Origin of the sequence: Lelliottia jeotgali (assembly GCF_016771845.1) — a bacterium.
Classification (GTDB): Bacteria; Pseudomonadota; Gammaproteobacteria; order Enterobacterales; family Enterobacteriaceae; genus Enterobacter; species Enterobacter jeotgali.
Map to the genome: position 1 here is coordinate 515,902 of NZ_JAENMQ010000001.1, position 461,373 is coordinate 977,274.

Below are 461,373 nucleotides of genomic sequence, written 5' to 3' on the forward strand. Positions count from 1 at the left end.
GCGATGCCTTATTCAGTCTGCGCTGTGATTGCGGTTTCCAGCTCGAAGCGGCGCTTTCTCATATCGCTGAAGAAGGTCGAGGCGTACTGCTCTATCACCGCCAGGAAGGCCGTAATATCGGTCTGCTGAATAAAATCCGCGCCTACGCGTTGCAGGATCAGGGCTACGATACGGTTGAAGCCAATCATCAGCTTGGCTTTGCCGCTGACGAACGTGACTTCACCCTGTGTGCGGATATGTTCAAACTGCTCAGCGTGGACGAAGTGCGTCTGCTGACGAACAACCCGCGCAAAGTGGAGATTCTGTCTGAGGCCGGAATCAATATCGTGGAACGTGTGCCGCTGATTGTGGGTCGCAATCCAAAAAACGCCCACTACCTTGATACCAAAGCCGCGAAGATGGGCCACTTGCTGAGCGAGTAAATCGAATGGCCCGGCTTTCGCCGGGCCTGTACCGTTAGTTCAGCATATTACGAATCACATAATGCAAAATGCCGTCGTTCTGGTAGTACGTCAGTTCGGTCGCCGTGTCGATACGGCAGCGGCAATCCAGCACTTCCGTTTTGCCGTCCGCACGCGTGAGCTGCACCGGAACGGTCGCGCCCGGTTTCAGGTTTTGCAGATCCCTGACAGCAATCCGCTCTTCACCGGTTAAACCCAACGTTTTACGCGTGACGCCCTGCGGGAACTCAAGCGGTAAAATCCCCATGCCGATCAGGTTTGAGCGGTGAATACGTTCAAACGATTCGGAGATAACCACGCGAACGCCGAGTAGACGTGGTCCTTTTGCCGCCCAGTCACGACTGGAGCCAGAGCCATACTCTTTACCCGCAATCACAGCAAGCGGCGTGCCTTCCTGCTGATATTTCATCGCCGCATCGTAGATCGAAATCACTTCCGTTCCCGGCAGATGTCGCGTCATCCCGCCTTCAACGCCCGGCACCATTTCATTACGAATACGGATATTGGCAAAGGTCCCGCGCATCATCACTTCGTGGTTGCCGCGACGAGAACCGTAGGAGTTAAAGTCACGGCGCTCCACGCCGCGTCCCTGCAGATATCTCCCTGCCGGGCTGTCAGCTTTGATACTGCCCGCTGGAGAGATGTGGTCGGTGGTGACAGAATCGCCCAGCATCGCCAGGATGCGTGCGCCCTGAATATCGACCAGCGGTTCCGGCTGGGCTTGCATATCATCAAAGAACGGCGACAGGCGAATATAGGTCGAATCGCTCTGCCAGCCGTAGGTGTCAGAACGTTCCACTTTGATCGTTTTCCACTCCGGCGTGCCTTCAAAGACCTCAGCATATTCTTTGCGGAACATCTCAGTAGAGACCTGTTCCACGGCGCGTGCTATTTCTCGTGCCGACGGCCAGATATCTTTCAGATAAACCGGATCGCCCTTGCGGTCGTGACCGATTGGATCGCTTGCCAGGTTAATGTTCATATTACCCGCCAGCGCATAGGCCACAACCAGCGGCGGCGAGGCCAGCCAGTTGGTTTTGACCAGCGGATGAATACGGCCTTCGAAGTTACGGTTGCCCGAAAGCACCGCGCCCACGGTCAGATCGCCCTGCTTGATCGCCTGCTCGATAGGATCCGGTAACGGACCGGAGTTACCGATACAGGTGGTACAGCCGTAGCCCACCAGGTTAAAGCCCAGTTCGTCGAGGTATGGCGTCAATTTGGCCTTGGCCAGATACTCCGAAACGACTTTCGATCCCGGCGCTAACGAGGCTTTGACCCACGGCTGGCGCTTGAGGCCCAGGGTAACCGCCTTTTTCGCCAGTAGCCCGGCAGCCATGAGCACACTTGGATTAGACGTGTTGGTACAGGACGTAATCGCGGCAATCACCACGGCACCGTCGGGAAGCTGATACTGATGCCCGTTCATAACATAATCAACCGGGCGTCGGTCTTTTTGCGCAGTATTGAGTTCCAGTTCGTTGCTGGCGGCAAACGCTTTCGGCACATTTTGCAGCGCGACCCGATCCTGCGGGCGTTTTGGCCCCGCAAGGCTGGCTTCGACTTCATCCATATCCAGCTCAAGCGTGCTGGTGAAGACGGGTTCATCGCCGGTATTTCGCCACATGCCCTGCGCTTTGGAATACGCCTCGACCAGTGCGACCTGTTCATCGCTACGTCCGCTCAGGCGCATATACTCCAGCGTCACCCCGTCGATTGGGAAGAAGCCGCACGTTGCACCATACTCCGGCGCCATGTTGGCAATGGTCGCGCGGTCAGCCAGCGGTAAAGAATCGAGACCGTCGCCGTAAAATTCAACAAACTTACCTACCACGCCGTGTTTACGCAGCATTTGGGTAACGGTCAACACCAGGTCGGTGGCAGTAATGCCTTCACGCAGTTTGCCCAGTAGCTTGAAACCTACTACGTCCGGGATCAGCATCGACACCGGCTGGCCGAGCATCGCAGCTTCGGCTTCGATCCCGCCCACGCCCCAGCCCAATACCCCGAGTCCGTTGATCATCGTGGTGTGGGAGTCGGTCCCCACCAGGGTATCAGGATAAGCAATCCACTCTTTGCCCTGCAATTCACTCCACACCGCTTTGCCCAGATATTCCAGGTTTACCTGGTGGCAAATCCCGGTACCCGGCGGCACGACGCTGAAACGGCTAAAGGCCTGCTGGCCCCATTTCAGGAAAACATAGCGTTCGTGGTTACGCTCCATTTCCAGACGCACGTTCTCTTCAAACGCGTCGTCATCACCGAAATGGTCAACCGTTACGGAGTGGTCGATAACAAGATCGACGGGAGAAAGCGGGTTCACTTTGGCGGTATCGCCACCGAGACGTTTGACGGCTTCGCGCATGGCTGCCAGATCGACAACTGCGGGCACGCCGGTGAAGTCCTGCATTAACACCCTTGCCGGACGGTAGGCAATCTCTCGATCGGCATGGGCAGTTTTAAGCCACCCCGCCAGGGCATGGATATCATCAGCAGTGACGGACTCGTCATCCTGCCAGCGTAAAAGGTTTTCCAGTAACACTTTCAGCGACTTGGGCAACTGCGAAATGTCCCCAAGTGTCCTGGCGGCCAGAGGCAAGCTGTAGTAGTGATAAGTCTTATTTTCGGCCTGCAACGTGTCCTTACTGGCTTCGCGTAGGGTTAACGACATAAGCTCCTCCTTAATGACAGGGATAACCCGACAATCATCGGGGCTGTAATTAAAGATAACACAAAGATGTCGTAACGTTTTGATAACAACCCAAATTGATAAATCGGGATAATCAATCAACGAAGAGGAACAAACAAAAAACCTCGCCGGAGCGAGGTTTTAGCGTTTAGTTTAAGGCCAGCCAGATTAGCTGAGCCCAGAACAGGACGGATACGGTAAAAGCCCCCATCCAGGACCAGTATTTCATGTTTTGTAGGGTATTCATCATCTGACACCAGACTTTATATTTGTATGATTGTTGGGGTATTTCCCCGTTCTTTTTTGCTGATGTGTATTTATAAAAGAGTACAAAAGTGCACGGGTATCACCTGGATATTCGCAGGCTAACCTTATTATCAATTATTGTTTTTTCGATTCGTCTTCTGCGAACATATCAATAAAAGCTTGTTGCTGAGCGGAGAGTTTCCAGGATGCAGGCACGCTGGTCACAGGTTCTTTACCCACTTTATGGCTGTTGTCACCTGGCTGACACATCTTCTTAACCGGTTCGATACGCACTTGAGCTGCCATCATCATCCCCAATATTTCCAGACCAGTAACGCCACAACCACCCAGAACAGGGCGGAGCCAAGAAATACCGCCAGCCAGGCTTTACGCTTAAGCGCTGGGTCCCTTTGCGGTTCTTCACTTCCTGAAGGCATTGCTAACCTCATACAATCGACTTCGCTTATCATTTTGATACCAAACAATCGGTACAAGTAATCATGAGTTGAGATAAATCCTAAAGAAACTTTAGTCGAAAAGCCAGTGAATTTACGAACGTTTTCCAGGGAAATAGTTAATCTTTTGACCCAAAATAAATAATTGAGACGAGGTATTTGCGCGGAGGGAATTTACTTTCTACTTTTGTCGCAAATTTGCGACAGTTTGCCCATAAACAATTAACGTTTATCAGGTTATATGCGATAGCAAATGGGGATGAGGTTAATTCTAATTTAGCTTTAATACATTATTCGGTATCTTTCCGGGCGGAAAGATACCGGGTGTGATTATTTTTCCGGGAGCTTAATATCCTGGAACATCGCTTCAATATCTTCGTTTGAGCGCAGCGCGACTGCAGTATCTACAACATCTCGCGTTAAATGCGGCGCAAAGCGCTGAATGAAATCATACATATAGCTGCGAAGGAAAGTGCTGCGACGGAAACCGATTTTGGTCGTGCTGTGGCTAAAGACATCGTGTGCGTCGAGGCGCACCAGATCCGGGTCAGAAACCGGGTCTACCGCCATGCTGGCAATCACACCCACACCTAATCCCAGACGAACGTATGTTTTGATGACATCAGCATCGGTCGCCGTAAAGACGATACGCGGCGTCAGCCCTGCACGATTAAACGCCGTGTCCAGTTCAGAACGACCGGTAAAGCCAAACGTATAGGTCACCAGCGGATATTGCGCCAGCTCTTCAATGGTCACCGATCCCTTACCTGCCAACGGATGCTCCGGCGTCACCACGATCGAACGATTCCAGTGATAGCACGGCAACATAACCAGATCGTCATACAGATGCAGAGCTTCAGTCGCAATGGCGAAATCAGCATTGCCTTTGGAAACCGCTTCGGCGATCTGCGTAGGCGATCCTTGATGCATATGCAGCGAAACGCGCGGGTAGCGTTCGATAAAGCCTTTTATCACCCCAGGCAATGCGTAGCGAGCCTGTGTGTGGGTGGTGGCGATATACAGCGAACCTTTATCCGGCCAGGTATGTTCCCCCGCAACCGATTTGATCGCATCTACTTTGGAAAGCACTTCCCGGGCAATGCGGATGATCTCCTGACCGGCAGGTGTGACTTGTGTGAGGTGTTTACCGCTGCGAGCAAAAATCTGAATACCCAGTTCATCCTCCAGCATACGCACTTGCTTACTGATGCCGGGCTGAGAGGTATAAAGACCTTCTGCGGTAGAAGAGACGTTAAGGTTGTGGTTGACCACCTCAACGATATAACGAAGCTGTTGTAGTTTCATGCCTGACCATCCGATTTAGCGCACAGGGAGCATCGCTTAAGACGATTTAATAATAAGAAAGGAGTTAACTATAACCACTATATCATTTATATCCCGAGTGTATAGTACGGAACAAAAAATAATAACGGCCAATAAAAAAGGGCCGGAAATCCGGCCCTTTCAGGTAAGTCACGGTAAGAAAAGATTATTTCTTGCCTTCAACCCATTTACCATCCACAAAGAATGCAGACCAACCGGTCGCTTTGCCCTCTTTCTCGGCAGCGACATACTGCTGCTTCGTTTTACGGCTGAAGCGAACAACGGTCTTGTTGCCTTCCGGGTCCTGCTGCGGCGCATCGGCCAGATAACGCAGTTTCTCTGGCAGACGATCGCGGAAGCGGTACAGCTCTTCCACCAGCGGCGCACGGGTCTCGCGCGATTTCGGGAAGGTGTTGGCGGCGAGGAACACTCCCGCGGCACCGTCACGCAGCACGAAGTACGCGTCTGACTTCTCACACGACAGTTCTGGTAACGGAACCGGATCTTCCTTCGGAGGAGCCACTTCGCCGTTGCGCAGGATCTTACGCGTGTTCTTACATTCTTCGTTGGTGCAAGCCATGTACTTACCGAAACGACCCATTTTCAGGTGCATTTCAGAACCGCATTTCTCACATTCCACAATTGGGCCATCATAGCCCTTGATGCGGAATTCGCCCTCTTCGATTTCATAGCCGTCGCAGGTCGGGTTGTTACCGCAGACATGCAACTTACGCTTAGGATCAATCAGGTAGCTGTCCATCGCCGTGCCGCATTTCTGGCAACGACGTTTGGCGCGCAGAGCGTTGGTTTCGGCATCGTCACCTTCCAGCACGTTGAGAACTTCGTTCTCAGGCACCAGGTTGATGGTGGTTTTGCAGCGCTCTTTTGGCGTTAACGCGTAGCCTGAACAGCCGAGGAATACGCCGGTGGTCGCAGTACGAATACCCATATGACGACTACAGGTCGGACACTCGATGCTGGTAATGACCATCTGGTTCGGCTGCATTCCCCCTTCTTCTGGCGCTTTTTCAGCTTTCTCCAGTTGTTGGGTGAAATCGCCAAAGAAGCTGTCGAGCACCTTCTTCCATTCCGCCTGGTGGTTAGCCACCTGGTCCAGACGGTCTTCCATCTGCGCGGTAAAATCGTAGTTCATCAGCTCGCGGAAGTTATCTTCCAGACGATCGGTGACGATCTCACCCATTTTTTCCGCATAGAAACGACGGTTTTCAGCACGAACGTAGCCGCGATCCTGAATGGTCGAAATGATCGACGCATAAGTGGACGGACGACCGATACCCCGTTTTTCCAGCTCTTTTACCAACGATGCTTCACTGAAACGCGCAGGCGGTTTGGTAAAGTGCTGTGCCGGGATAAGTTCTGTTAAAGAAAGCTCATCGCCTTTGTTGACAGCAGGCAGAGTACGGTCTTCATCGCCTTTACGCAGAGCAGGCATGACTTTCGTCCAGCCGTCAAAGCGCAGGATACGACCACGCGCTTTCAGGCGGAAATCACCTGCACCAACGGTCAGCGTCGTTGAATCGTATTTTGCCGGATTCATCTGACAGGCAACGAACTGGCGCCAGATCAGCTGATACAGCTTCTGGGCATCCGTTTCCATGTCTTTCAGGGATTCAGCCTCAACGGAAACATCCGACGGACGGATCGCTTCGTGCGCTTCCTGAGAGTTTTCTTTACTCGCGTACTGGATAGCGCTTTCCGGCAGATACTTCTTACCGAAGTTATCGCCGATATAGTCGCGCACCATGCTCACCGCGTCCTGGCTCAGGTTTGTTGAGTCAGTACGCATGTAAGTGATGTAACCCGCTTCATACAAACGTTGGGCCATCATCATGGTTTTCTTCACGCCAAAGCCCAGACGCGTGCTTGCCGCCTGCTGAAGCGTGGAGGTAATGAAAGGCGCACCGGGTTTGCTGCTTGTCGGTTTGTCTTCACGATCCAGCACCTGATAGCGTGCTTTTTCCAGTAGCGCAACGGCTGCCATAGTTTGATCGCGATTGACCGGACGGAACGGCTTGTCTTTCTCGTGGGTCACCTGCAGCGGCAGTGCATCGCCACCCGGCGTTGCCACGTTCGCGTCGATTTCCCAGAACTCTTCCGGTACAAACGCTTTGATTTCGCGCTCACGCTCCACGACCAGACGCACCGCCACGGACTGAACACGCCCGGCGGAAAGGCCACGCGCAATTTTCTTCCACAGTAGTGGCGAAACCATGTAACCCACCACGCGGTCCATAAAACGACGCGCCTGTTGAGCGTTAACACGATCGATGTTCAGTTCGCCCGGCTTTTCAAACGCCTGACGAATCGCATTCTTTGTAATCTCGTTAAACACGACACGGCTGTATCGTGATTCATCACCACCAATGATTTCCCGCAGGTGCCATGCAATGGCTTCCCCTTCTCGGTCAAGGTCGGTTGCGAGATAGATGTGGTCAGCTTTTTCAGCGAGCTGCTTCAGCTCATTGACGACTTTCTCTTTGCCGGGCAGCACTTCGTACTGTGCTTCCCATTCGTGCCAGGGATCGACACCCATACGGTTGACGAGCGCGCTACGTTCATCCTTTTTAGGCTTCTTAGCCCCTTTGGTGGAGGTAGAGTCTGCGCTCTTTTTACTGGCTGAGCCACTGGTCGGCAAATCGCGGATATGACCAACGCTGGATTTAACCACATAGTCGTTACCCAGATACTTATTGATCGTTTTGGCTTTTGCCGGGGACTCAACGATGACGAGAGCTTTACCCATATTCACCTTTACCTAATTTAATTCTTCCAGAAATACGCCGCATGTTGATTTCCCTTCCGCTGGCAGCGTTTTTTTTATATTGCGACGACGCCAGGGGATATCAACCCTTTTTTCTTACCGAACGACAGAGGTACACGTCCAGGTGATTGAGTTATCGGGCATTTCATTGACTTCAAAATGACTATGCGACGAGCTTTCGGTCGAATGTCAAGCAATTCTGTTGCCAGAATGACGAAAGCGCACACTGTACCTGATAAAATCTGTTACGCAACTTTATTAGCATGCAAAAGCAAATCGCGCCAGCTTTGCCCCTGCGCTGTAGCCCCGCGAAAAACAGGGAAAATTTGCCCACGGTGCGGGTCCGGCGTAGACTATTGCCACTGTTTAAGGAGTGGAATATGCAGCAAACTACCCAACCTATCGATCGTCAGACTTTGCTTATCGAAGCCAACAAACTGATCCGTGAACATGAAGATACTCTGGCGGGTATCGAAGCCACCGGCGTTGAGCAACGTAACGGTGTGCTCGTATTCAGCGGTGAGTATTTCCTTGATGAACAAGGGCTACCTACCCCTAAGAGCACAGCGGTATTTAACATGTTTAAATACCTGGCCCATGCGCTCTCTGAGAAATATCACCTGGTCGATTAACGCGAAACGCGAGGCAAATGCCTCGCGTTTTTGTTTACAGCAGCGGTTTTTGTCCGCGTTGTAGCCATCGCAATAGCAAGCGGTCTGCGCTCTCCGCCGCGCTATTCGTAAAGCGGTCGAGCAGTTTCTTACGCTGAGTATAGCGTACACCCACCAGCTCACGGCCCTCCATCAGGCTCAGAAGCAGATCGTCACTGGTGCCGACTTCGTCCACCAAACCTTTTTCGTGCGCCTGTATGCCGTACCAGTGCTCACCGGTTGCCACCTGCTCGATATCCAGTGTAGGGCGCATCCGTTTGACGAAATCTTTGAACAGAAGGTGCGTTTCGTTGAGGTCTTCGCGGAACTTTTGTCGCCCCTCTTCCGTGTTCTCACCCAGCAACGTCAGGGTACGCTTATATTGCCCGGCGGTGTGCAGTTCAATGTCGATCTCTTTGTTTTTCAGAAAACGATTGAAGTTAGGGATCTGCGCGACCACGCCAATAGAGCCGAGAATCGCAAAGGGTGCGGCGACAATTTTATCGGCAACACACGCCATCATATAGCCACCGCTCGCCGCGACTTTATCCACCGCCACCGTCAGTGGAATCTGTTTTTCCCGCAGACGTTGAAGCTGCGAGGATGCAAGACCGTAGCCATGCACGACGCCACCCGGACTTTCCAGGCGTAAAACCACCTGATCCTGAGGTTTTGCCACCGCCAGCACCGCCGTCACCTCTTCGCGAAGAGACGTGACTTCATGGGCATCCATGCTGCCTTTAAAATCCAGCACATATACCCGTGGTTTAATGGTTTCCTGATGGCCCTGTTTTGCCTTCGCTTTTGCCGCTTTGGCTTCCTGCTTAAGCTTTTTCTTTTGCGCCTTATGCCATAGCTTCTGCTGATGCCCATCCAGCAACGCCACCGACATGTCCTCCTGCATATCCTTATACTGCTCACTTAAGCGAGTAATGCGCAGTTCACCGCGCTGACGCTTACGCTGCGTCAGATTCACAATCAGTACCGCAACTACCGCTATAGCGATCACCACCGTCGCAATCTTGGCCAAAAACAGACCATATTCAGAAAGTAATTCCACGTGTTCCACCTTGATTTAACCACGAATCTTTCACGACCAGTGTACAACAGCCTGTGCCAGGCGTCTCGATTACGACAATACAGATGCGAGGCGCTTTCAGGAATTTCGTCTTGCGACTGAAATCGTTGCAAATTATTAATTTGGAAGCGTTCTCTCCTGTAGACTGATTGAAATCACCCGCCGTTTCGGGCATAAAGCCAAAAAGCGAAAGAAAAGCAGGCGTCACAGGAGTATTCGTGCACTATCAACCGCAAAAAGATCTACTGCAAAACCGCATTATCCTGGTGACCGGCGCCAGCGACGGCATTGGTCGCGAAGCCGCGCTCACCTATTCCCGCTACGGCGCACAGCTCGTGCTGCTTGGTCGTAATGAAGAGAAGCTGCGCCACGTAGCGCAAGAGATTGCCGATATCAGCGGGGAAATGCCGCGTTGGTATACCCTCGATTTACTGACCTGTACGCCGGATTCCTGTGCGGAACTGGCACAGCGAATCGCAGCACACTACCCGCGGCTGGACGGCGTATTGCACAATGCCGGTTTGCTGGGTGAAGTTCGCCCAATGGATGAGCAAAATCCTGAGATCTGGCAGCAGGTAATGCAGGTCAACGTCAACGGTACGTTCTTCCTCACCCAGGCGCTGCTTCCTTTATTACTCAAATCAGAATCCGGCTCGCTGGTGTTTACCTCATCGAGCGTTGGCCGTCAGGGACGCGCCAACTGGGGCGCTTACGCCGCGTCGAAGTTTGCCACAGAGGGCATGATGCAGGTGTTGGCCGAGGAGTATCAGACCCGCCATCTGCGCGTCAACTGTATTAATCCGGGCGGTACCCGCACCGGTATGCGGGCCAGCGCCTTCCCAACGGAAGATCCGCAAAAGCTCAAAACGCCAGCAGAAATTATGCCGCTTTACCTGTGGTTAATGGGCGATGACAGCCGCCGTAAAACCGGTTTGACCTTTGACGCCCAGCCGGGCCGTAAGCCAGGGATTTCGCAATGAGTGAAGAACGCCATCAGCAACGCCAGCAGAAACTCAAAGAACAGGTCGATGCCAGGGTAGCCGCCGCACAGGAAGAGCGCGGCATCGTTATCGTCTTTACCGGCAACGGGAAAGGCAAAACCACAGCGGCCTTTGGTACCGCCACCCGCGCCGTCGGTCACGGGCAAAAAGTGGGCGTGATTCAGTTCATCAAAGGCGAATGGCCAAACGGTGAACGCAATCTACTGGAGCCGCATGGTGTGGAGTTTCAGGTCATGGCGACCGGTTTTACCTGGGATACGCAAAACCGTGAAAGCGATACAGCGGCCTGCCTCGCGGTGTGGGAACATGCCAAACGGATGCTGGCCGACCCGGCGCTGAATATGGTCCTGCTGGATGAAATCACTTATATGGTGGCGTACGACTATCTGCCGCTGGAAGAGGTATTGGGCGCACTGAAAAATCGCCCTGCGCATCAGACGGTCATTGTAACCGGACGCGGATGCCATCGTGATATTCTGGAGTTTGCCGATACGGTCAGCGAATTACGCCCGGTCAAACATGCGTTTGATGCCGGAGTTAAAGCGCAAATCGGAATTGACTACTAGATAAGAAAAAACCCGGCTAAGCCGGGTTTGATTTTTAGCCGTTGTTATTACGGCTGCCAGATCGGCGCGCGGTGCCAACCTGGGTGTGACGCTTCACCGCACGGCGAATCTGGTTCGCTTTCACGCGGCGACGGTCTTTTTCAACCGCCACTTTGGTGGTGGTTTCTGGCTGCAGTTCCACCAGCTCACGCAGATAGTTGGTCTGGGTTAAATCCAGCTCGGTGTAACCTCCGCGTGGAATACCTTTCGGCAGCAGGATATCACCGTAGCGCACGCGAATCAGACGACTCACCTGCACGCCCACCGCTTCCCACAGACGACGAACCTCACGGTTACGGCCTTCGGTCAGGGTGACGTTATACCACTGGTTGATCCCTTCACCGCCGGTGAATTTAATGGTTTTAAACGCCGCAGGCCCGTCTTCAAGCTGAACGCCGCGCGACAGATCACGCAGTTTGTTTTCATCAACCTGACCGAACACGCGCACCGCGTATTCACGTTCCACTTCACGGCTTGGGTGCATTAGGCGGTTTGCCAACTCGCCATCGGTGGTGAACAGCAGCAGACCGCAGGTGTTCACATCCAGACGCCCTACTGCAATCCAGCGCGCACCGCGCAGTTTTGGCAGACGGTCAAATACCGTCGGGCGGCCTTCTGGATCGTTACGCGTACACAGTTCGCCTTCCGGCTTGTAATAAGCCAGTACGCGACAAATTTGTTCAGCAGACTCTTTAACAGAGATCACGTGACCGTCGAGACGGATTTTCATTCCCGCAACGACTTCTACGCGGTCACCCAGCTTGGCAATTTTGCCGTCTACGCTGACGCGACCCGCTTCAATAATGGTTTCGATTTCACGGCGTGAACCGTGGCCAGCACGCGCCAGCACTTTCTGTAACTTTTCGCTCATTGAGCATCCTTCAGGTGTCGCCTTCACAGGCGTCGAATTAGGGTCAAAAAAGCGGTTTTCCGCTATTTTGATGGCCGCGTAGTATATCCGCTTAAACCATTACAAGAAAGGTTTAACGTCACCCACACCTTCACGAATCACTTCTGGTGCATCTTCCGTAAGATCGACAACCGTGGTCGGTTGCTGACCGAGATAACCGCCGTGAATAATCAGGTCGACCTGCTTCTCCAGACGATCTTTAATCTCCTCCGGGTCGGACTCGGTAAAATCGCTGCCCGGCAGCATCAGAGACGTCGACAGCATCGGCTCGCCGAGCGTTTCAAGCAGCATCTGCGCAATCGGATTCGACGGTACGCGCATCCCGATGGTTTTACGTTTTTCCTGCAACAATCGGCGCGGGACTTCCTTAGTGCCTTTCAGAATGAAAGTATAGTTGCCCGGCGTGTTGTTTTTGATTAAGCGAAACGCGACGTTATCCACGTAAGCGTAGGTCGAGATTTCAGAGAGATCGCGACACATCAGGGTAAAGTTATGCCCGTCTGGCAAATGGCGGATGCGACAGATGCGTTCCATCGCCCCTTTATCTTCGATTTTACAGCCCAGCGCGTAGCCGGAATCGGTAGGATAAACAATCACACCGCCCTTGCGAACGATCTCAACCGCCTGGTTAATCAACCGCGCCTGCGGGTTGTCCGGGTGAATATAGAAAAACTGACTCATGCTTCCCTCTCTTCAATGTGTTGCTGCGGCTGCTCCCAAAGCCCCCAGACCGGTTCGACACCTGCGGGTAACCAGAGCTTGCGCCCCAGTTCAATCCATGCACAAGGCTGGTGAAAATCAGAGCCTTGCGACGCAAGCAAACCGTACTGACGCGCATATGTCGCCAGCTGACTGCGCTCATTGGGTGCCTGCTGACACTGGGATACTTCCATCGCTTCGCCACCGTGCTCCGCGAAGTGTGCCAGCAGTCTTTTCAGCCACTTAGCCGAAAGGTTATACCGACCTGGATGGGCCAGCACCGCCTTGCCGCCAGAATGATGAATGACATCAATAGCTTGTTTTATTGTACACCACTGTGGCGGAACGTATCCGGTTTTACCGCGCGCGAGGTATTTTTTGAACACATCGGCAAAGTTATTGGCCTTCCCGGCCTCCACCAGAAAACGCGCAAAGTGACCGCGCGTAACAGCACCGCCATTGGCTAAACGGCGCGCCCCTTCCAGCGCGCCGGGGATCTGCGATTTTTCAAGCCGCTCGCCAATCAGTTCCGCACGCTGGTTGCGGCGTTCTTTCTGTTCTTCCAGGAACGCACACAGCGCCGGATTCTCGATATCAATATTCAGACCGACGATATGGATTTCGTGATTTTCCCAGACGGTGGAAATTTCTACGCCGGAGACCAGGTTTAACGGCAGACTGCTGCGGGCAATCTCGGCCCGTGCCGCCGGAATGGCATCCGTGGTGTCGTGATCGGTTATCGCCAGCGTGCCCACGCGCATTTCCACCGCACGGTGAACCAGTGCTTCGGGCGTTAACAGGCCATCGGAGGCCTGAGTGTGGCTGTGTAAATCATAAATCACGGCGTATTTTGTTTCGCTCAAAGCGGTTTCCATCACAGGTTTATCGTATTCAGGAAGACTATGATAACGGCTTGCGCGTAAATTCTGAAATCAGGGGTTGACTTTACGTCATCGAACTAGTTAACTAGTACGCAAGTTCACTCAAGAAGGTATCTGAAAATGAAAGCACATTTCTCTCTGCACGGCTGGTGGCGCACTTCCTGATTATCGGGCAGTGTCACTTGTGTGCAAAATGCAAACAGATACCAGGCCCGCGACGATGCGGGCTTTTTTATGAACAGAATATGAGAACAACAATATGCAAACAGCCAAAACACACCTTGAGTTGCTGACCTGCGAAGCGGTGTATCGCCATAACCCTACAGCTCTGTTCCACCAGGTTTGCGGCGCACGTCCGGCCACCCTGCTGCTGGAATCTGCTGATATCGACAGCAAAGACGATCTCAAAAGCCTGCTGCTGGTTGATAGCGCGCTGCGCATTACGGCATTAGGTGACACTGTCACCATTAAAGCCTTATCAGAAAACGGTGCCGCCCTGCTGCCGCTGCTTGATGCCGCCCTGCCAGCGGGCATCGAAAACGAACACCGCCCGGAAACGCGTATTCTGCATTTCCCACCGGTGAGCCAACTGCTGGATGAAGATGCGCGCCTGTGTTCTCTGTCTGTATTCGACGCCTTCCGCCTGCTGCAAAACCTGGTGGACGTCCCTGAGGACGAACGCGAAGCGATGTTCTTCGGCGGGCTGTTTGCCTACGATCTGGTCGCCGGATTTGAAGATTTGCCTGAAACCGAACAGGGCAACCGCTGCCCGGACTACTGTTTCTACCTGGCCGAAACGCTGATGGTAATTGACCATCAGAAAAAATATACCCGCATTCAGGCCAGCCTGTTCACCCCTTCAGCGTCTGAAAAACAGCGTCTGGCGCAGCGTATTGAGCAGCTCCAGCAGCAGATGACTGAAGAGCCAACCGCGCTGCCGGTCCAGCGTATCGATCATATGCAGTGCGAAACAAACCAGACCGATGACCAGTACGGCGCGGTAGTGCGTCAGATGCAAAAAGCGATTCGCGCCGGTGAGATTTTCCAGGTGGTGCCGTCCCGTCGCTTCTCGCTCCCGTGCCCGTCTCCGCTGGCCGCGTATGACGTGCTGAAGAAGAGCAATCCAAGCCCGTACATGTTCTTCATGCAGGACAACGATTTCACGCTGTTCGGTGCCTCGCCGGAAAGTTCGCTGAAATACGACGCGCCGAGCCGCCAGATTGAAATTTACCCAATTGCAGGAACTCGCCCGCGCGGTCGTCGCGCCGACGGGTCTTTAGATCGCGATCTCGACAGCCGTATTGAGCTGGAGATGCGTACCGACCACAAAGAGTTGTCTGAGCACCTGATGCTGGTCGACCTGGCGCGTAACGATCTGGCGCGCATCTGTACGCCAGGCACACGCTACGTGGCGGACCTGACCAAAGTCGACCGTTACTCCTTCGTGATGCACCTGGTTTCCCGCGTGGTTGGTGAACTGCGTCACGACCTCGACGCCCTGCACGCCTATCGCGCCTGCATGAATATGGGCACCCTGAGCGGTGCACCGAAAGTCCGCGCCATGCAGCTGATTGCTGGTGCCGAAGGCCGCCGTCGCGGCAGCTACGGCGGCGCGGTTGGGTACTTCACCGCACACGGCGACCTGGACACCTGCATCGTCATCCGCTCCGCCTACGTGGAAGATGGCATTGCCACCGTCCAGGCGGGCGCAGGCATTGTTCTCGATTCTGTTCCGCAGTCCGAAGCTGACGAAACTCGCAGTAAAGCACGCGCGGTATTGCGCGCCATTGCTACCGCACACCACGCACAGGAGATTTTCTGATGGCTGACATTCTGCTGCTCGATAATATCGACTCCTTTACTTACAACCTGGCAGACCAGCTGCGTGCCAACGGGCACAACGTGGTGATTTACCGCAATCATGTTCCGGCCCAGACCCTGATTGAGCGTCTGGAAACCATGCAAAGCCCGGTGCTGATGCTCTCCCCGGGCCCTGGCGCACCGAGTGAAGCGGGCTGTATGCCTGAGCTGCTGACCCGCATGCGCGGCAAACTGCCGATTATCGGCATCTGCCTGGGGCATCAGGCGATTGTGGAAGCTTACGGCGGTTACGTCGGCCAGGCGGGTGAAATCCTGCATGGCAAAGCATCCAGCATTGAACACGACGGTCAGGCAATGTTTGCCGGGCTGCCAAATCCGCTGCCAGTGGCGCGTTATCACTCTCTGGTCGGAAGCAACATTCCGGCAGGTTTGACTATCAACGCCTCTTTTGAGGGGATGGTGATGGCCGTGCGTCACGACGCGGATCGCGTCTGCGGCCTGCAGTTCCACCCGGAATCAATTCTGACCTCCAACGGCGCACGCCTGCTGGAACAGACGCTGAACTGGGCGTTGCAGAAGCTGGAGCAGACCAACACCCTGCAGCCTATTCTGGAAAAACTGTATCAGGCGCAAACCATGACTCAGCAGGAAAGCCATCAGCTCTTCTCTGCGGTCGTGCGCGGCGAGCTGAAGCCAGAACAACTGGCTGCCGCACTGGTCAGCATGAAAGTGCGCGGCGAACAGCCGCAGGAAATTGCCGGTGCGGCCACCGCTCTGCTGGAAAACGCCGCCCCGTTCCCGCGTCCTGATTACACCTTCGCTGATATCGTCGGCACCGGCGGCGACGGCAGCAACAGCATTAATATCTCTACCGCCAGCGCCTTTGTCGCCGCCGCCTGCGGGATGAAAGTGGCGAAACACGGTAACCGCAGTGTCTCCAGCCGTTCCGGCTCGTCTGATTTGCTGGCCGCGTTCGGGATTAATCTCGAGATGAACGCCGAACGTTCCCGAGAAGCACTGGACGATCTGGGCGTCTGTTTCCTGTTCGCACCGAAATACCACACCGGTTTCCGCCACGCGATGCCGGTTCGCCAGCAGTTGAAAACCCGCACCCTGTTTAACGTGCTGGGTCCATTGATCAACCCGGCGCATCCGCCGCTGGCCCTGATCGGTGTCTACAGCCCGGAACTGGTGCTGCCGATTGCCGAAACGCTGCGCGTACTGGGTTATCAACGTGCAGCCGTGGTTCATAGCGGCGGCATGGACGAAGTGTCTCTCCACGCGCCGACGCTGGTTGCCGAGCTGCGCGACGGGGAAATCCAGAGCTATCAGTTGGACGCCACCGACTTTGGCCTGACGCCTTATCGCCAGGAACAGCTGGCAGGCGGCACCCCGGAAGAAAACCGTGACATTCTGACACGCTTGCTACAAGGTAAAGGTGAAGCCGCCCACGAGGCCGCTGTCGCCGCCAATGTCGCGATGTTGATGCGTTTGCACGGCGAAGAAGATTTACAGGCAAACGCACAAAAAGTTCTGGACGTATTGCGCTCCGGCGCAGCTTACGACCGCGTTACCGCACTTGCGGCAAGAGGATAAAAGATGCAGACCGTTTTAGCGAAAATCGTCGCCGATAAGGCCATCTGGGTAGAAGCGCGTAAAGAGCAGCAGCCGCTGGCCAGTTTCCAGAATGATGTGGTTGTGAGCCAACGCCGTTTTTATGATGCCCTGCAGGGTGCGCGTACCGCGTTTATCCTGGAGTGCAAAAAGGCCTCGCCGTCGAAAGGCGTGATCCGCGACGATTTCGATCCCGCGCGCATTGCCGGGGTTTACAAACACCATGCGTCGGCCATTTCAGTGCTGACAGATGAGAAATATTTCCAGGGCAGTTTTGATTTTCTGCCGATTGTCAGCCAGATTGCGCCGCAGCCGATTCTGTGCAAAGACTTCATTATTGACGCGTACCAAATCTGGCTGGCGCGTTTTTATCAGGCCGATGCCTGCCTGCTGATGCTCTCCGTGCTGGATGACGAACAGTATCGCCAGCTGGCCGCCGTCGCGCACAGCCTGAACATGGGTGTGTTGACGGAAGTGAGCAACGAAGAAGAGCTGGAACGCGCGATTGCGCTGAAAGCGAAAGTCGTCGGCATCAACAACCGCGACCTGCGCGATCTGTCCATCGACCTGAACCGCACGCGCCAGCTGGCTCCACGCCTCGGTGCAGGCGTGACGGTCATCAGCGAATCTGGCATTAACACCTACGCTCAGGTTCGTGAACTGAGCCATTTCGCCAACGGCTTTTTGATTGGTTCGGCGCTGATGTCTCACGACGATCTGAACGCTGCCATACGCCGCGTGCTGCTGGGCGAAAACAAAGTCTGCGGGCTGACGCGCCCTCAGGATGCCGCCGCCGCCCTCGAAGCGGGTGCGGTTTACGGCGGGCTGATTTTCGTTGACGCCTCGCCGCGCTTTGTGACCGAAGATCAGGCGCGCGAAGTCATTGCTGGCGCACCACTGAGTTACGTCGGCGTGTTCCGCGATGCGCCGGTTGCTGATGTGACAGCCGTTGCTGAAAACCTCTCCCTGACCGCCGTGCAGCTGCACGGACAGGAAGATCAAACGTACATTAACGAACTCCGCCAGGCGCTGGCTCCGCAGGTGCAAATCTGGAAAGCGCAGAGCGTGGGCGAAACCCTGCCGGCCCGCGATCTCCAGCACGTCGATAAATATGTGCTGGATAACGGCCAGGGCGGAACCGGCGAGCGATTCGACTGGTCCCTGCTGAACGGTGAAAAGCTGGACAACGTCCTGCTGGCGGGCGGATTAAGCCCTGATAACTGCGTAGACGCCGCAAAAGCGGGCTGCGCGGGCCTCGATTTCAATTCAGGCGTGGAGTCTCAGCCGGGCATCAAAGATGCCAGTAAGCTGGCCTCGGTATTCAAGACGCTGCGTGCCTATTAAGGAAGAGAAAATGACAACTTTATTAAATCCCTATTTTGGTGAGTTCGGTGGCATGTATGTGCCGCAAATCCTGATGCCTGCCCTGCGCCAGCTCGAAGAAGCGTTTGTCAGCGCGCAGAAAGATCCGGCATTCCAGGCAGAATTTACCGACTTGCTGAAAAACTACGCCGGCCGTCCGACGGCGCTGACTAAATGTCGCAATCTGACGGAAGGCACTAACGCCACGCTGTACCTCAAGCGTGAAGATCTGCTCCACGGCGGTGCGCACAAAACTAACCAGGTGCTGGGTCAGGCGCTGCTTGCTAAGCGCATGGGTAAAACCGAAATCATCGCCGAAACCGGTGCTGGCCAACACGGTGTGGCGTCTGCCCTCGCCAGCGCCCTGCTCGGCCTGAAATGCCGAATTTACATGGGTGCAAAAGACGTTGAGCGCCAGTCGCCGAACGTGTTCCGTATGCGTCTGATGGGTGCGGAAGTGATCCCGGTGCACAGCGGTTCCGCCACGCTGAAAGATGCCTGTAACGAAGCGCTGCGCGACTGGTCTGGCAGCTACGACACCGCGCACTACATGCTCGGTACCGCAGCCGGTCCGCACCCGTTCCCGACGATTGTGCGTGAATTCCAGCGCATGATTGGCGAAGAAACCAAAGTACAGATCCTCGAAAAAGAAGGTCGTCTGCCGGATGCAGTTATTGCCTGTGTTGGCGGTGGCTCGAACGCCATCGGCATGTTTGCTGATTTTATCGACGACGAAAGCGTCGGCCTGATCGGCGTAGAACCTGCGGGTCACGGCATTGAAACTGGCGAACACGGTGCGCCGCTGAAACACGGTCGCGTCGGCATCTACTTCGGCATGAAATCACCGATGATGCAAACTGATGAAGGCCAGATTGAGGAATCTTACTCGATCTCTGCCGGTCTGGACTTCCCGTCAGTCGGGCCACAGCATGCGCATCTGAACAGCATCGGTCGTGCTGATTATGTCTCGATCACCGATGACGAAGCGCTGGAAGCGTTCAAAACCCTGTCGCGCCATGAAGGGATCATCCCGGCGCTGGAGTCTTCCCATGCTCTGGCGCACGCCCTGAAAATGATCAAAGAAAACCCGGAAAAAGAGCAACTGCTGGTGGTGAACCTGTCCGGTCGCGGTGATAAAGATATCTTCACCGTTCACGATATTTTGAAAGCACGAGGGGAAATCTGATGGAACGCTACGATAACGCATTTGCAGAACTGAAAGCCCGCAAGGAAGGCGCGTTTGTTCCCTTCGTCACGCTGGGCGATCCGGGCCCTGAGCAGTCGCTGAAAATTATCGACACGCTGATTGCCGCAGGCGCTGATGCGCTGGAGCTGGGGATTCCGTTCTCCGATCCGCTGGCCGATGGCCCGACCATTCAGGACGCCACCCTTCGCGCCTTTGCCGCGGGCGTGACACCGACCCAGTGCTTTGAAATGCTGGCCGCAATTCGCCAGAAACACCCGACTATTCCGATTGGCCTGCTGATGTACGCTAACCTGGTATTCAGCAAAGGCATTGATAACTTTTACGCCGAGTGTGCTCGCGTAGGTGTCGATTCGGTGCTGGTCGCTGATGTGCCGGTGGAAGAATCTGCTCCGTTCCGCCAGGCGGCAATGCGCCACAACGTCGCACCCATTTTCATCTGCCCACCGAATGCGGATGACGAACTGCTGCGCCAGATTGCGTCTTACGGTCGCGGGTATACCTATCTGCTGTCACGCGCTGGCGTGACCGGTGCGGAAAACAAAGCGGCGCTTCCCCTGCATCATCTGGTGGAAAAACTGGCCGAGTACCATGCCGCACCGCCGTTGCAAGGCTTCGGCATTTCATCTCCTGAGCAAGTGACTGCCGCGATTGACGCCAACGCCGCAGGCGCAATCTCCGGCTCGGCAATCGTCAAAATCATCGAACGTAACCTGGATAAGCCAGAGCAGATGCTCGCTGAGCTACACGATTTCGTTTCGGCAATGAAAGCAGCAACGCGCCAAGCCTGATTATCCTGACCGTCTGGCGCTACGCCAGACGGTCATTCTCCTTTAATGCTATCCGCATATTTTCGTACCAGCCGAAACAGGTTTCCCACATCATCCTCCTGCCAGTCTTTGAAAATCTGATTCATCAGCGTCATGCGTGCCTCAGCAATTTTCATGGTTAACGCTTTTCCTTGCGTTGATATCGTCACCTCGGACACGCGCCTGTCTTTCGTACCCGGTTTTTTCTGTGCCAGCCCCTGCGCTTCCAGCCGTTTCACCTGGCGGCTGACGGTAGTGTAATCCCGCCCGAGCCCGTCAGCGAGTTCGACCACGCCTACCGGACCATAGCGGTCGATGGCTACCAGCAGCGGGAAAAGAATTTGATCCAGCGAAACACCCGCTTCGGATAACAGAATGTCATCGCGCTGCGGCTGATTCATCACGCCCATGATATCCAGCAGCGCGCCGTGAAAATCCGTCACGTCATATTTATGTGCATCTTGCATATATTTTCCTGGCGAGTATAGTGCCTCTATCAGATATGTGCATTTTACACATATTACAGTTCAGGAGAAACAGTATGAAAGCAGCTGTCGTTTTCGATCCGGCCACAGGCCCGGTTTACGCCGATTTCGCCGCCCCCAACGCTGAACAGGGGCAACATCTTGTTCGCGTTACCGCCTCGGCGATAAGCCACGTGGTGAAAAGTCGGGCCTCAGGCAAGCATTACAGTTTTGACGGTACGTTGCCTTTTGTCGCTGGTATCGACGGAACGGGCGTTACCGAAGAGGGTCAACGCGTCTATTTTGCGTTTCCGCCGACGCCGTGGGGGAGCATGGCGGAATTTGCCCCTGTCGACGCGAATCTTTGTCTCCCCCTGCCCGACGATCTCGATGACGTAACAGCTGCAGCAATGGCTAATCCTGGAATGTCGGCATGGGCAGCACTGATAACGCGCGCGCAGTTACAGCCTGGCGAAACCGTGCTGATCAATGGCGCGACCGGTAGCGCGGGTCAACTCGCGGTGCAAATTGCCCGCTTTCATGGCGCGGGTAAAATCATCGTTACCGGACGCAATCCGCAGGTTTTGTCCAGTCTGGGCGCAGACAAGTGCGTGAATATCACCGACGATGAGCAGAGTATTGCCCAGCAACTTTCCAGACTGGCCGCAGAGGGTATCGACGTGGTGGTTGATTATCTTTGGGGCCAAAGTGCGCTCGCGATCCTCACCGCGCTGGCAAAACACACTTCCTCCCTTAACCCGCTCAGATATGTGCAGGTTGGTGCATTATCCGGCGCTGAAATCGCTTTGCCGGGTGCCGTACTTCGCTCATCGCCCATTCTGATGATGGGCAGCGGTATAGGCAGCCTTTCCATGACACAACTCATCCACGCGACAGGGGAAATGCTCCAGGCATCCGTCGCTGGCGGCTTTACGATCAAAACCCGTCAGGCCAGGCTGGAAGATGTCGCCGACGCCTGGAAAAGCGATGACAGTAAGCAACGTACAGTGTTCGTTATTCGCTAAATACAATCTTTAGGGGTAGGCCAAAATTGATCGCTTCGATGTTTTCGGCGCGATCGACTTTTCAAAAAACATCGCAAGCGTATTATCGCGTCTTCTTTTCGGTCTGTTGGCCGCGTTAACACCTTCTGAGTTCAGAGGCTTACACATGTCATGGCAACAATTCAAACAGGCATACCTGATTAAATTTTGGAATCCTGTCCCCGCCGTTATCGCTGCGGGCATCCTCTCTACCTATTATTTCGGCATTACCGGTACCTTCTGGGCGGTCACGGGCGAATTCACCCGCTGGGGTGGACAACTCTTACAGCTGGCGGGCGTGCATGCCGAGGAATGGGGCTATTTCAAACTGATTCATCTGGAAGGCACGCCGCTCACCCGTATTGACGGAATGATGATTATTGGCATGTTCGGAGGCTGTTTTGCCGCCGCGCTGTGGGCCAATAACGTCAAACTGCGTATGCCGCGCAGCCGCATTCGTATTGCACAGGCGGTAATCGGTGGGATCATTGCCGGCTTTGGTGCACGTCTGGCGATGGGGTGCAACCTGGCGGCTTTCTTTACCGGGATTCCTCAGTTCTCCCTGCACGCCTGGTTTTTTGCCGTGGCGACCGCCATTGGTTCGTACTTCGGCGCGCGTTTCACGCTGCTGCCGATATTTCGTATTCCGGTCAAAATGACCAAAGTCAGCGCGGCTTCTCCGCTGACGCAAAAGCCGGATCAAGCAAAACGCCGCTTCCGTCTGGGGATGCTGGTCTTTTTTGCAATGATCGCCTGGGCGTTGTGTACCGCATTCGATCGGCCAAAACTGGGATTAGCGATGCTGTTTGGCGTTGGTTTTGGCCTGCTGATTGAGCGCGCACAAATCTGCTTTACCTCGGCGTTCCGTGATATGTGGATCACCGGTCGCACCATGATGGCAAAAGCGATTATTGCCGGGATGGCGGTGAGTGCCATCGGTATTTTCAGCTATGTGCAGCTCGGCGTTGAACCCAAAATTATGTGGGCTGGCCCAAATGCGGTGATCGGCGGCTTGCTGTTTGGCTTTGGTATCGTCCTTGCGGGTGGATGTGAAACCGGCTGGATGTACCGCGCAGTAGAAGGCCAGGTGCATTACTGGTGGGTCGGGCTGGGGAACGTCATCGGCTCGACTATCCTCGCCTACTACTGGGACGATGTGTCCCCGGCGCTCGCCACCAGCTGGGATAAGGTTAACCTGCTGAACACTTTCGGTCCGTTAGGTGGATTGCTGGTCACCTATGCTCTGCTGCTGATCGCCTTTTTACTGGTAATCGCGCAGGAAAAACGCTTTTTCCGTCGCACCGCGCGTAACACTGAAACACAGGAGAATGTGGCATGACGCAAATCGTTCCTGATTATCGCCTCGATATGGTAGGCGAACCTTGTCCTTATCCGGCCGTCGCGACGCTTGAAGCCTTGCCCTTACTGAAAAAAGGCGAAATTCTGGAAGTGGTCAGCGATTGCCCTCAGTCGATCAATAACATCCCGCTGGATGCCAAAAACCACGGATACACAGTGCTGGATATTCAACAGGACGGCCCGACCATTCGCTATTTGATTCAGAAATAACTCGCCTATGACAACGTTCCCTGCCGGGAGCGTTATCCTCTTCACTTTATCGACGAAAAAACAACCAGCACGTTGCGTTAGCTCTCATTTTATTTTCACGCCTGAGAATACTGTATCCTCAGTTTCCATGAGGATAATCTGATGAAAAAGTTACTGATTTGTTGTCTGTTCGGCAATACCGCCCAGTCGCTTGCCAAAAAGATGCAGCATGCTGCCGATGAACGTGGAATTAAACTGCTGGTTAGCGCCGTCGGACTGGATAATTTCGCCAGCGTTGCCCCGGCGTTTGATGCGTTTTTAGTCGCGCCGCATATTCAATATAAGCTGGAAGAATTGAGGGCTGAGATTGGCGAAGGAAAACCGATAACCGTTATTGAAAGCTATCCGTTTGCGTCGCTGGACGGTGAAAAGGTGCTGGAGTTTGTGCAGGAGAATATGCCTGAACTGGCTGAATAGTTGGTAAAGAGAAAACTGGCCGCTGATGGCCAGTTTTCTGTTCGCAATTAGAAACGATAACCCGCCGAGAACATAAACACCCACGGGTCCAGTCGCGTATGGACGCTCTGCTGTTCCCCGCCCGCTTTAAAGCGTACGTCGGTGTCGATATCCATATACCAGACGGACATATTCAGCAGCCAGTCGCGGTTGATCAGATAATCCATCCCGACCTGCCCCGCTGCGCCCCAGGAATCTTTCAGGCTCAGATCCGAAAGGCCATTCTCTTTGCCGTTATCGTTAAATTTCTCATCAAAGAAGGTGGTGTAGTTCACACCCGCGCCGATATACGGGCGCACCTTGCTGCTGGCGTCACCAAAATACCACTGCGCCATCAGCGTAGGTGGTAACTGATGAACGGTGGCGATATTCCCCGTCGGGCCGGTCCCTACTTTGTGGCGGAACGGCGTTGCCGCGAGAAGTTCAACCCCGATATTTTCCGTTGCCATATACGTGAACGTCAGACCCAGCTGGGTATTGTTGCTGACGTTAAAGCCGCCCAGACTACCCAACACATTGTCAGATCCCTCAGTCGGGCGAACCGTCGCCGAACCTGCACGCACAAAGAATTCACCTGCTTCATGCGCATACGCGCCGCCAGAGATACTGCTTAAGATCAGGGCTGCCACTGCTAACTTTTTCATATCCGCTCCATCGTTGTGGTTTTTATTGGCGCGGTGAATATACCCATTATTGAGTAACAAGTGATCTAACGCAGATCACACTTAGGCTTGTAATTTAACATTCATTGATCCAGATTAATTTTTGCCAATCAAACAAACACGCAGATGACCATTGCAGGTCAATTTCCATAATGACCATTGCTTTACAAAGATATGCTTTTCCATACAAGTCATGGTGCTGCCACGACGGAGTTATCCAGGGTACAATTGCCCGCTTATTAATACCTGCAATACTCAAGGAGAGTGCATGTCTATCACGGCGAAGTCCGTCTACCGTGACACGGGGAATTTTTTCCGCAATCAGTTCATTACCTTTTTACTGATCGCCTTGTTATGTGCGTTTATCACGGTGGTGCTTGGCCATGCGTTTTCGCCGAGTGATGATCAAATTGCGACCCTCAGCCAGGGCGATCACCTCGCCGGAAGCGTCGGGCTGTTTGATCTGGTTCAGAACATGACGCCTGACCAGCAGCAGATTTTGCTCCGCGCCTCTGCAGCATCGACCTTCTCTGGGTTGATCGGCAACGCGATTCTGGCGGGCGGTGTATTGCTGATGGTCCAGCTCATTTCTGCGGGTCATCGCGTGAGCGCCCTGCGTGCCATCGGTGCCAGCGCACCGGTATTACCGAAGTTGTTTATCCTGATCTTTTTGACCACCATGCTGGTGCAGATCGGCGTTATGCTGGTTGTTGTGCCGGGCGTTTTACTGGCAATTGTCCTCTCGTTTTCCCCGGTGATGCTGGTACAGGACAAGATGGGGATATTTACAGCGATGCGCAGCAGTATGAAACTGGCCTGGGCTAATATGCGCCTGGTTGCGCCTGCAGTCATAAGCTGGCTACTGGCAAAAACACTGTTGCTGCTGTTTGCACCTAATTTTGCTGTGCTGACACCGAATGTCGGTGCCGTGGTCGCCAATACACTCAGTAACCTGATTTCAGCGGTGTTACTGGTCTATTTGTTCCGCCTGTATATGTTGATTCGCCAATAGTTTCCCTGAAAGCAAATGATGGAATCGAAGAATGAAGCAGTTTCTTGATTTTTTACCGTTGGTCGTATTTTTCGCGTTTTACAAGCTGTACGACATTTATGCCGGGACAGCGGCCTTAATCGTAGCCACTGCCGTCGTACTGATTTACAGCTGGCTACGCTACCGTAAAGTCGAAAAAATGGCGCTGATCACTTTTGTTCTGGTGGCGGTGTTTGGCGGATTAACCCTGTTCTTCCATAACGATGAGTTTATCAAATGGAAAGTGACGGTGATTTATGCTCTGTTCGCGGGTGCGTTGCTGTTCAGTCAGTGGGTGATGAATAAGCCTCTGATTCAGCGCATGCTTGGGAAAGAGATCACCCTTCCGCAGCAGGTGTGGTCGCGACTGAACGTCGCCTGGGCGCTGTTCTTTATTCTGTGCGGGCTGGCGAATATCTACATCGCGTTCTGGCTGCCGCAGAATATTTGGGTCAACTTCAAGGTCTTTGGTCTGACGGCGTTAACCCTGATTTTCACACTGCTGAGCGGTGTGTACATCTATCGACATATGCCGCAAGACGACAAGCACTAAGATTCCAGGCCAGGCAGACTTCTGTCTGGCCTTTTCCTTCTATTTCCCACCGGCTGTAAATCATAGTAGCATCCCGCCTGTCGTCTTCCGTAACGAGCTTAAGAAACAATGACAACAACGAATGACGCCCCTCAGGGCGAACTGGTTTTACGCACACTTGCAATGCCCGCCGACACCAATGCGAACGGTGATATTTTCGGCGGCTGGTTAATGGCACAGATGGATATGGGCGGTGCGATCCTCGCTAAAGAGATAGCTCATGGCCGCGTGGTAACGGTCAGAGTCGATGGGATGACGTTTTTACGTCCGGTCGCCGTGGGTGATGTGGTGTGTTGCTACGCCCGCTGCGTGAAACGCGGTAATACGTCGATCTCTATCAATATCGAAGTGTGGGTGAAGAAGGTCTCTTCAGAACCTATCGGCCAGCGCTACAAGGCTACCGAAGCGCTGTTTATCTATGTTGCGGTAGACAGCCAGGGTACACCTCGTCCGTTCCCGAAGGTATAAAAAAAGCCTCCATTCGGAGGCTTTCTTGTTTATTCCATCTGTGCCCCGCCGTTCAGGCGGAAAACAATATTAACGATGAGTCCATTGCCAGGTTTGCCTGGCTCATAGCGCCATTTGCGCATCGCCGCTTTAACTTCACGCTCGAACATGTTTGCCGGTTGCGCCGAGAGCACCTCGACATTATCCACCCGGCCATCTGCCGTGACGTCAAATTTCACACGTAGACGTCCTTCAATACGTAGCGCCTGAGCACGCGCAGGATATTGCGGCTGATTGCGGCTCATGGCTCGTGGGCCTGACGGCGCGGTTACCACCGGTTTCGCGGTGGTCGGCGAACTGTTCATTACCGGTTTCGCTGGCGCGGTATTTTGTGTCGACTGCACCGCACGCGGCTCAACCGGGCGCTCTTCACGTTTCGGACGCTCTTCAACCTTCTTGACCGGCTTCGGTTTTGGCTTCGGCTTAGGTTTTGGCTCCGGCTTGTGGATCACAACAGGCGCTTCTTTCGGCGGCTCCGGAACAACCTCAGGCTCTGGCTCAGGCTCGACAACCGGCTCTGGTGGAGGTGGAACCACCTGCGGCTCCAGATCTGCCGGTGACACCATGGTCACTGAAATCGGCTGCGCTGGCGCGGGCATTTGAATAACCTGATGAACCGAAGTGTAGAGCAAAGCCGCCACGACAGCACCGTGAATCACAACGGACAGCAGCGTCGGCCAGGGAAAGCGGCGAGGTAAATCCAGGGTCATCGAAGTCATAATCGTTTCAGTTAAAAAACCAGGCCTTGATTTTAAATGCAAATAGCAATCATATTCAATAAGACACTCCATCTTCTCGCGATTTAACTGCACGCGAGGCCAAAAAAGGCGCGTCTTTGTTAAGGTTTTAACAAGGTCGTTATCTTTACATTGCAGTCATCGATGCTTTCACATAACGTTATTGACACTTTTTATGGCTAAGGAGCTCCGCCGTGCTTTACGTGATCTACGCTGAAGATGTTGCCGATTCTCTGGAAAAACGACTTTCCGTGCGCCCAGCCCATCTCGCGCGTCTACAACTATTACATGACGAAGGAAAATTACTAACCGCAGGCCCTATGCCCGCTGTCGATAGCAACGACCCTGGTGCCGCAGGTTTTAGCGGCTCCACGGTCATTGCCGAGTTTGAATCACTGGAAACCGCGCAGTCCTGGGCCGAAGCCGACCCGTACGTCGCGGCAGGTGTTTATGAAAAAGTGACAGTGCGTCCGTTTAAGAAAGTGTTCTGATGTGACAGAAAAGGCTCCCGCAGGAGCCTTTTATCAATGCAGTGACGCCAGCCGCGCTGCAAACCCCACGAATAACAGCCCTATCAAACCATTCCCCAGTTTCGCCAGTTTCTTTTTGGTTTTAAGGTAGCGAGTGACAAACGCACCGGAGAAAATCAGGAAACTCATGTACATGAAACTGATCAGCTCAAGGGTTGTGGCAAGGATCAGAAAGGAGGTGCCGGTATTTTTGGCGCTGACGTCGATAAACTGCACGAAGAACGAGACGTAGAATAGAATCGCTTTCGGGTTGGTCAGGCTCAGTACCAGCGAGCGCTTCATGATCATGCTGGCAGGTTCAGTTCCACCGGTTTGCGCGCCCGCTTTATGCGTTAGCACTGACCAGAGCATTTTTCCACCCAGCCACAGCAGATAGAATGCACCGAGATATCGAACAATATTAAAAAGAACCGGTGTGGTTTGAATCAGCGCAGCCACGCCCGCCCACGCCAGAAACATCAGAACGGCATCGCCGATAAACACGCCTGTGGCGGCAAGATAGCCCTTTTTCACACCGTGGCCGATGCCCGTTTTTAACACAAATAAGGTATTAGGTCCGGGAACCAGTACGATAAATAAGGCCCCGACAACATAGGTCCAGAAATTAAGTACACCAAACTCCGCAAACACCACCGGCTCCTTTTTAAAAAATAAAATGCCGCCATAACGCGACATTCTCAGGGTTCATCTGCTGACTATTGTACGCCGTTATAACCGTCAAGATAAGACGCAGCAAGTTCATTGCCGAACAATATCGCATCCTTCATTTCCATATCGGAGGACCATTTATCGTTCGCATTACCGCTAAAGCTGTGGTTTGTCTTGACGCTCTTTTTCAGCTGATCGCGAATGCTTTGCGCATACTGACTGGCCTCGCTGGCGTTTCGCCCCGCTTTTCGGTCAGTTTTGCCCTGCTCGTACAGCTCGCGAAATTGTGGAACATTCAGCCGATAATTCTGCTGTTGGTTGCTGGTAAAATTACCGCCTACAAAAGTAGATTTATGCGACACAAAGTAATAAGCATGTCTTTCAGGCGCTGTTTTGGTGCTGGCGCAACCGCTCAGTAACGCAATGCCCATAACGACAGCCATTATTTTTCCGTTCATCCCTTTTATTCCCTTTTAGATGTTCCACTGCATCATCCATGCTTCGGCATATTCAACCAGTGCAATAAATGATGCCAGTCGCAAACTTTCCCTGAGCGCATCCAGCGCAAAAAGCACAACCAATACCCACAGGAATGGATTCATATTCTACGTTCAACGCGTTGTTTAGGCGGATTATATCTGAACAAGGGGGGCTGGGGGATACTGCGAAATCTGATAGTAAAGAAGAAAACATCAGGCACCTGTAACGGTGCCTTCAGGGTACTCAGAGATCGCGAACAGCAAACACCAGTGCATTTCGGTGATGGCTAAGTCCACATTTTCTGATGGCGTGGATACGCATATTGCGGCGGGATTGAGCCTCAAGCCAACGAGCTTTACGACGACTCATTTGTCGCAACATACGCCAGCGCCCTACTTCGGTTCTGCTGCGTCTCATGTCTACAACTCTTTCCTTAACAGAAACGCCATTATAAACCCCTGACCGTGGTAAACCAGCGCTTTTAGCGGCCCTTTTTATTTGCCAGATCAATTCTGATGCGTACACTCATAACAATACGCTTTCAAAAGGATTTTTAAACTATGACAACCTTCTACACCGTGGTGAGTTGGCTGCTCATTCTGGGATATTGGCTGCTGATCGCAGGTGTGACGCTTCGCATCCTGATGAAACGCCGGGCCGTCCCTTCTGCCATGGCCTGGCTTTTGATCATCTACATCCTGCCGCTGGTGGGGATCATCGCGTATCTTTCTTTTGGCGAGTTACATCTGGGTAAACGCCGGGCTGAACGCGCGCGCGCCATGTGGCCGTCAACGGCGAAATGGCTTAACGATCTGAAATCCTGCAAACATATTTTTGCCCAGGAGAATAGCAGCGTCGCCTCGTCACTGTTCAAGCTTTGTGAACGTCGCCAGGGGATCGGCGGCGTGAAAGGTAATCAGCTGCAACTGCTGACCACTTCCGATGACGTGATGCAGGCGCTGATCCGCGATATCCAGCTCGCCCGTCATAATATCGAGATGGTTTTTTATATCTGGCAGCCTGGTGGAATGGCCGATCAGGTTGCGGAATCTCTGATGGCGGCATCGCGTCGTGGCATTCACTGCCGTCTGATGCTGGACTCTGCCGGTAGTGTGGCGTTCTTCCGCAGCCCGTGGGCAACCATGATGCGCAATGCCGGTATCGAAGTCGTCGAAGCGCTGAAAGTGAACTTGTTCCGCGTATTCTTGCGACGCATGGATTTACGCCAGCATCGCAAGATGATCATGATCGACAACTACATTGCCTATACCGGAAGCATGAATATGGTCGACCCGCGCTTCTTCAAACAGGACTCCGGTGTGGGTCAGTGGGTCGATTTAATGGCGCGAATGGAAGGTCCGGTCGCCACCTCGATGGGGATTGTCTACTCCTGCGACTGGGAAATCGAAACCGGTAAACGCATTCTGCCGCCGCCGCCCGATGCCAATATCATGCCGTTTGAACAAGAGAGTGGGCATACCATTCACACCATCGCGTCCGGGCCGGGTTTCCCGGAGGATTTGATTCATCAGGCGCTTCTGACGGCGGCCTATTCCGCGCGTGAATATCTGATCATGACCACGCCCTACTTTGTCCCTAGCGACGATCTTCTGCACGCGATTTGCACCGCTGCACAGCGCGGCGTAGACGTCAGCATTATCATGCCGCGTAAAAACGATTCGGTGCTGGTCGGCTGGGCCAGCCGCGCCTTCTTTAGCGAGCTACTGGCAGCGGGTGTCAAAATTTACCAGTTCGAAGGCGGGTTGCTGCACACCAAAAGCGTGCTGGTCGATGGCGAGCTCAGCCTGGTCGGCACCGTGAATCTGGATATGCGCAGCCTGTGGCTCAATTTTGAGATCACGCTGGTGATTGACGACGCCGGTTTTGGTGGCGATCTGGCGGCGGTGCAGGACGATTATATTTCCCGCTCGCGCCTGCTGGACGCACACTTATGGATGAAACGCCCGCTGTGGCAGCGGATCACCGAACGACTGTTTTACTTCTTTAGCCCGTTGCTGTAAAACGTGCCCAACGATGTTTTAACAGGTAATCATCATGGAAATGGATCTGAATAATCGCCTGACTGAAGACGAAACGCTTGAGCAGGCCTACGATATTTTTCTTGAACTGGCGATGGATAATCTCGATCCCGCAGACGTGATCCTCTTCAATCTACAGTTTGAAGAACGCGGCGGCGCGGAGCTGTTTGACCCGTCTGAAGACTGGGCTGAGCACGTCGATTTCGACCTCACCCCGGACTTCTTCGCTGAAGTGGTGATTGGTCTGGCCGATACCGACGGCGGTGAGCTTAATGATATCTTTGCCCGCGTGTTGCTGTGTCGGGAAAAAGATCACAAGCTGTGCCATATCCTCTGGCGCGAATAATAAAAAAGGCTGCGATTGCAGCCTTTTTTATTTATTCCGGGAGTTCACTTCCACAGTGATTGCAATACCGCGCGCTGTGTTCATGACTTGTCTGATTACACTTCGGACATTTTCGCTGCTGCTGACGATTTTGAAATGCCGCACTCATGTGTGTAGTAATTAATCCCGTCGGAATCGCAATGACCGAGTAGCCAATCAAAATCAATACCGATGCCACGATCCTGCCAAGCGGGGTGTGCGGCGTGATATCCCCGTAGCCCACGGTCGTCACCGTCACAATCGCCCAGTACACCGACGCATTAAGCGTGGTGAAGCCGTACGTCGGCCCTTCGATTAAATACATCAGCGAGCCAAAGACCACCATCACTATCGCAATGAACGAATAGAAGAGAATCAGCTGGTGACGGGCGCTGTAAATCGCTTTCCAGAACACACGCAACGACGGCATAAAACGCAGCAACTTTAAAACACGAAGTACGCGTATGGCACGCATTGCCCGCCAGGCAAAGACGTAATTAATGCTGATTTCCGGCCATAGCCACATCACATACAGCGGCAGAATTGTCGCTAAATCAATAATTCCCCAAAAACTGAAGACATATTTCGACGGGTTGGCCCAGCTGAACAGGCGCAGGAAATATTCAAGGGTAAATACCAGGGTGACAAACAGTTCCAGCCAGACGAAAAGATGCCATTCATCAAACGTCAGGTGATACTGGGTTCCTAGCCCTGATTCGACAAAAATGATTAATACGCTGAGAAGCGCGAACAGGCCGCACAATCCTTCGAAGCGACGCCCGGAGCGGGTGTTGGGATCGAATAGCAGGCGATACGTCTTACGCCGTACAGAAGAAACGGAAATCGACACGTTGACCTCGCAAAAGAAAAGGGCTGACATCATGTCAGCCCTTGCGATTATAACGGGTCTACTTTCAGGCAGGAAACCGCATGGCGGAAACTTCCTTCCAGAACAGGCCGGGTTTGCGCACATTCCGGCCCCGCCATTGGGCAACGCGTGCGGAACACGCAGCCTGACGGCGGATTGATCGGCGAAGGCAGCTCTCCTTCCAGAAGCTGGATAACTTTATTTTTTTCCAGATCCGGATCGGGAACAGGCACCGCAGACATCAGCGCTTTCGTATACGGGTGCAGCGGGTTGTGATACACCTCATCGTAGGTGCCCAACTCGACGGCATGACCAAGATACATCACCAGCACGCGGTCAGAAATATGCTTCACCACCGCCAGGTCGTGGGCGATGAAGATCAGCGACAGCCCCATTTCCCGTTGCAATTTCTGCAGCAGATTGACAACCTGCGCCTGAATCGACACGTCCAGCGCGGAAACCGGTTCGTCACAAATAATCAGCTTCGGTTCCAGAATCAGCGCACGAGCAATACCGATACGCTGACACTGACCGCCAGAAAATTCGTGCGGATAGCGGTTAACCAGGTTTGGCAGCAGGCCGACTTTCATCATCATTGCTTTGACGCGATCGCGAACTTCCTGACGCGGCATTTTAGGATGATAGGTGCGCAGCGGCTCGGCAATAATATCACCGATGTTCATACGCGGGTTCAGGGACGCCAGCGGGTCCTGGAAAATCATCTGGATGTCGCTACGGACTTCGCGCCACTCATCCGGTTTCATCCCCAGCAGATCTTTACCCAGCCAGGCCACCTTTCCTTCCGTCGCTTTGACCAGTCCGATTATGGCGCGCGCAAACGTCGATTTACCGCAGCCCGATTCACCAACGACGCCGAGGGTTTCCCCTTCATAGAGACGCAGCGTGACGCCATCGACGGCTTTCAGGGTTTTTGGCGGCTGCCAGAACCACTGTTTGCCGTCTTTGATGTCGAAATGCACTTTTAAATCAGCGATTTCGAGCAGGACATTTCTTTTCTCGTCAATGGCGTTCATACCAGCTCCTCATGCGGCTTAAAGCAGGCGCGCAGGCGGCCTGGTGCAAACTCTTCCAGCGGTGGGGCGCTGTTGCAGATTTCCATTGCGTACTGACAACGCGGCTGGAACGGGCAGCCTTTCGGCAGACGCAGCAGGTTCGGCGGATTGCCTGGAATGGTCAGCAGCGATTCGCCTTCCGCATCCAGACGCGGAACTGCGTTCAGCAGACCAATCGAATACGGGTGTGCCGGGTGATAGAACACATCACGTGCTTTACCGTATTCCATAGTTCGACCGGCGTACATCACCAGCACTTTGTCACAAATCCCGGCAACCACACCCAGATCGTGAGTAATCATGATGATCGCGGTGTTGAATTCACGCTTAAGTTCGTTCAGCAGGGTCATGATCTGCGCCTGAACGGTCACGTCCAGCGCGGTGGTTGGCTCGTCGGCAATCAGCAATTTTGGCCGACATAACAGCGCCATAGCAATCATTACGCGCTGGCGCATACCACCGGAAAACTCATGCGGGAACATGCGCATACGCTTACGCGCTTCAGGCATTTTGACTGCATCCAGCATTCTGACTGATTCTTCGAACGCCTCTGCTTTGTTCATGCCTTTGTGCAGCATCAGGACTTCCATCAGCTGCTCACCCACACGCATGTACGGGTTCAGGGAGGTCATTGGGTCCTGGAAAATCATCGAAATCTGCTCGGCACGCAGCTTATTCAGCTCTTGCTCAGGCAGGTTGAGGATGTTTTTACCGTTAAACGTCGCGGTCCCGCCAATGCGCCCATTCGGGGCCAGCAGACCCATTAGCGCAAAAGCGGTTTGCGATTTGCCGGAACCGGATTCACCAACGATACCCAACGTTTCGCCCGCACGCAGATCGAAGTTCAGATCGTTTACGGCGGTGACGTCACCGTCCGCCGTTTTAAAAGTGACGCGTAAATCTTTGACATCCAGCAGGACATTTTTCTGCTGTTGCGCCTCTGGCGCAGTTGCCGTTTCAATAATAGTCATCGCGGCACTCCTTAGCGGTCTTTCGGATCGAGGGCATCACGCAGGCCATCGCCGATAAAGTTGAAACAAAACAGGGTTACCACCAGGAAACCTGCCGGGAACAGCAGCAGCCACGGTGAAACTTCCATTGAGTTTGCGCCATCACTTAACAGCGCGCCCCAACTACTCAGTGGCTCTTGCGTACCCAGACCGAGGAAGCTCAGGAAAGATTCGAACAGGATCATGCTTGGCACCAGCAGTGAGGCGTAAACCACTACCACACCCAGCACGTTCGGGACAATGTGACGGACCACTATCCCGCTGACGGACACTCCGCCCACCTGTGCCGCTTCGATAAATTCTTTGCGCTTCAGGCTCAAGGTTTGGCCGCGCACAATACGCGCCATATCCAGCCAGGACACCATACCGATGGCCACGAAGATCAGCAGAATGTTTTGCCCAAAGAAGGTCACCAGCAGGATAACGAAGAACATGAACGGGAAGGAGTTCAGGATTTCCAGCAAACGCATCATCACGGAATCCACCTTGCCGCCCAGATAGCCGGAAAGAGAACCGTAGAGCGTACCAACAATCACGGCCACCAGCGCAGCAGCGATACCAACCATCAGGGAAATACGTCCCCCAATAGCCACACGTACCAGCAGGTCACGACCTGAAGAGTCAGTCCCAAAGTAGTGACCGGATACCATATCTGGCGCACTGGACATCATGCCCCAGTCGGTATCGAAATAGGTGAACTGCGACAGCATAGGCGCCAGGGTCACGAACAAGGCGATAAATACTAATACCACCAGGCTGGCGACCGCTGCGCGGTTGTGCATAAAGCGACGACGGGCATCCTGCCACAGGCTGCGCCCTTCTACTTCGAGTTTCTCACTGAAGTTTTCCAGCGCCTCGCTGTTTTTCTTACTCAACATCATGGCGTACTCCGGCGCTAGTAGCGAATTTTCGGGTCGATAACGGCATACAACACATCGACAACGGCGTTAAAGAGAATAGTCAATGCACCCACCAGGATAGTCAGGCTAAGAACCAACGAGTAGTCGCGGTTCAACGCACCATTCACGAACAGCTGGCCGATACCCGGCAGGCCGTAGATGGTTTCGATAACCATAGAACCTGTGATGATCCCAACGAACGCAGGGCCCATGTAGGAGAGCACTGGCAGCAGCGCAGGCTTTAACGCATGGCGGAGAATGATGCGGCGCATTGGCAGGCCTTTTGCACGCGCGGTACGAATAAAGTTGGAGTGGAGCACTTCAATCATCGAGCCACGGGTAATACGCGCGATACTGGCAATATACGCCAGAGATAACGCCACCATCGGCAGTATCATGTACTTCGGCGCCCCACCATTCCAGCCGCCTCCGGGCAGCCATTTCAGCGTGATGGCGAATATCATCACCAGCAACGGCGCAACGACAAAGCTCGGGATAACCACCCCGGTCATCGCAATGCCCATTACCGAATAATCCCATCGGGTATTTTGTTTGAGCGCGGCGATAACGCCTGCGGTCACTCCCAGGACAACGGCAAGAATAAATGCCGCAGCGCCTAATTTAGCCGAAACGGGGAAGCTCGAAGCCACCAGGTCGTTAACGGAATAGTCTTTATATTTGAACGAAGGGCCGAAATCCCCCTGTGCCAGTTGCTTCAGATAATTGAAGTACTGAGTGGAGATCGGATCGTTTAAATGATATTTGGCTTCAATGTTCGCCATCACTTCTGGCGGCAGCGCGCGCTCACTGGTAAACGGACTACCGGGGGCGAGTCGCATCATGAAAAACGAAATGGTAATAAGAATAAACAGCGTCGGTATCGCTTCAAGACAGCGACGTAGGATAAATTTCAACATTGCCCGTACCTTCTGGCGTGTGCCTTTTACACATGCTCATTCCGTTATTCCTGAATGATGCCGTGTATATTGTGCGATGAATTAAGACACGGTGGGGCAAATTGCTTTGCCCCACGGTTTGCCATTAATGCTTAATGATGTACAGATCTTTGGTGTAAATGTTATCCATCGGATCTTTGCCGGTATAGCCGCCAACCCAAGGTTTCACCAGACGCGCGTTCACATAGTAGTAAACCGGTACAATGGCAGAGTCCTGACCCAGCTGCTGTTCCGCTTTATCGTACAGTGCGGTACGTTGCGCTTCGTCAGTCACTTTCAGCGTGTCTTTCATGATCGCGTCAAACGCCGGGCTCTTATAGTGCGCGGTATTCATTGAGCTATCAGACAGCATAGTGTTCAGGAATGAAGTTGGTTCGTTGTAGTCCGCGCACCAGCCAGCACGTGCCACGTCATAGTTGCCCTGATGACGGGTATCCAGGAAGGTTTTCCACTCCTGGTTCACCAGTTTCACGTCCACACCCAGGTTTTTCTTCCAGATGGATGACGCTGCGATGGCCAGTTTTTTGTGCAGATCGGAAGTGTTGTACAGCAGGCTAAACGTCAGTGGTTTATCAGCCGTATAGCCCGCTTCAGCCAGCAGTTTTTTCGCTTCTTCGTTACGTTTTTCTTGCGTCCAGGTGAACCACTCTGGTTTGGTCAGTTTTGCGCCGTCAGTGTATGGCGGGGTGTAGCCGAACGCCGGCAGGTCGCCCTGCGCTTTCACTTTGTTGACGATGATGTCGCGATCCAGACCCAGCTTCAGCGCGGTACGAACGCGCGCGTCGTTAAACGGTGCTTTCTGGTTGTTGATTTCGTAGTAATAAGTACAGAGATACGGGTCAACGTGAACTTCTGTCGGGATCTCTTTTTTCAGTTTCTGGAACAGTTCGATCGGCAGGTTGTTATAGGTCATGTCGATCTCACCGCTGCGGTAGCGGTTTACGTCGGTGACTTCAGACGAGATCGGCAGATAGGTAATCTGATCAACGACGGTTTTCGCGTTATCCCAGTAGTTGGTATTACGCTCCATCACGATACGTTCGTTAACCACCCAGTCTTTCAGCTTGTATGCACCGTTGGTGACGATGTTCGCTGGCTGAGTCCATTTCTCACCGAATTTTTCGATAGAGGCTTTATTGACCGGTGACATGGCCGGGTTAACCAGCAGTTTGTAGAAATACGGAACAGGTTCGCTGAGGGTCACTTCCAGAGTGTGGTCGTCAACCGCTTTCACGCCCAGCTCAGAAGGTTTCTTTTTGCCGTCGATGATTTCATCAACGTTCAGGATGTGACCGTACTGCGGATAGCTGGCGTACGGGGATGCGGTGTTTGGATCCACCAGACGCTGCCAGCTATAAACGAAATCTTGTGCGGTGACAGGTTCACCATTGGACCATTTTGCGTCTTTACGCAGGTGGAATGTCCAGACTTTAAAGTCTTTGTTATCCCAGGACTCAGCGACGCCAGGAATCGGGTGGCCGTCTTTCGTTGAGGTAATCAGCAGACCTTCGAACAGATCGCGGCTGATGTTTGCTTCCGGAACCCCTTCAATTTTGTTCGGGTCCAGAGACTGTGGCTCAGCGCCGTTGTTGCGGATCATGGTTTGCTTGTCTGACAGTGTAACACCTGCAGGTACATCAGCAGCCATTGCCATATTACCTGCGATCAGCGCGGTGAAAATTCCTGCGGCGATCAGACTTTTTTTTGTGATGATGGACATTGTGTTGATACTCCACTCATTATAATTACTGGTTTTAATGCCAGCCTGTTTATTTCCCCTAAGGGGTCCTGAACAACGCAGGAGTTTAGCTGCTGTCAGGTCGTTTACTTCTTGCTATCACCGACTGTACTTATTACTGGTGGCTCGTCTGGCCGCCTTGCGTCGATTCTTTTACACGCCTCCCCTGTTTTGAGACGTGTGATGTCTTGCTGAGATGAGCGTTATTTTTGAAAATCATTCTCATCTGGAAAAATTCGTTGGCAAAATATAAGGCCGGAAAGTACCAAATGGCTTAATTTCGCGCCAATACATTTTGCAAATTTGTTAAGCAATTCTCTTTTACGGGGAGTCCCGTTTTTCTGGGGGGCGTCCTGCCACACATCAATGCTAAAGAAACTACCAGGTATTCAATGTGATAGAGAGTTTTCTCTCGTCAGTAGCCGACGGGTGCCTGTATCGACTGCGTTTTACACAAAAAATTAACAATTGATTATTATTTAGCACATTCGTCTAACGGAATGTTGAAATTACTAATATCATTTCAGTTATCCCACAGCAAGCCCCAGAGTATCGTGTGAGTAAAATAACAGAGTGTTTGCGCGGTTTATGTTCAGGTGATCAGACGGGAAAAAACTAAGTTACTGAAATGTAAGAAAAGTGTTTTATTAGCAGAATTTATTATGTCTTGTGAAGTTTTCAACTTTATTTATATGATTTGCTGATAATCACGTAAAAAAACGGAGCCACTGGCTCCGCTCTTTCAAATGAAATGACTAATTTAGTAACCCTGGGAAAATACTTTTCAGTCCGGTTACAATAAATTCGATTCCGAGGGCCATCAGCAGTAAGCCCATAATACGGGTGATGACGTTAATGCCGGTCTGCCCAAGCAAACGTACCAGCCAGGGAGCGATGCGGAACACGCCCCAACAGCAGAGTGCGAAAAGCGCTATCGCCACGGAAAAACCAATCAGGTGAAACCAGTTGTGGTAACGCGTACCCCAGACGATAGTCGAACTGATGGCACCCGGTCCTGCCATTAATGGCAAAGCCAGAGGCACAACACCGATGCTTTCGCGCACCGCTGTTTCTGATTTCTCCTGTTTGTTCTGTTTATCCTCCCCCAGTTTCCCGCTAATCATCGACATGGCAATAGTCACCACCAGGATGCCACCCGCAATACGGAAGGAATCGATGGAAATACCAAAGATTTGCAGAATCGAATCACCCAGGAAAAGCGAAGTCAGCAGAATGATGGCCACCGACATGTTTGCAGTCAGGTTGGTCTTGTTTCTGGCAGCCGCCGTCTGATAACTGGTCATACTAATGAAGACAGGAATGATCCCGACCGGGTTAACGAGCGCGAACAAACCGATAAAAAACTTAAAATAAGTAGAAAAATCAAAGAGCAATGGGGTCACAGTTAGCTCCGCAAATCAGCATGGCCCAGACGACAGAATAAATGGATAAAAACCGCGCTGAAGATACGCTTTTTATCAGCACACTTCACCAGAAATCTGTGTCAAAACGCTATGATTTTCATGTGTTAAGTATATGTGTATTCAATGCGCGTTTCGGTTCCATTACTTTTGTAATTATTTAACACTTGATATGATTGTGCGAAATACCCGTGCTGAAAGGTATCAGCTTCGGTGTAAATTGATTTAGATCATGTTTTTCGTACTCAGAAGTGAGTAATCTGGGTAACACCGAAAGGGAGAGATAGAAACAAAAAGGGATGATGCTAAAGTCAGGCTCTTTTAGTAAGTTAGTGCTAAGCGTCAACAGTAAACAACACTAAACCTTTGTTTTACTGTGTGTTAAGCAAGTACTGATACCTCGTCTATAATGGTGTCGTATCGAGCGCTGGTTTACTAAAAGAGTTTAAACATTATCAGGAGAGCATTATGGCTGTTACTAATATCGCTGAACTGAACGCACTCGTCGAGCGCGTTAAAAAAGCCCAGCGTGAATATGCCAATTTCACCCAAGAACAGGTTGATAAAATCTTCCGCGCCGCCGCTCTGGCTGCTGCAGATGCTCGAATCCCTCTCGCTAAAATGGCCGTTGCTGAATCCGGTATGGGTATCGTTGAAGATAAGGTGATTAAAAACCACTTCGCTTCAGAGTATATCTACAACGCCTATAAAGATGAGAAAACCTGTGGCGTGCTGGACGAAGACCACACCTTCGGTACCATCACTATTGCAGAACCTATCGGCATCATTTGCGGTATCGTTCCAACAACGAACCCAACTTCAACCGCTATCTTCAAATCTCTGATTAGCCTGAAGACCCGTAACGCAATCATCTTCTCCCCACACCCACGCGCTAAAGATGCGACTAACAAAGCCGCTGATATTGTTCTGCAAGCTGCCATCGCTGCAGGTGCACCAAAAGATCTGATCGGCTGGATTGACCAACCGTCCGTTGAACTGTCTAACGCCCTGATGCACCACCCGGACATCAACATGATTCTGGCAACCGGTGGCCCAGGCATGGTTAAAGCTGCATACAGCTCTGGTAAACCAGCTATCGGCGTTGGCGCAGGTAACACCCCTGTTGTTATCGACGAAACCGCTGATATCAAGCGTGCTGTTGCTTCTGTTCTGATGTCTAAAACCTTCGATAACGGCGTAATCTGTGCTTCTGAGCAGTCCGTTGTTGTGGTTGATTCAGTGTATGACGCGGTTCGCGAACGTTTCGCCAGCCACGGCGGCTACATGCTGCAGGGCAAAGAACTGAAAGCCGTTCAGGACATCATCCTGAAAAATGGCGCATTGAACGCAGCCATCGTTGGTCAGCCAGCATACAAAATTGCTGAACTGGCAGGCTTCACTGTTCCGGCTACCACTAAGATCCTGATTGGTGAAGTGAAAGTGGTTGATGAAAGCGAGCCATTCGCACACGAAAAACTGTCCCCGACCTTGGCGATGTACCGTGCGAAAGACTTCGATGACGCCGTCAGTAAAGCAGAAAAACTGGTAGAAATGGGCGGTATCGGTCATACCTCTTGCCTGTACACCGACCAGGACAACCAGCCAGAACGCGTTAAATTCTTCGGCGACAAAATGAAGACCGCACGTATTCTGATTAACACCCCGGCTTCGCAGGGTGGTATCGGTGACCTGTACAACTTTAAACTCGCGCCTTCCCTGACTCTGGGTTGTGGTTCATGGGGTGGTAACTCCATCTCTGAAAACGTTGGTCCTAAGCACCTGATCAACAAGAAAACCGTTGCTAAGCGAGCTGAAAACATGTTGTGGCACAAACTTCCGAAATCTATCTACTTCCGCCGTGGCTCTCTGCCAATCGCGCTGGATGAAGTGATTACTGATGGCCACAAACGTGCGCTCATCGTGACTGACCGTTTCCTGTTCAACAACGGCTATGCGGACCAGATCACCTCTGTTCTTAAAGCAGCAGGCGTTGAAACTGAAGTCTTCTTCGAAGTTGAAGCTGACCCAACCCTGAGCGTTGTTCGCAAAGGTGCTGAGCTGGCTAACTCCTTCAAACCAGACGTGATCATCGCGCTGGGTGGCGGTTCCCCAATGGATGCCGCGAAAATTATGTGGGTGATGTACGAACATCCAGAAACTCACTTCGAAGAACTGGCGCTGCGCTTTATGGATATCCGTAAACGTATCTACAAGTTCCCGAAAATGGGCGTGAAAGCGAAAATGATCGCCGTCACCACCACTTCCGGTACCGGTTCTGAAGTGACTCCGTTTGCGGTTGTTACCGACGACGCGACTGGTCAGAAATACCCACTGGCTGACTACGCTCTGACTCCAGATATGGCTATCGTTGATGCCAACCTGGTGATGGATATGCCGAAATCACTGTGTGCGTTCGGTGGTCTGGATGCAGTGACTCACGCTCTGGAAGCTTACGTTTCCGTGCTGGCTTCTGAGTTCTCTGACGGTCAGGCTCTGCAGGCTTTGAAACTGCTGAAAGAAAACCTGCCAGCGTCTTACAACGAAGGCTCTAAAAACCCGGTTGCTCGTGAGCGTGTGCACAATGCTGCCACCATCGCAGGTATCGCGTTTGCTAACGCCTTCCTCGGTGTGTGTCACTCAATGGCGCACAAGCTGGGCTCTCAGTTCCACATTCCTCACGGTCTGGCGAACGCCCTGCTGATCTCCAACGTTATCCGTTATAACGCGAATGACAACCCAACCAAGCAGACTGCATTCAGCCAGTACGACCGCCCAATGGCTCGTCGTCGCTACGCTGAAATCGCAGATCATCTGGGTCTGAGCGCTGCCGGTGACCGTACCGCTGCGAAGATCGAGAAACTGCTGGCATGGCTGGACAGCATCAAAGCTGAACTGGGCATTCCTAAGTCAATCCGTGAAGCAGGTGTTCAGGAAGCTGACTTCCTGGCACACGTTGACAAGCTGTCTGAAGATGCCTTCGATGACCAGTGTACTGGTGCTAACCCGCGCTACCCACTGATCTCCGAACTGAAACAGATTCTGCTGGATACCTACTACGGCCGTGAGTTCCACGAAGACAACTCTGTTGCAGTGAAATCTGAAGCACCGGTTGTTAAAGCTGACAAAAAAGTGAAGAAAAACGCTTAATTGCTAGCCTAATAAAAAACCCGCTCTCGTAGCGGGTTTTTTTATGTCTGAAGATATTCAGCAGGTTGAAAAAGAAAACTCACGCTAGCGACGATACGATTCCTGAATTGCCGTCAACGAGCCAATCACCAGCGCTTCTTTATAATGTTTACGACACACTGAGATATAACGCTCATTGCCACCAATCACCACCTGCTCACCTTCGGCGTAGGGTTTCCCTTCCTGGTCAAGGCGCAGAACCATACTGGCTTTACGTCCGCAGAAACAGATGGTTTTTAGTTCAACCAGTTTGTCTGACCAGGCGAGTAAATATTGGCTGCCAATAAACAGCTCACCGCGGAAATCGGTACGTAATCCGTAGCACAGCACCGGAATATCCAGCTGATCGACGACTTCAGATAGCGCATGAACCTGTTCACGCGTCAGGAACTGGCTTTCGTCCACCAGAACGCAATGTACCGGCTTCATAGCATGCTCAGTGCGGATCTCTTCCAACAGGTCCGTCTGTGTATTAAACAGCGTTGCTGGAGACGACAGACCGATACGTGAGCTCACCTTCCCCGCACCAAAGCGATCGTCAATTTCCGCCGTGTATACGATAGAACGCATGCCCCTTTCCTGGTAATTATATGCAGATTGCAGCAGCGCCGTAGACTTCCCTGCATTCATTGCGGAATAGTAGAAATAAAGTTGTGCCATTGGTCGTTAAACCCTAATCAATGTGTAATATTCCCGATGAGTCATTGTACCATATTTTGGTGTGGCCTCAGCGACACCACGCACAGACTCAGCGTGAATTGTAAAGTCGTTTGTCGGACGGATTAAGAAAATAACATGTTAAAACAGACAGTAAACTCACGGCTCGCCATGAAAACTGATGATTTACACTAAGCAAATCCTGATTTTTATAGCAGAAGCAGTCAGCATTAAAATTCAGTATTTATTAACTATTACGCCAGTCTAGTGACTTAAAGTGGGTAATACAAAAGGTTGATATTTATCCGAAGTAACTATAAGCGGTTAGAGATTTGTCACAAAAGTAAACGCGCCGATGAGCAGTTTATGCCAATAGTGATGATAACAAGCTGCCCTTACGGGTAATGAAATTTAAGTTAGCGCCATTAATAATATTGCTGGATATTAAGCCTTTTTTGAATTCCTTACATTCCCACCTATTGCACATCTCAAATTATCACTCTATTATTAGGTCAACAAACCCCCTCCAATATAAGTTTGAGATTACTACAATGAGCGAAGCACTTAAAATTCTGAACAACATCCGTACTCTTCGTGCGCAGGCAAGAGAATGTACCCTCGAAACGCTGGAAGAAATGCTGGAAAAATTAGAAGTTGTTGTACACGAACGTCGTGAAGAAGAAAGCGCCGCTGCTGCTGAAATCGAAGAACGCACTCGTAAACTGCAGCAATATCGTGAAATGCTGATTGCTGATGGTATCGATCCAAACGAATTACTGAACAGCATGTCTGCTGCTAAGACCGGTACTAAAGCTAAACGCGCTGCTCGCCCGGCTAAATATAGCTATGTAGACGAGAATGGCGAAACTAAAACCTGGACTGGCCAGGGCCGTACTCCAGCGGTAATCAAGAAAGCTATGGATGAGCAAGGCAAACAACTGGATGATTTCCTGATCAAGGATTAATCACTACGCCTTCAGAAAAATCCCGTTTTATACGGGATTTTTTATGCCCGTAATTTGCCCTGGGGCATTCTGTTACACTCCGCCATATAGCAACATTTGCGAATGTATACTTTCTGACACTATCCAGAGTCACTTTTCAGGCATAAAAAAACCGGTGGAGCATAACTCACACCGGTTTTGAACTTCTGCGTGGGCAGATTAGTTTTTAATACCCATGGTCTCTTTCAGCCATGCTTTAAATTCTTCACCCAGCGTGTTGTGACGAATACCGTATTCAACGAAAGCCTGCATATAACCGAGTTTATTACCACAGTCATGACTTTTGCCTTTCATGTGGTAGGCTTCGACGGTCTCTTTCTCGATCAGCATATCAATGCCATCTGTCAGCTGGATTTCATCACCTGCTCCCGGAGGGGTTTTCGCCAGCAGTGGCCAAATCTCTGCGCTCAGAACATAACGGCCTACAACCGCGAGGTTAGACGGCGCTACGTCAGCTTTTGGCTTCTCGACCACACCAACCATCGGCACGCTTTCGCCCGGCTTCAGATCAACGCCTTTACAGTCAACCACGCCATACGCGGTCACATCTTCAACAGGCTCAACCATAATCTGGCTGCTGCCGGTTTCGTCAAAACGACGAATCATATCTGCAAGGTTGTCCTGAGAGAGGTCTGATTCGAACTCATCGAGGATAACGTCCGGCAGGATAACTGCAACAGGCTCGTCACCCACGACCGGATGCGCACACAGCACAGCGTGTCCCAGGCCCTTAGCCAGCCCCTGACGCACCTGCATGATTGTGACATGCGGAGGACAGATAGACTGAACTTCTTCCAGCAGCTGACGTTTAACACGTTTTTCCAGCATGGCTTCAAGTTCAAAACTGGTATCGAAATGGTTTTCGATAGAGTTTTTGGACGAATGAGTCACCAGCACAATTTCAGTAATGCCTGCAGCAATACATTCATTGACGACATACTGGATTAATGGCTTATCGACCAAAGGCAGCATTTCTTTCGGAATTGCCTTTGTTGCCGGTAGCATCCTGGTTCCTAATCCCGCTACCGGGATAACAGCCTTTGTGACTTTCGAATTTAGGGCAGCCATTGAAATCTCCTGAACTGTTCAAGTTTTGAACTTTTATGCATTGAATAACGCGTCGAGTATATCAGCCTCACTCTGTAAACCGGGTCTGAAAAGGGCGCGTTACCGATCAATTAGGATAAATACGTATCAAACTGGCAGTGATAGTAGCACTGCCTTTAAAACGACGGTAAAGCTATCTGACGAATAAAACTCAATTGCTTATTCCGTGGACAACATTAAGCGCAAACGCCCACCAGCTCCCCAAATTTGGCACTGCCATGACAAACAGCGATGGCTTATTTGGTTAAGATATGTCGAACCCATCGTCCCTAAAGGAACGCCGTTACTGACCTGAATATGATGTTCGCCCGTATTGAGCGTTGCGTTTAGACCCGCTGAGACCAGGATAAGATTTTTTAATTCACTATGGTAATAACCCACTAACAGTGGAAACTGCCCAGGCAAATTGGCCTGGCGAAAAAGATGGTTCACTTGTTTTAGCAATGAACCCAATTCAGGCAGTCGCTGTCCCTGATGTGAGAGTTGTTCCTGCAATAACCCATTGAATAATGCCCGCAATAATAGTGCAGCTAATACACCGTTATCACCTGCTCTCGTCACATCCAGGCAATAAAACGCCAGATCAACGTCGGACAACGGGGCGATATCAAGCACCAGACCGGGCTGATCTGCGGCAACCAGCTGGCGATAGTTAATTCTGCAATGCGATATATTTTGCTGAACCGGTGGCTGAAGTTCCTGTAAAAGCTTTGCGGCTGCATGGGGATTACTGACCAGCGCGTCCCAGTCCTGAAAAAGGCGCTCTTCTTCTTCGACGCGAGAATTAAACATATTTGGGTAGAGGCACGCAAAAACCGTTTCCCGCAGGCGATTTAAATCCTTGACGGGTTTTAACAACACATCCTGAACTCCCAGGCGCAGGGCTTTAGCGATATCGGCCATATTCTCGGTCGCGGAAATGACCAGAATCGGCATCTGGTCACCTTCATTGCGAAGGTGCTCTACCAGCTTGAGGCCGTTCATACGTGGCATAGCGATATCGCAAATCATCAGGTCCGGTGTGTTTTCGGTCATTTTCTCCAGCGCATCGACACCATCGACGGCCAGTACTGTTGTCGCACCCAGTGAGGTTAACCACGAATCCAGCAGCGAACGGAAAACGGGCTCGTCTTCAACTATCAGAATCTGTTTACCGGCCAATGGCTGCGTCATGGTCTCTCCCCTGGCAGTTGATAAGTCAATAGTGGCACGCTATTGGACCTGTCGCCTGTCAGAATTTGCTGAAGTCATCAAAAAGGGTGCTCAGGCTGTCGCCCGCACCAAAGGTAGCAGTTCGTCCATTTTTTTCTCGACCGCAAGTGCTCCGGCAGCGATGGCTGCATCTGCACGATGAAAGTCGAGCGTAGATATTTGCGGACAGAATGGCTGGATCAAGATGTCCGGAGGATCACCTGCCATTCGATTACGCTTCAGGCGATTCTCCAGCACCTGAATAGAGGTCGTCATGATCTCCATCGCCGTTGGCGCAGAGACCGTTTTACGCGTCGCCGAGCGACCTAAACGTTCGCGCAGACGCTCGTGCCAGGCCAGCTTTTCGCTGTCAGCTTCATCGTTGTGAAGATTTACCGGCATCAAGTCTTGCTGCATCAGATGGGCGTCGTGCTGCAAATCGACCGCAATGACAATATCCGCCCCCATCGCACGGGTGAGGGAAATCGGCACCGGATTGACCACACCGCCATCCACCAGCCAGTAGCCATTGTGAGGAACCGGCGCCATCAGGCCCGGCATACTGCAGGAGGCTCGCACGGCAAGATGGATATCACCTTCGGTGAACCATATTTCCCTGCCGGTACTGAGATTGGTTGCCACAGCGCCAAAAGGCATCTGGCAGAGATTGAAATCATTTGAAGGCATAATTTCGCGGAACTGGTTGAACACGCGTTCCCCGCGCAGCAGTCCGCCGCGTTGCCATGAGAGGTCCATCAGACGAAGTACGTCCCAGTAACTGAAGGAGCGTACCCATTTTTCAAGCTCCGGCATTTTATCGCACGCATACGCAGCACCGACCAACGAGCCGATAGAGCAGCCTGCAACAATATCAACTTCGACACCGAGTCGTTTTAACGCGTTAATCACGCCAATATGTGACCAACCCCGGGCAGCACCTGAGCCCAGCGCCAGACCAATTTTTACCTTTCTCATCAGTCCTGTTTTACTTCCCCTGGATTCCCAACGTAGCGTCATCGCTATCGCTCAGTTAACATAGTGCCACCTGGGCGTTTAAACGCCGTGACTTTTTTATTCCAGGAAGAGAATTGTGTCCCAACTCTGCCCCTGTGGTAGCGCAGTCGAGTATAGCCTATGTTGCCAGCGATATCTTTCTGGCAACCAGGTTGCACCCGATCCATCACACCTTATGCGCTCCCGGTATTCTGCTTTTGTGATCAAAGACGCAGACTACCTGATTAAGACCTGGCATCCCTCGTGCCACGCCGCTGACTTTCGTCAAGAAATTGAAGCCGGATTCGCCAATACACAATGGCTCGGCCTGACGCAATATGAGGTTGCCGCTGGCAGCACGCCAAAAGAAGGTTTTGTCAGCTTCGTCGCCCGATTTATCGAGCACAATAAACCCGGCGCCATCATTGAGCGCTCGCGGTTCTTACTCGAAGGCGGACAGTGGTACTATATTGATGGTACTCGTCCGCAGTTTGGTCGTAATGACCCCTGCCCCTGCGGTTCAGGTAAAAAATTTAAAAAGTGTTGCGGGCAATAACGCCTGACCACCAATAACAAGCAAACACTCAACAGGATTTCCTCGCGATGCAATCATTACAACGCAAAATACTGCGTACCATTTGCCCTGACCAGAAGGGTCTGATCGCCCGTATCACCAACATTTGCTATAAGCATGAACTGAACATCGTGCAAAATAACGAGTTCGTGGATCACCGCACCGGTCGTTTCTTTATGCGTACTGAACTGGAGGGGATTTTCAACGATACCACCCTGCTCGCGGATCTTGACGGCGCGTTACCGGAAGGCTCCATTCGCGAACTGACTCCCGCCGGGCGTCGTAAAGTCGTGATTCTGGTCACCAAAGAAGCTCATTGTCTGGGCGATCTGCTGATGAAAGCCAACTATGGCGGGCTGGACGTTGAAATTGCCGCCGTTATCGGTAATCACGATACGCTGCGCACGCTGGTTGAGCGTTTTGATATTCCCTTCGAACTGGTAAGCCACGAAGGCCACACCCGCGAAGAGCATGACGAGCTGATGGCGCAAGCCATTGAAGCGCACGATCCTGACTATGTGGTGCTGGCGAAGTACATGCGCGTGCTGACGCCATCGTTTGTTTCCCGCTTCCCGAATAAGATCATCAACATTCACCACTCATTCCTGCCGGCCTTCATTGGTGCACGTCCTTATCATCAGGCGTACGAGCGCGGCGTGAAGATTGTCGGCGCCACCGCCCACTACGTGAACGATAACCTGGATGAAGGCCCGATCATCATGCAGGACGTCATTCACGTCGATCATACCTATACCGCAGAAGATATGATGCGTGCCGGTCGTGACGTCGAGAAGAATGTATTGAGCCGCGCGCTGTATCAGGTGCTGGCCCAGCGCGTGTTCGTCTACGGCAACAGAACGATTATTCTTTAATCCTTTGTGAAATGAATTGATTAGCTTTGCGTCTTTACGCGTAAAAAGCAGTCAAACAGTTCGTTTTCATCAAAGGAATGCTTTACAGGGGCGCGTCATTTGATATGATGCGCCCCGCTTCCAGCAGGAAGCAGGCCAGTAAAAGCATTACCCCGTGGTGGGGTTCCCGAGCGGCCAAAGGGAGCAGACTGTAAATCTGCCGTCATCGACTTCGAAGGTTCGAATCCTTCCCCCACCACCATCTCAACGCTCAAGCATCATACCCCTGGCGGGGTTCCCGAGCGGCCAAAGGGAGCAGACTGTAAATCTGCCGTCATCGACTTCGAAGGTTCGAATCCTTCCCCCGCCACCATTTCTTAGATTAAATCCAACATTCCTGTTCGCACGATATTTCATATTCTCTATGGGGAAGGATGAGAAGCTTCGACCAAGGTTCGATTCGAGCAAAGCGAGAAAGCGTTGCCGCAGGCAACGACCCGAAGGGCGAAGCGCAACGCGCTGAATAATCCTTCCCCCGCCACCATTTCTTAGATTAAATCCAACATTCCTGTTCGCACGATATTTCATATTCTCTATGGGGAAGGATGAGAAGCTTCGACCAAGGTTCGATTCGAGCGAAGCGAGAAAGCGTTGCCGTAGGCAACGACCCGAAGGGCGAAGCGCAGCGCGCTGAGTAATCCTTCCCCCGCCACCATTTTTCAGTTCAAATCCCAAAACTCATAGTTAATAATCCGGCTTTCGCACACCTCTTTTCCCCGGTGTCGCTGCGCTTACCGGGGCAATAAAAGCGTACCGCGAACCGCGAACCTGTAGGCCGGGTAAGGCAACGCCGCCACCCGGCAAAAAGGCGAAAAAAAACCCTGCCGAAGCAGGGTTTGTTCATTTATAGCCGAATGACTCAGCGACGCGCGCGGACGATTTGATATCTGCGTGTCAGGTACTCGACCGGCACGCTCCAGATATGCACCAGGCGCGAGAACGGGAACAGGACGAACAACGTCATGCCCAACACCAGATGCATGCGGAAAATAAACGCCACCCCATCAAGATGCTCAGAAGCCCCGCCGTGGAACGTCACCACAGACTGCGCCCAACCGACCAGTTTCATCATCTCGCTGCCGTCCATATGTTGAGCAGAGAAAGGAATTGTCGCCAGACCCAGCGCGCACTGGATAATCAGCACCGACATCACCAGAATATCCGCCGCCGTTGTCGTTGCACGAATGCGCGGGCTGAAGAGACGGCGTTTAAGCAACAGCAGACCGCCCACCAGGCACATCAGGCCCGCAGCACCGCCACCAAACATTGCCATCTTCTGTTTCACGTCCAGCGGCAGCCAGGCTTCATACATCCAGTGCGGCGTCAGCATCCCGAAGGCATGACCGGCGATCACACCGAGGATCCCGATGTGGAAAAGGTTAGAAGCCAGGTTCATTCCTTTGCGATCCAGCATCTGGCTGGAGCCCGCACGCCAGGTGTACTGGCCGTAGTCGTAACGCAGCCAGCTGCCTACCAGGAACACAGTACCCGCAATGTACGGATAAATATCGAAGAAGAACATATTCAGGAAGTGCATTATTGCTGTCCTCCGTTAGAGATATTCAAATATTGCGGGGCGACAGCACCGGCAAAACGACGCTGGTGAGCAGAGATTTCTGACTCACCGCAATTCTGGTCAGCCAAGAATTTCACCTGCTCTTCTTCCCAGACCGCATCCAGCGCCTGCGGGGTATCATCGCGCGCTTCGTCGGCGATTTTCTCCGCCACTTTGTCGCTATCTACCGCCGCATTCGCCAGTTTCACCAGCAGTTCAAACAGCAGCGCATAGCGGCTTTCACGCTGTTTCAGACGCGCGCTCAGCAATGCGAGAATCGGCGCGATATCCTGCAAACCGCCCAGCGCCTCTTCACGCGGCAGCTGTGCCAGATATTCCAGGTACAGCGGCAGATGATCCGGCAGCTCGCGGCTATCGAGTTGCAAGCCGTGCGCTTCGTACTGTGCCATCAGGTCAACCATCGCCTGACCGCGATCGCGGGACTCGCCGTGAACGTGTTCGAACAGCAGTAAAGAGGTTGCACGGCCCCGGTCAAACAGCTGGCTATAAGCCGACTGTACATCCAGTTGATCCTGAGTGAGCAAATCACGCAGGAAAATGCCTAACGCCTGCGCATCTTCTTTATCCAGATTTTCAGATGACGCGAGTGCATCGAAGAGTTCCTGCTGATGCTGCCACAGGGCAGCGTCAGGGTACTCCAGCAGACGCGAAACAATGACGAGTTCAATCATTGGTGCGGCTCCGTTTTGCTGGTCACATCCATCGCATCAATACGACGGCTGTTGAACAGGTTGAATTTGGTGTCTGAACCGTGGCAACCGTCGCCGAAGGTGAAGCCACAACCGCTTTTCTCCGGGAAGGCATCGCGAGCCTGCTCACGGTGGCTGCTTGGCACCACGAAACGATCTTCGTAGTTCGCAATCGCCAGGTAACGGTACATTTCCTGCGCCTGTGCTTCGCTCAAGCCCACCTCTTCCAGCGCGCTGGTGTCGATAACGCCATCAACGGTTTCCGCGCGTTTAAAGTGGCGCATCGCCAGCATACGTTTCAGGGCCAGCAGCACCGGCTGAGTGTCACCTGCAGTCAGCAGGTTCGCCAGATACTGAACCGGGATACGCAGGCTTTCTACGTCCGGCAGGATCCCGTTGCTGCCCAGTTCACCCGCATCGGCGGCGGACTGAATTGGTGACAGCGGTGGCACATACCAGACCATCGGCAGCGTGCGATATTCCGGGTGCAGCGGCAGAGCCAGCTTCCAGTCCATCGCCATTTTGTAGACCGGAGATTGCTGCGCTGAGTCGATCACGCTCTGTGGAATACCGTCTTTCAGCGCCTGCTCAATCACTTTCGGATCGTTCGGATCGAGGAACACGTCCAGCTGACGCTGATAGAGATCTTTCTCGTTCTCGGTGCTCGCTGCGGTTTCAATCGCATCCGCGTCATACAGCAGCACGCCGAGGTAACGAATACGGCCTACGCAGCTTTCGGAACAGACGGTCGGCATACCCGCTTCGATACGCGGATAACAGAAGATGCACTTCTCGGACTTGCCGCTCTTCCAGTTGAAGTAGATCTTTTTGTACGGACAACCGGTGATGCACATACGCCAGCCACGGCACTTATCCTGATCGATAAGCACAATGCCGTCTTCTTCACGCTTGTAGATGGCTCCGCTCGGACAGGTCGCCACACACGCCGGGTTCAGGCAGTGTTCGCATAAGCGCGGGAGATACATCATGAAGGTGTTTTCGAACTGGCCGTACATCGCCTTCTGCATGTTTTCGAAGTTCTGATCTTTCGACAGTTTTTCGAACTCACCGCCGAGATCGTCTTCCCAGTTCGGTCCTTTGCTGATTTTGTCCATCCGCTGGCCGGTGATCAGCGAGCGCGGACGCGCAATCGGCTGATGTTTCCCTTCCGGTGCGTTGTGCAGGTTCTGGTAGTCAAAATCAAACGGCTCGTAGTAATCGTCGATGCCCGGCAGATGCGGGTTAGCGAAGATTTTCCCCAGCAGCAGCGCTTTGTTACCCATGCGCGGCACCAGTTTGCCATTGATCTTACGGATCCAGCCGCCCTTCCATTTTTCCTGATTTTCCCAGTCGGTCGGGAATCCGGTGCCCGGCTTGGTTTCAACGTTGTTGAACCACGCGTATTCCGTACCTTCACGGCTGGTCCAGACATTTTTACAGGTGACCGAGCAGGTATGACAGCCGATGCATTTATCCAGATTCAGCACCATGCCGACTTGTGAACGAATTTTCATTTTACGCTCTCCTGTACCTGGTCATTACCTTCGCCATCTAACCAGTCAATATTCTTCATCTTACGCACCACCACGAACTCATCGCGGTTAGAGCCGACCGTACCGTAGTAGTTAAAGCTGTACGCCAGTTGCGCATAGCCGCCGATCATGTGAGTCGGTTTCGGCGTGATACGCGTGACCGAGTTATGGATACCGCCGCGCTGCTGAGTAATCTCGGAACCCGGCAGGTTCACGATACGTTCCTGAGCGTGGTACATCATGGTCATTCCGGCAGGCACGCGCTGGCTGACAACCGCACGGGCAGTCAGTGCACCGTTGCTGTTGAACACTTCAATCCAGTCGTTATCCACGATCCCCAGATCCTTAGCGTCCACTTCGCTCATCCAGACGATTGGCCCGCCGCGACCTAAGGTCAGCATCAGCAGGTTGTCGCTGTAGGTGGAGTGGATCCCCCACTTCTGGTGTGGCGTCAGGAAGTTAAGCGCTTTTTCCGGGTTACCGTTGGATTTCTCGCCCATCACCTCTTTCACCGAACGGGTGTCGATTGGCGGACGGTAGACCAGCAGGCTTTCACCGAAATCACGCATCCACTGGTGATCCTGATACAGAGACTGACGACCGGTCAGGGTGCGCCACGGGATCAGCTCGTGAACGTTGGTATAGCCCGCGTTGTAAGACACATGTTCATCTTCCAGACCAGACCAGGTCGGGCTGGAGATAATTTTGCGCGGCTGGGCCTGAATATCGCGGAAGCGAATTTTCTCGTCTTCTTTGTTCAGCGCCAGATGCGTGTGGTCGCGACCGGTAAACTCGCTGAGCGCCGCCCAGGCTTTCACTGCCACCTGACCGTTGGTTTCAGGGGCGAGAGTCAGGATCATCTCAGCCGCGTCAATCGCCGTGTTCAGCATCGGCTGGCCTTTGGCCGGGCCGTCAGCCTTGGTGTAATTGAGCTTACGCAGCAGATCCATTTCGCTCTGGGTGTTCCAGGCGATACCTTTCCCGCCGTTACCGATTTTCTCCATCAAGGGGCCGATAGAGGTAAAGCGCTCGTAGGTGGCCGGGTAATCGCGTTCCACCGGAATGATATGCGGTGCAGTGACGCCTGGAATCAGATCGCATTCGCCTTTTTTCCAGTCCTTCACGTCCAGCGGCTGCGCCAGTTCGGCGGCGGAGTCGTGCTGGATTGGCAGAGTCACGACGTCGGTTTCTACGCCAAGATGGCCCACGCAGACTTCGGAGAATTTCTTCGCGATGCCTTTGTAGATATCCCAGTCGCTTTTCGAATCCCACGCTGGGTCAACGGCGGCAGACAGCGGATGAATAAACGGATGCATATCCGAGGTATTCATGTCGTCTTTTTCGTACCAGGTCGCCGTCGGCAGCACGATGTCAGAGTACAGACAGGTACTGGACAGACGGAAGTCCAGCGTCACCACCAGATCCAGTTTCCCGTCGAGACCGTTGTCTTTCCACTCGACTTCTTCTGGCTTCACGCCGCCCTGTTTGCCCAGGTCTTTGCCCTGAATACCGTGGTCTGTACCCAACAGGTATTTGAGCATGTATTCGTGGCCTTTACCGGACGAGCCCAGCAGGTTCGAACGCCAGATGAACAGGTTACGCGGGTGGTTTTTGCCGTTTTCAGGCTGTTCCGCCGCAAAACGAATCGAGCCATCCTTCAGGGATTTCACGGTGTAATCCACCGGCGACATACCTGCTTTTTTCGCTTCTTCCGCGATGCGCAGCGGGTTGGTCCCCAGCTGTGGCGCAGACGGCAGCCAGCCCATGCGTTCAGCACGCACGTTGAAGTCGATCAGATGCCCGGTGTAGCGGGATTTATCCGCCATTGGCGACAGCAGTTCCTGCGCGGTGACGGTTTCGTAACGCCACTGGCTGGAGTGGTTGTAGAAATAGGAGGTGCTGTTCATATGACGCGCCGGACGCTGCCAGTCGAGACCAAACGCCAGCGGCTGCCAGCCGGTCTGCGGACGCAGTTTTTCCTGGCCTACATAGTGCGCCCAACCGCCGCCGCTCTGGCCGATACAACCGCAGAACACCAGCATGTTGATAAGACCGCGATAGTTCATATCGAGGTGATACCAGTGGTTCAGGCCCGCACCGACGATGATCATCGAACGACCGTGGGTTTTGTCTGCGTTCTCTGCAAACTCGCGGGCGATACGGGTGATTTGTGCGCGTGGCACACCGGTCACCTGCTCTGCCCACGCCGGGGTGTACGCTTTGATGTCGTCGTAGCTGGTCGCGCAGTTTTCGTCGTTCAGACCACGTTCCAGACCGTAGTTGGCCATCGTCAAATCGTAAACGGTGGTGACCAGCGCGGTCGAGCCGTCGGCCAGTTGCAGACGTTTTACCGGCAGTTTGTGCAGCAGGATATTTTCCAGCTCCACTTTCTTGAAGTGTTCAGAACCTTCGCCGCCGAAGTACGGGAAACCGACTTCCGCTATTTCATCCTGGCTGCCCAACATGCTAAGACGCAGCTCGGCCTCTTCGCCGGTGGTGCCATCGCGCTGTTCGAGATTCCACTTGCCTTTCTCGCCCCAACGGAAACCGATAGAGCCGTTCGGCGCGACCATATCACCATCGTTGGTGCAGGCGACCGTTTTCCATTCCGGGTTGTTTTCCTGGCCCAGCGCATCCACCAGATCCGCCGCACGCAGCATACGACCGGCAGCATAGTAGCCGTCGCGTTCTTCGAGCATCACCAGCATTGGCATGTCGGTATAACGACGCACGTAGTCGGTGAAGTACTGGCTTGGTTTATCCAGGTGGAATTCGCGTAGCATGACGTGGCCCATCGCCAGCGCCATCGCGGCATCGGTACCCTGCTTCGGCGCCAGCCACAGATCGCACAGCTTGGCGATTTCGGCGTAGTCCGGCGTCACGGCAACGGTTTTGGTGCCTTTGTAACGCACTTCAGTGAAGAAGTGGGCATCCGGGGTACGGGTCTGTGGAACGTTTGAGCCCCAGGCGATGATATAGCTGGAGTTGTACCAGTCAGCGGATTCAGGAACGTCGGTCTGCTCACCCCAGGTCTGCGGAGACGCTGGCGGTAAGTCGCAGTACCAGTCGTAGAAGCTCAGGCAAGTACCGCCGATCAGCGACAGGTAGCGTGCGCCGGATGCGTAGGAGACCATCGACATTGCCGGGATTGGCGAGAAGCCTGCCACGCGGTCCGGGCCGTAGGTTTTGACGGTGTAAACGTTAGACGCCGCAATCAGCTCATTCACTTCCTGCCAGGATGAACGGACAAATCCGCCGCGTCCACGCGCCTGCTTGAAGCTTTTCGCTTTATCCGCGTCTTCAATAATGGAGGCCCAGGCATCAACCGGATCGCTGTGCTGCACTTTCGCTTCGCGCCACATTTTCATCAGGCGTTTGCGCATCAACGGATACTTCAGGCGGTTGGCGCTGTACAGATACCAGGAGTAACTCGCGCCACGCGGGCAGCCGCGCGGTTCATGGTTTGGCATATCCGGGCGGGTACGCGGGTAGTCAGTCTGCTGCATTTCCCAGGTGACCAGACCATTCTTGACGAAGATCTTCCAGCTGCAGGAACCGGTGCAGTTTACACCGTGTGTAGAACGGACGACTTTATCGTGCTGCCAACGCTGACGGTATCCGTCTTCCCAGTCCCGGTTGGTTTCCAGAACCTGGCCGTGCCCATCGGCAAAAGTTTCGCCCTTCTGCTTGAAGTAGCGAAACCGGTCCAAAAATTTGCTCATCGGGTATCTCCTGTGTGGAGCCTGTGGCTCTCTAAATCGACATTGCTGATTTGCAGCGAAGGTAACGCTATGAAAGATGGCGGGAATTGATAACGATCAAGGCGAGCGGGCTCTCTTGCGCGAGGTATTAGAGCAAATACCACCAAAGCGGTATAAAAATTTATTTTTTAACTATATGTTTTTTATATGTATTTTTTATTTATCGTACAAAGAGCATGGCTTTATTTAACATCTTAGGTATTAAGGGGTAGATGTCCCTGCAAAGCGATGGCGATCACAGTGTTTCATCCTGCGCCAATATCAACTGACAGAAAAGTATGTTGTAACTAAGTTCAGAATAAAAAAACGCGGCCCGAAGGCCGCGTAAACGGATAATCAAACTTACTTATTTTTCTTAGTATTTCGGCCATACACCAGCCACGTAATAAATACGCAGGCGATGTAGAAGACGAGGAAGACTTTCATTGCACCTGCCGGGGAGCCGGTCAGCTCCAGGGAGATACCAAATGATTTTGGAATGAAGAAACCACCGATAGCGCCAATCGCTGAGATAAAGCCCAGCGCCGCCGCGGTATCTGTCGCCGCTTCACGCATTGCTTGTTCTTCGCTCCCGCCCTGCGCTTTCACACGATCGGTGGTCAGCTTACGGAAGATAACCGAGATCATCTGGAAGGTAGAAGCACTCCCCAGACCGGCCGTCAGGAACAGGCCCATGAAGACAGCGAAGAAGGCGATAAAGTTACCGCCCTGGCCGTTAGTCGGCAGAGTCAGGAACAGCAGCGCACAGAAAACGGCCATCATGATGAAGTTCACCAGCGTCACGCGGGTCCCGCCCAGACGGTCAGAAATCATCCCGCCGGTAGAACGTGCCAGTGCACCGATAAACGGACCGAAGAAGGCGAAATGCAAAATCTGCACTTCCGGGAACTGGGTTTTTGACAGCATCGCGAACCCGGCAGAGAAACCGATAAACGAGCCGAACGTCGCCAGATACAGCAGCGCCATGATCCACAGGTGCGCACGTTTCAGAACCGGCAACTGCTCGCTCAGGGACGCTTTAGACGCCGACAGATCGTTCATAAAGAACCAGGCCGCCAGGGTGAATACCACCAGGAACGGAACCCAAATCCAGGCCGCGTTTTCCAGGAACAATTTAGAACCATCTGCTTGTTCCACACCCGTTCCGCCAAACACCGCGAAGATAGACATGGAAATGGCCAGCGGTGCGATCAACTGCATTACGCTCACGCCCATGTTACCCAGGCCGCCGTTGATACCCAGTGCGCCGCCCTGTTTTTGTTTCGGGAAGAAGAAGCTGATATTCGCCATGCTGGAAGCAAAGTTAGCCCCGGCAAAACCGCACAGCAATGCGATGGTCACGAACACGCTGAATGGCGTAGAGGTGTCCTGCACTGCAAAACCCAGCCACACGCAAGGGATGATCATGATACCGGTGCTGAACGCCGTCCAGCGACGACCGCCAAATAACGGAACCATAAATGCGTAAGGAACACGCAGCAAAGCGCCAGAAAGCGCCGGTAATGCCGTCAGCATAAACAGCTGATCGGTGGTAAAGGTAAAGCCCACTTTCGGCAAGTTCACTGCCACTGCACTAAACAGCATCCAGACACAGAATGCCAACAACAAACACGGAACAGAAATCCATAAATTACGACTTGCAACACGCTGGCCACGCTGTTTCCAGAACTCAGGATCTTCTGGATGCCATTCTGTTATAACAGCACCGGAAGCCCTTTCCTGGGCGGATGAGTGACTCATAGACACCTCTGATTATCGAAAGATGCTGCAAACATTAGGGTTTTAAGCAGGCGGTAAGTTGATATAAATCAAAGGAAAAGTTGACGGTTTGACGGACGAAAAATCGCCATCATCCTTAGTGAGTAGGGTTTTTCGGCAAAAAAGGTGTGGTTTTATAACGGTGCTGACGGTTTAGGGCGCTGCCCTTCCCCTGACTATTACCCCAGTGGCAATTTAGGGGTAATCCTTTGTTGGTATGGGTATACTCCAGGGGATGCATGAAAATAGCGCCATTCCTGGAGGCAGGCAAAATCAGGAGCCCGGCAAGCCCATGTTAAAACGACTCTTCTCCCCGCTGACGCTGGTTAATCAGCTGGCCCTTATTGTTATGCTGTCCACCGCGATTGGTGTGACCGGCATGGCGATCTCTGGTTGGCTGGTGCAGGGCGTACAGGGTAGCGCCCATGCCATCAACAAGGCAGGTTCCCTGCGCATGCAGAGTTATCGCCTGCTGGCAGCTGTCCCGCTGACGGCGGAAGACAAACCGTTGCTCGATGAGATGGAGCGTACCGCATTCAGCCCTGAACTGGAAATCGCCGCCCAGCGCGACGGCCAGACTAACCAGCTTAACGCGCTACAGGGTTACTGGCACAGTCGGCTGAAACCGGGCCTGCAACAGGCGCATAGCCCCGACACAGTCGCCGGTGACGTCGCCAGTTTTGTCGCCCGCATCGATACGCTGGTCTCCTCTTTCGACTCCTCGACCGAAATGCGCATTGAGCGCGTGGTGATGGTCCATCGGGTGATGGCGATTTTTATGGCGCTGCTGCTGGCCTTCACTATCGTCTGGCTCCGCGCCCGCCTGCTGCACCCCTGGAAACAACTGCTGGCCGTGGCCCGTGCGGTGACCCAGCGTGATTTCACCCAGCGGGCGAATATCAGCGGTCGCAATGAAATGGCGATGCTCGGCCAGGCCCTGAATGATATGTCCGGAGAACTCGCCGAAAGCTACGCGGTGCTGGAAAAACGGGTGCAGGAAAAAACCGCCGGTCTGGAGCAAAAGAACGAGATTCTCTCATTTCTGTGGCAGGCCAACCGCCGCCTGCATTCGCAAGTTCCGCTATGCGAGCGTCTTTCACCGGTGCTTAACGGCCTGCAAAATCTGACGCTGCTGCACGATATCGAACTGCGCGTTTACGACGTCGAAGATGAAGAGAATCATCAGGAATTTACCTGTCAGTCAGACATGACCTGTGATGACAAGGGCTGTCACCTCTGTCCGCGCGGCTTGCCTGTAGCCGCCAGCAGTGGTACCACGCTGAAATGGCGCCTGACGGACAGCCACACCCAGTACGGCATTTTACTGGCGACGCTGCCGACTGGTCGTCATTTGAGTCACGATCAACAGCAGTTGGTCGACACCCTGGTGGAGCAGCTCACCGCGACCCTGGCGCTCGATCGTCATCAGGAAAAACAGCAACAGCTGATCGTCATGGAAGAGCGCGCAACCATTGCCCGCGAACTGCATGACTCAATCGCGCAGTCGCTTTCCTGTATCAAAATGCAGGTCAGCTGTCTGCAAATGCAGGACGACGCCCTGCCCGCCACCAGCAAACAGTTGTTGAGCCAGATTCGCAACGAGCTGAACACCTCATGGGTACAGCTGCGCGAACTGCTGACGACTTTCCGTTTGCAGCTCACCGAACCGGGTTTGCGCCCGGCATTAGAATCAAGCTGTCAGGAATTTAGCGCCCGACTGGGGTTCCCGGTGAAGCTGGATTACCAGCTCCCACCACGTTTTGTCCCCTCTCATCAGGCCATTCATCTGTTGCAAATCGCCCGCGAAGCCCTGAGCAATGCGCTCAAACACGCCGATGCGACGGCGGTGACAGTGGCCGTCACCTGTCACGATAACCAGGTGAAACTGACGGTGCAGGATAACGGCTGCGGCGTGCCAGAAAACGCTGAACGAACCAACCACTATGGTTTAATTATTATGCGAGACCGCGCGCAAAGTCTGCGCGGGGATTGCCAGGTTCGCCGGGGAGAGTCTGGCGGCACTGAAGTCGTAGTGACCTTTATTCCCGAAAAGCCTCTAATCACTTCCCAAGGAGAAAACCATGACTAATCAGGAAGCGGCAACCATCCTGTTAATCGACGATCATCCGATGCTGCGCACCGGCGTTAAACAACTTGTCAGCATGGCGGCAGATATTACCGTGGTGGGAGAAGCCAGCAACGGGGAACAGGGTATTGAACTTGCCGAGTCACTCGATCCTGATTTGATCCTGCTCGATCTCAATATGCCGGGCATGAACGGCCTGGAAACGCTGGATAAGCTGCGCGAAAAATCTCTCTCCGGGCGCATCGTGGTGTTTAGCGTGTCCAACCATGAAGAAGATGTGGTCACCGCGCTGAAACGCGGCGCAGACGGGTATCTGCTCAAAGATATGGAACCGGAAGATCTGCTGAAAGCCCTGCAACAGGCCGCCGCTGGTGAAATGGTCCTGAGCGAAGCCTTAACGCCGGTACTCGCCGCCAGTCTGCGCGCCAACCGCGCCACCTCTGACCGCGATGTGACTCAGTTAACCCCGCGCGAGCGCGATATTCTGAAGTTAATTGCTCAGGGACTGCCGAACAAAATGATCGCCCGTCGTCTGGATATCACCGAAAGCACGGTCAAAGTTCACGTCAAACACATGCTCAAGAAGATGAAGCTCAAATCTCGTGTTGAAGCGGCCGTTTGGGTTCACCAGGAGCGTATTTTCTAATTTCATTCGTCCGGCAGCAGTTTCCATCTCGGATCGTCATCAGGCACCGCCATCAGCGGCTGCGACAGAGAGAGCGTGATCTCATTGGAAGAGACACGCTGCCCGTCTTCATCCTCGACCACCACCGACAGCCGCCAGCGGTTCGTTGCGCCTTCACTTGCATCCCAGGCGGGCATAATCACGCTCCAGCCCTCGCTGCTTTTCGCATCTGGCGGCGAAGTCAAACTTAACGCCTGCGTATCGCCCTGCCAGTGAAGTTGTCTCACTCCGTGCGTGCTGCGAATTTGCAGTTTCAGATTGACGGTATCACCCGAATGTAAATCCCACGGCGGCGTCGCCAGATACACAGACAGCGTTTTGCGCTGGCGGAACTCCATCACCGGAAGATTTGCGCGATTCGGTGAGTCATAGCGGCTCCCGCGCAGGGAGCGCGTGGCGGCTACTTCATCCGATGACAACTGCTTTTTCAGCGGGACGCCAAAACGGTAGTTGAGTTTCATGCCGAGGTTATTCTGGCTGACGCCGCTTTCCCCCTGCTTGTGTGCCGCAGAAAACGTCAACAACGGTACCGGCGTATAATCCAGCCCAAGATTGACCGCCATTGGGTTGTGATACCCAGTGCCGCTACGAAACAGATCAACGCTATCGCCAAAATATTGCTCAAAGCTGACGCTGGTATTCAGATGCTGAAAATAGGGTAGCCAGGCTTTCGCGGTCACATCGTATCCTCGCGCCATCCGCTGTTCCTGCACGTCAGAGCTGTCGCGCCAGCTGGCAAACGGCTGATAATAATTTGCCGACAAACGCAGATTTTCGCCCCACGCTTCGGCACCCAGCCCGGCTCGCTGGAGATTTTCATCCAGCAGATTATCATAAAAGGTGTTGTATCCGAGCAGCCATTTTCCGGCAACCCAGCGCTGACCAATTCCGGCGTTGCTCACCAGACCGTCGGTTTGCTGCGTCAGCCCCAGCTGGCTCCAGCTCAGATAACGATTGTTGTCCTGCCAGGGGATGAACCATCGCCCGCTGCTGCCAGTAAATTTCCCGTCGTCATCCACCAGCAAATCGACGCTGGCATTCCCCCACGGCGAAAGCCAGGATTCAATCTGTTGATTGACTTCCCCGCTGACGGCGTCGCGCACCTGACCAAACGCAAACTGACGCGCCTGCTCCCCTGTCGTCAGACCGTTGTCAGTCATACTGGCTTCACCAAAAGCTTTCACCATCTCTGCCAGATGTTTTTCACTTTCGCCGGTTGGTTTGGCTAAACCGAGATCCGGCAGGCCATCACCATTGTTATCAAAGGGATTTCGCGCCTGCTGTTCAAAAGAACCGGGCGCAGCACAAACGGCTCCAGCCGGAATAAGCAGGAGCAACAACAGAGAACGAAGGTGAGGTAAAGCCATCATTAAGGTCGTAACTGTGATCCAGATCGCATGTCTATACAGCTGTAACCTTAACGCGTTCTGGAAGTTTTTGCAGCCCAAAGGGGAATTTCAGGAATATCCTGAAGCAACTTTGTATTCTTCCTCGCCAGCGCGGTAGCATAGGCAACAGATATTTTTCCCGCCTTGCTATCTACAGGAGTGAACATGCAAAAAATCGTGATCGTCGCCAACGGAGCGGCCTATGGAAGTGAATCCCTGTTTAACAGCCTGCGTCTTGCCATCGCTCTGCGCGATCAGGATAGCGAACTGGATCTGCGACTGTTTTTAATGTCAGATGCCGTCACCGCCGGGCTGAAAGGACAAAAACCCGCCGAGGGGTATAACATTCAGCAGATGCTGGAAATCCTCACCGCGCAGAACGTCCCGGTGAAGCTATGTAAAACCTGCACCGACGGACGCGGGATCACTTCACTGCCGCTGATCGAGGGGGTTGAAATCGGTACTCTGGTTGAGCTGGCACAGTGGACTCTTTCCGCCGACAAAGTATTAGCTTTTTAATAATAAAACCGTAAACATATTTTTTACTTATGGACGCGGTTGCACCATCAAGTTCCTGCTCGAGTTGCCGATACGCACCTTAAGCCAACTCAGCAGGTATTCAGCATATGTTAAGGTCAATCCGTGCCCGTATCATCGCCGCGACGACAGGTTGTCTGGTCGTCGCCCTTCTTCTTAATACCGTCATTAATTTCCAGGTCACACGTCAGGATAACCAGCAATCGCAACGCGATATTCTGGCCAGTACCAGCGCCAGTCATAATCTCGCCATTGCCGACTGGGTCAACAGCAAATTAACGGTCATTGCCTCTGCGCAATCTGTGGCCCTGAGCGACGACCCGGTTCCGGTATTTAAACAGCTGGCACAAGCGGGTGGTTTCACCAACGTCTACGTCGGCTACGCCAGCAAAACGGCGAAATTTTCCGATCCGGCGGGCGTGCCAGCGGATTACGATCCGACCGTGCGCCCGTGGTATCAGCAGGTAGTCAGCGCCGATGCGCCGGTGGTCACAGCTCCGTATGTCGATGCTGGCACCGGTAAGCTGGTCGTGACGTTTGCTGTGCCGGTAAAAGAAAACGGTGCACTGAAAGCGGTAGTCGCCGGAGATGTGGCAATGGACAGCGTGGTGGCTAACGTGCGTGGTATTCACCCGACGCCCGCCAGCAGTGGTCTGCTGATTGACAGCGACGGTACGGTAATTGCCGCCAACGATCCGGCGCTGACGCTCAAACCCTTTGCAGAAGCGATCAATGGCGTTGATATTAACGAGCTGAAAAAAGGCCACGAAATCGACGGTACATTGGGCGGCGTGGAGAAAACTTTTGTCGCCACACCGGTGGCAGGCACGCACTGGCTGCTTATCGTGGCGCTCGACAGTAACGACGCCACCTCCGGGATGCGTTCCTTGTTGAAAGCATCTGCTTTGTCGCTGATCATTCTGGTGCTGCTGAGCGGCGCAATTGTCCATTTCACCATTGCACGCCTGCTGAAACGTCTGTCGAATATTCGCGACGCGATGCACGCCATCGCCAACGGCACCAACGATTTATCGCAGCGTCTGCCGGATAACGGCCAGGACGAAGTGGCAGAAATTGCCCAGGCCTTTAACGCCTTTAGCGACAAACTCTCGACGGTGATGGTGCAGCTACGCGATGCCAGCTCCTCGGTCAAAAACGCCGCGCGCGAAATTGCCGCAGGCAACCAGGATCTCTCTGGCCGTACCGAGCAGGCGGCTTCCAGCCTGCGCGAAACCGCCAGCGCCGTGGAGCAGATCACCGCCTCTGTCACCCAGTCCACCGAATCGGCGGCGGAAGCTAACGATCAGGCAAGCAAAGCCTCGGCAGCGGCCTCACGCGGGGGCGAAGTGGTTTCTCAGGCCATCAGTACCATGCAATCCATTGAAGTGGCGTCGGCTAAAATCGGTGATATCACCAGCGTCATTGACGGAATTGCCTTCCAGACTAATATCCTGGCGCTGAACGCAGCGGTAGAAGCGGCCCGTGCGGGTGAGCAAGGTCGCGGATTTGCGGTAGTCGCCGGGGAAGTACGCAGTCTGGCAAGTCGCAGCGCACAGGCGGCCAAGGAGATCAAAACGCTGATCGATTCAACCGCCGACAGCGTGGCGACCGGTTCGCGGTATGTACATCTGGCCGGTGAAAGCATGGATGAGATCCGCTCGACTATCGGCAGCGTGTCCGGGATCATGCGTGAAATCACCATCGCGACCAGCGAACAGATGAAAGGCATTCACGAGATCAACCACGCCGTAACGCATCTTGACCGTATGGTGCAGCAAAACGCCGAACTGGTCGTGGAATCCGCCGCTGCGGCGAGCGCTCTGCAAAGCCAGGCGGGCGACCTTGCTGAAACGGCGGGGCATTTCCGCATATAATTTTAGTGTGGCGCGTATTGGCCTGTTCAAATACGCGCCAGCTGAACCCTTTCAGGCATTTTGTCATTTTTGTTTAAACGTTATGCCATTTTTTGATCAAAATCAGCATCCTCTCCCTTCCCCTTTGGTGTTATGCCATGAGTGAATTGTGAACAACATCACGCTCAGGATTAACCGCAGGGAGCGCGTTTTTCGGGACAACGGGGTAAAAAATGGCACTGGTAAAAACAAGTTTGAAACTGTTTGGCGGGGATACGGTAGTCGTGCGCTGCTCTGAGCGCTGCCATATTCATCTGATGAGTGCGAAAGCGCAGAAGTCGTCGCAGGCGGATATTCTTAGCGTACAGAACAAAGACAATGCGTGGTTAACCGTGCCTTACACTGGCACCTGGGATGTGTTGATTGACAGCCACAGCCAGTCGCTTGAGCACTCTGTCAGCTACGTCGCTGCCTGAAAAAGCTGCCTGGCGGCATTGCGTTTGCACAGGCCTACAAAACCGTTGATCTAATTGGCTTTTGTAGGCCGGGTAAGGCGCAGCCGCCACCCGGCTTTTTTTTATCAGGCAAAACCCGGGCGCAATGACGCTTCGCGGGAATCCCCTTCAATCAAGGCTTTGACCTTCGTCACTAGCTCGTTCAGGCAATCATCCTGCATCCCTAAACGCGTCAGTTCCTGATCGAGTGAGAACAGATACTGGGCATTGGTTCCCAGCGGCCCGCTGGCTGCGGCAATCAGTGGCGCAATGACTTGCGTTCGGGTATCGGATTCATACAGCGGATGGCGCGGGTCCATGATAAAGACCAGCGCATTGACGGTGCGCCCGTCGTCGAGCTCCAGTTTGCACCAGCTCGGCAAATAGCAGCCGGTGATCATTTCACGCTTCCACAGCAGCGCCAGCTCGTCCTCGAGGGTGTCGTCCGGCAGACGATAGGCGACGCCGGTGGTGCGCCCGCCCTCTTTCAGTGCAAGCATCCGGCCAGGCTGACAGGCGCTACCGCGACCGGCAGTGAGGCGCAGACAAAATGCGCGATGCCAGCCAGGAAGCGTACCCGTTGCGGATTCCACATACTCCAGCGCGGGATTCCACATCAGCGAACCATAACCAAATATCCATACCGGGCCTTCATCCGGGCGGCAGGCCATCGTCGCCGCAAGCGACGCAGCACGTTGTTCAGCCGACCAGAGAAGCGATTCCTCAATAGCACCAAATGCCGTCTTACAATCTGCCTTCATTAAGAAATCACGCGTTAACACTTTACCACCTCCGCCACTGCATGCTTCCGTGCGACATCTTTTACGCCTTCCCGGCATTTTCGTTTCTGCTCATTTTGACAGCAGTTAATAAACGATAAGCAATTCATAGGCCAGTTGCAATACAACGAAAGTTCAACAGCCGGAAAAGTCAAAACAGAGGTGGCTAATCATAAGGGCACTATTTCTTTTTATGCCATTTCTCATCCTCCCCTTTTTCATAATCGTGTTTGACAGCCGCCCAGGCGACGCGATGGGCGGTCTCTTCGCGGCTGGCGTCATCGCGACGGTCCTCTTTATCCTTATATTGCTCCCAGGCGCTGTTAAACGCCTCTTTGTAGATTTCCTGCGCGTGGGACGGCAGAACGTGCTGGACGCTGTCAGGCAGGTCGTTTTTTGATTTATAGGGCATCACTCACCTCTTTTGAGTCAAAAAGGTAAGTGTGGTCGATAGGGGTTACCGTTGCCAGTCAAAATGACAATTGTGTGAAATTAATGAACTTAATGTACTGTTATTTAGTGTGTATTTAGATTAAAAGCGATTTTACAGGCGCTTTGATAAAAATAGCCACTGTGACGTAAAATTAAGTAAAACATCACTGGAAATTATCTGTTTTCTGTTAGTTTAATGGCCTGCAATTTCATTCTATAATTACAATCACCTGCATTCACGGAGTATCACATGACAACAACACATGAGGCGGTTAAGACCCGCCACAAGGAGACGTCGCTTATTTTCCCGCTTGTGGCACTGGCCGTGCTGCTCTTCTGGGGAAGTAGCCAGTCACTGCCAGTGGTCGTTGGAATTAACATTCTTGCTCTTATTGGTATTTTATCCAGCGCATTTAGCGTTGTTCGCCACGCCGACGTACTGGCGCACCGCCTGGGCGAACCCTACGGCTCTCTGATTTTAAGTCTTTCCGTTGTTATTCTCGAAGTAAGCTTAATTTCCGCATTGATGGCAACCGGCGATGCCGCACCGACGCTGATGCGCGATACGCTGTATTCGATCATTATGATTGTGACCGGCGGTCTTGTAGGCTTCTCGCTGCTTTTGGGCGGGGGCAAATTCGCCACTCAGTATATGAACCTGTTTGGTATTAAACAGTATCTGATCGCCCTCTTCCCGCTGGCAATTATTGTACTGGTGTTCCCAATGGCACTGCCGGGCGCCAATTTCACCACCGGGCAGGCGCTGCTGGTCGCGCTCATTTCCGCCGCCATGTACGGCGTTTTCCTGCTTATTCAAACCAAAACGCACCAAAGCCTGTTCGTCTACGAGCATGAAGATGACGGCGACGACGATGACCCGCACCACGGTAAGCCTTCTGCGCACAGCAGCCTGTGGCATACGGTTTGGCTGATCGTACATCTGATTGCGGTAATCGCAGTCACCAAAATGAATGCGAATCCGCTGGAAACCTTGCTGACCGAGCTGAACGCCCCTGTGGCCTTTACCGGCTTCCTGGTCGCCTTGCTGATTCTTTCACCAGAAGGTTTAGGCGCATTGAAAGCGGTTCTCAGCAACCAGGTGCAGCGCGCAATGAACCTGTTCTTCGGTTCCGTGCTGGCGACGATTTCACTCACCGTACCGGTAGTGACGTTGATTGCCTTTATGACCGGGAATGACCTGCACTTTGCGCTGGGTGCGCCAGAGATGATTGTGATGGTGGCGTCGTTGCTGCTGTGTCAGATTTCGTTCTCGACCGGACGCACCAACGTGCTAAACGGCGCGGCGCATCTGGCGCTGTTTATCGCGTATCTGATGACGATTTTTGCCTGACGTTCTTTGTCTGAACTGTTTTGCCGGGTGGCGGCTTCGCCTTACCCGGCCTACAAGACCGACAGTAACGTATAACCCGCGCGCCGGGCATAAAAAAACCCGCCGTGGCGGGTTTTTTATTAGCTCAAAGATTAGTTGCTGGTATCCAGCTCGTCGAAGCTTTTCACCAGATCGTCAATCGCTTTGATCTGTTTCAGGAACGGCTCGAGCTTATCCAGCGGCAGCGCGGATGGACCGTCGCATTTCGCGTTGGCTGGGTCCGGGTGCGCTTCAATGAACAGACCGGCCAGACCTGTCGCCATACCGGCGCGCGCCAGTTCAGTCACCTGACCACGACGACCGCTGGATGCGGCGCCAAACGGGTCACGGCACTGCAGGGCGTGGGTCACGTCAAAGATAACCGGTGAGTTATTGGACACTTTCTTCATCACGCTGAAGCCCAGCATGTCGACCACCAGGTTGTCGTAACCAAAGTTCGCGCCACGGTCACACAGAATGATCTGGTCGTTGCCGCCTTCGATAAATTTATCGACGATGTTACCCATCTGACCAGGGCTCACGAACTGTGGTTTCTTCACGTTGATGACTGCACCGGTCTTCGCCATCGCTTCAACCAGGTCGGTCTGACGCGCCAGGAAGGCCGGAAGCTGAATCACATCCACTACCTCAGCAACAGGCTGCGCCTGTGACGCTTCATGCACGTCGGTGATCACTTTCACGCCAAAGGTCTGTTTCAGCTCCTGGAAAATTTTCATCCCTTCTTCCAGACCTGGGCCACGGTAAGAGTTGATGGAAGAGCGGTTGGCTTTGTCAAAAGAGGCTTTAAACACGTACGGGATGCCCAGTTTCTGGGTCACGGTCACGTAGTGTTCGCAGATACGCATGGCGAGGTCGCGGGATTCCAGAACGTTCATGCCACCAAACAGCACGAACGGCAGGTCGTTTGCCACGTTGATATCACCAATGCTAACCACTTTTTGTTTCATAGGATCGCCTTATTCAGGTGTGAATCGGAATTAAGATTAATGCAGTGTAATTTGTTTGTGCGCGATCGCGTTGATCTGCGCACGGATCATTTCGCTTATCGGATCTTCCGGGCACTGCTCAACAAAGTAGTTCAAATCATTGAGCGCTACGTGCTCACATTCCAGCTGCGCGTAGATAAGGCCACGGTCACGGATCTCATATGGATCTTCCGGATTGAACTGCAGCAGCACTTCGCTCGCACGCAGGGCAAGCTCCATCTGCCGCTCTTCCATCAGCGCCGATTTCAGCGTATCCAGCAGCTTGCGGACCACTTCAGCGTTATCCGCTTCATCGAGATCTTCGTTAAACAGTTCTGCTACCGGGCTGATATTGCCCTTCAGCCAGACATCCAGCGTGTGCTCGTCCAGCGTGTCGCCGTTAAACGGGTTGATCAGCCACATTTCGCCGTCCAGCCACTCAGCGCGCAGAATCATCTGCGTCGGGAAAATGACCGGCACCAGCGGAATATCCAGCCGGTTGGCAACCCACAGCAATACGGCCCCCAGAGCAACAGCGCTACCCTGACGGTTTTTCAGTACCTGATCCAGCCACAGCGCGTCGGAAAGACGATACACGCCGCGCGTGTCGCAAAAGCCCCATTCGCCGTAGAACAGCTCGATAAGCTTCTCCAGCTGCCAGTCCTGAGGACGCGCCTGACTGATCTCTTCACGCGCCATACTTGCCAGATTTTCCAGCTCATCGTAGACCCACTGTGAGGTGAAATCGTCGCGGATCATCTCTGAGATCAGGACCATTCCATCGCAAAGCGGTACTTTATTAAATTCGAAATCGGCTAAGGACCTCATACTTACCCCAGTAACGGTATTCTTGTGGTGGCGAGTTTAATGATGATGTACAGCACCACCAGCCCCAGCAGAAAGGCAATAAATCCGGTCTGCTGGCTGCGCGGACGACGACGTCCAAGCGCGATAAAACCCAAAACGATGTAGATGATAACGCCAAACAGCTTTTCAGTCAGCCATGTGCCTTTATCAGTAAAGGGCAGATAGCCCGTCAGCCACATTAAACCGGCGCCTGAAAGGAACAAAATCGTGTCGATGCAGTGCGGCGCAACACGCACCCATCGGGCGTTGCTCAGCGGATGATTGCTGTAACGCCACCAGTAACGCACTACAAAAAAGCTGATAGTCAGCACCACGGCAGCGATATGCAGGGTTATCAAGATGCTAAACGCGCTCATGGCAATTTCCCGAGCGTCAGGCGGTCGTTATCGCCGTAGTCACGGCAGGTTTCGACACTCTCGTATCCTGCTGCGCAAAACAGCGCACGCACCGCCTGCCCTTGCGTCCAGCCGTGCTCCAGCAGCAGCCAGCCGCCGGACACCAGATGTTCGCGTGCGCTGCTAATAATGTGTTCGATATCAGCAAGACCTTCGTTAGCGGCGACCAGCGCCGTCAGCGGCTCGAAACGTACATCACCCTGCGACAGATGCGGATCGTGTTGATCGATATACGGCGGATTGCTGACAATCATCTCAAATTGCTGATGTGAAACCGCGCTGAACCAGCTGCTGTGCAAAATCTGAACGTTGCGAAAATCCAGACGCTCAAGGTTACGCTGTGCCAGTTCAACCGCATCCGGCATCACGTCGACCGCCGTTACCTCACAATCCGGGCGTTCGCTCGCCAGCGCCAGCGCAATCGCGCCGGTGCCGGTGCCTAAATCCAGAATGCGACAGGAGCTATCAGGCAGGCGTGCCAGCGCCTGTTCCACCAGACATTCCGTGTCCGGACGCGGGATCAACGTGGCCGCTGAGACATACAGCGGCAGCGACCAGAACTCCCGCTCGCCGGTCAAATGCGCCACCGGCTCACCTGTTTTACGACGGGCCAGCAGCATTGCAAGCTGTTGTTCTTGCGCGGCGGTCAGTTGCGTCTCGCCGAACGCCAGAATAAACGTCCGCGCTTTGCCGGTCACATGTTCCAGCAAGATTTCGGCATCGCGACGCGGGCTTTCACTGGTGGAAAGCTCGCTCACGGCGGCGCGTAACCAGGCCTGAAAATCCATTAGTCCTGCTCAGCCAGCGCTGCCAGCTGATCGGCCTGGAATTCCTGCACGATAGGCTCGATCAAGGAATCGAGTTTGCCTTCCATCGTCTCGTCCAGACGGTAAATCGTCAGGTTGATACGGTGGTCAGTCACGCGCCCCTGCGGGAAGTTATAGGTGCGGTTACGATCGCTGCGATCGCCGCTGCCCAACAGGTTGCGGCGGGTTGAGGCTTCGGCCTGCTGACGTTTAGCGATTTCAGCGGCTCGAATGCGCGAGCCCAGAACCGACAAGGCTTTAGCTTTGTTTTTGTGCTGCGAACGCTCGTCCTGACACTCCACCACAATGCCCGTTGGCAAGTGGGTGATACGGATCGCGGAATCAGTGGTGTTAACGTGCTGGCCGCCCGCACCAGAGGAACGGAAGGTATCAATACGCAGATCGCCTGGGTTGATATCCGGCAGTTCAGCCTCTGGCACTTCAGGCAGGACAGCAACGGTACACGCTGACGTGTGGATACGTCCCTGCGATTCGGTCGCCGGAACGCGCTGCACGCGATGACCGCCGGATTCAAACTTCAGACGGCCATAAACGCCATCGCCGCTAATTTTGGCGATCACTTCTTTATAGCCACCGTGCTCGCCTTCGTTGGCGCTCATGATTTCGACACGCCAGCGGCGAGATTCCGCATAGCGGCTGTACATACGGAACAGATCGCCCGCAAACAGCGCGGCTTCGTCACCGCCGGTTCCGGCACGCACTTCGACAAACGCATTGCGCTCATCATCCGGGTCTTTCGGCAGCAGCAGAACCTGGAGCTGTTGCTCCATCTCTTCCGCACGGGCTTTGGCGTCCTGCAACTCTTCCTGCGCCATTTCGCGCATTTCAGGGTCGTCGAGCATCATCTGCGCAGTTTCAATATCTTCCTGAATCTGGCGCCAGTCGGTAAAACAACGCGCAACGTCACTCAGCTGTGCATATTCGCGCGACAGGGCGCGAAAACGATCCTGGTCAGCAATAGTCGCGGCATCGCCGAGCAGGGCCTGAACTTCTTCATGGCGCTCGTACAGAGCTTCCAGTTTGGCGACGATAGAGGGCTTCATAGGCGTAAATGCACCTTGTAATAGAAAATGGGTGTGTGGCGCTATTCCAGCCCGAGGCTGTTGCGCAGAAGGTTCAGGCGTTCATCATCCCCGTCACGGGCAGCCTGTTGAAGTGATTTGGTTGGGGCATGGATTAACCGGTTGGTCAGTTTCCACGCCAGGTCCTGCATAATAATCTGCGGATCGCCGCCCTGTTCAAGGGCTGCCATCGCTTTGGCTGTCAGATCGTCACGTACCTGTTCCGCCTGACCACGGTATTCGCGAATCGTCTCACTGGCGCTTTGCGCGCGCAGCCAGGCCATAAATTCGCTGGATTCTTGCTCGACGATTGTTTCTGCCTGCACCGCCGCCGCTTTACGCTGGGCGAGGTTATGCGAAATGATGCTTTGCAGATCGTCAACGCTGTATAAATAGGCGTTTGCCAGCTTGCCCACTTCGGGTTCGACGTCGCGCGGAACGGCAATATCCACCAGCAGCATGGGCTGATTACGACGCGATTTCAGCGCACGCTCCACCATCCCTTTGCCAATAATCGGCAGTGGGCTGGCGGTTGAACTGATAATAATGTCCGCGTCTTTCAGGCGTTCATCGATGTCGCTGAGGGCAATCACCTCTGCGCCCACTTCATCTGCCAATACCTGCGCGCGCTCACGGGTTCGGTTGGCAATAATCATCTGCTTGACCTTGTGTTCGCGCAGATGACGCGCCACCAGCTCAATGGTTTCACCAGCGCCGACAAGCAGCACGGTAACGGTTGAGAGCGATTCAAAAATTTGACGCGCAAGGGTACAGGCTGCGAAGGCAACGGAAACCGCACTGGCACCAATGTCGGTTTCGGTTCGCACACGCTTAGCGACGGAGAAGGATTTCTGGAACATACGTTCCAGTTCGCTGGCTTTTAAATGCCCTTTTTGAGAATCGGCAAAGGCTTTTTTGACCTGACCGAGGATCTGAGGTTCGCCAAGGACCAGCGAATCGAGGCCGCTGGCGACGCGCATAAGATGGCTGACCGCATCATTATCATGATGCCAGTACAGGCTGTTGCGCAGCTCTTCTTCGTTCAAATTGTGGTATTCACACAACCAGCGAATGAGGGCTTCATGCAGATTGTCTTGTTCTTCAACGCTCAGGTATAGCTCGGTACGGTTGCAGGTAGAGAGCACCACGCCGCCTTGCACCATCGGTTGCGCAAGCAGGCTATCCAGCGCCTGGTCGAGCGTATCCGGCGAAAACGTTACGCGTTCTCGCAGCGAAACCGGGGCTGTTTTGTGGTTGATACCGAGTGCTAAAAGGGTCATGTGAGCGGGAGTAGTACCAGCGTTAATAAGGTTAGCAGGTCGCATCATACAGGATGCGCGAGATCAATAAAAGAGAGCGCCCCCTTTCGGAGTAATTGGCCGTCCAGGCTAATTTCATGATTTAAGACAATATGAACGTAGACGCTGCCACCGCCCGGCGCTAGCATTAAGGGTTATAACTGCAACGCATCTCAAGGATTTGTCACGACTATGGCCCGATTGATTCGCTTGTTACCGCTGGCGGCGCTGGTACTCACCGCCTGCTCGATTACTCCGCCCAAGGGCCCCGGCAAAAGTCCTGACTCCCCGCAGTGGCGTCAGCACCAGCAAGAAGTACGCAATTTAAGTCAATATCAGACGCGCGGCGCGTTTGCTTATCTGTCCGATCAGCAAAAAGTCTACGCCCGCTTCTTCTGGCAGCAAACCGGGCAGGATCGCTATCGCCTGCTGCTCCTGAACCCGCTTGGCAGCACTGAACTTGAGCTGAACGCTCAGCCGGGTACCGCGCAGATCACCGACAATAAAGGTCAGCATTACACCGCGACGGACGCCGAAGAGATGATCGGCAAACTGACCGGAATGCCTATTCCGCTCAACAGTCTGCGTCAGTGGATCCTCGGCCTGCCGGGTGACGCCACGGATTACAAACTTGACGACCAGTACCGCCTGAGCGAACTGAACTACACCCAGAACGGCAAAACCTGGAAAGTGGTGTACGGCGGCTACGACAGCGCAAGCAAACCAGCGTTGCCGGCTAATATGGAGCTGACGGAAGGCGGCCAGCGTATCAAGCTCAAAATGGATAACTGGATCGTTAAATGATGACCCAATGGCCCTCTCCGGCAAAGCTGAACCTGTTTTTGTACATCACCGGGCAACGCGCTGACGGTTATCACCTGCTGCAGACGCTGTTTCAGTTTGTCGATTATGGCGACACGATTTCTATCACCCCACGTGATGACGGACAAATTCAGCTGCTGACGCCTGTCGAAGGTGTGGCGCATGAAGATAACCTCATCGTACGTGCGGCGCGGTTGCTGATTAAGGCGGCTGATGAATCACATCGTCTTCCGCCAGGAAGCGGGGCTGATATCAGTGTTGAGAAACGTCTGCCGATGGGCGGCGGTCTGGGTGGTGGGTCTTCCAATGCGGCAACCATACTGGTCGCACTCAACCATCTGTGGGGCTGTGGGCTTTCGTCTGATGAACTGGCCGCGCTGGGGCTGACACTTGGGGCGGATGTCCCGGTGTTCGTGCGGGGTCATGCGGCCTTTGCCGAAGGCGTCGGTGAGATCCTTACCCCGGCTGATCCCGCAGAAAAATGGTATCTCATTGCTCACCCTGGCGTAAGCATTCCTACCCCGGTCATTTTCAGCGATCCGGCGTTAAAACGTGACACACCTGTACGGTCAATAGAAACGTTACTAAAATGTGAATTCAGCAACGATTGCGAGGTTATCGCAAGAAAACGTTTTCGCGAGGTTGATGCGGTGCTTTCCTGGCTGTTAGAATACGCCCCGTCGCGCCTGACTGGCACAGGATCCTGTGTTTTTGCTGAATTTGACACCGAATCCGCCGCACGTCAGGTGCTAGAGCAAGCCCCGGAATGGCTGCATGGTTTTGTGGCGCGAGGGATGAACACTTCCCCGCTACAGCAGACCATTCTGGCGCAGACTGAGTTTCGGTGACAACGTCACCCTGTTCCAGACGTTGCATCGCGCTCTTTAATACACCGCCTGGATAGCGTTCGCCTGGCCCGCACAGTTTGTGGCGAATGTTATCCACCATTGGACGCATGCCTGAGGTTCTTCTCGTGCCTGATATGAAGCTTTTTGCTGGTAACGCCACCCCGGAACTAGCACAACGTATTGCCAACCGCCTGTACACTTCCCTCGGCGACGCCGCTGTAGGTCGCTTTAGCGACGGCGAAGTCAGCGTACAAATTAACGAAAATGTACGCGGTGGTGATATTTTCATCATCCAGTCCACCTGTGCTCCAACTAACGACAACCTGATGGAATTGGTTGTTATGGTCGATGCCCTGCGCCGTGCTTCCGCAGGCCGTATCACGGCTGTTATTCCTTACTTCGGCTATGCTCGCCAGGACCGTCGTGTCCGTTCAGCGCGTGTACCGATTACCGCTAAAGTCGTTGCTGACTTCCTGTCGAGCGTAGGCGTAGACCGCGTTCTGACCGTTGACCTGCACGCTGAGCAGATCCAGGGCTTCTTCGACGTTCCCGTTGATAACGTATTCGGCAGCCCAATCCTGCTCGAAGACATGCTGCAACTGAATCTGGACAACCCAATCGTGGTTTCTCCAGATATCGGCGGCGTGGTTCGTGCTCGTGCGATTGCCAAACTGCTCAACGATACCGACATGGCTATCATCGACAAACGCCGTCCGCGCGCTAACGTTTCTCAGGTGATGCACATCATCGGTGACGTCGCTGGCCGTGACTGTGTGCTGGTTGATGACATGATCGACACCGGCGGCACGCTGTGCAAAGCCGCTGAAGCACTGAAAGAACGTGGTGCTAAGCGTGTATTTGCGTATGCAACTCACCCGATCTTCTCTGGCAATGCGGTCAACAACCTGCGTAACTCCGTCATCGACGAAGTGGTCGTTTGTGACACCATTCCATTAAGTGAAGAGATCAAAGCGCTGCCAAACGTACGTACCCTGACCCTGTCAGGTATGCTGGCCGAAGCGATTCGTCGTATCAGCAACGAAGAATCCATCTCTGCGATGTTCGAACACTAATCGAACACGGCCCAAAAACCCGCTGCGGCGGGTTTTTTTGTTTATTATCTTTATTTGTATGATTAATACCTCCTTCACCTGCCATTCACATGACAGATGATGTGCTCACGGATAACGAGAATTGTGAAAAATATAACCTCCTCACACGTTCTGCCTTTTCGCGCCCTCATCGACGCCTGCTGGAAAGAAAAATACACCTCATCACGTTTTCTACGTGATGTTATCGCCGGGATAACCGTCGGGATTATTGCCATTCCGCTGGCAATGGCGCTGGCGATTGGCAGCGGCGTGGCTCCTCAGTACGGGCTATATACCTCGGCAGTTGCCGGGATTGTCATCGCCCTGACCGGCGGTTCGCGCTTTAGTGTCTCAGGCCCGACGGCGGCTTTTGTGGTGATCCTCTACCCGGTTTCCCAGCAATTTGGTCTGGCAGGTTTACTGGTTGCGACGCTGATGTCTGGGGTATTTTTGATTCTGTTTGGCCTGGCACGCTTTGGTCGGTTGATCGAGTACATCCCCCTTTCCGTGACGCTCGGCTTTACCTCCGGGATCGGTATCACCATCGGGACCATGCAAATCAAAGATTTCCTCGGTTTGCAGCTCACGCACGTTCCTGAACACTATCTGCAAAAGGTCGGGGCGCTGTTTATGGCTCTGCCAACGGCGAATCTGGGCGATGCGGCGATCGGCATCGTCACGCTCGGCACGTTAATTCTCTGGCCACGACTGGGTATCCGCCTGCCGGGGCATCTTCCTGCGCTGCTGCTGGGCTGTGCGGTGATGGGCGTGGTGAATCTTCTCGGCGGACACGTCGCGACTATCGGCTCCCAGTTCCACTATATTCTGGCGGACGGTTCGCAGGGCAACGGCATTCCGCAGCTTCTGCCACAGTTAGTGCTGCCGTGGAACTTACCCGGCTCGAACTTCACGCTGAGCTGGGATTCTCTGCGCGCCCTGCTACCGGCTGCATTCTCGATGGCGATGCTCGGCGCAATTGAATCGCTGCTCTGCGCGGTGGTGCTCGACGGCATGACCGGTACCAAGCACAAAGCCAACAGTGAGCTGGTCGGTCAGGGGTTAGGCAATATTATCGCGCCATTCTTTGGCGGTATTACTGCCACAGCCGCCATTGCCCGTTCCGCCGCTAACGTCCGCGCCGGGGCGACCTCGCCGGTGTCTGCCGTGATTCACTCCCTGCTGGTGATCCTTGCCCTGCTCGCGCTCGCCCCTCTGCTCTCATGGCTGCCGCTCTCTGCGATGGCCGCTCTACTGCTGATGGTGGCGTGGAACATGAGCGAGGCGCATAAAGTGGTGCATCTCCTGCGCCGTGCGCCGAAAGACGACATCATCGTGATGCTGATTTGCATGTCGCTGACGGTACTGTTTGACATGGTGATCGCCATCAGCGTCGGGATTGTACTGGCGTCGCTGCTGTTTATGCGCCGCATTGCGCAGATGACCCGTCTTGCACCGGTGAATGTTGAGGTTCCGGACGATGTGCTGGTGCTGCGCGTTATCGGCCCGCTGTTCTTTGCGGCGGCAGAAGGATTATTCAGCGATTTGGAATCACGTATCGCAGGAAAACGTATTGTGGTGCTGAAGTGGGACGCGGTGCCGGTGCTCGATGCTGGCGGGTTGGATGCTTTTCAGCGCTTTGTGAATCGCCTGCCGGACGGCTGCGAGCTGCGTGTCAGTAATCTGGAATTCCAGCCCCTGCGCACTATGGCGCGCGCTGGCGTCCAGCCGATCCCTGGCCGCCTGGCGTTCTACCCGAATCGCGATGCGGCGTTAGCGGATCTCTGATACAACAACGGCTCCCTGGGGAGCCGTTGTCACGATCGTTCTTTGAATTTTGTAGGCCGGGTAAGGCGAAGCCGCCACCCGGCAATAAGCATCGAGCTAGCTATGTTTATGCTGATCGCGACGGCAACGTTTGTCGTAGTGACGCACCCACCAGTATCGGTCGCTGACCTGCTCATGACCACTCACACGCGCACCTGCCAGCCACAGAACTGCACCTAAGAAGATGCTCAGAACCGCGCCATGCGCGAAGTATTGCGGGAGGTCAAGCTGCGGTAACTGGTTTAAAATAGAGTAACCCACACCTGCTACCATCACGAACAGGCCCAATCCCATTAGCACGTTACCGAGTCGTGAAGCGTTTCTGCGTTTCATATGCCACCTCCGGAACCTGGGTTGCAGGGAAAATGTCCCTAATCCTTGTGTGTAAAGTATAGACAACGGGTCTTTTATGAGTTGCGTGAATGATCACAATAATGAGTACAATCGAGACAAAAGTTTACAAATAAGCGACTGAACCGCTTGAAATTCTAATGGTTCAAATGAGTCATTATTCAATTTTCCCCCTACCTGTCGCAGAATTTTGTCAAGCGGCGCGGCAACCAGTAAACTACGCGGCAAATCTGGAATCTTTAGGAATTGAAACGTGACGATTAAACTGATTGTCGGCCTTGCCAACCCAGGCGCTGAATATGCGGCGACTCGCCATAACGCCGGTGCGTGGTATGTTGATTTGCTGGCCGAGCGGTTACGTGCCCCCTTGCGTGAAGAGCCGAAATTTTATGGCTATACCTCGCGTGTCAATCTCGCGGGAGCGGATGTGCGTCTGCTGGTTCCGACCACCTTTATGAATTTGAGTGGCAAAGCGGTCGCGGCAATGGCGACATTTTATCGCATCAATCCGGACGAAATTCTGGTCGCGCACGATGAGCTGGACTTACCGCCGGGCGTTGCCAGATTCAAACTTGGCGGCGGTCACGGCGGTCATAATGGACTGAAAGACATCATTAGCAAGCTCGGCAATAACCCGAACTTTCACCGTTTACGCGTGGGAATCGGCCATCCGGGCGATAAAAACAAAGTTGTCGGTTTTGTACTGGGCAAACCTCCTGCTTCCGAGCAAAAGCTAATTGACGATGCAGTAGACGAAGCGGTGCGCTGTACCGAGGTTTGGCTTAACGAGGGTTTAACCAAAGCCACGAACCGCCTGCATACCTTTAAAGCGCAGTAGTCGGCGCGATACGGCATTTTTACCGCGCGTGGCACAGGTTACGTGTATAATAGGCGTAGTTATTTACTTTTCTTCAATCGGTTAACACTAACGGGTTGAATATCAAGACATTAAGGTGATTTAAAGATGGGATTTAAATGCGGTATCGTTGGCCTGCCAAACGTTGGCAAATCCACCCTGTTTAACGCGCTCACCAAAGCGGGCATCGAAGCAGCAAACTTCCCGTTCTGTACGATCGAGCCAAACACCGGTGTTGTGCCAATGCCCGATCCGCGTCTGGATCAGCTCGCCGAAATCGTTAAACCACAGCGTATTCTGCCAACCACTATGGAATTCGTGGACATCGCCGGCCTGGTAAAAGGCGCGTCTAAAGGCGAGGGTCTGGGCAACCAGTTCCTGACCAACATCCGTGAAACCGAAGCCATCGGCCACGTTGTACGTTGCTTCGAGAACGACAATATCATTCACGTGAATAATAAAGTCGATCCTGCTGACGATATTGACGTTATCAATACCGAGTTAGCGTTATCTGACCTCGACACCTGCGAACGCGCTATTCACCGCGTCCAGAAACGTGCAAAAGGCGGCGACAAAGATGCTAAAGCTGAACTGGCTGCGCTGGAAAAATGTCTGCCACAGCTGGAAAACGCAGGCATGCTGCGCGCGCTGGCTTTGACTGATGAAGACAAAGCGGCGATCAAATACCTGAGCTTCCTGACCCTGAAGCCGACCATGTACATTGCCAACGTCAACGAAGACGGTTTCGAGAACAACCCGTATCTCGATAAAGTGCGTGAAATCGCCGCTGGCGAAGGTTCTGTGGTTGTTGCCGTGTGTGCCGCCGTTGAGTCGGACATTGCTGAGCTGGACGATGCCGATCGTGAAGAGTTCATGGCTGAGCTGGGAATTGAAGAACCCGGCCTGAACCGCGTTATCCGCGCGGGTTACGAACTGCTGAACCTGCAAACTTACTTCACCGCTGGCGTGAAAGAAGTCCGTGCGTGGACCATCCCTGTAGGTGCAACCGCTCCGCAGGCCGCGGGTAAAATTCACACCGACTTCGAAAAAGGCTTTATCCGCGCTCAGACTATCGCGTTCGAAGACTTCATCACCTACAAAGGTGAACAAGGCGCGAAAGAAGCCGGCAAGATGCGTGCAGAAGGTAAAGACTATATCGTTAAAGATGGCGACGTAATGAACTTCTTGTTTAACGTCTAATCGTTACCTTCTCTATGCAAAAATCCACGCTCCGGCGTGGATTTTTTGTTTGGGTATACGTCATCCAGCAAACTGGATTTGTCGCTCGACTCCCTGTCTTTATCTATACTCCACCTCACCCTTACTAAAGACAAAAGGTTACCTGTGTTCGCCACTATTCTTGTTGCGGTTGTTGCCGCCATTCATCTCTACATTCTGGTTCTCGAAATGTTTTTGTGGAATACAAAAACCGGTCGCAAGGCTTTTAATCTCAGCGCGGATTTTGCGCGCGAAACCCGCGTACTGGCCGCAAATCAGGGGATGTACAACGGATTTCTGGCGGCAGGATTACTGTGGGGCTTATGGCTTGGCGAGCGCGGTATTTCGGTTATCTTCTTCTTTCTGATCTGCGTGTTGATAGCGGGAGTTTTTGGTGCGGTAACGGCCAGCCGAAAGATTCTCTATGTGCAGGCGCTTCCGGCATTGGCCGCAATGCTGGCTCTGCTGATTCGTTGAGCGGGCCGTAAAGGTTTCTCCCCGCCGAGATCGGCTGACGGCAAGCCACGCTTTTCCAGCGCCGAATGACTGGATGGTCGTCTAATTCTTCCTCGTTTATTTCTGTTTTCACCTCGTCTTTTAGCCGTGAAAACCTTCTCCGGACGCTGTGGAATCACAACACGACTCTCTGGCGTGTCGCTGGCCCACAGCGCGTCTGGCATATTTTCACATTCCTATCTTTCTGTGCATGTCCGCTCCGTGCCAGGAGCGGACATTGCTAAGCCCGCACTGTATTAATTGTAGATGTTCGGGTTACGTGTTTTCGTTTTGGAAAAAACGCAAAAACTGAATAGTCTGCTGATTCATGGTTTCAATGGACGCCAGATGCTCAGGTTTTTTCCACTTAATACCGATAATGTGCAGCAAATCCCGGTAAAAAATGCTGAATTTCCCCCAAGGGTAAAGGATCGCTAGCTCGTTATCCATTTGTTCCAACCATGTGTGGCAATGGCTATTTAATTGAATGGTATACGTTAGTACGTCGTTATATTGCTTCTCGAGTTCTGGTTTTAGTGCGCGTAGTTTTTCATGCTCTTGCTCAACGAGCACTTCTTGGTCCTGAAAAGCGCGGGCTTTGGTCCAAGCCCCTTTTGCTGCGAAATAGATAATCGGCGCCGCAACTATCCCCCCCAGTACCAGCATACCGCCGCTCATTCCAGCTCCGCCCGCGGCGAGCGCACCACCACCGAACCAGGCTAGTGTCGCATTGGTTGCGGCGACACCAGACAACGTGCCGATAGCCGTGCCCGTAGACGCGGTGCCAATGGCTGAAACAAGCGCCCACGCGCCCAACGCCATTGAGCCGCCCATAATCCCACCAAATCCCACGCTGAGTACGCCGGAATACTGTTGATTGAATAGCTCAATACTCTGCAATGCATGCATTGCTGGCCTGGACTGTTTTTCGAGAGAGGAGGAGGTGGTCTCTAATAATTGCTCGATATTATCCAGTCTGGCTTTTACGGTTTTTAGCGTATCACCCAACTCGCTAATGCGATTATCAATCTTGGTTTTTATTAACGTTACTTCGTCATGCGTTGTTTTATAGGAAGCATGAGTGGATTCGAAACTTGCTTTCGCATGCTCTAATTCCAGCGTTCCACCGAGTGTGACAATAGCATTCGCAGTGCGAAGCCCTGCTTTTAATAATCCCATGTTGTGCCTTGTCAGGTTAAACCTAGATTGCTTTTATTATCAGGTGGGAATTGCCATACATTTCAGTAAACGTTTTCCACCTTTCGACAAGGGCTCCACGATTAACTTTGTACGAAACATGCAATTTTTTCCCATGATATCTAGTGTATTCTTTATCTTGGATCTGCGGAGCAAAGTAAATAAGTAACGAGTCCGGATCGATAGCAAATAGATCCAGATCGTACAAAGTATGCATGTCACAACGCAGTAATAGCCCATTGCTTACGTGGTTGTGTGTATCATTTTTGTATGCAGTGATATGCGCAGCTTCGAGGATATCAACGATTGCACAATCACTAACTGCGCATTGAGTCGATAGGGTTATCAAACTGTCACGAAATGCTTTTTGCCCACGCCTTTGCTTAATTTGCCGTATAACTGCTTTTCTCTGATCTTCTGCATTGAGGAGAGTATCGTCACTGTCCGCTTCGGTAGGGCTCAGTTGATTGGCTCCACCAAACAGATGATTTGCCCATTCAAAATCAATCTCTTGAATTGAACTTTGAACGTTGTAGCGTGGAGTGTTAGAAATTAAATCTGTTATGGAGACAGAATTAATGGGTTTGTAGTTTTTTTTATAGTCAGCTTTAAATTCCAATGCGGGAGCGTCTTCTACCTTCGGGTAATCAAATTCATGCCCATTACTGCAGCGCCACTCTGGTTTTTTAAATTTCCGATGGATCAACTTTGCTGGAGCGCAGCCCTCATAAGGACATCGGTTACGAATTTTTATGTATGGTGCCGATGACAGATTATCTATAACTGATATTCCCAGGACATTTTTTCTATCAGTAACTATGACAATATCCCCTTTTTTAACCTGCTTATGGTTTGGGACAAAGTTGTCATATCTGTAAAAACTAGTTGAGTCGTCGTGATAACCATTATTCCCAAAGTACCGGAGATCATCCTGACCGACTGCTTTAAAAGACCATGCCTTCTGATTCATCCTATTGATTCCATGATAAAAATAGCAGTTGAATCATAAAACAATAATTAGTTGATGAAAACAAGCAGTACACCGCTTCAGCTTGATCAGTCTAGTAACAATGACCATAAAAGATAAGACCCAACGTCCGCTCTTCGCTCTCAGCGGGCCTAACGAACATTCAGCCGTTTTGCTTCGTGTCATAAGCGGACATTACAAAGACTCATCTATGTCAGAACATCTTGATTGCTGACCTGATGTTCAGGCCAGCTAGATCAGCTGGCCGGACTTGAGATACTCCTCCAACGTCAACCTGATGTGCAAAAGCATCATTTATTGATTTAAGAATGACGCTACCGCGCTGGAAAACCGCTCTGGCTGATCAAGCATGACAAAGTGAAAACTGTCATCGATCCGCGTGAAATGAACATCGTGAGCAGAAGAATAGGATTGACGGTACATTGCATCAACTCTGGCCGCAGGAACCCCGAATAAGGCGTCATACGCGTATACGATCTCAATCGGCGCTTTGATGCGGGCGAGCTCTGGACGCAGATCGGTAGTCATCAATTCATACACAGCGTCCGCAATGGTTTTGCGATCAGAACTGAGCCCTGCCGCCACCAGTGCAGACCTCACAGCCTCGGTCTTAGCTAAACGGGCTATGGATGTTTTCTGATAAGCAACAAATTGTTCCGGCGATTGCGCCAGTATCCATTCCCTTGTAGCAATAGCATGCTGGGCAGCATTTTCGCTGGTCGCCGCAGGGTCAATCATTAACATATAGAACGGCAAAGCATCGACAACCATTAAGCGACCAACCAGATCTGGATGCTGTACCCCCAGCATTAATGCAATCTCACCGCCAAGAGAATGGCCAATGATCGCCGGAGCTTTGATATGTTGGGTGCGAATGTATCCAGCGATGGCGTCAACGACCGGAGCGATGACCTTCCCGTCTCGATTGGAAATAGCAGGTGTACTCGCAAAGCCCGCTAGCTCTAAAATGTGAACGCGGTGACTCGACTGTAAACCTAATGCTAAATTGGTCCAGATTCCGCGAGACGACGCCAGCCCCGGAATCAATATGACATCCGTTCCTGAGCCTTGCGTCTGAACGGACATAAGCTGGAAGTTCGGATGTTCTGGCGATATGGAAAGAGATTGAGCTTTAGACGTCGGGATTAAGACAGACATCAATAAAAAAGCCCATCCGAGCTTCGCACGAATATTTTTGGTATACATCAAATCTTCCTGTTTAAGCCAGCCGGCTCAATAAAAGCGGGAGCATGCACTCGGCCTGATTTATTGACCCAGTGAATGCTTACGCAGAGAAACAGGGCAACATTTAATATTAAATTCTCCACGCCCTGCGAGATTCTTGCAGCAACATTGTGAAATACATTCGTTCATCTCAAGATTCGTTACCCTCGAAGAACCTGCAAGAGTTAACTTTTCATGATGCATCAAAATAATTTCCTTAAAGAGCTTCCTTTTTGTGTTTCTTTTGACGCAGACAGACTAACGCGATGAAGGTAGGGTGCACCACCACCATATTTAGGGTTGACTCTGGTTGCTGGGATAATGTTCGAGGTGAAGAGCAATGCGCGCAGAAATAGACAGGTTAAAAGCTCCCTTCTTCCCATCAGCGAGCATCACTAAATACCACTCCCCCGATGTTAGTGATGAGTCAGCAAAGGTCCGTTCCTCGCTCATAGCAGACAAAACTGGGACATGCTATGGGCGGAATGACTCGTTCTGGCATCATATTCTTGTTTATCTGCACATCGATGTTTCTTATATTGAATCTTATGAGAAATTAACAATGAACAACGACAACACGCTATATGACAGCTCACCTTGCCTCTATTACTGACATTTACTCCCTGCCAGACCGTATTCCCCAATACCTCACTTATTTTGAGCGACCAGTTGGTCAGTTGCATCACTCCATCATATGTTCTTGAGGGAGATGGTCAGGAGAGAGAACGTCCCTGGCAGGCAAATTTTTCGCCAGCGTCGAGAAATACCGTAGCGCCTGCCATTGTGTACGATCGCCAATGACGTACAGACGCTGTTTAGCTCTGCTTACTGCAACGTTAAGCAGATTTGGACGACTGGCCGCCCACGCTCTTGCACCAGGCTTCTGCAAATTCCCCCCCAACACGAGCACCACAATATTGGCCTCTTTACCCTGAGTGGTATGAACGGTTCCCGTCTTGCGCGTGTCAAAACCTAAATGTAAAGCCAGCTGCCATAATTTCCGGGAGCAATCTTTGAAAGGGGAAATAAGAAAAACATTCTCAGGCCGAACATGGTGAATGTTTTGTAGATCGAGCAGCAATTTTTGGACAGCCTTACCCTCTTCCACAATCCAGTTTCCTTCACAATTTTTACCAACCACGTCAATCCAGCAACTCTGCGGAAGCAACGTTGTAATACGCGTTTTCCCATGAACCATCAAGCCATCATAGGCAATCCGATTGCTAATGGTGAACATCGGATCATCGCAGCGGCGATGAACTCGCAGCGGGCACCCAACCCAAATAGAACTTTTATCAGGATCTGGGAGATATGTACCTAAATCCATCGACTGGTCAGCAAGAATTTGCGCAGAAACCTCACTGGGCCACCACGATGGCGGTACAGCAAAGTGTTGGCCAAGTGAGGCTTCAACAACAGTGGGAATTCCACTTACAGGTTCCAGCTGTTTCGGATCGCCAACGACTACTGTTCTTGACGCCCGCCAAATTGCCCCTGCAGCCTGCTGAGGTAGAGCTTGCCCAGCTTCATCGATCAACAGCCACCCAATGGCTTCCCGGCCGATGTTCTTAAACATTCGAGGAATAGAAGCGAACGTAGTGGACACCACAGGGACAATAAGAGAAAGGGAATCCAACGCTAATGTTGCTTCCGCTTCGGGTAATGGTTTTCCCCTGAGCCAATCGCTGGCGAGATTAATGTTGCTGATCATCTGTGTAGGGTGATTTTCGATAAAAGATCTCTGTACATCAAGTGCAGCCAGAAACAAAGATTCTCTGGCTTTACGCCATGCTTCCATCGCCCATGGCGCAGATTTTTCCCTGATACTCTCCGATGAATTACTATCTGGCCAAAAAGACCCTAATGTGGATTTGGCCTGCTCAAGCAAATTTTCCGTTGCGTTACGACGTTCCTCGCTCTCCGTCAAAACGTCCTCAGCCAGTTGCCGCTCTTTCCTTAACACCGCGACTTTTTTAGCTGCATCAGACTGCGTTGCCTTTATTGCACTGAGGTGCTTTTGCTGTGACGAAATTTCGTCTCTGGCTGCATCACTTTTATCCGTTAATCGCCGGTATCTTTCCCACCATTCACGTTGTGAACGACCAAGTGTTGCGAGCCCTAGTAACAGCCCTGGTTTGTTAGATTCATGCTGATGCAAACGTTTCTCGGCTGCGTCGAGCTCGGCAAGTAACCCGGCACAGTGGCTCTCTTGTTGCAAAGCCTCAATATCAAAAGCTGACAGCGCCTCATTGCTACGACGTAATTTGTTAGTGCTTATTGCGAGTGTATTTGTTGCTTCGCGAATCCTATGATTCAGCAAGTTTATCTTTTCATCCAGCATTGAATAGTTGATCAGTTGTTGACGTTTCGCGTCTTCATTCTCTAGTGCCGTTTGAAAACGCGAAACTGCGTCACACCACTGCATCTGTGGCTCACGCAAACCTTCAGAGATCATTTTGAGATGATATGCCAGCCCCTCTCCGCACTGGGGGGAGAAAGTGGTCGGCCTCAATGTAATATCCTCTTTTTTTCCCTCGGGCTTACGCCACCAGAAAACATTCAAAAATCCTTCCCGATTCTCTTTATTACCTAGCCTTGCTGCCAAAAGCCCCCATCCTGGTTTTCCTATTAATTCGGAGACCAGATCGGTAAAATAATCACTCTGTTTAAGAACTGATTCTGGTACAGCCTTTTCTCCCGGTAGCTCAAGAGAAATATTCTCCACCGCACCGTTATTTGAAGAAGCGACAACAATTGCCGTGCCTTTTATTGCTGCATGCAGCTTATAATGAGGAATCCAGTTATCTCCGAGTTTGATTTTGTTCTTGTCTCCAAAAACATCATCTGCCAGAGCAATCAGTTTTTCTGCCCGTGATGTCACCACAGCAGCAACCACATCGCGAAGAAGTGTGGTTTTCCCTGTTCCCGGGGGGCCATTAACGGCAAACATTCCCGCTTGATCAGAATGTTGATTCCAAATTTCATTGACCGCTAATTGCTGACTAAAGGCCAAAGGGTATTCGGATGGCCAGGCTCCCTTGGGCACCTGAGTCGGCAAAAGCTTTTGGAAAGCTTTTTCAAGGCCCTCTGGTGATCGAATATCTGTCCGGAGTCGGTCAGGTTGCGCAATAGCGTTCATATATTCTGCAAATCCCAACCCATAATTTTTTTGTTGCCAGGCCGTACTCAGATGGCTTAATTCTCTAATGAAAAAACTGTTTAATAAATCATCCGCAACGGCTGCGGATGGTTTGCCCTTCTCATTTTTTTCGGAAGAAGTGCCACGCCTGGAGTTTTGTTCAACACTTCTGCTCCTCTCTGGCGCTTTAACCTGAATACATTTAACAAGGGCAACAACTTTTGGCGACATGGTTTCACGGGGAAAATGCGTTTTTTCAAGCACGATTTCCGCAAGCTGTATTATCCAGCGCAAATCCGCTCTGACATTTTCTTTCTCCATCCGTATGGCTTCCTCTGCAATCCATTGCATAAGGCGACGGGTTATTTCATCAAAATCAGAAAAGCCGCTGTCAATACTCGGGATGGTGTCACCGGGAACAGTAAAGCCGGAAAAATCAGCACTCCGACTTTCAGTTAAAGCCACAACACCCCGTTCATGCTGGAGAATTTGCCCGGCAGACCACACGGAAAGAGATAGCATAAACGAGTCAAATTGCGGTATACCATGTTCATTGAAACTGACATCAAAGAGGCGGCTTTGCCCATTCGTCCTGTCAGTAAAGACATCCTCATGAGGCCCAATCTTGTTCTCAAGCAACTCAGAGAGCAGTGACAATCCATACGCACCACATTGAGCGGTGTAGCGCCATACCTTGCTATCAGGCACAGGTTTGCGAGTATGATTCGGGTCTTCCCAGGGTAAGCGCGAACCAAAAGCAACCTTATAAGCCGGAGACAGCCGGTCGTCGGGATTATCCTTATCAAGTTTCTGTGGTGTTAGCGCCTCGATAGCTCTCCAGAAAGGAAAAACCTGTTGGACCTGCGTATGTTGTTGAGTCACCTAAACCTCACGTGTTACTCGTCTGCGTTATGAGAGTTAGATGCTAACTAAACATGCAAATTATTCAATAGTTCAATCAGATAACTCTAGTGAATAATGTGAAACCATTATCAAGTTTGGGTGTGAACGAGTCGGAAACAAAAATGTGTCCGTCTACTTTCAGCCGACATAAGTTAAATTCATTTCGCTAGACACTGGATATGAATACGAACAAAGGATAAAGGGTACTTCAAAGAAATTGAATATACTGGTCCGGAACAAGTAACTGGCAATCTGCCGTTTTACACTCGCCCGCTTCGATTTGCAGATAACCCGCTTTCCTCAGTCCGACAATGGCCCGAATACCCTGCCCAACCATTCCCGCTACACCTCATAGAACTAAGACAGATAGCGTTGCTCTTAACGTTATTTCTCTCATTTATCCACCTCAATATGTGCAATTGCCACCACATTGTTTTGTTGAGGTTGCCTCATTATTGGGGAAACGCGTAGGCTGATTTCGGCACTGTCGCTGGCATGCAATTTATACTGATTGATCCCGTACGGCGGCGTCAGTCCTTGTAGCCAGCTGTCGTGAACAAACATAATTGGGTCGTCTTTATTTTGCTGCATGATCTGAGCAATGCCTTGCAGCACTTCTTCTGCCAGAATCGTCGCTACCATGACGGTTGGATTAGCGGTGAGACGGGTTATGACGTCGGCAGCGGTAGCACTGGTGTTGATGACCTCTTCCAACTGCTTTCCAGCATCCTGAACGTCCGCATCGGAATCCAGCAACAAGATGCTCAGTGTAAGAAACTCCCCTGGATTTTCAGGACCGTAAAGCAGTACAGCGTTATCAGGGGTAATGAGCTGTTGGTAGACTTTTGCTCCAGGGAATGCAAAATGGCTGGCGTTCATCCGGATTGCATTGTCTTTTTTGTCCGTAGCAATCACCACAATGTAGGGATCAAGATGGTTGCTAAAATCAAACGGCTTACGTATCCGCAATGTTGTCATGAATACGGCAATATTATCTTCTTGAGGGTTGAACATAGTGTTATCTCAGCAAACTGATAAACAGGAGGAACAGTACTGTTGAGTATTTTCTTTTTTGGTCAGGATTCGATAGCACAAAAGCGTGAGCCATAAGGAAAATATCGCACTTCATTATTAGTGATGGGTTATTTTGATGAAAATACCCATTGCGTGGAGTTAAGATTATTATAAGAGGGGTTCAAATAGTCTTGAGGGGAATTCAATAAAAACGTTAGCCAAGAAGATAAGTCATATTTGTAGTCTGACTGTAAGCAGGGGGTAAAAATAGAAAATTATGATTTTAGAGACTTTTCTGCCTTTCATTAAATGATAATCCGCTCCTGACCCTTACTAAATCAGACATCCTTGCTCTGTTATTCAACACCATCCAACTATGACACAGCTCAGTCCATCAAGAAGCCAGCATCAATCCCAAAAGTTAGCCTAAGAAAAACTTACCTCACCAGACGAAGCCCTCTTGAGACAATCTTTTTGAATTCCTCACACTCGGTATGCACCGGTTGCGAACAACGCGCAGCGTGCTTCAGCCCGCGGCTTAACAGCTGCAATCTGCGAATCGTGACGTCAATTTTCCTTGATTGCTGATGAAGCAATTCGCGGTCTATCGCAATGTTACCTTTCGATCCCAGCATCGCTGCAATCTCTTCCAGAGAAAATCCTGCCGCCTGTCCCAACGTAATCAGTTGCAGTGTATTGAGCACATTCTCGTGGTATTGCCTTCTCAGACCGTTACGGCCGACAGGCTGGATCAATCTTTTCTTTTCGTAAAACCGCAATGCAGACGGCTTAACGCCCGAAAGGTCAGCAACTTCTCTAATATCCAGTTCTTTCATCGTTGACTTAAACCTAACTTTAAGTTGCACACTGAGAGACAGCTTAGCATTCCATCAGCAAGGAGAAGACATGGATATGAGTATCGTGCTTAAAACAGCCATTGTGGGGATCGGTGCAACCCTGGTTATGGACCTATGGTCATGCTTTCAGAAATACGTTATCAAGATTCCGCCGCTGAACTATGCACTGGTGGGGCGCTGGATTCTGGGATTGCCCGGAGGGACGCTCTACCATCCTAAGATCGTCTCAGAGCCGCGAATTTACGGGGAGCTGTCCACCGGCTGGGCATTCCACTATCTTACCGGGATAATATTTGCTTTTGTGCCACTGATGCTGAACGGCGCAGAATGGTTCCGTCACCCTTCTCTTACGACAGGTATTCTCGCAGGCCTATTAACACTGCTTGCCCCCTTCATGGTTCTGCAGCCCGCGCTGGGTTTTGGCATCGCAGCATCACGTACACCGCGACCGTGGCTGGCTCGTCTGCTGAGCCTGCTAACTCATCTGGCATACGGGGTTGGTCTTTTTATCGCGGCCCGCATCATGACTTTTTCCTGTTATGCGACAGGTGCCTGGATAGGAGTATGCTAAAAATAAATCTCGTTGCTTAAGAAGGAGAAAACAAGATGTCTGACCATCCCTCAGTCGCCCTTATCGGTCCCGGTGCTATCGGCACCACGATTGCCGCTGCGCTTCATGAAGTTGGCCGAACGCCCCTGCTCTGCGGGCGCACCGCGCATCCGCAGTTAATTTTGCGTCACGATGAAGGTGAAGTGACGGTGCCCGGTCCGGTATTAACCGATCCTGCGTCCGTCCGTCATCCGTTCGATTTGGTGTTTGTCGCGGTTAAAACGACTCAGGTGGCAGACTGCGCCGAATGGCTTGCCGCCTTATGTGATGAAAACACCGTCGTTTGCGCGCTGCAAAATGGCGTCGAGCAGAAAACCCAGCTCGGCCCCTGGGTCAACGGCGCCACGGTGATCCCGTCGGTGGTCTGGTTTCCGGCCCAGCGCGAGGCGGATGCTTCCGTCTGGCTCCGCGCTAAACCGCGCCTGACCCTCCCGGATATCCCGCAGGCCACACGCATCATCGATGCCCTCAGTGGCACGCGCTGTGTGGTCGAGCTGTCAGCAGATTTTACTTCCATCGCCTGGCGCAAGCTGTTGCAGAATGCCGTCGCCGGGCTGATGGTGCTGGCGAATCGTCGCGCGGGCATGTTCTCGCGGGACGATATTACAGCGCTGGCGCTGGCCTATCTGCACGAATGTCTGAGCGTCGCGCGGGCAGAAGGCGCGCGCTTAAGCGACAGTGTGCCACAAGAGATCGTCGACGGTTTCCATCGTGCCCCGGCAGATCTGGGCACCTCAATTTTGGCCGACCGACAGGCCAATCGCCCGCTGGAGTGGGACATCCGCAATGGCGTGATCCAGCGCTACGGGCAAAAACATGGCCTTCCCGTGCCCATCAGCAACGTCATCGTTCCACTGCTGGCGGCGGGTAGCGAGGGGCCGGGGTGACGTGCACGATTCAGGGGGCGGCGGGTTTTCCCTGCCCCACGTCCACCAGCAACAACACGCCAAAACTCCCCGCCGGTACCGAATGCCACGCCCCTTTTGGCACAAAATAGTACTCGCCTGCCTTGAGCGTAAACTGCTCGCCCTCCACCACCAGCGGTAGTTCTCCGTCGAGCACCAGCAGCAGCTCGTCGAAATCGTCGTGAACTTCTGGCGGAATGCCCTCTCCTCCCATCTTGATCACCTTAATATTGGCGTTCCCGACGGTTCCAAGAACGCCTGAGCGCCAGATCTCCGGCAGGCTCGCGACGACGCCCGCAATAGAGGCTTTCATTTTTCCACTCCGCTTCGTTAGATTTCACCACCTTTACCATGTCGTCAGTAATACCGTTATGATTTCATCAGGTTAGGCTTGCCGGATTTTAGCTAAGCCTTTTTAACGCTCTGGTTTACAAGGATATTCACGACCCCTTCCTGGAATTTCCTGACCCGAGAATTCAGGCAAACGGCACCGTTCTCAACTAGACTTGGAAGCTGTACTTTTCCACCTGATATCCAACCTACCCCTTCTCCTTTCACTCCACCCGAGAGGTTCAATCATGTCATTTGTCACCACCAAAGATAACGTTGAGATCTTCTATAAAGACTGGGGCCCCAAAGATGCGCAGCCGATATTTTTCCACCACGGCTGGCCGCTAAGTGCGGATGACTGGGATAACCAACTGCTGTTCTTTTTGGCACAAGGTTTTCGGGTGATCGCTTCTGACCGCCGGGGCCACGGGCGCTCAAGTCAGGTCAGCGACGGGCACGATATGGATCACTATGCGGCCGATGTCTCCGCCATCGTTGAGCATTTAGATCTGAAAAACGTGGTGCATATCGGGCACTCGACGGGTGGCGGGCAGGTTGCGCGCTACGTCGCAAAATACGGTCAGCCGCAGGGGCGTGTGGCGAAAGCGGTGCTGATCAGTGCCGTCCCTCCGCTGATGGTTAAAACGCCGGACAACCCGGGCGGCACGCCGCTGGAAGTCTTCGACGGATTCCGCCAGGCGCTCGCCGCCAATCGCGCACAATTTTATCTCGATGTGGCGTCCGGTCCGTTCTACGGATTTAACCGCGATGGCGCGGAAATTTCACAGGGCACCATCCAGAACTGGTGGCGTCAGGGAATGATCGGCAGCGCGAAAGCGCACTATGAGGGCATCAAAGCGTTCTCCGAAACCGACCAGACCGAGGATCTGAAAGCCATCACCGTGCCAACGCTGATTTTGCAGGGCGATGACGATCAGGTGGTGCCGTACAAAAATGCGAGCCTGCTTCAGGATGAACTCATCAGCAACAGCATCCTCAAAGTCTATCCGGGCTTCCCGCACGGTATGCACAGCACCCATGCGGACGTGATTAACCAGGATCTGCTGGCGTTTATTCGCAGTTAACTGAACCTCCGGTATCACCGCCCCGTGATACCGGCATTCATCACTAAAATGATGCTTATTTGTTGTTATTTCGTTAACTGCAACGGTGTAGAATCGATCTATTGATCGACACAGCCGGAGCTTTTATGAATAACAAACGCCGCTCGGTTCCAGGAATCAGGCACTATGATGGTCCTGCCGGTGGATGGGGTGCACTCAAAGCCACCGCCATCGCCGTGCGCACCCAGATGGACACCCTCGAGGCTCCCGCCACCCTGCTTCGCACCAATCAGCCCGACGGATTTGACTGCCCCGGCTGCGCCTGGCCCGACAAGGAGCACAAATCCACCTTCCAGTTCTGCGAAAACGGAGCCAAAGCCGTCACCTGGGAAGCCACCAGCAAACGCGTAACGCCTGCCTTTTTTGCCGAAAACACGGTGACTTCTCTGCTGGCGAAAAGCGACTTCGAACTCGAAGGCTATGGCCGTTTGACCCATCCGCTGGAATATCACCCGCAGAGCGATACCTTCCGCCCGGTCGAATGGGAAAAAGCGTTCGCCCGCATAGGCGAAATATTGCGTGCGCTCCCACCGGATGCCGTCGAGTTTTACACCTCCGGTCGCGCCTCGAACGAAGCAGCGTATCTGTTCCAGCTGTTCGCCCGTGAGCTCGGCACCAATAATTTTCCTGATTGTTCCAATATGTGCCACGAAGCCACCAGCGTGGGATTACCGCGCTCTATCGGGATTGGCAAAGGCACCGTGTCGCTGGATGATTTTGATAAAACTGAGCTGGTTATCTCGATTGGTCATAATCCCGGTACCAACCATCCGCGCATGATGGGCACGCTGCATGAACTTGCCAGAAGAAATGTGCCCATTATCGTGCTCAATCCGATGCGTGAGCGCGCGCTGGAGCGTTTTGCCGATCCGCAAAGCGTGGTCGAAATGGCGACCTACAGCTCAACGGATATCGCGTCGACCTATTTCCAGGTCAAAGCCGGTGGCGACGCCGCCGCGCTGAAAGGCATCGCGAAACATCTGTTGGCGTTTGAAAACGCGCTGGATGACGATTTTATCGCCACCCACACACAGGGTTTCGACGCGTTCGCGGCAGATATCGAGGCGACTCGCTGGGAATCAATAGAGCGCGAATCGGGTCTGTCTCGCGACGATTTGCTCCAGGTAGCTGAAGCCTACGCTAAGTCGAACGCCACCATCATCACCTATGGCATGGGCATTACTCAGCACAATAAAGGCACTTCCAATGTGCGCCTGATAGCCGATTTGCTGCTGATGCGCGGCAATATCGGTAAACCGGGAGCCGGAATTTGCCCGCTACGTGGGCACTCGAACGTGCAGGGCAACCGCACCGTCGGGATCTCCGAAAAACCGACGGCGGCGTTTCTGGGTAAAATCGAAGAGGTGTTTGGCTTTACGCCGCCTTCCGCGCATGGGCACGATGCGGTACAAACTACCCAGGCGATGATCGATGGAAGTGCGAAAGCGCTGTTGTGTCTTGGCGGTAATTTTGCGGTGGCAATGCCGGAGCACGAGCGCGTTTTCCCGGCGATGCGAACACTCGATCTCAGCGTTCATGTCGGCACCAAACTCAACCGTTCGCACCTGCTGACGGCGAAAGAGACCTTTATTTTCCCCTGCCTCGGTCGAACCGAGCTGGATATGCAGCTGACGGGCAGGCAATCCATCACCGTGGAAGATTCCATGTCGATGGTTCATGCCTCTTCCGGCAAGCTCAAGCCCGCGTCTCCTGAGTTGCGCTCCGAGCCCGCGATTATCGCCGGGATGGCAAAAACGACGATGATTCACACCAAAGTTGACTGGACCCGTCTTGTGACGGATTACGATCTGATCCGGGATCTGATCGAAAAAACCATCCCCGGCTTTGACCAGTACAATCAGCGTATCCGCATTCCCGGTGGTTTTCGGATGCCACTCCCGCCAACTGAACGCGTATGGCCGACGCCATCTGGTAAAGCGATGTTCTCCGTGTTCGACGGGGTTGATGAGAACCGGCAAGGGGTCGGTGAAAACATTCTGCGTCTGGTCACCTTGCGCAGCCACGACCAGTACAACACCACCATCTATGCGCTCGACGATCGCTATCGCGGGGTGTTTGGCCGCCGCGATATTCTGTTTATGAACGAGGGCGATATGGCACAGCTCGGCCTGGAGCACGGGGATCGGGTCGATATCGCAACGGCACTACCGGACAGCGCTCTGCGCCTGATGGATATCACCGTGGTGGCTTACAACATCGCCTCCGGGACCGTCGGTGCCTATTACCCGGAGGCTAACGTGCTGGTTCCGCTCGATTATCTTGACAAAGACAGTGGCACACCGTCCTATAAATCTGTGCCCGTCACGGTGACGTTACGCTCAAAAGAGATCCGCGCAATTTAAACGAGACCCTTTGATGTTGATGAAAACAAATACTTTGCGTCGGGATGACGCCAGCATGGAATTTCGCGCAGGGATTACTGCCTGTCTGCCCACCATTCCGGGCTACTGGAGCATCGGTTTTGCCGCCGGGGCCATTGGTACACTTTCCGGCTTCACCACTCTGCAAACCGCTCTGCTGGCCAGCGCGCTGTACGCCGGTTCAGCGCAGTTTCTGTTTTATTCGCTGTGGGCCACCGGCGCGGAAATTGCCTCGGTGGTGTTGAGCGTGTTCCTCGTTAACCTGCGCTATTTGCTGATGAGCTCTGCCATGAGCGTGTTCTTTCGCGAATACTCCACCCTGCAAAAAGTGGTCAGCGGGCTGCTGCTGACCGATGAAACGTTTGGCGTGGCGGTGCAAAACGGCAGCCAGCAGAGCAAAGTGCCGTTTGCGTGGATGCTGGGTCTAAACCTGGCCGCCTGGCTCAACTGGATCCTCGCCTGCATAGTCGGCGCATGGCTCGCCTCCGCTCTTCCGCCATCGTTGATGGAAGGATTGAGCTTCAGCCTGGTCTCAATGTTTATTGGACTGGTGCTGATGATCTGGTTCGCCAGCCGCCGCAAAGCGCTGGAATCGTTCAGCATCGCCGCGGCGGTGGTCATGACCCTGCTGACTGCCGGTCACACGGACATGAGCGTAGTGGTGATCGTTGCGGCATCCGTTTCAGCGACTCTCGCGACCCTGGGGCTGCGCGTATTCTATAAAGGCGGGAAATAGATGGAGAGGAATATCTTACTGGCGATTATCGCCTGCGCGGTGGTTACTGCCCTGATGCGTACGGTGCCGATTCTGCTGCTCTCGCGGTTCCGCCTGGCTCCTGTCCTGCAACAGTGGCTGAGCTTTATCCCTTCGGCGATCATGGCTGCGATAATCACCGCCGAGCTGGTCGGTAAACCGGCGCTGACCCCGTCGGGGATCAGCGTTTCGCTGCTGGCGGCAGGCGTGGCAACGCTCGCCGGGATTTTATCCCGCAGCCTGTTTGCGACGGTGATCGCCGGAATGGTCGCGTTTTCAGGGTTGAGTTATTTGTTGGGGTGATGCCTGAAGTGCCGGGTGGCGCTGCGCTTACCCGGCCTACACAACCCTCAATCGTAGGCCGGGTAAGGCGCAGCCGCCACCCGGCAACAAAAGGCACAACGTCAAAGCCGCGTCACACCCAACTCCACCGCCTCATCGCGCCACGCGAGCAACAGAGAATACGGTTCGCGCGACACCGCGCTAAACCCGCCGATCAGCATCGCCTCGCACACACTTTGATATTGCGGTTCACTCACCAGCGCGTGCAGCGCATCCCGCAAAAGCTCAACCGTTGAAGCATCCCCCGCCGTGATCAACGGCAGCCCTGGCGTGGGCGAGGTTTCTCCCACCACGCTCAAACTTTTCAGTACGTCGGGTTCATGGCGCTGCAATAACGCCCAGGTCACGCAGTCGATGGCGGTGATATCCGCGCTCCCTTCTGCCAGTGCAATCAATGATTGCCGATGACTCCCGCTCAAACGCGTTTCCGAGAAAAACCGTCCCTGCACTGAAAGCGGCGCGACCATTTTACGCAGGGCGTTATACCCCGACTGCGAATCGACAGAATTAGACACCGCCCGCTGACCGCGAAAATCCGCCAGCGTTTTACCCGCATCCGCTTCACGCGCAACGAGAAAACTGCGGTAATGAATGCCTTCACAGCCGGACGCGGTGTAGTGAAAACAGCCCACCGTCTGCACGTCCGTAAGCTGTGTCACCAGCGGGAAACCGCAGGTCTGGCTGAGCAGCAACTCAGGGCTTTGCCAGTGCGCGAGCAAATCCGTCCCGTTCCAGGAACTGACCCGCAGGCCACGTTCCAGCAAAAGAGTTCGCACCGCCTGCCACAGCCGATCGTTATCAGCCGTATTGATGGCATACATCGGAAACGCGAGAGTCTTAGTCATGCTTTTTCACACCCGGATGCACGGTGACATCGATGTTTTTTGCCCAAAACTGGCGCAGCCATTCTCCGTAGCCATGCACCACAAATTGCTGATTGCGCTGCTGATAATCTTGTTTATTGCGCAGATATATTTCACGCAGGCCATACCACGGCACGCCAGGGAGATCGTGATGCACTGAATGATAGTTGAGATTGAGAAACAACACTCGCCACACCAGCGCGGCTTCGTTAATCACCGAACGCGCCAGCGGATCGTCCGCCGCCTGATGTTCCAGGAATGAGCGTACTTTGGTTAAGGCCAGCGCCGGATAACTCACCGCGAGCACAAAATACAGTGCCGAAAATCCGATCGTTTCCATCCACATAAACAGCGGCACCAGCAGTGCGCCGTGAATCAGCCACATCGCCATATTCCCGAGTTGTAGATGGCGAAACGCTTTATATGCGCCGGTAAGCGTCTGGAAAATATCCAGCAGCGGGGCTAACAGCAGGCGACCGGGAAAAGTATTGCGCGCCTGGATCAGTTTGCGCTGCCACGGGGAAAACTTCGCCCAGGATTCATCGGTGAAATAGTAGGATTCCGGGTCGTCCACCGGAACGGTCAGATGGTCGTGATTGTGATGTGCCAGATGCGAATCGCGATACAGCCCGAACGGATACCACACCGCCAGCGGCAACGTGCCAAGCAGTTGGTTGAACCATGCCACGCGTGTCGGATGGCCGTGGATCAGCTCGTGCTGCAGCGACATATACCAGGCGGTAAACCAGATCAGCAGCACAGTCGCGGGAATACGTCCGAGGAATTGCCAAAAATACAGCGTGGCAAACCAGCCGCCGTAAATGACAATAAGTAAAACCCAGGTGGGAAATTCGCTGCGCCATAACCAGCGCTGAGAAAGGTGGCGAATAATCTCGCGTTGCTGTGGATGTAAATAGAGTGGAGACCGTTGACTCATCGGGTTCGATGCCATTTCCGCAATAAGACGTTATCCCACGAAGATGTGAGATAACGTCGGAAATAACAAAGAATTTAAATGGCTATGCATTGCCGGAAATAGAAAGAACGGTGCGGTTTATTGCCGGGTGGCGCTGCGCTTACCCGGCCTACACATTTGGCTCCCTCTCCCCGTGGGAGAGGGTTCGGATGAGGGCATCAGACCGCGCAAATGTAAACGTAGGTCGGGTAAGGCAAAGCCGCCACCCGACAATGTCCTCGCACGTTATTCCTTCACGCGCGCACGCTTGCCGCGTTCTTCTTCCTGGCTGTCGGCACTCGCCACTAATGCGAAATTAAAACTGACTTCCGTGTGTGGGGCGTTAATATCGCGTTCTTGCGCCAGTTTGCTGTCGGTGATTTTAATCGGATCGGCGATCAGCTCTTCGCGGGTGGCAAAGGCAAAATCGTCCCACAGATATTCATCGCCATTGAGGTTAATCTGCGTAGTCAGATGTTTATAACCCGGCGCGGAGACAAAGAAATGCACGTGCGCCGGACGATTGCCGTGACGCCCTAAACCGTTCAGCAGTTTTTGCGTTGGGCCATCCGGCGGACAACCGTAGCCGCACGGCACAATGCTGCGAACCGCATAGCGTCCATCCGCGCCGGTCTGCACGCGGCGGCGCAGGTTATATTCGCTTTGCGATGCATCAAAGAACGAATAGCCGCCGAGCGTGTTGGCGTGCCAGATATCGACAATCGCGCCCGCCACCGGCTTGCCGTGCAGATCGGTAATGGTCCCGTGCAGCCACATGGTTTCGGCCTTCTCGCTGCCGTCGTCCATGCGCGCGTAGCCCTGACTGAGCGGCGCGTTGGCTACGTACAGCGGCCCTTCGATGGTGCGCGGCGTGCCGACGTCGTTGCCCGTTGCCGCCTCTTTTTCGTCGGCACGCATATCGAGATAATGCTCCAGCCCTAATCCCGCCGCCAGCAGCGCCGCCTCTTTGCGCTCGCCCAGCTCATTGAGATAATTCACCGCCAGCCAGAACTCTTCGTCTGTAATATCAAACTTTTTAATGGTTGCACACAGGTCGCCGAGGAGCTGATGCATAATCGTTTTAAAACGCTCGTTACCCTGGGCAGAATTTAATCCGCTGCTGATGGCGAGTAACGTTTCCAGTTCGGTTTGTTTGGTTGGATTGACTGACATTGCGTATTCCTCTTGTAGGATAAGGTTTATTATTCTGTGTTACTGCTTTTCAACATAAATAGACGATGGATGCTGGCACAGCGGCTGCACGCTAATTTCCATATAAGGGAAAAGCGGCAGGCCAGTTAATATCTCGTGCAGCTCCTGATTATCTTTCACATCAAACAGGCTGACATTGGCGTATTGCCCAACGACGCGCCAGATATGCAGCCATTTCCCTTCGCGCTGTAATTGCTGCGAATAGGCTTTTTCTTTGGCTTTTATTTCTTCTGCCTGGGCTGCGGGCAGCGACGATGGAATATTCACCGTCATCTCGACTTTAAATAGCATTCTGGTGTCCTTTATTTACGCGCGTAATAACGCAATTTGTCTTCGTCGATCTCAACGCCCAGACCAGGGCCTTGCGGCAGCGTCACCTGGCCGTCGCTGAAATCGAGAGGGTTTGCGACGATGTCGTCTTTCAGCAGCAGCGGGCCAAACATCTCGGTGCCCCACTGCATTTTCAACGTCGACCACGCATGGAGAGAGGCCACCGTGCCGAGCGTGCCCTCCAGCATCGTGCCGCCGTACAGCGCCACGCCAGCGGCCTGCGCCACGTGCGCCAGCTTCAGCGCCTGCACCGGACCGCCCGCTTTGGCAATTTTCAGGGCATAGGCACCGGTAAAACCGCCGTTTGCCAGGCCATAGCCGTCGTGAAGCGTTGCCACCGCTTCGTCTGCCAGGATCGGCAGCGTAAAGCGCTGACTCAGGGCTATCAGCCCACGCGTGTCCCAAAGCGGGATCGGCTGCTCGACCAGGTCGATACCGCCCTCTTGCAACAGCGCCATGCCTTTAATCGCGCTCGGCAGATCCCACGCCTGGTTCACATCCACCCGCACGCTGACGCCATCGCCCAATGCCGCCTTGATCGCCAGCGCATGACGGATATCGCTATGCAGTTCGCCCGCGCCGATTTTCAGCTTAAAAGTGTTGTGCCGCCCTTCGGCAAGCAGGCGTTTTCCCTCGTCGATGTCTTTGTTGGTGTCGCCACTCGCCAGGGTCCAGAGCACCGGCAGACTTTGGGTTAATGCCCCGCCGAGCAGCGTGCTGACGGGCACATTCAGCTTTTTCCCCAGCGCATCAAGAAACGCGGTTTCCAGCGCAGATTTGGCAAAAGTGTTGCCTTTGACGCTGGCATTCATCATCTGCGCAAGTGATGCGACACCGCTGAATGTCTGGCCGCACAGCAGCGGTGCGAGATAGGTTTCAATCGCTGAACGAATGGCTTCCGGGCTTTCCGCCCCGTAGCTCAGGCCGCCGATGGTGGTGGCTTCGCCCCAGCCGACCACGCCCTGTGCGCATTCCATGCGTACGATAGTCAGTGTCTGGCAGCCCATCGTCGCCATCGACAGCTTGTGCGGACGAATAGTCGGGATATCCACCAGCCAACAGGTGATGGATTCAATGGTTAAGCTCATGCTCGGCTCCTGCGGTTAAAAAGGTGATCACATGCTGGTTAAACGCCGCCGCACAGGCCACGTTCGACAGGTGCGACGCGGGTAAAACAAGGTAGTGCGCGTGGGGGGCATCCACCACGATAGCTTCGGCGTCACGCGAGGTGGTGACAGGGTCACTTTCCCCTGCGATCACCAGCATCGGGCGTGGCATTTGCGTCAGTTCATCACGCAGATCGGCCATCGCCAGCGCGTCACAACAGGCGGCATAGCCTTCTGCCGGTGTGGCAGCGAGCTGCTCAATGAGCGGGTAAACCACCTCAGGATTGTTTTGACGAAACGCAGGGGTAAACCAGCGGTCGGCGGCGCTCTGGGCAACCGGGTCCATGCCCTGCTCGCGCACCGTTGCGGCACGTTCACGCCAGCCCGCTTCCTGCCCAATTCGTGCCGCCGTGTTCGCCACCACAATCCGCTGGAAACGCTCCGGCGCGTGGCGGTTGAGCCACATCCCGGTCATGCCGCCAAGCGAGATTCCGCAAAAGCAGGCCCGCTCCACATCGAGATGATCCAGCAGGGCAATCACGTCCTGTCCGAGCAGCTCAAGGGTAACGGGCTGTGAACCGACAGCCGAACGCCCATGCCCGCGCGTGTTGTAGCGAAGCACGCGAAAATGCTGCGTCAGCGCCGGGATTTGTGCCTGCCACATCTCCCAGGTGGTGCCTAACGAATTTGACAGCACCAGCAGCGGCGCGCCTTCCGGGCCATCAAGGCGAAACTCAATCTCCATGCTTTTCTCCTTATGCCGTCGCGTCTTCAGCAAGCAGCGCAAACGTCAGCGCCACCGGCGTGACGGACTGCAAATACTCCGGCGTCACGTCACCAAACAACTCACGCACCACTACGCCTTCAGGCGTGATATCCATCACCGCCATGTCGGTATAAATGCGGTCGATACAGGCCATGCCGGTGAGCGGATAGGTGCAGCGTTCGACGATTTTGCACTCGCCTTTTTTGGTCAGGTGCTCGGTCATCACGAACACTTTTTTGGCCCCGATCGCCAGATCCATCGCCCCGCCGACGGCAGGAATGGCGGACGGCGCGCCGGTGCTCCAGTTGGCCAAATCGCCACGCGCCGACACCTGATACGCACCCAGCACGCAGATATCCAGGTGCCCGCCGCGCATCATGGTGAAGGAGTCGCCGTGGTGGAAATAACACCCGCCCGAAAGCAGCGTCACCGGCTGTTTCCCGGCGTTAATCAGCTCGGGGTCTTCCTCGCCTGGCGCAGGGGCGGGCCCCATGCCGAGAATGCCGTTTTCGCTGTGCAAAAAAATCTCGCGATCCTTTGGCAGATAGTTGGCAATCTGGGTCGGCATGCCGATGCCCAGATTGACGTACGCGCCCTCGGGAATATCCCGCGCAATGCGCTCGGCGAGCTGTTGATGCGTTAACGTCTTCACGCGGTCTCCTTAAGTGACGTGGCTGAAACCTGAATCACCCGCTGAACAAAAATGCCCGGCGTGACCACCGCTTCCGGGTCCAGTTCGCCGAGGGCCACACATTCGCTCACCTGCGCGATGGTGCAACGGGCGGCGGCGGCCATGATCGGGCCAAAGTTGCGCCCGGTTTTGTCGTACACCAGATTGCCCCAGCGGTCGGCTTTCAGCGCTTTGATCAGCGCGAAATCGGCGTTCAGCGGCAGTTCAAAAACATAATCTTTGCCGTCGATATGGCGTGTCTCTTTGCCTTCGGCCAGCTCAGTCCCGTAACCGGTTGGCGTAAAGATGCCGCCCAGTCCCGAACCGCCCGCCTGAATACGCGCTGCCAGATTGCCCTGCGGCACCAGCTCCAGTTCGACCTCGCCGCGACGATACAAATCGTCAAAGACCCAGGAATCCACCTGACGCGGGAAGGAGCAGATCACCTTCCTCACGCAACCTGCTTTGAGCAGCGCCGCCAGGCCGTAGTCGCCGTTGCCAGCGTTGTTGCTGATGAGGGTGAGTTCGCGTGGACGGCGGCGGATCAGCGCATCCAGCAGGTCCGACGGCTGTCCCGCCGGGCCAAACCCGCCGACCATTACCGTCGCGCCATCAAAAATGTCTTTCACCGCGCCATCCAGCGTGGCAATCCGTTTATCAATCATTCCTGGGCCTCTTTTTTGTTATTGGGCAGGCTGCGCAGCGCAATCCACGCCAGCAGGGCGTAAACCATCAGCAGTACGGAGACGGGCCATGAGGCGTTGAATTCCATCAGTAGCGCCACCGCCAGCATCGGTCCCAGACCGCCGGAAAATATCGATCCCACTTCATGTCCCAACGCCAGGCCGGAGTAGCGCACCCGCACCGGGAACAGATCGCTCATGATGCAGGGCTGAGTGCCGATCATCGCCCCGTGGCAAAATGGCAGGCCGAGCAGCATCGCCAGCATGATCCAGCCGTACGTCCCGGTGGAGAGCAGCCAGAAGAACGGGAATGCCATCACCAGCAGGCCGATCACGCCGATGTAGTAGACCGGCTTGAGGCCGATGCGATCCGACAGCGCCCCCCAGAACAGAATCGAGAAAAACTCCACCAGCATCGCCAGGGTCACGGCGCTGATAATTTCACCGGTGCTGATGCCGATGTGTTTGGCGTAGACCACCGAGAAGGTAAAGAAGATGTACGATGCGCCGTTCTCCGGCAGACGCAGGGCAATGGCCTGCAACAGCGCTTTCGGGTGTTCGCGGATAATCACCAGCAGCGGGATTTTCTCGTGCTGGTCTTCCGGTTTGGCCTGGGTAAAGGCCTTACTCTCGCGGATGTTTTTGCGGATGTAAACGCCGACTAAAAAGATGACGATGCTCAGCAGGAACGGCACGCGCCAGCCCCAGCTCATAAAGTCGTCTTCCGGCAGTTTTTGCACCAGGTAAAAGGCAAAGGCCGAGAGAACAAATCCACCGGAAACCCCCATCTGGCTCCAGGCGGTGTAATACCCGCGCCGTGATGCGGGCGCGTTTTCACTCAGCATCAGTACTCCACCGCCCCACTCTCCGCCCGATGCCACGCCCTGTAAGAAGCGCAAAATGATCAGCGACAGCGGCGCCCAGATACCAATCTGCGCGTACACCGGCAGCAGGCCAATCACGAACGTGGTGGCGCCCATCAGCGTCAGGGTCATGATCAGCGTCATTTTTCGGCTGTAGCGATCGCCGATATGCCCGAAGACAATCCCGCCCAGCGGACGCGCCAGAAAACCGACCGCAAAACCAGAAAAGGCCAGCAAGGTTCCCTGGAGCGGGTCACCGCCCACCGGGAAGAACAGCGGGCCAAACACCAGTGCCGCCGCCGTGCCATACAGAAAAAAGTCATACCATTCCAGCGCATTGCCCAGCACCGAGGCGATCACCAGCTTGCGCATCTGCTGCGCGTCCTGGCTGCCGGCGGCTTGTGTGACGGTACTTTCAGTAACGACATTACTCATGACACGCGTCCCCTCTTGTTGTCGTGGACTTACGCCTGCACATCGTCACCGACGGTGTGATAGCGGCGGTTGAAGTAGACCAGCCCGCGCGGCTGTTCGCTGATGCGAATAGCCTGAACCTGGCAGTAGAAAACGCTGTGGCTACCCACTTCGTGACAGGTGTCGATGGTGCAATCAAAGCTGGCGACGGACGAGCTGAGCACCGGCGCGCCGCTGCTCAATACCTGCCAGCTGTCGTGCAGGAACCGCTCCTCGGAACGCAGGCTGGCGTTGGCGAAGACGCCAGAAAGATCCTGATGTTCACCGGAGAGCACGTTGACGCACAGGGTGCCGTTGTGTTTGAAATGCTGATGAGCAAAGGAGTTGCGGTTCATGCACACCAGTAGCGTAGGCGGCTGATCGGTCACGCTACAGACCGCCGACGCGGTAAAACCAAATTTCCCCGCCGGGCCGTCGGTGGTGATAACCGAAACCGCGCTGCCGAGCTGCGCCATCGCATTACGAAATTCTGTTTGCAGTGTCATAAGTGGTTCCTTACAAATCGATAACGAGACGGGCGCATTTCGCCCGCGAACAGCAGAGCAGGATCTGATCGCCGTCGGCTTTCTCTTCGTCGGTCAGATAGTGGTCGCGGTGATCCGGCTCGCCTTCCAGCACGTCAGTCAGGCAACTGCCGCAAATCCCCTGCTTGCACGACACATTCACTTTCAGCCCGGCCTGGGCCAGCGCCTCGACGATGGTCTGGTTTTCCAGCACTTTCACGGTGATGCCGCTGGTCGCCGCGACCACTTCAAAGGCATTGCCGCCGGTCTGCACCTCGGCGCTGAAACACTCCTGGTGGATGTGCTCTGGGTGATAGCCCTGGGCTTTTGCGCGATCGGTCACCGCATCCATCAGCCGCGCCGGGCCGCAGGTGTAGACGTGGGTGTTGTCGGGCACATCGCACAGCGCGGCGTCAAGATTCAGGCGCTGCTCGTCGCTAAAGTGCAGATGCACGCGATCAGCGAACGGCGCGGCTTCCAGCTGCGCAATAAATGCCGCCTGTGAACGCGAACGGGCACAGTAATGCAGCGAAAAACTCCGCCCGGCGGCGTGGAGTTCCGCCGCCATCGCCAGCATCGGCGTGATACCAATTCCGCCGCCGATCAGCAGGCTGTGGGCGGCGGTTTCATCCAGCGCAAACAGATTGCGCGGCTCGCTAACCTGAATCTCATCGCCTTCACGCAGGGCGTGGGCGGCGAGCGATCCGCCCTGCGAATTTGTGTCTTTCAGCACGCCGAGCTGGTAGTACCGGGCATTCTGCGGGTCGCCGCACAGGGAGTACGGACGAATCAAATCGGCGCTGAGATGCAGGTCGATATGCGCCCCGGCGCGAAACGACGGGAGCGGAATGCCGTCAACATGCGCCAGCGTCAGCAGCACCACGTCGCCCTGCAGCTCGCGGCGGATAACCTGTAGTGTCAGCATGGTGGCTCCTTAACGCATAAACAGGCCGCCGTTGATGTCCCAGGTTGCCCCGGTGACAAACGACGCCTGCGGTGAAGCCAGCAATGCCACGGCTTGCGCGACAAACGCCGCCTCACCGAGTTTCCCGACCGGGATCATGGCCAGCAGTCCGGCCATTTTTTCTTCCGGCACCAGAGCGTGGACCATCGGCGAATCCATCGGGCCAGGTGCTATGGCATTGACCGTCACGCCCGCTTTGCTCAGCTCGCGGGCGAAGATTTTGGTCAGCGTCAAAATGCCGCCTTTAGATGCGGCGTAATGCGCCCCCGACGCCGTGCCGCCGTTCTGCCCGGCGAGCGATGCCAGGTTGATGATGCGACCGTAGCCTTGAGCGTCGAAGTAGCGCCCCAGCGTCTGACAGCCGACAAAGGTGCCGCGCAGATTGGTGGAGATCACGCGGTCGAACTCGTCGACGCCAATCTCCATTACTGGCGTTGCCAGCGTCAGCGCGGCGTTGTTGACCAGCACCTGTAAACTGCCGAAACGGGCGAGCGTCGCGTTGAGCGCGCGGGTAAACTCCTCCGGCTGGCGGATATCCAGCCCCAGCGCCAGCACGTTATCGCTGTCGAGCGCGTCCGCCGCCTGCTGCGCGCGAGCGGCGTCGACGTCGGTCAGCACCACCTGGAACCCCTGTTCCAGAAGATGTGCGGCGATAACATTGCCCAGACCGGCGGCCGCGCCGGTCACTAATGCTGTTTGTGTCATGCGCGATTCCTCAGAGGATGTAGCCGATGCTGTGCAGCACATCGTCGCTGTTGACCAGGCGGATCACCTTCTGCTGGATGCGCAGGCGGTCGCCCTCGCGCTGGAGCTGCCAGGTAATATCCGCCGCGTAATGGCGGCTGTGGCCCTTGCGGTGTTCCCACAGGGACTGCGCCCCGCGCACCACAATCAGGCTGTCGCTGGATTCCAGCAGATGAAAACGCGACAACGTGCGCAGGGTTCTGGCGCGCGGCGTGGTGGAGATCGACTCGCCGCTGTAGAGGCGATGAACACGTTTTTCGCGCATGTGGTGATCGTCACAGGCGTAGTTGAGCGTGTTCTTGAAATCGGTTTCGTTCGGGTCGATGGGCACCACGTACAGACCGTCGTGCTGCCACAGATCCAGCCAGGCGTTAAATTCGCCCTGATCGAGCAGATCGCCTTCGAGGTTAATCAGCGTCACGGCGGCAAAGAGTTCAGATTCTGGCGTCATCATTGTTCGCTCTCCGTCATCAGTTTTTTCCACTGCTGGTAGGCCGCGCGCATCCCGGTTTCGGCGCTGACGTCGCTACGCAGGCCGTCGTCGGTGCGGTACTCGCCCGCCAGCCCTCGGTTGAGCATGATCCACAGGTCATCACCCGCCGTGGCCCCTCGCTGAACGCGCTCCCAGGCTTCGGAGTCGTCCGGCGTGCCAAAGCCCATCGGCCCCTGGAAGTGTTCGTGCAGACGCAGACGCGCCTGGTTCGCAATTTCTGGCCCGCCGTCCATCGTGATGACCGCGTGGTGAATTTCAGTCTCATTGACGGACACCGGCTGAAGCACGCGGAAGAACGCCATCGAACAGGCGATGTTCGGGAAGATATTGAGATTAAAACCGGAGCCACCGACGGCGCGCACGATGCGACGCACCTGCTGTTCGTCGTGTTCGGCACGCAGCGCCTCTGCCAGCGCTTCAAAACGCTCAGGGATTGGCGCATCGAGATTCGCGTCGAGATCCACTAATTCCGGGATCATCACCATTACGCTGTGGCCGTTGCCCAAATCTTCGACGTAGCCGCTGCCGTCGACGAAGTTGAGCATCTCTTCAGTCTGCTTATCGACGGAGCTTAAGAACGAGCGGTGAACCACCGGGAAGTGGTAGCCGTCGGTGGTGTTTTCGAGCTGGATTTTCCAGTTGCCAGGGAAGCGGAAACGGTGCGCCGGGCCGGTTTTGATCGGATAGCCCGCGCCCTGTTTCATAAACAGATCCATCCACTTTTTCGCCGCGCCGAGGAAATCTTCCAGCGGTTCGATCTGGTCGTTAAAGGTGGCGAAAATCATCCCCGCGTACTGTTCGGTGCGCAGGGAAACCAGCCCCAGTTCGCCCTTTTCAAGCTGATCGGCGTAGCTTTCAGGATGCGGTACGCCGCGCAGACTGCCGTCCAGCGCGTAGCCCCAGCCGTGATACGGACAGACGAAGCTGTTGGTTTTGCCGCTGCGGTGTTCGCACACAGTCGCCGCGCGGTGACGGCAGCGGTTGAGCAGCGTGTGAACGGTACCTTTGCGATCGCGCACCACAATCACCGGCTGAGTGCCGAGTTCGGTGGTTTTGAAACTGCCGGTGTCCGGGATTTCACTGGCGTGCGCCACCCACACCCAGGTTTTGCTGAAGATGCGATCCAGCTCGAGCTGGAAAAGGTCGTCCGAGGTGTAGAGCGAGGTGTGGACGCGGTCGCTTTGGACCAGCGCCGCGATCTCTGCCGCGCTCGGCACCGCCTGCGGCGAGGTGTCGATATTTTTAATGGCTATCAGGTGATCGCAATTCATGTCTGGTTCTCCTGCACATTTTCGTTTTTATCGGGGACAGGTAATTCATCCGCCGCGTGCCAGCGGTCCACCGGTCGGCTGAACAGGTTGCGGGTAGTGAAGTGGCGCATCGCCATGCCGTTCGCGTCGCGCATAAAGGTGACGCAGATTTCTGCGGCGTTCAGGTGCGCCCCTCCGGCGGTAAATTCTGAGGTTTGCAGCATCAGCCAGCGCCCGCGCAGTTCACCGTCCGCCGTGTGGCCCAGCGCTTCCGAGCACAGGAAATGCGCGTTGAGGGCAAAGTGCGCGGGACGGCGCACGTAACTCGCCATCATCGCGACAATCGCCTCGCGTCCCTGGTGTTTGCCGAGACGAGTGGCGTAGGGTTCACCGAGCCCTTCCCAACAGGCGTCGGTGGTAAACAGCGCGCCGATTGCCTGCACAGTTTCATGGCTGTCGAGCTGGTCGCACAGGCGCATGTAATCGCTGATGCACACCCGCGCCGCCTGGCTGTCTTCGAGCTGCTGTAAGCGCAGCGCATCCTGTGCGTTCATGGTCTTAGCCCTGAATAATCAGTTCGCGGCCCACGCGGGCTTCGATTTTGCAGAATTTCCACAGCTTGCTGCCGCTTTCGCCAACCGGCGTGGTGCGGAACAAGTTGCAGACAGCCGCCACGTTGTCCAGGTGCTCGGCGTCCGCCAGCACGTAAGTGGTCCACGGTGCGGTGGTGGACGGGCCGACCATCAGCTGGTCGTCATCCATGTTGCCGATAACGCGAATCCCCTGGGTTTCCTCAATGCCTTTCATCATCACGCCGAACGCGGCCCACACCTGTTTGGCCTCCGCCGGACTCGCGTCGAAAAAGTTCTGATTAACCCCGATGCAAAACAGCACTCGTAACGTTTTTGACTGGCTCATCTGTTGCTCCTTTGATTAAAAAATTACAAATAACCGGGCAGCGGTTTGCCGCCGAAAAAGACCGTACCGGCGTTGAGGTACGAGAGATCGCCCATAAAGGCGTGCTGAGTGATCACCATCGTGTCGCGCACAAAACGTTGCAGCGGGCTGGTCATGGTGACGCCGCCCATGCCGTTTAGCGCCAGTGCCTGACGCGCCACGTCAGCGGCGACGCGTGTCACGTGAGTGGAGGAAAGCCGCAGGGCGTTGATCTGCTCGCAGCTCGCCTCATTTCCCGCCAGCAGACACTGCCAGACGTCGTCGATGGCCTCATAAAACCAGGCGCGGGCGGAGCGCAGCTCGGCTTCGCAGCGGGCAATTTGCATTTGCGCCTGCTGGCGGTCCGCCAGACGTGGCGCGCCGGTCACCGACTGCTGACGATGGGCGATGGCGTAGATTTCATTGAGTGCCGCGCGAGCCACGCCGAGCGCCACCACGGAGAGCACTTGCGTCGCGAGGGACAGCACCGGATAGCGGTACAGCGGCCCTTCCAGATTCAGCGCCCCGCCGCGAATAAAGGTCCACTCGTGCGGGACAAAGGCGTCGTTGACCAGCAGATCGTGACTGCCGGTTCCGGCGAGGCCGACCGTGTCCCAGACCGGATCGATCTGCACGCTGGCGCGGGGCAATACCGCCATGCGCGGCAGTGCCTGTTCGGTATCCGGCAAAATCCCGACGCCGAGCACTGAAGCCCCCATGCTGCCGCTGGCAAAACTCCAGCGTCCGCTGACGCGGTATCCGCCGTCTGCCTGAATGGCTTTCTGCGTCGGGAAGATGCCACCTGCAAAGACCACGTCCGGTCCGTCGCGATACAGCTCTTGCAGGGTGTCGGGCGGCAGCGCGCCGAGATAAAACGGGCTCATGCCGAAGCTGGCCACCCAGCCCGCAGAGCCGTCGGCGGTGGAGATTTGCTCGATCAGTTCGCAAAATTGCGCCGGAGAGCATTCGTCGCCGCCATACATTTTGGGCACCAGCGCACGGTAGACGCCCGCCTGGCGGAAACGGGCAATGATGTCGTCAGAAATATGACGCTGGTGTTCAAATTCATGGCTGCGAGCGGCGACATCACTCAGCAGTGGCACAAGTTCCTCACGGACCTGGATAGCAGACATAGCGTTCTCCGAAATGGGTGATGCGGTGCCCGCAAGGCGAGCGCGTCCGCAATGAGTCGTACTCACTGAGTCTTCAGGAAATTAAAAAACCGGGAAATTTAGGGTTGTCGTCGTCCGGTGAGCCATTCAACGGCCTGCACCAGCAGCCCGTCCTGGCCTTTCGCAGCCACCAGCTGGAGCGAGACCGGGCGTCCGTGTAGGTCGCCCACGGTCAGGGTAATGGCCGGATGACCGCTGAGATTGAACGGGCGAACCAGGCGCGTGAGATTCACCACGCTAAGAGGATCGGCGGCTTCCTCAAGCGTCGGCGGCAGCTCGGGCAGCGTCGCCAGCGCCAGTAGCGGGTTTTTTGCAAGCATGGCATCAACCTGCGCGGTGAACTGGATGCGTATTTGCTCGGCAGAATCCAGCGCGTTGGCACTGACATCCGCTCCGGCGCGGATACGCGAGGCAACGTCCGGCGAAACCTTGTTGCTCGCCAGCAGCGGGCTGAACGCCTGCCAGTTTTCATGGCTGATGAGGGTCAGCCCGGCGCGATGGGCTTCATCCAGATTGGGGAGTTCGGCCTTTTGCGGTGCGATACCCTGCTGTTCAAGGAAACGGAGAAGTATCGCGTCAATCTCTACGCTGGCAGCCGGGATAAACGACATCGCCGGTAGCGCGTTCAGCGGTTCGCCAACGGGGACACCGAGACGCGTCATCGCCTGGCGTAAAACGGCGGCGTCGCTCGCAAATACCCCGACGCAGTCGAGTGAGCTTTGCGCGGGCATCACGCCGTGTCGGCTAAGGACGCCGTAGCCGGGTTTGAATCCCAGAATGCCGCAGCAGGCCGCAGGCATTCTGACCGATCCGCCAGTGTCGGTGCCGAGGGAGAAATCGACTTCACCGGAGGCGACCACTGCGGCTGAACCGCTGGACGAGCCGCCCGGGATCAGTGCCGGATAACGGGGATTCACCGGCGTGCCGCTCCAGGGATTGATTCCGGTGACGCCAAACGCCAGCTCATGCAGCGTGGTTTTGCCCGTCAACTGGCAGTTTTGTGCCAGCAGCGCAGCGACGACGCTGGCGTGCTGTGCCGCGACGGGATTGTGCTCCAGCGCAGGACAACCTGCGCGAGTTTGATGTCCGGCGATATCCAGAGTGTCTTTCACCGCGAATCGCAGGTCGCCCTTGCCGAGGACAAATTGCTCAACGTAACCATTGCTCTCATAAACTGGCTTCATGATTAATACCTTGACCAGAAAAAGTGAATCATATTCAGGCGGACAGTCAGTGCTGTCTTTTTGTCCTGACTAACGTTAGGTCAATCATGGAATAATTAGATGAAAATTCAAGTAATCTTTCACGTTAATTTTACGCTGAAGCAACATTTTATTAACCTTTAACTCTGCAAGGTTACTGATTCAGGATGATGAAAAATAAGGCAAAATGGCGGGAAAAAGAAATCCATGCCGCCCTGAGCAATCAGAGCGACATAAGCTTTTTACTATTGAAATTACAGATAGTTAGAGAGAAAGACTACGGAGTTCACAAATTTGTCATCGGATAATTTGACCTCACAGTTCGTTGAGGTTATCCAGCACTTTGGCGAGTGAAAGATTCATCTTGTCGACCTGTGACACACTCATCCCTTTGAAGCCTTTTTCGAACACTTTTTGGGTCAGAGCGTAGGCCTCTTCCACTTTTTTTCGACCGGCGTCGGTAAGCATCACTTCGGTGACGCGCGCATCCTGTTCGCTGCTGGCGGTGGTGACCAGACCGTCATCGCGCAGCCGCCCAACGATTTTGGTGATGGTCGGCATCTTGGCCATCGCGTATTCAGAAATTTGCGAAATACTGGCCTTGCCGTACTGGTGAGTGACCATCAAAACACGAAAGCGAGAGACGTCTAGCTGGGCTTTTTTTAGTGTAATTTCCATGATTTGCGTATAACGCGCATAGACATTCACGATCCAGTAAAACGGAAACTCTTCGCGATGAAAGCTGGGATCGTCAGGCGTGCCGTCCGGGGTATTTTTTATTGTTGTCATGCGTTTCCTTACCAAAAAAAGCGTCAGATTGAACGATTATACCCTGCGAATCTGCGGCAGCTAAGCGTATCAGTGAGGCTGCTGAATCGTATAAGAGATCCCGATCGCATTATGATTCAAAAATGATAAGTGATTAACAATTACGTATCATTTTTTACACATTGCATTGACGATTAGGGTGGCTATTTTCTATACCCTAAATAATTCGAGTTGCGGGAAGGCGGCAAGCGTGGGAATCCCCAGGAGCTTACTTAAGTAAGTGACTGGGGTGAGCAGGCGCAGCCAACGCACCTGCAACTTGAAGTATGACGGGTATATACGTTAGCGGACCTGTACGACAATTCTAATAATCGCAATGTGGAGCATTTCATGAACGAACGTTCTTCTGTGGAGCAGACGCGCCCGCCGTCGTCTGCGCCCGACGCTCTGGACCCTCGCCAGCAGGCCGTGATCAAAAAGCTGTTTCGTCGGCTGATCGTTTTTTTATTTATTCTGTTTGTCTTCTCCTACCTCGATCGCATTAACATTGGCTTTGCCGGCCTGACGATGGGCAAAGATCTGGGCCTGACCAGCACCATGTTTGGCCTCGCCACCACCCTGTTCTACGTGATGTATGTCATTTGCGGCATTCCCAGCAATATCATGCTGAGTATCGTCGGCGCACGGCGCTGGATTGCAGTGCTGATGGTCATCTGGGGGATTGCCTCTACCGCCACCATGTTCGCCACCGGGCCGAACAGCCTGTACGTCCTGAGAATGCTGGTCGGGATTGCCGAAGCGGGCTTTTTACCGGGCCTGTTGCTGTATTTAACCTTCTGGTTCCCCGCGCATTATCGTGCCCGCGCTAATGCCCTGTTTATGATTGCGATGCCCGTGACTATGGCGCTTGGCTCGCTGGCCTCCGGCTTTATCCTCAACATGGACGGCCTGCTGAATCTGAAGGGCTGGCAGTGGCTGTTCCTGCTGGAAGGCTTCCCGTCCGTGCTGTTGGGGCTGGTGGTCTGGTTCTGGCTGGATGACAGTCCGGCGAAGGCCAAATGGCTAACCGAGGACGACAAAGCCTGCCTGAATGAGATGCTTGAGGCGGATAAAATCGCCGCCAGTAAAGTGCAAACCGCCGCGAATGTCGGGCTGATACCGCAGCGCAGCGTGGCGCGAGAGCTGTTCACGCCAATAATTATTCTCTACACGGTGGCCTATTTCTGCCTGACCAACACCCTTAGCGCGCTCAGCGTCTGGACGCCGCTGATCCTGCGCAGCTTCAACGAGACCAGCAGCAACGTGACAATTGGTTTGCTGAGCGCCATCCCGCAGGTGTGTACGATTGTGGCAATGGTGTGGTGGAGTAAGCGTTCGGACCGACTGAACGAGCGCAAAATCCACACGCTGCTGCCGTATCTGTTCGCCGCCGCTGGCTGGATGTTGACCGCCTCCAGCACACATCCGCTGCTACAGTTCACCGGGATCGTGATGGCCTCGGCGGGCGCGTTTGCCGCGATGGTGATCTTCTGGACCACACCGGATCGCTTTATCTCCCTGCGCGCGCGTGCGGTCGGGATTGCGGTGATCAACGCCACCGGGATGACCGGCGCGGCGCTGGGGCCGCTGCTGATGGGCTGGATGAAAGACGTCACCGGCAACTTCAACGCCGGGATCTTTATGGTGGCCGGGTTCCTGGTACTGGGCGCGTTGATTATCGCCCTGATACCGATGACCAAAACCGTGGCGCAGAAAGCTGCCACCCCACTCTCGACTTGACTTATTTTGTGATAAAGGTACTTTTCAGGACATGAAGAAAATCCTGATTATCGTCCCTGACGGCGGCATGTTGTTCGAAGCCGCCGGTATCGCAGACATTCTGATGCAGGCCAACCAGCTCCACACGGAAGGCCTCGCTCAGCCTCGCTATCGCATTATTATCGCCACCACCCAGCCGCATCAGGTGATACACGGTCAGTCCGGGTTAAACCTGCTGGCGGATTATCGCCTGCCGGAACTTGATCCGCGCGAGCCGCTCGACACCATCATTATCACCGGTCGCGGAATGAATGAACTGGAGAGCACTGCGGTAGTGGACTGGCTGCATCTTGCCGCTCCTCACGCCCGACGCATCGCCTCGATTTGCGGCGGCGCAATGCTGCTGGCGCAAAGTGGTTTACTGGACGGTCGCCGCGCTACCACTCACTGGCGACTACTGGACACAATGCAAAAAACCTGGCCGAAGATCAAAGTCGAAGGCGGCCCGCTGTATATTCAGGACGGGCACATCTGGACCTCCGGCGGCGTAAGCTCGGGATTTGATCTCACCCTGGCACTGGTCGAAGAAGATTACGGATTTACCCTCGCCCGCGACGTTGCTCAGGATCTGGTGATGTACCTGCGCCGCCCCGGCGGTCAGCTGCAGTTCAGCCGCTACAACCTGCGCCAGTCCAGCAGTTCCGGCCCGGTTAGTGAATTGCAGGCCTGGATTCTGAACAACATTACTGCCGATCTCTGCGTTGAGAAACTGGCTGAACAGGCGGCCATGAGCCCGCGCAATTTCACCCGCGTCTTTACCCGAGAAACCGGTGCTTCTCCTGCTCGCTATGTGATGGAAGCTCGCCTCGCTGCTGCCCGTCAGCTCCTTGAACAAACCAGCGAACCGCTGGAGCGCATCGCTGAGCAGAGTGGATTTGGCAGCAGCATCAATTTACGCCGCGTCTTTGAAAAACAGCTCCACCTCACTCCCGGCGAGTATCGCCAGCGCTTCCACTGCCGTAAAATGGCGTAATGTGATCCTTTTTTGTCATTTACGCCATTGCGCCTGAAGCCTACAGTTGATTCCAGAAAACATCGATAAGGAGTCAATCATGGTTAAGATCGGTATTAATGGTTTCGGCAGAATTGGACGCAACTTCCTGCGCGCCGCGCTCGGTAATGCGGATATTCAGATTGTGGCAATTAACGATCTGACGGACAGCAAAACCCTCGCTCACCTGCTGAAATACGATTCTCTGCTGGGCACACTCTCTGCGTCAGTTGAGGCGGGTGACCGTTACTTGCAGGTCGATGGCAATCAGATTACGGTCTTCAGCGAACGTGACCCGGCAAACATTCCGTGGCGCAGTATCGGGGTAGATATCGTGATTGAGGCGACCGGTTTCTTCACCGACCGTGAAAAAGCGGCGGTACATATCGAGAAAGGTGGCGCAAAACGGGTCATCATTTCCGCACCGAGTAAAAACGACGATTTGACCGTGGTAATGGGCGTGAACGATGGACTGTACGATCCGGCTCAGCATTTTGTGGTCAGCAACGGCAGTTGTACCACCAACGGCCTCGCCCCGGCGGCGCAGGTACTGCATCAGCATTTCGGCATTGAACATGGTCTGATGAATACCACCCACGCCTACACCAACAGCCAGGCGCTGCACGACCAGCCGGAAAAAGATCTGCGCGGCGCCCGTGCCGCTGCCCTGTCGATTGTCCCCTACTCCAGCGGCGCGGCGAAAGCGCTCGGGAAAGTGATCCCAGAGCTGGATGGGCGTCTGACCGGGTATTCCCTGCGCGTGCCGGTGCCCGTGGTGTCGATTGTCGATCTGACGGTGACGCTGAGCCGGGAAGTCACGGTTGAAGCGGTGAATAACGCGTTTCGTGAAGCTGCGTCTGCGGGGCCACTGAAAGGGATTCTGGGTTACAGCGATGAGCCGCTGGTGTCGAGCGATTATCAGGGCGATCCGCGCTCATCCATTATCGACGGGCTTTCCACGCTGGTGATTGGCGGCAACATGGTGAAAATTCTGGCGTGGTATGACAACGAATGGGGCTTCTCGAATCGCCTGGTGGATTTGGCGGTACTGATGGAGAGGAAAGGGTTGTAACAGAAAAGCCGGGTGGCAGCTACGCCTTACCCGGCCTACAAATACATCTCGCTCTGATGCCCGGAGCCAATCAAAATGTCGGGTGGCAGCTACGCCTTACCCGGCCTACAAATACATCTCGCTCTGATGCCCGGAGCCAATCAAAATGTCGGGTGGCGGCTACGCCTTACCCGGCCTACAAATACATCTCGCTCTGATGCCCGGAGCCAATCAAAATGTCGGATGGCGGCTGCGCCTTACCCGGCCTACAAATACATCTCGCTTTCGTAGGCCCGGTAAGCGCAGCGCCACCGGGCAGTTTTTACGCCGCTTTAACCCGCACACCCATCAACACAATCACCATAGCGCTGACCAGCAATAATCCGCTTCCGGCGAAGACGCCGCTGGCACCGTTGAGGTCAAATATCGCTCCACCGCCTGCGGCACCCGCACCGATGGCGAACTGAATAGACGCCACCAGCAGACCGCCCGCGCTTTCGGCTTCGTCCGGTACCGTCGTCGCCAGCCAGGTTGACCAGCCGACTGGCACCAGGCCGAAGGCAAAGCCCCATAGCGCCACCAACAGACCGTCCAGCATTGCCAGGTGACCGAACGCCACCATCATGAGTGCAAGGACTCCCATCGCAAACGGCACCAGTGCCAGCGTCAGGCGTAAATTGCGCGCCAGCAGATGGCCGGCAATCGAGGTACCGACAAAATTGGCGAGCCCAAACCCGAGCAGAATCAACGAAATGCTCTCGACGCTGGCCTGTCCGACGGTTTCGAGGAAGGGGCGCAGGTAGGTGAAGAAGGCAAAGTGGCCGCTAAAAATAAGCACCGTTGCCAGCAGTCCGCCAATCATCCCCGGACGACGCAGCACGCGCAGCAAGGTTCCCAGGCTGCCGCTACTATCCGGTTTCATTGACGGGAGGACCCATAACTGCCAGAGCAGCGCCACGATGCTCGGCAAAATGCACAGGATAAAGACATTGCGCCAGCCGATCAGGCTGCCGAGATAGCTGCCAAGTGGCGCGGCGACGACGGTTGCGATCGACACGCTGGAGAAGATGATCGCCAACGCTTTAGGCACTTTATCGGCAGGCACCAGGCGCATCGCCGTGGCGGTCGACATCGCCCAAAATCCACCGATAGCGATGCCCAACAGTAAGCGTCCCATCAGCAGCACCTGTAAATTAGGTGCGAAGGCCACCAGCAGGCTGGAGATAATCTGCAGCACGGAGAAAAACATCAGCACCCAGCGGCGGTCGATGCTTTTAGTGGCGGAGGTGATGAGCAGCCCGGTCACCAGCGCGACTAGCGCAGTCGCGGTTACCGCTTGTCCGGCCATCCCCTCACTGACGCCAAGACTGGCGGCCATCGGTGTTAACAAACTGGCGGGTAAAAACTCCGCCGTGATCAGGCCAAATACCCCCAGTCCCAGTGAATAGACCGCGCGCCAGGCGGGTTTGGCGGGCGCTATGGCCTCGCTTGCCGCGATACTTGAATTCATCTGTTGCTCTCCAGTTAGAAAAATGTGACAAACATCGCAAAAGCATAGAGTGTTCCCCGTGGACGATCTATGACATATAATCTTCACTTATTGATAATTCGTCCGGAGTTGTGCCGATGCCCGTTCAGTCGCCCGATTTAATCAGTGAGCTTTTGCGTGGGATGCGCCTCTCCGGAGTGAAATATCGCCGCATAGAAGCCAGCGCACCCTTTGGCGTGGCATTCAGCCAGGCACCCGGCAAGGCGCAGTTTCATTTCGTCAGTCACGGCTCGGCGGTGCTACGCATGGAGAGCGGCGCAACTTTTCATCTCAACAGCGGCGATGCGCTGTTTATCCCCAACGGCAATGCCCACGCTCTGTTATCGGACGAAAATGCCAGCGTCACACCGGTACAGGCCTTTCCCAGCGAGCCGATTTGCAACTCCGTCTGCGCCATCACCTGTGAGCCGTGCCCGGAAAGCGAGCACACGGTAATATTCAGTGGATGTATGGATTTCGAACTAGGGGGGATGCAGCCGCTGATCAAAGCGATGCCGGAAGTGATGATGGTGAGCCGTCTGATGTCGACCTGGCCGGAGATCCACCCGCTGCTGGCGGCGATGGAGCGCGAGTCTATGACACGTCAAGTCGGGTTCGCCGGGATTTTGGCGCGGCTTGCCGACGTTGTCGCAGCGCTGATCGTGCGCGGTTGGGTTGAAGCGGGCTGCGGTAAAGCCACGGGCTGGGTACAGGTGTTACGCGACCCGCGCCTGAGCCGTGCGATTTACGCCATGCATCAGCAGCCAGGTGTGAACTGGAGCGTGGCGGAGCTGGCCAAAGAGGCTGGTACGTCGCGTTCAGTGTTTGCTGAGCGCTTTTTGTCGGCGACCGGCACGACGCCAGCGAAATATTTGAGTGAACTGCGGATGCGCCTGGCGATTCAGTACATTCGTCACGAACATCAGGCGATTGAAACGGTGGCGTTACGTCTGGGATATGGATCGTTGGCGGCGTTTAGCCGGGCGTTTAAACGTATTGTCGGCCATGCGCCGGGCACGCTGCGGGAAACCAGCCAGACCCCCGAAGAGGTCTGACTGGCGCGAGTTAAAAGTAATATTTGAAGCGGACGCGGCCGCCGTAGCGGTCGTCGTTATTGCCGTCGCCGTCGTTCGGGTGCGCCTCCACCCAGGACGCATAAGCCCCAAGATAGATATTAAAGTTCTTCATTTTCATCACGTTCGGGATGAGATACGACGCGTGAATAGTGTGGATATCGTAATCGCCCGGATCGGTTATCCAGCAGTCGTCATCGCAGTTATCGAACACATTTGCTGAGTTGAATTTATCCACCTCGTTGTGGGCGTAGATGTAACCCAACTCGAGGTTGTGCCACAGGGCGTTGGTCCCGGCGGTGAAGTCGGTTTCATCCGTGGCGTCCATATAGGCGGTGTTGAGATTCACGACCACCCCGTTTTCAGGATCGGTTTTTTGCCCGTTCCAGGTCAGTGTAAAACCGTAGCCGGTGCGGTCTGACTGATCGACCCACTGCCCGGACGCGTCGCGATAGCCGTAGGCGTTGTTGACGAGGTTACTCTCCATCGCCACCGCCGTGGAAAGGCGTCCGCTCTGCCAGGAAATGACCGGACGCACGTACGCCACGTTTTTATCGTTATCAAGATCGACACCGTGATACTGCTTATCGACGAACAGCGTGCTGCCGTTTTCCAGCAGGGTGTTGACCTCGAAATACCAGTTATCCAGCGTTTTGCTTATCAGGAAATTACCGCCGCTGTCGCTACGGCCCCGTCCTTCTTTCATCATGTAGATATAACCGTAGCCGTCGCTATACAGATCGTTCGCGGTATTTCCGGAGTACTCGATAAAGGTATCCTGATTAAGCGGGAACATATCGTAGGCTTCAAAGCGCCCCACTTTGACCTTCCAGTTATTTTCGTTGCCGAAGAAGAATATGGCATCATCGAGATTCATTTTACCGCCAAGGTCCGCCAATGGCTGAACTGAGAATCCGGCAAAATTACCGCCATCCATACGACGATAACCGTCGAAGCCTAATAAGATGCGGCCATTAATATCCCAGCGTTCATTATTTCCTGATGCCCAGTCCTTATTCGCACTTGTTTTTATCGATGTTAATGCTCCGGTTCGGCTCGCAGCATCCATATTAAATTCGACGTCGCCATACATTTTAATATCACCGTACCCCGATAGCGTCAGCTTCGGTAATGCGGATGCAGTGACTGGCTCGGCGGATTCCACCGTGACGGAGGGTTGGCTTTTTGCCGCCAGCGTCTGGTGCTGCTGGAGTTGTTCAATTTGAGCTTCGGCTTTCTCTGCCCGGTTTTCCGCCTTTTCCAGACGCGCTTCGAGTTGTGCCAGTTTGTCTTCCAGACTCGGCGTGTTGTGTGCGGCGTAGGCTCCGCCAAAACAGAGTGTACTGACGGCTAAAGCGATAAATTTTATTCTCATGGGTTCCTTCCTGATAATTATGACGACCAATAAAAAGCAATATTTCGCCTAATCATCGACTTGTAATCCATTACGTTTTTTCATCACATAGTTATGTTTTTTAATTTATGTGATCGCAGAGCGTGAAACAGATATATTTGCACCCGCATCGCGCGTGTTCGATCACAATTATAATTACGGCAACACGTAATCACCAAATAATACATTCAACAATTCAACTTATTATTGATTAATTATAGATTGGGTAAATGCCTTATTATCCCGCCAGGTTCTGGCAGGTAAAAAATCTGGTTTTGCGCAAAACGGGATATCAGACACACGAAAACCGTCAGATTCGTCTAAGGTTTTCAGGTGGATAAAAAGGAGAAAAACCAATGACGAGACCCGAAATACGCCCGCTCGCGCTGCGCGTGGCGTTAGGAGGCGCACTGATGAGTGTCGCCGCACTGAGCTTCGCAGACACCTTACCTCCCATGCAGAAACAGTCGCCGGATATCCTGCTCGGCCCGCTGTTTAGCGACGTACAAAGTGCCAAATTATTCCCCGATCAAAAAACCTTCGCCGACGCGGTGCCCAAAAGCGATCCGCTGATGATCCTCGCGGATTACCGGATGCAGCATCAGCAACGCGGCTTTGATCTGCGCCACTTCGTTGATATGAATTTTACCCTGCCATCTGAAGGCGAAAAATATGTCCCTCCTGCCGGGCAGAATTTACGTGAACATATCGACGGCTTATGGCCTGTTTTAACCCGCACTACCGACAAAGCTGATAAATGGGATTCCCTGCTGCCGCTACCCAAGCCTTATGTCGTGCCGGGCGGGCGTTTCCGCGAGGTCTATTATTGGGATAGCTATTTCACCATGCTCGGACTTGCCGAGAGCGATCACTGGGACAAAATCAGCGATATGGTGGCGAACTTCGGCTATGAGCTGGACAATTTCGGTCATATTCCCAACGGCAATCGCAGCTACTACCTGAGCCGTTCGCAGCCACCGTTCTTCGCGCTGATGGTCGAACTGCTGGCGACGCACGATAAAGACGCGCTGAAAACTTACCTGCCGCAGATGGAAAAAGAGTACACCTACTGGATGGAAGGCGTGGAGACGCTGCAGCCGGGCCAGGCCAATAAACGGGTGGTGAAACTGGATGATGGCTCCGTTCTGAACCGCTACTGGGACGATCGCGATACGCCGCGCCCTGAATCCTGGCTCGATGACGTAACCACCGCCAAAAATAACCCGAACCGCCCGGCAACCGAAATCTACCGAGACTTACGTTCTGCTGCCGCCTCCGGCTGGGACTTTAGCTCGCGCTGGATGGACGATCCGCAAAAACTTGGCACTATTCGCACCACCAGCATCGTGCCGGTCGATCTCAACGCCCTGTTGTTCAAAATGGAAAAACTGCTCGCTAAAGCCAGCCAGGAAGCGGGCGATACTGAGCGCGCGAACCGCTATGAAACGCTGGCAAATGCGCGACAAAAAGCGATTGAGAGTCACTTGTGGAATGAAAAAGAGGGCTGGTACGCCGATTACGATCTGAAAAGCAAAAAGGTGCGTAATCAGCTGACCGCCGCTGCTTTGTTCCCGTTGTACGTAAATGTTGCGTCAAAAGAGCGGGCGGATAAAGTCGCCAGTGCCACCGCTTCTCGCCTGCTGAAACCGGGTGGCGTGTCTACCACCACCATCAACAGCGGGCAACAGTGGGATGCCCCGAACGGCTGGGCACCGTTGCAATGGGTGGCCGCCGAGGGGCTGCAAAACTACGGTCATAAGAAAGTGGCGATGGACGTCACCTGGCGTTTCCTGACCAACGTGCAGCACACCTACGATCGCGAGCAGAAACTGGTGGAGAAATATGACGTGTCGACCACCGGGACCGGCGGAGGCGGCGGTGAGTATCCGCTGCAGGACGGCTTCGGCTGGACCAACGGCGTGACGCTGAAGATGCTGGACTTAGTCTGTCCGAAAGAGAAACCGTGCGACAGTCTTCCTGCGACGCAGCCCGCTGCGAATGATGATGTGGCGCCTGCGCAGAAGAGTGCGGCGCAGTAGGATTGCGCGGTGCGGTCTGGTCCCCTCACCCCAGCCCTCTCCCACGGGGAGAGGGAGAAAAGCAAGCGAGTTCCCTCTCCCACAGGGAGAGGGTGGTCAAGTTCCCTCTCTCGTTGGGAGAGGGGTAAGGCGTGATGCGCAAATCAGAAGCTATAACTCGCCCCTACCTGCACCGTGCGGTCGCGCCCAATCCAGCAGTTTGTCGCGTCGTAGCAGGTAAACGTCTCTTTGTTAGTGATGTTCTGCGCGCTGGCTTTCAGGGTCAGCCCTGCCAGTGATGGCATGATTTCACCCATCTGATAAGACGCGGCCAGGTCATACTGCGTGGTTCCGCCCAATTTGCCCCGATCGTTGGTCGGCGCAATTTCCATCGGTCCGGTATAACGCGCTCCGGCTCCCAGGTTTAGCCCTTTCAGCGGCGTGCTGTCGAAGGTGTAGTCGCCCCACAGGTTAAAGGCGTTTTCCGGCACCTGCGTCGGGCGTTTGCCTTTGTACTTCTCGTCTTCGGTGTTGATCGCGTGGGTGTAGGCGTAGTTAGCGATCAGCGTCAGGTTATCGGTCGGACGGCTGATGGCCGACAACTCTGCCCCTTTCGATTCCACTTCACCGGTCTGGCGATAGTTGAGGAAGCCCGGATCGGTAGTGACCACGTTTTTCTGGCGAATGTTAAATACCGACGCAGTAAAGGTGGTGGCGTACTCTTCCAGCAGGTATTTCACCCCGCCCTCAACCTGTTTGCTGGTGGTCGGTTTGACGTCTTTGGCGGTCAGCGTGCCCTGCGGCGATACCGGCGCAAAGCCTTCGGAGTAGCTGATAAACGGTGAAATGCCGTTTTCGAAAGCATACAGCGCCCCCAGACGTTTGGTCACGCGGTCCTGCGACACCCACGCTTTATCGCCATTTTGCAGATAATCGGTGGTGACTGAACGGTAGTCGTCGTAGCGCAGACTGCCGAGCAAGTTCAGGCCGCCGAATTCAATCTGATCCTGCAGGTAGTAACCGTTCTGCTGATAGCTCAGACGGTTTTTCTGCGCGGTATACAGACCGAGCGAACCGTCGTTAACCTGTGAGTAGTCCGGGTCGCGCATATCGATGCCCGGCGTGTTCGACGCATAGCGATAGTGGAAGTGCGAGTTCAGTTTCTGGTAGTCAAACCCGGCCAGCAGATGATGTTTCCAGTCGCCCAGTTCCAGCGTTTTGGTAACCTGGTTATCGATATTAACACTTTGCAGATCTTCATCGGTGGTGTAGGCAAAACGGTTCAGTTCATAGACCTGGGCGCCCGGGCCAGTGGAGTAGATGCTGCGCTGATGGGTGTCCACATCAAAATAACGCGCTTTTTGATTGAAGCCCCAGCCGCTGTCAAACTGATGTTCAAAGCTGTAGCCCAGCATCCACTGACGCTGTTTGAATCCGCTCCACTCGTCGCCCGCGTAGTCGCGTCGATCGGCGTATTTGGAACGCAGATAAGAGAGCGGCAGCGGGTTAGATGGCGTCAGGCTTGGGGAATTTTGCGCCAGCGCGTCAATCGTCAGGCGCGTTTTATTATCGGGCTGCCAGGTGACGGACGGGGCCACCAGATAGTTTTCTGTGCGCGTGGTATGCGGCTGGTCGTCGCCCTCCGTCGCTTTACCCAGCAGGCGGTAGTTCCAGTCGCTGTCGGCGATTTGCCCGGTAGAGTCGAGAGTCCCCTCTTTCAGATTACGCGTCCCGGTATTGAAACCCACTTCCGTCTTCGCCGCTTTTTGCGGCTTTTTGCCCTGAATATTCACCAGCCCGCCCGGCGAGCCGCCGCCGTAGAGCACGGAGGCCGGACCTTTCAAAATATCGACGCTCTCAATTAGCAGCGGGTCGATGCGCGCTTTGGTGTTTCCAGTGACGTTGTAGGGCAGTTGCAGTCCGTTGTAATACTCCTGCTCAACGGTGAAACCGCGAATTTTATATTCACTCATATAAGAGGTGTTGCCGCGCACTTCCGTCGACACACCCGGCGCATAGCGCAGGATTTCATTGACCGAACTGGCGTGACGCTGTTCGATCTCGGTGGCGGAAATGGTGTTGATGACCTGCGGGGTTTTACTTTCGGCCACCGCTGATTTGGTGGCGCTGTTGGTCCACTCTGGAAGCAGGCTGTCCTGTTCTGCTCCGGTGACTACAAGGGTTGACTCTTCCGCAAACGCACAGGTTTGCAACGCCAGTGTAACGGCTCCTGCCAAAGCACATACTGCAAAACGCGAGGTGTTCATAGTGTCGTCTTATTATTAGATGATATAAAGAACGACAATTATTCTCATTTCGATTAACAAAGCAATATGAGGGCAAAAAAAACGGCCCTCGCGATGAGAGCCGTTTCGGTGTTTATGCCCGTCTGAGTAAGCGGAATATCGCCAGCACAACGATCGCGCCCACCACAGCTACCAGGAAACTGTGCAGATTAAAGCCGCTAACGCTGCCACCGACGCCAAACATGGTCGCCAGCCAGCCGCCGACAACTGCACCCACAACCCCAAGCACACAGGTCAGAATAAAGCCGCCACCATCACGTCCCGGCATAATGAATTTTGCGATAACGCCGGCGATAAGACCAAAGACAATCCAGGCGATGATACCCATAGCGATGCCCTCTTGCAGATGAAATGCATGCGCTGAAAATGTTTCGCGCAAGTGACTTAAGTATAGGTCACCGCGTTAAAAGCGTTTTTTTCTCACCGACTTAATTACCTCTCATTTTTGAAAAAAAATCACCGGTTTGTATTAAGTTCCGCTCGCCATTGCCGATACTTCAGGGACAGTCCGTCAGACAATCGAGGAGCCATTCGGCGTGAGTAATTACAGTGAGCAGTTCCTGAAGCAAAATCCGCTGGCTGTATTAGGTGTATTACGCGACCTGCACAAGGGCGAAGTCCCTCTGCGCATAAGTTGGGCTACAAATCAGTTTATCAGCAAGATCCTTGAGGCTACTCCAGAACGCCTGGTCATTGACTTTGGCAGCCAGGAGTACGAAAACCGGGCAATACTGCGGGCGAAAAATATCTCTGTGATGGCGGAAACCAAAGGGGCAAAGGTTGAATTTGTGCTGCCTCTGGTGGAACAAGGTGATTATCTCGATCTCCCGGCCTTTATTACCCCACTGCCGGACAGCCTGTGGTTTGTGCAGCGCCGGGAGTATTTTCGTATTAACGCGCCGATGCATCCTTCCTATTTTTGTAAGGCCAAAATGCCGGACAAAAAAGAGATTCGCTTTCGCCTGTTCGACCTGTCATTAGGCGGGATGGGCGCATTGATGGACACACCACGACCGGACGGACTGGTAGAAGGGATGCGTTTTTCGCAAATCGAGCTGGATATGGGCGGCTGGGGACGCTTTTACTTCGACGCGCAGTTGATTGCGATCAGCGAACGCAAAGTGGTGGACAGCAAAAATGAGACCATTACCACACCACGACTGAGCTTTCGCTTTCTGAATGTCGGGCCTGGGGCCGAGAGGGAACTGCAGCGGATTATTTTCTCACTGGAGCGAGAAGCGCGGGAACGCGCGAATAAGGTGCTCTGAAACGCGCCGGACAGCCTTGCGCTGCCCGGCAACGACATTACATGGCGTCCATCGCTTTCTGCACTTTCCAGATATAGCGCGGCGCCTGTGGTGCCGGATGGTTGTTCACCACATGGTCAAAGAACTCGTCTTTGTCCATGCCGTTAATCTCTTTGATGGCCTTTTTGCGATCCGACGAGAAGGTTCGCAGTAACGCCCCCGCCCCGTTCACATACGAGACCACCAGCGCATACTGCATCACTTCCGGGTCCTCGATACCTTTCAGAATACCGTGCTCCAGAATGCTCAGATACGCGGTCCCCATCGATATATTACGCTCCGGGTTTTTCAGCTCGCTGGTCGACGGCTGACCTTTCCAGCCCATATAGCGATACACTTCGGCCCCGGCGGTGGAGGCTTTCAGCTGCATTAAGCCGACTGCATTGGATTTACTGACCAGTGTCGGGTTACCGCCGGACTCGACTGCAATGATCGCCGTCACCAGACGTGGGCTGACGCCCCAGGCCTTGCCCGCTTGTTCGCTGATTGGCATCCACTGCATCGCGCGTTTGACCGGCACTTCCGGGTTCCACGGCGGATTTTGATAATCCTGTTTTGAACTACAGCCCGCCAGCAATACCATCAAAAAAGCAAACCATCTCAATTTCACGTCATCTATCCTTATTGCGCTTACATATCCGCCCTTGAAGCAGACCGCCTACAGGCGGCATGATATAGGCATTTAGTTTCTCATTCAGCAAGGATTTGCCATGTCTCAGTTTCATCTTGTTGCCCCGTCCGGGTACTGCATTAACCAGGACGCTGCCCGGCTGGGCGTTCAGCGTCTGGAAGCATCCGGTCACAGGGTCGCAAACCAGACGATTATCCCCCGCCGTCTGCAGCGTTTTGCCGGAACCGAGCAGCAAAGAGTGGCTGATATCAACGACCTGGTCACGCTCGAAGGGAAAAACCAGATTATTCTGGCGGTGCGTGGCGGGTACGGTGCGAGCCGTTTACTGGAAACCATCGACTGGGACGGACTCGCCCGCCGTCAGCAGAAGGACCCGCTGCTGTTGTGTGGACACAGCGATTTCACGGTGATTCAACTTGGCCTGCTGGCCCTTCATAACGTCATCACCTTTAGCGGCCCCATGCTGGCCGGGAATTTTGGCGCACCGGAGCTGAATGCGTTTACCCAGGAACATTTCTGGCGTGCGTTACAGAACCCAAGGTTTAACGTGGAATGGCAGGGTAACGGCCCGGCGTGTGAAACCAAAGGACAGCTGTGGGGCGGCAATCTGGCGATGCTGGTGTCGCTCATCGGCACGCCGTGGCTGCCGCAGATTGAGAACGGCATTCTGGTGCTGGAGGATATTAACGAACATCCGTTCCGCGTCGAGCGGATGCTGTTGCAGCTGATGCACGCCGGAATTCTCTCCCGCCAGCGGGCGATTATTCTGGGCAGTTTTAGCGGCGCGACGCCAAATGATTATGATGCGGGATATACGCTTGAAACGATGATCGATTATCTGCGAACACGTGTGGATATTCCGGTCATCAGCGGGCTGGCGTTTGGTCATGAACAGCAAACGGTGACTCTGCCGCTGGGTGCTCAGGCTATCCTTAAACACAATGAGGCTGGCACGGTATTAACGATTAGCGGTCATCCGATTATAAGCGCATAAAAAAGCCGTATTTCCACCTCAATAAAACGCTGTTTCTGTCGTTAATATGGTAGGGTTTTAGTATCAGCAACAACATTGAGGTGGGAGTAACAGAACATTGGATGCCGCAGCGATAATCAGTCTTTTCATTCTGGGTTCAGTATTAGTAACCTGCAGTATTTTATTAAGTTCATTTTCATCGCGCCTCGGCATACCTATCCTTGTTATCTTCCTGGCCATCGGCATGCTTGCGGGCATCGACGGCATCGGCGGTATTCCATTCGATAATTATCCCTTCGCCTACATGGTGAGTAACCTCGCGCTGGCGGTGATTTTGCTGGACGGCGGGATGCGCACCCAGGCCAGCTCCTTTCGCGTGGCACTCGGCCCGGCGCTGTCGCTGGCGACCGTTGGCGTACTGATCACCTCCGGCCTGACCGGGATGATGGCCGCCTGGCTGTTTCATCTGAATATCATGGAAGGCTTACTGATCGGCGCGATTGTCGGCTCGACCGATGCGGCGGCGGTGTTTTCTCTGCTCGGCGGTAAAGGGCTGAACGAACGTGTCGGCTCGACGCTGGAGATTGAATCCGGAAGTAACGATCCGATGGCGGTATTCCTGACCATCACCCTGATTGAGATGATTCAGGCGCACGAAACGGGCCTGAGCTGGATGTTTGCCTGGCATATTCTCCAGCAGTTTGGCCTCGGAATTGTGATTGGCCTTTCCGGTGGCTATTTGCTGCAGCAGATGATTAACCGTATTTCCCTGCCCGCCGGGCTGTATCCGCTGCTAGCCCTGAGCGGCGGAATTTTGATTTTCGCCCTCACCACGGCGATGGACGGTAGCGGTATTCTGGCGGTGTATCTGTGCGGTTTCCTGCTGGGCAATCGCCCGATCCGCAACCGCCACGCGATTTTGCAGAACTTTGATGGCCTGGCCTGGCTGGCGCAAATCGGCATGTTCCTGGTGCTCGGCCTGCTGGTGACGCCATCTGATTTGCTGCCGATTGCCATTCCGGCACTGATCCTCTCGGCGTGGATGATTTTCTTCGCCCGTCCGCTGTCAGTGTTTGCCGGGCTGCTGCCGTTCCGCGGGTTTAACCTGCGCGAACGGATATTTATCAGTTGGGTGGGCCTGCGCGGCGCGGTGCCGATCATTCTGGCCGTGTTCCCGATGATGGCCGGGCTGGATAACTCCCGCCTGTTCTTTAACGTCGCGTTCTTCGTGGTGCTGGTGTCGCTGCTGTTCCAGGGAACCTCGCTCGGATGGGCGGCAAAAAAAGCCAAAGTGGTGGTTCCACCGGTCGGATTACCGGTCTCGCGCGTGGGGCTGGATATCCACCCGGAAAACCCGTGGGAGCAGTTTGTTTATCAGCTGAGCGCTGATAAATGGTGCGTGGGCGCGTCGCTTCGTGACCTGCATATGCCGACGGAAACGCGGATTGCGGCGCTGTTTCGCGATAACGCCCTGCTCCATCCGACGGGCAGCACCCGTCTGCGCGAGGGGGATATTCTCTGCGTGATTGGGCGTGAAACGGATTTACCGGCGCTGGGGAAACTGTTCAGCCAGTCGCCGCCGGTGGCGCTGGACCAGCGCTTCTTCGGCGATTTTATTCTGGAAGCCAACGCGAAGTTTGCCGACGTGGCGTTGATTTACGGCCTGGACGAAGGGCTGGAGTATCGTGATAAGCAGCAAACATTGGGCGAGATTGTGCAGCAACTGCTGGGCGCTGCGCCGGTGGTGGGTGACCAGGTGGAGTTTGCCGGAATGATCTGGACCGTCGCCGAGAAAGAAGATAACGCGGTGCGCAAGGTGGGCGTGCGTCCGATGGAGGATGAGCCGGAGTAGTTTTTTGTGCCGGGTGAAGTGCGGTCTGATGCCCTCTCCCACAGGGAGAGGGAGAAAACACTAAAAAGGCAACCTTGCGGTTGCCTTTTGCTTTTTACCTTGTAAGCCGGATAAAGCGCAGCCGCCATCCGGCAAGATGTTACACCGTCACAACTGGTACACGAGGCGCCAGAGCGGTCAACAGCTCGTACCCCACCGTCCCCGCCGCTGCCGCCACGTCATCCACTTTCACCTCATTTCCCCACAGCTCCACCGGCGAACCGATGCCTGCTTGCGGGCATGGCGTTAAATCTATCGCCATCATATCCATCGACACCGTGCCGACAGTGCCGGTACGAACGCCATCAATCCACACTGGCGTGCCTGTTGGTGCAATGCGCGGATAGCCGTCAGCATAGCCACCCGCCACAATGCCAATCCGCTGCTCGCCCGTCGAGCGATAGCGGCTGCCATACCCGACGGTGTCGCCCGCTTTTAAGGTCTGAATACCGATAATTTCACTGCGCAGAGTCATGACCGGTTTCAGGCCGCTGTTGGCGATATCCTGCCACTGGCCCGACGGCGACGCGCCGTACAGAATAATGCCTGGACGCACCCAGTCGTAATGCGCTTCCGGGTGCCAGAGCGTAGCGGCGGAGTTCGACAGGGAGCGAGCGCAGTCCAGCCCTTCTGCCGCCTGGTTGATACGCAGCATCGCGTCGTCAATACCGTCCGGTTTTTCAGCATCGGCAAAGTGCGCCATCAGCGTCATTTCCCCGACGTTTTTCAGGGCCCGCAGCTGTTGCCATACCGTATGTACGCGATCCGGCTGGAAGCCGAGACGGTTCATGCCGCTGTTCACTTTCAGGTAGATGTCCAGCGGCGCATGCAGTTTGGCGTTTTGCAGGGCTTTAATTTGCCAGTTGCTGTGTACGCTGGTGGTCAAACGATACTTATCCAGTAGCGGCAGTTCGTCGGCGTGGAAAAAACCTTCGAGCAGCAGAATCGGCCCTTTCCAGCCGCGTTCGCGCAGCAGGATCGCCTCTTCCAGATTTAACAGCGCAAAGCCATCGGTTGCACTCAGCGCACTCCAGATGGACTCAATTCCGTGACCGTAGCCGTTGGCTTTCACCACCGACCAGACGCGAGAGCCTGGCGCTGCACGGCGGACAATCTGCAGGTTGTTTTTCAGCGCCTGCAAGTCCAGCTGAGCCAGAATAGGACGGGACATGACTGCTCCTTGTTAATTATGCGCGCCATGCAGATGCTGCGGGCGAGATGGCGTGAATCCGGACTGATAGCGCGCGGCGCTTAAGTCATCAAACGGAATCGCCGGGGTGCGGCCCGAGATCAAATCACTCAGCAGTTGCCCTGAACCGCAAGCCATCGTCCAGCCCAGCGTTCCGTGGCCGGTATTGGTCCATAGGTTCTTAAACGGCGTGCGGCCCACAATCGGCGTGCCGTCCGGCGTCATAGGACGTAAACCGGTCCAGAAGGTGGCCTGCTCAACAAAGCCCCCGCGCGGGAACAGATCGCGCACCACCATCTCCAGGGTTTCGCGGCGCGGTTTTAGCAATTCCGTATTGAAACCGACAATTTCTGCCATCCCGCCGACGCGGATACGATCATCGAAGCGGGTAATAGCGATTTTGTAGGTTTCATCAAGGATAGTTGAAACCGGCGCACCGTTGTCCTCTTTCACCGGAATGGTGAGCGAGTAGCCTTTCAGCGGATACACCGGAATATCGAGCAGACCTTTCAGCATCGCCGTGGAGTAAGAGCCAAACGCCATCACGTAGGCATCGGCTTTGATCACTTCGTCGCCGCACTTCACGCCGTAGATTTTTTCGCCTTCTGACAGCAGACGATCGACGGAGGTGTTGTAGCGGAACGTCACACCCGCTTGTTCGCACATCTTCGCCAGACGCTGGGTAAAGAGCTGGCAGTCGCCGGTTTCATCGTTCGGCAATCGCAGTCCGCCCGTCAGTTTGTGTGCCACTTCAGCCAGCGCCGGTTCGACCTGCGCCAGCTGGCTGGCTTCGAGCAGCTGATACGGTACGCCGGCATCTTCCAGTACGGCAATATCGCGGGTAGCGTTTTCATACTGCTGCGCGGTGCGAAAGAGCTGGAGAGTGCCCCCCTGCCGCCCTTCGTATTCAATACCGGTAGTGTGGCGCAGCGCTTTCAGGCAGTCGCGGCTGTACTCTGCCAGGCGCACCATGCGGCCTTTGTTTTCCATGTAGTGGCGTGTATCGCAGTTGCGCAGCATCTGCCACATCCATTTGAGCTGGGAAGTCGTGCCATCAAGGCTGATCGCCAGCGGCGCGTGGCGCTGGAACATCCATTTAATGGCTTTCAGCGGCACGCCCGGAGCCGCCCACGGCGCCGCATAGCCTGGGGAGATTTGCCCGGCGTTAGCCGCGCTGGTCTCCAGTGCCGATCCCGGTTCGCGATCGATGACCGTCACCTCATGTCCTGCCTGGCTCAAATACCAGGCGCTGGTGACGCCGACAACCCCACTTCCCAGTATGACAACTCGCATAGCCACTCCATTATGAGCAAAAGAACAATCTTCTAATTACAGATTGATAACCTAGTTGAAAATATTATTCAACATACGACTTTTTTATGGTGACTTATCTCACACCTTCCCCAGCCAGCGGGGATGGCGCTTATTTAGGATCTTTTCCTGCGCGCTCTTTTTAGCCAGCAGAAAATTCTGTGAGACACCCGTTTTATGCGGGATCGAAAACGGGAAATCGCAAAGAAAAAATTTCTGTGTCAGCACGCTTTTCAATGCGTTGTTCTATGCTTGAAAAGAGGTTCTCCAGACTAGAGAGAGCTATCAACAACGAGGGCGCGCTAATGGCTACACTTGACTCCATGAACAAGGACAGCACTCGTCTCAGCGATGGACCCGACTGGACCTTCGAGCTGCTGGATGTCTATCTGGCCGAAATCGACCGGGTGGCAAAGCTGTATCGGCTGGACACCTATCCGCACCAGATCGAAGTCATTACCTCCGAACAGATGATGGATGCCTACTCAAGCGTCGGGATGCCGATTAATTATCCGCACTGGTCATTCGGTAAAAAATTCATTGAGACGGAGCGACTCTATAAGCACGGTCAGCAAGGGCTGGCGTATGAAATAGTCATTAACTCCAACCCCTGTATCGCCTATTTGATGGAAGAGAACACCATTACCATGCAAGCGCTGGTGATGGCGCACGCCTGCTACGGGCATAACTCGTTCTTCAAAAATAACTATCTGTTCCGCAGCTGGACCGATGCCAGCTCGATTGTTGATTACCTGATATTCGCGCGGAAATACATTACCGAATGCGAAGAGCGCTACGGCGTGGACGAGGTGGAAAAACTGCTCGACTCCTGTCATGCGCTGATGAATTACGGCGTCGATCGCTACAAACGTCCGCAAAAAATCTCACTGCAGGAGGAGAAAGCGCGGCAAAAAAGCCGTGAAGAGTATCTGCAAAGTCAGGTAAATATGCTCTGGCGCACCCTGCCGAAACGTGAAGAGGAAAAAACGGTCGCCGAAGCGCGGCGTTATCCGTCTGAGCCGCAGGAGAACTTACTCTACTTTATGGAAAAAAATGCGCCTCTGCTGGAACCGTGGCAGCGAGAAATCTTACGTATTGTGCGTAAGGTGAGTCAGTATTTTTATCCGCAAAAACAGACGCAGGTGATGAACGAAGGCTGGGCGACATTCTGGCACTACACCATTCTCAATCACCTGTATGACGAAGGCAAAGTGACCGAGCGCTTTATGCTCGAGTTTCTGCACAGCCACACAAACGTGGTGTTCCAGCCGCCTTACAACAGCCCGTGGTACAGCGGGATTAACCCGTATGCTCTTGGTTTTGCCATGTTCCAGGATATCAAACGCATCTGCCAGTCGCCGACGGAAGAGGATAAATACTGGTTCCCGGATATTGCCGGCTCAGACTGGCTTGAGACACTGCATTTCGCGATGCGTGACTTTAAAGATGAGAGTTTTATCAGCCAGTTTATGTCGCCGAAAATCATGCGTGATTTCCGCTTCTTTACCGTGCTGGATGATGACCGGAATAATTATCTGGAAATTTCTGCGATTCACAATGAAGAGGGCTATCGCGAGATACGCTCACGTCTCTCTTCACAGTACAACCTGAGCAATCTGGAACCCAATATCCAGGTCTGGAACGTGGATTTACGTGGCGATCGTTCTTTGACGCTGCGCTACATTCCGCACAACCGCGCGCCGCTGGATAAAGGGCGTAAAGAGGTGCTCAAGCATGTTCATCGCCTATGGGGTTTTGACGTGCTGATGGAGCAGCAGAACGAAGACGGAAGCGTGGAGTTGCTGGATCGTTGTCCGGCGCGAGGGAATGCGTTGTGATTGTTGTGCCGGGTGGCGGCTGAGCCTTATCCGGCCTACAAAATGCGTCTTCGTTGGGCAAAAAAAAGCCTCTCAATCGAGAGGCTTTTTTTCTGTTAATGGCCGTGAATCGCTAAATCGCCCGGCAGATTCTTCTGCATCCGATGCCAGATCTCGCCGCTGTCGTGACCGTAGCGGCGCACTGTTTCGTAAACCTGATCGTGCAGGCCTTCCGTACACAGTTCACTCAGCTTATGGTAGAAACCCATCGCCAGACTGCGTGCTTCCGGATTGGCGAAGTAGTGACGACCAATGCGGGTATACAGCCCTTTCATGCCGTTGAGGATCAGTCCATAAATTGGGTTGCCTGAGGCAAACGCCAGACCACGGAAAATGTTGTAATCAAGGGTCGCGAATGCGTCAGCATGATCGTCAACCGACGTCGCCGTGGCAAGCACTTCCAGCGCTTTATCAGGATGCTGGCGGAACGCAGTACGGATAAAGATGGTGGAGATATTGGTGCGTACCGACAGCAGATTATCAATCAGCTGCGGAACGCTTTCGTGATCGAGACGGGCAAGCGTTTCAAGAATATTCAGGCCCGACGTTTCCCAGAAGTTATTCACTTTGGTCGGTTTGCCGTGTTGAATCGTCAACCAGCCATCACGCGCCAGACGCTGAAGCACTTCGCGCAAGGTGGTGCGAGTCACGCCAATCAGTTCAGAAAGTTCACGTTCAGCGGGAAGGATCGTTCCAGGAGCAAAACGGTTATTCCAGATACTTTCAATGATGTACTCTTCAGCGAAACCCGCCGGGCTTTGCGCCTTAATGACCATAGTGAGATTTCCATTACACAGCTTTAGCTAATTCACTCATCATACCAGAGGCTGACTGTGGCAGGTAGCGCAGCGATACCGGAAAAAAGGGATCACCGTTTCATTTTTATCAAATACCCGTCCCTTGCTGTGCGTCAAATTTACCCTCATTCGTTATACGCAATAATTGACACAACCAGATATACTGGCCGCGTATTAAGTCCTGGTAACGGTCTGTTCGCTATCCGGTTTGACTTTTTGCATTATAAACATCCAATTACGCTTTATTTTGCCAGGACCCTCTGACGCTTAAATCGTTTTGGTTTACACTGCGCTTTCTGAACCTGTTCCAGGGAAATGATTATGTTGCGATTTTTGAACCAGTGCTCTCGCGGTCGCGGAGCATGGTTGTTGATGGCCTTGACCGCCTTTGCGCTGGAAATGGTAGCGCTATGGTTCCAGCATGTGATGTTGCTGAAACCCTGTGTGCTGTGTATTTACGAACGTTGTGCGCTTTTCGGCATCATGGGTGCAGGGCTTGTGGGTGCGATTGCGCCTAAATCCCCGCTACGTTACGCCGGGATCGCCATTTGGTTGTACAGCGCCTGGAAAGGCATTGAGCTGGCCTGGCAGCACACTATGATGCAGCTGCACCCATCACCGTTTATGACCTGCGATTTTGCTGCTCGCTTCCCGAGCTGGTTGCCGCTGGATAAATGGCTGCCAAAGGTGTTTGTGGCCTCCGGAGATTGCTCCGTTCGTCAGTGGGAATTCCTGACGCTGGAGATGCCCCAGTGGTTAGTCGGTATTTTCGTCGCTTACTTCGTGATAGCGCTGCTGGTGCTGATTGCCCAGCCGTTCAAACCGAAAAAACGCGATTTGTTTGGCAGGTAAAAGCAAAACGGCAACGCAAGTTGCCGTTTTTAGTGTTTTCTCCCTCTCCCCGTGGGAGAGGGCCGGGGTGACGGCATCAGACCGCACCGCACAATCCCATTAAAAAACCCGCCTCGGCGGGTTTTTTATTTATGCGCGTTTGGGATGATTAAGGATATGGTCTTCCCAGTCCTGCACTTCTGACTCTTTCACCGCAATATGTCTGACTGAGATGCGCTCGCCATGCATCGCCGCTTTGGAGCCCGTCAACAGCGGATGCCAGTCCGGCAGCCCTTTTCCTTCCGCCAGCAGGCGATACGCGCAGGTATGCGGCAGCCATTCAAAAGTCGGGAGATTGTCGCGGGTCAGCTTGATGCAGTCCGGCTCGTATTCGAAACGGCGCTCGTAATTGCGGCACTGACAGGTTTTGATGTTCAGTTGCTTGCAGGCGACATTAGTGAAGTATATTTCGTCGGTGTCTTCGTCCATCAGCTTATGCAGGCAGCACTGCCCGCAGCCGTCACACAGCGATTCCCACTCCACGTCGGTCATTTCGTCGAGAGTCTTGCTTTGCCAGAAAGGGGTTTCGCTCATAAGGATGTCCACACGTCAAAAGAAAGCGCACCTTATAACCAGTCTGGCACGTGGATGCAAGTTTTGCCGCCGATTAACAGCGGCAACGGCGTTTTACAGCACGCGGGTCTTAACGGATTGCCCGTTAAAACCAATGTCGAGTTCGTCACCGCTGGCAAGCGGGCCGACACCTTCAGGCGTACCGGTGAGGATCACATCGCCCGGTTTGAGGGTAAAGTAACGGCTCATATAGGCGATCAACGGCAGGATTTTGTGGATCATGTCTGAAGTGTTGCCCTGCTGGCGGACGTCGCCGTTAATTTTCAAACTCAGGGACGTGTTCTGCGGGTCGGCGTTAAATTCTGCGGCCGGAATAAAACCGGAGATCGGACATGAATTATCAAAGCCTTTGGCTTTTTCCCACGGCTGCCCGGCTTTCTTCATTTTGCCCTGAATGTCGCGCAGAGTCAGATCCAGCGCAATGCCATAGCCCGCGATCGCTTTCTGCACGTGCTCCTCAGATGCCTGACGCAACGTGCCGCCAATCAGCACCGCCAGTTCGACTTCATGGTGAACCGAACCCAGCCCCTGCGGCAACGCCAGCGGCTGGCGGATATCGCAGAGCGCCGTTTCCGGCTTGATAAACAACACAGGCTCTTCTGGCACGGCACTGCCCATTTCCTGAATGTGCTTCGCGTAGTTGCTGCCGACGCAGACCACTTTGCTCACGGGATAATCCAGTAATGCGCCTTGCCAGTTGTGATGTTGATACATGCTCGTCCCCTAAACGGTTGATATGTCACCCACGGAGTTGGCCGGGGTTATTTTATTCCGTCACCCGCGAGATGCTGTTTTAATAAATTCTCAGGAGGTGGCGGAAGCTGTAAATAATAGCCCTGTTCTTTCAGCGCAGTTTTGACTTTTTCCAGATCGGCATTCACCAGTTTTTTACGACCATCCAGCGGCAGCAGCATCGCCAGCTGCGGCGCACCAAAGCCTTTCATTAATTCTTCCGGCACGCGGGAAAAATCGTCTTTTTTCTCGACATAAAGATAGGTCTGGTCGCGTTTAGTACTTCTGTAGATCACACAAAACATGTTTTTACTCTGAATTATCGGTGGTTGCTTGCCTCAATATACCAGTGACTATAACATGCCTGATACTCTTCGGAATATCGCAACGAATGTGCTGCGATTAACAGCAAATTGAGTAAGGCCAGGATGTCAAACACGCCCATCGAGCTTAAAGGCAGTAGCTTCACCTTATCAGTGGTTCATTTGCATGATGCAAAACCCGAGGTTATTCGTCAGGCGTTAGAAGACAAAATCGCGCAGGCCCCCGCTTTCCTGAAACACGCCCCTGTGGTGGTGAACGTTAGTGGTCTGGTCGCACCTGTAAACTGGCAGCATTTGCAACAGGCGGTCTCCTCGACCGGTCTGCGTATTGTCGGCATTAGCGGCTGCAAAGATGCCCGACTGAAAGATGAAATTGAGCGCGCCGGGCTTCCTCTTCTGACTGAAGGGAAAGAAAAAGCCGCGCGTTCTGCGCCAAAAGAAGCCCCAACCCCCCCGCCACCCGCGCAAAACGTTACACCAGTCACAAAAACGCGAATGATTGATGTGCCGGTTCGTTCCGGTCAGCGCATTTATGCACCAAACTGTGATCTGATTGTAACAAGCCACGTGAGTGCTGGCGCAGAGCTGATTGCCGATGGCAATATTCACGTCTACGGTATGATGCGGGGACGCGCGCTGGCGGGTGCCAGTGGCGATCGGGATGCGCAAATTTTCTGTACCCATCTGACGGCGGAGCTGGTTTCCATCGCAGGTGAATATTGGCTGAGTGACAAGATCCCAGCCGAATTTTATGGCAAAGCGGCACGTCTGCGTCTGGCAGAGAACGCTTTGACTGTTCAACCGTTGAATTGATCCCTTTTTAACAAGGAATTTCTATGGCACGCATTATTGTTGTGACTTCGGGTAAAGGAGGCGTTGGCAAGACCACCTCCAGCGCGGCCATCGCTACTGGTTTGGCCCAGAAGGGAAAGAAGACAGTTGTTATCGACTTCGATATCGGCCTGCGTAACCTCGACCTGATCATGGGCTGCGAGCGTCGCGTGGTGTATGACTTTGTTAACGTCATCCAGGGCGATGCGACCTTAAACCAGGCGCTGATTAAAGACAAGCGCACGGAAAACCTCTTTATTCTCCCGGCCTCTCAGACGCGCGACAAAGACGCGCTGACCCGTGAAGGCGTGGAGAAAGTGCTCGACGAGCTGAAAAAGATGGAGTTCGACTTTGTGGTCTGCGACTCCCCTGCCGGTATCGAAACGGGCGCGCTGATGGCGCTGTACTTCGCTGACGAAGCCATCATCACCACCAACCCTGAAGTGTCGTCCGTGCGTGACTCAGACCGTATTCTGGGCATTCTGGCCTCTAAATCGCGTCGCGCGGAGAATGGTCAGGACCCGATTAAAGAGCACCTGCTGCTGACCCGCTACAATCCGGGCCGCGTCAACAAAGGTGACATGCTGAGCATGGAAGACGTGCTGGAGATCCTGCGCATCAAACTGGTCGGCGTGATTCCGGAAGACCAATCCGTATTACGCGCCTCTAACCAGGGTGAGCCGGTTATCCTGGACATCATGGCAGACGCAGGTAAAGCATACGCCGATACCGTTGATCGTCTGTTGGGAGAAGAACGTCCTTTCCGCTTCATTGAAGAAGAGAAGAAAGGTTTCCTCAAACGCCTGTTCGGAGGATAAGTTATGGCATTACTGGACTTTTTTCTCTCGCGGAAAAAAAGCACCGCTAACATCGCAAAAGAGCGACTGCAAATTATCGTTGCGGAACGCCGCCGCAGCGATGCTGAACCTCACTATTTGCCTCAGCTGCGCAAAGACATCCTGGAAGTGATTTGTAAGTACGTGCAGATCGACCCAGAGATGGTGACCGTGCAGCTTGAGCAGAAGGATGGAGATATTTCGATTCTGGAGCTGAACGTGACGCTGCCAGAAGCGGAAGAATCACGCCCGTAGCAGCATTGCAAACATGTCGTTTGTAGGCCGGGTAAGCGCGCAGCGCCACCCGGCAAATTCCCCGGTGGCGCTTCGCTTACCGGGGCTACAAAACCAACATATCCTCTGTTTACTGCGGATAAGTTTCCAGCAGGGTCTTCAGCCGTTCGCCCATCAGTTCCCCGCGCCAGCCCGCGATCAGTTCCGGCAAGCCATTGTTCGGTTTTAACCTCCAGTGCCAGTTCAGCAGCTGATTGATCTGACGGCGTGAGGCCAGCAGCTCAGGGCTAATCTTATTTTCCGTTCCCACTTCCAGCACCAACGCTTTGATATCTTTAAACGCTTTGCGATAGCCTGGCATGTCCATCAGATTTAACAGCGGTTCAGGCAGTTGGTCTTCTGGCAATTCCTGCGCTTTTGCAACCAGTGCCAGCAGCGTTTTACCGTGGAAGCGAATTTCGCTACCGGATAAACCAATGCTGTCCAGTTCACCCATGCTGCCCGGCATGTAACGCGCCACGGCCCACAGATGCTCTTCGCGAACCACAAAGTTCACCGCCAGATCGCGCTCGCGCGCTTTACGCAGACGCCAGTCGGCCAGCAGTTGCAGACAGGCAAGCTGGCGCGTACGCAGTTGCCAGGCATTGGTGATTTCGCGCCAGGCATCTTTCGGATCGAGAACTTCCTGACGACGCTGCTGGGTCATACGGCATTCGTTGAGTGCCGCATCCAGCCAACCCGCCTCTTCGGCCTCTTTCATCAACTGACCGCAGATCGGCAGCAGGTAAAATACATCGGCGGCCGCATAATCGAGCTGACGCTCGGTCAGCGGACGAGCCAGCCAGTCGGTGCGTGATTCGCTCTTGTCGAGTGCAATCCCGGTGTACTCTTCCACCATTGCGGCAAAGCCCCAGGAAAGCGGACGGCCTGAGAAGGCGGCGAGGATTTGCGTATCAATCAGCGGCTCCGGCATCACACCGAAGGTATTCATGAACACTTCCAGATCTTCACTGCCCGCGTGCAGATATTTGGTGACAGCTGTATCGAGCAGCAGTTCGCGCATCGGCGTCCAGTCCGTAATCCCGAGCGGATCAATCAGCGAGACTTTCTTGCCGTCGTACATCTGGATCAGACCCAACTGAGGATAGTAGGTCCGCGTGCGAACAAACTCGGTATCCAGAGCGATGGCGGGAAAGTCGCGGGTGACGTCGCACAGCGTTGCCAGCTCGTCGTTGGTGGTGATCATCTGGTAGTTCAAAACGATTTCTCTTTGGTTTGCGCCCATAAAAAACGCCGGCTAACCGGCGTGTGATGGCGACTCACTCGAAGCTTAGGCTTTATTGTCCACTTTGGCACGGGCTTCGTCACGTAATTCTCGTCGTAATATCTTCCCGACGTTCGATTTTGGCAGCTCGTCGCGGAACTCAACCAGCTTTGGCACTTTGTAGCCGGTGAGCTGACGGCGACAGAAGGCGACCAGTTCGTCTTCTGTTAGCGAGGCGTCTTTTTTGACCACGAAGATCTTCACCGCTTCACCACTGCTGCCGGACGGGACGCCGACGGCAGCCACTTCCTGCACGCCGTCGTGCTGCATCACCACGTCTTCGATTTCGTTCGGATAGACGTTAAAACCGGAGACCAGGATCATGTCTTTCTTGCGATCGACAATGCGCAGGAAGCCCTCGTCGTCCATCACTGCGATGTCGCCTGTGTAGAGCCAGCCATCTTTGATGATCTCGTCCGTCGCGTCCGGACGCTGCCAGTAGCCGAGCATCACCTGTGGGCCTTTGACGCACAGTTCACCCGGCTCGCCGTGCGGCACTTCGTTACCTTCGTCGTCGACCAGTTTGGCTTCCGTCGACGGTACCGGCAGACCAATACTACCGCTGTGATAATCGATATCATGCGGGTTGACGCTGACCAGTGGCGCGCACTCCGTCAGACCGTAGCCCTCCAGCAGATACTGCCCGGTGAGTTTCACCCAACGGTCTGCAACCGCCTGCTGAACCGGCATCCCGCCGCCCGCAGAGAGGTGCAGCGAGGAAAAGTCGAGCTGCTGGAACTCTTTGTTATTGAGCAGCGCGTTAAACAACGTGTTGACGCCGGTCATCGCGGTGAACGGATATTTCGCCAACTCTTTCACCAGCCCCGGAATATCGCGCGGGTTAGTGATGAGTAAATTCTGTCCGCCCAGCTCGATAAACAGCAGGCAGTTCATCGTCAGAGCAAAAATGTGATACAGCGGCAGCGCCGTGACCACCAGCTCTTTGCCGCGATGCAGCAGCGGGCCGTAGGTCGCGTTGACCTGTTCGAGGTTCGCCAGCATGTTGCGGTGGGTCAGCATCGCCCCTTTTGCTACGCCGGTGGTGCCGCCGGTGTACTGGAGGAAGGCCAGATCGTCTGACACCACTTCCGGTTTCACGTACTGCATGCGATACCCGCTGTGCAGCGCCCGGCGGAAGGAGATGGCATCCGGGAGATGGTATTTCGGCACCAGACGCTTGACGTATTTAACGACAAAGTTAACCAGCGTGCCTTTGGCGGTCGAAAGCTGATCGCCCATTCGGGTGAGGATCACGTGGCGGACCTGGGTCTTATCAACCACTTTTTCCAGAGTATGGGCAAAGTTAGAGACAATAACGATAGCCGCCGCGCCGCTGTCGTTGAGCTGGTGTTCCAGCTCACGCGGGGTATACAGCGGGTTCACGTTAACGACGATCATCCCCGCGCGCAAAATACCGAATAGCGCCACCGGATACTGCAGCAGGTTCGGCATCATCAGCGCTACGCGGTCGCCCTTCTTCAGCCCCAACCCTTCCTGTAAATAGGCCGCAAACGCCCGACTGCGTTCTTCCAGTTTGCGGAAGGTCATCACTTCGCCCATGTTCACAAACGCAGGCTGATCCGCATAGCGCGAAACCGAGTGCTCAAATAATTCAACCAGGGATTGATAACGGTCAGGATTGATCTCCGCAGGCACATCTGCGGGATAACGGTTAAGCCAAACCTTTTTCAATGCATCACCTCTGAAATGAGTGTTCGTCGTCATCACAACCCCGATAATAAACAGTTCGTTAACATTATATTAACTCAGCGTACCAGTTTATTAATTGTTCGGATTTAAGGTTGCGAAGCGCGTCACTCTTTTTTTTGTGTTTCGTCCGTAAAAAACAGAGACAGCGGCTGAGCCGCTGTCTCTTATCTAAATATAACAGTAACTTACTCGGTAACGATGGTCTGCACTTGCGCCGGGCCTGGGTTGTACCAGCCCCATCCACCGTAGCCGCCATAGCGATAAGGGTGTGGTCCCCACATCCACGGGTCCATCGGCTGCGGCGGTAGCATGACCTGCTGTGTCAGGTGCCAGCGTTTATAACCGTTCGCCTGCATGGTCATGAATTTATACGGCGTGTTGCCGATTTTGCCCTGTACCGAACCGGTAATCGGCCCGACGACCGTCACCAGCTGGCCACGGAAATCCACCGGGTCGAGGAAACCGTTCACGTCGGCGTAAATGCGCCCACGTGAGGGTTCGCCAAGGGTTGGTCGCGCGCCGCTGTCCAGCGGTACCGTCGCAATTTCGAGGCGAGTTTTGCCCTGCTGGTTCTGGATATCGACCACTTTACCACCGAAGCGCGCTTCCTGGCCGACGTACAGCTCAGGGGCATTCATCACCCGCACCAGATCCTGCTGCGGCGTTGGGCTGCTCCCTTTGATCGCGTCAGGAACGGTGACACATCCACTTAATGCCACAGCGATAGCGCCCGCTATGAAGAGGCGTACAACTTTTGTTTGAACCGCCATGATGCGACTCCCTTTTCTCAGTGCTTATTACTGAGATTCACGCCCTGCCCGGAAGTTTCTTCCAGGCCACTTCATTTCGCAAATAAACTGGCTCAGCGTGTTCAACGGCCACGGTTTTTCCCGCCGCCAGCAGCTGACAGGCGATCGGCAGCATGTCTTCGGCATGCGGAAGTAACACCTGACCATCGACTAACGTGAGACCGCTGTCTTTTGCCATATCCGGCCAGGCTGGCCAGCCTGTACCGACTGTAGCCCAAACGCCCGTAAGGTGTTTCAACCGTTCAGCAACGGCCTCAGGTTTGAGGACCGATTCGGTCTCTTCCCCGTGCCATACGCCCTGCTCATCGCGGGTGTATTCCGCCCAGTAGACTTCACCCATGCGGGCGTCAATAGCTGCCAGCACGCGCGTCGCGCCCGTCATGCGCCATGCGCCTTGCGCCATCGTGGCCAGCGTCGAGACGCCGATCATCGGGAGATTGGCACCCAGCGCCAGGCCCTGAGCGATACCAATGCCGATGCGCACGCCGGTGAAGCTGCCTGGCCCACGGCCAAACGCCAGCGCGTCGAGTTCAGTTAAGGAGGTGTTGCCCTGGTGAAGGATCTCTTTCACCAGCGGCAGAATACGTTGGGTATGTTCCCGGGGGCACTCTTCAAAATGGGCAAAGAGGGAACCGTTATCCCACAGAGCTGCCGAGCAGGCCTCTGTAGCGGTATCAATAGCCAGAATTCGCATGGGTCTCGCGCTCTCGCAATAGTCAGTCACAAAATGGCGCGCATCTTAGCACACCCCAAGGGAAATTACTCCGCCCTTGGGTTCGCCAGGAAACGCACCGCGCGATTAATGTCCCGCGTACGCGGTGCGGGCGGCAGGCTGGCGAGGAATGTCGCGCCGTACGGGCGCATCACCAGACGGTTATCGCAGATAACCAAAACGCCTCTGTCATCCGTATCACGGATCAGACGCCCGACGCCCTGTTTCAGGGTAATGACCGCATCCGGCAACTGGACGTCATCGAAGGGATCGCCCCCGCGCAGACGGCAGTCTTCCATCCGCGCTTTCAGCAGCGGATCGTCCGGCGAGGTAAACGGCAGTTTGTCGATGATGACTAATGATAGCGCATCGCCGCGCACGTCCACCCCTTCCCAGAAGCTGCTGGTCGCTACCAGCAGCGCATTTCCGGCGGTGACGAACTGCTGCAACAGCTGGCCTTTGCTGGTTTCGCCCTGTAACAGCACGGGCAACGTCATGGTGGCGCGGAATTGCTCGGCGAGGTCGCGCATCATGGCGTGCGAGGTGCACAGCATAAAGCAGCGGCCATTGTTGGCTTCGATCATCGGTTTGAGCATCGCTGCGAGATGTTTCGCCGCGCCCGGCTGGTTCGGTAGCGGTAAATTGCGCGGCACACAGAGCAGCGCCTGAGTTTCGTAATCGAACGGGCTGGGCAGCAGGAGCGAATCCGACTCCTCAATGCCGAGGCGTTCGGTGAAATGGTGCAGGTCGTCGTTCACGGAGAGCGTCGCGGAGGTGAAGATCCAGCTCCCTGGCTTTTGCGCCATCACCTCTTTGAACTTATCGGCGACGGTCAGCGGCGTCAGTGCGAGGGTAAACTGGCGGGCGGTGCATTCGTACCAGTAGCTAAAGCCGGGCTGGTTGATCTCTTTCAGGCGTTTCAGGCGCGTACGATACAGCGTGGCACGTTCGAAAGCCGCATCGAGCAGCGCGCTGCGCCCAAGCGACAATTTCGCGACGTCGTAGCAGAGTTCCAGCGCATCATCGAGCAAGAGCAGCGCGCGCTGGATGTTGCTGTCGGCTAACAGCTCGCGCAAGTTCCCACGATAGCCAGGCTCACCCAACTGCATACGGAAATCCTGCGCGCTTTGCGCCAGCCGGTCGGCACATTTTTGCAACTGTTGGGTGTCGCGCAGTTCGGTGCGGTAGGCAATGGTGAAATCTTTGGCGAGATCCTGAAGCTGGCGGCTGGAGAGCGACTGGCCAAAATACTGGCTGGCGATGTCCGGCAGCTGATGGGCTTCATCGAAAATCATCACTTCCGCCTCCGGGATCAGCTCGCCGAAGCCGCCGTCTTTGACCACCATATCCGCCAGGAACAGGTGATGGTTCACCACCACCACGTCGGCATCCATCGCCGTTTTACGCGCTTTGACGACGAAGCAATCTTTATACAGCGGGCAGTCGCTACCCAGGCAGTTGTCGTTGGTGCTGGTCACCAGCGGCCATGCCTGAGAATCTTCGGCGACGCTGGCGCAAGTGCTGATATCCCCGTCGGTAGTCTGATTGGCCCACGCGCGAAGAATGATTACATCGCTCAGCGTATTAACCGGCAGATCGCCCCCGGCCAGCGCCTGCTGTTCGAGGCGCTCCAGACACAGATAGTTCGAACGCCCCTTCAGGAGCGCCAGTCGGCCTTTGTATTTCAGGGCTTTTGCTACCGTCGGCAAATCGCGGCTGTAGAGCTGATCCTGCAACGCTTTCGAGCCGGTGGAGATAATCACTTTTTTCTTCGCGCGCAATGCAGGGGCAAGATAGGCGTAGGTTTTGCCCGTCCCGGTCCCCGCCTCGACCACCAGCGACTGGGTATTTTTGATGGCGCGGGTGACCGCTTCTGCCATGTGTCGTTGCGGCTCACGCGGTTTAAAACCGGGAATCGCCTGCGCTAACTGACCGTCTGCTGAAAAATCGTCTGCCACGTTGCTCTCTCACTGTATTTTTGCACAGGGATTATGTCAGCCCGCCCTCTCCTGTGCCAGTCGAAATAGACGTTGACGGAACATTATGGCAGTCTTGCGGCCTGAAGCCATTTATGAGGAAAGGTTTATGACAATTGTGCGCATTGATGCCGAAGCCCGCTGGTCTGACGTTGTGATTCACAACCAGACGCTCTATTACACCGGTGTACCGGAAAATCTGGACGCCGACGCGTTTGAGCAAACGGCCAATACGCTGGCGCAAATTGACGCGATTCTGGAAAAACAGGGCAGCGATAAATCACGCATTCTGGATGCCACCATTTTCCTGGCGAACAAAGACGATTTTGCAGCGATGAACAAAGCCTGGGATGCGTGGGTTGTGGCGGGTCACGCGCCTGTACGCTGTACGGTACAGGCCACGCTGATGAAGCCGCAGTATAAAGTTGAGATCAAGATAATCGCGGCGGTATAAGACGATTACTCGTCTTCTTCTTCGTCATCCTCGAAACGCGCCACGATCCGATCGCCGGTATGGGTGGCGCGAATTTCCTGGGCAACGGTGGTAATCGCTTCGCCGCTGCTCATCCCCTGGGACATCAGCTCCTGAATTCGCTCGACCGCATTTTGCTGCTGTTCGTGACTGAGGGAAGGTAAACCTGCAAACATGATCAACTCCTGCTAAATTATCTGCGCTAATACATTCACGCAGCCCGGTAGTATGCCACACATGAACCCGTTACCCCCTACTGTCATTTCATTATCCTGGCGTCATGACGCCGCCGAATTTTGGTTTGCACGCCTAAGTCATCTCCCGTGGGCGATGCTTCTGCATTCAGGGCACGCGGATCATGCCTTTAGCCGCTTTGATATCCTGGTGGCCGACCCGCTCACTACGCTTTTGACGCACGGCGGCACGACGCGTATTTCGTCTGACGCTGAACGCATCTGCGGCGATGACCCGCTGTTGTTGCTTGAGCAGGAAATTAACGCCTTGCCGTTCGTCGCCTCGGCGAATGTGGACATGCCCTTCCAGGGCGGCGCACTGGGGCTGTTCGGCTACGATTTAGGCCGTCGATTCGAAACCTTGCCAGACCATGCGCAGAATGATATTTCCCTGCCGGACATGGCCGTCGGGCTTTACGACTGGGCGGTGATTGTCGATCACCACAAAAAAACCGTTTCCCTGCTTAGCCATACCGACGCCCACGCGCGGCTGGCGTGGTTAAAGGCGCAACAGCCCGTTTCACCCTCTAATTTTACCTTAACATCCGCCTGGCGATCCAACATGAGCGCTGACGCGTACGCCGATAAATTCCGGCAGGTGCAGGCGTATCTGCACAGCGGTGATTGTTATCAGGTAAACCTCGCCCAGCGTTTCCAGGCAAGTTTTACCGGCGACGAGTGGCAGGCCTTTACACACCTGAACGCCAGCAATCGCGCGCCGTTCAGCGCGTTTCTACGTCTGGAACAGGGTGCGGTCCTGAGCCTGTCGCCAGAGCGTTTTATTCATCTCGCCGAGGGCAAGATTCAGACGAGGCCGATCAAAGGCACCCTGCCGCGCCTGGCGGACCCACAAGCCGATAAGCAGCAGGCGGAAAAACTCGCGGCGTCACCGAAAGATCGCGCCGAGAATCTGATGATTGTCGATCTGATGCGCAACGACATTGGTCGCGTGGCAGAGCCCGGCAGCGTGCGCGTGCCCGAGTTATTCGTCGTGGAGCCCTTCCCGGCGGTGCATCATTTGGTCAGCACTATCACGGCACAACTTCCCGCCAGCCGTTCCGCCTGCGACCTGCTACGCGCGGCGTTTCCGGGTGGCTCGATCACCGGCGCGCCGAAAGTGCGCGCCATGCAGATCATTGATGAATTAGAACCTCATCGTCGCAACGCCTGGTGCGGCAGCATCGGGTATGTGAGCGTCTGTGGGACAATGGATACCAGCATCACTATCCGCACTCTGACGGCCTGCAACGGGCAGATTTATTGCTCTGCAGGCGGCGGCATTGTGGCCGACAGCCAGTGTGACGCGGAATATCAGGAAACCTTTGATAAAGTGAACCGCATCCTGCATCAACTGGAGAGCTAACGTTTGGATACCCACGATTTGACCCTGGATGATTTTCTGTCGCGCTTTCAGCTACTGCGCCCGCAGGTAAACCGCGACACGCTGAACAGCCGCCAGGCGGCGGTATTGATTCCCGTGGTGCGGCGCGAACAGCCAGGATTGTTACTCACCAAGCGCTCGTCACATCTGCGTAAACATGCTGGCCAGGTGGCATTTCCTGGCGGCGCGGTGGATGCTTCTGACGCCTCTCTCATTGCCGCCGCACTGCGCGAAGCTCAGGAAGAGGTGGCCATTCCGCCGGAGGCCGTTGAAGTAATTGGCGTGTTGCCACCGGTAGACAGCGTGACCGGTTTTCAGGTGACGCCCGTCGTGGGGATTATTCCGCCCAATCTTCACTATCACGCCAGCGAAGATGAAGTGGCCGCGGTGTTTGAAATGCCGCTGGCAGAGGCACTGCGTTTGAGTCGTTATCATCCGCTGGATATTCAACGGCGTGGACACGATCATCGGGTGTGGTTGTCGTGGTATCAGCATTATTTTGTCTGGGGCATGACGGCAGGCATTATCCGTGAGCTGGCGCTGCAAATCGGCCTGAAGCCTTGACTATACTTTACATTCCGATTTTTTCTGCGCGTTTGCGAGTGACGTCGCATCATTAGTAAATCAGGGGTTATTCATTAGTTTAATTCATGTGAATAGTTAAGCCGACCTACAGGTTCCCTCTTACACTATGCGCAGTTATAACATCGTTACTGGAACCCCGGTAACCCTGTCAGGAGTGAGAAAGTGATTAGTATATTCGACATGTTCAAAGTGGGGATTGGCCCGTCTTCTTCCCACACTGTAGGCCCAATGAAGGCCGGTAAACAGTTCGTCGATGATCTGGTCGAAAAAGGATTACTGGAAAGCACTACCCGCGTGGCCGTTGATGTTTACGGTTCGCTCTCTTTAACGGGTAAGGGCCACCACACCGATATCGCCATTATTATGGGTCTGGCAGGTAACATGCCGGACACAGTGGATATTGACGCCATTCCGGCGTTTATCCGCGACACTGAAACACGCGGTCGTCTGCTGCTGGCTAACGGCAAGCACGAAGTGGATTTCCCCCACGACGACGGTATGCGTTTTCGTAGCGACAACCTGTCGCTGCATGAAAACGGGATGCAGATCCACGCCTTTAACGGCGACAAAGTGATCTACAGCAAAACCTATTACTCGATCGGCGGTGGTTTTATCGTTGATGAAGAGCATTTCGGCAAAGATGCGGTGAGCGACGTTAACGTTCCTTATCCGTTCAAATATGCCCAGGATATGCTGGACTACTGCAAAGAGACCGGCCTGTCACTCTCCGGCATGGTGATGCAGAACGAACTGGCGCTGCACAGCAAAAAAGAGATCGAAGACTATTTTGCTAACGTCTGGCAAACCATGCAGGCGTGTATCGATCGCGGGATCAACACCGAAGGCGTATTGCCTGGGCCGCTGCGCGTACCGCGTCGCGCCTCTGCCCTGCGTCGTATGCTGGTGACGACCGATAAGTTCTCCAACGATCCGATGAACGTGGTCGACTGGGTGAATATGTTCGCACTGGCGGTGAACGAAGAGAACGCCGCCGGTGGCCGCGTGGTAACAGCGCCAACCAACGGTGCCTGCGGTATCGTTCCGGCTGTGCTGGCCTATTACGATCACTTTATCGAACCGGTCACCCCGGATATCTACATCCGCTATTTCCTCGCAGCGGGTGCAGTGGGCGCGTTGTACAAAATGAACGCGTCCATTTCCGGTGCCGAAGTCGGCTGTCAGGGCGAAGTTGGCGTGGCCTGCTCAATGGCCGCGGCTGGCCTGTCTGAGCTGCTGGGTGCAAGCCCGGAGCAGGTGTGCGTGGCGGCGGAAATCGGCATGGAGCATAACCTCGGTCTGACCTGCGATCCGGTTGCCGGCCAGGTGCAGGTACCGTGCATCGAGCGTAACGCTATCGCCTCGGTGAAAGCGATCAACGCCTCGCGCATGGCGATGCGCCGCACCAGCGAACCGCGCGTGTCGCTGGATAAGGTCATCGAAACCATGTACGAAACCGGTAAAGACATGAACGCCAAATACCGTGAAACCTCACGCGGCGGTCTGGCCATTAAGGTGCAGTGCGACTAAGCACTCCATTGATTATTCTCTCTCGCCCATCTGCAACGGATGGGCGATATTTATTCGCTTTCTCGTCACCGTAACATTTCCCCACTACACTTTCTGTGTTGCCCTGGCTCCTGTGCTGGCGGCTTATCGAGCCCCCTTTCATGCAGAATGCGCAAAGGATCATTAAAAGCTATCGCCGAAACCGCATTATTGTCTGTGTGCTGGTGGCTTTTTTTACGCTCTTTCTGACCCTCGGCATTCGTTTTATTTCACAGCGCAATTTAAATCAGGAACGTGTTCACGCCTTTGTCAGCCACTCGGTGAATGCGCTGGATAAGATCCTGATGCCGCTGCAGGCGGGCCGAGAAACCTTGCAAGCTCTGGTCGGATCGCCCTGTCCTGACGCCCATCTGGCGCTGCGTAAACGGGCCGCAACCCTGCAAACCGTACGTTCTATTGCGCTGATTAAAGACGGTATCCTTTACTGCTCCAGCATTTTTGGCGATCGCGATGTTCCCATCCGCCAGGTGCAACCCGATCTGCCCTCCAGCCAGCCGCAACTGGTCCTGTCGACGGACAAATCGCTGCTCAAAGGCAGTCCGATTCTGATCCAGTGGTATCCGGTTTCCGACAGCGGAGAAGATGGTGTGATGCAGATTGTGAATATCGATCTGATCACCAAAATGATGCTTGAGCCGCAGCGCCCGCTGATCACCGATGTGAGTCTGAACGTCGGGAACAAATTCCTGCGTTACGGGCAGAACGTCACTGACACGCTGGCAGTCACGCAAGACGCCATGATCCTGAGCCAAACATCAGGCCATTTCCCCTTCACCATCACCGTCAGCGGGCCGGGTGCCAGCGAACTGGCGCTGATCAATCTTCCCTCACAGCTTCCGCTGGCCGTCCTGCTGAGCCTGCTGCTGGGCTATATCGCCTGGCTTGCCACTGCCAGTCGCATGAGTTTTACCTGGGAAATTAACCTTGGACTGGCCGCGCGGGAGTTCGAACTGTTCTGCCAGCCGTTGCTCAATGCCCGCACGCAGAAATGCGTCGGAGTGGAGATCCTGCTGCGCTGGAATAATCCTCGCCAGGGCTGGATTTCCCCCGACGTGTTTATTCCGCTGGCGGAGGAACATAATCTGATCGTTCCGCTGACGCGCTACGTGATTATGGAAACCGTCCGTCAGATTGGCTATTTTCCGGCGAACAAAGGATTTCATATCGGCATTAACGTCGCAGCCAGCCACTTTCGCAATGGCGTGCTGCTCCAGGATCTGAATCGCTACTGGTTTAGCGCCCGTCCAAAACAACAGCTGATTGTCGAACTCACCGAGCGCGACGCGCTGCTGGATGTGGATTATCGCATCGTGCGGGAACTGTATCGTAAAGAGGTGAAGCTGGCGATTGATGATTTTGGTACTGGCAACAGCTCACTTTCATGGCTGGAAAAACTGCGCCCGGACGTGCTCAAAATAGACAAATCGTTTACCACCGCGCTGGGTACTGATGCGGTGAATTCGACAGTGACAGATATCATTATTGCGCTGGGGCAGCGTCTGAATATCGAGCTGGTCGCCGAGGGCGTGGAAACGCAGGAGCAGGCGCGCTATTTGCGCCATCACGGGGTCAATATCTTGCAGGGTTTCTTGTATGCGCGACCAATGCCGCTGAAGGATTTTCCGCAGTGGCTGGCAGAGAGTTCACCTCCGCCAGCACCGCGTAACGGGCATATCCTTCCGGTTATGCCGTTGCGTTAAACCTGATTACTCTTCTTCGTCGTGGTCGGACTGCTCTTTAACAATACGCACCATGTCTACGCGGTAATCGTTCGCCTGTACGATGGTGATTTGCAATCGCGGCAGTTCAATGATGTCGCCAACACGTGGGATTTGGCCGTTAACCGCAATGACTAACCCGGCAACGGTGGCAATATCTTCTTCATCGTTGATGATATTGTCGAGGCCCAGCGTATGTTGCAGAGCGTGCAGATCGGTGGTGCCTTTCACTAACCAGCCGTCGCCATCAGCAACAATTTCTGGCGTTTCATCGGCATCCGGGAATTCACCGGCAATCGCTTCCAGCACGTCCAGCGGCGTCACAAGGCCCTGCACCACACCAAATTCGTTGGTCACGATAACAAAGCTACCGCGCGCACGGCGCAGGACGCCCAGCAGATTGATCGGGTCCAGCGTTTCCGGGACCACAATTGCCGGAGAGGCCGCCGCGATAGCTTCCACGTTAACGCCCTCTTCCAGCGCCACCAGCATTTCTTTCGCGCGAACGACGCCGATTATCTCGTCCAGTTCACCGCGACATACCGGGAACAGGCTGTGCGGTGAGGAGAGCAACTGCTGGCGAATTTCATCCACGCTCAGGTTGGCATCTACCCAGCTAATTTCACCGCGCGGGGTCATGATCCCACGCAACGAGCGTGACGCCAGCGACAGCACGCCGTTAATCATGTAACGCTCTTCTTCAACAAACGCGCCTTCTGGCACCGGCACCGGGTTACGGTTCGCGGTTTCAGGCTGGACGTTGGTCTGGCGGCGACCGCCCATCAGACGCAGGATGGCGTCAGCGGTACGGGCACGCAGCGGCTGATTAGACTGCTGTTTAATAAAGTTACGGCGCGCAATCTGGTTAAACAGCTCGATAAGAATCGAGAAGCCAATCGCGGCGTACAGGTAACCTTTAGGAATATGGAAACCGAAACCTTCTGCGACCAGGCTCAGGCCAATCATCAGCAGGAAGCTCAGACACAAGACCACAACCGTCGGATGTTCGTTCACAAAACGCGTCAGCGGCTTAGACGCCAGCAACATCACGGCCATTGCAATCACTACCGCGGCCATCATTACCGGCAGATGGTTCACCATGCCGACAGCGGTAATCACCGCATCCAGCGAGAAGACAGCATCAAGCACCACAATCTGCGCGACAACCACCCAGAAACTCGCATACCCCTTACCGTGTCCGTCGTCGTGCTGTCGGTTTTCCAGCCGTTCATGCAACTCGGTTGTTGCTTTGAAGAGCAGGAAAAGTCCCCCCACCAGCATGATCAAATCACGGCCGGAGAAGGTGAAATCCATCACGGTAAACAGCGGTTTGGTCAGAGTGACCATCCACGAAATGACGGACAACAGCGCAAGTCGCATGATAAGCGCCAGCGAAAGGCCGATTAAACGCGCTTTATCGCGCTGTTTTGGCGGCAGCTTATCCGCAAGGATGGCGATAAACACCAGGTTGTCGATACCAAGAACTATCTCAAGAACAACCAGCGTGAGTAATCCCACCCAGATTGACGGGTCCATTAAGAATTCCATGGAAAGCTCCTGCTAAAGGAATGACTAAACGGCGCCCCGAAAACAGTGGGCGAAATGACGGTAGACGTGTGCAATGGGTGGCGAGGTTCGCCGGCGAGCGAGGCGCAAAATGGCCTGTTAGATGACTGACGTCGGTGACGGTCCATACGGTGGGCTGTAGCCCTATACTCCTGGTAATTAAACGGAGGCTAAACATATCAGAGACAATAGCTTTTTAGCAAAGATTTACTTTCCTTTGCAAAGTTATGTTACAGAGTCGATTTTCATTTGAGATAAATCTGCTCTGTGAAGCTAAATTACGGATCTTCATCACATAAATTATTTTTTCACTATCTAAAATAAATCCCGGAAGTCTTAGTTAACTTAACTATAACCCTTATCTGAATCGATTCGGTGCGCCGAAAACGTTTCTCAGTACGCCTGCGGGCAGGCGTATTAATGATAATAAAAGGAGGTAGCAAGTGACCATTGCTATTGTAATAGGCACACATGGTTGGGCTGCAGAGCAGTTACTCAAAACCGCAGAAATGCTGTTGGGTGAGCAGGAAAACGTCGGCTGGATCGATTTCGTCCCTGGCGAAAACGCTGAAACGCTGATTGAGAAATACACTGCTCAACTGGAGAAGCTGGATACCAGCAAAGGCGTGCTGTTTCTCGTTGATACATGGGGTGGCAGTCCGTTTAACGCCGCCAGCCGCATTGTCGTCGATAAAGAGCATCATGAAGTTGTCGCTGGCGTAAACATCCCGATGCTGGTGGAAACGCTGATGGCGCGTGACGATAACCCGAGCTTTGACGAACTGGTCGATCTGGCTGTTGAAACCGGTCGTGAAGGCGTAAAAGCGCTGAAGGCACAACCCGTAGAAAAACCTGCTCCGGTTGCTGCTGCCGTGAAATCTGCCGTTCCCACCAAACCTATGGGCGCGAACGATTACATGGTTATCGGGCTGGCGCGTATTGATGACCGCTTAATCCACGGCCAGGTGGCAACGCGCTGGACCAAAGAAACCAACGTGAAACGCATTATCGTCGTCAGCGACGAAGTGGCCGCCGATCACGTTCGTAAAACCCTTCTCACCCAGGTTGCTCCTCCGGGCGTTACCGCACACGTCGTGGACGTCGCTAAGATGATCCGCGTGTATAACAACCCAAAATATGCCGGTGAACGCGTAATGCTCCTGTTCACCAACCCGACAGACGTTGAGCGCGTTGTGGAAGGCGGCGTGAAAATCACCTCCGTGAATATCGGTGGTATGGCTTTCCGTCAGGGCAAAACGCAGGTAAACAACGCGATTTCCGTCGATGAAAAAGATATCGAAGCCTTCAATAAGCTGAATGCACGCGGTATTGAACTGGAAGCCCGTAAAGTTTCCACGGATCAGAGACTGAAAATGATGGATTTGATCGGCAAAGTTGGGAAATAACCCAGGCGCTGATTTTTCACATAAAGCTTATGTTATAGGAGAAGTACAATGGAGATTACCACTCTTCAGATTGTGCTGGTGTTCATCGTCGCGTGTATTGCGGGTATGGAATCCGTACTTGATGAATTTCAGTTCCACCGTCCACTGGTGGCCTGTACGTTGATTGGCGCCGTTCTCGGCGATATGAAAACCGGTATTATCATCGGTGGTACGCTGGAAATGATCGCTCTGGGCTGGATGAACATCGGTGCGGCAGTTGCGCCTGATGCGGCACTGGCATCCATCATTTCTACGGTTCTGGTTATTGCCGGACATCAAAGCATCGGTGCCGGTATCGCACTGGCTATCCCACTGGCAGCAGCTGGCCAGGTTCTGACCATCATCGTTCGTACTATCACCGTGGCCTTCCAGCACGCGGCGGACAAGGCGGCAGATAATGGCAACCTGACGGCGCTCTCGTGGATCCACGTCTCGTCCCTGTTCCTGCAGGCAATGCGTATCGCTATCCCTGCGGTTATCGTTGCCATCTCTGTTGGTACCAGCGAAGTGCAGAGCATGCTGAACGCGATTCCAGAAGTCGTGACCGGCGGTCTGAACATCGCGGGTGGCATGATCGTGGTGGTTGGTTATGCGATGGTCATCAACATGATGCGCGCAGGCTACCTGATGCCGTTCTTCTACCTCGGCTTTGTTACCGCGGCGTTCACTAACTTCAACCTGGTTGCTCTGGGTGTGATTGGTGCGGTGATGGCGATTCTGTACATCCAGCTGAGCCCGAAATATAACCGCGTCGCGGGTGCACCAGCGCAGGCTGCTGGTAACAACGATCTCGATAACGAACTGGACTAGCAGGTGAGCGAAATGGTTGATATGACAAAAACTACCACCGAGAGAAAACTCACTCCGGGTGATATTCGTGGCGTATTCCTGCGTTCGAACCTGTTCCAGGGTTCATGGAACTTCGAACGTATGCAGGCGCTGGGCTTCTGCTTCTCTATGGTACCGGCGATTAGACGCCTGTATCCGGAAAACAACGAAGCACGTCGCCAGGCGATTAAACGTCACCTGGAATTCTTTAACACCCATCCTTACGTTGCGGCTCCGGTTCTCGGCGTAACCTTAGCGATGGAAGAGCAGCGTGCGAACGGCGCAGAGATTGACGATGGTGCTATCAACGGTATCAAAGTTGGTCTGATGGGTCCGCTGGCAGGCGTGGGTGACCCGATCTTCTGGGGTACCGTGCGTCCGGTCTTCGCGGCACTCGGCGCGGGTATCGCGATGAGCGGCAGCCTGCTCGGTCCACTGCTGTTCTTCATTCTGTTCAACGCAGTCCGTCTGGCGACCCGTTACTACGGCGTGGCTTACGGCTACCGTAAAGGTGTCGATATCGTTTCTGATATGGGCGGCGGCTTCCTGCAGAAACTGACTGAGGGGGCGTCCATTCTCGGCCTCTTTGTCATGGGGGCCCTGGTGAACAAGTGGACGCACGTGAACATCCCGCTGGTGGTGTCGACCATCACCGGCCAAGATGGGCAAACGCGTGTAACCACCGTGCAGACCATCCTGGACCAGCTGATGCCGGGCCTGGTGCCACTGCTGCTGACCTTCGCCTGTATGTGGCTGCTGCGTAAGAAAGTGAACGCTCTGTGGATCATCGTTGGCTTCTTCGTCATCGGTATCGTGGGTTACGCTATCGGCCTGCTGGGTCTGTAAGTTTTTGCTTTATCCACCGGGGGCTTGCCCCCGGTTTTTTATTCTGGAGGACGAATGACGGTTACGGACATCGTACTGGTTCTGTTTATTGTTGCCCTTCTGGCGTACGCCATTTATGACGAATTCATTATGCCCCGCCGCCACGGCGAGACATTGCTCAGCGTTCCCCTTCTGCGACGCGGTCGGGTTGATGCGTTTATCTTTGCTGGCCTTCTCGCCATCCTGATTTACAACAATGCCATGAGTCATGGAGCATTATTAACCACATGGTTATTATGTGCGCTGGCATTAATGGCGATTTATCTCTTTTGGATCAGGGCGCCTAAGGCAATCTTTAAACGGGATGGTTTTTTCTTCGCCAATGCGTGGATAGAATATAACCGTATTAAAGAGATGAATTTATCCGAAGACGGTGTGCTGGTGATGCAATTAGAACAACGCCGATTGCTCATCCGGGTGAAGGATATCGATGACCTTGAGAAAATATACAAAACAATGGTTAAAACTCAATAGGTTATATTTATAGCAATGGCTATATATTGTCCCTTTCGAATATGTGCAATATATAGCCTCAGCTATATTCCAGACTGAATTAACTTATATTTATTAACGTTATTCTCACCGATAAATCTAAATGAAAATCGTTATCAACTGGTTAATGTAATAACACATTCCTGTTGTTGTTTTATATTCTAAAAATATGTTAAGGTTGCGCCCGTCGTTGGGGAGTAGCCGATTTCCCGTCCCAGGGAAATGTACGTGTCAACATACTCGTTGAAAAACGTGGTGCGTACGGATCGCTTACTGCACAGTTTCTGTGCATTGAGGTCAGGCGAGACCATAGATACATCAACTGCTGTTTACTGGGGGCAGTGATGTGTCATATGGATATCCCCGGTCTGGACGCTTTTTATGAATATCTCCGCTACGATCCTTCTCGCTTTCGGCATGTCCATGGACGCTTTCGCGGCTTCGATGGGAAAAGGTGCCACTCTCCACAAACCAAAATTCTCTGAAGCCCTGCGCACCGGTCTTATTTTTGGCGCCATTGAAACGCTCACCCCGCTTATTGGCTGGGCGATGGGTATGCTGGCCAGCCAATTTGTTCTGGAATGGAACCACTGGATTGCCTTTATTCTGCTGGCGTTCCTCGGCGGGCGTATGGTCATTGAAGGGTGTCGCGGAAATACCGCTGAAGACGAAGCGCCGATTCACCGCCACGGTTTCTGGCTGCTGGTGACCACCGCGATTGCCACCAGCCTTGATGCGATGGCCGTCGGTGTCGGTCTGGCGTTTTTGCAGGTGAATATTATCGCCACCGCGCTGGCTATCGGCTGCGCGACGTTGATTATGTCGACGCTGGGCATGATGGTCGGTCGATTTATCGGCCCGCTGTTAGGTAAGCGAGCCGAAATTCTGGGCGGTATTGTGTTAATCGGAATTGGCGGACAGATCCTCTGGTCGCACTTCTACGGTTAACTCTCGCGCTGCCAGCAGTGAAGACTAAAATCTGTCTGGCAGCGGAACTGTTCTTGTTTCCCTAAAGTTTCCCACACTTCCGGTTTTGCCCGCCACGCGAACGGTGTCATCTGAAGTAGCGCCACCGCCTCTTCGCCTTGCAGATCCATTTCGTAACCCAATGACTGTTCGTGCTTCAGCGCAAAACCTGCCAGCTGTTCTGAATGCGGGGCGTGCAGACGCACTTCGTCATAAATCAGCCCTTTCATTTCCATCAGGTGTTTCGGTCCTGGCGTAACGGTCAGCACCCAGCCGCCGGGTTTAACCACCCGCGCCAGCTCTTGCGCTTTGCACGGGGCGTAAATACGAATAATGGCGTCCTGACTGGCGTCTTCAAACGGCAGGCGATGGCTGGAGGCAACACAAAATGTCACCTGAGGATAGCGCTTCGCGGCGGCACGGATCGCTGATTTAGACACATCAAGGCCGACAGTTTCTGCACCTTTACTCTTAGCGACATCCGCGAACGCCGCCGTGTAATAGCCTTCACCACAGCCAATATCCAGAATCGACGTCGCGCCTTCACCCAGCACATGGGTAAGCCAATTAGCGACAGCGTCACGCAGCGGCTGATAATGTCCGGCTTCCAGAAATGCGCGACGGGCCTGCATCATCTCAGCGGAATCGCCCGGATCGCGCGAACGCTTATGCTGAACTGGCAGCAAATTCACGTACCCTTCTTTCGCCTGGTCAAACCGGTGCCCCTGCGGACAGGTATAGCTGTTTTCTTCGCGCGTCAGCAACGCGTGGCATAGGGGACAACTGAATGACATGGTAACTCCAGACAATAGCAAAGGGCGAAAGTGTACCGCTATTCGCCCTGGTATAAAACGCCTGGCTTAGCGCATGACGATAAGATGGCTGGAATCGGGCGCTAAGCCATCGGGTTCGACATTTTCGATGCGCAGGACATCGCCCATAATCTGGCTAAACACCGGGGCTGACACTGCGCCGCCATAATAGCTGCCATTCTGCGGATCGTTAATAACGACGGCCAGCGCAAATCTGGGGCGACTGGCCGGAGCGACACCCGCCGTGTAGGCAACGTATTTGTCGACATACTTCCCGTCATCACCGATTTTTTTCGCAGTACCGGTTTTTATTGCCACGCGATAATCCCGCACTGCCGCTTTAATACCGCCTCCGCCAGGGAGTGCCACGCTTTCCATCATATGTTCGACCTGATGAACAATCTCTTCAGGCATGACCTGATGCCCCATGACAGGTGGATCGATTCGCGTGATTGACAGCGGACGCTCAAGGCCATAGCTGCCGATGGTGGCGTAAACGTGCGCCAGCTGCAGCGGCGTGACCATCAGTCCATAACCAAAGGCAAATGTCGCCCGATCAAGCTGGCTCCAGAATTTACGCTGCGGAAGTAAGCCGCTGCTCTCACCGGTCAGCCCCAGGCCTGTGCTTTCACCAAAACCGAAACCCTGATAGGTATCTAACAAATGCTGTATTGGCATCGCCAGCGAGAGCCGCGACACCCCTGTATCGCTCGACTTTTGCAAAATGCCGGTCAGCGATAATTCAGGATAGTAGCCCACGTCGCGGATTCGGTGGCCGTCAAGCATGTACGGATGCGTATCTATCACACTGTCAGGCTGAACCAGACCCTGATGCAATGCCGTCATCAGCACCAGAGGTTTGACGGTTGAGCCAGGCTCGAAGGTATCGCTGATAGCACGGTTACGGAAATCATTCAGCGTTGCGCCTTCCCGATTGTTGGGATTAAAGTCTGGGAAGCTCGCCATCGAAAGAATTTCCCCGGTCTGCACGTTAATCAGTACCGCCGCGCCCGACTCGGCTTTATTCCACGCCACTGCGTTGTCTAATGCATCTTCGGTGATTGTCTGCAGTCGCTCATCAATACTGAGCTGAATATTGTGCGCAGGCACCGGAGAAACTTCCGTGAGGTTTTCAATGACATGCCCGTAGCGATCTTCCCTCACCCGTCTTACACCTGGCTGACCGGTCAGTTGGCTATTAAAGCTCTTTTCGACGCCCTCAATCCCCTGCCCGTCAATGTTGGTAAAACCGAGAAGATTGGCCGCCACATGCCCGGCAGGATAAAAGCGACGTGACTCATCGCGTAAATTAATCCCCGGCAAGTTGAGTTTATCGATCCATTGCGCCTGTGAAGGGTCGACCTGGCGGGCAAGATAGATGAAACGCCCCTGCGGAGTGCTATTGATGCGCGCAGCCAGAGTGCTAAGAGATATGTGCAGGGCGCTGGCTAGCGCCTGCCAACGATCGTCAAAACCGACTCCTCCTTTCGCCAGAATTGTTTTCGGGTCAGCCCACACTGCTCTGACCGGCACACTTACCGCCAGCGGTCGACCTTCTCGGTCGGTAATCATTCCCCGTGGTGCGTTGATCGCGACTTCTCGCAGGGAGCGCATATCTTCCTGTTTAACCAGGTTGTCAGGTTTGATGATTTGTAGCCAGGCGACGCGACCCAGCAAGAATGCGAGACTAAAGAAAATGGCAAGGCAAAGCAGTGCAAAACGCGCCGGGGTGAAGTTACCGGCAGGGATAGAGAGTTTCTTTTTCACCCGAGCTCCAGGTCTAATTAACAGCGCCTTGATTTAACGAGAAAAAGAGTTCCTTTGGTGCGAAAACAATGCTTCTAACCTCGCAGCTTTGCAACAAACTACTAACAGAAGTGAAGAAGGTAACATTTTGAAAAAAAAGGATTAAAAAAGCCCCGCAGAAGCGAGGCTTTATGTCTGAGAGCGAAACGCAATAGCGCTTCTAAATCAGCAGGGATTCGATCAGATAGCGGTTACGTTAACAGCAGCCGGACCTTTCTGGCCGTCCTGAATTTCGAACTCAACGTTCTGGCCTTCAGCCAGAGTTTTGAAGCCGTTACCCTGGATTGCAGAGAAGTGTACGAACACGTCTTTGCTGCCATCAGCAGGAGTAATGAAGCCAAAACCTTTAGACTCGTTGAACCACTTAACTTGACCTTTAATCTTTGCCATTTGCAAAATTCCTTAGATTGTTTTCTTAGCCCGCAGGCATTAACTTAGATAAAACTGAGACATTACTGCTTGAGGCACTAATATAAGGTTCGGCAGAGAAGCGGTATTCAACGACAACGTGTTTACTCAGGACTTCTTTACTGAAAATGCCACACATAAACAGAACTGTACCTCGTTTGACCCAAAACGTGTTATTACATACAACGAAAATTATGGCAAGCCATTTTTAAACGTGTCTAGATCCGCCGCACAAACTCTGATGTTACTTTGCTACATTATGCACAACTGCCCGCACACTAATAGCACAGCCACCGGAGTTAGCCCGCCTGACAGCAACCTTCATAGCCACTGTAATCTATAGCAATTTTACCTTAGCTCAATCTTTGATACAGATCCAGAGTGCGTCGAATGTTTATTGAGTGCAATGATTGAGTTAGAACAATTTGCGAAAAGTTATGCTGAAATCAACGTAAGGGTTTGAGTTTCTCAATGAAATAAACCGGTTATTTGTTGTTCAGCTTCTTCATATAAGTCTGAAACTCCCGTTTTCTGTATTGCACCAAAATAATGAAAGTTTAGTGACACTGCTTCAAAAGAAAGCAAGAAAAACGTTTCGATGGAAATACACGACAAGTAACAGGGTTGTAATAGAGAATATATTCAGCGAGGCGGCGAAAGATCACAGGGATAAATATTGACCAATTTTCAATATTCTAAAGTTGTCATTAATCGGGGCTACATTACTCAGCGCCTGAGTGAGCTCCAGCACCGGCTCGTCGAGAGACTCATCGGCCAGCTCAAACACGCCCCAGTGGATCGGAAAGGCGAGCGGCATTGCCATTTGTTGCCAAAGTGCGATGGCGGATTGTGGGTCCATATGATGAGAGGCCATGAACCAGCGCGGTGCATACGCACCAGCGGGTAAAGCAGCGGCGGTGATCTCCCCCAGCCTTTCAGGAATGTCGAGCAGCTGAGGGGAATATCCCGTGTCGCCGCTGAACCAGAAACGCTGAGTCGTCCCTTCGAATACCCACCCGCACCACAGCGAGCGGTTACGATCCCAGAATGTCCGCATACTCCAGTGCTGGGCCGGCACAGCGGTCAGGGAAATGCCCTGAAAGATCGCACACTGCCACCAGTCAAGCTCAGTGATATTTTTAGCACCGCGACGACGAAACCAATCCCCTAGCCCCAAAGGAACGAAAATGGCGAGTTCAGGAAAGCGACGCAGTAGAGGGCGAATAGTGGCAGAATCGAGATGATCGTAGTGATTGTGAGAGATGATTAATGCATCAATTCGTGGAAGGGAATCCACGCTAATGGCAGGCGGTGTTTTGCGTTCTGGTCCAGCGAATGGCAAGGGTGAAGCGCGCCTGGACAATACCGGGTCGGTCAGCAGATATTGTCCATTTAAACGTAAAAGCACGCTGGCATGCCCCAGCCACCACACGCCATCTTCTGAGCGTTCATTCAGTTCGACCGGCTGCCACCATTGTTGAATAAAATGGTCATAGCCGAGTGAAGGCGATTTCGGTAAACCCGCCTCTTTTCGCTCTTTACGCCAACGTTCAACGTCACCCGGTTGATGACCCGCAGCGTCAATATTGCGAAAACCGTCAGGGCTATGATGTTGTAGGGAGGGGTTATACCAGGGATTTTTCCAGACCATAGCCGCCTCCCCCTGCTCTGCGTGTTAGCGCTCAGCCACCAGACGAATGAAATCATCTTCGTCTTCTTTGGCTGCTTCAGCCGGTGCTTTCGGCACGTCTTTCTCTTCAGGCTCATTGGCTTCGCACAGTCGGCGAAGCAACGCATTCTGGCGCTTCTGCTGGTCAAGCAGCGCTTCCAGCAGCTCAATCTGTTCATTGGTACGCGAACTGGCACGATTCACAAAGAACCAAAACACCAGCCCGATAACCATAACAATCACAGAGATCACCATTGAGGCTACGTTCAGTAGCCCCGAATTCACTAACTCACCCATTTTACCACCTCAATAAAAACGCCATTTTAGCACTGACGCAGAGGAAGGGTACCATCTGTTAGAAAAATGAGTACTACCAGGGGATGAATTGATTGATCGCGCAAATGCCACTAAAAAACTGTACATCCTGATCGCACATCACATTGATCGTCTGTGTCCATAAAATGACGCATGCAATCAGCACAACGATCAGAATTACCCAGCGAAATTTTTTCACTCCACACTCCGTCTTATTACCTGATATCTCCAGGTTATCACGGTTATCTTAAACAAAAACTAACTGTACCTTCATCAGAAAATTTTCAGAATTATGCACTTGTTTCATAGAGTAAAACTATTACGCTTAATAGCATTATTAGCAAAAAAAAGAGGCATCAATGCGATTCATTATTCGGACAATTATTGTCCTTGCTATTGTGTGGATTGGTTTATTACTTTCTGGATACGGCGTGTTGATGGGAAGCACAGAAAACGCAGCAGGACTGGGCATTCAATGTAAGTACTTGACCGCTAATGGCGTCAACACTGCACAGTATTTGCACACTGACAGCGGTATTATCGGTCTGTCCAATTGCCCTGTGCTGCGTAAAAGTAAGATGGTCGTGGATAACGGTTAATCTGGCTTGCCACCGAATAAAAAACGCCGCATTTTTAGCGGCGTTTTTTATTGACTGATTTTAGAACGGATAGTCGTTATAGCCCATCTGTTCAGAAATCTTGCGCGCCGCCGTATGCAGCATTTCAACATACTCGTGCAGGCGCTCTTCCGAGAAACGCAGCGTCGGGAAAGAGATGCTCAGGCCCGCGATAACCACACCAAAGCGATCAAACACAGGGACGCCGATACAACGTAAGCCCTCTTCCTGCTCCTGGTTATCTTCGCCATAGCCCTGCTCGCGGACTTTATCCAGCACAGTCAGCAACTCATCGGTGCTGGTGATAGTGCGTTCCGTACTGCGCTTGTATTCAACACCTTCGAGGATTTCTTTAACTTCCTCGCGGTCACGCCACGCCAGCAGAACTTTACCGATAGCGGTACTGTAAAGCGGGTTACGACGACCAATGCGTGAGTACATACGCAGATTGTACATGGAGTCGATTTTGTGGATGTAGACGATGCTGTCTTCATCCAGTGCGCCTAAGTGGACAGTCTCTTTCGTCAGGCGTGAAAGTTCACGCATTTGAATGTCAGCGCTGCGAATGAGATCCACATTTTGCAGAGCACGGGCACCCAATTCGAACAGTTTCAGGGTCAGAGAATATTTCTCAGATTCACCTTCCTGTGCAACATAGCCCAGAGATTTCATGGTTTGCAGAAAGCGATAAACGGTGCTTTTCGACATCATCACACGCTGCGACAACTCTGTAATACCAATCTCGCGCTCTTCACCAAGCGCCTGTAAGATGCCAAACACCTTCAGCACGGAAGAAACAGAATCTGGCTGTTTATCCAAATCTGCGATAGCCATTAATCACCTCATTGCGAGTGTTTTATAAAAATCAGAACCGGTTTTTATTATAAATTCGTGACCGGCAAGCTGCAATCAATCTGCGTTTACTTCGTTACAAATCTGCGACATAAAACCGAAATAACGATGCTAAAATAGTTACCCTGAGAATAATATCACCCTGAGCGTTTCATTTCCCATGGAAAAAAATCCCTCTGATGGTTTGCCCTTGCCGCAACGGTACGGTGCAATTGCTACCATTATTATCGGTATCTCAATGGCTGTCCTTGACGGCGCCATTGCAAACGTGGCACTTCCTACTATCGCCAGCGATTTGCACGCTTCCGCCGCCAGTTCCATTTGGGTGGTCAATGCGTACCAGATTGCTATTGTTGTTTCCCTGCTCTCTTTCTCATTTCTTGGAGATATGTTCGGCTATCGCCGCGTCTACCAGTGCGGCCTGGCTGTGTTTACTGTCACGTCCCTGTTTTGCGCACTTTCTGACTCTCTGCACACGCTCACCTTTGCGCGTATCGCACAGGGATTTGGCGGCGCGGCACTGATGAGCGTGAATACCGCGCTGATACGCCTTATCTACCCGCAACGTCACCTTGGACGTGGGATGGGGATTAACTCGTTCATTGTGGCGGTTTCTTCTGCCGCCGGGCCAACCATTGCAGCAGCCATTCTCTCGGTCGCGTCGTGGCAGTGGCTGTTCCTGATTAACGTGCCGCTGGGGATTATTGCCCTACTTTTTGCCCTGCGCTATCTGCCTGAAAACAGCGCCAAAAGCTCGATGCCGCGCTTTGATCTACCGAGCGCAGTGATGAATGCCCTGACCTTTGGCTTGCTGATAACAGCACTCAGCGGCTTTGCCCAGGGACAATCCCTGGCATTAATTGCTGCTGAGATTGTCGCCATGCTGGTCATCGGTTTCTTCTTTGTCCGCCGCCAGCTGGCACTGCCCACCCCGCTGCTGCCTGTCGATCTGCTGCGCATTCCGCTGTTTTCCCTCTCGATTGGCACGTCCATTTGCTCTTTCTGCGCCCAGATGCTGGCCCTGGTCTCTTTGCCCTTCTTTTTGCAAGGCGTGATTGGACGCACTGAAGTCGAAACCGGTTTACTGCTCACCCCGTGGCCGCTGGCGACTATGGTGATGGCTCCGCTTGCGGGCTATCTCATTGAACGGGTTCATGCGGGATTACTGGGTGCGTTAGGTTTAGTGGTGATGGCGACCGGACTGTTCGCGCTGGCAATGTTGCCAGCGGCACCGACGGATCCGGATATTATCTGGCGCATGATCCTGTGCGGGGCCGGTTTTGGCCTGTTCCAGTCACCGAATAATCACACCATCATCACCGCCGCTCCGCGTCATCGCAGCGGTGGTGCCAGCGGAATGCTAGGCACCGCGCGTCTGTTAGGACAAAGCTCAGGGGCCGCGCTGGTGGCGCTGATGTTTAACGTCGCCGGACAAAATGGCACGCATGTCGCGCTCTTTACAGCCGGAACGCTAGGCACACTCGCCGCCGTCATCAGCGGCCTGCGCGTTACGCAACCTCGCGTTGAGGCATAAAAAAAGCCGGGTGGCAATTTCTGCTCAACCCGGCTTCTATTTCGTACTGCTCGGTTACTTAATGTATTCCCCACTGCGCAGCGCTTCGATACGCTTATCCAGTGGCGGGTGAGTCATAAAGAGCTCACTCAGCGATTTTGATTTACCGTTGATGCAAAATGCCATCATGCTGGTTGCTTCCTGCGGCTCATAGCTGGTTTTCAGGCGCTGGAGTGCGGCAATCATCTTCTCGCGACCCACCAGTTTTGCTGAACCCGCATCCGCATGGAACTCACGATGACGGGAGAACCACATGGTAATGATGCTTGCCAGAATACCGAACACCAGTTCCAGCACCGTGGCGACCGCGAAATAGATCAGCGGGTTGCCGTTGCTTTCTTCACCGTCATCACGGTTGCCGCCCATGAAGCCTGCGGCAATCTGCGCCAGAATACGCGAGATAAAGATGACGAAGGTGTTTACCACGCCCTGAATCAGGGTCATGGTCACCATGTCGCCGTTGGCGATGTGGCTGATTTCATGGGCAATAACGGCTTCAGCTTCATCACGGCTCATATTCTGCAGCAGACCGGTGCTCACAGCCACCAGCGATGCATCACGACGAGCCCCCGTTGCAAAGGCGTTAATATCCGGTGCGTGATAAATCGCTACCTGCGGCATAGCGATACCCGCCTGGCGCGACTGCTGTGCCACGGTATTCATCAGCCACTGTTCCATATCGTTACGCGGCTGTTCAATAACTTCGCCACCGACCGACTTCAGAGCCATCCACTTCGACATCAGCAGAGAAATAAACGATCCACCAAAACCGAACAGCAGCGCCATAATCAGCAGGCCTTGAACGCTGCTCGATTGGATCCCTGTCAGGCTTAGCACAAGCCCGAATACCACCATAACCGCAAGGTTGGTGACCAGGAAGAGCGCGATTCGCATCATAATTTTCTTTTAACCTCTGTTTAACAAAACGCACTATGCGATTACCCACATCGTATGGGTATTGTGGCTATTTTCAAGGATTCGAGGGGCGTAAGTCACCAGAAAGACACAACTTTACATTGTTTATTGGCTTACTGACGGGACGATGCAGAACTAAAAAAAACAGGCACAATTTCTTGTGCCTGTTGGGGACTTATTTCGCCGGAGCGGGCTGTTCAGCCGGTTTGCTCTTTTCCTGATTTGCCAGGTCGAGAGCGATATGCACCGTCTCGTCAAGGTAAGGATCAGGCTCCTGGTAATCCTTCGGCAGATCTTCCAGGTTTTTCAGCAATGGCTTGCCTTCGCGTTTGAAACGGTCGTTGATGCGCGCCAGTCGAGTGGCATCATCTTCGTTGTTTTCTTTCTCACGCTGAGCGTAGTTAAGAGAAACGATATTCCGCTTATCTTTCAGGGCATTAAAGCGCGCAATGTCCTTCATGATGTACTGGAATTCCGGGTCTTTAGCGATACGTTCGTTATGCGCTTTCAGCAGCTCAGGTCCGAACTGGGTCATGTCGCCTGATTTCACGAAGGTGGCAGCATTAATGCTATCCCACGGCAACGCGTTATCTTCAAACTTCTCGCCAGTTTCTGTCTCTTCGGTGCCCGTCGGCATCATGATGTCCGGCGTCACGCCTTTACGCTGTGTACTGCCACCGTTCACGCGATAGAACTTCTGAATGGTGTACTGTACAGAACCCAGCGCAGGCCATTCAGGGCGCAGCATCTGATCGTAAATGCGGTTCAGGGAACGGTATTGCTGCACCGTACCTTTACCGAATGTCGGTTCGCCGACAATCAGGGCACGACCATAATCCTGCATAGCCGCCGCAAAGATTTCAGATGCCGAAGCACTGAAACGATCGACCAGCACAACCAGCGGACCTTTGTAGTAAACAACGCCGTCGGTGTCAGCATCTTCACGCACTTTGCCATTGTTATCACGTACCTGAACCACAGGACCAGACGGGATAAACAGGCCAGAAAGCGAAACTGCTTCGGTCAGCGCTCCGCCGCCGTTGGTACGCAAATCAATGATAACGCTACTGACATTCTGCTTTTCAAGCTTCTGAAGCTGTACTTTGACATCGTCGGTCAGACCGACATAGAAGCCAGGAATATCAAGGACGCCAACTTTCTCTTTGCCGACCGTTTTCACGGACATTTTCACCGCGCGGTCTTCAAGACGGATGCGCTCGCGAGTCAGCGTAACAATACGGGTTTTGGTGCCTTTACCCGCAGGCAAGATCTCAAGGCGAACCTTGCTGCCTTTCGGGCCTTTAATTAATGCGACGACATCGTCCAGACGCCAACCGATCACATCGACAATGTTCTGCCCTGTCTGACCGACGCCCACGATACGGTCGCCGACGCTAATCGTTTTACTTTTCGAAGCCGGGCCACCTGCCACCATGGAGTTGATGACCGTGTAGTCTTCATCCATTTGCAGCACCGCACCAATACCTTCCAGAGACAGGCTCATTTCGGTATTGAATTGTTCGGTGTTGCGCGGGGAAAGGTAGTTTGTATGCGGGTCGATTTCGTGCGCAAAGGCGGTCATTGCCAGAGAGAACACGTCTTCGCTGTTGGTCTGCGCCAGACGGCGAATCGCCGATTTGTAGCGACGGGTCAGCGTTTCGCGAATCTCTTTCTCATCTTTACCGGTGAGTTTGAGGCTCAGCTCATCGAACTTAACTTTGCCGTCCCACAGCGCATTCAATTCAGCTTCATCTTTCGGCCACGGCGCTTTGCTGCGGTCAAGATTGAAGTTGTCGTTGCCGGTGAAGTCCATTGGACGTTCCAGCACTTTCAGCGCGTATTGATAACGTTCAAAACGACGCTTCTGGGAAAGATTGTAGAGATCGTAGAACAGATCGAGTTTACCGCTGCGCAGCTCATCACCGACGTCGGTTTTACGTTTTGCGAACTGTTCAATGTCACTGGCCAGCAGCACATTGTGACTGTAATCCAGCAGGTTCAGATACCGATCAAAAATTTTGGCCGAAAAGGCCTGATCGAGATCGAACTGACGATAATGTGAACGGGTGAAACGCGAAGTTACGCGCTCACTCACCGTTGCGTGCTGAGTCTCTTCCTTTAACACCGGAATTTGATCTGCACGCGTAATATCGTCCACTGCGAAAGCGTGGCCTGTTATTGCAAACAGGCCAGCCAGCGCGGTGATCTTAAAAAGAGTGTTCATGCCAGGCTTGGCCTCCGTTTCAGAACACCAGGTGTTCTGCGCGTACAATCATTGACATACCAGAAGTCAGCTGCACACGAACGCCATCTTTGGTGATTTCGAGTACGGTGGCATCCATCGCATTGTTACCCGCTTTCACCTTCAGCGCCTGACCAACGCTCAGAGCGTTAATGTCTGAAACCGGAGTGAGGCGTTGTTCTTCGCGAGGCGCACGCTGTGCTTTAGCGGCTGGTTTATCAGCACGCGGTTTACGATCGCTGTTTTCATTACGACGCGGAGCCGGACGAGGTTTACGCTCACGACGTGGAGCCTCTTCCTGACCATTTGCCGCAGCCGCTTCGCGTTTTTTCGCCTGTTGCTCAGCACGCTGTGCCTGAACGCGCGCTTTGGCTTCTTCAAGCTGCTTACGTGCATGTTCAACATGCTGCTCGTCCAGCTCGCCGCAAGGGTTGCCGTCGAGATCGACACGGGTCGCGCCCAGCTTGATACCGTAAAGGTAACGCCAGCTTGACGTATAAAGACGTAAGGCAGAACGCAGTTGAGTTTTGCTGAGACTCATCTCACCCTCAACGCGCGCTACCAGATCCTGAAAAATACCAATTTTCAGGGGGCGAGCTTCGCCTTCAGCAGTGAAACACTGTGGGAAACGCTCAGCCAAAAAGGCAATGACTTCTTTACTACTATTCAACTTAGGTTGATTTTCCATGAAATTTCCTGATTACAACGGACGTTGCCAACTTGCCGCAGGCATGAACAGGCGACATTATAATGACGCCATCAGTAAATGCTACGTTATCCGTTGATTATCCTGCGACGCTCGCAAAGAATTTTTGATAATCGGTCGCGATTAATACGTTTTCAAGATTTGCAACCAGTTCACGCAGGCCTTGCTCGTCCTCGGCATCAAAGCGTCCGAAGACGGTGCTGTCGATATCCAGTACGCCAATAATCTGATTTTTTACGGTCAGCGGCAGAACGATTTCGGAATTACTCGCCGAATCGCATGCAATGTGTCCGTCGAAGGCATGTACATCTTCAACGCGCTGCACCTGATTTTGCGCCACCGCAGTACCGCACACGCCACGTCCCACCGGGATCCGCACGCAAGCAAGCTTGCCCTGGAATGGCCCGAGCACCAGCATCTCTCCTTCCAGAAGGTAGAAACCCGCCCAGTTCACATCTGACAGTCGTTCAAACAGCAGCGCACTGGTGTTAGCCAGCGTGGCTAAAAAACTGGTCTCACCTGTCATCAATGCCTGGAAATCGCGGTTCAAATCCGCGTAGAATTCTGTTTTGTTCATTAATCAATCACTTGGTTGTCTTACAAAAAATGAGCATAGCCTATTAAAATAAACATTAAATGCGCTCATTCTCAAGATGAATCCCGAGATGAGTTAATATAACGTTAATTAATCCTTTTATGCGCGACTGATGGCACTCAATACTCGAAAACTTACGCCGGCAAAAAAGATCACTGTCCACTCGGTCAGCGATGCGCTACCTCGTGCACATTATCAGCGTTGCCCGCAGTGCGATACGCTTTTTATGTTGCCGAAGATGAAATCACATCAGAGTGCATATTGCCCGCGCTGCGACGCTAAAATACGCGATGGACGCGACTGGTCGTTGACGCGCCTGGCGGCGATGGCCGTTACCATGATTCTGCTGATGCCCTTTGCCTGGAGCGAGCCGCTGCTCAAGCTGTATCTGCTTGGCGTGCGTATCGACGCCAACCTGCTGATGGGAATCTGGCAGATGACCCGGCAGGGCGATCCGCTCACTGGCGCGATGGTGCTGTTTTGCACCGTCGGCGCGCCAATGGTGCTGGTGGCCGCCATTGCTTACCTGTGGTTTGGCAATATTCTGGGCATGAATTTACGCCCGGTTCTGCTGATGCTGGAGAAGCTCAAAGAGTGGGTAATGCTGGATATCTATCTGGTCGGCATTGGCGTCGCGTCAATCAAAGTTCAGGATTACGCCTTTTTACAGCCCGGCATCGGCCTGTTCGCCTTCGTCGCTCTGGTGTTACTGAGTATTCTGACGCTCATCCATCTGAACGTGGAACAACTCTGGGAGCGTTTTTATCCTCAGCGCCCGGCAACGCGGCCTGACCCAAATCTTCGGGCCTGTCTCGGCTGCCATTTTACCGGTCTGCCGGATGCTCGCGGTCGTTGTCCGCGCTGCCACATTCCGTTACGTCTGCGTCGTAAGCAGAGTCTGCAAAAGTGCTGGGCCGCGCTGATTGCTTCCATCGTGTTGCTGCTTCCCGCCAATCTGTTACCGATTTCTATCATTTACGTTAACGGTGCACGGCAGGAAGACACTATCATGTCGGGTATTGTGTCGCTGGCGAACAGTAACTTCGCCGTGGCGGGGGTGGTATTTATTGCCAGTATCCTGGTGCCCTTCACCAAAGTCATTGTCATGTTCACCTTGCTCATCAGTATTCAGTTCAAGTGTGAGCAAGGGTTACGCACGCGCATCCTGCTACTGCGGTTTGTCACGTGGATTGGCCGCTGGTCAATGCTGGATCTGTTCGTTATTTCGTTAATGATGTCGCTGATCAATCGCGATCAGTTACTCGCTTTTACTATGGGACCCGCGGCTTTTTATTTCGGCTCTGCGGTGATATTGACTATTCTTGCAGTGGAATGGCTGGATAGCCGCTTACTTTGGGATGCACATGAGTCAGGAAACGCCCGCTTCGACGACTGAAGCGAGAATTAAAACAAAACGCCGCATTTCGCCATTCTGGTTGCTGCCCGTCATCGCATTGATGATTGCGGGCTGGCTTATCTGGACCAGCTATCAGGATCGCGGTAATACCATCACTATCGATTTCCAGACGGCGGACGGCATCGTCGCGGGGCGAACCCCTGTGCGCTTCCAGGGCGTCGAAGTGGGAACGGTCGAGGATATCCGGCTTGGCAAAGATCTGAACAAAATTCAGGTTCGCGCCAGCATTAAAGCCGATATGCAGGATGCCCTGCGCACTGAGACTCAGTTCTGGTTAGTGACACCCAAAGCCTCTCTGGCGGGAGTTTCCGGGTTGGACGCGCTGGTTGGCGGCAACTATATCGGCATGATGCCCGGAAAAGGTGAGCCGCAGGAGCATTTCACCGCCCTGGACACTCAACCCAAATACCGGCTGAACAACGGCGATCTGATGATCCATCTGCACTCCCCGGACTTAGGTTCGCTGAGCAGCGGTTCGGTGGTCTATTTCCGCAAAATCCCGGTTGGACGCGTGTATGACTACGCCATTAACCCCAATAAACAGGGCGTCACCATTGATGTGCTCATCGAGCGCCGCTTCACCAGTCTGGTGAAAAAAGGCAGCCGTTTCTGGAATGTTTCGGGCGTTGATGCCGACGTCAGTTTCAGCGGAGCCAAAGTGAAGCTCGAAAGCCTTGCGGCGCTGGTCAACGGCGCTATCGCCTTCGACTCACCTGAAAATTCTGATACTGCTGCTGCGGATGACAACTTCGGCCTGTATGCCGATTTGGCCCATAGCCAGCGCGGCGTTATCGTGAAGCTGGCCCTGGCGGATGCCAAAGGACTTAACGCCGGTTCAACGCCATTGATGTACCAGGGTTTGCAGGTCGGGCAACTCACTAAACTGACCTTAAACCCAGGCGGTTCTGTTACGGGCGAAATGACCGTCGATCCGAGCGTGGTCGATCTTCTGCGCGAAAAAACGCGCATTGAGCTGCGTAATCCGAAGATTTCCTTGAGCGATGCCAGCATCAGCAGTTTGCTAACGGGCAGCACGTTTGAGTTGATTCCGGGCGAAGGCCAGCCCAACAGTAATTTTGTTATCGCACCGGCTGATAAAGCATTACTGCAAAAGCCAGGCGTGATGACGTTAAACCTGACCGCGCCAGAAAGTTATGGTATCGACGCAGGGCAACCGCTGATATTGCACGGCGTGCAAGTGGGTCAGGTACTTGAGCGCAAGCTGACAGAAAACGGCGTTACCTTCTCGGTTGCGATCGATCCGCAATACCGCGACCTGGTGCATGGCGACAGCAAATTTGTGGTCAACAGTCGGGTGGACGTCAAAGTCGGCCTTGATGGCGTGGAATTCCTCGGCGCAAGCGCCAGTGAGTGGATTAACGGCGGTATTCGTATTCTGCCCGGTCAGAAAGGGGCCATGCGCGAGAGCTATCCGCTCTATGCCAATCTGGACAAAGCGATCGAAAACAGTCTGAGTGATTTACCGACTACGACGTTGACGCTGCGTGCCGACACCCTGCCCGATATTCAGGCCGGGTCCGTGGTGTTATATCGCAAGTTTGAAGTCGGGGAAGTGATCACCGTGCGCCCGCGTGCCGACGCGTTTGATATCGAACTGCATATCAAACCGGAGTATCGCAATCTCCTCACCGCTAACAGCGTGTTCTGGGCCGAAGGCGGTGCAAAAGTGCAGCTTAACGGCAGCGGATTAACCGTGCAGGCGTCTCCCCTTTCCCGCGCACTGCGGGGTGCCATCAGCTTTGACAACTTAAGTGGCGCCGGTGCAAATCAGCGTAAAGGCGATAAACGTATTCTGTATCCGTCAGAAACAACTGCACGCGCGGTCGGCGGTCAGATTACGCTGCATGCCTTTGACGCAGGGAAACTCGCGGAAGGCATGCCAATTCGCTATCTGGGCATCGATATCGGGCAAATCCAGAAGCTGACATTAATTACTGCACGTAATGAAGTGCAGGCCACGGCGGTACTTTATCCGGAATACATGCAGAACTTTGCCCGTACCGGCACGCGTTTCTCGGTGGTGACACCGCAGATTTCCGCCGCTGGCGTTGAGCATCTCGACACCATTCTGCAGCCATACATTAACGTTGAACCGGGTAACGGCAACGTGCGTCGCGAGTTTGAGCTGCAGGAAGCCACCATCACCGACTCTCGCTATCTCGATGGCTTAAGCATCGTGGTGGAAGTACCAGAAGCCGGTTCGATGAGTATCGGCACGCCGGTGTTGTTCCGTGGTATTGAAGTGGGTACCGTGACGGGGCTAACGCTGGGCACACTGTCCGATCGCGTGATGGTCGGGCTACGTATCAGCGAGCGTTATCAGCATCTGGTGCGCAACAACTCGGTATTCTGGCTGGCATCGGGCTATTCCCTTGATTTCGGCCTGACCGGTGGCGTGGTGAAAACCGGGACTTTCAATCAGTTCATTCGCGGCGGCATCGCCTTTGCCACTCCGCCGGGCACACCGCTCGCACCTAAAGCGCAGCCGGGCAAACACTTCCTGTTGCTCGAAAGTGAACCGAAAGAGTGGCGTGAATGGGGAACCGCCCTGCCACGTTAATCGAACGCTCCGGTGTCAACGCACCGGAGCGTTTATGGTACACTTCGCGCTTCATCTTTTCCCTGTGGTACGCCCGTGGCTCAACATTCCGTGTTTCTTCCTGACGAATTCCTGGCGCAAATGCGCGAGGCTCTTCCCGCTCATCTCTCAATGGATGATTTTATCGCCGCCTGCCAGCGTCCGTTACGCCGCAGCATTCGCGTAAACACACTTAAAATCAGCGTCGACGATTTCCTGACTCTGGTTTCGCCCTACCGCTGGCAGCTGACGCCGGTTCCGTGGTGTGCGGAAGGTTTCTGGATTGAACGTGAGGACGAAGACGCTCTCCCTCTCGGGAGCACCGCCGAGCATTTGAGCGGGCTGTTTTACATTCAGGAAGCCAGCTCAATGCTACCCGTAGCCGCGCTGTTCGCCGAGGGAAACCAGCCTGCGCGCGTCATGGACGTCGCCGCCGCTCCGGGCTCTAAAACCACGCAAATTGCCGCCCGCATGGGCAATCGCGGGGCGATTCTGGCCAATGAATTTTCAGCCAGCCGGGTAAAAGTCCTGCACGCCAACATCAGCCGCTGCGGGATCAGCAACGTCGCCCTGACCCACTTTGATGGCCGCGTGTTCGGCGCAGCCGTGCCAGAATCATTCGATGCGATCCTGCTTGATGCCCCGTGTTCGGGCGAAGGTGTGGTGCGTAAAGATCCCGATGCGCTTAAAAACTGGTCCGTCGCCAGCAACCTGGAAATTGCCGCCACCCAGCGCGAATTGATCGACAGCGCGTTTCACGCCCTGCGCCCGGGTGGGACGCTGATTTATTCCACCTGCACCCTGAATCGTGATGAAAACGAGTCAGTTTGCCTGTGGCTGAAAGAACAGTACCCGGACTCCGTCGAGTTCCTGCCGCTGGAATCGCTGTTCGATGGCGCAAAAGAAGCGCTAACGCCAGAAGGTTTCCTGCACGTTTTCCCGCAGATTTTCGACTGCGAAGGCTTCTTTGTTGCTCGTCTGCGCAAAACGGCAGCTATTGACGCTTTACCGACGCCTAAATTTAAAGTCGGCAACTTCCCGTTCGCGCCATTGAAAACCCGTGAAACCGCGCAAATCACCGACGCGGCCAACATAGTCGGGCTCCAATGGAGTGAAAACCTGCGCTTATGGCAGCGCGATAAAGAGATCTGGCTTTTCCCGGTCGAAATCGAGCCGCTGATTGGCAAAGTGCGTTTTTCCCGCATTGGAATGCGCCTGGCGGAAGTGCATAACAAAGGTTATCGCTGGCAGCATGAAGCGGTGATCGCGCTGGCGGGTGACGAAAATACATTCACCCTGACGCACAAAGAGGCTGAAGAGTGGTATCGCGGACGCGATGTCTACCCGGATCTCACGCCACCGGCTGACGAAATGATCGTCACTTATCAGGGCTTCCCGTTGGGGCTGGCGAAGAAAGTCGGTTCCCGTTTGAAAAACAGTTACCCACGTGAACTGGTTCGCGATGGTCGCCTGTTTACCGGTAACGATCTCAGCGAATAAAAAACCGCACAATTTCACTGGCGCTTTTGCTCTCCTGCACTACGCTGAAAAAAGGGCGATCACACTGGTCGTACCAGATTTTAAGCAAAACTGCGGAGAGCAATATGACGAAAACCAGCGTACGTATTGGCGCTTTTGAGATCGACGATGCGGAGTTGCGCGGCGATAATCAGGGCGATCGAACGTTAACCATTCCCTGTAAATCCGATCCGGATTTGTGTATGCAACTCGATGCCTGGGATGCCGATACCAGTATTCCGGCAATTCTTGATGGCGAACATTCCGTACTATACCGTGAACATTACGATCAGAAGTCCGATGCCTGGGTCATGCGCCTTGCCTGATTCCAAAAAGAACCCGCCCGAAGGCGGGTTATTTATGCCCTCAATATTTCCCCTGCGATAAATCCTCCCCTACACTAACCATTCGGATCGCCAGATCAGAGGATGAGATGTTCGCACTGGTACTGTTTGTTTGTTATCTGGATGGCGGCTGCGATGACATCGTGATTGATGTCTATAACAGCGAAATGCAGTGTGTTGTCTCCAAGAAAGAGCAGCGCATTCGCCACGGCGGTTGCTACCCGGTCGAAGAATTTATCGATGGATTCTGGACACCGGCCCAGGAATACAGTGACTTTTAGCTACTGGAGTTGCGCGAGGGTGAAGGTGCCGCCAAACACCGCGCCGGTATCGATATAGTGCAGATTATTGAAGTCATAACGTTTTTCTAGCGGCGTATGCCCAAACCAGAAATGGTCCGCTCCGGTTATGCCCTCGCCCCTGCCAGCCATCAACCCCGATAACCGCGACCTGTCCCACAGCACCCGCTTTTTGCTGACAGACTTGTCACGGACATAGACCGACTCCGGGTAATCGGCATGAGCAATTACGTTAAGGCCATTAGCGCACAAAATTTCAATAATATGCGGTAATTCCCGGCACGCTTCGAGCAAAGCAATGGCCGTTAATTTTTGCGGGTTAGACAGTCTGGAAAACCATATACCGCCATTGATCGTCCAGAGCGCAAAATCATTATTCCCGAGCGCATCAAGAGCCATTTGTTCATGATTTCCCCGTACGGCGCGAAACCATTTTTCATGCATCAGTTGCAGGCATTTAACGCTGTCAGGCCCTCGGTCAATGAGGTCACCGACTGAAATAAGCAAATCCTCATAAGGATTAAAATGACGCTGCTTCAACTCATCCATAAGCTGTTGCCAGCAACCATGAATATCGCTCACAACCCAGATATGACGCCATTCTTGACCATCGAGTATTTGATACATAGGCCCTCCCTATAAGAGTATAGCTAATACACTTTTTAGCGTTCTGACTCGACGATGTTGCCAACTTCAATCATCGTTAAACGAAGCCGAAATAAAGGTTTAGCCACTCTTAAATCGTTCCGGTCCGGCCTTTAGAATAGAGAAAGAATTCTAAAGAGGTCTCCATCGTGTCTAATACCAGCCTGCCAATCGATGTAACGGAAGCACAGCCCGTCAATATTATTTCCTCCCTGACAAATGGTCAGCTTATACCTGGCCCGATCTGGAGGAAGCGTGACTATCGCATCAAGTTCTTCCTGCGCTCATTGCTGTTCTGGTCTTCGACAAATCGCATGCTGACCGCTCTGGCACATCGTGCGGATTTCTATCGCCTTCTGGCCGCACAGGTGACGCTGCCGAGCAAAACGCACCGTCAATATCTGACGCGCGGGATGAATGCAAACCAGCGTGCCGAGGCCATCGTTCATCACTATGAATGGCTCGATGCCCTGCCGGATGCTAATCTGGCGACCGCACTGACTCATCCGACGGCTCATCCGGTGCTCAATTTTCAGGCTAAAGATGACGCGAGTTATACCGTTTATGCATCGTCGGCCAGCAAAGCAGAGCGCGAAGGTGAAAGTACGCTATGGCTCCGTGACGAAGAAGACACCCTGCTGGCGAGTCTGACGTTTAGCGTTGTTCCCGAAGGCGACAGTTCTGCGCTGGTGATCGGCGGATTGCAAGGCCCGCGTCGTGGAGTCACGCGCGAAACGATCAAAAAAGCCACTCGCGCCTGCCACGGCCTGTTCCCGAAACGGGTTCTGATGGAGGTGATTTTTAACCTTGCCGCCAAAAGCAATATCACTGCCATTTATGGTGTCAGCGACGAAGGACACGTTTTCCGCGCCCTGCGCTATCGCCTGAGTAAAGGCCGCCATTTCCACGCCAGCTATGATGAGTTCTGGGCGTCCATCGACGGTAAGAAAATGTCCGCGTATCGCTGGCAGCTTCCACTGCAGATGGAGCGTAAATCTCTTGAGGATATCGCCAGTAAAAAACGCGCCGAATATCGCCGCCGTTTTGGCCTGCTGGATGAAATCGCAGAAGGCATCAACGCCCGCTTTTAACCGAGGTGGGGGTGAACGCCTCCACACAAAAATTTAACAAAACCGCCAAAAAGCGCTGGACTTTCGCCCGCCTGATTGTGGTATGGTTAAATTCGAGGCGCAGGATGTTCCTCATCTGCCATGAGTGAAAACAGGAAATAACGTTCACTTTCATGCAGATAAAAAGAGACCGAATACGATTCCTGTATTCGGTCCAGGGAAATGGCTCTTGGGAGAGAGCCGTGCGCTAAAAGTTGGCATTAATGCAGGCTCAAGTCGCCTGACACTTTAAGAATAGATGACGACGCCAGGTTTTCCAGTCCGCAGCAAAAGTGGTCAGAAAATTTCGCGATTGAGCATCCCAAAACAAAAAAACCGCACTGCTTCCTGTCAGAAGCCTGCGGTTTTTTTATTGGAAACCTAAGATTAACAGAGCGTGTTGGCACGCTCGATAAACGGGGCGAGGCTCATCTTCTGGCTCGGGTTTGCCGGGTCGTCAATCTGGATAATGCTGATGGGCTGGCCGTTGCTCTTGCCGCTGGCAACCTGCTGCTCGGCAACATCATTGAGCGGGTATTGCACCAGGGTGCTCGGATTGATGGCATAGAGTGCGTGGCCTGGACGGCAGGTCAGCATGACCTCTTCGCGGTTAAAGGCCCACTTATCTTTACCCACTTCAAAGCGGCTCACGGTAATCACCTGCGGAGCAGCAAACGCGGAACCGGCGCACGCCAGCAAGACGAGAGAAAGAACTGTTTTTTTCATACGTTTAAACCTTGTCAGAAAGGCTCCCAGGTCGCGAACAGACTGACGATTGCCAGCACCAGCGCCCCCAGAACCACCTCAGCCTGTGTCATCCAGATAAAGAGTTGTTGTTCGCGCCCCGATTCAGGACGAAATCGCGGAACCAAAAGATACCGATTCAGCAGCGCAATAACCACCATCATCGCCACCAGCGCACATTTCACCAACAGCAATTGCCCATATTCCGTGCGCCACGGCCAGTTCAGGCCGAGGATCAGCAGCATATTGACTACACCGGTCAGGATCACACCCGCCACCGCATAATGCCCGATACGCGAAAAACGCATCATGGTATAGATGGCCTGCACGCGCCAGCGCCCTTTTGCCAGCCGCATGCAAAACACCAGCGGGAGCAACGCGCCAACCCAGGTCGCTGCGCTGAGCAAATGAACTGCGTGATTAATCCGCTGCAGAACGCCCGGAACGCCGTCGCGCATCGCCGCATGACCAACACCCGCGAGTAAAATAAACTGGCCGATGGCGAGCAACAGCAACAGGCGCGCGCTTTTCGCAGGTGCAATCCAGGCCGCACAAGCGGTGAGGAGTGCCAGCACGATTTGCCACAGCCAGACACCGCCAAACCGCGTGCTGGCGACCGCCTCCCAGATTTCCGGCTGAATAACGTCACCCCAGCCGTCGCCCATTAATCCGCCCTGCACCGCCAGCATCAACAGCGCCGTGAACAGGCTCACCAGCGCGGCCATTTTTTGCTGCCACTGGAATCGACGTGTCATCAGCCTTTGCAGGGAAAAAGGAGCCAGCCATGCGCTGTAAAACGCATTGCCGAATATCAGCATCAGCGCCGCAAAATGCACAAAACGCAGAGCGACGTAACTGAACGCCAGCATCTTATTTCACGCTAAAGTGATAGCTGCCTTTAGTTTTATGGCCGTCAACAGAGACGACATGCCAGTCTACGGCATAGCTACCCGGCGTCAATGGCTGCTCAATAGGCACAATCAGCTGCGTGTTGTCGTTTTCTGCACGCTTCACCGCGCCGATTTTAACGATCTGCTGTTTATCGCCGGTGATTGAAACACCGCTGAATTTAGGCTCAATTCCTTCCGAAAAATTGAGCGTCAGCGCCTGTGGGGCAGCGGTCACAGCTGCGTCGGCAGCCGGGTACTGATGCTTCAAATGGGCATGAGCCAGCGCGGCAGGTACCGTCGCCACGGAAAACAGAAATGTCAGAGCGCAAGCCGCGCGAGATGCAGTGAATACCATATCAATCATTCCTTTGGGTTATGTCTATATGACAGAGGATAACTCTGTATAATATCTGAGTCGAGGACGATCCTGTGCAGGCTTGTCAACGCAGAGCAACCACGGTAAGGTCAGCGCCGCATAATCAGGAGAAGGCAATGAAGATCAATCTGGCTACTATCCCCCAGGATGAAATGGACAAAGTGAATGTCGATCTCGCGGCGGCGGGCGTGGCATTCAAAGAGCGCTATAACATGCCGGTTATCGCGGAAGTCGTTGAGCGCGAGCAGCCCGCTCATCTGCGCGACTGGTTTCGCGAGCGCTTAATTGCCCATCGTCTTAAATCCGTCACGCTGTCGCGCTTACCGTACGAACCTAAAGTTAAGTAAACCCGGCGCGTCGTTACACTTCCTTACATGGATTGTGGCAGGATAGAAAAACCCTGAAGTATTCAGGTGTATTATCAATCCCTGAGACGAGTGTATAAGGAAGTCACGATGTCCCAATGGAATATTGCCGCCGCGCAGTATGCCCCCCGGCATAACTGCATCGATGCCCACGTGCAGCATCATCTTCGCTTTATCAACGCAGCCGCCCGTCAGCAGTGCCACTTGCTCGTTTTCCCTGAACTCTCTCTGACCGGCCCTGCCGACGCCGACGCCGCGTTGCCCGACGCGCCCAGCGAGCAAGCATTAGCCCCCCTCGTCGAGGCGGCGCATACTCTGTCTATTACCGTAATTGCCGGCATCACTGTGGAAACCGGCGGTGAGCGTCAGAAAGGTTTGGCCCTCTTTTCCCCGAATCAGACTCACGTTTTACGCTATTCGCAGGGCAGCGGTGCGTGCCTGACGCCGGGTAACACGCAGCTTACGATTGTGGATGGTCAAACGGAACGATTGAGTCTCGATCCCCAGGCGGCGTTATTCACCTGTAGCCAGGCGGTCGGTGAGATGCGCTGGCGTGATTCCATCAGCCGCCTGCAACGCTTTGCCCATAAATATGCCATTACCGTGCTGATGGCGAATTCAGACGGTCACAGCGCACTTTGGGATTCTAGTGGACAATTGATTGTGCGCGCCGACCGGGGTGAGCTGTTATTAACCGGAACATGGGGTAAGCAGGGTTGGCAAGGTGATATCATTCCTTTACGCTAACGTTTTTACGGCCAGGAGTGAGCCATGCTGCGTGTAATCGACACCGAAACCTGTGATCTTCAGGGCGGGATTGTAGAGGTTGCGTCTGTTGACGTGATTGACGGACAGATCGTTAACCCCATGAGCCATCTGGTTCGGCCCGATCGCCCTATTAGCGCACAGGCGATGGCGATTCATCGCATCACCGAATCGATGGTGGCGGACAAACCGTGGATTGAAGAGGTGATACCGAACTACTTCGGCAGCCCGTGGTACGTAGCGCACAACGCCAGTTTTGACCGCCGCGTGTTACCGGAGATGCCCGGCGAGTGGATTTGCACCATGAAGCTGGCCCGTCGCGCCTGGCCGGGAATTAAATACAGCAATATGGCACTGTATAAATCCCGTAAGCTCAGCGTGAAAACGCCGGAAGGATTACATCATCACCGTGCGCTGTACGATTGCTACATCACGGCGGCGTTACTCATTGATATTATGAATAACACTGGCTGGACGCCGGACGAGATGGCGACCATCACCGGTCGCCCCGCTCTGCTGACCACCTTTACCTTTGGTAAATATCGTGGCAAACCGGTGTCCGAAGTGGCCGAGCGCGATCCGGGCTATCTGCGCTGGTTATACAATAACCTCGACCGCATGAGCCCGGAGTTGCGCCTGACGCTGCGTCATTATCTCGACGAAGCCTAATCCGCCGCGTGGCCTGGCAGCGTCTCTTGCGCCAGGCCAATCAGGAATGCATATTCAAGTGCCACGCCTTCATAGGATTTAAATCGCCCTGATTTCCCGCCGTGACCAGAATCCATATCGGTACAGAGCAAAAGGAGATTATCGTCGGTTTTTAGCTCTCGCAGTTTCGCCACCCATTTCGCCGGTTCCCAATACTGCACCTGAGAATCATGCAGGCCGGTGGTCACCAGCATATGCGGATAGGCCTTCGCTTCGACGTTATCGTACGGGCTGTACGCTTTCATGTAGCGATAGTAGGTTTCGTCCTGAGGGTTGCCCCACTCTTCAAATTCGCCCGTCGTTAACGGAATTGACTCATCGAGCATCGTGGTCACGACGTCAACGAACGGCACCTGGGCGACGATACCTTTAAACAGCTCTGGGCGCTGGTTAATCACCGTCCCCATCAGCATCCCACCTGCGCTGCCGCCCATGCCAAAGCACAGTTTCGGACAGCCGTAGCCCAGTGCAATCAAGCCATCGCACACGTCGAGATAGTCGTTGAAGGTGTTTTTCTTTTTCAGGAACTTGCCTTCTTCGTACCAGTGCTGACCCAATTCCCCGCCGCCGCGAACGTGTGCAATAGCGAACACAAATCCTCGGTCGAGCAGACTGAGTCTGCTGCCACTAAAATCGGCGTCCATGCTGGCACCGTATGAACCATAGCCATACACCAGCAGCGGATTTTTGCTCTTGCAGAAATGATCTTTGTGATACACCAGCGATACCGGTACTTCCACGCCGTCTCGCGCCGTTATCCACAGATGCTCGCTGCGATAGTGGCTGGCATCAAAACCAGCCACTTCGGATTGCTTCAGCACTTTCCGCTGGCCGGTATTCATATCGAGTTCAAACAGCGTGTCGGGGGTGGTCATCGACGAATAGCCATAGCGCAGACGCGAGGATTCCGGCTCCGGGTTATAGCCAATCCAGGTCACGTACGCCGGATCGTCAAAGGCGATCCCCACCACTTCGCGCGTTTTACGGTTGATTTGTCGGATACTGGTCAGCCCGCGCTGGCGCTCTTCCACCACCAGCCAATCGGTAAAGAGCGTGAAGCCCTCCAGCATCACCTGCTCGCGCGCCGGGATCAGCACTTCCCATTTACGCTCATCGCGCACTTTGGTTTTATACAGGCCAAAATTTTTGCCTTCCCGATTTGAGCGCAGATAGAACGTGTGCTGGAAATGGTCAAGGCTGTACTCGTGGTCTTTGCGGCGCGGTAAAAAACAGAGCGGCTGCGCGTCGGGCAGTTCTGCATCGAGCAGCAGCACTTCGGTGGTGGTAGCGCTGGCCAGCGAGATAATGACATAGTGACGCGAGGTGGTTTTGTGCAGGCTAACGTAAAAAGTGTCGTCCTTTTCCTCGTACACCAGCTCATCGTTGCCAGAGGATGTCCCTACGGTGTGCCGCCAGACCTGATAAGGCAGCAGCGTCGAGGCGTGCTTTTTGACGTAATAGACCGTTTCGGAATCATTCGCCCAGACAAAATCGGACGAAACGTTGTCCAGCATTTCCGGATACCAGTTTCCCGTTTCCAGATTACGAAAACGCAGGCCGTACTGGCGGCGAGACAAGTAATCTTCCGCCAACGCCATAATGGTGTTATCGGGTGAAATCCCCATCCCACCGAGAGTATAAAATTCGCTGTGCGCCGCGCGCTGATTGGCATCGAGCAGCGTTTCCCACTCGTCCCATTCCGCACAAAGCACTGACTGGCGCTGGTAAATGGCGTATTCGCTGCCCGGCTCGTAAAGATGGCGATAGCGGTAGCCGTTTTTGGTCCAGGGCGCGGAGATATCGCGCTGCGGCACACGCGCGACCATTTCTGTCAGCAGGCTGTCCTGAAGCGCCTGCTGCGAAGACATCACCTTTCGGCCGTAATCATTTTCCTGGTGAAGGTAATCAAGCACTTCCGACTGCGCGCGATCGTCATCGCGCAGCCAATAGTAATTATCAATGCGCGTATCACCGTGGGTGGTGAGCGCTTTGGGAATGCGTCGGGCTTTTGGCAACATATCAGTTTTTCTTTTTGGTTTTACACCCTATAAGGGTGGCAAAACGCACGCACGATGCAAGCGAAACGTGACAGCTGCCGGGTAAAATTAACCCTGTAATGCCTGTTTTTGCTGTTGAATATCCTGTTCAATCCCTTCGCGCACATCCTGCGGGATTTTTAGTGCATCACCGAGCGCATTCAGATAGCTGCGCTCCATAAAGTGATCGATATCGATAGCCGCTGCACTCAGGAAATAAAGCTCAAGCGCCTCTTCCTCGTTTTTCACACTTTGCGCCAGACGGTTTGGGTCCAGCGGTTGTTCAATCGCCTGCGCCACCAGCGCCCGGCCCTGCTGTTCAACACCCGCTTCGCGCATTTGCTGTTCGATAGCGGCGCGTTCTTTGTCATCAATATGCCCGTCGCTTTTGGCGGCAAACACCAGCGCCAGAATCAGTCGTTCGGTTCGCAAATCCATCGGCGTAACCTGCTGACCAAACTGCGGCTCATCCTGATGGGCGGTGCGCACTTTATCTTTGTATTTGTTCCACAACATCGTTCCGGCAATGGCTCCGCCACCCGCCAGCAACGCGCCGGTGCCGTATTTCGCCAGCAATTTACGCGAGGATTTATTGGCTACCAGCAGGCCTGCCAGCCCGCCGAGCGCTCCAGGCACCAGCAGCTTACTCAGCCCCTCTCCGCCCGTTGACGACGCTTTCTGACCTAACATGGACTGCAATTGATTCAACCAGCCTGACATGATTTTCCCCACTTAACGGTTCGCAATGGTTACAGCCTATGCGAGGTGATGTCAGGAAATGTCTGTCGGCACTAAAGAAGCGCAAATTTCCCGGGCACATCATCACGCTAGCTTCTGAGGGAAGACAGACGCAAACGTTTTCGTTTATACTGCGCGCAACTTTTTCAGGGGGAATTTATGACTCTTTTAGGAACTGCACTGCGTCCAGCCGCGACGCGCGTCATGCTGTTGGGTTCAGGCGAACTGGGAAAAGAAGTGGCTATTGAGTGCCAGCGCCTGGGCGTAGAAGTGATCGCCGTCGATCGGTATGCCGATGCGCCCGCCATGCACGTGGCACACCGCTCATACGTGATCAATATGCTCGACGGTGATGCCCTTCACGCACTGATTGAGCAGGAAAAACCTGATTATGTGGTCCCGGAAATCGAAGCTATCGCCACCGATACACTGATTGCCCTGGAGCACGAAGGACAGCGCGTAGTCCCTTGCGCCCGAGCGGCAAAACTGACCATGAACCGGGAAGGCATTCGCCGTTTAGCCGCAGAAGAGTTAGCGATTCCCACATCACGCTACCGCTTTGCCGATGGAAAAGACGATTTCCTGCAGGCCGTGGAACAAATTGGTTACCCTTGCATCATTAAGCCGGTGATGAGCTCCTCCGGCAAAGGCCAGAGCTTTATCCGTGACGCATCCGCACTTGATAAGGCGTGGGATTACGCCCAACAAGGCGGCCGCGCGGGTGCCGGGCGCATCATCGTTGAAGGCGTAGTGAAGTTTGATTTCGAAATCACCCTGCTGACGGTCAGCGCGGTGGACGGCGTGCATTTCTGCGACCCGATTGGTCATCGTCAGGAAGATGGCGATTATCGTGAGTCCTGGCAGCCGCAGCAGATGAGTCAACTGGCGCTGGAGCGCGCGCAGGAGATGGCCCGTAAAGTGGTGCTGGCGCTGGGCGGTTACGGTCTGTTTGGCGTTGAGCTGTTCGTCTGCGGTGATGAGGTGATTTTCAGTGAAGTCTCGCCACGTCCGCACGACACCGGGATGGTGACGCTGATTTCACAGGATCTTTCGGAATTTGCCCTTCACGTGCGCGCATTCCTCGGCTTGCCAGTCGGCGGCGTCCGTCAGTATGGCCCGGCGGCTTCCGCCGTGATCCTGCCGCAGCTAACCAGTCAGAATGTGACCTTCAGAAACGTTGAAGCCGCTGTCGGCGCGGGTTTGCAGCTGCGTCTGTTTGGTAAACCGGAAATTGATGGAAGCCGTCGTCTGGGCGTGGCGTTAGCCACAGGTGAAAGCGTGGAAAGTGCGGTTGAGCGAGCGAAAAATGCAGCGCAGGCCGTCAGTGTGAAGGGATAAAAAAAGCCGGGTGGCGCTGACGCTTACCCGGCCTACTTTTCAGAGTTTAACGACGGATATTACTTCGCGCCTTCAACCGCTTCACGCGCCAGCTTAGTAATGCGATCCCAGTCGCCCGCTTCCAGCGCATCCGCCGGGACCAGCCAGGAGCCACCGATACACAGAACGCTTTTCAGCGCCAGGTAGTCACGGTAGTTCGCTGGAGAGATGCCACCCGTTGGGCAGAAACGCACCTGAGAGAACGGACCCGCGATCGCCTGCAACGCTTTGGTGCCGCCGTTAGCTTCAGCCGGGAAGAATTTGAACTCTTTCAGGCCGTAATCCATACCCAGCATCAGCTCGGACACGGTGCTGATCCCAGGGATCAACGGAATAGTGCCTTCTGTTGCGGCTTTCAGCAGCGGCTCGGTCAGGCCTGGACTGATGGCGAACTGTGCACCCGCTTCAGTCACTTCCGCCAGTTGCTGTGGATTCAGAACCGTACCGGCACCGATAATCGCATCCGGCACTTCTTTCGCGATAGCGCGAATCGCGTCCATCGCGCAAGCGGTACGCAGTGTGACTTCCAGAACACGAACACCACCTGCAACCAGCGCTTTCGCCATTGGGACGGCATGCTCCAGTTTGTTCACCACGATAACCGGCACTACCGGGCCAGTTGTCAGGATTGCTTCTGCACTTGTTTTCCAGTTTTTCATCAGTGTTTTTCTCTCGCCAGATCGTTAATTCTTGTCGTCTTAAAACGTAATACAGGTTGCGCCCTGCTCAGCACCGGAGAGTTTCTCGCGCAGTGCACTGAACATTTCGCGTCCTGTTCCCACACGCGACGCGCTCAGGTCAGGAATATGCGGCTTACGGGCTGCCAGTTCGGCTTCATCCACCAGCAGGGTCAGTTCGCCTGTCTGGCCATTGACGCGGATAATATCGCCATCGCGGACTTTCGCCAGTAACCCACCGTCGTAAGCTTCGGGAGTGACGTGGATCGCTGATGGCACTTTACCTGATGCGCCAGAGAGTCGTCCATCGGTAACCAACGCAATTTTGAAACAGCGGTCCAATAATACACCAAGTGGTGGCATAAGTTTATGTAATTCTGGCATGCCGTTGGCTTTTGGTCCCTGATGGCGAACGACCACCACGCAGTCTTTGTTCAGCAGACCGGCTTCGAAGGCCGGCAGCACGTCGTGCTGGCTTTCGAAAATCACCGCAGGAGCTTCGACAATCTGGTTTTCAACCGGCACTGCGGAGGTTTTCATCACCGCGCGACCGAGGTTTCCGCTCAGCACTTTGGTGCCGCCGTGATGGGAGAATGGCTTCGCGAAAGTGGCGATAACCTGCTCATCGAGAGAATCCTGCGCGCCTTCGCGCCAGTCGAGCTGGCCATCGTTCAGCCACGGCTCCAGGGTGTAACGTTGCAGGCCAAAACCGGCCACCGTATTGACGTCTTCATGCAGCAGCCCGCCTTTCAGCAGCTCGCGGATCAGCACCGGTACGCCGCCCGCCGCCTGGAAGTGGTTGATATCTGCCGGGCCGTTCGGGTAGAGACGCGCCATCAGCGGCACAATTTCTGACAGATCGGAGAAATCATCCCAATTGATCTGTATACCCGCCGCACGCGCCATCGCCACCAGATGCATGGTGTGGTTGGTGGAACCGCCGGTCGCCAGCAACGCGACGATCCCGTTGACGATCACTTTTTCGTCGACCATTTTACCCAGCGGCATCCACTCGTTGCCGTTGCCGGTCAGACGCGTCACCTGGCGTGCGGCGGCTTCGGTCAGCGCCTGACGCAGCGGAGCATCCGGCTGAACGAACGACGAACCAGGTAGCTGCATCCCCATGAACTCCACCACCATCTGGTTGGTGTTGGCAGTACCGTAAAACGTACAGGTACCCGCGGCGTGATATGACGCGGCTTCGGCTTCCAGCAGTGCGCTGCGATCCACTTTGCCTTCGGCGTACAGCTGACGGATGCGGACTTTTTCTTTATTCGGTAAACCACTCGCCATCGGGCCAGACGGGACAAAGATGGCGGGTAAATGGCCGAATGACAACGCCGCCATCGCCAGACCTGGGACAATCTTGTCGCAAACACCGAGGTACAGGGCACCGTCAAACATATTGTGGGACAGCCCCACCGCCGCGGACATCGCGATAATTTCACGGCTCAACAGGGACAGTTCCATTCCGTCCTGGCCCTGGGTCACACCGTCACACATGGCGGGCACACCGCCCGCAACTTGCCCGACCGCATTGGCGCTGTGCAGCGCTTTGCGGATAATTTCCGGGTAGTGTTCATATGGCTGATGGGCGGAGAGCATATCGTTGTAGGAGGTGATGATCGCAATATTGTTACGCAGCATGCTTTTCAGCGAGGCTTTATCGTCCGGCTGGCAGGCGGCGAAACCGTGGGCCAGGTTACCGCAAGCGAGTTGCGAACGATGTACCGTATCGGTCTTCGCCTGCTGGATGCGGGCGAGGTAGGCAGAACGCGTCTCTTTTGAGCGCTCAGTAATGCGTTGTGTTACGCGTAACAATACAGGATTCATAGAAGCTCCTCTAATTTATCTGTCCTGGCTCGGGAGTTAACAAGGTGAATCGCTTGTATTAACAAGGCTGAAACGCTTGCGGTCCGTAGCTCGGGGGCAAAATCGCTGCAGCCAGTGTAATAAAAAAAGCTCCACGGGTGAATCCACGTGGAGCTTAAATGCTTAAAAATTGTGCCACAATCTGTGTTAGATCATGTTACCGGTAAAATAACCCGTTCGGATTAGCTTCCGGCTTACTCGAACTCGTTCCAGGAACGACCATCGCGGGTGATCATCGCCACTGAAGCGACCGGTCCCCAGGTGCCTGCCTGATACGGTTTAGGCGCATCCTGATCGGCGGCCCAGGCTTCAGTAATGGAGTCGACCCATTTCCAGGCTTCTTCCACTTCATCACGACGCACGAACAGCGCCTGAATACCACGCATGGTTTCGAGCAGCAGACGCTCGTAAGCATCGGCCAGGTGCGTTTCGTTAAAGGTTTCGGAGTAGCTCAGGTCCAGCTTGGTGGTCTGCAGGTTGTGCTTATGATCCAGACCCGGCACTTTGTTCAGCACCTGAATATCCACGCCTTCATCAGGCTGCAAACGGATAGTCAGCTTGTTCTGCGGCAGTTCCTGCCAGGACTCTTTGAACAGGTTCAGCTCTGGGTTTTTGAAATAAACCACCACTTCAGAACATTTGGTCGGCAGACGTTTACCGGTGCGCAGGTAGAACGGAACACCCGCCCAGCGCCAGTTATCGATATCAACGCGGATCGCCACAAACGTTTCGGTGTTGCTGGTCTTGTTCGCACCCTCTTCTTCCAGGTAGCCAGGGACTTTTTTGCCCTGCGCGAAACCAGCGGTGTACTGACCGCGAACGGTTTTCTCACGTACATTCGAGCGATCGATACGACGCAGAGATTTCAGCACTTTCACCTTTTCGTCGCGAATGTTGTCCGCTGACAGGTCAGACGGCGGAGACATGGCGATCATGCACAGGATTTGCAGCAGGTGGTTCTGAATCATGTCGCGCATCTGGCCGGCCTGGTCAAAGTAACCCCAACGCCCTTCGATGCCCACTTCTTCAGCCACGGTAATTTCGACGTGATCGATAGTGCGGTTGTCCCAGTTGTTGGCAAACAGGGAGTTCGCGAAACGCAGGGCCAGCAGGTTCAGAACCGTCTCTTTACCCAGATAGTGGTCGATACGGTAAACCTGGCACTCTTCGAAGTACTCACCCACCTGGTCATTGATTTCGCGGGAAGTGGCAAGCGAGGTGCCCAGCGGTTTTTCCATGACGACACGCGCAGGCTTGGCGTTGAGCTTCGCTTCGCCCAGGCCTTTGCAGATCGCGCCAAAGGTGCTTGGCGGCATGGCGAAATAGTTGATCGTGACGCGGTTTTCCTGGTCCAGCATTTTGCCCAGACGGCCAAATGCTTTGGTGTCATTGACGTCGAGGTTGCAGAAATCAAGACGTCCACTCAGCGCATCCCACAAACTTTCATCGATCTTTTCTTTCATGAACGTTTCGAGCGCTTCACGCACCACTTTGATGTAGGCGTCTTTATCCCAGTCAGCGCGGCCCACGCCCAGGATACGAGTATCCGGGTGGATCTGGCCTGCTTTTTCCAGTTGATACAGGGAAGGCAGCAATTTCCGGCGTGCAAGATCGCCTTTCGCGCCGAAAATGACCAGGTCACATGCCTGGGCTGTTTGCGTTACCGCCATGTCATTCTCCTCAGTTGGATATCCTGGTGCTTTTGCCAGAATATCGTTGTAATTTTATTACAATGCACTGTACTGCTTTTACGTCATTCCCGAAACCATTAGCGCTTAACGTCGCGTGCGATAACGCGATTTTTCTCTGTTTACGCGCTTCAGTGACGGCAATCACTGCGAATCTGTTGATTCCTGGTTGCGAGCGGGTCGTTGAGAAAACCCGACCGCGATCAAGTAATGAAAAAAAACAACATTATTTCATGTTCTTCATTACCCTTCTGCAAGGCCACAGGGGTATATTCTTCCTAATTCGAATCACGATTTCATCAATTAATGAAATCGTTTCCACCCATGAGCGTCTTGTCAAAATGAACATGCTGGAAAAAATCCAGTTTCAACTGGAACACCTTAGCAAATCCGAGCGTAAAGTGGCTGAAGTTATTCTCGCCTCGCCAACGCAGGCCATTCATTCCAGCATCGCCGCTCTGGCGCAGGAGTCGGGTGTCAGCGAGCCCACCGTTAACCGTTTTTGTCGTAGCCTTGAGACGCGCGGGTTTCCCGATTTTAAACTGCATCTGGCTCAAAGTCTGGCAAACGGCACGCCCTATGTAAATCGTAATGTCGATGAAGATGACAGCGTAGAGGCTTATACCGGTAAAATATTTGAATCCGCGATGGCGACGCTCGACCACGTGCGTCAGTCGCTGGATAAAGCTTCGCTTAATCGCGCCGTTGATTTACTGACTCAGGCGAAGAAAATCGCCTTCTTCGGACTGGGTTCTTCAGCCGCTGTTGCGCACGACGCCATGAACAAATTTTTCCGCTTTAATGTCCCGGTTATTTACTCCGATGACATTGTGCTGCAACGCATGAGCTGTATGAATTGTAACGAAGATGACGTGGTGGTGCTGATCTCCCACACCGGGCGCACCAAAAGTCTGGTGGAACTGGCGCAGCTGGCGCGTGAAAACGATGCCATGGTGATTGCACTCACCACCGCAGGCACCCCCCTGGCGCGAGAAGCGACGTTAGCCATCACCCTGGACGTGCCGGAAGATACGGATATGTACATGCCGATGGTCTCCCGACTTGCACAATTAACCGTCATCGACGTGCTGGCTACCGGTTTTACACTGCGCCGTGGCGCGAAATTCAGAGATAACTTGAAGCGGGTCAAAGAAGCGCTCAAGGAATCGCGTTTTGATAAAGAATTGCTCATTAAGGGCGATGTACCCTAAATGTTTTTATAAGGTTGTTACTTTTTTCGGTATTCGGTAAGTTTCTACACAGCACCGAATCTATGTTCACGCAACACCAAAGTTGTTTCAGTCAACGGAGTATTACATGTCCAGAAGGCTTCGCAGAACCAAGATCGTGACCACTTTAGGCCCGGCAACCGACCGCGATAATAATCTTGAGAAAATTATCGCCGCAGGCGCCAACGTGGTACGCATGAACTTCTCTCACGGTACGCCAGAAGATCACAAATTACGTGCAGATAAAGTCCGTGAGATCGCGGCAAAACTGGGGCGTCATATCGCCATCCTCGGCGACCTGCAGGGTCCGAAGATCCGCGTATCGACGTTTAAAGAAGGCAAAGTTTTCCTCAACATCGGCGATAAATTCCTCCTCGACGCCAACCTCGGTAAAGGCGAAGGCGACAAAGAGAAAGTGGGCATCGACTATAAAGGTCTGCCTGCTGACGTAGTGCCGGGCGATATCCTGCTGCTGGATGATGGCCGCGTGCAGCTTAAAGTGCTGGAAGTTCAGGGCATGAAAGTGTTCACCGAAGTGACCGTTGGCGGCCCGCTTTCCAACAACAAAGGCATTAACAAACTCGGTGGTGGCCTCTCTGCCGAAGCGCTGACCGACAAAGACAAAGCCGACATCATCACTGCAGCGCAGATTGGCGTCGACTACCTTGCCGTCTCCTTCCCGCGCTGCGGCGAAGACCTGAACTATGCTCGCCGTCTGGCGCGCGATGCAGGTTGCGACGCCAAAATCGTTGCGAAAGTAGAACGTGCGGAAGCCGTTTGCAGCCAGGATGCGATGGATGATGTGATTCTGGCCTCTGACGTGGTGATGGTTGCCCGTGGCGATTTGGGGGTTGAAATTGGTGACCCGGAACTGGTCGGTATTCAGAAAGCGTTGATCCGCCGTGCGCGTCAGCTGAACCGTTCTGTCATCACTGCGACCCAGATGATGGAATCAATGATTACCAACCCAATGCCGACGCGCGCAGAAGTGATGGACGTGGCCAACGCCGTACTGGACGGTACCGATGCGGTCATGTTATCAGCAGAAACGGCAGCAGGTCAGTATCCGGCTGAAACCGTGGCAGCCATGGCGCGCGTATGCCTGGGCGCAGAAAAAATCCCAAGCATTAATGTCTCCAAACACCGCCTGGACATTCAGTTTGATAACGTGGAAGAAGCGATTTCCATGTCCGCGATGTACGCGGCAAACCACCTGAAAGGTGTAACTGCGATCATCACCATGACCGAATCCGGACGCACTGCGCTGATGACGTCTCGTATCAGCTCCGGTCTGCCGATTTTCGCCATGTCTCGTCATGAGCGCACTCTGAATCTGACCGCGCTGTACCGTGGCGTTACGCCGGTTTACTTCGACAGCACCAACGACGGTGTTGCGGCGGCTAACGATGCGGTCAATCTGCTGCGCGACAAGGGCTATCTGGTTTCCGGTGATATCGTTATTGTGACTCAGGGTGACGTCATGAGCACCATCGGCTCGACGAACACCACTCGCGTGATGACCGTCGAGTAATATCGGCAGTTGTTGTAGCCAAAAAAATCCCCCGTCTCCGGGGGATTTTTTATTTCTTCGGGAACAACTCTTTACGCTTATACGGCTCTTTCTCACCGGGTTTACGCGTCTTAAGCAATTTCAGAATCCACGTGTACTGCTCAGCATGCGGGCCGACGAGGATTTCGACCTCTTCGTTCATCCGGCGTGCGATGGTGTTGTCGTCAGCGTCCAGAAGATCGTCCATCGGCGGTCGCACTTCGATGGTCAGACGATGGGTTTTGCCATCGTAAATCGGGAACAGCGGTACAACGCGGGCGCGGCAGACTTTCATCAGCCGACCAATCGCAGGCAGCGTAGCTTTATAAGTGGCAAAGAAATCGACAAATTCGCTGTGCTCAGCACCGTGATCCTGATCCGGCAAATAGTAGCCCCAGTAACCCTCACGCACCGACTTAATGAACGGTTTGATGCCATCGTTACGCGCATGAAGGCGGCCACCAAAACGACGGCGGACGGTGTTCCACACATAATCAAAAATTTTATTACCCTGGTTATGGAACATGGCTGCCATTTTCTGGCCCTGAGAAGCCATTAACATCGCGGGAATGTCCACGCCCCAGCCGTGCGGCACGAGGAAAATGACTTTTTCGTCGTTACGACGCATTTCATCGATAATCTCCAGCCCTTTCCAGTCTACGCGATTCATGACCTTTTCCGGCCCGCGCAGCGCCAGCTCACCCATCATCGCCATCGCCTGTGGCGCAGTGGTGAACATGGCGTCAATAATCGCTTCGCGCTCGGCGTTGGTCTTTTCAGGGAAACAGTAATAAAGATTGATCTGCGCACGACGACGCGCGCTTTTGCCCAGCCGTCCGGCTAACAGGCCAATTTTACCCAGCACCGGGTCACGTACAGATGCAGGAAGCAGCGCAATGCCCGCAAAGGCATAAACACCCAGCCACGCGCCCCAGTTGCGCGGGTGACGAAAAGATTTCTCAAACTCGGGAATGTATTCACTGTTGTTTTTTTGGGTTTCCATGCGGGTTCCAGGGTCTGGTGAAGCACAAAATAATAATGAGTTAGTGTAGCGAGGCAGGCTGCATCGCACAAAAGAAAAAGCCGGTGCATCTCTGCACCGGCTTTACAATAACGACAGGTTAGTCGAAGCGCAGTTGCGGCATAACCTCTTTAACCTGGGCCAGATAGTCGGTGCGATCTTTACCGGTCAGGCCTTCGGTGCGTGGCAGTTTCGCCGTCAACGGATTTACCGCCTGCTGGTTAATCCACACTTCATAGTGCAGATGCGGGCCAGTGGAGCGTCCGGTATTGCCCGAAAGCGCAATGCGGTCACCGCGTTTCACTTTCTGTCCCGGCTGAACCAGCAGCTTACGCAGGTGCATATAGCGGGTGGTGTAGGTGCGCCCGTGACGAACCGCCACGTAATATCCCGCCGCGCCGCTGCGTTTAGCGATAACCACTTCGCCGTCACCCACGGAAAGCACTGGCGTGCCCTGCGGCATCGCGAAGTCAACACCACGGTGCGGTGCTACGCGACCCGTAACCGGGTTCAGGCGACGCGGGTTAAAGTTGGACGATATACGGAACTGTTTCGCCGTCGGGAAACGCAGGAAACCTTTCGCCAGCCCCGTACCGTTGCGGTCATAGAACTTACCGTCTTCGGCACGAATGGCGTAATAATCTTTGCCTTCTGAGCGTAAGCGCACACCCATCAGTTGGCTCTGTTCACGCTTGCCGTCCAGCATTTCGCGGGACATCAGAATCGAGAATTCGTCGCCTTTTTTCAGTTTGCGGAAATCCATCTGCCACTGCATGGCTTTGATCACCGAGCTGATTTCGCCGCTGGTTAATCCGGCTTCGCGCGCGCTGGCCACAAAGCTGCCACCCACGGTGCCTTTCAACACATTGTTGACCCAGTCGCCTTGCTGCATTTCGCTGGTCATTTTGAAACCGTTTCCAGACCGATCGTAGGTACGGGTTTCACGACGTGAGACTTCCCAGGTCAGACGCTGCAAATCGCCATCGGCGGTCAGCGTCCAGGATAATTGCTGGCCAATTTTGAGGTTACGCAGATCTTTGTCAGATGCGGCGAGCTGGCTGATATCACCCATCTCAATACCGTACTGATTGAGAACGCTGCTCAACGTATCGCCCGTCGAGACAACGTATTCATGGATGCCGGCTTCGTTCGCGGTTTTGTCATCCAGCTCATCCTGAGGAATCGCTTCGTCTTCCTGAGCAGCCTGATCGATAGGCTCGCTGGCATCGGGCAGCAAGGAACGAATTTCGCTCTTTTCCAGCTCGATGGTTTTAATGATAGGGGCTGAATGTGGGTGGTACACATAGGGCCGCCAGACGGCGACCGCTAAGGTGAGAACTGTCAGGGACCCCAGCATAACGCGGTGGGGTCTGGGCAGATTATTAAATGCCAGGGCGACAGAGCGGGCTATCTGTTGCACGTGTTCACTTCCTCGTTAATCTCCTTTCAGGCAGCTCGAATACTGGTTCGCCAATTGACTGAGGAACTGCGAGTAACTCGCCTTGCTCAGCTGAATATTGGTTCCAAGCGGGTCCAGGGTTCCCATGCGCACGGACGTTCCCCTGGCCACGGCTTCAACGACCGCTGGCCTGAACTGTGGCTCAGCAAAAACGCATGTCGCTTTTTGCTCAACCAACTGTGTTCTGATTTCATGTAAACGCTGCGCACCGGGCTGAATTTCCGGGTTGACGGTGAAGTGACCCAGCGGGGTCAGGCCGTAGTGTTTTTCGTAGTAGCCATAGGCGTCATGAAAAACGAAATACCCTTTACCTTTCAGCGGTGCGAGCTCGTTACCCACCTGCTTATCGGTTGCGGCTAATTGTGCCTCAAAATCCTTCAGGTTGGCGTCTAGTTTGGCTCGACTTTGCGGCATAAGTTCCACTAATTTGTCATGGATTGCAACCGCTGAGAGCCGCGCTATCTCTGGGGAGAGCCAAAGATGCATGTTGTACTCGCCGTGATGGTGATGGTCGTCACCTTTTTCACCCTCGGCATGATCATGGTCGTGATCGCCGTCGTCGTCGTCAGCCCCTTTCATGAGCAACGGTTTCACGCCAGAAAGCTCAGCAATGGTGACCTGTTTTTGCGGCGGAACTTTGCTCGCTGATTTTTGCATGAACGCTTCCATCTCTGGACCAATCCAGACCACTAAGTCCGCGTTCTGTAAGCGTTTTACATCGGATGGACGCAAAGAATAATCATGCTCGGAGGCACCGTCAGGCAGTAAAACCTGCGTTACTGTCACGCCATCGGCGATGGCCGAAGCGATGAATCCCAGTGGTTTAAGCGAAGCGACAACGGCGGCGTTAACATCTTGTGCTGCTGAACCCCAAAGGCCAGCGGATAATGCTGCGAAAAGAAGCGTATTTTTATGTAACATAATGCAACTTATTATCGTAATGAATGCGTGGAATGTGATATTATAACATTCGTTGACTTCTGCAAGCTTAAATTGACATGACGACTTTAGTTTCTCTCGAAAATATCTCGGTTTCTTTTGGTCAGCGCCGCGTCCTCTCTGACGTCTCGCTGGACCTCAAACCCGGCAAAATTTTAACCTTACTCGGCCCAAATGGCGCGGGCAAATCGACCCTGGTGCGCGTGGTTCTTGGCTTAGTCGCACCTGATGCAGGCGTCATCACGCGCGACGATAAACTGCGCATTGGCTATGTTCCGCAAAAATTGCACCTGGATGCTACGCTGCCGTTAACGGTCGGTCGTTTTTTACGACTGCGTCCGGGCACGCGCAAAGACGATATTCTCCCTGCGCTGAAACGCGTCCAGGCCGGGCATCTGGTCGAAGCACCGCTGCAAAAACTCTCCGGCGGTGAGACCCAGCGTGTGCTGCTGGCCCGCGCGTTGCTGAGTCAGCCTCAGCTACTGGTGCTCGACGAGCCCACTCAGGGCGTGGACGTGAATGGACAGGTTGCTCTGTACGACTTAATCGATCAGCTGCGTCGTGAGCTGGATTGCGCCGTGCTGATGGTCTCTCACGACCTGCATCTGGTGATGGCGAAAACCGACGAAGTGCTGTGCCTTAATCACCATATCTGCTGCTCCGGTACGCCAGAAGTGGTGTCGATGCACCCGGAATTTATCTCCATGTTTGGCTCTCGCGGGGCTGAACAGCTCGGCATTTATCGCCACAACCATAATCATCGCCATGATTTACAGGGACGGATTGTCCTGCGTCGGGGAAATGGACACTCATGATTGAATTGTTATTACCCGGCTGGCTAGCCGGGGTGATGCTCGCCTGCGCCGCGGGCCCGCTGGGGTCTTTTGTCGTCTGGCGCCGGATGTCTTATTTCGGCGATACGCTGGCACACGCCTCATTACTGGGTGTGGCGTTTGGCTTATTGCTGGATGTAAATCCTTTTTACGCCGTTATCGCGGTGACACTGCTGCTCGCAGCCGGGCTGGTATGGCTTGAAAAGCGCCCTCACCTCGCGGTGGATACACTGCTGGGGATTATGGCGCACAGTGCGCTGTCGCTCGGTCTGGTGGTAGTGAGCCTGATGTCGAACATTCGCGTTGATTTAATGGCGTATCTGTTTGGCGATCTGCTGGCAGTGACGCCGGAAGATCTGATCTCTATCGCCATCGGTGTCGTTGTGGTGCTGGGAATTTTGCTGTGGCAGTGGCGTAATTTGTTGGCGATGACCGTCAGCTCAGATTTGGCTTTTGTCGATGGCGTCAAACTTCAGCGGGTGAAACTGCTGCTTATGCTGGTGACGGCACTGACAATTGGGGTAGCAATGAAGTTTGTCGGTGCGCTGATCATCACGTCGCTGCTGATTATCCCGGCAGCCACCGCGCGGCGCTTTTCGCGTACGCCGGAGCAAATGGCGGGGATTGCAGTGATTGTTGGGATGATTGCCGTTACCGGCGGATTAACCTTCTCAGCCTTTTACGACACGCCAGCCGGCCCGTCTGTGGTGCTGTGCGCTGCGCTGATGTTTATCCTCAGCATGATGAAGAAACCTGCCAGCTGAATAGTGTCCCCGGTGGCGCTGCGCTTACCGGGGCTACAGGTGTCGTTGTAGGCCGGACAAGGCGTAGCCGCCATCCGGCTTTTTCCGCAGCGAACTACGGCATTTCCGGTGGCGTAATCCCGAAGTGATTCCACGCGCGTACCGTTGCCATTCGTCCACGCGGCGTGCGCTGTAAAAAGCCCTGCTGAATCAGATACGGCTCCAGCACGTCCTCGATGGTTTCCCGCTCTTCACCAATCGCCGCCGCCAGGTTGTCCAGCCCGACCGGCCCGCCAAAGAATTTATCCAGAATCGCCAGCAGCAGCTTGCGGTCCATATAGTCAAATCCTTCCGCATCGACGTTCAGCATGTCCAGCGCCTGCGAGGCGATATCCAGCGAAATGGTGCCGTCGTGTTTCACTTCAGCGAAGTCACGCACACGACGCAGAAGACGGTTGGCGATACGCGGTGTACCTCGCGAACGTTTAGCCACTTCAAACGCGCCCTCATCGCTCAGCTCAAGTCCCATAAAGCGCGCGCTACGACCAACAATGTACTGCAGATCGGCCACCTGATAGAACTCAAGTCGCTGCACAATGCCGAAGCGGTCGCGCAGTGGCGAGGTCAGTGACCCCGCACGGGTAGTGGCGCCAATCAGGGTAAATGGCGGCAGGTCAATTTTAATTGAGCGCGCCGCCGGACCTTCACCAATCATGATATCCAGCTGATAATCTTCCATCGCCGGATACAGCACCTCTTCGACCACCGGAGACAGACGGTGGATCTCATCAATGAACAGCACGTCGTGCGGCTCGAGGTTGGTCAGCATCGCCGCCAAATCCCCTGCTTTCTCAAGCACCGGGCCAGAGGTGGTGCGCAGATTCACGCCCATTTCGTTAGCAACGATATTCGCCAGCGTGGTTTTACCTAAGCCTGGAGGGCCAAAAATCAGCAGATGATCGAGTGCATCCCCGCGAAGTTTCGCCGCCTGGATAAAGATTTCCATCTGTGAGCGAACCTGCGGCTGGCCAATGTACTCTTCCAGCAATTTCGGGCGGATCGCGCGATCCACTACATCCTCTGGAACACTGCTGGCTGCCGAAATCAGGCGGTCTGCTTCAATCATCCTCTACCTCACAATGCCGCGCGGAGCGCTTCACGAATCAGGGTTTCACTGCTGGCATCCGGTTTGGCGATTTTGCTCACCATCCGGCTGGCTTCCTGTGGTTTATAGCCCAGCGCCACCAGCGCAGCCACTGCTTCTTGCTCTGCGTCGTCGTCCGTTGGGCCGTTCGGTGAAGTCAGCACCAGATCGGACGCTGGCGTAAACAGGTCGCCGTGCAGACCTTTGAAGCGATCCTTCATTTCGACAATCAGACGCTCGGCGGTTTTTTTGCCAATGCCTGGCAGCTTGATCAGCGCAGCGGGATCTTCACGCTCAACGGCATTCACAAACTGCTGGGCCGACATACCGGACAAAATGGCCAACGCCAGCTTAGGACCGACGCCGTTAGTTTTAATCAGTTCGCGGAACAGCATACGTTCCTGCTTATTATTAAAGCCGTACAAGAGCTGCGCATCTTCACGTACTACGAACTGGGTGAAGACAATCGCCTCTTTCCCTGAGTCCGGGAGTTCATAGAAACAGGTCATCGGCATATGGACTTCATAGCCCACGCCTCCCGCTTCCAGCAGAACTAACGGGGGTTGTTTTTCAATGATGATGCCTCTGAGTCTGCCAATCACATGCTGCTCCTGCGTGAGATGCTAATTTAACTTCTGCCATCATAAAAAAAGGCTGGATGTTTATCCAGCCTCTTTTGTGATTATCGTAACCGACCTCGCGCCAGATTGAGCCGCGAATCGCTCATTTGCATGGCGTTCTGGCTCACATGACAGTGGGTTATCGCAATGGCCAGCGCATCGGCGGCATCCGCCTGCGGATTAGCCGGGAGCTTTAGCAAGGTTCGCACCATGTGCTGTACCTGCGTTTTCTCTGCCGCGCCATTGCCGACGACCGTCTGTTTGACCTGCCGCGCCGCATATTCGAACACCGGTAAATCCTGGTTGACCGCCGCGACAATCGCCACGCCGCGCGCCTGACCCAGTTTCAACGCCGAGTCGGCATTTTTCGCCATAAACACCTGCTCGATGGCAAAAAAGTCCGGCTGAAACTGGGTGATGATTTCCGACACGCCCGCGTAGATTAATTTCAGCCGTGACGGTAAATCATCCACTTTAGTACGAATACAGCCACTGCCCAGATACGTCAGTTGACGACCGACCTGGCGGATAACGCCATAACCGGTGATGCGTGAACCGGGGTCAATCCCGAGAATAATCGACATCACGCGTCTCCGGTGATAACGGGGCGGTGATACGCTAAATCTTTCAGCTCACAGGAAGGCGGCCACGCAGCGAATCTCCAGGAGCGTAGATGAACTACGTGACTGGGGTGACCGAGGAGAGCCAACGCACCTGTGGGCTTAAAGATGACGCGAATCACAGGGTCGCGGCGACCTCATCAGAGATCTCGCCGTTATGATAAACTTCCTGCACGTCGTCGCAGTCTTCCAGCATATCGATCAGACGCAGCAGTTTTGGCGCGGTTTCCGCATCCATGTCTGCTTTGGTCGATGGGATCATCGACACTTCAGCGTTGTCCGCTTTCAGACCTGCCGCTTCCAGCGCATCACGCACTGCGCCCATCTCTTCCCAGGCGGTGTAGACGTCAATCGCACCGTCGTCGAAGGTCACAACGTCTTCAGCACCTGCTTCCAGCGCCGCTTCCATGATCGCGTCTTCGTCGCCTTTCTCGAAGGAGATCACGCCTTTTTTGCTGAACAGGTAAGCCACGGAACCGTCGGTGCCCAGGTTGCCACCGGTTTTGGTAAACGCATGACGCACTTCGGCAACGGTACGGTTACGGTTGTCAGACAGACACTCAACCATGACCGCTGTACCGCCAGGGCCGTAACCTTCATAAATGATGGTTTCCATGTTCGCGTCATCATCGCCGCCCACGCCACGTGCGATGGCACGGTTCAGGGTGTCACGCGTCATGTTGTTAGACAGTGCTTTATCAATCGCTGCGCGCAGACGTGGGTTAGAACCCGCATCGCCGCCGCCCAAACGGGCTGCAGTCACCAGCTCGCGAATGATTTTAGTAAAGATCTTACCGCGTTTGGCATCCTGTGCCGCTTTACGGTGTTTGGTGTTGGCCCACTTACTATGACCTGCCATAAAAAACTCTCCAAAATTATCCTTCGCCTTTCAGCTTCCAGATGCGTTGGCTGCGCCCGCTTACGCCAGTCACTTACCAACGTAAGCTCCTGGCGATTCGCGACCTTGCCGCCTTCCTGAGAACTGAAATTCTTGGGAAAACTAGTTAACGTTAATTACAAATTCTTCAATCGCCTGCCGGTTGCTCCATGACTTGGTCAAGGTAGCGGCAACGGCTGCATCAACCCAGCGGTAGGTCAGATGTTCCGTAAACACGATCTGCCGTTCATGGGGAAGCGCAAGACAGAACCACGATTCCGTATTGCGCTCAATTCCCGGCGCATAGCGATGACGTAAATGGCTAAAAATTTCAAACTCCACCGTGCGCTGACAGTCCTTCAGGGTCAGTTGCTCCTGAGCAACATTAATGGTGACCTCTTCATTTACTTCACGCGCGGCGGCCTGCAACGCGGTTTCACCCTCTTCCAGGCTGCCGGTAACCGACTGCCAGAAATCGGGATCGTCGCGTCGCTGTAACATCAGCACCCGCCTAGTGTCCTGCGCGTAAATCACCACTAAGACCGAAACGGGACGCTTATACTCCATATCAGTTTTTCTCTTCCTTTTTCACCACGTCGATGCCCAGCTCAGCCAGAGAGGCCGGGTTAGCAAAGCTTGGCGCTTCGGTCATCAGACACGCAGCGGCGGTGGTTTTCGGGAAGGCAATTACATCACGAATGTTATCGGTACCGGTCAGCAGCATGGTCAGGCGATCCAGACCAAACGCCAGGCCTGCGTGCGGAGGCGTGCCGTATTTCAGGGCGTCCAGCAGGAAGCCAAACTTCTCGCGCTGCTCTTGCTCGTTAATGCCCAGAATGCCGAACACGGTCTGCTGCATTTCGCCGCTGTGGATACGCACGGAACCGCCGCCCACTTCATAACCGTTGATCACCATATCGTAGGCGTTCGCCACGGCCTCTTCCGGTGCCGCTTTCAGTTCGCTCGCGGTCATGTCTTTCGGCGCGGTGAACGGGTGGTGCATTGCCGTCAGGCCGCCTTCACCGTCTTCTTCAAACATTGGGAAATCAATCACCCACAGCGGAGCCCATTTGGCTTCGTCGGTCAGGCTCAGGTCTTTACCCAGTTTGAGGCGCAGTGCGCCCAGCGCGTCGGCAACCACTTTCTTGTTGTCAGCGCCGAAGAAGATCATGTCGCCGTCCTGTGCGCCAGTGCGCTCAAGAACCGCTTCCACGATATCTGCGTTCAGGAATTTCGCCACCGGGCTAGTGATCCCCTCGATGCCTTTCGCACGTTCGGTGACTTTAATATAAGCCAGGCCTTTCGCGCCGTAGATTTTGACGAAATTGCCGTAGTCATCAATTTGTTTACGGCTCAAGCTTGCGCCACCAGGAACACGCAGGGCAGCCACGCGGCCTTTCGGATCGTTAGCCGGGCCGGAGAAGACGGCAAATTCGACTGCTTTCAGCAGGTCAGCGACGTCCACCAGCTCCATCGGGTTACGCAGGTCGGGTTTGTCAGAACCGTAACGACGCTCTGCTTCTGCGAAGGTCATGATCGGGAAATCGCCCAGATCCACACCTTTCACGTCCTGCCACAGACCACGTACCAGCGCTTCCATGATTTCGCGCACCTGTGGTGCGGTCATGAAGGAAGTCTCGACGTCGATCTGGGTAAATTCAGGCTGACGGTCAGCGCGCAGGTCTTCGTCGCGGAAGCATTTCACGATCTGATAGTAGCGATCGAAACCGGACATCATCAGCAGCTGTTTGAACAGCTGTGGAGACTGCGGCAGCGCGTAGAATTTGCCTTTATGTACGCGTGAAGGGACCAGATAATCGCGCGCGCCTTCCGGCGTGGCTTTGGTCAGCATCGGGGTTTCGATATCGAGGAAACCGTGGTCGTCCATGAAACGACGCACCAGGCTGGTGATCTTCGCGCGGGTTTTCAGGCGCTGAGCCATTTCCGGGCGACGCAGATCCAGATAGCGATATTTCAGACGCGCTTCTTCGGTGTTGACGTGGTTGGAGTCAAGCGGCAGCGATTCTGAACGGTTGATGATAGTCAGGTCGGACGCCAGCACTTCGATGGCACCCGTCGCCATATCGGCGTTGATGTTTTTTTCGTCACGCGCACGCACGGTGCCGGTGACCTGGATGCAGAACTCATTACGCAGTTCGGAGGCCAGTTTTAACGCGTCCGCACGATCCGGATCGAAGAACACCTGCACGATGCCTTCACGGTCACGCAAATCGATGAAGATAAGGCTACCAAGATCACGACGACGGTTGACCCAACCACACAGGGTCACCTGCTGTCCAACGTGGGACTGACGCAACTGCCCGCAATATTCTGTACGCATGAGATATCCCTTAATTTAGCCGCAGGCTAAATGTCGCCTGAGTTACAGGCTACTATGTCGCAGCTTTCTGTATGTCACAACTGGATGAAAAAAGGCGGCTATTATACTGGAAATTCCGCCGTACGATAAGAGAGAAGCTTGCCAGACGCGCGATTGCTGCGCTCTTATTGCGCATTCTCACAAAAATTAACAAAATTATCCGATCTTACTTACCCTGTATCATCGTAAGGTGTGACGGACGCTAATTTCTTGACTGGAGTAATGATGTTAACACTTGATGCCACCAAAACCGCGCTTGTTGTGATTGATTTGCAGGAAGGTATTCTGCCGTTCGCCGGCGGCCCGCACACGGCTTCGGATGTGGTCAGCCGCAGCGCACGTCTTGCGGATAAATGTCGCGCCAGCGGATCGCCGGTGGTGATGGTGCGCGTGGGCTGGTCAGCCGATTTCGCCGAAGCGCTGAAACAGCCGGTGGATGCTAAAGCGCCTGCCGCCGCGCTGCCCGCAAACTGGTGGACGTATCCTGAAACTCTGGGCAAACAGGATAGCGATATCGAAGTCACCAAACGCCAGTGGGGCGCGTTCTACGGCACCGATCTGGAACTCCAGCTGCGCCGTCGTGGGATCGACACCATCATCCTGTGCGGGATTTCCACCAATATCGGCGTGGAATCCACCGCGCGCAACGCCTGGGAACTGGGCTTTAATCTGGTGATTGCCGAAGACGCGTGCAGCGCCGCCTCGGCGGATCAGCATCAGGGCAGCATGACCCATATCTTCCCGCGTATTGGCCGCGTGCGCAGCACCGACGAGATCCTTAGCGCGTTATGATCTACCTGGGACTTCCCCAATGGTCGCACCCGAAATGGGTGCGCCTGGGCATTACCAGCCTTGAAGAGTATGCCCGCCATTTTAACTGTGTGGAGGGCAATACCACGCTGTACGCCCTGCCGCGCGCGGAGATCGTCTCCCGCTGGCGTGAGCAGACCACCGATGACTTCCGCTTCTGCTTTAAATTCCCGGCGACCATTTCGCACCAGGCCGCGTTGCGCCAGTGCGGAGATTTAACCGAGGAGTTTTTCGACAGGATGTCGCCGCTGGCGAACCGCATTGGCCAGTACTGGTTGCAACTGCCCGCTACCTTTGGCCCGCGTGATCTGCCCGCGCTGTGGGGTTTTCTCGACGCCCTTCCCCGCGAATTTACTTACGGCGTGGAAGTTCGTCATCCAGAGTTTTTCGCCAAAGGTGAAGCGGAACAGGCGCTTAACCGTGGATTGCATGAACGCGGTGTGAATCGTGTCATTTTGGACAGTCGTCCGGTCCATAGCGCCGTGGCGCATAGCGAAGCCATTATCGACGCCCAACGTAAAAAACCGAAAGTGCCGGTTCATGCGGTCGTCACCGCCCACAACCCGATGGTGCGGTTTATCGGCAGCGACAATATGCAGCAAAACCGCGAGATGTTCGACGTCTGGCTGCAAACACTGCCGAAATGGGAGCAAACCACCACGCCTTACCTGTTCCTGCACACGCCGGACATCGCCCAGGCGCCTGAACTGGTCGATGCACTGTGGCAAGCCTTGCAGGATGCGGTTCCGTCCCTTGGACCTGCCCCGTCGATCCCACAACAATCTTCTCTTTTCTGACGTCAACCCCTATCATAGAAGTGCCATCTGCCAAAAACAGGGAGTTTGTATGGTCAGCGCACTGTACGCGGTGTTAGGTGCATTACTACTGATTAAGTTTTCGTTTGACGTTGTGCGCCTGAGAATGCAATACCGCGTCTCATACGGTGACGGTGGGTTTTCGGAGCTTCAAAGCGCCATTCGCATTCATGGTAATGCGGTGGAGTACATTCCCGTTGCGCTGATTTTGCTGCTGCTCATGGAAATGGACGGCGCAGAAACCTGGATGGTTCACGTCTGCGGTCTGTTATTGATCGCCGGGCGACTGATGCATTATTACGGCTTCCACCACCGCTTATTCCGCTGGCGTCGTTCCGGCATGAGCGCGACCTGGTGTTCGCTTTTGCTGATGGTGCTGGCTAACCTGTGGTATATGCCGTGGGAGTTGGTTTTCTCTTTCCATTAGCGCACAATACGCCACTTTATTTTTCCCGGATTTTTACGTTATGTCTGATCGCGACACGCTTTTTTCCGCGCCTATCGCCAGTCTGGGCGACTGGACCTTTGATGAACGGGTAGCCGAAGTCTTCCCGGATATGATCCAGCGCTCTGTTCCAGGTTATTCCAATATCATCTCTATGATCGGCATGCTGGCTGAACGCTTCGTTCAACCCGGTACGCAGGTTTATGACCTGGGTTGTTCACTGGGCGCCGCGACGCTGTCGGTTCGCCGTAACGTGCATCACGAAGGCTGCAAAATCATTGCGGTCGATAATTCTCCGGCAATGGTCGAGCGCTGCCGCCGTCATCTGGACGCTTACAAAGCCCCCACCCCGGTTGACGTCATTGAAGGCGATATCCGCGATATCAAGATCGAGAACGCCTCAATGGTGGTACTGAATTTTACCCTGCAGTTCCTGGTGCCTGAAGATCGCCAGTTGTTGCTGGACAAAATTTACGCGGGGTTGAACCCTGGCGGTGCGCTGGTGTTATCGGAAAAATTCAGTTTTGAAGATGCCAACGTCGGCGAGTTGCTGTTCAACATGCATCATGATTTTAAACGTGCCAATGGTTACAGCGAGCTGGAGATCAGCCAGAAGCGCAGCATGCTTGAAAACGTGATGCTGACCGACTCGGTCGAAGCACACAAAACGCGCCTGCGTAAAGCCGGTTTCGAGCACAGCGAACTTTGGTTCCAGTGCTTTAACTTTGGTTCCCTGGTCGCTCTGAAAGGGGACAACGCATGATCGACTTCAGCAATTTCTATCAGCTCATCGCCAAAAACCACCTCTCCCACTGGCTGGAAACCCTGCCTGCGCAGGTCGCGGCCTGGCAGCGTGATTCTCTGCACGGTCAGTTTAAGCAGTGGAGTAATGCGGTGGAGTTTTTGCCGGAAATGACCCCGTATAAGCTGGACTTATTGCATAGCGTCACCGCCGAAAGCGCCGAGCCGCTGAGCGAAGGCCAACTGCTGCGTCTTGAAAAGCTGATGCGCAACCTGATGCCGTGGCGCAAAGGGCCGTTTTCTCTCTACGGCCTGAACATCAATACCGAGTGGCGTTCCGACTGGAAATGGGATCGCGTTTTACCGCACCTGTCAGATTTGACCGGTCGCACGATTCTGGATGTGGGCTGCGGAAGCGGGTATCACCTGTGGCGCATGATTGGCGCGGGTGCACATCTGGCAGTCGGGATCGATCCAATGCAGCTGTTCCTGTGTCAGTTTGAAGCCGTGCGCAAACTGCTGGGCAACGACCAGCGCGCGCACGTTCTGCCGCTGGGCATTGAGCAACTGCCTGCGTTGAATGCCTTTGATACCGTCTTCTCGATGGGCGTGCTGTATCACCGCCGCTCGCCGCTGGAACATCTGTGGCAGTTGAAAGATCAGCTGGTCAGTGGTGGCGAACTGGTGCTGGAAACGTTGGTTATCGAAGGCGACGAAAACGCGGTGCTGGTTCCCGGCGATCGCTATGCGCAAATGCGTAACGTCTACTTTATCCCGTCCGCGCTGGCGCTGAAAAACTGGCTGGCGAAATGCGGTTTTGTGGATATCCGCATTGTGGATGTGTGCGTCACGTCGACTGAAGAGCAGCGCCGCACCGAGTGGCTTACCACTGAGTCGCTGGCCGAATTCCTCGACCCGAACGACAGCAGCAAAACCATCGAAGGCTATCCCGCGCCGATGCGTGCGGTATTGATTGCGACTAAGCCGTGATTTGCCCGGCGGCGCTTCGCTTGCACGGTCCTACGGTTTTGTAGGCCGGGTAAGGCGAAGCCGCCACCCGGCGAAATATGCAGGCGAAAAAAAGGCCCCTGTTGAAATTGCAGGGGCCTGGTACAAGCAAGCATCATATTGGGCGACATGATGCGCGGTAAAAATCGTTGCTACACGTGAAACTGCTCAATCATTGATTTCATTACCGCAACCGACTCTCCATCTACGCCGTAGCGGGAGTACTCATCCGCTTCTGCATCTGTCGACATTGATAATCCTGTATTGCGATATCGCATAGGCGAAGGCGTCCACTTGCCTGCCGAGCTGTGAAGCTCTTCTACCCCTGCGTTTAAAAACGTTTCCAGATTGCTGGCGCGAACGCCCGCACCCGCCATTATTATTGGAACACCGGAATGTGCTTTTAGTTCCATAATTAATTGCAGTCCTTTTTCAGCGCTCGACTGCTGGCCGGATGTTAGGATGCGTGCCACGCCTAATTCCGCCAGATTTTCAAAGGCTTGAACAGGGTCTTTACACATATCAAAGGCACGATGAAACGTCACCGCCATCCCTTTTGCCGCCGCCATAATCTGGCGCATACGCGGCATATCAACGTTGCCGTCTTCATCAAGCAGGCCGATCACCAGACCGGGGAAACCCAGCTCGCGCACTGTAGCGACGTCTTCCAGCATCGCGTCAAACTCACCCGCCGAGTAGCAAAAATCTCCGCCGCGCGGGCGAATAATCGGGTGAACGGGAATGGTCACCGATTTGCGAACCGACTTCAGTACGCCGTAGGACGGCGTCAAACCGCCCTCTTTCGGCGCGGCGCACAGTTCTACGCGATCGGCCCCGTTTTGTTGCGCCGTGACAGCACATTCCATGCTGTAACAACAAATCTCCAGTAGCGCCACACTTCCTCCTTAAATCCACGGTAATAAACCATCATGCCACGCCGCAAAACGGCGGACTCAGCGTGAGTTCACACTCTTTTGCTGCTCATGCTTCACTGGCGACAATTTGCTCGATAGTCCAGGGGTGAAATTTCACCGTGACTTTTCCATCAGTCACGGCCAGCGTCGGGTTCGGCAGACGCTCGCGTTCCCCTTTTGGCGAGCTGGTTTTCACGAAAATGCCGGACTGGCTCAGACCGTCATCGGATAACAGCGCCAGCGCACGTGCATTCAGCGTTTCAGGGTCACCCGGCAGTACGATTTCGATATGCTCCCAGCCCTCAATCGGATAACGTTTTTCGCCCGGCCACGGTAATTCGACCACGCTAAACTGCCAGTGGGCAACGCACACCGGTTGATGCAATTTGAACAGGCAAATCGGGCGACCGTTGATCTCGTTTTCTGACAGCAGTTCACCGCACTGTTCAAATCCGCGACGCCAGCGCTCCGCCGTCGCATTCTGATGACAGCGCAGAGAAATGTGATCGGCGTCGAGTGGTGCAATATCCAGCCCCAGTCGAGTGGCAAGTTCTGTGAACGCCTGGGTGAAACGCGGTAAATCTGCGGAAATATCATGCAGTTCGTCTATGGATTGCCAGTTCGTCATCAGCGGTTCTCTTATCCTGTCGCAAAGCGGCTAATTTACCGTGTTGACGGCTGGCAACCAACCGCAGATTTCACGTTTTACCCGTTGCATGTTTATGCACTATTTCATCGCCTGTTTTCTGAGCGCGCTTAAGCCTGTGCAATGCTGACGTCCGAGGGCATTTGCAGTATACTCCGGCCCTAAATTCTCAAACTGGTGTGGGTTGTAGTGGGCCCACAGCAAAAATGTAAGGTATCCAGGTGAATATTCAGGCTCTTCTCTCCGAAAAAGTCAGTCAGGCACTGATTGCCGCAGGCGCTCCTGCGGATTGCGAACCTCAGGTTCGCCAGTCAGCAAAAGTACAGTTTGGCGACTATCAGGCCAATGGCGTGATGGCAGTTGCTAAAAAACTGGGCATGCCGCCACGACAACTCGCTGAGCTGGTGCTGACGCATCTGGATCTCAACGGCATTGCTCATAAAGTTGAGATTGCAGGTCCTGGCTTTATCAATATTTTCCTCGACCCGGCATTCCTCGCAGGCCACATTGACGCTGCGCTGAAATCTGAGCGTCTGGGCGTAGCCCTGCCAGAAGCGCAAACTGTCGTTATCGATTACTCTGCCCCCAACGTGGCGAAAGAGATGCACGTCGGCCACCTGCGCTCCACCATCATCGGTGATGCGGCGGTGCGCACCCTGGAATTCCTCGGTCATAAAGTGATTCGCGCGAACCACGTGGGCGACTGGGGTACTCAATTCGGGATGCTGATTGCGTACCTTGAGAAGCAGCAGCAGGAAAACGCGGGCGAAATGGCGCTTGCAGACCTTGAAGGTTTCTACCGCGAAGCCAAAAAACATTACGACGAAGATGAAGTCTTCGCCGAGCGCGCGCGCAGCTACGTCGTCAAACTGCAGGGCGGCGATGCCTACTTCCGCGAAATGTGGCGCAAGCTGGTTGACATCACCATGTCCCAGAACCAAATCACCTATGACCGTCTGAATGTCACCCTGACCCGCGACGACGTTATGGGCGAAAGCCTCTATAACCCAATGCTGCCGGGCATTGTGGCCGATCTGAAAGCCAAAAAACTGGCGGTTGAGAGTGAAGGCGCAACGGTTGTTTTCCTTGATGAGTACAAAAACAAGGACGGCGAACCGATGGGCGTAATCATCCAGAAAAAGGATGGCGGCTATTTGTATACCACCACCGATATCGCCTGTGCGAAATACCGTTACGAAACGCTGCATGCGGATCGCGTGCTGTACTACATCGATTCCCGTCAGCATCAGCACCTGATGCAGGCGTGGACCATCGTGCGTAAAGCCGGTTACGTGCCAGATTCCGTTCCGCTGGAACACCACATGTTCGGCATGATGCTGGGTAAAGACGGTAAGCCGTTCAAAACCCGCGCCGGTGGTACCGTGAAGCTGTCCGATCTGTTGGACGAAGCGCTGGAACGCGCGCGTCGTCTGGTGGCTGAGAAGAACCCGGATATGTCTGCGGATGAGCTGGAAAAACTGGCGACTGCTGTGGGTATCGGCGCGGTGAAATACGCGGATCTGTCAAAAAACCGTACCACCGATTACATCTTCGACTGGGATAACATGCTGGCCTTCGAAGGCAATACCGCGCCGTACATGCAGTATGCCTACACTCGCGTGCTGTCCGTGTTCCGTAAAGCCGACATCGATGAAAGCGCGCTGGCGAATGCCACCGTGGTGATCAACGAAGATCGCGAAGCACAGCTTGCTGCCCGTCTGCTGCAGTTCGAAGAGACGCTGGCTGTCGTTGCCCGTGAAGGGACGCCGCACGTGATGTGTGCGTACCTGTACGATCTGGCGGGTCTGTTCTCTGGCTTCTACGAGCACTGCCCAATCCTGTCTGCTGAAAGCGAAGAAATCCGCAACAGCCGCCTGAAACTGGCGCAGCTGACCGCGAAGACGCTGAAGCTGGGGCTGGATACGCTCGGTATCGAAACCGTAGAGCGTATGTAAAAAAAGAAACCCGGCGATGGCCGGGTTTTTTGTCCGTGTTTTTCGTAGCCCCGGTAAGCGCAGCGCCACCGGGGAAAATGCCTGATGGCGCTGCGCTTATCAGGCCTACAAAATCGCAACCTAGAAATACTTGCGTAAATATTCCGTCAGACACAGAATCGCCATTGCCTGGCCATACGGCATGGAGGTCAGCGGTATCTGGCGATAAAACTCCAGATTACTGCCCATCCCCGTACCAAACGACGTTTGCAACAACTCCCCTTCCGGCGAGATATTATTCACAATTCCACGAATGGCTTTTTCTGCCACGTCGGCGTATTCCGCGCCAACGTAGCGCTTGCGCACCGCTTTTAAAATCCCGTAGGCAAACCCAGCCGTGGCGGATGCTTCCAGATACGAGTTCGGGTCGTCCAGCAGCGTGTGCCACAAACCGCTTTCGTCCTGACACGTCGCCAGCGCCGCGATTTGTGCGTTGAGCACCTGCACCAGATAACGACGCACCGCGTTGTTTCCCGGCAGATCCACCAGCTCAAGGAAGTCCGGGATAACCATCGTCAGCCAGCTGTTCCCGCGCGCCCAGCGGGCCTTCGCGAAGTTATGTTGCCCGTCATAATTCCAGCCGTGGAACCACAGGCCCGTCTCCCGGTCCATCAGGTTTTGCACGTGCAGCAGGAACTGATAAGTCGCTTCTTCAACGTACTCCGGGCGGTTAAGTAATTTGCCGATTTTTGCCAGCGGCAGAACGGTCATCATCAGCGTGTCATCCCACATCTGCTGATGGTTCTCTTCGGCAAGCGTAATGTGCTGCATCCCGCCGTGATCCGTGCGTGGCATGTCGTTCATCGCCCATTCTGCCCAGCTCTCCAGCCACGGCAGATAGGTGGCGTTTTTCGTCTCCTCATAGCGATACGCCAGGGTCAGGAACGGGGCCATCGTATTGACGTTTTTGGTGGTCGCGCCTTCGGCAAAGCGATCGGCAAACCAGCCGTCGATGATGTCGCGCATCTGGCCATTGCCGGTCTGGCAGTAATACTGCCAGATACCGTATAGCCCGACGCCGTGCGTCCATTCCCATCCCGCCCAGCCTTTGGTGTCGATCACGCGACCGTCGTCGAGGCGCAGCAAAAATTCGCCGGTTTTATCGTGAATGTTCACCAGGTTGTGCGTCACCTTTTCAATCAGCGATTTCAATTCATCCCTGGCAATAAAATGCTCAGGCTGACGCAGTAACGGGCTATGTTTGACGGGCCAAACCTTCATAATCTTAACCTCTGTGATATGTCGAATTCAGTACCGCGCGGTCCTTCAGGGAAGGTGCCACCGGCTTATTGCGATTCAGATAACCAATATTGTTGTTGCCCCACAGGGATTCGTACGGCATCCCGGCCAGCAGCTCGACTGTCTCGCGCGCCTGCACCGTGGCGGTCTCCGGCATAGCACGGCCTGATTCGCGCATTTTGGCGGTCTCTTCGCGCAGGGTGCTGTGGGTTTGCAGATTCAGTTTGAAGCGCAGGGAAACCAGGAAACCGCAGAAAAGCACCAGAATAGTACCGACGCTCAGGATCATCAGAATGGTGTGGCTCACTTCTTCTGGCTGAACCTTCTGACCGCTGACAAAGCCGGACATCTGCATCACGATACCTACCAGCATGATGGCCCCCGCCTGGGAAGCTTTGCGCGTCAACGTCATAATGCCCGCGAAGATCCCTTCGCGGCGCTGGCCGGTGATGACTTCATCCACGTCGGCAATGTAGGTGTAGATATTCCACGGCACATAGTTGATACCGCCGCGACCGAGGCCAGCCACCGCCGACACCAGCAGCAACAGCGCGTAAACGTCGCTCAGCCCTGCGTAATAGAGCACTGCGTAGGAAATGGAAGCCAGACCGAACAGCACCACCACCATCCGATAGGACGGAGCCGGTCCAAAGCGGATACACAGTGGAATCATGGCGATCACCGCGATGAACTGGAAAATAGCCATCGTTCCCAGCAGGTTGGAGGCCATTGATGCTTCCTGCATCAGCACGAACACCACGTAATAGGTAAACACGGCGTTGAACACATCCTGTGCGATATAACCGCCCAGATACATCCCCAGATGCTGGCGGAAAATCTTCACCCGCAGCGTAGAGCTTAACTCGACAAACAGGCGGTTCAGGCTTTGACGGAGGTTGAGTTTTTTCTTCTCCTCTTCGGCGCGCAGCGCTGCTTCCGACCACTCTTCACGCGGACGTTCCCAGGTGAAGAACCAAACGAACGTCAGCATCATCGCGCACAGCACGGAGAACACCAGGCTCGCATAGAAGAAGGAGATGGCGTTGTCTTTCCCGAAGTGGGTCAGCAGAATACCCGGCAGGAACGAGGCCAGAATCGCCGACATTTGTGCCATCGAAATACGCGCGCCAGAGAATTTGGTTTTCTGTTTGAAATCGTCAGTCATTTCCGGGACTAAGGTTTCGTAAGGCACCAGAATCATGGTGTAGACGATATCGAAGATCAGATAGGTGACCAGGTAGTACCAGAAGCTCATGTCCCCTACCCACATCATCGAGTAGCTGAAGACGCAGGGAATGCCGAGCAGGATAAAGAACTTACGCCGGCCAAAGCGTTTGCCAAGCCAGGTGGTACCAAAGTTATCGGTCAGGAAGCCCATCAGCGGGCTGACCACGGCGTCCAGCACTCTGGCCGCTGCAAAGATAAATGTCGCCTCAATAGGCGAGAGTCCACAGAAGGTCGTATAAAAATATAACAGCCAGGCCGCCGTCAGTGCGGTCGTACCTGCCCCAAGAAAATCGCCTGAGCCATAAGCCAGGTAATTTTTGAGCCCAATTTTACGTGTTTTCATTGCCGTCAACCCTTTAAGTGTTGGGAGACTCCCTGTATGCAAACCTCGTCCGGGAGTTTTTACACGGCTACAGTAAAAGCATCGTCATATTGATACCTTTCTGTTTCTGCCACTGCATGAGGGCGAATGGCAATAATGCAAAGAGAATAACTACGCGTGTCACTGATTTATAAAACAGCGTTTCTTTTGCATCAAAAGGCGGGGTCATTTTTTGCGAGCCAGCCGTCAGTTTCTGCTGACGGCTGGTGAAAAGGCAGGCAATTAGCGGTAGTTGACGATCACTTCGTTACTCTGAACTTTCAGCGCGGGGATCAGGCGTCCGCCACCCGGCACTTCCCAGACAAAGCGCAGCGGTTCAACGGCGGGCACGCCGTCAAACGCGCGCGTAGTCCCACTTTCGCCATCAATTTCGGTACAGCGTGTTTGCGAGCACAGACGCACGCGTAGCCCGGCGGGTGTCGGGCCGATCAACTGATAGCGCCAGACCACCAGCGTCATCAAACCAGAAGCGGGCTCAGAGGCAGTCAGCGGTCGCGACGAGGCCGATACGCCACGATTGTTGAGCGTGATACCGATACTGCTCGCCTGCCACGTTCCCTCGCCTGCGGCCTGTGCCATCAGCGGGAACAACAAAATCCATAACCAGTGACGCATTATTTCCCTCCAATGGTCGCCGTCATACGAATATGGCGGTTATCCGACAGCTCCAGATTCGACAGCACCACCAGCTGCGTCAGGCTACGGCGCAAGAAGCGCGACAGCAGCGGACGCAGGGCGTGATTGACCAGCAGAACCGGCGGTGCGCCAAGCATCTCCTGACGCGCCAGCGCCTCTTGCGTCTGGGCCAGCAGTCGGTCGGCCAGGCCCGGTTCGAGGCCGCCACCGCCCTGCAACGCCTGCAACAGCAGACGCTCAAGCGGCGTATCGAGGCCAATCACCTGCACTTCGCCATTCCCCGGGAACCACAGCTGCGTAATGGCTCGGCCTAACGCCACGCGTACCACGGCGGTGAGTTCGTGCGGATCGCTTTGCAACGGCGCATGTTCTGCCAGCGTTTCCAGAATGGTGCGCATATCGCGGATCGGCACTTTTTCGTCGAGCAGATTTTGCAGTACTTTGTGCAGCGTCGTCAGCGTCACTACGCCCGGCACCAGATCTTCGGTCAGCTTCGGCATCTCCTGCGTCACGCGATCCAGCAACTGCTGCGCTTCCTGGCGACCAAACAATTCCGCCGAGAACTGACCAATCAGGTGGTTGAGATGCGTCGCGACCACGGTGCTGGCTTCAACAACCGTGTAACCCTGAATCTGCGCCTGCTCTTTCAGGGCGCTTTCAATCCAGATTGCGGCCAGACCAAAGGCCGGGTCGATCGTCTGCTCGCCTGGCAGCGTACCCGCCGCCGTGCCTGGGTTAATCGCCAGCCAGCGTCCAGGGTAGGCATCGCCGCTGCCAATCTCCACGCCTTTCATCAGAATGCGATAGCGTGCCGGTGGCAGGTCCATGTTGTCGCGGATGTGAACCACCGGAGGCAGGAAGCCCATATCCTGAGCGAATTTTTTACGGATACTGCGAATGCGCCCGAGCAGTTCGCCGTCCTGCTGGAAATCGACCATCGGTATCAGACGATAACCCACTTCCATTCCGAGGGAATCTTCCAGCTGGACATCATTCCACGTGGCTTCAACCGCCTGATTATTGTCCGGCATTTTAACCGGCGTCGGCTCTGCGACCGGTTTGGTATCGCGTCCGCGCAGCCACCAGGCCAGACCGAGCAATGCAGCGGTAAACAGCAGGAAAACGAAGTTTGGCATGCCCGGCACCAGACCCAGCAAGCCAAGCACCGCCGCAGACAGCACCAGCACGTTTGGATTGGTGAACAACTGGCTGACCATCTGCTGGCCAACGTCTTCGTCGGTACTCACGCGGGTCACAATAACGCCCGCTGCGGTAGAGATAACGAGGGCTGGGATCTGCGCCACCAGGCCGTCACCGATAGTCAGCAGCGTATAGCTTTCCGCCGCATGGCCCATGTCCATGCCGTGCTGGAGAACACCCACCAGCAGGCCGCCGACAATGTTGATAACCATGATCAGGATACCGGCGATGGCATCGCCGCGAACGAACTTACTCGCACCGTCCATCGAACCGTAGAAATCAGCTTCCTGGGTCACGTCAGAGCGGCGTTTTTTCGCTTCATCTTCGCCAATCAACCCGGCATTCAGATCGGCGTCAATAGCCATCTGTTTGCCCGGCATCCCGTCCAGCACGAAACGTGCGCCAACTTCGGCGATACGGCCCGCACCTTTGGTGATAACCATAAAGTTGATGATAACGAGGATCACGAACACCACGATACCGATAGCAAAGTTACCGCCAACGAGGAAGTGACCAAAGGCCTCAACCACTTTACCCGCCGCCGCCCCGCCGGTATGTCCGTCCATCAAAATGATACGCGTGGACGCGACGTTCAGCGCCAGGCGCAGCAACGTCGTGAACAGCAGGATGGTCGGGAATGCAGCAAAATCAAGGGTTCGCTGGGTAAACATCGCCACCAGCAGCACCATGATGGATAGCGCAATGTTGAAGGTAAAAAGCAGGTCGAGGATAAATGCTGGCAACGGCAGCACCATCATCGACAGAATTAGCAGGATGAGAATCGGCCCGGCAAGAATTTGCCATTGCGTCGATTTCATGTTGCCGGGCAGGCGCAGCATTGCCACCAGATTAGCCATCAGTGTCCTTCTCGTTCATAAAATCCAGTGCTTCAGGCACCGGAAGATTTTCAGGTTTCACAGGTCGTTGACCGCCTGCTAAACGCCAGCGTTTCAGCTGCCAGACCCAGGCCAGCACTTCCGCCACTGCGGCGTAAAGCTGACCCGGTATTTGCTGTCCAATTTCTGCGTGACGATACAGAGCACGTGCCAGTGGCGGGGCTTCCAGTACCGGCACGCGGTGTTCTGCGCCAATTTCGCGGATGCGCAGCGCAATTAAACCCGCCCCTTTCGCGACCACTTTAGGGGCGCTCATTTTGTTTTCGTCGTATTTCAGCGCCACGGAATAATGGGTCGGGTTGGTGACGATAACGTCTGCTTTCGGCACATCTTCCATCATGCGACGTCGTGCCGCTGCGCGTTGCATCTGGCGAATACGCCCTTTAACGTGAGGATCGCCTTCCATCTGTTTGTACTCGTCACGAATATCCTGTCGGGACATGCGCAGCTTTTTGATATGGCTATAAATCTGGAAGAACACGTCAAAGCCCACCATCGGGATAATGCTGAGCACCACCAGCAGCGCGCACAGCCCCACCAGATTCATGGCATTGTTCATTGCCGTCAGGGGCGATTCGCTGATCAGGCGCATCATATCTGGCCAGTGATGCCAAAGGTAAAACCCGGCGGTGCTGCCCATCAAAGTGGATTTTAGAATCGCTTTCAGCAGCTCAGCGCCCGTTTGCGCCGAGAACATTTTTGCAATCCCCGGGAAGGGATTGAGCTTGGAAAATTTGGGTTGCAGCGCTTTACCGCTGAACACCAGCCCGCCCAGCATGACGGGGGAAACCAGCGCCACGATAACGACGCCGGCGATCAGCGGCAGGAGCGCAATCATGGCGTCTTTAATGAGCAGAATAATTTGGCTGAGGATAAGATTGGGATCGTTGACCATGCTGTGGTCAAAACGCAGGCCAGCAGAAAGCATACCCGCCAGTCTGCGGGCGAGCGACTCCCCTCCCAGCCAGATGATGCATACACCTACGATTAAGATCAGCAGGGATGTCAGCTCACGGGATCGTGGGATTTGCCCGTCCTCACGCGCCTTATCTAGTCGGTGGGGTGTGGGGGCTTCTGTTTTGTCGTCGCTGTCGTCTGCCACAGTGCGCGCTCTCTGCCCATTTCGTGGCGTTTATCTTGCCAGAGCACGCCCTAATCAATGGACGGAAAAGCCCGTATAAGGTGCCCTTTTTGTCCTGTTTGAGTTAAATCTTCCTGGTTTTATTGATAGCAACGTCCAAAAAAGGACAATATTTTTTGAAAAAAATTAATTCAAAAAGAATGGGGAATGAAAGCCAATTTTAATTATACCTATTAAACATTCACCCAACAGACTTCGATTATTAAACTCAACATAAACCATAAATTCGGCCCTTACTTATATTTCATAATTATTAGTATCAGCAAAAGAATAATCCTGGCAAATACTATTAGAAACCAAGTGTCACTTTACAAGCCCACGATTATCTTTTACGTTAAATAATATCAATTAAGCCACGACTACCTTTTAAAAAAAGTAATATTGCGTACTGGTGATAATGATCATTTCTGTCTATATTACTCCATCGTTATTACTCAACCCGTGCATAATTGTTAAGGACTTCATTTATGAATTTCAAAAAAAAGGTTGTTGTCGGTGCGTTTGTCGCCCTTGTTTCTGGAAGTCCCTTTGCGGCAGAAATGAATGCAGGGACGATTCATTTTACCGGTGAGATTATTGAACCCAGCTGTACCATCCAGGGCGATAATGGTTCGGACAGTACGGTTCCCCTTGGAACTTACCCTGCTTCATTATTCACAGACGTAGGAACGGAATCCACATTAATGCCCTTCTCTATCACCCTGACGGGGTGTCCGTTAAAAAGCGATGGCCTTCCTTCTGTTCAGCTAACCTTCAATGGCACGACAACCCTGACAGCGTCGAAAACTCTGCTCGATGTCAGTACGATCACCACGGCTGGCGACACGGCAGCAACAGGGGTCGGGATTGCAGTGACCCCAGACACCAAAGATACGCAGTATATCTCGATGGATGGCTCTGAAGGTCAAATTGCTATCGAACTTCCGACCAAAAAAGAGGACCTCATCAGGGCTGATTTTAACGCCCGATATAAGTCATTTTCTAAAACTGTCACTGCCGGCCCAGCCGATGCGGATATGACGGTAAATATTATCTATCGATAACAGTCTCGTTTTCCATTCACAATAATCTCCTGATAGTGGTTATTGAATGGTCGTTCATTGCAATAGCCAGGAGGCTAATTCTGGCTATTGCAAGCTATTTTATTTTCACCCAACGCAGGCATTGTTTATGCGTATTTTCACGCAGATTCTATTTTTTCTCACTGTCTTTTTGACATCGTTCAGCCATGCAGAGGGCATTCAGATCGGCCGTACGCGATTGATCTACGATGCCACTAAGAAAGAGATTTCACTGCCGCTGGTGAATAACGATAGCATCCTTCCGTGGTTGATTCAGTCGTGGACAGATACAGGCGATGGCAAAACACGCGGGCCATTTATCGTCACACCACCGTTATTTCGTCTCGATCCTCAGAAAGAACAGAGTCTGCGTATCGCATGGAATGGAACGGCTCTTCCCGATAACAAAGAGTCGCTGTTTTACATGAACGTTCGCACTATTCCCGCAACCGCTAAGGAAGACGACGATAAAAATGTTTTACGTCTGATCTATAAAACCCGTTTAAAGCTGTTCTGGCGCCCCGCAGGACTGGCAGGCACTCCCGTTGAGACGTGTAAAAACCTCCGTTTTTCCTTAAACGGGAGGCAATTAACGGTGAGCAATCAGGGCGCGTTTCACATCACATTCGACAGCTTACAGTTGGGCACCACCAGGATTGATAAAGCCGACATGGTGAGCCCTCAGTCAAACACGCTGATCCTCGTTCCAGAGAACACTACAGGCACCCTCGTCAGCTGGCGATGCATTACCGATTACGGCAATGCATCCGATAAATTTTCAACCACCCTGGCTCAGGATTAGAACAAAATGACATGCGGATTTTGTTCAACGCCCAGCTTGCGTCTTAATCCGTTCGCACGATATTTGGGCGGCGTTTTACTGATAACGTCAAGCTTTGCCAGCGCGCGTGAATATCGCTTTTCGCCCTCTTCACTCGAGGGCGATATGCTGATGCAGCAAGATATTGACCTGTCACTTTTCTCGCGATCCAATGCGCAATTGCCCGGTACCTACTCCTCCAGAATTAGGGTCAATGAGACCCGGATTGATGACATGGATATCACCTATCTCAGTAACCAGTCTGGGGAACTGGTGCCGCAACTCACGCCAAACACATTACGCCAATGGGGAGTGGATATTGATAAATATCCCAAATTAGCCGCATGGGATGCCAACAGCCCTCTGCCAAATCCGCTGGGTGACTACATTCCTCAGGCTTTCGCAAAGCTCGATTTCGCATCCATGACGCTGCATCTCAGCATTCCGCAGGCCGCCATTTACAGCCAGGGCAAAGATTATATTGCCCCTTCACGCTGGGACGACGGGGTTCCTGTGGCGTTTGCCGATTACGCATTTTCTGGCTCACAGAGTGAAGATGAGTCCAGTAACAGCTCAACGAGCCAGTATTTGAATTTACGCAGCGGCGCTAACCTCGGTGGCTGGCGTCTGCGTAATTACTCGACCTGGAGTAAAACTGACGACGCAACCCAATGGGATGCAATTAATACCTATGTGCAGCACGACATTGACGCAATGCGGGCTCAATTTACCGGCGGTGAAAGCAGTACGCGCGGAGAAGTCTTCGACAGCCTGCAGTATCGTGGCGTCAACATTGCTTCCGATGAAGAGATGCTGCCGTACAGTCAGCGTGGATATGCGCCGACTATTCGCGGTATCGCCAGCTCTAATGCTGAGGTTTCGGTACGCCAGAATGGCTATCTCATCTATCAGCAAAACGTTGCCCCTGGTGCTTTTGAGATAAACGATCTCTACTCCACCACTAACAGTGGCGATCTGGAGGTCACAGTAAAAGAGGCCGACGGAACTGAACACCGTTTTACTCAGCCTTATTCAAGCGTCTCGGTGATGCAAAGACCCGGGCAGATGAAGTATGAATTTACAGCAGCACGCTTTCGGGCTGACAGTGGCAGCGATCAAAATGAGCCCACGTTTACACAAGGCAGCCTTATTTATGGTCTGAATAATGCCACCACCCTGTTTGGCGGTATCACAGCATCTGAGGATTATCAGGCGGCGAACACCGGGGTGGGGATCGCGCTGGGGGCTTTGGGCTCAATCTCTGCAGACGTAACCTTTGCCAAAGCGACACTCGACAATGACACGCAAAGCACTGGTCAGTCGTACCGCCTACTCTATTCCGGCAAAGTGGATGCCACCAATACTAACTTCACACTGGCAAGCTACCGCTACTCCACCAGCGGTTACTACAGTTTTGCTGACGCCAACCAGAAATACGATCAGCACGAAGACGATCTCTTGTTCCGTTACAACAAGCGGAACCGCATTCAGGCAAGCATCAGTCAAAGTATTGCTGGCGTTAGCCTTTACCTGAACGGTTATCAGCAGGACTATTGGCAAACATCACAAAAAGAACGCAGCCTGTCAGCCGGGATAAACACTGTTATCGACAGTATTAGCTTCCATCTTGCGTACACCTACAGTGATAACAGCGACACACATAACGACCAGATGGTCTCTTTCGGCTTTAGTATGCCGCTCAGCCGATGGCTGCCCCGCGCCTGGAGCAGCTATAACCTAAGTAACAGCAAGCATGGCTATACCCAGCAAACTCTGGGGTTGAACGGAACACTACTGGACGACCAGCGCCTGAGCTACTCCTTGCAGCAGAGTCATTCGAACCATGATGGTGACGATACCAGCAGTGTGTACGCAAGCTATCGCTCGCAGTATGCCAATATGAACGCGGGCTATTACTATTCGTCCGATAACTCCCGGCAATCCAGCTATGGTCTTAGTGGCGCAGTAGTAGCGCATCCCCTGGGTATCACTCTCGCGCAGCCATTAGGCAGCCAGTTTGTCATCGTAAATGCCAACCATGCGTCGGGGGTTCGCTTCCAGAATCAGCGCGGTATTCAGACTGACTGGCAGGGAAATGCGGTGATTCCGTCTCTTAGTGCTTATCAGGAAAACCAAATCCGCATCGACACCACCAGCTTGCCGGAAGATGTCGATTCCAGTGACACCGCGATCACCGTCATTCCTTCCCGCAATGCTGCCGTCGTGGCGAAATTTGATGCTCACGTCGGCTATCGTGCCTTAATCAAATTAACGCGCCCCGATGGCAGACCGGTTCCCTTTGGCGCCATTGCAACCACCCTTTTACCCGTCATGAGCGGCATTATCGACGACACCGGTACGCTCTATTTAGCGGGCGTGCAAGACACGATCCAGATCGCGGTGAAATGGGGAAATGCCCAGGATCAGCAATGTATCGCCAGTGTTTCGCTGGCTTCCTCTGCGCCACCGTCTAACCCTACCGGCATCCGCACTGTTAATGCCCTTTGTCAGCAGGAACAATCACATGCGCATTAAAGTTACCTCTTTCAGCTGGGGGCTTATCTGCCTCATTCTTCCTTTTTCAGCCCAGGCGGCAGTGACGGTATTACATGATTGTTTTAGCGGCCCTCAAGATTACAGCGTAACTTACGATCGCGATCTCACCGCGAGCGAAAACAAAGCCAACACCGATGTCGATATTCCCGAACACCTTATCGGTGCGGGCGCTGAAATGGAGGCCAATTGCAGCTGCCCCGGTACACTGACTGCGTCAACGCAGATCATGGAATTAACGCTGGCGGGTAGCCCGCTCACTCAGGGGACCAGCGGCTATGGCATTCTCACCGATAAAATTGATATCGACCTCAAAGGATACAGCGACGCCATTAACTCCCCCGACGGTTCGGGTTTAAATGGGCTCAACATAAACCAATACCCGACCATGCAAAGTTCGATGTCAAAAACGATCGAAACCATTAAAACAACCGAGGGAACAGCCAGCGTCTGCAGTGAGAGTACCAAGGTGAAAGATTCCGCGCCGACACAGCGCAAATTCAAATGGAACGTTATTGGCGCTGTGCTTCACATTAAAAAACCGATTCTCGGCAAAGAACTCATTCCTTCAACGCTGGTGGTCCAGAACTACGCATGCCTCTATTTTGGTTCAGGCAGTTGTGACGTTAATACCGCACAGCTGGTTTCCAACATCTGGCTCAGCGGGTCGCTCTCTGCTCCCCTCAGTTGCACTATCAATGAGGGCAGCACTATTGAAGTTGATTTGGGCAACATCGTTAGCAAGCAATTCCGCTTTAAGGGACTGCCTCCACAAGGATTTACGTTGAAAGACATTGATATTAGCTACCACTGCGACGATAACGCCGTCGGGAATGACAACCGCATCAAATTGACGCTCAGTGCCGATCAGGGCGTGGTGGATAGCAGCGATCCGCTGATTGCCAAAATGATCGACAGGGATGATGCGGGGATCAGAATCTTTACTGACAACAACCAAAATGTGGCTCTCGACGGGAGCTACGCGTTTCCGATCACGATGGACAAACAGGGAAATGGCTCGGTACAAATCAAAGCGTCACCGGTCAGTACTACCAGCGAGTCGCCAGCACCGGGAAAAATGGAAGGGAATGTGACGGTCAAAATGGATTTACGCTAAGTGATTCTCAGGCTGCACACGCAGCCTGAGAATAGCTCGCCGATTAGAAGCCGAGGCTGTCCAGCAGATCGTCCACCTGGTCCTGGCTGGCGACAACGCCCGCCTTGGTGGTATCGAGCTGCGGGCCGTTAAGCAGGCTTTCAGTCTCACGTTTAGGACGCGCCGCAGGTTCTGGCATGTTTTCCAGCAGCACCATCAGCAACTGGCGCTCAATTTCCTGAATCACATCCATCATGCGCTTGATAACCTGGCCGGTCAGATCCTGGAAATCCTGCGCCATCATAATGTCCAGCAGCTGCGCATTGGTGAAACTGGTGTGTCCCGGTACATCGCCAAGATACTGGCGGGTATCCGTCACCAGCTCGCGCGCATCAGACAGTTCGATAGGATTTTCGAACCACTCATCCCAGCGTTTGCTCAGTGCTTTAGCGCCCTTCTCCATCTCATCCTGGTGCGGTTGAGAGGCTTCAACGCTGTTCAGCGCGCGCTCTGCTGCCTGAGCGGTCATTTGCACAACGTAGTCGAGACGATCGCGCGCGTCAGGGATCGCTTCTGCGGCTTCCGCAATCGCCTGATCGAGGCCCAGCTCGCGCAAACTGTCGCGCAACATGCGCGTCAGGCTGCCGATGCGGGCAATAATTTCGCTTGCCGAATGTTCTTCAACGGGTTTCATAGCAGGTTGCATCATCACCAACACCTCACATGCCGAGTTTCTCGAAGATCTTGCCGAGCTTCTCTTCCAGAGTCGCCGCAGTAAATGGTTTCACCACATACCCGCTTGCGCCCGCCTGTGCTGCTGCAATAATGTTCTCTTTCTTTGCTTCTGCCGTAACCATCAGAACCGGGAGAGAAGACATATTGCCGTCAGCGCGAATCGTTTTGAGCAGCTCCAGACCATCCATGTTAGGCATGTTCCAGTCAGAGATAACAAAACCAAAGCCACCGGCCTGCAGTTTGTTCAGGGCATCGACACCGTCTTCTGCTTCTTCAACGTTATTAAAACCCAGCTCTTTCAGCAGGTTGCGCACGATACGACGCATGGTGGAAAAGTCATCCACAACCAAAAATCTGAGCTCTTTGTCTGCCATAAAAAACTACTCCTCATTAAATACGTATTGCCTGTCCGGCACTGATTTTTGCCAGCATCTGCTGGCTTACCTGGCTAAGATCGACCACTTCGCTCACGCCACCCATATTGATGGCCTCGCGCGGCATGCCGAACACCACACAACTTGCTTCATTCTGCGCAATCGTCCAGGCGCCAGCCTGGTGCATCGCGAGCATTCCGGCGGCGCCATCGTTGCCCATCCCCGTCAGGATCACCCCAACGGCGTTGCGCCCCGCATGTTTCGCCACCGAATGAAACAGCACATCCACAGACGGACGGTGCCGGTTAACCGGCGGACCGTCATGAATCTTGATTTGATAGTTCGCACCGCTGCGCGCCAGTTCCATATGCTTATCGCCCGGGGCGATATACGCGTGACCAGGCAGAACGCGCTCGCCGTCCTCCGCCTCTTTCACGCTTATCTGACACAGTTTATTCAGACGCTCGGCGAACGAACGGGTAAAGCCTGGCGGCATATGCTGGGTAATAAGAATACCCGGGCTCGAGAGCGGCAATGGCTGGAGTACATGGCGAATTGCCTCTGTTCCTCCGGTTGACGCGCCAATCACCAGCAGTTTTTCCGAGCTTAAAAGCGGCCCGGCTTTCAGCGTCACCGGGACGCCCGCGGGTTTGTGCGCCGCCAGTTTGGCCCGCGAGGCAGTGCGGATCTTCTCGGCGATCATCTCGCTATACGCGAGCATTCCCTCACGAATACCCAACTGCGGTTTAGTGACAAAATCCACCGCCCCCAGCTCCAGCGCGCGCAGGGTAATTTCTGAGCCTTTCCCGGTTAGCGAAGACACCATCACTACCGGCATCGGGCGCAAACGCATTAACTTCTCAAGGAAATCAATGCCATCCATACGCGGCATTTCCACGTCCAGCGTCAGCACATCGGGGTTATATTTTTTAATTAAATCCCGCGCAACCAAAGGATCAGGCGCAGTCGCCACCATTTCCATGTCGCTGTGACTATTAATAATCTCGGTCATGATCTGGCGCATCAGCGCAGAATCATCGACAGACAACACCCTGATCTTACTCATGCTTTTTCCTTACTCAGCGCATAAACCGTCTGTCCGCGCAGGCTAAATTCGCGGGCGAGGTTGCTGAAATTCTCCGAATGCCCAGCGAACAACAAGCCATCTGGCTTGAGCAACGGGGCAAAACGGCGCAGGATCTCCTGCTGCGTCGTTTTGTCAAAATAGATCATGACGTTACGACAAAATATCGCATCAAAAGGACCTGGCACGTTGTACTGTTTATCGAGCAGGTTTACCGGAGCAAACTCCACGCAATTCGCCAGTTCCTGACGCACGCGAACCAGCCCTTCATGTGGACCTGTCCCGCGCATGAAGTAACGTTGCAGCTGCTGGGGCGACAGCGTTTTCAGCTCGTCCTGGCGATAAACTCCGTTTCGTGCTTTTTCCAGCACTTCGGTGTCGATATCGCTGGCGTACACTTTCCAGCGGCCAGGCGCCATACCCAGCGTGTCGGCAAGGGTTATCGCCAGTGAATAGGGTTCTTCCCCTGTCGACGCCGCTGCGCTCCAGACTCGGTATTCCCCGCTACGGCGACGGGCATGTTCCGCCAGCACCGGGAAATGGTGGCCTTCGCGGAAGAACGCCGTCAGGTTAGTGGTCAGCGAGTTAATAAACGCCTGCCACTCAGCGCTGTTTTGGTTCGCTTCCAGCATGCTGAGATAACGGCCAAAATCATCAAGCTCAAGTGTGCGTAAGCGCCGGACCAGACGGTTGTAGACCATGTCTCGCTTATGATCGGCAAGCACAATCCCCGCACGCTGGTAAATCAACTGACATATCCGACGAAAATGCGCGTCGGACAGCGCGAGGCGCTGGGTCATTTGCTGCAATAATGACGATTGCCCCGAGGGGGTTGGTGAGCTCATAGCGCCTTCTTAATCACTTTCAGGATACAACTGGCACGGCCTGAGACCGCCCGACTTCTGCTACTTTTTCGACTTGCTCTTTCACGTTAAATACTGCAACCAGACCGGTCAGATGGTCGGCCTGGCTGGCGAGCTGGTCGGTAGCGGCCGCCGCTTCTTCAACGAGAGAAGCGTTCTGTTGCGTTACCTGATCCATCTGCGACACGGCCTGAGCAACCTGCTCAATGCCGCGACGCTGTTCATCTGAGGCGGACGCAATTTCGCCCATGATGTCGTTCACGCGCGTCACCGAAGTGACAATTTCCGTCATGGTGTGCGCGGCCGTATCAACCAGCTGTGATCCTTGCTGCACACGGGAAACGGACTCTTCGATCAACGTTTTGATCTCTTTCGCCGCGTTGGCGCTGCGGCTGGCGAGATTACGTACCTCGCCCGCAACGACGGCAAATCCACGGCCCTGCTCACCGGCACGCGCGGCTTCCACGGCGGCGTTCAGTGCCAGAATATTCGTCTGGAAAGCGATACCGTCGATCACGCTGATAATGTCGCCAATTTTCTGCGAACTGGTGGCGATTTGCTGCATGGTGCTGGCCACGTTTGACGCCTGATCGCCGCCTTTTTTAGCCGTCAGCGCCGCCTGTTTCGCCAGGTCCGATGCCTGACGCGCATTGTCTGCGTTCTGGCTAACGGTCGCGGTCAATTGCTCCATGCTGGCCGCCGTTTGCGCCAGAGAGGCCGCCTGCTGTTCGGTGCGTGACGATAAATCGTTATTCCCTTCTGCAATTTCAGAAATACCGGCGTGCATGGCGTAACTGCCCTGACGCACATCGGTCACCGTTTCACGCAGCGAGCCTTGCATCGCTTTCAGGCTGGCAAAAATGGCCGAGATTTCGTTTTTACCAAAGACCGCCACCGGGCGTGCCAGGTTGCCTTTCGCAATGCTGTCAAAATGACTGCTGATAATGGCCAGCGGTAATACGATCATCTTGCGCGACCAGAGCAATGCCCCGCCGGTCAACAACGCTGCCAGAATCACCACGGTGGCAAAAATCACGCCGGACATGTGGTAGCTGGCACGGCTGTCGTGGCTCGCCTCTTCGACGAACTGGTTCATATCCTGCTGCCAGGCGTTAAAACTTTTATCGAATGCAGCCTGAGAATCCTGTACCGGCGCGGTCAGGAAGTCCGACAGCTGGTTGTTCTCAAGCCAGGTGGCCTGATGATCTAAATCGCTGTGCCACTGGGCATAGCCCTTTTGCATTTCAGCACTCAGCGCTTTGCCTTTTTCACTGACCGCATCCTGCGCCATGAAGGCTTTAAACTGCACATCGGCCTGTTTCAGACTGTCACGCGCGGTGGTCATCAGCGCCTTGATGTCGTCAGGCGGATAACTTAACGCCGTTAATGTGCCCGCTTTATTCAGCGCGGTACTGGCTTGTAAAAGCACCGCGCGCGTTTGCGCGAGCGAGGAGCGCTGCTGATTACTCGTCTCAACTTCCTGTAAGTTCTGATAGCCATCGCGAAAAGCCCAGAAAGACAACCCGTTACTGCCAACCTGCAACACACCGCAAAGAATCAGAATCAAAAACAGTGTGGTCGAGATACGAATACGATTTAACATCCACGCTCCCATCAAGCGGCAAGCAGCCGCAGTTAAATATCAATCAAAATGTTTCCCAGTTTTCATCTTGTCCGGCTGCCGTAGCACGCGTGTTGCTCATCCTTGCGGCAGGCGCAGCCCCGGCATGTGATGCCCGAGACGACGCCGAATTGACAGGTGTTGAGGTAAGGCGAAACGCCGAGACGGCCATCTTCAGACGGCTCGCCTGGTCTTCCAGTGCAGCGGCCGCCGCAGCGGACTCCTGCACCAGCGCGGCGTTTTGTTGTGTGACACGATCCATTTCCGAAACCGCCAGGGCCACCTGGTCGATCCCACGACTCTGCTCATCGGACGCCGAGGCAATTTCCCCCATGATATCGGTCACGCGAGTCACCGCATTTACGATATCGGTCATGGTTTCACCGGCGCTTTCGACCAGCACGGAGCCGGTATCGACGCGGGCGACAGAATCTTCAATCAGCGCTTTGATCTCTTTTGCCGCATTGGCGCTGCGACTGGCCAGGTTACGCACTTCACCGGCGACCACGGCAAACCCGCGCCCCTGCTCACCCGCTCGGGCGGCTTCAACGGCGGCGTTCAGCGCCAGGATGTTGGTCTGGAAGGCAATGCCGTCGATCACGCTGATGATATCGGCGATCTTTTTCGAGCTACCGGCAATCTCATGCATGGTTTTCACCACGCCATCGACCACTTTGCCGCCCCGCTGTGCGGTTTCTGAGGCGCTTTCAGCCAGATGCGCGGCCTGACGAGCGTTATCGGCGTTTTGTTTCACCGTCGCGGTGAGCTCTTCCATGCTGGCGGCGGTCTCTTCCAGCGCAGAAGCCTGCTCTTCGGTTCGGGAGGAGAGATCGTTGTTGCCCATCGCAATTTCGCTGGTTCCGGTATAAATCGCATCCGATCCCTGACGCACGTTGGTCACGGTATCCGTCAGGGAGCGCTGCATGTGATCCACGCTGCTCGCCAGTTCGGTAATTTCATTGCGCCCAGAAATGGCGAGCGTTTTGGTCAGATCGCCGCTGGCAATTTCACGGATGTGCGCAATCACCCGGCCCAGCGGATTAAGCAGAATGGCGCGAATGCCATACCACACGCCAACCAGCACAATCACTAACGCCAGGGCCAGGATCGCCATCTGCCATTTGGCAAAACGGTAGTCGTTCTGGCTTTCGTTGAACGCGGTGTGATACTGCTCGCTGCTGGCAGCGGCGTATTCGCTCAGCGCCTTGCCGAGGGCGTTTTGCATCCCCTGCGTTGGCTGTGCGAAATAGGCGTCCATGTTGCCGCTTTCAAGGAACTGAATCAGCTCCGTCAATCCGGCTGCATACTGAGTGTATTTTTCGTCGATGTTCTGACTTACCTCGGCCATCGCAGGCATCGGCGTGATTTTTTTGAAGGCGTCGTAATGTTTTGCGGCGTCGGCAAGGGTGGCTCGCGCATTTTTCAGCAGATCGGTTTTGGCACTGCTCTGCTGATTATTCGGGTCCATCATCATGCGTGCGGAGGAACGACTCAGGTTGATACGCGTTTGCAGCATCAGGTCCCAGGTCGATGTCAGCTCACTTTGCTGGAGTCGTAAATCGTTCGACGTCGCAAAGCTCTGCTGGTTATTTTTTAAGGATGAGAAAAACAGCCCACCGGAAATAAGCTGAAGAAGTGCGAAAATGACCAGCACCATCATCAGCATCGTGACAACGCGGATACGGTTCAACATACAACACCTTCTCTAAGATTTATTAACGGTGTTATCGGCAAAGGCCGCAGGAACTTTACATTTGCGAAAGGGAAAAGCGTCAGTTCAGAAGGCGACGTCAACGATTAGGGTGTCGGTATAGGTTCCGGCGGGCGGAGTGGTCTGGCTGGTGAGCACTTTGGCGGTGTAGTTGTAGGTACGCAAAAGCCCGTCGGTGCTCAGTTGCGATGAGGCGGCGCTCGCCCAGCGCTCGGTACCGCTGCCGCCCCAGCGGTTAGTGGTTGCCTCTTTATAGATGTCGTAACTCATAAAGTTATTGCCACTCATCATCCGGCGCACACCATTCGACGCGTTGGCACCATTGTTGATGCCGATGGTATAGGTGCTGCCTTTGGTGCAGGTGACGGAAATTGCCTGGGAGACGGTAGGAAAGTTTTGCACCAGCGGCGCGCTATTGAAATTGACGTTGGGCGTAGTCATCGCGCTGCAATCGTTGGTTACATTCATATTCAGCGTAATGCTGGTGGTGGCGGTGCCGGTTTGCGGCGTGAGGCACAGCCCGACGGCCCCGACGGAACAGACGTTGTAGTTGATGCTAAAGGTCAGCACCACCTGATACGGCCCCGCCGTCACGTTTTGCCCCGCCACCGTGCGAAAATAGAGCGGAATATTGTACTGCTTTGCCCCCAGCAGGTTGAGCAGCGTGGCGCCGCTCCAGGTATAAGCTTTGGCAATTTGCACTTCACTGCTGCCGGAACATCCCGACAGCCCGCAGAGCCGCGTAGGGATCACATCGGTGATGGTGGCATTGTCCGTGCGTTTCATGGTCGCGCGGCTGTTGGCCGAGACGGTCGCAGCGGTGTAGTTCAGGGTCACGGAGTCATTGGTGAGCAAGTTCAGGATCGCATCGCAGCTCACCACCAGGGTACCGGTGGTTTCGACTTCCCCCGTTCCGCTTAAGGCAAATGAGGTAACGCTGCCGAAATTCGCATTGACGGTGCTGATGACACAGGCCGCCCAACTGCCACCCGACATCATCAGCAGAAAAAGGGCGAGCAGCAGGCGTTTCACGGGGCCTCCCGGCATGTCAGCGGGCCGAAGGTTTGCAATTTATGCTCGGGATTAGCACCAATACTGAGCGTGGCATAACAGCGTTTTCCCTCAGGCAAGATGACTTCCAGCGGGTTAACGTCGGTCAGATTTTCAAGCCAGGCGATGCCGTCATACCCGACCACTGCCGCACTGCGCGAGGCGCGTCGTACCTGGCTGCCGACCGGGATCGCCTGTCCTTGCGCGTCATGCAGAATCACACTCGCCACCCGCTCCTGTTCCATCGGGAAATCCACCAGATAACCGCTGTGGCGGCGGATTGCCACGCGGCGCTCGGTCTCTTTAAGACGCGTATCGGCGGGTAAATTCAGCGTGTTGATACTGTAACTGGCCGGATAGTAGGCCGACACGCCGCTGACCAGCAGATAGCCATTACGGTTGGTTTTGCCGACCGGCTGGTTTTCATAATTGACGGGCACGTCTGGATGCCCGTCAGTGCTGATCACCACGAAGGCGTCGTTGATTTTGTTGGCCGCGAACAGCTCGTTATCCATCAGCACAATCGAACCCATCGCCTCACCCCACCAGGTCATCATGTCCCGTTCGCCGTATCCCCCGCCCTGCAGTTCAATATTGTTGTTGCGCCAGCCGAGCGTCCCCTGCTGATAGTTGTTGGATCTTGACTGGTTCGCCCACGCCATATTCCAGCTCAGCCCGCCGTCCGTCGGCATCGAGTGGTTGTAGTTGATCCGCTGAGTGCTGCCAGAATCTGGCGTATTTTCAAAGGTGACGGCGGCGCTGTCCCGCTCGCCAATCGGAATTTGCAGGGACATCGCCACCGTCCAGTCCCCGCGCTGCTGGTCGCGGCTGGCGGCAAGATAAATACTGCTACTTCCCCACAGGTTGCGGCTCCACGACAGGTTCAGCAGCTCAGTTTTCTGGCTGTCGAAACTCTCGACGCCAATCCACGCTGCGCCAATATTGCCGTAGTTGCCGAGATTAAAGGTCAGCGAATATTGGTCGGTATTGCGACTGAGGCTGGCGATGGGCTGATCGTGCTCATCATAAATAGTCGGCTGATCGTACAGCGCCAGGTTGCCATACCCGCGATCGCGCCGTGAATGCTGGGTGGCCAGGCTAAACGCACTGGTACTGTACTGATAGCCCCAGTTCACCTGCCCGCCGTTATCGCCACGCATCTGACTGTGGGTATAAGAAGAGTTCACCACGCCAAATTGACCCAGTTTAAGCACCGCCCCCGCCCCGCCCAGAGCCAACTCTTCTGCCCCTTCGCCGTGCCCTTCCAGCGTCAGCCAGTCGGTCACGCCGTAGCGATATGACCCACTCCCCGCCGCGGGACCGTAATCAAAATTCTTAATGCCGTAGTTGCGACGCAGGCTGCCTAGGGTGACGGCTCCGTCGCTCAGCCCCTGTTTGAGCAGATCGCTGGTGACATAAAACGGCATGGTGGTACTGACCTGACGCCCAAGCGCATCGGTGGTGATTAATACCGCATCCCCAGCGCCATTGATGTAAGGCAGATTGGTCAGGGTGAACGGGCCGGGCTGGAGTTGCGTGGAGCCTGAGCGATAGCCGTTGATGAACAGATCCACCGACGTCGGCACCGCGGCTTCGCCGGAAAATTCCGGCAGCGGCCAGGTGACCAGGTCCGGGCGCAGAGAGAAGTCGCGTCCGTAGCTAATTCCGCCCATGCGCACGCTGCTGCTCCAGCTCAGGGCATCGCTGATCACATCTCCGGCGGTCCAGGTGGTGGCGTCATCTTCATTGGTGAACATCATGGTCGTGTCGTAGCGCACGTACCCTTCCTGCTGACCATTGTCTCCGGCAAAGCTTTTACGCGTATAGCCGGTAGATGAGAGCGAACCGTTTTCATTGAAATAGCGGAACTCGTGCCAGAGCGATGCCTGGCCGCCGATGTGTTCGGTGTGATTGGTATAGAGATCGTAATTGAGCAACGCGCCTTTACCGTAACGGGGTTTACTTTGCGCATTTTCCCCGCCGAACGGCGTAATGCGGGCCGATACCCAGTCGCGCGGCACACTGAGCAACAGGCGCTGGGCAGCACTGTCATATTCCACACGCACTTTTGCCAGTTTTGATAAATCGACTTCACCCGTTGGCACTTGCTCCGGCGGCAACCCGGCGCGTAGCAGATCGGCACTGGAGATAAAAAACGTGCCGTTGCGCTGCGTGACGGGGACCACCAGTCCAGTGTCGTAGTGGTTTATCACTACCGAGAGCTGAAATACTGCTTCGCTGTTGAGTGCCTGCGCATCCGGCGGTGGCGGTAAACTGTCATCACCGGTTTCGGCCCAGGCGCTTGTTGTGACGCAAAGCAGGATTATCATCGCCGGTTTCAGTGGACGGGCGCCGACTGCCATTGCGTGTTCCCGGCATTAATTTGCGCACTCATCTGGCGGGCCTGTTGCACACCAGCCGGAAGCGGCCAGCTGCGGGTGCTGTCCGGGAGAACATAGCCAAGTAGACCGTCGGCGATGGTCCGTTGATCCAGCGCCACCTGACTTAAGCGGACGTGAACATCCCCCCGATTACGCACCTGTAATGCGGGTTTTCCGTCCTCCTGGATAATCTTCCAGCTCAGGTTTTGCGTGTCGGCCAGGGCATGGTGTGCACCTTCTTTGATGGTCGGGATCCCCTGACCGTAAACAAACAGCGGAATGGAATAACGCATCTGGATTTTCAGCCCGATTTCCGGCTGGGATTTGTCTCCGGGCTGGGGGATTTCATCCACGATAATGCGGTAGGCTTGCTCAACGCCCATCGGGATATTGCTTTGTTTGATCAAGCGAATCAGTTGTTTACCGTCTTTGCCGATGGTCACAATCGGCGGGCTGGCGACCACATCCTGCTGGGCGGTGTAGCGCTCGAATCCGTTCTCCTGCTTCCAGCGCATAATCCGCACTTGCATGGTGGTTGCGCTGTTTCCCTGATTCTGGATCCACAGCTCCGTGGCTTTGGTATCCGCAGAGAGCCAGGGGTCAATCGGCCACAGCAGTATGGTCGCCGCCGCATTCGCCCGGTTTGCCATCACGGCCAATATGGCCCACATCCCCAGTACGCCATAGCGAGTAAATGATGACTTCATTGACCTTCTCCCTTTTCACCATGACAAGGTCACGGTGAGTTGATCTGAATACGTTCCGGCGGGGCTAAACCCCGTCAACAGCGCCACACCAAAGAGCGGTAGCGCAATGTTATTGCTGTTGGTATAGGTTACCGGCACGGCCTGATTGACCCCGATCTCACTGTTTGCTGCCAGCGAACTGCTGCTGTACAGGCGGTATGCCACCATTTCGGTGCCGCTGGCGCGCTGCATACGGCGCACCGAAGCGTAATGTTGTCCTCCATCGATGCTCATACTCAGTGCAACATTCGGCGTGCAGGCGATAGATAACGATCCATTCGGCACAAAACTGGTATTCACCTGCCCTGTCGCCACGCCTGAGCGGGTACCAAAATTCAGCGATCCAAGCACCCCGCCCGTGCCCGTCGTCACCGAGCAACCTGGGGTGATCGTCGCGGATACCTGAAATGACTGCGAGGTAACCGCATGCGCCATTCCCGCAGGCCATACGCCAACGATGAGCGCAAAAAAAAGGCGCAGTTTTCCCTCTGCGATTTTACGCAGACGTGCAAAAGCAATGGTCATTTCTGGCGCTTAGGCTAGTAGGTCACGCTAACGTTAATGGTGTCCGTATAAGTTCCTGGAACCACAGTCACGCTGTTGCCGCCCCCGGTAATTCGGCCATACAAGGTGTAACTGTCGACGCCGCCTGCGGTGGAGGCCACCGGAAGTGGTGCGTTGTTGGCGACAATGTTGTTAAATCCGCTGTCGCTAAACAGGCTATAGGCCACGCCCTGTGCGGTGTTAGCGGTGTTGACCAGATAGCGGGCTGGCGTGCCTGGTGTACCGACAACGGTGCCCGGCGCAGTGGAGTTGGTATTCCCGGTAATCGCTACCGTATAGCTGGCGGTCGTACACTGAATGGTGAAAGTGTTGCCCCCGCTGGCACCCGCTAGCTGGGTGGTGAGGGTCGAGAAGGTGGCGGGATGCGTCCCGAAGTCGAGGCTACCGAAGTTAATACCGTTTTGCGTCGGAGAGCCGTTGATCAGGCAACCGTTGGTTAAGGTCAACGTCGCGCCGATGGTCCCGCTGCTGGTCACTGCCATCGCCTGATGCGCCGCTAACGCCAGCATACTGCCCGTACAGATCAGAAGGAGTTTATTTTTCATTTACAGCCCTCCAGTAAATGTTGCCCTTCATTTTCGTATTTTATTGATACCACTCAATCTGTTAGCACCACTAAACATTCCCAATCAGCGCTTATTGAGAATTTAGTTTATGGATCAGGGTTCAACCACTTAGGCTGTTTTGACTCATGCTTTTGCCGTATTGCTCTGTTATTCATCTTTAAAACAATGAGTTATGATTTTTTAAAGATGCTTATTACCCTCTAAACAGAGGATATATTCATCATAATGTGATTAGCATCACAATATATCGCGTCATCTTGAACAACAAATTTAATAAAACTTAAAAAATTGTTGTATCTCCATACGCTTTACTTCAATTTATGCGATGAATGCATTGGCGCGCTGAAATTAAAAAATTATATGACTCAGCGCACTGATGAAAACTTAGGCGCATAACAGAGGGTCTTTTTTCGTGGCAAGTGCAAACAAACTCACGCTGTTCATCGTGATTTTCATGCTGGCGGGTATTCTTTCAGGGGCAGTCATTCACGAGTACGCGTCACCCGACGCTATCGCGACCTGGGCAGACAACATCACACTCCTCACCGATATTTTCCTCCGACTGATCAAAATGGTTATCGCTCCGCTGGTGTTTAGCACACTGACGGTGGGCATCATGAAACTCGGCGAAACGTCCACCATTGGTCGCGTCGGCGGCAAAGCCATGGTGTGGTTTATCAGTTCCTCAGTGCTGTCTATTCTGGTGGGCTTATTTATCGTCACGCTGGAACAACCCGGCGCGGGCCTGAATCTGGCGATCCCGGTTGAATCTGTTGATACAGGGCTGGCCGTCAGCGGCATGTCATTAAAGGGATTCCTGTCGCACACCATCCCGACCAGTATTGTCGGCGCGATGGCGAATAACGAAATTCTGCAGATCGTGGTCTTCTCAATGTTCTTCGGCATTGGCGGCGCGTCTCTCGGCGAGAAATTCAACGCTCCGCTCGTTGCGGCGCTGGATGTGGTATCTCACATCATGCTGAAAGTGACGGGATACGTAATGTACGTTGCGCCACTGGCTATTTTCGCGGCGATCTCATCGGTTATTGCGACGCAGGGGCTGGGTATTTTGCTTAACTACGCGTCATTTATTGGCGGATATTACGTAGCCATTCTGCTCACCTGTCTGGTGCTGCTGGCTGTGGGCTATATGGTGCTGAAAAAAGAGGTCTTCCGCCTGGTCAGCATGCTCAAAGATCCGGTTCTGGTGGCGTTTACTACCAGTAGTTCGGAAGCGGCGTACCCGAAAACGCTTGAACAACTCACCCGTTTTGGCTGCTCACGCAATATCGTGTCATTCGTTTTGCCAATCGGTTACTCCTTTAACCTGGTAGGCTCAATGGTGTATTGCTCTTTTGCATCGATGTTTATCGCCCAGGCTTATAATATCCATCTGAGTTTTGCCGAAGTGACGGTACTGATGCTGACACTGATGCTGGCCTCAAAAGGCATCGCTGGCGTACCGCGCTCGGCGCTTGTGGTGTTAGCTGCCACCATTCCGAGCTTCCATATTCCAGTGGCGGGTATTTTGCTGCTGATGGGGATCGATCATTTCCTCGATATGGGCCGTTCCGCGATTAACGTGCTGGGCAACGGCATTGCAACCGCGATGCTGGCACAAAATGAGGGACTGCTGGAAGAAGAGCCGGAGCTGGTGCAGCAGGAAGCGTAAGACGTAAAAAAGCCGGGTAGCGTTTACGCTTACCCGGCCTACAACGTGATTTCCGTAGGCCCGTGCAAGCGCAGCGCCGCCGGGCAAAAAAAAGGAAGGCTGATGCCTTCCTTTTAACATCACTAACCTTACGCCACGTGGCTTGCCGCGATATCCAGCAGAGCCATCTCGTCGCTGTTCAGCAGTTTCTCGATGTTCACCAGAATCAGCATACGGTCACCCAGTGCGCCCAGACCGGTCAGATATTCGGTCGACAGCGTCACCGCAAATTCCGGGGCCGGACGGATCTGGTCGGCGGTCAGGGACAGCACGTCAGACACGCCATCGACCACAATACCCACCACGCGCTGGCCCAGATTCAGGACGATCACCACGGTGTTGTCGTTATACTCCACGTCACCCTGGCTGAATTTCACGCGCAGGTCGACGATAGGGACAATTACTCCACGCAGGTTGGTCACACCTTTAATGAAGGAAGGCGTGTTGGCAATGCGAGTCACCTGATCGTAGCCGCGAATCTCCTGCACTTTAAGAATATCGATGCCGTACTCTTCATCGCCTAAAGTGAAAACCAGGAATTCCTGCCCTGATGGCTCGCCGGCCAGTTTCGTTACATTACTCATACCGGTCATGTTTTTACCTTCTTAACTAATCAGGCGGCTGTGTACGCCACACGTTGTTCACGATTTAAACCCTGAAGCGCCGACACATCGACGATCAGTGCGACGCTGCCATCGCCAAGGATGGTGGCAGCTGAAATTCCCGGCACTTTGCGGTAGTTGCTTTCGAGGTTTTTCACCACCACCTGGTGCTGACCAATCAACTGATCGACCAGCAGCGCATAGCGGCGACCCGCGCTTTGCAGAATAACCACGATGCCCTGAGTCGCTTCGGTTTTCGCCCCCTCGACTTCAAACACTTTCCACAATTCCACCAGCGGCAGGTATTCGCCACGCACTTCGAGCACGCGTTCACCGCCTGCCAGTGGATGCAAATCTTCATCACGCGGCTGCAGGGATTCCATCACCGCATTCAGCGGCAGAATAAACACTTCACCCGCGACCTTCACCGACATCCCGTCAAGGATCGCCAGCGTCAGCGGGAGCAGAATCCGAATCGTAGTACCCGAACCTTGCTTAGATTTGATCTCAACGTGGCCACCCATCTCCTGGATGTTACGTTTCACCACGTCCATGCCCACGCCACGCCCGGACACATCAGTCACCTGCTCAGCCGTCGAGAAACCAGGCGCGAAGATCAGCATTCCCACTTCTTCGTCGGTCATGTTTTCGTTAACCGACATGCCTTGCGAAAGCGCTTTCGCCAGAATACGTTCACGATTCAGACCCGCGCCGTCATCGGTAACTTCGATGCAGATGTTCCCGCCCTGATGTTCTGCGGAGAGAATCAGGTTGCCGACCGGGGATTTCCCCGCCGCAATACGGTTTTCCGGGGATTCGATACCGTGGTCGAGGCTGTTACGTACCAGGTGCGTTAACGGATCGATAATGCGCTCAATCAGGCTCTTATCCAGCTCGGTAGAACTTCCGAGCTGAGTCAGTTCAATTTGCTTATTGAGTTTACTGGCCAAATCGCGAACCAGGCGCGGGAAACGGCTGAACACGTATTCCATCGGCATCATACGGATGGACATCACCGATTCTTGCAGGTCACGGGCGTTACGTTGTAACTGACCCATGCTGGTAATCAGATCGCCGTGCGTCACCGGGTCCAGTTCGTTAGAACGTTGCGCCAGCATCGACTGGGTAATCACCAGCTCGCCGACCAGGTTAATCAGCTGATCGACCTTCTCTACCGCGACGCGGATACTGGTTGATTCGCTGCTACGGGCGGCCGGTTTTTCACGCTCAGCGCGGTTAGGTGCGCCCGTTTCAGTTGGCACGGCTTTCAGCGCAGGCGCTGAGGCAACAACGGCTGGCGCGCTGGCTTCTGGTGCGGCCAGGACTTCAGCCACTTCAGCAGGCGCTTCAACGGCAGCCGCTTCGGTTTCAAAGGTAATCTGGTCGGCTTCAATCACGAAGCACAGTACCGCGACAATATCATCCTGACCGATACCACCATCAATGGTGGCAGCCAGGCTGTCCGGTCCTTTGACGATATTGCTTAACGTCGCCAGATTGCCCAGTTCTTCTTCCAGCAGATTGACTTCACTCTCTTTCAGACGAGAGAGAACCACGCGCAGCTTTTCTTCGGCTGCTGGCGGGGTCGCGTCTTCTGACGCCAGTGCATCTACCACACTCAATTTTGCCGCGCTGACCGCAGGTGCAGCCGCTTCGCCCTTCGCTTCCAGAGCTAACTGGCGCAGAGCGTTGCAGATGTATTCAAAGCTTGCAGCATCTGGCTCTTGCGAGCTTTTATAGGCGTCGAGCTGTTCCTGCATAATATCTTTGGTTTCCAAAAACAGGTTAATAATGTCGGTGTTGAGCTGCATCTCACCGCGACGAGCTTCATCCAGCAGGTTCTCCATTAAATGGGTCGTTTCCTGCAGAACGGTAAAACCAAATGTACCGGCACCACCTTTAATGGAATGTGCTGCACGGAAAATGGCGTTGAGCTGTTCTGAATCCGGCGCCTCAAGCACTAAATTCAGCAGATGCTGCTCCATGTCCGCCAACAACTCGTCGGCTTCATCAAAAAACGTCTGGTAAAAATCGCTAATATCCATGCTCACGCTATCACCTCGGATTGGCTGGTGGCGATGTTGGAACGGCAGCCGAAGGAACTGCCCCTGGCTGTTTTAAATCGTCCAGTGACTCATTCTGGCTTTCGGCGTTTTCGTGCAGAATGGTCTGCTCCGCCTGCTGATTGAGCACTAAAAGACTGATACGACGGTTAATGGCATCGTCCGGGCCACGGTCGGTGACGCGCATGGTGGCGGCCATACCGACGACGCGCAGGACTTTGCCTTCATCAAGCCCACCGATAACCAGCTCGCGACGCGAGGCGTTGGCACGATCGGCAGAAAGCTCCCAGTTGCTGTATCCCTTCTCGCCGTTGGCATACGGGAAGTCGTCCGTATGACCAGAGAGGCTGATGCGATTAGGAATACCGTTCAGCACCGGCGCAATACCGCGCAGAATATCGCGCATGTAAGGCTCGACTTCCGCGCTGCCGGTTTTGAACATCGGGCGGTTCTGGCTATCAATAATCTGGATACGTAACCCTTCCTGCACCAGATCAATTTTTAAATGCGGACGCAGCGCGCGCAGTTTTGGGTCCGCCTCGATGAGCTGATCGAGGTCGCCACGCAGTTTTTTCAACCGCGCTTGCTCCATGCGTTTTTTAAGCTCGTCGATATTAGGCTCTCGTTTCACTTCACCCTTTTGTTGGGTGTAGTCATCACCGCCACCGGGGATCACGCTTTCACTGTTAGAAATACGCTGTCCACCCGTGACCGCCGTCGCCAGCGGTGTTCTGAAATACTCCGCAATCTGAATCAGCTCTTTCGGGCTGGAAATGGAGATCAGCCACATCACCAGGAAAAACGCCATCATTGCGGTCATAAAGTCCGCATAAGCGATTTTCCACGAGCCATGAGAGCCGCCGCCATGACTTTTGTGCTTGCGCTTTTTGACTATGACGATGGGATGGGACTGATTTTTCATGCGTCCTCAGTCGTCGTCTGTTGGTTTGGGTTTTTCACGGCGCGCACGTGTTCTTCAAGCTCGATGAACGACGGACGTTCGCTGGAATACAGAGTTTTACGTCCGAATTCCACCGCGATTGGCGGTGCATAACCGTTCAGGTTAGAGAGCAACGTTATCTTCACGCACTGCATCATCTTGGTAGTTTCAGCACTTTTCTGGCGCAGCACGCTTGCCAGCGGAGAGATAAATCCGTAAGCGAGAAGAATACCGAGGAATGTTCCCACCATTGCGTGGGCAATCAGCGCCCCCAACTCAGCCGCTGGACGATCGGCGGACGCCAGGGCATGAACCACGCCCATTACCGCCGCGACGATACCGAATGCGGGCAAGGAGTCACCCACCAGCGCCAGGGCGTTAGCTGGCACTTCGGATTCGCTTTCGTGCGTTTCGATCTCTTCGTCCATCAGCGCTTCGATTTCGAAGGTGTTCATGTTGCCGCTGATAATCAGTCGCAGATAATCGACGATGAAATCCAGCATCATCGCGTCGGCGAGAATACGTGGATAGCTGGCAAAAATTTCACTCTCTTTCGGGTTCTCAATATCACGCTCCAGCGAGAACATGCCTTGTTGACGCGATTTCGCCATTAAGCGATAGAGCAGCGCCAGCAAATCCATATACATGCTTTTGGTGTATTTCGAACGACGAAACAGCAACGGGAGCGCCTTCAGCGTCCCTTTGATTGATTTACCGTTGTTACCAACGATAAAAGCACCTACCCCTGCGCCGCCGATGATAATCAGTTCAGCCGGTTGATAGAGTGCTCCCAGGTGTCCGCCGGTCATCATATAACCGCCGAAAACTGTACCGATAACAACCAGGTAACCTAATAAGATAAGCACGACATCATCCTTCCGCTAGTGACTATGGCAGGACGTCCAGTTCGAAGGCATAACCGGATCGCAGGGTAAAAAAAAGCAGCGGTAATTGCTTACCGCTGCTGGAATCTTGCCCACGAGTTCGGGTTAAACAGCTTGTTCGATCTGTTCATCCAGCAGTTGTGGAATAATATCGGCAGCTTCCGGGGAAAGTTTACGTCTTTTTACCGCACGGGATGGCGGCTGGCATAAACTGCAGGCAAAGCTACCTGCTGGCTGATGAGCATGGGTGATAAAGTTGCCGTCACAGCAGTTACAGCGCGACAATTGCAACAGACCACTCTCAACAAAGCGCACCAGAGTCCAGGCGCGGGTCAGTGCCAGTAAAGGCCCTTCTTCCGGCTGGGGACATTGTTCAAGGTAGAGTTTGTAAGCTTTGATCACGGCGTCCACGCCGCTACACAAACCTGTTTTCAGAAGAAATTGCCAGGCGTTGCAAAACATCGATGCATGGATGTTTTGCTCCCAGGTCATAAACCAGTCCGTTGAAAACGGCAGCATACCTTTCGGTGGCGGACTGCCGCGCAATTCTTTGTACAATTTGATAAGACGACCGCGGCTCAGTTGAGTCTCGCTTTCCAGCATTTGTAAGCGAGCACCCAACGTGATCAGTTCCATTGCCAACTGAATGTCGCGAGCTTCCTGAACAATGCTTTTTTCGCTCATCATTAAGCCCTTTTCTTGCGGGCCACTTCGTCAGGCTGGCTGATTTCGGTGAGAAGGCGGGTGGAAAGCAAAATTCCGGTGTGGATCTGTTGCAGATCGTCAACGCGTGAATCCTGGGTCAGACGGGTAATGGTCTGATGACTGTCGAAGCGGAACTGACAAACCAGCTGATTGGTTTCTGCCAGTTTGACCATCTGAGGGAGGGTTAATCCGCCGAGCGTTGTTGCCATCTCTTCGCTGATACCCAGACGGAACATTGCGGACGGTTTGTCCTGACTAATCAAACGCTGCGCAAGTAATAAGTATGACAAATTAATGTCATAGACATGTTTCAGCATCTCGGATGTATGCATTTTTCCCATCCAGAATAACCAACTATTATTTTTATGCGGTAAGACCGCACCCCGTGATGTCGCCGGGAAAACCCCGGTAAAAAAAAAGAAAAGGCGAAAATGCATAGTCGAATTAAGGGGTAAACTGGATAAAACACGCGATGTTTAAATGATGATCCCTTTCCTACGCGCTTTATCAATTCTTACAAATAACTAAGATTTTTCCTAATTCGAGGCAACTCTACTCGTCAGTTTTGAGACATACAATGCAGCCCCTCCCGAAATTTAAAAAAAATGTGATCCACGTCACACAATTTAAGCCATAAACTCAGATTAATCCATCAGTATGACTTCTAAGTTGGTTGTTTTTTGCTCAAAGAGTACACTTTTATATTCTGAATGAACGAATACTCATGCAGAGGGATGAACATTCCCCGCATACGGCTCTTTTGGTTTAAAACCCTTCTCTGTGCGCGGATTAGAGAATAAGCCCCTTGAGAAGGGGTAAAATAAAAACCCATAAAAAACATAATGTTAGTCGTTAAATAAAACTAACTAGTTTCAATGAGTAACGATCGCCATTTTGTTGATAACGGGTTAAAACGATTCGTCGGCCAATTATTAACATTGTGGTATTTACGTTAAGTAGCACATTTCCGTGGTTATGTTGGGTTATGACACTATTCGTTTTATAAGAATAATTAATGAATAATTATGATAAGCGTCACACCAATGTCGTATTGCCCTCTTGCGAAGCGCAAAGAATCGCGCTAATGGTGATGAACCATCAGTCTCTGACAATCAAAGGAGTGAGTGATGAGTTACTCTCATGTTCTTGTTTGCGTTGCAGTGACGCCAGAAAGCCATCAGCTCGTGGCACGCGCAGTTTCTATCGCCCGTCCGCTTAATGCGCGGGTTAGCCTGATTACTCTGGCGACCGAACCGGAAATGTACAATCAGCTTGCAGCCCCTATGCTGGAAGACATTCGTGGTCTTTTACAGGAAGAGACGCAGGTGTTTTTGCAGGAGCTGGAGGAAAAGGCCCAGTACCCTATCGCACGGACTTTTATCGCCACGGGGGAGCTAAGCGCACATATTCTCGATATTTGCCGTAAAGAACATGTCGACCTGGTCATTTGTGGCAACCACAACCACAGCTTTTTCTCGCGCGCCGCGTGTTCAGCCAAAGCGATTGTAGGCTCAAGTCTGGTCGACGTACTGCTGGTTCCCCTCGGCAACTGATGCCGCCGAGGGGCTGAACTCAGGCGAGTTTAGGGAAGGTTGCGACCTTTTTTTGCAGGTTGCTCTCCACAGTTCGAGGAGTTGTCCGCTCAAGATCGCGAATAAAATGCTCCTGCCAGTGGTTAATATCGTTTTCGCGTATGACCTTCATCATCTCAGCATGCCGTGCAATACGCTCTGTCAGCGGCATGGTAAGCGCCCTGTCCAGCGCATTTGCCACATCATCGCTGTCATAGGGATTAACGATCAGCGCTGAACTCAGTTCATTGGCTGCTCCGGCAAACTGCGATAGCACCAGCACGCCAGGGTCTTTCGGATCTTGTGCGGCAACATACTCTTTTGCCACCAGATTCATGCCATCGCGCAGGGGTGTGACCAGTCCCACTTCGGAATAGCGGAACACTTTCATCAACACCTTACGATCAAAATGTTGGTTCAAATAGTAAAGCGGCGTCCAGCCAAGCTGGCCGTAGCGCCCGTTTATCCGCCCGGCTTCAGTCTCTAACTGATGGCGGATATCCTGATAAGCTTGCACCTCTCCACGGGATGTCGGCGCAATCTGCGTGTAACGAATTTTACCGTGATGCTGCGGGAATTTATCCAGCAGGCGTTCGTAGGCCAGGAATCGCTCCGGCAAGCCTTTGGAGTAATCCAGACGTTCGACGGAGAAGATATTTTTGACGTTTTTCAGCTCACTTTTAAGCTGTGCCAGCTTCGGCGGTAACGGGCCAGAGGCGTCGGTCGCTATCTCATCGGGTTCAATACCAATGGGATACACTTCCGTATTGAACATTTTACCCCACGCGGTGTGGGACTTGCCGCTGCGGGTAGTCACGCGCGTCTTGCCGGAAACACTGTCCAGAAATGCCAGTCGGTCATTTTCAGTCTGGAATCCCAGCAAATCGTAATCGCATAATCCTTCAAGCAGTTCTTCGTGTGGCGGCAAGGCGTTAAAGATTTCTGGCGTCGGGAACGGGATATGCAGGAAGAAGCCGATCCGGTTATTCACTCCCCTTTTGCGCAGCTCGCTGGCAAACGGAATCAGGTGATAATCGTGGATCCATAAAATATCGTCTTCCTCGATTAAAGGCAGCAGTTTATCCGCCAGCAGCGCATTGACGCGCATGTACCCTTCAAACGATTCCCGCTGGAATTTGACCAGGTCCAGACGATAGTGAAACGCGGGCCACAGCACGGCGTTGGAAAACTGCGAGTAATACTCTTCGTAATCCTTTTCGCCAAGATTAAACGATGCCCAGGTGATATTCCCCTGCGTCACCTTTTTTAGCGGCTGATCCTCGTTACCGACATCACCGCTCCAGCCAAACCACAGCCCACCCGCTGATTTTAAGGCACCTAAAATCCCCACCGCCAGACCACCCGCGCTGGATTTTTTATCGTCCGGTGGCGCAATTCGGTTAGAGACTACGACTAAGCGACCCATCATGTTTTCTCCTGTTGTTATGCGCTATTTTTTCTTGTTGTTGCTGGTTAGCGACTTCAGTGACCCATTCCCAGACGCTGGCTACGTTCGCCAGTCGCCATGCGGCGCAGGTTTCACCCTGCCCGACTTTAATTGATACCCCTCCGGCCTGATTGACTACGCTAAACCCGCTCTCATCCGTCAAATCGTCACCGACAAATACCGGCGTTCTGCCCGCAAACGGTGCCTCGGTCATAAAGGCCTTAATCGCCTCGCCTTTATTGATGCCTTTGGGTTTGATTTCGACCACGCATTTACCCGGCTGCAGGGCAAGTTGCGGGTTCGCTGCCACGACAGATTCTGCCAGCGCCGTTATTGCAGCCTCATGCTGAGGAGCCTGTCGGTAGTGCAGCGCAAAGGCCATCCCTTTGGCTTCCAGTTCCGTTCCTGGAAGACGTTCCAGCGCAGACGTAAGCTGCGCCGTGAGCGTCTGAATGAGCGTGGAAGGGAGTGAGACGATATGCGCGTTGTCATGGATGTCGCGGCGCTCCGCTCCGTGCACACCGGCAAGCGGAAAACGGTAAGGCCTGGCGAGCTCATCTAGCTCGGCCATTGAGCGCCCTGATATCAATGCCAATGCTCCCTGACTCATCCCGGAGAGCTGGTGCAACACCCGGAGAATATCGGCGGGTAAAACCACCTGGTCGGGATGAGGTTTGATCTCGGCGAGCGTTCCGTCGAGGTCAAAAAAGAATGCAAATTCTCCGGTTAGTGCAGGCGGTACGGTTAACGAATCAGCCACCCTTATCCTCCTTACGGTTTTCGAGATGTAAGACATTTAACATCTCAGTAGCCATGTAAGTATAGACAGTGTGACGCTGCTCGCCATTTAGCAAACCGCCCACCAGCAAAGCTGGCAGGCGGCAAGGAGGTAGAACTAGACTTAAAAGTTGCTCCTGAATTTCCTTATACGGTACGTTTCGCTTTTTGCTTGTAACGGTCGAAGATCACCGCTGCCAGCAGGATTAGGCCGCGAACCACGTACTGAGAGAACGGGGAGATATTCAGCAGGTTCATGGCATTCTCGACGGTACCGAGAATCAATATACCGGCGACCACATATGAGATTTTTCCGATGCCGCCTTTCAGCGAAACGCCACCCAAAACGCAGGCCGAGATAACAATCAGCTCATAACCAATCGAGGTCATCGGCTGACCGCTGGTCATACGTGAGGCCAGAATAATCCCCGCCGCCGCCGACACAAGCCCGGAGAGCACAAAGATAATAATCTTGGTGCGCACCACCGGAACACCCGCCAGACGCGCCGCTTCTTCATTGCCACCAATCGCCAGCGTGTTACGGCCAAACGTGGTTCTGTTGAGCAGGAAACCGAAGATGATCAGGCACCCCACCGTCAGCCAGATAGGTGCAGGCAGACCCAGCCAGTTGGCATAGCCGAGGGTAAAGAAGCGTTCGTCTTCGATGCCTACAGCTTTACCGTCAGAGATAATATAGGCCAGACCGCGCACAATCTGCATAGTGGCAAGCGTGGTAATCAGGGCGTTAATTTTCAGGCGTGCAATAACGAAACCGTTCACCAGACCGCTGAGAACGCCGAGCATCAGACCGGCTAACACGCCTATCCACAGGCTTTCGGTCATGTTGATGACCACCGCCGTCGTCACCCCAGCGCAGGCGATAACCGACGCGACAGAAAGGTCGAAATCACCCGAAGCCAGGCAAAACAGCATCCCGCAGGCGACCATGCCCGACATCGAGATCGCCAGCCCAAGCCCTTTCATATTGATAAAACTGGCGAAGTTCGGCACAAAAATCGCACAGCCAATAAACAGGACCGCAAACACCACCAGCATCCCGTATTGATCCCAGATACGCCCAAGGTTAAAAGCCGACTTTGGCGCACGGGAGGAAGTAACAGAGGACATCATTGACTCCTTGCTCAGGCGACAGCCTGGCTAACTTTAGGCATGGCGAGGCTCAACGCCTGTTGTTCATTCGCCTGTTCATGTAACAACTCACCGGCAATATCCCCTTCGCGCATCACGATGATGCGGTCAGCGACGCCCAACACTTCGGGCAGATCGCTTGAGGCGAACAATACCGCCACGCCGCGTTTTGCCAGCGCATAGATGACGTTATAAATCTCGTGCTTGGCCCCAACATCGATGCCGCGCGTCGGCTCATCGAGCAAAATGACTTTCATCTCCTCCGACAGCCAGCGCCCGAGAATCGCCTTTTGCTGATTCCCGCCAGAAAGGTTCATGATCAGCTGCTCGGCACCGGGGGTTTTAATATTCAGCGCACGAATGTGGTGATCGGCATTGCTGGTTTCCCAGCCGTCGTTTATCAGGCATCCGGCACGGATAAATTTGCGCCGTGCGGAGATATTGATATTGTCCCGCACCGAATGGACAGGAATGATCCCGTCGGCTTTTCGGTCCTCCGGGCAGAGCATTAAGCCCGCGCGAATGGCATGGGCCGGTTTCTGAATATCCACCGGCTGACCGTCGATATAGACCTGCCCTTCGGTGATTCGCGTCCCGCCAAAAAGCCCTTTCATCAGCTCGCTGCGCCCCGCGCCAACCAGCCCGAACAGGCCGACAATTTCACCGCTGCGCACCGACAGGCTGATTGGCGTGCGCACACCAGGTGCTTTTACACCGTTCAGGCGCAGGCGTTCCGTGCCGTATTGTCGCGGCTGCCAGTGGTAGATATCCCCCAGTTCACGGCCCACCATCGCCTGCACCAGCTGGTCGTGATTCACCTGCTGCATATCGGTAAAGGTGCGCACGTAGCGTCCGTCTTTGAACACCGTTATCGCATCGCTCAGGGCGAAGATCTCTTCCATGCGGTGCGAGACGTATAAAATGATGCGCCCTTCTTTGCGCAGTTCGCGGATTACACGGAACAGATTGTCGATTTCTCGCGCAGAAAGTGAGCTCGTCGGCTCATCAAAGGCGATGATCTTGGCGTTTCGTGCCAGCGCCTTGGCGATTTCCACCATCTGCCATTGACCAATCGACAGATATTTCAGCGGTGTTTGTGGATCAATATCCAGCCCGAGGTGCTGGAGTTGCAGCCCGGCTTCGTAATTGAGCAGCGAGCGATTGACGATCCCACTCTTGTGAGGCAATTGCCCCAGATAGATGTTCTCCGCCACCGTCATTTCAGGCACCAGATGCAGTTCCTGATAAATAATGGCGACCCCGGCATTCAGCGCCGCTGTGGCATCGGCAAACGCCACCTCTTCACCGCGCAACACAAGCGAGCCGGTGGTCGGGGCGTAGTTGCCGCTAAGGATTTTCAACAGCGTGGATTTCCCCGCGCCGTTCTCCCCCATCAGGGCGTGAACCTGACCGGGATAGCAGTCAAAACTGATATCGGTCAGCGCGTTTACACCGGGAAAGGTTTTACCGATGCCGCGAAAAGAGAGATACGGGTCAGACTGTTGCATAACGTCTCCGAGATTCCAGTAGTGTACGTCTGGCCCCTCAGCAGCGAGGGGCGCAATCACAACAAGTTACTTACCGCCCAGCCCTTTTTTCGCCAGCTCCTCTTTGAAGTTGTCGCGGGTGATCAGCACCACGTCGGTGACTTCAGTGAATTTCGGTGGCTCGGCGTCTTTGGTGACCCAGTTATAGAGCATTTCGCTGGATTTATAGCCGTGAACATCCGGGCTTGGCAGGAGCGATCCGTAGAAGCCGGTCGCCTGCGCTTTGGACAGTTCACTCACCGCATCTACACCGTTAATGCCGATGCCGATAACATCAGGTGCTTTAAAGCCCTGGCCTTCGGTTGCACGAACGCCGCCTAAGACCGTGTTGTCGTTCATGCCGACCACCAGCCAGTGTTTCACTTCCGGGTGCTGCACCAGCATCGAGTTGGCGGCATCAAATGCACCCGGGATATCGTTGGATTTGGTGGGCACTTTATAGATCTGTTTTTCCGGGAAACCGGCGGCTTTCAACGCTTCCATCGAACCGGAGGTGCGGCGGCGAGCGGTATCCAGCTCATCCGCGGTGATAGCCATCACCGCACTCTCTTTCACATCCCAGCCGCGTTTTTGCATCTCTTTATAGAGTTCCTGGCCCTGACGTTCACCGATTTTGGTGGCCGCCATCATCACCAGCGGCACGGTGTCCATCGGCTTGCCTTTGGCGTTGACGAACTGATCGTCAACCGCAATCACCTTCATGCCGTAGCCACGCGCTTTCGCCACGATCGCCGATCCGAGTTTTGGGTCCGGCGTACAAATCACAAATCCTTTCGCACCGCTGGCTGCGAGGCTATCGATGGCGTTTAAGGTTTTTTCACCGTCGGGAACGGCAATTTTAATGACGTCAAAGCCCAGATCTTTCCCGGCTTTATCGGCAAATTTCCATTCAGTCTGGAACCAGGGTTCTTCTGGCTGTTTGACCAGGAAACCGAGTTTTAAATTCTCTGCCATAGCGGATTGTGACATAACGGCAGCCAGGCCGATGGCCGCCAGCGTTTTAGTAAATTTGTGCATGGTTAACTCCAGCATTAGCATTCTTTTATGTAGGGTATATTGTCGTGCTTTCTATTTAATCGGACTTAAAACAAGGCATTAGCGCTAAACCTGTAATAAGCGATAGTGCTGGAGATAGTTTTAGCGGGAAATTAATCATCCATAAGAGAGCGCCATCACACCGCAGAATTACAGTAATTGCGTACATAGATTCAGCGATAAATGACATAAAAATGAGGGGTATTGTCGGACAAATAGTGAGGGTTTAAGCAGAATTATCCATGAGGTTAGCTAACATGTCCCTGTAAGGCGGGCGCCGTAGCGCCCGACAGAAAAATTACCAGGCGTAGTAAATGTGATCGGCGTGGTCACGCACCGGAGCTTCGTCTCCCAGCAAACGTGCCGAGAGCGTCAGGGCAAAATCAAAGGCATGCCCCAGACCTTTGCCGCTGAGCAGATTTTGGTCTTCCACGACCGGCGCATCAACATATTCTCCGTCTTTGACCGTTTCCCACAGTTCCCCGGAACAGACGTAGCGACGGCCTTTCAGCAGGCCATTTCCGCCCAGCACACGGGCAGCGGCAGAGCAGATCGGACAGATGAGTTTTCCGGCATCATCGTGGGCTTTCACAAAAGCAATCACTTCCTTGCTGGCGGCCAGATTCACACTCCCCTGCGGCCCGCCCGGCAGAACGACTGCGTCATACAGGGTATCTGCACGCTCCGTTAGCGTCCCGTCTGCCACCATCGGAATATTATGATAGCTCACTACCGCGCGAGACTCCGCGCAGGCCAACGTCTCGACCTCAATCTGCATCCGTCGCAGGATATCAATCGTGATAATTGCTTCCGCTTCTTCAAATCCTGGTGCCAATAACACTGCAACCTTTGCCATTATGATCTCCACGCATAAAATAGATAAAACATCGTTTCATTTTACAAGATGTCATAAGTCAAACTTGTACGTGGATCACAGTTCCTTAGAAAGGCGAATTGATGGCGTTATTCTTTTTTAATGAGGGGAAATGGATAGCCGGTCACATTAAGATGATGCTGAACGGCTTTATTCTGTTAGTAATCATCCCGTTCAGAAATAAGGATATTATAATGACGACTTCAGGAATGATTCAAAAGCTCAACACCCAGATGAATCTCGAATTCAACGCGTCAATTCTCTATTTACACTTGAGCGACTGGTGTTCAGAGCACAGCCTCAATGGCACCGCCACCTTCCTGCGCACCCAGGCACAAAGCAATATCACCCAAATGATGCGGGTGTTCGAATTTATGAAACAAGTCGGTGCAAATCCGATTGTTAAAGCCCGCGTGATATCCGAAGAGTCTTATTCATCGCTGGAAGAATTGTTCCAGAAAACCCTCGACGAGTATGAGCAGCGCCTGAGTATGCTCAATTCCTTAGCCGGTGAAGCGAAGGCCCTAAAGGACGACACTATTCTGGATTTCTTGCACGACATGGGGAAAGAGCAGCAGCAGGATGGATTGTTATTGAAAACCATTCTGGATGAGGTGCGCAGCGCAAAACGCGCCGGGCTGTGTATGGAGCAGACCGATCAGCATCTGCTCAACGTGGTGAATTATCAGCATCACTGATCCCTTTACCGTAATTGTTAATTAATAGTTACCAAGTCTCTGCTTTTATTGAAATTTAACAAATCTGATCTGGCTCCCAGCCAATACACTTACAAAGTGAAATGATTTAATTCATTTCACTTTGATTGACGAGGGAGCTTCATGATCACCATTGAGTTTATTGTCATTATTCTCTGCCTGCTGGTGGGAACACGGTTTGGCGGAATGGGTCTTGGGCTGATAAGCGGTATCGGCCTGTTCATTTTAAGCTTTGTATTCGGCTTACAGCCCGGCAAACCGCCGGTCGATGTGATGCTGACTATTCTCGCGGTGATTGGTTGTGCCGCCACGTTACAGACTGCAGGCGGTTTGAACGTGATGATGCAGTTTGCTGAGCGTTTACTGCGCAAGCATCCGCAGCACATTACCCTCCTCGCACCTTTCACTACCTGGATGTTGACGTTTCTGTGTGGCACCGGGCACGTGGTTTACACCATGTTTCCGATCATCGCTGATATCGCGCTGAAAAAAGGAATTCGTCCGGAACGCCCAATGGCCGTTGCTTCCATCGCTTCGCAGATGGCAATTACCGCCTCTCCGGTCTCTGTCGCTGTGGTGTCGCTGGTATCGATCATTGGCGCTCAGCACGGTGTAGGTCAGGCGTGGGGCATCCTTGAGATTCTGGCCGTTTCGGTTCCCGCCTCGCTGTTTGGCGTGATGATCGCCGCGCTCTGGAGCCTGCGTCGCGGGAAAGATCTGGCTGATGACGCTGAGTTTCAGGAGAAATTAACCGACCCAAAACAGCGCGAATTTATTTACGGCAGCACCGAAACGCTAATGAATCAGCGCTTTCCGAAGCAGGCGTACTGGTCAACATGGATTTTCTTCGCCGGGATCGCCGTGGTGGTTCTGCTGGGTGCCCTGCCCGATTTACGACCTGCCTTCGAAATTAAAGGTAAAATGACGGCGTTGTCGATGAACCTGGTGATTCAGATGATGATGCTGATTGCCGGGGCCGTGATGCTGATTGCCTGTAAGGTCAATGCCTCCGCCATTTCGAACGGCGCCGTATTTAAAGCCGGGATGGTGGCGATTTTCTCGGTGTTCGGCGTCGCGTGGATGAGCGATACCTTTTTCCAGGCGCACCTCGACGAGCTGAAAATGGCGCTGGAGGGCGTGGTGAAAAGTCATCCGTGGACCTATGCCATCGTACTGTTCCTGGTCTCTAAACTGGTGAACAGCCAGGCCGCAGCGCTCACCGCCGTCGCACCGATGGGCCTGATGCTGGGCATCGAGCCGAAAATGTTAATCGCATTCTTCCCGGCCTCTTACGGCTATTTCGTCCTGCCGACTTATCCAAGCGATCTGGCCTGTATTGGCTTTGACCGCTCCGGTACGACCAAAATCGGCAAGTTTATTATCAACCACAGCTTTATTCTGCCGGGGCTGATCGGCGTGAGCTGCGCCTGTGCCGCCAGTTATCTGCTGGTGCAAACCTTCTTCTAATCGCGAACAGCGTGCTGCCAGTCAAAGACGCCCGGCGGCACTTCGTTTGCACGGGCCTACGGGGTTTTGTAGGCCGGGTAAGCGAAGCGCCACCCGGCAAAAACCTGTTTCAAAATTCAAAACATCGGTTTATTTTAGTGTGACTCACCCTGCGGTGTGAACTTGAGTTCGATAAGCGCAATGGCTTTTTGAATGGCGCGAAGCGTAACGGGATCCGCCGCAGCAGGATGGCTGGTGAAATCGATGTTTTTCAGTTGGGTGGACATTTTTTCCCGCACTTCGGTCGGGGTGATAACGTCTAACACATCCAGGATTTGTTTGATGACCAACTGGCACGCGACGACGTCAGATACCAGTTCCTGATCGGCGCTCAGATTTTGAGACATAGGAAGCTCCTTCAATAAAGAGCGCCATAGTAACAAAATGAGTGCCCTTTCATCTTCCCTCTCGTCGACCGCAGGCACAAAAAAACCTGCCGAAGCAGGTTTTTTTCATCAGAACATTGCGCCTGGTGGTACGTCTTTGAACGTATTGCAGTAGTTTGCCCACATGCTTTTCAGGATTTTGCGCAGTTTCATTTTATGCTCCGGTAATGTGTTATGCAGGTGTTATTGTCTATGCGCATATAATATGACCAGCATCACAAAAATCAATGGTTATGTGATGTGTATCACGGTTATAAAACCAACAATGCTGCCAAGTTGTTATAAAAAATCACGGCAAATCCATAGGTTAGGAACTTATAAGTTCCAGTAAATTTTTATAAAATTTTTTGATATGGCAGGGTAAAGATGACCGAAAACATCACCGGGAAAGAGAGTCGCGGCTTGTCGCCTGCGGCGCTGCTGGTTGCCGGGGCGTTCTTTATGGAGTTTCTCGACGGCACAGTCATTGCCACCGCGCTTCCGGATATGGCAAAAAGTTTTGCCGTGCAGGCCGTCGATTTGAATATCGGTATCAGCGCCTACCTGATTACGCTGGCGGTATTGATCCCCGCCAGCGGCTGGATTGCCGATCGTTTTGGCGCACGCAGGGTGTTCGCTGTGGCGCTGGCAATTTTTACGCTGGCTTCCGTTCTGTGTGGCCTGTCCACCACAGTCGATCAGTTTGTCGCCATGCGCGTGCTTCAGGGTATGGGTGGCGCGCTGATGGTCCCGGTAGGCAGGCTCGCCGTGCTGCGTACCACGCCCAAGCATCAGCTTATCACCGCTATCGCGACCCTTACCTGGCCCGCGCTGGTTGCGCCGATTATTGGTCCGCCGCTCGGAGGATTTATCACCAGCTACGCCGACTGGCGCTGGATCTTCTTCATTAATGTGCCGCTCGGGATAGTGGCGATTATTCTGGCACTGCGGATTATTCCCGATCTGCGCGAAGACACGCGTCGACCGTTCGATACACCCGGTTTTATCGCCACCACCGTTGCGATGGTAAGCCTGGTTTATGCTATGGAGTTAATGGGGGCGCAACAGTCCGAAGGATTAGTTCTCACTCTCTGCCTGTTGGCCGTGGGCGCGGCAACACTCATTTATGCCCTGCGCCATTTTCAGCGAGCCCAGTGGCCGATGATTCGCCTCGACGCCATGCAGGTTCCGACATTTCGCGTGACGATGTACGGCGGTTCCCTGTTCCGGGCCTCCATTAGCGCGGTCCCTTTCCTGCTGCCGCTGATGTTCCAGGTCGGATTCGGGATGGACGCTTTTCACTCCGGCCTGTTGGTGCTGGCGGTATTTGTCGGCAATCTGACGATTAAACCGGCGACCACGCCGCTGATTCGCAGTCTCGGATTCAGAAAACTATTGCTGATGAATGGTGCGTTAAACGTCCTGTCGCTGCTGGCCTGCGCGTTTATCACCCCACAAACGCCGGTCTGGCTGATTATGCTCATCCTTTATCTGGGTGGTGTGTTCCGTTCTATTCAGTTTACTGCCGTTAGCACTCTGGCATTTTCGGATGTGCCATCGGCGCAAATGAGCTACGCCAATACGTTGTTTTCCACCGCGACGCAGCTGGCTGTCGGGCTTGGGATCACGCTCGGAGCGATTGGTATTCGTATCGGGGAAACACTGGGGGCGGTTCTGGGAATGGGAAATGTGCCAGGAATCAGCTTCCGTCTGGCCTTTGTCGCCATCGCGCTGATTTGTCTGGTGGGGATGTTTGATACCTTGCGACTCACAAAAGACGCGGGAAGTGCAGTGTCGAATAGACAATGAAACAGGTTTAGTAGGCCGGGTAAGCGAAGCGCCACCCGGCATATTCGAATGACGGATTAACCGACAATACCGCGAACAAAGGCTTCGATCTCTTTGTCCTGACAGTTTTCGAAGAAGCACTGCTGGAAACGCTGGCCGGACACCGCGGTTTTCACCAGTTCAGGATCGATGGCGCGCAGGGTATCAAGATAGTTGTCTTTCACCACGGCGGCTTTCACCTGGTTCAGTATACCGGCGTTGCGCACCTGCGGCTCTTTACGCTCTGGTGGATAGCCTTCACCTTTGCGGCCAGTGAACGCTTTTTCGAAGATAAAGCGTACGTTCAACTCCGCGCCCCAGCCGAAGCCTTTGGCGAACGGCAGAGACAGCGCGTTACCGTTGTTAATTTGCGCAAACAGGAACGCATCTGCCGGGTCGATACAGTAGCCGCAGATCACGCCCGGATGGATGTTCAGGGACATCAACGCGCCCTGCCCGGTCCCGCAACCCGTCACGACGAAGTCGACAGCTTTAGAATTCAACAGGATGCTGGCCATGATGCCCAGGTGAATATAGGTCAGATGGTGATCGTTCTCGTCACTCATCCCGACGTTATAGACCGGGAATCCCTTCTCATCGACGACGGTTTTTAATTCGTTGAGGATAGTGGAGTTTTTGCCAGCCTGGCTGTTTTCCATCATCAGTGCAATTTTCATTCTTCATCTCCTGAATGCGTTGCGGTTTTTGCCGCTACAGATAGCTAATCCACCCAACCTTACTATCTAACAAACACACTTTCAAATTAACTGAAAAAATGTTTTAAAAAACGAAAGCCGCCTCACAAATTCAGATAAAGAGAAGGAAATGGCGAGCTATTGCATAAAGTTAAGAAATCTCTACTCACGAATCCAGCAGTTAGCTAGACTGCTTTTTAAAAGACAATAAAAATTCTCTGGGGAACCACTGTGAATATGCGCCGCCGGACGCCTCGCATCACATCGTTTTTCTTGATAGCAATCCTCACAGCCCTGGTCTGGGCACGAGCGGCTTGTGCACAACCGACACCCGAATCACATGTTATTCCTGTCTGGATTTACGATGCCGACAGCTTCGAATTCTGGCGCACGCCGCAGGGTGAGTTTCAGGGGTTTTACCCGGAACTGGTTCGCGCCATCAACCAAAAATTAGATATTCACTTACAGCTCCAGCCGATTTCCGGTCCTGAAATCGGCCAGCGTTTTAATGATGACGGATACGGCGTCTATGCCGGTGTCCTGCGAACCGAAGCCCGTGCGCGCACCAAAATCCTCTCATCGCAGCTTTTTAATAACGAAGTGGTTGTCGCCAGTCCGACCATGTCGGTCAATACGGCCGACGAACTCTCTCATGCCAGAGTCTTGTTTCGCCAGAACGACGCTACGCTGGAAAGCGTGCAAAAGCGCTACCCGGATCTGAAATTCCGCTCGCTACGACTGGTCGCCAGCAGTGAAGAAGCCTTTCGGCTGCTCGGCGAACACCAGGCAGATTTCTACATTAATGACGCCAGCGAAATGGAAAATACCCAGCGTTATTATCTTATCTCCCGGCCCTTCCCTGAACTGCGCATTCCGGTGGTGCTGGCATTCAGCCCAGAATTGAAGGATCTGCGCGAAAAAGTGAACGCTTTTATCGGCGAGTGGTATCGCAGCGGGGCGATGCGCAAAGCGCTGGAAGAGAGTAAACGACAGTATCTGCTCAGCCGCATTACCCTCTCGAAAGAAGAACGTACCTGGCTTGCGAATAATCGTCTGCAAATCTGGCTGCCTAAAAATGAGAATTTCGCGCCGATAATCTGGAAAGACGATCGAGGCTATCAGGGAACCGCTATCAACATGATCCATGACATGCGCGAGCTGCTAGGCATGGAGGTGGATGTCCATTTTGTCGATAACTATGCCGAGGAGCTGGCGCAGCAGCGCTGGCCGGTGCGCCTGGTGGACGTCGCAGAGAAAACAGACCTTGATCACGCCGCCGGGCGAATCGGCCCCGACGTTGCCTGGCATAACGTCTATTACAACCGTATCAAGCAACCCTTTTTGTGGGATGAAGAGAGCATCCGTAGCCAGCGCGTTGGCGTGCTGGCGGGGTCGTTCTCGGCGCGCTATCTCCAGGAACGATTTGGCAGCGATGTGGTGATCGTCACCCGACACAGCGTTAACGGCCTTATTGATGCGATTGAGAACAATAAAATTGACTATATTTTGGGAGATTTGAGTTCACTGGAATCGACACTTCGCGGCAATGAGCTTTTTCGCGGCGTACTGAAAGTGGCGGGCGTGACGCGCAGCGAAGTGATTATCGGTCCCTGGGTTCAACCCGATAATCCCATGTATCACTTGCTGACTCAGGTGAATCGCCTGTCCAGTTTCCGCACGCAGTTAGAGCGCCACGAAACGCGGGACTTTTTCCCCGCACTGACCAAAAATACTCTCAAGGTCATCAGCGTGATTTTGCTCATCACCGCGCTTTTCAGCATCGGAATGCTGGTAATGATGCGTCGTCATATGAAAGAAAACCGGCTGGTGAACCGCAACATCGTCCAGGCCCTGGAGAAAGTAAACCGCGCGCACGATGATGAAACCGGGAGCCATATTCAGCGCGTGGCGAAATACTGCGGGATGATGGCCCGTGAACTGGATCTATCGCGCAAAATGATCGCTGAAATAGAACATTTTGCCTCGCTGCACGACGTCGGGAAAATTGCTGTACCCGAGCGCATTTTGCGTAAGCAAGGGCCGTTGACCGCGCAGGAATTCAACGAAATGAAACTACACACCACCAAAGGCTATATGATCATTCAGGGTCTGGGTTTGGGTCAGGTGGCAGAAAACATTATCCACTTCCATCATGAAAAATGGGATGGAAGTGGTTATCCCGAAGGGCTTCGCGGGGAAAATATTCCGCTTGAGGCGCGCATCCTGGCGCTGGCGGACGTGTACGATGCGCTGAGGCAAAAACGCGTTTATAAGCCGGGGTTTACTCATGAGCTGGCATGTGAGGTTATCTTTGAGGGTGCCGGGAAACATTTCGATCCGCAGCTTATCGCCTTGTTCCGTCAGCATCATTTGAAGTTCTGCACGATCTTCGACAGTCTCGCTGACTAAATCATATCGTTGTTAAGAGAAAGGGAAATTCATCCGGCTATTCCTGGCATTGTTCGACTGATCGAACGGTAAAATGGTGTATTCCCATTAAATCAGAGCGAAATATGAAGAGATTATTCGTTGCCGGTTTAGTTCTGCTCCTCGCGGGCTGCACGGTCACCCGTCAGGCGCAGGTAAGCAATGCCGATGCGCCAAACGGCGTTGTCCGACTGGATTACGGCCAGGCGATTTTTCAAAATGCCCGTTACGATGACTATGTCACCAACGGGACGGCCACGCGCGAGTGTCAAAGCATGGGCTTCGCGACCGCCTCTTTCTATGGCCAGCCGATTAAAACCTGCAGTCTGTTCAGCGGTTCGGTGTGCCTTAACGAAACGGTGACTATCCAGTACAAATGCATGGGCTATGCGGTTAATCCCGCCGCTACGCAAACCTGGTAATAAGGGTAGGGCTGCCAGAATAGCGCTGGCAGCTCATTAAAATAAGAACCAGAACAATTCTCATTAATATATCAACTACTGCCAATGCGTTTTATTCCCATTCGTATTTTTAATAAATAATATAATTATTTTACCTTTTGCAAATATTTAAATAACAAATTATAGTGACGCCCTGACTGACAAAATAAATAATTTCCTGGAGCTGCGCTATGCTGAAAACTGAAATGATTGATAAGCTCAACGAACAAATGAACCTTGAGCTTTTTTCATCCCTGCTTTATCAACAAATGAGTGCCTGGTGCAGCTACCACAGCTTTGAAGGTGCTGCCGCTTTCCTGCGCCGCCATGCTCAGGAAGAGATGACGCACATGCAGCGCCTGTTCGATTATCTCGCAGATACCGGCAGCCTGCCGCGCATCAACCCGGTCGCGTCTCCTTTTGCTGAGTACACCTCTCTGGATGAACTGTTCCGCGCGACCTATGAGCACGAGCAGCTGATCACTCAGAAGATTAACGAGCTGACTCACGCGGCAATGATCGGCCAGGATTATCCAACCTTTAATTTCCTGCAATGGTATGTTGCAGAACAGCACGAAGAAGAGAAACTGTTTAAATCCGTTCTCGATAAATTATCACTGGCGGGTAAATCAGGCGAAGGTCTGTACTTTATTGATAAAGAGTTGTCGACTCTCGACACGCAAAAATAAAGTTTATGGGAGCCTTCCGGCTCCCTTTTTTTAATGCCGACAGATTTTACTTTCGTGCGTTGAAAACCCCTCTTCCAGCGGAACAAATTTCCCGCGCGCCGCCAGAAATGCCACCAGCTCCGCCGCCGTCATATTCTCCGCTGAACAAGTATGAAAACGCGCATGACTGCCAAAGCGTGAATCAATGGCCTGAACCAGGCTCTGCTCGCTGTACTGCTCACCCGACTCAATCATCATGTTGAGCACATCGTGTCCGTGAATCGACGCCATAAATCCTCCGAAGTGAAAGCGACAGCCTAAACGCGAATGTGTATCGCTGCCTTGCGCTGGCTCAGGTTTAACCCTGTAAAAATATCATTACACTGCTTGTAACGGGGATTTGACGAGATTGAGCTTTTGTCTTACTCTGCGCCGCAGATTAGGTTGCCATTGGCGGTTGTAGTAGAGGAAAGCGTGAAGAACAGAACTCTGGGAAGTATTTTTATCGTCGCAGGCACGACGATTGGCGCAGGAATGCTGGCAATGCCGTTAGCCGCAGCAGGCGTGGGATTTAGCGTTACGCTGCTGCTATTGGGATGCCTGTGGGCGCTGATGTGTTACACCGCCTTACTGCTGCTGGAAGTGTATCAGCACGTCCCGGCAGATACGGGCCTCGGTTCGCTGGCGGCACGCTATCTTGGTCGCTACGGCCAGTGGATAACGGGTTTTAGCATGATGTTCCTGATGTATGCCCTGACAGCGGCGTACATGAGCGGCGCGGGTGAACTGATTGCCTCCAGCGTCAACGACTGGTTTGGCACAAATATCTCTCCGGCCACCGGGGTGATTTTCTTTACCCTGATCGGCGGTGGCGTAGTGTGCGTTGGCACTTCTCTGGTCGATCTGTTTAACCGTTTTCTGTTTACTGCCAAGATTATTTTCCTGGTGGTGATGCTGGCATTACTCGCCCCGCACGTCCACAAAGTCAATTTGCTGACCTTACCGCTCCAGCAGGGGCTGGCGCTTTCTGCCATTCCAGTGATTTTTACCTCGTTCGGTTTCCACGGCAGCGTGCCGAGTATCGTCAGCTACATGAATGGCGATATTCGCAAACTGCGCCGCGTATTTGTTATCGGTAGCGCCATTCCGTTGATTGCCTATATCTTCTGGCAGCTGGTGACGCTGGGCAGCATTGACTCCTCGACCTTTATAGGCCTGATGGCCGATCACTCGGGTCTGAACGGATTTTTACAGGCGTTGCGTGAAGTGGTTGCGTCGCCGCACGTTGAGCTGGCGGTGCATCTGTTTGCCGATCTGGCGCTGGCTACTTCATTCCTGGGCGTGGCGCTCGGACTGTTCGACTATCTGGCGGATCTATTCCAGCGGAATCGCTCCGTCGGCGGACGCTTTCAGACGGGCCTGATCACCTTCCTTCCTCCGCTGGCCTTCGCGCTGTTCTATCCACGCGGATTTGTGATGGCACTCGGTTACGCGGGCGTGGCGCTTGCCGTGCTGGCGCTGCTGCTCCCTTCCCTGCTGGTATGGAAAAGCCGCCAGCAGCATCCAGATTCGGGTTATCGGGTGTGGGGTGGGAAGCCGTTGTTAGCCCTGGTGTTTGCGTGTGGGATTGGGGTGATTTTGGTGCAGTTTTTGATTGTGGCGGGATTACTGCCCGAAGTGGGCTAAAACCGCCCGGCGGCGCTTCGCTTGCACGGGCCTACAGGTTTTTTTGTAGGCCAGGTAAGCGCAGCGCCACCCGGCACTGTTTTTAATGCAAACAACAGCTCTTAAACTTCTTCCCGCTGCCGCAAGGACAGGGATCGTTACGGCCCACTTTGACGCCATTGACGATCGGTTTCTTCGCCAGAGGCTCCTGCGGATTCGCCAGCCAGTAGTTGTACAAACGAATTGCCGCCGGGCGAATGCTGTCGACGCTCGCGTGGTATTCCTCTTCGGTCATCTCTTCAACGCGATCGGTGTTCTCATCGCTGCCATGAAGGGCGATAACGGCTAAATCCGCTTTCAGCTCTTCGGGTAAGGTCGACCAGTCGGTCAATGCCATCCCGCGCATGTAGCCGTAACACCACTCTTCCACCACGGTGTAGGTATTACCTTCGACCTCGTTTTCGCCAAACATCGGTTCAAACTGATCGGGATAATCGCTCAGACGCTCGGCGATATCGTTCATATGCTTAAAGCAAAGATCGATAAAGCGGTTCATTTCACGATCGTTTTTCCAGCGCGGAATATGTTTTTCGCCGCCCCATACAGCCACCAGCCAGGTGTCAGGTTCCACCACAACAGGACCCGACAGCACTGCGGTCAGCATGCCGTCGAGTTCAGAAAGATCGAGAACGGACGCATCGTCATGACCATGAGAGATTAATGTCTCTTCCAGCCACTCCATTTCGTTTTCATTTAATGGGCCTTCAGTCATTACTGATACTCCTGAAAAAAAAGAAAACGATTTTATCACACTTCAGGTTAGTACTCTTTAAATGCCAGCTCCAGCCGGGCAATCAGCGGTTTAAACAGATAGCTCATCAGCGTACGCTCCCCGGTTTTTATCGTCACGCTGGCCGGCATCCCCGCTTTAATTTTGTAGTCACCGAGCAAATGCACCCCCTGTGGGCTGACCTGCACTTCTGCCAGATAATAGGGCTGCTGGGTGACTTTATCGATCAGCCTGTCCGCCGAAACCGTTAAAACACGCGCGGGAACCGAAGGCAGCAGCGCATGATTCAGCGCCGGGAACAGCACATCCACCGTCAGCCCCGGCACCATTTTATCTATCGCATGTACCGGTATTTTGGCATCGATTTGCAGCGGCTGATTCGCGGCAACAATATCCATTAAATGTTCGCCGGGCTGAATAATGCCGCCGACTGTACTGACTTTCACATCCAGCACAATACCATCAATCGGCGAGCGGATCTCGGTGTTTTCCAGTTCATGGCGGGTAGATGCCAGTTCGTCTTCCAGCGTCGCGACATCTTTCTGATTGACCGTTAGCTCAGACTCAACCTCACGAATAAACTGGTGATTCACCTGATAGGCTTTAATTCTCAATTCGTTCTGCTGGGATTTCAGTTTGGCGATGTTGAGAATATCTTCCGACACGCTGCTGGAGATTTCCGCCGCCTCGCGCTCCAGCACCAACAGTTGTGCTTTGGGGTAGTAGTTTTTGGCGCTGAGCGCTCTGAGTGTGCCTAATTCACGGTTAATCAGGATGAACTGATGTTCCCGGTAGCCTTTTATTTTATTCAAATTCTCCGTTTGCCCCGCCAGACCATCCAGCGTCTCCTGGATCATCGACAGTTCATCCTGAATAGTTTTTTTGCGCGTATCGAAGAGTTTCTCCTGCAAGCGCCGGACTTCTGCCAGACGTTTATTGGTCGAAAAAGCCGTCGATAATGCGTCGCTAAAGGCGATAAATTCCATACCGTCTCGCTCTGCCAACAGCCGGTCTTCGATGGTTTTCGCGGAGATGTATTGCGCACTTAGGGCGCTGTAACGCATATCGAGCTGGATTTTATCCAGCCGGACCAGGACCTGCCCCTTTTTAACCAGCTCCCCTTCTTTGATAAAAATGTCCGTGACTCGCCCGCCGCTCAAATGCTGAATAGTTTTACGATTGCTCGACACGGTCACCGTCCCATCGGCCACCACACCGGCATCCAGCGGGGCCTGCACGGCCCAAAGCAAAAATCCGCCCACGCCAAGTACAATCACCAGAATGCCCCGCAGCAACGGCGGCCAGATATTGGTATCAACGGTTTTGTCATGATTATCTTTCATCACAGTGCCTCGCGTTGCGGTTCATTTTGCGGTGCAGACGCGGTAGCCACCGGTTTCAAAATATTGGCCTGCCGCAGATTGGCGATCACCTGCTCACGGGTACCGAACTCCTGAATGGTCCCTTCATTGAGCAACAGAATTTTGTTCACCACGCCCAGCAGAGTGGGACGATGAGAAATAATCACTACCGTTTGCCCCTGCGTTCTCAGGGTATTGATGGCCTGAATGAGGGCATATTCCCCGGCGTCGTCCAGACTGGCGTTCGGTTCATCGAGTACCAGAAAAGCGGGATTGTTGTAGACCGCGCGGGCCAAACCGATGCGCTGGCGCTGACCGCCAGAAAGCTGATATCCATTGGCACCGAGCGGCGTGTCGTACCCTTCTGGCAGCCGCAAAATCATGTCGTGAACACCGGCAAGCGTAGCGGCAGCGACGACCAGTTGACTCTCATTTTGCGTGAAACGGGCGATATTTTGCGCGATGGTGCCGTCAAAGAGTTCGACATCCTGCGGCAAATAGCCGATCGCCGGGCCCAACAGGGCTTTATCCCACTGGCAAATATCAGCCCCGTCGATGCGTACTTTTCCAGACAGCGGTGACCAGACGCCGACTAACAGTTTTGCCAGCGAGGTTTTTCCCGAAGCCGACGGGCCGATAATGCCCAGTACTTCGCCCTGTTCGAGCTGAAAAGAGATATTACGCAGCACCGGCGTTTTTTGCCCCGGCGGCGCGGCAAACAGAGATTCAACGCTGATATTGCCTTTTGGACGGGGCAGCGTCAGAACCTCTTTCTCGCTTGGATAGTCGCTCAGCAAACGAGAAAGCTGGCGCCAGGCGTGGCGAAACTGCACAAACTGTTTCCAGTTGCCAATCACCTGCTCCACCGGATTCAGCACCCGCCCCAGAATAATGGAGGCGGCGATCATCAGTCCGGGGGTGATTTCACCGGCAATTACCAGCAAAGCCCCCGCGCCCAGCGCCACGGACTGCAGCAAAATGCGAACGAAACGACTCAGGCTACTTAGCCCGGCGGTTTTATCGGCGATTTGCGTCTGTATGACCAGGGCTTTGCTGTGCTGCTCAAGCCAGTTGTGCTTCAGGGTTGGCAGCATTCCCATCGCTTCAATGGTGTCTGAGTTTTGCAGTTGTTTATTCAGCTTGCTGGTATTGTTGATCGTTAATGCATGGGCCTGCTGGATGGGTTTTTTAGTGGTTAATTCGGTGACCAGCGTTAGCGAAAACAGTATAGCGATCCCCCCGAGGGACAAATATCCGAGTAAGGGATGAACAAGAAAGGCGATGAATAAGTAAAAAGGTGTCCACGGAATATCGAGCAGCGCAAATAAACTGTTTCCCGAGATAAACTGGCGAACTTGTGCAAGGTCATTAATTGCCTGCGCGGGATTATTATCCCCCGTAGCAATACGACGTTTAAAGGTGGCATTAAAAATAAGTTGGTTTAATTTTACGTCCAGACGATTGCCGAGGCGCGTCATGACGCTGGAACGGGCAAATTCAATCATCGAAATGACTGTATACAAGCCGATAATAAGCAACGTTAACATCAACAGCGTGGTGGTGTTTTTACTGACCAACACCCGATCGTAAACCTGCAGCATATATATTGCCGGGGCCAGCATCAGAATATTGATCGTGCTGCTAAAAAACAGCAACATGAAAAACACCGGTCGGGTTCCTTTTAAAGCCGTATTCAATTCAGTAAGCGGTTGCTGGCTCGGCATAACGTTCTCCTTATATTCGCGGTGAGCTACGGCCATTTTCATGGCCGTAGCAGCAGGAGTTATAAGATAAAGTCAGACACATTGACGGTGCTGGCCGTGACGCCCGTAAGGGTGATCACGTTACCGTCAATGGTGATGACCGCATCGCCTCCGCTGGCGGCAATCGCCACACGGCTACCGAAGTTTCCGCTGGTGATCCCAAGCCCACTGATATCCATGAGATCCTGTCCACCGCGCGCATCGCTGTCGAAGCCAGTAACGCGATCTCGCCCGAAGCCCGCCGCAAACGTGAACCGGTCATCGCCTGTTCCCCCGTCGAGCGCGTCGTTTCCTGCGCCGCCGCTGAGAATGTCATCTCCGATACCGCTTGAGAGCACATCATCACCTGCCCCTCCGCTCAGGTTGTCATTCCCGTTGGCACCCACGAGGTTATCGTTCCCGTCGCCGCCGTCGAGCACGTCGTTGCCGATCCCGCCCTGCAACAGGTCGTTCCCGCCCATTCCAGACAACCGGTCATTCCCTGTACCGCCAGTGATGGTATTGGCAAGCGCATTCCCGGTCCCCGTGAAATTCCCCTGTCCGGTAAAGACCAACACTTCTACATTTTCCGTCATCACGTAGGTTGCAAGATTGGTCTGGACGGTATCCGTTCCGCCGTTCAATCCCTCGGTGACCCCATCTGCGGCGTTATCGACGATATAAAGATCGTCACCTACGCCACCGGCCATGATGTCCGCGCCCTGACCGCCATCGAGTTCATCGTTCCCGGCATCTCCGTTCAGAATATCCTGCCCCTGACCGCCGCTCAGATCGTCATTCCCCGCACCACCGTTGAGGAGATCGTCTCCCGCCTGGCCCAGCAGAGTGTCATTCCCGCCTTCACCATTGAGAATATCGCTCCATGCTGTGCCGACCAGGGTATTCGCCGCGTTGGTCCCCGTCACCAAATCGCCGATTGGTTGGGTCGCGGCAGATGTCAGAACCACTGGCGGGTTGCCTTCGTCATCCACCACCGTCACCACCACCTGCAGGGTGCGTCCGATCATGGCCTGCCCCGGCGTGTAAGTCGCCCCTGTCGCGCCGGCGATATTCACAAATCCATTGCCCGCATTCATTCTCCACTGGTAGCTGAAGTTGTTGCCGGTCAGACCATCGCTGTCAGCAATACCCGAGACCACAGCGGTCAGCGTGATGCTTTCCGTCGGCGTGAGATCGCTGATAACCGGAGCGCCTGTTGTCGGCTGGTCGCGCACCTGAACGGCACCCGTTTGTGCCGATACCAGTCGCTCGGCATCGCCCATCCGGTCGGTGAAACTGGCGATAACCCGCAGCGGAGCGCCCAGAATGCCACCCGGTACGCGGAAGGTTTCTCCGCTTGCCTGGTCGCGCCATTGCCCGCCCACCAGCGCCTGCCATGTGAGTACAATCGGCGTATTCGTCGCGATGCCGTTTCCATCCTGAAGATCCGTGAGATTCACGCGCAACAGGTCGCCTACCTCAGGCGTCGCATCGGTGATCGACAGATTCCCGGTAGCTTGCTGCGCTTTGACCCACAGTTGTTCACCGTTGCCAAACTCCACTTTTTCGATATTGAGCAGGCGGTCAACGCCGTCGTTAAACGCCAGCCCGGCCGCCGGAGTCGCGTGGTTCACCGTGAGACTGCCGTCCGCATTGCGGTTAAACAGATAGTTACTGCTCAGATCCCGATAGACAGCCACATCCGTTTCTGAACCGTTACCCTCACGCAATATTTCCCGCACGATGGAAAGCTGATTCGGCTTAAGCGTGCCCGCCAGCATGAGCGATTTCAGCTCATTCATACTGTCGGCGCTGGTTAACCCCGGCATACCGGAAACCGCGATGCGAACGTTCAGCCAGGCATCACCATCAATAATGTCGTTACCTGATTTACCGGTGATGCGATCGCTACCGCCGCCGCCGAGTAAAATGTCACCGCCATTATCCGGGTTAAACACCACCGCGTTAGGGTCTGTCAGTCGCGAGCCGCCGACAATGTTCTGCAGGCCGGCTATCCTGTCGACACCTTCCTGAGTGAGGTTATTGGACAGCGGAACGCCCTGCACCGGCGCGGTCCCGACCGGCTGTTCCGTGCCGGTTAAGACATCGTCAAACTTCCAGCCTGACAGCCCTTCCACCAGGTCAAAACGATCCCGCAGGATGAACTCCTGTTGGTTGACGAAGATTGGAATGCCCAGATCCGAGTTGGCCGCGTTGGGGTCGCCTTTATGGATCGCCCAGTCGAAACCGGCCATGCCGTTGTTGCGCTGGATGCCCGCCCCCTGAACCATGATGTCGTCACCGGCTTCACCATCGTAGTCAGTGTCGTTACCCTGACCGTTCAGGACGTCGTGGCCGATAATGGTACTGTTGAAGAACAGCTCGGAGTTTTCACCGGTCAGGGAGTCAAACCCGTCGCCGCCCTCCAGCCAGTCATCGCCTTCGTTACCCAGCAGCGCGTCACCGCCGGAGCCACCGAGCACGAAGTCATTGTCGCGTCCGGCGAAGACCTCCTGCGCATCTTCACCGACAACGATAAAATCACTTCCGCTGCCGCCGAAGATCAGATCGTTACCGTTGCCGGAGAAAATGACATCGTGGCCCGCGTCGCCGTGCAAGAAATCCGCTCCGCCAATCGGCGTCCCGGTGTCGGTAATAATGTCGTTTCCGTCACCGCCGTGAACCACGTCCGCCTCGTCACCGCCGTCCAGGCGGTCATCACCCGCATCCCCCCACAAACTGTCGATCCCTTTCCCGCCGATAAGCGTGTCATTCCCTGCCGAACCGCCAAGCACTACATGTCCGTCCCCGGTGTATTTCAGATACGCGCCGTCGGCCGCGCCATCTCCGTCAACATCCGCCCCGGCCGCTCGACGTACCACCAGCGGGAAGAGCAGATCTTTGAGTGCATTCCCCCATTTAGGGTCGACATCTGTTTGCAGCGCTTTGTTGACCTCAAAGGTGTAGTCCGGCGTCTGGAACAAATGGGCTGGCAGGTGAGACGACCCTGCGTCCCCCAGGTCACTGTTACGCATCACCAGTGCCGAGAACGAGTTACCCTCCAGCTCGTTGAGCAAGTTCAGGCCCTGCACGCGGCTCAGATAGTAGAACCGGTCGCCGTCCTGTAGCATTTCCATCTGGGTTTCAAAGACAAAGTTAAAGGTTGAGCCGAGCATGCCGCCAAACTCATTTTTGCGCTCGGCCAGCCCGCCAATCCAAAAATCGACCTTGTTGAGCCCCGTCTCTTTGGTGGCCCACGCTCCGGTTCCCATAAAGAAATCCAGCGCATCGGCACGGGCAGGATCGTCAGCATCACCAAAAAGCAGGAAGTTCACTGCATCGCGGCGTGCTTCATTGGTGGTGGCGTTGAGAATCAACTCATGCTGACCATAGGCGGCCATGAAGTTGATAATCGAGGCCGGATTTTTCAGGAACGACGCAAAATCGCCCCAGCTTGTATACGGCCTGAGCTCACTGTTCCCGGTTAACTCGAAGAACTGTTCCCGCGCCTGGTTCAGCGTTGGCATGAGCGTATCGCGCCCACGCGCGAGGTTCAGCGCGCCGAGATCCAACGGCAGCCCGACCAGGTTATTACGCAGCGCATCGGTAATAAACTCATCAATCTCGTTACCCACCTGACGGGTCATCCCCCGCACAATTGCCCCCACCGCCTGCTCGGTTGAAACAGTCTGTCCGTTAAGCTCATGGAACGCGACCGGGTTCAGAAACGCTTCGATAAGCCCGATATCATCACTCTGCATATCCTCATCGGTACGCGCGACGGTTTCCGTTAGCATCGAGTGACCAAAGCGATATACCACGTGGGCAAACTCGGCAAAAATCGCCGGGTTAATGTCCGCGCTGTTCGAGAACACAAATGGATCGACCGCCGGTTGTACGGCGCGGGCGAACTCTTCAAACACCAGATGCTGGTACTCCATTTCCGTGGCGAAACGCCCCGCCTGGAACAAATACTCTCCGTTCCATTGCAGGGTGCTGGTATCCGCAGGAATTTCAGTTATCTGATGATTTGGCAGCAGCCATTGGTTAATCAGGCCAATGTCGTTGCTTTCAAGGATGGTGGTTTTGTACTGCTCAACCAGACGGTTATGCTCGCTATGGAATACGGAGTGAACAGCGGTCAGACCGATGTTTTCGTTGCCACGTCCGTCACCGGTAATAAAGTGGCGATCGAGCAGTTCGTTGTCGTAGGTCCCGCCCGCCTGAGCGTTTCCTGTATCAGAATCGCCATCTGCAACCAGACCTGCTTTAGGCGCAGCGGTGTGGGCGATATCATCAAGGAACGCATGTCCGGTACGGATGGTGTCTGATGGCAGCGTGCCGCCGTTAGCCTCAACCAGACCGCTTGCAGTGACGATTTGCACTTTGCCGTTGTCGCTTAAAATCAGATTGCCGTAGCGATCGGTTGCCAGCAGCGGAACATTGAACACATCTTGATCGGTGAGCGTAATACCGAGCAAACTTTCAGCCTGATGCTTCACATCCGCCCAGGTCGCCAGCCCGCCGTTGCTGCCTTCAAGCAGATGCCCGGTCGGTTCGGGTTTGCCATCAACCATTACATATTCACGAATAAAGATTTGATGGGAAGGATGGGAGGTGTAGGTCTGGTTCTGATCGATAAACGGTGTGGTGGTGTTCTTGGTATCGTGGTTGGCATTCACTTCAGCACGGGTGAGCAACATAAAGTTGGTCGGGGAACCTTCGACGTATAAGGGGTCGTCTGGCATAAGCGGAATAAACACAATCCCGTTGCCCGCTTTGGGGATCAAGTCCAGCCCGTGGTCAAAGAATTGGCCAAAGAAGGTCATCCAGCCATTGAATGCGGGAGACAAGCCGATATCAGGCGATAAATTGGGGATCGACAGGCTGCCATTGTCTGATACAGTGCCGCCGCCGGGGGCATCAGCAAGCCCGTCGTGCGCCTCCTGTGCGGCCGGGTTAGAGGCCGTTTGGTCAGAAATCAAATTACTGATGATGCGCGGATCGGCATCCATAACCACCTGATTTGGGTTGAGGATCAGGTATTTTTGCAGCGCTTCCAGATTGTTGAGATCCAGCGTAATCAAGCGGGGCATGGTTTGATCGGCCGAGCCGTAAAGCTCCTGACCGGGCAACAAATTGTTCCACGAACCATCCACGGTACGCAGCCCATAGGGTAACAGCGGGCTGGAGACCAGCTCCCGCAGAAGCTCGCCATTAACTGACCCGTCAGGATTAGTCGCCGCTTCAGAAATCTTTATCTGTTGGAGGATAAACGCAAGATCGTGCAACGTAACGGTAAAGTCATATTGTGTGGCCATAATCATTACCTCTGTATTAATAAGCTATCATCATCCGCCTCTGTCGCATTAAGGTATCGACAGAGAAAGAATGAACCTCACCAGAAAGAATTAATCGCCTGAACATCTTTACTTAACCGAAATCCGTTTACTGTTTTAAGTACAACACGTCTAACCCTGAACGAAGAATGCCGGGGTGGAATTATCCTGTCAGATTAATTATCCCAAAGGATTTCCGGGGATAAACACAACGTTTATATATTCAGCTAATAAATGATTAATAACTCTGTAAGATTGTCGCTTTCACAAAGGCAATATATTAGTGACACTTAACTGTCAGTGGACCTTTTATAAAACATGACAGTTTTGTTATGGTGATAACTATGGAGGGTCCTTTCTTTCCTGACATCATACTTTCTGCTGAAAACAATCCCCCCTGTACTAAGCTTTTTTCTTAGTACTTCCTGATGAATACTTTTATTTTTTAATACGCCTTTTCGACTCTTGAAGTATTGTCATGCCTGACTACCCTTGATCCAGAAGAATACTTTATGGCTTTTATGATAATTAATCGCATTTAATTCACAAAAATAGCAGACTAAGTATAGGGGGAGAAAGATAATGGCCAATACTAAAATGCCTTTCCTGCCAATTATATATGTTCGTGGCTATGCAATGAGTCGCCGTGAAATAAATGAAACTACGGCTGATCCGTTTAATGGCTTCAATTTAGGCTCTACGATGCTGCGTGCCTCAGCGAGCCAAAAAGACCGTCCGCGAAAGTTCTTTTTCGAATCACCGGTCATTCGTCTTGCGTCTGAATTTGGCTACAGCGACGTTTTTGAGCAGGGCCTGGATTTTACCGACGAAGGCTGGGAATTTGACTCGACGGGAAAACCTACCGGTAATGTGCTGGATGATAAATCCATTATTGTGTATCGCTACTATGACGACGCGTCCACGCTACTGGGAACAGGCAAAACGCCGAGCATGGAGGAAGCGGCAATTGGCCTTTCTCGGCTGTTAGCCAAAGTGCAGCGACTGCTCATCAGCAACCCTAACAGCGGCGTGCAGACGTCCGCCGATTTCCGCTGTTATCTGGTTGCCCATTCAATGGGCGGACTGGTGTGCCGCGCATTTCTACAAAATACCGCTCTCGATCCAGAAAAGATGGTGACAAGCGTCGATAAGTTCTTTACCTATGCCACTCCACATAACGGAATTGATTTTGCAGGGATAAATATTCCTGATCTGCCCTGGCAGAGTAGCGTGACTAACTTTAATCAGCAGCGCATGAGTGAGTATCTTGCGCTTGGGCAAGCTTACGCTAAGTATAACCGGGTCGATTTGATCCCGGAATCACGTCTCGCCTCGGGGCGTATTTTCACTATGGTGGGCACCAATCGCCTGGATTATGAGGTTGCCGCAGGGTTATCGCGCACCTTCGTCGGTAACGGCAGCGATGGGCTGGTCAAAATCGAAAATGCCACGTTAAACGGATTGAACAACGACGGGACGATCGGCGCGCCCTGTGCTAAGGCATTCGCCTATCGCGCACATTCAGGTTATTTCGGGATTGTGAACAGCGAAGAGGCGTTCCAGAATCTGTCGCGTTTTCTGTTTGGCGACGTACGCGTTGATATCTGGCTGGACCTTGACGAGATCCGTCTTCCTACAGCAGCAGTGAAAGCCGCCGGTGACGATGCCTCGAAAATTGATGCCATTTATCAGATTGAAACCATCGCATCACCGAGAGGAAAACCCTGGTCCCTCACCCGCCGTATCGCAGAAGAAGACTCCGTCGCCTGTCTGACGCAGAAAGAGTGGCGGGATCAAAAGCATTCGTCGCAGTACCTCTCCAGCGTATTTTTATCCCGCCGCGCGCGGGTGAAGAAAAGCCGACCGTCCCTGGCATATAGCCTGATGCTGGGAGTTAAAATCCCGGATTATGAAATTGAAAAACGCTTCTGGTTTAACGAGCATTTTGAAGGCGGTTATCTGTTCCGCAATTCGCTGATCCTGGAAATCGTGCCGCCTACAGATGAAACAACGCCCTGGAAGATCAAATATGCCTGGCAGGATTCCGGCTTTGCCAGCGCGGATATTCCGTTGAATCCTAACCAAATGATCGGCCACGAATGCGAAGTCACCATTCCTGTCGTCAGCGGCACCGTTGACACGACGGGAGTCCTGCGCCCCTCCACTCCGGGGATTTCCGGTCAGTTGCGCTTTAAAATACAGAACTGGAATCTTTCTTAATCACGCAGGTTGAGGAAATGGGAAAGGAAGAATAAAGACATTGCCGTAGTATAAAAACAAAAAAACCACCCGAGGGTGGTTTCACGACACTGCTTATCATTGATTTTATTCTTATTTTCCCATGGTACCCGGAACGAGACTTGAACTCGTACAGCCTATGGCCGAGGGATTTTAAATCCCTTGTGTCTACCGATTCCACCATCCGGGCTCGGGAAGAAATTGGAGGCGCGTTCCGGAGTCGAACCGGACTAGACGGATTTGCAATCCGCTACATAACCGCTTTGCTAACGCGCCTTAAATCTTTTGTCTTGCGACCAGCACCCGCAATTGCCGATGCTTTTAATTTGGAGCGGGAAACGAGACTCGAACTCGCGACCCCGACCTTGGCAAGGTCGTGCTCTACCAACTGAGCTATTCCCGCATGTCACCAAGCTATTTGTAATCACTTGATTTCATTATCATCCGGCAAGCAGTGCCGCCGTTCGATGCGTTGCATTCTACTTATATGACGATTTGAGTCAATGTTATTTTTGCTTCCCAGGATCGTTTGCTGAAAATTACGCCGAAACGATCACTGATCAAGCAGATCGCCGCGCGAGGCATTGAGGTATTGCAGCATTGACCACAGCGTCAGCACCGCAGCGACCCACAGCAAGCCAATTCCCGCCCACTCGACCCAGGCGTTCGGACGCCACAGCATCCACACAAGAGAGGCCATCTGCGCGGTAGTTTTCACTTTACCAATCCAGGAGACCGCCACGCTGCTACGTTTGCCCAACTCAGCCATCCACTCGCGCAGCGCAGAGATAATAATTTCTCGACCAATCATCGTTGCCGCCGGCAGCGTTACCCACCAGGTGTGGTAATGCTCTGCCACCAGCACCATCGCAATGGCGACCATGACTTTATCGGCAACAGGATCGAGGAATGCACCGAAGCGCGTGCTCTGATTCCAGCGTCGCGCCAGATAGCCATCAAACCAGTCCGTCACTGCGGCCACAAGGAAGATCAGCGCACATACGAAAGGAGCCCACGTGAACGGCATGTAAAAAGCCAACACAAAGAACGGGATAAGTACGACGCGAAAAAGCGTGAGCAACGTAGGGATGTTAAATCGCATAGTGACGGTAACTGTCTGTTGTCAGTAAAATTTAGCTCTATGTTGCTACAGAGCCCTCAATGTTTCAACGAGTAGTAGATCTTTTCTGCCAGCCCTTGCGAAATACCCGGCACTTTTGCAATTTCCTCTGCACTGGCGTTGAGTAATCCTTGCAATCCACCCATGTACTTCAACAACATCTGGCGACGTTTTGGCCCGACGCCCTCGATCGTCTCCAGCGTACTGGTATTTTTCACTTTTGCCCGTTTTTTGCGATGCCCGCCAATGGCGTGATCGTGCGAGTCATCGCGAATATGCTGAATCACATGCAGTGCAGGCGAATCCGGCGGCAAACTGAATCCCTCACCTTCGGGCTCAAGGAACAGCGTTTCCAGACCGGCTTTGCGATCGGTTCCTTTGGCGACACCGAGCAGTAACGGATGATGTTTATCCCACGGCACATCCAGCTCGGCAAAAACCGCTTTCGCCTGGCCTAGCTGCCCTTTCCCGCCATCGATCACGATGACATCCGGGATTTTCGTCTCTTCAATCGCCTTGCCGTAGCGACGACGCAGAACCTGGTTCATCGCGGCATAATCATCGCCCGGCGTAATACCGGTAATATTGTAGCGACGATATTCGGCGCGCACTGGCCCATTCGCATCAAACACCACGCAGGAGGCGACCGTTTGCTCACCCATCGTATGACTGATGTCGAAACACTCCATCCGCTTCACTTCAGGGAGTTTCAGCACCGTCGCCAGAGCCATGAGACGCTGATGAATGGTAGATTGCTGGGAAAGTTTGGTCGTCAGCGCCGTCGCAGCGTTGGTACGCGCCAGCTTCAAATAGCGGGCGCGGTCACCGCGTGGTTTGGTCTGAACATTAACGCGTCGCCCAGCCAGTTCGGATAGGGAATCTGCCAGCAGGGTTTTATCATTAAGATTAAAGTCGAGCAGGATTTCCGCTGGCAACGTGCGCATCTGGCTGCCCTGCAAATAAAACTGACCGACAAAGGTCTCGACAACTTCGCCCAGTTCGGTGCCACCCGGTACTTTTGGGAAATAGCTGCGGCTGCCCAGCACTTTGCCCTGACGAATAAACAGAACGTGAACGCATGCCAGCCCGGCGTCGAAGGAGACGCCAATCACATCCAGGTCGTCGCCATTGTTCGACACAAATTGCTTCTCAGTGACGCGTCGCACCGCCTGAATTTGATCGCGAATACGTGCTGCCTCTTCAAACGCTAACGCGTGGCTGGCTTTTTCCATCTGCGCTATCAGTTGCGTCAGCACCTGATCGTCTTTACCCGCAAGGAACAAACGCACGTAATCGACCTGCTGCGCGTAGTCTTCTTCGCTGACCAGCCCTTCCACGCACGGGCCGAGACAGCGCCCAATCTGATATTGCAGACAGGGACGCGAGCGGTTGCGATAAACGCTGTTTTCGCACTGGCGAACCGGGAAGATTTTTTGCAGCAATGCCAGCGTTTCACGCACGGCATAACCGTTCGGGAACGGGCCGAAATACTTGCCTTTCGCGTGTTTCGCTCCACGGTGCATCGCCAGACGCGGGTGAGTATCACCGCTGAGAAAAATGAAAGGATAGGATTTATCATCGCGCAACAAGACGTTATAACGCGGCTGATAGAGTTTGATGTAGTTATGTTCCAGCAACAGCGCTTCGGTTTCCGTATGAGTTACGGTCACGTCTATCTGCTGGATCTGCGCCACCAGAGCTTCAGTTTTGCGGGAGGCCAGATTATTTCGGAAATAGCTGGAAAGACGCTTTTTCAGGTCTTTCGCTTTGCCTACATAGATAACCGTGCCGCCCGCGTCATACATCCGATAGACGCCAGGCTGGCTGGTCACGGTTTTCAGGAAAGATTTTGAATCGAACACATCACTCACTGACTTGTTAGGGTCTCTGCATTGCACAGACCATGACGAATAGCCAGGTGAGTGAGTTCGACATCGCCATGAATGTTCAGTTTACTGAACATTCGGTAACGATAGCTGTTCACCGTTTTCGGGCTGAGATTCAACTGCTCGGAAATCTCATTCACCTTTTGGCCTTTGGTGATCATCAGCATAATCTGCAATTCACGCTCAGACAAACTGGCAAACGGCGATCCGGTCTTATCCGGTTCAATTTGACTTAACGCCATCTGTTGAGCGATATCCGACGCGATATAGCGTTGTCCGGAGAACACTGAACGAATTGCATTAACCACTTCCTGTGGCGCGGCACCTTTAGTCAGGTAGCCTGCGGCCCCCGCCTGCATGACTTTCGCCGGCAGTGGGTTCTCCGTGTGGACGGTTAGCATGATGACTTTGGTATCAACGTAGGCCCGCGCGATTTTGCGCGTAGCTTCGAGCCCACCGATGCCGGGCATGTTCATATCCATCAGCACCACATCGGCTGAGTGCGTACGGCACCATTTTACGGCATCTTCGCCACAACAGACTTCGCCTGCGACTTTAATACCCTTTATATCTTCAAGTATGCGTCGTATCCCTGCGCGCACGAGTTCGTGGTCATCAACAAGAAGAACGTTGATCAAAGGAATGTCTCCAGAAATAGGGATAACGCGACTGACTGCTAATTTGGCTTATATTAACGGTTTTCGTGCCAAGTTTGAAACGCTAAAAAATGCGCCATTCGATTTCTTTCTCGTTTTTGGAAATTAGCCTGTACAGCAAGTGGAAAGAAAATCTCATTTGAAAAGCTGAATAACCGTAATTTTTAAGCTTCTGTATTCAAAAAGTTACGAAAAAAGCGGCCACCAGCGCAAGGGAAAAACAGCGCTTATATTTTTGTAACAATAATTAACAGTACGCACACTACCTATAAACAATTAAGAGAGGTTAAAACATTAAAGTGATTCTACTTAATGCTAGTTTACCCAAATAAACAAAGCGCACATTTGAACAAAAAATAACCACTGCTTTTTTCCCTCTGTCTTGTGGTATACTCCGCCGCCATAACTTTCATCGTCGCGCTCAAGCGCCGTTTTGTACTGAGGAATAACAATGAGCACACCTGAATTCGCCACTGCCGAAAATAACCAAGAACTGGCGCAGGAAGTATCCTGTCTGAAAGCCCTACTGACCCTTATGTTGCAGGCGATGGGCCAGGCTGACGCGGGTCGTGTGATCATTAAGATGGAAAAACAAATTGCCCAGATGGAAGATCAGGGGCAGGCAGATGTATTTGCCGGTACGGTTAAGCAAATTAAACAGGCTTACCGCCAGTAATAAAGAAACGGCTGAATGCATTGCATTCAGCCGTTTTCGTGTCTGGCACGCAGAACAGTGAAAGTGTTGTCAGATGAATCCTGTTGCCGCCGCATAACAGGCAATTTGCGTCTTATTCGGCGCGTTAAATTTCTTCTGCATATTCTTCTGATGGAAGTTAACTGTATTCTCTGAAATTGACAGAATAATGGCGATTTCAGCCGACGTTTTTCCTTCCGCCGTCCACTTCAGAATTTCCTTCTCACGCTTGCTGAATTTCATCTCAGGTGGCATCACCATTTCATGTTCAAAGCGCAGCAACGCCGTCAGCGCCATTTGCACTAACATTTGCAGACGCAACTCTATTTCTTCGCTGTCCATCATTTTGCCAAACTGACTGGTTCGGGAAACAGACAGAAAGCCTAACGCGTGATTAGGCAGCATTAAGCATTGGGTAATCCCCTTGCGGATACCGTGGTCGCGAGCCCCATCCCATAATGGTTGCGCTTCAGAGAATAAGTCATCCGTCCAGGGAAGGTGTCCCTGAATGAAATTCTCTCGCTTTAATACCGGATCAATAGCGAAATAGTTTTCTGACTGATATTGCGACATCCATTCAGGCGGATAGCTTGAATGAACCGAAATTTTAGGCCGCGTAAACGGAACCGGGTGACGAACACAGAGTGAGTAATAATCGAATTCGAGTGCCTGTGTTTGTTGCTGAAGTTCGTTATAAACCTCGTCAACCGTGCCCATTTCCTGGAATCGCAGGAAGCAATTCCGTCGCCATGTGAAAAAGTCTGTATCCCTCATACTTACTGAATGAAGCCCCTGAAAAAGATAATCATTATTATGGTGAATATAACCTAACACATAAATCTTATTTATATGTATAAAATATCGCCCCAATTGAGAATAGCTTTCATTTCCAGTACTTTAAGTGATGCCAGACAGAATAAATATATCTACATAATCCGTATTATGGAGAATAATTTGCTCCGAATTATCTTTCCGGAGCAAATCAGCTTTAGCCAGACTACCGTGTCAGGAACTTTTCAAGGAACTGACGTGTGCGAGGTAATTGCGGATTAGTAAACAATTCTTTTGCTGGACCTTGCTCCACAATGCGCCCCTGATCCATGAAAATCGCCCTGTCGGCGACATCTCTGGCAAAGCTCATCTCGTGAGTGACGATAACCAGGGTGCGTTTTTCCTGCGCCAGCTGGCGAATAGTGTTCAGCACTTCGCCAACCAGTTCCGGGTCCAGTGCTGACGTCGGTTCATCGAACAAGATAACATCCGGGCGCATCGCCAGCGCACGCGCAATGGCTACGCGCTGCTGCTGTCCGCCCGAGAGACGACGTGGATAGCTGGTCTCTTTTCCCGATAGCCCAACTTTCGCCAGCAGTTCCCGCGCACGCGCGGTCGCTTCCTCTTTCGGCTCACCTTTTACGATGACCGGCCCCTCAATAATGTTCTCCAGCACCGTACGATGCGGGAACAGATTGAAGCTCTGAAAGACAAAGCCCACATGCTGGCGCAGGCGGCGTATCAGCCCCTTTTGTTGCCCGAGGGACTTTCCGGTATCGATGGTGATATCACCGACACGAATAGTTCCCCCTTCTGGCTGCTCCAGCAAATTAATGCTGCGCAGTAGGGTGGTTTTACCGGAACCGCTTGGGCCGATAATCGCCACCACCTCGCCCTCTTGCACTTCCAGATCAATACCATGCAACACGGTTTGCCCGTGGAATTTTTTGACCAGGTTTTTGACGTCGATAGCACTCATTTCGGATCTCGCTCCTGGCGGTTAAGCTGGTTCTCAAAATAGTTTTGCAGTGCCGAAAGCACTGTCGCCATGACCCAATAAATTAGCGAAGCTGCCAGATACATGGTGAAAACTTCCAGCGTGCGCGAGGTGATGAGCTGCGCCTGACGGAACAGTTCCGGCACCTGGATCGTCGCCGCCAGTGACGTGTCTTTCACCAGGCTGATAAAGCTGTTGCTGAGCGGCGGGAGCGCCACGCGTGCCGCCTGCGGCAGAATGGCCCGACGCAGCGTTTGCCACGGCGTCATGCCGATACTGGCCGCCGCTTCCCATTGGCCTTTATCGATAGAGGAAATCGCCGCTCGCAGCGTTTCAGAGGTGTACGCAGCGGTATTCAGCGACAGGCCAATCATTGCCGCTGGGATCGGGTCCAGCTCGATACCAAACTGCGGCAGGCCGTAGTAGATCATAAACAGCTGAGCGATCAGTGGCGTACCGCGAAATATTGAGATGTAAAACCGCGCCAGCCAGCGTACCGGCAGGATCGGCGACATGCGCATCAATGCCAGGATAAAGCCCAGCACCAGGCCAAAGAACATCCCTCCCAGACTCAGTTGCAGCGTGAACACCGCCCCTTTGAGCAGGTAGGGCAACGAATCAATAACCAGTTGAATACTTTCTTGCATTATTTTTTCCGACCCGCAATTCAGACGTGAGGATGATAGGCAAACAACGCTGGCGCTCCGCCGGTGTGGACAAACAGAATCGGCCCTTCATCCTTAAAGCGTTTCTGGGTAATGCCGTCGATCAGCCCCGCCATTGCTTTACCGGTATACACCGGATCCAGAAGAATGCCTTCCAGACGCGCCAGCAGTTTGATCGCCTCCTGCCCTTCTTCGTTCGGCGTACCGTAGCCTGGGGCAAAATAGTCGTCCCACAGCAGAATATCCGACTTCGCCTGCACTTCCAGCTGCTGCGCAACTGCCTGCTGCAAAGTCACGACCTTTGGCTTCTGATCGGCCACGCTACGCGATACGGTGACGCCAATCAGCTCGACGTCCGGCATCAGTTGCTCCAGTCCGACCGCCAGCCCAGCGTGCGTCCCGGCGCTGCCGGATGCCACTACCACCGAAGACAAGCTCACCGCCCCTTCGCACTGCTGGGCGATTTCAAGCGCGCTCTCTACATAGCCCAGCGCACCCAGCGCGTTTGAGCCGCCGACCGGAATCACGTACGGACGAAAGCCCTGAGCTTCGACGCGCGTCGCGAGCGCTTCCAGCTGTGCCGCCGGATCGGTCAGCGCATCACACATTTCAATCTGCACATTAAACAAGTCCAGAAGCAGACGGTTGCCATTAGTCAGATAGTTTTCCGCGCGCGTGCCAATTGGGTTTTCCAGCAACGCTACGCAGTTCAGTCCGAGCTTCGCGGCCACCGCCGCCGTCTGACGCACGTGGTTTGACTGAATCGCACCAGCGGTGATCAGGGTATCCGCGCCTTCGCGCAGAGCGTCGGCCGCCAGGAACTCCAGCTTACGCAGCTTGTTCCCGCCCATTGCCATTGGGGTCACATCGTCACGTTTGATAAAAATATCGCGTCCTAAATAGTCAGAAAAACGCGGCAGATACTCCAGTGGCGTTGGCGCGCCGATAAACTCGAGGCGCGGAAAACGCGTTAAATTTTGCAGTGACATGAAACCTCCGGTAACGCTGTTTTTGTTTGTTATTTTTATTATGCACGCAAGAGTGCCAGAAATGAAAAAGGCGCTTTTAAAAGCGCCTTTTTTTAGTGAAAGACTTACTTCGTCACATCTGCCCCAAACCACTTCTCGGAGAGCGCTTTCAGGCTACCGTCTTTTTGCATATCGGCGATAGCACCGTCCACGGCTTTAACCAGGTCCTGGTTATCTTTGCGGATAGCGACACCGGCTTCCTGACGGGAGAACGCATCACCCGCGACCGCCAGCGTATCTTTGGTTTTCTTCACCAGATCCAGCGCTGCCAGGCGATCAACCAGGATGGCATCGATACGGCCAACGCGCAGATCCTGATATTTAGTCGGGTCATCATCGTATGTACGGATGTCGACGCCCTGAACGTTCTGGCGCAGCCACTCTTCATAGTTAGTGCCCAGACCGACGCCCACTTTTTTGCCTTTCAGATCGGCGGCCGATTTAATCGTGCCTTCGTTGCCTTTCTTCACAAGCGCCTGAATGCCGGACACGGTGTACGGCGTAGAGAAATCATATTTCTTCTTACGCTCATCAGAGATGGTCACCTGATTGATCACCACGTCGATGCGTTTGGAATCCAGTGACGCCAGCATCCCGTCCCATTTGGTCGGTTTAAGCTCGGCTTTGACGCCCAGATGTTTCGCCAGCTCTTGAGCAAACTCAACTTCAAAACCGGTCAGCTTGCCGTCATCGCCCTGGAAACTGAATGGCGGATAAGTACCTTCCAGCCCAACCAGCAGCGTGCCGCGTTCTTTCACTTTATTCAGCAGATTTTCAGCGGCGAAGGTTTTCGCGCTCATCCCTGCGACCAGTGCAACAGCCATGACGCCCATCAGCGCCTGACGACCCAGAAGTGCTAATTTCATAGTGACCCCGATATAGTGGTTTTTTGAGTAGTGTAGGGCTTTCGTTTATAACGTCAAACACGAGTCCGCTACATCTTATTCAATTTTAATATATATCAGAAGTTGTCCCGGCGTAGACTTTCTGCTTCATCACGCCCGGCATTTGCGCTTTATATTGCGCGTACTTACGCAGGGCGATGCGATAGTTGTTGGTGCTGGTGGCGGGCAACCAGGGTTCCAGATTTTCATCCAGATAACCGGTTTTCAGCAGATCGCGGGAGATGTTTTGCATAGTCAGATGCTGGCCCAGGCGACGCAGACGAACTACATATTCGCGCACGGTCCCGTGACTCATTTCTGTTTGCTCAAACAGGAATTGTTTAAAGCCGATGATGTCGAAAAAGTCGCTTTGCTCTTTGCAATGCAGATCGCCACAGAACCGGCACAGGGCCACCCACTCTTGCTGCTCCACCTGCCAGGTGGATTCATCCATCAGGGTGTCGAGACGAGAAATCGCGATCTTATTCACGATTTCGCCACGACGAACCAGCGTGATACGGTCAAGTAACTTATTGCAATGGGCGCAATGCGTCTGACTGTGTTTAAAGTCTTTTAGGTAGCGGCTTAAAGGCCGTCTTTTAGATTGCTGCACCGTCATGATAACTCCTGGTTGTCAATACGTTGTGCGGCACTTTTCGGGCGAACATCGCCTATAACTTACCCAGTTTGGTCCGTAAGCGTTTGATGGCCTGACTATGCAATTGGCTCACCCGAGACTCCCCCACTTCCAGAACCGCGCCGATCTCCTTAAGATTCAGCTCTTCCTGGTAATAGAGTGTTAACACCAACTGCTCACGTTCCGGTAAAGCTTCAATAGCTTCCATTACGCGAGAGCGTAAATTACCTTCCAGTAAATGGTGTAACGGGTTTTCTTGCTGATTTTCATCAGTCACCAGCTCAATGCTATCGCCATGCTCTTCGCGCCACTCGTCATAAGAGAAGAGTTGGCTGTTATTGGTATCGAGCAACATCTGGCGATAATCTTCAACAGCAATGCCAAGACGCTCCGCCACTTCAGTTTCCGTCGCGTTGCGTCCCAGTTCCTGTTCGAGCTGTCCCATCGCATGCGCCACTTCGCGGGCATTGCGGCGAACACTACGCGGCACCCAGTCACGGCTGCGCAGTTCGTCCAGCATCGCACCACGAATACGCTGTACTGCGTAAGTCGTAAATGCCGTTCCTTGCAGAGCGTCGTATCGGTCAACTGCATTCAATAACCCGATACCGCCCGCCTGTAGCAGGTCGTCCAGTTCCACACTCGCCGGCAATCGCACCTGGAGGCGCAATGCTTCGTGACGCACCAGCGGGACATAACGCTGCCACAGCGAGTGTTTATCCATTACACCTTCAGCGGTATAGAGTGAATTCACGATAAACAGCCCTGCGTTAATTGAGTTATCGGCATGATTATCCGATTCTGGAGGGGTTTTAATCGGGTGAATAGTGGGTGAAATGAGGGGTTATTTGCAGTAATGGACTATTTAACATTGCAGAGGGTATCTGCCCTCTGCTTTATTAAGCGTTAAAGTGCTGTCACTCAGGCAACCTGTTGCACGTTAACATCTTCTGAACATTTCCTCTGGCTCAGGCGAAGTACAGTTTCAATTATTCTCCCCTGCTCCTCATTAGTCATGTCGGGAAATATAGGAAGACAAAGGATTTTTTCGGCAATTTGGTTGGCCACAGGCAATTCTTGGGGCGCAGCTGAATCTAAATGTCGATACATAGAGAACGAACTAATTAACGGATAGAAATAGCGTCTCGCATAGATGTCCTCTTCTTTAAGCATTTCATAGAGTTCATCCCGGCTTAAGGGGAAATGCTCCTCCACCAGAACCGGGAAGTATGCATAGTTCCACTCGTAATCATCGGCAAATTGATAACACGACAGGCCGGTAGCGAGAGCTAATTCGCGCATATAGCGTTGATAAATTTGCTCTCGAGCAAGCAGAGCACGATCAATATGCTTTAGCTGAAGCAAACCAAAAGCCGCAGAGACTTCACTCATTTTTGCGTTAATGCCTGGCGCGACAACTTTGGTTTCACCGGCAAAACCAAAATTCTTAAGATAATCAATTCTTTGCTTGGTTTTAAGGTCGTGAGATATGATCGCCCCGCCCTCAAAGGTGTTGAACACTTTGGTCGCGTGGAAGCTCAATACAGAGAGGTCACCATTATTCAGTACGCTGGTGCCGTTGCTTTTAACACCAAATGCATGAGCGGCATCATAAATAACCCGCAGGCCATATATATCTGCAATTTGTTGGATTTTATCAACCTGGCACGGAATACCGTAGCAATGTACGGGCATAATTGCGGTGGTCTGAGGAGTGATCAACGCTTCTATTTTCTCAGGATCGATGTTAAACGTGAGAGGGTCGATATCCGCAAAGACGGGGGTTAAACCATTCCATAACAGCGTGTGTGAAGTGGCGACAAAAGAATAAGGCGTTGTGATAACTTCGCCCGTCACACGCAATGCCTGCAACGCTGTCAATAAAGCCAGTGTGCCATTTGAAAACAAACTTACATACTTGACGCCAAGATAATCCGCTAAAGATGCCTCAAGGTCCTGATGAAAACTTCCGCCGTTGGTGAGCGTTCTGCTGGACCACATTTTTTCAAGGTAGGGGATGAATTCCTCCAGTGGTGGCAGCAAAGGACTCGTCACGAATATTTTATTGTTCATTTCTGGCGTCACATATAAGTCGTTTAATCCCTATTTTATAAGTTAATGACGTCAATGATCGCTCGAACAAACGCCAATTTGGTGTCCTTATTACCGGCAAACCACTGCTGAATCCGCAGCAAAACACGCTATAGGCTAAAAAGAATGCAAATTGCCCTGCTGTTTTCGTCATGGGGAGAGTTCGGCAGCGATAAAATAACAAAAATCTCTCATCTGTTCGCAGCGAATCAATCAACCGGTGTTTAACATCATCGCTGAGGTTGCTGATCTGCACATTTTTCTCATCGACTGAGATTCATCATGATCGAAAATCATACCAAACAGCTGCCATCTGCAATCCTCGTCATTTCTGACAACCCTGAGTTATCGAAGCATTTCATGCGCCTTATGGAGAATGTGCCTGAGCTGAAAGGGATTCAGATGAAGCTTTGCTACTCTGCGAAAAACCCACAGCCGGAAGCAATGGCAGCGTTAGGTGCTAAATCAAGCGATCTGCGGGACAGTCTCACTGTGGATGACATTATAGCGACAACCGACCTTGTGTTTAGCCTTCACTGTAAGCAGATTTTCCCTGAAAAACTGGTCACCCATGTCAGGTGTATTAATGTCCATCCGGGTGTTAATCCTTACAACAGAGGGTGGTTTCCCCAGGTTTTCTCAATAATGAACAAACTCCCTGCGGGAGTGACCATTCATCTGATGGACAACGAAGTCGATCACGGTGCGATTATTTATCAGTCGGTCATCCAGATTGCAGAAAGCGATACCTCATTCGAGGTGTATCGCAAGATTATCGCTGAAGAAAAAACCTTGCTTGACCAGAATATTATTAACCTTATTTCAGGTGATTACCCGACGACTTGTCCAGAATCTGAAGGTAATTACAATAGCATTGCTGATTTCAGGAAATGCTGCGAGCTTGATTTAGACAAAACAGGATCGCTCAGAGAACACATTGATTTATTAAGGTCACTGACTCACGGAACGTTGAAAAACGCATTCTTCAAAGACGCACAGGGCCGTAAGCATTATATCCGTGTTCAAATAGAACCTCAGGATAGGTCATTCGAAGAAGAAAATAATAATGACGAGAAAAAATATGTCTCAGCATGAATTAGTCAGTATTCTCATTCCGGCTTACAAGGCCGATTTCTTCGAACAAGCACTCCAGAGCGCAATAGATCAGGACTGGCCGAATACTGAAATTATTGTTTGCGATGATGGTGACAACGACGCTATCCGCGTGACGTGCGAGCACCTTGCCCGCTCCTCAGGTAAGCCAATTAGTTATCATAAAAACACTCAACGTCTGCTGGAAACCGGAAATGTTTTGCATTGCCTCAGCCATGCAAAAGGGAAATACATTAAATTTCTGTATGATGATGATCTCATCGCTAAAAACTGTATATCCCGATTAGTAAAAGCCCTAAACGATAATCCTGAAATTGTCCTGGCATCTTCACGTAGAACACGCATTGATGAACTCGGGAATATATTACCTGATATTGTCGCCACCGCGTTTCCTTTCCAGCAGGACACGCTTCTCAGCGGAAATGATCTTATTTCCTTCCTGTGTGATTATCAGGTTAACTTTATTGGTGAGCCCAGCGTTTTCCTGTGCTATCGCGACGATCTACTCGCACTTGGCGATCAAATATTCAATATTGATAACGAGGAAATGCCTTATTTTGCCGATGCCGCGCTAATGATTAAGTTATTCCGTAAAGGAGACCTCGCGTTCATCAGCGAACCGCTCTCTTCATTCCGGATATCTGACTCGCAAATCAGCCAAATGGCAAAATCGCAGCAGGAGCAGGTCACCAGAACCTACTCTTTGATGCCGCAATTGATCAAAAAATTGGGTTGGTATAAAGGTTCGAAAGAAGAAAACCAGCATGTAACGATTGCTGCGTTGCACTCACCGAATGAAGTGCATCAGGTCAATCTTGTGCATGCATTGCAGCACGCGATGCACCGTAGCGCTCAGGATTACCACAGCGAGCAAATAACAAAGTGGGTCGAATCACGAACTCTCCCCCCGCAACATCAAGAGCTGGCTGCCTCTTTCCAGGCATCGCGCGCTATCCAACAGTCACTTTGCGTATTTATCCGCGAAAATGGGCACGCAGATGCGCTTGAACGTACAGTGGATAGTATCACTGCGTGGCAGGGTTTTGGGCTGACGCTTCATCCCGTTATTGTGGGTAACAGTGTTTCACCCACTCGATATCCGACGTCTGTAATAGATGCGACGGTATTAAATGCTGTTTCCCGTATCAACGATTTTCTGACGGCAAGTTCGCACGATTGGGTCATGGTATTAGAGGCCGGCGAACAACTTCTGGTCAGCGGATTGTTATCTTTCGATCTGGCTCTGGAAGGCGCTTCGGGCTGCGATGCTATTTATGCTGACGAAGTGAATATCGTTGGCAACAAAATCACAGGGACCACGCTGCGCCCGGACTTTAACCTCGATTTGCTCCTGAGTAACCCGGCAGAAATGTCCCGTCACTGGATTTTCAAGCGCTCAACGCTGATGTCGCTTGGCGGGTTTAATCGAATGTACCGCCAGGCATGGCAATTTGAATATATCGTCCGCCTGATTGAGCAAAAAGGCATTCAGTTTGCGGGGCATATTCCAGAACCTTTAGTCGCCTCGCACGGCCAGTTCACGATTGCTCTCGATGAAGAAAAAACTATCCTGCGCAATCATCTTCGCCAGCGCGGTTATCCTGCAGGGGAAGTGGAATCAGAGCGTCCAGGGCTCTATGCCTTACGTTATCATCATCAGCAGCAACCGCTGGTTTCCATTATTATTCCGACAAAAGATCAGTTGCCGATCCTCGTTCACTGTGTCACTACCCTGCTGGAAAAAACACGTTATCCGAATTACGAAGTGCTGATCGTCGACAATAACAGTGAAACGCCAGAAGCGCTTGAGTGGCTAAACGGGATTTCAACTATCGATCCGCAGCGCATTCGCGTTTTGCGCTACCCTCACCCTTTTAACTATTCCGCAATCAATAACATGGCAGCCCGTGAGGCGCGTGGCGAATATTTGGTGTTGCTGAACAATGATACGGGTGTGATTGAAAACAACTGGCTCGACCATCTTCTGAATCATGGTTTACGCCCTGAAGTGGGGATAACGGGAGCCCGGTTACTATACCCAAGCGGTAATATTCAGCATGCAGGCGTGGTAATGGGATTAAGAGGCCCTGCGGATCACCCCTTCATTAACAGTGAAAAAGACAAACCGGGTTATATGAATCGTCTGCACTGCGATCAAAACTACAATGTGGTGACAGCCGCCTGTCTGCTGGTCCGTAAATCGGTTTACGAGGCAGTTGGTGGCCTCGACGAAGAACAGTTCCGCGTCTCCTACAATGATGTGGATTTCTGCCTCAAAGTACGTGAAGCCGGTTATCTGACAGTATGGACGCCGTATTCAGTAGTGATGCATGAGGGCAGCGTCAGCCAAAAATCTGTGGATAAAGCTACTCAGGAAAAAAAACGTCAGCGTTTTATGGGTGAGCAAGATGCGATGTATCAGAAATGGCTGCCACTGATTGCCAACGATCCGGCCTACAACCCCAATTTGTCATTGAATAATACCGGATTCCAGCTTCAGACTGATGCACCGGGAACCTGGAAACCGCTGCACTGGAATCCGATCCCGACGCTCCTTGCGATAACTGCTGGCAGAACTCATCGCCACCAGCAGCATTTCATCAATCAATTAACGCTGTTCAATGATGAAGCTGTTGCCGAAACGCTGGTTCCTTTCGTACCGCCATCAATCGGTGAAATGGCGCGTATTTCTCCCGCAAGCCTGATTTTGCAGGAGACGATTTCACCGGCCGCTCAGGAATGGCTGGAACGAGTGCGTAAAGCAACATCACAGTTCACCGTCTTCACGCTGGATAATTATCTTCCAGCACTGTCGGCAAAATCGACTTTACGCGAGACACTAACCGGCGATTTGAGCGCAGCGTTGCAGGCCACCCTGCGTCACACAGACCGCCTGGTAGTCAGCTCGCCGATGGTGGCAGAAACATGCGCGACCTGGCATCATGACATTCGCATCGTTACACCGCGTTTATCCCCGACGCACTGGGACAATCTTATAAGCGCGCGTGGATATGGCCACAAACCCCGCATCGGCTGGATAGGTGATGGCGAAAATATCACGGACCTCGAAATCATTCACAAAGCCATCGTGCAGCTATCCAAAAGCGTAGAGTGGGTATTGATGGGATATTGCCCGCCGTCACTGCGCGCTCATGTTACTGAGTATCATCCTTCCGTAACCCCAGAGTGTTATCCGCAAAAACTAGCCTCTCTGAATCTTGACCTTGTCCTGGAGCCGTTCGCGGACACCGCTTATAACCGTCACCGCAGTGTGATCCGCCTGCTTGAGTTTGGTGCCTGCGGTTATCCGGTCATTTGCAGCGATAACATTAGTATGCGCAATGAGTATCGGGTGACTCGCGTGAAAAACACTAATAATAGCTGGATTGAAGCCATCTCCGCGTACGTACAAGATCCGCGCGCTCGCTTGAACGCAGGGGATGCACTTAAAGATCAGGTGAGACAAAACGGTATGCTATGGCGCGATGATTTATCCCTTCATGCCGCACATTGGCTTGCGTAACGCAGAAACAGAAAGGCACCTTTGCAGGTGCCTTTACTTTTTTACTTCCTGTCCATCAACCAGGCTTTGCGCCAGTCATCAAGACCGTTATTTCGCAAATACCAGTCGCGATGAATTGCTTCGCGTAGTTTATCCCCCTGAGAGGCAAGATACTGCGCATCGCTGATGTGCGCCCGAATCGCGCTCATCCAATTTTTGAAGCGGTTTTCTACCAACGTTACCGGCAGATCGCAGCGATAAGGTTCAATATCCGTGGCAATAATCGGAACCCCACAGGTGCCTATTTCCAGAAGCCGTAAGTTACTTTTACACTCATTGAAGTGATTGATTTCAAGTGGTACCAGCGCCAGATCCAGGTTCAGGCTTGCCAGTTTTTCGGGGTACATTTCGAATGGCACGCCAGGGTGGAATTCGCAGCGCACATTTTTGGGTTTCATTCCCATAAAGACCCACTCGACCTCATGCTCCAGCTCTTTGATGAGAGGCAACAGGATCTCCAGATCTCCGGCATGAGAACTGCCCCCTGCCCAGCCGACGCGGACTTTTTTACCTGTCCCACTCAGACTGCGTAAATGCCCCCACTGGTCCGGTGCCAGGCGGTTTTGCGCGATACGGATATCAGAATGGAAGCGACTGTAGGCTTCTGCCAGAGGCGCGGTAGACACCACCACCCAGTCCGCACTGTCCATAATCTTGCGCAGACTCTTTGCCATATGCTGTGGGAATTTACTGTTATTGCCATTTTTCATCGGCAGATTCAGGAGATAGTCATCATATTCAACGACAATTTTTGCCCCTGAGATATTTCGCATTTGCTGCATCACATCCGGGAAGCGACTTCCTGTCGGCAGTTCAAGTAAAACCACATCAGGTTGTAGCTGTGCCACTTCCATCAGACCGGGAATTGCATTAACCAGCCCCCCTTCCAGCAGCGTATGACGCTCCATTGCTTTGAACGGCTGCAACACGCGATGGTGCCCATTCCCCTGCCAGTTGATGTGGTGCGCCAGAATCACGGGTAAAGGACGGCCCGGAAGCGGCTCATGGAATCGAGCCGTGTTTTCACTCAATGTAAAAGGTGTGCCCGCTTTTTGCATCAGTGGATGATATGAAGGATCGGCCAGTAACGCTTGTCGCCATTCCTGATACAGTGCGGAATAGTCCTCTACCAGCGGGCGTTCCTGAACGTGGAACTTCTGGCTGAGTAGCCGCGTGGCTCCCCCCATGTGTTTTACCCTTGCATAAGGCGTCCAGATATTCAGATAACCCTGGGCCTGCGCACGCAAACTGAGGTCTACATCGGCAAAATAAAGCGGGAATACCTCTTCAGTGAAACCATTCAGGGAGAAGAAAACGTCTTTCCTTACCATCATGCAGGACGCGCTAACGGCATTCAGGTTATGGGGTGTTTTGAGGAAGTGCTCGAACCCGCTGCTGTCACCCTCAACCCCTTCAAATGCAACGCCCACGCCCTGTTGAATACCGGTAAGGTAACCGCCATGCTGTACGCGACCATCTGCATATTCCAGACGAGCACCCACCAGAGCAATTTCAGGACGTAGCGCATGTTCGACCATTGCCTCCAGCCAGTTTCCATCAATAATTTCGCAGTCGTTATTCAGGAACAGCAGGATTTCGCCTCGCGCGTATTGCGCGGCCAGATTATTCATTTGTGCAAAGTTGAACGGTGCGTCATGACGCAGCACGCGAACCTGGTCTATCCCCAGCCGTTCAAGCTGCCCGAGAAAATCGCATGCATCCGCCTCCACTGACTGATTATCGACAATCAACAGCTCGTACTGTGAGTACTGCGTTTTTTCCATCAGGCTTTCGATGCACCGACGCAGTAACGCCACGTGGTCGCGGGTCGGGATGATGATCGAAACCAGCGGTTTAACATCCCAGTGATAGCGAATGCGTGGACGGGGTAGATCATTCCCTTCTTCCAGTGAAGCAGTAATCCCCAGACGCTCAAGATGCTCAATGACGACCAACCGGTGTTCAGCCAATACTTTCGCTGAGGTTTGCCACACCTTAGGCAAACTGTCCGCCGATACCAGAACTTCAGCAACCCGGTCAAACGCAGCGGATCCCCCTGCTTCCACAAAACGCCAGATGAGATCAATCAGCGCCATTTCCTGAAAACGACTGTCGACTCCTCCTACCTGAAGTGCGGCTTCACGGTTGATTAGCCAGGTTTGGCCCGGATAAGGCGTTGCACGCAGGAGATCGATATTCTTCCCCGGACGCAGCGTCAGCAGCGGCTCTTCGTGAGCCGATTCCAGCATCTCATCACAGTACACTGCCAACGCTTTCTGGTTTTTCACGCGAAAGGCGGCAAAATGCAGCAGAGCATCATCAGTTAGCGTGAAGCCCGCAGGAACCACCAACAGCGCATCGGCTTTACGCTGATTAAGCAGTGCATTCAGACTTTCAGCCCAGCCCTTGCCAACGCCGATTAACGGTCTGTCGCCAGAGGCAAAATTCTGTTCAGCTATTACATCTACGCTTTCAGCCGGGAGGGACTGCATTGACACTGAGGCCAGCGTCCGCTGACAAGCTTCTGCATCCCCGTTGCGAGAAATGACTACCACGCCAATACTGTCAGCGCCCGGCGCGTCAACCGCTATCGAAAGCAGCGCATCCCGGCGTGCATCGCTAATTTTGCGGTCTTCCAGCCAGCGGCTCATCGAGTATTTCAGCGACTGGTGCGCCAGAAGCGCCTTTCTGTGCAAAGTCAGCGCATCGCACGATTTTTGATCCAAAACCGTTTTTTTAACCGGGAAAGACGACGTAAAGATCCGCGCAAGGACCTCTTTAATTCCCCAGGTTTTTGACCACTGCACGCGGTTATCACGCGTCCAGCGCGCCGCAGCCTGATAACCATTTTGCAGTAATGAGAGCCATTCATCGCTATCCGGGGAGTTGCGCAGCGACATCCCGCTGAAGTGATTGTGCTCATGGGCTGCGATGTTATCGGCATCGATATAATCGTCCACATAGCCATTAACGGCTAAAAATACGGGGATCCCAAGAGCCAGAGATTTGGCGACTAAAGACTCGTTAGCAATAATAACGTCGTATTGTGACAACCATTCCGGTTCAACAAGATTCAGCTGCTGTTTTTCATCCAGCCAGTGCAGCGTTACCCCAATGTCGGCTGCCTTTTGTTGTAATTCATATATTTCAGCAGACATTTCAGGCGCAACGTACAGGATCTGCTTTAGTTCTGTCGAACGGGCCTGTGCCTGGTAATCTATAAATCGCTGTGGAACAAGCCACGGCATCAGTGCCAGTTGGTCCTCGGCGATACCCGTTAGTTTTAACTGCTCGCACGTCAGTGTAGAAAGCCCAAGCGTCAGGGACGCAAGATCGTTTTCAAGCTGTACGCCGTATGGAATGTAAAGATCGTTGTAATCGCTGAAGTGGCGGAACACTATCGGGCCGCTCAGACGCTGCTCATGCAGCGCGGTCATCAGCTTCTGACTCACGAATCCGCGCCAGATAAAAATTAGATCATACGCTGGAGCGATGTCGCCTTGTTCTTCGCTAATGACCCGGAAACGCCCTGTCTTTTTAAGCTCATCCAGCTTTCCATTCATGGCCCTGCCGGCAGACTGCGTGCACAAGTCAATGTGAATGTCCTGCGCCAACCAGAAATCGACCAGGTCGAGAATCTCAACGGTATAGGGTGTATAAGCGTCGAATTTATCAACACTGAGTAAGTAACTTTGCATCCTGGTTCCTTTTTATGCCTGCACGTCACAACGTTCAGAAGACAGAAATGAAAACAGGTTATTGTGCGCGACGAGGGGGAATATGAGGCGAAAAACAGCAAACATAAAAGCGGCTATCTCTTTCGATTGCACATAAAAAAAGGCATCCGAAGATGCCTTTGATTTGCGCTAAGATAATTAACGCAGCAGGGACAGCATAGTCTGCGGAACCTGGTTGGCCTGTGCCAGAACAGAAGAACCTGCCTGCTGCAGGATCTGCGCACGGGACATGTTCGACACTTCTGTCGCGTAATCAGAGTCCTGAATACGGCTGCGTGCAGCTGACAGGTTGTTTACGGTGTTGTTCAGGTTAGTGATGGTGGACTCGAAACGGTTCTGAGACGCACCCAGCAGGCTGCGCTGGTTATCAACAGATTTGATTGCCGCATCGATGTCAGCCAGTGGGCTGCCATCGGTAGTACCGCCAGAAGTGATAGTACCGCTCAGAACGTCGAAACCTTCTGCAGAAGTGGTACGCGCGTTACCGTTAACCATGCCACCAGTTGCGCCAGTTGCGCCAGCGGTGCTGAACAGGTTGTAGCTATCTGAGCTGCTCAGGTTAATAGCGATAGTTTCGTTATCTTTAGAGCCAACCTGGAAGCTGTAGCTGCTTGAACCAGTACCGGTGTTCAGCACTTTGATGCCGTTGAAATCGGTCTGCTGAGTTACACGGTTAACTTCTTCCATACGCTGGTTAACTTCAGCCTGGATGGAGTCGATGTCAGATGCAGAGTTAGAGCTATTCTGCGCCTGAACGGTCAGGTCACGGATACGCTGCAAGTTGTTGTTGATTTCGCCCAGTGCGCCTTCAGCAGTCTGCGCCAGAGAGATACCGTCGTTAGCGTTACGTGCAGCAACGCCCAGACCGTTGATGTTAGAGGTGAAGCGGTTGGCGATCGCCTGACCAGCAGCATCATCTTTTGCGCTGTTGATACGCAGACCAGAAGACAGACGCTCAATCGCGGTGCCCAGGGAGGACTGAGATTTGCTCAGGTTGTTCTGAGTCATCAGCGACAGGGTGTTAGTATTAATCACTGCCATGGTATGTATCCTTCAATATGAGTCATGGGTTGGCATGCCGCCAGCGGCTTCATCGCCTTCATAAAGGTTATCGACAGGACTCATACAAACTTTAGCGTTTTAAATATTATTTAACGCTTTTTGATTGATTATAAAAGAAAAAAGCGCCGACAAGCGGCGCTTTGATAACGTTAATTAATGAATTAACGCAGCAGGGACAGCATGGTCTGCGGAACCTGGTTGGCCTGTGCCAGAACAGAAGAACCTGCCTGCTGCAGGATCTGCGCACGAGACATGTTCGACACTTCTGTCGCGTAATCAGAATCCTGAATACGGCTGCGTGCAGCTGACAGGTTGTTTACGGTGTTGTTCAGGTTAGTGATGGTGGACTCGAAACGGTTCTGAGACGCACCCAGCAGGCTGCGCTGGTTATCAACAGATTTAATTGCCGCATCGATGTCAGCCAGTGGGCCGCCGTTAACACCACCGGTGGAGTTAACAGTACCGCTCAGAACGTCGAAGCCTTCAGCTTTCGTCGTACGCGCAGTGCCGTTGATAGTCTGACCAGAGGTATCAAAGGTCGCGCCAGTTGCGCTGTACAGGTTGAAGGAATCAGAGCTGCTCAGGTTGATAGCGATAGTTTCGTTATCTTTAGAGCCAACCTGGAAGCTGTAGCTGCTTGAGCCAGTACCGGTGTTCAGTACTTTGATGCCGTTGAAGTCAGTCTGCGTGGTAACGCGGTTAACTTCTTCCATACGCTGGTTAACTTCAGCCTGAATGGAGTCGATGTCAGATGCAGAGTTAGAGCTGTTCTGCGCCTGAACGGTCAGGTCACGGATACGCTGCAAGTTATTGTTGATTTCGCCCAGTGCGCCTTCAGCAGTCTGCGCCAGAGAGATACCGTCGTTAGCGTTACGTGCAGCAACGCCCAGACCGTTGATGTTAGAGGTGAAGCGGTTAGCAATCGCCTGACCCGCTGCATCATCTTTTGCGCTGTTAATACGCAGGCCGGAGGACAGGCGCTCGATCGCGGTGCCCAGAGAAGACTGAGATTTGCTCAGGTTGTTCTGAGTCATCAGAGAAAGGGTGTTAGTATTAATAACAGCCATGATGTATTCCTTCGAATTAGTTATCAGATTCAGGCAACTGCCCACGGCTTTCTTACCGTCATTCTGATTATCGACACTGCGTTCTCAACCTTTAGAAAAAAAGATCATTTTTTTAAAAGCCCAAACTACACATTATTTGCGGCCTTTATTTGCGCATTGTTTTTGCAAAATAACGCTAATCTTTTTTTCGTTTCTGCCGATAGACCATCCAGTGATTGTCTCAATAAAGGATGAAGTGTTATGGCAAGTATCAGTTCGCTCGGCGCAGGTACCAATCTGGGACTCAGTACGTTGTATGACAATTTACAGACAGCTGAGCAAACCAAACTGACACCTATTACTACGCAGCAAACCTCTTATAAAGCAAAACTCACTGCGTGGAACGTTGTTCAGGCCTCGTTAACCAAATTACAAACGGCTTCTGACGCGTTAAAAAATACCTCAGCTATTGCTCAGGCTAAGGTGTCCAGCACCAACTCGGCGTTCAGTACCACACTCTCAACCAGTGCGACTGCGGGAACCTATTCTGTTGAAGTGACTGGATTAGCCGCTTCACAGTCCTTGCTCAGCCCGAAAGTGGCCAGCAAAGATACCGATCTCGGTGATAGCAGCATGAGCTCGCGCACCCTGACGATCACGCAGCCGGGTCAGAAAGATCCACTGACAGTGACGTTGGCCAGCGATAAAACGAGCCTCTCTGATGTTCGTGACGCGATTAACGCTAAACAGGGCAGCGTGACCGCCAGTATCATTAAAGCGGATGACAACAGCTATTATCTGGCGCTGACCTCTCGTGACAGCGGCACAACGAATAAAATGACGGTCACCACGGATGACGCCGAACTGGCTAAATACGTGAGCTACGATTCGGCAGCATCCAGTAATGCGATGACTGAGCAAGTTGCAGCATCCGATGCGGTGGTCAAAATTAACGGGATTGAAATTACCCGTAGCAGCAACACGATTACTGATGCGCCAGAAGGCGTTACGCTGAATCTGACCAAAACGAATAAAGGCAGCCCGGAAACTCTGACGGTGGTTAAAGACAACCAGCCAATGCTCGATGCGGTTCAGGCGTTTGTCGATGCGTATAACTCGCTGCAAACCACGATTGGTAATCAGACGAAATATACAAAAGTGGATCAGGGCAACGGCGCGCAAGACACCAGCAACGGCGATCTGCTGGGCGACGGTACGCTGCGCAGTATTCAGACCCAGCTGCGTTCAAAACTGTCGGCAGCACAGGGTAGCGGTGAGTTAGCCACGCTGTCTCAGTTAGGTATCACCCAGGATATCACCGGCAAACTGACCGTTGACAGTACCAAACTGAATAAAGCGCTGACCGAGAAATCCGCAGATGTGGTCTCATTCCTGTCTGGCGATGGCAAAACCACCGGTTTCGCGACGCAAACCAGCAGCTTGTTGAAGAGTATTTTAGGCACCGACGGTTCAGTCAAAAATGCCACCGACGGTATTAACAAAACGCTGAAACAACTTTCTGATCAATATGATCGCGTCAACGACCAAATTACCGCCACCATGGCGCGTTACAAAACGCAATTTACCAGTTTGAGTCAGCTTGTTTCTCAGATGGATTCAACAGGCAGCTATCTGACCCAACAGTTCAACGCCATGAACAGTTAATCAATGATGAGTTGAGGTTTTACCATGTATACAAAATCGGGGATTCAGGCATATGCTCAGGTCGGCGTAGAAAGCGCCGTCCTGAGCGCCAGCCCGCATCAGTTGGTGGTGCTCCTTTTTGATGGCGCATTAAGCGCCATGAAAAAAGCCATGATACTGATTGAGCAAGGGGATATTCCCGGTAAAGGGCAGGCGTTGAGTAAGGCTATCAACATTATCAGCAACGGTTTGCAGTCAGGTATCAACCATGACGTTGGCGGAGACCTGGCAACAAATCTTGATAGCCTTTACGACTACATGACAAGGCGTCTTTTACAGGCCAATCTTCATAATGATATCAATGCCATCAATGAAGTGGTTGAGTTGCTGAATAACATTGCTGACGCCTGGAAAGAGATAGGCCCACATTCTCAAAACGTGCGGGACAATTACTAATGGAAGCCAATCTCGGGTTGCTCCAGCATTATCAGCAGTTGTTAGCCACCAGCACCGCAATGCTGGTTCTGACAAAATCTGGGCGTTGGGATGAGCTTATTGCTTACGAAGTCGATTACCTTTCGGCCGTAGAAAAACTCACACGATTCCAGGATGCCAGCGAAATTGCGCCCCATTTACAGGCGCAAATCCGCCCTATTCTGAAACAGATCCTTGATAATGAAGTTGAGTTAAAAGCGTTATTAAATCAGCGCATGGAAGAGTTAAGAGCTCTGGTTGGGCAAACGTCCCGACAACATAATCTCAATGCGGCCTACGGACGTTTATCAGGTAATATTCTTTTCCCCAATGATCTCTAGATTGGCGACGACCAAGACCCCAGCGGGTGAATGAAATTTCATATTTCACCCGCTAACTCTTCCTATCTCAACCATACTGTCTGTGTCCTTATTCTGGAGCACGGAAGATGAAAAACCCCACTCTATTACAATGTTTTCACTGGTATTACCCCACGGGCGGTGAACTGTGGCGGGAAGTGACCGCACTGGCCCCGAATCTCAACGAAATCGGCATTAACATGATTTGGCTGCCACCGGCGTACAAAGGCGCATCGGGCGGCTATTCCGTCGGATACGACTCTTACGATCTGTTCGATCTCGGTGAGTTTGATCAGAAAGGTTCAGTGTCAACCAAATACGGCGATAAAGCCCAGTTGCTGGAAGCGATTAACGCGTTAAAAAGCAATGAGATCGCCGTACTGCTGGACGTGGTGGTGAACCACAAAATGGGCGCAGATGAGAAAGAGTCGATCCGCGTGCAGCGGGTGAATGAGCAGGATAGAACGCAGATTGACGACGAGGTGATCGAATGTGAGGCCTGGACGCGGTACACCTTCCCGGTTCGCGCCGGGCAGTATTCCGAGTTTATCTGGGATTACAAATGCTTCAGCGGCATCGATCACATTGAAAACCCCAACGAAGACAGCATCTTCAAAATCGTGAATGACTACACCGGCGACGGCTGGAACGATCAGGTCGATGATGAGATGGGGAATTTCGACTACCTGATGGGCGAAAACATCGATTTTCGCAATCATGCGGTCACCGAAGAACTGAAATACTGGGCGCGCTGGGTGATGGATCAAACGCACTGCGACGGTTTTCGCCTCGATGCGGTAAAACATATTCCCGCATGGTTCTATAAAGAGTGGATCGAACACGTGCAGGAAGTTGCGCCCAAGCCGCTTTTTATTGTGGCGGAATACTGGTCGCATGAAGTCGACAAGTTGCAGCAATATATCGAGCAGGTGGAAGGCAAAACCATGCTGTTCGATGCACCATTGCAGATGAAATTTCATGAAGCGTCCCGCCAGGGCCGCGACTACGACATGAGCCAGATTTTCACCGGCACGCTGGTCGAAGCCGATCCGTTCCACGCCGTGACGCTGGTCGCCAACCATGACACTCAGCCGTTACAGGCGCTGGAAGCCCCGGTCGAATCCTGGTTTAAACCGCTGGCCTACGCCCTGATTTTGCTGCGTGAAAATGGCGTGCCGAGCGTGTTCTATCCAGATTTATTCGGCGCCAGCTATGAAGATACCGGCGGCGATGGTGAAACCTACCCTATCGTGATGCCGGTTATCGAACAGCTCCACGAACTGATCCTCGCACGCCAGCGCTTTGCCCACGGCGTGCAGACGCTATGGTTTGATCATCCGAACTGTATCGCCTTCAGCCGCAGCGGCACGGATGAAGATCCGGGCTGTGTCGTCGTGATGTCCAACGGGGACGATGGCGAAAAAGTGCTGTGTCTGGGGGAGAATTACGGTAACAGGAGCTGGCGAGACTTCCTTAGCAACCGTGAAGAAACCGTCACCACCGCCGCCGACGGCGAAGGGACATTCACCTGCAAAGGCGGCAGCGTGAGTATCTGGGTAATGGAGGATGTGTTGTAGCCTGGGGAAATTTTGCCGGGTGGTGGCTGCGTCTTACCCGGCCTACAGTCCGATCTGTAGGCCGGATAAGCGAAAAAATCTACTTCACCTGGCTCTCAAGCGGATTCTTGGTCAGGTAATCGGCGCATTCTACCGTCGGACGGTCGACGCGCTGCAATTCCATTCCATCATATTCCAGGGTGTTGCCATTGCGTTCAAGCGGGTAGATATCTAGCTTGCGGGTGACATTATAAAAATCATCGGAACGCAGCATGATTTTACCGGGTACCGCCACCACGCGCTGCCACTGACGGCAGTCGAGAGTATCGCCCTCCTCCGTCACCACCAGCGTAGCAATCGCTTCCGGGCTGACCATTTTACTTTGCGGCCCTTTCGACTGCCAGTAACCCGCCAGATTTGAAGGAACAGGATGCTTGATCACGTCCTGATAATTATCGACCTGTACACAACCGGTTAACGCCAGCAGTGCGCCAACCACAATACTTTTTTTCATCATCTTTCCTGCCTGCGAAGAAAAAAAGATTGTGGCATTAAAGCGTTAAAGCCGCCAGCGTAAGATGGTTTTCGTCGCAGGAACTACACCTGCATGCCCATCACTTCCTGGTAAGCCGCTACCAGTTTGTTACGTACCTGAATCCCCATCTGCAAAGAGACCGATGATTTTTGCAAATCGGTCATCACATCATTGAGCGCCACACCCGGTTCGCCGAGGGAGAATTTTTCTGCCTGCACGCGGGCCGCGTTTTGTGTGTCGCTGATGCGATCGAGTGCGGCGTGCAGTTGCCCTGCAAAGCTGACCGTCGATTGCGTATCCGCCGAAACGTCCTGATTGCGGGCCGTCATCGCCGTTGCCTGCAACTGACCGATCACCCCTTCAATGCCCTGTATAGCCATGACTCTCCCCTGGATGGTTTTTTACGCGGTCAAGACTAGCACCTTGTCAATAAGATAATGGCGGTAAATAGCGTTAAAAAACCAGGTTATTTGACGCATAGAAAATCCCGAATCATCAAATAATGGCTGGGCCATCAATATGGACCTTTTGTCGTGTTTGCCGACCCGGGAGTCAGTTTTGTTTCACTACACGAATCACGTAATCCACATCGAGCCTAGAGGTGCGCTATGACTGCGACAGCATCTGCAGCACCGCAAAATAAATCGCTCGAGTGGATGAATCGCCTGCGTGCGAACCCTAAAATCCCGTTGATCGTGGCAGGCGCTGCCGCTATTGCGATTCTCGTGGCGATGGTCCTGTGGGCGAAAAGCCCGGACTACCGCACCCTTTACAGCAATCTTTCCGATCAGGACGGCGGGGCTATCGTTACCCAGCTGACCCAGATGAACATCCCTTACCGCTTTGCGGATAACGGCGGTGCGCTGGAAGTGCCGGCCGACAAAGTTCACGAACTGCGTTTGCGTCTGGCTCAGCAAGGCCTGCCGAAAGGCGGCGCGGTCGGATTTGAACTGCTGGACCAGGAAAAATTCGGTATCAGCCAGTTTAGCGAGCAGATCAACTACCAGCGCGCGCTGGAAGGCGAACTGGCCCGCACCATTGAAACGCTCGGCCCGGTGAAAAGCGCTCGCGTACACCTGGCGATGCCAAAACCGTCTCTGTTCGTGCGCGAACAAAAATCCCCTACTGCTTCAGTGACCGTCAATCTTGAGCCTGGCCGCGCACTGGACGAAGGACAAATCAGCGCCGTGACTCATCTGGTCTCAAGCGCCGTCGCAGGTCTGCCGCCGGGTAACGTCACGGTGGTCGATCAGGGCGGTCATCTGCTGACGCAATCCAACACCAGCAGCCGCGACCTGAATGACGCGCAGCTTAAATATGCTACCGATGTCGAAGGCCGCGTCCAGCGTCGTATCGAAGCGATTCTTGGTCCGATCGTCGGCACTGGTAACGTACACGCGCAAGTCACCGCCCAGATTGATTTCGCCAATAAAGAGCAGACCGAAGAGCAGTACAGCCCGAACGGCGATGCGGCTCAGGCGGTGATGCGTTCTCGCCAGCTGAATACCACCGACCAGATTGGTGGCCAGAATCCAGGCGGCGTTCCAGGCGCGCTCTCGAATACCCCTGCCCCGGCAAACGCGGCGCCAATTTCAACACCTCCGGCGAACCAGCAAAACGCTCAGCAGAATAATGGTCAACAGCAGACCACGTCGACGGCGGCAAACGCCGGTCCGCGTAATTCCAGCCGTAATGAAACCACGAACTACGAAGTGGACCGCACCATTCGCCACACCAAAATGAACGTCGGCGATGTGCAGCGCCTGTCCGTTGCCGTGGTGGTGAACTACAAAACGCTGCCGGATGGAAAGCCACTGCCGCTGACCACCGATCAGATGAAACAGATCGAAGACCTGACCCGCGAAGCGATGGGCTACTCCGAAAAACGCGGTGACTCCCTGAACGTGGTTAACTCGCCGTTCACAGCAAGCGACGAATCAGGTGGCGAATTGCCATTCTGGCAACAGCAATCGTTTATCGATCAGCTGATGTCCGCAGGCCGCTGGTTACTGGTGCTGATTGTCGCATGGCTGCTGTGGCGTAAAGGTGTTCGTCCACAGCTGAACCGCCGCGCAGAACAGCTCAAAGCCGCACAAGAAAGCATGAATACGCGTCAGGAAACGGAAGATGCTGTTGAAGTTCGTCTGAGCAAAGACGAGCAAATGCAGCAACGCCGCGCCAATCAGCGCATGGGCGCTGAGGTGATGAGCCAGCGTATTCGTGAAATGTCAGATAACGATCCACGCGTCGTCGCGCTGGTGATCCGCCAGTGGATGGGTAACGAAGATGAGTAATCTTAGCGGTACAGATAAAAGCGTCATTCTGCTGATGACCATCGGTGAAGATCGTGCGGCGGAGGTGTTTAAACACCTCTCCCAGCGCGAAGTTCAGGTGCTCAGTGCGGCGATGGCGAATGTGCGTCAGATTTCCAATAAACAGCTAACAGAAGTACTGGCCGAGTTTGAGCAGGAAGCGGAACAGTTCGCTGCGCTCAACGTCAACGCCAACGACTACCTGCGTTCGGTCCTGGTCAAAGCGCTGGGCGAAGAACGTGCAGCCAGCCTGCTGGAAGATATTCTCGAAACGCGCGATACCGCCAGCGGCATCGAAACGCTCAACTTTATGGAGCCGCAGAGCGCCGCCGACCTTATTCGCGACGAGCACCCGCAGATTATCGCTACCATCCTGGTTCACCTCAAACGTGGCCAGGCGGCAGATATTCTGGCGCTGTTCGACGAACGCCTGCGTCACGACGTGATGCTGCGTATCGCTACCTTTGGCGGTGTCCAGCCAGCCGCGCTGGCAGAACTGACCGAAGTGCTGAACAGCCTGCTCGACGGCCAGAACCTCAAGCGCAGCAAAATGGGCGGCGTGAGAACGGCAGCAGAAATTATCAACCTGATGAAAACGCAGCAGGAAGAAGCGGTTATTACCGCCGTTCGCGAATTCGACGGCGAGCTGGCTCAGAAAATTATCGACGAGATGTTCCTGTTCGAAAACCTGGTCGAAGTCGACGACCGCAGCGTCCAGCGCCTGCTCCAGGAAGTGGACTCCGAATCTCTGCTTATCGCCCTCAAAGGTGCCGAGCAGCCGCTGCGCGAGAAATTCCTGCGCAACATGTCTCAGCGTGCGGCGGATATCCTGCGCGACGACCTTGCCAACCGTGGCCCGGTTCGTCTGTCTCAGGTGGAAAACGAACAGAAAGCGATCCTGCTCATCGTTCGTCGTCTGGCCGAGACTGGCGAGATGGTGATTGGCAGCGGAGACGATGCATATGTCTAATGAACTGCCGTGGAAGCGCTGGACTCCGGACGATCTGGCGCCACCCATGACGGAGTTTATGCCCGCGCTGGTTCAGGCCAGCGAGGAAGACGTGACGGACGATGCGCCAGAGCTGAGCGAAGAAGAGCAGCGCACGCAAATGCTGGCGCAGTTGCAAATGCAGGCGCATGAGCAAGGCTACACCGCCGGAATGAACGAAGGCCGCCAGCTGGGCCACCAGCAGGGTTATGAGGAAGGTAAAGCGCAGGGTCTGGAACAGGGCCTTGAGCAATCTCGCCAGCAGCAAGCCCCGGTACATGCGCGGATGCAGCAGCTGGTGAGCGAGTTTCAAAACACGCTCGACGCGCTCGATAGCGTGATTGCCTCGCGTCTGATGCAAATGGCGCTGGAAGCCGCGCGTCAGGTGATTGGCCATACGCCCGCGGTGGATAACTCCGCACTGATTAAACAGATTCAGGGTTTGCTCCAGCAGGAACCGCTGTTCAGCGGTAAACCGCAGCTGCGCGTGCATCCCGATGATTTACAGCGCGTCGAAGAGATGCTCGGCGCGACGCTGAGCCTGCACGGCTGGCGTCTGCGCGGCGATCCATCGTTACACCACGGCGGCTGCAAAGTATCGGCTGATGAAGGCGATCTCGATGCCAGCGTCGCCACGCGCTGGCAGGAATTGTGCCGTCTGGCTGCGCCGGGAGTTGTCTGATGACCGCCCGTCTCACGCGCTGGCTCACCACTCTCGATAACTTTGAAACGAAGATGGCGCAACTGCCGTCTGTCCGTCGTTATGGGCGTCTGACCCGTGCCACCGGGCTGGTACTGGAAGCCACTGGCCTTCAGTTGCCGCTCGGCGCGACCTGCGTGATCGAACGCCAGGACGCCAATGAAACCCGCGAAGTCGAAAGCGAAGTCGTCGGTTTTAACGGACAACGTCTGTTTTTAATGCCGCTCGAAGAGGTAGAAGGCATTCTGCCCGGCGCGCGGGTGTACGCCAAAAATAATACCGGCGACGGGCTGCACAGCGGCAAACAATTGCCCCTCGGTCCGGCGCTGTTAGGCCGCGTGCTTGACGGTGCGGGTAAACCGCTCGACGGACTGCCTGCTCCCGACACCACCGAAACCGGCGCGCTGGTCACTCAGCCCGTGAACCCGCTGCAACGAACGGCGATTGAACACGTACTGGACACCGGCGTGCGTCCGATCAACGCCCTGCTGACCGTCGGTCGCGGGCAGCGTATGGGCCTGTTTGCCGGTTCGGGCGTCGGGAAATCGGTGCTGCTCGGCATGATGGCGCGTTACACCGAAGCCGACGTGATTGTCGTTGGCCTTATCGGTGAGCGTGGTCGTGAAGTTAAAGATTTTATCGAGAACATTCTCGGCGCCGACGGACGTGCGCGTTCGGTGGTGATTGCTGCTCCGGCGGATGTGTCTCCCCTTCTGCGTATGCAAGGGGCGGCATACGCCACCCGTATCGCCGAAGATTTCCGCGATCGCGGCCAGCACGTATTGCTGATTATGGATTCCCTCACCCGTTATGCGATGGCGCAGCGTGAAATCGCGCTGGCGATCGGCGAACCACCGGCGACCAAAGGCTATCCACCGTCGGTGTTTGCCAAACTGCCTGCCTTGGTTGAACGCGCGGGTAATGGCGTGAGCGGCGGCGGTTCCGTCACTGCATTTTATACGGTACTGACCGAGGGCGATGACCAACAGGACCCGATTGCCGACTCGGCGCGTGCGATCCTCGACGGTCATATCGTGCTTTCCCGCCATCTGGCGGAAGCGGGCCACTATCCGGCGATTGATATCGAAGCCTCGATCAGCCGTGCGATGACCGCCCTGATTACCGAAAAACATTACGCCCGCGTGCGTAACTTTAAACAATTACTTTCAAGCTTCCAGCGCAACCGCGACCTGGTGAGCGTCGGGGCTTATGCCAAAGGCAGCGATCCGATGCTCGACAAAGCGATAACGCTCTGGCCGCAGCTGGAAGCTTTCTTGCAACAAGGTATTTTTGAACGTGCCGACTGGGAAGACTCGCTTCAGGCTTTAGAGATTATTTTCCCGCAGGTGTAACACAGGTGGAGGGCGAAGATCATGGCGCAAAATGGCGCGTTAGCTACGCTAAAAGATCTGGCTGAAAAAGAAGTTGATGATGCCGCATTGCAGCTTGGCGCAATGCGACGAGGTTATCAGCAGGCTGAAGAACAGTTGACGATGTTAATCGACTATCAGCATGAATATCGCACCAACCTCAATACCGATATGACACAGGGCATTGGCAGTCAGCGCTGGATTAACTATCAGCAGTTTATCCAGACGCTGGAAAAGGCGATAGAACAGCATCGCCAGCAGTTGTCCCAGTGGGACCAGAAAGTTGATAAGGCGCTGAATTTCTGGCGTGAGAAAAAGCAACGTTTGCAGGCCTGGACGACGTTACAGAACCGCCAGGCTAGCGCGACACTGCTCGCCGAGAACCGCCTTGATCAGAAGAAAATGGATGAGTTTGCCCAGCGCGCATCAATGAGGAAACCGGAATGATCACACTGCAACAACTGCTGATGACCGACACTGACCTGTCCGGCGGTACGCAGGCTGGAAAAGGCGCTGACGGCGCACAAGATTTTCTGTCTTTGCTGGCGGGCGCTTTAACCGACACCGCAGGCCAGGGTAAAGAGGCGCCGCTGACGTTGGCCGATCTCAAGGCCGCTGGCAGCAAGCTGTCAAAAGCTGCACTCCTGAAGGACGGTGACAGCGCCGTTCCGACCAAACTCGCCGCTTTGCTGGCGCGCCAGGATGTGCTCACTGCCGCCGATGACACGGCTCAGACCGCAACTTTGCAAAGCCTGGTATCAGGATTACTGCCTGCTACTCACGGCGATGCGCTGAAATCACTCACAGCAACGGCACAGAAAGACGATGCCAAAGCGGATCTGAGCGAAGAAGAGCTGGCCGGGCTGAGTGCGCTGATGGCTATGTTGCCGCATCAACAAACGGCCACTGCCGCAGCATCACAGGCAGTTGATGCCAGTCCGGTGACGACGCAGCCGACGACCGCACAAACGGCTGCGGGACGCGGTTCGTTGTTGAGCGCGGATGTGCCTCTGCGCGGCAAAGCGCAGGAGAGCCACACGGATACTGACAACGGTGCCTTGTCCGCCGGTGCACAGTTAACGCCCGTCGCCGCCGCAGCAGCTGCGAAGCAGGAAGCGGTAAGCTCTGCGTCGTCTTCGTCACCAACGGCTACGCTCGCGCCCATCATGACCAGTCACGTGAGCGCCCCGCCCGCTGCGACCGTAGCCACTGCGCCGGTTATCAGCCAGCCGCTGGGCACGCACGAATGGCAGCAGGCGATCAGCCAGCACGTTACGCTGTTCACCAAACAGGGCCAGCAAAGCGCTGAACTGCGCCTGCATCCGGAAGACCTGGGACAAGTGCAAATTTCGCTTAAACTTGATGAAAACCAGGCTCAGCTACAGATGGTTTCGGCTCATGGCCACGTACGTGCTGCACTGGAAGCCGCCCTGCCTATGCTGCGCACGCAGCTGGCGGAAAACGGCATTCAGCTGTCGCAAAGCAGCATCAGCAGTGAAAGCTTCGCCGGGCAGCAACAGTCTTCATCCCAGCAGCAACAGCAGGCTTCCCGTTCCGGCCAGACCGGTGGATTTAATGATGAAACGGATGAACTGCTGGCAACCCCTGCTGCATTGCAGTCCGCAGCGCGTGGAAACGGCGCCGTAGACATCTTTGCCTAAACGCCAGAGGTAGCGTGATTATCTCCGTCTTTTCCACGCTTTGACCAAAGCAGGACACGGGATAATCACTCTATTAGCTGTACCAAACAGGAAGCTCGTATCAGATGACTGACTCCGCTATCACCAAAAAAGGCAAGCGCTCCATCTGGGTCCCGCTGCTGGTGTTAATTACGCTCGCCGCGTGCGCGACCGCTGGCTATAGTTACTGGCGTGCACAACAAGCGCCGTCAGCCGCTGCCAAAGCAGAACCCCCGCCGCCTCCGGCCCCGGTCTTTTTCGCACTGGATACGTTCACCGTTAACCTCGGTGATGCGGATCGCGTGCTGTATATCGGCATTACCCTGCGTCTGAAAGACGAAGCGACGCGTACCCGTCTGAGCGAATATCTGCCAGAAGTACGTAGCCGTCTGTTACTGCTTTTCTCTCGCCAGGACGCCTCCGGGCTGGCAACCGATGACGGTAAGCAAAAGCTGGTTGAAGCCATCAAGCAGACGCTGGCACCGCCACTGGTAACCGGTCAATCTAAGCAGGAAGTCACTGACGTTCTGTACACAGCTTTCATCCTGCGGTAGAGACATGGGCGATAGTATTCTTTCTCAAGCGGAAATCGATGCGCTGCTTAATGGCGACAGCGACAAGAACGATGATCCTCAACCGGGACTGGGCGGCGAACCTGATATTCGCCCCTATGACCCGAATACCCAGCGTCGCGTGGTGCGCGAGCGCCTGCAGGCGCTGGAGATCATCAACGAACGATTTGCGCGTCAGTTCCGTATGGGACTGTTCAACCTGCTGCGTCGTAGCCCGGACATCACCGTCGGGGCGATCCGCATTCAGCCTTATCATGAGTTTGCACGCAACCTGCCGGTGCCAACCAACCTTAACCTGATCCACCTGAAACCGCTGCGCGGCACCGGGCTGTTCGTGTTTTCTCCGAGCCTGGTGTTTATTGCCGTGGATAACCTGTTTGGCGGTGATGGACGTTTTCCGACGAAAGTCGAAGGACGCGAGTTCACCCATACCGAACAGCGCGTGATCAACCGTATGTTGAAGCTGGCGCTGGAATCCTACAGCGACGCGTGGAAAGCGATTAACCCGCTGGAAGTGGAGTATGTGCGCTCGGAGATGCAGGTGAAGTTCACCAACATCACCACCTCGCCAAACGACATCGTGGTAAATACGCCGTTCCACGTGGAAATCGGCAATCTGACCGGTGAATTTAATATCTGCTTGCCGTTCAGCATGATCGAGCCTCTGCGCGAAGTGCTGGTGAACCCGCCTCTGGAAAACTCGCGCAATGAAGATCAAAACTGGCGCGAGAATCTGGTACGTCAGGTTCAGCACTCACAGCTTGAATTGGTGGCGAGCTTTGCGGATATCCCGCTGCGCTTGTCCCAGATCCTGAAATTACAACCCGGCGATGTTCTGCCGATAGAAAAACCCGACCGCATTATTGCCCATGTGGATGGCGTACCGGTATTGACCAGCCAGTATGGCACTGTGAACGGTCAGTACGCGTTGCGCGTTGAGCACTTGATCAATCCGATATTGAATTCGCTGAATGAGGAACAGCCCAAATGAGTGACATGAACAATCCGTCCGATGAAAACAGCGGAGCACTGGACGATCTGTGGGCTGATGCGTTAAACGAGCAACAGGCAACCCCGAGCAAAAGCGCGGCGGACGCGGTGTTTCAACAGCTGGGCGGCGGCGACGTCAGCGGCACGCTGCAGGACATCGACCTGATTATGGATATCCCGGTCAAGCTGACCGTCGAACTGGGCCGTACCCGCATGACCATTAAAGAACTGCTGCGTCTGACGCAAGGTTCCGTCGTGGCACTTGACGGTCTGGCCGGTGAGCCGCTGGATATTCTGATCAACGGCTATCTGATTGCTCAGGGCGAAGTTGTCGTCGTGGCCGATAAATACGGCGTGCGTATTACTGACATCATCACCCCATCCGAACGTATGCGTCGTCTGAGCCGTTAAGCATGAAAACTCAGGCAACGGTATCACAACCCTCTGCGGTTCCCGGCTCGCCGCTGCTGCAAGTCAGCGGTGCGCTGTTCGGTATTATTGCCTTTATTCTGATCGCGGCGTGGCTGGCTAAACGCTTTGGCCTGGCGGGTAAAACCGCCCACGCGCGCGGCCTGAAAGTCAGCGCCAGTACGTCGCTCGGCCCACGCGAACGCGTCGTTATCGTTGATGTTGAAGACGCCCGCCTGGTGTTGGGCGTAACCGCATCACAGATCAATGTGTTGCATAAACTGCCTCCTGCGCCGGAAACAGTGTCAGAGAACGCAGAGAATCCAGCGGATTTTCAGTCCGTTATGAAGAGTTTGCTTAAGCGTACCGGGAGATCGTGATGCGCCGTGTGTTGTCCCTTACGCTTGCAGGCCTTGGCCTGTTTGCTCCTTCCGTGTATGCGCAATTGCCTGGTCTTATCTCTACGCCTATCGCGGGTGGAGGACAGAGCTGGTCCCTGCCGGTGCAGACGCTGGTTTTCATTACCGCGCTGACTTTTATCCCGGCCATTTTGCTGATGATGACCAGCTTCACCCGCATCATCATCGTCTTTGGTTTGCTGCGAAATGCGCTTGGTACGCCCTCTGCGCCGCCAAACCAGGTGCTGCTCGGATTGTCCCTGTTTCTGACCTTCTTTATTATGTCGCCGGTTATCGACAAGATTTACGCCGACGCCTATCAGCCGTTCAGTGAAGACAAGATTTCGATGCAGGAAGCGCTGGAAAAAGGCGCTCAGCCGCTGCGTGAATTCATGCTGCGTCAGACTCGCGAAGCTGACCTCGCGCTGTTTGCCCGACTGGCAAATGCCGGGCCAATGCAAGGGCCGGAAGCGGTGCCGATGCGCATTCTGTTGCCCGCTTACGTGACCAGTGAGTTGAAAACTGCATTCCAGATTGGCTTCACTATTTTTATCCCGTTCCTGATTATCGACCTGGTGATTGCCAGCGTCCTGATGGCGCTCGGTATGATGATGGTGCCCCCCGCCACCATTGCCCTGCCTTTTAAGATAATGCTTTTTGTACTGGTCGACGGCTGGCAGTTGCTGGTCGGTTCACTGGCGCAGAGCTTCTACAGTTGAGGCGCCCTCGATGACTCCTGAATCGGTCATGATGATGGGCACGGAAGCGATGAAAGTCGCCATTTCCGTTGCCGCGCCTCTGCTGTTAGTGGCTCTGGTCACCGGTCTGGTGATCAGTATTTTGCAGGCAGCGACGCAGATTAACGAAATGACGCTGTCGTTCATTCCAAAAATCATTGCCGTTTTCGTGACCATTATCGTCGCCGGGCCGTGGATGTTAAACCTGTTGCTGGATTACATGCGCAATCTGTTTACCAATCTGCCGTACATCATCGGCTGAAAATCTGAATGCTACACTTCACCAGCGATCAGTTTATCCAGTGGCTTGGGCTCTATTTCTGGCCGCTGCTACGCGTGATGGCGCTGATCATGACGGCGCCAATCCTCAGCGAAAAATCGATTCCCAAGCGCGCTAAAGTCGGGCTGGGGTTGCTGATTACCTTTGTCATTGCGCCTTCACTGCCGCCGGTTGACGTGCCGATTTTCTCCCCGCAGGCAATCTGGCTTGCGCTGCAGCAGGTGCTGATCGGCGTGGCGATTGGCTTTACCATGCAGCTGGCGTTTGCAGCGATTCGTACCGCCGGTGAGCTGATTGGCCTGCAGATGGGTTTGTCGTTCGCCACCTTTGTCGATCCGGCCAGCCATCTCAACATGCCGGTGCTGGCACGCCTCATTGATATGCTGGCGATGCTGCTGTTCTTATCGTTCAACGGCCACCTGTGGCTCATCTCAATGCTGGTTGACACCTTCCACACGCTGCCGGTCGGCGGAAATCCGGTCAACAGCAACGCGTTTCTGGCGCTGACGCGTGCCGCAGGGCTGATTTTCCTCAACGGGCTGATGCTGGCGCTGCCGGTCATTACCCTGCTCCTGACCGTCAACCTCGCGCTGGGCTTGTTGAACCGCATGGCACCACAGCTTTCCGTATTTGTCATCGGTTTCCCGGTTACGCTGACCGTTGGCATGATATTGATGGCGCTGTTAATGCCACTTATCGCTCCTTTCTGCGAACATTTATTTGGTGAACTATATAATTTGTTGGCCGATATTGTTCACGAACTACCCCAAAATAATAATCCCTGATGTTTATATTGTCTCTCTAAGGATATTCTTAAAATAAAACATGAAAAACATCTACCAGGATATATCTGGTGCGGTTTATTTGTTTTTATGCCCCTCACAATACTCAACATTTACTTTACTTTAAGATGATTCCTGGCAAATTATACGTAACTTTACGGGATAGTGAGTCCGCCTGAAAGTCTTTGTATTGCTCACAGGTAATACCCGAAATAATTCGAGTTGCAGGAAGGCGGCAAGCCTGAGAATCCCCAGGAGCTTACTCAAGTAAGTGACTGGGGTGAGCAGGCGCAGCCAACGCACCTGCAGCTTGAAGTATGAAGGGTATATACTTTTTATTCCATCCCGTATGGCTGTTATGAGCTCTCAGGCAGGTGGTGAATTATCGTTACGCATTGAGTGAGGGTATGCCATGTCAACGATCATTATGGATTTATGCAGTTACACCCGGCTAGGGCTAACCGGGTATCTGGCAAGCAGAGGGGTTAAAAAGCGAGACATCAACGATGTGCATGATGTTGGTGAACTTGAAGCCGCTTGTGACACTTACAAGCCTGGCGTGGTGTTTATTAATGAGGACTGTTTCATTCACGATCCAGCCAACAGTCAGCACATTAAGCAGATCATTAATCAACATCCTAAAACCTTGTTTATTGTTTTTATGGCTATTGCGAATATCCATTTTGATGAATATTTGCTGGTACGTAAAAATTTATTGATCAGTTCTAAATCAATTAAGCCCGAGTCGCTGGATGACATTTTGGGTGATTATTTGAATAAAGAGACAAAGAGTGTAGCGGAATTTAACTTACCCACGCTATCATTAAGCCGCACTGAATCGAGTATGCTCAGAATGTGGATGGCGGGACAAGGGACAATTCAAATATCCGATCAGATGAATATCAAAGCTAAAACGGTATCGTCACACAAGGGTAATATTAAAAGGAAAATAAAAACGCATAATAAACAGGTTATCTATCATGTTGTTCGTCTGACGGATAATGTGACCAACGGTATTTTTGTCAATATGCGCTAATTATTTATCTCTTCACACAACATCAATCTCTGGCCTTGCCAGAGATTTTTCGTTTTCTACGGCCGGGCAAGTCGACGCTTACCCGACGCGCAGCGATTCATTCAGAGTCGGACAGTTCCACAAAGATGCCATCTGAATGGCCAATCTCGTTAAAGAACCAGATTCCGAGCGGGTAATCTTCCAGCGACACCAGGTACATGATGCCTTCGTTGAACTGTTCCACTGCCAGTACTACGCCTGGGCGGCGCGGTCCGCCGTCCGTCTTGACGGTGACCCGATCGTTGACCTTCATAAAATCCTCCTGTGGTTTTGAGCCAGTGTAGAACAAAACGCAGCAACTGACAGCGGGCGCGAGCGTGAGTGGCGCTTTTGTGGGCAGTCTATACTTAACGCTGGAGACGGCGAAATGAGGTATGAGGAATGAAGACCGCGAAAGAGTACAGCGACACCGCGAAACGCGAAGTCAGCGTCGATGTCGATGCCCTGCTGGCCGCGATAAATGAAATCAGCGAAGGTGAAGTTCGTCGCGCCGAGGATGACCCCACGCGCGTCAGTATCGATGGGCGGGATTATCACACCTACCGCGAACTGGCCGAGGCGTTTGAGCTCGACATTCATGACTTCAGCATCAGCGAAGTGAATCGTTGAGGCGAAAAAAATCCCGGTCATGGGGATGACCGGGATCAAACTTGCTTATGCAAGAAGCACTTGTAAATTCGTTACACCAGGAAATCTGATGTGGGATTTACCTTATCCCCAATAAAATTGCATGACAAGGATATATTCCTATCGCAAATGTATTTTGCGATAACCGTCAGTTTTGATTATGAATCGCGCCCCTTACTGTGCGCGGGTCAGCGGGATCGGTTCCAGAAATGGGTAAGCTGATGCGAAATTCGTTTTAGGATTAATCTCAGGTGAATCACTCAGGAGACGCTATGTCCTTACTCAAGGAGACGCTGCTAATTTTTACCGATTTGGACGGTACGCTGCTGGATATCCACACCTACGACTGGCGCCCCGCTACGCCGTGGCTGAATAAATTGCAGGACCATCAAATCCCGGTGATTTTGTGCAGCAGTAAAACGGCAGCGGAAACTCTCGAAATCCAGCAGGATTTGGGGCTGGAAGGTTTGCCTTTTATTGCCGAAAACGGGGCGGTGGTGCAGCTGGATGTGCGCTGGGACGATCACCCGAATGCACCGCGCCTGATTAACGGTACGCCGCACAGCGAAATTTGCAGCCTGATCGATCCGATTCGCGAACGCGCGGGGTATAAGTTCACCACTTTCGATGATGTCGATGAACGGGTGATCGGCGAGTGGACCGGGCTGAGTCGGGAACGTTCGGCGTTAGCGCGTCTGCATGAGGCTTCCGTCACGCTTATCTGGCGTGACAGCGATGAGCGTATGGCACAGTTTGAAGCTGAACTGGTGCAATTAGGCTTTAAATTCGTCCAGGGCGCACGCTTCTGGCACATTCTGGACGCACGCGGTGGAAAGGATCAGGCGGTAAACTGGCTGATTGACGAGTATCGCAAGCGCGAGGGATTTGTGCCGACGACTATCGGGCTGGGCGACGGACCCAACGACGCCCCTCTGCTCGATAATGTCGATTACGCCGTGGTGGTGAAAGGCATTAACCGCCACGGGATCCAGCTGCAGGATGATATTCCTGAGCGGGTCTATCACACCACCCAACCAGGGCCGGAAGGCTGGCGTGAAGGGCTGGATCATTTCTTATCCGCGTCGCGCCACACCACCTGATTTCTCCCCTGCTGTTTCGCCACATAGAGACGCCCATCGGCAATGGACTGCAACTGCTCAAAGTCGAAATTATCGTTCTCCTCTGTGCTGCTCACGCCCAATGAAGCACTGATCCGCGTGGTGGTACTCTTTTTCACCAGAATCTCTTTACTGCTGATATAGGCGCGAATGCGCTCGGCCACTTCAGCAGCCTGCTGCGTCGTCGCGCCCGGCAGTACAACGCAAAACTCCTCGCCACCCACGCGACCCGCGACGTCGGTGCTACGCAAGGCTCTGGCAATCAGTCCGGCGGTGTGACACAGCACTTTGTCACCGGCCTGATGACCGAATTGATCGTTAATACTTTTGAAATGGTCCAGATCGAGCTGAATCACTGAGAACGGTATCTTCTGTTGACGGCACTCTTCGGCCAGCGTTTTTGCTCTGTCGAACAATGCTCCGCGATTGTTCAGCCGGGTCAGCGGGTCGTGCCACGCCTGCCATTGCAGCGAGTTTTGCAGGCTGTACATGTTGCTGACCATCCGGCGGATTACCAGCCACGAGATCAGCAGCATCGCGGTGAAGAGCGCCCACAGTAGGGCCAGCGCAATGCTAATACTGCCGAAATCGCCGTTAACGCCTTCCTGTAACGTGTGGACGCGCAGCACCACGCCGTCAAAATGATCCAGCCGCTCCCAGCTGATATAGCGCGAGTTCAAACGAATGCCGCCCTGAGTATCGCCTTCAATGGCGTGAGCAATCTGTGCCCGCTCGCGCTCGTCGAACTGATTAATCAGCCCCTCCGGTGGCTCGGAGGTGGTAATCAAATTCAGGCGGCTGTCATAGAGCTGATATTCCCCGTCCGTGCGTTTATCCACGGCATCCGTGAGCAGTTGCTTCATCGTCGGGAGGGTAAAATCCATCGCCAGCACGCCGTACCAGTAGTGATCCAGATAGACCGGCAGGCTGGCGGTGATGACTCTCTCTTCCTGAGCGCCGGACGAGGGCGCCATAAACCAGCGCACGCCACGTGAGCGGTTTTGTCGTTCGGTTTGTTGGGTAAACCACGGGTTCGTGACCAAATCATAGTAACGGGATATCACGGTATGATTTTGCGCGGTGGGTTCGGTCGAGAGAAAAAAGCCTGCCCGCGAGACATAATAGACGCGTTTTTCCTTCCCGGTGGTCGAGGTGGCGAGGCGCAGTAAATACCCGACTTCCAGCGCCGCAGAGAGTTCATTGCCGATGCGCTGATTGTCTCGCGCCAGGAGCGTGGTGCGCTCTACGGTAGCATCAGAGACGCCGCTGATGGGCAGCGTGCGCTGCTGATCGACATCCAGTTGCCAGAAAGGCTCGGCGCGTAAGCGATTAAAGCTGCCAACAGCATCCTGCAATACGCGAAAGCCGAGCGGCGTTTGCAGCGCATCTCCCATGCTATGGCGAAAAAAGAGCAGTTTATCAATACTGAACTGGAGCTGTCTGTCGAGCGAGCTGGCTACATTTTTCAGATGGTTTTGCTGGCTTGAGATGTAGGCATCTTCCAGCACCACCACTTCTCGCCAGGTCAGGATCGTTGAAAAAACAAGGACTACCACAAAGCAGAGATTGACGATTTTCCCTGGGTGGTGACGCAGCCGTTCCAGAAAATGTGTTTTGGCTTTAAAAACATCGCGCTGCACAGACACTCCCTGCTGAAAACTTGCAACATCCGCACAAAAGCAAAGCCCGGCGGTTCCGATATCCTAAGACAAGCATTACGTACAATGATAGTCAACAAAAACGCCCGGACATGCCGGGCGTTGCGTGATTAAGCCGTGTCTCGCCGTTGTCGTCCATCACCGGGCAGAAGTTCGTCTTCACGAAACGCTTCCCGCTTGATGCCGTACCCGTCGTACCACCGACATTCCACCATGCCACTGGAATATCCGGTGACAATCATCGGTGGACCACCGTTTTTTGACTTAACTTCATCACTGACCACAAAGACCATAACCGCCTCCAGTATCAGGGTGAAACTGTTTCAATCTAGACGAGGAACGGTGTTTTTGCATAATCATCTGTGGAGCAATTAGTGCGAAACTCCGCGCACTTTTTCGATGCCCTTTACGGCCGCAATGACGATGGCACCAATGATAAAGCCGATCACCAGATTCGCTATCACCGGTAATACCGCCGCTACCACGGCCCCGTGCTCTGCAGAAAAATGCTCAATCGCATGGTGCAACGGCGCAATGCCGTGAACCACAATCCCACCGCCGACCAGGAACATCGCCAGCGTGCCGATAATGGTGAGTGATTTCATCAGCCACGGAGCCAGCACCAGCAGGCCTTTACCGACCGCTTTCGCCAGCGCGTTGGATTTTTTCTCCAGCCAGTAGCCCATGTCGTCGAGTTTGACGATCACGCCCACCAGGCCATACACGCCCACGGTGACCAGAATCGCGATACCTGAAAGCACCAGCACCTGGTTGAGCAGCGGGGATTCGGAGACAATGCCCAGCGTAATCGCCACAATCTCTGCCGAAAGAATAAAGTCGGTGCGGATCGCCCCTTTCACTTTATCGCGCTCAAAAGCCATCGGATCCTGCGCGGCAAGCGCTTCCAGACGCTTCTGGCGTGCTTGCGGGGTCTCTTCGTCCTTATGCGAACCAAACGAGTGCAGCACTTTTTCGACGCCTTCGTAGCACAGAAACGCACCGCCAATCATCAGCAGCGGCGTGATCGCCCATGGAATAAACGCGCTGATCAACAGGGCCAGCGGCACCAGAATCACTTTGTTGATAAACGATCCTTTCGCTACGCTCCATACCACCGGTAGCTCACGGTTGGCGCGCACGCCCGAGACCTGCTGCGCATTCAGCGATAAGTCATCCCCCAGCACACCGGCCGTCTTTTTCGCCGCCAGTTTTCCCATCACCGAAATGTCATCCAGCAAGGTGGCAATATCATCGAGCAATGTTAATAAGCTACTTCCTGCCAAAATCTGATCCTTCTTATTTTGATAATTAAGTGAATAGTATGGAGCAAAAAGCGAAACCCTGAAACAGGCAGCTCAAGTCAACAAATAATTCACACCATCGATACAATTAAAGGACTCGCCAGCCCGATAGTTTTCACGTTTACTATGAGCGACCTTTTTAAATCGCTGTGAGGGATTATGCGTTTCCGGCAATTATTACCCCTTATTGGAGCGCTGTTTTCGCTCTACATCATCTGGGGTTCGACCTATTTTGTGATTCGTATCGGCGTGGAGAGTTGGCCACCGCTGATGATGGCGGGCGTGCGTTTTCTCTCTGCTGGCGTGCTGCTTCTGGCATTTCTGCTGATGCGTGGGCATAAACTCCCCTCGCTGCGCCCAATGATGAACGCGGCGCTTATCGGCCTGTTATTGCTTGCCGTGGGTAACGGCGGCGTGACGGTGGCAGAGCATCAGAACGTGCCGTCCGGAATTGCGGCGGTGGTGGTTGCCACAGTGCCGCTATTTACGCTGTGCTTTAGCCGTCTGTTCGGCATCCGCACGCGCAAACTGGAGTGGATGGGCATCGGCATTGGGCTGGCTGGGATTATTCTGCTCAACAGCGGCGGGAATCTGAGCGGCAATCCGTGGGGCGCGGTGTTAATTCTGATTGGCTCCATGAGCTGGGCCTTTGGTTCGGTATTGGGTTCACGGGTGGAACTCCCTTCCGGGATGATGGCAGGCGCCATTGAGATGCTGGCAGCGGGCATTGTGCTGTTGATAGCCTCAACCGTATCCGGTGAAAAGCTGACCGCGATGCCAGCGCTTTCCGGCTTCCTGGCGGTCGGTTATCTGGCCATTTTTGGCTCGATTATCGCCATTAACTCTTATATGTTCCTGATCCGCAACGTCAGCCCTGCCGTTGCCACCAGCTACGCTTACGTTAACCCGGTGGTCGCTGTATTACTCGGCACCACGTTTGCGGGCGAGGTCTTATCGTCCGTTGAGTGGTTAGCGCTGGGAGTGATCATCATGGCAGTAGTGCTGGTGACGCTCGGGAAGTATCTGTTCCCGGCTAAACCGGTGGTTACGCCGTGTGAGGTGGAGAAGTTGTAATCGGGCTTATCCCCATCGTATCGATCTGCGCGGTTTGACCGCCGCCGCAGATCCACTCTTCCAGCCGCTCCGTCAGCGAAGCATCATCAAGTTTTAATCTGCCCCGCAGCGCACATTCCCAGACGATAAGAACACGCCAGCCCTGCGCCATCAGCGTGGCGATATCTCGCTGGTCACGCGCCACATTCTTGCCAATTTTCTCCAGCCAAAAATCGGTGCGCGTCGCAGGGACGTTAAACAGATAACAGTCGTGATGATGCCAGAAGCAGCCGTGGGTGAAGATAATGCAGTGATAATCATCGAGGATAAAATCAGGGCGGCCTGCCAGCGCCGCATCCTGGACGCGAAACTCAAAACCGCTGTGGGTCAAGAGTCCTGCCAGCCGTCTTTCAATAGCGGTATCACGCGTGCCGATGGCACGCATGTTTTTGCTGCGGGTCGCCTTATTGTGCACATCCGTCATTGACGGCCTCACTCAGGCGTTGCTTTACGGCTAATTTGATGCGCGATTCGAGCAGTTTCGCCACCGCCGCAAACGCAGGCACGACAACGGAATTACCAAACTGGCGATAAGCTTGGGTGTCTGAGACCGGAATACGGAAATGATAACCCTGCGGGGATTCAAAACCCATCAGACGCCCGCACTCGCGCGGCGTTAAGCGACGCGGGCGATGACGTTGATTATTGGGATCGTCGAAATCCACTTCACCCAGCGCTTTATCCCAACCTCTGTCGATCAGGATCTCGGCCCCGTCTTTGTAATAGCGGGCCGACAGCGTACGGGTCACGCTGCGAGGATTGGTCGGATCAACCATCCCAAAACCAAAGCCATTGCCTTTCGCCTGATGCTTTTTGGCATAGCGATAGAGATATTTCCACAGCACTGGCGTGAGGATAAATTTAGCGTCAACCACCGGCTCCAGCAGCTCGGCAACGGAAGGCCGATGTGCCGGATAGAGTGACGGAATATCACGCAGCGTGAAGTTGCCTTTCAGATTCAGATCGCGTCGAAATCCCACCAGCACAATGCGCTCACGGTGCTGCGGCAGGAAGTGTTTGCCATCAATGATTTTAGGATCGTCTGCGCCCATGTCCTGCGCATCTGCTACGTCGTAGCCTAGTTCATCAAGCGTTTGCATGATGATGCGGAAGGTTTTTCCGCCGTCGTGGCTTTTGAGGTTTTTGACGTTTTCCAGCACAAAAATGGGCGGACGGCGGGCGTCGATAATCCGTACTACGTCAAAAAACAGCGTGCCCTGCGTATCGCAGGCAAAACCGTGGGCGCGGCCCAACGCGTTCTTTTTCGACACGCCCGCAAGGGAAAACGGCTGGCAAGGAAAGCCCGCCAGTAACACGTCATGTGGCGGAATATTTTGCCGGATATTATCCGCAGCCTCTTCGTCGCTGACGCCTGGTTTATGGCTCAGGGTGACGTCGCGGATATCTTCATTGAAATGGTGCGTGTTGGGATCGCAATACCAGTTGGCTTTGTAAGTGCGTACCGCGTGTTTGTTCCATTCACTGGTAAACACGCACTGTCCGCCGATCGCCTCAAAGCCGTAACGAATGCCACCGATACCGGCAAACAGGTCAACAAAGCGAAAAGCGTAGTTCGGATGGGCAGCAGGCGGGCGTGGAAGCAGGTTTTGCAGGAAGGTAAATTCCCCTTCGCTAAGGCGGTGCCCTGCCCGATCGCTGGTGACCAGTCGCTTGAGGATCGCCGGGCTCCAGTGGCTTTCCCCTTGGGCATTCAGTTCGTTCACCAGCGTTTTTGCATCATAGATGGTCAGCAGTTTGCTGAGTAAAGCCTGCACCGTGGCCGTTGATTTCTCTGCCTGCGCGAAAGCGGGTTGTAACACTGATCGTTTTTCCTGCATACCTTTAACCGGACGAAAGAGACTGAGGACAGATTACCATAGTTCAGCTTTACAGCGTGCGCTGGAATCGGCTCAGGACCTGCGCATCCATACCGAGGCAATCCCCCTGCAACTCCGCGCTCAGTTTCGCCATAAACTGCACTAAAAAGTGAGCGTTATGACGGGCAAGCTCACGCCCAGGTTCGGTTTGCATGGTGTCCGGCAGGCGCAACAGCTTGGTCTGGAAATGGTCCAGGGCAAACTGTTTGTCGTTTAACGTGCGCGCATCGGCAAACGGATCGTCGGCATCGAACAACGCCACGCCCAACGAACCTGATACGGCGAAGACGCGCGCCAGACCAATTGCGCCCAACGCTTCGAGCCTGTCGGCGTCCTGAACTATTTTGGCTTCAAGAGTTTGCGGTGCAATCTCGGCACTGAAACTGTGCGCTTCAACCGCATGTTCCACTGCGGGAATAAGGCTCTCGGGGAAATCGGGGAAATAATCAGAGAGGATCTGTCGGGTTTTGCGCGCCGCCAGCTGCGAAGACTGGCTGCGTTCAGGATGATTTTTGGGCAGACTGACGATGTCATGGAAATAACAGGCGGCCAGCACCACTAGCGCATCGACGGACTGACCCGCCATCATGCGCTGGGCGGTCATCCATACACGGCGGAAATGTGAAATGTCATGTGCGGCATCATCCGTGGGATGATGCGCGGTTAACCAGGCTTCGAAGCGTTGCTGCCAGTCGGTACGTTCCATGATTTCTCCTTCATAAAACGCTCACCTTAACAACTTTGTGCAGGCCTTTCACTCGTTGCTGCCGCGCGGGCGCGTGTACCAGGCGATGGCCCCCAGAATCAGCCCCACCGAGCCCAGCACCAGAAAACCAAGAATAGCGCCGAGCCACTTCCCGCTGGTTGATCCCAAATCACCTTCCATTACCAAATCCGGCGTCGAGGGGATTTTACTGACCACCCACAGATAGCGGAGCATCGCCCAGACAAAGTATCCGCAAAATGCGTAAAACGCCCACAGAGCGAGTTTGCCTCCCAGGCCACGAGTGTTGTTCTGTTCCATGTTTAACCTTTACTGCAGCGGTAAAGACGTTACCGCTCTCACATTGCGTGCTCAAAAGTGTGAATAAAGTCACATTTTGACACTCTTTGCGTTGTCATGCGACGGTAAAGGCGATTGGATTTACCTTAAGTTGATCGGACGCAATTAAACTTCAGAATATCTCAAACACTAAAGGCCGCAGCAGCGGCCTTTTTGTTCATAATTTCAAGGATTACGGCGCTTCCTGCAACGCGACGCGAATAAATCCGTTGTTTTGGTCAAGTAAATCACGCGCCTGCCAGGCGTCCAGCCCGGTCATGACCATCAGCACGGCAGTTTTACAATGGTGATTGCAGCTTTCCAGCGCCGTTTTGGCGACGGTACGCGTACATCCTCCGGCTTCCATCACAATCGCAATCTGCCTTTCAGACCACTTGATACTTTTGGCTTCCAAATCCACGCGCATATTGCTGTAAACCCGGCCGGTACGGACGGCTAATCCTGTGGCGATCATATTCAGGATCAGTTTTTGCGCCATGCCTGCTTTAGCGTTATTCCAGCCTGCCACCACGTCTGCCCCGGTTTGTGGCGCTATCACCATGCTCGCCAGATGCGCGGCTTCGCTTTGCTCGTCGCAGGTAATGATGGCAACCGGTGAGCTCAGGGACCAGGCGTGGCGCATCGCGCCCCAGACCCACGGCGTTTTACCGCTGACGGAGAGCGCAAGCATCATGTCGTGCTCGCCAAAATTCATCGCCTGGAGATCGGCCACACCGCGATCGTAATTTCCTGCGCCGTCTCCGGCATCAAGGCCAATAACCGGATGTTTGCCCGGCGCATACTCCATCGCCGCATGTAGCGCCGCTCGGCCAGATGGTCCGGCGCCGACAATAAACAGCCGTCCGCCGTGGCTCATTGTGGCCGCAGCATTATCCACTACGCGGGCGATGACGGGTAAAAAAGGAGTAATGGAGTCGGTAATGTACTTATCATCCTGATGAATGACATTCAGCATGTCCAGGGTCGACAACCTGTCGATATCCGCCGTATCCGCGTGACGTCTCTCCGTGACCAAACCGTTCAGCTTAACGCTCATAAACTGCCTCCTTGTTATGAATTCCCCCACACTATAAAGTGTTTTATATGGATGACCTGCGAGGGGGGTCACGAAAAGCGCAGCATTCGTCAGCTTTTACATCGCTTTAAGAAAGCGCCGTCATCAGCGATAATTACCCCTTTCTAATTATCCACGGGGTTTCGATGAGCGATTTGCAGCCTTTAGCCACGACGCGCAAGCGCCCAATGAAGCTCAACACGCTGGTCACGCTGATGGTGTGCAGCGTGATTGGTTCGGTTTTACTGGTCATTTTTGCGCTCTACTTTGTGCAGGTTACCCGCGCGACCCGCGATGGCGTAAAGGACACCGCGCTCGCGATTGCCCGCACGCTGGCCGACAGCCCCGACGTGAAACGCGGTCTGCAATTCTCGCCGGAAAACAGCCCAATTCAGTCTGTCGCTGACGCGATCGCCCGCCGCAACGATCTGCTCTTCGCTGTCGTTACCAATATGCAGGGCGTGCGTTATTCCCACCCGGACAATACCCTGTTGGGTAAACATTTTATCGGCGAGGACATCAAACCAGCGCTTGAAGGAAAGGAAAATGTCTCGGTCAACCACGGCGTACTGGCCGAGGCCCTGCGCGTGTTCACCCCGGTTTATAATGACCGCCATCAGCAGATCGGCGTAGTCGCCATTGGTATTTCGCTCAACAAAGTGGATGAGCAGATCAGCCGCAGCCGCTGGAACGTCATCTGGACAGTGCTGTTCAGCGCGCTGATGGGAACGCTCGGCACCTGGGGACTGGTGCATCTGCTCAAACGGATTTTGTTCGGGCTTGAGCCTTACGAAATCTCCGCCCTGTTCGAGCAACGTCAGGCGATGCTGCAATCACTGAAAGAGGGTGTGATCGCGGTCGACAGCCAGGGCCGCGTGACGATGATTAACCACGCCGCCCGCCAGATCCTGCTGCTGCCCGCACACAGCGCCGACGAGCCGCGCCACATGCCGATGCTCGCCTCTCTGCGTCGGGTTTCGCAGACCGGAAAAGCGCTACAGGATCAGGAGATCGACTGCAACGGGCGTTTGCTGCTGTGCAATACCTTCCCGGTCAGGAGTCAAAGCGCGGTGATTGGCGCAATCAGTACCTTTCGCGACAAAACTGAAGTCCGGGAGTTAATGCAGCGGATGGATGGCATGGTGAGTTACGTCGATGCCCTGCGCACCCATTCCCACGAATTTATGAACAAGCTGCATGTGATCCTCGGCCTGTTGCATATGAAACGTTACGATAAGCTGGAAGAATATGTTCTTCAGACCGCGCAGAATTATCAGACTGATATCGGCGCGATTCAGAATAAAATTAAATCACCGGTCATCGCCGGATTCCTGCTGGGGAAAATCAACCGCGCCAAGGAAGCGGGATTTACCCTGAAGCTGGCGGACGAGTGCCAGGTGCCAGACACGCCCAATACCGAGCAGGTCACAGTACTAATTACCGTGCTGGGCAATCTTATCGAAAATGCGCTGGATGCCATGAGCAGCCAGGCCGAAGGCGAAGTCGGCCTGCTGATGCATTATCAGAATGGCTGGCTAAGCTGTGAAATCAGTGACGACGGCCCAGGAATTGACCCCGCGCGGCTGGAAAATATTTTTACGAAGGGTTTTTCTACTAAAGGTGAAAACCGGGGTGTGGGACTCTTCCTTGCTCGCCAACAGCTCGAAAAACTCGGCGGTGATATTACCGTCGAATCTGAGCCAGGCGTATTTACTCAATTTTTTGTTCAGATCCCCTGGGATAGCGAGAGGAAAATCGCGTGATAAATGTCTTAATTGTCGATGATGATGCCATGGTGGCCGACCTTAACCGTCTGTATGTTAACCGGGTTGAGGGTTTTAGCTGCTGCGGCGTAGCCTCCACGCTGAACCAGGCCGAAGCGGTCATTAATAATCCCGCGCAGCCTGTCGATCTGGTGCTGCTCGATGTCTATATGCAGCAGGATAACGGCTTGGATCTGCTGCCGGTGATTCGCGCCTCTGGTCGCCCGATCGACGTTATCATGATTTCTTCGGCCTCTGATGCCACGACGATCCAGACCTCGATGCATTACGGGGTGGTGGATTATTTGATTAAGCCTTTCCAGTTCCCGCGTTTTGAAGAAGCGCTGAACGGCTGGAAGGAGAAGAAGCAGCTGATGGGCTCGCATCAGTATTACGAGCAGGCGGATGTCGACCGTATTCTGCACGGCGGCGCGCCGGAGCTGGCGGACAGCAAGCGTCTGCCGAAAGGCTTGACCCCGCAGACCCTGCGCACGATTTGTCAGTGGATTGACGGGCACCCCGATGCGGAATTTTCCACCGACGACCTGGCTAACGCGGTCAGTATCTCCCGCGTTTCGTGTCGTAAATACCTGATTTGGCTGGCACAGATTACGATTCTCTTCACCAGCATCCACTACGGGGCCACCGGGCGCCCGGTGTATCGCTACCGATTACAGCCGGAACAGGTCGGGCTGCTCAGGCAATATTGCCAGTAAGGCGATAGCGGTTATCCAGCAGCTGGAAGCGGAAATGCTGCATTGACGAGAGCACGACCTCTTTGCTTTTGGTGACGAAGACCGCCTCGATATCAGGCCGCGTGCGCAGCGCGGCACAGCCCTTCTCCACGCCCATCCCGTAAATCAGCGTGGTCCAGATATCGCCGTCGATGGAGTTGGTAGAGATAATCGTCACGCTGTCGAGTTCGTTATCCAGCGGATAGCCGGTACGCGGGTTAAGAATGTGGTGATAGCGCTTACCGTCATGTTCAAAGAAGCGTTCGTAAGTGCCCGATGTCACCACCGATTTATTTTCCACCACCAGCGATCCCACTAATTCATCCGCGCCGCCGAAGGGCGTTTTGATGCCGAGTGACCAGCCGCCCTCCGGCGCACCGAGGGTCTGAATATTGCCCCCAAGGTTAATCAACCCGAGCGTTTCGCCCTCTTTGCGCAGGTAGTCTCGCACCCGGTCGGCGATGTAGCCTTTGGCGATGGCACCGAGATCGATCTCCATACCCGGTTGGGTCAGAAACACGCTGCTGGCATTGTCGTCGAGCAATACGTCGGCTGGATTGGTGATCGCCAGCAGTGCCGTAATCTCTTCTGCGGGCGGCACGCTGTCGCCCTTGAAGCCAATCTTCCAGCGTTTTACCAGCGGGCCAATCGCGAGGTTGAAGGCGCTGTTCTCAAGCATGCTTGCGGCTTTCGCCACGCGGATCAATTCATAAACCGGACGGCTGACGCTGACAGCGTGTTTTCCGGCAGCGTGGTTAATGTCCATCACCTGCGAGGGTGCGCGGTTGACGGTAAGCAGATCTTCGTACTGTTTGATGAGGCGAAACACGCGTGAGGCGAGCGCTTCGTTACTGGAGAAAAGCTTCAGGAGAATGGGGGAGCCCATCAGGGTGGCGGTATAGCTGTAGACGCGGTTATCAGACATGGAAATGCCCCTCGGTTAAATTGCCGGATGGCGCTGCGCTTATCCGGCCTACAAAACCGTGCCCGGCAACCGCCGGGCATTGATATTACTGTTTCGCGCGCATCGCCGCCTGATGTCCGGCCAGAGTACCAAAAATAATGATATCTGCCACGGCGTTACCGCCGATACGGTTCCCGCCGTGGATGCCGCCGACCACTTCACCCGCCGCAAATGCGCCCGGAACCACCTGTTTGTCGCTATTCAACACGCAGGTTTGAGTGTTAATGGTCACACCGCCCATCGTGTGATGCACGCCTGGGGCGATGCGGATTGCGTGGAACGGGCCTTCGTTGACTGGCGCGCGCAGTGCAGTGGTGCGGCCAAAATCATCGTCATGCTGTTTTGCGACAAAACCGTTGTAGCGCTCCAGCGTGTCGAGGAAGGTGTTTTCATCCATGCCCAGCGTTTTTGCCAGCGCTTCTGGCGAGCTGGCGCTGGTGACCAGACCTTTGGCAATGTACTCATCCGCCGCTTTGTTTTTCGCGCGAACATGCTCATCAAACACGATGTAGGCGTATTTTTCCGGCAGGGCGATGATCTGCGCCGAGACTTTGTCGCGGGTTTCCATTTCGTTGAAGAAACGGCTGCCCTTCTGGCTAACCAGGATAGCGCCACCGCCACGAATGGATTCGGAAATCAGATACGACGTGTTTTGCTCCACGGTCGGGTGGATCTGAATTTCGCCCATATCCACAGTACCTGCGCCAATACGTTCCAGCAGCGCGATACCACCACCGGTGGCCCCTTTGTGGTTGGTGGTGACAAAACCGTCCAGATCCGGGCGATATTTAACGACCATGCTGCTGTTGGCGCTGAAACCGCCAGTCGCCATGATCACGCTGCGAGTTGAAACGGTGACCGTTTCGTTCTCTTCGGTGGTCAGACGCACCCCTTTCACTTCGCCATCTTCAAAAATAATGTCGCTGACGGAGGTATCAAGCATCACGTCGATATTGCGTTTGTTGACATTACGCACCAGACCGCTGATCAGATATCCGCCTACCGCAGAGCCGTCTTTTGGACGGTGAGTACGTTCGATGCTCATCCCACCGGTGGTCGTGATGCCGTTCAGCATGATCCCGCGAGTTGCCAGCCATTCAATCGCTTCTGGCGCGTTTTCAACAAAGCATCGCAGCAGTTCTGGATTGTTCTTGTTGTGACCGCCTTTCAGGGATTCCTGGTAGAACAGCTCTTTGCTGTCCTGGATGCCTTGTACGCGCTGGAAGCGTGTTTCTGCGGCGTTCATCCCGGCAGATGCTTTAATGGTGTTCCCGCCGATGGTGGGCATTTTCTCGACGATCAGCACGCTGGCCCCTTCATCATGCGCCTGAATAGCGGCCGCCAGACCAGCACCACCGGAACCGACAACCACGACATCAAACTGTTTCGCTTCGTTCGGATCGACGCCCTCTTCTGCCGCCAGTACTTTGCTGGATTTCAGCATCGCTTTGGAAACCGCTTTTTTCACGGCTTCGCTCTGACTGGTCGCGCCGGTGATGGCATCCACGTGCGGGGTGTTGGCATCAAGAATACGGCTGCGGATCTCTTCAAAGCTGCTGACAAATTCCACATCCTGAGTCGGGCCAGATGCCAGTTCGATGTCAGCGATACGGTCCGTTTCGAGACTCACGTTAATCACTAATTCGTTGACATCGTCCTGCACGGTTTCGGTGAACAGGCCAGCTTTAAATTTCGATTCGCCCATGCTCATGTCGCGGATCATCGCTTCCACCAGCGAGAAACGCCACAGCGGTTCTGGGATGTTCAGCGCTTCGCGTTGGGTGCTGTCCATAAACAGCTCCAACGTTTCGCCGTCGCGAATACGGTCGGTCCAGTCGGGATAGGCGATAGTCGCGCGCCCCACGGCAATCAGATCGTAACCGTGGTCTAGCGCCTCGTTCACATCGGCGGCGTTCACTACGCCACCCACCCCCATCACCGGAATTTGCGCGAGCGTTTCGGAACGCATGGCGCGGTATTTCTCGATAAGTGGCGTTGGGTCCTGGGTGTCGACGATGGACGGGCGCAGCGTTGCGCCAACGGAGAAGTGCAGGTAATCCAGACCGCGTGCGGCCAGTTTTTCCAGCAGGTACAGGGTGTCGTCAAAACGAATACCGGGGACTTCCATCTCTTCTGGAGAGAAGCGGTAGCCGATAATGAACGCGTCATCCGCATACTGACGAACCATTTTGTGAGTGATTTCAAGCACTGCCAGCGGGAATTTTGCGCGGTTGTCGCGGCTGCCGCCCCACTCGTCTTCACGCTGGTTGGAGTTCGGGGAGTAGAACTGCTGAATCAGATAGGTGTTCGCGCCGTGAATTTCGACGCCGTCAAAGCCCGCCTGAATTGCACGACGAACCGCTTCACCGAACTTGCCGATCATGCCTTCCACTTCTTCAGTGGTTAATGCCACCGGAGTAGCTGCGCCATCGCGCGGTGCGGCCACGGCGCTTGGGCCGACCGGGGTACGGCCACCAATCAGTTTCGGGTCGACCATGCGACCGCCGTGGTAGATCTGCAGCAGCGCTTTAGAGCCTTTAGATTTAATCGCGTCGGCAATTTTTGCCAGCCCGGCGATTTTCTCATCGTTATCGATACCGATAGCGCCAGGGAAAGCCAGGCCCAGATCGTCAACAAAGCAGCATTCAACGATGATGGTACCGATGCTGCCGGAGCGCGCACGGTAGTATTCCACCAGCTCGCTGGTCACCGTGCCGTCGTAATAACCGGTACAGGTGGTCATCGGTGCCATTAACAAGCGGTTTTTGAGTTCGGTACCATTCGGTAATGTGAAAGGACTAAGGATTCGTTCGTTAGTGCTCATAATAGAAACTCCAAACTTTTAAAATTGAAATCTGAGAATTCTTTATCGGATTTTGTTTCTGGTTAATTTTTTTGCCGATGTCATGGTATTAATATAACGATATTTTTAGTTACTAAAGTAATTACGTTAGTTATAAAAGTATTTAATCCCTGCAATAACATTATTACTACATTGGTGTTATTGATATTAGGGTGTTGCGTTCACAATAATATAAACATCGTTAACCTTTTAGTTACTTTTTTATTTGAGACAAAACAACCCAACGCATTGATTAATCATGGTTATTTATTTAATAATCATTTTCGCGCAATATCTATTCAACGAATTCAAACAGTCGACAGAGATAATATCCACATAACTCAATGTGGTTATTTTAATTAGTATAAAAATACTCCTGCATTTCTATTTTATTGATCGCGATCAATTCCACTGGCATCGAAAGGCGCAGTATATAAACATCATCAATTTTTAATTTAACGCATCGTGAATCGCGTTAAATCGCTATTTACGAAATAACCAGAACGCACCTTAAATAACTAAAGAAAGTAAATAAATTAAAAAAGGCGCAGCGTTATTTCTTCAAAACCGAATTTTTGACAACTTAAGAAGCAAACCTATGAATGATAAAACAGCTGTAACGCCCCCGGTGGCGAGCAAGCCGAAAGACGGAAACAACAAACGTCTGCTAATGATGGCACTGCCGATTATTGTTGCCGTGCTGCTCCTGTTTGTGCCGGTTCCTGAAGGGCTGCCACCTTATGCCTGGCACTACTTCGCTATCTTTGTAGGTGTGATCGTCGGTTTAATCTTCGAACCGCTGCCGGGTGCCGTGATTGGCCTGACCGGTGTCGTCGCCATCGCACTGTGTAGCCAGTGGGTGCTGTTCAGCCCGGAACAACTGGCTGATCCGAAATTCAAACTGGCCGGTGCTTCCTTTAAATGGGCGGTGAGCGGCTTCGGTAACTCCACCGTCTGGCTGATTTTCGGCGCGTTCATGTTCGCCGCGGGCTACGATAAAACCCGTTTCGGCCGCCGTCTGGCGCTGATTCTGGTGAAATATCTCGGCCGTCGCAGCCTGACGCTGGGTTATGCGATCACCTTCGCCGATCTGCTGCTGGCCCCGTTCACTCCATCCAACACTGCGCGCAGCGGCGGGACTATCTACCCGATCATCGCTAACCTGCCGCCGCTGTACGGTTCAAAACCGAACGACCCAAGTTCACGGAAGATTGGCTCTTATCTGATGTGGGTAGCAATCACCGCGGCCTGTATCACCAGCTCCATGTTCCTCTCTGCGCTGGCGCCTAACCTGCTGGCTCTGGCGCTGGTGAAAAGCATCGTTGGCATCAACATCTCCTGGGGTACCTGGTTCATCGCCTTCTTGCCAGTGGGCGTGCTGCTGATTCTGGTGATGCCGCTGCTGGCCTACTGGTTCTACCCGCCAGAAGTCAAAATCAACGACGAAGTGCCGCTGTGGGCGTGTCGTGAACTGGAGAAACTGGGCAAACTGTCGCGTAACGAAATCCTTCTGCTGGTCTTCGTATGCTGTGCGCTGATGATGTGGATTTTCGCCGCCGCGTGGATTGAACCGGCCCTGGCTGCCCTGCTGATTGTTGGCCTGATGCTGTGGACCGGCGTGCTGGAGTGGAACGACATCACCGGCAACAAAGCCGCGTGGAACACCTTCGTCTGGTTCGCAACCTTGGTTGCCCTTGCGGACGGCCTGTCCTCCACCGGCTTCATCGCCTGGCTGGGTAAAGAAGGCGGCCTGCTGATGAGCGGTATCTCGCCGGGTGTTGCGACTATCGTCCTGCTGCTGGCGTTCTACCTGCTCCATTACCTGTTTGCCAGCACCACCGCGCACACCACCGCACTGCTGCCAGCGATGCTGACCATCGCCGCGACTATCCCAGGCATCAACATGGAAGTGTTCGTCCTGCTGATGGTGACCTCGCTGGGTATCATGGGGATTATCACCCCGTACGGCACCGGCCCAAGCCCGATTTACTACGGCAGTGGCTACCTCCCGACCAAAGATTACTGGCGTCTCGGTACTATCTTTGGCGCCATCTTCCTGGCGGCCCTGCTGCTGATTGGTTATCCGTGGATGTCCATGATGTTCTGATTCTTAACCGCCGGGGGACCCCCTCCGGCGGTTTAATTTTATGGAGTGATACGCAATGTCGAACAAAGCCTTTTACTATCAGAATCCCTTCCCCCTCGCACACGACGACACCGAATACTATCTGCTGACCAAAGAGCATGTGTCTGTTGCCCACTTTAACGGCCAGGAAATTCTTCAGGTCGAGCCCGAAGCTCTGACTTTACTCGCTCAACAGGCGTTTCACGATGCCGCATTTATGCTGCGCCCTTCGCACCAGAAACAGGTTGCGGCAATCCTGAACGACCCACAAGCCAGCGAGAACGATAAATACGTCGCCCTGCAGTTCCTGCGCAACTCTGAAATCGCGGCCAAAGGCGTGCTGCCGACCTGCCAGGACACCGGCACGGCGATCATCATGGGTAAAAAAGGCCAGCGCGTCTGGACCGGCGGCGGTGACGAAGCGGCCCTGAGCCAGGGCGTGTATAACACCTACATCGAAGATAACCTGCGCTACTCTCAGAACGCGGCGCTGGATATGTATAAAGAGGTGAACACTGGCACCAACCTGCCTGCGCAGATTGACCTCTACAGCGTGGACGGAGATGAATACAAGTTCCTGTGCATGGCGAAAGGCGGCGGTTCCGCCAATAAAACCTACCTCTATCAGGAAACCAAAGCGCTGATCACCCCGGCCAAATTGAAAAATTACCTGGTCGAGAAGATGCGTTCCCTGGGAACAGCGGCTTGCCCTCCATACCATATCGCCTTTGTGATTGGCGGAACTTCCGCGGAAAGCACCCTCAAAACGGTGAAACTGGCTTCGACTCGCTACTACGACGGCCTGCCGACGGAAGGTAACGAACACGGTCAGGCGTTCCGCGATGTTCAGCTGGAACAGGAACTGCTGCTGGAAGCGCAGAACCTGGGTCTGGGTGCGCAGTTCGGCGGGAAATACTTCGCCCACGATATCCGCGTGATCCGTCTGCCGCGCCACGGTGCTTCCTGCCCTGTCGGCATGGGAGTCTCCTGCTCGGCCGACCGTAACATCAAAGCCAAAATCAACCGCGACGGGATCTGGATTGAGAAACTGGAACACAATCCGGGCCAGTATATTCCTGAATCACTGCGCCAGCAGGGTGAAGGCGAAGTGGTCAGCATTAACCTGAATCAGCCGATGAGTGAAATCCAGGCGCAACTCTCTGCCCACCCAGTTTCCACCCGTCTGTCCCTGAATGGCACCATTATCGTGGCGCGTGATATCGCCCATGCGAAGCTGAAAGAGCTGCTGGATAACGGCGAAGAACTGCCGCAGTACGTGAAAGATCACCCGATCTACTACGCGGGCCCGGCGAAGACACCTGAAGGGTATGCTTCTGGCTCTTTAGGCCCAACTACCGCAGGGCGTATGGACTCGTATGTGGATTTACTGCAATCCCACGGTGCGAGCATGGTGATGCTGGCGAAAGGCAACCGCAGCCAGCAGGTGACAGACGCATGCCACAAGCACGGCGGTTTCTACCTCGGCAGCATTGGCGGCCCGGCGGCGGTACTGGCGCAAAACAGCATTAAGAGTCTGGAGTGCGTGGCGTATCCTGAGCTCGGAATGGAAGCCATCTGGAAAATTGAAGTCGAGAACTTCCCGGCGTTTATCCTGGTGGATGACAAAGGCAACGACTTCTTCCAGCAGATCCAGAACAAGCAGTGCGCAGGCTGCGCGCAGCGCTAAGTCGTCCTAAAACTAAAAAGCCAGACATCGCTGCCTGGCTTTTTTATTTCCGTAATGCGTTGTCTCTACCAGGTCATACACGCCGCATTAAGAATGCCACCCGCCAAAGCAAAAACGCCCATGAACACACCCGCAGCAATATGATTACTGGAAATCTTTTCTCCCAGCGCTGGCATGTAAAGCCTGACCCCTGCGTAAATCAGAAGCTGTACGACAAAGGCCACGCCGCCCCAGATAAGATAATCCAGAATACTGACCGAATTCACTGCCGCGCTGGAGAGAGGAATGACAAAACCCAGCAGCGTTCCGCTGAATGCCAGGGCAGCCGCTGCGTTATTATCTTTAATCAACTGCCATTCATCGTGTGGCGTCACTTTGGTGTAGACAAAAAGAAAAACAATCACCATTGCCACGCCGATAAAAAAGTAGGCTGAAAAGGCCAGTAAAGCATCCAGGATGTGCATATTATCCCCTAAGCAGAAAAAAATGATTTTAACTTATCATTAGATTTCGCAACTGTTTGTTTACCTCTTTTTACGTTGCTCTTCGCACTTATAGCGCGCCAGTCGCGACGGGCTGAATAAGTTCCACAATAACTTACGTAAGCCGAAGAGTTATTTACACTTCTACACTCTCCCTTCCCTACAATCAGGCGCAGTAAACACAGGCAGCCATGTAAAAACAGAAACGCGGTAAATGTTTAATTTCTTAAGGTTTCAAATGAAGATCATGCACCGGACCGCCTCTCTTTTCCCCCTTCTGCTACCGATGACCGTGACGGCTGCCCCCACGCCTGTCGAAAAAACTGATTATTTCAGCAAAATTAGCTTTCACTCCCCCAGCATGCCGGGGTTCCGTACTGCAGATATGTTGACGACCGGTTTTACCGGGGCACATGTCACGATGAGCAGTAATAGCAAATTTCTCAATCTCAACGATCTGCAATTTAGCGTGAACCATGACTGGATCAGGATTAAAGCACAGCCTGTGGAAGGACGGGTCCAGCTTCAGATGGTCAGGCAACCGCAGGCTAATGAAAGAGAGATGACGTTAACGCTGAAGAACCTCAAAACAGGTCATACTCAAACTCACGTCTTTCACCTCAATATCTGGCTGACGGGTGACGGCATTCTGGATAAAAACTTCGCCAACGCGCGTGAACACTGTGCCCGTCTGGGCGGCAAGCTGCTGAATACCCAACAGTTCAGAGCAGTTTCTCGACAATGGTTCGGTCTCAGCAGCGGGCAACTACGCACTTTTTACCCTGACGCGGGGATTTTTAATGAACAGATGCAGGCAGGTGACAGTTTCTGGGTGCATGAGGCGAAATCGCTCTATCTGCACACCGGCATGAAAAGCAACAAACGTAACGTCGGGACACTTTGCCGATATGAGTATAAATGACTTAAAAGCTAGAGTTCTCTCTCAAGTTGCATAAAACATCAATGACTTGAGAAAGTACACAGGCTAGACTCCTGCGACCTTCCGCTGCATCTTGATGCTTATTTCAGCCAGAATGACTGATACGGCTGGTTGTCCGAAGAAGGTATGAATAAGATTACGTGATGAAGTGGCGGAGAGAGGGGGATTTGAACCCCCGGTAGAGTTGCCCCTACTCTAGTTTTCGAGACTAGTCCGTTCAGCCGCTCCGGCATCTCTCCGTTTTAGTGGTTGCCATGATGCCAGGTAATTTGGCATTTTAACAGAACCTTATCCTGCATTTTTGTTCAAGTGATGAGTTTGCGAGCGAAGTGATGATTAAGTGGCCCTGGAAATCGAACGAAACCGCACCGAACGCGATTCTCCCGTGGGAAGAGGCGCTGGCAATTCCTGTTCTCGCCAGTCTTGACCCCGACGAGCTCGCCCGACTGGTTCAACTAGCCGATCGTTTTTTACAGCAAAAACGCCTCGTCCCGCTGCAAGGTTTTGAGCTGGATGCGCTCAAAAGCACGCGTATCGCCCTGCTCTTCTGTTTGCCGGTGCTTGAGCTCGGCTTTGAGTGGCTGGATGGCTTCCATGAAGTGCTGATTTATCCCGCCCCTTTCGTCGTCGATGACGAGTGGGAAGATGATATTGGGCTGGTGCACAATCAGCGCGTTGTGCAATCTGGTCAAAGCTGGCAGCAAGGGCCAATCATCCTGAACTGGCTTGATATTCAGGATTCCTTTGATGCCTCCGGTTTTAACCTGATTGTGCATGAAGTAGCCCATAAACTGGACACCCGCAACGGCGATCGCGCCAGCGGTGTACCGTTTATCCCTCTGCGCGAAGTGGCAGGCTGGGAGCATGACTTGCACGCCGCCATGAACAATATTCAGGATGAGATCGATCTGGTAGGTGAAAGCGCGGCCAGCATTGACGCGTATGCAGCGACAGATCCGGCGGAGTGCTTTGCCGTACTGTCGGAATATTTCTTCAGCGCACCTGAACTGTTCGCCCCGCGCTTCCCGGCGTTGTGGCAGCGTTTTTGCCATTTTTACCAGCAAGTTCCCTTGCAACGTTTGCGTGAAAATGCAGGGTCTGACGGTCATTCGTCTTCTCAAGTACACTAAAACAGCAGGTTGAGTCTTAATTAATCATTTGAATCAGTATGTTGAATTTAGTGTTGACACAAAATGGCGAGGCCATTAACATGCGCCTCGTTCACACGATTCCTCTGTAGTTCAGTCGGTAGAACGGCGGACTGTTAATCCGTATGTCACTGGTTCGAGTCCAGTCAGAGGAGCCATATTTAGAGAAGCCCGCTCAGGGAAACCTGAGCGGGCTTTTTGCTGTATTCGCCAGCGTGCTGATAATTCGTTATGATCGCCCCCCATTCTTGTGCCAGGCCGACTGATGTCCACCATTATCGATACTTTTGTTGCCCCGCCGTGCCATGACGAGATTGACATTCTCTATCAGGACGAGCATCTGCTGCTTATCAATAAACCCAGCGGTCTGCTGAGTCTCTCGGGGAAAAATCCGCAAAACCTCGATTCAGTGCATCACCGGCTGGTAAAGAAGTTCCCCGACTGCACGCTGGTCCATCGATTAGATTTCGGCACATCCGGGCTGATGGTCATTGCGCGTAATAAAGTCATTAACGCGGCGCTGTGCCAGCAGTTCAGCCAGCGCGCGGTGACCAAGATCTACAGCGCCCTGCTCTGCGGGCATCTGGACAATGACGAAGGGATGATAGACGCGGCGATTGCCAAAGACCCAGCGCTGTTCCCGCTGATGTCGATTTGCAGCGTTCACGGCAAACCCGCTCGCTCCCGCTATCGGGTTATTGAACGAATGAATCGTGAACAGGAAGACGGCACGTTTCTGGCGTTAACGCGAGTCGCGCTAATCCCGGAAACCGGGCGAACCCATCAACTGCGCATTCACTGCCAGCAGTTGGGCCACCCTATTTTAGGCTGCGATCTGTACGGCGGACTTTTGCTGCCAGGCACAGAACAGACGCCACGGCTGATGCTGCACGCCAGCGAGCTGGATTTCGTGCACCCCGTCAGCGGAGAGCGGGTCTGCGCCCGCCATACTCCACCGTTCTGAGCACGAAAATCATTACCACATCAAATCGTCAGGAATTTTGAAATCCGCATACGGATCGTCTTCGTCCTGCTCTTCCTGACTCAACGCACTGTTTAAGACAATACTGTCCGCATCGCGCTGGGCAATTTTGTCGGCAACGATCGCGGGGATAATTGCATATTCGCTCTTCCCGCTGGCATCCAGCACTAAACGCGCAATCGCCAGACGACCGCTGATCAGCTGCGCCTGTGTGGTCTTATCGACAGCGATTTTTTTGATCAGGTTATTGTCGGTGAAGTTGAAATCGATGTTGCCTCTTGAGATATCGATGCGGTTCATCTCAATCAGCTGCTTCACCTGCGCTTTAAACTCTTTTGCCAGCGTCGCCTGTTTTTGCTGTTCGCTCAGCTGTTTATCACGCTCAAGCTGTGCCTTTTTATTTTCTTCCACCGCTTCTCTGGCCTCGCGAGCCTGAACGCGTGATTTTTTAGCCGTTCTCTGGACTTTAGCTATTTTTTTGCTGGAGACTAATCCGGCTTTGAGCATCTGCTCTTGTAAGGTGAGTTTTGTCATCTTCGTATCTAAACCAGTTGAATAATGAGTGGGATTATACCTGTAATTTTCGAGGCTGTGTCAGTTGCCGGACCGCAGCGATGGGTAACATGCACGCAGAATTCATGAATCAACCTAATAAGGCTTTGCGCATTCCCTCTATTATCGAATAAATCACTCTGCGCTATGCTGGTTATCCCACAGAGCGGAAGGAAAAAGTCATGAATACGGTCACACTGAATAACGGTATTGAAATGCCCCTGCTGGGCTTTGGCGTTTTCCAGATGACGGATGCCGCCGAATGCGAACGCGCTGTCGTTGATGCCATTGAAACAGGCTATCGTTTGATTGATACCGCCGCTTCCTACCAAAATGAAACCCAGGTCGGGAACGCGCTTAAGCAAAGCGGCATCGCCCGCGATGAACTGTTTGTCACCACCAAACTGTGGCTGCAGGACACGCATTACGCTGGCGCGAAAGCCCAGTTCGAACGATCGTTGAACCGTCTGCAGCTGGATTATGTTGACCTGTATCTGATTCATCAACCCTACGGCGATGTTCATGGCGCGTGGCGTGCAATGGAAGAGTTGCAGCAGGCCGGGAAAATTCGCTCGATTGGCGTGAGTAATTTCCATCCGGACAGGCTTGCCGATCTTATCGCGTTTAATCGAGTGGTTCCGGCCGTCAATCAGATTGAAGTGAACCCCTTCAACCAGCAGCTCCAGGCGGCGCCGTGGATGCAAAGTCGCGGTATCCAGCCAGAAGCCTGGGCACCTTTTGCAGAAGGGAAAAACGGCCTGTTCCAGCACCCTGTTTTAACCGCGATAGGTGAGAAATACGGTAAAAGCGTGGGTCAGGTTGTTCTGCGTTGGATTTTTCAGCGCGGCATTGTTTCGCTGGCAAAATCCGTGCGAAAAGAGCGAATGGTCGAGAACATCAGTATTCTCGATTTTGAACTGAGCGCTGAAGATATGCTGCACATTACCGCGCTTGATACTGCCACCAGCGCATTCTTCTCGCATCGCGATCCGGCGATGGTGGAATGGCTGACGGGGCGCAAGCTGGACGTCTGATTCCGGCGGGTCACATAAAAATGCCTGCGATTAAGCAGGCTTTTTTTTGCATCAAATCTGATAATCAATCGCCACTTCTTCCGTCTCCATCACCTGACGCTTAATTTCATCCACCGACAGTCCAGCATTGCACAGTTCGATAAAGCGCCAGACATAGTTGCGTTGCAGTTGCCCACGTTTAAGCCCAAGCCAGACGGTGTTGGCGTCGAAAAGATGGCGCGTATCCAGACGCACCAAATCACCCAGTTCGCGCTCCCCGCCCGACTGCTCAGCCACCAGCCCGATTCCAAGTCCCAGCTCCACGTACGTTTTGATCACATCAGAATCCTGCGCGCTCAGCACAATATCCGGCGTCAGCCCTTTGCGATTAAATGCTTCATCAATGCGCGAGCGCCCGGTAATGCCCTGACGATAGGTAATGAGCGGCCATTTGGCGATATCTTCGAGAGTGAGAGGCGAAACCTGATGAAGCGGATGATCGGCGGGCAAAAGCAGGCTGTGATGCCAGCGGAACCAGGGGAAGGCCACCAGCAGCGGATCGTTACTCAGGCGCTCACTGGCGATACCGATATCCGCCCCGCCGTTTTGCAGCAGCACTTCAATCTCCTGCGGGGTGCCCTGAATCAGCTCCAGACGCACATCCGGGAAAAGCTCACGAAACGCCTTAATCACCGGCGGCAAACTGTAGCGTGCCTGCGTGTGGGTAGTGGCAATGGTCAGCACCCCGGACGCATCGTTGGTGAAAAGATCCGCCAGCCGACGGACGTTGCTGGCTTCGTTGAGAATGCGCTCCGCGATGGTCAGCAGCGCCTTACCGGGCTCGGTCATCCCCAGCAGACGCTTGCCGCGACGGATGAAAATCTCGATCCCCAGCTCTTCTTCCAGCTCGCGGATGTGGCGGCTGACGCCTGACTGAGAGGTGTAAAGCATGTTGGCGACTTCGGTCAGGTTGTAGTCCCGCCTGGCCGCCTCACGGATAATTTTAAGTTGCTGGAAATTCACGATTCACTCCGGCGCATCTGACATGACCCTATTGTTAGAGTCAGCAGACCTGGAGAACAAATAATAAAAACCAGCATCTTATTCCTTTATGGAATATCAGCTCACAAGCTGCAGCTCACGATTCTCCAGCGAAGGACGGCTGACCAGCGACATCAGGATCTCTTTTACCGCCTGCGCCTGCGGCGACAGCGATCCGCGCGCGGACATATTCAGAGAAAGCGGCAGGCTCATGGACGGCGTGGTGATCCGCGCCATCCAGCCGTTCGCAGCGCTGCACAGCGAGCGTGCAGCAGATTCCGGCAGAACAGTAACGCCCATTCCGCTGGCAATGGCGGCGGTCAGGGTGGAGATGGAGTCGATCTCACCGATGATTTTTGCGGTCAGACGGCGCAGAGAAAACGCCTCGTCGACGCGCAGACGCACGGCGCTGTAATCGCGAGGTAAGAACAGATTCATCTCAGCGACAGCGGTTAAATCAATACTCTGGCCCGGACAATCCCGCGTGCCGACCAGATACAGGTCTTCTTTCAGCAACGGTTGGCTGGTGATCCCGGCAATCGGCGAGCGATCGTACAGTACCGCCATATCCAATTGGCCGTTCAGCAGCTTATCGTTCAGCACTGACCCGCTGTTTTCATGCAGATAAACCAGCACTTCCGGCAGCTCGGCGCGAACCGCCTGCAGCAGCGGCATGGTAATGGATGAGGCGGCCGTTCCCGGCGCCAGGCCAATCGACACCTGCCCGCTCAGGGTGTGTCCGACGTTGCAGACGGCCAGCTGCGCTTGCTCGCACTGACGTAAAATCGTGCGCGCATGGGTATAGAGGATCTTACCGGCTTCGGTTGGCGTGACGCCGCGCTTGGTGCGGATCAACAGCTGCTGGTCCAGTTCACCTTCCAGAGTGGCCACCTGCTGGCTCAGCGCAGGCTGCGCGATATGCAACACTTCCGCGGCCTGGGTCAGGCTACCGATATCGACGATTTTTACGAAGTATTTCAGTCGTCTTAAATTCATTTTGCCCCCTGTTAAAATACAGTGCCGGTACTGGCGCTCATTGTTGAGAAGGTTTTTGCAATATGGGTGCCAGTTTTTGCAGGAGGACCGATGAGTGTGCTAAGCGGCTGAAAATAAGGAAATCTAATCACTCAACGCGGTTTGATGACTGAAACAGCGGTTTAGGATCTGCCCCATAAGAGGTATGCCTGCACCACAATCGTGCGTTTTTGCCGAGAAAGGGAACACTTTGCTGAAATTGTCAGCAAACGATCACGCGAGGCCAATCTCTCCTTTGACAAGCGTTATCGGGGTCGATAATATGCGCCCCGTTCACACGATTCCTCTGTAGTTCAGTCGGTAGAACGGCGGACTGTTAATCCGTATGTCACTGGTTCGAGTCCAGTCAGAGGAGCCAAATTTGAAAAGCCTGCTTTTAAAGCAGGCTTTTTGCTTTTCTGCGCCAGGGAAATCGCCTTACCCGGCCTACAACGCTAACGTTTCGCTTCTACCCGCCATTTCCTCGTTAACGGCTTTTCGACCTCAACAATCAAGAACATCACGAACCCGATAATAAAGGTGATCACCCAGTAGCGGAACGGCAGGGATTCTGTACCAAACAGCATCTGCATAAACGGTGCGTAAATAATCAGCAGCTGTAACACCAGCAGCACCCCACTCACAATCCAGATCCCCCGGTTCGCCAGCAGGCCTTTGCTCAACGAGAATCCGTCAGAGACGCGGCAGTTCAGCATGTAGAACCATTGCGCCGTCACCAGCGTTTGCAACAATACGGTGCGGATAAACTCCGGTGAATAACCGCGCGGTTGCAGCCAGGCTTCCAGCACAAATGCGCTGACGGCGATCATTGAGCCGACAAACACCACGCGCCAGATGGCAAACCCGTCCATCACATGCAGATTAGGGTTGCGCGGTGGACGTTTCATAATGTTCGGTTCACCGGCTTCAAACGCCAGGCCAAACGACAGCGTGGCGGAGGTCGCCATGTTCATCCACAGGATCAGTACCGGCGTCAGCGGAATAAGATTACCCGCCAGCAAGGCAATAATAATCAGCAGCCCCTGCGCCAGGTTGGTCGGCATGATAAACAGAATGGTTTTTTTCAGGTTATCGTAGACCCGACGGCCTTCCCGAACCGCACTGGCGATGGTGGCGAAGTTATCGTCCGTGAGCACCATATCCGCCGCTTCTTTGGTCACCTCCGTGCCCTTGATGCCCATCGCGATACCGACATCAGCCTGCTTCAGGGCAGGCGCATCGTTGACGCCATCCCCGGTCATCCCGACAACTTCTTTCTTACTTTGCAGGGCCTGCACCAGGCGGAATTTATCCTCCGGGCTGGTACGGGCAAAAATATCAAATTTCTGCGCGGCTTCGCTCAACTGATGATCGTCCATCACCTCCAGTTCACGCCCGGTAATCGCACTCCCGGCATTGCCGATTCCCAACATTTGCCCGATGCTCATCGCCGTTTGCGGATGGTCGCCGGTGATCATTTTCACGCGAATCCCCGCCCGCAGGCAGTCGCCTATGGCGGTAATGGCCTCCGGTCGCGGCGGGTCCATCATCCCGGCGATACCGAGCAGAATAACGCCCTGCTGCAAATCCGGATGGTCAAGGGTGGTTTGCTCAAAGCCCGCCGGTTTCCACGCCGCCGCCACCATGCGTAAACCTTCGCGGGCATACTCCTCGATCTGCGCTTCCCAGTAGGGCTGATTGAGCGGCTCAAGCCCGGATTCCGTCTGCTGATGCTGGCAAAGTCGGAACAGCACGTCCGGTGCACCGGTGATGAGAATCATCTCTTCATCACCGATGCGGTGTAGCGTCGACATGTATTTGTACAGGGAATCAAACGGGATTTTGCTGCGCAGCTCCGTCTGCACAGGCGGAAGCGGGACTTTAGCGGCCAGCACCTTCAACGCCCCTTCGGTCGGCCCGCCGGTGATTTTCCACAGCCCCTGCTCGTCTTTCATCAACTGGCTGTCGTTACAAAGGTCAACGGTGCGCAAATATCGTTCCAGTAGTGAACCGTGAACCACCGTCACCGGCGTCGGATCGTCAATCGGATGAATATTTCCCACCGGCTCATAGCTGTCGCCTTCGACGCGATAAATTTTATCCGCCGTGATCAGCGCCTTGACGGTCATCTCGTTCATGGTCAGGGTGCCGGTTTTATCGGAGCAAATCACCGTCATCGCACCCAGGGTTTCGACCGTCGGCAGTTTGCGGATAATCGCTTTCTGCTTCGCCATCGTCTGCACGCCGAGCGACAGAATAATCGAGATAATCGCAGGCAGACCTTCCGGCACGGAGGCTACCGCAAGGCTAATCAGGGACAACATCAGTTCGGAAACCGGCATATCGCGGAACAGCAGGCTGAAGACAAACAGGGCCGCCATCATCACCAGGATAATAATGAAAATGGCTTTGCCGAGTTTATCCATCTGCACCAGCAGCGGCGTGCGGTGTTTTTCAATATCCGCCATCATTTGGTTGATGTGGCCCAGCTCCGTTTCGCCTCCCGTTGCGACCACAATCCCTTTACCGCCGCCGGAACTGACGGTAGTGCCAGAGAACAGTAGATTGGTGCGATCCCCCAGCGGTAATTCCCCTTCCAGCCTGTCGGTGCCTTTTTCCACCACCGTGGATTCCCCCGTCAGAATGGCCTCTTCCACCCGCAGGTTGTGCGCTTCAATGACTCTCAGGTCGGCGGGAATGCGATCGCCTGCGCGAATGACCACGATATCGCCCGGTACCAGCGCGGTGGTAGGAATTGTTTCATGATTCCCCTGACGAACCACAACGGCCTCGCTGGAGAGCATATTGCGGATGCTCTGAAGGGATTTTTCTGCATTACTTTCCTGAATATGGCCGATCAGCGCATTGATGACCGCCACGCCCAAAATCACCAGTGTATCGACCCAATGGCCCATGACGGCGGTCAGCACTGCCGCCGCCAGCAGGACATAAATCAGTACATCGTTGAAATGGGCTAAAAAACGCAGCCACGCGGGCTTTCCCGGTTTTTGCGGTAAGGCATTTTCACCGTATTGCGTCAGGCGAGCCGCCGCGTCCGCGCCGGTAATTCCGTCTGCTGAGCTGTTGGTTTGTGCCAGGGTTTCTTCTACGGAGAGCCGGTAAAAAGGTTGGCCCGGTTTATCTGTATTCATCAATCCGTCCTCAATTCCTGCAACGAAAATCGCCCGCTGTCCCTTTCGCCTTTAACGCACGACAAATACCGGAACGTGCGCATAGCGAACAATATTGGCCGCATCCGAGCCGAGTAAATGGGTCTGAATATTGGGATTGCGCGATCCGATAATGATCACTTCCGCATTAAGTTCGTCCCCCAGGAGAGTGACTTCATCGCGCACATTGCCGCTACGGACATGAAAGTGAATGCGATCCTGAGGAAACGTCGTTTTTTGTGCCAGTGCCGAGAGTTTTTCTTTTGCGTTATTAATCATATAGTCATCCATTTTACGCGCATCGGAAATAAACCCTCGGGTCAGCTCCGGCGAAAATTTTGGAATCACATGAAGTAAATGGATATCGGCTGAGGCCGCCTGCGCGAGGAACTGCGCATGAGCAAGGGCCTTATCGGCCAGCCCCATTTCAAAGACATCGACCGGGACCAGAATATTTCTGTACATAGTGAGCATCCTTTTATGGCCAACTGGAAAGAGATGTTATTAAACGTAGCACAGGACACTCGCTATTTTTTGGCCGCGAATTAATTCTCTGAATAATAATGATTTAAGCGTTAAGGTCATTCGCATACCTCATTCAAAGGTATGAATTTCGCCAGCCTGCCAATTTTAGGCGCTCTATAACCTTTTCCTTTTTCACAGACTATGCTCATAAACAGACATTCCGGGCTTGCGATTAACGCTAAGGGAGGAAAGATGTTTGGATATAGCCTGATTCGCCTCGCGTTGTTTATTGTGCTGGCCATTATGTCCAGTGCAGCCGTAGGGCTATTTACTTATCTGGTGGTGTCATCCTTTGCCGAATAAAGTAAGTGTGGGTAATAAATAGATTTTTTATTTATCAGGGGAATAGCGTGAATCGTTACATTTCTCTTATACCGATAATTATTCTTCTCGTTACCGCCTGCGATCAAAAACCGGCAGAAGCTCCACCTCAGCCGAGAATGGTTAAAGTCGCCGTGGTGATGGATGCGGGCCAGGCACAACAGCGCGTGTTTCCTGCCAGAATAGAATCCGGCGACGCCACCGACCTGTCGTTTAAACGCGGCGGCCAGATTGAAACGCTCGATATCCGCCAGGGGACAAGCGTAAAACAAGGGCAGCAGTTGGCCAGCCTCAATGCGCGTGAAGCGCAACAGCGAGTTCGAGACAGACAGACCTCCGCCACGCTGGCGCAGCGCCAGTTCGACCGTTTTCAGACGCTGGCTGGCCGTCAGGCCATTTCAAAAGCCGAGATGGACGTGCAACGCGCTACCCGTGATTCTGCCAACGCCGCACTCAAAATTGCCCAGGAAGAGCTGAGCCAGATGACGCTTACAGCACCCTTTGCGGGCACGGCCGCCACCGTTCAGGTACGCAATCATCAGGTCGTTTCCGCCGGTCAACCCATCGTCACGTTGACCCGAACCGACTTGCTGGACGTGGTGTTTAGCATTCCTGAAAATCTGTTTAAAACCCTGGATATCCGTAACGCTGACTATCGCCCGGTGGTGAAAATTAATTCTCTACCGGATCGCGAATTTAGCGCGGTTTACAAAGAACACACGGGCAGTAGCGACAGCAACACCCTGACGTGGCAGGTGATTTTAACCATGCCGCGGCCCGACGATTTCCCGGCAGTGGGCGGCGTGAGCGGCACCGTGACGGTCAATCTGGCGAACCTTCCGGCAAGCGTAGGACGTCATGCTCTGGCCGTTCCGGTGGAAGCGGTTTTCAACCCGAATAGCAGCGCACGCAACGAACCCCATGTCTGGGTAGTGAAAGGCGATGGCGACAATTTACAGCTTGAGGATCGCAAAGTGGCGGTCGGGCAAGTGACCGCGCAGGGGGTGATTATCACCGAAGGGCTGAACGCCGGTGAACGCGTGGTCGCGGCGGGTGTCGGCGAATTACATGCGGGGCAGCAGGTGCGCATCTGGACGCGTGAGCGAGGTCTGTAATGGATATCTCGCGCCAGTTTATCGACAACCCGATCCGCGTCTGGCTGACCGTTCTGCTGCTGGGCGTCGGTGGTATTTTTGCCCTGCTTAATATTGGTCGGCTGGAAGATCCGGCGTTTACCATCAAAACTGCCGTGGTCATCACCCACTACCCCGGCGCGTCTGCCCAACAGGTGGAAGAAGAGGTCACGCTGCCGCTGGAAAATGCGCTGCAGCAACTGCCGTATCTCGATAACGTCAGTTCGATCTCCTCGAACGGGCTATCGCAAATAACCGTTAATATCGCCTCGCGCTATCACTCAAACGAACTGCCGCAAATCTGGGATGAGCTGCGTCGTCGCGTGGGCGATGCATCGCGTCAGTTTCCTCCGGGGGTGGTCACACCCTTTGTGAATGACGATTTTGGCGATGTATTTGGCTTTTTCTTTGCCATCTCTGGCGACAGCTTTACGAATCCCGAACTGGCGCAGTACGCCGAACAGCTCAGGCGCGAGCTGGTGCTGATCCCCGGCGTGGGAAAAGTGGCAATTGGCGGCGCGGTCCCACAGCAGATTAATGTCGATATCAATCTTGCCAAAATGGCCGCCCGCGGAATAACGCTTGGGCAGATCTCCACGCTGTTGGGCCGTGCGAATAGCGTCTCCAGTGCCGGTGAAATCGTCTCAGGCAGCGAATCTATTCGCCTGCATCCGACGGGCGAGTTTCAGAATATCGATGAACTTGGCGATATGATGATTACCCCGCCAGGCGTCGGGGCGGCAACCCGCTTGCGCGATATCGCCACGGTTTCACGCGGGCTGAGCGTTTCGCCATCGAGTATTTATCACGCGAATGGCCGCCAGGCGGTGACTATGGGCGTCTCCTTTATTCCGGGCGTGAACGTTCCCGACGTGGGGCGCGCCCTTGAAGCAAAATTGAAGCACATGTCGGCGGAAAAACCGGCGGGCATTAACATCGATCTGTTTTACGACCAGGCCGCAGAAGTGAGCCATTCGGTGAACGGCTTTATTATTAACTTCCTGATGGCGCTGGCGATTGTCATCGGCGTGCTGTTGATTTTTATGGGCTTACGCAGCGGTATTATTATCGCCCTGTCGCTGGCGCTCAACGTGCTGGGCACCTTGCTTATCATGTATTTGTGGGGGATTGAGTTACAGCGTATTTCTCTGGGCGCTTTAATTATCGCTCTGAGCATGCTGGTCGATAATGCGATCGTGATCGTCGAAGGAGTATTGATTGCCAGACAGCGTGGCTCGACGCTGATGACCGCCATTCAGTACGTGATCCGCCGCTCGGCGCTGCCCCTGCTGGGCGCTACGGTTATCGCCATTTTAGCCTTTGCTCCCATTGGCCTCTCGCAGGATTCGACGGGAGAATACTGTAAATCCCTGTTCCAGGTGCTGCTGATTTCCCTGCTGTTAAGCTGGTTTTCCGCGCTCACCCTCACGCCGGTGATGATCAAATGGTGGTTGTTTAAAGGCCAGAAAGTGGCCGATACGCCTGCGGATGTCGACCCGTATAACCAACGGTTCTACCGGTTGTATCAGCAGATGCTGAACGCGCTGATGGTGCGCAAAACGATCACTTTGACGCTGATGGTTATCCTGCTTGCAGGCGCAGTATGGGGATTCGGCGCGGTGCGACAAAACTTCTTCCCGTCGTCAAACACGCCGATTTTCTTTGTCGATCTGTGGTTGCCCTACGGCACCGACATTGCTCAGACCGAGAAAATCACCAGCGACATTGAAAAATCAATCAACGGCCAGCCTGGCGTGGTCACCACCGTCTCGACCATCGGTCAGGGGAGTATGCGTTTTATTCTGACCTACAGCGGCCAGCGGCAGTACAGCAATTACGCGCAAATCATGGTGCGGATGGACGACCAGCGCAATATCGCCGCGCTGACACGCCACGTTGACGAGGACATCGCCCGCCACTATCCGGAGATTAACGCCAGCACCAAACGGGTGATGTTTGGTCCGTCCGGCGATAGCGCCATCGAAGTGCGGATCAAAGGGCCGGACCCTGACAGGTTGCGGCAGATTGCAAGCCAGGTGGATGATATTCTGGCGCGAGATCCGGCCACCGACAGCGTGCGCAATGACTGGCAAAATCGCAGCAAAGTGATTCGCCCACAGTACGTCGCCGCCTCCGGGCGCGAACTGGGCGTGGATAAACAGGATATCGACAGCGCGCTGGAGATGAATTTCTCCGGCAGCCGTATCGGCTTATACCGTGAAGGCTCGGACCTGCTGCCCGTTATCGTGCGCCCGCCAGAAAGCGAGCGTCAGGACGCGAACCATCTCAATAACGTGCTGGTGTGGAGCCAAAATCGTCAGCAATATATTCCGCTGAGCAACGTGGTGAGCGGCTTTGCGCTGGAGTGGGAAGATCCGCTGATCCTGCGCCGGGACCGCAGCCGGGTGCTGACGGTGCAGACCGATCCCGACCCGCTCAGTAACGAAACATCCGGCGATATACTGGCGCGGGTAAAACCGCAGATTGATGCCCTTTCCCTGCCGCACGGTTACAGCATCGAATGGGGCGGCGACGCGGAAAACTCCAGCGAGGCGCAGCAAGGTCTTTTCACTACGCTGCCAATTGGTTTCCTGGTGATGTTTATTATCACCATCCTGATGTTTAGCTCGGTGAAAAATGCGGTCGCCATCTGGCTGACGGTGCCGCTGGCACTGATTGGCGTGACGCCAGGATTTTTACTCACCGGTATTCCGTTTGGTTTTATGGCGCTGATTGGTCTGCTGAGTCTGAGCGGGATGTTGATCCGCAACGGCATCGTGCTGGTCGAGGAAATCGAGCAGCAGAAAGAGCATAAAGCGCAGCACGAGGCGATTGTTGATGCCGCAACGTCGCGCCTACGGCCTATTCTGCTGACCGCGTTTACTACGGTGCTGGGGCTCGCTCCGCTGTTGCGCGATGTGTTCTTCCAGAGCATGGCGGTAGTGATTATGTTCGGGCTAGGCTTTGCCACTGTCTTGACCCTGTTGGTACTTCCGGTTATTTATGCCTGTTTCCACCCTACGGAGAGGGCTGCCCCACAATGAACCCAACCGGGCTAAATATTATTAAAACGCTGGGATGCATGACGGCGGTAACATTTTTCACGCTTTATCACACCCGAGATAATTACGATTACGATTACCACTGGGTGCTCGGTTTTCTGACTTTTATTTCGACCGTCGCCACGCCACTGTTTTTTGTTGTCGCCGGTTATCTGGATGCCCAGTCAAGGCATGACCAGCGCTGGCAGCTATCGAAGATCAAAGCTGTGGTGATAGTGTTTCTGTTCTGGATGACGGTTTATTATCTGTGGGAGCCGTATCAGCGCGGCTATTTAATCCAGCCGTGGTTTGTTTTTACCTTTATCGTGATTTATACCTTCCACCCGCTCATCGAATGGTTAAGCCAGCGGCGAAAAACGCTGATAGGCGTAACCTGCACTTTGCTGCTGTTTTCTTACGGTTACGATTTGCTGTCGGCGCTTTATCCCGACAAACATTTACTCTCGCTGGCCCCGCAATATCGGCTCTGGACCTGGCTGTTGTTTTATCTGACCGGCCAGATATTCTTCGACCCGGTTATATCCGCGTGGATAAGTAAAGACAAGGTGGTGAAAACGGCGGTGGCGGCCATCCCTGTGATTTATCTGTTCACCTGGTTTTATGAGCGCCATTTTTTCTTCGCCGTTTTCAAGGCGGACAGAAATGCGTTCATTCTCACCGGCTCGCAAATTTACTTCCTGATTGTGGCGCTGGTCATTGCCGCCAACGGCGTGCGTTTTCGTAAAAATATCGAATTCAAAGAGGCCATTTTAGCCGCCGTCAGCAAAACCATGACCGGGGTGTATATTCTGCATTATTCCGTGTTCCATCTGCTGACATCGCTGATTCCGGTGACATCACTAACCACAAAACTGCTGCTGATCGTCCTGACATTTGTGGCGTCGGTGCTGATTTCAATGCTGGCGCTGTCGAATGCGACGGTTAAGAAGATCATCACCCTTTAAGACCGTGCGGTCTGGTGCCCTCACCCCGGCCCTCTCCCACAGGGAGAGGGAGAAAACATTAAAAACGGCAACGATGTTGCCGTTTTGCATTTACCTCGCAGCCGCCACCCGGCTTCAGTCTCCGAATCTAAAACCCATACCTCAACCACGCAAACAGCACGTTGCCGTTGTTATAGGTGCCGGGAATATAGGTAAATTGCACATTCAGGCGCTTATAACCGGCGGAGAACAGCGGCAAAATAATCGGCAGCGGAACATAGTTAGCAAAATCCTTCCGCGCCGTGATCCCGGCCGTTACACCCAGTCCTAAACGGACATCCTGCGCATTATCCAGATACCAGCCCTTCTCCCAGCCGTAGCCAACAATCGGCTGCCATTCGTTATGAGAGTCTTTAAACATCATCGCGTAGAGGGAACTCCAGTTCCCCTGTTCGTTGTAACGAGATACCCCAAAACCGCCACCCCACGGCATTTCGTTGTAGTTATCGGTTTTTTCTTTGTCGTACATAAAGCGCGCATGCCAGCTCAGAAAAGGCAGATAGAGATCGTAATTTTGCGGCTCATTCCACGTCTGAGACACATCGCTGGTGAAATTATTCCACCAGCCGGTAATGCGCTGTTCCCCGTAAACGCCAGGCTCCGCATACGCGGGAAGTGCCAGCAAGACCATGACGATAATCAAAACCATTCGAATCCGTTGCATAGTCAAATCCTCTGCAAAATCGTTCTGCGATACCTAATACTGTAATCCCTTTCTGGAAACTCCTTCGCCGCGTTTTGGAAATTTTAATGCACGCGACGGATAAAATCGTTTTCAGCTGCCGCCTGTCGGGGTAGTCTCATTGATTCCGCTCAATGAGCGGGCACGATGTGAGTAACCTTTTCCCATACTAATAATGAAAAATTTGGTACAGACAGGACAAAACATGGACTCCACCCTCATCTCCGAACGCCCTAATACGGAGACACCCTCGCTCAATCGCGCACGGCGCGCCGCACTCGGCAGCTTTGCCGGTGCCGTCGTCGACTGGTATGACTTTCTGCTCTATGGCATCACCGCCGCACTGGTATTTAACCGCGAATTTTTCCCGCAGGTCAGCCCCGCGATGGGTACGCTCGCCGCGTTTGCCACCTTCGGCGTCGGGTTTTTATTCCGCCCTTTGGGCGGCGTGATTTTCGGCCATTTCGGTGACAAACTGGGCCGTAAGCGGATGCTGATGCTCACCGTCTGGATGATGGGGATCGCCACGGCGCTGATTGGCATTTTGCCGTCATTCGACATGATTGGCTGGTGGGCTCCGGTCCTGCTGGTGACGCTGCGTGCGATTCAAGGTTTTGCCGTGGGCGGCGAATGGGGCGGTGCGGCGCTGTTGTCTGTCGAAAGCGCGCCTAAAAATAAAAAAGCGTTCTACAGCAGCGGCGTGCAGGTGGGTTACGGCGTGGGCCTGCTGCTCTCTACCGGGCTGGTTTCACTTATCAGCCAGTTGACCACTGACGAGCAGTTCCTGAGCTGGGGCTGGCGCATTCCGTTCCTGTTCAGCATTGTGCTGGTGCTGGCGGCGCTGTGGATCCGCAACGGCATGGAAGAGTCAGCAGAATTTGAACAGCAGCAAAGTGAGCCACCGGTTGCGAAAAAACGCCTGCCGGTGATGGAAGCACTGATGCAGCATCCCGGTGCATTCCTGAAAATTATCGCCCTGCGCCTGTGTGAGCTGCTGACGATGTATATCGTTACCGCCTTTGCCCTGAACTATTCGACGCAAAACCTCGGCCTGCCACGTGAGCTTTTTCTGAATATTGGCCTGTTGGTCGGCGGGATTAGCTGCCTGACCATCCCCTGCTTCGCCTGGCTTGCAGACAGGTTTGGCCGTCGACGCGTTTACATCACCGGAGCGCTGATCGGCAGCCTCAGCGCCTGGCCGTTCTTTATGGCGCTGGAAGCGCAATCGCTGTTCTGGATAGTGTTCTTCGCCATCATGCTGGCTAACATCGCCCACGACATGGTGGTGTGCGTGCAGCAGCCGATGTTCACCGAAATGTTTGGCGCGAGCTACCGCTACAGCGGCGCAGGCGTGGGCTATCAGGTGGCAAGCGTGGTCGGCGGCGGATTTACGCCGTTTATCGCCGCGGCCTTAGTCACCTTCTCCGGCGGCAACTGGCAAAGCGTGGCGATTTACCTGCTCGCGGGCTGTCTGATTTCGGCCACAACGGCGCTGCTGATGAAAGACGCTCACTGATGATGTCCTGACTTTTTTTTCACATGTGTGTGACATACTATCGAGTGACGTCGCACATCTGTGGATCAAGGAGACAGACATGAATAATAAGGGCTTAAGCCTGACACCTGCTCAGGCGCTGGAAAAGCTGGAGGCGTTGTACGAACAATCTGTCAACGCCCTGCGCACCGCCATTAGCGAGTACATTGAGAACGGAACGCTTCCTGATGAAAAGGCCCGAATCGACGGCCTTTTTGTTTATCCTTCGCTCTCGGTCACCTGGGATGGTGGCACCACCAATACGCCCAAAACCCGCGCGTATGCTCGCTTTACCCACTCCGGCTGTTATTCCACGACCGTCACCCGCCCTTCTCTGTTCCGCCCTTATCTTGAGGAACAGCTGACGCTGCTGTATCAGGATTACGACGCGCATATCGCCGTAGAACCCTCGCTGCATGAAATCCCGTATCCGTATGTCATTGATGGCTCGGCGCTGACGCTGGACCGTTCGATGAGCGCCGGGTTGACGCGCCATTTCCCGACCACCGAGCTTTCACAGATTGGTGATGAAACGGCAGATGGCATTTACCATCCAGCGGAGTTTTCCCCGCTGTCGCACTTTGATGCCCGCCGCGTTGATTTCTCGCTGGCGCGCCTGCGTCACTACACCGGCACGCCGGTTGAACATTTCCAGCCCTTTGTGCTTTTCACCAACTACACCCGCTACGTGGATGAGTTTGTGCGCTGGGGCTGCAGCCAGATCCTCGATCCGGATAGCCCGTACGTAGCGCTCTCGTGTGCTGGAGGGATCTGGATCACCGCCGAAACCGAAGCGCCGGAAATGGCGATTTCCGATCTGGCATGGAAAAAGCATCAAATGCCTGCCTGGCACCTGATCACCGCAGACGGCCAGGGTATTACGCTGATTAATATCGGCGTCGGCCCGTCGAATGCCAAAACCATCTGCGACCATCTGGCGGTACTGCGCCCGGACGTGTGGCTGATGATTGGCCACTGCGGCGGCCTGCGTGAAAGCCAACTGATTGGCGACTATGTGCTGGCCCATGCATATCTGCGCGACGACCACGTGCTCGACGCAGTGCTGCCACCGGATATCCCAATCCCGAGCATCGCCGAAGTGCAGCGCGCCTTGTACGACGCCACCAAACAGGTAAGCGGGATGCCAGGCGAAGAGGTCAAACAACGTCTGCGCACCGGGACCGTCGTCACCACCGACGACCGTAACTGGGAGCTGCGCTACTCTGCCTCTTCGCTGCGCTTTAACTTAAGCCGCGCGGTAGCGATTGATATGGAAAGCGCCACCATTGCCGCTCAGGGCTACCGTTTCCGCGTTCCGTACGGCACGCTGCTGTGCGTTTCGGACAAACCGCTGCACGGCGAGATTAAACTGCCGGGCCAGGCTAACCGCTTTTATGAAGGGGCGATTTCCGAGCATTTGCAGATCGGTATTCGCGCGATAGATTTACTGCGTGCAGAAGGCGACAAGCTGCATTCACGCAAACTGCGCACCTTCAACGAACCGCCGTTCCGCTAATAACAACAAGGAAAAACCATGCACACCACCACACCGCTTACGGCGCTTCGCCAGTGGCTACAGGAAAACAATCTCGACGGGATGATCGTGCCGCGCACCGACGCGTGGCAGAGCGAATACTGCGCACCGCATTTCGAAAAGCTGGCGTGGCTGACCGGCTTTGACGGCTCTGCAGGGCTGGCATTGGTTCTGAAAGATCGCGCGTTGCTGTTTGTCGACGGTCGCTATCAGGTACAGGCTCGCGTGCAGGTCAATATGGATGATTTTGCGATCCATCATCTGCACAACGAACCGCTGGCCCAGTGGCTTGACGCGAATGCGAGCGACGGAATGCGCATCGCCTTTGATCCTCTGCTGATGACCCACAACGAATACCAACAGCTTGCCGTCACCGGCTGCGAATTTGTCCCGCTCAACGCGTCACCTTTCGACACATTATGGAGCGATCGCCCCGCTGCCCCGGCGGGCCTGATCCGCGAGATGCCCGTTGCGGTCAGCGGTGAAAGCAGCGCCGACAAACGTCGTCGTGTGGCGCAATTGCTGCAGGATAACAGCGCGGATTATCTGGCGATAACCATGCCGGACAACATCGCCTGGCTGCTGAACGTGCGTGGGTCTGATATCCACACCAGCCCGGTGCCGCTCTCCTTTGCATTGCTGAGCCGCGAGGGTGACGTCGAATGGTTCGTCGATGGCGACAAACTTCGCGAACTGCCCGCTTCTGCTGTCGATGGGATAGTGATTTCGCCGCAGGATGATTTTGTGCACCGCTGCAAACAGGTCAGCGAAGGCAAACGCGTGTGGCTGGATGCGGATTCTGCTCCGGTTGCGCTGCGTTTTGCGATTGAGCCGCAGGGAGAGATCCTCTGGCAGGCCGATCCGGTGACGCTTATGAAAGCGCACAAGAACCCCGTCGAGCTGGAAGGCTATCGCGAATGCCATCAGCAGGACGGTGCCGCGTGGGTGAATTTTATCGCGTGGTTGTCGCATGAAGTACCGCAGCGCGAGGCGGCAGGCAAGCCGCTGACCGAACTGGAAGCGCAGGCGCAGCAGCTTAAATTCCGTGAACAACAGCAAGGCTTTATCGAGCAAAGTTTCGAGACGATTTCCGCCTCCGCCAGTAACGCGGCAATGTGCCATTATCACTCCAGCGCCGCATCAAATAAGGCAATTACCAGCGGCCATTTCTACCTGAATGATTCTGGCGGCCAGTATCATAACGGCACCACGGATGCGACCCGTACGCTGGCGTACAGCAAGCTGGATGCGCAGCAGCGGTTGCACTATACCGCCGTGCTAAAAGGCTTTTTATCGCTCATTACGCTGCAATTCCCGTCGGGTACGCAGGGGCATCAACTGGACGCGTTCGCTCGTCGTCCGCTGTGGGAACTGGGACTGGATTACGATCATGGCACCGGGCACGGCGTGGGGCATCAGCTACTGATCCACGAAAACCCGCAGCGCATCGCCAAGAAAGTGAACCCGTGGCCGCTGACTGCGGGGAGTATCATCACCATCGAGCCGGGGTATTATCAGGCCGACAGCCACGGTATTCGCATTGAAAATCAAGTGGAGATTGTTGAGAGCATTCCGGGCTTCTGCAAGTTTGCTTCCCTGACGCTTATCCCGATTGATTTAAGCCAGGTTGAATTGCAGTTGCTCAACGATCAAGAGAAGCAGTGGCTGGATGATTATCATCAGCAGGTGAGAGAGGTTCTGTCGCCGCTGGTCAATAGCGATGCGCGACCGTGGCTGTTTGAAGCCACCGCGCCGATACGCGTGCAGGCGGGATAATCTGTACGGTCCTGTAGGCCGGGTAAGGCGTAGCCGCCACCCGGCAATTCCACCGAACGCAGAAAAGCAAAAAGCCCGCTCAGTTTCCTGAGCAGGCTTCTTAAATATGGCTCCTCTGACTGGACTCGAACCAGTGACATACGGATTAACAGTCCGCCGTTCTACCGACTGAACTACAGAGGAATCGTGTGAACGGGGCGCATATTATCGATGCCACCTGTCATTGTCAAAGACAGAATGCATAAAAAAGTTCGTTTGCTGATTTATTCTTCAGTTCGCACATTTGTCAGGCGTTCTGAAGGTTCCGGCGTCGCATTTTCGCTCTTGATTCGCGGGTATTTCCATAGCCAGCGCCCGCTGACCATACGCCAGTAAAACAGTGCGCCGCGCACCGCCCAGTCGAGGAACATCCCCAGCCAGACGCCGACAACCCCCATACCGAGCATAATACCAAGCCCATAGCCCGCCACTACGCGACAGCCCCACATGCCGAGCATCGACACCCACATCGCAAAGCGCGCATCACGTGCGCCTTTAAGCCCCGCAGGAAGCACCCACGACGCCGCCCAGATGGGCATAAACGCGGCATTCAGCCAGATGAGGATTTTGACCACCTCTTTGACGTCATCTTCATGGGTGTAGAATGAGGCCATCAGCCCCGCGAACGGCGCGGTTCCCCACGCGATAATTGTCAGTCCAATTGTTGATAGCCAGAATACGTGACGCAACTGGCGCTCCGCCTGGGCGATTTGCCCTTTGCCGAGCCGTTTCCCGGTGATAATCGTCGATGCCGATCCGAGGGCGTTCCCTGGCAGGTTAATCAGCGAAGCAATCGAGAACGCGATAAAGTTACCGGCGATAACGTCGGTACCCATCCCGGCGACAAACATTTGAGTCAACAGTTTCCCGCCGTTAAACAATACAGATTCGATACTGGCAGGAATACCAATCCCCATCACTTCCCAGATAATGGCGAAATTGAACGGGCGGAAATAGCTTTTTAACGAGAGTTTAAGCGCCGGGTTTACGCCCATCATCAGCACCGCGACAATCGCTATTGCGCCGATATACCGCGAGATGGTCAGCCCCAGCCCTGCTCCGACAAATCCCAGACCATCCCATGAGAAAAGCCCGTAAATCAGTATGCTGCTAATGATGATATTGAGAATGTTCATGCCGCCGTTAATCAGCAGCGGAATTTTAGTGTTGCCCGCACCGCGCAGTGCACCGCTACCAATCAAGGCGATAGCCGCCGCCGGATAGCTCAGTACCGTCATTTCAAGATAGGTCAGCGCCAACCCTTTCACTTCATCGGTCGCCTCCCCTGCCACGATATCGATAATCTCTTTACCGAAATAGTGGATTACCGCTGCCAGAATTATCGAGAAGACGGTCATGATCATCAGCGACTGTCGAGCCGCCTCGCGCGCACGCTTCGGATCGAGTTTGCCGAGACTAAAGGCGACAACCACCGTCGTACCAAGATCGATGGCGGCAAAGAACGACATCACTACCATATTGAAGCTGTCTGCCAGCCCCACGCCCGCCATCGCCTCTTTACCCAGCCAGCTCACCAGAAACGTACTGAGCACGCCCATCAGCAGAACGCAGGTGTTTTCCAGAAAGATAGGCACAGCAAGGGGGGTGATTTCACGCCAGAACAGAACACGATAGCTTTTACGTTTGGCATACCAGGGCGTACGTTTAACGGCCTGGCGCAGAGCGGAAGTGACGTTCAAAATGGACCTTAACGAGAGAAAGTTGAAACTCCATTTCAAATGATGAGGGAGAAACGCTAATCCTGCAAAGTATTTTCCACAAAAAATTGTTGAGAATGACGACAAACTGACGACAGAATCAGCAGTTGAATGAATGAGTGTAAGATCAGGTTTGACAAAAGTTTTTTCGCCGCTAAGATAAGCCTCCTAACCGATTCCTCTGTAGTTCAGTCGGTAGAACGGCGGACTGTTAATCCGTATGTCACTGGTTCGAGTCCAGTCAGAGGAGCCAAATTTGAAAAGCCTGCTTTTAAAGCAGGCTTTTTGCTTTTCTGGGCATGTATATCGGCCATAAAAAAAGCCCCTCAGCTTTCGCAGAGAGGCCTTATCAATTTTCGCGAAAGTTACTCGCTTTTGGCTTCGCCGTTCTTGATTTCGCCAATCACTTTCAGTTTTTTGGAGATGTCGCGACGCTCTTTGGACAGCTCAGCATTTTTGATGATGTAGTCGTCTACGCGATCTTCGTAGTCGGTTTTCATGCTGGCGATAATGCCCTGAATAGCTTCAACGCTCATGCCCGGCTTGATGTAGTCGCTCAGGTTATCAAGCAGCAGAACGCGTTTCTGGTTGTCACGGATCTTCTTCTCAACGTCCTGGATTTCACGCTGCAGTTTGTTTTTGCGGCGGAACAGGCGGACGAATTCCAGAACATCCTGGAACGAAGGCTTGGTAGTTTCCATTTTAATACCCCTGCTAATGTAAGATTCGGATTCGTTTAAGCAACCGCTGTGCAGATAACCTTACTGACAGCCGCTGCGAATGACAAATGGTATATCGTTTAATCCTATCATAACCCCAATCGCTGCTGAATCGAAGCAGCAGCCGTCACATCAGGCTATGGCTGCTTTTTATTTGCGCAGCGCCCGGCAAATGAGATGCGACAACAGTTCAAGCTGTCTCGCCATTTCCATGCTCAACCATACATAGCCGTGAATGGGCGTTTCCGCCACATTGTCACCCTGATGTTCATTAATCAACTGCCTCAACTCCGCTGTGATTTCATTCAGCCGTTCGCTGTTCGCCAGAATCGGCTGCGGATTGCCTTCATACAGCGCGTGAGCGATGGTTAACAGCGTTTGCTGCGTCATCTGCTGCGTTTCCTTGAGCGTATGCGCATTCAGAAGAACAAAGTGGCTGGCGCGCGACGCCCAGTGAGCGTTAATTTGCAGTTCGAGCATACACACCAGATTGCGACTGACCGTCTGAATGGCCTCGAAAATGGATTTCTGAATGTGCGTCTCTTTGCTGGCGGGAGCGATAATGCCGCGCATCTTCACGACATCATTGAGGATTTTTTGCAGGTGTTTTTCGAGCCTTGGGCGTTCGACCAGGTTGGGCGAAAACCCTGCCTGATAGACGCGGTTGAAAGCCGTGACGTAGTTGGCCATCTGAATGCGCCAGTGCAAAAATGCCCGCTGCGGCCAGATACCGGTGAATAGCATCGCCAACAGCGAACCCAGAATCACATCACCGCTTCGCCACAGGGCCGTGGCCATGTCCCCCGCCGGTGCGCCAACCACCACCGATAAGGTGATCCCAATCAGCAGCGCCTGATACGGTTTTTTACCAAGTGCTAACCAGCCGCACAGGAACATCGCCCCGGCGCACCACAGCAGCATGATCGGGAGCGAAATGAGTTCAAGCTTTAGCGCAATCAGCCCCAGGGCGGAGCCAAAAATCGTGCCGCCAATACGCTCAAAGGCGCGCGGCACCACATTCCCCCAGAAAGAGATCGGCCCCATGATCACCACTAGCGTGATGAGCGGCCAGGTGCCCTCAGGGATGTGCAGCAACCTCACCAGAAGGAAGGTGAGAAGAAACGCCAATGCGATGCGGCAACCATGCACGACGCGGTAATTCCGGTACAAACGGATTTCAAAGGGAGTTAATGATTTGTCGGGACGCACACCCGCTCTCCAGCTATACGGCGAATCACAATTGTACTGTGTTTTCTGCCAGACGCATCACGTCCGGCAGAAAAACCCTACAAATAACAGGTGTGCGACTCAACCGACCTTATTTTGCACTGCAACGTACATTTCGATATCCCAGTAACCATCGACATTGCCATCGTTCAGATAGCGCTCAAAACACGGCTTCGGTGCGATCCCGTAGCGGTTATCCTCGAGGAGACTGTTAAAGAAGCTGTACCACGGTGTGCCGAAGTCATGGTTTTCGACTCGCGCCGTGGCGACGGCATAGTCCCCCGCCGCGATTTCAGTGAGGATCACCCCTTCGCTGTTGGCAGGGATTTGAAAATCTTCGCCGACAGTGACAGCTGTATCGCAGCGAAGTTTTTCGGCAGGCACTTCATCGGGATTGTCATAATAAACCGCCACCCATTCCAGTGGCTGAATCTGATTGCCATCGACCCACATCGCCAGTTGCTCAAAACCTTGTTTGACGGTTTGCTCCCACGGGCCAACCAGATGAAAACCGGCAATTTTACGCTTAGGTTGCTGCTTGATGCTGTAGTCCATACTGCCTCCGTTTATTACTGTATATTTATACACTATAAAGCAGATTCGTTATGTCCGGCAAACACGAGATGTTTATTATGTGAGCAGACTCGCAGGAGCGCCAGTCTGCTCTTATGAGCATTAGGCTTTGTGGTGCAGATAGTCGCTCAGACGCGAGAACAGACCGCCCTTACCGACTTTTTCCAGCGTGACTAGCGGCCAGTGCGCGACGACCTTATCGCGGTCGTACAGCTCAATTTCCCCGACGCGCTGATGGGCAGCAATAGGCGCTTCCAGCTCTTTTTTATCGAGGACATACTTGGCTTTGATATTCGCGACTTCACTTTTTGGCAGTGCCAGCCAGTAATCCTGCTCGGTACCAAGTGAAATGTGTTCTTTATCGCCGTACCAGATACGCTCAGTCCCGACCTGTTTGCCGCTACGCAGGATCTGCACGGTATCGAAGTTTTGCTGGCCCCAGTGCAGCAACTTACGCGCCTGTTCTTCGCGACCTTTCGGGCTATCGGCGCCCATGACCACTGCAATCAGGCGACGCTGACCGTCCACCGCCGAGGCGATCAGGTTGAAGCCCGCACCTGAAGTGTGCCCGGTTTTCAGCCCGTCAACGTTCATGGTTTTGTCCCACAGTAAGCCGTTGCGGTTTTGCTGGGTGATGCCGTTCCAGGTGAGGCTCTTTTCACTGTACATGTGGTAGAAATCCGGCTCACCGTGAATAATCGCGCGCGACAGCACCGCCAGATCGTAAGCCGAACTGTGCTGCCCTGGCGCATCCAGGCCGTGCACGGTTTCAAAGTGGGTATCACGCAGATTCAGCTTTTGCACGTAGTCGTTCATCATGCTGACGAACTGCGGCTGACCGCCCGCTACGTGGTCAGCTAACGCCACACAGGCGTCGTTACCGGAATCCACAATCAGGCCACGGCTGAGGTCGCGAACGGTCACGCGATCGCCTGCTTTCAGGAACATCAACGATGAACCGTCAAACACCGGATTGCCTTTCGCCCACGCGTCGCGCCCGACGGTAACAACGTCATCCGGCGTAATACGATGGCTGTCGATCGCACGATCGACCACATAGCCGGTCATCAGTTTGGTGAGGCTTGCCGGATTGCGCTGCTGATGTTCATTACCGGCCGTTAAAATTTGACCCGTGGTGTAATCCATTAGCACCCATGACCCTGCCTGAATGGCCGGGGGCTGCGGCGAATAGTCCAGTGGATCGGCAGCCAGAGCAGAAGTAATACTCGAAGCGAGTAAAGAAACAGCAATAAACAGACGGCGTTTCAACGGTATTTCCTCAGGTCATTTAAAATCGTTGCCCTTTTTACGGAAGTTCTCGCTTCGTTACCTGTTTAAATTGCAAAAAAATGTGACGGGACGCAAAGATTTAGCGGAAGCCAGCGCGCAATTCTGGCGCTGAAAATCGCTTTTTGTTCGGCGTGTCGCCGCCGATCGTTTACCATAGTAAAGTCACTTTTTAACAGGATGGTATTACTGGTGTCTGATTCCGCCGCGCTTCCCACTTTTCTCTTTCACGATTACGAAACCTTTGGCACCAGCCCGTCGCTGGACCGGCCTTCGCAGTTCGCGGCGATCCGCACCGATGCGGATTTTAATATCATCGGTGAGCCGGAGGTTTTTTACTGTAAGCCTGCTGACGACTATCTTCCCCAGCCTGGTGCCGTGATGGTGACCGGCATTACGCCGCAGGAAGCGCGTGAGAAAGGCGTGAATGAAGCCGAGTTTGCCCGTCGTATTCACGACCTGTTTACCGTGCCCAATACCTGCGTGGTGGGCTACAACAACATCCGCTTCGACGATGAAGTTACGCGCAATATCCTGTACCGCAATTTCTATGACCCTTATGCCTGGAGCTGGCAAAACCGTAATTCGCGCTGGGATCTGCTGGATGTAATGCGCGCCTGCTACGCCCTGCGCCCTGAAGGGATCAAATGGCCTGAGAATGACGACGGTTTGCCAAGCTTCCGCCTGGAGCATCTGACGCGCGCCAACGGCATCGAGCACAGCAACGCCCACGATGCAATGGCCGACGTTTATGCCACCATCGCGATGGCCAAACTGGTCAAAACCGCACAGCCTAAACTGTTTGACTATCTGCTGAGCCATCGCAGCAAGCAGAAACTAATGACCCTGATTGACGTTCCACAAATGAAACCGCTGGTGCATATCTCCGGTATGTTTGGCGCCTGGCGGGGAAATACAAGCTGGGTCGCACCGCTGGCGTGGCATCCCGATAATCGCAATGCGGTGATTATGGTTGATTTGGCGGGCGATATTTCTCCCCTGCTTGAGCTGGACAGCGACACCCTGCGCAAGCGTTTATACACGCCGAAAAGCGAGCTCGGCGATAACGCCGCCGTTCCCGTGAAGCTGGTGCATATCAATAAATGCCCGGTGCTGGCGCAGGCAAATACGCTGCGCCCGGAAGACGCCGACCGGCTGGGCGTGAATCGCCAGCTGTGCCTCGATAATCTGAAGGTGTTGCGCGAAAACCCGCAGGTGCGCGAAAAAGTGGTGGCGATCTTCGCCGAAGCCGAGCCGTTTGTGCCGTCGGATAACGTCGATGCGCAGCTCTATAACGGCTTTTTCAGCGATGCCGACCGCGCCGCCATGAACATCGTGTTGCAGACAGACCCGCAGAATTTACCGGCGCTGGATATTACCTTCGCCGATAAGCGCATCGAAAAACTGATGTTTAACTATCGGGCGCGTAACTTCCCTGGCACCCTGGATGAGGCCGAGCAGGAGCGCTGGCTGGAGCATCGTCGCAACGTCTTTACACCTGAGTTCTTGCAGAGCTACGCGCAGGAGCTGGAAATGCTGTATACGCAGTATGAAGGCAATGCAGAGAAACAGGCGCTACTGAAGGCTTTGTATCAGTACGCGCAAGAGATCGTCTGAACATTTCAGGCATAAAAAAACCGGAGCCATGTGCTCCGGTTTTTTTGTATCACGCTCAGTGATTACGCGACATCTTCGTACTGCGGAACCGGGTTGCGGAAGCTTTTGGTCACGCAAGCCAGATACACCAGACCAATACCACCCCAGATAAGACCCAAAATCATGGAGCTTTCTTCCAGGTTAATCCACAGAGCACCAACCGTCATCGCACCGCACAGTGGCAGGAACAGGTAGTTGAAGTGGTCTTTCAGCGTTTTGTTTCGCTTCTCACGGATCCAGAACTGAGAGATCACGGAGAGGTTCACAAAGGTGAATGCCACCAGCGCACCAAAGTTAATCAGCGCCGTTGCGGTGACCAGGTCAAATTTGATCGCCAGCAGAGCAATCGCGCCAACCAGCAGCACGTTCCATGCCGGAGTACGCCATTTCGGATGAATGTAGCCGAAGAAGCGAGTCGGGAACACGCCGTCGCGACCCATCACGTACATCAGACGAGAAACGCCTGCGTGAGCAGCCATACCGGATGCCAGTACGGTGACGCTGGAGAAAATCAGCACGCCCCACTGGAAGGTTTTGCCTGCCACGTACAGCATGATTTCTGGCTGAGACGCATCCGGATCTTTAAAGCGCGAGATGTCCGGGAAGTACAGCTGCAGGAAGTAAGAGGCGCCAATAAACACCAGGCCACCCAGCAGCGCAGTCAGCAGAATCGCACGCGGGATCACGCGTTCTGCGTCTTTGGTCTCTTCAGACAGAGAAGAGATACCGTCAAAGCCGAGGAACGAGAAGCACAGGATGGTTGCACCGGTAATCATCGGCACCACATGTGCGCCTTCAGACCAGAACGGACGGGTGCTGGTCAGCGTACCTGCACCTTCACCATGCGCCACACCGTAGATGATCATCCCGACGATAACCGCCACGATGCCCATCTGCAGAATCACGATCAGGGTGTTGAAGTTAGCGACGGTCTTGATGCTGCGCAGGTTAGAGATGGTCATAAAGGCCACCAGTGCGACAACAAAGATCCACGACGGTACGGAAGGCACCAGCGCTTCAAAGTAAATTTTAGCCAGCAGAATGTTGATCATCGGCATGAACAGGTAGTCCAGCAGTGATGACCAGCCCACCATAAAGCCGACAGCCGGGCTAATGGATTTCTGAGCATAGGTGTACGCAGAGCCAGCGGACGGGAAACGGCGAACCAGTTTGCCGTAGCTCAACGCGGTAAAGAGAATAGCGATCAGCGCAAAGGCATACGCCGTTGCAACGTGACCGTCAGTGAGGCCTGAAACGATACCAAACGTATCGAACAGCGTCATTGGCTGCATATAGGCAAGGCCCATCATGACAACCGGAATCAACGTAAGTGTTTTACGTAATTCCACGCGAGAGGTTTTTGGAGTAGCGTTATGCGACATTAGTTTTCTCCTTTACGGTGAAAACCGCCACGTAAGCAAAAGATTGCCCCATTTTCTGGATTCCTCAGCGACAACAACTGTCGGATTTTAGTAAGTATCTATCCGGTACGAAGCCCGGCCTCTTTGTTTTTAAATGGCGTTTGTTACATGCAAAAAAAATAACCGACGCCTTTTATATCGTCGGTTAATCTCATTTTTTTGCAGCGGCGCATTTTGCCCCATCTTTGGCATAAAAGGCAATAGATTCATAAGCCGTTCACGATTTTCTTTTTACTAAGCGGTTGATATTCCGCCCTCCGGCAAAGTGTAAACGGCAGCGATAGCACTATTTGCTAAAATCTCATCTCGCCACCACGCGCTGGCAAGCCCGGCGGTTTGCTCATTCCACCCCACCCACACCGATTCGCTGTTGGTTTGCGCCAGTACTTGTTTTTCCACCAACGCCCCGCTTTCAATAAATCGCTGTGCCAGATATCGCGGTAAATAGCCGCAGCCCAGCCCGCTAATTTGCAGTTCGAGTTTGGTTTTAAAATCAAAAACAGTAATCGCTTCCTGATCCTCCAGCAATTGCGAAGAGATAGCGCACTCTGGCAGAGAGCTATCTCCCACCACAATCGCACGGCAACCTTTTATGACGCGACGCGGTATGGGCTCGGGTTCCTGAGCAAGGGGATGATGTGGCGCCACCACAAACACCTGTTCAAGGGTGCCAATGCGGGAAAAACCAAAATCACTCGACTGAGGCGGGTCACGTAACGCGCCGACGATAATATCCGCACGCCCTTGTGTCAGCGCTTCCCAGGAACCGCCCAGCACGCCATTGATAAATTTAAGTCGGGTAACGCTGTGGCGTTGGTAAAACGCTTCAATCAGCGGCGAGAGTAAAGAGAAAGGAAAGGTATCGTCCACCCCGATGACCAGCTCGTTTTCCCAGCCCTGGTGCAATTTCACTGCCTGCTTTTCCAGCTCGCGCACCGTATGCAGAACTTCGCGCCCTTTTTCGAGCAGCATCTGGCCTGTTCGCGTGAAACGCGCACGGTGCCCGCTGCGGTCCAGCAGCTGGATATTGAGGTCACTTTCGAGCTTGTGAACGGTGTAGCTCAAGGCCGAGGGGGTTTTGTAGAGCTTCGCCGACGCGGCGGCAAAACTCCCCTCTTTTTCGAGTGCATCGAGGATAATCAGAACATCCAGCAGCGGTTTCATGTTCGCCCCCAAAAGGTGTGCGATAGAACCCGCTGGCGGGGTTATTCCATTGGCATTACCAGCGGATCGGGATATTGATACTCAAATCCCAGTTCACGACAAATACGATTGCCATCAATCACTTTGCCTTGCCCTTCCCCGGATGCATCGCGAAATTGCGGCGGCTCAAGCCCAAGCTGTCGGGCCATCACGGGATAAAATGTGCTACGCGCCGGATGATAGGGCGCACATATATTATAGATGTGCCCGCCCTTTGGAGCCTGCAACAGGAGTGTAATTGCGCCGATAACATCCTCAAGATGCACAAGATTGACACCATGATGACCATTTGGTGCGGTTTTACCGGCAAAGAAGCGTCCCGGATGACGCTCCGGCCCAACCAAGCCCGCGAGGCGCAAAATATCCACCTGGGTACCGGGTAAATTATGCAGCCAGTCTTCCAGCTCTTTCAGCACCCGGCCGCTGGCGGTGACAGGCGCCCGCGCGGTGCTCTCTTTGACCGTCCCTTCAATATCACCATACACCGACGTTGAACTGGTAAAGATTATGCGCGGAATATGATGGGCCAGCGCGCTATCCACAATTTCCTGCATCGCCTGAAGGTAAAAAGTCTCTCCTGGGCCGCTGCGACGAGCGGGAAGCGTAATAACCAGCGCATCCACGTTCATCAACGTATCGAGATCGTCCGTATCGCAAACTAGCTCCGGTTCCAGGCGTAACTCGACACCCTCTATTCCGCACATGCGCGCGGCCTCGACGCCATCCACCGTGGTTTTGCTACCGGTCACCTGCCAGCCTCGTGCCGTTAATGACATTGCCAGCGGCATACCTAACCATCCTAAACCGACAATTGCGACCTTCTTCATGCGTTCTCTCCTGGCTTATACGCGTCTGACTTAAGGCTACGCCAGCACTGCGGAACTGACAATTCATAGCATCAATATGAAATGAATTAATGATAGAAAAAAGCCCTTGCTAAACGCTGTGGATATGGTTTAGGTTAAAAGACATCAGATGCATAAGCATTCACAGAGAATTTATATGACACGCGTTCCTTTTAAAAACCACCATCATCACCATCATCCTGACTAGTCTTTCAGGCGATGTGTGCTGGGAGACATTCAGATCTTCCAGTGGTGCGAGAACGCAAGAGAGAGCCCCCGGAAGATCATCTTCCGGGGGCTTTTTTTTGGACCGTATCCAGACAGGGTAATAAGGACAACAACATGTTAGATAACTCACGTTTACGCATAGCTATTCAAAAATCAGGCCGCCTGAGCGACGATTCACGCGAATTGCTTTCCCGCTGCGGGATCAAAATTAACCTGCACACGCAGCGCTTAATCGCCCTCGCCGAGAACATGCCGATCGATATCCTGCGCGTTCGCGATGACGATATCCCTGGTCTGGTGATGGATGGCGTGGTTGATCTCGGTATCATCGGCGAAAACGTGCTGGAAGAAGAGCTGCTGACCCGTCGTGCACAGGGCGAAGACCCGCGCTATTTCACCCTGCGTCGTCTGGATTTCGGCGGCTGCCGCCTGTCGCTGGCTACCGCCGTCGATGAAGCCTGGGACGGTCCTGCTGGGCTGAACGGCAAGCGAATTGCCACCTCTTACCCTCACCTGTTGAAACGCTACCTCGATCAAAAAGGCGTGCAGTTCAAATCCTGTCTGCTGAACGGTTCTGTTGAAGTGGCTCCGCGTGCCGGTCTGGCCGATGCCATTTGCGACCTGGTCTCAACCGGCGCGACGCTTGAAGCCAACGGCCTGCGTGAGGTGGAAGTGATTTATCGCTCGAAAGCGTGCCTGATTCAGCGCGACGGCGAAATGCCGGACGCTAAACAGCAGTTGATCGACCGCCTGCTGACCCGTATTCAGGGCGTGATTCAGGCGCGCGAATCGAAATACATCATGATGCACGCCCCTACCGAACGTCTCGATGAAGTGATTGCCCTGCTGCCAGGCGCGGAACGTCCAACCATTCTGCCGCTGGCGGGCGATCAGCAGCGCGTGGCGATGCACATGGTCAGCAGCGAAACCCTGTTCTGGGAAACCATGGAAAAGCTGAAAGCCCTGGGTGCCAGCTCCATTCTGGTGCTGCCAATTGAGAAAATGATGGAGTAATTCCACTCATGTTGCCCGGTGGCGTTTTGCTTACCGGGCCTACAAGACCCGTAGGCCGGATAAGCAACGCGCCATCCGGCAAAAAGGAAGACGATTATGAGCTTTAACTCCATCATCGACTGGAACACCTGCAGCACTGAACAACAACGCGAACTGCTGATGCGCCCGGCTATTTCCGCCTCAGAGAGCATTACCCGCACCGTGGCGGAGATCCTGGATAACGTTAAAGCCCGTGGTGATGAAGCGCTGCGCGAATACAGCGCAAAGTTTGATAAGACTGAGGTCGGCGCACTGAAGGTGACGACTCAGGAGATCGACGACGCGTGCGAACGTCTGGGCGACGACATCAAACAGGCGATGGCCGTGGCGGTGAAAAATATCGACACCTTCCATACCGCGCAAAAATTGCAAACTGTCGATGTTGAAACCCTGCCCGGCGTTCGCTGCCAGCAGGTGACGCGTCCTGTCGCCTCCGTCGGGCTGTATATTCCCGGCGGTTCGGCGCCGCTGTTTTCCACCGTCCTGATGCTGGCGACCCCGGCGCGTATTGCCGGTTGTCAGAAAGTGGTGCTCTGCTCCCCACCGCCGATTGCCGATGAGATTCTGTATGCCGCAAAACTGTGCGGTGTTCAGGATATTTTTAAAGTGGGTGGCGCTCAGGCCATTTCCGCTCTGGCGTTTGGCACCGAGTCTGTGCCGAAAGTCGATAAAATTTTTGGGCCAGGCAATGCGTATGTGACCGAAGCGAAACGCCAGGTCAGCCAGCGTCTGGACGGTGCGGCGATTGATATGCCTGCCGGTCCGTCGGAAGTGCTGGTGATTGCCGACAGCGGCGCGACGCCCGATTTTGTGGCTTCCGATCTGCTTTCTCAGGCCGAGCACGGTCCCGATTCCCAGGTGATCCTCCTGACACCGGACGCCGACATGGCGAAACGTGTGGGCGAAGCGGTTGAACGCCAGCTGGCAGAACTGCCGCGTGCCGAGACGGCGCGCCAGGCACTTTCCGCCAGCCGCCTGATCGTGGCGGAGTCGCTGGAGCAGTGCATCGCGATTTCTAACCAGTACGGTCCTGAGCACCTGATTATTCAGACCCGCGACGCGCGTTCTCTGGTCGATAGCATTACCAGCGCCGGTTCGGTGTTCCTCGGTGACTGGTCGCCAGAATCCGCCGGTGATTACGCCTCAGGAACTAACCACGTGCTGCCGACCTACGGCTACACCGCAACCTGTTCCAGCCTCGGGCTGGCGGACTTCCAGAAACGCATGACCGTGCAGGAGTTGTCCCGCGAAGGTTTTGCCACCCTCGCCTCCACCATTGAAACGCTGGCCGCCGCCGAGCGCCTGACCGCCCACAAAAACGCCGTGACGCTGCGCGTTGCCGCCCTGAAGGAGCAAGCATGAGCATTGAAGAATTAGCCCGCGAAAACGTTCGTCGACTGACGCCCTATCAATCTGCTCGCCGTCTGGGCGGCAATGGTGATGTCTGGCTGAACGCCAACGAATTTCCGACGGCGGTCGCGTTTGAACTTTCACAGCAGACCCTGAACCGCTACCCGGAGTGCCAGCCAGCCGCAGTGATTGAGAATTACGCCCAGTATGCCGGGGTCAAGCCGGAGCAAGTGCTGGTGAGCCGTGGGGCCGATGAGGGTATCGAGCTGCTGATCCGTGCCTTCTGCGAGCCAGGCAAAGATGCCGTGCTTTACTGTCAGCCAACCTACGGCATGTACAGCGTCAGCGCCGAAACCTTTGGCGTCGAGTGTCGCAACATTTTGTCTCTGGATGACTGGCAGCTCGATCTCCCAACCATTGCCGAGAATCTTGACGGTGTGAAAGTCATTTTCGTCTGCAGCCCGAACAACCCGACCGGACAAATCATTAATCCGCAAGACATCCGTACCCTGCTGGAGATGACGCGCGGTAAAGCGCTTATTGTCGCCGATGAGGCCTATATTGAGTTTTGTCCGCAGGCAACGCTCGCAGGCTGGCTGGAAGAGTATCCGAATCTGGTGGTGCTGCGCACGCTGTCGAAAGCCTTTGCGCTCGCCGGTCTGCGCTGCGGATTCACGCTGGCCAATAAAGACGTTATCGATCTGCTGATGAAAGTGATCGCCCCGTATCCGCTGTCTACGCCGGTCGCCGACATCGCCGCCCAGGCATTGGCTCCGCAGGGTATCAATGCGATGCGCGAGCGTGTGGCGCAGATCCTGGTGGAACGTCAGTATCTGATCAGCGCCCTGAAAACGCTGCCGTGCGTGGAGCAGGTTTTCGACTCTGAAACCAATTACATCCTGGTGCGCTTTACCGCCTCCAGCGCCGTATTTAAATCTTTGTGGGATCAGGGCATTATCTTACGAGACCAAAACAAACAACCTTCCCTGAGCGGCTGTTTGCGCATTACCGTAGGCACCCGGGAAGAGAGTCAGCGCGTAATTGACGCCCTGAAAGCGGAGAAAGTATGAGCCAGAAGACCCTTTTTATCGATCGCGATGGCACCCTCATTTCGGAGCCACCGAGTGACTATCAGGTCGATCGTTTCGACAAACTGGCTTTTGAACCGGATGTGATTCCCGTTCTGCTTAAGCTGCAGAAAGCGGGCTACAAGCTGGTGATGATAACCAATCAGGACGGACTGGGCACCGACAGCTTCCCGCAGGCCGATTTCGATGGCCCGCACAACCTGATGATGCAGATCCTTACCTCGCAGGGCATTGCCTTTGATGAGGTGCTGATTTGCCCACATCTTCCGGCGGATAATTGCGACTGCCGCAAACCGAAAGTGAAGCTGGTCGAGGGTTATCTTGCCGAAGGCGTGCTGGATAAAACCAACAGCTACGTGATTGGCGATCGCGCCACCGATATTCAGCTCGCCGAAAACATGGGCATTCAGGGACTACGCTATAACCGCAGCGAATTAAACTGGGCGACGATTGGCGAGCAACTGACGAAGCGCGACCGTTACTCCCACGTCGAGCGCAACACCAAAGAGACGCAAATTGACGTGAAAGTGTGGCTGGACCGCGAAGGTGGCAGCAAAATTCACACCGGCGTCGGCTTCTTCGATCACATGCTGGATCAGATCTCGACCCACGGCGGGTTCCGCATGGAGATCAACGTCAAAGGCGATCTGTACATCGACGATCACCACACCGTGGAAGATACCGGCCTGGCGCTGGGCGAAGCGCTGAAGCTGGCGCTGGGCGATAAGCGCGGTATCAACCGTTTTGGCTTTGTGCTGCCGATGGACGAATGTCTGGCCCGCTGTGCGCTGGATATTTCCGGTCGCCCGCACCTGGAATATAAAGCCGATTTTACCTATCAGCGCGTCGGTGATCTGAGCACCGAGATGGTCGAGCACTTCTTCCGCTCGCTCTCTTACACAATGGGCGTAACGCTGCACCTGAAAACCAAAGGCAAAAACGATCACCACCGCGTCGAGAGTCTGTTCAAAGTCTTTGGCCGTACGCTGCGCCAGGCGATCCGCGTGGAGGGCGATACCCTGCCTTCGTCAAAAGGAGTGCTGTGATGAACGTGGTTATTCTGGACACCGGATGCGCCAACCTTAACTCGGTGAAATCCGCCATCGCTCGCCACGGCTATGATCCCGTCGTCAGCCGTGACCCGGATGTGGTGCTACGCGCCGACAAACTCTTTTTACCAGGGGTCGGGACCGCGCAGGCGGCGATGAACCAAATCCACGAGCGCGAGCTGGTCGAGCTGATTAAAGCCTGCACCCAGCCAGTGCTGGGGATTTGCCTGGGGATGCAGATCCTCGGGCGTCGTAGCGAAGAGAGCAACGGCGTAGACCTGTTGGGCATTATTGAAGAAGACGTGCCGAAGATGACTGATTTCGGCCTGCCGCTGCCGCACATGGGCTGGAACCGCGTGTATCCAAAAGCGGGCGACCGCCTGTTTCGTGGCATCGAAGATGGGGCGTATTTCTACTTCGTGCACAGCTACGCCATGCCGCTGAACCCGTACACCATCGCCCAGTGCAATTACGGCGAGCCGTTCACGGCAGCGGTCAACAAAGATAACTTCTTTGGCGTGCAGTTTCACCCCGAGCGTTCGGGTGCGGCGGGCGCGCAGTTGCTGAAAAACTTCCTGGAGATGTGATGATCATTCCCGCATTAGATTTAATTGACGGCACGGTTGTCCGTCTCCATCAGGGCGATTACGGCCAGCAGCGCGACTACGGTAACGATCCGCTGCCGCGCTTGCAGGATTATGCGGCGCAGGGCGCAGAAGTGTTGCACCTCGTCGATCTCACAGGCGCAAAAGATCCGGCTAAACGCCAGATCGCACTGCTGAAAACCCTGGTCGCAGGCGTCAACATCCCGGTGCAGGTGGGTGGTGGCGTGCGCTCTGAAGAGGATGTCGCCGCACTGCTGGAAGCGGGAGTCGCGCGCGTGGTGGTCGGTTCAACGGCGGTCAAAGACCCGGAACAGGTCAAAGGCTGGTTCCGCCGCTTCGGCGCCGACGCACTGGTGCTGGCGCTGGATGTGCGTATTGACGAGCATGGCAACAAGCAGGTGGCGGTCAGCGGCTGGCAGGAAAACTCTGGCGTTACGCTGGAGGAGTTGGTCGAGATTTATCTCCCCGTTGGACTGAAACATGTTTTGTGTACGGATATCTCCCGCGACGGCACGCTGGCGGGCTCCAACGTCTCGCTGTATCAGGAAGTGTGCGCCCGTTATCCGCAGGTGGCTTTCCAGTCATCGGGGGGTATTGGCGATCTAGCGGATATCGCCGCACTGCGCGGAACCGGCGTGCGCGGCGTGATTGTCGGTCGCGCTTTACTGGAAGAGAAGTTTACTGTGACGGAGGCGATTCAATGCTGGCAAAACGGATAATCCCATGTCTGGACGTGCGCGACGGCCAGGTGGTGAAAGGCGTGCAGTTCCGTAATCACGAAATCATCGGCGATATCGTACCACTCGCCAAACGCTACGCTGACGAAGGCGCGGACGAACTGGTGTTTTACGATATCACCGCCTCCAGCGACGGCCGCGTGGTAGATAAGAGTTGGGTCGAGCGCGTGGCAGAAGTTATCGATATTCCATTTTGCGTGGCGGGCGGGATTAAATCGGCGGAAGACGCCGCGCAAATCCTCTCTTTCGGCGCAGACAAGATCTCCATCAATTCCCCTGCTCTCGCAGACCCGGAGCTGATTACCCGTCTGGCAGATCGCTTTGGCGTGCAATGTATCGTGGTCGGGATTGATACCTGGTATGACGCCGCCACCGGCAAATATCACGTCAATCAATATACCGGCGACGAAAACCGCACCCGGGTGACCCAGTGGGAAACGCTGGAATGGGTGCAGGAAGTGCAGAAACGCGGTGCGGGTGAAATTGTGCTGAACATGATGAACCAGGACGGCGTGCGTAACGGCTATGACCTGGAGCAACTCAAAAAAGTGCGCGCGGTATGCCGCGTACCGATGATTGCCTCCGGCGGCGCAGGAACGATGGAGCACTTTCTGGAAGCCTTCCGCGATGCGGATGTCGACGGTGCGCTGGCCGCATCGGTGTTCCATAAACAGATTATCAATATTGGCGAGTTAAAAACGTACCTGGTCAATCAGGGCGTGGAGATTAGGGTATGTTAACTGAACAACAACGGGCGCAGCTGGACTGGGAAAAAACGGACGGATTATTGCCGGTGGTTGTGCAACATGCCGTCTCTGGCGAAGTCCTGATGCTGGGCTATATGAACCAGGATGCGCTGAGTACGACGCTTGAAAGTGGAAAAGTGACCTTTTTCTCGCGCACCAAACAGCGTCTGTGGACCAAGGGCGAATCGTCCGGCCATTTCCTCAATGTGGTGAGCATTACCCCTGACTGTGATAACGACACCCTACTGGTGCTGGCAAACCCGATCGGGCCAACCTGCCACCTGGGCACCAGCAGCTGTTTTGGCGACGCGAACCACCAGTGGCTGTTCCTGTATCAGCTTGAGCAACTGCTTGCGGAACGTAAAACTGCCGATCCGGAAAGTTCATATACGGCGAAACTTTACGCCAGCGGAACCAAGCGCATTGCGCAGAAAGTCGGGGAAGAAGGCGTTGAAACGGCACTGGCGGCAACCGTAAACGATCGCGATGAGCTGACCAATGAAGCGTCGGATTTGATGTATCACCTGCTGGTGTTGCTCCAGGATCAGGAGCTGGATTTAACGGCGGTGATTGAGAATTTGCGTAAGCGACACAAATAAAAAAGACCGGGGAAACCCGGTCTTTTTTTGCCTGCTTATTAGGCTCTTGGTTTGTAGTTACGCAGCGCGTTGCGCCCCAGCACCACACCGGAACCGATAATCCCGCCCAGCAGCACGGCCAGAATCAGCGTAATCGCTTTCTTCGGGCTGTCGCGACGGATAGGCAGGTCTGGTTTCATCACATAACGGTAGGCATGGATGGTTGACGGATCAACATTCAGATTCTGAATATCCAGCAAGTTCTGTTTGGTCTGATAATAGGCCGGGGAGAAGACCAGCGGACGAGTTGACTCATTCTGAATCATGGAGTTCAACGCTTCGCTACCCAGCAGGAACATGGTGTCCTGCGTGACGTCCTGGGTTTGTTGGATTTGAGGTGCGGTGATTTTCGCCGCCTCAGCGAACTTCACCGCCTCAGCGATTTGTTTGATTCGAAGGTCTTTTTGTTCCTGAGCCACTTTTTCCTGGTTTTCCAGAGAATCATTCAGGGCTGTGATTTGCTGTTTAATATTGTCTTTCAGGTCAACATCCAGCTCTTTAGCCGTCTGTTCATCAACCTGCTGAATATACTGTGCCAGTTGTTTCTGCGCGGCTTCAGCCGACTCGCCCACGTAGGAGACATTCAGAGGCAATGGCTGACCTTTAACAGCGGCATCAATGGTTAATTTTTCAGGCGCTTCCTGGTTATCAAGCGACTGCGCTAACGCCGAGAAAGCAGAGTTAAAACGTCCGACAACACGAAGTTGTGTATCCAACATGCCTGGAGCAGAAGAACCGTAAAGGATGTTAAGCGCGTTGGTATAGGTAGCAATTTGTGCAGCATCGGGTTGCGTGATGATTGCACTAGAGGTCCATTTCTCTTTGGCAAAGGCGATGTATACACCAGCAAGCACTATCGCGACGGCAACAAATGCAGCAATTGTCCACTTCCCACGCCATAGCTGCATCACCAAATCAATTAAATCTATCTGTTCTGGGTCATTTTGACTTCTGACCTCATTATTGCTGTTCTGGGACATACAATCCTTAACGAAATATCTACGCAAAAATAATATTTAGCTAGTGTATCGCTTGTTGGCAAATTTTCTATAAGAATCCTGTGAGTTATCTGCTGACTGGTGAAGTTTTGCTTACATCCGGCTTAGGGGTATGATGAGCGCCATTGTATTACGCTATGCAGTTAGCGACTTTGAATCTAAAGAGGATGGATATGAAATTTCTGGTCACCGGTGCAGCAGGTTTTATTGGCTCAAACGTCAGCAAGCGTCTTTTGGACGCAGGGCATCAGGTTGTCGGGATTGACAATCTCAACGACTATTACGATGTGAATCTGAAGCAAGCGCGACTGGATCTCCTGACCTCAGACAATTTCAGCTTCCACAAGCTCGATCTCGCCGATCGTGAAGGGATGGCAGCGTTGTTTGCCAACGAGAAATTTGATCGTGTGATTCATCTGGCGGCCCAGGCCGGTGTACGTTACTCGCTGGAAAACCCGCATGCCTACGCGGATGCCAACCTTATCGGCCATCTGAACGTACTGGAAGGTTGCCGCCACAACAAGGTTCAGCATCTGCTGTATGCGTCTTCCAGTTCGGTTTACGGCCTGAATCGCAAAATGCCCTTCTCGACCGATGATTCAGTCGATCACCCAGTGTCCCTCTACGCAGCGACCAAGAAAGCTAACGAACTGATGTCGCATACCTATTCGCATCTTTATAATTTGCCAACGACGGGTCTGCGTTTCTTTACGGTGTATGGCCCGTGGGGTCGCCCGGATATGGCGCTGTTCAAGTTCACGAAAGCGATGCTCGAAGGCAAAAGTATTGATGTGTACAACTACGGCAAGATGAAGCGTGATTTCACCTACATTGACGACATCGCAGAAGCCATTATCCGTCTGCAGGATGTAATTCCGCAGGCCGATGCCAACTGGACGGTGGAAACAGGGACACCAGCAACCAGTTCTGCTCCGTATCGCGTCTATAACATCGGTAACAGCTCGCCGGTTGAACTGATGGATTACATCACGGCGCTGGAAGAGGCGTTGGGCATCGAAGCTGACAAGAATATGATGCCGATTCAGCCGGGCGACGTACTGGAAACCAGCGCGGATACCAAAGCGCTGTATGAGGTGATTGGTTTCAAACCTCAGACTTCTGTAAAAGAAGGCGTGAAGAACTTCGTGGACTGGTATCGCGATTTTTATAAGGCCTGAGTTTTATTTCGGTCAGTTGGCATCCTCAGGGATGCCAACTTCTTTTAGTTAAAAAGATTAGATTTAAAAATAATAAAACCGCCCGAAGGCGGTTTTATTCGAGTGTTTAATCCAATATAAAATATAAGCTCATGAGGAGCTGATATATCACTCACACCGTGGGTAGATTTCATAGAAATCATGAACAACTGCTCTTGCTCCAAAACCCTCTTTTTGCGAGATCAATCCCTCATTTAACACTCTACCCTGCTCCTCATTGGAAATTCCAAAATCAAAATAAGCTCGATCTGCGTAAGTATTTTTCACAAGATAATCAATGAGCCCGTCAAGCGCACCGACCTGTCGCCCCTGTTCTGAGTTAAACAGATACTGGGTGTGAACAGTATTCCCAACTTCAAAAATGACGGCCCCAGATACTTCTTCATTGTTTAAAGAAGCGGTATAGAATTTTATATTCTTAGGGAATGTTTCATGAAGATATTTAATTTCGTCGACAGTATGCACCGGGTTTACACCATGAACTCGCTGCAATACTGTCGTTAAATTACTCCAGAAGCTATTGATATCCGAGCTTTCTTGATAAACCATGCCTGATTCAGATGCTTTTTTAACAATCCATTTTCGCCCTTTAGAATACTTTATCTGTTTTTCTAATTTTATTGTTGAGCTAACATCTCTGCGAATCAATTTAGCACCGATTCGAAATAGCGCATATAAATCTTCGTCACAAGGCATATCATGATAAATATATGGTATCCGCTTATATATCAGTGATGTTAACTTATTGACAGACAAATATTCTTGCAAAGTTTCAAATACAGATAATATCTCGTTCTGCTTTGCAGATGCTTTGATTAATAAGCCGCCAAATGTTAATCCTTGATGAGAAATCAACTGATCTTCAGAGATATTTGCAGGCAAAAGCGCAATAAGTGAATCTTTGTCATCATAAATCATCAATGAATGATCAATAAATCGGGAAGAGTGATAGTCCATATATTTTCTTAGGAAGAAAAAATGACTATTTTTAGCTAAAGACACAAACTCGTTCCAGATAATACTATCTTCGCTTTGATATTTTTTAACAAACACTTACGCTACCCTCATCGTCATTTCTATTAAATCATCTCTTTGTGTCGAGACAATAAATCCTTCTCTCTGATAAGCACGTATTGCTCGTTGGTTATCAGAACAAACATTTAAATAAATTAGATTAATATCTAAGCGTTTCGCTTCGAGCCTTATAAAATCAAGAATGGAAGTAAAGAGTCCTTTTCCCCAATAATTTTTTTCGCCAATATAGCCAAAATACTCAGCACTCGATGAGGTTATTTTCTTGAGTCCCACCACACCTATAGGGAAATCGTTGCACTCCATCCCCCAAACTTTATAATCATCTCTTGGTAACGAATCAAAAAATGCTCTTTGTTGCGTCTGTGTAAAGTCAGGGGTATTTGTAAGCTTTTTTATTTCAACATCATTAAGCCAGCCCCATGATTTAGCTAAATATATTTCATCAAATGTTACAAATCTTAAAGTATAACTTGACATTAAAAACCTCAGCCGATGAAAGATAAAGTAATATGTTTAAAAGAATTTAGTTCTTATAGCGGCCAAACGTCTAAGCTAAGACGTGGCCAGTTAGATAACTGGCCACCAACATTATTTTATCAAAAAATTATATGACTTAATCACTACCAAACAGATCGCGGGTGTAAACTTTGTCCGCCACATCCGCCAGCTCTTCCGCCATGCGATTCGAAATAATCACATCCGCTTCTTTCTTAAACGCATCCAGGTCGCGAACCACTCGCGAATGGAAGAACTCGTCCTCATTCATCGCCGGTTCATAAATAACAACCTGAACACCCTTCGCTTTAATGCGCTTCATAATCCCCTGGATCGATGAAGCACGGAAGTTATCCGACCCACTCTTCATGATGAGACGATACACGCCGACGACTTTTGGCTGACGAGCCAAAATCGAGTCAGAGATAAAGTCTTTGCGCGTACGGTTCGCTTCAACAATCGCTGAAATCAGGTTGTTTGGCACCGCCTGATAGTTAGCCAGCAGCTGTTTGGTATCTTTAGGCAAGCAATAGCCACCATAACCGAAGGACGGATTGTTATAGTGATTGCCAATACGCGGATCCAGACAAACACCTTCGATGATCTGTTTGGTGTTCAATCCCAGGCTTTCCGCATAGCTGTCCAGCTCGTTGAAGAAGGCGACACGCATCGCCAGATAGGTATTGGCGAAGAGCTTGATTGCCTCAGCTTCAGTCGTATCAGTGAACAGCACATCGATATCTTTCTTGATCGCCCCCTCCTGCAACAGCGCAGCAAAGCGCTCCGCACGTTCGGAACGCTCACCAATAACAATACGCGATGGATACAAGTTGTCGTAAAGCGCCTTACCTTCGCGGAGGAATTCTGGGGAGAAGATCACGTTATCAATACCCAGTTTCTCTTTAATGGACTGGGTAAACCCGACCGGAATGGTTGATTTGATGATCATCACCGCACTTGGGTTGAGAGCAACAACATCTTTGATGACGGCCTCGACGCTGGAGGTGTTGAAGTAGTTCGTTTTTGGATCGTAATCCGTTGGGGTGGCGATAATCACATAATCTGCACCACGATAAGCGTCTTCTTTGTCGGTCGTTGCACGGAAGTTGAGCGACTTGTTAGCCAAGTATTCTTCGATCTCTTTATCAGCTATCGGAGAGATCTTCTGGTTCAACATGTCCACTTTGGCCTGCACGATATCCAGCGCGACCACTTCATGGTTCTGCGCAATCAGAATACCGTTTGAGAGACCGACATAGCCCGTTCCGGAGATTGTAATTTTCATTCGTTCTACTTCTTCAAGTATGAGTGTCAGGAGGCCCTAGCAGCGCCACCGCAGTAAACAACTGTGGAGGTTTTTACCTCTTATGTTTATGCACTGTCAAGGCAAAGTCCTTGTTGCGTGAGCGGGATAAAACCGTCATTTATTCTTCGCCAGGCAGGTGGTGTTGTGCAAAGCAAGAGGACACGGGGAGGAGAGCAATAAAAAAAACCCGGTAACAATGACCGGGCCTTGCTATGGAACTGAGTTAAATCAGATTAATCCAGCCATTCGGTGTGGAACACACCTTCTTTATCGGTACGCTTGTAAGTGTGCGCGCCAAAGTAGTCACGCTGCGCCTGAATCAGGTTCGCAGGCAATACTTCTGCACGGTAGCTGTCGTAGTACGCCACTGCTGCAGAGAAGGTTGGTACCGGAATACCATTCTGGACAGCATAAGCGACAACATCGCGCAGCGCCTGCTGGTATTCGTCAGCGATTTTCTTGAAGTAAGGTGCCAGCAGAAGGTTAGCGATACCTGCATTTTCAGCGTATGCATCGGTGATTTTCTGCAGGAACTGTGCACGGATGATGCAGCCAGCACGGAAGATTTTCGCGATCTCACCGTAATTCAGATCCCAGTTGTTTTCATCAGACGCAGCGCGCAGCTGAGAGAAGCCCTGTGCGTAAGAGACGATTTTACCCAGGTACAGTGCGCGGCGAACTTTCTCGATAAACTCGGCTTTGTCACCGGCAGGTTTCGCCTGCGGGCCAGACAGCACTTTAGAGGCCGCAACACGCTGCTCTTTCAGAGAGGAGATGTAGCGCGCGAACACGGATTCCGTGATCAGAGACAGCGGCTCACCGAGATCCAGGGAGCTCTGGCTGGTCCATTTACCGGTACCTTTATTTGCCGCCTCATCCAGAATCACATCAACCAGGTATTTACCCTCTTCGTCTTTCTTGGTGAAGATGTCTTTGGTGATGTCGATCAGGTAGCTGTTCAGCTCGCCAGTGTTCCACTCGGTAAAGGTCTGCGCCAGCTCTTCGTTGGACAGGTTCAGACCACCTTTCAGTAAAGAATACGCTTCAGCAATCAGCTGCATGTCGCCGTATTCGATACCGTTGTGAACCATTTTCACGTAATGACCTGCACCATCCGCACCGATATAGGTGACGCACGGTTCGCCATCTTCAGCAACTGCCGCGATCTTAGTCAGGATCGGCGCAACCAGCTCATACGCTTCTTTCTGACCGCCTGGCATAATTGACGGGCCTTTCAGGGCGCCCTCTTCACCACCGGAAACACCGGTACCGATGAAGTTGAAGCCTTCAGCAGACAATTCGCGGTTACGGCGGATAGTGTCATGATAGAAGGTATTGCCACCATCAATGATGATGTCACCTTTATCAAGATACGGCTTCAGGGAATCGATAGCAGCATCAGTGCCAGCGCCTGCTTTCACCATTAACAGGATACGACGTGGCGTTTCCAGAGATTCAACAAACTCCTGAACCGTATAGAAAGGAACCAGCTTCTTGCCCGGGTTCTCGGCAATCACTTCTTCGGTTTTTTCACGGGAACGGTTGAAAACGGAGACGGTATAACCACGGCTTTCGATGTTGAGCGCCAGATTGCGCCCCATCACTGCCATACCGACAACGCCGATCTGTTGTTTGGACATTATATACTCCTGTCAGGTGTGGTCACCGCGACTCATGCGCGGCTTGAATATATTGGAATGTTAACTCAGCTTATGATGCAGAAGATAGTGAAAATTGAGTTTTCACTACAGTAGTAAAAGTTTATACCTGAAATTAAAAGGTTATATTAAACAGAAAGTTAAAAACTTCTATTTTTTACAAAAAGTAAGATAATATTAACTCAAACTATCATACAAGTTTAGGTGTTTATTCACTACAGAGGAAACATCAAATTCCTGTTCTGCAAATTGTCTACCTGCTAGTCCCATTCTATGCCTAAGATCCGGCTGTTCAACTAAGAATATCACCGCCTCTGCTAGAGCTTCAGAATTCTTGATCGGTATACATATCCCAGTTTGGCCATCGATAACCGCATCACGGCAACCTGGATTAATGGTAGTGATGATGGCTCGCCCGCATGCAGCCGCTTCGATGAGTACTTTTGGGACACCTTCGCCGTAATAAGAAGGGAGGCAGACTATATTTGAATCCGAAAAAAGATCAGCAATGTCAGTTCTATGGCCTAAATATTTTATCACTCCCTCGGCAATCCACATATCTATTTCTTTACTTAACACCGAGTTGGGATTGTCGACATCGGGAGTACCAATTAAAATAAACTCAACATTAGAATGGTTGCTTTTGACAATTCTTGCTGCTTCAATAAATTGATAAACACCTTTATCTTTCAAAAGTCGACATGCCATTGCGACTTTGACTATAGGACTTATTGGTTCAGGTCGGTAATTATATATATTAAGATCGGCACCGGAGCCTTTAATTAAAACTTTATCATTATTTCTCAAACCAACAATGTTGGTTAGTATTTTTTCATCCGAAGTATTCTGGAAAATAACAATTCTACTGTTACCTGAAAGTGCAATTTTGTACAAAATCGAAACTGCCAATTTTATTAATCGTGCACGTAGAGTTTTAGAGGTAAATACATAGCCTAAACCAGAGATGGCTGAAACCATAGCGATTTTTTTAAGTACAGTTCTACGCATCAAGCCAGAATAAATGACAGGTTTTATGGTCACTGCATGAATGATTGTTGGCTTAAATAGCTTAATTGCCTTTCTAACCTTTAGTAGAGTCCTTAACTCTGAAACTATGCCAATCCCGCTTCTACTAAATGGAATTTCGTAGGTTAAGAACCCCATTGATTCAAGCTGTTTTTGATGGGCTGTAAAATGGCAAGCAATCACCACCCGATACCCCTTCTCAAGCGCTTTAAGAGCTATTGGCAAACGGTGAGAAATAAAAAACCAATCAACATTAACAAAATACAACAATATTCGATGACTATCGTTATTCATTAAATAATACTCTTCATCTCAAAATTACATATAAAATTAACATTTATACTAAGTCAGTCTATTTAACATTCATTGCGCAATAAATTTGTATTCATTGTTTGGTTATCATGCTTGATTCTTTTACTTTCTTTGTCTAATGAACATCATCATTATTCTTTAGCTCAAATAATACACTTCATTACATTTCAATATTGACTGGAGTTTATCTTGCATTTCCAAAATTTTTAACCAATGCAGTTATTGCATTCCAAATATTGGTTCAAGATAAACGTTTCTAATTGCAAAATATAAGCTAACTAGTGCAAGGAAAAACAAGGCTGTATACTTTCTTTTCTTTGAAGAGATACCTGGAACCCAAAAATAAAAGCACACCCAACCTAACTCAAATATCCTACTAGCTACTGTTGGAATCAAGGATGCAGGAATAGATACAGCGTAAGCAGCTAAAGAGATTATGAAGCATCTTTTTTGGAATACACTCAATTCATTGAATGAGAAGACTCCTATCAATAATGGGAAAGCTAACCCTATAAATCTTACAGAAGCGAAGTTAAAACTCTCATTATCTGCACGACTAGCGTATAAACTGATTATACTTATATTTGAAACCAAGATACCCTGTATAACATACAAAGTAATGGCTGCAATAATTGCATAAATAAATATCATAGGGATTTTTAGTTTATTCATGAGGAACCATGAATTCGGTATTATAAATCCCATTACAAAAAATGCCATTGAATAATGGAACATTATGGAACATAAAAAAATAGCAAATGAAATATAGAGCCGGTTTATAGACTTATAGTAAAAACTAAGTAATACAAAACTTATTGCGATTGCAACTCGTATCTGTGTCATTTCGTGCAGCAATCCCATTCCCAAAAGATAAAAAATGGTAATAATTAATGCATTATTCCCTTTAATAAACAGAAATTCCTTGATAGCCAACGATACAAATGCCAGCGCAACAAGCATTACGTGAATATCAGCATTGAATACATTTTTGAATAATAAATTCAATAACACGAAGCCATATTCAAATCGTGTATCAGAAAATGAGAAATCATTTGATATACTATCATAAAATGTTGAGTAAGATAAGAAATCACTATCCTGACCTAACAATCTAAGACCAAAGAAAAAAGAAATGGCCGTAATAAAAACAAATAACAAATAAAGTTTAAAATATTTTATAGCCAATTTCTTCTCTCATAAATTAAATTTGTCATATATATAATGAGTATTAACGATATGGACCCGTAACACCCTTAAGTCCATCAACAATCCCTTTGAGCATAAATTTAAGTCTAATAAAGCCATTGTCACTAAATGTGTATATTATGAACTTACAAGGCATTACGAACATTTTTTTTATTTTGTATTTTAACGGGAACGCAATTTCTCTATTTGACAATAGCCAGTTTCTATATACGTAATATAATCTGAAAGGACTGCATTTTGCAAAACTGACCTTTCCCATCACGTTGACATCTGTTTGCCCGAGATGATGTTGCAAGTCAACATTTATTGTGGAAAGTACATTCCATCCAAGATGGCGAGCTCTGTAGCACCATTCAATATCGACTAAATCGATAAACCATTCAGATTTATTTAACCCGATATATTTTAGCGCATTTAATGGTATCAATGCGCCAGAAGAAATGATGCTTTCAACTTGATAAACTCCATTAATAATTTCCTTTCCTAGATTTATTTCTCGATCATATTTTTTGTTATTACGTTCGTTTATAATCAGAGGACCTAATGCAGCAATTTTTTTAATGCTTTTATTTGCTTCCTGATATTCATTGTACATTTTCGATATATAATCATCCTCAATTGATGAATCTTGGTCAAACGTAAAGAATATATCACACCCAAGTTCAATTGCTTTAAAAAATCCGTGATTCTGAGCATATGCAATGCCCATATTTTCATTTAAATTATCATAAAAAACATTATCAGAGAACGTATTAATGTCTATAGATCTTTGGACGCTTGTAGGAGTATTATCAACAAGAATAACAAAATCACACTGTTTCTTTAGTGTAGTAACCAATGCCGAAATTTGTTTTAATATAGGATTGAAAAGTATAACTATGGCTGCTTTTTTATTTTTCATCTTTATCCCAATTATATGATTGATGTTTGGTTCTTAAAATTCTTGTAGATTTCGAAACATATAAAGTGGCAGCGCGATATATAAGAAAATAAGTACTGAGTGCAACAAAATTGAGTATGATGCTATTAGCGGATAAAAAGTATACAATGACCAAAATGAATGTTAATGCTATATACCATTTAACACGGAAAACATCCGGATTCCGAACAATTTTCTTAATCGCCGGGAACGAATATTTATCCTTACATGCATGTTCAACAGTTCTCAATAGAGGAAAAACAAAAATCATGAAAGGAATCATGGATTGATAATAGATACTATCTGTTGCTGCAACAGCGGGAATGAGATAACGAGCTGTTACAATTATAAAATAGGTAACCACATTGCAACGAGAACGGAGAGTATTGTGAAAATAAAAACCTGCTATTAAGATTGCGATCAAGACCGATAAAAGGATTTGCTGATGACTGTCACTTCTATTAAAAAGAAAAATAAACAATACTATTGTAATAATTATTCTAACGGTAATAATAGAAAACAGTCTTTTCTTAAGCCAATCTCTATTTTCGTCTGCGCGAATAGTAGGATTTTTCTCTTTTGCAACTGTTCTAAAATCATTATCGAAATAACCAATTTCATACAATGACATTGTCATAACGAAAGCAATAAAAAAACATAATATACTGCCGTTAAATAAACAAACCGTGAGCAAAAGAAAAAGCGGGAAAATTATCAGCCAACTAACTCTTTCATGCTTGGTTTTAATTCGTGAAATAAAAAGATAATATAAAGGGAAGTAAAATTTCATAGAAAAATAACCTTACCTAAATCTACATTATTCTTAGACAATAATATTAACCAGCCATCCTTATTGTTTTTATTTGTTATTATATACGAAAGAGTGCTGTTTTTTATAAGGTCAATATCACTCATATTATCAGTAGCCACTAATTCCAAATTACTTTCCGTTATTTGATTAGATTTAATGCCTTTGAGATCAACATCCAGTTTTCCTGTACACATTCCTTCATCATTATATTCAAGCACTGAGGAGTATGCTTTTACATTGAGATGATTTGATATTGCTATTATTACTGGATCTATAGAAGCAGACATCAAGACGGAATTTAACGGGTCATTAAGCAATAATTGCATTGTTTCCTGTTTTCGTTTATTTCCCAGATATCTGTCTACAAAAATTTGTGAGAAATAAAACAACTCATGCTTGCTCTCTCCTTTTAAAGAGTAAATCATATTTCGTCTAATCGAGAGGAATTTCATTCTATTTAAAATTTTAAATGGAAGAGATAATAAAATCCGTGTCCAAAAAAACTTTAGTCTATTACGATGATATTTATGATATTCAATAATAAAATCAAAAGTGGTATTAGAGGCATACAGGGTACCACAAACGTCAAATACACGCATAGAGCAGCCTTTTAAGTTGACGACCGTTCATTAACAAATTTTGTATAGACTACTTTTTATCGAAGACTGGTTGTAATTTATCTTTATCTGACAAAACAATATTTTCTACTTCTGGCCAATCTATATCAACATGGGAATCATTCCACGCGAAACCACGCTCGAATAATGGATTATAATAGTTTGTAGTTTTATACATAAATTCGGCAGTCTCCGTTAATACAAGAAAACCGTGGGCAAATCCTTCTGGGATCCAGAATTGCAGATTATTCTCTTCCGATAAAATGAGTCCTACCCATTCTCCATAGTTTTTAGACTGTGGTCGTATGTCGACTGCAACATCGAAAACCGCTCCGCTAGTACAGCGGACTAACTTACCTTGCGCTGCTGGTTCTAGCTGATAGTGCATCCCACGCAATACACCTTTTGAAGACTTTGAATGGTTATCCTGTACAAATAAAACCTCTTTTCCTACCGATTCATTAAAACTGGCTTGGTTAAAACTCTCCATAAAGAAGCCCCTCTCATCACGAAAGACTTTTGGTTCAATTATTAACAAGTCTGGTATTTTTGTGGCTGTAATTTTCATTTATTCCCATCGCTTTTTTTCTTTATTTCGACTAAAACTTTATCAAATTTATCGCCAACAATATCCCATGAGTAGATCTTATCGATAATATTGTTACCCTCGATTTCATGCTGGATTTGCGCAGGTACTAAATTATAAAAAACATCAAGCTTTTCACGAATAAGTTCTTTGCTGAATTGTTTTATCTTGAGAACACTGTCAGTGTTAACCAACGGTGCATAATTGGATATAACCAGACAACCACACGCCATTGCTTCTGCACAAGGGTAATGAAATGCCCCATCCTCAACGAGCCCAGTAGCAATCATTAGATCATTGCTGCGGTAGAAATCAGCCAACGCCGAATCATTATTGATAGGGATGTGATTATATCTTACTCCTGCTTGCTCAAGCCGATGGGCATCTCTCTCGTCAAGATAAACTCCAATATTCAATATGCAATCTTTTCCAGGAATCCAATCAATAAGTACATCAATTAACTCTGATGTTCCTTTATGTTTTTCTTTACGTCCAATTATACCAATAGAATGTCTTGAATTCATTTTATTGCGCGATGAAAAAACTTGAGTATCAACGCCCGCAGGTATGACGTCAATATAATCATTTATTTTTTCAGGTAAAATATTCTCATTGTTTACGATTTTATTAAGCGGCAAACTATAAGTAAGATATGCAATCAACTTTCTAAGTCGACTTTGGCTTAATAATGTCTCGTACGCCTGAATATAATATACTTTAATTATTTTTTTGGGTAGGAAATACGCAATATATGCAGTCAGATTGTAATTAGCCAAGACAAGGTCAGGTTTTAATTCTGCACATTTTTTAAAGATCTTATAATATGTAATTAAATAATTGACAACTTTATTATACTTCGTTTCTTTAAAACTCCGGTAAATCGTGGCAGACGTTGGATAGTAAGGTTCGCTACCATTATCTGGCGCAACGAAGTAAACATCGTGACCTCTAATGATCAATTCCGTTGCTATTCGTGATAATACTCTCTCACCACCTGCACGACTAAATCCAACCACTGGTATTGCAATTTTCATCCGAATATTTTACCGCTATTTAATCTTTGGGTTGATAAAGTTTGTGAAAATGAAAGTAAAACAAAAATATATACTGTAATTTATCATATATGCAATATTAGCGCCTTGAATGCCCCATATATTAAGGAATACATGAACTAGGAATATAAATGATAATGAAAACAATATCTCTGAGGTTATGAATGTCTTTATTCTTCCCTGAGCTAACATTGGGTAGGCGTATACGAAGCTTGCAATTTTAACGACGTCACCTATCAACTGATATAAAAATAGATTTCTTGCCTCATAAAAATCTTTTGTAAAGAGCAGGGAAATACTCAAATCTCTAAATATATAGATACCAAATGCTATAACTGCCGTAAATGGAACTATCACCAGGCTCAAATTGTTAACTTCTTTTCTAATTTCCATACTTTCATTTATAGCTGACAATCTTGGCATAAAATATGTGCTAAGTGCAATGGTCATTATTGCAAGATACGCTTCAGATATTTTCCAGACCGCTTGCCACTGGCCAGCATTTTCCCATCCTGTTTCGGCTATCATTAACTTACGTGCAATTAATAGTGCAATAGGTAGAGACAACGCAGACACAAATGACATAAACGAATAATTTAATATTCCTTTAGTATAAGCCTTAGTTACTACACCACTGAAAGATGAGAGCGAAAACCACTCTTTCCTTCTACAGTAGATAACAAGGACGATACCGGCAATTGCTGTATTCAATGAAACAGAAATTAATGCACCTTTCAATGAATATGCAACCGTCATTAATATCAAAATCGTTGTTGATATTACAACTGAGACCATCCCAGAGATAATGTATTGGCGATAGTTTTGCTGGCCATTGAGTATTGATGCAAGTAAAGTGTTAGCAATTGAAAGTGGAAGTGCGGAACAAGCCAGTATAATTAGCCAAGAATACTCAGTGGACGAAAAAAAATACAAAGATATATAATTAGAAAGAATTATCGACACACAAGCAATAACGATATAAAGAATGAGAGACAATTTTATTGATGCACGCCACCATGGCGTGCATTGAAAATAACCTTTCTCATGATTCTCTGCAGTATATCGAACAACACCATTCCCTACAGGAGCAGTTACAACCCCGCTCATAATACTGATAATACTTTGGAGTTGGCCAATCATGGCAATCCCGGATGGCCCAGTATATATAGCAATGACTTTGCCAATGACAAAACCAGAAAGCATTTTCAAAAGGGTAAATAAACCGGAGAAAATAGTTACTGTAAGGAATTTTTTCATATTAGAATTTATTAAGCACCGCGATAACAAACTCTACCTGCTCTAAAGTCATAACAGGACTTATCGGCAACGAAAGTACATCCTCATGAATTTGTTCAGTAATAGGTAAACTCAGGTGATTATATTGTTTATAGGCTTCTTGTTTATGAGGAGGAATCGGATAATGTATTAACGTTTGAATCCCATTTTCCGCCAAATAACTTTGCAAAGCATCACGCTCAGTGCATCTAATGACAAATAGATGCCATACGTGATTTTCTGCAGAAACTATCTTTGGCAGGGTGATTTTGTCATTTATAATTCCCTTAAGATATTTTTCCGCAACGCTTCTTCTTATCTCAGTGTCGTCATCCAAATGACGCAATTTCACACTCAGAAGTGCTGCCTGTAACTCGTCAAGTCGGCTATTAACACCACATGTAATGTTATGATATTTTTTATGTGAGCCGTAGTTTCTCAATGAGCGAAGAGTGCTATCTAGTTCTGAATCATTTGTCGTTATGGCACCTGCATCCCCGAGTGCCCCCAGATTTTTACCTGGATAGAAACTGAATCCAGAAGCATCACCCCAAGCTCCAGACATAATACCGTCAATTTTGGCACCGTGTGATTGAGCGGAATCTTCAAGTACAAGCAAGTTATGTTTAACAGCAATTTTTCTAATTGCCGGCATGTCACAAATTTGTCCATAAAGATGAACCGGCAGAATCGCTTTTGTTTTCTTAGTTATTGCCTGCTCGATTTTATCAGGGTCTAAATTAAATGAAGCCGCATTCGGTTCAACAAAAACAGGAATTAGCCCATTTTCAGTGACAGCAAGTACAGAGGCAATGTAAGTGTTTGCAGGTACTATAATCTCATCACCCTCAGTCAATTTCCCCATTTCTTTCCAGGCGCGGATGACCAAAATGAGGGCATCAAGGCCGTTTGCCACACCGACACAATGCTTAACCCCACAGTATTTGGCGTACATTTCTTCAAAATGCGTCAATTCCTGTCCCATGATATACCAACCAGAATTAAGGACACGATTGAAGGCATCTTTTAATTCCTGCTCATATTTCAGGTTTATATTCTTGAGATCTAAAAAATCAACTTTTTCCATTTTTCTAATTCACTCGATAATTGTAGCAACATACCCAAAAGCAAATGTTTTCGGGAGTGGAATGTGCTTTATTGCTTTGTTCATTTGTTGCTTTGTTAACAGGCCTACCAATAATTTCGCTCTACATAATCAATAAAATCATGGTAGTTTCGAATATAATCAGATTCGTTATATATATCGTCAGCCAAAACCATCAAAATACAATCATCACTAAAATCATACATTTCATGCCAAATTCCCGGCTCAATCATGAGTCCTTGAGCTGGGTTATTTAAAATAATATCTTTTTTCTCTTCCCCATCATCAAAAAGGAATGAACATGAACCTTTTATCGCTATAGCTAGTTGCCGTGTTTTTTTGTGAGCATGGAATCCACGCCTAATCCCCTGCAAAGTATCAAACATGTAATAAACACGCTTGATAAGGAATGGTATATTACGTTCCTCTTCTAAAGCGACGAGTAATCCACGTTCGTCTCCGTGTTGTTGCAGTGGAATTAATTCTATTTTCATGAATATCTCTGATTTCTTTAACTAAACTGCTTAAGAGGGTGAATTAATAACCTTTAATCATTTTCAGCAGATACTGACCATAGGCATTTTTCTTCAATGGCTCTGCCAGTTTTTTTACCTGTTCTGCATCGATAAACCCTTTACGATAAGCAATCTCTTCCGGGCAAGAGACTTTAAGCCCCTGACGTTCTTCAATGGTCGCGATGAAGTTACTGGCTTCAATTAAGCTCTGATGTGTACCTGTATCCAACCACGCATAGCCGCGTCCCATCATGGCAACAGATAAACGCCCCTGCTCCAGGTAGATACGGTTAATGTCAGTAATTTCCAACTCGCCACGCTCAGATGGTTTTAGGTTTTTCGCCATTTCTACAACATCGTTGTCATAGAAATAAAGCCCAGTCACGGCATAATTGCTCTTCGGTTCCAGCGGTTTTTCTTCCAGACTAATTGCGGTACCGCTCTTATCAAACTCAACCACGCCATAACGCTCAGGATCGTTCACGTGATAGGCGAAAACTGTAGCTCCGTTATCTTTGCTCAGGGCCGCTTCAAGCTGTTTTGGCAGATCGTGACCGTAGAATATATTGTCGCCCAGAACCAGTGCGCAGCTATCGCCGCCGATAAATTCTTCACCGATAATAAAGGCCTGTGCCAAACCATCCGGGCTTGGCTGTACTTTATATTGCAGGTTAAGACCCCACTGGCTACCGTCGCCGAGTAACTGTTCGAAACGTGGGGTGTCCTGCGGAGTACTGATAATCAGGATGTCTTTAATTCCAGCCAACATCAGTGTGGACAACGGGTAATAAATCATTGGCTTATCATAGATAGGCAGCAGTTGTTTGCTTACGGCCATCGTTACCGGATACAGACGAGTACCAGAACCACCAGCCAGAATAATACCTTTACGCGTAGTCATCATTTTTCTCTATAAACGCAAAATGCCCATATCAGGGCATTTAAAATTATTAAATAGATTGAGCAGTAAATAGCTCAGCGAGCATCCGTTTCACGCCAATATCCCAGGACGGCAACACCAGATCAAAGTTACGCTGGAACTTTTCTGTATTCAGTCGCGAGTTTTGAGGGCGTTTTGCTGGCGTCGGGTAGGCCGACGTAGGAACCGCGTTCAGCTGTTCGATTGCCAACTCTATACCCGCCTCACGCGCCTGAGCAAACACTAACGCAGCATACTCATACCAGGTTGTAGTGTTAGACGCTACCAGATGATATAGCCCTGCTACCTCAGGCCTTACCAGTGCAGTACGAATAGCATGAGCGGTACAGTCCGCCAGAAGTTCAGCTCCTGTTGGCGCCCCCACTTGGTCGTTAATTACCGATAATTCAGTCCGCTCTTTTGCCAGACGCAGCATTGTTTTCGCAAAATTATTGCCTTTACCGGCGTACACCCAACTGGTACGGAAAATCAGATGCTTAGCACAATGAGCCTGCAACGCTTTTTCACCATCAAGTTTTGTCTGACCGTATACGTTTAGCGGTGCGGTCGCATCAGTTTCCTGCCACGGAGTTTCACCGTCGCCAGGGAACACATAATCCGTTGAGTAGTGAATCACCCAGGCACCAATTTCTGCCGCGGCTTTTGCGATCGCTTCAACGCTAGTTGCATTCAGTAGCTGCGCAAATTCTTGTTCTGATTCAGCTTTGTCTACCGCAGTATGAGCTGCAGCATTCACAATGACATCTGGCTTAATCCGACGTACCGTTTGAGCGATACCTTCTGGGTTGCTAAAATCACCGCAGAAATCTTTGGAATGAACATCCAGTGCAATAACGTTGCCCAGCGGGGCCAGAGCGCGTTGCAGCTCCCAGCCCACCTGCCCTGTTTTGCCGAAAAGCAGAATATTCATTACTGACGTTCCCCGTAATTCTGCTCGATCCAGGTTTTGTAGGCGCCGCTTTTCACGTTGTTCACCCAATCCTGGTTGCTGAGATACCACTCCACGGTTTTACGGATTCCGCTCTCAAAGGTTTCCTGTGGTTTCCAGCCCAGCTCAGCCGCTATTTTATGGGCATCAATGGCATAGCGGCGATCGTGGCCTGGACGGTCAGCAACATAGGTAATCTGATCGCGATATGACCCTTCTTTCGGCACGATTTCGTCCAGTAAATCGCAGATGGTATGAACGACATCAAGGTTTTGCTTCTCGTTATGACCACCGATATTGTACGTTTCGCCAGGCTTGCCTTCCGTGACCACGGTATACAGCGCACGAGCATGATCTCCAACATACAGCCAGTCACGAATCTGGTCGCCTTTACCATAAATAGGTAACGCTTTACCGTCCAGGGCATTCAGGATCACGAGCGGGATCAGTTTTTCAGGAAAATGGTAAGGACCGTAGTTGTTAGAACAGTTAGTCACAATGGTCGGGAAACCATAGGTGCGCAGCCATGCGCGAACCAGGTGATCGCTCGAAGCCTTAGAAGCAGAATACGGGCTGCTCGGCGCATAAGCTGTTGTTTCAGTAAACAGTGGCAGTTCGGTTGACGCCGGTTGCTCGTCAGGATGTGGCAGATCGCCATACACTTCGTCAGTCGAAATGTGGTGGAAGCGGAATGCGGCCTTAGCATCTTCATTGAGCGCAGACCAGTAAGCACGCGCGGCTTCCAGCAGGACATACGTCCCAACGATATTCGTTTCGATAAACGCCGCCGGGCCAGTGATAGAACGATCCACATGGCTTTCCGCCGCAAGATGCATCACCGCATCAGGCTTATGAGCCGCAAAAATGCGCTCCATTGACGCTTTGTCGCAGATGTCTGCCTGCTCAAACGCATAACGCTCGTTATCACTCACTTCAGCAAGCGATTCCAGGTTACCGGCATAGGTCAATTTGTCGACATTGACCACTTCATCCTGGGTATTTTTAATAATATGCCGTACTACAGCTGAACCGATAAAACCGGCACCGCCTGTAACAAGAATTTTCACGTTAGCTATTCCGTAGATTGAATATATCGAGATAGGGATGTTCTGAATTCAAGATAATATGAATTTATACAAAAAAAGACACGCTACCGCCCCTGGCTTTACAGCTACCAGTGCACTGAGCGATTGCTTAAAATGAGTGTTCTGCAGTCAGTTTCCGGACGTAAAAAAACCAGTGGATAACCACAGAAGAACGTTAATTGTCGTCCTTATCGTCCCCAGAAACAAGTAGAAATCCTTATCAAGTAGTCCAAAAAAACAACAGGTAACTCTTTGTAATTCTGGAACTTTAAAAACAAAAAACGGCAACTATCATTCTTGAGCATTTACCTTCGCTCAGGATGATCGGTTGCCGCTACTTTACTGCAAACTTAGCAGGACTAAATAATCACTCGTTCGTCAGCATCTTCTCAATGCTCTTACGGAACTTCGCGCCCTCTTTCAGGTTGCGCAGCCCGTAGTTCACGAATGCCTGCATATAACCCATTTTCTTACCGCAGTCGTAGCTGTCACCGGTCATCAGCATCGCATCAACAGACTGTTTTTTAGCCAGTTCTGCAATAGCATCAGTCAGCTGAATACGTTCCCACGCGCCCGGTTCTGTTTTTTCCAGTTCGGCCCAGATATCAGCGTTCAGCACGTAGCGGCCCACTGCCATTAGATCGGAAGCCAGGGTCTGTGGCTGATCGGGTTTTTCGATGAACTCAACGATACGGCTCACCTGCCCTTCTGAATCCAGCGGCTCTTTGGTTTTAATCACAGAGTACTCGGACAGATCGCCTTTCATGCGTTTGGCCAGCACCTGGCTGCGCCCCGTTTCATTGAAACGCGCGACCATAGCGGCAAGGTTGTAACGCAGCGGATCGGCAGACGCATTGTCCAGAATGATATCTGGCAGCACCACGATAAACGGATTATCGCCGACAATCGGACGCGCACACAGAATGGAATGTCCCAAGCCCAGCGGCTGTGCCTGGCGAACGTTCATGATGGTCACTCCAGGCGGGCAGATGGACTGCACTTCGGCCAGGAGCTGACGCTTAACACGCTGCTCAAGCAGCGCTTCGAGTTCGTAAGAGGTGTCGAAGTGGTTCTCTACCGCATTCTTGGAAGAGTGGGTCACCAGAACGATTTCTTTGATCCCTGCAGCAACAATCTCGTCAACGATGTACTGAATCATCGGCTTGTCGACGATCGGTAGCATTTCTTTAGGAATCGCCTTCGTGGCTGGCAGCATATGCATGCCCAGACCCGCTACCGGAATGACTGCTTTCAAATTAATCATTATTTCTTCCACCTTAAAATGGTTGCCGAATTATAGCTGTTAAACCTGTTTTCGCCAGCATGTTTTGCGGTAATTCTGGACCCGATGGTACGCTTTCGACCCACAAATTACAGTAGTTGTTGTCCGAATACGTCACAGTTTTGATCCAGATTAATCGCAAAATGGCCGACGTAAATTCTATCTGTGGGGCAATTTGAAGTTTAGCCGCTCCACATTCACCACCTGCTGATCCACCCGGTCGATATCCACTGAGCTCTGCCCGTTTTCATTAACTGCGTGGATATTTGCCAGCGACAGCAGGGTCTCGTCCTTCGCCATGAATTTACCGCGCACGTCTTTACGCAGGTCAAAATTCATTTTCAGCGCTGGCCCCACAGCGGCCTCTTGCATCACCTTGATGTTACGCAAAAACAGGTGTTGCGGTTTGTTGTGCAGCTCTAGCGTAGCGCGCTGCATTTCGACATTAGTGATGGCGACAAACGAGGTCGAATTGCCGGACGAAATCTGGATACCGCGCAGTTTATACGCCAGCTGTCGGTTATCCAGGCGGATATCGTTCAGTTTAAAGTTTTGCGGGATCGACAAATAATTGCCTTTAATCACCCCGTAGCCAATGAGCATTCCGGCGCTGTTGACCATATCAACATTGTCGATGACAAAATTATCGCAGCCGTAAATCGCCACCGTGGCGTTATCAATCCCCGCTTTCTTACTGAAATCAGGAGTGATGTTTTTGGCTTTGATGTTACGGATAATAAAGTGTTTGCCGTTCTCAACATGAACCAGCTGGCGGCAGTTACTGCCGGTGATGTTCGCCACCACAAAGTTCTTCACCGCCTGTTTTTCAGGATAGTCGTTATCGTAGGTACTTCCGGCGAGGCCGATGCCGATACCCCAGTTGATCTTGCCGTTAGTGCAGTTGATGTTGTCGATCACGTGGTCAGAAATCAGAATATTGCGATCGTTAATCGCCACATTCCACTCAATCGCATCGCCCTGCAGATGGCTGAAACGGCTGTTGGTGATCCTCGCGCCGTCGACCTGATTATGGAATCCCTGGCGCAGAATGGCGTAGTTAGCCTGTGACACGCTGATATTGTCGATGAGCAGATTACGCATCACACGATCGTTTTTTCCACCAATATAAATCTGCGTGACCGGTCCGAAGCCACTCATCGCCAGACCCTGGATAACACAATCGGAGCCGCGCACGTCGAGGGTGATATTTTCGGTGCGTCCCTTCCCTTCGCCGATCACTTTACAGCCTTCCTGCAACACGAAACGCCCGCGCCCGTTGCCGGTCAGCGCTCCACGGATCAGCAACGTTTTACCATCAGGAATAAAAATCCCGGTATTGATGTTCTCGCAGGTCAACCCTGCCGGGACCACCACCGTATCGCCGTCGATGAAGGCCTGCTTGAAAGCGGCGATCCAGTCATTGCGATTATACTGGCTGATATCGACCGTGCCACGGCCAGCCGCCCGCGCGAGCCGCGAGGTGAGCAACGGTGTTGCCGCCAGCAATGAGCAGGAAGTCACAAAGTTGCGTCGGGTTATCTTCTTAAGCATAAGACCTCGGCTTTACAGCGTTTGCAGCAGGCTCGCAAGTTGGCGATTGATGACCTGCTGATTAAATTCAGTTTCGACTTTCTGCCGGGCGTTGTGCAGCACAGGTTCCAGCTCTTGCTGTCCAATATCGCCAAACGCCGCCAGTCGATCGGCGAGCGCCGCCGCGTTATTTTCAGGTACCAACCAGCCGGAATGGCCCGGCTCGATCAGTTCCGGAATGCCGCTGTGCACGGTCGAGACCACCGGAATACCGACCGCCATCGCCTCCATCAGCGCCACGGGGATACCTTCCATATCGCCATCGGTGCCGGTCACGGAGGGCAGCAGAAACACATCGGCATCGTCGAGTATCGCTTTCACTTCATGGCTGGGTTTAAAGCCCGGCATCTCAACATATCCCTCGAGCTGATATTGCTCGATCAACGTGCGCAGACGGCGCTCCCACGGGCCGATGCCGAGGATGCGATAGTGGAAATCAAACCCGCGCGCCTTGAGCTGACGGCAGGCTTCAATCGCCACGTGCAGCCCTTTTTTCTCAGTGAGACGTGCCACGGAGATAATTTGCAGCGGTTTTCCCGGCACTTTCACCGGGCGCTGGGTAAAGCGATCCATGTTCACCCCCATCCGCGACACGGTAATTTTATCAGGCGGACAGCCCATGTTTTTCAGTCGCCCGGCCCACAGGTCACTGATGGGCAGCATCATGTCGCCGCGACGAAACAGCTGTTGATATTCGCCCGTGTAGTGGTTCAGCACTTCATGGCTGGAGATGTCGATCCCGTGGAAAATGGTCGCGATTTTGCCATCAATCACACCCAGTTCGCGCAGTTTTGCCGCCGTTACACCGGCCGGGCCGAAGTGGGCGATAAACACATCGGCGCGAAACGGCTGCGACGTTTGCCCGCGAATTGAGGAGAGGATCAGGTTGCGCGACTCCGCGCCGTAGCGCGACACGTTCAGCGCCCGCCACGTGGATGGGCGATGCAGGCCACGCAGCGTTTGCGTGGCGCGGTAGCGCAGTTTTGACAGTCGCCCCTGGGGTTCATCCTGCAACCAGCGGGTTTTCGCCGCAAGATCATACTGCGTCCAGGCGGCATGGGTATTCTGCGTATCGCCCTTTTGCAGTGCGACAATCTCCACGTCGTATCCCATATCGATAAACGCGGTGATCTGGTTCAACACAAACGTTTCAGACGAGAGCGGGAATTTCAGTAAGAAGAAACCAACCTTCATTTGCCCTCCCCGATGCGATCGAGGACGGATTTCACCATGCTGATGCCATTTTCCCGCTCGGCTTTCACCGCACGCGCCAGGCGTTCATTGATGGCTGGGAGCTGACCCAGCGTATCGCCGACCATTGCGCCAAGGGAACCGTCGAGCAGATGGCGAATATCCACCGCCATTTCTGGCATCCCGAGCTGCTGCATAATGCCCGCTGATTTGTGCTCGTAGTTGATGGCGATGGCAGGCGTGCCAAAGTTCATCGAGATAATCGCGGAGTGCAGGCGCGTCCCCACCGTCAGGTCGCAGGCAGAAAGCAGCTTGCCCATTTCCAGATCGTTGAGTTCATCCATCACCACGTGGTAGCGCGACGGATCGTTCACCAGATGACGTAAATTCAGCGCCACCATGCGGTCATCTTTGTTGTAACTGTCAATTCCGGTACAGGTCGAGAGCGCCAGCACCTGATAGCCACTGTCGAGCACGCGATTCACCACCTCGGCGAACGCCTGTTCGTAGGCCGCCTGGGTCGTTCCCAGACGTTTATCGAACGGAGCCAGTTCGCGCAGGGTAATGGCGACCGTTTTTTGCTGTGCCGCGACGTTCAGCCAGTGCTGCACCGCGTAGCTGGCAACAAAATTCTGCTCCTGATGATCCACCAGCCAGGCCGTATCCACGCCGTGTTCCACTTTCGACGTATCAATCTCGCTGCGTTTCATCAGGTCGAGGCTCACGGATTCACGCAGAATCAACGCGTCACAGTGACCAAAAACATAGTTCGCCAGTTGGTTAAACTGCGGGTCCTGGAATGGTCCAACGCTGTGACCAATCATAAACAGCGGCTTTTTCGCCATGAAAGTACAGAGCGCATGTTCAAACTGCGGTACGCCGTACAGATCGACGAAGAACGAGCCGCCGACCTGAATAATGGCGTCATAACCCGACAGCAGGCGCACAAAATCAGTAAAGCCTTGCGCAATGGCGATATTGCGCAGCTTGCCGGTGTCAGTCACACGCGACAGCAGCACCTGATGCTGATAGCGTCGGCGCAGCACCTTCTTCACACGCCCCACTACGCCCGCCGCGTTATTGTGCTGTTTCATCTGGCTGTAAAGCGGATCACCCATCACCGGACGATTCAGTAACCACGACGAGCTCACCGGGTAGCGGCTCATCACATCCACTTCTGTCTCAGGCTCAAGGGTGTTAATTGCATCCAGTAAACCGCGCAGAATGGCGCTATCGCCACGGTTGCCGCAGGTATGGTTGCCAAGAATCAATAATTTCATAATGACCTCTAAAAGGGGTTCTTCACATAACAGGTGCGGCCTGATGCCCTCACCCCGGCCCTCTCCCACGGGAGAGGGTGAAATATGCACAGACTATCCCCTCTCCCTGAGGGAGAGGGTTAGGGTGAGGGGGAAATCACCCCGCCCTCAGTAACGTCTTCATCTTCTCGCTGCGACAAAACTGGCGCTTCATTTCGACCACTAGCGCGTTGCGGGACAGCACAATCATCACCACAAACGCCAGCGCACCGGCGGCAATTTGTACCGCCAGCAGCGCACCCAGCGGCAGATGTCCGTTAAGCACAAACCCTAATCCGTAGCTCACCGCAAGTGTCGGAAGCGACAGGTAAAACGGCAGCCACAGGCTCAGGATGTACTGGCGATAACTGGAGCCGAGCACCGGTTTGATCATCACGAAATAGCTCAGAACCGTATTGATGATCTGCACCAGCAGGAAGCCCAGCGTCACGCCAATCGCACCCGCCATATGGCCGCCTACCACGATCGCCGGAATAAACAGAAAGGTTTTAAAAACGTTGAATTTGAAGCTGATATCAACGCGTGCTTTGGCCATCAGCAGCGAACCAATCGGATTGCCGACGGAACGCAGCAGCCCCACCACGCACAGCAGCTGCAGAATCGGGATAATCCCGCTCCACTTCTCGCCAAACACCAGCGGGACAAAATTGTTTGAAACCACCATCAGCCCAAGCAGCGCCGGGAAGTTGATAATCCCCACCACTGACAGCAGCTTGTAGAAGTTCACGCGCAGCTTTTCGGTGTCGTCCTGAATTTTGGCAAACGCCGGGAACAGCACGCGGGTGATGATGGGGTTAAGTTTCATCGGCGGCACCACCGCCACGTTGTAAGCGAGGTTATAGCCGCCCGCGACGCTGGCGCCGAGAATACGCGCCAGAAACAGCGTAGAGAGGTTGGTATTAACATAATTGATGATGCTATCGGCGGTCAGCCATGCGCCAAAACGCAAATTGGATGACACCGATGCCAGCGAGAAATGAAAGCCCGGACGGTAAATTTTGCGGCCAAAGAAGCCAAACAGCAGCGTACGCACCGCGGTGTTGACCAGATACCCAAGGATCGCCGTCATCGCCAGCGGCCAAAAATGGGCGCTGACCACGGTGAAGGTAAACCCGGCCAGCACCGATGAGGTCTCGATCATGCCGATTTTGTTGAACTCCAGCTCCTTTTGCATCAGCGCGCGGAACTGCTGACCGTGTGGAATCACCACAAATGCAAATGACAGCGTGCGAATGAGCGGCGCGAGGTCCGGGTTATTCAGCACATCGCCAATAACACCGCTCAGCAAAAACACTCCCACACACACCGCAATGCCCAGCCCGACGTTAAGCCAGTAAAGAGTGGTCAGCTCAAGATGGCTGATCTCCTTACGCTGAATAATCGAGTTGGCAATACCGAAATCCGACAACGTATCGGCCAGGGCGATAATCACTAACGATACCGTCAGCAAACCAAACTGATGATTATCAATAATGCGTGCCAACACGGTCATCTGCACCAGCCCGAGGCCGATGATGATGATCGTGGCCATCGCTGACCACTTAGCACCGCTGATGGTTTTTTCACGTAAGCTCATGTTAGTACGCCGCTTTGTTGACAAAACCTTTGAAAATCGTCAGAAACACGATTTTGATATCGAACCAGACACTCCACTCGCGGATGTACTCCAGATCGAACTCAACGCGTTTTTCCATTTTTTCCAGCGTGTCGGTTTCACCGCGCCAGCCGTTGATTTGCGCCCATCCGGTGATGCCGGGCTTCACTTTGTGACGTAGCATGTAGCCCTCGATTAGCGCGCGGTACTGCTCGTTATGCGCGACGGCATGGGGGCGCGGCCCGACGATCGACATTCCGCCGGTCAGTACGTTGATAAATTGCGGCAGTTCGTCCAGCGACGTGCGGCGCAGGAAGTTCCCGACGCGGGTTACGCGCGGATCGTTCTGCGTGGCCTGGGTCACGACGCTGGCATTTTCCATCACTTTCATTGAGCGAAACTTCCAGACCATGATCGGCTTGCCGTCCATTCCGTAGCGGGTCTGGCGGAAAATAATCGGGCCAGGTGAAGTGAGTTTGACCGCCAGCGCAATCCCGCACAGTACCGGCGAAATCAGCAGCAGGATCAGAGAGGAAAGGACAATATCTTCCGCGCGTTTCAGCAGGCGATTGATCCCGGACAGCGGCGTGTCATACAGCGGCACAACCGGTACGCCATTTACCTCTTCGATACGCGAATGCAGGATATTGAAGGTAAACACATCGGGGATCAGGATAACCGAGCAGGTCGTATCGGCCAGCTCGCGCATCAGGTATTTAATGCACGACTCTTCGCTCATTTTGAGGGCGAGATAGACGTTGTGAATTTTTCCCGCGCGGGCATCTTCAATCAACTGTTCGTAGTTGCCCGCCCAGTCAGCCGTTACGCCGCCCGGTTTGGCGTCGTGATAAACCCCCACCACGTCAAAGCCCAGCCACGGCTCTTTGCGGAAACTGTCCAGCAACGCCTGGCCCACGGGTAAATCCCCGGCCACCGCCACATAACGCTTGTTGTAGCCGCGATTGCGCAGCCACCCGGCGAAGAAGCGGATCAGGGAGCGGCAGACCACCATTCCGACGCTGGTTAACGCATACCAGCACAGATAGGTTTTGAGGCTGTTATCGAAGTCGCTGCTGAACGCCACCAGCCCGGCGCTGAAGATCAGGCTGAGCGTCCAGTTTTGCAGGAGTAGCATCAGTTCGGTGGTGATTTTGACGCCACGGTAAGAGCGGTAGAAATCGGTCATCCCACCGATCATCTGAAAGACCACCAGCGCCAAAAGCGCCATCAGCAAATGCATATATAAAAACGACAGCCCGCTGACCTGACACACCACCCACAGCCCACCGAACATGATGGTGATGTCAGAAAAACGCTGCACCATTGAAATTAACGATGCATTCGTTTTGGCTCGCTCGCGCTTTTTTAGATTTGTCATCGTTGTTCCTTTAAGTTCCCCACTACATCCCTCACCCTAACCCTCTCCTCAAAGGGGAGAGGGGATCGCTCGGTGCGGTCTTTTCCCCCTCGCCCCTCTGGGGAGAGGACCGGGGTGAGGGGAATGTAGCGGGCGACGAAATGCCATTACGCCTTCAACAGCGCCAAAATATCCTGCGTTCGCGCCTCCATCAGCGGAACATCAGCGCGCGACTCCACGTTCAGGCGCACCACCGGCTCCGTATTCGACGAGCGCAAATTAAAGCGCCACTGCGGGAACGACATGCTGATCCCGTCCGTGCGGTCGATCTCCAGCGCGTGCAGCGCAAAATGTTGCTCCACGCGGGCGATAGACTCGGCGGGCAGTTCCAGCTTGCTGTTGATCTCGCCGCTCGCCGGGAACGCCGCCATGCGGTCGCGAACCAGTTCGCCCAGGGTTTGTCCTTTCAGGCACAGCAGTTCCGTCACCAGCAGCCACGGGATCATCCCGCTGTCGCAGTAGGCAAAATCGCGGAAGTAGTGATGGGCACTCATTTCGCCGCCGTAAATCGCGTCTTCTTCGCGCATCCGTTCTTTGATGAACGCGTGACCGGTTTTCGACATCACCGGCGTGCCGCCCGCCGCGCTCACTACGTCGACGGTGTTCCAGGAGAGGCGTGGATCGTGAATGATTTTCGCGCCCGGATTTTTTTCGAGGAAGGCTTCAGCCAGCAGGCCGACGATGTAATAGCCTTCGATAAACTGGCCGTTCTCATCGAACAGGAAGCAGCGGTCAAAGTCGCCGTCAAAGGCGATGCCCATGTCCGCGCCGTGCTCAATCACCGCATTGCGGGTATCGTCCCGGCACTCGGGCAGCAGCGGGTTAGGAATACCGTTCGGGAAGTTGCCGTCCGGGGTGTTGTGAACTTTCACGAACGTTACCGGCACGTTCAGGGCTTTAAAGCGCGCTTCGAGGGCATCCACCACCGGGCCAGCGGCGCCGTTACCGGAGTTGATCACCAGCTTCAGCGGCGTGATATTTGTGACGTTGATGTAGCCGAGCAGATGATCGATATAGTCTTTGCGCAGATCGATTTGTTTGTAGGTTCCGCGCGCGGCTTCGTTCACCGGCGGGAAATCGTTGGCTTCGGCCAGACGCTGTACGTCGCGCAGGCCGGTGTCGCCGCTGATTGGACGTGCGCCTTCACGCACCAGCTTCATGCCGTTGTAATCCATCGGGTTATGGCTGGCGGTGACTTCGATGCCGCCGTCTACACCGAGGTGGAAGGTGGCGAAATAGATCTCTTCGGTACCGGACAGGCCGATATCCAGCACATCCACACCCGCGTCCTGCAACCCTTTCGCCAGCGCCAGTTTTAGCGCTTCGCTTGTCAGGCGCACATCGCCGCCCAGTACGATAGTTTTCGGTTTCAGATATTCGCCGTACGCGCGACCAATGCGCCACGCGATGTCTTCATTCAACTCTTCGCCTAATTTGCCGCGAATATCGTAGGCTTTGAAACAGGTTAATTTATTCATGGTTTTACCCTTTTTCAGGCAACAGTCGGCCCTGACCCAAAATGGTCAAAATTGTCTTTGTCGTTATTTGCCGGATGGCGCTGCGCTTATCCGGCCTACAGGTCCGTGGTCTTTTGTAGGCCGGATAAGCAACGCGCATCCGGCGAACAACGCGCTCGGGCTAAACCCGTCCGTACCGGTCCTGGAAGCGGACAATGTCGTCCTCTTCCAGGTAGGAACCGGAGCGCACTTCGATCAGATCGAGAGGAATTTTCCCTGGGTTTTCCAGGCAATGGGTCGCACCGAGCGGGATATAGATAGATTCGTTTTCGCCGAGCAATTTGACGTCATCATCAATGGTGACTTTTGCCGTGCCTGCCACCACCACCCAGTGTTCGGCGCGATGATGGTGCATCTGCACGGATAGCCCCTCACCGGGTTTCACGGTGATGCGCTTGACCTGATAACGCTCGCCCGCATCGATGGAGTCATATTTGCCCCACGGACGGTACACTTCGCGGTGAATGTGATGCTCATGACGACCATCAGCTTTGATCTGCTCGACGACTTTTTTGACGTCCTGCACCGAGTTGCGATCGGCAATCAGCACCGCGTCTTTGGTCTGCACTACCACCAAATCTTTCACGCCCACGGTGGTCACCAGACCAGACTCCGCATAGATATAGCTGTTTTCGGTTTTATGGCTGATGACATCGCCATGATGGACGTTGCCTTCCGCCGTATGAGCGCTGATTTCCCACAGTGACGACCACGAGCCAACATCGCTCCAGCCCGCATCCATCGGTACCACTACCGCGTCCGCCGTGCGCTCCATCACCGCATAGTCCACTGACTCTTCCGGGCAGGCGAGGAATGACGCTTCGTCCACGCGGATAAAGTCGAGATCCGGGTCAACCACCGCCATCGCTTTTTCGCAGGCGCGAAGAATATCCGGGCGATACTTCTCCAGTTCCTCTAGATAACGCCCTGCGCGGAACAGGAACATGCCGCTGTTCCAGTAATATTCGCCGCTGGCGACGTAAGCCTGCGCCGTTTCCAGATTCGGTTTTTCGACAAACTGCGCCACGTTAAAGGCCACGCTGTCGCCTTCCCCGGTGGTCACATCGCCGCGACGAATGTAACCATATCCTGTTTCCGGCAGATCCGGCACGATGCCGAAGGTCACCAGTTTGCCGCTTTCGGCATACGGAATGGCAGCACGCACCGCGTCACGGAAGGCGTCTTCCTGCTGAATCACGTGGTCTGCAGCCAGCACCAACATCAGCGGGTCACAGTCCGGGCTGCTGCGCTGGGCGGCCAGTGCCGCCAGGGCAATCGCCGGCGCGGTATTGCGGCCAGCGGGTTCAAGAATGATGTTTTCGGTCAGCTTATTGAGCTGACGCAGCTGCTCGGCAACGATAAAACGGTGCTGCTCGTTGCAAATCACCACCGGGCTTTCGCACTCCACGCCGTTGAGACGCGAAACCGTGGTTTGCAGCATGGTGAGCTCCCCTTTCAGGCACAGGAACTGCTTGGGGTAAAGCACGCGAGACAGCGGCCACAGCCGACTACCAGAGCCACCCGCCATCACCACCGGGTACAATTTATTCTGACTCATGATTTATCCCCGTATATCTGCAATAAATTGGCTAAGCACGTTCTCTTTCTCGAGCGTGCGTTCGGCATATTCACGCGCCACCGTGTTCTCTTTCGGCATGGCGAGAGCCAGTTCAATCCCGGTCACCAGCGCATTGACCGATTCCGGTTCCACGCAAACGGCGATCCCCGGATAGCTTTCGCACAGCTGGCCTAACTCGGTTTCAGGCTCAGCGGTGATCACCGCGTTGCCGCCGACGGCCAAAATATTGGTCAGTTTGGACGGCAGAACCGCATCGGCTGCGCCGCGCTTTTGCACCACCAGATGACAATCACCCATCTTCAGCAACGCAGGCAGTGCCTCGTAAGACTGAAGCGGGAAAAATTTAACGTTCTTCAGGCCGCGTTCGCTGACCATTTTTTCAAGCCGGGCCTTACCGCCGCCCTGCCCGACAATCACAAACACCCACGGATGTTTATCAAGCTGCTGCGCGGCGTCGATAACGCTTTCCAGTCCCTGTTTTTCCCCGATGTTGCCGGAGTAAAGAATGATTTTTTGATCGACAGGTAAACCGAGCTGCGCACGTAATGCCAGCGCATCGCTCTGCGTCACGTCGCGAAAACGCGCCACTTCGGACCAGTTCGGGAAGAAGACAATTTTCTGCGCCGGAACGCCTTTCTCCTGCGCTTTATTCATCATCGAGCGCGAAATGGTCGAAACATAATCGACGTTATGCAGACCGCTGCGCTCAAAGGCGCTGGCCAGTTTCGCAACTTTTCCACCCTTGCCTTTCCCGGCCATACCTAAGCCGAGCATGGCGTCCACTTCATAATCCTGTATGTGCAGCAAGGTGCGGGCGCCACTGAGTTTGCCCAGCAGGCGCATACCTGGCGTACAAAACAGGGTTGGCACCACGCCGATAATGCGATCCGGCTTCCAGCGACGCTGCGCCATCAGCGGGAAGAAACTGCTCAGGGCAAAGCTTCCCAAATGCAGCAGGCGTTTCAGCGTCGAGGGTTGTTTTGGCACATACAGCGGGCAACGCCAGACGGTCGCGGCTCCCTGCTCGCGGCGATAGCGCCAGCTGGAATAACGCTCGCCGACCTTCCATTCCGGGTAGTAAGGCGGGGCCGTAATGACCCGCACCTCGTGGCCCTGACGGGCCATCCACTCCACCATCTCACCGGTGTACTTGCCGATACCGGTTAACTCCGGCGAATAGTTGATTCCGTACACCAAAATTTTCATATGCCTGGCACTCCGGCCTGACGATCAGCGAGGAAGTACGCGCGGCTGTTGTCGTGAACGTTGTCACTCGCCAGCAACGCGCCCTGTTCCAGCCAGCGGTAATCGTCGTGTTGAGAATCAGGCAGACGCAGGTCTGCCTCACTCACTTTCAGGCGAAAACCCAGCACCACGTAGTGAGTGCTGAAATCAGTGCCGGAGAAGTTATCGTCATAGAAGTGCTGCCATACTCCGTAAAACTGGCCTGCCGCCATCGGCAGACGCAGCCCCAGCTCCGCGAGAGTGAGACGCTCGAAAGCATTTTCTAAGGTCTCATCTTTCTGCACGCGTCCTCCCGGCACGAACCAAAACCCTTGCGCCGGGCGATTGGTGCGCTTGCCGAGAAGAAACTCGCCGCGTTCATTCTCCACGATTAAATCGATGGAAATCAGCGGAGTGGAACGTACTACCGTGGCAAAATCTTCCTGACTTAAAAACATAATTACCCCCGGAAGCGGTGCTGGTTTTCAAGGAACCACTGGTACGTACTGGCCAGTCCCTGTTCGAGCGACACTTCGTGATACCAGCCGAGCTGGTGCAGACGCGTCACGTCCAGCAATTTACGCGGTGTGCCATCGGGCTTAGTGGCGTCGAACACCACGCGTCCTTTGTAGCCCACCACCTGGGCGATGGTCTGCGCCAGTTCGCGAATGGTGCAATCAACGCCAGTACCAACGTTGATGTGCGACAGCATCGGCTGGGTGTTCTCAGCCCACACCTCGCGGTCCAGCTCCATCACGTGAATGCTGGCAGCCGCCATATCATCCACGTGCAGGAACTCGCGCATCGGCGTCCCGCTGCCCCACACCACCACATCCGGGGTGTTTTCCGCCGTCGCTTCGTGGAACCGACGCAGCAGCGCTGGGATCACATGCGAATTACTCGGGTGGAAGTTATCGTGCGGACCGTACAGATTGGTCGGCATCACCGAGCGATAGTCGCGGCCATACTGGCGGTTATAGGATTCGCACAGTTTGATCCCGGCAATTTTTGCAATCGCGTAGGGTTCGTTCGTCGCTTCCAGCGTTCCCTGTAACAGCTCGCTTTCGGCGATTGGCTGTTTGGCCAGCTTCGGGTAGATACAGGATGAGCCGAGGAACAGCAGCTTGTTCACGTTGTGCAGATGCGCGGCGTGAATGATGTTGCTCTCGATCATCATGTTCTCGTAGATGAAATCCGCCGGATAGCTGTTGTTGGCGACAATACCGCCCACTTTCGCTGCCGCCAGATACACCTGGTCAATACGTTCTTCGGCAAAAAACTGCTGCACCGCCTGGCCATCGAGCAGGTTGAGCTCGTCGCGGGTGCGGACAATCAGTTCAGCGTCGCCGCGCTGCTCCAGCTGACGAACAATGGCGGAACCCACCATTCCCCGATGACCGGCGACAAAAATACGTTGTTTGGTCATGACTCAGGACTCCAGCGCGATGGCAACCTCGTAGCCATGAGACTTGAGCAGAGAGTGCTTTTTCGCTGCTTCAAGATCGTTGGCAACCATTTCAGAGACCATTTCCTGCAGGGTGATTTCCGGTTTCCAGCCCAGTTTTTCGTGCGCTTTGGTCGGGTCGCCGAGCAGGGTTTCCACTTCCGCAGGACGGAAGTAACGCGGGTCAACCTGGACGATCACATCGCCTGGTTTCACGCCCGGCGCATCGTGACCAGTGACAGAAACCACCACGCCGCGCTCTTCTACGCCAGTGCCTTCAAAGCGCAGTTTGATACCAAGCTGTGCCGCCGCCATTTCAACGAACTGACGCACGGAGTACTGCACGCCGGTCGCAATCACGAAATCTTCCGGGTTATCCTGCTGCAACATCATCCACTGCATTTTCACGTAGTCTTTCGCATGACCCCAGTCACGCAGGGAATCCATGTTGCCGAGGTGCAGGCAAGATTCCAGGCCCTGAGCGATGTTGGCGATCGCGCGGGTGATTTTGCGAGTCACGAAGGTTTCGCCACGACGTGGGGATTCGTGGTTGAACAGAATGCCGTTACAGGCGTACATGCCGTAGGATTCGCGGTAGTTCACGGTGATCCAGTAGGCGTACAGTTTGGCGACCGCATACGGAGAGCGCGGGTAGAATGGCGTTGTCTCTTTCTGCGGGATTTCTTGTACCAGGCCGTACAGCTCAGAGGTGGACGCCTGGTAGAAACGGGTTTTCTTTTCCAGGCCGAGGAAGCGAATCGCTTCCAGCAGGCGCAGCGTACCCATGCCATCGACATCTGCGGTGTATTCCGGGGATTCGAAGGAGACCGCTACGTGGCTCATTGCGCCCAGGTTGTACACTTCATCCGGCTGCACTTCCTGCAGAATACGCGTCAGGTTGGAGCTGTCGGTCAGGTCGCCGTAGTGCAAATGGAATTTCGGGTTGGCGGCATGAGGATCCTGATAGATGTGGTCCACACGCTCGGTATTAAACGAAGAGGCGCGGCGTTTAATACCGTGAACTTCGTAACCTTTCTCCAGCAGGAATTCCGCCAGGTAAGAACCGTCCTGACCGGTAACGCCAGTGATGAGAGCGACTTTAGACATGTTTATATTCCTCTGTACTTATCAATCAGAAATTATTCAGTTTCAACGCGTTCGCGTATCACCACTGCGGGGTTGCCACGGCAAATCTTATTTGCCGGTAGCGATTTAAAAACGCTGCTGCGGGCACCAATGACCGTGCCATCGCCAACAGAAACACCAGGTGCGACAAAAACATCTGTCGCCAGCCAGCATTTTTCGCCGATCACAATTGGCGTGGCATTAATATCAAAATGCTGACTCATAAAATCATGGCTCCCGGTGCACAAATAACACTTCTGCGACACCACGGAATTTGCGCCAATCGTTATCTCACCAAGGGTATATAACACCGCGTCATCACCTACCCAGGCGTAATCACCGAGGGTTAATTTCCAGGGATAGGTAATTTTCACTGACGGGCGAATAACCACATTTTTACCAATTTTCGCGCCAAATAAACGCAACAAAAAAGCTCGCCAGCGATACAACACCTGCGGAGACCAGGCAAATAATGTTGCTTGCACGGCCCACCAGAGCTGCACCTTAATTCCATTACCACCGCGAAAACCTTTCGGGACGGTAAAACCACTGAGATCCTGCATCACCTTTCCTTATACCTACGCTTTGTTATATAAGGCTTTCGTTTTGCCTGTCGTTCTCAGACGTAATAAATAGGACAATTCCGCCCAGAAGCCCGGCACGCGTAATATATTGCGCTGCACTTTTTTGGCATCCTGACATAATTCCAGATTATTCGAGGTTGACACTCCGCCCATTGAGAATTCCGACACCAGCCCTTTTATGCGGCGGAACGGATATCCAGATTTATACAAACTGGCGGCCAACGCATAATCTGATGACACTTTATATTGCAAGTCATACGGCTGTTTTTTCAGACCGGCAGTCGGGAAGAAAATCGCCTGATGGCTGGCCGGTAAACTGTGGTAGATATACCAGCCGCTTTTAGCGCTACGCCGAATTTTATTGCCATCACCGAAGTCCAGCAGCGCATCACCGATAAACATCGCGTCCTCTTTCTGACGCGACAGCTGGCGGGCAAACAGCGCCACATCTTCATGGAAAACATCACCCGAATTGAGGAAGATTGCATAGCGCCCTTGCGCCATCTCGATGCCTTTATTCATCGCATCGTAAATGCCGTTATCTTTCTCGCTGATGTAACGTAAGTTGAACTCACCGTTGAGTTTTTCCAGAAACTCCGCCGTGCCATCGTTCGAACCGCCGTCCACCACTACCCATTCAAAGGTGATGCTCGGATCGCGTGCCAGATTGCGCAGCGAGCGCCAGGTTTTTACGACCCCTTCGTGGTTGCGAAAGGCGACAGTAATGACGCTAAGAAACATAAACCACCTCGTTTCGTCATACGTTCGTAATATTGAGCGCTTTACGCAAAATAAACGGACAGACAATTAAGAATGCATATTCCGGGCTAAATATTGACCCAGTAAAGAACAGCGACACTGGTGTAAAAAGATAAAGCTGAACACGAAAATTCTGATTATCACCAAATGCGTTAATCATCATTTTAAACACTTTAAACAGGTACCAGAGCGTTAACAGCACGGCGAACCAGGAAAAGTAAATAATTAACAGATACAGACCATTGTCTATGGTTTTACCGACATCCGCACCGTTAAAGATTCCGAATGATGCAACATATTCGTAAAGTGAGCCAAATCTGACTACACCATCAATATGGGTTAACGAATACCCAACCATCACCAGCGGACCGATAATGCGATAATAGGACGATGAACCTTCCGTACCTAAATCCCCCAGACGCGTCGAGATGTAGGGAAATGCAAAAATAATACCCACTAAAAATACGGTTAGCGAAATTATTGCTAACGGTAGTTTTTTCTTAATCGCGTCTTTATTGAGATACTGAAAGGCCCATTCAAGCAGGTAAAACAAGATAAATGTCATTACCCCAGAGAAGGAACCTGACAGAACAATCCCTGCAAGAATCATAGCATCGGTCTTGGGCGTTTTGATACCAAACTGTTTGATGCTGAGCCAAATTGAGATTAGTGCCAGAGCAAAAAATGCCGGTTCGAAATAGAGCGCAGTGGTTCGCTTGCCACCAAACTTAATGAAGTTCATGACATAGCTATTACTGTAAATGAGATATTTCGAAATAATCTCCATCAGACTGCTGCCGCCGGTCAAAATAATTTGCGCCATTTCCAGTGCAGCAAGCACAACAATGAACGCCACGGCAATATAAAAGAACCTGAGGATCTTCCGATAATTGTGCGGGGAAATTGTTTTAAAGCGAATACTCCAGACCATACCAATAATAATCACGATATAGACAAAGAGCATGGTGGAGGTCACGTACTTACTGGCATCCAGCGACTGACCAAAGATGTAGTTAAATGCCGTTAAACCAAAACCCAGCCCCAGGGCAATCATCAGCTTCTTAACGCTAATCTTCTCGACGTACAGCAGCAGCAAGAGCGGCAAGAAGGTGACAATGGTTATCGGGAAGCTTTCACCCAGTTGGGCTATTTTGACGTTGACCAGCAGATAGATGAGCGGTAACAGCAGATAACTACAGATTCTGATAGAACGAGACATACTCCTCCAGCATCTGTTGGCCGCTGTACGCCTTACGGCTGCGGTTGCGGAACGATTCCAGGCTGGTGTTAAAAACTGCCTGGGCAATCTCGGCTTTTGGTCGTTGCACCAGCGGCAGCACCTCATGCTCGCTGAAGGTTTTCCCGCCCGATTTTTCCAGCACTTCGCGCGCGGCGTCGCTGTGGGTGGCGATGACAGGTACACCAATCGACAGCGCTTCACACAAAATCAGCGGATAGTTATCCACGCGTGAACTGAACACCAGAGCGTCCATCCCGTTCAGGGCACTCATTAGCTTGCGCTTATCGGTTTCAAAGCCGTGGTTGGTGACGTTCGGACCCTCGAATGGTGAGAATTTGCCGAAGGTGTGCAGCTCGATTTTGTCGCCGAGCGCCATCATGTCGCGCACCAGCTGTTGATTGGTTTTACCGTCGTAGCGCAGGTCATGAGCAACCACCGCGATTTTCGGCTTGCCCGGCGTGACGGCAACCGGCGTCAGTTCCGCCAGAATTTCTTCCGTCGCGACATCGATACCGTTATTAATAATTTTGCAGCGCCCAGGTCCATACAGACTGTTGAACGCGTCAGCAACATGCTGACTCGGAGAGATAAACTGGCAGCCGAGCGCCAGCATGTCGCGGAACAGCCGACGTTTATCGCCGACCAGCTGATGCGCGCGATCCACTTTGACCGGTGGATAGTTGGCAAGCGTCGGGCATTTCTGGCAGTTCGTTTTCCAGCCTTCGCAACCGTCGGTGAAGGCACAGCGCCCGGTGACGCTCCAGTGATCGTGCAGCGTCCAGACAAAGGTGGTATCCGGTTTATGCGCCTGCACGTTTTCACAGAACGCGACCACCTCTTCCAGTTTCAGCCAGTAGCTATGAAGGACGTGGAAATGGAGAACCACCGGTCCGGTGGTACGCGTCACGGTGCGGTACAGGTTATTCAGATTGCCAAACAGATCGCGGTTGAACAGACGAAACAGCGCGATGTTGGCAATAGAGGTCAGACGCGGCGTCTGTTTCAGCACGTGCGGATAGTTATCGTGGCTGACACTTTTTTTGCCGCCCTTGCCGTAGCCATACACAAAGCGGGACTGTAACCCTTTTTGCAGCGCGCGCTGATGCAGATCCAGAGCCACGCCAGCCGCCCCGCCTTCTGCGAGGCGAACGTTAAATTGCAGAATATTCATTTGATGACCTTCACACGGGCTTTTTCACCGACCACCAGGGCGTTATCCGGAATGCTGTCCAGTACCACGCTGCCTGCGCCAATTGTGACGTTGTTGCCGACGGTAATATCGCCAATCATCACCACGTTAGCGCCGAGTTCAACGTTGTTGCCAATCACCGGGCAGGCCAGGCTTTCCGGGCCACGATTGCCGATAGTGACGGCGTGCCGAATGGTGAAATCATCACCTGCGACGACGAACTTATTGATAACAACGGCGTAGCCGTGGTGAATGGTGAAACGGCGTCCGATAGTCGCGGCGGCCTGGATTTCATAGCCAAACAGGCATTCGGTGATGATGCGGTACAGCACCAGAACCGGTGCGGCCCATAAATTGTTGAGCACATTTTTTTTGCGCCACACAGAGCAAAAATGTGCGATGCGGTACGCAATAACCATGCAACATGGACGCAGGCTCCAGCCGTTGGCACGGCAATCTTCCAGAATCATTATTTCCCCCGAAGACCGTCGGCCAAACGCTTGGAATTACGCACGGAAAACAGCGTCAGCAGCGTGCGCCAGTTCATGCGTTTATTGCGGATCTGATACAGAGTAAACAGCTGATACTTCCGGCTGGCACGGTCGAATTTGTCTTTGTGCTTGCGGTAAAAATGGAAGTAGCCGGAGAATTTTTTCGGCGATGAGGTGATCTGCATTTCGCCGTGATTGATGTGCAAAATCTGCGTGGCGTCGTCCACTTTCCACGGTTCGCCGTACTCCATCACCATGCGCAGGAAAATGTCGTAATCCTGTGCGGCTTTCAGTTCGGTATCGAATAAACACTCTTTGAAGCGCCACGCCCAGGTAAAGACCTGATTACCGATGATATTGCGTTTGTAAAACAGGCGGCGCGAATACGGCGATTTCGGATACAGCGGCAGGCTGGCGGGTTGCGAATACACTTCGCCCTGGCAGACATAATCATTGGCGTATAAAAAAGCATGTGTCACCAGCTGATGTTTGTGCGACAGGAAAATCGACAGACGGTTTGGCGTCCATTCGTCGTCATCGTCGATACCGGTCAGGAACTCCCCTTTCGCCTGCATAATGGCCTGATTGCGCACCGCGCAGGCCCCGGAATTGATATCGTTATGGGTGTACATCACGCGCGGGTCGTTCAGTTCGGTGACAAATTTTTGCAGCTGCTCATAAGACGACGAGCAATCATCGACGACGATCAATTCCCAGTGGTCGTAGTCCTGACGTAAGACCGATTTAATCGCGCGGATCGCCAGCTGCTGGCGATTCCAGGTAGGCATATAGATGGAGATCAAAGGGCGTGATGTTGTCATTTTATTCCCCGAATGGCTTGTTGCCCTCACCCCTGCCCTCTCCCGAAGGATGAGGGGTTTTAGTTCCCTCTCCTTTCGGGAAAGGGTTAGGGTGAGGGGAAACGATTATTTACTGTCAGACTTATATTCGTACTCGTAGTACCCGTAATCCTGGTACCCGGTCGCGCGACGGAATATGGAGTTCAGAATCACCCCTTTCACCTCAATGCCGTTCTGTTCGAAGCGGCTGAGGCTGGTTTCCACTTCCTTCAGGGTATTGACCGCATAACGCGCCACCATCAGGGTCGTACCGGCATGGCGGCCCACCACTGCGGCATCGGTTACAGCCAGAATTGGCGGAGTATCGATCAGCACCAGGTCATAGTTTTCGCTTGCCCATTTCACCAGCTGGGTGAAACGCTCGCTCATCAGCAGTTCAGATGGATTGGGCGGCACCTGACCACGCGGCACGAGGTCAAAGTTGGTGATTGACGTCGGCTTGGCACTTTGGCTGATTTCGCCTTTACCGAGCAGAATTTCCGACAGGCCGTTGACGTTATTGGTACCGAGCAGCTCGTGGGTGTATCCCTTACGCATATCGCAGTCGATCAGCAGCACGCGTTTGTTGGTCTGGCTAATCACCGCCGCGAGGTTGGCGCAGACGAAGGTTTTACCAATCGACGGACTGACCCCGGTCAGCATCAGGACGTTGTTTTTCGCCTGCATCATGGCGAAGTGCAGGCTGGTACGCAGGCTACGCACCGCTTCAATCGCCAGATCCGTCGGGTTCCCCACCGCCAGCAGCTGGCTCTGTTTGTAGCGTTTAATCCCTTTAACCGTTTTGACGCTATCGCGCGATTTTTGCCATTCCGACAGCGGAATACTGGCGTAAACGCTGATGCCATTTTCCTCAAGCACCTGCGGGCTTTCGATACCGCGATTGAGCAGAGAGCGCAGCAACACACCCACGATGGAGAGCATCAGACCGAGGATCATGCTGCCCAGAATAATCAGCGCTTTCTTCGGTTTCAGCACGCCCGGCTGGGTGATCGCCGGGTCAACGATACGCACGTCGCCGACGGTGCTGGCTTCAGTGATTTTCAGCTCTTGCTGCTTGTTCAGCAGCTGCATATACACCTGCTGGCCGGATTCCACATCGCGCGTCAGACGCACAATTTCCTGCTGGGTTTTCGGCATCGCGGTCACGCGGTTGTTGAGTTTGGTTTTCTCATCTTCCAGCGCCTGACGTTTTTCCAGCAGCGTACGGTAGGCCGGGTGGACCTTGGTATAAAGCTTGGAAATTTCCGCTTCTTTGAACGTCAGTTCGTTCAGCTGTGCATCGATGTTGACCATCGAATCGAGCACCGATTTGGCTTCGAGCGGCAGATCGACAGAGTCTTTCTGTTGGCGATAGGCGTTCAGTTTGTTTTCGGCATCATCCAGACGTGTGCGCACTTCCGGCAGCTGTTTGGCCAGGAAGGCCAGGCTTTTCGCCGCCTCTTCTGACTTACGCTCGACGTTTTGCTCAAGGTAGTTGCGCGTAATGCTGTTCAGCACGTTGCGGATCATATCCTTATCTTCACCGGTAAAGGTCAGGCTCAAAACGCCCGTATCTTTGCCGTTTTCGGTGACGGTAAGGTTATTTTGCAGGTTGTTGATCATCCCCAGCATCGAGAATTTGCTGACCGTAAACTCGCCGCCGTCGGCAGCCTGAATATCGCTTACCATCATGGTGACGCCGTTTTTAGTCAGCATCTGTCCCACTTCGCCGCGTGCGCTAAAACCCGCATCGCTTTTGAGCTCATACTGTTTCGGCCCGAGCACGGTGAGGGTGAAAACATCTTTCGCCGTGCCTTTAGGCAAGGTAAAGGTGGTGACTTTCACAGTGTCGTTTTGACGGCCCATCAGGCGGTCCCAGCCTGCACCAAACACCGGGAAGGTATTTTTGGTGACGGCGATATCCAGGTCGAGATCGTCAACAGTTTTGCCCAGCACCATACGTGACTGGATTAGCTGGATTTCTGCATCGGATGCCGGTGGCTTATTGGCCAGCGCCGAGCCGATATCCTGCACCAGCGAGTTACCGGAGTTTTGCTCGATTTGCACCAGCGCATCAGCGCTGTAGATAGGCGTAGCGAACAGGGTATAAATCACGGCAGCCAGCGCGAATACCGCAGTAATACCCAGCACCCACCAGCGCGCCTCGATAATCGTCCCGACCAGACGACCAATATCAATTTCATCACTGCCCGAAATCGGGGCGGCAGACGGTTTTGTTTTTTCTGTCATTGTTATCCCTGCTGAACGTTCAGTGCCTGCGCCCACTGTTGGGCAGACTGGTCTAGTAAGGTATAAACCGCCTCAAATGCCTCTCGGCTCTTGCGATACGGATCGGGAATTTCGCGCTCACTGTCCCAGTGACCAAACAGCATCACTTTCCCGCGCATCTCTGGCGCTATCTCGCACAAGGCGTTGATGTGACGTTTTTCCATCGCCAGGATCAGGTCGTATTCCCGGCATAAGCGGCCAGAAACCTGGCGGGCGAAATGCCCGTCCAGAGAGAGGTTGTGTTCCTTTGCCACGCTCGTTGCGCGTTCATCAGCCCCTTTACCCACCAGCGCTCCCAGCCCTGCGGAGTCCACTACCAGATCGGGCTGATAATGACGAAGCAACCTTTCAGCCGTCGGGGAACGACAAATGTTCCCCACGCATACCACCAGAATTTTGTTAAACATCGCGGATTACCAGGTATGAATGTCGCGCGCCGTGTCCGTCATGTAGCGAACGCCACTGATGGTTGGCAGCAACTGGTTGATCAGACGGTTCCAGCGAGTGACTGGCGCGGTAGTGACATACACCACATCGTATGGCTGGAGGCGGAATTCGGTCGCCATCACCAGGGAGGTCGCATCGGACATATCCAGCTGGTAGATGTTGGCAATCTTGCCTTTCGCACTGCCCTCACCTTTCAGCGGACGAATCACGAAGATGCCGCTGGCGTTGGAGGATGTCAGATCCAGGCCTTCTGCATTACCCAGCGCTTCGGTCAGGGTCATGCCGCTGAAGTCCATTTTGAGGGTGCTCTGTTTTTTCACTTCGCCCATCACGAACACTTTGAGATCGTCGTTACGCGGAACAAACAGAATGTCGCCCGGATAAAGCAGACGGTTTTGGCTCAAATCACCGTTTTGCATCAACGCCTGGAGCGAAATGCGCTCCTCTTTGCCGTTGTGCGTCAGCACCACATTGCGCCAGTCGGCGGCATCCGTTAAGCCGCCCGCGGTGTTAATCGCGTCGAGAACAGTCAGCGGAACGTTGGTGATGGCCTGCTGGCCGGATTTGTTCACTTGGCCCGAAACATAGGCTTTCTGCGAGCGGAATGCGGCGATATTCACGTCCACCTGCGGATCGGCGATGTACGTCGCTAAGCGGCTGGTAACATCGCTACGAATTTCTGCGAGGGTTTTACCCACCACGTGGACTTTGCCGATGTAGGGATAGAACATCGTGCCGTCAGGCTGTACCCAGTTACCGGTGTCGCTGGAGCTACGGTATTGTCCGGCTGGCGTCGTCAATTCAGGGTGATCCCAGACAGTCACGCTAACCACATCGCCTGGCCCAACGCGGTACTGATAAGAGGCGATTTCCTGGTCCAGAGACATATTTGGCTGGGCGACATTGGGACGCGGGCGTAATTGTTCGACGAGGCGTGGAGTGAGTGGATAAACATTCACCATTTTGTCGAGATCAAAATCGGCGTCCTGTTGTTTGACCACATCCTTGCCCATCGTTGACATATTGCTGCCGGGTAAGACCGTACAACCACTCATCAAGGTCACAGACACCAATAATGGCATCAATTTCATTTTGGATTTCATCATTGATTATTTATCACTTTGGTAGAGTAATTATCCTGTGCAATTTAAATAAGCGCGGGTTGTTTGGACATTTAGATTGCAGTTAATCGAAAAGAAATATAACTGGCATCAGTCCTAAAAAAAGCTTATTCATCCATTGGCTATTGACAGAATAATCGAGGCTGATTCACACGCTTTCAGGCACGCTACCGCCCTTGGCTTTCAGTTACCAATATACTGACAAAACAATGCATTATGGATAGACACCCTCTTAAATCAGATTCTTCAGGATAAATGTTTCGAGCATTTTCAATGCCTGAGCAGTAATGAATTACCGTCCTGAAGACCGATACAAAAATAGCAGCAAGAAGATTTTGCATTTGATGCAGGAGAATTGTTGCAGCTAACCTAATAGCAGGCAAGGAGACAACTGTCCGAATATTGGTTTTTAAGAATAATATTAAGCGCAAAGTTTTGCAGTTTTAGGAATATCTTTATATTGACAATTAATATAATTAAAACACCTGCTACGATATTTCCTAATTATTGGGGGGAATGGATGTTTTCACTTCCATATACAAATATCAGGGTTAATGCCGATGGCTATTTAGCACATCATGATTAAGAGAAATCTCAGGAGAGCATTGCAATTTCCGCGTGCTTTATCCATGATCGAAGTGTGACAAATGTCATATAACTGAAGGTACTGCTATTACTATGGAATGGATTGCCGATCCATCAATCTGGGCCGGGCTGGTGACGCTTGTCGTCATCGAATTAGTCCTCGGTATCGATAATCTGGTCTTTATTGCCATTCTTGCCGAAAAACTGCCCCCGGCGCAGCGCGATCGTGCGCGCGTAACCGGTTTGCTGTTGGCAATGGTGATGCGTTTGCTGCTGCTGGCCTCGATCTCCTGGCTGGTCACGCTGACCACCCCTATCTTCACGTTCCACGATCTGAGCTTTAGCGCGCGTGATGTGATCATGCTGTTCGGCGGGTTGTTCCTGTTGTTCAAGGCCACGGTTGAGCTGAATGAGCGGCTCGAAGGCAAGGACAGTGAACACACCACGCAGCGCCGTGGGGCAAAATTCTGGCCGGTAGTCGCGCAAATCGTGGTGCTGGACGCCGTCTTCTCCCTCGACTCGGTGATTACCGCCGTGGGTATGGTCGACCATCTGGCCGTCATGATGGCTGCGGTGATTATTGCTATCACCCTGATGGTGATGGCGAGCAAGGCCCTGACGCGCTTCGTTAATAGCCACCCGACGATTGTGATTTTGTGTCTGAGCTTCCTGCTGATGATCGGCTTTAGCCTGGTCGCAGACGGCTTTGGCTTCCATATTCCGAAAGGCTATCTGTACGCGGCGATTGGTTTCTCGGTGATTATTGAATCCCTGAATCAGTTGGCGATTTTCAACCGCCGCCGTTTTCTCTCTGCCAATCAGACCTTGCGTCAGCGTACGGCAGAAACGGTTCTGCGCTTATTGAGCGGCAAAAAAGAGGACGCCGAGCTGGATGCAGAATCAGCCTCACTGCTTGCCGACCACGATGATAGCCAGATATTTAACCCGCAGGAGCGGCGGATGATTGAGCGTGTGCTTAATCTTAATCAGCGCTCGGTTAGCAGCATTATGACATCGCGCCACGATATCGAGCATATCGACCTGAACTCTCCTGAAGCGCAGATCCGCGCCCTGCTGGATAAAAACCAGCACACCCGCGTGGTCGTCACCGGCGGTGAAGAAGAGGAAGATTTGCTCGGCGTGGTGCATGTCATCGACCTGTTACAGCAATCGTTGCGCGGTGAGCCGCTGGATTTACGCGCGCTGATCCGCCAGCCGCTGGTGTTCCCGGAAACTCTGCCTCTGCTCTCCGCACTCGAACAGTTCCGCAATGCGCGCACCCACTTTGCCTTCGTGGTGGATGAGTTTGGTTCCGTGGAAGGGCTGGTGACGCTGAGCGATGTGATGGAGACCATCGCCGGGAATTTGCCTAATGAAGTGGATGAGATCGACGCTCGTCACGACATCCAGAAAAATGCTGATGGTTCATGGACTGCCAACGGCCATATGCCGCTGGAAGATCTGGTTCAGTATGTTCCGCTGCCGCTGGATGAGAAGCGTGAATACCACACCATCGCGGGTTTATTGATGGAATACTTACAGCGTATTCCGCAGCCGGGCGAAGAGGTTCAGGTGGGGGATTATGTGCTGAAGACGTTGCAAGTAGAGAGCCATCGCGTACAGAAGGTGCAGTTGATTCCGCTGCGCGGGGAAGATGATTTGGATTTTGAGGTGTGATTTGTTGCTCAGGCTTTCTGTAGCGGTAGTGGAATCGTTCCGTTCACTCTTAGTTCGCTGCTTTTTGTCTGTTTCTCTGCGGTGAACGTGTTAAGGGGGCTATCGCCGCCCCCTTAACAATCCCGGCTCCCGGCAATGAAAATCGCCGCTTCGCGGTGCCCTCAGCTTATTCCTTCAGACTTTCGGGTCGGGCGCGATCCTGCATCCATGCAGGTCGCACCCTCTCCGCGCATCCCTGCGCGTCGCCCCGGCCTTACGGAAACGCTTCGGCGATTTTCTGCCGGACTCACGATCCCTCAGCCTTCACAACTGTTTGAATGTGGCACCGGTGTTGGGTCCCCGCAGAAATCGGCGAACCGGAGGCCGGATGACAAGGGCTGGACGCCAGGGATGGCGGCCAGAGGCGAAACGCGACAGGGACGTCGAGTCGAGCCGACCGCAGGCAGCAGGCCGGGAGGTGAGCGCAGTGCAAAGCACCGATTTCCTTAAGGGGCGCGGGGATTGATAAGGGGGCCGCGCAGCCCCCTTATCACGTTCACTGTTTATTGGGTAATTATATTCTGCTGAACATGAGGTGAACGGAACAACCTCAGATGCTTAAATTTTCAGCAATGCGTCTCAGATCAAAGCTTATCCAACAGCTTCTTCACATCTTTACTGTCCTGCGAATCTTTGTTCTTGTCCGCCCACTCGTTCAGACGGCGTTTCGCTTCATCCTGCAGATGTTTACGCAGAATTTGGTCAACCTGCAGGCTATAATTCAGCTCCTGCCATTTACCGTAGACGTTGAGTGGAATCGGCGTTTCTTTCAGGGCCTCGATCAACGGCCCGTCACCTTTCCATCCAGACAGCACGCGAATATTAAAGCGGGTATCCGTCGTCTCTTTTACCAGGTCCATTGTACCTTTGCCGGAAAGAACCAGCAGCGAGGATTGCCCCTGCATATCATCAAGGCTGAGCTGACCATTATCCAGGGTCATATCGGTTGTAAAGTTGTCGAGTCGGGTCGCACTTTCAAAGTTCTCTTGCGCTTTGACATTGCTGCTGCGCTCCACGGCCTGCTGTACAAGCTGCTGGAAATTGAGACCTTCCATACGGCTGTTGGTCAGGTCGACATGGGCCTGCCCCTGCCAGCTACGGCGAAATGCATCGGCGTCAATTTTATCGCCGGAGAAATCGCCCGCCATCGTCAAGTTACCGGTTAGCGCGATCGGATAATTGAATGCCTGCAGAATGGTACCGATCTCGATGTTCTCAAGACGCGGCTGGAACTCCGCCTTGGCCATATCTTTGCGAACATCCAGCAGTCCAGGCAGAGAGATATGCCCCGCCCCCATCTGACCGCTGAGCTCGGAAATCACCAGCAATCCGTTATGGTTCAACATCTGACTGCTGACGTTAGTGAAATCGATTCCCCGCCAGCGCACCGTGTTGGCTTTGAGCAGAATATCCGCAGTGAAGCTGCGTAACCCGTTGTAATCTGGCGCTTCATCGCTCGATGCAATCACTGGGCGCGTCTGTTTTGGTGGCGTGGCCCCCAGTTGAGTATCACTCTCTGCCGTTGTCACCGGTTGCGGTGGCAGCAGAGTCTCCAGATTGAGCTTGTCAAACTGCAGATCGAACACCCATTTCGGCTGTTCGCCCAGCAGTACGCTGGCACGCCCTTTCAGGGAGCTGTCATTCGCTTGAAGGTTAAGGTTATTCAGTTCCAGCTGCTTTTGTTCTTCACGCCACAACGCCTGTAACGATCCCTGTCCGGTGATGCCCTGCGCCGGAAGATCGGCACCTGACAACTGCCAGTTCAGCTGTTGGATGTCTGCGGTAAGTTGGTGCGGATAATCAGAGGCGTTCAGGTTTGCATTCAGCGACAAAGTCATGTCACGTTGATTGCGATTAATGCGTCCCGAGAAATCAAGCGTCGCCAGATGGTGCTGGTCCTGCTCCATCTTGAGATTGATATTACGCACGGTGACCTGATCTTCATCTTCGTGCTGGAAGACCAACACGCTATCAACGACTTTCAGGCTGGCAATATCAAACGACCACCCGGCGTCTTCGGCGACGTCAGGCAGTGAATTTGCGCGCGGCGCAACAGGTGCATCCGGTTTACGCACGGCTTCAGACTGCGGCGTGAGCTGAATAACAGCGCCCTTGAGCATCACCTGATTCACCTGCAACTGATGGGAAATCAGCGGCATCAGGGCCACATCCAGACGCATGTTGTCAGCAGAAACCAGCGGTGCCGACGCACCGGGTGCTGTCAATGACATGCGACCGGAAAGAATGCTGAGCTGCGGCCAGACATGCCAGCGCAGTGGCCCATCCAGCTTCAGTTCATACCCGCTTCGTGCTTCGACCTGCCGCACCATATAGGCACGGAAATCATTGGGGTTCACCAGCAGAACCAACGCTGAAAGGCCAGCAACCAGCACCACCAGCAAAATCATCAGCGTTGTCAGAACTCTTCTCATGGCATCCTCGGTGAAGCCTAAAAATCAGTCTTTATCAATACGACTGGCAACCGCACCCTGCTGGTCGCGATATTTCGCATCCTGGCGGCGATTGTAAGGGCGATCGGCCGGGCCGGTAAGCGGCTCGAAGCTCAACGCACCAATCATCATACCAGGGCGTAAAGCCAGCGGCAGTTTTCCGGCGTTGAAGAACTCCAGCACGATGCGGCCAGACCAGCCGGGATCGATACGGTGCGCCGTCACGTGGACCATCAGCCCCAGGCGCGCCAGAGAAGAACGGCCATCCAGCCAGCCGACTAAATCGGCAGGTAAAGTGACAGATTCAAATGTCACCGCCAGCGCCAGTTCGCCCGGATGCAAATAGAACGCCTCGCCTTCAGCCAGCACGATTTCATCACTCATCACACGATCAAGTGCAGCACTGACTTCGTCTTTCGGCCCGCTCAAATCAATAAAGGGAGCGACGTGGCCGCTAAATGTGCGGAATTTATTGCCCAGACGCACGTCAACGGTGACACCGTTAATGCGCTCCACTGGCGGACGCGGGGTGATAGACAGACGCCCTTCATCCAGCCAGGCTTCTATATCTCGGTCACAAAGACGCATGACACTTTCTCCTTTCGTGCATCAAACCCCGAAGCCGCAATGGCTTCAGGGCAAACCCGGTTATCTTTGAACGGTACACAATTCGCGCGAATTATTCAAAAAACTGGCTGATTTTCGCTTTCAGGATATCGATAGCAATGCGGTTTTTACCCCCGCGCGGCACGATGATATCGGCGTACTGTTTTGACGGTTCGATAAACTGCAGGAACATCGGACGCACGGTTTTCTGATATTGCGCCATCACGGAGTCCATTGAGCGACCACGTTCGTTGACGTCACGCTTGATACGACGCATCAGGCAGATATCCAGTGGCGTATCGACGAAGATCGAGAAGTTCATCGCTTCACGCAAACGCGCGTCGGTCAGCAGCAGAATGCCTTCCAGAATGATGACCTTTTTCGGCTCAATGTGAATCGTTTCTTGCGTACGGGTGTGATCGACATAGCTATAGACCGGCAGATCGATAGGCGTGCCGTTTTTGATCATTTGCAAATGCTGGAACAGCAGGCTGTGATCCATGGCATTGGGATGGTCGTAATTCGTTTTTACGCGTTCTTCCATCGACAGATGGGATTGATCTTTATAGTAGCTGTCTTCGGGAATGACGCCGATGTGCTCATCACCAACTTGTTCACGCAGTTCGCGATAAAGCGTACTGGCAATAAGACTTTTACCTGAAGCCGATGCGCCGGCGATGCCTATGATGACGCACTGATGAGACTTATCAGTCATAAATTTAGCGACCTGATTAACCTGGATGTAAAGGAAGGACGACGCCTGAGCGTCAAACGCGGCAATTATAGGGATTTCGTGTGTCTGATACTAGTCGAAAGCGCAGGTAATGCGAGAGTCATTCCAAATACATGTTTTCGCCCTGACCCAAATTTTAACGCTCAAATTTACAGCGTTAATCATGAATTTTATGCAGACTAAGTGTTTAATAACTCTATGATGACAAATTATGAGCAGTCGGCATATGAATTGTAAATTGTTTGTACTAGCATAATCCAAATTAAAATTCTCACTCGTGCGGACCTGGTTCCTGGCAGCATGGCGTCTCTGGATAAAGCGGTAATGAATAAACAATACCAACGTGTTTTGGTGACTACCCCACATCCTTTACTACGGCTTGTCAGTCTTGGTCTGGTTACCTTTATCTTTACCCTTTTCTCGCTCGAACTGACGCGTTTCGGAACTATACTGGCACCTTTATGGTTCCCGACCTCGATCATGATGGTCGCGTTTTATCGCCACGCCGGAAAAATGTGGCCTGGAATCGCCCTCGCCTGCACCTTCAGCAATATTTTTGCGTCGTGGATGTTGTTCTCATGGGAGACGATTAGCTTCTGGTATACGGCAATCAACGTTATCGAAGCGTGCGTCGGCGCGCTACTGCTGCGCAAATTACTGCCCTGGTACAACCCGCTTAAAAATCTCGGCGACTGGATACGTCTGGCAATCGGCAGCGCCCTGGTGCCTCCTTTGCTGGGGGGGATTTTGGCCTGGCTGCTGGTTCCGAGCGCAGAACCGCTGCGTAACTTTTTTGTTTGGGTGCTTTCAGAATCGATCGGCGCGCTGGCTCTGGTCCCGCTAGGGCTGCTGTTCAAACCTCACTATTTACTGCGTCACCGCAACCCTAAATTGCTGCTGGAAACACTCCTCACGATGGCCGTTACGCTGGTTCTGAGCTGGGTTGCGATTACTTTCCTGCCGTGGCCATTTACCTGTGTGATCGTGCTGCTGATGTGGAGCGCCGTGCGCCTGCCGCGTATGGAAGCCTTCCTCGTCTTTCTGGTCACGGTGATGATGGTGTCGCTGATGATCGCGACCAAACCGATGCTGATTACGGCCCAGAATACCGACGTCATGCTCAACGCGCCGTGGCTGCCGTTCCTGATGATGCTCCTGCCTGCCAACGTAATGACTATGGTGATGTACGCTTTTCGCGCCGAGCGCAAGCACATCACCGAGAGCGAAGAACGCTTTCGCAATGCAATGGAGTATTCCGCCATTGGTATGGCGCTGGTGGGTATCGAAGGCCAGTGGCTCCAGGCCAATAAGGCCCTGTGCCAGTTCCTCGGCTATTCTCAGCCTGAACTCCAGGCCCTCACTTTTCAGCAGTTGACCTGGCCGGAAGATTTAAACAACGATCTTGAAAGCCTGGATGAGCTGGTCCGTGGCGACATCAACAGCTATTCGATGGAGAAGCGCTACTACACCCGCAACGGTGAAGTGGTTTGGGCGCTGCTGACCGTTTCCGTGGTGCGTCATACGGACGGTTCCCCGCTCTATTTCATCGCGCAGATTGAGGATATTAACGACCTCAAACACACTGAATGGGTCAATAAGCGCCTGATGGAGCGCATTACGCTGGCCAACGAAGCGGGCGGAATCGGCATTTGGGAGTGGGATTTACAGCCTGATGTCATTAGCTGGGACAAACGGATGTTCGAGATGTACGAGATCCCGGCGCACATCAAACCGACCTGGCAGCTGTGGCACGACAGTATCATTCCCGAAGACAGAGAACAGGCCGAACAGATAATCCGTGATTCGTTGATGGCCCGCGTTCCGTTTAAGCTTGAGTTCCGTATTCGCGTCAAAGAAGGCGTGCGCCATATCCGATCGCTGGCCAATCGGGTGCTTAACAAACAGGGTGAAGTCGAACGCCTGCTCGGCATTAATATGGACATGACCGAAGTTAAGGAACTTAACGAAGCCCTGTTCCAGGAAAAAGAGCGCCTGCACATCACCCTCGACTCCATCGGTGAAGCCGTGCTCTGTACCGATATCGATATGCATGTCACCTTTATGAACCCGGTCGCTGAGAAAATGAGCGGCTGGACGCAGCAAGAGGCGATGGGACAGCCGATCCTCAACGTGCTGCACATTACCTTTGGCGAGAACGGGCCGCCGATGGAAAACATTCATAGCGGCGATATGTCTCGTTCCGACATCAATCAGGATGTGGTGCTGCACAGCCGCAATAGCGGGACCTTTGATATTCACTACAGTATTACGCCGTTAAGCACGCTGGACGGACAGAATATCGGCTCGGTGCTGGTCATTCAGGACGTCACCGAATCGCGCAAAATGCTGCGCCAACTGAGCTACAGCGCATCGCACGATGCCCTGACCCATCTGGCAAACCGTGGCAGTTTTGAAAGCAACCTCAAGCGTATGCTGCAAAACGTCCATGACACCCATCAGCGCCACGCGCTGGTGTTTATCGATCTCGACCGATTTAAAGCGGTGAACGACACCGCAGGTCATGCGGCGGGCGACGCCCTGCTGCGTGAACTGTCGTCCCTGATGCTGAGCATGTTGCGTTCAAGCGACGTGCTGGCACGTCTGGGCGGCGATGAATTTGGCCTGCTGCTGCCGGACTGCAATGTCGAAAGCGCACGTTATATCGCGGGTCGTATTATTCACGCCATCAACGATTACCACTTTATGTGGGAAGGCCGTTTGCACCGCATCGGGGCCAGCGCCGGTATCACGCTGATTGATGATAGCAACAGCCTGGCTGCCGAAGTGATGTCTCAGGCCGATATCGCCTGTTACGCCTCAAAAAATAACGGCCGTGGCGTGGTCACGGTGTATGAACCGCAGCAGGAAAGAATGCACAGCGGGCGCAGCACGATGTCGCTCGATGAGCAGTGGCACATGATCAAAGATAATCACCTGCTGATGATTGGCCGCAGCGTCGCCTCGCCGCGTATTCCGGAAAGCAGCACCTTCTGGCTGGTTTCCCTGCGCCTGTGGACCAGCCAGGGCGAAGTGCAGGAAGAACACGCGTTCCGCTCAGGACTGGCGGAGCCGGATCTCCTGCACGCTCTCGACCGTCGTATTTTCCAGGAATTTTTCCGCACCTTTGCGGCCCAGGTTGCTAATAAAGGCATGGGCGTGGCATTGCCGCTCTCGCCAGAAGGGTTGTCCAGTACCACGCTGGTTGACGAATTGCTTGATTTGCTGGAGCAAAGCCCGCTGCCGGGACGCTTGCTGCATCTGGTGATCCCGGTCGAAACGCTGCAAAACCAGGATGCCAATATTCAGGACGGGCTGCAAAAACTGCGTCAGGCGGGTTGTCGTATCGTGCTAAGCCACGTCGGGCGCGATATGGATGTCTTCAACCATCTGAGCGCGCACATGGCGGATTATCTGCTGCTGGACCCGGAATTAGTGACCAACGTTCACGGTAATCTGATGGACGAAATGATGGTGACCATTATCCAGGGCCACGCCCAGCGACTGGGGATGAAAACCATCGCCGGGCCGAGCAATCAGCCGCTGATGATGGACACCTTGTCCGGCATTGGAATCGACTATATCTACGGCGATTCGATTTCCGAACCACAGCCGCTGGAGCTACTGCTGAATACCAGTTACTTCGCTATCAACTGAAGGTTTCCAGCCATCGGTGTACCAAATGTGAAGAAGCGCGTAAGAACGCCACGGCTGCCAGCGCTGAGCATAGTTGCGGATCTGCGCCGGTGTCATGCCAGCGAAGCGCTGTTTAATCAGATAATCATCCGGCAAAAACACATCTTTCGCCTGCCATCCGCGCAGTGCTAAATAGTTCGCGGTCCAGCGCCCGATTCCTGGTCGCGTCTGAAGCGCTTTCATCCCCCCTTCTATATCGTCCGGCGGCTGGAGCGGAAATGTCCCCTCCACCACCGACTGCGCGAGATGAATCAGCGATTCAGCACGTTTAACCGGCATTCCCAGCGCCTTGAGCGCCAGCGGATCGGCGGCGGCCAGCGCAGCAGGCGTTGGGAAACAGGTGTAGTGCGGGAAATCTTTCAGCGGCTCACCGCATAACGCCACCACCCGCGCGGCAAGTTTAGAAGCCATCGACACGCTCACCAGTTGCCCAAGAATTGCCCGCACGCCCTGTTCGTATGCGTCCATCGCACCCGGCAGACGTAGCCCCGGACGCGCCGTGCCGAGGTCACCCAGCGTGGACGCAATCTGCTGCGGATCGCAGGCAAGATCGAATAAACGTTCAATACGCTCCAGGCACGTCTGCGCGACCGGAATCAGCCCGTCACTGAGCGTCACCTCTAGCGTGCAGTCATTCTCGTTGGGCGTAACACGAAACAGCCCCTGATGCCCGTCGCAGGTGAAACTGCGCTCGTAATACTCGTCCGTTACGGTTTCCACGCCCACCACCGCACGCGCGCCGAGAAAACCAAACATCCATTGCCAGTCATACGGCGGTTGCCAGTTCAGGGTGTACATCGTTGCTCCTTTTGTTGTCTTTCACAGCATAACCTGACCAGGCCCGGCGCGCTTTGCTTTCATATTCCTGTTGTCGAGAGCGAGACATTTCGCTAAAGTCTCGCCCCTTCTCAACGGCATGGGGATTACGTCAGTGTTTATTGGTTTTGACTACGGTACCGCAAACTGCTCAGTGGCAGTGATGGATGACAATCAGCCCCGTCTGCTGAAAATGGAAAAAGAGAGTTCTCTGCTGCCGTCGATGCTGTGCGCGCCAACGCGCGAAGCCGTGAGCGAGTGGTTGTATCGCCATCATCAGGTTCCGGCAACGGGCACAGAAACCCAGGCGCTGCTGCGTCGCGCCGTGAATTACAACCGTGATGAAGATATCGACGTGACGCCGTCCAGCGTACAGTTCGGCCTGTCTTCTCTCGCGCAGTACATCGAAGACCCGGAAGAAGTTTACTTCGTTAAATCACCCAAATCCTTCCTTGGTGCCAGCGGGCTAAAGCCCCAGCAGGTCGCGCTGTTTGAAGATCTGGTGTGCGCCATGATGCTGCACATTCGCAATCAGGCGCAGACTCAGGTTACGGAAACCATCACTCAGGCCGTTATCGGGCGTCCGATTAACTTCCAAGGCCTTGGCGGCGATGAAGCCAACCAGCAGGCGCAGGGTATCCTTGAGCGTGCGGCCCATCGCGCCGGTTTTCGCGATGTGGTGTTCCAGTATGAGCCGGTTGCTGCGGGGCTGGATTTTGAAGCCACGCTGCGCGAAGAAAAACGCGTGCTGGTTGTCGATATCGGCGGCGGTACCACCGACTGCTCACTGCTGCTGATGGGGCCACAGTGGCACCAGCGCCGCGACCGCGAAAACAGCCTGTTAGGCCACAGCGGCTGCCGCGTTGGCGGCAACGATTTAGACATCGCGCTGGCGTTTAAAAGCCTGATGCCGCTGCTCGGGATGGGCGGACAAACCGAAAAAGGCACCGCGCTGCCGATTCTGCCGTGGTGGAACGCCGTCGCCATTAACGATGTTCCGGCACAGAGCGATTTCTACAGCACCGCCAACGGACGCTTCCTCAATGACCTGGTGCGTGATGCCCAGGACGGCGACAAAGTGGCCCTGCTGCATAAAGTCTGGCGTCAGCGCCTGAGCTATCGCGTGGTACGCAGCGCCGAAGAAAGTAAAATCGCGCTCTCTGAAGCTGTCGATCACGCCGTCACGTTGCCGTTTATCAGCGATGAACTGGCGACCGCCATTTCTCAGCAAGGGCTGGAAACGGCGCTTACTCAGCCGTTGCAGCGCATTCTGGAGCAAGTCCAACTGGCGCTGGAAAACGGTAACGAAAAGCCGGACGTGATCTACCTGACCGGCGGTAGCGCGCGTTCACCGCTGATCAAAAAAGCGCTGGCGGAACAGTTGCCGGGTATTCCGATTGCCGGTGGTGATGATTTCGGTTCCGTTACCGCAGGATTAGCCCGTTGGGCGAAGGTGATGTTCAGTTGATGCTGTTGCCGGGTGGCGCTAACGCTTACCCGGCCTACGGCTGCGGACCGTCCCCTCTCCCTTGAGGGAGAGGGTTAGGGTGAGGGGGAACAGCCGTAACAAGATTGTAGGTCGTTGGTGCGGCCTGATGCCCTCACCCCGGCCCTCTCCCAAGGGAGAGGGGGAAAACACTAAAAATGACAACCAAAGGTTGTCATTTTACTTTTACCTTCGTTGCTGTTTATTTTTATCTCGGACAAATCCAGACAGTCTTTCATATTTCCTCCATTTTTCCACGGCGTTGCCTGACTAAACTAGTATCATTCCCCGAAGTGTTTCAGGAAGAGAACGTATAACGATGAAAGGCAGCAACAAATTCCGCTGGGCAATCGCCGTCGGTGTCATTGTGGTGGCGCTTGCCGCTGCGTGGTACTGGCACAGTCAATCGACGGGCACACCCGCGCCGGGCGGTGCAAACACGGCATCACAACGCCCCGCAGGCGGTGGACGCCACGGTATGCGCGGTGGCGCGCTGGCCCCGGTTCAGGCCGCAACCGCCGTCAGCAAATCGGTTCCTCGTTATCTATCCGGGCTGGGAACGGTCACCGCCGCCAATACCGTGACTGTGCGCAGCCGCGTCGACGGGCAGCTGATGGCAATCCACTTCCAGGAAGGCCAGCAGGTAAAAGCCGGTGATTTGCTGGCAGAAATTGACCCTAGCCAGTTCAAAGTCGCCCTTGCTCAGGCCCAGGGACAGCTCGCCAAAGATAAAGCGACGCTTGCCAACGCCCAGCGCGATCTGGCGCGCTATCAGCAGCTGGTCAAAACGAACCTCGTCTCCCGCCAGGAGCTGGATACCCAACAATCGCTGGTCAGCGAAGCGCAGGGCACGATCAAAGCCGATGAAGCCGCCGTTGCCAGCGCACAGCTACAGCTCGACTGGAGCCGCATCACCGCGCCGATTGACGGGCGCGTCGGCCTGAAACAGGTCGATATCGGCAACCAGATCTCCAGCGGCGACACCACCGGCATCGTGGTCCTCACCCAAACTCACCCAATTGATTTAATTTTCACGCTACCAGAAAGCGAGATTGCGACCGTGGTTCAGGCGCAAAAAAGCGGTCAGAAAATGGTGGTAGAAGCCTGGGATCGCGCGAATAAAGCCAAACTGAGCGACGGTACACTGCTAAGTCTGGATAACCAGATTGACGCCACCACCGGTACCATCAAGCTAAAAGCCCGCTTTGATAACCAGGACGACGCCCTGTTCCCGAACCAGTTCGTCAACGCACGTATGCTGGTCGCCACCGAAGAAAACGCCGTCGTCATTCCCACCGCCGCGCTGCAAATGGGCAACGAAGGCAACTTCGTCTGGGTACTGAACAGCGACAATAAAGTCAGCAAACATCTGGTGAAACCGGGCATTCAGGACAGCCAGACGGTGGTTATCAGTGCCGGGCTTTCCGCAGGCGATCGCGTGGTGACAGACGGCATCGACCGTCTGACCGAAGGGGCAAAAGTGGAAGTGGTTGAAGCGCACAGCGACACGGCCACCGGCGATAAACCGGCGAAACGCGAACACGCGAAACAGGGAGCGACTTCCTGATGCAGGTGTTGCCACCGAGCTCCACAGGTGGGCCGTCACGCCTGTTCATTATGCGCCCTGTCGCCACCACGCTGCTGATGGTGGCTATCCTGCTGGCAGGGATTATCGGCTACCGCTTCCTGCCCGTTTCGGCGCTCCCCGAAGTGGATTATCCGACTATTCAGGTTGTCACCCTCTATCCAGGTGCCAGCCCGGACGTGGTGACGTCCGCGATCACCGCCCCACTGGAGCGCCAGTTTGGTCAGATGTCTGGCCTAAAACAGATGTCGTCGCAAAGCTCCGGCGGCGCGTCGGTAGTAACGCTACAATTCCAGCTCACTCTGCCGCTCGACGTGGCCGAGCAGGAAGTGCAGGCCGCGATTAACGCCGCCACGAATCTGCTCCCGTCGGATCTACCGAATCCGCCGGTGTACAGCAAAGTGAACCCTGCCGATCCACCGATCATGACCCTCGCCGTCACCTCCTCCGCCATGCCGATGACGCAGGTGGAAGATATGGTCGAAACGCGCGTCGCGCAGAAAATTTCGCAAGTTTCCGGCGTCGGTCTGGTGACGCTCTCCGGCGGCCAGCGCCCTGCCGTGCGCGTGAAACTCAATGCCCAGGCGATTGCCGCGCTCGGATTAACCAGCGAAACCATCCGCATCGCCATCACCAACGCCAACGTCAACTCGGCGAAAGGCTCGCTGGATGGCCCAACGCGCGCGGTCACGCTCTCAGCGAATGACCAGATGCAGTCCGCCGATGAGTACCGCCAGCTGATTGTGGCCTACCAGAACGGCGCGCCGATTCGCCTCGGCGACGTGGCGACGGTAGAACAGGGCGCGGAAAACAGCTGGCTCGGTGCGTGGGCCAACAAGCAGCAGGCGATTGTAATGAACGTCCAGCGCCAGCCGGGCGCGAACATTATCGACACCGCCGACAGCATCCGCAGCATGCTCCCGCAGCTTATCGAAAGCCTGCCAAAATCCGTGAGCGTGAAAGTTCTGTCGGATCGCACCACCAATATCCGCGCCTCGGTCAGCGATACTCAGTTTGAGCTGATGCTGGCGATTGCGCTGGTGGTGATGATTATCTACGTTTTCCTGCGCAACGTGCCAGCCACCATCATCCCTGCCGTGGCGGTGCCGCTGTCGCTGGTAGGCACCTTCGCGGTGATGGTGTTCCTCGATTTTTCGATCAATAACCTGACGCTGATGGCCCTGACCATCGCCACCGGCTTTGTGGTCGATGACGCCATCGTGGTTATCGAGAACATTTCGCGCTATATCGAAAAAGGCGAGAAACCGCTGGCGGCAGCGCTAAAAGGCGCAGGCGAGATCGGCTTTACCATTATCTCCCTCACCTTCTCGCTGATTGCAGTGCTGATCCCGCTGCTGTTCATGGGCGATATCGTCGGCCGGTTGTTCCGCGAATTTGCCGTCACGCTGGCGGTGGCGATCCTCATCTCCGCCGTGGTGTCATTGACGCTGACGCCGATGATGTGCGCCCGCATGTTGAGCTATGAATCCCTGCGTAAGCAAAACCGTTTTTCTCGCGCCTCCGAGCGCTTGTTTGAACGCGTTATTGCCGCGTATGGACGCGTACTGACTAAAGTACTCAATCATCCGTGGGCGACATTGAGCGTCGCGCTGGGGACGCTGGCCTTAAGCGTGATGCTGTGGATTTTCATCCCGAAAGGCTTTTTCCCGATTCAGGATAACGGCATCATTCAGGGCACCCTTCAGGCGCCACAGTCGGTATCGTTCGCCAACATGGCCCAGCGCCAGCAGCAGGTGTCCGAGATTATTATGAAAGATCCGGCAGTCGAGAGCCTGACCTCGTTTGTCGGCGTAGACGGTACTAACCCGTCACTGAATAGCGCCCGTTTGCAGATCAACCTTAAGCCGCTGGACGACCGTGACGATCGCGTCAACACGGTGATCGAACGGCTGCAAAATTCTGTGGCGAACGTGCCTGGCGTCGAGCTTTATCTGCAACCGACCCAGGATTTGACCATCGATACCACCGTGAGCCGAACCCAGTACCAGTTTACGTTGCAGGCCAACAGTCTGGAGGCGCTCAGTACCTGGGTTCCGCAGTTGGTCAGCAAACTCCAGGAACTGCCGCAACTTTCAGACGTGAGCAGTGACTGGCAGGACAAAGGTCTGGCTGCGTATGTGAACGTCAATCGTGACACCGCCAGTCGTCTGGGCATTAGCATGGCTGATGTCGATAATGCCCTGTATAACGCTTTCGGTCAGCGGCTGATTTCCACCATTTACACCCAGGCCAACCAGTACCGCGTGGTGCTGGAGCACAATACTGAACAGACGCCGGGCCTTGCCGCGCTGGATTCCATTCGCCTGACCAGCAAAGACGGCGGGATTGTGCCGCTGAGCGCTATTGCCACCATCGAGCAGCGCTTTATGCCGCTGTCGATTAACCACCTCGACCAGTTCCCGTCCACCACCATTTCGTTTAACGTGCCGGACAATTACTCGCTCGGCGAGGCGGTGGAATCGATCCTCAACGCCGAGAAAACCCTCAACTTCCCGACCGATATTCAGACCCAGTTCCAGGGCAGCACGCTGGCGTTCCAGGCCGCGCTCGGAAATACCATTTGGCTTATCGTCGCGGCGGTGGTGGCGATGTATATCGTGCTCGGTGTGCTGTACGAGAGCTTTATCCATCCGGTTACGATTCTGTCTACCCTGCCGACAGCGGGCGTGGGCGCGCTGCTGGCACTGATGCTCTCGGGCAGCGAGCTGGATGTGATTGCGATTATCGGCATCATTTTGCTGATCGGCATCGTCAAGAAAAACGCCATCATGATGATCGACTTTGCCCTTGCCGCCGAGCGCGAACAGGGGATGGCGCCGCGCGAGGCCATTTTCCAGGCCTGTTTGCTGCGTTTTCGCCCGATCCTGATGACAACAATGGCCGCTCTGCTGGGTGCGCTGCCGCTGATGCTGAGTACCGGCGTGGGCGCCGAGCTGCGCCGTCCGCTCGGGATTGGCATGGTCGGTGGTTTACTTGTCAGCCAGGTGCTGACGCTGTTTACCACGCCGGTGATTTATCTGCTGTTTGATAATCTGGCGCTGAAGCTCAAAGCGCGTTTCCCTAAGCGTGAAGAGGAGGCGTAAGTGAAGTTTTTCGCCCTCTTCATTTACCGCCCGGTGGCGACGATCCTGATTTCGCTCGCCATCACCCTGTGCGGCGTGCTTGGCTTCCGGTTATTGCCGGTGGCCCCGCTGCCGCAGGTGGATTTCCCGGTGATCATGGTCAGCGCCTCGCTGCCCGGCGCCTCGCCGGAAACGATGGCCTCGTCGGTGGCGACGCCGCTGGAACGCTCGCTCGGGCGTATTGCAGGGGTCAGTGAAATGACCTCCAGCAGTTCACTCGGCAGCACGCGCATCATTCTTGAATTTAACTTTGACCGCGATATCAACGGCGCGGCCCGCGACGTGCAGGCCGCGATCAACGCCGCACAAAGCCTGCTGCCAAGTGGGATGCCAAGCCGGCCGACCTATCGCAAAGCCAACCCGTCCGACGCGCCAATTATGATTTTAACGCTGACGTCGGATACCTATTCGCAGGGTGAATTGTACGACTTTGCCTCGACGCAGCTGGCGCAGACTATCGCTCAAATCGACGGCGTCGGTGACGTGGACGTGGGCGGCAGCTCCCTGCCCGCGGTGCGCGTCGGGTTAAATCCGCAAGCGCTGTTTAACCAGGGCGTGTCGCTGGACGATGTGCGTACGGCTATCAGCAATGCCAACGTGCGCAGGCCGCAGGGGGCGATTGAAGACAGCAGCCATCGCTGGCAAATCCAGACTAACGACGAGCTCAAAACCGCCGCCGAATATCAGCCGCTGATCATTCACTACAACAACGGCGCGGCGGTGCGTTTGAGCGATGTCGCCAGCGTCACCGACTCGGTACAGGACGTGCGCAACGCCGGGATGACCAACGCCAAACCGGCTATTTTGCTGATGATCCGCAAACTGCCGGAAGCCAATATCATCCAGACGGTAAACAGCATCCGCGAGCGTCTACCGGAATTGCAAGAGACGATCCCGGCAGCCATTGATTTGCAGATTGCCCAGGACCGCTCGCCAACCATTCGCGCCTCGCTGGAGGAAGTCGAGCAGACGCTGATTATCTCCGTTGGGCTGGTTATCCTGGTGGTGTTCCTGTTCCTGCGCTCTGGTCGCGCAACGCTGATCCCCGCCGTGGCGGTGCCTGTTTCGCTGATTGGCACCTTTGCCGCCATGTACCTGTGCGGGTTTAGCCTCAATAACCTGTCGCTGATGGCCCTGACCATCGCCACCGGATTTGTGGTCGATGACGCCATCGTGGTGCTCGAAAATATTTCGCGCCATCTCGAAGCGGGCATGAAGCCGCTGCAAGCCGCCCTTCAGGGCACGCGCGAAGTCGGTTTTACGGTGCTTTCCATGAGCCTGTCGCTGGTGGCGGTGTTCCTGCCGCTGCTGCTGATGGGCGGATTACCTGGCCGGTTACTGCGTGAGTTTGCCGTGACGCTGTCGGTGGCGATCGGCATTTCGCTGGTGATTTCACTTACCCTGACGCCAATGATGTGCGGCTGGATGCTCAAGCGCAGCAAGCCCCACTCGCAGCCGCGTAAAAAAGGCTTTGGACGCCTGCTGATAGCGATGCAGGAGGGCTATGGCCGCTCGCTGAAATGGGTGCTGAATCATACGCGCATTGTCGGTCTGGTGCTGATCGGCACCATCGCGCTGAACGTCTGGATGTATATCAGCATTCCAAAAACCTTTTTCCCGGAGCAGGACACCGGCGTGCTGATGGGCGGGATTCAGGCGGACCAGAGCATTTCGTTCCAGGCGATGCGCGTGAAACTGCAGGATTTCATGAAGATTATTCGTGAAGACCCGGCGGTCGATAACGTCACAGGCTTTACCGGCGGATCGCGCGTCAACAGCGGGATGATGTTTATCACCCTGAAAGCGCGCGGCGTGCGCAACGAAACCGCGCAGCAGGTGATCGACCGCCTGCGCGTGAAACTCGCTAAAGAGCCGGGGGCAAATCTGTTTTTGATGGCCGTTCAGGATATCCGCGTCGGTGGTCGTCAGGCCAATGCCAGCTATCAGTACACGCTACTCTCGGACGATCTGGCCGCCCTGCGCGAGTGGGAGCCGAAAATCCGTAAAGCGCTGGCGGCACTGCCGGAACTGGCAGATGTGAACTCGGACCAGCAGGACAACGGCGCAGAGATGAACCTGACCTATGACCGCGAAACTATGGCGCGTCTGGGCATCAACGTTGAGGCAGCCAACAGCCTGCTAAATAACGCCTTTGGTCAGCGCCAAATCTCCACCATTTATCAGCCGATGAACCAGTACAAAGTGGTAATGGAAGTCGATCCGCGCTACACCCAGGACATCAGTGCGCTGGATAAAATGTACGTCATCAACAACGACGGCAAATCGATCCCCCTCTCCTACTTCGCCAGCTGGCAGCCTGCCAATGCACCGCTGTCGGTGAACCATCAGGGGCTGTCGGCGGCGTCGACGGTGTCGTTTAACCTGCCGACCGGGTCGTCATTGTCTGAGGCCTCCGACGCGATCAACCGCGCTATGACTCAGCTCGGCGTGCCATCGACCGTGCGCGGCAGCTTTGCCGGTACCGCGCAGGTGTTCCAGGAGACGATGAACTCGCAGGTGATCCTGATTCTGGCGGCGATTGCGACCGTCTACATCGTGCTCGGCATTCTGTATGAGAGCTACGTCCATCCGCTGACCATCCTCTCCACTCTGCCGTCGGCGGGCGTCGGGGCGCTGCTGGCGCTGGAGTTGTTCGGAGCGCCCTTTAGCCTAATTGCGCTTATCGGGATCATGCTATTAATAGGCATAGTGAAGAAAAACGCGATCATGATGGTCGATTTTGCGCTCGACGCGCAGCGCAACGGCAACATGTCGCCGCAGGACGCCATCTTCCAGGCCTGCCTGCTGCGCTTTCGCCCGATAATGATGACGACGCTGGCGGCGCTGTTTGGCGCGCTGCCGCTGGTGATTTCCGGCGGTGACGGCTCGGAACTGCGCCAGCCGCTGGGGATCACTATCGTCGGCGGGCTGGTGATGAGCCAGCTATTAACGCTCTATACCACCCCGGTGGTCTACCTGTTCTTCGACCGCCTGCGGGTGCGTTTTTCACGTAAAAACAGAGAAACGGTAATCGAGTAAATGACTGATTTGCCCAACAATGTCCGCTGGCAATTGTGGATTGTCGCCTTCGGCTTCTTTATGCAATCGCTGGACACGACCATCGTCAACACCGCCCTCCCCTCGATGGCAAAAAGTCTGGGCGAGAGTCCGCTGCACATGCACATGGTGATTGTCTCCTACGTGTTAACGGTGGCGGTCATGCTGCCCGCCAGCGGCTGGATGGCGGACAAAATTGGGGTGCGGAATATCTTCTTCACCGCCATCGTGCTGTTCACGCTCGGTTCGCTGTTTTGCGCGAAGGCCGACACCCTGAACGAGCTGGTGATGGCCCGCGTGTTACAGGGCGTTGGCGGAGCGATGATGGTGCCTGTCGGCAGGCTAACGGTGATGAAAATTGTGCCGCGCAAGCAATATATGGCGGCGATGACCTTCGTGACGTTGCCTGGTCAGGTGGGGCCGCTGCTCGGGCCTGCGCTCGGCGGTATTCTGGTGGAATACACCTCCTGGCACTGGATTTTCCTGATTAATCTCCCGGTCGGCATTATCGGCGCGATTGCTACGCTCTCGCTGATGCCGAACTACAAAATGCAGACCCGGCGCTTTGATATCTTCGGCTTTGTGCTGCTGGCGGCAGGCATGGCGACGCTGACGCTGGCGCTCGACGGGCAAAAAGGTCTGGGGATTTCGCCGCTGACGCTGGGCTTACTTGTCGCCATCGGCATTATTTCGATTCTCTGGTATCTGTGGCACGCCCGCGATAACGATCAGGCACTCTTTAGCCTGTCGCTGTTTCGCAATCACACCTTCCGCCTCGGGCTGTTCGGCAGCTTCGCCGGACGCCTCGGGAGCGGTATGTTGCCGTTTATGACGCCGGTGTTCCTGCAAATTGGGATGGGCTTTTCGCCGTTCCACGCCGGGTTAATGATGATCCCGATGGTGCTCGGCAGCATGGGGATGAAGCGCATTGTGGTCCAGGTGGTTAACCGCTTCGGCTATCGCCGGGTGCTGGTCACTGCCACCCTTGGGCTGGCGCTGATCAGCCTGCTGTTTATGGCCGTGGCGCTGATGGGCTGGTACTACGCCCTACCGCTGGTGCTGTTCTTCCAGGGCGTCATCAACTCCACACGCTTCTCGTCGATGAATACCCTGACGCTGAAGGATCTGCCCGACGAACTGGCGAGCAGCGGCAACAGTTTGCTGTCAATGATCATGCAACTCTCCATGAGCGTCGGCGTCACCGTTGCCGGCCTGCTGCTCGGCATGTACGGTCAGCATCATCTCAGTGTCGATACCACGGTTGCGCATCAGGTGTTCCTTTACACCTATCTCAGCATGGCGGTGATAATTGCCCTGCCCGCCGTTATTTTCGCACGTGTCCCGGATGATACCAGTAAGAACGTCGTCATCAGCCGACGCAAAAGGAGTGAGTCATGAAATTCTGGCGTCCCGGCATTACGGGAAAGCTGTTTCTGGCAATTTTTGCCACCTGTATTGTGCTGCTCATCACCATGCACTGGGCGGTACGCGTCAGCTTTGAACGCGGATTTATCGACTACATTAAACGCGGCAACGAACAGCGCCTTCAGCTGCTGAGCGACGCAATCAGCGAGCAGTACGCGCTGCACGGCAACTGGCGTTTCTTGCGCAATAACGATCGCTTTGTGTTTCAGATCTTGCGCTCGCTGGAGCATGATAACGACGACGATCGTCCAGGCCCCGGTATGCCCCCGCACGGCTGGCGCACCCAATTCTGGGTTATCGATCAGGACAAATATGTGCTGGTCGGCCCGCGTGCGCCCGTTCCGCCCGATGGCACCAAACGGGCGATTTTGTTTAATGGCACTCCCGTCGGCTGGGTGATCGCTTCGCCGGTCGAGCGGCTGACGCGCAACACCGATATCAACTTTGACCGTCAGCAGCGCCAGACCAGCTGGCTGATTGTCGCCCTCTCGACCCTGCTCGCCGCACTGGCGACATTCCCGCTGGCGCGCGGCCTGCTGGCTCCCGTCAAGCGACTGGTAGAAGGCACGCACAAACTGGCGGCAGGCGATTTTTCTACCCGCGTGGATACCCGCAGCCAGGATGAACTGGGCAAACTGGCGCAGGATTTTAACCAGCTCGCCAGCACGCTTGAGAAAAATCAGCAGATGCGCCGCGATTTTATGGCCGATATTTCCCATGAATTACGCACGCCACTGGCTGTTTTACGCGGTGAGCTGGAGGCGATTCAGGACGGTGTGCGCCAGTTTACGCCGGAGTCCGTCACCTCGTTGCAGGCGGAAGTGGGGACGTTGACCAAGCTGGTGGACGATCTGCATCAGCTTTCGATGTCTGACGAAGGGGCGCTGGCCTATCAAAAAGCGCCCGTTGATGTGATTAATATTCTGGAAGTGACCGCCGGTGCATTCCGCGAACGCTTTGCCAGTCGCAATTTGAAAATCGAGCTGTCGCTGCCGGACAGCGCCGTGGTCTTCGGCGATCCGGACCGCCTGATGCAGTTGTTCAATAATCTGCTGGAAAACAGCCTGCGCTATACCGACGGCGGCGGCGCACTGCGCATTTCGGGCCGACTGGAAGACGGACGTTTCGCCCTGACCTTTGCCGATACGGCTCCTGGTGTGACCGATGCCCAACGGGAAAAACTGTTCGAGCGTTTTTACCGCACTGAAGGCTCGCGTAACCGCGCCAGCGGCGGCTCCGGCTTAGGACTGGCAATTTGCGTTAACATCGTCGAGGCGCACGGCGGCACGATCAGCGCCGCCCATTCGCCTTTTGGCGGGGTTAGCATTACAGTAGACCTACCGCTGGAACGCGATTTATCGAGAGAAGTATGACTGAGCTACCCATTGACGAAAATACGCCACGCATTCTGATCGTGGAGGACGAGCCTAAGCTTGGGCAGTTGCTAATCGACTATTTGCGCGCCGCAAGTTATGCCCCAACGCTCATTAACCACGGCGATCAGGTGCTGCCGTATGTGCGCCAGACGCCGCCGAATCTGATCCTGCTGGATTTGATGCTGCCCGGCACCGATGGTCTAACCCTGTGCCGCGAAATCCGCCGTTTTTCCGACGTGCCGATTGTGATGGTGACAGCCAAAATCGAGGAGATCGACCGCCTGCTTGGGCTGGAAATTGGTGCCGATGATTACATCTGCAAACCTTACAGCCCACGTGAAGTGGTTGCCCGCGTGAAGACCATTCTGCGCCGCTGCCGTCCGCAGCGTGACTTACAGGTCCTTGACGCCGAAAGCCCGCTGATTGTCGATGAAAGCCGTTTCCAGGCGAGCTGGCGCAGCAAACTGCTGGACCTGACGCCCGCAGAGTTTCGCCTGCTGAAGACGCTGTCCAGCGAACCGGGAAAAGTGTTCTCCCGCGAACAGCTGCTAAATCATCTTTACGACGATTATCGCGTAGTCACGGACCGCACCATAGATAGCCATATCAAGAATCTGCGCCGTAAACTGGAAGCGCTCGATGAAGACCAGTCGTTTATTCGCGCAGTGTATGGCGTGGGTTATCGCTGGGAGGCGGACGCCTGCCGGATTGCGTAATCCCTTTACGCCACGTCAAATCTCACCCGCCCGCAGGCGGGTTTTTCATCACTAGAAAGTCTCGCATTATCATCCATACTCTCTTTGTCGGTGCGTTTAGCTGTCGCCTGTTTTGATAACTCATTTTCAATCAAGGAGTTCTTATGGCCGGTTGGTTCGAACTAAGCAAAAGCAGTGATGGGCAGTTCAGGTTTGTTCTGAAAGCGGGGAACGGAGAGATTATCCTCACCAGTGAGCTGTACACCACAAAGGGGGCTGCAGAAAACGGCATTGCCTCTGTGCGCACGAATAGCCCGCTCGACGAGCGCTACGAGAAAAAGACGGCGGCGAACGGTAAATTCCACTTCAATCTGAAGGCGGCAAACCATCAGGTGATTGGCTCAAGCCAGCTGTATGCGTCCGAGCAATCACGGGAAACCGGCATCGCCTCGGTAAAAAATAATGGCGCGAGCCAGACGGTAAAAGATCTTACCTGACCCGCATACCCTCGCCGGCTGGTGCCACCGCTACCCGGCGCTTTACCTCCCTCCCCCACAGCGCTACAATGCCCGCCCTTAAAGTACGGGATCTCCCCTTACCGCTGCACCTGGTGCGAGCGGATCTGACCTGTCATCAGAACGAGAACAAACATGTTTAAACCAGAACTCCTTTCCCCGGCGGGAACGCTGCAAAATATGCGTTACGCTTTCGCCTATGGTGCCGATGCGGTGTATGCGGGCCAGCCGCGTTACTCTCTGCGCGTGCGTAACAACGAATTTAACCACGAGAATTTGCAGCTCGGCATCAACGAAGCGCATGCCCTGGGCAAAAAATTCTATGTGGTCGTGAACATCGCGCCGCACAACGCCAAGCTGAAAACGTTTATTCGCGATCTCAAGCCGGTAGTGGAAATGGGTCCTGATGCATTGATCATGTCTGACCCAGGTTTAATCATGCTGGTGCGCGAGAACTTCCCGGAAATGGACATTCACCTTTCTGTGCAGGCGAACGCCGTCAACTGGGCAACAGTTAAATTCTGGAAACAGATGGGGCTGACCCGCGTGATCCTGTCACGCGAACTGTCGCTCGAAGAGATCGAAGAAATCCGTACCCAGGTGCCGGAAATGGAACTCGAAATCTTCGTTCATGGCGCCCTGTGCATGGCCTACTCTGGCCGCTGCCTGCTCTCTGGCTACATCAACAAGCGCGACCCGAACCAGGGAACCTGCACTAACGCCTGCCGCTGGGAATATAACGTCCAGGAAGGCAAAGAAGATGATGTCGGCAATATCGTTCACAAACACGAGCCGATCCCGGTGAAAACCGTGGAGCCAACATTAGGCGTAGGCGCGCCGACCGATAGCGTGTTTATGATTGAAGAAGCCAAACGTCCGGGCGAATACATGACCGCCTTCGAAGATGAACACGGCACCTACATCATGAACTCCAAAGACCTGCGCGCGATTGCGCACGTCGAACGTCTGACGCAGATGGGCGTGCACTCCCTGAAGATCGAAGGCCGCACCAAGTCTTACTACTACTGCGCCCGTACCGCACAGGTCTATCGCAAAGCGATTGACGACGCGGCGGCGGGTAAACCGTTCGATACCACCCTGCTGGAAACCCTCGAAGGTCTGGCGCATCGCGGCTACACCGAAGGTTTCCTGCGCCGTCATACCCATGACGATTACCAGAACTACGAACACGGCTACTCGATTTCCGAGCGCCAGCAGTTTGTCGGCGACTTCACCGGTGCGCGTAAAGGCCCGCTGGCGGCAGTCGCGGTGAAAAACAAATTCACCAAAGGCGACAGCCTGGAGCTGATGACCCCACAAGGTAATATCAACTTCACGCTGGAGCATCTGGAAAACGGTAAAGGCGAAGCCATCACCGTGGCGCCTGGCGACGGGCACACCGTATGGCTGCCAGTGCCGGAAGAAGTGGAGCTGGAATACGCCCTGTTGATGCGCAATTTTGATGGCGAAAGCACCCGCAATCCGCACAACAAATAGTTAAGTTAGGGTATTTTTTCAGCATGGGATAATTCTTAGAAACGGATCACATACCGCTTCGTTCAATAAGGGTATTATCCCCTCCGCTGAAAAACATAACCCATAAATGCTAGCTGTACCAGGAACCACCTCCTTAGCCTGCGTAATCTCCCTTACGCAGGCTTATTTTTTGCCTTTCATCCTGTTCTTACGCGCTTTTTCCCTCCCTGAGATACACTCTTGATAGAGCTAAATAGGGAGCAACCTTGGATGTCGACATATCCGGATAGTTTACTGATCCTCAACGGCAAAAGTGCGGGCAATGACCTTCTGCGCCAGGCGATTGCTGATTTGCGTGAAAGTGGCGCACAAATTCACGTCCGTGTGACCTGGGAAAAAGGCGACGCGGCTCGCTATATTGACGAGGCCTGTCGGCTGGGCGTCGCAACGGTGATCGCCGGTGGCGGCGATGGGACGATTAATGAAGTGGCAAGCGCACTGATAGAACGCAATGCCGCGCAGCGCCCGGTGATGGGCATTTTACCCCTTGGTACCGCCAATGATTTCGCCACCAGCGCGGGTATTCCAGAAAGCATGGATAAAGCCTTACAGCTGGCGATCGTCGGGAAAGCCACCGCGGTCGATATCGCCCAGGTCAATGATAAAACCTGTTTCATCAACATGGCGACAGGTGGATTTGGCACGCGTATTACCAGCGAAACGCCAGAGAAACTCAAAGCTGCGCTTGGCGGGGTGTCGTATCTGATTCACGGGCTGATGCGCATGGATATGCTCAAGCCCGACCGCTGCGAAATTAACGGTGAAAATTTCCACTGGCAGGGCGACGCGCTGGTTATTGGGATTGGTAACGGACGTCAGGCGGGCGGCGGACAACAGCTTTGCCCTGAAGCGCTGATCAACGATGGTCTGTTACAGCTGCGAATTTTCACCAGCGACGGAATGCTGCCCGCGCTGTTCACCACCCTGACCCGCCCTGAAGAAAGCCCGAACGTGCTCGATGGACAGTCGGCGTGGTTTGAAATTATCGCCCCACACGGAATGACCTTTAACCTCGACGGCGAACCGCTCAGCGGCGAGCATTTCCGCATTTCCCTGCTCTCCGGCGCGCTGGAGTGCCGGTTGCCGCCGGATTGTGTGCTGTTGCGCTAACTTCTTTGCCTGGTGGCGCTACGCTTGCACGGGCCTAAAGGGTTGTGCGGTCTGGTGCCCTCACCCCGGGCCTCTCCCACAGGGAGAGGGTGAAAACATAAAAAACGGCAACGATGTTGCCGTTTTGCATTGACCTTGTAGGCCGGGTAAGGCGCAGCCGCCACCCGGCCATAAAAGCCTCACTCAATACGCCGCCACTTCCCGCGCCATCTCGCGGGTGTACTGTTGGCTGGCGTTCACCAGCATTCGCGTATAGTCGGTTTTCGCGTTTCCGGCGACCAGCTCATCTACGGTCAACGTTTCCAGAATCTTGCCGTATTGCATCACCGCCACTTTCTGGCACAGATGGGCAATCACGCCGAGATCGTGCGTCACCATCAGATAGGTGAGATTCGATTCGCGCTGCAGTTCTGCCAGCAGATTTAAAATCTCCGCCTGCACTGACACGTCCAGCGCCGACGTGGGTTCATCCAGCAGCAGCACCTGCGGCTCCAGAATCAGCGCCCTGGCGATAGCCACGCGCTGACGCTGACCACCGGAAAGTTGATGCGGATAGCGATCGCGAAACGCCCGGTTCAGCCCTACTTTGTCGAGTAAACCATGAATGCGCCGATCGCGGTCCGAAATGCCGTGAATTTGCAGCGGCTCTTCCAGAATATCGCCAATAGTATGACGCGGATGCAGCGATCCATACGGGTCCTGAAACACCATTTGCACCCGGCGGCAGCGTTCGGCGTTGATCTTTCGCCCCAGCGGAATACCGTCGATCGCCAGTTCGCCGTCCCAGTGGGTAAACAACCCGGCCAGACATTTCAGCACCGTGGTTTTGCCGGAACCTGATTCCCCCACCAGCCCGTAAATCTCCCCTTCCCCGACGCTAATGTTCACCTCGTCGAGCACCTGATTACGCTTTTCACCCTCGCCAAACGCCAGGTTGAGGTTTTTAATCTCGATCATCTCTACTCCTTACTCGGTGAGCCAGCTGGCCTGGCGCTGCAATACGGGCAGCACCGGACGGCGATGGTTAAGTTCCGGCAATGCGCTGATTAGACCCTGGGTATAAGGATGCTGCGCGTTGTGCAGATCGCAGGCAGCGATGGACTCCACCACCCGACCGGCATACATCACCAGCACCCGGTCGCAAAAACTGCGCACCAGGTTTATGTCATGGCTAATAAAAATCAGCCCCAGACCACGCGACTTAACCAGATCGTCGAGCAATCCCAGCACCTGCAAGCGCACGGAAACGTCGAGCGCAGAGGTCGGTTCATCGGCGATCACCAGCTCGGGATCGGTTATGAGCATCATAGCGATCATGATGCGCTGCCCCTGTCCGCCGGAAATTTCGTGCGGATACAGGTGATAGACCCGCTCCGGCTGGCGGATGCGCACCACGTCGAGCATCTCCAGCACTTTGGTTTTCGCCTCGGCTTTGCGCCCCGGATGATGCGTCAGCCAAGCTTCGGCAATCTGATCGCCGACGCAGACCACCGGATTGAGGGAATATTTCGGGTCCTGCATGATCATCGAGATGCGCTTGCCGCGAATGCCGCGCATTTGCGCCTCGCTGACCGCACGCAAATCGACATCGCCAAACTGCATCTTTGTGGAGCTGATCCGCGCCTTCGCCGGATGCAGACGCAGCAGCGCGCGCCCGACGGTGGATTTCCCGGAACCCGACTCACCGACAATCGCCAGCTTCTCACGCCCGAGCTGGAAGGAGACGCCGCGCACGGCGTTGGTCACCGCGCCGCCGTTGATAAAATCGACGTGCAGGTCACGCACGTCGAGCAGTGGAGCGTTATTCGCTGCGAGGATCGAGGATGTCACGTAGGCCATCTCCTAAGAAGTTGAACGCCAGGCTGTTGATCAGGATCGCCAGCCCCGGAATAGTCACTACCCACCAGCACTCCATCATGTAGGTGCGCCCGCTGGAGATCATCGCGCCCCACTCCGGCTCCGGCGGCTGCGCGCCGAGGCCGAGAAAGCCGAGACCCGCAGCGGTCAGAATGATCCCGGCCATATTCATGGTGATACGAATAATCACCGACGGCAGGCACAGGGGAACAATATGTCGCCACAGCACACGCACCGGGGACGCCCCCTGTAAACGCACCGCCGAAATAAAATCGGCCTGGCGCAGCGAGAGCGTTTCCGCCCGCGCCAGACGGGCAATCGGCGGCCAGGCGGTAATCGTAATGGCAATCACCACGTGCTCCAGCCCCGGACCGAGTGCGGCGACAAACGCCAGCGCCAGCACCAGGCTTGGGAAAGAGATAAAGATATCCGTCACCCGCATCAGCACCGCATCGACTTTGCCGCCGAAATATCCGGCGGTGACGCCCAGCAGCAACCCTAAAGGCCCGACGGTGACTGACACCAGCAGCACGATATACAGCGTGATGCGCGAGCCGTACACCAGGCGGCTGAAAATATCGCGGCCAAACTCATCGGTGCCAAACCAGTGCCGGGCATTCGGCGCGACCAGCGCATTGTTGAGGTCTTGCACCAGCGGGTTATACGGTGCAATCAGCGGGGCAAAGGCGGCGACGATCAGCAGCAGCAGAACAATCCCGCCACCGATTGCCGTCAGCGGGTTGCGCGCCATTTTGCCGACAAAACCGGCCCCACGGTTCAGGCTGCGTTTGATACGCTGGCGGCTTTCGCGGTTAGCGGCCCCCAGCGGCGTATCCAGAGAAACGGTCATGATTTCGTCCTCGGGTCAAAGAGTTGATACAGCATATCGGAGAGCAGGTTGAGCATCACAAAGATGACGCCCACCAGCAGCACGCAGCCCATTACCGCATTCATGTCACCGAGTAGCAGGCTGCCGGTGAGATAAGAACCAAAACCCGGCCACGAGAAGACGGTTTCAATCAGCACCGCGCCTTCCAGCAGCGAGCCGTAGGCCAACGCGACCACCGTTAACAGCTGCACCAGGATATTGCGAAACGCGTGATTCCAGATAACCTGCCGCTCGGTTAAGCCTTTCACCCGCGCGGTGATGATGAACTCCTGCGAGAGCTGCGCCAGCATAAAGCTGCGGGTCATACGGCTGATGTAGGCCAGCGAGTGGAAGCCGAGCAATGACGCGGGCAGCACCAGATGATTGATCGCGTTCCAGAACACGGCGCTGTTGCCCGCCAGGAGTGCATCGACGGTCATCAGCCCGGTCCGGCGCGGCACGATACCGTCCAGCCCCAAATCCAGCCTTCCGGCACCACCCACCCAGCCGAGCCAGGCGTAGAACAGCAGCAGCCCCATCATCCCGACCCAGAAAATCGGCGTGGAATAACCCGCCAGGCTAATAATGCGCACCACATAATCAGACAGGCTATTGCGCCGTGCCGCCGCCAGCACGCCGAGCGGAATGCCCAGGCCCGCACCAACGACGATCGCCATCGTTGCCAGCTCCAGCGTCGCCGGGAAGACGCGCAGGATATCGTCCGTCACCGGTTTGCCGGTCAGCAGCGCATTCCCCAAATCACCATGCAGGAGATTGTTCAGGTAAATGCCGAATTGCGTCAGCAAGGATTGATCGAAGCCCAGCTGGTGATAAACCTGCTGATAGGTGCTGTGGTCGGCGTCCGGCCCGACAATCGCCAGCACCGGATCAACCGGCATCACGCGACCGATAAAAAAGGTCAGCAGCAGCAGGCCAAACAGCGTCACCAGCACCTGCGTCAGCCGCTTCGAGAAACGGCGGGTACGGGAGCCGGGCGAGAGGATCGCGACGCTCATTGTTCACCTCCGGTTTTGTAGACTTCACGCAGGAACGTGGTGGCCGACGGGTGCGACTGGAAGTTTTTGACTTCATTGCGCACCACGACCGAATCCACCATCTGCGACAGAGGGACCATCGCCGGAATCAGTTGGTCGTAACGGACCTGGATCTGCTGATAATCGGCGATTTGTTTTTGCGGATCGCGCTCCAGCAGCGCGTTGTCGATCATCTCGTTCAGTGGTTTGTCGTAGAAACTGGTGCGCCAGCCCTGGAAGTTGGTGAGTCGCGCTTCGTCGCTGTTGTCAGGGTTATAAACCAGCGCACGCAGGCTGGAGTGCGGATGCGGCTCGACACCACTTCCGCCGCGCCCAACCAGCATGTCGAACTTACGCTCGCGCATCGCACCGTAGATCTGGTTCCCGGTGCCGGTAATGATTTTGGCGTTGATCCCCGCCTGCATCAGCGTGGACTGCACGGCAATGGCGATATTGAGGAACGGCTGATCCGCCAGCACGCGCAGGGTGGTGTCGAAACCTTGCGGATAGCCCGCTTCGGCCAGCAGCTTTTTGGCGCGTGGAATATCCAGCCGATAGCCAGGGTCCGGCAGCGTCGACGGCATTCCGGCTTTGATCGGGCGCTGATGCAGTACGCCGTAGCCCGGCATCAGCGCTTTGTTGATACCCTGATAATCAATCAGATAGCGCACCGCTTCGCGCACTTTCGGGTTGGCGAAGTGCGCCTCTTTCATGCTCATCGCCACGTAATAAACGGTCCCTTTCTGCACGGCTTCAACCGTCAGCTGAGGGTCTTTGCGCAGGGCGTTGATATCGGACACCGCCATGTTACTGGCAATATCCAGATCGCCTTTCTCAATCATCAGCCGCAGGGTTTGCGACTCCTGAAAATGGCGCAACACGATGCGGTTCATTTTCGGCTCTTCGCGCCAGTAGTGCGGGTTGCGCTGCATGCGCAGAACATCCTTCGCCTGCCAGGTATCGAGCATAAACGGGCCAGAACCGGCCTCGTTGGTGGTCAGCCAGCGATTCCCCCAGTCGTTGTTCACTTCGTGAGATTGCACCGTTTTACTGTCGAGCACGCCGAGATTGCCGAGCGCCCCAAGAGAGTAAATCACCAGCTGCGGATCGTTCGGCTTGGGCAGCACAATTTGCACGGTGTAGTCGTCGGGCGCGCTGATTTGGTTATCGATATTTTTCTTGCTGAAACCGTAAGATTTCCACACCGACGCTTGCGCCAGATTCAGGTGCAGCAGGCGGCGCATTGACCAAACCACATCCTGCGCGGTGAGCGGATTCCCGGAGTGGAATTTGACGTTATCGCGCAGATGGAAAGTCAGGGTTTTGCCGTCCGGCGCAATATCCCAGGATTTCGCCAGCGCGGGCCTGACGTTGGTCAGTTCATTCGGATCGAGTTCCACCAGCGAATCGTAGAGATTCACCACGATGCCGACCACTTCGTTGCCGGTCATCGCGGCCGGATCGAGCGTCAGCAGGTTGTTCATGTTCATGCCGATGATGAGCTGGTCGGGCGGCGTTTTCGCGTATGCCGCCCCGCTCCCCGTCATCAGCGAGAGCGCGAGTAAGCACGCCCTCAACAGAGGAGTTTGTTTCATGTATATATCGCCTGTAGGGTACGTTTTGCCGGATGGCGGCTTACGCCTTATCCGGCCTACGGGGCCACGTAGGCCCGATTAGCGCAGCGCCATCGGGCATTTTTATTGTTCAGTCGTGGCTGACTGTATTGGCTTCGATATATGCAAAGTTAATGTCTTCGCCAAGTCCCGGACGATTCGGCAGGCTGACCATGCCGTGTTCATCCATCGGGTCGACGAGGCTGTGGAGATAGGCAGCCGGTTGGTCGTAATCCAGGAACGGATGCAGCAGGCCGCGCTCATACCAGCGGCAGTTTTTAATCGCACCGATCACCGCCAGGCTTGCCGCGCCGTTGCCGTGAACTTCGCAGTCCATGCCGAAGGATTCCGCGAGGTTCGCCACTTTCAGCGTCGGTGAAATCCCGCCTACGCCGTTGGCTCCTGCGCGAAGAATGTCGCAGGCCCCGGCTTTTACCCAGTCGGCGCGACTGTGGTGTTTTCCGCCCAGGCTTTCCGGGCCAATAATTGGAATCGACAGGTTTTCCGCCAGCCATGCGTAGGAGGCCATACTCTCCTCTTCCATCGGCTCTTCGAACCACGCGAAGTTGAGTTTTTCCAGCTCTTTGCCGATGTACAGCGCTTCAGTGCGGCTGTACCAGTGGTATCCGTCAATCATCAGATCGATATCCGGTCCGACCGCTTCACGCACGGCGGCGCAGGCTTTGACGTCCATTTTCGGGTTCGGTGCAAACGAGACGGGCGGCATCCAGGTGTGCAGTTTGATGGCTTTGTATCCGCGCGCCACCAGGGTTTCGGCAAAGCTCGCGTACTCGTCCGGCGTCGACAGACCGCCCGGGAGATCGTCCCCGCACATGGTGCTGCCGTAAGCCGGAACTTTATCGCGATAACCGCCGAGCAGTTTCCACACCGGCATATTCAGTTTGCGGCCAATGAGATCCCACAGCGCCTGCTCAATGAATCCGAGGGCGCGCTCGGTGAGCTGATGTGCGCTCCCGCGCTGCCAGTGCGCCAGTTCCTGCCAGATTTTTTCGCGGTTGAACGCATCCTGGCCGACCAGCACTTTGCGAAAGAAGGTATTGACTACAAAAGGGCGCACCACTTCCGGCGGCGCAAAAGCATACCCTTTAGTGCCATCGTCCGCCGTAATACTCAGCATTGCCATTTTGGCCATGCTTTCCGGGCCTGGGTGCGAATGCCCGGCGCTGTCGGAGACCCGTCGCGTCGGATGCTGGAAGACGGTGACGTTTACAGATTCTATTTTCATTATCAGTCCTTAAAACAACAGAGGTTCAGAGCGACGTCGTAATTTGAAAAGCCGTTTCGAAAGTAACTTTAAGCGCAAAATTCATCCGCTGCCTTAGACAAATTCCGCTAAGCATCGGTCATTTATTGGGCATATGCACGGGGAGGAGTGACACTTTTCACAAAAGACAGGGGAAGTGTGAAGTTGATCGGGATGGGTGTTTGAATGAAATGAAAAAGGGTTTCGGTTTTACGTGCGGTGCGGTCTGGTCCCCTCACCCCGGCCCTCTCCCAAAGGGAGAGGGAGAAAAGAAAGTCTCCTCTCCCACAGAAGGTGGAGAAGTCATAGTCTCCTCTCCCACAGAAAGTGGAGAAGACATAGTCCCCTCTCCCACAGGAAGTGGAGAAGTCATAGTCTCCTCTCCCACAGGAAGTGGAGAAGTCATAGTTCCCTCTCCCCGTGGGAGAGGGTTAGGGTGAGGGCAACAGGCTACGCGATACTCACCTTCGTATCCAAATACACATCCTGCACCGCGTTAATCAGCTTAACGCCGTCGGCCATCGATTTTTTAAACGCTTTACGACCGAGAATGAGCCCCATGCCGCCCGCGCGTTTATTGATAACCGCCGTGCGTACCGCGTCGGTCAGATCCGTTTCGCCGCCTGCCGCGCCGCCGGAGTTAATCAGCCCTGCACGCCCCATGTAGCAGTTGGCGAGCTGGTAGCGCACCAGATCGATCGGGTTATCGCTGGTCAGCTTGCTGTAAACGCGGTCGTCGGTGTAACCGAAGTTCACCGCCTTGTAGCCGCCGTTATTCTCAGCCATTTTCTGCTTCACGATATCCGCGCCGATGGTCGCCGCCAGATGGTTCGCCTGGCCGGTCAGATCCGCAGACACGTGGTAATCCACGCCATCTTTCTTAAACGCGTTGTTACGCAGATAGGCCCACAGCACCGTGATCATCCCCAACTCGTGCGCGCGTTCGAACGCCGCTGAAATCTCCTCAATCTGACGACGGGACTGCTCGGAGCCGAAGTAAATCGTCGCCCCGACCGCCACGGCGCCCATGTTGAACGCCTGCTCAACGCTGGCGTATAGCGTCTGATCGTACTCGGTCGGGTAGCTCAGGGTTTCGTTGTGGTTCAGCTTGACGAGGAACGGAATACGGTGCGCGTAGCGGCGCGACACGGAGGCCAGCACGCCGTAGGTGGACGCCACGCAGTTACAGCCAGCTTCGATCGCCAGCTCCACGATATTCTTCGGATCGAAATAGAGCGGGTTAGCGGCAAACGAGGCCCCCGCAGAGTGCTCGACGCCCTGGTCAACGGGCAGAATGGACAGATAGCCCGTCCCGGCGAGGCGTCCGGTGTTGTACAGGGTCTGCATGTTTCGCAGAACCGCAGGCGGGCGATTGTTATCGATCATCACCCGATCAACATAGTCGTGGCCCGGCAGGTAGAGCTGATCGGCTGGAATAGTCATACAACGATGCTGTAATAGGCTGTCGGCGTCTTTGCCAAGCAGCTGCGCAATATCAGTCATAGCGATGCTCCCGTAAGTTCCGACATCATGTCGGAGCGTGATATCCATACCCACAAATTTGTGAGCAGACTAAGCCTGGACCCGACTTAACCTAATTTCCAGCATTCGCAACTTTTTTCAGCACAATCTGCTGGCTCGTTTCGTGTACAACAAAACTGTTACATTGATCAAACATTCGCCCCAAAGGTATTTAAAAGGTATTATTGAGTGGTATGTTAAAGGCGTACCCTCTCTGACATGCAGGATTAAACAATGAAAACGAAAGTCCAACTGTCATTCATGATGTTTGTTGAATGGTTTATCTGGGGCGCGTGGTTTGTGCCGCTGTGGCTGTGGCTGAGTAAAAGCGGCTTTACCGCCGGGGAAATTGGCTGGTCTTATGCTTGTACGGCCATCGCGGCGATCCTCTCGCCGATCCTCGTCGGCTCGCTGACGGACCGCTTCTTTGCCGCGCAAAAAGTGCTGGCGGTGCTGATGTTTGCCGGGGCGATTTTGATGTACTTCGCCGCCCAGCAGACCGAATTCAGCGCCTTCTTCCCGTTGCTGCTGCTCTACTCTCTGACCTACATGCCGACCATCGCGCTGACCAACAGCATTGCCTTTGCTAACGTCGACGACGTCGAGGCCGATTTCCCGCGCATCCGCGTGATGGGGACGATTGGCTGGATTGCCTCCGGTCTGGCCTGCGGATTCCTGCCGGAAATGCTCGGCTTTAACGACATTTCGGACACCAATATTCCTCTGCTGATGACGGCAGCCAGCTCCGCGCTGCTGGGCGTATTTGCCCTGACACTGCCGAATACGCCACCGAAGAGTACCGGCAAGCTGGACATCAAAGTGATGCTGGGGCTGGACGCGCTGATTTTGCTGCGCGATAAAAACTTCCTCGTGTTCTTCTTCTGCTCGTTCCTGTTTGCGATGCCGCTGGCGTTCTATTACATCTTCGCCACGGGCTATCTCACCGAAGTGGGGATGAAAAACGCCACCGGCTGGATGACGCTCGGTCAGTTCTCTGAAATCTTCTTTATGCTGGCGCTGCCGTTCTTCACCAAGCGCTTTGGTATCAAAAAGGTCTTGCTGCTGGGCCTGATCACCGCCGCCATCCGCTACGGCTTCTTCGTCTTCGGCGGCGCGGACCAGTACTTCACTTACGCCCTGCTGTTCCTCGGCATTTTGCTCCACGGCGTGAGTTACGACTTCTACTACGTCACTGCCTATATCTATGTGGACAAAAAAGCGCCGGTGCATATGCGCACCGCAGCACAAGGGCTGATTACACTGTGCTGTCAGGGCTTTGGCAGCCTGCTGGGCTACCGCCTGGGCGGCGTGATGATGGAAAAAATGTTTGCTTATAAAGAGCCTGTGAACGGGTTGACCTTCAACTGGGCCGGAATGTGGGCGTTTGGTGGCATCATGATTGCCGTCATCGCCGTGCTGTTTATGCTGTTTTTCCGCGAATCGGACAAAGAGATCACCGCAATCGAGGTGGTCGATGGCGATACCGCGCTGACACGAGGGGAAGTTAAATGAAAGCAGAACGTATTCTCGGTGCCCTGTACGGGCAGACGTTGGGGGATGCGATGGGCATGCCGTCGGAACTGTGGCCCAGAAGCCGCGTGAAAGCCCACTTTGGCTGGATCGACCGCTTTTTACCCGGTCCGGCAGAGAATAATGCCGCCTGTTATTTTGGCCGCGCGGAGTTTACGGATGATACGTCGATGGCCCTGAGCCTGGCGGATGCGATTATCGAATGCGACGGACAGATCAACCCAGACGCCATCGGCAGACATATCCTGCTGTGGGCGGAAGAGTTTGATGCCTTTAACAAGAACGTACTCGGCCCGACGTCGAAAATTGCGCTGAATGCCATTCGCGCGGGCAAGCCGGTGAGCGAGCTGGAAAACAATGGTGTCACCAACGGGGCGGCAATGCGTGCTTCACCGCTGGGCTGTCTGCTCCCGGCGACCCGCCTTGAGCATTTCGTCGAGCAGGTGGCGCTGGCGTCCAGCCCGACGCACAAATCGGATCTGGCCATTGCCGGGGCGGTGGTGATCGCCTGGGCCATCTCCCGCGCCATCGACGGCGAAAGCTGGCAAAACATTGTCGATGCCCTGCCCGGCATCGCGCGTTATGCCCAGGAGGCCAAAACCACTACGTTTAGCGCGTCTCTGGCCGCACGTCTGGAACTGGCGCTCAAAACCGTTCGCGAGGCTAACGGCATTGATTCCGCCAGCGAGCAGATTTATCAGCTAATCGGCGCGGGCACCAGCACCATCGAATCCGTTCCGGCGGCGATTGCAATGGTCGAACTGGCCGGCACCGACCCAAACCGCTGCGCGATTTTGTGCGCGAATCTCGGCGGCGATACGGACACCATCGGCGCGATGGCCACCGCCATTTGCGGCGCGCTGCACGGCGTTCAGGCAATTGATCCGGCGCTGAAAGCCGAGCTGGACGCAGTGAATCAGCTTGATTTCAACTACTACTGCGACCATCTGCTGAACTATCGGGAACAAAGAGAGGGCGCATGACAACCGGACTTTCTCACAGTCTTGAAACATTAACGGCACAGCGCCCGGTTACGGTGCTGGGCGCGGCGGTTATTGATGTGATCGCCGACGCCTACGCCCTGCCCTGGCGCGGGTGTGACATCGAATTAAAACAGCAGGGCGTGAACATCGGCGGCTGTGCGCTGAATATCGCCATCGCGCTTAAACGCCTCGGCATTGAAGCGCAAAACGCGCTGCCGGTCGGGCACGGCGTGTGGGCCGATATTATTCGCAACGCAATGGCGAAACAGGATCTGCACAGCGCAGTGGAAGCCGACAGTGGCGATAACGGCTGGTGTCTGGCGCTGGTAGAGCCTGACGGCGAACGCACCTTTATGTCCTTCAGCGGTGTGGAAAACCAGTGGCAGCAGAGCTGGCTGGATGCGCTGGTGATTCCGGCAAAAAGCCTGGTGTATCTTTCAGGCTATCAGCTGGCCTCGCCGTGTGGTGAACTACTGACGCGCTGGCTGGAAGAACTGAACGACGTCACCGCGTTTATCGATTTCGGTCCGCGGATCGCGGATATCCCTGATGTGCTGATGGCGCGAATTATGGCCTGCAAACCGGTTGTGTCGCTCAATCGTCAGGAAGCGCAGATCGCCGCTGAGCGCCTTGGCGTAGCAGTGGAATCATTGGGCGAAGCGTGGCAAGACCGCTACGGCTGCCCGTTGATTGTGCGTCACGATAAAGACGGCGCCTGGTATTACGACGGCGAAAACACAGGATATGTTCCGGCCTTTACCGCGACGGTGGTGGATACCATTGGTGCGGGAGACAGTCACGCAGGCGGAACCCTGGCCGGGCTGGCGGCAGGCTGGACATTGCCGGAGGCGATCACGCTGGGAAATGCAGTCGCGGCGTGGGTGGTGAGCCATCGCGGTGGCGATTGTGCGCCGACGCGCGAGGAACTACTCCTCGCACACAAAGACGTATAAGTCGCTGCGACAGTAACTAATACTGTACTCAATCGGCCGGTGTTGCTGGTCAAGCGCAACTTGCTTGATCACCAGCACCGGTATTTTTTCGTCCATTTTGATGTGTAACTGGAATTCGCTGTCCGGCATCCGGGCGCTAACGCGGGAGCGCGTGCGCTGCGGGAAGATATTCTGACTGCGGAAATAGTCATACAGGGAAATACCGATGGCGTCGGGATCGTGGATAAGCCCAACCGGCACCCACGACTCTTCAATCGACACGGCATCGTCGTCCACGTAGCGAATGCGCTTGAGCATAAACACCTCGCTTTGCGGCGCGATGGCAAGCTCCGCCGCCACCTCGTCCGGACACTTAACGATCCGCTTATTCACCCACAGGGTATTGGGCTTTTTACCGCGCAAAACCACCTGCTGGGAAAATCCTCGCGCTTCCTTGAGCGAATATTCAAAGATGTTATTGATTTGGGTGCCGTAGCCACGAGAACGCGTCACCACGCCCTCTTCTTCCAGCGCCTGCATCGCCTTGCGCACCGTAATGCGTGACACCCCGGTCAACTGGCTCAGATCGCGCTCGCCCGGCAAAATATTGCCATGCTCCAGTATTCCGCTGCGCACGGCGTTTTTGACCGTCTCAGCAAACCTGAGGTACAGCGGGGTGTTATCCCCCGCCGCGATCCGTTCATTCAGTTGAGCAATTAACCGGGTATGCGCTTGTTCCATCTCTGTTTTCCTGGCCGAAAATCTCTAGCCAGTATACTCGCTCAACCCGTTACCACCATGCATGAAAATGGTGAACCGGGCCAATACCGTGACCGACCTCCAGACTATCGGCTTTAGCGAGCGCCAGCGAAAGCCAGACTTTGGCCTCTTGCACCGTATCGGCCCAGTTTTCATGGCGTGGACGCAGTGCCGCCAGCGCAGCCGAGAGCGTACAGCCCGTACCGTGGGTGTTTTTAGTCATCACGCGCGGGGCGGTGAATCGCTGTGCACCGTCGCGGGTAAAGAGCCAGTCTGGGCTTTCGGCATCCTCCAGATGACCGCCCTTCATCAGTACCGCGTCGCAGCCGAGCGCCAGTAATGCGCGGCCCTGCTCTTTCATTTCATGCTCGGTGCGGGCATGTGGCGCATCCAGTAGCGCCGCCGCTTCTGGTAGATTCGGCGTAATCAGCGACACCTGCGGCAATAGCTTTTTGCGCAGGGTTTCAACGGCAGATGCCGAGAGCAGCGGATCGCCGCTTTTGGCCAGCATTACCGTATCGAGTACCACGTTTTGCACCTGATACCGCGCCAGACGTTCGGCGACGGCTTCGACGATATCCGTCTCAGCCAGCATACCGATTTTGGTGGTATCTATGCGCACATCGCTGAACACGGAATCCAGCTGTGCCGCGACAAAATCCGGCTCAATGCGATACACCGACTGCACACCGCGCGTGTTTTGTGCCACCAGCGCGGTAATGACCGAGCAGCCGTAGGCCCCGAGCGCCGAGAACGTTTTGAGATCGGCCTGAATGCCCGCCCCGCCGCTCGGATCGGTGCCTGCAATGGTGAGTGCGTTGATACGTTTCATGCCTGCGCCTCCAGGTTCCAGAGTGCGTCGATAAAGGCGCTGGTAAAACTGCCCGGCCCGGTGCTTTGCGAAAGCGCGACGCTTCCCGCGCGTTTCATCCATCCGCATGCGGCGGCAACATTATCCAGCCTGTCGCCCGGCAGCGAACAGCTTGCCGCGACCACCGCCGACAGGGCGCAGCCGGTGCCGACCACGCGGGTCATCATGGGATCGCCGCCAACGATAGTTTTGGTTCGCTGGCCGTCGGTGACGTAATCCACTTCTCCTGTGACCGCGACAATCGCGTTGGTCTGGCGAGCCAGCGCCAGCGCTGCGGGTAACGCGCTGGCAGCAGTATCGGTGGTATCTACTCCGCGACCGCCCGCGCTCATTCCGGCGAGAGCGAGGATTTCCGACGCATTCCCACGGATGGCTGCCGGTTTGAGGGTGAGAATTTGCTGGCAAAAGCGGGTGCGAAACGCCAGTGCGCCAACGGCGACGGGATCGAGAGTCCAGGGTTTTCCGGCGGCAACCGCACTTTCGATCGCCCGACGCATGGCCTGCGCGCGTGGCGAAGTCAGCGTCCCGACATTGATCAACAGCGCATCGGCCAGCGCGGCAAACTGCTCTGCTTCTTCGGCTTCGATAACCATCGCCGGAGACGCGCCAAGCGCGAGTAAAACGTTAGCGGTAAAGGTTTGCACCACATCGTTGGTCATGCAGTGGGTGAGCGGAGAGCGCGTGCGGAAGTGATGTAAGACGTGTAAATCGAGCAGGTCAGGCTGCATGGTTTCGCTCCTGCCTTGCGTGAAGAAGCGATAACCGTGAAAGGCATCTGACTTCCCTACGCTGGCATTATCCAGATCAGGTGGTACGGGTATTTCTCAGCCTTCACAAGGAAGGGCACCCCGAGTCAAATTACATATAACTGATGTAATTCCAGAAGAGTAAAGGATGTGGCCTGCGCTGACAAGCCTTCTCAAAACGGTTTATTTATTGCCCACAATGATAAAAATAACTAAAAAAAAATAGCGCTCACATTCATTCACTTTGTATACATTTAATCTCTTTGATTATTTAGATTTAATCCTTTTTAAGCTCACAATATCAGCCCAATGCACCTTGCCCCGGCCCGATAACAAAACAATAAAAAACAATGCATTAGGTTAAATTAATGTTTACTTTCAGTGAGTTACCTATAAAACAGACTTGTGATCTGCATCAAAACTCACCTGAGTCCGTTAGGCGATAGTTCAGCTTCGTTAGCAATATCCTAACCATCAAAGAATGACATCCTCATCAACAGCAACACCCGACTCGGTTTCACGCGTCGGTATCTGGCTGCGTCAAAACTGAGGATCTTTTGCTTGTTTTTAAATTTATCGTTGAGATTTGTATTGTGAAATTAATGCTTGCTCGTAAAACCGCCATCGCTTTATTTGTATTATCTATGTCCTGCGCCGGTAGCGCATTGGCTGCACCGGTAATCTATGATCAAGCGTGGGGAGATTCCGTCGAAGCCGCGCACCAGGCTAATGTCGATCTTATTAACGATCATCAGAGCCAGATCACCCAAAATAAAGTGAATACTGACAGGGCTATTGAAGGACTCAATTCGCATATTAATAGCGTGGATAACGACCTGAATAGTACCAAAGATGCAGTGCTGGTGGTGAATAATGATTTGCAGCAAACCAAAGCAGATTTAGATAAACAAATTAACAGCACGAAAACGACTGCTAATCAGCAAACGGCCAGCGTCGACAAAGATTTACAGCACACCAAAACAGACTTGAACAGTAAAATTCATCATGTTCAGACGACTGCCACCCAGCAGTCGGCCAGCGTTGAACAAGATCTTCAGCAAACTAAAACCGACGTGAATAAGCAAATGGCTCAGGTGCAAAACACCGTCACCCAACAGTCTGCGAACGTTGCAAAAGATCTTCAGGACGCAAAACAGTTCTTCAACCAGCAGCAGGCCAGCAGCAACAGCCAGTTCAAAAACCTGAAAGACGAAGTCGACGACAATAAGAAAGAGTCCCGCAGCGGCGCGGCTTCTGCCATTGCGATTGCGTCGATGCCTCAGGTGGAAGCAGGACAATCGGTGATGTTCTCCGCAGGCGCGGGGACGTTCAAAGATGAACAGGCGCTGAGCGTGGGCGCATCATTCCATGCCGGGGCTTCAACGGTCATTAAAGCAGGTGTCAGTGACTCCACGAATAATGATTTTGCGATGGGCGCGGGAATTGGAATTGGGTTTTGATAAACCGGCTCATCTTAATTAAATATTTCACCTGTAATCTTTGATGATAGCCATCGTGACTAAAATAATAATTTGTTCTGCCGTTCTTTATATTTTACTGACGCTGACCGGTTTTTGGCTCGGCACCCTGTATAGCGATTATTTCTCCTGCCGTCAGTTTTCCCTGGCTTTAAATTGTGTTCATTGTAATGAGGTTAATAAATGAAGAAGTTACTGATGATTGCCCTGGCGGTTTCCGCGCTTTCTGCCTGCACCTCCCCTGCTGAACGCATGGCGAAGTGTGAAGCGCAGGGCGTTAGCCGTGATACCTGTTATCTGGCGGAACAAAACCGCACCACGGCGATGAATGCCGTGGCCGAAAAACAGGCTATGGAGAATGCCGCTAACGCCGTGCAACACGCGCAAAGTGCCAAAGTGCAGGACCCGCTGCGTGAGGCGTCATTTACCGCCAATGGCATTAACGCCACGGTTAGTAACGGTTTTTTCACCGCGAAAATCAACGGTAAGAAAGCCGTCGTGAAACGTTTTAATGCGAATAGTTATGAAATCAAAGGGGCGGGATACGTTCTCTCGGTCACCCTCGATGATAACGGCATCACCGACGCGTCCTGGAACAGAACCCACGGTCGCGATCATGGTTTATTGCAGTTTACGCAGAAGTAATGTTAAGGCGGCTAACGTGCCGCCTTTTTTGTATCGCGCATGGTGAGGGGTTTGGACTGCGAAGCGGCAGATTTTTGCTATCAAAAACATCGAGTTATTGGCTACTCTTTAACCCCCCTCTTTTGTAACAAAACAGTAAACAAATTAACCATTGAGCCACGCGCCAAAAGGCTCTATATTGGCCGCGTTTTTTACTCGCTACATCCTTAACTAACTATTTATTCAATCGAGGCGCATAAGACTGCCCCGATTGTAGGAGTGATATGATGACGGATAAAGTCCGTATTGACACCGCAGATGCCCACAAAAGCAACGAAACCTATCTGGCCCGTCAGGCCGAGTTTGAATCGAACGTCAGGAGTTATCCTCGCAAGCTGCCTTTAGCTATCACTAAAGCAGACGGCGTGTGGATAACCGATGCAGATAATAAAGAATACCTTGACTGTCTTGCCGGCGCTGGCACCCTCGCGCTTGGCCATAACCATCCTGATGTGCTGAAAAGCATCCAAAATGTCATTACCAGCGGCTTGCCGTTACATACGCTCGATCTGACGACTCCGTTGAAAGACGAGTTCTCGGAATACCTGCTCTCCCTGCTGCCAGGCCAGGGCAAAGAATATTGCCTGCAGTTCACCGGCCCGTCCGGCGCAGATGCGGTAGAAGCCGCGCTGAAGCTGGCGAAAAAAGTCACCGGGCGCAGCAGCATCATTAGCTTCTCTGGCGGTTATCACGGGATGACCCACGGCGCGCTGTCCGTGACAGGTAACCTGTCACCGAAAGAAGCGGTCGATAACATGATGCCAGAAGTGCAGTTCATGCCGTATCCGCACCAGTACCGTTGCCCGCTGGGTATCGGCGGTGACGCGGGCGTGAAAGCGCTGACTTACTACTTCGATAACCTGATCAACGACGTCGAAAGCGGCGTGCGTAAACCTGCGGCAGTGATTTTAGAAGCGGTTCAGGGCGAAGGCGGCGTGAACCCGGCTCCGGCTGAGTGGCTGCAGCGCATTCGTAAAGTGACTCAGGAACACGGCATTCTGCTGATTCTTGATGAAGTTCAGGCTGGATTCTGCCGTACCGGCAAACAGTTCGCCTTCGAACACGCAGGCATCGAGCCGGACATCATCGTGATGTCTAAAGCCGTCGGTGGCGGTTTACCGCTGGCCGTCCTCGGTATCAAAAAACAGTTCGATGCCTGGGCTCCGGGACATCACACCGGCACTTTCCGTGGCAACCAGCTCGCAATGGCGACCGGCCTGACCACGCTGAAAATTTTGAAAGAGCAGAATATCGCTGACAAAGTCGCCGCTCAGGGTGAATGGCTGAAAGGCCAGCTGGCAGAGCTGCAGAAACGTTATCCGGTGATCGGCCACGTGCGCGGCCTGGGCCTGATGATCGGTATCGAGATCGTGAAACCGCACGAAGCGCCAGACCACATGGGCTGCTTCCCGGGTGATGGCGAATTGTCTGCCCTGATCCAGAAGAAATGCTTCGAAGCGGGCCTGATTCTGGAGCGCGGTGGTCGTGATGGCGTGGTTCTGCGTCTGCTGCCGTCCCTGCTGATCAACGAGCAGGAACTGAACGTGTTCCTGGATAAATTTGAGCAGGCGCTGCTTGCTGCGGGCGTTCGCCCCGTTTCACCGGAGTAAGTGAAAACGATGTCTGATGTAAACCCAATTCTGTCGTCGTCGGCGCAAAGCATCGAGGCCTATCAGCAGGCCATCGAGCAGAGTTCTCAGGCGGTGATGCAATGGCTGCAACAGTCTGAGATGTATCAGGGGAAAACCGTCGCCGAATTGCGCGATAACATTTCTCTGAACTTCGGTCAGAAAGGCCTCGGCAACGAAGCGGCGATTGCCCGCGCGGTCGAGTACTTCCTGAAAGACAGTCTGTCGGTTCACCACCCGCAGTGCGTGGCGCACCTGCACTGCCCGAGCCTGGTGGTAAGCCAGGCGGCGGAAGTATTGATCAACGCCACCAACCAGAGCATGGACTCCTGGGATCAAAGCCCGTCAGCGACCATTATTGAAATGAAGTTGATCGACTGGCTGCGTACCCGCGTGGGCTATCAGGCCGGTGATGCGGGCGTGTTCACCAGCGGTGGCACTCAGAGCAACCTGATGGGGCTGATGCTGGCACGTGACGCGTTCTTCGCGCGTCAGGGCCACTCTATCCAGCAGGACGGCCTGATTGGCGATCTGCGTAAGATCCGCGTGCTGTGTTCTGAAAATGCACACTTCTCGGTGCAGAAGAACATGGCGCTGCTCGGTCTGGGCTACCAGTCGGTCATTCAGGTGAAAACCGACGAATGTTCGCGCATGGACCTGAACGATCTGGCGGCAAAAATTGCCCAGTGCAATGCCAATGGTGAGCAGATTCTGGCGATTGTTGCCACCGCCGGGACTACCGACGCAGGCGCTATCGATCCGCTGCGTGCTATCGCTGAGATGGCCGCAGAACAGCAGATTTGGGTGCACGTGGATGCGGCCTGGGGCGGCGCGCTGCTGATGTCCGATAAATATCGCGACTATCTGGACGGCATCGAGCTGGTGGATTCCATCACGCTGGACTTCCACAAGCAGTTCTTCCAGACCATCAGCTGTGGTGCATTCCTGCTGAAAGAAGAGCGTCATTACGAGCTGATGCGCTACCAGGCGGCATACCTGAACTCCGAGTTTGACGAAGAAGCGGGTGTACCGAACCTGGTCTCCAAATCACTGCAGACCACGCGCCGTTTCGACGCGCTGAAGCTGTGGATGAGCCTGGAAGCCTTGGGTCAGGAGCAGTACGCGGCGATCATCGACAACGGCGTAACGCTGGCGCAGGATGTGGCGGAGTACGTACAAACTCAGGATAACCTTGAGCTGGTCATGCAGCCTCAGCTGGCGAGCGTGCTGTTCCGCTTCCGTCCTAACGCTGAGCTGAACGAGGCTACCATCGCGTTGCTGAACCAGAAAATTGGTGACGCCCTGCTCGATTCCGGTCGTGCGAACGTCGGTGTGACTGAGCACAACGGCGTGACTTGTCTGAAGCTGACGCTGTTGAATCCAACGGTGACGCTGGATGATGTGAAAGTCCTGCTGTCATTGGTCGAACGCACGGCGCACGAAATTCTGGCGAAGTAACTTTCGTTTACCCCCGCACCGCCTGGTGCGGGGGTAATGTTCGTTTTGTTCTTCCTCTTTATCTTCCCTCAAAATCCCCCTTTTTCTCCGCCACCGCGCCAACGCAATAAAGCGTGTCCACGCTAAAATTCGGATTATTCATTTACCCCTCGTGTCAGTAACGCCTGGGCAAAGCTGTTCAGATTTGTTACATTTTTTTTCAAACATCTGCGGCGGTGATACCTAAAATGGGACGCTTGCTGCGCTGTGATACCACAGCGGGCTGAGGTATCAGCAAAAGGGTTAACTGGAGAAAAAATGGCTAAGAGTAAATTACTGCTTCTGGGTGTGTTGATGTCACTGGCGGGTGCCGTATATGCCGCTCCGCAACCGGCCGCTGCGCCTTCCGGCATTCAGGCTTACGAAGAACAAGAGTTCATTGCCGATTTCACAAAATTCAAAATTGGCGACACGGCCCCGGCGATGTATCAAACGCCTGAGTACATCATTAAGCAATTTCAGCTGCGTAATCTGCCTGCGCCTGACGCGGGAACGCACTGGACTTACATGGGCGAGAACTATGTCCTGATTAATGATACTGACGGGAAAATTCTCAAAGCGTACAACGGGGATATTTTCTATCACCGCTGATCCCATCACCGTCAGACTGTGGCAGGAAAGCGATCGGCCTTTCCTGCGTACCCTCTTTTTACAGGCCCGTCGTAAAGCGTGGCCGTGGCTGGATAGCGCCGACTGGAAGCTTGAGGATTTCGACGCAGCCACGCGCGACGAGCAGATCTGGGTGGCGATGCAAAATGGTCATCGCGTCGGG

General features: G+C 53.5%; 421 protein-coding genes, 10 tRNA genes, 2 other RNA genes, 4 pseudogenes, 1 riboswitch and 2 other annotated features (2 of these 440 cut by a window edge). Of the genes and pseudogenes, 180 read left to right on the forward strand and 257 right to left on the reverse strand.

The features are described from left to right. On the forward strand, positions 1-422 hold the 3' portion of the coding sequence (gene ribA / locus JBO43_RS02490) for a GTP cyclohydrolase II (protein ID WP_095282214.1). Its footprint begins 169 nt before the window's first position; only the last 422 of its 591 coding nucleotides appear in the window; its start codon lies beyond the left edge, outside the window; it ends in the stop codon at positions 420-422. A 34-nt stretch (positions 423-456) separates the two neighbouring features. On the opposite strand, the gene acnA is transcribed toward ribA, so the two are convergent. The 6 genes from acnA to topA form a co-directional block, all read right to left on the reverse strand. Then, positions 457-3,132, reverse strand: a complete 2,676-nt coding sequence (acnA, locus tag JBO43_RS02495) for an aconitate hydratase AcnA (RefSeq protein ID WP_202673666.1) — start codon at positions 3,130-3,132, stop codon at positions 457-459. 166 nt (positions 3,133-3,298) lie between these two features. Beyond that, a complete protein-coding gene (gene ymiC / locus JBO43_RS22910) occupies positions 3,299-3,397 on the reverse strand; it encodes a small membrane protein YmiC (protein ID WP_331251887.1) in 99 nt (32 codons plus the stop codon). Positions 3,398-3,531: 134 nt separating this feature from the next. Beyond that, positions 3,532-3,708 (reverse strand): YciX family protein, encoded by a 177-nt coding sequence (locus JBO43_RS02500; protein WP_157738402.1) that lies wholly within the window; start codon positions 3,706-3,708, stop codon positions 3,532-3,534. After that, the gene (locus JBO43_RS02505) at positions 3,705-3,845 is read right to left on the reverse strand and encodes a YmiA family putative membrane protein (RefSeq protein ID WP_096168876.1); all 141 of its coding nucleotides are present in this window, start codon (positions 3,843-3,845) and stop codon (positions 3,705-3,707) included. The genes JBO43_RS02500 and JBO43_RS02505 overlap by 4 nt, the downstream gene beginning before the upstream one ends. Positions 3,846-4,181: 336 nt before the next feature. Then, on the reverse strand, positions 4,182-5,156 hold the full coding sequence (cysB, locus tag JBO43_RS02510; RefSeq protein ID WP_095282217.1) for an HTH-type transcriptional regulator CysB: 975 nt from the start codon (positions 5,154-5,156) through the stop codon (positions 4,182-4,184). Between the two features lie 184 nt (positions 5,157-5,340). Continuing rightward, positions 5,341-7,938, reverse strand: coding sequence for a type I DNA topoisomerase (gene topA / locus JBO43_RS02515; protein WP_202673667.1), 2,598 nt, complete (start codon positions 7,936-7,938; stop codon positions 5,341-5,343). 398 nt (positions 7,939-8,336) lie between these two features. Here topA and JBO43_RS02520 point away from each other — a divergent pair, with 398 nt between their 5' ends. After that, the gene (locus JBO43_RS02520) at positions 8,337-8,588 is read left to right on the forward strand and encodes a YciN family protein (RefSeq protein WP_095282219.1); all 252 of its coding nucleotides are present in this window, start codon (positions 8,337-8,339) and stop codon (positions 8,586-8,588) included. Positions 8,589-8,622: 34 nt separating this feature from the next. On the opposite strand, the gene sohB is transcribed toward JBO43_RS02520, so the two are convergent. Further along, positions 8,623-9,666: a protease SohB gene (gene sohB, locus JBO43_RS02525; protein WP_095282220.1), complete on the reverse strand. Its 1,044-nt coding sequence runs from the start codon at positions 9,664-9,666 to the stop codon at positions 8,623-8,625. Positions 9,667-9,902: 236 nt separating this feature from the next. Here sohB and JBO43_RS02530 point away from each other — a divergent pair, with 236 nt between their 5' ends. Then, positions 9,903-10,664, forward strand: coding sequence for a YciK family oxidoreductase (locus JBO43_RS02530; protein ID WP_095282221.1), 762 nt, complete (start codon positions 9,903-9,905; stop codon positions 10,662-10,664). Beyond that, positions 10,661-11,251 (forward strand): cob(I)yrinic acid a,c-diamide adenosyltransferase, encoded by a 591-nt coding sequence (gene cobO, locus JBO43_RS02535; protein ID WP_095282222.1) that lies wholly within the window; start codon positions 10,661-10,663, stop codon positions 11,249-11,251. The genes JBO43_RS02530 and cobO overlap by 4 nt, the downstream gene beginning before the upstream one ends. Positions 11,252-11,285: 34 nt before the next feature. Here cobO and rluB read toward each other — a convergent pair whose 3' ends face one another. The 3 genes from rluB to rnm form a co-directional block, all read right to left on the reverse strand. Then, the gene (gene rluB, locus JBO43_RS02540; protein WP_095282223.1) at positions 11,286-12,161 is read right to left on the reverse strand and encodes a 23S rRNA pseudouridine(2605) synthase RluB; all 876 of its coding nucleotides are present in this window, start codon (positions 12,159-12,161) and stop codon (positions 11,286-11,288) included. Between the two features lie 99 nt (positions 12,162-12,260). Next, on the reverse strand, positions 12,261-12,881 hold the full coding sequence (locus JBO43_RS02545; protein WP_095282224.1) for an L-threonylcarbamoyladenylate synthase: 621 nt from the start codon (positions 12,879-12,881) through the stop codon (positions 12,261-12,263). Further along, positions 12,878-13,762: an RNase RNM gene (rnm, locus tag JBO43_RS02550; protein ID WP_095284297.1), complete on the reverse strand. Its 885-nt coding sequence runs from the start codon at positions 13,760-13,762 to the stop codon at positions 12,878-12,880. Before rnm ends, JBO43_RS02545 begins: the two co-directional genes overlap by 4 nt. A gap of 138 nt (positions 13,763-13,900) precedes the next feature. Here rnm and trpL point away from each other — a divergent pair, with 138 nt between their 5' ends. The 6 genes from trpL (at position 13,901) to trpA (ending at position 20,572) form a co-directional block, all read left to right on the forward strand. Continuing rightward, positions 13,901-13,945 (forward strand): trp operon leader peptide, encoded by a 45-nt coding sequence (trpL, locus tag JBO43_RS23160; protein ID WP_107704263.1) that lies wholly within the window; start codon positions 13,901-13,903, stop codon positions 13,943-13,945. After that, positions 13,922-14,016, forward strand: a sequence feature (Trp leader region). It overlaps the preceding gene by 24 nt. 23 nt (positions 14,017-14,039) lie before the next feature. Then, entirely contained in the window at positions 14,040-15,602 is a 1,563-nt protein-coding gene (locus tag JBO43_RS02560; protein ID WP_095282225.1) for an anthranilate synthase component 1, read from the forward strand. Next, a complete protein-coding gene (gene trpD / locus JBO43_RS02565) occupies positions 15,602-17,197 on the forward strand; it encodes a bifunctional anthranilate synthase glutamate amidotransferase component TrpG/anthranilate phosphoribosyltransferase TrpD (protein ID WP_095282226.1) in 1,596 nt (531 codons plus the stop codon). The genes JBO43_RS02560 and trpD overlap by 1 nt, the downstream gene beginning before the upstream one ends. 3 nt (positions 17,198-17,200) lie before the next feature. Then, complete coding sequence (trpCF, locus tag JBO43_RS02570) at positions 17,201-18,559, forward strand: bifunctional indole-3-glycerol-phosphate synthase TrpC/phosphoribosylanthranilate isomerase TrpF (protein ID WP_202673668.1); 1,359 nt, start codon at positions 17,201-17,203, stop codon at positions 18,557-18,559. 10 nt (positions 18,560-18,569) lie between these two features. Then, positions 18,570-19,763: a tryptophan synthase subunit beta gene (gene trpB / locus JBO43_RS02575; protein WP_095282228.1), complete on the forward strand. Its 1,194-nt coding sequence runs from the start codon at positions 18,570-18,572 to the stop codon at positions 19,761-19,763. After that, the gene (gene trpA, locus JBO43_RS02580) at positions 19,763-20,572 is read left to right on the forward strand and encodes a tryptophan synthase subunit alpha (protein WP_095282229.1); all 810 of its coding nucleotides are present in this window, start codon (positions 19,763-19,765) and stop codon (positions 20,570-20,572) included. The genes trpB and trpA overlap by 1 nt, the downstream gene beginning before the upstream one ends. 32 nt (positions 20,573-20,604) lie before the next feature. Here trpA and JBO43_RS02585 read toward each other — a convergent pair whose 3' ends face one another. After that, complete coding sequence (locus JBO43_RS02585; protein WP_202673669.1) at positions 20,605-21,057, reverse strand: MarR family winged helix-turn-helix transcriptional regulator; 453 nt, start codon at positions 21,055-21,057, stop codon at positions 20,605-20,607. A 74-nt stretch (positions 21,058-21,131) separates the two neighbouring features. Here JBO43_RS02585 and JBO43_RS02590 point away from each other — a divergent pair, with 74 nt between their 5' ends. The 4 genes from JBO43_RS02590 to JBO43_RS02605 all read left to right on the forward strand — a co-directional run bounded on the left by JBO43_RS02590 (position 21,132) and on the right by JBO43_RS02605 (position 24,122). Continuing rightward, positions 21,132-22,079, forward strand: coding sequence for a quinone oxidoreductase family protein (locus JBO43_RS02590; protein WP_202673670.1), 948 nt, complete (start codon positions 21,132-21,134; stop codon positions 22,077-22,079). Between the two features lie 145 nt (positions 22,080-22,224). Then, positions 22,225-23,436 (forward strand): selenium metabolism membrane protein YedE/FdhT, encoded by a 1,212-nt coding sequence (yedE, locus tag JBO43_RS02595; RefSeq protein ID WP_202673671.1) that lies wholly within the window; start codon positions 22,225-22,227, stop codon positions 23,434-23,436. Next, positions 23,433-23,666, forward strand: a complete 234-nt coding sequence (yedF, locus tag JBO43_RS02600; protein WP_095282233.1) for a sulfurtransferase-like selenium metabolism protein YedF — start codon at positions 23,433-23,435, stop codon at positions 23,664-23,666. The genes yedE and yedF overlap by 4 nt, the downstream gene beginning before the upstream one ends. A 141-nt stretch (positions 23,667-23,807) precedes the next feature. Further along, complete coding sequence (locus tag JBO43_RS02605) at positions 23,808-24,122, forward strand: PTS sugar transporter subunit IIB (protein WP_095282234.1); 315 nt, start codon at positions 23,808-23,810, stop codon at positions 24,120-24,122. A gap of 47 nt (positions 24,123-24,169) precedes the next feature. On the opposite strand, the gene ompW is transcribed toward JBO43_RS02605, so the two are convergent. Continuing rightward, entirely contained in the window at positions 24,170-24,805 is a 636-nt protein-coding gene (gene ompW / locus JBO43_RS02610; RefSeq protein WP_095282235.1) for an outer membrane protein OmpW, read from the reverse strand. Between the two features lie 174 nt (positions 24,806-24,979). Here ompW and JBO43_RS02615 point away from each other — a divergent pair. From JBO43_RS02615 to yciA, 4 genes and pseudogenes are all read left to right on the forward strand, one after another. Beyond that, a pseudogene (locus JBO43_RS02615) lies at positions 24,980-25,066 on the forward strand (YkgJ family cysteine cluster protein); the annotation flags it as partial. Positions 25,067-25,091: 25 nt separating this feature from the next. Continuing rightward, positions 25,092-25,835 carry a YciC family protein gene (locus JBO43_RS02620; RefSeq protein ID WP_095282236.1) on the forward strand — a complete coding sequence of 248 codons (744 nt, stop codon included), beginning with the start codon at positions 25,092-25,094 and terminating at the stop codon, positions 25,833-25,835. 31 nt (positions 25,836-25,866) lie between these two features. Beyond that, the gene (locus tag JBO43_RS02625) at positions 25,867-26,406 is read left to right on the forward strand and encodes a septation protein A (RefSeq protein ID WP_095282237.1); all 540 of its coding nucleotides are present in this window, start codon (positions 25,867-25,869) and stop codon (positions 26,404-26,406) included. 108 nt (positions 26,407-26,514) lie between these two features. Further along, positions 26,515-26,913 carry an acyl-CoA thioester hydrolase YciA gene (gene yciA, locus JBO43_RS02630; RefSeq protein WP_095282238.1) on the forward strand — a complete coding sequence of 133 codons (399 nt, stop codon included), beginning with the start codon at positions 26,515-26,517 and terminating at the stop codon, positions 26,911-26,913. Positions 26,914-26,942: 29 nt separating this feature from the next. Here the strand turns inward: yciA and tonB are convergent, their stop codons facing one another. Beyond that, positions 26,943-27,662 (reverse strand): TonB system transport protein TonB, encoded by a 720-nt coding sequence (tonB, locus tag JBO43_RS02635; protein WP_095284298.1) that lies wholly within the window; start codon positions 27,660-27,662, stop codon positions 26,943-26,945. Between the two features lie 221 nt (positions 27,663-27,883). On the opposite strand from tonB, the gene JBO43_RS02640 reads away from it, so the two are divergent. Further along, positions 27,884-28,180 carry a YciI family protein gene (locus JBO43_RS02640; protein WP_095282239.1) on the forward strand — a complete coding sequence of 99 codons (297 nt, stop codon included), beginning with the start codon at positions 27,884-27,886 and terminating at the stop codon, positions 28,178-28,180. A 33-nt stretch (positions 28,181-28,213) separates the two neighbouring features. On the opposite strand, the gene leuE is transcribed toward JBO43_RS02640, so the two are convergent. From leuE to JBO43_RS02655, 4 genes are all read right to left on the reverse strand, one after another. Then, positions 28,214-28,849 (reverse strand): leucine efflux protein LeuE, encoded by a 636-nt coding sequence (gene leuE, locus JBO43_RS02645; RefSeq protein WP_202673672.1) that lies wholly within the window; start codon positions 28,847-28,849, stop codon positions 28,214-28,216. A gap of 65 nt (positions 28,850-28,914) precedes the next feature. After that, positions 28,915-29,325, reverse strand: coding sequence for an Exc2 family lipoprotein (locus tag JBO43_RS02650; protein WP_202673673.1), 411 nt, complete (start codon positions 29,323-29,325; stop codon positions 28,915-28,917). A 15-nt stretch (positions 29,326-29,340) separates the two neighbouring features. Continuing rightward, positions 29,341-29,469, reverse strand: a complete 129-nt coding sequence (locus JBO43_RS22915) for a KPN_01571 family protein (protein WP_237729914.1) — start codon at positions 29,467-29,469, stop codon at positions 29,341-29,343. A gap of 121 nt (positions 29,470-29,590) precedes the next feature. Beyond that, positions 29,591-29,764 (reverse strand): YciY family protein, encoded by a 174-nt coding sequence (locus JBO43_RS02655; protein WP_095282241.1) that lies wholly within the window; start codon positions 29,762-29,764, stop codon positions 29,591-29,593. A gap of 143 nt (positions 29,765-29,907) precedes the next feature. Between JBO43_RS02655 and cls the strand changes: the two genes are divergently transcribed. Together cls and JBO43_RS02665 are read left to right on the forward strand one after the other, a co-directional pair. Beyond that, positions 29,908-31,368, forward strand: coding sequence for a cardiolipin synthase (gene cls / locus JBO43_RS02660; RefSeq protein WP_095282242.1), 1,461 nt, complete (start codon positions 29,908-29,910; stop codon positions 31,366-31,368). A 34-nt stretch (positions 31,369-31,402) separates the two neighbouring features. Further along, positions 31,403-31,732: an HI1450 family dsDNA-mimic protein gene (locus JBO43_RS02665; protein WP_202673674.1), complete on the forward strand. Its 330-nt coding sequence runs from the start codon at positions 31,403-31,405 to the stop codon at positions 31,730-31,732. 31 nt (positions 31,733-31,763) lie between these two features. Here JBO43_RS02665 and JBO43_RS02670 read toward each other — a convergent pair whose 3' ends face one another. The 7 genes from JBO43_RS02670 to JBO43_RS02700 form a co-directional block, all read right to left on the reverse strand. Next, complete coding sequence (locus JBO43_RS02670; protein ID WP_095282244.1) at positions 31,764-32,600, reverse strand: ion transporter; 837 nt, start codon at positions 32,598-32,600, stop codon at positions 31,764-31,766. A 47-nt stretch (positions 32,601-32,647) separates the two neighbouring features. Continuing rightward, positions 32,648-33,652 (reverse strand): murein tripeptide/oligopeptide ABC transporter ATP binding protein OppF, encoded by a 1,005-nt coding sequence (oppF, locus tag JBO43_RS02675; RefSeq protein WP_095282245.1) that lies wholly within the window; start codon positions 33,650-33,652, stop codon positions 32,648-32,650. Then, entirely contained in the window at positions 33,649-34,662 is a 1,014-nt protein-coding gene (gene oppD, locus JBO43_RS02680) for an ABC transporter ATP-binding protein (RefSeq protein ID WP_095282246.1), read from the reverse strand. Before oppD ends, oppF begins: the two co-directional genes overlap by 4 nt. A gap of 11 nt (positions 34,663-34,673) precedes the next feature. Further along, a complete protein-coding gene (gene oppC, locus JBO43_RS02685) occupies positions 34,674-35,582 on the reverse strand; it encodes an oligopeptide ABC transporter permease OppC (RefSeq protein ID WP_095282247.1) in 909 nt (302 codons plus the stop codon). Positions 35,583-35,596: 14 nt separating this feature from the next. Continuing rightward, entirely contained in the window at positions 35,597-36,517 is a 921-nt protein-coding gene (oppB, locus tag JBO43_RS02690) for an oligopeptide ABC transporter permease OppB (protein WP_095282248.1), read from the reverse strand. Between the two features lie 124 nt (positions 36,518-36,641). Further along, on the reverse strand, positions 36,642-38,276 hold the full coding sequence (gene oppA / locus JBO43_RS02695) for an oligopeptide ABC transporter substrate-binding protein OppA (RefSeq protein ID WP_133159621.1): 1,635 nt from the start codon (positions 38,274-38,276) through the stop codon (positions 36,642-36,644). Between the two features lie 773 nt (positions 38,277-39,049). After that, positions 39,050-39,697 (reverse strand): YchE family NAAT transporter, encoded by a 648-nt coding sequence (locus JBO43_RS02700; RefSeq protein WP_095282250.1) that lies wholly within the window; start codon positions 39,695-39,697, stop codon positions 39,050-39,052. Between the two features lie 486 nt (positions 39,698-40,183). Between JBO43_RS02700 and adhE the strand changes: the two genes are divergently transcribed. After that, positions 40,184-42,862: a bifunctional acetaldehyde-CoA/alcohol dehydrogenase gene (gene adhE, locus JBO43_RS02705; RefSeq protein ID WP_095282251.1), complete on the forward strand. Its 2,679-nt coding sequence runs from the start codon at positions 40,184-40,186 to the stop codon at positions 42,860-42,862. 84 nt (positions 42,863-42,946) lie between these two features. Here the strand turns inward: adhE and tdk are convergent, their stop codons facing one another. Continuing rightward, positions 42,947-43,561: a thymidine kinase gene (gene tdk, locus JBO43_RS02710; protein WP_202673675.1), complete on the reverse strand. Its 615-nt coding sequence runs from the start codon at positions 43,559-43,561 to the stop codon at positions 42,947-42,949. 548 nt (positions 43,562-44,109) lie between these two features. Here tdk and hns point away from each other — a divergent pair. Further along, complete coding sequence (gene hns, locus JBO43_RS02715; RefSeq protein WP_095282253.1) at positions 44,110-44,523, forward strand: histone-like nucleoid-structuring protein H-NS; 414 nt, start codon at positions 44,110-44,112, stop codon at positions 44,521-44,523. A 198-nt stretch (positions 44,524-44,721) separates the two neighbouring features. Here the strand turns inward: hns and galU are convergent, their stop codons facing one another. The 3 genes from galU to rssA form a co-directional block, all read right to left on the reverse strand. After that, positions 44,722-45,630, reverse strand: coding sequence for a UTP--glucose-1-phosphate uridylyltransferase GalU (gene galU / locus JBO43_RS02720; RefSeq protein ID WP_103946011.1), 909 nt, complete (start codon positions 45,628-45,630; stop codon positions 44,722-44,724). A gap of 198 nt (positions 45,631-45,828) precedes the next feature. Continuing rightward, complete coding sequence (rssB, locus tag JBO43_RS02725) at positions 45,829-46,842, reverse strand: two-component system response regulator RssB (RefSeq protein WP_095282255.1); 1,014 nt, start codon at positions 46,840-46,842, stop codon at positions 45,829-45,831. Between the two features lie 90 nt (positions 46,843-46,932). Beyond that, positions 46,933-47,835 (reverse strand): patatin-like phospholipase RssA, encoded by a 903-nt coding sequence (gene rssA / locus JBO43_RS02730; RefSeq protein WP_103946012.1) that lies wholly within the window; start codon positions 47,833-47,835, stop codon positions 46,933-46,935. Between the two features lie 115 nt (positions 47,836-47,950). On the opposite strand from rssA, the gene JBO43_RS02735 reads away from it, so the two are divergent. The 6 genes from JBO43_RS02735 (at position 47,951) to JBO43_RS02760 (ending at position 49,993) form a co-directional block, all read left to right on the forward strand. Continuing rightward, a complete protein-coding gene (locus JBO43_RS02735) occupies positions 47,951-48,409 on the forward strand; it encodes a YchJ family protein (RefSeq protein WP_202673676.1) in 459 nt (152 codons plus the stop codon). A 47-nt stretch (positions 48,410-48,456) separates the two neighbouring features. Next, on the forward strand, positions 48,457-49,299 hold the full coding sequence (purU, locus tag JBO43_RS02740) for a formyltetrahydrofolate deformylase (protein ID WP_103946014.1): 843 nt from the start codon (positions 48,457-48,459) through the stop codon (positions 49,297-49,299). Between the two features lie 156 nt (positions 49,300-49,455). Continuing rightward, positions 49,456-49,540: transfer RNA gene (locus tag JBO43_RS02745), tRNA-Tyr, on the forward strand. A 26-nt stretch (positions 49,541-49,566) separates the two neighbouring features. After that, positions 49,567-49,651: transfer RNA gene (locus JBO43_RS02750), tRNA-Tyr, on the forward strand. 40 nt (positions 49,652-49,691) lie between these two features. Beyond that, positions 49,692-49,822, forward strand: a non-coding RNA gene (locus JBO43_RS02755) — RtT sRNA. Positions 49,823-49,862: 40 nt separating this feature from the next. Continuing rightward, positions 49,863-49,993, forward strand: a non-coding RNA gene (locus tag JBO43_RS02760) — RtT sRNA. Between the two features lie 204 nt (positions 49,994-50,197). On the opposite strand, the gene narI is transcribed toward JBO43_RS02760, so the two are convergent. From narI to JBO43_RS02785, 5 genes are all read right to left on the reverse strand, one after another. Then, positions 50,198-50,875: a respiratory nitrate reductase subunit gamma gene (gene narI / locus JBO43_RS02765; RefSeq protein WP_202673677.1), complete on the reverse strand. Its 678-nt coding sequence runs from the start codon at positions 50,873-50,875 to the stop codon at positions 50,198-50,200. Next, positions 50,875-51,585 (reverse strand): nitrate reductase molybdenum cofactor assembly chaperone, encoded by a 711-nt coding sequence (gene narJ, locus JBO43_RS02770; protein WP_202673678.1) that lies wholly within the window; start codon positions 51,583-51,585, stop codon positions 50,875-50,877. The genes narI and narJ overlap by 1 nt, the downstream gene beginning before the upstream one ends. Beyond that, complete coding sequence (gene narH / locus JBO43_RS02775; RefSeq protein ID WP_095282261.1) at positions 51,582-53,117, reverse strand: nitrate reductase subunit beta; 1,536 nt, start codon at positions 53,115-53,117, stop codon at positions 51,582-51,584. The genes narJ and narH overlap by 4 nt, the downstream gene beginning before the upstream one ends. Beyond that, positions 53,114-56,857, reverse strand: coding sequence for a nitrate reductase subunit alpha (locus JBO43_RS02780; RefSeq protein WP_095282262.1), 3,744 nt, complete (start codon positions 56,855-56,857; stop codon positions 53,114-53,116). Before JBO43_RS02780 ends, narH begins: the two co-directional genes overlap by 4 nt. Before the next feature lie 381 nt (positions 56,858-57,238). After that, positions 57,239-58,636: a NarK family nitrate/nitrite MFS transporter gene (locus JBO43_RS02785; RefSeq protein WP_095282263.1), complete on the reverse strand. Its 1,398-nt coding sequence runs from the start codon at positions 58,634-58,636 to the stop codon at positions 57,239-57,241. 310 nt (positions 58,637-58,946) lie between these two features. On the opposite strand from JBO43_RS02785, the gene narX reads away from it, so the two are divergent. Further along, positions 58,947-60,743 carry a nitrate/nitrite two-component system sensor histidine kinase NarX gene (gene narX, locus JBO43_RS02790; protein ID WP_103946018.1) on the forward strand — a complete coding sequence of 599 codons (1,797 nt, stop codon included), beginning with the start codon at positions 58,947-58,949 and terminating at the stop codon, positions 60,741-60,743. After that, a complete protein-coding gene (narL, locus tag JBO43_RS02795) occupies positions 60,736-61,386 on the forward strand; it encodes a two-component system response regulator NarL (protein ID WP_095282265.1) in 651 nt (216 codons plus the stop codon). The genes narX and narL overlap by 8 nt, the downstream gene beginning before the upstream one ends. A 2-nt stretch (positions 61,387-61,388) precedes the next feature. Here the strand turns inward: narL and JBO43_RS02800 are convergent, their stop codons facing one another. Next, positions 61,389-62,795, reverse strand: coding sequence for a YchO/YchP family invasin (locus tag JBO43_RS02800; protein ID WP_202673679.1), 1,407 nt, complete (start codon positions 62,793-62,795; stop codon positions 61,389-61,391). A 183-nt stretch (positions 62,796-62,978) separates the two neighbouring features. Here JBO43_RS02800 and JBO43_RS02805 point away from each other — a divergent pair, with 183 nt between their 5' ends. From JBO43_RS02805 to JBO43_RS02815, 3 genes are all read left to right on the forward strand, one after another. Continuing rightward, positions 62,979-63,332 (forward strand): DsrE/DsrF/TusD sulfur relay family protein, encoded by a 354-nt coding sequence (locus JBO43_RS02805; protein WP_202673680.1) that lies wholly within the window; start codon positions 62,979-62,981, stop codon positions 63,330-63,332. A 107-nt stretch (positions 63,333-63,439) separates the two neighbouring features. Continuing rightward, a complete protein-coding gene (locus JBO43_RS02810) occupies positions 63,440-65,224 on the forward strand; it encodes a methyl-accepting chemotaxis protein (RefSeq protein ID WP_095282268.1) in 1,785 nt (594 codons plus the stop codon). Positions 65,225-65,436: 212 nt separating this feature from the next. Continuing rightward, complete coding sequence (locus JBO43_RS02815; protein ID WP_100779919.1) at positions 65,437-65,679, forward strand: DUF1883 domain-containing protein; 243 nt, start codon at positions 65,437-65,439, stop codon at positions 65,677-65,679. A 104-nt stretch (positions 65,680-65,783) separates the two neighbouring features. Here the strand turns inward: JBO43_RS02815 and JBO43_RS02820 are convergent, their stop codons facing one another. Together JBO43_RS02820 and chaB are read right to left on the reverse strand one after the other, a co-directional pair. Beyond that, a complete protein-coding gene (locus JBO43_RS02820; protein ID WP_095282270.1) occupies positions 65,784-66,479 on the reverse strand; it encodes a gamma-glutamylcyclotransferase in 696 nt (231 codons plus the stop codon). Between the two features lie 178 nt (positions 66,480-66,657). Beyond that, entirely contained in the window at positions 66,658-66,888 is a 231-nt protein-coding gene (gene chaB, locus JBO43_RS02825) for a putative cation transport regulator ChaB (protein ID WP_103949344.1), read from the reverse strand. Positions 66,889-67,158: 270 nt separating this feature from the next. Between chaB and chaA the strand changes: the two genes are divergently transcribed. Further along, a complete protein-coding gene (gene chaA / locus JBO43_RS02830) occupies positions 67,159-68,259 on the forward strand; it encodes a sodium-potassium/proton antiporter ChaA (protein WP_103946021.1) in 1,101 nt (366 codons plus the stop codon). A 131-nt stretch (positions 68,260-68,390) separates the two neighbouring features. Here the strand turns inward: chaA and kdsA are convergent, their stop codons facing one another. From kdsA to hemA, 6 genes are read right to left on the reverse strand one after another with little or no spacing between them, the layout of a single operon-like run. Beyond that, complete coding sequence (gene kdsA / locus JBO43_RS02835) at positions 68,391-69,245, reverse strand: 3-deoxy-8-phosphooctulonate synthase (RefSeq protein ID WP_095282273.1); 855 nt, start codon at positions 69,243-69,245, stop codon at positions 68,391-68,393. A gap of 36 nt (positions 69,246-69,281) precedes the next feature. Then, positions 69,282-70,091, reverse strand: coding sequence for an invasion regulator SirB1 (gene sirB1, locus JBO43_RS02840; RefSeq protein ID WP_095282274.1), 810 nt, complete (start codon positions 70,089-70,091; stop codon positions 69,282-69,284). Between the two features lie 2 nt (positions 70,092-70,093). Continuing rightward, positions 70,094-70,486, reverse strand: coding sequence for an invasion regulator SirB2 (gene sirB2, locus JBO43_RS02845; RefSeq protein WP_095282275.1), 393 nt, complete (start codon positions 70,484-70,486; stop codon positions 70,094-70,096). Then, entirely contained in the window at positions 70,483-71,313 is an 831-nt protein-coding gene (gene prmC, locus JBO43_RS02850) for a peptide chain release factor N(5)-glutamine methyltransferase (protein WP_202673681.1), read from the reverse strand. Before prmC ends, sirB2 begins: the two co-directional genes overlap by 4 nt. Beyond that, complete coding sequence (gene prfA / locus JBO43_RS02855; RefSeq protein WP_095282277.1) at positions 71,313-72,395, reverse strand: peptide chain release factor 1; 1,083 nt, start codon at positions 72,393-72,395, stop codon at positions 71,313-71,315. The genes prmC and prfA overlap by 1 nt, the downstream gene beginning before the upstream one ends. 41 nt (positions 72,396-72,436) lie before the next feature. Beyond that, a complete protein-coding gene (gene hemA / locus JBO43_RS02860; RefSeq protein WP_095282278.1) occupies positions 72,437-73,693 on the reverse strand; it encodes a glutamyl-tRNA reductase in 1,257 nt (418 codons plus the stop codon). A gap of 210 nt (positions 73,694-73,903) precedes the next feature. Here hemA and lolB point away from each other — a divergent pair, with 210 nt between their 5' ends. From lolB to dauA, 4 genes are all read left to right on the forward strand, one after another. Further along, positions 73,904-74,515: a lipoprotein insertase outer membrane protein LolB gene (gene lolB / locus JBO43_RS02865; protein WP_095282279.1), complete on the forward strand. Its 612-nt coding sequence runs from the start codon at positions 73,904-73,906 to the stop codon at positions 74,513-74,515. Then, the gene (ispE, locus tag JBO43_RS02870; RefSeq protein ID WP_202673682.1) at positions 74,512-75,381 is read left to right on the forward strand and encodes a 4-(cytidine 5'-diphospho)-2-C-methyl-D-erythritol kinase; all 870 of its coding nucleotides are present in this window, start codon (positions 74,512-74,514) and stop codon (positions 75,379-75,381) included. The genes lolB and ispE overlap by 4 nt, the downstream gene beginning before the upstream one ends. A 125-nt stretch (positions 75,382-75,506) precedes the next feature. Further along, the gene (gene prs, locus JBO43_RS02875) at positions 75,507-76,454 is read left to right on the forward strand and encodes a ribose-phosphate diphosphokinase (RefSeq protein WP_012017724.1); all 948 of its coding nucleotides are present in this window, start codon (positions 75,507-75,509) and stop codon (positions 76,452-76,454) included. Between the two features lie 123 nt (positions 76,455-76,577). Further along, positions 76,578-78,257, forward strand: a complete 1,680-nt coding sequence (gene dauA / locus JBO43_RS02880; protein WP_095282281.1) for a C4-dicarboxylic acid transporter DauA — start codon at positions 76,578-76,580, stop codon at positions 78,255-78,257. A gap of 96 nt (positions 78,258-78,353) precedes the next feature. Here dauA and ychH read toward each other — a convergent pair whose 3' ends face one another. Further along, positions 78,354-78,629: a stress-induced protein YchH gene (gene ychH, locus JBO43_RS02885; protein WP_095282282.1), complete on the reverse strand. Its 276-nt coding sequence runs from the start codon at positions 78,627-78,629 to the stop codon at positions 78,354-78,356. A gap of 271 nt (positions 78,630-78,900) precedes the next feature. On the opposite strand from ychH, the gene pth reads away from it, so the two are divergent. From pth to JBO43_RS02900, 3 genes are all read left to right on the forward strand, one after another. Continuing rightward, positions 78,901-79,485, forward strand: coding sequence for an aminoacyl-tRNA hydrolase (pth, locus tag JBO43_RS02890; RefSeq protein WP_202673683.1), 585 nt, complete (start codon positions 78,901-78,903; stop codon positions 79,483-79,485). Between the two features lie 126 nt (positions 79,486-79,611). Continuing rightward, positions 79,612-80,703, forward strand: a complete 1,092-nt coding sequence (ychF, locus tag JBO43_RS02895) for a redox-regulated ATPase YchF (protein ID WP_095282284.1) — start codon at positions 79,612-79,614, stop codon at positions 80,701-80,703. A gap of 144 nt (positions 80,704-80,847) precedes the next feature. Continuing rightward, complete coding sequence (locus JBO43_RS02900) at positions 80,848-81,198, forward strand: DUF1304 domain-containing protein (RefSeq protein WP_202673947.1); 351 nt, start codon at positions 80,848-80,850, stop codon at positions 81,196-81,198. A gap of 294 nt (positions 81,199-81,492) precedes the next feature. On the opposite strand, the gene JBO43_RS02905 is transcribed toward JBO43_RS02900, so the two are convergent. The 6 genes from JBO43_RS02905 to JBO43_RS02930 all read right to left on the reverse strand — a co-directional run bounded on the left by JBO43_RS02905 (position 81,493) and on the right by JBO43_RS02930 (position 90,517). Next, positions 81,493-82,395: a hypothetical protein gene (locus JBO43_RS02905; protein ID WP_202673684.1), complete on the reverse strand. Its 903-nt coding sequence runs from the start codon at positions 82,393-82,395 to the stop codon at positions 81,493-81,495. 22 nt (positions 82,396-82,417) lie between these two features. Continuing rightward, a complete protein-coding gene (locus JBO43_RS02910; RefSeq protein ID WP_202673685.1) occupies positions 82,418-83,383 on the reverse strand; it encodes an HNH endonuclease in 966 nt (321 codons plus the stop codon). A gap of 312 nt (positions 83,384-83,695) precedes the next feature. Then, positions 83,696-84,607 carry an alpha/beta fold hydrolase gene (locus tag JBO43_RS02915; protein WP_202673686.1) on the reverse strand — a complete coding sequence of 304 codons (912 nt, stop codon included), beginning with the start codon at positions 84,605-84,607 and terminating at the stop codon, positions 83,696-83,698. Positions 84,608-85,307: 700 nt separating this feature from the next. After that, positions 85,308-88,646 (reverse strand): DEAD/DEAH box helicase, encoded by a 3,339-nt coding sequence (locus tag JBO43_RS02920; protein ID WP_202673687.1) that lies wholly within the window; start codon positions 88,644-88,646, stop codon positions 85,308-85,310. 414 nt (positions 88,647-89,060) lie between these two features. Then, positions 89,061-89,681 (reverse strand): hypothetical protein, encoded by a 621-nt coding sequence (locus tag JBO43_RS02925; RefSeq protein WP_202673688.1) that lies wholly within the window; start codon positions 89,679-89,681, stop codon positions 89,061-89,063. A gap of 437 nt (positions 89,682-90,118) precedes the next feature. Further along, on the reverse strand, positions 90,119-90,517 hold the full coding sequence (locus JBO43_RS02930; RefSeq protein ID WP_202673689.1) for a MerR family transcriptional regulator: 399 nt from the start codon (positions 90,515-90,517) through the stop codon (positions 90,119-90,121). A 70-nt stretch (positions 90,518-90,587) separates the two neighbouring features. Here JBO43_RS02930 and JBO43_RS02935 point away from each other — a divergent pair, with 70 nt between their 5' ends. Further along, positions 90,588-91,109: a DUF2938 domain-containing protein gene (locus JBO43_RS02935; RefSeq protein ID WP_202673690.1), complete on the forward strand. Its 522-nt coding sequence runs from the start codon at positions 90,588-90,590 to the stop codon at positions 91,107-91,109. A gap of 35 nt (positions 91,110-91,144) precedes the next feature. After that, positions 91,145-92,035 carry an oxidoreductase gene (locus JBO43_RS02940; RefSeq protein ID WP_103946029.1) on the forward strand — a complete coding sequence of 297 codons (891 nt, stop codon included), beginning with the start codon at positions 91,145-91,147 and terminating at the stop codon, positions 92,033-92,035. 10 nt (positions 92,036-92,045) lie between these two features. On the opposite strand, the gene JBO43_RS02945 is transcribed toward JBO43_RS02940, so the two are convergent. Then, on the reverse strand, positions 92,046-92,366 hold the full coding sequence (locus tag JBO43_RS02945) for a cupin domain-containing protein (RefSeq protein WP_103946030.1): 321 nt from the start codon (positions 92,364-92,366) through the stop codon (positions 92,046-92,048). Positions 92,367-92,631: 265 nt separating this feature from the next. Between JBO43_RS02945 and JBO43_RS02950 the strand changes: the two genes are divergently transcribed. From JBO43_RS02950 to JBO43_RS02965, 4 genes are all read left to right on the forward strand, one after another. Then, positions 92,632-93,468: an alpha/beta fold hydrolase gene (locus JBO43_RS02950; RefSeq protein WP_103946031.1), complete on the forward strand. Its 837-nt coding sequence runs from the start codon at positions 92,632-92,634 to the stop codon at positions 93,466-93,468. A gap of 125 nt (positions 93,469-93,593) precedes the next feature. Beyond that, positions 93,594-95,870, forward strand: a complete 2,277-nt coding sequence (locus JBO43_RS02955; protein ID WP_202673691.1) for an FdhF/YdeP family oxidoreductase — start codon at positions 93,594-93,596, stop codon at positions 95,868-95,870. A 13-nt stretch (positions 95,871-95,883) separates the two neighbouring features. Continuing rightward, positions 95,884-96,624: an AzlC family ABC transporter permease gene (locus JBO43_RS02960; protein ID WP_202673692.1), complete on the forward strand. Its 741-nt coding sequence runs from the start codon at positions 95,884-95,886 to the stop codon at positions 96,622-96,624. Continuing rightward, positions 96,625-96,945, forward strand: coding sequence for a branched-chain amino acid transport AzlD family protein (locus JBO43_RS02965; RefSeq protein ID WP_095282293.1), 321 nt, complete (start codon positions 96,625-96,627; stop codon positions 96,943-96,945). It begins immediately after the preceding gene. 101 nt (positions 96,946-97,046) lie between these two features. Here the strand turns inward: JBO43_RS02965 and JBO43_RS02970 are convergent, their stop codons facing one another. From JBO43_RS02970 to JBO43_RS03060, 19 genes are all read right to left on the reverse strand, one after another. Next, positions 97,047-97,829 (reverse strand): phosphate/phosphite/phosphonate ABC transporter substrate-binding protein, encoded by a 783-nt coding sequence (locus JBO43_RS02970; RefSeq protein WP_202673693.1) that lies wholly within the window; start codon positions 97,827-97,829, stop codon positions 97,047-97,049. After that, complete coding sequence (locus tag JBO43_RS02975; protein ID WP_202673694.1) at positions 97,822-98,784, reverse strand: fatty acid desaturase; 963 nt, start codon at positions 98,782-98,784, stop codon at positions 97,822-97,824. The genes JBO43_RS02970 and JBO43_RS02975 overlap by 8 nt, the downstream gene beginning before the upstream one ends. 264 nt (positions 98,785-99,048) lie before the next feature. Beyond that, a complete protein-coding gene (gene catA / locus JBO43_RS02980; RefSeq protein ID WP_095282296.1) occupies positions 99,049-99,975 on the reverse strand; it encodes a catechol 1,2-dioxygenase in 927 nt (308 codons plus the stop codon). Between the two features lie 39 nt (positions 99,976-100,014). Next, positions 100,015-100,305 (reverse strand): muconolactone Delta-isomerase, encoded by a 291-nt coding sequence (gene catC / locus JBO43_RS02985; protein WP_103946037.1) that lies wholly within the window; start codon positions 100,303-100,305, stop codon positions 100,015-100,017. Between the two features lie 11 nt (positions 100,306-100,316). Then, the gene (locus tag JBO43_RS02990) at positions 100,317-101,432 is read right to left on the reverse strand and encodes a muconate cycloisomerase family protein (protein WP_202673695.1); all 1,116 of its coding nucleotides are present in this window, start codon (positions 101,430-101,432) and stop codon (positions 100,317-100,319) included. Then, positions 101,416-102,195 carry a 3-oxoadipate enol-lactonase gene (gene pcaD / locus JBO43_RS02995; RefSeq protein ID WP_202673696.1) on the reverse strand — a complete coding sequence of 260 codons (780 nt, stop codon included), beginning with the start codon at positions 102,193-102,195 and terminating at the stop codon, positions 101,416-101,418. The genes JBO43_RS02990 and pcaD overlap by 17 nt, the downstream gene beginning before the upstream one ends. A gap of 10 nt (positions 102,196-102,205) precedes the next feature. Beyond that, complete coding sequence (locus JBO43_RS03000; RefSeq protein WP_103946040.1) at positions 102,206-102,868, reverse strand: 3-oxoacid CoA-transferase subunit B; 663 nt, start codon at positions 102,866-102,868, stop codon at positions 102,206-102,208. Next, positions 102,865-103,551, reverse strand: coding sequence for a 3-oxoacid CoA-transferase subunit A (locus JBO43_RS03005; RefSeq protein ID WP_202673697.1), 687 nt, complete (start codon positions 103,549-103,551; stop codon positions 102,865-102,867). Before JBO43_RS03005 ends, JBO43_RS03000 begins: the two co-directional genes overlap by 4 nt. Beyond that, complete coding sequence (locus JBO43_RS03010) at positions 103,548-104,804, reverse strand: MFS transporter (protein ID WP_202673948.1); 1,257 nt, start codon at positions 104,802-104,804, stop codon at positions 103,548-103,550. Before JBO43_RS03010 ends, JBO43_RS03005 begins: the two co-directional genes overlap by 4 nt. Positions 104,805-104,896: 92 nt before the next feature. Beyond that, positions 104,897-105,391, reverse strand: a complete 495-nt coding sequence (locus JBO43_RS03015; protein ID WP_095282303.1) for a flavin reductase — start codon at positions 105,389-105,391, stop codon at positions 104,897-104,899. 10 nt (positions 105,392-105,401) lie between these two features. Then, entirely contained in the window at positions 105,402-106,334 is a 933-nt protein-coding gene (locus JBO43_RS03020; RefSeq protein ID WP_202673698.1) for a PDR/VanB family oxidoreductase, read from the reverse strand. A gap of 9 nt (positions 106,335-106,343) precedes the next feature. Then, positions 106,344-107,078, reverse strand: a complete 735-nt coding sequence (locus JBO43_RS03025) for an SDR family NAD(P)-dependent oxidoreductase (RefSeq protein ID WP_202673699.1) — start codon at positions 107,076-107,078, stop codon at positions 106,344-106,346. Positions 107,079-107,088: 10 nt separating this feature from the next. After that, positions 107,089-107,568 (reverse strand): aromatic-ring-hydroxylating dioxygenase subunit beta, encoded by a 480-nt coding sequence (locus JBO43_RS03030; RefSeq protein WP_202673949.1) that lies wholly within the window; start codon positions 107,566-107,568, stop codon positions 107,089-107,091. Beyond that, the gene (locus JBO43_RS03035; RefSeq protein ID WP_095282306.1) at positions 107,568-108,881 is read right to left on the reverse strand and encodes an aromatic ring-hydroxylating oxygenase subunit alpha; all 1,314 of its coding nucleotides are present in this window, start codon (positions 108,879-108,881) and stop codon (positions 107,568-107,570) included. Before JBO43_RS03035 ends, JBO43_RS03030 begins: the two co-directional genes overlap by 1 nt. After that, positions 108,878-109,414: a nuclear transport factor 2 family protein gene (locus JBO43_RS03040; protein ID WP_095282307.1), complete on the reverse strand. Its 537-nt coding sequence runs from the start codon at positions 109,412-109,414 to the stop codon at positions 108,878-108,880. Before JBO43_RS03040 ends, JBO43_RS03035 begins: the two co-directional genes overlap by 4 nt. Positions 109,415-109,418: 4 nt before the next feature. After that, positions 109,419-109,778 (reverse strand): IacB protein, encoded by a 360-nt coding sequence (locus tag JBO43_RS03045; protein WP_095282308.1) that lies wholly within the window; start codon positions 109,776-109,778, stop codon positions 109,419-109,421. 23 nt (positions 109,779-109,801) lie between these two features. Continuing rightward, positions 109,802-110,929, reverse strand: a complete 1,128-nt coding sequence (locus tag JBO43_RS03050; protein WP_103949367.1) for an acyl-CoA dehydrogenase family protein — start codon at positions 110,927-110,929, stop codon at positions 109,802-109,804. Positions 110,930-111,027: 98 nt separating this feature from the next. Continuing rightward, positions 111,028-112,152 carry an amidase gene (locus JBO43_RS03055; RefSeq protein ID WP_202673700.1) on the reverse strand — a complete coding sequence of 375 codons (1,125 nt, stop codon included), beginning with the start codon at positions 112,150-112,152 and terminating at the stop codon, positions 111,028-111,030. A 333-nt stretch (positions 112,153-112,485) separates the two neighbouring features. Next, positions 112,486-112,959 carry a MarR family winged helix-turn-helix transcriptional regulator gene (locus JBO43_RS03060; RefSeq protein ID WP_103949369.1) on the reverse strand — a complete coding sequence of 158 codons (474 nt, stop codon included), beginning with the start codon at positions 112,957-112,959 and terminating at the stop codon, positions 112,486-112,488. Positions 112,960-113,328: 369 nt separating this feature from the next. Here JBO43_RS03060 and hpaX point away from each other — a divergent pair, with 369 nt between their 5' ends. The 3 genes from hpaX to gap all read left to right on the forward strand — a co-directional run bounded on the left by hpaX (position 113,329) and on the right by gap (position 116,819). Next, positions 113,329-114,717 carry a 4-hydroxyphenylacetate permease gene (gene hpaX, locus JBO43_RS03065; protein ID WP_202673701.1) on the forward strand — a complete coding sequence of 463 codons (1,389 nt, stop codon included), beginning with the start codon at positions 113,329-113,331 and terminating at the stop codon, positions 114,715-114,717. A 31-nt stretch (positions 114,718-114,748) separates the two neighbouring features. Then, positions 114,749-115,729: a GlxA family transcriptional regulator gene (locus JBO43_RS03070; RefSeq protein WP_095282313.1), complete on the forward strand. Its 981-nt coding sequence runs from the start codon at positions 114,749-114,751 to the stop codon at positions 115,727-115,729. Positions 115,730-115,808: 79 nt separating this feature from the next. After that, positions 115,809-116,819: a type I glyceraldehyde-3-phosphate dehydrogenase gene (gene gap / locus JBO43_RS03075; protein ID WP_202673702.1), complete on the forward strand. Its 1,011-nt coding sequence runs from the start codon at positions 115,809-115,811 to the stop codon at positions 116,817-116,819. 301 nt (positions 116,820-117,120) lie between these two features. Here gap and JBO43_RS03080 read toward each other — a convergent pair whose 3' ends face one another. Beyond that, complete coding sequence (locus JBO43_RS03080; protein ID WP_202673703.1) at positions 117,121-118,308, reverse strand: MFS transporter; 1,188 nt, start codon at positions 118,306-118,308, stop codon at positions 117,121-117,123. 116 nt (positions 118,309-118,424) lie between these two features. On the opposite strand from JBO43_RS03080, the gene JBO43_RS03085 reads away from it, so the two are divergent. Further along, positions 118,425-119,381, forward strand: a complete 957-nt coding sequence (locus tag JBO43_RS03085; protein ID WP_103946048.1) for an AraC family transcriptional regulator — start codon at positions 118,425-118,427, stop codon at positions 119,379-119,381. A 10-nt stretch (positions 119,382-119,391) separates the two neighbouring features. Here the strand turns inward: JBO43_RS03085 and JBO43_RS03090 are convergent, their stop codons facing one another. Further along, a complete protein-coding gene (locus JBO43_RS03090; protein ID WP_202673704.1) occupies positions 119,392-120,774 on the reverse strand; it encodes a carbohydrate porin in 1,383 nt (460 codons plus the stop codon). Positions 120,775-121,148: 374 nt separating this feature from the next. Here JBO43_RS03090 and JBO43_RS03095 point away from each other — a divergent pair, with 374 nt between their 5' ends. Continuing rightward, positions 121,149-122,831, forward strand: a complete 1,683-nt coding sequence (locus JBO43_RS03095) for an alpha,alpha-trehalase (protein WP_103949371.1) — start codon at positions 121,149-121,151, stop codon at positions 122,829-122,831. A gap of 143 nt (positions 122,832-122,974) precedes the next feature. Here the strand turns inward: JBO43_RS03095 and JBO43_RS03100 are convergent, their stop codons facing one another. Beyond that, the gene (locus JBO43_RS03100; protein ID WP_095282319.1) at positions 122,975-125,077 is read right to left on the reverse strand and encodes a TonB-dependent siderophore receptor; all 2,103 of its coding nucleotides are present in this window, start codon (positions 125,075-125,077) and stop codon (positions 122,975-122,977) included. Positions 125,078-125,189: 112 nt separating this feature from the next. Then, positions 125,190-125,444 carry a GlsB/YeaQ/YmgE family stress response membrane protein gene (locus JBO43_RS03105; RefSeq protein ID WP_095282320.1) on the reverse strand — a complete coding sequence of 85 codons (255 nt, stop codon included), beginning with the start codon at positions 125,442-125,444 and terminating at the stop codon, positions 125,190-125,192. A gap of 208 nt (positions 125,445-125,652) precedes the next feature. On the opposite strand from JBO43_RS03105, the gene ycgR reads away from it, so the two are divergent. Then, a complete protein-coding gene (gene ycgR / locus JBO43_RS03110; RefSeq protein ID WP_095282321.1) occupies positions 125,653-126,384 on the forward strand; it encodes a flagellar brake protein YcgR in 732 nt (243 codons plus the stop codon). A gap of 37 nt (positions 126,385-126,421) precedes the next feature. Here ycgR and emtA read toward each other — a convergent pair whose 3' ends face one another. Beyond that, positions 126,422-127,033, reverse strand: coding sequence for a membrane-bound lytic murein transglycosylase EmtA (emtA, locus tag JBO43_RS03115; protein WP_095282322.1), 612 nt, complete (start codon positions 127,031-127,033; stop codon positions 126,422-126,424). Between the two features lie 100 nt (positions 127,034-127,133). On the opposite strand from emtA, the gene ldcA reads away from it, so the two are divergent. Next, complete coding sequence (gene ldcA / locus JBO43_RS03120) at positions 127,134-128,048, forward strand: muramoyltetrapeptide carboxypeptidase (protein ID WP_095282323.1); 915 nt, start codon at positions 127,134-127,136, stop codon at positions 128,046-128,048. Positions 128,049-128,145: 97 nt separating this feature from the next. Next, a pseudogene (locus JBO43_RS03125) lies at positions 128,146-129,858 on the forward strand (potassium/proton antiporter); the annotation flags it as partial. Here JBO43_RS03125 and JBO43_RS23265 read toward each other — a convergent pair. The 3 genes and pseudogenes from JBO43_RS23265 to JBO43_RS03135 form a co-directional block, all read right to left on the reverse strand. Further along, positions 129,808-129,921, reverse strand: a pseudogene (locus tag JBO43_RS23265) (hypothetical protein); the annotation flags it as partial. The pseudogenes JBO43_RS03125 and JBO43_RS23265 overlap by 51 nt on opposite strands. A gap of 97 nt (positions 129,922-130,018) precedes the next feature. Then, positions 130,019-131,089, reverse strand: coding sequence for a catabolic alanine racemase DadX (gene dadX, locus JBO43_RS03130; RefSeq protein ID WP_202673705.1), 1,071 nt, complete (start codon positions 131,087-131,089; stop codon positions 130,019-130,021). A gap of 12 nt (positions 131,090-131,101) precedes the next feature. After that, entirely contained in the window at positions 131,102-132,400 is a 1,299-nt protein-coding gene (locus JBO43_RS03135) for a D-amino acid dehydrogenase (protein WP_095282326.1), read from the reverse strand. A gap of 323 nt (positions 132,401-132,723) precedes the next feature. Between JBO43_RS03135 and JBO43_RS03140 the strand changes: the two genes are divergently transcribed. Further along, on the forward strand, positions 132,724-134,256 hold the full coding sequence (locus JBO43_RS03140; protein ID WP_103946054.1) for a SpoVR family protein: 1,533 nt from the start codon (positions 132,724-132,726) through the stop codon (positions 134,254-134,256). A 95-nt stretch (positions 134,257-134,351) separates the two neighbouring features. Here JBO43_RS03140 and fadR read toward each other — a convergent pair whose 3' ends face one another. Then, a complete protein-coding gene (gene fadR, locus JBO43_RS03145) occupies positions 134,352-135,071 on the reverse strand; it encodes a fatty acid metabolism transcriptional regulator FadR (RefSeq protein ID WP_095282328.1) in 720 nt (239 codons plus the stop codon). 342 nt (positions 135,072-135,413) lie between these two features. Between fadR and dsbB the strand changes: the two genes are divergently transcribed. Then, on the forward strand, positions 135,414-135,944 hold the full coding sequence (gene dsbB / locus JBO43_RS03150; protein ID WP_202673706.1) for a disulfide bond formation protein DsbB: 531 nt from the start codon (positions 135,414-135,416) through the stop codon (positions 135,942-135,944). A gap of 129 nt (positions 135,945-136,073) precedes the next feature. Here dsbB and JBO43_RS03155 read toward each other — a convergent pair whose 3' ends face one another. The 3 genes from JBO43_RS03155 to JBO43_RS03165 form a co-directional block, all read right to left on the reverse strand. Beyond that, positions 136,074-136,517: a cysteine cluster protein YcgN gene (locus tag JBO43_RS03155; protein ID WP_095282330.1), complete on the reverse strand. Its 444-nt coding sequence runs from the start codon at positions 136,515-136,517 to the stop codon at positions 136,074-136,076. 93 nt (positions 136,518-136,610) lie between these two features. Continuing rightward, positions 136,611-137,270 carry a fumarylacetoacetate hydrolase family protein gene (locus JBO43_RS03160; protein ID WP_095282331.1) on the reverse strand — a complete coding sequence of 220 codons (660 nt, stop codon included), beginning with the start codon at positions 137,268-137,270 and terminating at the stop codon, positions 136,611-136,613. A gap of 47 nt (positions 137,271-137,317) precedes the next feature. Next, positions 137,318-137,593, reverse strand: coding sequence for a YcgL domain-containing protein (locus JBO43_RS03165; protein ID WP_095282332.1), 276 nt, complete (start codon positions 137,591-137,593; stop codon positions 137,318-137,320). A gap of 123 nt (positions 137,594-137,716) precedes the next feature. Between JBO43_RS03165 and minC the strand changes: the two genes are divergently transcribed. From minC to minE, 3 genes are read left to right on the forward strand one after another with little or no spacing between them, the layout of a single operon-like run. Further along, positions 137,717-138,424: a septum site-determining protein MinC gene (gene minC / locus JBO43_RS03170; RefSeq protein WP_095282333.1), complete on the forward strand. Its 708-nt coding sequence runs from the start codon at positions 137,717-137,719 to the stop codon at positions 138,422-138,424. A gap of 23 nt (positions 138,425-138,447) precedes the next feature. Further along, positions 138,448-139,260, forward strand: coding sequence for a septum site-determining protein MinD (gene minD / locus JBO43_RS03175; RefSeq protein WP_095282334.1), 813 nt, complete (start codon positions 138,448-138,450; stop codon positions 139,258-139,260). Positions 139,261-139,263: 3 nt separating this feature from the next. Beyond that, the gene (gene minE / locus JBO43_RS03180) at positions 139,264-139,533 is read left to right on the forward strand and encodes a cell division topological specificity factor MinE (protein WP_010432714.1); all 270 of its coding nucleotides are present in this window, start codon (positions 139,264-139,266) and stop codon (positions 139,531-139,533) included. 109 nt (positions 139,534-139,642) lie between these two features. Here minE and rnd read toward each other — a convergent pair whose 3' ends face one another. From rnd to JBO43_RS03205, 5 genes are all read right to left on the reverse strand, one after another. Next, entirely contained in the window at positions 139,643-140,770 is a 1,128-nt protein-coding gene (gene rnd / locus JBO43_RS03185) for a ribonuclease D (RefSeq protein WP_202673950.1), read from the reverse strand. Positions 140,771-140,842: 72 nt separating this feature from the next. Then, positions 140,843-142,528 (reverse strand): long-chain-fatty-acid--CoA ligase FadD, encoded by a 1,686-nt coding sequence (gene fadD, locus JBO43_RS03190; RefSeq protein ID WP_133159622.1) that lies wholly within the window; start codon positions 142,526-142,528, stop codon positions 140,843-140,845. A 203-nt stretch (positions 142,529-142,731) separates the two neighbouring features. Continuing rightward, positions 142,732-143,316 carry a Slp family lipoprotein gene (locus tag JBO43_RS03195; protein ID WP_095282336.1) on the reverse strand — a complete coding sequence of 195 codons (585 nt, stop codon included), beginning with the start codon at positions 143,314-143,316 and terminating at the stop codon, positions 142,732-142,734. A gap of 37 nt (positions 143,317-143,353) precedes the next feature. Further along, positions 143,354-144,049, reverse strand: a complete 696-nt coding sequence (tsaB, locus tag JBO43_RS03200) for a tRNA (adenosine(37)-N6)-threonylcarbamoyltransferase complex dimerization subunit type 1 TsaB (RefSeq protein ID WP_095282337.1) — start codon at positions 144,047-144,049, stop codon at positions 143,354-143,356. 65 nt (positions 144,050-144,114) lie between these two features. Further along, positions 144,115-146,025, reverse strand: coding sequence for a DNA repair helicase YoaA (locus tag JBO43_RS03205; RefSeq protein ID WP_202673707.1), 1,911 nt, complete (start codon positions 146,023-146,025; stop codon positions 144,115-144,117). Positions 146,026-146,152: 127 nt separating this feature from the next. Between JBO43_RS03205 and JBO43_RS03210 the strand changes: the two genes are divergently transcribed. Next, on the forward strand, positions 146,153-146,497 hold the full coding sequence (locus tag JBO43_RS03210; protein WP_095282339.1) for a RidA family protein: 345 nt from the start codon (positions 146,153-146,155) through the stop codon (positions 146,495-146,497). 5 nt (positions 146,498-146,502) lie between these two features. On the opposite strand, the gene JBO43_RS03215 is transcribed toward JBO43_RS03210, so the two are convergent. Continuing rightward, a complete protein-coding gene (locus JBO43_RS03215; protein WP_095282340.1) occupies positions 146,503-146,691 on the reverse strand; it encodes a YoaH family protein in 189 nt (62 codons plus the stop codon). Between the two features lie 61 nt (positions 146,692-146,752). On the opposite strand from JBO43_RS03215, the gene pabB reads away from it, so the two are divergent. The 4 genes from pabB to JBO43_RS03235 all read left to right on the forward strand — a co-directional run bounded on the left by pabB (position 146,753) and on the right by JBO43_RS03235 (position 151,980). Continuing rightward, positions 146,753-148,111, forward strand: a complete 1,359-nt coding sequence (gene pabB, locus JBO43_RS03220) for an aminodeoxychorismate synthase component 1 (RefSeq protein WP_202673708.1) — start codon at positions 146,753-146,755, stop codon at positions 148,109-148,111. 3 nt (positions 148,112-148,114) lie between these two features. Then, positions 148,115-148,693, forward strand: a complete 579-nt coding sequence (locus tag JBO43_RS03225; RefSeq protein ID WP_103946060.1) for a CoA pyrophosphatase — start codon at positions 148,115-148,117, stop codon at positions 148,691-148,693. A 183-nt stretch (positions 148,694-148,876) separates the two neighbouring features. Next, positions 148,877-150,241 carry an L-serine ammonia-lyase gene (gene sdaA / locus JBO43_RS03230; protein WP_095282343.1) on the forward strand — a complete coding sequence of 455 codons (1,365 nt, stop codon included), beginning with the start codon at positions 148,877-148,879 and terminating at the stop codon, positions 150,239-150,241. A gap of 140 nt (positions 150,242-150,381) precedes the next feature. Then, positions 150,382-151,980: a cyclic di-3',5'-guanosine monophosphate phosphodiesterase PdeD gene (locus tag JBO43_RS03235; RefSeq protein ID WP_202673709.1), complete on the forward strand. Its 1,599-nt coding sequence runs from the start codon at positions 150,382-150,384 to the stop codon at positions 151,978-151,980. A gap of 6 nt (positions 151,981-151,986) precedes the next feature. On the opposite strand, the gene yoaE is transcribed toward JBO43_RS03235, so the two are convergent. Beyond that, positions 151,987-153,546 carry a CNNM family cation transport protein YoaE gene (yoaE, locus tag JBO43_RS03240; protein ID WP_095282345.1) on the reverse strand — a complete coding sequence of 520 codons (1,560 nt, stop codon included), beginning with the start codon at positions 153,544-153,546 and terminating at the stop codon, positions 151,987-151,989. After that, complete coding sequence (locus tag JBO43_RS23165) at positions 153,534-153,692, reverse strand: protein YoaL (protein ID WP_407929810.1); 159 nt, start codon at positions 153,690-153,692, stop codon at positions 153,534-153,536. Before JBO43_RS23165 ends, yoaE begins: the two co-directional genes overlap by 13 nt. Positions 153,693-154,007: 315 nt before the next feature. Between JBO43_RS23165 and manX the strand changes: the two genes are divergently transcribed. From manX to mntP, 5 genes are all read left to right on the forward strand, one after another. Beyond that, positions 154,008-154,970: a PTS mannose transporter subunit IIAB gene (gene manX / locus JBO43_RS03245; RefSeq protein ID WP_202673710.1), complete on the forward strand. Its 963-nt coding sequence runs from the start codon at positions 154,008-154,010 to the stop codon at positions 154,968-154,970. A gap of 48 nt (positions 154,971-155,018) precedes the next feature. Continuing rightward, complete coding sequence (manY, locus tag JBO43_RS03250) at positions 155,019-155,819, forward strand: PTS mannose transporter subunit IIC (RefSeq protein WP_022648448.1); 801 nt, start codon at positions 155,019-155,021, stop codon at positions 155,817-155,819. A 12-nt stretch (positions 155,820-155,831) separates the two neighbouring features. Continuing rightward, positions 155,832-156,683 carry a PTS mannose transporter subunit IID gene (locus JBO43_RS03255; RefSeq protein ID WP_202673711.1) on the forward strand — a complete coding sequence of 284 codons (852 nt, stop codon included), beginning with the start codon at positions 155,832-155,834 and terminating at the stop codon, positions 156,681-156,683. A 54-nt stretch (positions 156,684-156,737) separates the two neighbouring features. Then, positions 156,738-157,196: a DUF986 family protein gene (locus JBO43_RS03260; protein ID WP_095282348.1), complete on the forward strand. Its 459-nt coding sequence runs from the start codon at positions 156,738-156,740 to the stop codon at positions 157,194-157,196. Between the two features lie 399 nt (positions 157,197-157,595). Further along, positions 157,596-158,162, forward strand: a complete 567-nt coding sequence (gene mntP, locus JBO43_RS03265; protein ID WP_095282349.1) for a manganese efflux pump MntP — start codon at positions 157,596-157,598, stop codon at positions 158,160-158,162. Here mntP and rlmA read toward each other — a convergent pair. The 7 genes and pseudogenes from rlmA to mgrB form a co-directional block, all read right to left on the reverse strand. Continuing rightward, the gene (gene rlmA, locus JBO43_RS03270; RefSeq protein ID WP_103946062.1) at positions 158,159-158,974 is read right to left on the reverse strand and encodes a 23S rRNA (guanine(745)-N(1))-methyltransferase; all 816 of its coding nucleotides are present in this window, start codon (positions 158,972-158,974) and stop codon (positions 158,159-158,161) included. The genes mntP and rlmA overlap by 4 nt on opposite strands. Before the next feature lie 66 nt (positions 158,975-159,040). Then, positions 159,041-160,759: a peptidoglycan DD-transpeptidase FtsI2/PBP3(PARA) gene (gene ftsI, locus JBO43_RS03275; protein WP_167381235.1), complete on the reverse strand. Its 1,719-nt coding sequence runs from the start codon at positions 160,757-160,759 to the stop codon at positions 159,041-159,043. A 219-nt stretch (positions 160,760-160,978) separates the two neighbouring features. After that, positions 160,979-161,188, reverse strand: coding sequence for a transcription antiterminator/RNA stability regulator CspE (gene cspE, locus JBO43_RS03280; RefSeq protein WP_001062678.1), 210 nt, complete (start codon positions 161,186-161,188; stop codon positions 160,979-160,981). A gap of 12 nt (positions 161,189-161,200) precedes the next feature. Further along, a pseudogene (locus tag JBO43_RS03285) lies at positions 161,201-161,345 on the reverse strand (DUF2627 domain-containing protein). 522 nt (positions 161,346-161,867) lie between these two features. Continuing rightward, on the reverse strand, positions 161,868-162,857 hold the full coding sequence (locus JBO43_RS03290) for an MBL fold metallo-hydrolase (RefSeq protein ID WP_095282352.1): 990 nt from the start codon (positions 162,855-162,857) through the stop codon (positions 161,868-161,870). Between the two features lie 24 nt (positions 162,858-162,881). Next, positions 162,882-163,172, reverse strand: a complete 291-nt coding sequence (locus tag JBO43_RS03295; RefSeq protein ID WP_103946065.1) for a YebO family protein — start codon at positions 163,170-163,172, stop codon at positions 162,882-162,884. Between the two features lie 73 nt (positions 163,173-163,245). Continuing rightward, complete coding sequence (gene mgrB / locus JBO43_RS03300) at positions 163,246-163,389, reverse strand: PhoP/PhoQ regulatory lipoprotein MgrB (protein WP_095282354.1); 144 nt, start codon at positions 163,387-163,389, stop codon at positions 163,246-163,248. Between the two features lie 160 nt (positions 163,390-163,549). On the opposite strand from mgrB, the gene JBO43_RS03305 reads away from it, so the two are divergent. Continuing rightward, complete coding sequence (locus JBO43_RS03305; protein ID WP_095282355.1) at positions 163,550-163,789, forward strand: YobH family protein; 240 nt, start codon at positions 163,550-163,552, stop codon at positions 163,787-163,789. A gap of 60 nt (positions 163,790-163,849) precedes the next feature. Here the strand turns inward: JBO43_RS03305 and kdgR are convergent, their stop codons facing one another. After that, the gene (gene kdgR / locus JBO43_RS03310) at positions 163,850-164,641 is read right to left on the reverse strand and encodes a DNA-binding transcriptional regulator KdgR (protein ID WP_095282356.1); all 792 of its coding nucleotides are present in this window, start codon (positions 164,639-164,641) and stop codon (positions 163,850-163,852) included. Between the two features lie 178 nt (positions 164,642-164,819). Here kdgR and JBO43_RS03315 point away from each other — a divergent pair, with 178 nt between their 5' ends. Further along, positions 164,820-166,193, forward strand: a complete 1,374-nt coding sequence (locus tag JBO43_RS03315; RefSeq protein ID WP_202673712.1) for an MFS transporter — start codon at positions 164,820-164,822, stop codon at positions 166,191-166,193. Positions 166,194-166,247: 54 nt separating this feature from the next. Here the strand turns inward: JBO43_RS03315 and htpX are convergent, their stop codons facing one another. The 4 genes from htpX to JBO43_RS03335 all read right to left on the reverse strand — a co-directional run bounded on the left by htpX (position 166,248) and on the right by JBO43_RS03335 (position 170,672). Further along, positions 166,248-167,129, reverse strand: a complete 882-nt coding sequence (htpX, locus tag JBO43_RS03320) for a protease HtpX (protein WP_095282358.1) — start codon at positions 167,127-167,129, stop codon at positions 166,248-166,250. Between the two features lie 193 nt (positions 167,130-167,322). After that, on the reverse strand, positions 167,323-169,371 hold the full coding sequence (gene prc, locus JBO43_RS03325; RefSeq protein WP_202673713.1) for a carboxy terminal-processing peptidase: 2,049 nt from the start codon (positions 169,369-169,371) through the stop codon (positions 167,323-167,325). Positions 169,372-169,390: 19 nt separating this feature from the next. Beyond that, the gene (gene proQ, locus JBO43_RS03330; RefSeq protein ID WP_095282360.1) at positions 169,391-170,077 is read right to left on the reverse strand and encodes an RNA chaperone ProQ; all 687 of its coding nucleotides are present in this window, start codon (positions 170,075-170,077) and stop codon (positions 169,391-169,393) included. A 97-nt stretch (positions 170,078-170,174) separates the two neighbouring features. After that, on the reverse strand, positions 170,175-170,672 hold the full coding sequence (locus JBO43_RS03335) for a free L-methionine (R)-S-oxide reductase MsrC (protein WP_202673714.1): 498 nt from the start codon (positions 170,670-170,672) through the stop codon (positions 170,175-170,177). Between the two features lie 130 nt (positions 170,673-170,802). On the opposite strand from JBO43_RS03335, the gene yebS reads away from it, so the two are divergent. The 5 genes from yebS to JBO43_RS03360 all read left to right on the forward strand — a co-directional run bounded on the left by yebS (position 170,803) and on the right by JBO43_RS03360 (position 176,849). Further along, the gene (gene yebS, locus JBO43_RS03340; RefSeq protein ID WP_095282362.1) at positions 170,803-172,086 is read left to right on the forward strand and encodes a membrane integrity lipid transport subunit YebS; all 1,284 of its coding nucleotides are present in this window, start codon (positions 170,803-170,805) and stop codon (positions 172,084-172,086) included. After that, entirely contained in the window at positions 172,055-174,688 is a 2,634-nt protein-coding gene (locus tag JBO43_RS03345; protein ID WP_103946068.1) for a PqiB family protein, read from the forward strand. The genes yebS and JBO43_RS03345 overlap by 32 nt, the downstream gene beginning before the upstream one ends. Positions 174,689-174,763: 75 nt before the next feature. Further along, on the forward strand, positions 174,764-176,206 hold the full coding sequence (gene rsmF, locus JBO43_RS03350; RefSeq protein ID WP_202673715.1) for a 16S rRNA (cytosine(1407)-C(5))-methyltransferase RsmF: 1,443 nt from the start codon (positions 174,764-174,766) through the stop codon (positions 176,204-176,206). Positions 176,207-176,310: 104 nt separating this feature from the next. Beyond that, positions 176,311-176,550 (forward strand): YebV family protein, encoded by a 240-nt coding sequence (locus JBO43_RS03355; protein WP_095282365.1) that lies wholly within the window; start codon positions 176,311-176,313, stop codon positions 176,548-176,550. A 107-nt stretch (positions 176,551-176,657) separates the two neighbouring features. After that, positions 176,658-176,849: a YdfD/YebW family protein gene (locus JBO43_RS03360; RefSeq protein ID WP_095282366.1), complete on the forward strand. Its 192-nt coding sequence runs from the start codon at positions 176,658-176,660 to the stop codon at positions 176,847-176,849. Here the strand turns inward: JBO43_RS03360 and pphA are convergent, their stop codons facing one another. Continuing rightward, positions 176,850-177,494 carry a protein-serine/threonine phosphatase gene (pphA, locus tag JBO43_RS03365; RefSeq protein ID WP_202673716.1) on the reverse strand — a complete coding sequence of 215 codons (645 nt, stop codon included), beginning with the start codon at positions 177,492-177,494 and terminating at the stop codon, positions 176,850-176,852. A 167-nt stretch (positions 177,495-177,661) separates the two neighbouring features. Here pphA and JBO43_RS03370 point away from each other — a divergent pair, with 167 nt between their 5' ends. Then, positions 177,662-178,603 carry a VirK/YbjX family protein gene (locus JBO43_RS03370; RefSeq protein ID WP_202673717.1) on the forward strand — a complete coding sequence of 314 codons (942 nt, stop codon included), beginning with the start codon at positions 177,662-177,664 and terminating at the stop codon, positions 178,601-178,603. 405 nt (positions 178,604-179,008) lie between these two features. Here the strand turns inward: JBO43_RS03370 and JBO43_RS03375 are convergent, their stop codons facing one another. The 3 genes from JBO43_RS03375 to yobA are packed head-to-tail and all read right to left on the reverse strand — an operon-like array spanning position 179,009 to position 180,610. Continuing rightward, on the reverse strand, positions 179,009-179,347 hold the full coding sequence (locus JBO43_RS03375) for a YebY family protein (protein WP_202673718.1): 339 nt from the start codon (positions 179,345-179,347) through the stop codon (positions 179,009-179,011). Positions 179,348-179,361: 14 nt separating this feature from the next. Further along, positions 179,362-180,234, reverse strand: coding sequence for a copper homeostasis membrane protein CopD (gene copD / locus JBO43_RS03380; RefSeq protein WP_202673719.1), 873 nt, complete (start codon positions 180,232-180,234; stop codon positions 179,362-179,364). Position 180,235: 1 nt separating this feature from the next. Further along, positions 180,236-180,610, reverse strand: coding sequence for a CopC domain-containing protein YobA (gene yobA / locus JBO43_RS03385; RefSeq protein WP_095282371.1), 375 nt, complete (start codon positions 180,608-180,610; stop codon positions 180,236-180,238). Between the two features lie 137 nt (positions 180,611-180,747). Here yobA and JBO43_RS03390 point away from each other — a divergent pair, with 137 nt between their 5' ends. From JBO43_RS03390 to exoX, 3 genes are all read left to right on the forward strand, one after another. Continuing rightward, entirely contained in the window at positions 180,748-180,978 is a 231-nt protein-coding gene (locus JBO43_RS03390) for a DNA polymerase III subunit theta (RefSeq protein WP_095282372.1), read from the forward strand. A gap of 108 nt (positions 180,979-181,086) precedes the next feature. Then, the gene (locus JBO43_RS03395; protein WP_103946072.1) at positions 181,087-181,743 is read left to right on the forward strand and encodes a carbon-nitrogen hydrolase family protein; all 657 of its coding nucleotides are present in this window, start codon (positions 181,087-181,089) and stop codon (positions 181,741-181,743) included. Between the two features lie 24 nt (positions 181,744-181,767). Then, a complete protein-coding gene (exoX, locus tag JBO43_RS03400; RefSeq protein ID WP_095282374.1) occupies positions 181,768-182,430 on the forward strand; it encodes an exodeoxyribonuclease X in 663 nt (220 codons plus the stop codon). On the opposite strand, the gene ptrB is transcribed toward exoX, so the two are convergent. Both ptrB and JBO43_RS03410 read right to left on the reverse strand, forming a co-directional pair. Then, positions 182,427-184,487 carry an oligopeptidase B gene (ptrB, locus tag JBO43_RS03405; RefSeq protein ID WP_202673720.1) on the reverse strand — a complete coding sequence of 687 codons (2,061 nt, stop codon included), beginning with the start codon at positions 184,485-184,487 and terminating at the stop codon, positions 182,427-182,429. The two genes, exoX and ptrB, sit on opposite strands and share 4 nt — an antisense overlap. A gap of 87 nt (positions 184,488-184,574) precedes the next feature. Further along, entirely contained in the window at positions 184,575-185,225 is a 651-nt protein-coding gene (locus JBO43_RS03410; RefSeq protein ID WP_202673721.1) for a tellurite resistance TerB family protein, read from the reverse strand. A gap of 177 nt (positions 185,226-185,402) precedes the next feature. Between JBO43_RS03410 and purT the strand changes: the two genes are divergently transcribed. Further along, complete coding sequence (purT, locus tag JBO43_RS03415) at positions 185,403-186,581, forward strand: formate-dependent phosphoribosylglycinamide formyltransferase (RefSeq protein ID WP_202673722.1); 1,179 nt, start codon at positions 185,403-185,405, stop codon at positions 186,579-186,581. 59 nt (positions 186,582-186,640) lie between these two features. Here the strand turns inward: purT and kdgA are convergent, their stop codons facing one another. The 3 genes from kdgA to zwf form a co-directional block, all read right to left on the reverse strand. After that, entirely contained in the window at positions 186,641-187,279 is a 639-nt protein-coding gene (kdgA, locus tag JBO43_RS03420; protein ID WP_095282378.1) for a bifunctional 4-hydroxy-2-oxoglutarate aldolase/2-dehydro-3-deoxy-phosphogluconate aldolase, read from the reverse strand. A 39-nt stretch (positions 187,280-187,318) separates the two neighbouring features. After that, the gene (edd, locus tag JBO43_RS03425; protein WP_103946075.1) at positions 187,319-189,130 is read right to left on the reverse strand and encodes a phosphogluconate dehydratase; all 1,812 of its coding nucleotides are present in this window, start codon (positions 189,128-189,130) and stop codon (positions 187,319-187,321) included. A gap of 233 nt (positions 189,131-189,363) precedes the next feature. After that, entirely contained in the window at positions 189,364-190,839 is a 1,476-nt protein-coding gene (zwf, locus tag JBO43_RS03430) for a glucose-6-phosphate dehydrogenase (protein WP_095282380.1), read from the reverse strand. 359 nt (positions 190,840-191,198) lie between these two features. Here zwf and JBO43_RS03435 point away from each other — a divergent pair, with 359 nt between their 5' ends. Next, a complete protein-coding gene (locus tag JBO43_RS03435) occupies positions 191,199-192,068 on the forward strand; it encodes a MurR/RpiR family transcriptional regulator (RefSeq protein WP_095282381.1) in 870 nt (289 codons plus the stop codon). A 106-nt stretch (positions 192,069-192,174) separates the two neighbouring features. Further along, complete coding sequence (gene pyk / locus JBO43_RS03440) at positions 192,175-193,617, forward strand: pyruvate kinase (RefSeq protein ID WP_095282382.1); 1,443 nt, start codon at positions 192,175-192,177, stop codon at positions 193,615-193,617. Positions 193,618-193,666: 49 nt separating this feature from the next. Here pyk and lpxM read toward each other — a convergent pair whose 3' ends face one another. From lpxM to znuA, 3 genes are all read right to left on the reverse strand, one after another. Beyond that, positions 193,667-194,638 carry a lauroyl-Kdo(2)-lipid IV(A) myristoyltransferase gene (gene lpxM, locus JBO43_RS03445; RefSeq protein ID WP_202673723.1) on the reverse strand — a complete coding sequence of 324 codons (972 nt, stop codon included), beginning with the start codon at positions 194,636-194,638 and terminating at the stop codon, positions 193,667-193,669. Between the two features lie 118 nt (positions 194,639-194,756). Beyond that, the gene (gene mepM, locus JBO43_RS03450) at positions 194,757-196,076 is read right to left on the reverse strand and encodes a murein DD-endopeptidase MepM (RefSeq protein ID WP_095282384.1); all 1,320 of its coding nucleotides are present in this window, start codon (positions 196,074-196,076) and stop codon (positions 194,757-194,759) included. A gap of 15 nt (positions 196,077-196,091) precedes the next feature. Next, entirely contained in the window at positions 196,092-197,036 is a 945-nt protein-coding gene (gene znuA / locus JBO43_RS03455; protein WP_202673724.1) for a zinc ABC transporter substrate-binding protein ZnuA, read from the reverse strand. Between the two features lie 77 nt (positions 197,037-197,113). On the opposite strand from znuA, the gene znuC reads away from it, so the two are divergent. Together znuC and znuB are read left to right on the forward strand one after the other, a co-directional pair. After that, a complete protein-coding gene (gene znuC / locus JBO43_RS03460; protein ID WP_202673725.1) occupies positions 197,114-197,869 on the forward strand; it encodes a zinc ABC transporter ATP-binding protein ZnuC in 756 nt (251 codons plus the stop codon). After that, a complete protein-coding gene (znuB, locus tag JBO43_RS03465; RefSeq protein ID WP_202673726.1) occupies positions 197,866-198,651 on the forward strand; it encodes a zinc ABC transporter permease subunit ZnuB in 786 nt (261 codons plus the stop codon). Before znuC ends, znuB begins: the two co-directional genes overlap by 4 nt. 94 nt (positions 198,652-198,745) lie before the next feature. On the opposite strand, the gene ruvB is transcribed toward znuB, so the two are convergent. The 6 genes from ruvB to aspS all read right to left on the reverse strand — a co-directional run bounded on the left by ruvB (position 198,746) and on the right by aspS (position 204,232). Then, positions 198,746-199,756: a Holliday junction branch migration DNA helicase RuvB gene (gene ruvB / locus JBO43_RS03470; protein WP_095282388.1), complete on the reverse strand. Its 1,011-nt coding sequence runs from the start codon at positions 199,754-199,756 to the stop codon at positions 198,746-198,748. Positions 199,757-199,764: 8 nt separating this feature from the next. Further along, the gene (gene ruvA / locus JBO43_RS03475) at positions 199,765-200,376 is read right to left on the reverse strand and encodes a Holliday junction branch migration protein RuvA (protein ID WP_095282389.1); all 612 of its coding nucleotides are present in this window, start codon (positions 200,374-200,376) and stop codon (positions 199,765-199,767) included. Positions 200,377-200,456: 80 nt separating this feature from the next. Further along, a complete protein-coding gene (gene ruvC / locus JBO43_RS03480; protein WP_095282390.1) occupies positions 200,457-200,978 on the reverse strand; it encodes a crossover junction endodeoxyribonuclease RuvC in 522 nt (173 codons plus the stop codon). Positions 200,979-201,132: 154 nt separating this feature from the next. Further along, complete coding sequence (locus JBO43_RS03485; protein ID WP_064326513.1) at positions 201,133-201,873, reverse strand: YebC/PmpR family DNA-binding transcriptional regulator; 741 nt, start codon at positions 201,871-201,873, stop codon at positions 201,133-201,135. A gap of 141 nt (positions 201,874-202,014) precedes the next feature. Beyond that, a complete protein-coding gene (gene nudB, locus JBO43_RS03490; protein WP_095282391.1) occupies positions 202,015-202,458 on the reverse strand; it encodes a dihydroneopterin triphosphate diphosphatase in 444 nt (147 codons plus the stop codon). Between the two features lies 1 nt (position 202,459). Continuing rightward, on the reverse strand, positions 202,460-204,232 hold the full coding sequence (aspS, locus tag JBO43_RS03495; RefSeq protein ID WP_103946081.1) for an aspartate--tRNA ligase: 1,773 nt from the start codon (positions 204,230-204,232) through the stop codon (positions 202,460-202,462). Between the two features lie 264 nt (positions 204,233-204,496). On the opposite strand from aspS, the gene JBO43_RS03500 reads away from it, so the two are divergent. The 5 genes from JBO43_RS03500 to cmoB are packed head-to-tail and all read left to right on the forward strand — an operon-like array spanning position 204,497 to position 208,072. Continuing rightward, entirely contained in the window at positions 204,497-205,063 is a 567-nt protein-coding gene (locus JBO43_RS03500; RefSeq protein ID WP_103946082.1) for a hydrolase, read from the forward strand. Continuing rightward, positions 205,060-205,878, forward strand: a complete 819-nt coding sequence (locus JBO43_RS03505; protein WP_202673727.1) for a DUF72 domain-containing protein — start codon at positions 205,060-205,062, stop codon at positions 205,876-205,878. Before JBO43_RS03500 ends, JBO43_RS03505 begins: the two co-directional genes overlap by 4 nt. A 49-nt stretch (positions 205,879-205,927) precedes the next feature. Next, the gene (locus tag JBO43_RS03510; protein ID WP_095282395.1) at positions 205,928-206,323 is read left to right on the forward strand and encodes an MAPEG family protein; all 396 of its coding nucleotides are present in this window, start codon (positions 205,928-205,930) and stop codon (positions 206,321-206,323) included. 40 nt (positions 206,324-206,363) lie between these two features. Then, positions 206,364-207,104: a carboxy-S-adenosyl-L-methionine synthase CmoA gene (cmoA, locus tag JBO43_RS03515; RefSeq protein WP_095282396.1), complete on the forward strand. Its 741-nt coding sequence runs from the start codon at positions 206,364-206,366 to the stop codon at positions 207,102-207,104. After that, a complete protein-coding gene (gene cmoB, locus JBO43_RS03520) occupies positions 207,101-208,072 on the forward strand; it encodes a tRNA 5-methoxyuridine(34)/uridine 5-oxyacetic acid(34) synthase CmoB (RefSeq protein WP_095282397.1) in 972 nt (323 codons plus the stop codon). The genes cmoA and cmoB overlap by 4 nt, the downstream gene beginning before the upstream one ends. Positions 208,073-208,242: 170 nt before the next feature. Here the strand turns inward: cmoB and cutC are convergent, their stop codons facing one another. Both cutC and JBO43_RS03530 read right to left on the reverse strand, forming a co-directional pair. Beyond that, positions 208,243-208,986 carry a copper homeostasis protein CutC gene (gene cutC / locus JBO43_RS03525; protein WP_095282398.1) on the reverse strand — a complete coding sequence of 248 codons (744 nt, stop codon included), beginning with the start codon at positions 208,984-208,986 and terminating at the stop codon, positions 208,243-208,245. An 85-nt stretch (positions 208,987-209,071) separates the two neighbouring features. Beyond that, complete coding sequence (locus JBO43_RS03530; protein ID WP_095282399.1) at positions 209,072-209,632, reverse strand: VOC family protein; 561 nt, start codon at positions 209,630-209,632, stop codon at positions 209,072-209,074. A gap of 239 nt (positions 209,633-209,871) precedes the next feature. On the opposite strand from JBO43_RS03530, the gene argS reads away from it, so the two are divergent. Continuing rightward, a complete protein-coding gene (gene argS, locus JBO43_RS03535) occupies positions 209,872-211,605 on the forward strand; it encodes an arginine--tRNA ligase (RefSeq protein ID WP_202673728.1) in 1,734 nt (577 codons plus the stop codon). A gap of 120 nt (positions 211,606-211,725) precedes the next feature. On the opposite strand, the gene bglB is transcribed toward argS, so the two are convergent. The 5 genes from bglB to flhB all read right to left on the reverse strand — a co-directional run bounded on the left by bglB (position 211,726) and on the right by flhB (position 218,326). Further along, positions 211,726-212,865, reverse strand: coding sequence for a beta-galactosidase BglB (gene bglB, locus JBO43_RS03540; protein WP_202673729.1), 1,140 nt, complete (start codon positions 212,863-212,865; stop codon positions 211,726-211,728). A gap of 4 nt (positions 212,866-212,869) precedes the next feature. Further along, complete coding sequence (locus JBO43_RS03545; protein WP_095282402.1) at positions 212,870-214,453, reverse strand: MFS transporter; 1,584 nt, start codon at positions 214,451-214,453, stop codon at positions 212,870-212,872. A 261-nt stretch (positions 214,454-214,714) separates the two neighbouring features. Beyond that, positions 214,715-215,107 (reverse strand): flagellar protein FlhE, encoded by a 393-nt coding sequence (gene flhE / locus JBO43_RS03550; protein WP_095282403.1) that lies wholly within the window; start codon positions 215,105-215,107, stop codon positions 214,715-214,717. Beyond that, positions 215,107-217,185, reverse strand: coding sequence for a flagellar biosynthesis protein FlhA (flhA, locus tag JBO43_RS03555; RefSeq protein WP_095282404.1), 2,079 nt, complete (start codon positions 217,183-217,185; stop codon positions 215,107-215,109). The genes flhE and flhA overlap by 1 nt, the downstream gene beginning before the upstream one ends. Beyond that, a complete protein-coding gene (gene flhB / locus JBO43_RS03560; protein ID WP_095282405.1) occupies positions 217,178-218,326 on the reverse strand; it encodes a flagellar biosynthesis protein FlhB in 1,149 nt (382 codons plus the stop codon). Before flhB ends, flhA begins: the two co-directional genes overlap by 8 nt. Positions 218,327-218,832: 506 nt before the next feature. Here flhB and JBO43_RS03565 point away from each other — a divergent pair. The 4 genes from JBO43_RS03565 to JBO43_RS03580 all read left to right on the forward strand — a co-directional run bounded on the left by JBO43_RS03565 (position 218,833) and on the right by JBO43_RS03580 (position 223,916). Further along, entirely contained in the window at positions 218,833-219,408 is a 576-nt protein-coding gene (locus JBO43_RS03565; protein WP_103946089.1) for a fimbrial protein, read from the forward strand. A gap of 127 nt (positions 219,409-219,535) precedes the next feature. Next, on the forward strand, positions 219,536-220,228 hold the full coding sequence (locus JBO43_RS03570; protein WP_202673730.1) for a fimbrial biogenesis chaperone: 693 nt from the start codon (positions 219,536-219,538) through the stop codon (positions 220,226-220,228). Between the two features lie 6 nt (positions 220,229-220,234). After that, positions 220,235-222,781 carry a fimbria/pilus outer membrane usher protein gene (locus JBO43_RS03575; protein WP_202673731.1) on the forward strand — a complete coding sequence of 849 codons (2,547 nt, stop codon included), beginning with the start codon at positions 220,235-220,237 and terminating at the stop codon, positions 222,779-222,781. Next, entirely contained in the window at positions 222,771-223,916 is a 1,146-nt protein-coding gene (locus JBO43_RS03580; RefSeq protein WP_095282408.1) for a fimbrial protein, read from the forward strand. The genes JBO43_RS03575 and JBO43_RS03580 overlap by 11 nt, the downstream gene beginning before the upstream one ends. 43 nt (positions 223,917-223,959) lie before the next feature. Here the strand turns inward: JBO43_RS03580 and cheZ are convergent, their stop codons facing one another. The 11 genes from cheZ to JBO43_RS03635 form a co-directional block, all read right to left on the reverse strand. Continuing rightward, the gene (gene cheZ, locus JBO43_RS03585; RefSeq protein WP_095282409.1) at positions 223,960-224,604 is read right to left on the reverse strand and encodes a protein phosphatase CheZ; all 645 of its coding nucleotides are present in this window, start codon (positions 224,602-224,604) and stop codon (positions 223,960-223,962) included. Positions 224,605-224,614: 10 nt separating this feature from the next. Beyond that, on the reverse strand, positions 224,615-225,004 hold the full coding sequence (gene cheY / locus JBO43_RS03590; RefSeq protein WP_095282410.1) for a chemotaxis response regulator CheY: 390 nt from the start codon (positions 225,002-225,004) through the stop codon (positions 224,615-224,617). 16 nt (positions 225,005-225,020) lie between these two features. Next, positions 225,021-226,070 carry a protein-glutamate methylesterase/protein-glutamine glutaminase gene (locus tag JBO43_RS03595; RefSeq protein WP_095282411.1) on the reverse strand — a complete coding sequence of 350 codons (1,050 nt, stop codon included), beginning with the start codon at positions 226,068-226,070 and terminating at the stop codon, positions 225,021-225,023. Next, on the reverse strand, positions 226,067-226,933 hold the full coding sequence (cheR, locus tag JBO43_RS03600) for a protein-glutamate O-methyltransferase CheR (protein ID WP_095282412.1): 867 nt from the start codon (positions 226,931-226,933) through the stop codon (positions 226,067-226,069). The genes JBO43_RS03595 and cheR overlap by 4 nt, the downstream gene beginning before the upstream one ends. 19 nt (positions 226,934-226,952) lie before the next feature. Further along, complete coding sequence (tap, locus tag JBO43_RS03605; protein ID WP_095282413.1) at positions 226,953-228,554, reverse strand: methyl-accepting chemotaxis protein IV; 1,602 nt, start codon at positions 228,552-228,554, stop codon at positions 226,953-226,955. 43 nt (positions 228,555-228,597) lie between these two features. After that, positions 228,598-230,265, reverse strand: coding sequence for a methyl-accepting chemotaxis protein II (gene tar / locus JBO43_RS03610; protein WP_174348389.1), 1,668 nt, complete (start codon positions 230,263-230,265; stop codon positions 228,598-228,600). A gap of 84 nt (positions 230,266-230,349) precedes the next feature. Then, positions 230,350-231,315, reverse strand: coding sequence for a Csu type fimbrial protein (locus JBO43_RS03615; protein WP_095282415.1), 966 nt, complete (start codon positions 231,313-231,315; stop codon positions 230,350-230,352). Next, positions 231,312-233,696 carry a fimbria/pilus outer membrane usher protein gene (locus tag JBO43_RS03620; RefSeq protein WP_202673732.1) on the reverse strand — a complete coding sequence of 795 codons (2,385 nt, stop codon included), beginning with the start codon at positions 233,694-233,696 and terminating at the stop codon, positions 231,312-231,314. The genes JBO43_RS03615 and JBO43_RS03620 overlap by 4 nt, the downstream gene beginning before the upstream one ends. Continuing rightward, positions 233,672-234,421: a fimbrial biogenesis chaperone gene (locus tag JBO43_RS03625; RefSeq protein ID WP_095282417.1), complete on the reverse strand. Its 750-nt coding sequence runs from the start codon at positions 234,419-234,421 to the stop codon at positions 233,672-233,674. The genes JBO43_RS03620 and JBO43_RS03625 overlap by 25 nt, the downstream gene beginning before the upstream one ends. Before the next feature lie 15 nt (positions 234,422-234,436). After that, entirely contained in the window at positions 234,437-234,985 is a 549-nt protein-coding gene (locus tag JBO43_RS03630) for a Csu type fimbrial protein (RefSeq protein ID WP_095282418.1), read from the reverse strand. Between the two features lie 14 nt (positions 234,986-234,999). Next, positions 235,000-235,569, reverse strand: a complete 570-nt coding sequence (locus tag JBO43_RS03635) for a Csu type fimbrial protein (protein ID WP_095282419.1) — start codon at positions 235,567-235,569, stop codon at positions 235,000-235,002. A gap of 433 nt (positions 235,570-236,002) precedes the next feature. Between JBO43_RS03635 and JBO43_RS03640 the strand changes: the two genes are divergently transcribed. After that, positions 236,003-237,262, forward strand: a complete 1,260-nt coding sequence (locus tag JBO43_RS03640; protein ID WP_095282420.1) for a dicarboxylate/amino acid:cation symporter — start codon at positions 236,003-236,005, stop codon at positions 237,260-237,262. A gap of 128 nt (positions 237,263-237,390) precedes the next feature. Here the strand turns inward: JBO43_RS03640 and cheW are convergent, their stop codons facing one another. The 6 genes from cheW to flhD all read right to left on the reverse strand — a co-directional run bounded on the left by cheW (position 237,391) and on the right by flhD (position 242,827). Further along, a complete protein-coding gene (cheW, locus tag JBO43_RS03645) occupies positions 237,391-237,894 on the reverse strand; it encodes a chemotaxis protein CheW (RefSeq protein WP_095282421.1) in 504 nt (167 codons plus the stop codon). Between the two features lie 20 nt (positions 237,895-237,914). Further along, positions 237,915-239,954, reverse strand: a complete 2,040-nt coding sequence (gene cheA, locus JBO43_RS03650) for a chemotaxis protein CheA (protein ID WP_202673733.1) — start codon at positions 239,952-239,954, stop codon at positions 237,915-237,917. Positions 239,955-239,958: 4 nt separating this feature from the next. Then, positions 239,959-240,888, reverse strand: coding sequence for a flagellar motor protein MotB (gene motB / locus JBO43_RS03655; protein ID WP_095282423.1), 930 nt, complete (start codon positions 240,886-240,888; stop codon positions 239,959-239,961). Further along, positions 240,885-241,772, reverse strand: a complete 888-nt coding sequence (gene motA / locus JBO43_RS03660; protein ID WP_095282424.1) for a flagellar motor stator protein MotA — start codon at positions 241,770-241,772, stop codon at positions 240,885-240,887. Before motA ends, motB begins: the two co-directional genes overlap by 4 nt. 123 nt (positions 241,773-241,895) lie before the next feature. Continuing rightward, on the reverse strand, positions 241,896-242,474 hold the full coding sequence (gene flhC / locus JBO43_RS03665; protein WP_095284306.1) for a flagellar transcriptional regulator FlhC: 579 nt from the start codon (positions 242,472-242,474) through the stop codon (positions 241,896-241,898). Between the two features lie 2 nt (positions 242,475-242,476). Next, entirely contained in the window at positions 242,477-242,827 is a 351-nt protein-coding gene (gene flhD / locus JBO43_RS03670) for a flagellar transcriptional regulator FlhD (protein WP_095282425.1), read from the reverse strand. Between the two features lie 795 nt (positions 242,828-243,622). Between flhD and uspC the strand changes: the two genes are divergently transcribed. Next, positions 243,623-244,048: a universal stress protein UspC gene (gene uspC, locus JBO43_RS03675; protein ID WP_095282426.1), complete on the forward strand. Its 426-nt coding sequence runs from the start codon at positions 243,623-243,625 to the stop codon at positions 244,046-244,048. Positions 244,049-244,067: 19 nt separating this feature from the next. Here the strand turns inward: uspC and otsA are convergent, their stop codons facing one another. From otsA to JBO43_RS03705, 6 genes are all read right to left on the reverse strand, one after another. Next, the gene (otsA, locus tag JBO43_RS03680) at positions 244,068-245,492 is read right to left on the reverse strand and encodes an alpha,alpha-trehalose-phosphate synthase (protein WP_202673951.1); all 1,425 of its coding nucleotides are present in this window, start codon (positions 245,490-245,492) and stop codon (positions 244,068-244,070) included. Beyond that, a complete protein-coding gene (gene otsB / locus JBO43_RS03685) occupies positions 245,467-246,273 on the reverse strand; it encodes a trehalose-phosphatase (RefSeq protein ID WP_095282427.1) in 807 nt (268 codons plus the stop codon). Before otsB ends, otsA begins: the two co-directional genes overlap by 26 nt. 164 nt (positions 246,274-246,437) lie before the next feature. After that, positions 246,438-247,418 (reverse strand): L-arabinose ABC transporter permease AraH, encoded by a 981-nt coding sequence (araH, locus tag JBO43_RS03690; RefSeq protein WP_103946100.1) that lies wholly within the window; start codon positions 247,416-247,418, stop codon positions 246,438-246,440. A gap of 14 nt (positions 247,419-247,432) precedes the next feature. Beyond that, positions 247,433-248,947 (reverse strand): L-arabinose ABC transporter ATP-binding protein AraG, encoded by a 1,515-nt coding sequence (gene araG, locus JBO43_RS03695; RefSeq protein WP_202673734.1) that lies wholly within the window; start codon positions 248,945-248,947, stop codon positions 247,433-247,435. 66 nt (positions 248,948-249,013) lie between these two features. Then, positions 249,014-250,003: an arabinose ABC transporter substrate-binding protein AraF gene (gene araF / locus JBO43_RS03700; protein ID WP_095282430.1), complete on the reverse strand. Its 990-nt coding sequence runs from the start codon at positions 250,001-250,003 to the stop codon at positions 249,014-249,016. A gap of 316 nt (positions 250,004-250,319) precedes the next feature. Next, positions 250,320-250,877, reverse strand: a complete 558-nt coding sequence (locus JBO43_RS03705) for a DJ-1 family glyoxalase III (RefSeq protein ID WP_095282431.1) — start codon at positions 250,875-250,877, stop codon at positions 250,320-250,322. Between the two features lie 212 nt (positions 250,878-251,089). Here JBO43_RS03705 and JBO43_RS03710 point away from each other — a divergent pair, with 212 nt between their 5' ends. After that, the gene (locus JBO43_RS03710; RefSeq protein WP_202673735.1) at positions 251,090-251,593 is read left to right on the forward strand and encodes a non-heme ferritin-like protein; all 504 of its coding nucleotides are present in this window, start codon (positions 251,090-251,092) and stop codon (positions 251,591-251,593) included. Positions 251,594-251,734: 141 nt separating this feature from the next. Continuing rightward, complete coding sequence (locus JBO43_RS03715) at positions 251,735-253,078, forward strand: anaerobic C4-dicarboxylate transporter (RefSeq protein WP_095282432.1); 1,344 nt, start codon at positions 251,735-251,737, stop codon at positions 253,076-253,078. Positions 253,079-253,212: 134 nt separating this feature from the next. On the opposite strand, the gene JBO43_RS03720 is transcribed toward JBO43_RS03715, so the two are convergent. Together JBO43_RS03720 and azuC are read right to left on the reverse strand one after the other, a co-directional pair. Beyond that, the gene (locus JBO43_RS03720; RefSeq protein WP_095282433.1) at positions 253,213-253,464 is read right to left on the reverse strand and encodes a DUF2766 family protein; all 252 of its coding nucleotides are present in this window, start codon (positions 253,462-253,464) and stop codon (positions 253,213-253,215) included. Between the two features lie 108 nt (positions 253,465-253,572). Then, positions 253,573-253,656, reverse strand: a complete 84-nt coding sequence (gene azuC / locus JBO43_RS03725) for a stress response protein AzuC (RefSeq protein WP_014832437.1) — start codon at positions 253,654-253,656, stop codon at positions 253,573-253,575. Positions 253,657-253,869: 213 nt separating this feature from the next. Between azuC and JBO43_RS03730 the strand changes: the two genes are divergently transcribed. Continuing rightward, on the forward strand, positions 253,870-255,291 hold the full coding sequence (locus JBO43_RS03730) for an MFS transporter (protein ID WP_095282434.1): 1,422 nt from the start codon (positions 253,870-253,872) through the stop codon (positions 255,289-255,291). Between the two features lie 56 nt (positions 255,292-255,347). On the opposite strand, the gene JBO43_RS03735 is transcribed toward JBO43_RS03730, so the two are convergent. Then, on the reverse strand, positions 255,348-255,986 hold the full coding sequence (locus tag JBO43_RS03735; RefSeq protein WP_095282435.1) for an RpiB/LacA/LacB family sugar-phosphate isomerase: 639 nt from the start codon (positions 255,984-255,986) through the stop codon (positions 255,348-255,350). A gap of 255 nt (positions 255,987-256,241) precedes the next feature. Here JBO43_RS03735 and JBO43_RS03740 point away from each other — a divergent pair, with 255 nt between their 5' ends. The 3 genes from JBO43_RS03740 to ftnA all read left to right on the forward strand — a co-directional run bounded on the left by JBO43_RS03740 (position 256,242) and on the right by ftnA (position 259,560). After that, on the forward strand, positions 256,242-258,413 hold the full coding sequence (locus JBO43_RS03740; protein ID WP_202673952.1) for an HD domain-containing phosphohydrolase: 2,172 nt from the start codon (positions 256,242-256,244) through the stop codon (positions 258,411-258,413). A 104-nt stretch (positions 258,414-258,517) separates the two neighbouring features. Then, positions 258,518-258,853, forward strand: coding sequence for a YecR family lipoprotein (gene yecR / locus JBO43_RS03745; RefSeq protein ID WP_095282437.1), 336 nt, complete (start codon positions 258,518-258,520; stop codon positions 258,851-258,853). 209 nt (positions 258,854-259,062) lie between these two features. Beyond that, a complete protein-coding gene (gene ftnA / locus JBO43_RS03750) occupies positions 259,063-259,560 on the forward strand; it encodes a non-heme ferritin (protein ID WP_095282438.1) in 498 nt (165 codons plus the stop codon). A gap of 30 nt (positions 259,561-259,590) precedes the next feature. Here the strand turns inward: ftnA and JBO43_RS03755 are convergent, their stop codons facing one another. Next, a complete protein-coding gene (locus JBO43_RS03755; protein WP_202673736.1) occupies positions 259,591-259,830 on the reverse strand; it encodes a YecH family metal-binding protein in 240 nt (79 codons plus the stop codon). A 183-nt stretch (positions 259,831-260,013) separates the two neighbouring features. On the opposite strand from JBO43_RS03755, the gene tyrP reads away from it, so the two are divergent. Further along, complete coding sequence (tyrP, locus tag JBO43_RS03760; RefSeq protein WP_202673737.1) at positions 260,014-261,225, forward strand: tyrosine transporter TyrP; 1,212 nt, start codon at positions 260,014-260,016, stop codon at positions 261,223-261,225. A gap of 82 nt (positions 261,226-261,307) precedes the next feature. Here tyrP and JBO43_RS03765 read toward each other — a convergent pair whose 3' ends face one another. The 4 genes from JBO43_RS03765 to JBO43_RS03780 are packed head-to-tail and all read right to left on the reverse strand — an operon-like array spanning position 261,308 to position 270,418. Then, the gene (locus tag JBO43_RS03765; RefSeq protein ID WP_095282441.1) at positions 261,308-261,976 is read right to left on the reverse strand and encodes a YecA/YgfB family protein; all 669 of its coding nucleotides are present in this window, start codon (positions 261,974-261,976) and stop codon (positions 261,308-261,310) included. A gap of 47 nt (positions 261,977-262,023) precedes the next feature. Then, on the reverse strand, positions 262,024-263,337 hold the full coding sequence (locus JBO43_RS03770; RefSeq protein WP_202673738.1) for an HlyD family type I secretion periplasmic adaptor subunit: 1,314 nt from the start codon (positions 263,335-263,337) through the stop codon (positions 262,024-262,026). Continuing rightward, a complete protein-coding gene (locus tag JBO43_RS03775) occupies positions 263,337-265,079 on the reverse strand; it encodes a type I secretion system permease/ATPase (RefSeq protein WP_202673739.1) in 1,743 nt (580 codons plus the stop codon). The genes JBO43_RS03770 and JBO43_RS03775 overlap by 1 nt, the downstream gene beginning before the upstream one ends. 59 nt (positions 265,080-265,138) lie before the next feature. Beyond that, entirely contained in the window at positions 265,139-270,418 is a 5,280-nt protein-coding gene (locus tag JBO43_RS03780; RefSeq protein ID WP_202673740.1) for a peroxidase family protein, read from the reverse strand. A 600-nt stretch (positions 270,419-271,018) separates the two neighbouring features. Here JBO43_RS03780 and JBO43_RS03785 point away from each other — a divergent pair. Next, entirely contained in the window at positions 271,019-272,656 is a 1,638-nt protein-coding gene (locus tag JBO43_RS03785; RefSeq protein ID WP_202673741.1) for a lipase family alpha/beta hydrolase, read from the forward strand. Positions 272,657-272,778: 122 nt separating this feature from the next. Here JBO43_RS03785 and JBO43_RS03790 read toward each other — a convergent pair. The 6 genes from JBO43_RS03790 to uvrY all read right to left on the reverse strand — a co-directional run bounded on the left by JBO43_RS03790 (position 272,779) and on the right by uvrY (position 276,318). After that, a tRNA-Leu gene (locus JBO43_RS03790) sits at positions 272,779-272,864 on the reverse strand. Between the two features lie 12 nt (positions 272,865-272,876). Beyond that, a tRNA-Cys gene (locus JBO43_RS03795) sits at positions 272,877-272,950 on the reverse strand. Between the two features lie 51 nt (positions 272,951-273,001). Next, a tRNA-Gly gene (locus tag JBO43_RS03800) sits at positions 273,002-273,077 on the reverse strand. Between the two features lie 150 nt (positions 273,078-273,227). Next, positions 273,228-273,776, reverse strand: coding sequence for a CDP-diacylglycerol--glycerol-3-phosphate 3-phosphatidyltransferase (gene pgsA, locus JBO43_RS03805; RefSeq protein WP_095282446.1), 549 nt, complete (start codon positions 273,774-273,776; stop codon positions 273,228-273,230). A 56-nt stretch (positions 273,777-273,832) separates the two neighbouring features. Next, entirely contained in the window at positions 273,833-275,665 is a 1,833-nt protein-coding gene (gene uvrC / locus JBO43_RS03810) for an excinuclease ABC subunit UvrC (RefSeq protein ID WP_202673742.1), read from the reverse strand. Further along, positions 275,662-276,318, reverse strand: coding sequence for a UvrY/SirA/GacA family response regulator transcription factor (gene uvrY, locus JBO43_RS03815; RefSeq protein WP_095282448.1), 657 nt, complete (start codon positions 276,316-276,318; stop codon positions 275,662-275,664). The genes uvrC and uvrY overlap by 4 nt, the downstream gene beginning before the upstream one ends. A gap of 469 nt (positions 276,319-276,787) precedes the next feature. Here uvrY and JBO43_RS03820 point away from each other — a divergent pair, with 469 nt between their 5' ends. Then, a complete protein-coding gene (locus tag JBO43_RS03820; RefSeq protein ID WP_095282449.1) occupies positions 276,788-277,012 on the forward strand; it encodes a DUF2594 family protein in 225 nt (74 codons plus the stop codon). A 69-nt stretch (positions 277,013-277,081) separates the two neighbouring features. Here JBO43_RS03820 and sdiA read toward each other — a convergent pair whose 3' ends face one another. The 8 genes from sdiA to JBO43_RS03860 all read right to left on the reverse strand — a co-directional run bounded on the left by sdiA (position 277,082) and on the right by JBO43_RS03860 (position 284,085). Continuing rightward, on the reverse strand, positions 277,082-277,804 hold the full coding sequence (gene sdiA / locus JBO43_RS03825; RefSeq protein ID WP_095282450.1) for a quorum-sensing transcriptional regulator SdiA: 723 nt from the start codon (positions 277,802-277,804) through the stop codon (positions 277,082-277,084). Positions 277,805-278,027: 223 nt separating this feature from the next. Next, on the reverse strand, positions 278,028-278,780 hold the full coding sequence (gene tcyN, locus JBO43_RS03830; protein WP_103949677.1) for an L-cystine ABC transporter ATP-binding protein TcyN: 753 nt from the start codon (positions 278,778-278,780) through the stop codon (positions 278,028-278,030). After that, positions 278,777-279,445: a cystine ABC transporter permease gene (gene tcyL, locus JBO43_RS03835; protein WP_095282452.1), complete on the reverse strand. Its 669-nt coding sequence runs from the start codon at positions 279,443-279,445 to the stop codon at positions 278,777-278,779. The genes tcyN and tcyL overlap by 4 nt, the downstream gene beginning before the upstream one ends. A gap of 20 nt (positions 279,446-279,465) precedes the next feature. Then, entirely contained in the window at positions 279,466-280,452 is a 987-nt protein-coding gene (gene dcyD, locus JBO43_RS03840) for a D-cysteine desulfhydrase (protein WP_202673743.1), read from the reverse strand. A gap of 104 nt (positions 280,453-280,556) precedes the next feature. Continuing rightward, on the reverse strand, positions 280,557-281,357 hold the full coding sequence (tcyJ, locus tag JBO43_RS03845; RefSeq protein WP_095282454.1) for a cystine ABC transporter substrate-binding protein: 801 nt from the start codon (positions 281,355-281,357) through the stop codon (positions 280,557-280,559). Between the two features lie 85 nt (positions 281,358-281,442). Continuing rightward, positions 281,443-281,994, reverse strand: a complete 552-nt coding sequence (fliZ, locus tag JBO43_RS03850; protein ID WP_202673744.1) for a flagella biosynthesis regulatory protein FliZ — start codon at positions 281,992-281,994, stop codon at positions 281,443-281,445. A 52-nt stretch (positions 281,995-282,046) separates the two neighbouring features. After that, positions 282,047-282,766 carry an RNA polymerase sigma factor FliA gene (locus JBO43_RS03855; RefSeq protein ID WP_095282456.1) on the reverse strand — a complete coding sequence of 240 codons (720 nt, stop codon included), beginning with the start codon at positions 282,764-282,766 and terminating at the stop codon, positions 282,047-282,049. Positions 282,767-282,933: 167 nt separating this feature from the next. After that, positions 282,934-284,085: a DegT/DnrJ/EryC1/StrS family aminotransferase gene (locus JBO43_RS03860; RefSeq protein ID WP_202673953.1), complete on the reverse strand. Its 1,152-nt coding sequence runs from the start codon at positions 284,083-284,085 to the stop codon at positions 282,934-282,936. Between the two features lie 300 nt (positions 284,086-284,385). Between JBO43_RS03860 and JBO43_RS03865 the strand changes: the two genes are divergently transcribed. Both JBO43_RS03865 and JBO43_RS03870 read left to right on the forward strand, forming a co-directional pair. Beyond that, positions 284,386-285,198 carry a dTDP-4-amino-4,6-dideoxyglucose formyltransferase gene (locus tag JBO43_RS03865; protein ID WP_202673745.1) on the forward strand — a complete coding sequence of 271 codons (813 nt, stop codon included), beginning with the start codon at positions 284,386-284,388 and terminating at the stop codon, positions 285,196-285,198. Beyond that, the gene (locus JBO43_RS03870) at positions 285,185-288,739 is read left to right on the forward strand and encodes a glycosyltransferase (RefSeq protein ID WP_202673746.1); all 3,555 of its coding nucleotides are present in this window, start codon (positions 285,185-285,187) and stop codon (positions 288,737-288,739) included. Before JBO43_RS03865 ends, JBO43_RS03870 begins: the two co-directional genes overlap by 14 nt. 41 nt (positions 288,740-288,780) lie before the next feature. Here the strand turns inward: JBO43_RS03870 and JBO43_RS03875 are convergent, their stop codons facing one another. The 3 genes from JBO43_RS03875 to JBO43_RS03885 form a co-directional block, all read right to left on the reverse strand. Next, on the reverse strand, positions 288,781-292,476 hold the full coding sequence (locus JBO43_RS03875) for a glycosyltransferase (RefSeq protein WP_202673747.1): 3,696 nt from the start codon (positions 292,474-292,476) through the stop codon (positions 288,781-288,783). A 177-nt stretch (positions 292,477-292,653) separates the two neighbouring features. After that, positions 292,654-293,556 (reverse strand): flagellin N-terminal helical domain-containing protein, encoded by a 903-nt coding sequence (locus JBO43_RS03880; RefSeq protein ID WP_103946115.1) that lies wholly within the window; start codon positions 293,554-293,556, stop codon positions 292,654-292,656. 182 nt (positions 293,557-293,738) lie between these two features. Further along, positions 293,739-294,644 carry a flagellin N-terminal helical domain-containing protein gene (locus JBO43_RS03885; RefSeq protein WP_103946116.1) on the reverse strand — a complete coding sequence of 302 codons (906 nt, stop codon included), beginning with the start codon at positions 294,642-294,644 and terminating at the stop codon, positions 293,739-293,741. Between the two features lie 240 nt (positions 294,645-294,884). Between JBO43_RS03885 and fliD the strand changes: the two genes are divergently transcribed. The 4 genes from fliD (at position 294,885) to amyA (ending at position 298,677) form a co-directional block, all read left to right on the forward strand. Beyond that, entirely contained in the window at positions 294,885-296,288 is a 1,404-nt protein-coding gene (gene fliD / locus JBO43_RS03890; RefSeq protein WP_103946117.1) for a flagellar filament capping protein FliD, read from the forward strand. Positions 296,289-296,312: 24 nt separating this feature from the next. Beyond that, positions 296,313-296,723 carry a flagellar export chaperone FliS gene (fliS, locus tag JBO43_RS03895; RefSeq protein ID WP_103946118.1) on the forward strand — a complete coding sequence of 137 codons (411 nt, stop codon included), beginning with the start codon at positions 296,313-296,315 and terminating at the stop codon, positions 296,721-296,723. After that, positions 296,723-297,082, forward strand: a complete 360-nt coding sequence (gene fliT, locus JBO43_RS03900) for a flagella biosynthesis regulatory protein FliT (RefSeq protein WP_103946119.1) — start codon at positions 296,723-296,725, stop codon at positions 297,080-297,082. The genes fliS and fliT overlap by 1 nt, the downstream gene beginning before the upstream one ends. A gap of 107 nt (positions 297,083-297,189) precedes the next feature. Then, positions 297,190-298,677: an alpha-amylase gene (gene amyA, locus JBO43_RS03905; protein WP_202673748.1), complete on the forward strand. Its 1,488-nt coding sequence runs from the start codon at positions 297,190-297,192 to the stop codon at positions 298,675-298,677. Between the two features lie 79 nt (positions 298,678-298,756). Here the strand turns inward: amyA and yedD are convergent, their stop codons facing one another. Both yedD and fliE read right to left on the reverse strand, forming a co-directional pair. Further along, positions 298,757-299,170: a lipoprotein YedD gene (gene yedD, locus JBO43_RS03910; protein WP_095282463.1), complete on the reverse strand. Its 414-nt coding sequence runs from the start codon at positions 299,168-299,170 to the stop codon at positions 298,757-298,759. Positions 299,171-299,253: 83 nt separating this feature from the next. Then, positions 299,254-299,571 carry a flagellar hook-basal body complex protein FliE gene (gene fliE / locus JBO43_RS03915; protein WP_103946121.1) on the reverse strand — a complete coding sequence of 106 codons (318 nt, stop codon included), beginning with the start codon at positions 299,569-299,571 and terminating at the stop codon, positions 299,254-299,256. A gap of 228 nt (positions 299,572-299,799) precedes the next feature. On the opposite strand from fliE, the gene fliF reads away from it, so the two are divergent. The 14 genes from fliF (at position 299,800) to rcsA (ending at position 311,443) form a co-directional block, all read left to right on the forward strand. Then, a complete protein-coding gene (fliF, locus tag JBO43_RS03920) occupies positions 299,800-301,485 on the forward strand; it encodes a flagellar basal-body MS-ring/collar protein FliF (RefSeq protein ID WP_202673749.1) in 1,686 nt (561 codons plus the stop codon). Then, the gene (fliG, locus tag JBO43_RS03925) at positions 301,478-302,473 is read left to right on the forward strand and encodes a flagellar motor switch protein FliG (protein WP_095282466.1); all 996 of its coding nucleotides are present in this window, start codon (positions 301,478-301,480) and stop codon (positions 302,471-302,473) included. Before fliF ends, fliG begins: the two co-directional genes overlap by 8 nt. Then, entirely contained in the window at positions 302,466-303,173 is a 708-nt protein-coding gene (gene fliH / locus JBO43_RS03930; protein ID WP_202673750.1) for a flagellar assembly protein FliH, read from the forward strand. The genes fliG and fliH overlap by 8 nt, the downstream gene beginning before the upstream one ends. Then, on the forward strand, positions 303,173-304,543 hold the full coding sequence (gene fliI, locus JBO43_RS03935; RefSeq protein WP_095282468.1) for a flagellar protein export ATPase FliI: 1,371 nt from the start codon (positions 303,173-303,175) through the stop codon (positions 304,541-304,543). The genes fliH and fliI overlap by 1 nt, the downstream gene beginning before the upstream one ends. Positions 304,544-304,564: 21 nt before the next feature. Further along, positions 304,565-305,008 carry a flagellar export protein FliJ gene (gene fliJ / locus JBO43_RS03940; RefSeq protein WP_095282469.1) on the forward strand — a complete coding sequence of 148 codons (444 nt, stop codon included), beginning with the start codon at positions 304,565-304,567 and terminating at the stop codon, positions 305,006-305,008. Continuing rightward, on the forward strand, positions 305,005-306,222 hold the full coding sequence (fliK, locus tag JBO43_RS03945) for a flagellar hook length control protein FliK (protein WP_103949750.1): 1,218 nt from the start codon (positions 305,005-305,007) through the stop codon (positions 306,220-306,222). Before fliJ ends, fliK begins: the two co-directional genes overlap by 4 nt. A gap of 104 nt (positions 306,223-306,326) precedes the next feature. Further along, on the forward strand, positions 306,327-306,794 hold the full coding sequence (gene fliL / locus JBO43_RS03950) for a flagellar basal body-associated protein FliL (RefSeq protein ID WP_095282471.1): 468 nt from the start codon (positions 306,327-306,329) through the stop codon (positions 306,792-306,794). A gap of 4 nt (positions 306,795-306,798) precedes the next feature. Next, entirely contained in the window at positions 306,799-307,803 is a 1,005-nt protein-coding gene (fliM, locus tag JBO43_RS03955) for a flagellar motor switch protein FliM (RefSeq protein WP_095282472.1), read from the forward strand. Next, positions 307,800-308,213, forward strand: coding sequence for a flagellar motor switch protein FliN (fliN, locus tag JBO43_RS03960; RefSeq protein WP_095282473.1), 414 nt, complete (start codon positions 307,800-307,802; stop codon positions 308,211-308,213). The genes fliM and fliN overlap by 4 nt, the downstream gene beginning before the upstream one ends. 2 nt (positions 308,214-308,215) lie before the next feature. Beyond that, positions 308,216-308,590: a flagellar biosynthetic protein FliO gene (fliO, locus tag JBO43_RS03965; RefSeq protein WP_202673751.1), complete on the forward strand. Its 375-nt coding sequence runs from the start codon at positions 308,216-308,218 to the stop codon at positions 308,588-308,590. Beyond that, positions 308,590-309,327: a flagellar type III secretion system pore protein FliP gene (gene fliP / locus JBO43_RS03970; RefSeq protein WP_095282475.1), complete on the forward strand. Its 738-nt coding sequence runs from the start codon at positions 308,590-308,592 to the stop codon at positions 309,325-309,327. The genes fliO and fliP overlap by 1 nt, the downstream gene beginning before the upstream one ends. 10 nt (positions 309,328-309,337) lie before the next feature. Beyond that, positions 309,338-309,607 carry a flagellar biosynthesis protein FliQ gene (gene fliQ, locus JBO43_RS03975; protein WP_015959542.1) on the forward strand — a complete coding sequence of 90 codons (270 nt, stop codon included), beginning with the start codon at positions 309,338-309,340 and terminating at the stop codon, positions 309,605-309,607. Between the two features lie 8 nt (positions 309,608-309,615). Next, the gene (gene fliR / locus JBO43_RS03980; RefSeq protein ID WP_202673752.1) at positions 309,616-310,410 is read left to right on the forward strand and encodes a flagellar biosynthetic protein FliR; all 795 of its coding nucleotides are present in this window, start codon (positions 309,616-309,618) and stop codon (positions 310,408-310,410) included. Between the two features lie 409 nt (positions 310,411-310,819). Beyond that, positions 310,820-311,443, forward strand: a complete 624-nt coding sequence (rcsA, locus tag JBO43_RS03985) for a transcriptional regulator RcsA (protein WP_095282477.1) — start codon at positions 310,820-310,822, stop codon at positions 311,441-311,443. Positions 311,444-311,540: 97 nt separating this feature from the next. Here the strand turns inward: rcsA and dsrB are convergent, their stop codons facing one another. Beyond that, the gene (gene dsrB / locus JBO43_RS03990) at positions 311,541-311,735 is read right to left on the reverse strand and encodes a protein DsrB (protein ID WP_174348393.1); all 195 of its coding nucleotides are present in this window, start codon (positions 311,733-311,735) and stop codon (positions 311,541-311,543) included. Positions 311,736-311,863: 128 nt separating this feature from the next. On the opposite strand from dsrB, the gene yodD reads away from it, so the two are divergent. Together yodD and JBO43_RS04000 are read left to right on the forward strand one after the other, a co-directional pair. Next, positions 311,864-312,091, forward strand: coding sequence for a YodD family peroxide/acid resistance protein (yodD, locus tag JBO43_RS03995; protein WP_095282479.1), 228 nt, complete (start codon positions 311,864-311,866; stop codon positions 312,089-312,091). 290 nt (positions 312,092-312,381) lie between these two features. Beyond that, positions 312,382-313,209, forward strand: a complete 828-nt coding sequence (locus JBO43_RS04000; RefSeq protein WP_095282480.1) for a mannosyl-3-phosphoglycerate phosphatase-related protein — start codon at positions 312,382-312,384, stop codon at positions 313,207-313,209. Here JBO43_RS04000 and dgcQ read toward each other — a convergent pair. From dgcQ to JBO43_RS04015, 3 genes are all read right to left on the reverse strand, one after another. Further along, complete coding sequence (dgcQ, locus tag JBO43_RS04005) at positions 313,176-314,867, reverse strand: cellulose biosynthesis regulator diguanylate cyclase DgcQ (protein ID WP_202673753.1); 1,692 nt, start codon at positions 314,865-314,867, stop codon at positions 313,176-313,178. The two genes, JBO43_RS04000 and dgcQ, sit on opposite strands and share 34 nt — an antisense overlap. A gap of 128 nt (positions 314,868-314,995) precedes the next feature. Then, complete coding sequence (locus JBO43_RS04010; protein ID WP_095282482.1) at positions 314,996-315,178, reverse strand: YodC family protein; 183 nt, start codon at positions 315,176-315,178, stop codon at positions 314,996-314,998. Between the two features lie 78 nt (positions 315,179-315,256). After that, complete coding sequence (locus tag JBO43_RS04015) at positions 315,257-316,168, reverse strand: DUF808 domain-containing protein (protein WP_103946127.1); 912 nt, start codon at positions 316,166-316,168, stop codon at positions 315,257-315,259. 177 nt (positions 316,169-316,345) lie between these two features. Here JBO43_RS04015 and yedA point away from each other — a divergent pair, with 177 nt between their 5' ends. Further along, a complete protein-coding gene (yedA, locus tag JBO43_RS04020; RefSeq protein WP_095282484.1) occupies positions 316,346-317,260 on the forward strand; it encodes a drug/metabolite exporter YedA in 915 nt (304 codons plus the stop codon). Here the strand turns inward: yedA and JBO43_RS04025 are convergent. From JBO43_RS04025 to JBO43_RS04045, 5 genes are all read right to left on the reverse strand, one after another. Further along, entirely contained in the window at positions 317,232-317,723 is a 492-nt protein-coding gene (locus tag JBO43_RS04025) for a very short patch repair endonuclease (RefSeq protein ID WP_202673754.1), read from the reverse strand. The two genes, yedA and JBO43_RS04025, sit on opposite strands and share 29 nt — an antisense overlap. Continuing rightward, entirely contained in the window at positions 317,704-319,137 is a 1,434-nt protein-coding gene (locus JBO43_RS04030; protein ID WP_237729920.1) for a DNA cytosine methyltransferase, read from the reverse strand. The genes JBO43_RS04025 and JBO43_RS04030 overlap by 20 nt, the downstream gene beginning before the upstream one ends. Positions 319,138-319,186: 49 nt before the next feature. Next, positions 319,187-319,882, reverse strand: coding sequence for a phosphohydrolase (locus JBO43_RS04035; protein WP_202673755.1), 696 nt, complete (start codon positions 319,880-319,882; stop codon positions 319,187-319,189). A 48-nt stretch (positions 319,883-319,930) separates the two neighbouring features. After that, a complete protein-coding gene (drpB, locus tag JBO43_RS04040; protein ID WP_095282487.1) occupies positions 319,931-320,200 on the reverse strand; it encodes a cell division protein DrpB in 270 nt (89 codons plus the stop codon). Between the two features lie 211 nt (positions 320,201-320,411). Continuing rightward, positions 320,412-321,275 (reverse strand): N-acetylmuramic acid 6-phosphate etherase, encoded by an 864-nt coding sequence (locus JBO43_RS04045; protein ID WP_095282488.1) that lies wholly within the window; start codon positions 321,273-321,275, stop codon positions 320,412-320,414. A gap of 164 nt (positions 321,276-321,439) precedes the next feature. Between JBO43_RS04045 and JBO43_RS04050 the strand changes: the two genes are divergently transcribed. Further along, positions 321,440-323,056, forward strand: a complete 1,617-nt coding sequence (locus JBO43_RS04050; protein ID WP_202673756.1) for a sensor histidine kinase — start codon at positions 321,440-321,442, stop codon at positions 323,054-323,056. Beyond that, positions 323,053-323,772, forward strand: a complete 720-nt coding sequence (gene dcuR, locus JBO43_RS04055; protein ID WP_095282490.1) for a two-component system response regulator DcuR — start codon at positions 323,053-323,055, stop codon at positions 323,770-323,772. The genes JBO43_RS04050 and dcuR overlap by 4 nt, the downstream gene beginning before the upstream one ends. Here dcuR and JBO43_RS04060 read toward each other — a convergent pair. Continuing rightward, entirely contained in the window at positions 323,753-324,715 is a 963-nt protein-coding gene (locus JBO43_RS04060; RefSeq protein ID WP_202673757.1) for an FAD:protein FMN transferase, read from the reverse strand. The genes dcuR and JBO43_RS04060 overlap by 20 nt on opposite strands. 85 nt (positions 324,716-324,800) lie before the next feature. Beyond that, positions 324,801-327,578: an NADH-dependent fumarate reductase gene (locus JBO43_RS04065; RefSeq protein ID WP_202673758.1), complete on the reverse strand. Its 2,778-nt coding sequence runs from the start codon at positions 327,576-327,578 to the stop codon at positions 324,801-324,803. A 616-nt stretch (positions 327,579-328,194) separates the two neighbouring features. On the opposite strand from JBO43_RS04065, the gene JBO43_RS04070 reads away from it, so the two are divergent. Both JBO43_RS04070 and fumA read left to right on the forward strand, forming a co-directional pair. Beyond that, positions 328,195-329,703, forward strand: coding sequence for an anion permease (locus tag JBO43_RS04070; RefSeq protein WP_199184162.1), 1,509 nt, complete (start codon positions 328,195-328,197; stop codon positions 329,701-329,703). A 55-nt stretch (positions 329,704-329,758) separates the two neighbouring features. Then, on the forward strand, positions 329,759-331,408 hold the full coding sequence (fumA, locus tag JBO43_RS04075; protein WP_202673759.1) for a class I fumarate hydratase FumA: 1,650 nt from the start codon (positions 329,759-329,761) through the stop codon (positions 331,406-331,408). Between the two features lie 65 nt (positions 331,409-331,473). Here the strand turns inward: fumA and JBO43_RS04080 are convergent, their stop codons facing one another. After that, entirely contained in the window at positions 331,474-331,872 is a 399-nt protein-coding gene (locus JBO43_RS04080; RefSeq protein ID WP_103949758.1) for a DUF350 domain-containing protein, read from the reverse strand. Between the two features lie 232 nt (positions 331,873-332,104). On the opposite strand from JBO43_RS04080, the gene JBO43_RS04085 reads away from it, so the two are divergent. Continuing rightward, positions 332,105-332,812 (forward strand): hypothetical protein, encoded by a 708-nt coding sequence (locus tag JBO43_RS04085; protein WP_202673760.1) that lies wholly within the window; start codon positions 332,105-332,107, stop codon positions 332,810-332,812. A gap of 167 nt (positions 332,813-332,979) precedes the next feature. On the opposite strand, the gene JBO43_RS04090 is transcribed toward JBO43_RS04085, so the two are convergent. Next, positions 332,980-333,069 (reverse strand) — tRNA-Ser (locus JBO43_RS04090). 93 nt (positions 333,070-333,162) lie between these two features. On the opposite strand from JBO43_RS04090, the gene mtfA reads away from it, so the two are divergent. The 3 genes from mtfA to JBO43_RS04105 all read left to right on the forward strand — a co-directional run bounded on the left by mtfA (position 333,163) and on the right by JBO43_RS04105 (position 334,942). Then, a complete protein-coding gene (gene mtfA / locus JBO43_RS04095) occupies positions 333,163-333,960 on the forward strand; it encodes a DgsA anti-repressor MtfA (RefSeq protein WP_202673761.1) in 798 nt (265 codons plus the stop codon). A 100-nt stretch (positions 333,961-334,060) separates the two neighbouring features. Continuing rightward, positions 334,061-334,136, forward strand: a tRNA-Asn gene (locus JBO43_RS04100). A gap of 107 nt (positions 334,137-334,243) precedes the next feature. Continuing rightward, positions 334,244-334,942: an RluA family pseudouridine synthase gene (locus JBO43_RS04105; RefSeq protein WP_202673762.1), complete on the forward strand. Its 699-nt coding sequence runs from the start codon at positions 334,244-334,246 to the stop codon at positions 334,940-334,942. A gap of 12 nt (positions 334,943-334,954) precedes the next feature. Here the strand turns inward: JBO43_RS04105 and JBO43_RS04110 are convergent, their stop codons facing one another. Next, complete coding sequence (locus tag JBO43_RS04110; RefSeq protein ID WP_103946142.1) at positions 334,955-335,494, reverse strand: DUF2058 domain-containing protein; 540 nt, start codon at positions 335,492-335,494, stop codon at positions 334,955-334,957. A gap of 200 nt (positions 335,495-335,694) precedes the next feature. Between JBO43_RS04110 and JBO43_RS04115 the strand changes: the two genes are divergently transcribed. Beyond that, the gene (locus tag JBO43_RS04115; RefSeq protein WP_202673763.1) at positions 335,695-336,546 is read left to right on the forward strand and encodes an aldo/keto reductase; all 852 of its coding nucleotides are present in this window, start codon (positions 335,695-335,697) and stop codon (positions 336,544-336,546) included. Between the two features lie 51 nt (positions 336,547-336,597). Here the strand turns inward: JBO43_RS04115 and cbl are convergent, their stop codons facing one another. Continuing rightward, on the reverse strand, positions 336,598-337,548 hold the full coding sequence (gene cbl / locus JBO43_RS04120) for an HTH-type transcriptional regulator Cbl (RefSeq protein WP_095282536.1): 951 nt from the start codon (positions 337,546-337,548) through the stop codon (positions 336,598-336,600). 96 nt (positions 337,549-337,644) lie between these two features. Then, entirely contained in the window at positions 337,645-338,562 is a 918-nt protein-coding gene (gene nac, locus JBO43_RS04125) for a nitrogen assimilation transcriptional regulator NAC (RefSeq protein ID WP_095282537.1), read from the reverse strand. 321 nt (positions 338,563-338,883) lie between these two features. On the opposite strand from nac, the gene JBO43_RS04130 reads away from it, so the two are divergent. Beyond that, a tRNA-Asn gene (locus tag JBO43_RS04130) sits at positions 338,884-338,959 on the forward strand. A gap of 76 nt (positions 338,960-339,035) precedes the next feature. On the opposite strand, the gene JBO43_RS04135 is transcribed toward JBO43_RS04130, so the two are convergent. Both JBO43_RS04135 and JBO43_RS04140 read right to left on the reverse strand, forming a co-directional pair. Further along, entirely contained in the window at positions 339,036-341,732 is a 2,697-nt protein-coding gene (locus JBO43_RS04135) for a cation-transporting P-type ATPase (protein ID WP_202673764.1), read from the reverse strand. Positions 341,733-341,783: 51 nt separating this feature from the next. Continuing rightward, positions 341,784-342,215, reverse strand: coding sequence for a universal stress protein (locus JBO43_RS04140; protein WP_202673765.1), 432 nt, complete (start codon positions 342,213-342,215; stop codon positions 341,784-341,786). Positions 342,216-342,625: 410 nt separating this feature from the next. On the opposite strand from JBO43_RS04140, the gene JBO43_RS04145 reads away from it, so the two are divergent. The 3 genes from JBO43_RS04145 to JBO43_RS04155 are packed head-to-tail and all read left to right on the forward strand — an operon-like array spanning position 342,626 to position 347,735. Beyond that, the gene (locus JBO43_RS04145) at positions 342,626-343,711 is read left to right on the forward strand and encodes an efflux RND transporter periplasmic adaptor subunit (protein ID WP_167381236.1); all 1,086 of its coding nucleotides are present in this window, start codon (positions 342,626-342,628) and stop codon (positions 343,709-343,711) included. Further along, positions 343,711-346,773: an efflux RND transporter permease subunit gene (locus tag JBO43_RS04150; RefSeq protein ID WP_202673766.1), complete on the forward strand. Its 3,063-nt coding sequence runs from the start codon at positions 343,711-343,713 to the stop codon at positions 346,771-346,773. The genes JBO43_RS04145 and JBO43_RS04150 overlap by 1 nt, the downstream gene beginning before the upstream one ends. Next, complete coding sequence (locus tag JBO43_RS04155; RefSeq protein ID WP_202673767.1) at positions 346,770-347,735, forward strand: acyltransferase; 966 nt, start codon at positions 346,770-346,772, stop codon at positions 347,733-347,735. Before JBO43_RS04150 ends, JBO43_RS04155 begins: the two co-directional genes overlap by 4 nt. A 127-nt stretch (positions 347,736-347,862) precedes the next feature. Here the strand turns inward: JBO43_RS04155 and pagP are convergent, their stop codons facing one another. After that, positions 347,863-348,438: a lipid IV(A) palmitoyltransferase PagP gene (gene pagP, locus JBO43_RS04160; RefSeq protein ID WP_095282543.1), complete on the reverse strand. Its 576-nt coding sequence runs from the start codon at positions 348,436-348,438 to the stop codon at positions 347,863-347,865. Between the two features lie 223 nt (positions 348,439-348,661). Here pagP and shiA point away from each other — a divergent pair, with 223 nt between their 5' ends. From shiA to JBO43_RS04175, 3 genes are all read left to right on the forward strand, one after another. Beyond that, positions 348,662-349,972: a shikimate transporter gene (gene shiA / locus JBO43_RS04165; protein ID WP_095282544.1), complete on the forward strand. Its 1,311-nt coding sequence runs from the start codon at positions 348,662-348,664 to the stop codon at positions 349,970-349,972. 79 nt (positions 349,973-350,051) lie between these two features. Beyond that, positions 350,052-351,506, forward strand: a complete 1,455-nt coding sequence (locus JBO43_RS04170) for an AMP nucleosidase (RefSeq protein ID WP_095282545.1) — start codon at positions 350,052-350,054, stop codon at positions 351,504-351,506. Positions 351,507-351,524: 18 nt separating this feature from the next. Beyond that, positions 351,525-353,300, forward strand: coding sequence for an aminopeptidase P family protein (locus JBO43_RS04175; RefSeq protein ID WP_202673768.1), 1,776 nt, complete (start codon positions 351,525-351,527; stop codon positions 353,298-353,300). Positions 353,301-353,407: 107 nt separating this feature from the next. On the opposite strand, the gene JBO43_RS04180 is transcribed toward JBO43_RS04175, so the two are convergent. Next, a tRNA-Asn gene (locus JBO43_RS04180) sits at positions 353,408-353,483 on the reverse strand. Positions 353,484-353,563: 80 nt separating this feature from the next. Beyond that, positions 353,564-355,078, reverse strand: coding sequence for an EmmdR/YeeO family multidrug/toxin efflux MATE transporter (locus JBO43_RS04185; RefSeq protein ID WP_103946151.1), 1,515 nt, complete (start codon positions 355,076-355,078; stop codon positions 353,564-353,566). A 156-nt stretch (positions 355,079-355,234) separates the two neighbouring features. On the opposite strand from JBO43_RS04185, the gene JBO43_RS04190 reads away from it, so the two are divergent. After that, positions 355,235-355,310: transfer RNA gene (locus JBO43_RS04190), tRNA-Asn, on the forward strand. Positions 355,311-355,422: 112 nt separating this feature from the next. On the opposite strand, the gene JBO43_RS04195 is transcribed toward JBO43_RS04190, so the two are convergent. The 4 genes from JBO43_RS04195 to dacD all read right to left on the reverse strand — a co-directional run bounded on the left by JBO43_RS04195 (position 355,423) and on the right by dacD (position 358,845). Beyond that, a complete protein-coding gene (locus JBO43_RS04195; protein WP_095282548.1) occupies positions 355,423-355,758 on the reverse strand; it encodes a DUF496 family protein in 336 nt (111 codons plus the stop codon). 168 nt (positions 355,759-355,926) lie between these two features. Beyond that, a complete protein-coding gene (locus JBO43_RS04200; RefSeq protein WP_103946152.1) occupies positions 355,927-356,985 on the reverse strand; it encodes an FUSC family protein in 1,059 nt (352 codons plus the stop codon). Positions 356,986-357,084: 99 nt separating this feature from the next. Beyond that, complete coding sequence (sbmC, locus tag JBO43_RS04205) at positions 357,085-357,558, reverse strand: DNA gyrase inhibitor SbmC (RefSeq protein WP_103946153.1); 474 nt, start codon at positions 357,556-357,558, stop codon at positions 357,085-357,087. 120 nt (positions 357,559-357,678) lie between these two features. After that, a complete protein-coding gene (gene dacD, locus JBO43_RS04210; RefSeq protein ID WP_202673769.1) occupies positions 357,679-358,845 on the reverse strand; it encodes a serine-type D-Ala-D-Ala carboxypeptidase DacD in 1,167 nt (388 codons plus the stop codon). Between the two features lie 198 nt (positions 358,846-359,043). Between dacD and sbcB the strand changes: the two genes are divergently transcribed. Then, positions 359,044-360,480: an exodeoxyribonuclease I gene (gene sbcB, locus JBO43_RS04215; protein WP_202673770.1), complete on the forward strand. Its 1,437-nt coding sequence runs from the start codon at positions 359,044-359,046 to the stop codon at positions 360,478-360,480. A 62-nt stretch (positions 360,481-360,542) separates the two neighbouring features. Here the strand turns inward: sbcB and JBO43_RS04220 are convergent, their stop codons facing one another. The 3 genes from JBO43_RS04220 to JBO43_RS04230 form a co-directional block, all read right to left on the reverse strand. After that, a complete protein-coding gene (locus JBO43_RS04220) occupies positions 360,543-361,901 on the reverse strand; it encodes an APC family permease (protein WP_095282553.1) in 1,359 nt (452 codons plus the stop codon). Positions 361,902-362,174: 273 nt separating this feature from the next. Then, on the reverse strand, positions 362,175-363,104 hold the full coding sequence (locus JBO43_RS04225; RefSeq protein WP_095282554.1) for a LysR substrate-binding domain-containing protein: 930 nt from the start codon (positions 363,102-363,104) through the stop codon (positions 362,175-362,177). A 41-nt stretch (positions 363,105-363,145) separates the two neighbouring features. Continuing rightward, positions 363,146-363,970 (reverse strand): SDR family oxidoreductase, encoded by an 825-nt coding sequence (locus JBO43_RS04230; protein WP_095282555.1) that lies wholly within the window; start codon positions 363,968-363,970, stop codon positions 363,146-363,148. Between the two features lie 175 nt (positions 363,971-364,145). Between JBO43_RS04230 and hisL the strand changes: the two genes are divergently transcribed. The 9 genes from hisL (at position 364,146) to hisIE (ending at position 371,443) form a co-directional block, all read left to right on the forward strand. Next, positions 364,146-364,196 carry a his operon leader peptide gene (gene hisL / locus JBO43_RS04235; RefSeq protein ID WP_099516347.1) on the forward strand — a complete coding sequence of 17 codons (51 nt, stop codon included), beginning with the start codon at positions 364,146-364,148 and terminating at the stop codon, positions 364,194-364,196. Next, positions 364,172-364,295, forward strand: a sequence feature (His leader region). It overlaps the preceding gene by 25 nt. A gap of 35 nt (positions 364,296-364,330) precedes the next feature. After that, positions 364,331-365,230 carry an ATP phosphoribosyltransferase gene (hisG, locus tag JBO43_RS04240; RefSeq protein ID WP_095282556.1) on the forward strand — a complete coding sequence of 300 codons (900 nt, stop codon included), beginning with the start codon at positions 364,331-364,333 and terminating at the stop codon, positions 365,228-365,230. 96 nt (positions 365,231-365,326) lie between these two features. Beyond that, a complete protein-coding gene (gene hisD / locus JBO43_RS04245) occupies positions 365,327-366,631 on the forward strand; it encodes a histidinol dehydrogenase (RefSeq protein ID WP_202673771.1) in 1,305 nt (434 codons plus the stop codon). After that, the gene (gene hisC / locus JBO43_RS04250; protein WP_202673772.1) at positions 366,628-367,689 is read left to right on the forward strand and encodes a histidinol-phosphate transaminase; all 1,062 of its coding nucleotides are present in this window, start codon (positions 366,628-366,630) and stop codon (positions 367,687-367,689) included. Before hisD ends, hisC begins: the two co-directional genes overlap by 4 nt. Then, positions 367,686-368,753 (forward strand): bifunctional histidinol-phosphatase/imidazoleglycerol-phosphate dehydratase HisB, encoded by a 1,068-nt coding sequence (gene hisB / locus JBO43_RS04255; RefSeq protein WP_095282559.1) that lies wholly within the window; start codon positions 367,686-367,688, stop codon positions 368,751-368,753. Before hisC ends, hisB begins: the two co-directional genes overlap by 4 nt. Continuing rightward, a complete protein-coding gene (gene hisH, locus JBO43_RS04260) occupies positions 368,753-369,343 on the forward strand; it encodes an imidazole glycerol phosphate synthase subunit HisH (protein ID WP_202673773.1) in 591 nt (196 codons plus the stop codon). Before hisB ends, hisH begins: the two co-directional genes overlap by 1 nt. Beyond that, positions 369,343-370,080, forward strand: a complete 738-nt coding sequence (gene hisA, locus JBO43_RS04265; RefSeq protein ID WP_202673774.1) for a 1-(5-phosphoribosyl)-5-[(5-phosphoribosylamino)methylideneamino]imidazole-4-carboxamide isomerase — start codon at positions 369,343-369,345, stop codon at positions 370,078-370,080. Before hisH ends, hisA begins: the two co-directional genes overlap by 1 nt. Further along, positions 370,062-370,838, forward strand: a complete 777-nt coding sequence (hisF, locus tag JBO43_RS04270; protein ID WP_095282562.1) for an imidazole glycerol phosphate synthase subunit HisF — start codon at positions 370,062-370,064, stop codon at positions 370,836-370,838. Before hisA ends, hisF begins: the two co-directional genes overlap by 19 nt. Beyond that, entirely contained in the window at positions 370,832-371,443 is a 612-nt protein-coding gene (hisIE, locus tag JBO43_RS04275) for a bifunctional phosphoribosyl-AMP cyclohydrolase/phosphoribosyl-ATP diphosphatase HisIE (protein ID WP_202673775.1), read from the forward strand. The genes hisF and hisIE overlap by 7 nt, the downstream gene beginning before the upstream one ends. A 38-nt stretch (positions 371,444-371,481) precedes the next feature. On the opposite strand, the gene wzzB is transcribed toward hisIE, so the two are convergent. Then, positions 371,482-372,462, reverse strand: a complete 981-nt coding sequence (wzzB, locus tag JBO43_RS04280; protein WP_202673776.1) for an LPS O-antigen chain length determinant protein WzzB — start codon at positions 372,460-372,462, stop codon at positions 371,482-371,484. Positions 372,463-372,653: 191 nt separating this feature from the next. Between wzzB and JBO43_RS04285 the strand changes: the two genes are divergently transcribed. Then, positions 372,654-373,658, forward strand: a complete 1,005-nt coding sequence (locus tag JBO43_RS04285) for an NAD-dependent epimerase (RefSeq protein ID WP_202673777.1) — start codon at positions 372,654-372,656, stop codon at positions 373,656-373,658. A 147-nt stretch (positions 373,659-373,805) separates the two neighbouring features. On the opposite strand, the gene JBO43_RS22920 is transcribed toward JBO43_RS04285, so the two are convergent. The 38 genes from JBO43_RS22920 to JBO43_RS04475 form a co-directional block, all read right to left on the reverse strand. After that, positions 373,806-374,750, reverse strand: a complete 945-nt coding sequence (locus JBO43_RS22920) for a GNAT family N-acetyltransferase (RefSeq protein ID WP_237729921.1) — start codon at positions 374,748-374,750, stop codon at positions 373,806-373,808. Then, positions 374,751-375,209, reverse strand: a complete 459-nt coding sequence (locus JBO43_RS04295) for a GNAT family N-acetyltransferase (protein ID WP_202673778.1) — start codon at positions 375,207-375,209, stop codon at positions 374,751-374,753. Between the two features lie 136 nt (positions 375,210-375,345). Then, on the reverse strand, positions 375,346-376,512 hold the full coding sequence (gene ugd, locus JBO43_RS04300) for a UDP-glucose 6-dehydrogenase (RefSeq protein WP_103946164.1): 1,167 nt from the start codon (positions 376,510-376,512) through the stop codon (positions 375,346-375,348). A 254-nt stretch (positions 376,513-376,766) separates the two neighbouring features. Beyond that, positions 376,767-378,173, reverse strand: coding sequence for an NADP-dependent phosphogluconate dehydrogenase (gene gndA, locus JBO43_RS04305; RefSeq protein WP_095282567.1), 1,407 nt, complete (start codon positions 378,171-378,173; stop codon positions 376,767-376,769). 195 nt (positions 378,174-378,368) lie between these two features. After that, positions 378,369-379,511: a glycosyltransferase family 4 protein gene (locus JBO43_RS04310; protein ID WP_103949781.1), complete on the reverse strand. Its 1,143-nt coding sequence runs from the start codon at positions 379,509-379,511 to the stop codon at positions 378,369-378,371. Between the two features lie 237 nt (positions 379,512-379,748). Then, complete coding sequence (locus JBO43_RS04315; RefSeq protein WP_202673779.1) at positions 379,749-380,714, reverse strand: EpsG family protein; 966 nt, start codon at positions 380,712-380,714, stop codon at positions 379,749-379,751. 43 nt (positions 380,715-380,757) lie between these two features. Beyond that, positions 380,758-381,636 carry a glycosyltransferase family 2 protein gene (locus JBO43_RS04320; RefSeq protein ID WP_202673780.1) on the reverse strand — a complete coding sequence of 293 codons (879 nt, stop codon included), beginning with the start codon at positions 381,634-381,636 and terminating at the stop codon, positions 380,758-380,760. Next, entirely contained in the window at positions 381,626-382,444 is an 819-nt protein-coding gene (locus JBO43_RS04325) for a hypothetical protein (protein ID WP_202673781.1), read from the reverse strand. The genes JBO43_RS04320 and JBO43_RS04325 overlap by 11 nt, the downstream gene beginning before the upstream one ends. Then, positions 382,441-383,064: a haloacid dehalogenase-like hydrolase gene (locus tag JBO43_RS04330; RefSeq protein ID WP_202673782.1), complete on the reverse strand. Its 624-nt coding sequence runs from the start codon at positions 383,062-383,064 to the stop codon at positions 382,441-382,443. The genes JBO43_RS04325 and JBO43_RS04330 overlap by 4 nt, the downstream gene beginning before the upstream one ends. A gap of 49 nt (positions 383,065-383,113) precedes the next feature. After that, positions 383,114-383,650 carry a dTDP-4-dehydrorhamnose 3,5-epimerase gene (gene rfbC, locus JBO43_RS04335; protein ID WP_103949786.1) on the reverse strand — a complete coding sequence of 179 codons (537 nt, stop codon included), beginning with the start codon at positions 383,648-383,650 and terminating at the stop codon, positions 383,114-383,116. Then, positions 383,647-384,702 (reverse strand): glycosyltransferase family 4 protein, encoded by a 1,056-nt coding sequence (locus JBO43_RS04340; RefSeq protein WP_103949787.1) that lies wholly within the window; start codon positions 384,700-384,702, stop codon positions 383,647-383,649. The genes rfbC and JBO43_RS04340 overlap by 4 nt, the downstream gene beginning before the upstream one ends. Before the next feature lie 15 nt (positions 384,703-384,717). Beyond that, entirely contained in the window at positions 384,718-385,977 is a 1,260-nt protein-coding gene (locus JBO43_RS04345) for an O-antigen translocase (protein ID WP_202673783.1), read from the reverse strand. A 1-nt stretch (position 385,978) separates the two neighbouring features. Further along, on the reverse strand, positions 385,979-387,082 hold the full coding sequence (locus JBO43_RS04350) for a DegT/DnrJ/EryC1/StrS family aminotransferase (protein WP_103949789.1): 1,104 nt from the start codon (positions 387,080-387,082) through the stop codon (positions 385,979-385,981). A gap of 104 nt (positions 387,083-387,186) precedes the next feature. Then, complete coding sequence (locus JBO43_RS04355) at positions 387,187-387,594, reverse strand: sugar 3,4-ketoisomerase (protein ID WP_103949790.1); 408 nt, start codon at positions 387,592-387,594, stop codon at positions 387,187-387,189. Between the two features lie 43 nt (positions 387,595-387,637). Continuing rightward, entirely contained in the window at positions 387,638-388,516 is an 879-nt protein-coding gene (gene rfbA / locus JBO43_RS04360; RefSeq protein ID WP_202673955.1) for a glucose-1-phosphate thymidylyltransferase RfbA, read from the reverse strand. A gap of 49 nt (positions 388,517-388,565) precedes the next feature. Beyond that, complete coding sequence (gene rfbD / locus JBO43_RS04365; RefSeq protein ID WP_174348397.1) at positions 388,566-389,465, reverse strand: dTDP-4-dehydrorhamnose reductase; 900 nt, start codon at positions 389,463-389,465, stop codon at positions 388,566-388,568. Further along, positions 389,465-390,550, reverse strand: a complete 1,086-nt coding sequence (rfbB, locus tag JBO43_RS04370; RefSeq protein ID WP_202673784.1) for a dTDP-glucose 4,6-dehydratase — start codon at positions 390,548-390,550, stop codon at positions 389,465-389,467. Before rfbB ends, rfbD begins: the two co-directional genes overlap by 1 nt. Before the next feature lie 385 nt (positions 390,551-390,935). Further along, on the reverse strand, positions 390,936-391,832 hold the full coding sequence (gene galF / locus JBO43_RS04375; RefSeq protein ID WP_103946179.1) for a GalU regulator GalF: 897 nt from the start codon (positions 391,830-391,832) through the stop codon (positions 390,936-390,938). A gap of 177 nt (positions 391,833-392,009) precedes the next feature. Then, on the reverse strand, positions 392,010-393,401 hold the full coding sequence (wcaM, locus tag JBO43_RS04380) for a colanic acid biosynthesis protein WcaM (RefSeq protein ID WP_202673785.1): 1,392 nt from the start codon (positions 393,399-393,401) through the stop codon (positions 392,010-392,012). Between the two features lie 12 nt (positions 393,402-393,413). Next, complete coding sequence (wcaL, locus tag JBO43_RS04385; RefSeq protein ID WP_202673786.1) at positions 393,414-394,634, reverse strand: colanic acid biosynthesis glycosyltransferase WcaL; 1,221 nt, start codon at positions 394,632-394,634, stop codon at positions 393,414-393,416. Then, a complete protein-coding gene (gene wcaK / locus JBO43_RS04390) occupies positions 394,631-395,911 on the reverse strand; it encodes a colanic acid biosynthesis pyruvyl transferase WcaK (RefSeq protein ID WP_103949796.1) in 1,281 nt (426 codons plus the stop codon). Before wcaK ends, wcaL begins: the two co-directional genes overlap by 4 nt. A gap of 136 nt (positions 395,912-396,047) precedes the next feature. Beyond that, positions 396,048-397,526, reverse strand: coding sequence for a colanic acid undecaprenyl disphosphate flippase WzxC (gene wzxC, locus JBO43_RS04395; protein ID WP_103946182.1), 1,479 nt, complete (start codon positions 397,524-397,526; stop codon positions 396,048-396,050). Position 397,527: 1 nt separating this feature from the next. Then, positions 397,528-398,922, reverse strand: coding sequence for an undecaprenyl-phosphate glucose phosphotransferase (gene wcaJ, locus JBO43_RS04400; protein WP_103946183.1), 1,395 nt, complete (start codon positions 398,920-398,922; stop codon positions 397,528-397,530). Positions 398,923-399,068: 146 nt separating this feature from the next. Then, positions 399,069-400,439 (reverse strand): colanic acid biosynthesis phosphomannomutase CpsG, encoded by a 1,371-nt coding sequence (cpsG, locus tag JBO43_RS04405; protein WP_202673787.1) that lies wholly within the window; start codon positions 400,437-400,439, stop codon positions 399,069-399,071. A gap of 160 nt (positions 400,440-400,599) precedes the next feature. Next, the gene (gene cpsB / locus JBO43_RS04410; protein ID WP_095282592.1) at positions 400,600-402,036 is read right to left on the reverse strand and encodes a mannose-1-phosphate guanyltransferase; all 1,437 of its coding nucleotides are present in this window, start codon (positions 402,034-402,036) and stop codon (positions 400,600-400,602) included. A 3-nt stretch (positions 402,037-402,039) separates the two neighbouring features. Further along, positions 402,040-403,263: a colanic acid biosynthesis fucosyltransferase WcaI gene (gene wcaI / locus JBO43_RS04415; protein WP_103949798.1), complete on the reverse strand. Its 1,224-nt coding sequence runs from the start codon at positions 403,261-403,263 to the stop codon at positions 402,040-402,042. Beyond that, a complete protein-coding gene (locus JBO43_RS04420) occupies positions 403,260-403,739 on the reverse strand; it encodes a GDP-mannose mannosyl hydrolase (protein WP_202673788.1) in 480 nt (159 codons plus the stop codon). The genes wcaI and JBO43_RS04420 overlap by 4 nt, the downstream gene beginning before the upstream one ends. Positions 403,740-403,741: 2 nt before the next feature. Beyond that, entirely contained in the window at positions 403,742-404,707 is a 966-nt protein-coding gene (gene fcl, locus JBO43_RS04425; RefSeq protein WP_095282595.1) for a GDP-L-fucose synthase, read from the reverse strand. Positions 404,708-404,710: 3 nt separating this feature from the next. Further along, positions 404,711-405,832 carry a GDP-mannose 4,6-dehydratase gene (gene gmd, locus JBO43_RS04430; protein ID WP_103946188.1) on the reverse strand — a complete coding sequence of 374 codons (1,122 nt, stop codon included), beginning with the start codon at positions 405,830-405,832 and terminating at the stop codon, positions 404,711-404,713. A gap of 32 nt (positions 405,833-405,864) precedes the next feature. After that, on the reverse strand, positions 405,865-406,413 hold the full coding sequence (wcaF, locus tag JBO43_RS04435; protein ID WP_103949801.1) for a colanic acid biosynthesis acetyltransferase WcaF: 549 nt from the start codon (positions 406,411-406,413) through the stop codon (positions 405,865-405,867). 15 nt (positions 406,414-406,428) lie between these two features. Next, on the reverse strand, positions 406,429-407,175 hold the full coding sequence (wcaE, locus tag JBO43_RS04440) for a colanic acid biosynthesis glycosyltransferase WcaE (protein ID WP_103946189.1): 747 nt from the start codon (positions 407,173-407,175) through the stop codon (positions 406,429-406,431). 16 nt (positions 407,176-407,191) lie between these two features. Continuing rightward, positions 407,192-408,412: a colanic acid polymerase WcaD gene (wcaD, locus tag JBO43_RS04445; protein WP_202673789.1), complete on the reverse strand. Its 1,221-nt coding sequence runs from the start codon at positions 408,410-408,412 to the stop codon at positions 407,192-407,194. Then, a complete protein-coding gene (gene wcaC / locus JBO43_RS04450) occupies positions 408,387-409,604 on the reverse strand; it encodes a colanic acid biosynthesis glycosyltransferase WcaC (protein WP_095282600.1) in 1,218 nt (405 codons plus the stop codon). Before wcaC ends, wcaD begins: the two co-directional genes overlap by 26 nt. Continuing rightward, positions 409,601-410,089, reverse strand: coding sequence for a colanic acid biosynthesis acetyltransferase WcaB (gene wcaB / locus JBO43_RS04455; protein WP_095284319.1), 489 nt, complete (start codon positions 410,087-410,089; stop codon positions 409,601-409,603). The genes wcaC and wcaB overlap by 4 nt, the downstream gene beginning before the upstream one ends. A gap of 2 nt (positions 410,090-410,091) precedes the next feature. Next, on the reverse strand, positions 410,092-410,934 hold the full coding sequence (wcaA, locus tag JBO43_RS04460) for a colanic acid biosynthesis glycosyltransferase WcaA (protein WP_202673790.1): 843 nt from the start codon (positions 410,932-410,934) through the stop codon (positions 410,092-410,094). A 105-nt stretch (positions 410,935-411,039) separates the two neighbouring features. Beyond that, positions 411,040-413,202 carry a tyrosine-protein kinase Wzc gene (gene wzc / locus JBO43_RS04465; protein WP_095282602.1) on the reverse strand — a complete coding sequence of 721 codons (2,163 nt, stop codon included), beginning with the start codon at positions 413,200-413,202 and terminating at the stop codon, positions 411,040-411,042. Between the two features lie 2 nt (positions 413,203-413,204). After that, positions 413,205-413,648 (reverse strand): low molecular weight protein-tyrosine-phosphatase Wzb, encoded by a 444-nt coding sequence (gene wzb / locus JBO43_RS04470; protein ID WP_095282603.1) that lies wholly within the window; start codon positions 413,646-413,648, stop codon positions 413,205-413,207. Between the two features lie 6 nt (positions 413,649-413,654). Continuing rightward, positions 413,655-414,794 carry a polysaccharide export protein gene (locus tag JBO43_RS04475; RefSeq protein WP_095282604.1) on the reverse strand — a complete coding sequence of 380 codons (1,140 nt, stop codon included), beginning with the start codon at positions 414,792-414,794 and terminating at the stop codon, positions 413,655-413,657. Positions 414,795-415,487: 693 nt separating this feature from the next. Between JBO43_RS04475 and JBO43_RS04480 the strand changes: the two genes are divergently transcribed. Further along, positions 415,488-417,071 carry a TerC family protein gene (locus JBO43_RS04480; RefSeq protein ID WP_202673791.1) on the forward strand — a complete coding sequence of 528 codons (1,584 nt, stop codon included), beginning with the start codon at positions 415,488-415,490 and terminating at the stop codon, positions 417,069-417,071. Between the two features lie 623 nt (positions 417,072-417,694). Here JBO43_RS04480 and asmA read toward each other — a convergent pair. The 3 genes from asmA to udk all read right to left on the reverse strand — a co-directional run bounded on the left by asmA (position 417,695) and on the right by udk (position 420,881). Then, on the reverse strand, positions 417,695-419,542 hold the full coding sequence (asmA, locus tag JBO43_RS04485; RefSeq protein ID WP_095282606.1) for an outer membrane assembly protein AsmA: 1,848 nt from the start codon (positions 419,540-419,542) through the stop codon (positions 417,695-417,697). Between the two features lie 24 nt (positions 419,543-419,566). Beyond that, positions 419,567-420,148: a dCTP deaminase gene (gene dcd, locus JBO43_RS04490; protein ID WP_095282607.1), complete on the reverse strand. Its 582-nt coding sequence runs from the start codon at positions 420,146-420,148 to the stop codon at positions 419,567-419,569. Positions 420,149-420,239: 91 nt separating this feature from the next. Further along, on the reverse strand, positions 420,240-420,881 hold the full coding sequence (gene udk, locus JBO43_RS04495; RefSeq protein WP_095282608.1) for a uridine kinase: 642 nt from the start codon (positions 420,879-420,881) through the stop codon (positions 420,240-420,242). Between the two features lie 342 nt (positions 420,882-421,223). Between udk and JBO43_RS04500 the strand changes: the two genes are divergently transcribed. Continuing rightward, positions 421,224-424,553, forward strand: a complete 3,330-nt coding sequence (locus JBO43_RS04500; RefSeq protein WP_202673792.1) for a diguanylate cyclase — start codon at positions 421,224-421,226, stop codon at positions 424,551-424,553. On the opposite strand, the gene alkA is transcribed toward JBO43_RS04500, so the two are convergent. After that, the gene (alkA, locus tag JBO43_RS04505; RefSeq protein ID WP_202673793.1) at positions 424,518-425,390 is read right to left on the reverse strand and encodes a DNA-3-methyladenine glycosylase 2; all 873 of its coding nucleotides are present in this window, start codon (positions 425,388-425,390) and stop codon (positions 424,518-424,520) included. The two genes, JBO43_RS04500 and alkA, sit on opposite strands and share 36 nt — an antisense overlap. A gap of 133 nt (positions 425,391-425,523) precedes the next feature. Between alkA and yegD the strand changes: the two genes are divergently transcribed. The 10 genes from yegD (at position 425,524) to yegS (ending at position 441,336) form a co-directional block, all read left to right on the forward strand. Further along, a complete protein-coding gene (gene yegD, locus JBO43_RS04510; RefSeq protein ID WP_202673794.1) occupies positions 425,524-426,876 on the forward strand; it encodes a molecular chaperone in 1,353 nt (450 codons plus the stop codon). Positions 426,877-427,213: 337 nt separating this feature from the next. After that, complete coding sequence (locus tag JBO43_RS04515; RefSeq protein WP_095282612.1) at positions 427,214-428,461, forward strand: MdtA/MuxA family multidrug efflux RND transporter periplasmic adaptor subunit; 1,248 nt, start codon at positions 427,214-427,216, stop codon at positions 428,459-428,461. Further along, entirely contained in the window at positions 428,461-431,583 is a 3,123-nt protein-coding gene (locus tag JBO43_RS04520) for an MdtB/MuxB family multidrug efflux RND transporter permease subunit (protein ID WP_202673795.1), read from the forward strand. The genes JBO43_RS04515 and JBO43_RS04520 overlap by 1 nt, the downstream gene beginning before the upstream one ends. Next, positions 431,584-434,661 (forward strand): multidrug efflux RND transporter permease subunit MdtC, encoded by a 3,078-nt coding sequence (gene mdtC / locus JBO43_RS04525; protein ID WP_202673796.1) that lies wholly within the window; start codon positions 431,584-431,586, stop codon positions 434,659-434,661. After that, entirely contained in the window at positions 434,662-436,077 is a 1,416-nt protein-coding gene (gene mdtD / locus JBO43_RS04530) for an MFS transporter (RefSeq protein WP_202673797.1), read from the forward strand. Then, positions 436,074-437,477: an envelope stress sensor histidine kinase BaeS gene (gene baeS / locus JBO43_RS04535; protein WP_202673798.1), complete on the forward strand. Its 1,404-nt coding sequence runs from the start codon at positions 436,074-436,076 to the stop codon at positions 437,475-437,477. Before mdtD ends, baeS begins: the two co-directional genes overlap by 4 nt. Beyond that, complete coding sequence (baeR, locus tag JBO43_RS04540; RefSeq protein ID WP_095282617.1) at positions 437,474-438,196, forward strand: envelope stress response regulator BaeR; 723 nt, start codon at positions 437,474-437,476, stop codon at positions 438,194-438,196. Before baeS ends, baeR begins: the two co-directional genes overlap by 4 nt. Before the next feature lie 143 nt (positions 438,197-438,339). Then, complete coding sequence (locus tag JBO43_RS04545) at positions 438,340-438,672, forward strand: YegP family protein (RefSeq protein WP_095282618.1); 333 nt, start codon at positions 438,340-438,342, stop codon at positions 438,670-438,672. A gap of 153 nt (positions 438,673-438,825) precedes the next feature. Then, positions 438,826-440,187, forward strand: a complete 1,362-nt coding sequence (gene trhP, locus JBO43_RS04550) for a prephenate-dependent tRNA uridine(34) hydroxylase TrhP (RefSeq protein ID WP_095282619.1) — start codon at positions 438,826-438,828, stop codon at positions 440,185-440,187. Positions 440,188-440,436: 249 nt separating this feature from the next. Continuing rightward, positions 440,437-441,336, forward strand: a complete 900-nt coding sequence (yegS, locus tag JBO43_RS04555) for a lipid kinase YegS (RefSeq protein WP_095282620.1) — start codon at positions 440,437-440,439, stop codon at positions 441,334-441,336. Between the two features lie 183 nt (positions 441,337-441,519). On the opposite strand, the gene JBO43_RS04560 is transcribed toward yegS, so the two are convergent. From JBO43_RS04560 to fbaB, 7 genes are all read right to left on the reverse strand, one after another. Beyond that, positions 441,520-442,293, reverse strand: a complete 774-nt coding sequence (locus JBO43_RS04560; protein ID WP_103946200.1) for an ABC transporter ATP-binding protein — start codon at positions 442,291-442,293, stop codon at positions 441,520-441,522. A 9-nt stretch (positions 442,294-442,302) separates the two neighbouring features. Beyond that, positions 442,303-443,166, reverse strand: coding sequence for an ABC transporter ATP-binding protein (locus JBO43_RS04565; RefSeq protein WP_202673799.1), 864 nt, complete (start codon positions 443,164-443,166; stop codon positions 442,303-442,305). Beyond that, a complete protein-coding gene (locus tag JBO43_RS04570) occupies positions 443,138-444,043 on the reverse strand; it encodes an ABC transporter permease (RefSeq protein ID WP_103946201.1) in 906 nt (301 codons plus the stop codon). Before JBO43_RS04570 ends, JBO43_RS04565 begins: the two co-directional genes overlap by 29 nt. Then, positions 444,040-445,077: an ABC transporter permease gene (locus JBO43_RS04575; protein ID WP_095282623.1), complete on the reverse strand. Its 1,038-nt coding sequence runs from the start codon at positions 445,075-445,077 to the stop codon at positions 444,040-444,042. Before JBO43_RS04575 ends, JBO43_RS04570 begins: the two co-directional genes overlap by 4 nt. Beyond that, the gene (locus tag JBO43_RS04580; RefSeq protein WP_202673800.1) at positions 445,074-446,690 is read right to left on the reverse strand and encodes an ABC transporter substrate-binding protein; all 1,617 of its coding nucleotides are present in this window, start codon (positions 446,688-446,690) and stop codon (positions 445,074-445,076) included. The genes JBO43_RS04575 and JBO43_RS04580 overlap by 4 nt, the downstream gene beginning before the upstream one ends. Before the next feature lie 109 nt (positions 446,691-446,799). Then, entirely contained in the window at positions 446,800-447,954 is a 1,155-nt protein-coding gene (locus JBO43_RS04585; protein ID WP_202673801.1) for a mandelate racemase family protein, read from the reverse strand. A gap of 468 nt (positions 447,955-448,422) precedes the next feature. Then, complete coding sequence (fbaB, locus tag JBO43_RS04590) at positions 448,423-449,475, reverse strand: class I fructose-bisphosphate aldolase (protein WP_202673802.1); 1,053 nt, start codon at positions 449,473-449,475, stop codon at positions 448,423-448,425. A 252-nt stretch (positions 449,476-449,727) separates the two neighbouring features. Here fbaB and JBO43_RS04595 point away from each other — a divergent pair, with 252 nt between their 5' ends. The 3 genes from JBO43_RS04595 to JBO43_RS04605 are packed head-to-tail and all read left to right on the forward strand — an operon-like array spanning position 449,728 to position 452,959. Beyond that, a complete protein-coding gene (locus JBO43_RS04595) occupies positions 449,728-451,005 on the forward strand; it encodes a nucleoside permease (protein WP_095282627.1) in 1,278 nt (425 codons plus the stop codon). Beyond that, the gene (locus JBO43_RS04600; protein WP_095282628.1) at positions 451,002-452,006 is read left to right on the forward strand and encodes an ADP-ribosylglycohydrolase family protein; all 1,005 of its coding nucleotides are present in this window, start codon (positions 451,002-451,004) and stop codon (positions 452,004-452,006) included. The genes JBO43_RS04595 and JBO43_RS04600 overlap by 4 nt, the downstream gene beginning before the upstream one ends. Then, complete coding sequence (locus tag JBO43_RS04605) at positions 452,003-452,959, forward strand: PfkB family carbohydrate kinase (protein ID WP_202673803.1); 957 nt, start codon at positions 452,003-452,005, stop codon at positions 452,957-452,959. Before JBO43_RS04600 ends, JBO43_RS04605 begins: the two co-directional genes overlap by 4 nt. Here JBO43_RS04605 and JBO43_RS04610 read toward each other — a convergent pair. The 3 genes from JBO43_RS04610 to thiM are packed head-to-tail and all read right to left on the reverse strand — an operon-like array spanning position 452,933 to position 455,296. Continuing rightward, entirely contained in the window at positions 452,933-453,679 is a 747-nt protein-coding gene (locus JBO43_RS04610) for a GntR family transcriptional regulator (protein WP_095282630.1), read from the reverse strand. The two genes, JBO43_RS04605 and JBO43_RS04610, sit on opposite strands and share 27 nt — an antisense overlap. Before the next feature lie 49 nt (positions 453,680-453,728). Then, positions 453,729-454,529 carry a bifunctional hydroxymethylpyrimidine kinase/phosphomethylpyrimidine kinase gene (gene thiD, locus JBO43_RS04615; protein WP_095282631.1) on the reverse strand — a complete coding sequence of 267 codons (801 nt, stop codon included), beginning with the start codon at positions 454,527-454,529 and terminating at the stop codon, positions 453,729-453,731. Next, complete coding sequence (gene thiM / locus JBO43_RS04620; protein WP_095282632.1) at positions 454,526-455,296, reverse strand: hydroxyethylthiazole kinase; 771 nt, start codon at positions 455,294-455,296, stop codon at positions 454,526-454,528. Before thiM ends, thiD begins: the two co-directional genes overlap by 4 nt. A 36-nt stretch (positions 455,297-455,332) precedes the next feature. After that, a riboswitch (TPP riboswitch) is annotated at positions 455,333-455,429 on the reverse strand. A gap of 487 nt (positions 455,430-455,916) precedes the next feature. On the opposite strand from thiM, the gene JBO43_RS04625 reads away from it, so the two are divergent. The 6 genes from JBO43_RS04625 to JBO43_RS04650 form a co-directional block, all read left to right on the forward strand. Next, positions 455,917-456,774, forward strand: coding sequence for a YadA-like family protein (locus tag JBO43_RS04625; protein ID WP_202673804.1), 858 nt, complete (start codon positions 455,917-455,919; stop codon positions 456,772-456,774). A gap of 201 nt (positions 456,775-456,975) precedes the next feature. Then, entirely contained in the window at positions 456,976-457,437 is a 462-nt protein-coding gene (locus JBO43_RS04630) for a hypothetical protein (protein WP_095282636.1), read from the forward strand. A 263-nt stretch (positions 457,438-457,700) separates the two neighbouring features. Beyond that, entirely contained in the window at positions 457,701-459,086 is a 1,386-nt protein-coding gene (locus tag JBO43_RS04635; RefSeq protein ID WP_103946212.1) for a diaminobutyrate--2-oxoglutarate transaminase, read from the forward strand. A gap of 9 nt (positions 459,087-459,095) precedes the next feature. Continuing rightward, positions 459,096-460,562, forward strand: coding sequence for a pyridoxal phosphate-dependent decarboxylase family protein (locus JBO43_RS04640; RefSeq protein ID WP_095284326.1), 1,467 nt, complete (start codon positions 459,096-459,098; stop codon positions 460,560-460,562). 297 nt (positions 460,563-460,859) lie between these two features. Beyond that, complete coding sequence (locus tag JBO43_RS04645) at positions 460,860-461,192, forward strand: RcnB family protein (protein WP_095282638.1); 333 nt, start codon at positions 460,860-460,862, stop codon at positions 461,190-461,192. Beyond that, positions 461,134-461,373, forward strand: the 5' end (the start) of a protein-coding gene (locus JBO43_RS04650; RefSeq protein WP_095282639.1) for a GNAT family N-acetyltransferase. Its footprint extends 249 nt past the window's final position; only the first 240 of its 489 coding nucleotides appear in the window; the start codon lies at positions 461,134-461,136; the stop codon falls past the right edge of the window. Before JBO43_RS04645 ends, JBO43_RS04650 begins: the two co-directional genes overlap by 59 nt.

Bases quoted from the DNA above. Each gene is read 5' to 3' on its own strand.
- pyk (WP_095282382.1), top strand. From the start codon at position 192,175: ATGTCCAGAAGGCTTCGCAGAACCAAGATCGTGACCACTTTAGGCCCG.
- JBO43_RS03100 (WP_095282319.1), bottom strand. From the start codon at position 125,077: ATGAACACCTCGCGTTTTGCAGTATGTGCTTTGGCAGGAGCCGTTACA.
- chaB (WP_103949344.1), bottom strand. From the start codon at position 66,888: ATGCCCTATAAATCAAAAAACGACCTGCCTGACAGCGTCCAGCACGTT.
- pabB (WP_202673708.1), top strand. From the start codon at position 146,753: ATGAACCCGTTACCCCCTACTGTCATTTCATTATCCTGGCGTCATGAC.
- JBO43_RS04480 (WP_202673791.1), top strand. From the start codon at position 415,488: ATGGAATGGATTGCCGATCCATCAATCTGGGCCGGGCTGGTGACGCTT.
- JBO43_RS03095 (WP_103949371.1), top strand. From the start codon at position 121,149: ATGACGAGACCCGAAATACGCCCGCTCGCGCTGCGCGTGGCGTTAGGA.
- cspE (WP_001062678.1), bottom strand. From the start codon at position 161,188: ATGGCAAAGATTAAAGGTCAAGTTAAGTGGTTCAACGAGTCTAAAGGT.
- narI (WP_202673677.1), bottom strand. From the start codon at position 50,875: ATGCACTTCCTGAATATGTTCTTCTTCGATATTTATCCGTACATTGCG.
- JBO43_RS03025 (WP_202673699.1), bottom strand. From the start codon at position 107,078: ATGACACAAACAGCATTAGTGACCGGCGCGGCCGCCGGTCTGGGCAAT.
- JBO43_RS04045 (WP_095282488.1), bottom strand. From the start codon at position 321,275: ATGAGCGTTAAGCTGAACGGTTTGGTCACGGAGAGACGTCACGCGGAT.
- JBO43_RS03260 (WP_095282348.1), top strand. From the start codon at position 156,738: ATGACGGTTACGGACATCGTACTGGTTCTGTTTATTGTTGCCCTTCTG.
- JBO43_RS04000 (WP_095282480.1), top strand. From the start codon at position 312,382: ATGTCCTTACTCAAGGAGACGCTGCTAATTTTTACCGATTTGGACGGT.
- hns (WP_095282253.1), top strand. From the start codon at position 44,110: ATGAGCGAAGCACTTAAAATTCTGAACAACATCCGTACTCTTCGTGCG.
- JBO43_RS04195 (WP_095282548.1), bottom strand. From the start codon at position 355,758: ATGGAAACTACCAAGCCTTCGTTCCAGGATGTTCTGGAATTCGTCCGC.
- JBO43_RS04220 (WP_095282553.1), bottom strand. From the start codon at position 361,901: ATGTCGCATAACGCTACTCCAAAAACCTCTCGCGTGGAATTACGTAAA.
- baeR (WP_095282617.1), top strand. From the start codon at position 437,474: ATGACTGAGCTACCCATTGACGAAAATACGCCACGCATTCTGATCGTG.
- JBO43_RS03595 (WP_095282411.1), bottom strand. From the start codon at position 226,070: ATGAGTAAGATCAGGGTGTTGTCTGTCGATGATTCTGCGCTGATGCGC.
- JBO43_RS03740 (WP_202673952.1), top strand. From the start codon at position 256,242: ATGCGCCGCCGGACGCCTCGCATCACATCGTTTTTCTTGATAGCAATC.
- JBO43_RS02990 (WP_202673695.1), bottom strand. From the start codon at position 101,432: ATGAGCTTAACCATTGAATCCATCACCTGTTGGCTGGTGGATATCCCG.
- aspS (WP_103946081.1), bottom strand. From the start codon at position 204,232: ATGCGTACAGAATATTGCGGGCAGTTGCGTCAGTCCCACGTTGGACAG.
- JBO43_RS03435 (WP_095282381.1), top strand. From the start codon at position 191,199: ATGAACATGCTGGAAAAAATCCAGTTTCAACTGGAACACCTTAGCAAA.
- yecR (WP_095282437.1), top strand. From the start codon at position 258,518: ATGAAGAGATTATTCGTTGCCGGTTTAGTTCTGCTCCTCGCGGGCTGC.
- JBO43_RS04580 (WP_202673800.1), bottom strand. From the start codon at position 446,690: ATGAAACAAACTCCTCTGTTGAGGGCGTGCTTACTCGCGCTCTCGCTG.
- JBO43_RS03710 (WP_202673735.1), top strand. From the start codon at position 251,090: ATGACGACTTCAGGAATGATTCAAAAGCTCAACACCCAGATGAATCTC.
- JBO43_RS04115 (WP_202673763.1), top strand. From the start codon at position 335,695: ATGAATACGGTCACACTGAATAACGGTATTGAAATGCCCCTGCTGGGC.
- JBO43_RS04350 (WP_103949789.1), bottom strand. From the start codon at position 387,082: ATGGAAAAAGTTGATTTTTTAGATCTCAAGAATATAAACCTGAAATAT.
- JBO43_RS03625 (WP_095282417.1), bottom strand. From the start codon at position 234,421: ATGAAGTCATCATTTACTCGCTATGGCGTACTGGGGATGTGGGCCATA.
- JBO43_RS04605 (WP_202673803.1), top strand. From the start codon at position 452,003: ATGACAACCGGACTTTCTCACAGTCTTGAAACATTAACGGCACAGCGC.
- JBO43_RS04150 (WP_202673766.1), top strand. From the start codon at position 343,711: ATGGATATCTCGCGCCAGTTTATCGACAACCCGATCCGCGTCTGGCTG.
- JBO43_RS03055 (WP_202673700.1), bottom strand. From the start codon at position 112,152: ATGAAGCCAGTTTATGAGAGCAATGGTTACGTTGAGCAATTTGTCCTC.
- JBO43_RS02970 (WP_202673693.1), bottom strand. From the start codon at position 97,829: ATGACTAAGACTCTCGCGTTTCCGATGTATGCCATCAATACGGCTGAT.
- JBO43_RS02960 (WP_202673692.1), top strand. From the start codon at position 95,884: ATGTTGATGAAAACAAATACTTTGCGTCGGGATGACGCCAGCATGGAA.
- rssA (WP_103946012.1), bottom strand. From the start codon at position 47,835: ATGAGAAAGGTAAAAATTGGTCTGGCGCTGGGCTCAGGTGCTGCCCGG.
- JBO43_RS03015 (WP_095282303.1), bottom strand. From the start codon at position 105,391: ATGACACTGCAAACAGAATTTCGTAATGCGATGGCGCAGCTCGGCAGC.
- chaA (WP_103946021.1), top strand. From the start codon at position 67,159: ATGACAACAACACATGAGGCGGTTAAGACCCGCCACAAGGAGACGTCG.
- hpaX (WP_202673701.1), top strand. From the start codon at position 113,329: ATGAACGAACGTTCTTCTGTGGAGCAGACGCGCCCGCCGTCGTCTGCG.
- fliK (WP_103949750.1), top strand. From the start codon at position 305,005: ATGATCACACTGCAACAACTGCTGATGACCGACACTGACCTGTCCGGC.
- znuC (WP_202673725.1), top strand. From the start codon at position 197,114: ATGACGACTTTAGTTTCTCTCGAAAATATCTCGGTTTCTTTTGGTCAG.
- manY (WP_022648448.1), top strand. From the start codon at position 155,019: ATGGAGATTACCACTCTTCAGATTGTGCTGGTGTTCATCGTCGCGTGT.
- tdk (WP_202673675.1), bottom strand. From the start codon at position 43,561: ATGGCACAACTTTATTTCTACTATTCCGCAATGAATGCAGGGAAGTCT.
- JBO43_RS04600 (WP_095282628.1), top strand. From the start codon at position 451,002: ATGAAAGCAGAACGTATTCTCGGTGCCCTGTACGGGCAGACGTTGGGG.
- JBO43_RS04610 (WP_095282630.1), bottom strand. From the start codon at position 453,679: ATGGAACAAGCGCATACCCGGTTAATTGCTCAACTGAATGAACGGATC.
- narH (WP_095282261.1), bottom strand. From the start codon at position 53,117: ATGAAAATTCGTTCACAAGTCGGCATGGTGCTGAATCTGGATAAATGC.
- gmd (WP_103946188.1), bottom strand. From the start codon at position 405,832: ATGTCTAAAGTCGCTCTCATCACTGGCGTTACCGGTCAGGACGGTTCT.
- JBO43_RS04630 (WP_095282636.1), top strand. From the start codon at position 456,976: ATGAAGAAGTTACTGATGATTGCCCTGGCGGTTTCCGCGCTTTCTGCC.
- JBO43_RS04060 (WP_202673757.1), bottom strand. From the start codon at position 324,715: ATGTCTGATAACCGCGTCTACAGCTATACCGCCACCCTGATGGGCTCC.
- znuA (WP_202673724.1), bottom strand. From the start codon at position 197,036: ATGTTACATAAAAATACGCTTCTTTTCGCAGCATTATCCGCTGGCCTT.
- rfbC (WP_103949786.1), bottom strand. From the start codon at position 383,650: ATGAAAATTACAGCCACAAAAATACCAGACTTGTTAATAATTGAACCA.
- JBO43_RS03580 (WP_095282408.1), top strand. From the start codon at position 222,771: ATGCGCATTAAAGTTACCTCTTTCAGCTGGGGGCTTATCTGCCTCATT.
- JBO43_RS03865 (WP_202673745.1), top strand. From the start codon at position 284,386: ATGATCGAAAATCATACCAAACAGCTGCCATCTGCAATCCTCGTCATT.
- fliF (WP_202673749.1), top strand. From the start codon at position 299,800: ATGACTGCGACAGCATCTGCAGCACCGCAAAATAAATCGCTCGAGTGG.
- pcaD (WP_202673696.1), bottom strand. From the start codon at position 102,195: ATGGAGATTGAGTTTCGCCTTGATGGCCCGGAAGGCGCGCCGCTGCTG.
- wzb (WP_095282603.1), bottom strand. From the start codon at position 413,648: ATGTTTAACAAAATTCTGGTGGTATGCGTGGGGAACATTTGTCGTTCC.
- JBO43_RS04585 (WP_202673801.1), bottom strand. From the start codon at position 447,954: ATGAAAATAGAATCTGTAAACGTCACCGTCTTCCAGCATCCGACGCGA.
- cysB (WP_095282217.1), bottom strand. From the start codon at position 5,156: ATGAAACTACAACAGCTTCGTTATATCGTTGAGGTGGTCAACCACAAC.
- kdgA (WP_095282378.1), bottom strand. From the start codon at position 187,279: ATGAAAAACTGGAAAACAAGTGCAGAAGCAATCCTGACAACTGGCCCG.
- JBO43_RS03730 (WP_095282434.1), top strand. From the start codon at position 253,870: ATGACCGAAAACATCACCGGGAAAGAGAGTCGCGGCTTGTCGCCTGCG.
- JBO43_RS04575 (WP_095282623.1), bottom strand. From the start codon at position 445,077: ATGAGCGTCGCGATCCTCTCGCCCGGCTCCCGTACCCGCCGTTTCTCG.
- fliR (WP_202673752.1), top strand. From the start codon at position 309,616: ATGCTACACTTCACCAGCGATCAGTTTATCCAGTGGCTTGGGCTCTAT.
- yedA (WP_095282484.1), top strand. From the start codon at position 316,346: ATGCGTTTCCGGCAATTATTACCCCTTATTGGAGCGCTGTTTTCGCTC.
- JBO43_RS03010 (WP_202673948.1), bottom strand. From the start codon at position 104,804: ATGCGCAAGCTGGTGATCGCCTCGGTGCTGGGCAATGCGCTGGAATGG.
- tcyJ (WP_095282454.1), bottom strand. From the start codon at position 281,357: ATGAAATTAGCACTTCTGGGTCGTCAGGCGCTGATGGGCGTCATGGCT.
- JBO43_RS04570 (WP_103946201.1), bottom strand. From the start codon at position 444,043: ATGACCGTTTCTCTGGATACGCCGCTGGGGGCCGCTAACCGCGAAAGC.
- ugd (WP_103946164.1), bottom strand. From the start codon at position 376,512: ATGAAAATTACAATCTCCGGAACGGGCTATGTCGGTCTCTCAAACGGT.
- JBO43_RS03215 (WP_095282340.1), bottom strand. From the start codon at position 146,691: ATGTTTGCAGGTTTACCTTCCCTCAGTCACGAACAGCAGCAAAATGCG.
- JBO43_RS03030 (WP_202673949.1), bottom strand. From the start codon at position 107,568: ATGACGCCAGAATCTGAACTCTTTGCCGCCGTGACGCTGATTAACCTC.
- oppB (WP_095282248.1), bottom strand. From the start codon at position 36,517: ATGTTGAAATTTATCCTACGTCGCTGTCTTGAAGCGATACCGACGCTG.
- gndA (WP_095282567.1), bottom strand. From the start codon at position 378,173: ATGTCCAAACAACAGATCGGCGTTGTCGGTATGGCAGTGATGGGGCGC.
- JBO43_RS04420 (WP_202673788.1), bottom strand. From the start codon at position 403,739: ATGTTTTTAAGTCAGGAAGATTTTGCCACGGTAGTACGTTCCACTCCG.
- yodD (WP_095282479.1), top strand. From the start codon at position 311,864: ATGAAGACCGCGAAAGAGTACAGCGACACCGCGAAACGCGAAGTCAGC.
- dadX (WP_202673705.1), bottom strand. From the start codon at position 131,089: ATGTCCCGTCCTATTCTGGCTCAGCTGGACTTGCAGGCGCTGAAAAAC.
- JBO43_RS03410 (WP_202673721.1), bottom strand. From the start codon at position 185,225: ATGTCAGGCTGGTTGAATCAATTGCAGTCCATGTTAGGTCAGAAAGCG.
- sbcB (WP_202673770.1), top strand. From the start codon at position 359,044: ATGGTATTACTGGTGTCTGATTCCGCCGCGCTTCCCACTTTTCTCTTT.
- fliO (WP_202673751.1), top strand. From the start codon at position 308,216: ATGAAAACTCAGGCAACGGTATCACAACCCTCTGCGGTTCCCGGCTCG.
- bglB (WP_202673729.1), bottom strand. From the start codon at position 212,865: ATGAAGGTTTGGCCCGTCAAACATAGCCCGTTACTGCGTCAGCCTGAG.
- purT (WP_202673722.1), top strand. From the start codon at position 185,403: ATGACTCTTTTAGGAACTGCACTGCGTCCAGCCGCGACGCGCGTCATG.
- JBO43_RS03155 (WP_095282330.1), bottom strand. From the start codon at position 136,517: ATGAGCGAAACCCCTTTCTGGCAAAGCAAGACTCTCGACGAAATGACC.
- JBO43_RS03050 (WP_103949367.1), bottom strand. From the start codon at position 110,929: ATGTCTGCTATCCAGGTCCGTGAGGAACTTGTGCCACTGCTGAGTGAT.
- JBO43_RS03775 (WP_202673739.1), bottom strand. From the start codon at position 265,079: ATGCCGAGCCAGCAACCGCTTACTGAATTGAATACGGCTTTAAAAGGA.
- wcaI (WP_103949798.1), bottom strand. From the start codon at position 403,263: ATGAAAATTTTGGTGTACGGAATCAACTATTCGCCGGAGTTAACCGGT.
- JBO43_RS22915 (WP_237729914.1), bottom strand. From the start codon at position 29,469: ATGAATCCATTCCTGTGGGTATTGGTTGTGCTTTTTGCGCTGGATGCG.
- JBO43_RS02585 (WP_202673669.1), bottom strand. From the start codon at position 21,057: ATGCAAGATGCACATAAATATGACGTGACGGATTTTCACGGCGCGCTG.
- adhE (WP_095282251.1), top strand. From the start codon at position 40,184: ATGGCTGTTACTAATATCGCTGAACTGAACGCACTCGTCGAGCGCGTT.
- JBO43_RS03820 (WP_095282449.1), top strand. From the start codon at position 276,788: ATGAGCACACCTGAATTCGCCACTGCCGAAAATAACCAAGAACTGGCG.
- fbaB (WP_202673802.1), bottom strand. From the start codon at position 449,475: ATGACTGATATTGCGCAGCTGCTTGGCAAAGACGCCGACAGCCTATTA.
- pgsA (WP_095282446.1), bottom strand. From the start codon at position 273,776: ATGCGATTTAACATCCCTACGTTGCTCACGCTTTTTCGCGTCGTACTT.
- JBO43_RS04285 (WP_202673777.1), top strand. From the start codon at position 372,654: ATGAAATTTCTGGTCACCGGTGCAGCAGGTTTTATTGGCTCAAACGTC.
- kdsA (WP_095282273.1), bottom strand. From the start codon at position 69,245: ATGAAACAAAAAGTGGTTAGCATTGGTGATATCAACGTGGCAAACGAC.
- JBO43_RS03195 (WP_095282336.1), bottom strand. From the start codon at position 143,316: ATGGCGGTTCAAACAAAAGTTGTACGCCTCTTCATAGCGGGCGCTATC.
- JBO43_RS02950 (WP_103946031.1), top strand. From the start codon at position 92,632: ATGTCATTTGTCACCACCAAAGATAACGTTGAGATCTTCTATAAAGAC.
- JBO43_RS04325 (WP_202673781.1), bottom strand. From the start codon at position 382,444: ATGAAATTTTACTTCCCTTTATATTATCTTTTTATTTCACGAATTAAA.
- purU (WP_103946014.1), top strand. From the start codon at position 48,457: ATGCAATCATTACAACGCAAAATACTGCGTACCATTTGCCCTGACCAG.
- thiM (WP_095282632.1), bottom strand. From the start codon at position 455,296: ATGCAGCCTGACCTGCTCGATTTACACGTCTTACATCACTTCCGCACG.
- JBO43_RS03635 (WP_095282419.1), bottom strand. From the start codon at position 235,569: ATGAAAAATAAACTCCTTCTGATCTGTACGGGCAGTATGCTGGCGTTA.
- hisG (WP_095282556.1), top strand. From the start codon at position 364,331: ATGTTAGATAACTCACGTTTACGCATAGCTATTCAAAAATCAGGCCGC.
- fliD (WP_103946117.1), top strand. From the start codon at position 294,885: ATGGCAAGTATCAGTTCGCTCGGCGCAGGTACCAATCTGGGACTCAGT.
- rfbD (WP_174348397.1), bottom strand. From the start codon at position 389,465: ATGAATATTCTGCTTTTCGGCAAAACAGGGCAGGTGGGCTGGGAGCTG.
- JBO43_RS03210 (WP_095282339.1), top strand. From the start codon at position 146,153: ATGACAATTGTGCGCATTGATGCCGAAGCCCGCTGGTCTGACGTTGTG.
- oppD (WP_095282246.1), bottom strand. From the start codon at position 34,662: ATGACTATTATTGAAACGGCAACTGCGCCAGAGGCGCAACAGCAGAAA.
- znuB (WP_202673726.1), top strand. From the start codon at position 197,866: ATGATTGAATTGTTATTACCCGGCTGGCTAGCCGGGGTGATGCTCGCC.
- JBO43_RS02905 (WP_202673684.1), bottom strand. From the start codon at position 82,395: ATGGGATTATTAAAAGCAGGGCTTCGCACTGCGAATGCTATTGTCACA.
- JBO43_RS02625 (WP_095282237.1), top strand. From the start codon at position 25,867: ATGAAGCAGTTTCTTGATTTTTTACCGTTGGTCGTATTTTTCGCGTTT.
- ruvC (WP_095282390.1), bottom strand. From the start codon at position 200,978: ATGTCGATTATTCTCGGGATTGACCCCGGTTCACGCATCACCGGTTAT.
- wcaK (WP_103949796.1), bottom strand. From the start codon at position 395,911: ATGAAATTATTGATTCTTGGCAACCATACCTGCGGCAACCGTGGCGAT.
- hisH (WP_202673773.1), top strand. From the start codon at position 368,753: ATGAACGTGGTTATTCTGGACACCGGATGCGCCAACCTTAACTCGGTG.
- fliZ (WP_202673744.1), bottom strand. From the start codon at position 281,994: ATGACGGTGCAGCAATCTAAAAGACGGCCTTTAAGCCGCTACCTAAAA.
- JBO43_RS03880 (WP_103946115.1), bottom strand. From the start codon at position 293,556: ATGGCAGTGATTAATACTAACACCCTGTCGCTGATGACTCAGAACAAC.
- hisIE (WP_202673775.1), top strand. From the start codon at position 370,832: ATGTTAACTGAACAACAACGGGCGCAGCTGGACTGGGAAAAAACGGAC.
- trpD (WP_095282226.1), top strand. From the start codon at position 15,602: ATGGCTGACATTCTGCTGCTCGATAATATCGACTCCTTTACTTACAAC.
- JBO43_RS03255 (WP_202673711.1), top strand. From the start codon at position 155,832: ATGGTTGATATGACAAAAACTACCACCGAGAGAAAACTCACTCCGGGT.
- araH (WP_103946100.1), bottom strand. From the start codon at position 247,418: ATGTCCTCTGTTACTTCCTCCCGTGCGCCAAAGTCGGCTTTTAACCTT.
- JBO43_RS03570 (WP_202673730.1), top strand. From the start codon at position 219,536: ATGCGTATTTTCACGCAGATTCTATTTTTTCTCACTGTCTTTTTGACA.
- cobO (WP_095282222.1), top strand. From the start codon at position 10,661: ATGAGTGAAGAACGCCATCAGCAACGCCAGCAGAAACTCAAAGAACAG.
- catA (WP_095282296.1), bottom strand. From the start codon at position 99,975: ATGTCAGTCAATCCAACCAAACAAACCGAACTGGAAACGTTACTCGCC.
- JBO43_RS03575 (WP_202673731.1), top strand. From the start codon at position 220,235: ATGACATGCGGATTTTGTTCAACGCCCAGCTTGCGTCTTAATCCGTTC.
- JBO43_RS03755 (WP_202673736.1), bottom strand. From the start codon at position 259,830: ATGGCGTCGATTCACGGACACGATGTGCTCAACATGATGATTGAGTCG.
- dsbB (WP_202673706.1), top strand. From the start codon at position 135,414: ATGTTGCGATTTTTGAACCAGTGCTCTCGCGGTCGCGGAGCATGGTTG.
- trpA (WP_095282229.1), top strand. From the start codon at position 19,763: ATGGAACGCTACGATAACGCATTTGCAGAACTGAAAGCCCGCAAGGAA.
- copD (WP_202673719.1), bottom strand. From the start codon at position 180,234: ATGCTGGCGTTCAGTTACGTCGCTCTGCGTTTTGTGCATTTTGCGGCG.
- yedF (WP_095282233.1), top strand. From the start codon at position 23,433: ATGACGCAAATCGTTCCTGATTATCGCCTCGATATGGTAGGCGAACCT.
- cpsB (WP_095282592.1), bottom strand. From the start codon at position 402,036: ATGAGTCAGAATAAATTGTACCCGGTGGTGATGGCGGGTGGCTCTGGT.
- fliT (WP_103946119.1), top strand. From the start codon at position 296,723: ATGGAAGCCAATCTCGGGTTGCTCCAGCATTATCAGCAGTTGTTAGCC.
- tsaB (WP_095282337.1), bottom strand. From the start codon at position 144,049: ATGCGAATTCTGGCTATTGATACCGCTACAGAGGCCTGCTCGGCAGCT.
- JBO43_RS02945 (WP_103946030.1), bottom strand. From the start codon at position 92,366: ATGAAAGCCTCTATTGCGGGCGTCGTCGCGAGCCTGCCGGAGATCTGG.
- mdtD (WP_202673797.1), top strand. From the start codon at position 434,662: ATGACTGATTTGCCCAACAATGTCCGCTGGCAATTGTGGATTGTCGCC.
- JBO43_RS02925 (WP_202673688.1), bottom strand. From the start codon at position 89,681: ATGTTCAACCCTCAAGAAGATAATATTGCCGTATTCATGACAACATTG.
- JBO43_RS04320 (WP_202673780.1), bottom strand. From the start codon at position 381,636: ATGAAAAATAAAAAAGCAGCCATAGTTATACTTTTCAATCCTATATTA.
- JBO43_RS03040 (WP_095282307.1), bottom strand. From the start codon at position 109,414: ATGAACGCACAGGATGCGCTGCGCTTACAGCAGCTCGAAGACAGCCAG.
- JBO43_RS02810 (WP_095282268.1), top strand. From the start codon at position 63,440: ATGTTAAGGTCAATCCGTGCCCGTATCATCGCCGCGACGACAGGTTGT.
- JBO43_RS04155 (WP_202673767.1), top strand. From the start codon at position 346,770: ATGAACCCAACCGGGCTAAATATTATTAAAACGCTGGGATGCATGACG.
- yedD (WP_095282463.1), bottom strand. From the start codon at position 299,170: ATGAAAAAAAGTATTGTGGTTGGCGCACTGCTGGCGTTAACCGGTTGT.
- sirB1 (WP_095282274.1), bottom strand. From the start codon at position 70,091: ATGAGGTCCTTAGCCGATTTCGAATTTAATAAAGTACCGCTTTGCGAT.
- JBO43_RS02800 (WP_202673679.1), bottom strand. From the start codon at position 62,795: ATGATGGCTTTACCTCACCTTCGTTCTCTGTTGTTGCTCCTGCTTATT.
- trpB (WP_095282228.1), top strand. From the start codon at position 18,570: ATGACAACTTTATTAAATCCCTATTTTGGTGAGTTCGGTGGCATGTAT.
- JBO43_RS03705 (WP_095282431.1), bottom strand. From the start codon at position 250,877: ATGGCAAAGGTTGCAGTGTTATTGGCACCAGGATTTGAAGAAGCGGAA.
- JBO43_RS03390 (WP_095282372.1), top strand. From the start codon at position 180,748: ATGAAGATCAATCTGGCTACTATCCCCCAGGATGAAATGGACAAAGTG.
- JBO43_RS03505 (WP_202673727.1), top strand. From the start codon at position 205,060: ATGATCTACCTGGGACTTCCCCAATGGTCGCACCCGAAATGGGTGCGC.
- catC (WP_103946037.1), bottom strand. From the start codon at position 100,305: ATGCTATTTAAAGTCGAGATGACGGTGAATATTCCATCGTCGCTGCCC.
- tap (WP_095282413.1), bottom strand. From the start codon at position 228,554: ATGTTAAATCGTATTCGTATCTCGACCACACTGTTTTTGATTCTGATT.
- fliE (WP_103946121.1), bottom strand. From the start codon at position 299,571: ATGGCTATACAGGGCATTGAAGGGGTGATCGGTCAGTTGCAGGCAACG.
- JBO43_RS02780 (WP_095282262.1), bottom strand. From the start codon at position 56,857: ATGAGCAAATTTTTGGACCGGTTTCGCTACTTCAAGCAGAAGGGCGAA.
- JBO43_RS03715 (WP_095282432.1), top strand. From the start codon at position 251,735: ATGATCACCATTGAGTTTATTGTCATTATTCTCTGCCTGCTGGTGGGA.
- JBO43_RS03135 (WP_095282326.1), bottom strand. From the start codon at position 132,400: ATGCGAGTTGTCATACTGGGAAGTGGGGTTGTCGGCGTCACCAGCGCC.
- JBO43_RS02655 (WP_095282241.1), bottom strand. From the start codon at position 29,764: ATGAGACGCAGCAGAACCGAAGTAGGGCGCTGGCGTATGTTGCGACAA.
- edd (WP_103946075.1), bottom strand. From the start codon at position 189,130: ATGAATCCTGTATTGTTACGCGTAACACAACGCATTACTGAGCGCTCA.
- JBO43_RS02560 (WP_095282225.1), top strand. From the start codon at position 14,040: ATGCAAACAGCCAAAACACACCTTGAGTTGCTGACCTGCGAAGCGGTG.
- oppC (WP_095282247.1), bottom strand. From the start codon at position 35,582: ATGATGTTGAGTAAGAAAAACAGCGAGGCGCTGGAAAACTTCAGTGAG.
- JBO43_RS03080 (WP_202673703.1), bottom strand. From the start codon at position 118,308: ATGAATTCAAGTATCGCGGCAAGCGAGGCCATAGCGCCCGCCAAACCC.
- dcd (WP_095282607.1), bottom strand. From the start codon at position 420,148: ATGCGTCTTTGTGACCGAGATATAGAAGCCTGGCTGGATGAAGGGCGT.
- fliN (WP_095282473.1), top strand. From the start codon at position 307,800: ATGAGTGACATGAACAATCCGTCCGATGAAAACAGCGGAGCACTGGAC.
- JBO43_RS02500 (WP_157738402.1), bottom strand. From the start codon at position 3,708: ATGATGATGGCAGCTCAAGTGCGTATCGAACCGGTTAAGAAGATGTGT.
- ptrB (WP_202673720.1), bottom strand. From the start codon at position 184,487: ATGTTGCCAAAAGCCCGACGCATTCCCAAAGCGCTCACCACCCACGGT.
- JBO43_RS02955 (WP_202673691.1), top strand. From the start codon at position 93,594: ATGAATAACAAACGCCGCTCGGTTCCAGGAATCAGGCACTATGATGGT.
- JBO43_RS04080 (WP_103949758.1), bottom strand. From the start codon at position 331,872: ATGCACATCCTGGATGCTTTACTGGCCTTTTCAGCCTACTTTTTTATC.
- udk (WP_095282608.1), bottom strand. From the start codon at position 420,881: ATGACTGATAAGTCTCATCAGTGCGTCATCATAGGCATCGCCGGCGCA.
- flhE (WP_095282403.1), bottom strand. From the start codon at position 215,107: ATGCGTCACTGGTTATGGATTTTGTTGTTCCCGCTGATGGCACAGGCC.
- flhA (WP_095282404.1), bottom strand. From the start codon at position 217,185: ATGGCTAATCTGGTGGCAATGCTGCGCCTGCCCGGCAACATGAAATCG.
- JBO43_RS04105 (WP_202673762.1), top strand. From the start codon at position 334,244: ATGTCCACCATTATCGATACTTTTGTTGCCCCGCCGTGCCATGACGAG.
- wzzB (WP_202673776.1), bottom strand. From the start codon at position 372,462: ATGTCCCAGAACAGCAATAATGAGGTCAGAAGTCAAAATGACCCAGAA.
- rluB (WP_095282223.1), bottom strand. From the start codon at position 12,161: ATGAGCGAAAAGTTACAGAAAGTGCTGGCGCGTGCTGGCCACGGTTCA.
- JBO43_RS04595 (WP_095282627.1), top strand. From the start codon at position 449,728: ATGAAAACGAAAGTCCAACTGTCATTCATGATGTTTGTTGAATGGTTT.
- thiD (WP_095282631.1), bottom strand. From the start codon at position 454,529: ATGAAACGTATCAACGCACTCACCATTGCAGGCACCGATCCGAGCGGC.
- JBO43_RS03160 (WP_095282331.1), bottom strand. From the start codon at position 137,270: ATGTATCAACATCACAACTGGCAAGGCGCATTACTGGATTATCCCGTG.
- fliL (WP_095282471.1), top strand. From the start codon at position 306,327: ATGACTGACTCCGCTATCACCAAAAAAGGCAAGCGCTCCATCTGGGTC.
- fliP (WP_095282475.1), top strand. From the start codon at position 308,590: ATGCGCCGTGTGTTGTCCCTTACGCTTGCAGGCCTTGGCCTGTTTGCT.
- JBO43_RS03070 (WP_095282313.1), top strand. From the start codon at position 114,749: ATGAAGAAAATCCTGATTATCGTCCCTGACGGCGGCATGTTGTTCGAA.
- JBO43_RS02940 (WP_103946029.1), top strand. From the start codon at position 91,145: ATGTCTGACCATCCCTCAGTCGCCCTTATCGGTCCCGGTGCTATCGGC.
- JBO43_RS02620 (WP_095282236.1), top strand. From the start codon at position 25,092: ATGTCTATCACGGCGAAGTCCGTCTACCGTGACACGGGGAATTTTTTC.
- JBO43_RS04140 (WP_202673765.1), bottom strand. From the start codon at position 342,215: ATGTACAGAAATATTCTGGTCCCGGTCGATGTCTTTGAAATGGGGCTG.
- fliH (WP_202673750.1), top strand. From the start codon at position 302,466: ATGTCTAATGAACTGCCGTGGAAGCGCTGGACTCCGGACGATCTGGCG.
- JBO43_RS03770 (WP_202673738.1), bottom strand. From the start codon at position 263,337: ATGAAAGATAATCATGACAAAACCGTTGATACCAATATCTGGCCGCCG.
- ispE (WP_202673682.1), top strand. From the start codon at position 74,512: ATGATGACCCAATGGCCCTCTCCGGCAAAGCTGAACCTGTTTTTGTAC.
- JBO43_RS03565 (WP_103946089.1), top strand. From the start codon at position 218,833: ATGAATTTCAAAAAAAAGGTTGTTGTCGGTGCGTTTGTCGCCCTTGTT.
- JBO43_RS02935 (WP_202673690.1), top strand. From the start codon at position 90,588: ATGGATATGAGTATCGTGCTTAAAACAGCCATTGTGGGGATCGGTGCA.
- JBO43_RS03305 (WP_095282355.1), top strand. From the start codon at position 163,550: ATGCGATTCATTATTCGGACAATTATTGTCCTTGCTATTGTGTGGATT.
- wcaD (WP_202673789.1), bottom strand. From the start codon at position 408,412: ATGTCTCGTTCTATCAGAATCTGTAGTTATCTGCTGTTACCGCTCATC.
- rssB (WP_095282255.1), bottom strand. From the start codon at position 46,842: ATGACGCAGCCATTGGCCGGTAAACAGATTCTGATAGTTGAAGACGAG.
- hisA (WP_202673774.1), top strand. From the start codon at position 369,343: ATGATCATTCCCGCATTAGATTTAATTGACGGCACGGTTGTCCGTCTC.
- JBO43_RS04515 (WP_095282612.1), top strand. From the start codon at position 427,214: ATGAAAGGCAGCAACAAATTCCGCTGGGCAATCGCCGTCGGTGTCATT.
- JBO43_RS02590 (WP_202673670.1), top strand. From the start codon at position 21,132: ATGAAAGCAGCTGTCGTTTTCGATCCGGCCACAGGCCCGGTTTACGCC.
- JBO43_RS04085 (WP_202673760.1), top strand. From the start codon at position 332,105: ATGTTTAATTTCTTAAGGTTTCAAATGAAGATCATGCACCGGACCGCC.
- sbmC (WP_103946153.1), bottom strand. From the start codon at position 357,558: ATGGACTACAGCATCAAGCAGCAACCTAAGCGTAAAATTGCCGGTTTT.
- baeS (WP_202673798.1), top strand. From the start codon at position 436,074: ATGAAATTCTGGCGTCCCGGCATTACGGGAAAGCTGTTTCTGGCAATT.
- JBO43_RS03060 (WP_103949369.1), bottom strand. From the start codon at position 112,959: ATGACAACAATAAAAAATACCCCGGACGGCACGCCTGACGATCCCAGC.
- JBO43_RS03360 (WP_095282366.1), top strand. From the start codon at position 176,658: ATGTTCGCACTGGTACTGTTTGTTTGTTATCTGGATGGCGGCTGCGAT.
- JBO43_RS02815 (WP_100779919.1), top strand. From the start codon at position 65,437: ATGGCACTGGTAAAAACAAGTTTGAAACTGTTTGGCGGGGATACGGTA.
- JBO43_RS03020 (WP_202673698.1), bottom strand. From the start codon at position 106,334: ATGCTGACACTACAGGTTATCCGCCGCGAGCTGCAGGGCGACGTGGTG.
- cheW (WP_095282421.1), bottom strand. From the start codon at position 237,894: ATGACCGGTATGAGTAATGTAACGAAACTGGCCGGCGAGCCATCAGGG.
- azuC (WP_014832437.1), bottom strand. From the start codon at position 253,656: ATGAAACTGCGCAAAATCCTGAAAAGCATGTGGGCAAACTACTGCAAT.
- trhP (WP_095282619.1), top strand. From the start codon at position 438,826: ATGTTTAAACCAGAACTCCTTTCCCCGGCGGGAACGCTGCAAAATATG.
- pagP (WP_095282543.1), bottom strand. From the start codon at position 348,438: ATGCAACGGATTCGAATGGTTTTGATTATCGTCATGGTCTTGCTGGCA.
- narL (WP_095282265.1), top strand. From the start codon at position 60,736: ATGACTAATCAGGAAGCGGCAACCATCCTGTTAATCGACGATCATCCG.
- cheZ (WP_095282409.1), bottom strand. From the start codon at position 224,604: ATGATGCAACCTGCTATGAAACCCGTTGAAGAACATTCGGCAAGCGAA.
- oppF (WP_095282245.1), bottom strand. From the start codon at position 33,652: ATGAACGCCATTGACGAGAAAAGAAATGTCCTGCTCGAAATCGCTGAT.
- ftnA (WP_095282438.1), top strand. From the start codon at position 259,063: ATGCTGAAAACTGAAATGATTGATAAGCTCAACGAACAAATGAACCTT.
- wcaE (WP_103946189.1), bottom strand. From the start codon at position 407,175: ATGTTTCTTAGCGTCATTACTGTCGCCTTTCGCAACCACGAAGGGGTC.
- amyA (WP_202673748.1), top strand. From the start codon at position 297,190: ATGAAAAACCCCACTCTATTACAATGTTTTCACTGGTATTACCCCACG.
- drpB (WP_095282487.1), bottom strand. From the start codon at position 320,200: ATGGAACAGAACAACACTCGTGGCCTGGGAGGCAAACTCGCTCTGTGG.
- lolB (WP_095282279.1), top strand. From the start codon at position 73,904: ATGGCCCGATTGATTCGCTTGTTACCGCTGGCGGCGCTGGTACTCACC.
- cheY (WP_095282410.1), bottom strand. From the start codon at position 225,004: ATGGCAGACAAAGAGCTCAGATTTTTGGTTGTGGATGACTTTTCCACC.
- narJ (WP_202673678.1), bottom strand. From the start codon at position 51,585: ATGATTGAACTCGTCATTGTTTCGCGTCTGCTGGAGTACCCTGACGCT.
- JBO43_RS02910 (WP_202673685.1), bottom strand. From the start codon at position 83,383: ATGAATCAGAAGGCATGGTCTTTTAAAGCAGTCGGTCAGGATGATCTC.
- JBO43_RS03545 (WP_095282402.1), bottom strand. From the start codon at position 214,453: ATGAAAACACGTAAAATTGGGCTCAAAAATTACCTGGCTTATGGCTCA.
- topA (WP_202673667.1), bottom strand. From the start codon at position 7,938: ATGGGTAAAGCTCTCGTCATCGTTGAGTCCCCGGCAAAAGCCAAAACG.
- ompW (WP_095282235.1), bottom strand. From the start codon at position 24,805: ATGAAAAAGTTAGCAGTGGCAGCCCTGATCTTAAGCAGTATCTCTGGC.
- wcaA (WP_202673790.1), bottom strand. From the start codon at position 410,934: ATGACAACATCACGCCCTTTGATCTCCATCTATATGCCTACCTGGAAT.
- JBO43_RS04050 (WP_202673756.1), top strand. From the start codon at position 321,440: ATGAGCGATTTGCAGCCTTTAGCCACGACGCGCAAGCGCCCAATGAAG.
- otsA (WP_202673951.1), bottom strand. From the start codon at position 245,492: ATGGGTCGCTTAGTCGTAGTCTCTAACCGAATTGCGCCACCGGACGAT.
- JBO43_RS02785 (WP_095282263.1), bottom strand. From the start codon at position 58,636: ATGAGTCACTCATCCGCCCAGGAAAGGGCTTCCGGTGCTGTTATAACA.
- fliM (WP_095282472.1), top strand. From the start codon at position 306,799: ATGGGCGATAGTATTCTTTCTCAAGCGGAAATCGATGCGCTGCTTAAT.
- JBO43_RS04560 (WP_103946200.1), bottom strand. From the start codon at position 442,293: ATGATCGAGATTAAAAACCTCAACCTGGCGTTTGGCGAGGGTGAAAAG.
- JBO43_RS04640 (WP_095284326.1), top strand. From the start codon at position 459,096: ATGTCTGATGTAAACCCAATTCTGTCGTCGTCGGCGCAAAGCATCGAG.
- prc (WP_202673713.1), bottom strand. From the start codon at position 169,371: ATGAACACTCTTTTTAAGATCACCGCGCTGGCTGGCCTGTTTGCAATA.
- JBO43_RS04520 (WP_202673795.1), top strand. From the start codon at position 428,461: ATGCAGGTGTTGCCACCGAGCTCCACAGGTGGGCCGTCACGCCTGTTC.
- fliI (WP_095282468.1), top strand. From the start codon at position 303,173: ATGACCGCCCGTCTCACGCGCTGGCTCACCACTCTCGATAACTTTGAA.
- JBO43_RS03295 (WP_103946065.1), bottom strand. From the start codon at position 163,172: ATGGGTGAGTTAGTGAATTCGGGGCTACTGAACGTAGCCTCAATGGTG.
- ruvB (WP_095282388.1), bottom strand. From the start codon at position 199,756: ATGATTGAAGCAGACCGCCTGATTTCGGCAGCCAGCAGTGTTCCAGAG.
- JBO43_RS03395 (WP_103946072.1), top strand. From the start codon at position 181,087: ATGTCCCAATGGAATATTGCCGCCGCGCAGTATGCCCCCCGGCATAAC.
- dsrB (WP_174348393.1), bottom strand. From the start codon at position 311,735: ATGAAGGTCAACGATCGGGTCACCGTCAAGACGGACGGCGGACCGCGC.
- galF (WP_103946179.1), bottom strand. From the start codon at position 391,832: ATGATTAATTTGAAAGCAGTCATTCCGGTAGCGGGTCTGGGCATGCAT.
- motB (WP_095282423.1), bottom strand. From the start codon at position 240,888: ATGAAAAATCAGTCCCATCCCATCGTCATAGTCAAAAAGCGCAAGCAC.
- lpxM (WP_202673723.1), bottom strand. From the start codon at position 194,638: ATGGAAACCCAAAAAAACAACAGTGAATACATTCCCGAGTTTGAGAAA.
- JBO43_RS03345 (WP_103946068.1), top strand. From the start codon at position 172,055: ATGAGTCAGGAAACGCCCGCTTCGACGACTGAAGCGAGAATTAAAACA.
- JBO43_RS04170 (WP_095282545.1), top strand. From the start codon at position 350,052: ATGAATAATAAGGGCTTAAGCCTGACACCTGCTCAGGCGCTGGAAAAG.
- JBO43_RS23165 (WP_407929810.1), bottom strand. From the start codon at position 153,692: ATGGACCGTCACCGACGTCAGTCATCTAACAGGCCATTTTGCGCCTCG.
- galU (WP_103946011.1), bottom strand. From the start codon at position 45,630: ATGGCTGCCCTAAATTCGAAAGTCACAAAGGCTGTTATCCCGGTAGCG.
- JBO43_RS03235 (WP_202673709.1), top strand. From the start codon at position 150,382: ATGCAGAATGCGCAAAGGATCATTAAAAGCTATCGCCGAAACCGCATT.
- htpX (WP_095282358.1), bottom strand. From the start codon at position 167,129: ATGATGCGAATCGCGCTCTTCCTGGTCACCAACCTTGCGGTTATGGTG.
- cpsG (WP_202673787.1), bottom strand. From the start codon at position 400,439: ATGAATAAATTAACCTGTTTCAAAGCCTACGATATTCGCGGCAAATTA.
- exoX (WP_095282374.1), top strand. From the start codon at position 181,768: ATGCTGCGTGTAATCGACACCGAAACCTGTGATCTTCAGGGCGGGATT.
- sdiA (WP_095282450.1), bottom strand. From the start codon at position 277,804: ATGAGGGATACAGACTTTTTCACATGGCGACGGAATTGCTTCCTGCGA.
- cheR (WP_095282412.1), bottom strand. From the start codon at position 226,933: ATGAGCTCACCAACCCCCTCGGGGCAATCGTCATTATTGCAGCAAATG.
- fliQ (WP_015959542.1), top strand. From the start codon at position 309,338: ATGACTCCTGAATCGGTCATGATGATGGGCACGGAAGCGATGAAAGTC.
- cmoB (WP_095282397.1), top strand. From the start codon at position 207,101: ATGATCGACTTCAGCAATTTCTATCAGCTCATCGCCAAAAACCACCTC.
- JBO43_RS03735 (WP_095282435.1), bottom strand. From the start codon at position 255,986: ATGAAAATTGCACTGATGATGGAAAACAGCCAGGCTGGCAAAAACTCC.
- JBO43_RS04135 (WP_202673764.1), bottom strand. From the start codon at position 341,732: ATGAATACAGATAAACCGGGCCAACCTTTTTACCGGCTCTCCGTAGAA.
- minD (WP_095282334.1), top strand. From the start codon at position 138,448: ATGGCACGCATTATTGTTGTGACTTCGGGTAAAGGAGGCGTTGGCAAG.
- hisB (WP_095282559.1), top strand. From the start codon at position 367,686: ATGAGCCAGAAGACCCTTTTTATCGATCGCGATGGCACCCTCATTTCG.
- nac (WP_095282537.1), bottom strand. From the start codon at position 338,562: ATGAATTTAAGACGACTGAAATACTTCGTAAAAATCGTCGATATCGGT.
- rcsA (WP_095282477.1), top strand. From the start codon at position 310,820: ATGTCAACGATCATTATGGATTTATGCAGTTACACCCGGCTAGGGCTA.
- hisF (WP_095282562.1), top strand. From the start codon at position 370,062: ATGCTGGCAAAACGGATAATCCCATGTCTGGACGTGCGCGACGGCCAG.
- shiA (WP_095282544.1), top strand. From the start codon at position 348,662: ATGGACTCCACCCTCATCTCCGAACGCCCTAATACGGAGACACCCTCG.
- proQ (WP_095282360.1), bottom strand. From the start codon at position 170,077: ATGGAAAATCAACCTAAGTTGAATAGTAGTAAAGAAGTCATTGCCTTT.
- JBO43_RS02915 (WP_202673686.1), bottom strand. From the start codon at position 84,607: ATGTATACCAAAAATATTCGTGCGAAGCTCGGATGGGCTTTTTTATTG.
- JBO43_RS03785 (WP_202673741.1), top strand. From the start codon at position 271,019: ATGGCCAATACTAAAATGCCTTTCCTGCCAATTATATATGTTCGTGGC.
- JBO43_RS04340 (WP_103949787.1), bottom strand. From the start codon at position 384,702: ATGAAAATTGCAATACCAGTGGTTGGATTTAGTCGTGCAGGTGGTGAG.
- JBO43_RS04225 (WP_095282554.1), bottom strand. From the start codon at position 363,104: ATGAAACCGCTGCTGGATGTTCTGATTATCCTCGATGCACTCGAAAAA.
- JBO43_RS03530 (WP_095282399.1), bottom strand. From the start codon at position 209,632: ATGACGAACTGGCAATCCATAGACGAACTGCATGATATTTCCGCAGAT.
- yciA (WP_095282238.1), top strand. From the start codon at position 26,515: ATGACAACAACGAATGACGCCCCTCAGGGCGAACTGGTTTTACGCACA.
- JBO43_RS03630 (WP_095282418.1), bottom strand. From the start codon at position 234,985: ATGACCATTGCTTTTGCACGTCTGCGTAAAATCGCAGAGGGAAAACTG.
- uspC (WP_095282426.1), top strand. From the start codon at position 243,623: ATGAGTTACTCTCATGTTCTTGTTTGCGTTGCAGTGACGCCAGAAAGC.
- JBO43_RS04345 (WP_202673783.1), bottom strand. From the start codon at position 385,977: ATGAAAAAATTCCTTACAGTAACTATTTTCTCCGGTTTATTTACCCTT.
- flhC (WP_095284306.1), bottom strand. From the start codon at position 242,474: ATGAGCGAAAAAAGCATTGTTCAGGAAGCTCGCGACATTCAGTTGGCA.
- mtfA (WP_202673761.1), top strand. From the start codon at position 333,163: ATGATTAAGTGGCCCTGGAAATCGAACGAAACCGCACCGAACGCGATT.
- pphA (WP_202673716.1), bottom strand. From the start codon at position 177,494: ATGTATCAAATACTCGATGGTCAAGAATGGCGTCATATCTGGGTTGTG.
- JBO43_RS04355 (WP_103949790.1), bottom strand. From the start codon at position 387,594: ATGAAAATAGAATTAATTCCACTGCAACAACACGGAGACGAACGTGGA.
- JBO43_RS03375 (WP_202673718.1), bottom strand. From the start codon at position 179,347: ATGAAAAAAACAGTTCTTTCTCTCGTCTTGCTGGCGTGCGCCGGTTCC.
- oppA (WP_133159621.1), bottom strand. From the start codon at position 38,276: ATGTCCATCATCACAAAAAAAAGTCTGATCGCCGCAGGAATTTTCACC.
- araG (WP_202673734.1), bottom strand. From the start codon at position 248,947: ATGCAACAGTCTGACCCGTATCTCTCTTTTCGCGGCATCGGTAAAACC.
- JBO43_RS02650 (WP_202673673.1), bottom strand. From the start codon at position 29,325: ATGAACGGAAAAATAATGGCTGTCGTTATGGGCATTGCGTTACTGAGC.
- yegS (WP_095282620.1), top strand. From the start codon at position 440,437: ATGTCGACATATCCGGATAGTTTACTGATCCTCAACGGCAAAAGTGCG.
- prfA (WP_095282277.1), bottom strand. From the start codon at position 72,395: ATGAAGCCCTCTATCGTCGCCAAACTGGAAGCTCTGTACGAGCGCCAT.
- yoaE (WP_095282345.1), bottom strand. From the start codon at position 153,546: ATGGAATTCTTAATGGACCCGTCAATCTGGGTGGGATTACTCACGCTG.
- wcaL (WP_202673786.1), bottom strand. From the start codon at position 394,634: ATGAAGGTTGGTTTCTTCTTACTGAAATTCCCGCTCTCGTCTGAAACG.
- asmA (WP_095282606.1), bottom strand. From the start codon at position 419,542: ATGAGAAGAGTTCTGACAACGCTGATGATTTTGCTGGTGGTGCTGGTT.
- JBO43_RS04030 (WP_237729920.1), bottom strand. From the start codon at position 319,137: ATGCAGGAAAAACGATCAGTGTTACAACCCGCTTTCGCGCAGGCAGAG.
- yebS (WP_095282362.1), top strand. From the start codon at position 170,803: ATGGCACTCAATACTCGAAAACTTACGCCGGCAAAAAAGATCACTGTC.
- JBO43_RS02965 (WP_095282293.1), top strand. From the start codon at position 96,625: ATGGAGAGGAATATCTTACTGGCGATTATCGCCTGCGCGGTGGTTACT.
- JBO43_RS04175 (WP_202673768.1), top strand. From the start codon at position 351,525: ATGCACACCACCACACCGCTTACGGCGCTTCGCCAGTGGCTACAGGAA.
- fadR (WP_095282328.1), bottom strand. From the start codon at position 135,071: ATGGTCATTAAGGCGCAAAGCCCGGCGGGTTTCGCTGAAGAGTACATC.
- JBO43_RS03005 (WP_202673697.1), bottom strand. From the start codon at position 103,551: ATGATTGATAAACGGATTGCCACGCTGGATGGCGCGGTGAAAGACATT.
- JBO43_RS02930 (WP_202673689.1), bottom strand. From the start codon at position 90,517: ATGAAAGAACTGGATATTAGAGAAGTTGCTGACCTTTCGGGCGTTAAG.
- fcl (WP_095282595.1), bottom strand. From the start codon at position 404,707: ATGACCAAACAACGTATTTTTGTCGCCGGTCATCGGGGAATGGTGGGT.
- tonB (WP_095284298.1), bottom strand. From the start codon at position 27,662: ATGACCCTGGATTTACCTCGCCGCTTTCCCTGGCCGACGCTGCTGTCC.
- JBO43_RS03140 (WP_103946054.1), top strand. From the start codon at position 132,724: ATGGCTACACTTGACTCCATGAACAAGGACAGCACTCGTCTCAGCGAT.
- rlmA (WP_103946062.1), bottom strand. From the start codon at position 158,974: ATGTCATTCAGTTGTCCCCTATGCCACGCGTTGCTGACGCGCGAAGAA.
- JBO43_RS03355 (WP_095282365.1), top strand. From the start codon at position 176,311: ATGACGAAAACCAGCGTACGTATTGGCGCTTTTGAGATCGACGATGCG.
- ldcA (WP_095282323.1), top strand. From the start codon at position 127,134: ATGTCTCAGTTTCATCTTGTTGCCCCGTCCGGGTACTGCATTAACCAG.
- ychF (WP_095282284.1), top strand. From the start codon at position 79,612: ATGGGATTTAAATGCGGTATCGTTGGCCTGCCAAACGTTGGCAAATCC.
- fliS (WP_103946118.1), top strand. From the start codon at position 296,313: ATGTATACAAAATCGGGGATTCAGGCATATGCTCAGGTCGGCGTAGAA.
- JBO43_RS03860 (WP_202673953.1), bottom strand. From the start codon at position 284,085: ATGAACAATAAAATATTCGTGACGAGTCCTTTGCTGCCACCACTGGAG.
- wcaC (WP_095282600.1), bottom strand. From the start codon at position 409,604: ATGAATATTCTGCAATTTAACGTTCGCCTCGCAGAAGGCGGGGCGGCT.
- JBO43_RS04330 (WP_202673782.1), bottom strand. From the start codon at position 383,064: ATGCGTGTATTTGACGTTTGTGGTACCCTGTATGCCTCTAATACCACT.
- JBO43_RS03870 (WP_202673746.1), top strand. From the start codon at position 285,185: ATGTCTCAGCATGAATTAGTCAGTATTCTCATTCCGGCTTACAAGGCC.
- acnA (WP_202673666.1), bottom strand. From the start codon at position 3,132: ATGTCGTTAACCCTACGCGAAGCCAGTAAGGACACGTTGCAGGCCGAA.
- yobA (WP_095282371.1), bottom strand. From the start codon at position 180,610: ATGGTATTCACTGCATCTCGCGCGGCTTGCGCTCTGACATTTCTGTTT.
- wzxC (WP_103946182.1), bottom strand. From the start codon at position 397,526: ATGAGCTTACGTGAAAAAACCATCAGCGGTGCTAAGTGGTCAGCGATG.
- cmoA (WP_095282396.1), top strand. From the start codon at position 206,364: ATGTCTGATCGCGACACGCTTTTTTCCGCGCCTATCGCCAGTCTGGGC.
- JBO43_RS03500 (WP_103946082.1), top strand. From the start codon at position 204,497: ATGTTAACACTTGATGCCACCAAAACCGCGCTTGTTGTGATTGATTTG.
- nudB (WP_095282391.1), bottom strand. From the start codon at position 202,458: ATGGAGTATAAGCGTCCCGTTTCGGTCTTAGTGGTGATTTACGCGCAG.
- JBO43_RS04025 (WP_202673754.1), bottom strand. From the start codon at position 317,723: ATGACGGATGTGCACAATAAGGCGACCCGCAGCAAAAACATGCGTGCC.
- cls (WP_095282242.1), top strand. From the start codon at position 29,908: ATGACAACCTTCTACACCGTGGTGAGTTGGCTGCTCATTCTGGGATAT.
- trpCF (WP_202673668.1), top strand. From the start codon at position 17,201: ATGCAGACCGTTTTAGCGAAAATCGTCGCCGATAAGGCCATCTGGGTA.
- JBO43_RS03720 (WP_095282433.1), bottom strand. From the start codon at position 253,464: ATGTCTCAAAATCTGAGCGCCGATCAGGAACTGGTATCTGACGTCGTC.
- hisC (WP_202673772.1), top strand. From the start codon at position 366,628: ATGAGCATTGAAGAATTAGCCCGCGAAAACGTTCGTCGACTGACGCCC.
- JBO43_RS02805 (WP_202673680.1), top strand. From the start codon at position 62,979: ATGCAAAAAATCGTGATCGTCGCCAACGGAGCGGCCTATGGAAGTGAA.
- dcyD (WP_202673743.1), bottom strand. From the start codon at position 280,452: ATGTCACTGCAAAATTTAACGCGTTTTCCGCGCCTCGAGTTTATCGGC.
- JBO43_RS04545 (WP_095282618.1), top strand. From the start codon at position 438,340: ATGGCCGGTTGGTTCGAACTAAGCAAAAGCAGTGATGGGCAGTTCAGG.
- JBO43_RS04475 (WP_095282604.1), bottom strand. From the start codon at position 414,794: ATGATGAAATCCAAAATGAAATTGATGCCATTATTGGTGTCTGTGACC.
- zwf (WP_095282380.1), bottom strand. From the start codon at position 190,839: ATGGCGGTAACGCAAACAGCCCAGGCATGTGACCTGGTCATTTTCGGC.
- JBO43_RS03885 (WP_103946116.1), bottom strand. From the start codon at position 294,644: ATGGCTGTTATTAATACTAACACCCTTTCTCTGATGACTCAGAACAAC.
- mntP (WP_095282349.1), top strand. From the start codon at position 157,596: ATGAATATCTCCGCTACGATCCTTCTCGCTTTCGGCATGTCCATGGAC.
- tcyL (WP_095282452.1), bottom strand. From the start codon at position 279,445: ATGCAAGAAAGTATTCAACTGGTTATTGATTCGTTGCCCTACCTGCTC.
- JBO43_RS03090 (WP_202673704.1), bottom strand. From the start codon at position 120,774: ATGAGAATAAAATTTATCGCTTTAGCCGTCAGTACACTCTGTTTTGGC.
- wzc (WP_095282602.1), bottom strand. From the start codon at position 413,202: ATGACAGAAAAAACAAAACCGTCTGCCGCCCCGATTTCGGGCAGTGAT.
- hemA (WP_095282278.1), bottom strand. From the start codon at position 73,693: ATGACCCTTTTAGCACTCGGTATCAACCACAAAACAGCCCCGGTTTCG.
- gap (WP_202673702.1), top strand. From the start codon at position 115,809: ATGGTTAAGATCGGTATTAATGGTTTCGGCAGAATTGGACGCAACTTC.
- JBO43_RS03105 (WP_095282320.1), bottom strand. From the start codon at position 125,444: ATGGGTATCATCGCCTGGATTGTCTTTGGTCTTATCGCCGGCGTTATC.
- JBO43_RS03765 (WP_095282441.1), bottom strand. From the start codon at position 261,976: ATGACTGAAGGCCCATTAAATGAAAACGAAATGGAGTGGCTGGAAGAG.
- flhD (WP_095282425.1), bottom strand. From the start codon at position 242,827: ATGCATACATCCGAGATGCTGAAACATGTCTATGACATTAATTTGTCA.
- JBO43_RS02520 (WP_095282219.1), top strand. From the start codon at position 8,337: ATGCAGCAAACTACCCAACCTATCGATCGTCAGACTTTGCTTATCGAA.
- JBO43_RS03780 (WP_202673740.1), bottom strand. From the start codon at position 270,418: ATGGCCACACAATATGACTTTACCGTTACGTTGCACGATCTTGCGTTT.
- JBO43_RS04010 (WP_095282482.1), bottom strand. From the start codon at position 315,178: ATGGTCTTTGTGGTCAGTGATGAAGTTAAGTCAAAAAACGGTGGTCCA.
- wcaM (WP_202673785.1), bottom strand. From the start codon at position 393,401: ATGCTTAAGAAGATAACCCGACGCAACTTTGTGACTTCCTGCTCATTG.
- minE (WP_010432714.1), top strand. From the start codon at position 139,264: ATGGCATTACTGGACTTTTTTCTCTCGCGGAAAAAAAGCACCGCTAAC.
- JBO43_RS04625 (WP_202673804.1), top strand. From the start codon at position 455,917: ATGCTTGCTCGTAAAACCGCCATCGCTTTATTTGTATTATCTATGTCC.
- JBO43_RS04065 (WP_202673758.1), bottom strand. From the start codon at position 327,578: ATGAGCACTAACGAACGAATCCTTAGTCCTTTCACATTACCGAATGGT.
- kdgR (WP_095282356.1), bottom strand. From the start codon at position 164,641: ATGGCTATCGCAGATTTGGATAAACAGCCAGATTCTGTTTCTTCCGTG.
- JBO43_RS02605 (WP_095282234.1), top strand. From the start codon at position 23,808: ATGAAAAAGTTACTGATTTGTTGTCTGTTCGGCAATACCGCCCAGTCG.
- wcaJ (WP_103946183.1), bottom strand. From the start codon at position 398,922: ATGACAAATCTAAAAAAGCGCGAGCGAGCCAAAACGAATGCATCGTTA.
- JBO43_RS04645 (WP_095282638.1), top strand. From the start codon at position 460,860: ATGGCTAAGAGTAAATTACTGCTTCTGGGTGTGTTGATGTCACTGGCG.
- fliG (WP_095282466.1), top strand. From the start codon at position 301,478: ATGAGTAATCTTAGCGGTACAGATAAAAGCGTCATTCTGCTGATGACC.
- JBO43_RS03035 (WP_095282306.1), bottom strand. From the start codon at position 108,881: ATGAATTGCGATCACCTGATAGCCATTAAAAATATCGACACCTCGCCG.
- JBO43_RS03485 (WP_064326513.1), bottom strand. From the start codon at position 201,873: ATGGCAGGTCATAGTAAGTGGGCCAACACCAAACACCGTAAAGCGGCA.
- JBO43_RS03290 (WP_095282352.1), bottom strand. From the start codon at position 162,857: ATGGTCTGGAAAAATCCCTGGTATAACCCCTCCCTACAACATCATAGC.
- JBO43_RS04035 (WP_202673755.1), bottom strand. From the start codon at position 319,882: ATGGAACGTACCGACTGGCAGCAACGCTTCGAAGCCTGGTTAACCGCG.
- JBO43_RS04635 (WP_103946212.1), top strand. From the start codon at position 457,701: ATGATGACGGATAAAGTCCGTATTGACACCGCAGATGCCCACAAAAGC.
- tcyN (WP_103949677.1), bottom strand. From the start codon at position 278,780: ATGAGTGCTATCGACGTCAAAAACCTGGTCAAAAAATTCCACGGGCAA.
- sirB2 (WP_095282275.1), bottom strand. From the start codon at position 70,486: ATGAGCGCGTTTAGCATCTTGATAACCCTGCATATCGCTGCCGTGGTG.
- JBO43_RS04110 (WP_103946142.1), bottom strand. From the start codon at position 335,494: ATGACAAAACTCACCTTACAAGAGCAGATGCTCAAAGCCGGATTAGTC.
- araF (WP_095282430.1), bottom strand. From the start codon at position 250,003: ATGCACAAATTTACTAAAACGCTGGCGGCCATCGGCCTGGCTGCCGTT.
- ychH (WP_095282282.1), bottom strand. From the start codon at position 78,629: ATGAAACGCAGAAACGCTTCACGACTCGGTAACGTGCTAATGGGATTG.
- yedE (WP_202673671.1), top strand. From the start codon at position 22,225: ATGTCATGGCAACAATTCAAACAGGCATACCTGATTAAATTTTGGAAT.
- JBO43_RS03085 (WP_103946048.1), top strand. From the start codon at position 118,425: ATGCCCGTTCAGTCGCCCGATTTAATCAGTGAGCTTTTGCGTGGGATG.
- narX (WP_103946018.1), top strand. From the start codon at position 58,947: ATGTTAAAACGACTCTTCTCCCCGCTGACGCTGGTTAATCAGCTGGCC.
- JBO43_RS02665 (WP_202673674.1), top strand. From the start codon at position 31,403: ATGGAAATGGATCTGAATAATCGCCTGACTGAAGACGAAACGCTTGAG.
- fliJ (WP_095282469.1), top strand. From the start codon at position 304,565: ATGGCGCAAAATGGCGCGTTAGCTACGCTAAAAGATCTGGCTGAAAAA.
- JBO43_RS04230 (WP_095282555.1), bottom strand. From the start codon at position 363,970: ATGAAGAAGGTCGCAATTGTCGGTTTAGGATGGTTAGGTATGCCGCTG.
- alkA (WP_202673793.1), bottom strand. From the start codon at position 425,390: ATGTACACCCTGAACTGGCAACCGCCGTATGACTGGCAATGGATGTTT.
- rfbA (WP_202673955.1), bottom strand. From the start codon at position 388,516: ATGACTACGCGTAAAGGTATTATTCTGGCTGGTGGTTCTGGTACTCGT.
- JBO43_RS02975 (WP_202673694.1), bottom strand. From the start codon at position 98,784: ATGAGTCAACGGTCTCCACTCTATTTACATCCACAGCAACGCGAGATT.
- JBO43_RS03875 (WP_202673747.1), bottom strand. From the start codon at position 292,476: ATGCAAAGTTACTTACTCAGTGTTGATAAATTCGACGCTTATACACCC.
- JBO43_RS03165 (WP_095282332.1), bottom strand. From the start codon at position 137,593: ATGTTTTGTGTGATCTACAGAAGTACTAAACGCGACCAGACCTATCTT.
- JBO43_RS03510 (WP_095282395.1), top strand. From the start codon at position 205,928: ATGGTCAGCGCACTGTACGCGGTGTTAGGTGCATTACTACTGATTAAG.
- wcaF (WP_103949801.1), bottom strand. From the start codon at position 406,413: ATGCAGGATCTCAGTGGTTTTACCGTCCCGAAAGGTTTTCGCGGTGGT.
- prmC (WP_202673681.1), bottom strand. From the start codon at position 71,313: ATGGATTTTCAGGCCTGGTTACGCGCCGCCGTGAGCGAGCTTTCCACC.
- tar (WP_174348389.1), bottom strand. From the start codon at position 230,265: ATGTTGAACCGTATCCGCGTTGTCACGATGCTGATGATGGTGCTGGTC.
- JBO43_RS03620 (WP_202673732.1), bottom strand. From the start codon at position 233,696: ATGGCAGTCGGCGCCCGTCCACTGAAACCGGCGATGATAATCCTGCTT.
- JBO43_RS04295 (WP_202673778.1), bottom strand. From the start codon at position 375,209: ATGTCAAGTTATACTTTAAGATTTGTAACATTTGATGAAATATATTTA.
- minC (WP_095282333.1), top strand. From the start codon at position 137,717: ATGTCAAACACGCCCATCGAGCTTAAAGGCAGTAGCTTCACCTTATCA.
- fumA (WP_202673759.1), top strand. From the start codon at position 329,759: ATGTCGAACAAAGCCTTTTACTATCAGAATCCCTTCCCCCTCGCACAC.
- JBO43_RS03045 (WP_095282308.1), bottom strand. From the start codon at position 109,778: ATGAGCCAGTCAAAAACGTTACGAGTGCTGTTTTGCATCGGGGTTAAT.
- JBO43_RS03315 (WP_202673712.1), top strand. From the start codon at position 164,820: ATGGAAAAAAATCCCTCTGATGGTTTGCCCTTGCCGCAACGGTACGGT.
- JBO43_RS02505 (WP_096168876.1), bottom strand. From the start codon at position 3,845: ATGAGGTTAGCAATGCCTTCAGGAAGTGAAGAACCGCAAAGGGACCCA.
- hisD (WP_202673771.1), top strand. From the start codon at position 365,327: ATGAGCTTTAACTCCATCATCGACTGGAACACCTGCAGCACTGAACAA.
- JBO43_RS04500 (WP_202673792.1), top strand. From the start codon at position 421,224: ATGAATAAACAATACCAACGTGTTTTGGTGACTACCCCACATCCTTTA.
- JBO43_RS04310 (WP_103949781.1), bottom strand. From the start codon at position 379,511: ATGAATAACGATAGTCATCGAATATTGTTGTATTTTGTTAATGTTGAT.
- ymiC (WP_331251887.1), bottom strand. From the start codon at position 3,397: ATGAATACCCTACAAAACATGAAATACTGGTCCTGGATGGGGGCTTTT.
- JBO43_RS04070 (WP_199184162.1), top strand. From the start codon at position 328,195: ATGAATGATAAAACAGCTGTAACGCCCCCGGTGGCGAGCAAGCCGAAA.
- JBO43_RS02545 (WP_095282224.1), bottom strand. From the start codon at position 12,881: ATGAGTCAGTTTTTCTATATTCACCCGGACAACCCGCAGGCGCGGTTG.
- JBO43_RS03335 (WP_202673714.1), bottom strand. From the start codon at position 170,672: ATGAACAAAACAGAATTCTACGCGGATTTGAACCGCGATTTCCAGGCA.